A 461373-nucleotide genomic window follows, 5' to 3' on the forward strand; every position below is an offset into this window, starting at 1 on the left:
TGAAAGCGACCCCAGATATTTACCAAGCGGGCTTAACCCCCTGCCATTTGCAACAGTTGGAACCCTTTGCGGTCAAAGCCAATTTAGTTGCCCCAATTTTATTAGGAAATAAACTGTTTGGGTTGCTGATTGCCCACCAGTGTGACGGGCCCCGCCAGTGGACAGAATTGGAAATTGATTTCCTGGGCAAAGTAGCGGTGCAGGTGGGGTTTGCCCTGGATCAGGCGGTGGCCTTGGAAGAACAGGAAACCCTGCGGCGACAACAGGAATTGGCGGCGATGCAAGCCCAAGCGGTGAATGATATTACCTCGAAAATTCGCCAAAGTTTGGAACGTACCGCCATCTACAATGCCACAGTGCAAGAGGTACGCAAAGCCCTACAAGCGGATCGCTGTGTGGTGTATTTGTTTGATGAAAACTGGAAAGGGACGGTGATGGCGGAAGCGGTGGCGGGGGCGTGGCCACGGGCATTGGGGGTGCAAATTCTCGACCCCTGTTTTGCGGACAAATATGTAGAAAAATACCAACGGGGACGGGTGCAGGCCACCCCAGATATTTACAACGCCGGTTTGACCGAGTGCCATTTGCAACAGTTGGAACCCTTTGCGGTCAAAGCCAATTTGGTCGCCCCGATTCTCGCCGAAGGCAAACTCTTGGGGTTACTGATTGCCCACCAGTGCAGTGGCCCCCGGCAGTGGCAACCTGGGGAAATTGAATTGATCAAACAGGTGGCTTTGCAGGTCGGATTTGCCCTGGATCAGGCGATTTTGCTGGAACAGGTGGAGCAGGCACGGCAAAAAGCGGAGGCGGTTTCCGAAGAACAAAAACGCCAGCGGGAGGAAATTCAAGGTCAATTGGCGCAATTCTTAGGCGACATTGAAGGGGCATTCAAAGGGGATTTGACGGTGCGGGCCCGGGTGACTTCCGGGGAAATGGGCACAGTGGCAGACTTTTTCAATGCGATTGTGGAGAGTTTGCAACAGATTGTGCAACAGGTGCAGACGGCGGCCCAGGCGGTGGCGGATACGGCCCAGAAGAGTGCCCCCCCGGTGAATGCCCTGTCCTCGGAGGCGGCCCGGCAAGCCCAGGTGATTGGGGTCGCCCTGGATCAAATTCAGCAGATGGTGCAGTCCATCCAGCAGGTGGCGGCCAATGCCCACAGTGCGGAACTGCAAGTCCAGCAGGCCAACCAAACGGTACAGGAGGGGGATGAGGCCATGAACCGGACGGTGGCGGGGATTTCGGCGATTCGGGACACGGTGGCGGCCACGGCCAAAAAGGTCAAACGCCTCGGGGAAGCGTCGCAAAAAATCTCCCGGGTGGTGAACCTGATCAGCAACTTTGCCGCCCAAACCAATTTGCTGGCGTTGAATGCCGCCATTGAAGCCGCCCGGGCGGGGGAAGAGGGCCGGGGGTTTGCGGTGGTGGCGGAGGAGGTGCGTTCCCTGGCCCAACAGTCCGCCAGTGCCACCGGGGAAATCGAGCAGTTGGTGGAGGAAATTCAAGCGGAGACCAACGAGGTGGTAGCAGCGATGGAAGCGGGGACGGAGCAGGTGGTGGTGGGTACCCAGTTGGTGGCGGAGGCCCGCCAGCGGTTGAGCCAGATTGCCGCTGTGACCAGCCAAATCAGTACCCTGGTGGGGGAAATTGCCCAGGCCGCCCAAGCCCAGTCCCAAACCTCCGCAGTTGTGAGCCGCACCATGCAGGAAGTGGCAGGGATTGCCAACCAAACCTCCCAGCAATCCGTGGGGGTGGCGGACTCCTTTACCCATCTGCTGGGGGTCGCCGCCGAATTGCAAGAAAACGTGGCGCAATTCAAGGTGAGTTAACCGCACCGAGCGCAAATCGCCTACATTAGTCGGGGTGACGTAATTGGTGGCTATGCCCTGGGTTCGGATTGTCAGTGGTGCCGTGGCACTGGTGGTGGCACTTGGTTGGGTCACCTTGGGGGGATGGGTGTTCACTGCGGGGGTGTCCCTGATGGTGTTTCTGGGGCAGAGGGAATATTTTGAATTGGCGCACATCAAGGGCATTTTACCGGCGACCAAAACCACCCTAGTGGTGAGTCAAATTCTGGTCATGGTGGCAACAATTGCCCCGCAACTCACGGAACCGGTGCTGGCGGTAGGCGGCAGTTGGATTTGTTTTTATCTATTATTTCAACCCAAATTGGCGACGATTGCCGATATTGCTACGTCAATTTTAGGGCTATTTTATGGGGGCTATTTGCCCAGTTTTTGGGTGCGTTTGCGGGGGATCGAACAAGCGGATTTTAGCAATTTACCCCTGTTGGGATTTTGGCCGCAGGGGGGGGCATGGCCCTTGGGCTTAAAAGTGACACTATTAACCTTTGGTTGTATTTGGGCATCGGATATTGGGGCTTATTTTTTTGGGCGTGCCTTCGGGAAAACCAAACTATCGGAAATCAGCCCGAAAAAAACCGTAGAAGGTGCCGTGTTTGGGGTCAGTGCCAGCATGGTTGTGGGGGCAGTGGGAGCCTTCCATTTGGCTTGGCCGTTTTGGTTAGGCATCGGCTTGGGGCTGATGACCGGCATTGCCAGTTTGCTAGGGGATTTAACGGAATCCATGATGAAACGGGATGCGGGGGTGAAAGATTCGGGTCAGTTAATCCCTGGACATGGGGGTATTTTAGACCGGGCGGATAGCTATGTGTTTACCGCACCTTTGGCTTATTATTTTGTCACCCTGTTGGTGCCGCTGGTCGGATGAGCAAATCCCCGGATAAATGGATCGAACCGGCCTGTAATTTTAACTCCTGAATCTGCACATCGGTACCGAGATCAACGATAATTTGTTTGTCATCAGAACGTAGCATTAATTCCTTGGGCGTAACCAGATGAACTTGGGTAACTAATTGGGTCTGATCATCTAATAACCAACGAATCCCATCCAGGTAAATGGTTACAGCTTGAATGTTGCCAATTTCTGAGTAAAATTCCTGGAGATAAGAACTTAGGGCTTCCTGAATATAGGGCAGGGAAGCATTCAAATTTTCTTCAGTGATCATCGCCTGTATTTCGACGGTAATCGGTTCTATAAATGGCTGTCCTTTTTTCTGTAAAAATGGCAAATGCAACCGGATTGCTTGGGCGGTTAAAGCCACTTCTTGCAGGTGCATATTTTGGTAAATAATGTTTTGGGCACTGACCTGAATATAGGGCAAACAGCCGGATAACCAGACCTGGGATGCGCCCTGGAGCGAGACCTGGAGTGCTTGGGCTTGGGTCACCTGCCGTTGTAGCCACCAGCGCAGGAGGGCGGCCAGGGGACGGCTGAACCCCCGATTAGCGGGCAAAGGCACCGACTCCGTAGAGACATTCTGGGGCGGCACAATGGCTCATAATCGCCTGTATCCGAAAGGTGGCGGTGCGCCGTGGGGTGACAGAAACCACCGGAATTGCATCAGGGCGCATATCTTCATCAATGAAATTGCGGTTTTCATCAAACAAACGCAAATCCATATCCCGGCAATCCTGGTCACACACGGCAACAATAATGTAGTTTACCCCCGCCCGCAGGGTAATGGTAATAAATTCCGCATCCCGGGGACGCAACTTACCGGTAAATGGGTCGTGGGACAACCGATAGCCTTCCCGTTCCGCCGCCCGTCCCGCTTCCCGCAACTGTTGCCGCACACTCGCAAGAAAGGGGTTCGGCTGGGCTTGAGCAACCCCCACTCCGCCAATTAGCAAAACCAAACCCATCAGCCCAAACCGCCACTGTCCCGCCATGACCTTGCCCCTTTTAACACTTGAAGATATATTCACTGTAACTTGACTATTAATTATTCCCTCTTAATGACAGAATTCTTTTAGAGTTAGTCATGATTATTACGAACAATTTATTAAAAATAATTAATAGGGTGGATTACAGCCTGTTCATAAATTAAAGGATACAAAGAATCTTATTTCCAAGGTCTATTTGCTTAGCGCCAGTGGGTTTACAGATTTATCCCGTAATCACTTAAAAGGCTGTAACACTAGGGCACTTCTAAAAGTAGCCATCATCCTCATCCCTGCGTTAGTGAATATAGCAATCCTAAATGAGAATAGAATAGGGGTCGCAGGGGCACCGCCCCCGTCCTTGGTTCTGGAAAATCTCTGTATGCCTACGGCACGCAAGCTAACACTAATCAAGTAGGATTGCTATATCATTAATTAAAGCGGATTCTCAATGGTTATGAATTAAATTGATGAGTTTCCTGAATTCCATGAGAAATCAAGAAATTATTTACCCATTCATTTGAAATTTGACCCGTAATCCATCCCGGGGGTGGGGCGTCGGTATGGTCACCAAATTTAGGTCTTGATTGGGCAAAAGTTCCCACTGGGCATGACGTAGCAGATAGCTGGCAAAAATTTTCATCTCTAGGCGGGCAAATTCTTTACCCAAACACTCCCGGATGCCGCCGCCAAAGGGGATATAGCCATATTTCGGCACTGGCGTGGCTTGGGATTCATTAAACCGCTCAGGGTCAAATTTTTGCGGCATGGGGTAGAGATGTTCATCCGCATGGGTCAAGCCAATTTGGTATAACACATTCCATCCGCTTGGGATTTGATACCCTTGAAATTCACAGGTTTGTAATACTTTGCGAAAGCCGCCACCGACTGGGGGTATTTTACGCATGACTTCTTTTAATACCTGTTCTAAATAGGTCATCTGTTTGAGAGTTTCTAAGCTCAAAACTTGGGAATCGAATTGTGCTTGTTCCTGCCTAAGTTGTGCCAAAATTGCCGGATGTTGGCTCACCAGTAAACAAAAAGAAGCGATGGCAGAGGTGAGGGTTTCATGACCGGCAAATAGTAGTAATAATACTTGGTCTTTGAGTTCGGCTAATTCTAAATGGTTGCCAGATTCATCCACCGCATCGAGCAAGAGATCGAGGGCATTATCCCCAGTACCAGAGGGGTTTTGCTGTCTGGTTTGGATGATATGGGTTAATTCTTCTAGGAGCAATTGACGTGCCCGTTGGGCTTTACCAAAACGAGTCCAAGGCAAATTAATGGGCAGGGAAAATAGTCCTGCACACCAGGTTTCAAACAGCGTTCCCAAGCGGGTTTGTGAGCCGTTATCCACCCCCACCAGCAATTTACACGCCACATCCAGGGTGTAATGACGCAGTTCGGGATACCAAGTCAATTCCCCGATTTCATGCCATTTGTGACAATAGGTACGGGTGATGCTCTCGATGGTGGGAATGTAACTACTGAGGGCACGGGGCATAAATGCCTGGACAAGGATTTTTCGCCGGGATTGATGGGTGGTTCCCGTTTGCAGTGCCAGGGAAAGATTGCCTAATAAACGGCGGGTACTCGGGGGCCAAGTGACTTGAAAATAGCGATTTTCATTTTCTAAGATAAATTGATTGGCGGCAACACCTTGTATGAAAACCGTATTTTGACCAAGTAAATGGGTGCGAAAAACGGCTCCAAATTCTTGATGACGTTTGCGGGAAAAATCTGGGTCTGTAAAAAATGCAATGGTTTCACCAAGGAGGGGTAAACCAGAACGACCGGGAGGGAGGGGATTCATAAGTAAGGGATCAGATGGGCAAACTTTTTCCTTTTAGATTATAGAACAGCCGCATTTTTTGGATTTTTGTACTTACATTTCCGGTGATGAAGTAAGGAGTGAGAAGTGAGATTCCCTAGAACCAAATACGGGGCGATGCCCTGCAACCCTGCACTCCCTGAGTACAAAATTTTCACTTACATTTCCGGTGATATGGCTATGACAATCCCAGACGATTACTGCGAATAAAAAGGTTACATGGCTACACCACCCAGGAGAGGAGAACTAGGGCGGGGCAGTGCTTTGAAAACCCTAAATTTTCTGAGGTTTCCTAAGTGAAAAGATGCACTCACAACGCAAAGGGGATGGCTGGGGCGACCGCATCGTATCGCCCGGTTAGGGTTGCCATCATGACATCATCCAAGGGGCGGGTTAACGGATATATTCCTTAAGAATGCTGTTGCGGTTGGGATGGCGCAGTTTCCGCAGGGCTTTGGCTTCGATTTGGCGGATACGCTCCCGGGTGACATTAAACGTTTGACCGATTTCTTCTAGGGTCTTCATACGACCGTCATCTAACCCATACCGGAGGCGTAACACATCCCGCTCCCGGGCACTCAAGGTACTCAACACACTTTCCAAATCTTCCCGCAGGAGATGCTTTGCCACCTGATCCTCCGGGGTCTCCCCATCCGCCTCAATAAAATCCCCCAACCGGGAATCCTCTTCCTTACCGATGGGGGTTTCCAGGGAAATGGGTAACTGGGCAGATTTGGCAATAAACCGGAGCTTTTCGATGGTAATTTCCATGCGGGTAGCAATTTCCTCTTCCGTCGGTTTGCGCCCCATTTCCTGAGAGAGAATTTTGGTGGTTTTTTTGATGCGAGAAATGGTTTCGTAGAGATGCACCGGCAGACGAATGGTGCGGGACTGGTCGGCAATCGCCCGGGTGATGGCTTGGCGTATCCACCAGGTGGCATAGGTGGAAAATTTGTAGCCTTTTTCGTGGTCAAACTTTTCGGCGGCACGGATCAAACCCAAACTGCCCTCTTGGATCAAATCCTGAAACGATAACCCCCGATTCATGTATTTTTTGGCAATGGAAACCACCAGCCGCAGGTTGGATTGCACCATTTTTTCCTTCGCCCGATACCCCTGGCGCAACCGCCGCTGAAAATCCGCCAACGGTAAACCCACCAATTCCGCCCAGGTGCTTTCGCTCGGGAGACAGCCGTGCTGGTGAATCCAGTTCTCCCGCTGCCGTTCAAATTCCAGCAATTCCGCAATCTGCCGAGCCAGTTCAATCTCCTCATCCGCCCGCAACAGCCGAATCCGCCCAATTTCCTGCAAATACAGCCGAATTGAGTCTTCCGTATAGGGATTTTTCTTCGCCCCCGCCCGTTTGCGCCCGGAACGGCTCGGCGTACTGCTTTCCTCCTCTGGATCGTCCAATTCGTCCAGGAGTTCCAGGTCGCTCAGGTCATCTCCAGGGGCATCGCCCAAGTCATCGAGGGAAGGGTCGGCAAGGGTGGGGAGAGCATCACGCACCTGGGTCATCTTAATGGGTACTCCTTGGTCTAAAATGAAGGTGGACAACCGCCTATATTAGCAGGGGAAAAGCGGAATGGCAGGGCTAGTTTCCCTATTTTCCCGCAAGGCACTTTTATTGTAATCCCGGCAACAACGAAACCAACTTTATTTTGCCCTTTTTTTGGGGTTTTGACCGTAAAACCACCGAAAAATATCCAGTTAATTGTCATATATCGTTACATTTAACTGGCGGTAGTTGCACCAATTTGGGCGGCCACCTTGCGTACCTCTTGGGTGAAGGGGTGGTCGGGGTAGCGCAGGCAGAATACGCCACTACTGGCGAGTTGCAACATTTCCTCATTTTCAAAGAAAATGCCCGCCACCGTCGCCTGGTAGCTCTGTTCCACCTGTTGGCGAATTACCTCCGGGGCAAAGGACTGGGGCATTTTATTGACCAGGAGCAAAAGTTGGGGAATGTCCAGCTTGCGGGCGACTTCCACGGTGACGGCGGTGCCCTGGTAGTCCTGGCGGTCGGGGCGCAGAATCAGGAGTAAACAGTCGGAAATGGCAATGGAGAGCAGGGTTTCCTCATTCAAGCCCGGGTGGGTGTCAATAAATAGGTAATCCAATTGGAGGGTGTCGATCAGTTCATCAAACCCTTCGCTCAGCAAACTCATGTCGAAGCCTTCCCGCAACACCCGGGCAATTTCCCCCGCTCGCAAACTGGAGGGGATCAAAAAAATTTTCCCGGATTCTGAGGGCACCACCTCGGTGACATCCACGGCGGCTTCTTCGATACGACAGCGACCCCACAGGTAGTCATTCAAGGACAGGCGCATATCGTCCTCATCCAGACCGAAGATGGCATGGATGCCCGGGGATTGAATATCCGTATCCACAATGCCGACCCGCCGTCCGCCCAGAGCCATCGTAACGGAAAGATTGGCGGTGAGATTGGATTTGCCCGTCCCCCCCCGGAAGGAATGGACAGAGATGATTTGGGACATAACTTGGCTCCTCCGCCACCCTCTGGGCTGATCTTACCAGGTCTGGGTCGGGTATATTGAAAACGGCACTGGCACCCAACGCCTGTTGGTGAGGAGAGGATTGATGTCGCTGAAAACCAAGATTTTTCTGGGGTTATTAGTTTTTGTGCCGGTCGCCTTTTGGGTGGAAACCCTGCCCGTTTCGCCGCTGGTGGTGTTTGCCATTTCGGGGTTGGCGATTGTACCTTTGGCGGGATGGATTGCCAATAGTACCGAGGAAATTGCGGTGGTGACGGGACCAACCATTGGCGGTCTGCTGAATGCCACGTTTGGGAATGCGACGGAATTGATTATTGCCATTGTGGCTCTGCGGGCGGGTTTGGTGGAGATTGTCGAAGCCAGTATCAGCGGTTCGATTATTGCCAATTTGCTGTTAGCCCTGGGGTTGGGGGCCCTGCTGGGGGGCTTGCGGGTGCCGGAGTTGACGTTTCAATCCAATACTGCCCGTATGAATGCCTCGTATTTATTACTGGCGGTGACGGTGCTGTTGACCCCGACGTTGATTGTGGTCACGTCCCCCACCTTGGAGGCGGGTTCGATCCAGGGATTTTCGGTGGTGACTTCGGTATTACTGCTCATTTTCTACGGCATGAGTGTCTTGTTTTCCATCAAACGCTCCCAAGAGACAGAGGAATTGGTGTCCGCCAAAGCCAATGGGACGGGGCATGGGGAAGCGACCCATCACCATAACATCAATATCCCGCTTCAGGTGGGAATTTTGCTGGTGGCGACCGTGGGCATGGTGTTTGTTTCAGAAATTTTGGTGGGCAGTTTGGAAAAAGCGACAAAGGATTTGGGGTTGAGTGAGTTATTTAGCGGCGTGATTTTGATTCCCCTCTTCGCTGGGGTGGTGGAATACATTGCCTGTGTAACTTTTGCCTGGAAAAATAAAATGGATTTGGCGTTTAATGTGGCGATTGGTTCCACGGTGCAAATCACCATGTTTGTCGCCCCCCTGTTGGTCTTAGCCAGTTCCTTTTTCCCGAAACCAATGAGTTTGCAGTTTAATCTCTTTGAGGTGTTGACGGTGGCGATGACGATTTTGATTACTAATTCCATTGTGAATGATGGGCAAATGAATTGGCTGGAGGGGCTTTTATTATTGGTAACCTATGCGGTGTTGGGGACGGCCTTTTACTTTCATGCTTGAGGAACTGGCGGTTTTAGAACGGGCGTTACGTCAGGCTGGGCAGGCGGTGCGCCAAGTCGTCCAAACGGGGTTAAAAACTACCTATAAAACCGGGGATGACCCCCTCACCCAGGCGGATTTGGCGGCGAATCAGGTACTACAGGCAACCTTGCTGGGGGCGTTTCCCACCGATGGCTGGCTCTCGGAGGAAACCCGGGATGACCCAGGGCGGTTGACCCAAGGGCGGGTGTGGGTGGTGGACCCGATTGACGGCACCCGGGAGTTGGTGCAGGGGATTCCCGAATATGCCCTGTCGGTGGCGTTGGTGGTGGCGGGGGCACCCCGGTTGGGCGGCGTGTACAACCCGGCGCAGGATGAATTGTTCCTGGGGGTGGTGGGGGAGGGGGTGACCTGCAATGGTCAAGCGGTGCGGGCGGATCATGCCTTGGGCGAGATTCCCCTGGTGTTGGCGAGCCGCTCGGAGGTGCAACGGGGGGAATGGGAACGGTTTGGGGGACAGGTGCAGATTCAGGTGGTGGGTTCGATTGCCTACAAGTTGGCGTTGGTGGCGGCGGGGCGGGCGGATGCGACCTTTAGCCTGGGGCCGAAACATGAGTGGGATGTGGCGGGGGGCGTGGCGTTGGTGTTGGCAGGGGGGGGGGTGGCGACGACCGCCGGGGGACAGGTTTTGCAATTTAATCAAATGCCTCCCCTTGTACCCAATCTGGTGGCGACGACGGTGCAGGCGGCAGGGGTCATGGGGCAGATTTTGGCTCCCGCATTAGGATAGAAGGGAGCAGTGCGGGGGGCGGGGATGAAAACGGCGGAGGACTTGCGGCAGTTGTTGCAAAGCAAGTGGGGTTATGCCTACGATGTGCAACTGCGGCCATTACGCAATCGGATGTACTTTCAGGTGATGTGGCGGTATTTGGAGCAGGTATCGTTTCCCTTGACTGAGGAGGAATATCTGGCACATTTGCACGAGGTGCTGTTGTACTTGCATGAATGGCAGGTGGTGGAGCAGGTGTGGCATTGGTTGGAGCAGACCCGGGAACGGCCTCGGCTGGGGCGGGCGGTGAGTTTGCCGCTCAATTTGGGGCAACGGGCGGGGGAGTGGCTGGGGGAACCGGGATAAATGCCCACAGCGGATGTCCTGATTTTGACCAATGGGCCGGGGGAGGTGGCGACCTGGGTGCGGCCGGTGGTGGCGCAATTACATACGCTTTGGGGTTCAGCCCTGCGGATTTCGGTGGTGTTGTCCCCCTGTCCCCACAGCACCGGGGCGGAGACGCATATCCTCCAGCAGATGCCGGGGGTGGCACGGGTGCAGGCGGCAAAGGATTTTTGGCCGTTTCTGCTCTGGGGGCGCACGGCGCAGGGGTGGGATTGGTTGCCCCGGGGGGTGGTGCTGTTTTTGGGGGGGGACCCGTTCTATTCCCTGGTGTGTGGCCGCCGGTTGGGTTATGCGACCTTGGCCTATGCGGAGGTGCAGGTGCGCTGGCCCGGTTGGTTTACAGCGCTGGCCTTGGCAAAAAAACACCTGTTGAACCAGGTTCCCCAACCCTATCGCTCTCGGGCTAAGGTGGTGGGGGATTTGATGGTGGCGGCGGCGGCGGAAGCCACTCCAACTCCTCGCCTGGGGCACCTTGGCCTCCTCCCCGGCTCCAAGCCCAACAAACTCACCCAGGGGGTGCCCTTTTGCCTGACGGTGGCGGCGGGATTGTTTGAGCGTGATCCGGACGTGACTTTTGTCCTGCCTGTGGCTCCGACGTTGACCCTGCAAACCTTGGCTCGCTATGCCGACCCCCAGCACAATCCCATCATTTCCCGGTTGGGTTGGCAGTCGGCGACCCTGGCGCAAATCGGTCAAGACCATTACTTTGTCCTGAAGAATGGCCTGCGGGTGCGGTTGGTGCAGGCGTTTCCGGCCTATGAGTGCTTGCGGGAATGTTGCGCTTGTATTACCACGGTGGGGGCGAATACGGCGGAACTCTGTGCCCTGGGGGTGCCGATGATTGTCCTGGTGTTGACCCATCAGACGGTGGGGGAGGTGGCCCGGGCGTGGGATGGGATTCCGGGGATATTGGCGAATCTACCGGGCTTGGGTCAGGCATTTGCCACGGCCTACGGGGGGTGGATGCGTCAGCGGCTGGGGCTGTTGGCTTGGCCGAATATCTGGGCGGGGCGGCGGATTGTCCCGGAGTTGGTGGGGGCGATTGCCCCGCAGGCGGTGGTGGAAATGCTCTGCCAATGGTTAACCCAACCGGAGACCCTCGCTCAGATGCGCCAGGAACTTTTGCAGGTGCGGGGGCCCTTGACCGCTGACCGGGCAGTGGCGGCGATGGTGGGGGAACTGCTGACCAATGGTAGGATAGAGTGATGGTATTTGCAGGTTCACCGTGTATTTTTACTACGAACCCCCCTACTTACTGCTGGTCATGGGGCTATTGGCGGCTCTGACGGCGGGCACAGCGTTTAATGCCCTGCTCAAACAGTCGGTGCAGTCCTGGCAAGCCCAACATTCCACCCGGACGTTGGCGGATTTGCGGCGACAGCTTCAGCTTCCCATTGTCGGTATTGCCGGGGGGATGACCAGTTTTTTGACCGCCGGGGTGAATATCTTTGGTTTTCCCTGGCAGTGGGCGTTGGGGGTGGCGATGGGGTTGACCGTGGTCACGACCCTGCTGATTTGGGCACAGTTGAACCGCCTGTTGGTGGAGTTAGAGCGGGGCAATGGGTCAGCCCTGTCCTTGGATAATTTATTCATGTAGCGGCTCCTCCTATGAGGAATTGCCCCCATGTTCCATCCAAATGATGGTAGGGTTGCCTCCCCGGAATTGAGTCCCCAAGACCGTATCCTCTGGCAACAACTTCTCATGGAATTAAATCGGCATAATCTGTATTGTGTTTGTGGTCAATGTGGCTATGAATGGGTGGATTCTCAAACCGAGATGCCCTGTCCCCGTTGTCACTCTCAGCAAATTCAGGTCATCCCCTGTTGGCAATTTCCCGATGATTGATAACCGCACTAGACCGTACAAAACTGTCTAAAAATCAATCCATAGCAATTCCTTGAACAGAACTTTTGCAAAACCAAATACGGGGACGATGCCCCTGCGACCTATAGCTAGGTAGGTTACAGTCTTTTAAGTGCTTATGGGATACAGTTGAACCCCACTTGCCGTAAGTCAATTATTATTCTGAGCCTTAAGAATGATGGAGGCTTTTTGTATCCTTTAATTGATAAATAGACTGTAAGGTTGTCGCCTTAAGATTCATGGCTACGCCACGCAAGCTATGGGAAACCAATGTGGGGCTACGCCCAGCGACCCATATCATGTCAACCTTTGTATGCTTAGCTATGGGACAGGGTTTGCAGGTAAAGGCGAATGTCGCAAACTTGTTTGAAATGACTATAACCGCCCTGTTTGATTGTCCAAATCTCTAGATTTTACAGAAACCCTCTGCCTAACTCTCAGTTAAACGTTCACCGCTAACAACAAAATCATCTCCATATCTGCCCCATAGGTTTCTAATTCCAGAGTGACCAAAGCCACAATCTGAGCGGGGGTCACTAACCCGGAAAAGTCCAAAATCCGCTCTGGCAGGAGAACCCACACCGCTGGGTACAATTCCCCCCCATCCCCATAGGTTTTGTGGGTATTAAGCAGGTCGGGGAGTATGGCGATCCCTTGTCCAACGGTGGTGGCGTGAACCACAGCCCGGCGCAGTTGCAACACAATCACCCCGTCCCGGTGGATGACCCGCAGTGGTGGATAACCCTGCCCCCAGCGGGAAGCCTGCCGTTGATAAATCCGGTAGTCCCCCTGCACTGCCACCAACTGAACCTGCTCTTTGCGACAGCCTAGGGATTGCGCCGCCAGGGTCAGTAAATGCGCCGGTTCTGGGGCAGAACTCTCCCGCCGGGTTTGCAATTCCAACGCCCCCGTGCCTATGGCAATGATCTTCTGCTGTCGTTGATCCACCTCCACCCGCACACTAATGGTGGCTGGATGCGCCCCCATCCGGGTGACCGCCTGCACGACCTCCTGGCGTAACTGCCGCACCTCCGCTGGGGTGGGATTGACTACACTCCGCTCGATGGTTTCCTGGATCAAGCCCAGGGCAACCCCAATGGCGGCAATCACCTCCGCATCGGGAGCCAACCAGTGCGGTAGCCCCATCTTTTGCGCCACGTAGGGCACCAACGCCCCCGCTCCCCCGCCTCCGCCCACCAAAACCACGCTGTCCCGTTCCAGTTCATACTCGGCGATCAGCCGCTCGATCACCCGTTGCACCTTCCGGCTGGCTAAATCCAGCACCCGTTGCGCCAGGGCAGTGGGGGTCATGCCCAAATCCTCAGCCAACCAAGTCACCCGGGTTTTGCCCGCTGCATCCAGGGTCGGTTCAGCCAATAACCCCAACACCACCGCCGCATCCGTCGGGGTAAAGGTCCAAGCGGGTTGTCCCCCTTCTGCCACCGCTAAATAATGCTGAGATGTTAATGTCTGCCGTTGCCATTGGTCGGGTGCCGGGGCGGTATCGGTAAAGCTCATGTACTGCAAGTTAGCAATATGGGCACTGCGGGGTCCCACGTCCACCAGCCGGTTTCGCTGCAGGCGGGGTACAGAACCCCCGGCAATCCCCAGGGTACGCACATCCAAGGCTTTCAGGTACAACCGTTTGCCCGCCACCTCCGCCGTTTTCACCTGGGGTCGCCCCTGGAGAATCACGGAAATATCGGTACTGGTGCCACCCACATCCAAAAACAACCCCTGGGAAACCCGGGCATAGCCCAGAGCCGCCGCTACTCCTGCCGCTGGCCCCGAAAGAATGGTCAAAATCGGGCGTTGGCGCATTTCCGCAATCCCCATCACCCCCCCATCGCTCCGCATGATCATCACCGGTGCCGTAATGCCACTGGCTCGCACTGCCTGTTCCGTACGGTTGGCGGTTTCCAGCATCCGGGGCAAAATCGCCGCATTGATCACCGCCGTGCGGGTGCGTAACCCCAGCCCATAGAGTTGGGACAATTCACAGCCCGCCGTTGCCAAAAAACCCTGCTGGCGCAACCAGTCCACCACCTGCTGTTCCGGCTCGGGGTCATCCACCGCAAAGGCACCACTGACGGCAAACACCTGTGCCCCTTGGGATTGGAGTGCAGTCACCAACTTTTCTAAATCCGCCCCATTCACCCCCCCATCCGTCGCCAGCCAGCCGTGACAGGTGGGTAAAAACTGCCCCGGTGCCAGTTCCACATCCCGTACCCGGGTTTGCGCCTGCGTCACCCATCCCAACAGGCGATTGCTGAGGGCAATAATGCCAACCGTCGCCACATCCCCCTCCAGGAGCGCATTGGTGGCTTGGGTCGTACTGTGGGCAATCAGTTGAATTTGCGTTGGTTCCAACCCCGTGACCCGCAATAATTCCTGTAAGGACTGGACAACCCCCTCGGCCACCCCCAATGCCGCCCGGTGGGTCGTAGGCACCCGCACCTTCCCCAACAAGTGATGGCTGAGGGTATCCACCGCCACCGCATGGGTAAACGTGCCCCCCACATCAATGCCAATTTTGATCCCCGCCGGGATGGTCATGCGCTCCCCATTCGCAAAAGACGCTTAGAATGATGGTATCGGGCAGTAGTGTTGAATGTTAACGAAAGGGTGGAAAAGGGAGACTAAAAATGGTATTTTAGATTGGTAGAAACCACGAGTAACAGTATTTTTATGAGACGACAAATTCAGGGACTTATCAAGCCCTTGCTGAACCTTCTTCCCAAAAACGACTATCCAGTCTTGGATACTCGCTTGTTTGTACTCATATGGATGCACTTCATTTTAGATGCAAGAGTCGCCACCATGCGGGGCTTATTCTTCCTCTTGAATCATCTCAATTTTAAAGTTGACATATCAACGTTTTCTAAGGCGTGTAAACATCGTAGCACCGAGCCGTTTCAAGTGATCCTAAGAGAACTGCAAAAACGGCTTAAACATCATCAAGGTGAATTTAAGCACTTATTCCCATTAGATTCTACCATTATCACCCTGACCAGCAAATTATTCTGGCACTACAAGCAGGTAAAATTGACGCTTGGCCTGGATATAAATGAGGGCAATATCGGTGACGAATCAATTATATTTGGAAAGACTAATGACCATAAAATTGGGCATCTTGTGATTGGGACGATACCTGAGAATGCCGTTGGTATCATGGATAGGGGTTTTGCTTCCTGGAAATTAATGGACGAAATGTGTAAACGAAATACATTGTTTATTGTGCGGATTAGAAATAATATGAAGTTGCAACCTGACAATCCGGATATTCGGGTAATTCAATTTTTTAATGAAGAGGAAAACACAGAATATAGGCTAGCGACTAACGTGACTTCGATGACGGATGAAGAGATTTGTTCAGCCTATCGTTTGCGCTGGCGAATTGAGTTGCTTTGGAAGGCACTAAAGATGCACTTGAAATTGGATAGAATCATTACCAAGAATGAGAATGGTGTGCGGCTACAGATTTATGCCGTATTGATTGGTTATCTAATTTTAAGATTGCTGGAGATAGGTCACAATAAGACCTATGAATTGATTGACAAGTTGCGATATTTACAAATAGAAATAGGCCGACACTGTAGCTTCATGGAACTCGTAGGGGTAGAGCCGCTCGTAGGATAACCCTGACCCCTTATGTTAAGTTTTATTACGGACATTCAACACTACTGGGTATCGGGAAAGGAACCTAGGACGATGGGCAAATGGAGTGCCCAAAAAATTGATCTCAACCGGGTGTACCCTTGCCCCTGTTGTCGCCGGGGGGGTCGGTTACAGCAAATTACCTTGACCGATGCCTTTGGCTGTGACCGTTGCCAGCAAATTTTTGTACTCAAAGAATCCGATCAAATTCTCGAGCAACTCAGTAGCACCTATCCCGCCCAACGGGCGTGGTTTTGGGATGGACAATCTTGGCAAAGACTCTATCAAATTTGGGGACGGGTCACACCCTTAAATGGGATTTCCCTATTATTAATTCGCCTCCCCTTACTATTTATTTTATTCTTGCTGGTGATCATATTATTAGCGATTTTCGGCTTTATTCAAATTTTGGCGACTTGGTTACATAGCCGCTAATTCCCATAGCAATCCCAAACCATTACGCAACAGAAATTCTCCAGAACCATACACCGCAGGTGCTTCTTTGACGAGGGGGTACCCCTGCGACCCTTGTTCTGAAGTCAGTTAGGATTGCTATAGATTATTTGGGTTGCCAAGGGAGCCAATCTTCATCTAGGGCTTGCTCCAAGGTAAAGTCAGGCGCTTCGGGAATGAAACTAGAGGATATTTTCATGGCTTTAAGTATAACTTTCCGAGCTTTTTGGTAGGATACCGAAAACTTTTCACTTAAAAAAGGTTTGAGGCTAGGGCTATCCTGGATAATCAATTCAATTTCTGAACGAAAATTACCGATTTCTAAAATCCAGCCCCTAAAACAACTCTTCCGCTCAGATTCCCAATATTTGAGTTTGAGCAGATGTTCACAAAGGCGCAAGAGGTAGCTAGAAATGGCGTGTTTTTGACTCTTGCCCAAGCTTTCCACCTCTGCAATTAAATTCTCTAAATCAAGGTCACGGAAGTGCCCTGATTTTAACTGGGCAACGGTGCGATCAATCCACAGCTGATAGTCCGTATCATATAAGGACGTGGGTTTGGCTTTAATTTGAGGTTGCATTACTCATTTTCTCCAGGTTGCCGTCGTTCTTCTCCTAGGGTAGCGTCTCTGCAAAATTAACCTACTTAAACCTTGATCACGCTCATCAGTTTCCCTAAGGGCACTTCTAAAAATGGGTCGCAGGGGCGTAGCCCCCGTCTTGGTTCTCGATAGGATGGGCATTTTAGCGAAATAATCTTCCAGTGGTGGTAATAAATAAATAGAGGTGCCCTTAAGTTATTTACTAACTATATGTTCCTCAGTACCCTTTAACGCCAACCTCCTTTATGATAAAAAAGGTGAAGTATTGTGTGTCCCCATGCAATTTCCCGATGTGGGTCGGCTCTGGCAAACGGTGACCTATTTTGAGGCACTGCCGGTCGTCGCCTGTATCCAACGCACCCTTGGACTGAACCCACCCCCCGCTACCGTCATGCCCCAAGGGGAACTGCTCATGGATTTGACCCAGCCCGCCCCGGTTGCCCTCTGGGGTGCCCTGGATGACGTGGTAATGGGGGGCATGAGCCGAAGCGAGTTGGTGCCTGACCCCAGCGGTGCCCGGTTTGAAGGGACGGTGACCACCCAAAACAACGGTGGGTTTGCCTCGATTCGTACCCGGAATCTGGAACCCCCCTTGAATCTGGCGGATGCCACTGGTCTGGCTCTGCGAGTGCGGGGGGATGGCAAACGGTACAAACTTCTGCTGAGGGACAGTTCCAGTTGGGACACCCTCGCCTACGGTGCGGAATTTGACACTCAACCCGCCACCTGGATCACCGTGAAAATCCCTTTTGCAAACCTAGTGCCGGTCTTTCGGGCCAAAACCGTTCCCACTGCCCCCCCCATTAATTTGCGCCAGGTGGTCTCCCTCCAAATCATGTTGAGTAAATTCGCCTATGATGGGCAGATCAACCCCACCTTCCAGCCGGGGGACTTTCGGTTACAAATTGCTACTATTAGCACCTATCGGGACGACCCATCCCCGGCACTTTAGCAAATAGCTAATGGGGGGCGTGAATTCTTTAGCAATGAATGTAATTGCTTGCCTAATTGAGCTTACCCGGATTAAATTTTGTGATAATCCTACTTAAATTTAGGGCATCTCCATTTATAGCAATCCTACTTGATTAACAAATAGCAATTCTCCAGAACCAAGGACGGGGGCGGTGCCCCGGCGACCCCTATTCCATTCTCATTGAGGACTGCTATATTTGCGCCAACCAAACATCTCATCGTTGGCATACCCATGTTACCCAGTGCCCCCTGCAACCATTAACTTTGAATTGATAAAGGTGCCCTTAAATTTAGTAGTACTATAGCAATCCTACTTGCAAGAATTTTCCAGAACCATACACCGCAGGTGCTTCTTTGATGGGAGGGGTGCCCCTGCGACCCTTATTTTAATTCATCTTTTAATTCATCTAATTCTCATCTAATTCATCGGTAAGGATCGGCGGCGGGCTGGGCCCGGATAGGGCAACCTCAACCACCCCGATTCATTTTTGGTAAAATCAACTATAATTAAACAAAGCGTTACAAACTCTCTCAGGAGCGGGTCTATGTTGTTGCCAGTCATGGAAGCGGCGGTTCTGCCTCGGGACTTGGCGGGGGCGGTGCGGGCACTGAAGCAGGAATTGCGGGCGGTGATTTTGGCGCACTACTATCAGGAACCCCAGGTGCAGGACATTGCCGATTATGTGGGGGATTCCCTGGGCTTGTCCCGGCAGGCGGCTCAGACCGAGGCGGATGTGATTCTCTTCGCCGGGGTGCATTTCATGGCGGAAACAGCTAAAATTCTCAATCCTGAAAAACAGGTTTTGCTCCCGGATTTAGCCGCTGGTTGCTCCTTGGCGGATACCTGTCCCCCCGCAGAATTTGCTCAATTTAAGGCTCGTTATCCTGATCATTTGGTCATTTCTTATATCAACTGCTCAGCGGCAATTAAGGCCATGAGTGATATTATTTGCACCAGTTCCAATGCGGTAGCTATTGTGCAACAAATCCCCCCGGATCAACCAATTTTATTCGCCCCGGATCAAAATTTAGGACGCTATGTGATGCAACAAACCGGGCGGGAAATGGTACTCTGGCCGGGGAGTTGTTTGGTGCATGAAACCTTTTCTTATCAACAGTTGGTGAAGCTGAAAGTCCGTCATCCCCAAGCCAAAATTATTGCCCACCCGGAATGTGAAACCCCGGTTTTAGGGCTGGCGGATTACATTGCATCCACCAGTGGGTTACTCAAATATATTCAGCGGGATACAGCCCAGGAATTTATCGTGGTGACCGAGCCAGGCATTATCCACCAAATGCAAAAAGCGGCTCCTGAAAAAACCTTTATTCCTGCCCCCGCCAACAACGGTTGTGCCTGTAATGAATGCCCATTTATGCGCTTAAATACTTTAGAAAAAGTCTATTTGGCATTGCGGGATCGACAACCGGAAATTACTTTGACGGAGGAAATCCGTTTGGCGGCATTGGCACCTTTGGAGCGGATGTTGGCGATGAGTGAGGGGATTCGCTGAAATGGAAGTCCACCACCGGCAACATTAACCTTCTACGCACATAACAATCCCATTTGATTAACGCAATTCCCCAGAACTAAGGTGCTCCGTTTCCGTTGATGGGCACTGGCAGAAAATAATTCTGCTGAAAGACCCTGATTACCAAAAACTCAAGATGTGGCAACCCGGATTCGTAACTCGCTGGGGATGGTGCCCTTGCCACCTGTAATTCCTCAATGCCCAATAAATTAATGTTTTCTTTAGGGTTTGGGTGAACAATTTCTGCAATCTTTGGGTGAGGTTAACAACAGATTACAAGAAGTTAAAGACTCCGAAAGGGAAGGTATGGCTAGTGATAGTTTAGAAATAGTTAACAACCAATATCCTATTTGGGGTTCATGCCTATGAAACTCGTCATTCATGGCAAAAATATTGCCATTACCGACCCCATCCGTGCCTATGTGGAGAGTAAATTAGACAAAGCCTTGGGGCATTTCAATGGTTTGATCACCGAAGTGGATGCCCACCTATCCGTTGCTCGTAATCCTCGGATTCACGATACCCACATTGCGGAAATCACCCTCTACGTGGGCGGAACCGTCATGCGGGCGGAAGAACGGAGCGAAAATCTCTATGCCAGCATTGACTTGGTAGCGGATAAATTGGCGCGGAAAGTGCGGAAATTCAAGGAGAAAAAACAGGCGAAACTGCACAGCACCCCTGTCCTGGTTACACCGGCGGAATTGGTGCCCCCCCAACCCCAGAGCGTGCCGGAATTACCCAAGGAGGTGGTGCGCCGTAAATACTTTGCCATGCCGCCCATGACGGTGGATGAAGCGTTGGAGCAATTGGAACTGGTGGACCATGATTTCTATGTATTTCGCAACGTGGAGACCGGGGAAATCAATGTGGTCTATGAACGCAACCACGGGGGCTATGGCTTGATCCAACCCCGGGGCAACGGCCACGCCCCTCCTAAATCCCACTAACCGGCTCAGCGGGGGTTACACTAATAAAGCATCCTTGTTAATGTGACCCCTATGCTGGCCGCTGAACGTGCTCCCAACCAGCAGATGTTGCCCCTGACCGCCCAGACCAACGGGCAAGGTCATCTGGAAATTGGCGGTTGTGACGTGGTGGAACTGGTGAGCCAGTGGGGTTCCCCCCTCTACATCCTGGATGAAATCAGCCTCCGCACTGCCTGCCGCCATTACCGGGAGGGTTTGCGCCAGGATTATCCTGGGGATGCCCTGGTGATTTATGCCACCAAAGCCTGGTGTTGTCTGGGGGTGTTGGCGGTGGTGGTGAGCGAAGGGTTGGGCTTAGATGTGGTTTCCGGCGGCGAATTGACCACGGCGATCCGGCTGGGGGTGTCCCCGGAGTTGGTTTATTTCCACGGGAACAACAAATCCCTGGCGGAATTGCAACTGGCTCTGGACTATGGGTGCCGGGTGGTGGTGGACAATTGGTACGAATTACAGACCTTAGCCTCCCTTGCGCGGGGGGTTCAACGTCCTGTCGAAATCATGCTTCGTTTTACGCCAGGGATCGAATGCCACACCCACGAGTACATTCGTACCGGGCACCTGGACAGCAAGTTTGGGTTTGACCCCCAGCAATTACCCGCCGTCTTTACCTGGTTGCGGGAACATCCCCAGCTTAAATGTATTGGGTTGCACGCCCACATCGGTTCGCAGATTTTCGCTTTGGAACCCCACCGGGACCTGACCGAGGTGTTGGTGGAGGTTTACGCCCAGGGTTTGCAGGCGGGTTTGCCCCTGCGGGAGGTGAATGTGGGGGGCGGTTTGGGGATTCGTTACACGGAGGCGGATCACCCCCCGGCGATTCGGGACTGGGTGCGGGTGGTGAGCAAGGGCATTACCCACCATTGCCAACAGAGGGGTTTGCCGCTACCTAAATTGATCTGTGAACCGGGGCGGTCGTTGGTGGGGCCAGCCTGTGTGACGGCTTATACGATTGGCGGACGCAAGGAAATTCCCGCTGGGCGTACCTATATCAGTGTGGACGGGGGAATGTCCGATAATCCCCGACCCATTACCTACCAGGCGCAGTACCAGGCGGTGGTGGCGAATCGGGTGGCTGACCCGCTAGCGGAAACCGTGACTGTGGCGGGAAAACACTGCGAATCTGGAGATATTTTATTAAAAGATATTGCCCTCCCACGCACGCAACCGGGGGATATTCTGGTGGTGTTGGCAACGGGTGCCTACAACTACAGCATGGCTTCCAACTACAACCGGATACCCCGACCGGCGGCGGTTTTGGTGCAAGATGGGTCTGCCAATTTGCTGATCAAGCGGGAAACCTGGGAGGATCTGCTCCGCCAGGATTGCCTACCGGAGCGGTTGATCACTCCCGCAACACCCTAAAAACAGCGGGCGGCGCCCCCCTGGGGATTGGGTTGAACACAGCGCAGGGGTTGGTTGGCAATGGCGGAAAACCCAATTTTCCCCAGCAGATTGCCCCAGTCCTGCAGCAATTCCTGGTTCGTGGGATTTTGCCGCCGCAGGGCCACCAACATTTGCAAAGCATCGTACCAGACCCCCGCCTCCGCCAAAATGGCTGGGTAGTCCCCCAGATCGGCCTGGGCAAGCGCCGCCGTTAACCGGGGATTATTTGGGGAAATCCGTTCGATCCGCCCCAGGGCAATCATCCAGGCATCCGGTTCCCCGGCCATGCCATCCAGAGTACACTGTACCGCAAGGGACCATTCGTATTCCTGCCCCACCGCCAAAGGGGCCACCGTCGCTGGCAGGGTCAGGCTCCCAATCCCCCCGCCGCTACTGGTAAAGGTTTCGCTATGCACCAACTCCCCAGGCTGACCTTGACTATTCACCCGCCGGAGTTGAAATTCGACCGGGGTGGGCCGTTCCAATTCGGGGATGTACCAAAAAAAGGTGGCATAGTCCTGGAGGGTTTGGCCGTAATTGCCCTCGGGTAGGAGTACCCGCAGTTTTTGTTCCTTGTCCTTGGCACAGCCCGAACCCCGTTTAGACCCCCCCTCCCGATTGCCAGGGCGACCCACCGTAGGTAAATTCAAACTGGCAAAGGCTGGGCGACGGCGGGTGGGGCTGGTTGCTACTCTTTTCGGTTCCACCTGTGGGGGGAGGGGGGTGGCTAAAACGTCTGCCACACTGGGGGTTGCGCCCTTCGGTAACACCAATTTTTGCCCCACCAAAATCAGGTCTGGGTCATTGCGTAAACTGGGGTTGGCCTGCAACATCTGTTCCAGGGTGACATTGTGGCGACGGGCGATCCCGGTCAGAGTATCCCCCAAACGTACTGTGTATGGGGACTGCGCCCAGCCGGTAGGTGCCCAGCAGAGCATACCACCGACCAACAAACCTGCGACCCATCCATACCGTTTCATCCGAATCCTCCTTGAAATTTAATCGAAATTTAATTGGGTTGGGGGGTGCCTTGGGCGGGGTCAAGCTGAATCTCCAGCAGGGGCGCAGGATTCTGATATTCGCAGATTTCCCGCTCCAACCGTTGCTGACCGACGCTGATGAACCGTTGCGAGCTGTTAATCCCCAGGGATGAAGGGCCGGGAATGCCAATCAGGGGCATACAGGGGTTTCCCTGTGCAAGAAGCAGACCCACAGCCATCAGCGGAAGCATGACCGTCACCAGAGAACAACGAACCCAAACTGTCTTGACATTTTTATCCTGGTCTGATTATACCCGAGAGCGAGGGGGGAATCATCACGGGGTGACAGTGAGGGGGATCACTGCCGGTGGATTGATTTCCTTCCCCCGTTCAAATCAAAATTTATGAACATTAGGGTAATTTAATGAATATGGCAATACTAACTGAATTGAAAATGGGGTTTGCAAGGCACCATGCCCGTCCTTGGTTCTAAGTAATTTCCGTTCGTTAATCCAGTAGGATGGCTATATCAATTTCGCAGTTTTTTAACAAGTGCCTGAATAATCTCAACATGAAAAGTAATAGTGCTTTAATAGTGCTTTTACCAACATCACCCCCTTGTGATTCCTAATATAGCAATCCTACTTAATTTAGAAACAAAAATTTTCCAGAACCATACACCGCAGGTGCTTCTTTGACGGGGGCAGCGCCCCTGCGACCCCTGTTCTAAACTCATTTAGGATTGCTATAGCATCGCTTTGATTCATGCAGGACTCCGTCGTCCAGCTTGATGTTAACGGGCGTTTTACTGGCAAGTTTCAGGTATTGTTCCGAGCGGGGTCTGCGGTCTAACTCGCTACCAACCCCACCAGTTCCCAGCTTTGATTGTTGCTGATCGCTGTCCTAATTTTTTCAAACACCTGCTGGCAATGGTTGTGCTGGTGAAGCGACAGTTCTTCATTTTTGGCCACCACCTGCAAACGCACCTGCTGATTGGGATACCGTTCTAGCAAAATTTCCGCCGTCACCAAACGGTTAAACCGGGACAAGGGCACCGAGCCGGGAATTTCCCGAGCCATTAGGTAATCTTCAGAACGATACACCACATTCAAATCGCACTCCCGCAGGGTCTCCGCCAGGGTAGGCAAGAGATTTGGGCTTGGCGCATCTAAAACGAACCAACCAATATAACGGGACATAGGCAACTCGCTGAAAAAAAAAAACAAAAAGATATGCGGACATCAACCCTAGATGATTCATCTGTGCAAACTGACTACAACCTATGGATTAACCCTAGGTGTACTATACACATAATGACTCGGTTTTGCATATAGCCATCCCTATTCCTTGGCAATTGATTGGCCCCATTGGCACCCCCAAAATGTTATCTGGTTGGAATGCCCAGATCATCCAGGAAAGCCGGGGTTACGCCCTTAGAACTGCCTTATCTGAATTTTGCAGAATGGGTGCAGGCGCCGCTCAAAAAATCAAGAATTTTTACTGAATTGGGAACGCAGGTAATGCCAGAACAGGCAGACCAACCCCAAGTTAATCCACACATCGGCTAAATTAAAAATGGGAAAATTGATCCAACGCACATCCAAAAAATCAATTACTGCCCCCAACCGAAAGCGGTCAATGCCATTTCCCATCGCCCCCGCCAAAATCAGCCCATAGCCCCACTGTTCCGCTACGGCCAACCGTGGCCCCCGCACCGCCAAGGCCAGCAACCCGGCACTCACCGCCACCGACAGCCAGCGCAACCAGGCCGTTCCCTGGGCAAAAAGACTGAAGGCCGCCCCCGTATTCAACACATAGGTGAGATGCAAGACCCCCGCCCACAGGGGCCAGGATTCCCCCAGACCGAAGTGATGCACCACCGCATACTTACTGAGTTGATCCACCAGGACCCCCACCCCACTGGCAACCCAAAACCATCCCTGTCTCACCACCGGGCCGCCACCCCCAACCGCCGGGCAACGTAGGCCAGCAGTACCACCCCGCACAGGGCCAGCAGTTGTCCCACCAGGGGCGTGAGGGTGTAATGGGCCGCCCAACTCAGCCATTCCGACCACCGGGGATAATGAACCGCCAACCCTGCCAAGCCCACCAGATGCACCCCCAGCAGTCCCAACCCCGCCGCCAGGGTCAAATGTTCCAGGCTGAGGGGCAGACGAAACGCCAACTCCCCGCACACCCAAGCCCCCAGCCCCAGCCCCAGCAGATAACCCAGCCCCGGTTCCCGCAGATACTGCCAGCCCCCCGCCCAGGTAAAGACCGGCCACCCCATCAACCCCAGGGTGAGATAGGCGATCACCGCCACCGTCGCCGCCCCCCGCCCCCCCAAACAGGCGGTCAACAGCATTGCCCCCACCTGCCAACTGCTCACCACCGGCCACAGCCACACCCCCAGGGACGGCCATTGCCACGGGGGACTCACCACATACACCCCCACAAACGTCCCCAGCACCAACAGCACCAAGCCACTCATCGCCCAAAATCCTTCCCGTACCCAGATCATCGGGTTTCCAGCACATTCAGGGATTGGGGTTGAAAGCGCAAAACAATTCCCTTCGCCCGGTTCACCAAGCCCGCCCCCTGCACCACCACCACATATTTCCCTTGCTTCACCGCCTGGACATAATTGGGCAACCCCCACTGCGCCAACTGCCCCAACCCGCCCCCCACCACCACACTGCCCATGCCCCCCGCCACCGCCCCCAGCAGTCCGCCCAGCAGGTGATTTCCCCACACTCCCGCCCAGGACGTGAAGGTTTCCAGCCCAGTCAAAATGCTAAACCCCACCCCACTCACAAACCCAAAGGGCACCAGCCAATAGGTAAAAAAATTGGGTCGCCAGCCCCCCTGGGGCAAGGGATAATCCGCCACATCCCGATAACCCCGCCCCACCAACGCCACCGCTTCCAAAGGCAAACCCGCTTCCTCCAGGGCGGAATAAACCGCCTCGGCTTGCAAACGGTCGGGCAGGAGCGCCACCAAATACTGCATAAATGTTATGTATGACAACCAAACCCTCTTGACTATTCTACCGCCCCGCTGGGCTGGGAGTTGGAATCCGTGTTCCAGGGATGAAATGTTCGGTCGGGGTTAATAAACTCATCAATTCAAACTCATCCAAGCCCCATGCCCTAGGATGAAAGGATTAAGATATTTATAAAATGTTAAAAATTTTGGAAATTCCCATGCTCACTGCCGTTGCCCCAGCCCCCCCGTTGGTTGCCCCCTCGGAACCGGTGGTAGCCATCGAGCATTTAGAACATTCCTTTGGGGACGGCGACCTCTGCAAACAAATTTTATTCGATATTAATCTCACGATCCGGGCGGGGGAAATTGTGATCTTAACGGGTCCTTCCGGGTCAGGCAAGACCACGTTATTAACCCTGATTGGCTGTTTGCGGTCGGTGCAAAAAGGCAGTTTACGGGTGTTGGGGCAGGAATTAAACGGTGCCAGCAAAGCCACCCAAATCCACCTGCGCCGTCACATTGGTTATATTTTTCAGGCGCATAATTTATTGGAATTTCTCACCGCCCGCCAAAATGTGCAAATGGCTTTAGAACTGCATCCCCACATTCCGCCCAAGCAAGCGAGACTTATGGCAGAGTCCATGTTGCGTGCGGTGGGATTGGGGGAAAAATGCAACAGCTATCCCCACGACCTCTCCGGGGGACAGAAACAACGGGTGGCGATTGCCCGTGCCCTAGCAAGCCATCCCCGCCTCATTTTGGCGGATGAACCGACGGCAGCTTTGGATAGCAAAACCGGACGGGAAGTGGTGGATTTGATGCAAAGACTCGCCAAGGAGCAGGGCTGTGCCATTCTCCTAGTCACTCATGATCACCGGATTCTGGATATTGCCGACCGGGTGGTGCACCTGGAGGATGGGCATCTGGTACAGGATCAGGTGTTGTGAGCCGTGCCCAGAGGGTGGCGTAAATTTCCGGGGGAATCGGGGCTTTGAGGACTTTGCCCAGGCGGTTTTTATGTTGCGCCTGCTGCAGACAGGACTGTTGAGGACACAGGTACGCAGAGCGACCCATGCCCTCGTCCAAAACCACCTGATGGGTAGGGAACAGCCGCACGACTCGCCAGAAGCGTTCCCGGGGGGCAAGGGTGCGGCAACTCAGACAACGGCGGGTGCCGGGGGGCATTGACCGCTCCTAGTCGTCCCCTGGGACGGGGGGATGGTTCCGCTGTTGTTGTTCCCGCTCGGCGATCAATGCCTGCATCCGGGCATCTTCGGCGGCGGCATCGTATTTATTAACGTCCTTGATGTCAATTTTCCAGCCGGTGAGCCGGGCGGCGAGACGCACATTCTGCCCCTCCTTGCCGATGGCGAGGCTCAACTGGTTCTCATTGACCAGCACATGGGCTTGGCGACCATCCGGGTCCATCAGGCGCACCGCTTCAATCTGGGCGGGGCTGAGGGCGTTGGCGATGTAGGTGGCGGGGTCGGGGGACCACCGGATCACATCAATTTTTTCCCCCCGCAATTCGTTGACCACCGCCTGAATCCGGGAACCCCTTGCCCCAATGCAAGCACCCACCGGGTCCACATCCCGGTCCAGGGTATCTACGGCAATTTTGGTGCGGGGTCCGACTTTCGGGGTCGGGGGATTGGCTTCCCGTGCCACCGCCACGATCCGCACAATTTCATCTTCCATTTCCGGGACTTCGTTGGCAAAGAGGTACACCACCAGCCCGGCATCCGCCCGGGACACCACCAACTGGGGACCTTTGTGGGGACCGTCATGCACCTGTTTGAGAAAGAATTTGTAGGTACTGTTGGGGCGGTAATTGTCGTTGGGCAGTTGTTCTTTTTTGGGCAGTTCCGCTTCCACCTCGGTTTGGTTGTAGCCGCTACTCACCCCCACGATCCAGGAACCCCGTTCAAAGCGCAATATCCGCCCCTGCAAGACGGTGCCCTCCAGGTCTTGAAATTCCTCCTGGATCAGCCGTCGTTTCAGTTCCCGCAGGAGTTGGTTAAACACCTGTTTGGTCTGCATCGCCGCCATCCGCCCCAATTCCCGGCGGTCCTCCGGGGACACATCCAGCACCACCGTCCCCCCCAACTGGGCTTCGGGGATAAAGGGCTGGACTTCCTGGAGTGCCACCTCGTGGTCCGGGTCTTTCACCTCGGTGACAATCGTTTTTTCCGCCAACACCCGGAAGCCCCCCTCCTCCAGATCCAGTTCCACATCAAAATTTTGGAAGTACTCTTCCGTCAGGTTGGGGTTGTTAAAATCCCGCGCCCGCCGGTGTTTTTCGTACCCCTTGAGCAGGGCTTCCCGCAGGGCTTCCTGCAGGTCCGCTTTCGGTAAATTGTGGGTACGGCTGATCTCGTCAATCAGTTCTTTGAGATTGGGCAAATTGATAATCGACATAGGGATTCCCTAGGTATTCAGTTGGTTGAGTCACATCAATCATCCTGGTCATCGGTGGTCAGCACCACCCGCATCACCCAAGCCCGCAGGAGCCGCACTGTCCGCCCCCGCCGGTTTAGCACCACCGCCTCCCCATCCCGACGGAGTAACCGCCCCTGCCACTCCCGCCGCCCCCGATAGGGCTGGTGCAGTTCTACCCGCACCGGGAAGCCCTGAAAGGTGGTAAAGTCCCGCTCGGTGAGCAATTCCTCCCCCAGACCGGGGCTGGAAATTTCCAAAATGTAGGCACCGGGAAACCAATCCACCGCATCCAGCGCCGGAGCCAGGGCTTGGGTCATGCGTTCACAATCCGCTAAACCCGTATCCTGTGCGGGGTGACGAATATCAATCCGCAGGACGGGGGGTGCCTGATCCGTCAGAAAGGTGGCATTCACCACCTCCAAGCCCAGGGATGCCCCAATGGGTCGGGCTAACTCCAGCACCTGTGGAATAACGGGATGGGTCATAATCCAGGTCTATATATCATAACTTTTATCCGTAGCTTCCGGGCTATGCGCCCCGGTAATCTCCCCGTCATGGGTGGTGCGGTCGTTGTGGGTATGGTTGCCCAAAAAATAGGTTAAAGCCACAATTACTAGCGCACTGGCACCCCCGGAAAGGAGTAAATCCAGGCTTTTAATCCCCTTCACGGTTTCCCCCAAAAAGGACACCCCCAACACCACCACCACGACCCCCGCTAACCGACTTTTGAGTTCATCCACACTGCGAATTTCTAACCAGGGGGGAATCCGCAGGCGACTATCTACAAACAATTCATACAAACCCAACGCCACAATATAAAAAACCGTGCCGACGAGAAACAAATCCGTGACTTCCACCAGGGGTACCATCACCTTTTTGCCGCTCAATTTGCTCCAATCACTCGCCAGGGTATAAAGCACATCCAGGGTTTCCACCGTACCCGTCAACAGCACCAGCATCGAGGCAATCAGGGAGCAAACCACAGCCACAATGACCAGACGGCGACTGAAGGTAAATAAACGCTGAATCATACAGCCCTTGGGAAATAGCACGGTTTTAGGCATGGCTTCAGTGTAAATCCTGGGGTTTTCCCAACCGAAAAATTACTAAATAATTACTAAATTACTCAATACTCCATCTTTTCCGTCCACAGGGGCATGGTTGCCAGCCCCGGCGCAAACACATCCGCCCCATACCCCACCCCCAACAGGGTCAACCCCCGAGCCGGAGCCGCATAGGTCACCTCCTGCCGACGTTCCTCCTGCCACAGGCTGGTAAATTCCGCCACCGACCAATTGCCCCGCCCCACCTCCACCAGCAGCCCCACCAGCAGACGCATCATGCCATATAGAAACGCATTCGCCTGCACCTCGATATACACCCAAGCCTCCTGTCGCCAACACCGCACCGCCTGCACCTCCACCCAGGAATGCTCCCGCCCGGAATTACTCCGGTGAAATGCCGCCAAATGGTGCCGCCCCAAAAGCGGTTCCAGCGCCGCCTGCATCACCGGCACATCCAGGGGAGCGTAGTAATAATGCCAGCAAAAGGGAGCCGTAAATAGGTTATTGCTCCGGTCAGTGTACAGACAATAGCGATACCTGCGCCAGCGGGCGGAAAACCGGGCGTGCCAGTGATCCGGTACCAGCACACTTTGCCGCACCAACACATCCGGGGGTAGCCGTCCATTCAAAATCACCGCCCAGCGCTCCGGGGGAATGGTTCCAGGCGTGTCAAAATGGGCAACCTGACCGGCGGCGTGTACCCCCGTATCCGTCCGCCCCGCCCCGACCACCGTCACCGGCTGTCCTACCACACTCCCAATAGTTTCCTCCAGCACCCCCTGCACCGTGCGCTGACCCGGTTGGGACTGCCAGCCATGAAACCCCGTCCCCACATACTGCACCAGCAGGGCGACCCGGGGCAAACCCTAAACCAATTCAATAATCGCCATTTCCGCCGCATCCCCCCGACGGGGCACCGTGCGGATAATCCGGGTATAGCCCCCCGGTCGAGAGCCATAGCGTTCCGGGGCTTCCGCAAACAGGGCGTGCACCAGCTTTTTGTCGTAAATGTACCCCAGGGCTTGCCGCCGTGCCGCCAAGGAACCCTCCTTCGCCAGGGTAATCATGTGATCCACCTCCGCCCGAATCGCCTTCGCCCGTGCCTTGGTGGTGGTAATCCGCCCATAGCGCAGTAACGCCGTCGTCAACGCCCGCAGTAATGCTTTCCGCTGGTCAGCCGGTTTACTCAACCGGGGAATCCGTCGCCCGTGCCGCATGATCGATCCTCCTGTTCCCTACGCTTTTTCCTTAGGCAAAACAATCCCCAACCGCACCTGGAGCGCCTCGATTACCTCCTCCGCCGACTTCTGACCGAAGTTTTTGATCTCCAGCAGTTCTTCCTGGCTGTAGTTGAGCAAATCCGCCACACTGTGAATCTGCGCCCGTTTCAGACAGTTGTACGCCCGCACCGACAGCTGCAATTCCTCAATCGGCACCTGGCTCACCTTATCATCCTCGGAAGCCATGCCATTGTCCGTCGGTTCCAAGCCGACAATGCTCCGCAGGGGAGAAAACAGCTCCACCAGGGTGTGCGCCGCCTGACTCACCGCCTCCTTGGGACTCAGACTCCCATCCGTCGTCACCTCCAAAATCAACCGATCCTGGAGCACCCCCTCCTCGCTCCGCACCTCCTCCACCTGCCAACTCACCTGGCGCACCGGCATAAACACCGCATCAATCTGGAGAAAATCAATTGAGGTGCCATCCTCCTGACTCCGGTCCAGCAACCGGTAGCCCCGCCCCCGCTCCACATAAAATTCAAACTCCAGGGTGTGCCCCTCGCTGAGGGTGGCAATGTACTGGGTCGGATGCACCACCTCTACATCCGCTGGCAGTTTCAAATGCCCCGCCGTGATAATCATCGGACCTTGCACCCGCTCCAACCGTCCCAATTGCCGTTCCGCCGTATGGCTACGCAGTACAATTTCCTTCAAATTTAATAACAATTCCAGCACATCCTCCCGCACCCCCGGCACGGTGGCAAACTCATGGTTGACCCCCTCGATATGCACCGCCGTGATCGCCGCCCCTTCCAAATCCCCCAGCAAAACCCGCCGCAGGGCATTGCCCACCGTGATCCCTTGCCCTTGGTGCAACGGCTCCAGGACAAATCGCCCGTACTGTTGTTGCCCCGAGGCTTCCACGACCTCTACCTTAAACTGCGCCATAGTACCTCCCATTGGCTCACCAAACCTACACCCGCCGCCGCTTCGGAGGACGACAGCCATTGTGGGGAATCGGGGTCACATCCCGGATCAGGGTGATCTCCAACCCCGCCGCCTGCAATGCCCGAATCGCCGTTTCCCGCCCGGAACCTGGTCCAGAGACCAACACCTCCACCTGGCGCATCCCCTGCTCCATCGCCTGCCTCGCCGCATTCTCACTCGCCATCTGGGCGGCAAAGGGCGTGCCCTTCTTGGCTCCCTTAAACCCACTCGCCCCCGCCGAGGACCAAGAAATCACCTCCCCCTTGGGGTCGCTAATGGTGACGATGGTGTTATTAAACGTGGACTGGATGTGCGCCACCCCGTTGGGAATGTTTTTCTTTTGCTTGCGGGGACCTCCCTTCTTCTGCGGTGCCATAAATTACACTCCCAAAAACAGTACAAACATAGATGCTTACTTCCCAGGTGCCTTTTTCTTCCCCGCCACCGTCTTGCGGGTACGGGCGTTGGTGCGTGTCCTCTGCCCCCGCACCGGCAAACCCACCCGATGGCGACGACCCCGATAACAGCCGATGTCCATCAGCCGTTTGATATTCATCCCCTCCACCCGGCGCAGGTCCCCCTCCACCTGGTAATTCTGTTCGATGTACTCCCGTAGGGCGGCGATCTGCTGGTCATTCAAATCCCGCACCCGAGTGTCCGGGTCAATCCCCGTAGCCGCCAAAATCTCCTGGGAACGGGTCAGCCCAATCCCATAAATGTAGGTCAGCGAAATTTCCACCCGTTTCTCACGGGGCAAATCCACCCCTGAAATCCGTGCCAAGGCACACCTCGCAATAGATAAACCAGTTAACCCTGCCGTTGCTTATGTTTCGGGTTCATGCAGATCACCATCACCCGCCCCTTGCGGCGAATAATGCGGCATTTTTCGCACATCCGGCGAACCGAAGCCCGTACCTTCATGACCCCTTACCTAAAAGTCACAGCAAAAATATAATAATACCGGCAACCCGGGTGCGTGTCAAGGACTATTTTTTCTTCAACCGGAAGGTGATCCGCCCTTTGGTCAGGTCGTAGGGGGTGAGTTCCACCTTCACCCGGTCGCCCGGCAAAATTTTGATGTAATTGCGGCGAATCTTGCCGGAAATGTGCGCCAAGACGTTGAAGCCGTTGTCCAAATCCACCCGGAACATGGCGTTGGGCAGGGAATCGGTGACGGTGCCTTCCATCTCAATCAGGTCTTGCTTAGACAAGCGGTGCCTCCTAGAATGCAAAGTGTAGTAATCGTACCTACTCCTAGCTTATCAGGTCGCCGCCAAATGGGCTTGAATTTGCTGGGTCACCTGGGGAATGGGTTGGGTGCCATCAATGCGAATCACCCGCTCGCCGTAGAAGTCCAACAGGGGTTGGGTTTTGCTGTAGTATTCCTGGAGCCGGTTTTGGATCACCTCTGGGGTATCATCGGCACGGTTTTGCTCCTGCGCCCGTTGTAATAAGCGTGCCACCAGCATTTCCTCCGGCACATCCAGATTGAGAATGGCATCGCAGGGTTGGTGCAAATTCGCCAGCAATTCATCCAGGGCAGTCGCCTGGGGCACAGTGCGGGGAAACCCATCCAATATCCAGCCCGCCTGGGCATCCGGTGCCGTCAACCGTTCCTGCATCACCCGAATCACCACCGTATCGGGAACCAATTTGCCCGCATCGCTGTAGCTTTTCACCTCCAACCCCAGCGGCGTCCCCCGGCGGATGTGGTCCCGAAATATATCCCCTGGTGCCAAGCGGGGCACCGACCAGGTTTGCGCCAAAACTTCCCCTTGGGTACCTTTACCGGAACCGGGGGCACCCATCAAAATCACCCGTGGCATGAACACAATCCTCAAATGTGAGCTAAAGTTCCACTGTACTATTGAGTGGTTATCGTTGCGTCACTTCTGCCTAACGGTTAATTGAGTTTACGTGACGCATAGGCAAGTGTTGCTTTCAAATCATCCATTTCTAGATCAGGCAGTTCCTCTAAAATCTGTTCGGAGCTAGGACCCGCCACCAACAAATCTAAAACATCAGATACTCTAATTCTCACTAATTCTCATCCCACGAATACACGGTTTGGGATTGACTGTGATTCGTTCAACGAGCTTTGACATACAGTCTTTTGAGTGGTTATGGGATACAATTGAACCCCACTCGCTGTAGGTCAATCATGCTAAGCCTTTAGAATAATCGAGGCTTTTTGTATTCTTTCAGGGCACCTCTATTTATTAGAACCAACGAAAAATCTCATCCTCGGAATGCCCATCTTTCCCAGAACCAAGGGCGGGGGGTGCCCCCCTGCGACCGCTAATTTCTCATTTATAGAGGTTCCCTTAATTGATAAATAGACTGTACGAGGCAACCTCCATAAAATTAACGTCTATAGCAATTCTATCAATGAGAATGAAACAGGGGTCACAGGGGAACCGCCTCCGTCTTGGGTTCTAGGAAATTTCTGTTCGTTAATCAAATCGGATTGCTATAGATTTCTTCGCGAGCCAAGGGGCGGAAACCTTGAACACGCACGGGATGAGCGAGGAGCTGGTCCATGAAATGCACAGTGGTTTTGGGCATCTGTTCGCCCAGCAAGATGACACGTACACGGTTAGGGAGATTCCTGAGATATTGGCTAGGGATCTCGATGACACCGTTCTTAATTATGGTTGGGAACTCTATAGCTTGCATAATTTACCTCTGCTTTCTGAACAAGACTCTGAACCAATCGCCGCCCAACGGCTAAGCTCACCTGCTACTAACAGCTTTGGGAACTGTTCAGAGTATAACACTGGGTCAGGTGCAGCGACTTGTTATGTTGTGTAACTTCTACGCCTATCGCCCCGGACTTTCACCGATTCCAGCGCACGGGTCGCCCCACCAACTACCAACGAAGCCGAAAATCTAGAAGCTCGCCCCGCCGACCATCTCGCTATTGCGCTGGCAATATAACGGTTGAACTCACCCGCCATCATTGACTTTGGATGGTACGAATAAATTAGCATCAAGTCGGGTGCGGTGATTTGTTATGTTGCGTAAACTGTTGCAACTTTTCATTAGGTAAAGGTGATTTTGCAATTACAATCTCTAACTATTTAAAAACTGCCTAATAATAGTTGCATTGCTAAAGCAGTGAATTTCAGCTTAGGACGCAGTTTTATTCAAGCACCCTAAGCTTACTAATCACTAAACTGGGATTACCAACCTATTAACTTGTTCTTTAACTTAATCTAGAATCCGTTCGCGGCTCGCACCAGATGAATTGCTGCTTTTGCCACGCGAATTGCTGCCCGATTATTAGTCATGATGCTAAGGTTAGGCGCACTAGCGGATGGGATTGAAGCAGTTGGAGATGTGGATGGTGTTGCAAACTCACGGGCATAACGAAGTAAATTGCTCACAGTGCTGTCGTTTGAGCTGTAGTAAGCCACGATTGCATCGGCTCTATACAACTCCTCTGACACTCGATAGGGCGCATCGTAGTAACTACGGGTAAGTACTCCTTCCCCACGAGGACCCACAACATAGCCGAGTTTGCCTTCGTATAAGTTTTGGGCGGCTTCATGAACATTTTTGGCAGCACGTGCGGTTTCAGCCGCTTGAAAGTATTTTCCAGCCTCATATAGACCCCGCGCATCACTAAGGAGACGATTGCCCAAACTTGTCAAATCGCTCGCCCTTGCTATTGAGGCTTGTGTTGCCAAGAAAGAGAGCCTATACGCTGTCTCTTCCGCTTTGCGTATGTCACGCCAAGCCCGCTGTTGGTCACGATAACTCGGAGTGATGCCTGGAGACAGACCGTTAGGAGGAAAAGGCGCGGGAGGTCGACTAGAAGGAGGAAAAGGCTCAGGAGGTCGACCGATAGCAGGCTGTGTGACTGCTGCAGCTACTACAGCAAATAGTGGAATGGTAAAGAATAAAAGTGGTCGATTGGTTTTCATGAATTTTCATCATCAGGTCTAAGGCGTACTATTTTAGTGTAACATAACTACTGTTTCACCATGCCCTCATAGCGTTGGGAAATCACAAAGGTTTGCACCTGCTTGGCGGTATCAATCGCCACCCCCACGATAATTAATAGGGACGTTGCTCCAAACCCCTGAAAGGTGGTGACCCGGGTGGCACTCTCCACGGCGGTGGGTAAAATCGCCACCAAACCCAGGAAAATTGCTCCCAAAAAGGTCAACCGATTTAACACCTTTTCCAGATACTCACTGGTGGCTTTCCCAGGGCGAATGCCGGGAATACTCGAACCCATTTTTTTCAGGTTTTGCGCCACATCCACCGGGTTCATCACCAGACTGGTATAGAAGTAGCTAAACATCAAAATTAAACTCAAATAAAACAGTACATAAAGTGCTGGCATTGGTCCGGTGGGGGATAAATAAGTCGCCACCTGAATCAACACCGGATTGGCGGTAAATTGTGCCAAAGAAGCGGGCACCACCAGCATCGCCGAAGCAAAAATAATCGGCATCACATTCCCCTGATTCAACCGCAGGGGTAAATAGCTCTGTTGCTCCCGATAGAATTTACGCCCCACCTGGCGACGGGCGGACACAATCGGAATGCGGCGGATGCCCTCTTGCACAAACACAATCCCCACAATCATCGCCAAAAAGGACAGCAGTAAAATTACCACACTGCCCACGTTTCCACCACTTTTGACCCATTCCACCGTGCGGTTGACCGATACGGGCAGACCCGACACAATCCCCACAAAAATTAATAGAGAAGCCCCATTGCCAATCCCCCGCTCGGTGATTAATTCGGACAACCACAGGACAAACATGGAACCGGCGGTCAACACCAAAGCAGTTTTGATCACAAAGAAAACCCCAAAATTGTAGGCATAAGGGCGCACCCAAGTACTGGCTAAAAGGGTACTTTGGAGAATCGCCCAACCCAACGCCACATAGCGAGTAATTTGGGAAATTTTCCGGCGACCGGCTTCCCCTTCTTCTTTTTGTAAACGCTCCAAAGCGGGGACGGCGGCGGCTAAAATTTGCAGAATAATCGACGCATTAATAAAGGGCAAAATCCCCAGGGCAAAAATCCCCAAGGTGGACAAACCACCCCCGGCGAAAATGTCCAAAAAACCAATCACCGGATTGCGGGCAATACTTTCGGCAAAGGCGGCGCGATCAATCCCCGGCACCGGGATAAAAATCCCCAAACGCGCCAGGGTGAGAATCCCCAACGTCACCAAAACCCGTCCCCGTAACCCGGCGGCCTGTGCCATTTGGGCAAAGGTTTCCTGTGCCGTCGGTGTCCGACCCCGTGTCACATCCATAGTTTTTTTTAATTCCCATTATGGCTACTAGGTTAAAATTTTATATGAAAACGGTCAAAGTCGTGGTGGCCTATGGTTGCATCTCCTGCGGACTCCCTGGCCGGTCTGCCCTGGTTGTTGCTGGATGATACCCTCAAGTCCTGGCTGTTGGAGGATTGGGGGCGGGGCGATCAAACCACCCTGGGGTTGGGGGGTCAGCGGCGGGGGCGGGGGGTATGGTGCACCAAAGCGACGGGCGTGATTGCCGGTTTGCCCATTGCCAACCGGTTGTTTCACTGGGTGGATAGCGGGGTCAATTTTGTCCCCCAAGTGACGGAAGGGAGCCTGGTTCAGCCCGGTCAAATGGTTGCCGAATTGCAGGGGGAAACGGCTTCCCTGTTGATGGGAGAACGGGTGGCGTTGAACATTGTCATGCGATTGAGCGGCATTGCCAGTCTGACCCGGCAGTACGTGGACCGGCTCAAGGGCACGGGGGTGCAGGTGGTGGATACCCGCAAGACCACGCCAGGACTGCGGCTGTTGGAAAAATACGCCATGCGGGTGGGAGGGGGCATCAACCATCGGTTGGGGTTGGACGATGCGGTGCTGATCAAGGAAAATCACATCGCCGCCGCCGGGGGCATTACCCAAGCGGTGCAAGCAATTCGCCAACGGGTTCCCCATCCTTTGGGGTTGGAAATTGAGGTGGAAACCCTGTCCCAAATTCCCGAAGCCCTCGCCTGCGCACCCCAACGGATTTTGCTGGATAATATGTCCCCGGAATTGTTGACCCAGGCGGTGCAACTCATTCGCGCCACCCATCCCCATATCAAAATTGAAGCCTCGGGCAATATCACCTTAGAGAATTTGTTAACCGTGGCGACCACCGGGGTGGATTACATTGCCACCAGTGCCCCGATTACCCAGTCCCGTTGGTTGGATTTAAGTATGCGAATTGAATAGTGGTTTGATCATGGCGTTTTTGGCAGAACGGTTACTGTTTTTGGGGGTGGGCGGCTTTCTGATCCTCTGGCTCTGGCAACGCTACCGCTGGCAACGACAACAGGAGCAATTAGAAACCACTTTTTATGACTTACTGGCACATCAAAAGGGGAAAATTACCCTGATCCAACTGGTCGCTAAAAGTCGGATTGATCCAGAAGTTGCCCGGTCATTTCTCAGGGAAAAAGCCCAACTGTTTGGCGCAATCATTGAGAGCGACCCCCAGGGGCATGATTATTATCAATTTCCCCCGATTTGAATCCCCTTTACCCCGTCACTTGGACAGTGGCAATTTCATAACCCCTAGTGGTCTTAGTGATTACCCAACCAATGGTTAGGGAAATCAATTGCCAGTCCATTTCCTATGAAATTATAGTCATTTCGATTGAGAATGCAACCCTTTTTAGGCATTGGTAATCGCTCTATTTCCTGGGCATCTCTATCAATTCAAAGTTAGCGGTCGCAGGGGTGATATGGGCATTCCCAGGATGGGATTGATGATTGGTTCCAATAAATAGAGGTTCCCATAAATTAAATTATTTGAATTTGCCCTATTTTTACTCATGCACATAGGGGTTATCAAGCGTCTGATTTTGCCCAAAGATGATGCAACAATTCCCGGTGCAACAACGCCCGATCCACCCAGGATTGCACCTGTTCCGGGGATAACCCTTCCCCGTTGGCATACAAATCAAGCCACTGGCGGCTCAACACATGGGCGGGTGGGGGTGCTTGCGCTAAATCCAGCCCGGGCATACCCAGTTCCTGCTGTAATTGGCGCACCTTCGGGTCATAACTCAAGCTAAAACACCGACACCCCGCCGCCGCCCCCATGACCAAACCGTGATAGCGCATGGTCACCACCAATTCAATCCCCCGCATCACCCCTTTTAGCTGGGCAGGGTGTTCCGGTTGCAGGATCGTGGTTTGCGCCCCCAACGCCTGTTGTAATTCGGTCGCCAAAGCCATATCCGTAGCCGGTTGAAAGGGCAGTAGCACCACCCATACCCCCGTCGCCTGTTGAAATTGTTGCAGTGCCTTGGTCATGGTCTCCCGCCAGACCGGGGTGAGCCAACGATGGGGGCGCACAATCACCGCCATACGGGGGGCAGGCAGGTCGCTCAAAGGCGGATAGGGCTGATCCGGCAACGCCCACACCGGGTCAGGTGCCAACAACCCTGAGCGTCCCCAACGTTGCAACTGCTCCGCCGCCGGGGCATCCCGCACGCTCACCTGGGTACAACGGCGAAACACATACCCCGCCAACCCCCGCACCCACCGCCGTCGCAACGGACCAACCCCCTGCGCCCAAGCCACGGTTTGCCGCCCCAACCCCTGCGCCAGGAGCATCAACCCCAGGTAGTACAAAGGACTACCCCAACTCGTACTGTCCTGGATCAAACTCCCCCCGCCCCAGAGGAACCCCTGACTGCGCCGCAATTCCCGCCAGATGTCCCCCCATCGCCACCGGTCACAGGTGCGTACCCCGTACAAGCGTTGAGTGACTTCTGGTTGCGCCGACAACACCACCGGCTCCACCCCCGGCGGCAACATCTGCAACAGGGTCACCAACAGGGCTTCGTCCCCCCCATTCCCATAACCGTAATAACCGCTGATGAGTACCCGCATGAACGACCATTATCGGTGATGGGAGCCCCTGGGGTAACAATACCCAGTTTTGGCTTTTAGACAGGGGCAGTCACCTGGGGCAAAGGCGTATATTCCGCTACAATTTGCCGAAACTCGTCCCCGTCAATGGTTTCTTTTTCAATCAGCAAATCCACCAGGCGGTCAATCACCACCCGATTTGCTCGGATAATCTCACACGCCCTGTGATAGCATTGGCTGACAATCTCCCGCACCTGGGCATCCACCAGGGAAGCCACCTCGTTGGAATAGTCCGACCGGGCGACCAAATCCCGCCCCAGGAACACTTCCCCCATCTGCCCATCCAGGGACAACAGACCAAAATCGGACATGCCGAACCGGGTGACCATTTGCCGTGCCAGCGCCGCCACCTGCTGTAGGTCATTTCCCGCCCCGGTGGTCACCTCCGATTCCCCAAACACCACCGCCTCCGCCGCCCGTCCCCCCAAGGTGCCCGTAATCCGTGCCAACAATTGCGCCCGGGACACCAGCATCGCATCTTCCCCCGGCATAAACCAGGTCAACCCCCGTGCCTGCCCCCGGGGAATCAGGGTGACTTTTTGCACCGGGTCGTGGTGGGGCAACAATGTACCTACAATCGCATGACCGATTTCATGGTAGGCAATCAGCCGTTTGCTCTTGCTGTCCACCAGGGGCGTGCCCTCCATCCCCGCCACCACCCGGTCAATTGCCGCATCAATTTCGCTGAGACCGATGGCTTCCTTCCGCCGCCGTGCCGTGAGAATCGCCGCCTCATTGAGCAGATTCGCCAAATCCGCCCCCGAAAATCCTGGGGTGCGCCGGGCAATCATGTCCAGGGAAATGCTCCCATCCAGTTTTTTGTTGCGGGCGTGTACCTGTAAAATTGCCAACCGCCCATTAATATCGGGGATGTCCACCGTCACCTGCCGGTCAAACCGCCCCGGACGCAGGAGCGCCGCATCCAGCACATCCGCCCGGTTGGTCGCCGCAATCACAATCACCCCCGTATTCCCCTCAAACCCGTCCATTTCCGTCAAAAGCTGGTTCAGGGTCTGCTCCCGTTCATCATTGCCGCCGCCAATGCCCGCCCCCCGCTGGCGACCCACCGCATCAATTTCGTCAATAAAAATAATACACGGGGCATTTTCCTTGGCTTTTTTGAACAAATCCCGCACCCGGGACGCGCCCACCCCCACAAACATCTCCACAAATTCGGAACCGGAAATGCTGAAAAAGGGCACCCCCGCTTCCCCGGCAATCGCCTTGGCTAACAGGGTTTTCCCCGTCCCCGGCGGCCCGACCAGCAACACCCCCCGGGGAATTTTGGCGCCCACCGCCGTAAACCGCTCCGGCTGTTTCAAAAACGTCACCACCTCTTGCAATTCTTCCTTCGCCTCATCCACCCCCGCCACATCCGCAAACTTCACCCCGGTTTTGGCTTCCATCTGAAAACGGGCACGGGAGCGACCAAAGCTCATCGCCTGCCCCGGCCCCCCCGGCATATTCCCAGAGCGGCGGAACAGGAAAATCAACCCCCCAATCAGCACCAGGGGAAACACCAAATTCCCCAACAGCCCCCACAGGGCCGCATTATTCCGACTGCTGTGAATGTCAAAATCCACATGAGCCGCCCGCAACCGGCTGATCAGGTCCGGCCCCGCCGTCGGCAAATCCACCCGAATCCGCTGGAACCGATTGCTCAACTCCGGGTCGGTAATTTCCACCACCGCCGTGCGTCCCCCCTCATACAGGTCCAGCCGTTGCACCTGACCCCCGTCCAAATACTCCAAAAAACGCCCGTAGGTCATGCGTGCCGTCGCCGCATTCAAGCTGTTTTCCCGCCACACCGGCCCCATCATTCCCTGCCAAAAGAAAAACCCGATGATGGCTACCGGTAATAACCACAGCAGTACGACTCTCCAAGACAATTTCATCACACAACTCCTGCCTAGGGCGTAGAGAACCTTAAAAAAATGTTCATTATTCTTAATAATAACCCAATCGGGAGGGACTGGGGAGGGGTGGGACTGGTCGGAGCCGGGCTGAGTAGCTTAGGATCGGAATCAGTATGGTTTATTTTTGTGCGTAATTCTTTAACTTAGGGGCGATGACGAGTACCAACTACAAGGACTACTATGCGGTGCTGGGGGTGAGTCGGGATGTCAGCCCGGAGGAACTCAAGCGGGTCTATCGGCGGTTGGCACGGCAGTACCACCCGGATGTGAATCCTGGCAATCCTACGGCGGAAGCCCGGTTCAAGGAAATCAATGAAGCCTACGAGGTGCTTTCCGACCCGGACAAACGGCGCAAGTATGACCAATATGGGCGTTATTGGCAACAGGTGGGGGAACGTCCCCCGAGTGCCGAACCCCAGGTGGATTTTGACTTCGACTTTGGGCGCTACACCAGTTTTGAAGAATTTATCAACGAATTGCTGGGGCGCATGGGGGAAGGTTCTGGGCGCACGGGTCGTTACGCCACCAATATCCCGAAGGAAGCCCCCATTACCCTCACCTGGAGCGAGGCGTTTCGGGGCACGCAAAAGCGGGTACAGATCGGCAGTGAGTCCTTTGAGGTGCGGATTCCGGCGGGGGTGCGCCCAGGGACAAAAATTCGGGTGCGGGGGCAAGGTCCCTTTCAGCCCTACACCGGTCAGCGGGAGGATTTATTCCTGATTGCCGAACTGCCACCCCATCGGTTTTTCCAGTTCGATGGCACCAATTTAACCGCCGAAGTGCCGATTACCCCGGATGAAGCGGTTTTGGGAGCGCAGATCGAAGTGCCCACCCCGGATGGCTCCGTCACCGTCACCGTGCCAGCGGGGATGCGTTCCGGGCAGGTGTTGCGCCTGCGGGGGAAAGGGTGGCCCCAAGCCACGGGGGGACGGGGCGACCTCCTGCTAAAAATCCAGATTGTGGCTCCGAAAGACCTGAGTGCCAGCGAACGGGAACTGTACACCAAACTCGCCAACCTCCGCACCTTCAACCCCCGCAACCACCTGAAGGGGATCACCCTTTAAGCGGTACACAAGGCGGCGCCGATCTGCTGCTCACAGGTCTGTTGTTCGCTGGCGGTGAGTTGATCCACGTCCCGGCGGAGCACCATGCCGTTGTGTCCGGCGAGGAAGCGGGGCAGTACCTTTTGGTCAATCACCCGCATCGTCTGCATATCGTAGGTGGTGTAGGTGGTCAATTCCGGGCTGTTGAAACGAATATCCAGAATCGTCAGGGTTTTCCAGGGGGGGGTATTGCCCGCAATCAAAGGTCGGGGTCCCGCCCCCAAAATCCCCATGTGCAATAGTTGCAATTTCCCCTTGTGCGCCGGGTAATAGGCATGGTGGTGCCCGCTGATGTAGGTATGTACCTTGTATTTCTCCAGCATCAGGCGTAATTTATCCGCATTTTCCATCACTTCCCCAGGGTCATTGCGCCCAATCGCCACCGCATACAAGGGCAAATGTCCCAGCAAAATGCGCATCTTTGCCTGTTGCGCCCGGGGACTCGCTAAAGCCTTTTCCACCCAGGCTAATTTCTCCGCCGGAATGTGATGGGAAGAACCGTCCCAAACCAAAAAGAAAATATCCTTAAATTCAAAGGTGAAATAGAAGGGAAATTCAAATTTATCCACAAACTTCACCCCCGGATCGTGGCGGGGATCACGCCAATATGCCGCCGCCATATCCCGCTCTTTTTGAAATAAGAATTTCTTGGTCACACTCAAGGCACTGGAAGCGTCATGGTTCCCCAGGGTAAACCCATAGGGCATTTTGGCTTGGCGCAGGGGAGCCGCCACGTTTTTATCAAAGGCTTCCCACATCGCCCGCATTTGCGCCTCGGTCAACGCCGGATATTGCCCCGCCACCATGTCCCCACTACAGACCACCATATCCGGTCGCCAAAAGGGCATGAGTTTAATCGCCTTGGTCACCTCCGGGGCGTAGGTGGTGGCACCGTAGGCATCATTCAAGTCACTGATCACCATCAACCGCACATCCCCCCGGGGTGGGTTGACGATATTCCCCGCCTGGGCAATCAATTCTTTAGTTTCTGGGGGTAATTCCGGGGGACGGGTTTCCACAGCGGCGGGGCTGGGATTTGGGGATACGACCGGCATGGGGGGCTGAAATACGGCGGCATACAACCAATTGGCTCCCAAGGCGAGAAGAACCCCTACCCCCATACCCAGGAGCGTCTGCACCCAAAAACGAGGTAACCGCATGGTCAAGACACGCTCACGTTGCTATGACTATAGCATTACGGCAAAAGGGTGCCAAGAGATAGGGCAATCTCACCTGAATCGTGAGTGCAAATTTTATACTTAGAGATTCAAGGCTTTTCGCTTATTGCTCCGCCCTGATTCTAAGTACCTTTGTCATTCACATAAATCGTCTGAAATTGCCATGCCAGGTGGGCTGAATGTCCCCTGGGCTATTCCTTCACTTCCTTGAGAAATTCGGGATTCACCTTATCCGGTTCCGGCACAATCCACAGATACACCGTCCGCCCATCCACCTGCCGCACCTCATTGGGTTTCCAGTCCCCCATATCAAAGGCGTGGGAGACGATGCGGGTGCCCGGTCTCAGGCGCAACAGTTTATGACGCAGGCGCAGGTTTACACTGGGCAGAAGATACATAGTGATGACGGTGTATTTACTCAAATCCGTGTTAAAGAGATTTTGTTGGATAATTTCCGCCCGGTCTGCCACCCCAGCGTTTTCAATATTACGGCGGCTTTCGGCGACTAAGGCGGGGTCAATTTCAACACCCACGGCTTTCTGGACTTTGTAATCTTTGGCGGCGGTGATCACAATCCGCCCATCCCCACTGCCCAAATCCAGCAGGACATCCTGGCTATTGACATTGGCGATTTTCAGCATCGCATCCACCACTTCCTGGGGGGTGGGCACATAGGGCACATCCTTGGCGATGGTTTCCCCAAACGTGGGTAATACGGGCAGGGCATTCGCTCTTGGCGGCGAGACCCAGGGGTTGAGGATGGCGAGACCCAGGCTGAGACCCGTCACCAACGTGTAAGGCTTCCGTAGCTTCATGACACAATCTCCCATAACCAACACATCACCAACAATCACAACCAGTGTAGGAATTTAGGGGGATTTTGGCAGGAAACTCAGGGGCAACCCCACCGCCAACACCCCCACCCCCACCAAAGCCCCCACCCCCGTGTAAGCCAAACTGGCGTAGAGCAAATACCCGCAGGTGGCGCAAAACACCAGGGGCGTGAGGGGGTACCAGGGCACCCGAAAAGGGCGTAGCCGCTCCGGTTCCCGCCAGCGTAAGGCTATCAAAGCCACCCCCGCCAACAGCATAAAGAACCAAAACACCGGCGCCGTGTAGTCCACCATCGTGGCAAACCCCTTACGGGTGAGGGTTGCCAGTCCCACCAGGGCGAAGCAAATCACCCCCTGACCGACCAACGCCCCGACGGGGGAATCGTAACGGTGGTTCCAGCCCGCCAACCCCCGCAGGAACCTAAAATCCTGTCCCAGGGCGTAGTTACTGCGAGCGCCGGTGATCAGGGTTCCCTGGATCGCTCCCAGGGCAGAAATGGCAATGATCCCACTGGTGACCGCCGCCCCCCCATCCCCCAGGGTTTGCCGCAGGAGGTCCGCCGCCACCGCCTTGGAGTTTGCCACCCCCGCCAACCCCAACCCCCGCAAATACGCCCAGTTCACCAGCAGGTACAGGCTAGTAATCAGCCCAATGCCCCACAGCAGGGTACGGGGCAGGGTACGTTGCACCTGGCGCAATTCCGCCGAAATATAAGCCGCCTCATTCCAACCGCCGTAGGTAAATAAAACAAACACCATCGCCAAGCCGAGGTTGACCGAGTGGGTTGGTTCGGGAACGGTCAGCCCCCCCGGACTTGCCCCCCGCCACCCCGCCAACACCACCAACAGCAGTCCCAAAACCTTGGCACCGCTCAGCCCCGCCTGTACCCAAGTGCTGGGGTTCAAACCGAGGATATTACAGCCAGTCAAAAGCAGTACCGCCGCCGCCGCATACCAAGACGGGCTAAATTCCCCCAAGGGCAACAACTGAGTGCAATAATCCCCAAACACAAACGCCAGCAGGACAATCGAGCCGGATTGAATAATCGTCATGCGCGCCCAGCCAAACAAAAACGCCAGCCGGGAACCAAAGGTGCGATCCAGGTAATGGTACACCCCGCCCGCATGGGGATACGCCGCCCCCAACTCGGCAAAACACAGCCCCCCGACCAAGGACAGTACCCCCCCCAACAACCACGCCAGCACCACCTGGGGCACCGTCTGGAGATGCATCGCCACCAACACCGGCGTTTCAAAAATCCCCACCCCCACCACAATCCCCACGATCAGGGCAATCCCGTCCCGCACGGTCAAACGGGGCGAAAGGGGCGAGCCTAACGCCGCCACCGGGGCTGGTTTGGTCGGACTATCGGGTCGTGACATGGGAATTTTGTAACAAAAACGACATAAAATCTATCCGTAAGATAGGCGACCCCTACCGCTTTTGACAAGTTTTAACCAGGTTAGCGCTATGGGGTGTTGCCAGGTGCTGTCCTAAATTTTAGGGAATTGGGTCAGGACAAAATACCCCTAAGGTCAAAATTCCGCACTAACGAGACTATCGCAATCGTAAGCAATCCTAATTTATTTAATTAATTTAATTGAATTTAGAATATGGGTCGCAGGGGCACCGCCCCCGTCTTGGTTCTCGGCAATTTGGTTATATAGCAATCCTAAATGAGAATGGAATAGAGGTCGCAGGGGCACCGCCCCCGTCTTGGGTTCTGGAAACTTTGTGTTTGTAAATCAAGTAAGATTGCTATAGAGGATGCGGCAATATTTAAGTCTGTAACCAGGGGGTGGCGAGCAGGGCGACGGTTGCACCCAAGAGTCCTCCCACTAAGACCTGAGCGGGAGTATGACCAAGCAATTCCTGGAGAGGGTTGTGGTCTTGAAATTCCCCGTGTTCCCGGCGGAGGGTGTCCACCATCTGATTGAGTAAACGGGCATGGCGGCTGGCGGCTAACCGTACCCCCGATGCGTCATACATCACGATCAGGGCGACCACCACGGCGATGGCAAATTCCGGGCCATTCCAGCCCCAGGTTTGTCCCACCGCTACCGCTAAAGCCGCTACCAGTGCCGCATGGGAACTGGGCATCCCCCCGGATTGGATGAGAATTTTCGGATGCCATTGCTGATGTTGCACCAGGGCGACGAGGGCTTTGGCCACCTGGGCAACCCCACAGGCCAGCAAGGCAATTAGCAAAACCCCATTCCAGGTCGCCATTCTCTTCCCCTTTTGATCCGCCGTTTCCCTCTATCTTAATCGAGTCCTGCTCAATGACTGCGGGCAACCACAAATTCCGCCAGGGCTTGCAGGGGCACCGCCGCCTCCCCCCAGGGGGTCAATAGGTCTTGGGCTTCTTGAATGAGTTGTTTGGCCTGCCGCCGGGATTCCTCAATCCCCCAGAGGCTGGGGTAGGTGACTTTTTGGGCTTGCAGGTCTTTGCCTGCGGTTTTCCCCAGTTCCGCCGCCGTGCCGGTGATGTCTAAAATATCATCCACAATTTGAAAGGCTAACCCAATGTTGCGGGCGTATTGGGTGAGGGCTGACAGCAATTCCTCACTCCCCCCGGCCAAAATTGCCCCGGAAACCACGGAAATTTCCAGCAGGGCACCGGTTTTGTGGGTGTGAATGAAATGCAACGTTTCCACCGTCACATCGGATTTGCCCTCACATTCCAAATCCACCACCTGCCCCCCCACCAGACCCGTGGCGGCCACCGCATGACCCAGACGGGCGACCACTTCCAACACATTGGTTGGGGGCACCCCTTGGGTTTGCCGCACCAGCCATTCAAAGGCATAGGCGAGTAACCCATCCCCGGAGAGGATGGCAATAGCTTCCCCATAGATTTTGTGATTGGTCAAGCGTCCCCGCCGGTAGTCGTCGTTGTCCATCGCCGGGAGGTCATCGTGGATCAAGGACATGGTATGTACCATTTCCAGGGCACAGGCCGTGGGCAGAGCCATCGCCACCGTTCCCCCGGCCAGTTCACAACTCGCCAAGCAGAGAATCGGGCGCAACCGCTTGCCACTCCCCAACAGGGAATAGCGCATGGCTTCATAAATCCGCTCGGGATAGCGTACCGGCAGTGCCGCCGCCAACGCCTCTTCCACCCACTCCTGCCGCTGTTGGAGGTAGGCGGCCAAGTCAAATTTGGTACTCACACCCGCCGCATTGCTCATGGTTCTACTGGTCACTGTTGCCCGATTATCCCCTTGATCCTAACCGATGCGGGGGACAGGGAACTAGCTCCCCAGGGATTCAGGGGTGGGCAACATCATCTGCGTCAACCCATGACCGCTGTCCAAAGAAATCAACTCTTCCACATCCCGCCGGATCACCCCACAAATCTGATCCAAGGGTAAATCGTTGGGGTCGGTGCCAAAGGGATTTTCAATTTCCAGGGCAATTTCCTCAATCCCCAGTACCACAAAAGCGGCAATCGCCGTCACCGGAATGGTCGCCCACCCCAATTGGGACACCAGCCGAAACGGAAAGAAAAAACAGTACAAAATCAGAATATGGCGCAAATGTACCGAATAAGCCAAAGGTTGGGGGGTACGCAAAATCCGTTCACACACCCCCAAGGCATCCACCAATTGGGACAAGGGTTGCTCCAGGGTGCTGAATTGATAGGCATTCAAATGCTGTTGCTGGTATTGCCAACGTAAATAATCCCCAATCCAAAACGCCAGCCCCACCGGACGATGCGCCATCCCCGCCAACAGATGCAGGCGATCCGGGGGAAGCAAACCGACCAATTCCTCCAGGGGCGATTGTCCCCGCAGGTGGCACTTGACGGCAATCGCATAGGCGGCAATCAGGCGCACCGCCTGCTCCTTTTCCTGGCGATCCCGGGGGGTGCATTCATCCACCATGACCAAGATTTGGCGGGCGAGATTGCGGGAGGCATTGACAATCGTTCCCCAGGCTTTGCGCCCCTCCCAAAACCGGTCGTAGGCGGTATTGGTACGAAATACCAACAACAACCCCAGCACCACATCCGGGGTAAAGGTGACCAACCCAAAGGGCACGGAACCAGCCGTGTAGGTGTGGGTTAAGACAACGACCAAAGCAATCGCGCTGTAGAGAATGATCCGGGGTAACACCGCTGGGATCACCGAACCCCGCCAGGTGAAGGTGAGGTTCACCCAATTTTGTTGCAACATCATCGGTGGGGATGACCAAATGCCCGCAAGTTTTTGCCTCATGCCCATTGCATTGCCGTGATCATTTGGAATACCTCTGCATGATTTTCGTATGTAGGATTGCTTCCTTGGCAATTGTCATGAAGCCGGGGGCATTCTCAAGAACCAGGAATTAGAGAATTAAATCAAAAATCAAACAGTGCATGATTCAGTTCTACCATGACCAAGTTGGTTAACTTAAGAACGGCGTAGCAGCACCAGCCCATTATGCACCCTGCCCCCCGGCACCAACACCTGCCCCCCCAACACCAAACTCGTAGAAGTTCCCCCGTCCAAATTCAAAGCCGCCACTGCCCCCAAATCCTGCATGATCTGGGTGAGTTCCATCAAGGTGGGTCCCTGTTGGTAGGCTTCATTGCCCCCGACCGTGACCCACAGCCAGCGACCCGACCGGCTGACCCCCAGGGCACTGCGGGGGGCTTTTTGTTGGCGGAAAAAGGGCTGAAATTGCTCCTGCTCCGGGTCTAGCACCACCCGCCCATGATTTAGCAATAAAGGACCTGCCCCCAACCCGTGGGGATAATTCTGCAAAGCGGGGGGGAGCCATTGCTGGCTGAGTTGCACCGTCGCCCCAGGGGGAAATTGACTGCCTAAATTGTCCAACCCCCGTCCCACCAACAAATACCCCGCCAAGGGCACTGGGATCGGGTTGCCAGTCGCCATGCCCACCACCCGGTCGTCCGTCACCGTAATCACGGTTTCTCCCTGGGTCAAGGGCGTGTAGGTCGCCCCCCAATTCGCCGTATAGCGGGCGATCCCCTTTTGCACATACCCGGAATTTAACGCTTGTAAATTCATGGGTGCCCCCTGATTCACCCGCACCTGCTCCTGGAACTGCGCCCGGGCAAATGCTAATTCCCCCTGGTCATTCCAGGCGACCATGCCCCGGTTGAGGATCGGACTGCTGTACCATTGCCCCTGCCACCGGATCGCCCCCAGGGGAAGCTGGGTATTGCGGTTGAAAAAGCCCCCATTGATCGCCGCCACGCCCTGCACCTGTTGCGCCAATGTCAGCAAGGGTGCCAAGCCCGTCTGCCCCCGACTCCCCTCCCACACCGGACGCATCGTGTACTGCTGGGGGTCAATCTCCAGCCAAGTTACCCCGTAGCCCCGCACCTGCTCCTGCCGCCATTGCAACCCCGGTGCCCAGTGAATGGTCAGCTTCTCTACGCCAGTTTGGGGTTCCACCACCAACCGGGGTGGGTTGGGTAACGTTGTCACCCGCATGGGCTGGTTAAAGGTCAACACCGTCGCCTGGGCACTGAAATTCAGATTGGGAAAGGATTGGCGCAATTCGGCACGACCCATTGCCAAAATCCGCAAAATGGTTTGATTAGCATTACTTTGGATACGCCAAGGGGCAATTTTATCCAGGTCAATCACCGTGCGGCGACTGCTTTGGCGAATCCCCTGAATCTGTGCCACCGGAGCGGTAATGCGGAGTTCATTCCCCTGCACCTGGGTTTGCCAACCAGCGTCCGCCCACAGTTCCGTCACCTCCAAAAACCGGCGGGTGTACTGCGGATGCCATGACACAGGCAGATTTTGCGCCGGGCGAAACCAGACCACCGGCTGTTCCTGGGGGCGACGACTACTGCGTAACCCTATCCCCAACCGCTGGGTTGCATCCCCCTCACTCACCGCCAGCCGCACCCGCCCCTGGGCATCCCGCCATTGCCGCCATGCCCCCACCCAGGTTTCCCCATTGACACTCAGCCGTTGTTCTAAAACTGGCGGTTGGGGTGCAGGTAACGGGGTTTGCGCCAGAACGATCAGCCCAAGCATTGGTTTTTTGGCTCCCTTGTGTTGGTGAGGAATTGGTTAGAAATGGATGAATAATGGTGAGGAATTGAGGGTCATGGGTTTTCAGTAATGATGTCCATCGGGGCAGGGAAGTTGCCGGACTGTAGGGGGGGAATGCCCATCTATCCAGTCTAAAACCCGATGCCATGCCCACCACCGATCCGGGTCAGCCGCCAATTGTTGCCCCGCCCGACTGCTGTAATAGCCCACATGACCGCCGTACTTTGTCAATACTAAATCAATCCAGGCATTTTGGGCAGTCAGCTGTACCAAATCGAGAATAATGGTAGGGTCAAAAAGGGGGTCATCCTCAGCGTAAAGAATCAGGGTCGGCAGGGTCAATTCCCCCAAAAACCGCAAGGGACTGGTGGCGGCATAATAGTCCTGCACCGTCGCAAACCCCAACCGAGGAATCACCAACTCCTGGTCAAACGTCCAAATGCTGTGCGCCCGGGCGATGGCGGCTCCATCAATCTCCTGGGGATGCGCCAGGTAAAGCTGGTGCGCCAACTTTTGCAATTCCCGGGTGATCGCCCGCTCCAGATACCGTCCCCAGGGGTGCGCCATCAGATAGGCTAGGGAACGACCCGCATCCAAATTGGGGCAAACCGCAATCACCCCCCCCACCTGCTCCCGGGGCAAAGGACTCGCCGCGTCCACTGCCGCCCAACCCGCCCACAGCGCCAACTGCCCCCCCAGGGAATAGCCCATAAACCAATAGGGAGGCGGACACCCCAACCTCTGTGCCCCCACCGCCACCGCCAGAAAATCCTGCCCCTCCTGGATGCCATCGGAAGGCAAAGCGGGGGATAACTGACCGGTGCGACCGTGCGCCCGCCAATCAAACAGCACCACCCCATACCCCCGTTGTACTGCCCAGTAAGCCAGCAAATGTAAGTACTTCTGATCTGCCAAACTGCCTGTAATCCCGTAGGTGGCAATGATGGTTCCCTTAGTCTGCCGGGGCACCACCCACTGCCCAAAGATGGGAACACCGCCAGCGCCAGAGAAAACATATTCCTGATACGCCAGCCGGGGCAATTTTACTTCCAAGTGACGGCTTAACCCAGCGGTGTACAGGGTCATGGCGAAACCATTCTGCAACCACCAGGGGGGAATAAATGCAATCACAGGGTTAAAACGCCAAAAGCCGCAGGCAACTGCCCCACTTTGGTTTTTAGTAACTTTGTGATTCCCATAGACCGGCTGAGATGGCTATGGACAAAAGTTACCTTGCCAACCCATGCCCACAGGCGGGACAAAACCGGTAGTGGGGTTCCACTGGCGCCTGACAGGCGGGACAGGTGGCAGTCACCGGGGCAACCTCGGGCAAACCCAACATCTGGTCATTACTACGACCGGGTTTGATCATCGGGTAGCAATTTTCCGCCGGGTTGACGTGGACATCCATCAGCACCGGCCCCCGATGGGCTAACAATTCCTCCAGAGCAGGGCGCAATTCCTCCCGGCACTGCACCAACATTCCCTTCACCCCGTAGGCCGCCGCCAATTGCACAAAATCCGGCATCCCCGCCCGCATCGCCGAATGGGAATACCGCTCCTGGTAAAAGGCTTCCTGCCACTGGCGCACCATCCCCTGCCAGAAATTATTGATAATCACCGTTTTCACCGGCAGGTCGTACTGGGCCAACGTCCCCAACTCCTGGATATTCATTTGCACACTGGCATCCCCGGCAATGCAAATCACCTGGGCAGTCGGCAGAGCCACTTGCACCCCCATCGCCGCCGGTAAGCCAAAGCCCATCGTCCCCAAACCCGCACTGGAAATCCACTGGCGGGGGCCATTCGGCAAAAACTGCGCCGCCCACATCTGGTGTTGCCCCACATCCGTGGTGGTGTAGGCATCGGGCGCCAATTCCCCCAACAGATAAATCACCTCCTGGGGCGAGAGCAATTCCCCCTCCCGGGGTACCACCAGGGGATAATCCCGCCGCCACGCCTGGATTTGCGCCAACCACGCCTGGGTCTGGCCCGGCTCCGGCAGGGAAACGGTTTGCAAATGCTCCAACCAATCCACCAACACCTGTCGCACATCCCCCACAATCGGCACCTCCGGCGGGCGATTCTTGCCCACTTCCGCCGGGTCCACATCCACATGGATCACCCGGGCATAGGGGGCAAACTCCGCCAATTTCCCCGTCACCCGGTCATCAAACCGGGCCCCCAACGCCACCAACACATCACACCGACTGATGGCAAAATTCGCATAGGCCGTCCCGTGCATCCCCAACATCCCCACAGACAGCGGATGCCGCTCATCAAACGCCCCCTTGCCCATCAGGGTGGTGGTCACCGGAATCTGCAACAACTCCGCCAACTGGCGAATTTCCCGGTGTGCCCCGGCGGCAATCGCCCCACCCCCCACATACAACAAAGGCCGTTGGGCAGACAACAACAACCGGGTCGCCTGGGCAATTTGCCGGGGATTTCCCTTCACCGTCGGGCGATACCCAGCCAGTTTCACATCCCCCGGTGCCACCGGCACATAATCAAAACTTTCCTCCCCCACATCCTTGGGAATATCAATCAGCACTGGCCCCGGTCGCCCCGTACTGGCAATGTAAAACGCCTCCGCCACAATCCGTGCCATATCCTTCGGGTCACGCACCACGTAGGAGTGTTTCACAATCGGCAGGGTAATGCCAAAAATATCCGTTTCCTGAAACGCATCACTGCCAATCGCCGACCGGCGCACCTGTCCCGTAATGATCACCATCGGGATCGAATCCATGTGGGCGGTAGCAATCGCCGTCACCAGGTTGGTCGCCCCCGGCCCGGAGGTGCCAAAACACACCCCCACCTGCCCCGTCGCCCGGGCGTACCCATCGGCGGCATGACCGGCGGCCTGCTCATGGCGTACCAGAATATGTTGCATTTTACCCTGGGCTTCCCAGCGGTATAACTCGTCGTAGATGGGCAAAATCGCCCCTCCGGGATAGCCAAAAATATGCTTTACCCCATGCCGGTATAAACTATCAATCAGGGCATAGGCTCCCGTACAGCGCAGGGGACTCGCCTCGGGGGGGGAACTTGGGGTACCGGTGGTGGGCAGGGCAGAGGTTAGCAAGGGAGTAATGGTAACGAAAGTTGCAAAACGCTTGTGATCACCTAGTTTAATCACCCCCGCTGGACTTGTCTAGGATCGAAGCAGGGGAATTTGTCGCTAAATTTTAAGAAATTTTAAGAAAATGGGCGGAAAACCTTCCCTATCCGGAAGTTGCCATAAAAAATCTGGTTAACTTGCACGCCAGAGGCATTTAACGAACCGAAATCCTCCAGAACGAAAGACGGGGGCGGTGCCTGCAACCCCTATGCTCACAGCGAAACTCTGGCGTAGTCCTACTCAGTTAAGATGGCTATGGAAATTGTTATGGAAATGGCAAGAATTTACGTTCACCCCAGCCATGATGGTCGCCCCCCCTGTCCCTGTCCTGGATTTACAGGATTTTACCCAGGGCACCCCGGCGCAACGGCAGGAATTCATCCAGGGGATGGGTCAAGCTCTGGAGCATACGGGTTTTTTCATTCTGGTCAATCACGGCATTGGCACCGAGATTCTCAGCCGAGCCTATGCCCAAGTTCACGCCCTGTTTGCCCTACCCTTGGCGCAAAAACAGCAGTACGAAAAGCCGGAACTGCATGGTCAACGGGGGTATGTTTCCTTTGGCAAAGAACACGCCAAGGATTCTCCTGTACCGGATTTGAAGGAGTTTTGGCACATTGGTCGCCGGGATAACCTCTATCCCCAGGCATTGCCGGAATTTGCCCCCCTGTTGACCCGTCTGTATCACGCCTTGGATGAATGCGCCCTGCATCTCCTCCAAGCGGCTTCCCTCTACCTGGATGCGCCCGCGGACTTTTTGCCGGGGTTGGTCGAGGGGGGAGACACGATTCTGCGGTTGATCCATTATCCCCCTGTACCGGCGGATGTGCCCCCTGGGGCGGTGCGGGCAGCTCCCCATGAGGATATTAATTTGATCACCCTGCTGTGTGGGGCGACGGCGGCGGGTTTGGAACTGTTGCAACGGGACGGGACGTGGTTGCCGGTGCCCGTGCTCCCGGAGGGGATCGTGGTGGATAGCGGCGATATGTTGCAATGGTTGACCAACGGCTTGTTTCGCAGTACCACCCACCGGGTCGTTAACCCCATGGGTGCCAATGAATCCCGCTATTCCATGCCCTTTTTTGTCCATCCCCGCCCGGAAGTGGCGTTAACCCCCCTGCCCACCTGCATTGCCCGCACCGGGGGTATGGCTCGGTTTGGCTCCATCACGGCGGCGCACTACCTCCACCAACGGTTGCAGGAAATTGGCGTCGCCCCCCCAGTATAATTTGGGAGTCCCCCAGGGTGTGCCTGTGACCCCAGAGCGTGTGTTAAACGAGTTACTGGCGGGCAATCGGCGGTTCAGCACCTCCCGTCCGGTGAACCCGCACCATGATTTATTGCGGGTACAGGCGGTGGCGGCGCACCAAACCCCCTCGGTGGTGATCCTGGGCTGTGCGGATTCCCGGGTGCCCCCGGAGGTGATTTTTGACCAGGGGATTGGCGACCTGTTTGTGATTCGCAATGCGGGCAATCAAGCCAACCTGGAGGACATTGCCAGCGTGGAATATGCGGTGGCGATGCTGCAAGCCAAGGTGGTGCTAGTCCTGGGGCACGAACGCTGTGGGGCGGTCACGGCGGCATTGCAGGGGGCGGAAGCGCCAGGAATTATCGAAGCCCTGTTCTTTGGTCTGCGTCCGGCGATGGAATTGGCTCGCCAGCAACAGGGGGATTTGATTGCCCATGCGGTTCGGCACAATGTCCAGGTGCAGGTGAAGCGACTCCTGATCTCAGAGGTGATCAAAAAGGCAGTGGCGGCAGGGAACCTCTTGGTAGTGGGCGGCTGTTATGACCTAAAAACCGGTTTGGTGAGTTTGATTTGAATAGCTTGTTAGCTGGCCTTAGGTTATCTGTTGGGACAGTGTTTTAAGCTATCCGCCGTGCCTGTACCCCTGTTCTGGTTGTATACTGAGACCCAATATATGATGTGGCTAAAATAGCCTCCTATGACAGAGCAACTGGTTCTTCCTTTTTTAAAAAATTCCACATCCCTGACGGTTGTTGAACTGTGTGCTGGGGCTGGTGGACAAGCATTAGGATTACACTCAGTGGGTTTTCAACCTCTTGCTCTTGTTGATGATGATCAAAATTGTGTAGCAACACTCAAAGGAAACTTTAAGGAAGCCAATGTTTATTTAGAAGATATAAGAACATGGAATCCAAAACCCTTTGAAGGTGTTGATTTACTAGCAGCAGGTTTACCTTGCCCACCATTTTCAAAGGCAGGTAAACAACTTGGTTCTGATGATGAAAGAAATCTTTTTCCGGCAACACTAGAAATCATAAATGAGTTAAAGCCCAGAGGAATCATGATCGAGAATGTTCCTGGTTTACTCGAACCTAGATTTGATGATTTTAGATTTGAGTTTCAAGAGAAACTTCGCAAAATGGGCTATACCTGTGCTTGGAAGCTATTAAATGCCTGTGACTACGGGGTTTCCCAGTTACGACCTCGTGTTGTGTTAGTTGCGCTTGAGAAAAACTTGGCATCAGATTTTTCGTGGCCTTATCCTATGGAAATTACACTTCCTACTGTCGGTGAAACTCTTTATGACTTAATGGCTGAGAATGGCTGGAAACAAGTTGATGAATGGAGACAAAAAGCTAATAGAATTGCACCTACCTTGGTTGGAGGTAGCAAAAAACATGGTGGTCCCGATCTCGGTCCTACAAGAGCTAAGAAAGCATGGGCATCTTTAGGAGTTAATGGACATTTAATAGCGCAGTCAGCCCCTCAGCCTGACTTTAAGGGTGATCCATGTTTAACGGTTAGAATGTGCGCTCGGCTTCAAGGATTTCCTAATCACTGGTTGTTTTCAGGTAAAAAAACAGCTACATATAGACAAGTTGCAAATGCTTTTCCTCCACCTGTAGCGGCATCGGTAGGAAGAGAATTATTTAGAGTGCTTACAACAACCAAAAAAGTTTTTGCAGTTAATTCTAGGTCTAGTTAATATGCCACGTATACCTACAAATAATCTAAATGCAAATACGGCTGTGCAGGCATTCATAAATGACTTAACTAGCAACAAATGGGGACTCAATGAGGCATGGCTTGCCGTTTCTAAGCAGCTTATGACTTGTGAAATATGGGACGAGCTAAGAAAAACTTGGGCTCAGTATTACAATCAACCTGTTTTACGTGAAAGAAATGACTATAAATTGTTAGCTAATGGTAGCCCAAATAAAGCTCTACAAGAATCAACGCTTGTTGGTGATTACATAGCCCGGAAACTGAAGATTCCCAGGCACGATCTATGTAGTTATCTTGGTAAGTTTTTGAAAACATTATCTATACAGCCCCAAAACCCTAGGGGTCATGCTTTTCGTTCTATTGTTGCAGAGACTCTAGCACGATACGGTGATCCTCAAATCACAGTAGAAGAAGAAGTCAATCCCTATATTCTATTTCCGGGAAATCAATTTAATCTTCGCTCTAAAAATCCCAGAATAGACATTGTTGCATATCGTGATGGTCTTCCAGTTGCTCTCTGTTCGACTCGATGGACTTATCGACATGATCGAGTTGACATACTTGAAGAAGCCAGAGCTTATATGCCTGTTGCAAAGCAAATTTATCCTAACATTCACTACTTTGGCATAACGGCAGAGATGAACCCTGCACGCCTTAAAAAAGTGGTAGACCAAACCAAACCAGTATCGCCATCGGCTGACGTTGACTGTCTTGTCCATCTACATAAACCCTTGGCTACAACGGTGGTAAACCACAACGGAGATTTAGCTCATCTTGTAGACCTTGTAGATTGGGTTCATAGCTCCCCTAATTGGTAATTAAGGAGGTATATGAAAGCCAGTTACATTGGGTTAGTGCGGAGTGTACAAAAGCTTTCAGTCGATGTTTAATGTTACCTGCTACTGCATTTTTTAACCTTGGAGACGTGTCTAACGGTTAGGCATCACCAGCACCGCCACCCCGATCCCACCCAGGTATAATCCGGCAATGGCTCCCGCCAAAAGGATTTGCGTCAAGGGGTCCGTAGAAGGAGTTAAAATCGCCCCAATCACCACCGCCGCCAGTACCACATACCGCCAACCCGCCAACATTTGCCGGGGGGAAACCAACCCCAATGCACTTAAAATAAACTGAATGACCGGAATTTGAAACGCCAGACCCGTGCCTAATAATAAGATCAAAATAAATTCAAAATAACGCTCAATCGACCACAGGGGTTCCACCACATCCGCACCGTAATTCAAGAAAAATTTCAACGCCGCTGGCACCAACACCCCATAGGCAAAGGCTAACCCCAAAATAAATAAAATGCTGGAACCAAACACCACCGGCGCCAAAATCCGCCGTTCCCGCCGGGTCAAACCCGGTAATACAAACGCAATGATTTGATACAAAATCATCGGGCTACTGAGAATCAAGCCACTGTATGCCGCCACCTTCAAAGACACAAAGAAAAATTCCCCCGGCGCCATCTGGAGAAATTTCACCGGTCCAGCGGGAGCTTCTAAAAACCGTACTAGGGGCTTCACGCCGATAAAACAGCCCACCGTCGCCACCCCAAAAGCCGCCAATGCCCAAAAAATCCGCTGGCGCAGTTCTTCCAGGTGGTCAAACAGGGACATTTCCACATCATCGGGGGTCTCGTCGAGGGGGTCAACGTCCGCCTCTAAAACCGGCGTGATGGGGTCAGGAGGCATGGGCAAAACGCAAAAAATAACACAATATACCTACGATTCTACCAACCAGGGGAAGCTCGCCGGTTGCCAGGGCACCAATTCCTCATTCCCAAACCACAGGCTAATTTCCCGTTGCGCCGTTTCAATTGCATCGGAACCGTGGATCAAATTCCGCCCAATGCTGATGCCAAAATCCCCCCGAATCGTGCCGGGTTCCGCCGTGAGCGGGTTGGTTGCCCCAATCATTTTCCGGGCAGCCGCTACCACCCCCTCCCCTTCCCAGACCATTGCCACCACGGGACCCGAAGTGATAAACGCCACTAAACCGGGGAAGAAAGGACGTTCCCGATGCACATCGTAATGCTTTTCCGCCAATTCTTTCGAGACCCGCATCAATTTCAGCCCCACCAAGGTAAACCCTTTGGCTTCCAACCGGCGGATAATTTCCCCCACCAATCCCCGTTGCACCCCATCCGGCTTAATCGCCAAAAATGTCCGTTCCATACCCTGCCTCGCACATTACCTTTTGAATTGTATCCAAGTTGGTTCCAAGCGGAAGCCCCAGCTAAGCTAGATTAGGACAGATGCGTCACGGTGCCATGAACCCCACAGCTTTATTCAATGCGATTGATGTGCCCGCCGACTGGATCGGTCTGCGCCTGGTGCGGGAAACCACCCACAGCCACCATCTCCGGGACGGACACCCCCAGGGACATGGACGGGAGACCACCTGGGGCGCCATGGTCGAGGTCAGTGTCCAGGGAACTCTCAGCTACTGCGCCACCCCCCAAATTACCCCGGACGGGATTCGCCAAGCCGCCACCCTCGCCTACGAGCAAGCGAAATCCCTGACCCCCCGTACCCATGCCGTTGCCGACCGACCGCCAGCGCAGGGACATTACCTCACCCCAGTAGAACAATCTCAGCGCAATGTAAGTACCAAAGAATTGACCGAACTGCTGGTGAAGGTGTGCCAAACCCTCAAAGTTAGCGATGAAATTGTCTGTACAAAAGCCAGTTTAGCCAGCACGGAGTCAGAAACCTGGTTTGTGAGTACAAATGGTGCGGATTGGTATCAACAAAAGCATTATATCAGCAATCATTTTGCCGCCACTGCCCAAGTGGGAACCGAGGTACAAACCCGCAGTGATCACGGGATGCTCGCCCGTTGTTACCAGGGGGGGCTGGAATGGTTGCTCACGGATGACCTGTGGGAGCGGGTGCAGCGGATTGGGGAGCAAGCCCTGGAATTGGTGCGGGCGGAAAATTGCCCGGAAATGCGTACCCATTTGGTATTGGCTCCGGATCAAATGTTATTACAAATCCATGAAAGTGTCGGGCATCCCTTGGAGTTAGACCGGATTTTGGGCGATGAGCGCAACTACGCCGGGTGGAGCTTTGTCACGTTGAATGATTTTGGACATTTGCAGTACGGTTCGCCCCTGATGAACATCACCTTTGACCCCACCGTACCGGGGGAATTTGCCAGCTATGCGGTGGACGATACGGGGGTGAGGGCGCAACGGGAGTATTTAATCAAAAATGGGATTTTGGTGCGGGGTTTGGGAAGTTTAGAAAGTCAAAAACGCTCAGGGGTGCCAGGGGTGGCTTGCGGACGTGCCTGCTCTTGGAACCGTCCCCCCATTGACCGCATGGCAAACCTGAATTTAGAACCCGGAACTGGCACTTTTCAGGATGTGATCCGGGATATTGAACAAGGCATCTACATGGAATCGAACCGTTCCTGGTCTATTGATGATTACCGGCGTAAATTTCAATTCGGTTGTGAATATGCCCGCTTAATTGAAAATGGTCAACTCACCAAAGTGCTGAAAAATCCCAATTATCGGGGTGTCAGTTCCGAATTTTGGCGCAATTTAGTCCGCTTAGGGGGGGCAGAAACCTGGGAAATGTACGGCTCTCCCTACTGTGGCAAAGGGGAACCCAACCAAGCCATTCGGGTGGGGCATGGTTCGCCCGTAGCGGTCTTTGCCAACGTGGAAGTTTTTGGAGGTGGGTAATGTGGCAGGGTTTAATTCAGCATTACCAGGAGTATTTACCCGTCACCGAAAAGACACCAATTGTCACCCTTTATGAGGGCAATACCCCCCTGATTCCCGTACCCAAAATCGCCAGTTATCTCGGCAAAAAAAATGTGCAGGTCTGGGTGAAATACGATGGGCTAAATCCCACCGGAAGCTTCAAGGATCGGGGGATGACGATGGCAATTAGTAAAGCCAAAGAGCAGGGAGCCACTGCTGTCATTTGTGCCAGCACGGGGAATACCTCTGCCGCTGCCGCCGCCTATGCCCGTCGAGCCGGAATGAAGGCGTTTGTGTTGATCCCCGATGGGTATGTTGCCCTGGGGAAGTTAGCCCAAGCCCTGATGTACGGGGCGCAAGTATTGGCAATCCAAGGCAATTTTGACCAGGCATTAGCCTTGGTGCGGGAGTTAGCCGAAAAATATCCCATTACCTTAGTTAATTCCTTAAACCCTTATCGTTTGGAAGGGCAAAAAACAGCCGCTTTTGAAGTGGTGGATCAACTGGGCAATGCTCCCGATTGGCTCTGTATTCCTGTGGGTAATGCGGGGAATATTACCGCCTATTGGATGGGATTTTGTCAGTATTTTCAGCAGGGTAAATCCCAACAATTGCCCCGGATGTTTGGTTTTCAAGCCGCTGGTGCCGCCCCCATTGTCCACAATCAACCGGTGCCGAAACCGGAAACCGTGGCGACGGCGATTCGGATTGGCAACCCGGTCAATTGGCAGAATGCGATTGCCGTTCAAGAGGCGAGCCAAGGGGGTTTTTATGCCGTCAGTGACCAGGAAATTTTAACCGCCTATCAACTGTTAGCCCAGGAAGAAGGGATTTTTTGCGAACCCGCCAGTGCCGCCTCCATTGCCGGTTTATTTCACATCCAAGACCAGATTCCCGAAGGAATACGCATCGTCTGTGTACTGACGGGGAACGGTCTCAAGGACCCGGACAGTGCCATTGCCCGGGGACAACAACAACTCTCGCAAGGGATTCCGCCGGAGCGGGATATTTTGGCGCAGGCAATGGGGTTATTGGGGTAGGTGAAATAATTACAATGCCATTACAGGTAACCCAGGTCTCAGGGCACCGGCTGACCATCAATCGGGAGACTCTTGCCGAGGGGGTCAGGGTACTAACTCGGCGGGACCGGGTGTTAGCGCAGGTGTACGAGCAGGTGCCAACCCCACCCCTTTGGTTGCGACCACCGGGACTTGCTACCCTCGTGCAAATTATTCTGGAGCAACAGGTTTCTCTCAAGTCCGCCCAGGCTACGTTTAACCGCTTACAACATATCTGTCAGCCCTTATCTCCCCAAAGCTTATTAACCTTAACCCCTGAGCAGTGGCGTGCCTGTGGCATCAGTCGGCAAAAAAGCAATTATCTATGTCATTTAGCGAGGGCTTTGGAAGCAAAAACCCTTGATTTAGAGGCATTAATGGCTTGCGATGATGAACTCGTATATCAACAATTAACCCAAATTCGGGGCATTGGCACCTGGACGGCGAACATTTATTCACTCATGGCACTCGCCCGTCCTGATGTTTGGCCGACGGGAGATTTAGCCCTCGTGGTCAGCCTCAATCAACTGTATGGTTTGCCCGATAAATCTCAGGAAAAAGAACGGCAGGCAATCATTACATCCTGGCGACCCTGGCGGGCGGTGGCGGCTCGTTTATTGTGGCAATATTATCTGCACGTACTTCGCTGAGCATATCCTAACGGAGATTCTGTAAACGCCAAATCAACAGACCAAAAACCAAGGTAAATAGCACCACAGCGGCGGCGGCGGCATAGCCTAAATCAAATTGATTAAACGCCTGGTCATAAACATAGTAAACCAGGATATTGGTGCGATTCAAAGGCCCACCCCCGGTCATCACATAAACCGGTTCAAAACTGCGTAACGTGAATAGGGTGGTGGTGATGGCTACCAAAATTAACGTGGGTCGCAGATTCGGAATTGTAATATACCAAAATTGTTGCCAAGCATTGGCTCCATCTAAGCAAGCCGCCTCATATTGGGTGGGGGGAATTGTTTGTAAACCAGCTAAAAAAACCACCAAATTAAAGCCAATTTGATGCCAAACACTGACCATAATTAAAGCCAACATCGCACTGCCTGGTTCACTCAGCCAGGGGATAGAGAGGCCCAACAGTTGATTCACTGGGCCTTGGGTTTGCAATAACCACCGAAAGGCTAACCCAGCGGCGACCAGGGAGATAATCGAAGGTAAAAAATAAAGCAATCGCCATAGTCCCTGCGCCCAAATTCCTTGATTTAATAAAACCGCTAAAACCAAGGGTATAATTATCGCCGGAATGACTGTGCCCACTGTGAAAATAGTGGTGTTGGTCAAGACTTGCCAAAAGTCCGTATCTGTGAACAAACGCACATAATTTTCTAAGCCAACCCAATGGGAACCGAAACGGGTCAATGTTCCCTGGGTAAAACTTAAACCCAACAGATAAACCATCGGCCAAAATGAAAATAATCCCAGGATCGCCAGAGCGGGAAATAGCATTAATCCGGTGAGCCAGCGGGGTAGATTCATGGGGGAAATTCTATCGAGACTTTTACAGTATTATAGTTACAGCCATCCTCACTGAATTGAGAACAGGGGTCGCAGGGGCACCTCAAAATGCCGGTTATGGGGATCGATTTAAGAAGAAAGTCAAAGATTTGATCCTAGAAGCCAAAGCCAATCACAATGCGGTGGCAGAAGAAACCAGCAAGAAGAATGACGAAGCGGATAACATCCCCATACCAGTCTTTTATTCCAGTTTTTGGGGACATACGTTCAAAAATCAAACGGATCAACTTTTTAAGGGTATCTCTAAAAATCGGTCGCAGGGGTTGGTTTTCGATAACATAGGCATTTTAGCCAGATCACCTTCAATGGGTGCAAATAAATAGAGTTGCCCAAAATACCAACATAAAAAGATGGAATTACTCAGTAAGCGGTTTTCCCCTAATTATACACAGGCTGATTCCCTGGTTCTGCTCAAGCGCTTTCTCAATCCAGGCAACCCCTGATGTACCCATTCCAGGGCATAATAATCAAGTGAATATGCTTGTGGAAATCCAATGGCAATCGAACAATTAACCCGTGGGCAGGCGTGGCTCCAGGAGGTTCTGAAATTGATGGGGATACCGGCATCGGTGACCCTTGACCCCCAACGGCAATGGCTGGTGATTGACACCCAAGACCCCCCAATGGTCAATGCGCTCCTGGGCGACCAAGGGACGGTGTTGGATGCCCTGCAGTATTTGGCAAATGTGAATCTGAATCTGCATCTGCCGCCGGAGGAGCAATTTCCCTTTACCATCGAACTGGCTGGGTATCGGGCAAAACGCCAGCAGGAATTGGCAAATCTCGTCAGTCAAGTCGCCGCCCAGGTGCGTTCTACGGGGCAGGAAGTCGCCATCCCCAACCTCTCCGCCGCTGAACGTCGTCAGGTGCATACCCTCTTCCAGCAGTACCCGGACTTGGAAACGGTCAGCCGGGGTCAAGAACCGGAGCGGTATCTGGTGGTCTTACCCAAAACCAACACGCTAAGCTAAACAAACGGTTTTTTGTAGGTGGTTATGGCTTCTATTCAGTTTATCCGGGGGTTGGACGAAGAAACGGTGCCCGAAGTGTACCTGACCCGGGCGAAGGATGGCACGAATGGGACGGCACGGTTCCGCTTTGACCAGCCACGGGCGTTTGACCGGGCGGATGCCAGTATTGGCGACATTACCGGGATGTACCTGGTGGATGATGAGGGGGAGTTGGTGACCCGGGATGTGAACGCTCGGTTCTTGAATGGGAAACCCCAGGCGATTGAAGCCCGTTACATCATGCGTTCCCCCGAAGAGTGGGACCGGTTTATGCGTTTTATGGAACGGTACGCCCGGGATATGGGGTTGGAATTTAGCAAAGCCTAGCCAGGATTGCGCCCCGGTTGGGGAGTGCGGCTTTGGTTGCTGGCGGGTTTGGGTGGGGTACCGGCGGTGGTTTTGGTCAATAGTTCCACGGCACGGGCGTAGGCGGGGTCCCGGCTCATCGTGGTGTCCGCTGGGCGTTGGGCGAGGGCTTGCCGTTGGGCCCGGGAAATTTCCACGGTGACGTTGGGGCTAATGCCTTTGCGGGCGATGTCCCGACCGGAGGGGGTGTAGTAGTGGGCAATGGTGACCGCCAGACCGGAACCGTCACTGAGGCGATGCACGGATTGCACCAGGGCTTTGCCAAAGGTGGGACTGCCCACCACCACCGCCCGTTTGTGGTCCTGCAAGGCACCCGCCACGATTTCACTGGCACTGGCGGATTGGTGATCCACCAGGATGGCGAGGGGTTCCCGGGCAAAGGCGGTACCATTGGCATTGAAGACTTCCCGCTCCCCTTGCCGCCCCACGGTGCTGACGATCCGTCCCCGATCCAGCCACATGCGGGTAATTTCGATGCTGGAACTGAGCAGTCCGCCGGGATTGCCCCGTAAATCCAGGACGTAGGCTTGGGCACCCTGCCGTTGTAGGGATTGGATCGCCTGCCGCATTTGTTCCGTGGCGTGGGCGTTGAATCCCTGGAGGCGAATTAAGCCAATGGCACGCCCCTGCTCCTTTTTCAGCGCATAATCCACGATTTTGGTTTCAATCCACGCCCGGGTGACCTGGAGGGGGATGGTTTCGTTGGCTCGGCGAATTTCCAGCCGTAATACAGTTCCCACGGGACCCCGGATCAGCTTGCTGGCATCCTCCAGGGTCATGCCCTTGGCACTGCGACCGGCTACGGAGACCAATTCATCCCCAGGGCGAATCCCCGCTTTAGCCGCCGGGGAATTTTCCACCACATCGGCGATGAGAATGCGTTTTTCTTCCCGTTCTTCATCCAGTTTTAACCGTACCCCCACCCCGGAAAACTCCCCCGCCGTTTGGTTGGCCAGGGCTTGAAATTCCTGGGGGTCGAGAAAGCGGGTGTAGGGGTCGCCCAGTTTGCTAATTTCTGCCCGTAAGGCGGCGTAGGCCTGGGCGGTGGTGCTATATTCCTTTGTCAGCAAATCCTGCCGCACCTGTTGCCAATTCACCCGGTTGAATTTGGGGTCCACGTAGTGGGTGTTGATGATCTGCCACGCCTCATCCAAAATCCCTTTGGGGCTGTTTTCCAGGGGGGTTTGGGCCCCCAAGGGCATGGCCAGCCCGACGGTGGTTAGCCCTAGCCATAGCCCTATCCATGATGGTTTGATTGGTTGTTTGGTTCTATCCATAGCCCACCCACTGTACTCACAAAGAATTCTTTTTAATGTAACCCATATTTTTGGGAGTCGCCCCATTTTTCACTTCTTTTCACTTCAGGTTAAAATGGCGTTACCTACTCTATTCGCTTGCCATGAGTCCCCCGTCCCGACCCTTGGAAGTCACCCCGGAAAATCTGGGGCGCATTTTGGATATTGTTGAGCGTCTCGCCCACGACAACCAGGCGCTCACCCACCAGGTGGAGTTGCTGATTCAGCAGGTGGAAGATGCCCACAATTGCATTCGGGAATTGTCTAAGCTGATCCGGGAAATCTGGGACAATTTGGAGGGACGCTGGGACCGCCTGGAGCAGGGGTTAGAGCATATTGATTCCCAACAGGACGGGTTGCAAGGCCGCTGTGACCATTTGATTACCCTGATGAGCCGCCCGTTTTGGCAACAACTCCAGGAAGCCAGTGCCCCGGAATGGATGGTGAAACAGGCCTTTGAGGAATATATCCGCCGGTTGAACCATGCCCTGGAGCAGGAACCGGAATCGCCGCCGGAAGAGGAACAGGCGTAACCCATGCCCGCTGGCCGTCGGGAACAAATTACTGCTTTGGAAACCCAGGCCGCCGTCTGGGTGGGGCAACTCTTGGCCGGCGCACCCTACGACCCACCCCCAGGCCCCCAGGCCCAACGGGTTTTGGATTGGGTGAAAACCACCCTTTTGCCCCGGGTACGGCAAACGCCCCAGGAATTGACCCATCTCTTGCGGGGGTTACAGGGGCATTATGTGCCCAGTGGGCCAGCGGGGGCACCCACCCGGGGCCGGCCAGAGGTACTGCCCACGGGACGGAATTTTTACGGGGTGGATGGGCGGGCGATTCCCACGGAAACCGCTTGGCAGGTGGGGCAACGGGGGGCGCAGGCGGTGATTGACCGCTATACCCAAGACCAGGGGGAATACCCCCGCACCCTAGCCCTGTCCGTGTGGGGAACGGCGACGTTGCGGACGGGGGGGGAGGATTTTGCGGAAGCCCTGGCACTGTTGGGGGTGCGCCCGGTGTGGGCTGGGCCGAGCCGTCGGGTGGTGGATTTTGAGATTTTGCCCCTGGAGTTCCTGGGTCGCCCCCGGGTGGATGTGACCCTGCGGGTGTCGGGGTTCTTTCGGGATAGTTTTCCCCACCTGTTGGATTTGTTTGACCAGGCGGTGCGGGCGGTGGCCCAGTTGCCCGAGTCCCCCCAGGAGAATCCTTTGGTAGGGGTGCAGGGGATGGGATTGCCCCCGGAACAGGTGTACCTGCGGGTATTTGGCCCCAAACCGGGGAGCTACGGGGCGGGACTGCAGGGATTGATTGCCGCCCAAAATTGGGAAACCCCTGCGGATTTGGCGACGGCTTTTCTCAATTGGAGTGGCTATGGTTATACCGGCTCAACCTGGGGTGAACCGGCCCGAGAGGCGCTGATCCAACGGTTACAAAATACGCAAATTGTCTTGCATAACCAGGACAATCGGGAGCATGACATTTTGGATTCGGATGATTATTACCAATTTCAGGGGGGGTTGAGCGTGGCGATTCGCAGTTTAACCGGCCAGCACCCCATCCTGTATCACGGGGACCACAGCCGCCCCCCTTACCTGAACATCCGCACCCTCCAGGAGGAAATCCAGCGGGTGTATCGCTCCCGGGTGGTGAACCCCAAATGGATTCAGGCGATGATGCGCCATGGGTACAAGGGGGCGTTGGAATTGGCGGCTACGGTGGATTATCTGTTTGCCTACGATGCCACCACGGCCTGCGGCAGGGATTATATGTATGCGGGCATGGCCCAAGCGTACCTGCTCGACCCGGCGGTGCAGGCGTTTTTGCGCCAGGCGAACCCCTGGGCCCTACGGGGGATGGCGGAACGGTTGTGGGAGGCACACCAGCGGGGCCAATGGTCGAACCCGGACCCAAAGATATTAGCCGCCCTGCGCCATTTGATCCATGAAACAGAAGCCCTCATTGAACAACGGGGACAAACTGCCCCACCGTAGCCAGGAGTTCGCTGGGGTTGCAGGGTTTGCCCAGATAGCCGTTGACCCCCAAACTGCTGGCCTTGGTGCGGTGGCGGTCGCCGGTGCGGGAGGTGAGCATGACCACGGGCAAGCGGGTGACCTGGGGGTGCTCCCGGATGCTCTGAAGCAGGTCTAACCCATTCAAGCGGGGCATTTCCAAATCCGTCAAAACCAGCTTAACTTTATCAGTATTATGTAATAAAACTTCCCAGGCTTCTTGCCCGTCTCTGCACGCTAAAATTTCGTATCCCGCTTGCCCCAACACGCTAGACAGAATCCGGCGGGTATAGACGGAATCTTCGGCGATGAGGATGGTGGGGCGTTGGCTGGTGGGTTCCTCTCCCACGGGGAGCAGGGTCTGGGTCACGGCTTCTCCCGGTCGCCGCATTTGGCTGGGGAGCAGTACCGGGATGGATTCCCCCGAGGGCAGAACGGCCGCCCCCACGAAGTAGGGAGGGAGGGGGAAAATTTCTTCCACCCGTTTCACCATCCGTTGTCGCACCTCGCTGAGTTCGTCCACCACCAGGCCGATGGGTTGCTCCTGGGGGCCACGCAACACCAGGATCGCCTGCGCCAGGGGGGGCTCCAGGGGAACGGCGTATGCCAGCAGATGTTCCGGCAAATATACGGGCAAATTCTGGTCTTGCCAGGTCACGGTCAAGGGGTGGTCAAAGTTGCGTTCCACCGGGACTTCCCGCAGAATGTCCAGCACGCTGTCCGCCAAAAAGCCCAACTGCCGTCCCTGGGCACGGACGATCAGCAGGGGCAGGAGGCTCACCGCCAGGGGCAAACGCAGGGTAAAGCGGGTGCCTTGGCCAGGGGTCGAGGCGATTTCTACCATGCCCCCCAACTGGCGGATTTCCGTGCGTACTGCATCCAAACCCACCCCCCGCCCGGAGAGTTCCGAGACCTGGGCACTGGTGGAAAACCCCGGCATAAACAGAAAATCCAGAAGCTCCTGCGGGCTGAGTTGCTCAAAAGCGGCCTGGGTCAACCCCCGCTCCTGGGCCTTGCGGTACACCCGTTCCAAATCCACGCCCCGGCCATCGTCCTGGATGCTGATCAGGGCTTGGTTCCCCTGCACCTGGGCGCACAGCCAAATCTGGGCGGTGGGGGATTTGCCCCGTGCCAAGCGTTCCTGGGGGGGTTCGATGCCGTGGTCAAAGGCGTTGTTCACCAGGTGGGTCAAGGGGCCTTTGAGTTGCTCCAACAGCACCCGGTCCAGTAGGACTTCCGCCCCCTCAATCCGGCATTGCACCTGTTTCCCATACCGTTGCCCCAACCGGTGGATTTTGTCGGCAAAGGGGCTGGCGAGGGTACTGAAGGGGTTCAACCGGGCTTTGGTGGATTCGCTGTAGATTTGGTTCAAATTGCGCCGCAAACTCACCAATTCCCGGGCGGCACTGCGGGTGACCAGGTCTAAATCCTCGGCGTTTTCGCTGATCTGGGCGACGAATTCCTGGCAGGCTTGGAGGGTTTGGTGCAGGGCACTGAAACGGTCCATCTCCAGGGGGTCAAATTCCGTGCCTTCCGTGGCTCGGTATTGCAAAGCCAGTTGTTCGTACACCTCGTCCATCTGCTCCCGCACCGGTTCAAATCCCTGCACCAGGTCTTTCAGATGGCGGATGGTGGCTTCCACCTGCTCCTGTTGACCGCTGAGTTTTTCCAGATAGAGCAGTAAATCCCCGCCGGTGTTGGCGAGAAATTCAATGGTTCTCAGGGGTAAGCGCACATGGGTGAGTACCGTGGCGGGTTCCGGTTCCGGGCGGGGGGCGACCGGGGCAATGCCCAAAACCTCATCCCGTTCCCGGCGAATCTGGGCAATCACCTGCTCGGCGGTGGCAATGTCGGTGGTGTCCCGCAGGGGGGCGATGGCGGTTGTTAACCAGGGCAATTGCAATTCTTCCGCCAAAAAGGTGCAGTTTTCCAGCAGTTCCGTGACCGCCCCCAAATCCCCTTGCTGTAACCGTCCTTGCGCCACCTGGAGACAGTCCTCCAAGGCACCGGTGAGGGCGGCCCGCAGTTCTTCCTCCGGGCTGGGGGGGGTTTGGCTTTCCTGCGCCACCAACTGGGCAATGGCTTCCAAAAGCTGGGGGTCGCCGGTGACCTCGGGCTGTGCCACGTTATCCAACAGCCAAGCCAGTTCCTCCACGCCCCGCCGCACCAAGGGTTCCCCCCCAGGGACGTGCCGTTGCCCCATCAGTTCCAGCAAATCCTCCAACTGGTGTGCCAGTTTTTGTAAGGCCGGCATTTGGAAGGTACCGGCACCGCCCTTGAGGGTATGGGCGGCCCGCATCAGTTTTTCGTAGTCCCACTGGGGGGCCGTGATCCCCTGGCGGAGGATGTCCAGGTACTGGGGCGCTTCCTCCTCCAGAAACCCCTGGCGGGCTTCGGCCATCAGGCTGGCGAGGGTGTCGTTGTCAAAGGCACTGCTCATGGGCACTGGTGGCAGGACTAAAGGGCATCGTGTTGTAGGCGGAATTGCAGGACAAATTGCTGTAATTGGTGGACTTCTTCCCCGAGTTCCTGGAGGGCGGCCCCCACCTCCTGAGCGGCTCCCGAAGTGGTGGCGGCGATGGCGGCCACGTTTTCCATGGCGGTTTGCACCTGGTTGGAAACCCGGGAGTGGCTCTGGGTTTGGCTGGCGATGGCCTCCTGGTATTCCGCCATCTGCCCCGATAGTTCGGCGAGTTTTTGCAACACCTGTTGGGTTTTTTGTACCAGGAGGGAACCTTCCACCACCGCACTGGTACTGCTTTCCATGGCGTTGGACACATCGGCGGTGTCCTGTTGAATATTGCGGACCAGGGCTTCGATGCGGGCGGTTTCCTTGCGCACCAGGTTGGCCAACTGCCCAATTTCGTCGGCAATCAGGCGAAACCCCTGGCCGTGTTCCCCCGCCCGGTCCGATTCCAAGGAGGCGTTAAACGACAGCAGGTTGGTCTGCACGCTGATTTCCTGAATAATCGCCAACACTTGGCTGATCTCCTGGCTGGAGCCGACCAGATGTTTGACCTTTTTGGAGGTTTTCCCCACCGCCTCCCGAATCTGGTCGTACAAACTGGCGGTGGCATCCATGGCCCGTTGCCCTTCCTGGGCGGCCTCCAGGGAGGACTGGGCCGTGGTGGTGGCTTCGGCGGCCTGCTGGGCAATGGTCTGGATGGCTTGGGTGTTTTCGGCGGCCAAGGCCAGGGCTTGGGTGAGTTCCAACTCCTGGGACTGGGCGGCCTGGGCTAAATCCACCACGGCGGCCTCCGAATGGCCCGCTAAGGTGCCCACCCGGTCAGTCGTCGCCCGCACATTCCCCACCAGGGTACGCAGGCTGGCCAGGGTGACATTGAACGCATCGGCAATGGCGGCAATTTGCCCCCTGTCCGTCTGGGCCCGCACGGTTAAATCCCCCTGTTGCGCCCCCTCAATGTCCATCAGCAGTTGGATCACATCCGCTTCCAATTGCATCCGGGCCTGTTCCGCCTCCTGCTGTTGCCGTTGCAGGGTGTCCATCTGGTCGGCGACCTGGGCGGCCATCTGGTTCATTTCCTGGGCCAAAAGGGCCAATTCATCCTGGCTGTTGAGGGTCAGGGGTGGCTGACGGGGATTTTGCCCCAGGGCACGGGCGTAAATCCCCAACCGCCGCACCGGCTCCGCCAACAGATTCGCCGCCCCCAACCCCAACCCCCAGGCCAGGAGCAAAATCACCAGCCCCAACAGGTAGGTATTGCGGGTGCGCTCCCAGAGCAATTGCTCCAATTCCTGAGCCGGTTGCCCCACCGCCACCATCCCCACGGGTTGGTCATTAACATCCCGCAGGACTTGGAACCGCACCAAATACTTTTGCCCATCGGTGGTATCGGGAACCCTCAGGGTGGCCAATTGGTCGTTTTGCCCCTGTTTCAGCAATGCTTCCGCCACCGGCCGGGGTGCCAAACTGCCCAGGGCCCGGGTACTGCCGTCATCATCCGGGAAATTGGTGGCCACCTGCATATCCCGGGCGTAAATCCCCACCAGCGGGAAGCCGTACAGCCGTTGGAGTTGATCCGCCAGCCAGTGATTGCGGTTGAGCAGACTGCCCACCAGCACCACCCCCACCACCTGCCCCCGCTGTACCACCGGTTGCGCCGCCAGTGCCACCAACGCCACCCCCCGGTTCAATTCCTGGGCATATAAACTTTCTCGGTTACGCAAGGGAATTTTGGCCTGGGGAGCCAGCCCCAACTTTTGCGCCTGTACCAAAGGCATCAGCACCAACCCCGCCACGGGTTTTTGGGATTGCATCGCCCGTTGTACCCAGGGCAACTGCCCCAGGTTCTGATTGGGGGGCAAGGTCACCCGCTGGGTGTCGTAGGGAGGTAGGGGTTGCTCCGGCTCCAGTATCTGGGGATAGGTGCGAAAATCCTCCCGGGACAACACCACCGCCTGCTGGCGCACCCGCCCCTGCCCGTCTAAAATCAGACGAAAATTCTTGGTCAATTCCGGGTATTGGGACTCGTTGGCCGCTAGCCCCCGGCTTAAAAGGGTCTGGAGCAAAGGATTCGGTTCCTCGATCAGGGTCGGGTTGGTTTGCCATAACTGCGCCACTGTCCGTGCCTGCGCCAAGGATTCCTGGGACAACCAATCCAGATACTCCTCCTGCAAGGTGTTGGTGCCCTGGGCGAGGGTGGCCTCAAACTTATCAACCACCGTCTGACGCACCGAACGCACCTGCGCTTGGGTCAACACCACCACCGGCACCGCCGTCCACAGGAGCAAAATAGCCGCCAATTTTGTCCGAAATGGGGTACGCCGCCACCACCGCACCGGCTGTAACCAGGGTTGGGTTCGCACCGACGGCAACGGTTCGATCACCAAAGGGGGCGGTAATTCCCCTAAAGCCGCCTGGGCCGCTACCCCATAAGAACCTTCCGGGTCCTGGGCCACCACCTCCTGCCAAAGCCGCCGTGCCCGCTCCACATCCCCCGCCTCCCGGGCATCCTGACCCTGGAGATAGAGTTCCAACAGGGGATCAGCCTCCGTCTCGGGTTGGGGACGGGTGCCGGGCACCTCATCGGGACTGGTGGTGGACCACTCAGGGGTGGGGGAAGGGGATGGTTCCATCAGGCTACCTCACGGAGGATTGACGCAAAACTTGAAACAAAGCGGTGGGGTCGAGCAGGGCCACCGGTTGCCCCTCCCAGCGCACCATGCCGGGGAATAAATGCTTATGGCGCAGATGGGGCAGGGGTCGAATGTCCCTAGGGGCCAAGGGCAAAAACCCATCCCGGCCTTGGATGGTCACCACCACCGACTTCTGCCCCCCCTGGACGACCAACCCCTCCCGGTGCGGGGTCACGGGCAAGGGCAAATCCGGTTCCAACTGGCGCAACAGCCGGGCTAAATCCAGCACCCAGAGGAAATTTCCCCGCACGTTGGCAATACCCTGAAACATCGCCGCCGCCCCCGGCATTGGTGCCACCACCACACTGGCCATATCCAACCCCTCCCGCACCGCCATCTGGGGCAAGGCCAACCGCACCGCCCCCCCCAAGCGAAACACCACATACTTCACCGGGGCCCTGACCACACTAGCCGACATATTTTTGCACCATCGTAATTAACTGTTGGGGCGTGTAGGGTTTGGTGAGATAGTCCGTCGCCCCCTGTTTTTGCGCCCAAAACCGATCCGCCTCCCGGTTCCGGGAACTGCACATCACCACCGGCAGGTTCCGCCAGTCCGGATGGGCACGGATACGGCGGCACAAATCCAACCCACTTTCCCCCGGCAGACCAATATCCGCCAGCACCAAAGCAGGCAACCCTTGACTTTCCAGCCACCCCCAGGCCGCCTCCGCCGAGGACTGCCCCACCGCCTTGTACCCCGCCCGTTGCAACAGCGCCACCATCAACTTCTGCTCCGCCGCCACATCTTCCACCACCAACACCAACCGGGGCAGGGCTTCCATCATCTACACCGACCCCTGGGACAGGACGTGTTGCACACACCGGCGCAGTTGTTCCGCATCCACCGGCTTGGTCAGGTATTCCTTCACCCCCAACAACTTCGCCCGCATCTTGTCCACCAACCCATCCTTGCCGGTCAAAAACACAATCGGTGTCTGGCGCAATTCGGGATGCTGGCGGATCAGTTTACACAGGTCGTAGCCATTCAGGTCGGGCATCAAGAGGTCTAACAACACCAGCGCCGGTTTTTCCCGCTCCAACGTCGCCATCACCTGATTGGGTTCCCCAATGGGAATCACCTGGTAGCCACCACTGTGCAAAATCTGGGTCACACTGGTCAAAATCGCCGGACTATCATCCACACAGGCCACCTTCGGACCTTGGGGTTTGGGCGGCTCCGGCACCTCAAAGGGCCGCACCAGCAATATCCCCTGCTGCACCAACGGCAGAAAACACTGCACCGCCACCGCCGGACTGACCTTCAATTCCCGTGCCAAATCGTAGCCACAGGCAGACTGGGTAAATAATTCCACACACCGTTGCAACTGGGGGGGCGGCAATTTCGCCAGATAGCTCTCCCGGGGACAAACAGACCAAAACTCATACACCTGATTTACCCGCTGGGGTGCCAGCTGGAACCGGGCAAAGGGAGACGGCACCCGGTAGCGCAACCCCGCCCAGGTCTTTACCTCGTTTTGCACCGACTTGGCCACATCCGCCAGATTCACCGCCAACAAAATCGGATTGAGGGGAATCCGGGGATGCTCCTCCCGCTTGATCTGCTGGGATTTGTGCTGGGACAACACCAAAAAATGGGTCAACCCCTCCTGGGTCAACCGCAGTAAAATCTGCCGCACATCCGCCAAATTCAGCCGCCCCGCCTGGGTTTGCCGGTAGAGAAACTCGTACTCATCTTGTCCCGGCGGTAAAACCAGGTCACTCAACTTGGGAAAAAACAAGGGCATCAAACAGTTGAACCGGATCGCCCGCCCCACGCTACTGCCCGCATAATGCAACCGGCTACCCGCCGGCCCCGCATACACATCCCACCGCACGGAAGGGTCGGCTGGGTCGTGGAGGGTGACATGCCCAGTCAAAGGTCGGTTAACTGCAGAAACTTCCTGACCGGATTCCATTATGAAACTCGGCTGAATTTTACCAAGGAGTGACTCACTCCAATTTTAATCATATAATCCCCATCGGTAAACCCTCTCCCTGGCAATCATCCTAGATCAAACTATCTCAAAAGAGTTCCACCGGGGAAAACCCCTGAAGGGACAAGGGTTCCCCGCTTTTATCAAGAGTAAAATTTGTCTAAAATTCCATACGGCGTTTTGCAGTAATTTATGATTATAATCAACCAAGATTAAGAATATATTAAGTTCAGGTAAATACTCGGTAAATGTTCATTTGTTGGAAGCGGCTGGCAACGGAGCAGGGGGAGACTGTTCACCGGGAACGACGCACCCCCGCCATTCTGCTCTAAACTAAGAATCTAAAAATCCATCCCCCTAGGTTCCGATGGCACAGAACCTCCAGCAACGGACAGAATTGGGCATTCCCCCGTTACCTTTGGATGCCGCCCAGACTGCCGACCTCTGCGAGCGGTTGCAAACCCCGGACAGCACCCCCACCGACCGTTGGTTACTCCAGGAACGGGTGCCCCCCGGCGTGGACCAGGCGGCCTATGTGAAGGCGGGATTTTTGGGGGAAATTGCCCAGGGACGCCGCACCAGCCCGCAAATTACCCCCCTGACAGCGGTGGCGATGCTGGGGCAAATGGTGGGTGGCTATAACGTGCCGGTATTAATTGAGTTATTACAAAGTGCGGATGAGGCTATTCAACAGGCGGCGCAGGAGGCTTTATCCCAAATCACCCTGGTTTACGATGCGTTCAACGATGTGTGGGAATTGGCGCCGAAAAATCCCTATGCCCAGGGGGTGATTGAGGCGTGGGCGACCGCCACCTGGTTTACCCGCAAGCCAGCGGTGCCGGAGGTGGTGACGGTGCGGGTCTTCAAGGTGCCGGGGGAGATTAACACCGATGATTTATCCCCGGCGGTCCATGCCACCACCCGCCCGGATATTCCTCTCCATGCGTTGAGTATGCTGGAAACCCGGGCACCGGGGGCGATTGCCACGATCCGGGAACTGAAGGCGTTGGGACTGCCGGTGGCGTTTGTGGGGGATGTGGTGGGCACGGGTTCGTCTCGCAAATCGGCGATCAATTCCCTGTTGTGGCACATTGGGGAGGACATTCCGGGGGTGCCGAACAAGCGGCGGGGCGGGGTGATCCTGGGGGGGACGATTGCGCCCATTTTCTTCAATACCGCCGAGGATGCGGGAGCGTTGCCGATTGAGTGTGACGTGACGGGGTTGACCACCGGGCAGGTGATCCGGATTTATCCCTACCGGGGGGAACTGCGGGATGAGCAGGGTCATGTCATTACCACATTTTGCTTAAAGCCGGAGACGTTGTTGGATGAGGTACGGGCGGGGGGACGGATTCCCCTGTTGATCGGGCGGGGGTTGACGGACAAAACCCGCAGTCGTTTGGGCTTGCCGCCGCATCCGGGGTTTGTGCGCCCCAGGCTTCCGGCGGATACGGGCAAGGGCTTTACCCTGGCGCAGAAAATCGTCGGGCGGGCCTGTGGGGTGGCGGGGGTGCGGCCGGGGACCGCCTGTGAGCCGGTGATGACCACTGTGGGTTCCCAGGATACGACGGGGCCGATGACCCGGGATGAGTTGAAGGAATTGGCCTGTTTGGGGTTTAGTGCGGATTTGGTACTGCAGAGTTTTTGTCATACGGCCGCCTATCCCAAGCCGGTGGACATTCAAACCCAGCGGGAATTGCCGGATTTTTTTGCGACCCGGGGCGGGGTGGCCCTGCGGCCGGGGGATGGGATTATCCATTCCTGGTTGAACCGGATGCTTCTGCCGGATACGGTGGGCACGGGCGGGGATTCCCACACCCGGTTTCCCTTGGGGATTTCCTTCCCGGCGGGGTCGGGGTTGGTGGCGTTTGCGGCGGCGATTGGCTCCATGCCGTTGAATATGCCGGAGTCGGTGCGGGTGCGGTTTACGGGCCGGTTGCAACCGGGGGTGACCCTGCGGGATATTGTCAATGCCATTCCCTACGTGGCACTGCAGACGGGATACCTGACCCTGGGCAAGGCGAATAAGCGCAACATTTTTGCCGGGCGGATTATGGAGATGGAGGGACTGCCGGATTTGCAGGTGGAGCAGGCGTTTGAACTCACGGATGCGACGGCGGAACGCTCCTGTGCTGGCTGTACGATTCACCTGGGGGTGGCGACGGTGAGCGAATACCTGCGCTCGAATGTGGCGCTGATCCAGGATATGATCAGCCGGGGGTACGAGGACCGGCGGACATTGCAACGGCGCATGGAGAAAATGCAGGCCTGGTTGGCGAACCCCCAATTGCTGACGGCGGATCCGGATGCGGAGTACGTGGCGACCCTGGCGGTGAATTTGGATGAGATTCGGGAACCTTTGGTGGCGGCTCCCAACGACCCGGACAATATCAAAACCCTGAGCGAATGTGCGGGCGACCCCATTGATGAGGTATTTATCGGTTCCTGCATGACCAATATCGGCCACTACCGGGCGGCGGCCAAGGTACTGGAGGGAGCGGGGCAGGTCAAGGTGCGGTTGTGGGTCTGCCCTCCCACCCGGATGGATGAGCAGGTGTTACGGGAAGAGGGGTACTACAGCATTTTTGCGGCGGCGGGGGCCCGGTTGGAAATGCCCGGCTGTTCCCTGTGCATGGGCAATCAGGCCCGAGTGGCGGACAATACCACGGTGTTTTCCACCTCTACCCGCAATTTCAACAACCGCATGGGGAACCATGCCCGGGTCTATTTAGGTTCAGCGGAATTGGCCGCCGTCTGTGCCCTCCTGGGACGCATCCCCACCCTGGCGGAATATCAGGCGATTGTCACGGCAAAAATTGACCCCTTGGCGGCGGATATTTACCGCTATCTCAACTTTGACCGCATGGCGGCACACGCTGGTTGACCCATCCACCCAACTACTTCCGTTGCTGGAACAGGGCCCGGAGCAAAATGGCGACGGAATTCATGGCCACCAACAGCAACAACAACACAATAATTCCTGCCGCCGATACGGCGTGAAATTCCGCCTGGGGACGTGATGCCCAGTTAAAAATCTGAATGGGCAGAGCCGTGAACGGAGTTTGTAAGGCTTGAATAAAAGAACCAAGACCCGCCGACACCTTCTCCACAATCACCACCCCTTCCTCATTCACCGCCGTTGTCACCGGCCAAGGGGGTAAAAAGGCAATAAACGTCAACGCCCCCAGGGTAATCAAGGGTGCCGTCTCCCCAATCGCCCGGGAGAGAGCCAAAATCGTCCCCGTCAAAATCCCCGCAAACGCCATCGGCAAAACGTGATACCAAATCGCTTGCCACCTCGTACAGCCCACCGCATAGGCCGCCTCCCGAATGTCCCGCGGCACCGCCCGGATTGCCTCCCGGGAAGAAACAATCACCACCGGCAGTACCAGGGTCGCCAAGGTCAAGGCTCCCGCCAACAAGGTGCGTCCCTTCGTCAAAGGCTCCAAAATCCGCACATACAGCTCTAACCCCAGCAACCCATAAATGATCGAAGGCACACCGGCCAGGTTAGAAATATTAATTTCCAAGATGCGGTTGCGCCAAAGGTCCCGATCCGCATACTCTTCCATGTAAATCGCCGCCCCGATCCCCAAAGGAAAGGCAAAAAACGGGATCAAAAACATCAGCCAAATCGAACCCACCAACGCCGATAAAATCCCCGCATCGGTAGGATTACGGGAGGGGAATGTGGTCACAAACCGCCAATTGAAATAAGGTAAACCCTTGGTAAATACGTCGTAAAGGAGCAAACCCAGGAAAAAGAGACCGAAAATGGTAGCAAAAAAGGCCACGCCCATAAAAATATTGGTGGCCAGTTTGCGCCGGTCATAGTTAGAACGGAAATTTACCTCACTCGGGACAATGTCAACCGTCATAAACCCTCCACCCCTAATACATCAACCGATAGCGGCGCACAAACCAATCCGCCAAAATGTTCAAAATCAACGTCATTAAGAACAACACAAACCCAGCAAAGAAAATGGTATAGAATGCCAAAGAATTCGTCGGTGTGTCCCCTAGACTGACCTGCACAATAAACGCTGTGATGGTCATAACCGAGTCCAGAGGATTGAAATTCAAAATGGGACTTTGCCCCGCCGCCAAAGACACAATCATTGTTTCTCCCACCCCCCGGGACACCGCCAGAATAAATGCCGACACAATCCCGGAAAGTGCCGAGGGAATAACCACGCTTACGGTCGTTTCAAACTTGGTTGCCCCCAGCGCATAGGAACCTTCCCGCAATAAATTCGGCACCGCATAAATGGCATCTTCACTCAGGGAAGCCACCAGGGGAATAATCATGATCCCCATCACAAAACCGGCACTCAAGGCATTCAGACCGGCAATCACCGAATCCCCCCCTGGAATAATCCGTTGCAAAATCGGTGTAATCACCAAAAGGGCAAAAAATCCATAGACCACCGTCGGCACACCCGCCAGAATTTCCAAAATGGGCTTTAGGACGGCACGCAACTTCGGCGGGGCATACTCACTCAGGAAAATGGCACTCATTAACCCGACAGGTAAAGCCACAATCATGGCAATCACTGTGGTCATTAATGTGCCCATGATGACCACAATCACCCCAAACTTAGGCGGCTCAAACAAGGGCGTCCATTCAGTTGCAGTGAAAATCTGCGTCCAGGATACCCCCTGCTTGGCTAATTTATCGAAAAAGAAAAAACTTTCGGCAACCAGAATCAGAGTGATCCCCACCGTGATGATGATCGAAAAATAAGCGAATGCCCATGTCAGGTTTCGCATGATCAGGTTCATCCACTTACTGCGAAATCGCTGGGCTTCATAAGCGGCAAAGTTGGAATCGTGACTGGCTGTCATGGGTAGCAAACTCCTCAAGTAAGTACAAAATTGGGGGGAAAGTAAACCCCCTCCCCCCGCATCATAACCCTAGTTGACCCGCTCCAACTTCATCAATTCGTCAATGGTCATACCCAGTAGTGTTGAATGTCCGTAATAAAACTTAACATAAGGGGTCAGGGTTATCCTACGAGCGGCTCTACCCCTACGAGTTCCATGAAGCTACAGTGTCGGCCTATTTCTATTTGTAAATATCGCAACTTGTCAATCAATTCATAGGTCTTATTGTGACCTATCTCCAGCAATCTTAAAATTAGATAACCAATCAATACGGCATAAATCTGTAGCCGCACACCATTCTCATTCTTGGTAATGATTCTATCCAATTTCAAGTGCATCTTTAGTGCCTTCCAAAGCAACTCAATTCGCCAGCGCAAACGATAGGCTGAACAAATCTCTTCATCCGTCATCGAAGTCACGTTAGTCGCTAGCCTATATTCTGTGTTTTCCTCTTCATTAAAAAATTGAATTACCCGAATATCCGGATTGTCAGGTTGCAACTTCATATTATTTCTAATCCGCACAATAAACAATGTATTTCGTTTACACATTTCGTCCATTAATTTCCAGGAAGCAAAACCCCTATCCATGATACCAACGGCATTCTCAGGTATCGTCCCAATCACAAGATGCCCAATTTTATGGTCATTAGTCTTTCCAAATATAATTGATTCGTCACCGATATTGCCCTCATTTATATCCAGGCCAAGCGTCAATTTTACCTGCTTGTAGTGCCAGAATAATTTGCTGGTCAGGGTGATAATGGTAGAATCTAATGGGAATAAGTGCTTAAATTCACCTTGATGATGTTTAAGCCGTTTTTGCAGTTCTCTTAGGATCACTTGAAACGGCTCGGTGCTACGATGTTTACACGCCTTAGAAAACGTTGATATGTCAACTTTAAAATTGAGATGATTCAAGAGGAAGAATAAGCCCCGCATGGTGGCGACTCTTGCATCTAAAATGAAGTGCATCCATATGAGTACAAACAAGCGAGTATCCAAGACTGGATAGTCGTTTTTGGGAAGAAGGTTCAGCAAGGGCTTGATAAGTCCCTGAATTTGTCGTCTCATAAAAATACTGTTACTCGTGGTTTCTACCAATCTAAAATACCATTTTTAGTCTCCCTTTTCCACCCTTTCGTTAACATTCAACACTACTGGGTCATACCCACTTTGTTCTGTCCACCAAACACGGTTCCGGTTTTCCCACGACGGATGTTCTCCAGGTTAGCCGCATAGGCCTTACTGGGTAAGGGAACGTAACCCGTGGGCGGTACCAATTTGCTGGCCTGACGCTGGTAAAATTCCACAAATTCTCGCACTTCAGGGCGCTTGAGAGCTTCAGAGTTCACATAGATGAAAATGGGACGAGATAAGGGGTTGTAGGAGCCATCTTCCACCGATTTGCGGGAAGGAGCCACCGCTCTTCCTTGGGCATTGACGATGGGTACCGCCTTCAACCGCTTTTTGTTTTCTTCGTAGTAGGCAAACCCAAAGAAGCCCAGGGCATTCTGATCGGTAGCGACCCCTTGCACCAGCACGTTGTCATCTTCACTGGCGGTAAAGTCCCCCCGGCTGGACTTGGATTTACCCACAATTGCCTCGGTGAAGTAGTCAAACGTCCCGGAATCCGTACCGGCTCCAAACAACTTCAGGGGACGGTTCGGCCAGGCAGGATTTACCTGATTCCAAGTTCTAATTTTCCCCTGTGCCGCCGGTTCCCACATGGTCTTCAATTCAGCCACAGTCATCTGTTTAACCCAGTCGTTCCGGGGGTTGACCACCACGCTCAAGGCATCAAAGGCCACGGGGAGTTCCACGTAGGAAATATTTTTGCTCCGGCAGATTTCCATCTCTTTCATCAGGATGGGACGGGAAGCATTGGAAATGTCGGTTTCCCCATTACAGAACTTTTTGAAGCCACCGCCGGTACCGGAAACCCCCACGGTTACCTGCACCTGGCCTTTTTTGGCCTTTTGGAATTCTTCCGCCACCGCTTCCGTAACCGGGAACACGGTACTGGAGCCATCCACCTTCACTACCGGCCGATTTTGGGCGATCACCTGACCCGCACCAGCCAAACCAGCCGTCAGGGCGGCAACGGCAGTAAGGGCAAAAAACTTGTGAGTCGTACGCATGATTTCAATCCTCCCCTAACTTTAGGAGCAATACATCACTGGGCATTTATCCCCCCTCTATTGTTCCAAAAAAATACGCCTTGTCAAGGGAAAATGCCTATTTTGTGGATTTTTAATCCATTCTTAACCGTATCTTAATGGGAATCCCATCTACCATTTGGGGTATCTAGGGCTGGGGGTTCGCTGTGATGGATTGACCAACGGTATTCGATGTTAAAACCGGCACGGCGGCATTCGGCTTCCAGATATTCCTGTTGCAGGGTGGCTTTGCGGAGGGTGGCGAGCAGGTCTTGCAATTGTTGGCGTTGGCTGGGGTAATGGTCGAGGGCACTTTGGGTATGCCGTTCCAGAAGTTGCATGAGGAGTTCGTAATGAATTGGAGCTGGTAAAACAACAGATTTCATGGTGTCCTTGGGAAACCGCATTTTCAATTTTAACCGCTTTTTAGACCAAATGATTTCCGACTCCCCGGCCTGGAGGCTGATAAGTTTCTTTAATTAGGGCACTTCTAAAAATAGGTCGCAGGGGCACTGCCCCCATCTATAGTTCTTGATAATATAGCAATCCTCGATGAAAATGGCATAGGGGTCGCAGGGGCGTAGCCCCCGTCTTGGTTCTTGATAATATAAACGTTTTAGCGAAATAATCTTCCAGTGGTGGTAATAATATAAAGGTATCCACTAGATAATTAATTAAAGATTCCCGCTCAGGTTCTTGGTCGGAAGTTATCAAAACGGGACTGTTAGTTTCCTGGCGGGCACCTGCGTCGCAATCTCAACCCGGTTGCTTCTGAGGGCTATCCTTTAACTTCTTGAGTTTTCGACATAAGGTGGGGGTACTGGTGACCATCCCGGTTCTCTCTGAAAAAAGCTTTTTATACTCAACCAAGGTGGCATTGGGGTACTCTTTGACTAGGTTCTGCAAAGCTTCATAATGTTGTGTTTGCCAACGGGAAATACGACCTCGCCGGGGTTTGGGGGCAATCGAACCCTCCCGCTTCATCTGATAGACTAATTTTTGTACAAAAGAAGTACTCACATGAAACCGTTCTGCGAGTTGCTCAAATGTCAATTTTGATTCGTTGTACACAGCCAATATCTTTTGGCGCAACTCCATTGAGTATGCTCGCATTTGCCCTGCTAATCGCTACTCTGTCATTATAACCTACTTATATGAAATAAGCGATCAAAAATGGTGCCTAACCCCTAAAGAATCTGCGGATTTCCTTGCCCTATCCCAACTATACAGCAGTCCTAAATGAGAATGGCATAGGGGTCGCAGGGGCACCGCCCCCGTCCTTGGTTCTGGGAAATCTCTGTTCACTAATCAAGTAGGATTGCTATAGTCATCTGATTAGGGATTGAAACAATAATTGCATGGGAAGGGCGCTGGAAGCTATTTTTTGTAAGTATAGAAATCCTAAATAAGAATGGCATAGGGGTCGCAGGGGCACCGCCCCCGTCCTTGGTTTTAAAGAATTTTTATTCGTTAATTGAATAGGATTTCTATAGATGGGATTAGGAATCTTAGCTCATTAACATCAAGTTATATGGTTACACCACGCAGGCGATGGGATTGGAGATGATTCAAGGCTAAAAATTTTACTCACAATTCCGGTGAGATTGCTGTAGAAAACTAAGTTTTGGGTGTGTGGTGACCTAACACAGATTTTATCTTATTTAATTTGATCTGAGCTTCTACTTTTTCGGGGTACATATTCTGAACAAAATTGATTAGATCGTCAATGGTACAAGGTTTATCAAAGCCACCATTCCAGCAGTGAAATTCCTTGTGAACTGGCTCGGTGAGGGTAATCAGGTTATCCATACTCTCTGCTAAATCAGGGAAATGCTCTTTGGAATAAATATGATGCACGGTCATGTTAATCGGATTGTGTGGAGCCGGTTTCTGCCCCGTAATTTGACATGTGTCTTTATCCCGTCTCCTAGCTCTTTCCATTGCTTTTCTAATAGCGTTATCTCGCAGTTCAATTTTATGAGCAAGCGCAAGTAGAGTTTTCGGCGCAACAATTTCTGCCGCTTTACACCATTCCCTGCGATCCTTTGCTTTTAATTCTTGCCCTAAGGCACGTGCAATCCTTTCAAATCCTGAAAGTGAATAATACCATTCGCCTTCAAAATCATCAAAATCTTCACCCAGTGTCAGTGGACGAATAGTTCTCTGAAGGTCTTCAAATGCCTTATTAAAGCGGGCAGGGCTGGTACACAAAATGGCAATTGTTTCTTTCCTAGAAACAAACCACCGATTATTCCGGCGGGTCAAACTGCTAGAATTGTCAATTACCTTTTGACTAATAAAGCTATTGCGTAATCTTTCTTTGTGGCGAGTAATAAACTCTTTAATTCGTGCCCAAATAGAAGACTGGGTATGGGCATCCAGGTACTTTGCTATGGCATACGCACCTATTTCTGAAAACAGCCGTGTTTTGGCACTTTTGGACAACCAAACAAAATGATCCCCTTCTTTCAAGTCCCACTCATCATCGGGGTCAGCGTCAAAAATATCAATGATCTCATACAGCCTTTCTAGGGTTATTTCCAAGGCTTTTGCCAAGTCATCGGCTTTGATTGTGAATTTGGATTTAGCAGGCATATCGTTATGGCTCAGCGCAGATACTCTTGTACATGATGGTCAAACGCTCAGAGATACGGGGATCGCCACCCATATCTGGATGATACTTTTTCTGAAGCTCTCGATATGCCCTTTTGATGTCATCTTTGGTTGCTACTTTGGGGTCAAGACCGAACACTCGCCAAGGATGAAAATACTTGAATATATTGATTCCGTTGATACAGTCTGGTCCTTTTTCTCCATCCTCTCCTGGTAAAATACCAATAAATTTACGATACATCCTTTCCCAAGATTCCTTTTGGGATAAATTCAAATCCATCCCGTCAGTCGCCATCTTAAAAGAACCAGAACGCTTTAATTCTGTAGTGTCGTTAACTTCAAAATACTGATAAATCGCCTCTTTCAATTGGGTTAATGTTAACGGCTTAGGTTTCGGGTCTTTCTTTTTATGATTTTCAATGACGAACAAGGCAAACTGCTCAAGGTCAGCAACATCTAAAGATCGACCTGCTAGGTCATTGATTTTTTGTGTGATTAAAGTGTTAAGTTTCGTAACAGCCATACTACTTTAGTACCCACAAATCCTTAATTAATATCCGCCATAGTAGCACGTCTCAAACATCCACCCATGCGACTTTTTTGTATCTTAGAAAGCAATTATCATTACACCCCACCCATATATTCCCCCCACAATTGGGCGGCTAGACCACTACTCCCCTGGGTCGGTTGATTCTTATCATTTCCCAGCCATACGCCCGTGACCCATTCCCCCGGCAGATACCCCACAAACCACATATCCCGTGCCTCATTGGTGGTGCCGGTTTTGCCCGCTTCCCCCCGCCCCAAAAACGCCGCCCGCCCCGTCCCACTTGCCACCGCCGTTTGCAACATACTGGTTAAGGTAGCCGCTAGTTCCGGCGCTATGACCGGTTCCCCGGCAGGACTGCGATAAATTTCTCGGCAGGTTTCCGGGCGGTTCATGTCGGTACAATCACTGCTATCCCGGATACGGATAATCGCATGGGGTCGGTGTTTCACCCCCTGATTCGCCAAGGCGGTAAAGGCTCCGGTCAATTCCCAAGGGGTGACTTCGCTTTGTCCTAACACCAAACCGGGGACAGGTTGTAAAGGCGACTCAATCCCCAGCCGTCTTGCCCACTGCACCACCGCCGCCAACCCCACCTGCTGCGCCAGCCGCAACGCCACCACATTTTCCGAAAGGGCTAACCCCTGGGTCAAATCCAAGGGCGCACTGCCGGAACGACACCCCGCAAAGGACACCCCCTGCCACACCAACGGCGTACATTCATAGGTGGTGCTTGGGGAAATCCCCTGCTCCAGCGCCGCCCCATAGACAAAGACCTTGAACACAGAACCCGGTTGTCGGCGGGCTTGGGTAATGCGATTGAACTGACTTTGTTGGTAATTTTTACCGCCTACTAGTGCTTTCACGGCACCGGTGCGGGCATCCAGGGTGACTAATGCACCCTGGTCAAAGCCGTAGGTTGCCCCGTAGGTGGTGACAAAGCGCGCCAGGTGGTCTTCCGCCCGTTTTTGCATACGGACATCCAAGGCGGTGTCAATGATAAAATTACCTTCCGCCGCCAAGCGTTTGCCCAAGAGGGACTCCAGTTCCGCCAGCACCGTGTCGTAGAAGTAAGGGGCAATGGTGCTCTGTAAATTCCGGGTCGCCTGGGGGCTAATCTCAATCCGGGAACGCCGTGCCCGTTTCGCCTCCATCGCCGTAATCATCCCCTGGGCTTCCATCCGGTCAATCACCCGGTTGCGTAACCCCAAAGCCGTGTCGTAGTCCTTGACCGGGTTGAACCGATTGGGTGCCGGGAGCATCCCCACCAAGGTCGCCGCCTCCGCCAAAGTTACATCCCGAGCCGATTTCCCAAAATAAAATTGCGCCGCATCCTCAAACCCGTAGCCCGCCACCCCCAAGTACACCTTATTTAAGTACACTGTTAGAATGGTTTTTTTATCATAATGGGCTTCGAGTTTCAGCGCCACCACCATTTCCCGCAGTTTACGACCAGCGGAATCCTCCGTTCCCACGTATTCCCGGAACAGACTGCGTGCCACCTGCTGGGTAATGGTACTCGCCCCTTCCCGCACCCCGCCGCTGAGCAGGTTGATGCCCAATGCCCGCACCACCCCCACCGGGTCAACCCCCGGATGCCAATAAAAGCGGCTATCTTCCGAAGCGATCACCGCCTTGGGCAGGTAGGGGGAAAAGTCCTCCAAGCGGGCTAATTCCTGGTGATCATGATTCCAGGGGGAGCGCAGGGGGGTTTGCCCATCGCCGGATAAAATCATTAAGGGTGCCTGGGCGCCACTCGGCAGGGGAGTGACATCGAATTTTTGCCATTCCACCGCCACCCAACCCACCGCCAGCGCCAGCCCCATCCCCGCCCCCCACAGTCCATAGCCCAACGCCCGCACATACCAACGGGGGGGATGCACATAGACCAACCGTACCACCTCCGCCAATTCCGGCGGTCCTAGGGTGAACTGATCCCCATGTCGGAGCGTGCGTTGTTGAATCGGGCGGCGACCCCGGTAAATGCCATTGGTGGATTTTTGATCCAGCAACACATACCCCCGTCCCCGCCGTTGCAGTAACCCATGCACCTGGCTGACCAAATCGGAACGCACGGGAATATCACAGTTGCGGGTACTGCGCCCGATAAAATACCGTTCCCCCACCAAAGGCACCACTTCCGGTTGGGGGCGATCCGGGTAATAAATGTACAATCGGGGCACCCGTGCCTGGGGTTTCAGGGCGGCTTTACCCGCATAAAAGGTTTGGATCAGTTGACTCAACCCCAAGCGGGAGGGATGTGCCATAGGACGTTAACCCATGAATAGAGGCTATTGTAGCGAGTTTGACCGCTGGGTAGGCTGGTTTCTCTGTTGGCTGGCACCCTTGAAAAGTTCCCGCCGGGGATGTCAGGATGATGGAAATAATGAATGTTGCAAAACTGAATCAAGATGTATAACAATCCTACTTGATTTGCAAACAGAAATTCTCCAGAACCAAGGGCGGGGTGCCCCCCTGCGACCGCTGTTCTAAACTCATTTAGGATTGCTATAGAGATGCCCTAACGTTATAGCTAGGTAGGTTAAGGTTGTCGCCTTAAGATTCTGGAAAACCAATGTGGGGCTACGCCCAGCGACCCATATCATGTCAACCTTTGTATGCTTAGCTATAGCTTGTATCCTGTAGGCATACAGCAATTTTCCAGCACCAAACCGCAACCCAAGTATTAACCAACAATTGATTAAATCCCTAGATGAGGTCGGTTAAGCTCGTCACCCGGTCCGGCATGGGGGTTCCCCCGGTTCGGCACAGGTGAATCCCCCGCCAACCCATCGCCCTGGCTCCCAACACATCCGCCGTCCAACTGTCCCCAATGTGCCAGATGGGGGGTTCGGGTTGCCCTTGGGCGTGCCAGGCGGACTGAAAAATCTCCCCCTGGGGTTTGGCGGCTCCCACCCGGCTGGAAATGGTCACGGTGCGGAACCAGGGCCTTAACCCCAACGCCTTTAGCACATCATACAAACGACCATCAAAATTAGAAATCACCCCCAGGGGAATCCCCTGCCCGTGCCAGTGCTGTAAAACCGGCAGGACATCCGGGTACAATTCCCAGGGGTCGGCGGTGGCAAAAGTTTCATAGACCTGGGGGAAAAAGGCGGCAAAATCCCCAAGTTCCGCCAATCCCCCCGCCTGGGCAAAGGTTTGCTGGGTGATCCGATACCAATAGTCATACTCCGCCTGGGGAATGTCCTCGGGGGCAACTCCGGGAAAGGCTGGGGGCGGGGCACTGGCAAAACACTGCTGGAATGCCCGTTGCAAGTCCGCTGGCGGCACGATGACCCCCACCCGCTGGGCACATGCGCTGTAGATGTCCCCCACCGAACCCCGCACGTCAAACAGGGTTCCCACCGCATCCAGGAAGATGGCTCCCGGTTGTCCCATCAGGATTCCCGCACCGTCTGCACCTGCGCCAGGGTACGCAATCGCTGGTACTGGGGTTCCGTCACCGCCGCCGGGAGGAGGGGCAAGGGGGAACGGGGCAGTACCCGGGGTAAAGGACTGCTCAAGCGTGGGGCGGGGGAGCGGCTCACCAACCGTTCAAAATCCCCGGAATAGTGGAGATGGGGACGACCCTGCCGTTGCCAAAGATTCAACACCTGTTCCACGGAAATGGTTTTGTAGCGGGCTTGATAGAGGGTTTCCACCACCGCCAGCCGCAGCCATTCCGCCGGATATTGCTCCGCCCAAGCCTGGGCAATCAACGTCGCCTGTGTCTCATCGGGTTCATAACGGTAGCGCACCAACAGGGGCACCACCTCCGCCACCACACGGGAAATGGGAGACACGGGGGAGAGCATAAATACCACATAGCCCAGTGACGGCACTATACCAAGAGAAACCGGAAATGTCCACTGTTATCAAATTGGGGTAAAATATACTCGCCCGATTTAGGACACTGTACAGGCAAATTTCATGATACCACCCCGAGGTTCATGCCTTTTTCGCCCAACCCTTGGGGCGTTCCTGCTGGCGGGGATGCTGGGGCTGGGTGGGTATCCTGCTCAAGCCAACAGCGACTACCTGGTGGTGGATGAATTTGGCAAAAGCCAGTACCGGGTGAATCCCCAGCAGATTTTCCAGGAGCAACCCCTGCCAGCGGGGCAGGTCACCTTTGACCCACAGGAACTGTTGATTGTGTTGATCAATACCCGCCGCTATTTTCGGGAACAGGAACAGCGGGATGCGGTGATCCAACGCCCAGGGGTGTTGGGGGCGCTGGGGGTAGAGGTGGCGGATGTGACCCGTACCTTGGATTTTATGATCGAGGTACTCCTGCACGACCTGACCCAAGCCCAGCCGATCCGGTTACAGAATCCCGACTTTATTCGCAGTCACTTCCGGGTCTGGGGCTGGCGGGCGCATCGTCCTGAAGGCGGCACTGTTCCCGAATTGCGGCTCACGAAATATGCCGTGTTTCGCCATGCGGGTACCCGGCAACCCCAGGGGGATTATGTCCATGCGTTGTACAGCATTAATGACGCAGAGGCGGGGTCAGAGTTTTACAAAAAATACACCAAGCAGGAGGTCTTGGCGGGTGCCTATGCCCCTGGTCAGCCCGATGCGGGGAAAGTCACACCCCTGGCTTATCTGACCCGGACGGGGCTGGAAGAGGCATTATTACAAGGTACAATTTTAATCCAATTTCCCGACCGCAGTACCAGTTATTTCAACGTGGATCGGAATAATGGCATTGCCTTTGTGCGGGGGGTTGACCCCTGGGAGCAAAAACGCTACTGGTACTTCCGGGAGGTGAATGCCATCCGGGGCTATGGCAGTGAGATTGGCAACAAAATCGCCATCCGTCCGGGGGTGACCTTCGCCGGGGATGTGTGGAATGTGGGGCTGGGGCGGATCGTCCTGCTGGAACGGGCGCCGGGGCAGTGGATGCTGGGGGCGATTGCCGATACGGGGGGTGCTTTTTTGCCCAATTTGGCGCAGTTGGATTACCTGGCGGGGATTTTCCCCAGCCGTCAGGAATTTTTTGCCTACAACCGCCGTTTACCCGAATACACCCGGACTTATATTTTAATTAAGAAGGATGAATAACTAATGAACTGCCTTGGCGGTGCATACGGTGATTGCAACGGCTCCCTCAGCCCAGTTGGTGCGCCTCTCCCCGGCGGGCAAACCGGCGGAGACCTTCAGCTTGGTCGGGGGGGGAACCTGGACGGTGGGGCGGAGTGACCGGGCGGCGATTGTCCTGAATAATCCCTGGATTTCCCGGATGCACGCCCTGATCCAACGCCTGGAAGTGGATGAATTTTATGTGATTGATTTGGGGAGTCGCAATGGCACGTTTGTGAATGGACGGCGGGTGACGGTGCCAGTCCGTCTGCACCACCGGGATGACCTGATGTTTGGGGAAACCCGTCTGCAATTTACCTATGACGGGTCACGGGTGAGTTTGCCCCTGAAACCGGAGTTGGTCGCCGAGTGGGACCGGGTCACCTCCCAGATGAAGGTGCGCTGTTTGATTACGGTGGTGGTGATGGATTTGCGGGACTTTACCCCCCTAGTGCGGCAGGTGCCGGAGGAACTTTTGGCGCAGGTGGTGGGCACCTGGTTTCGCCAGGCGGGGGATATTTTGCAACGCTACGGCTCCCGGGTAGATAAGTACATTGGCGATGCGGTGATGGCGGTCTGGCTCCACCCCCAAAACACCCCCCACCCCTACGACCTCCTGCGGATTCTCAAGGCGGTGCTGGCGATCCAAAAAACCACCGCTAATTTACATTTGCAGTACCCTTTACCCTTTCCTTTGCGGATGGGTACTGGGATCAATACGGGGTTTGCGATGGTGGGCAATACGGGCAGTGGTCACCGTCCCGAATACACGGCGATTGGGGATACGGTGAATTTGGCGTTTCAGTTGGAAGCGGCGACCCGTACCCTGGGCTTTGACCTGCTGGTGGGCGACACTACCCATAGCCATCTGGAGGCGGGCAGTTTGGCGGCTTGGCTCACCCCTGGGCAGACCACCTTGAAATATGCACCGGAGCCTCTGCCGGTTTGGGGCAGTACCTATGGGGATTTGCAGGAATTTTTGCACAGCTACGGCTTTGCCGAACCCCCCACCCAAAATCCCCTCTCTGATAGCCGTCGCTTTGTGTAGGATAAAGGGAGAGGGACTGAGTCATGGGGCAGATGGGGGGACAGGCGTGACAAAGGTACAAGACCCCTGGATCGGTCGGTTATTGGCCAAACGGTATAAGTTACAGGCCATTGTCGGTCGGGGCAGTATGGGTAAGGTGTACCAGGCGGCCGATACGGTGCTGGGCGGGGTGGCGGTGGCGGTAAAATTCCTCTCCCAAGCCCTGATGGATGAGAAGGGCAAGGAGCGGTTCGCCAGTGAGGCTCGGGCCTGCGCCCTTTTGGGGAATAAAAGCATTCACATTGTCCGGGTGATGGACTACGGGGTGGACGAGACGGAACTGCCCTTTTATGTGATGGAGTATCTGCAAGGGGAAAGCCTGCGGGAAATGATTGATGTCCAGCCCTTGACCATAGAGCAGTTTTTGCCCCTAGCGCAACAGATTGCCCGGGGTTTGCAGGCCGCCCACCAGGGGATTGAAGTGGACGGACAGATTTGGAGTGTGGTGCATCGGGATATTAAGCCCAGCAATATTTTTGTGGTCAGGGACCCGGGGCTGGGGATGCTGGCGAAAATCCTAGACTTTGGGATTGCCAAATTTGTCAATGAAAACCCGGAGAGCAACCAAACGTCCCATTTCACCGGCACCTTGGCCTACTGTTCCCCGGAGCAACTGGAAGGCCGCAGTCTGGATCAACGCTCGGACATCTATAGCCTGGGGGTGATGATGTTTGAGATGCTGACGGGGCAGGTGCCCATCCAAGCCCCCATCGAATCCATCGGTGCCTGGTACCGGGCGCACCACATGCAGGCTCCCCCCTCCCTCCAGTCCATCAACCCCAAACTGCCCCCCAACCCGGAACTGGAACGCCTGATCCAGCATTGTCTCGCCAAGGACCCCCAGGACCGCCCCGCCAACATGGGGGAAGTCATCCAGGGGTTGGACCGGGTGGAACAAAGCCTCCGCGCCAAAGTCAGCCCTACCCCCCCATCCGACCAGACCTACCATCCCCAGGTGTCCACCGGCCCCAGTTTAGAGCGCAGTGTGGATGCCTGGGATTTGCTCAGTTGGCCGCCGGATAAACCGGTTCAAAAAATTGTCTTTCCCAAGCTGATTCCCGTCGGTACCGCCCAAATCCCCAGCCTGTGGGCGATGTTACCCCAGGATGAAATTAACCAACGGGTGCTGAACCGCTGTTACAACCAATTTCTCTTCATCTCCTCCCCCCACCCAATGGTGCTGTGGATCACCGCCCTGTACCAGGTCAAACAGGACCCCCGCTGGCTCCCCTGTTACTTAGACTTGAAACGCCCAGAGGGTCAGGAACTCTGCCGCTATCTGGGGGAAATCGGTCATTACTATCTCCTGCTGTTTAGCCTGGAGGAACCGGGGAAATTTCGCCATCGCCTGGAAGTGTCCATCGCCACCGGCCAACGCCCTCTGCTTCAGGAATGGGCTGACCAAGGACAAATTTCCCGCCTCGCCGCCGCCCCAGACTTGAGTAAAGACCTGCTCCGCCGGGAATACGAACGGCTCAAACCCCAGATCATCGCCCGCCTGTCCCAACAGGTGCAAATGTCCTAAGTTTATGGCATTAAACTGCCCTGCTAAAGTGAACATAGTTGGTTTCAATGGGTTTTCATGGAAGAACTGATGACCTTGAAAAACTACCTGCTCGCAGGGGACATCACCGCAGCCCTAACCCTTGTGGATGAGATGGAAGAAATGAGCAAAGACGATAAAATTAGCACCATTGCTAGTTACGCTGTGATACTCCTATTACATCTCATCAAGCAACAAATAGAACAACATACGACTAAGTCTTGGGATGTCTCCATCCGCAATTGTGTCAGACAAATCAATCGCAAAAATAAACGCCGTAAAGCCGGGGGATATTACCTCACGAAAGAGGAACTGCTAAACATTCTTCAAGAAGTATTTAATGATGCAATCGATCAGGCATCCCTAGAGGTAGCGGATGGCAAGTATGACTACGAACAATTGTCAGCCTTAGTAGATAAAAATCTCATCATTGACCAAGCCATGAACTTAATCAACCATGCCCAGTCCCTTTGAAAAATCTCAAAAGTGTTGCACTTGCTTCTGGTCTATGGGAATAACTAGCTTACCGAGAACCAAGTACGGGGCACTGCCCTGCGACCCTTGTTTTTTTACTCACAATGCCAGTGTGATTGCCATATTTGTTGATATTCCATCTACACCTGAAACAGGCACCAACAACCCATTAACGCCACCGCCACCCCCAACCAAGCCCGCCTGCTCACCCGTTCCCCCGCCCAGTACGCTAACAGCAGGGCAAACAGGGGACTGGTACTGCTCAGGGTTTGGGCAATCCCCGCCGGTGCCCATTTCAAGGCCGTTTGTTGCAACCAAATCCCCACATAGGTACTCAAAAACGCCGTTCCCGCCAAACCCCACAGCCAACTCGGTTGCTGAACAATTGCCCGCCAACCCGGACGACACACCGGGCGAGTCACCCCCAAGCCCAGCGCCAACACCCCCGCCGACAGGCGAATCGTCGTACTCCACAGGGGCGTGACCGGAGAATCCACCAATGCCCAGCGGGACAGCACCACCCCCGCCGCCTGGGACAGGGCAAAAATTCCCCCCCACCCCAGCCCCGGCCACAGGTGAAACCGCTCCCGCACACTCACCGGGCGTTCCGTCACCACCACCGCCACCCCCGTCACCGTCAGCACCATGCCCCCCAATTGCACCAATTGAATATCTTCCCCCAGGGTCACCCAGGCCAACAGCGTCACCAACATGGGCGACAGGGTATCCATCAGGAGCGTCCGTTGCACCCCCAGGGAATTCAAAGCCGCAAAAAACGCCGTATCCCCCACCCCAATCCCCAAAATGCCACTCAACGCCAAGCCCAGCAGCGGCCACCCCCCCACCGGCGGCCACCATTCCCCCCGCCATGCCAAGGTGAGGGCAAACATCCCCAACGCCAAAATTCCCTTCAACCAATTCAACAACAGGGGCGGAAACACCTTCCCCCACCGGGCATAAATCCGGGACACCCCAGCCCACAGAAACGCCGCCCCCAGTGCCGCCCATTCCCCCCGCCAGACCACAAATGACCCCGCCGATTGCGTGATTGTAACCCTCTGTAACCCTATTGTAAACAAATGTAAATAAAGCTAGGGGCGGGCACGCCCTGGCAGTTCCTCTAACCCCTCCAAATAAGCCTCCAACCACCCCGTACCGGCAGTCATCGGCACCGAGTCCGGCAGTTCCACCACCAGCAGATAGCCCAAAAGGGTGCCCCCGCTTGCTTGATCCAACACCCGCAGAATGTCCCCCATATCCCCCTGGTGCAATTCCCCTTGGGGCGTGTACAATTCCAGGGCGGTCAAACACCCCAAAGCCGGGTTCCATTGGTGCTCCACCCCCGCCGGCCGGGTGAACAATTCCGGCGCATCCCCCGTGCCATGAATCCGCAGTAACCCCCGCCCCAACCGCCCCGCATAGTAACTCTGGTGCAGAGGAGCATAATCCCGCCAACTGGGGGGCAATCGTTCCTGGTAAGCAGTCAGGCTCGGAGCTGGTTCCCCAGGGAAAAACTCCGGCGCTCCCGCCTCTAACGGTAAAAATAATTTCACCAGGGGAAACTGCCCATAGGCACGAAATAGCTCCCCCGGACGGGTGGCCGTAACGCCTGCGACCCGTTGCAAACCCTGGGGGGTCTGGCCGTAGGTAAACGCCCAATCCAACCCATACACCGATTGCAACAGGAGTTGCCGTGACCACAATTGCCCCCCTTCCCGATAAAATTCCCCCTGGTAATCTTTGACAATGAAGGTACAGGGTTGCCAGCGATTGGTGCGACAAAATACATAAAGTTGCATCTCGCCGGGTTGGGCTTGCCAGGCCAAGAGTTCCGATAGGGGCGGCAGGGGTAACGGCGTTTGCGCCAGTTCTTGGAGTACGATTGCCAACAAGTCAGGAGGCTGGGGAAACCGCTGGCGAGTTTGGGTGAGCCATTGGCTGGTCTGCGCCGGGGTGAGGCTACCACTGCGAACGAGGGCATTCAACGCCAGGGCTACCCACCGGGGATGGGGGCTGGTCTGTACCACCTGTGTCAAACTGGCTTGGAGTTGGGGACGGGTCGCCGGATACTGCCGGATGTACAAATTACTGACTTGCAGGGCTTGGGTAATGATTTTGGTTTCGGTGGGAGTGGGATGTTGCGCCTGGGAACGTCCCAAAATGTCACGCAATGCCTGGAAGACATCGGGGTGTTGGGGTTGTTGCAAAGCGGTTGCCCACAGGAGTCGCCGCCAATGGGTTTCCCAGTCTGGCGTGAGGGGGTAACGGCGGCGGTCGTAGTGCTGGGGTTGCACGCGTTGCCGTTCCCGTGCTAGTTGCTCCTGACGGGCGGCTTGGGTGGCCAGGGGTTGGGGTTGTCCCTGGAGGGGTGGGGCGGTGGTGGCCCAAATCAGCATTGCGCCCACGCAGGTATTAAGATAAAACTTAAATACGCACATCATGGCGGGGTAAAGCGATGGATGTCCTAATTTTGTATGGTGGTTTGGCTGTTGCTTATTTAATGGTATTCCCCCTAGCAACTTATTTCTATCTCAACAAACGCTGGTATGTGGCCAGTTCCTTGGAGCGGGCGTTTATGTATTTTCTCGTATTTTTCTTTTTCCCGGGCTTACTGCTATGGGGGCCCCTGCTCAATTTTCGGAATCAGCCCCGTTCTTTGCCTTAAGGGCATGGTTACAGTAGGGGAATTACGCCCTTACTACCGCTCCAGAACATATAGCTATCCGATTGGATTAACGTTAGCGGGTACCCCTGCACATTGCGTTTTCAATTCAGTGAGAACCGCTATAGCAATCCTACTTGATTAACGAACGGAAATTCCGCAGAACCAAATACGGGGGCGGTGCCCCTGCGACCCATTTTTAGAAGTGCCCTTTAGGTACAGTCTTTTAAGTGCTTATGGGATACAGTTGAACCCCACTTGCCGTGAGTCAATTATTCTGAGCCTTGAGAATGATGGAGGCTTTTTGTATCCTTTAATTGATAAATAGACTGTATGTGATAAAGGCTTATGGCTACACCACATTTTACTAGCGAAGAACTGCATTGTTTAACTATTTGGGAGCCGTTCTCCCAATGCCTGGGTTGGTAATCGAGTGAATTTTGAGGAATGCTCTGCCCGACTGTGATAGAACGCACAGGTCAATGTGAACTGACCTCACCCCCTGTCTGGGAACCTGAAGTATAGAATAAGGGCAAGTTATCAAGGAACAGCGAACGATGAAGGGCAAGCATTTTGTAGGGTGGGCGTTGGCGGCGAGTGTTTTAGTGGGGGTGCCGGTGGGCATATATCCGTCCCAACCCGTGTTGGCACAATCATTTGCACTGCAAGAAGCTGACCGGCTAAATGAATTGGGAATGGAACAATATCGAAAAGCTCAATATGCTCAAGCTCTGGAGTCATTTCAGCGCAGTTTGGCGATAAGGGAACAAGCCCTGGGTGCCAACCACCCGGATGTAGCTACTGCCCTCAACAACTTGGCGTTTTTGTATGAAGCCCAAGGGCAATACAGTAAGGCGGAACCGTTGTACCAGCGCAGTTTGGCGATTTTGGAACAAGCCCTGGGTGCCAACCACCCGGATGTGGCTGTGTCCCTCCACAACTTGGCGGGGTTGTATCGCTCCCAAGGGCAATACAGTAAGGCGGAACCGTTGTACCAGCGCAGTTTGGCGATCAGGGAACAAGCCCTGGGTGCCAACCACCCGGATGTGGCTGTGTCCCTCAACAACTTGGCGGTGTTGTATCGCTCCCAAGGGCAATACAGTAAGGCGGAACCGTTGGTCCAGCGCAGTTTGGCGATTTGGGAACAAGCCCTGGGTGCCAACCACCCGGATGTAGCTACTGCCCTCAACAACTTGGCGGGGTTGTATGAAGCCCAAGGGCAATACAGTAAGGCGGAACCGTTGTACCAGCGCAGTTTGGCGATTTGGGAACAAGCCCTGGGTGCCAACCACCCCAATGTAGCTACTGCCCTCAACAACTTGGCGGGGTTGTATCGCTCCCAAGGGCAATACAGTAAGGCGGAACCGTTGTACCAGCGCAGTTTGGCGATTTTGGAACAAGCCCTGGGTGCCAACCACCCCAATGTAGCTACTGCCCTCAACAACTTGGCGGGGTTGTATCGCTCCCAAGGGCAATACAGTAAGGCGGAACCGTTGTACCAGCGCAGTTTGGCGATTTGGGAACAAGCCCTGGGTGCCAACCACCCGGATGTGGCATCATCCCTCAACAACTTGGCGGTGTTGTATGAAGCCCAAGGGCAATACAGTAAGGCGGAACCGTTGTACCAGCGCAGTTTGGCGATCAGGGAACAAGCCCTGGGTGCCAACCACCCGGATGTGGCTGCGTCCCTCAACAACTTGGCGGCGTTGTATCGCTCCCAAGGGCAATACAGTAAGGCGGAACCGTTGTACCAGCGCAGTTTAGCGATTTTGGAACAAGCCCTGGGTGCCAACCACCCCAATGTAGCTACTGCCCTCAACAACTTGGCGAATTTGTACCAACGGCAAGGGCAATACAGTAAGGCGGAACCGTTGGTCCAGCGCAGTTTGGCGATTTGGGAACAAGCCCTGGGTGCCAACCACCCGGATGTGGCTGTGTCCCTCAACAACTTGGCGGTGTTGTATGAAGCCCAAGGGCAATACAGTAAGGCGGAACCGTTGTACCAGCGCAGTTTGGCGATTTGGGAACAAGCCCTGGGTGCCAACCACCCGGATGTGGCTAGGTCCCTCAACAACTTGGCGGGGTTGTATTGGAGCCAAAATCAAACAGAACCAGCCTTGATCCGTTTGGCACGGGCGTTAGACATTGAAGAAACCAACCTGGCACAAAACTTGGTCATCGGCTCGGAAGAGGACAAACGTGCGTACCTCAAGACCTTTTCTGGCTCAACTCATGCAGCCATTTCGTTTCACCTGCAATTTGCTCCCACCAACCCCCAAGCGGCTCGTCTGGCTCTGACCACGATTCTGCGCCGCAAAGGACGGGTACTCGATGCCCTCAGCCAAAACTTGAATCGCTTGCGCCAACAACTCAGCCCTGCTGACCAGGAACGGCTCACCCGCCTGTCCGCCCTGCGCACTCAAGTCGCTCAAATCGCCTTCAACCCCAACCCCACCGACCAGCAACGTCAGCAATTGCAACTTTTGAACACCCAAGCGGAACAAATTGAAGCGGAACTCAACCGGAGCAGTAGCGCCTTTGCCCAAACCACTCAAAAAGTCACCCTGGAAGCCGTTCAAAAAGCCATCCCTGCCAATGCCGCTTTGGTCGAGTTTATCGAGTACCAACCCTTCAATCCCAAAGCACCCCAAGGTCAACGTTGGGGTTCCCCCCGCTATGCGGTCTATGTTCTCACCGCTACGGGTGAACCCCGGTTTGCGGATTTAGGCAGTGCCAGTGAGATAGATGCCTTGGTGAGCCAGTACTACAATGTGATCCGTGATCCTAGGCTTCCCCGTGAGCCATTGCGGAATCTTGATGCCAAAATCATGGCACCCGTGCGGCAATGGGTGGGTAACAATGTTAACCATCTGCTTATCGCCCCCGACGGTCAACTCAACCTGGTGTCCTTCGCCGCCTTAGTGGACGAAAAAAACCGATACCTCGTTGAAAACTATTTAATTACCTACCTGACTTCCGGGCGGGATTTACTGCGCTTGCAGAGTACCGCTCCCAAAGCCAATCCCCCCTTGATTGTCGCCGATCCCGTTTTTGACAAACCCGGCAGTAATCCAGTGCAAATTGCCAGTGCCGACCGAGGTAATTTACGTTCTGTTGATTTGACTACCTTGAAATTTGGTGCCTTACCTGGCACCGCTATTGAAGGGGAAACCATTACCAAGTTACTTCCTAATAGCCGGTTGTTTACCCAAGCCCAGGCAACAGAAGCGGTAGTAAAAACCAGTAGCAACCCCCGGATATTGCACCTGGCGACCCACGGCTTTTTCCTCAAATCTGCCCCCACCACCCAAGCCAAGGATGGCAGTCGGAATTTACCGAATGAGAACCCACTGTTGCGCTCCGGGTTAGCCTTTTCCGGGTTCAACGTGCGGCAGGGGGGCGGAGACGACGGGGTGTTGACCGCTTTAGAAATCACCGGCATGGACTTGCGGGGCACCCAGTTGGTTGTGTTATCCGCCTGTGAGACGGGATTGGGGGATGTGCAGAGTGGGGAAGGGGTGTACGGATTGCGGCGGGCGTTTACATTAGCAGGGGCGCAGTCCCAAGTGATGACCCTGTGGCGGGTGGATGACGAAGCGACCAAAGACTTGATGGTGAACTATTACCAGCGGCTGAGCAAAGGGGAAGGCAGGGGGGAAGCCCTGCGGCAAGCCCAATTGACCATGCTGAGAAGCCCGAATTATGCCCATCCCAAATACTGGTCAGGGATGATTCCCGTCGGAGATTGGCGGGGGATGAGTCCTTAGTCAAATTTTGAGAATGCTAATTGGGCGGCACTCAGCTCAGTGTCAAAGGGGAGCTTATCCTGGCAATATGTCCGTGGTGAAGGCACAAAGTAACCCTAACTGAGTCCAGAACATGAGTTGCATGCGGGACACTGCCCCTGTATAATGAAAGATTTTTTGTGGAAATCAAACCTTTTTACACCAAAGGAATGCAAAATTTAAGAGTACCTAAAAAGTGTCTTTTTCTATGTAGAATAACCATATCTAAAATCGTGGAATCCTAAACAAAGCTACTGAGCGTTGTGCCCCTAGAAGGATGTGCTATTCTGAGGATTAGGCGTGAGCGCCGCGGTGGATCGGGAAATTACGGCCCTGGGCATCGAACACGACGAACAGGGCAACCGCGCCAAAGCCTATTTGTATTGCTTAGAAACCCGCTGCCCCCATACCGGCTGGATGGTGCCCCTCGCCCCCAGTTGGATTGTTTCTAAACAAAGAAACGTCATCGCCAAGTTAATTCCCAATTACGAACAAAAACGTTTTGAAATTGAAGAAGTGGATAGCGATGAAGTGATGGCGCACCTGCGGGATTTGGTGCCGGATTATCACCATCGCCGGGAAGATTTAATGGTGTTTTGTCAATACATTACTCAGAAACGAAAACAGCGCTTTCCCGAAGAGGCTTCAGCCGCTGGGATATTGCTTGCCCTCATTAGAAATGAACGCTTGGGGTAAAGAGTTCACTTCTGAATAGGGAGAATGCGCACCCTAGAGTTGAGATAATCTATGCTCATCAAAGCACCACTTTCCAAGTAGTCCTGAAATTCTCGCAATGCTTCTATCACCACAGTGCCTATTTTGTTTGGCAATAGGTCTTGGGTTCTCAGTTGAATAACACTAGGGGCATTTGCTTGAGTTGCTGCTAAGATTGCTCCAAAATCCAGATCATTGGTAAAAACTACATACCCCTGCTCTTTTGCCCATTGCAAAATTGTGGAATCACTTGCCCTTGGATCTCCTACACTTGACCAATGTAGAGCCTCTATGTTCTGGTCAGCAAACATTTGAATCCAATCAGGGGATAAGTTCATATCCACTAAAATTTTCATCGTACAATGAGAGGCAATTCTACTTCCTCAGCCCGCCATGCCGCATAAGCCAAAGCTTCATAAATATCCTCCAATTCCAAATAAGGATAGGCTTTTAAGATGTCCTCTGGAGAATGCCCTGCCGCTATCAGCCCGACAATTGTTCCAACCGTAACCCGTAAGCCTCTAATACAGGGCTTACCACCCATCACGGCTGGGTCGAAGGTAATTCGGGATAAGTGGACTGGATACATTTGCTTTGCGTGCTGTCTTTGTTTAATATACTAGAAACTCAAAGTGCCAAAAAGTTTCCTTTGATAATCCTTAGCTTTTGGGCAAATTATTCCAGTTATAATACAGTTAACTGATTAATGGGAATGTTGCTATGCCAGAACTTGGTCTAAATGAAGCTCAACTGAAAGAGTTATCGCTAATTTTCCCTGATCTATAGCCATGTCCAGCACTGCTTTTCTGCACCGTTTCAGTTCCCGCCAACAACGCCTCAGTCATGTCTTTCTCAAAGACCGTTTGGCAAAGGCACGAACCTATAAGCGCATTGCCGGTTATTTTCGCTCTTCCATTTTTGAATTAGTTACTGAAGAAATTGCTCATCTGGAACAGGTGCAAATTGTCTGTAACAGTGACTTAGACCCCCACGATATTGCCATTGGTAAGGCTTCTCGACAAACCCGTGAAATGGCACTCAAAGAAAAATGGAACCAAGAAACCGGAGAATTAATCACCAGCCTGTTGCAACGTCCCCGCTACCGTCAACTCTATGAGATTCTCAAAAGCGGCAAAGTCGAAGTGCGAGTGGTTTCAGCCGTAGATGCCCCCTTTCTCCACGGCAAAGCAGGTGTGATTGAGGCGAGGGACGGCACCAAATCCGCTTTTATCGGTAGCCTCAACGAAACCCGACAGGGATGGCAAGAACACTATGAAATTGTCTGGGAAGACCAGTCGCCGGAGGGGGTCGCTTGGGTGGAGGCAGAGTTTCAGTATCTGTGGGAACGGAGTGTTCCTCTGCCTGAAGCGATTGTGGAAGAGGTAGGGCGACTCTCCCGCAAAGTGGAGGTATCTCTGGGAGATTTACAGCCCCTTGATGTTCCCAGAGCCGCAATGGTAGAAGCACCTCTCTATCGTCGGGGTGAAGTTCTTAAACCGTGGCAACAATCGTTTGTGGAAATGTTCCTCGAACACCGAGAGTTGTATGGTGTAGTGCGACTCATTCTGGCAGATGAGGTGGGGCTGGGTAAAACCTTGTCTTTAGGGGTTGCGGCCATGGTGGCGTGCCTTTTGGCAGATGGCCCGGCTCTGATTCTTTGTCCGGCTACCCTCTGTCAGCAGTGGCAAGTGGAACTTAAAGATAAGCTGGGCATTCCCTCGGCTGTTTGGCTTTCTAACCGCAAGGTATGGCAAGATGCCAACGGTCATATTATTAAAACCAAGGGAGCTGAAGATATTGGCCGTTGCCCCTATCAAATCGGCATTGTTTCCACAGGTTTGATCGTTCACAACGCCCCCGAAGCCCAATTCCTTTTGGAGCGACGCTTTGGGACTATTGTGTTGGATGAAGCTCATCGTGCTCGTTGTAGTCGCGGAGTCACGGTAAAAGAGCCGCAACCCAACAACCTTTTGAAGTTTATGGATAGAGCGGCCACCCAGTCCAAGCACGTCCTTTTGGGTACAGCTACCCCCATCCAAACCCATGTTGAGGAACTGTGGGATCTGCTGGGAGTGCTCAACAGCGGTGCCGAGCATGTGTTGGGACGACGGCATCAGCAGTTGTGGCAGCAGACGCAAAGGATCCTGCCCATCTTGACAGGACAACAAGCAGTTACCGATGAATACTTTGCCTGGAACTTGCTCCGCAATCCCCTGCCGCCGTCCGTTGATGATCCCCTGTTTGACCACATCCGCAGTGACCTGAAACTCTCAAACAATCAATTCTTTACAGATAAACCCCTAACAGAATTAGAAGACTTTACCCGTCAAGAACTGCAAGATGCCTTAGCAGAGCGTCGGCAAGGACTGAGTTTTTTCCAACGACATAACCCCATTCTTCGCCATACCGTACTGCGTAAACGTGCCACGCTGGAGGAATTGGGTTTGCTGGAGCGGATTGCGGTTGACATCTGGCCGAGCGAGGGAGAACAATTGCCCATGTTCTCTGGACTAGGATTGCTCACCTCTCCTGAATTTGATGTCGCCTATGAAGCCGCCCAAGATTTTGCCACAGCCTTGCGCCAGCGTACCCAATCTGCTGGGTTTATGAAAACCATGATGCAAAGCCGGATTTGCTCCAGTATTGCCAGCGGCCTATCTACGGCTCAGAGACTGCTGGAAAAACGGCATTTTTTTGAGGAGGAAGAAGAAGATACCTGGTTGTTAGACAATCGCCCAGAGATTTTGGAGGCAGAATGCACCCATTTGGAACGCATTGTTAACACTTTGAGCCAAAAAAACACCGATCCCAAACTCGATGCCGTCCTCTATTTTCTCCAAGAACGGCACTGGTTGAATTTAGGGTGCATTATTTTCAGTCAGTATTTTGACACTGCCCATTGGGTCGCAACTAGCCTGACCGAGCGTCTGCCCCAGGAAAGTGTCGCCCTCTATGCCGGTGTTGGCAAATCCGGTTTGTTTTTTGCGGGGGAATGGCGTAGTGTCGAGCGAGAAGACATCAAAAAAGCCGTGCGCGAGCGCACCATTCGGTTGGTGGTCGCCACCGATGCCGCCTGTGAAGGGCTGAACCTGCAAACCTTGGGTACGTTGATCAATGTCGATCTGCCCTGGAACCCCTCCCGCCTGGAGCAACGCATCGGACGGATCAAGCGCTTTGGACAAACCCGTGAGCGGGTGGATATGCTCAACCTCGTGTACCACGGCACCCGCGACGAAAAGGTATATGAGGTGCTTTCCCAGCGGATGAAAGACCGTTACGACTTGTTTGGTTCCCTACCCGATACCATCGAAGATGAATGGATTGAAGATATTGAAACCCTAGAGACTAAATTACAAGAGTTTACAGAACGAAAGAAGCGTGCCAATGCTTTCGATTTGCGCTATGCCAGCACCGTAGAACCCAAAGGTTCCAAATGGGAAACCTGCGAAAAGGTATTGTCCCGCCGAGATATTGTGGAACGGCTGTCGGAGGGATGGTAACCCTTCCTAGGAAATGTTGATCTTTTACTTAGAGGTTTGGCTGAGGGTAGCGATGAGATTTTCTAATCAGACCGGGTATTTATAGCTAGGTAGGTTAAGGTTGTCGCCTTAAAATTCATGGCTACGCCACGCAAGCTATGGGAAACCAATGTGGGGCTACGCCCAGCGACCCATATCATGTCAACCTTTGTATGCTTAGCTATACCCCTCCGGGTCATCCAGGAAATTAGTGGGCACCGCAGTCTGGATGTCCTGCAAGGCTACCTGGAAGTCCAGCCCCACCACCTCCACCAGGCCATCCGCCAGCTCGACTTCCCTAACTATGAATCCTCATCAGTTAGGAACTCTGGTTTCAAAACTTGCCGACAACAGAGATTGCCTCAACCCAGCAGATGCTCCAACTCCTCCAGGGCAGAGATGTCAATAATCGCCTCAGCAATTTCCCCCAGTTGGTCTAACGATAGCTGTGCCAGTTTGGTGTTTAGATCATCGGGTACTCTGCCAAACTTGCGGGCGATTTGCTTGGTTATTACATTTCTTAACACCAAACAACCCCTCTGTTCTCCCTCTTGCTTGGCTTCTTGATACACCTTCGTCTGCCGTAAATCTCCCAAGGTAAACATCCGCTCTATCTCCTCTCGGCTCAAGGTCTTTAACTTGTAAATCAATATCGTCTCCACAAATTCTAGCAAACCATCCACCCCCCAATCCTGCACCGGGCGGTACTGTTGCAAAAATAGAAATATCTCGCTAAATAACTGGCTGTAAAATTCATGCACCTTTTGGAACTGCACTTCCACAAACCAGATAGTTTTATCCTCACTTTGGGGCAGGAATACGCCATCAAAGCGAAAGGCTTTTTCCTTCACTTCTACCGAGGTAAATTGATAACTGGCGATGCTAGCAGGGTCTTCACCCAATAGCTCCAATGGCTAACGCCACGCTCCGCTATCAATAGGGTAGGAAAGGTCTGGAACAGTTGATAGAAAATCGTGTCGGTACGCAACGGATTTGTTTAAGTTGTTAGGTTTAATCCCCAAAGTCAATGCCTGCATAAATTTCAGCAATAGGAATGTCCAGATTGATGCTCTGTAGTTGAATGGTTTCCCCGGTGGTGTAGGTCTGCAGGAGCCATAGTTTGCTATTGTAACGGCGAAAGACTTCTATTCGTTGTGCCGATTGACTGATGAGAACATATTCTTGCAACGATTCAATGGTTTGATAGTGGGCAAATTTCACACCCCGGTCCCGTGCTTCTGTGGATTCCGATAGTACTTCCATAATCAGGCAAGGATAGCTTTTGTAATTTCTATGCAGGCAGTCCCGCTCGTCGCAGGTAATTAACAGGTCGGGATAGTAATAGATGTTTTCAGTTATGTTAACCCGCATATCTGAGGAAAAAGGGTAACATGTACCGCCTCGCAGTTTCGGGACAAGGAAGGCGGTGCAGTTATCGGTGATAATGATGTGATTTTCGGTGGCTCCCGCCATGGCATAAATTCTGCCGTCTTCGTATTCATGTTTCTCTTCCTGTTGCTCCTCCCATGCCAAGTATTCGGCGGTGGAAAGATGTTGGGTGAGTACTTCCTGCATGGATATTTATTAATCCCAGCCAAATATACATTGACAAGTTAGCATATTTTCTGCCCCGTTCACCGGGATTACTTGATTGAGACACATATATCCGTTCAGGATAAATGATGAAAAAATGGCTTCAGTTCACCCCCACCTGCGTCGGGACAACATTTTTTTACGACTTCTGGTTCTGTTGTGAAGTTTACCTTCTAAGACCTCTTCCAGGTAATGCCTGCTTCTAAGAACAAGTCTTGGTAAATTACATCATAATTCATGTCAATATGGGTTACAGTCTTTTTGTTGATTACAGGGTACAACTTGAATCCTTCCCATCAGTGTATGGACAAGTCCCCTATACCCCAAAATCCCTGATTCTAAAATTAGTTAAGATCGCTATCGTTAACAGATGAAAGTAACCCCTGTGGGAGTTCAGCCATGACGATTGCAACGGCTCACCCCAACCTCACCCTCCCCGACCACACGCAGTTACCGGAGAGCGATGGTACCTTTGTGAAAAATTTTCAGGAACACCCCCAGAGTTTGCTCTTGACGGATTCCATTTATCCGGTTTTGGACAGTCTGCACCCGGATGGACAGTATGCGATTGGGCAGGATTGCGGCATCTATTGGCGGCTGGTAGAACCGCCGGAGCGGGGAGCGGAAGCCCCAGACTGGTTTTATGTCCCCCATGTGCCCCCCCTGTTGGACGGTAAACGGCGGCGTTCCTATGTGCTGTGGCAGGAAGTGGTTGCCCCCTTGATTGTGATTGAATTTGTGTCTGGGGATGGCACGGCGGAGCGGGATACAGCCCCCCCTTGGGAGCGGGAAAACGGTAAACCGGGTAAATTCTGGGTGTACGAGCAGGCGATTCGGGTGCCATTTTACGCCATTTATGAAGTGGACAAAGCCTCGGTTGAGGTGTACGAATTGGTGGGGAATCGTTACCAGCGGTGTGAGCCAAACCAACGGGGGCATTTTCCCATTGAGCCGTTGGGTGTGGAGCTAGGGATTTGGCAGGGTACTTATTTGCATCAATCATTGCCCTGGTTACGGTGGTGGGATCAGGACGGGAATTTATTGCTCACTGGGGATGAACGGGCGGAGCAGGAAAAACAACGGGCAGAACGTTTGGCGGCGAAGCTGAGAGACCTGGGGGTTGACCCGGATGAGTACTCGTGACGCACCCCTAACTTGCGGCTAGGAACTTGAATTGTGCATAACAATGCGGGGAGGCGCACCCCCCATAACGAGAGCAATCCCACTGGGTTAACGTTAGCTGGCGTGCCGGAGGCATACAAAAATTTCCCAGAACTAAGTACGGGGGCGGTGTCCCTGCGACCCCTGTTCCATTCTCATTTAGGATTGTTATAGAGGTACCCAGAATACATTGGTTGCCCCGGAATAAAATGGTATTTTAATTTACAGTCTTTTGTGTGGATATGAAATACATTTGCACCCCACTGATTGCAGGTTAATCATGTTGAGCCATTGGGATAATCAAGGTTTGTTGTATCCTTTAATTATAATTAATAAATAGACTGCAGATGCTTCATGCAATAATGCGCCTATGTATGTATATTGTCCACGGTGGGTTCAAGACGACAGCGCCGCATACAACGCAGAGAAACACTTAAGCAGGTTGATCACTCGCCTGGAGAGGGGAGATCGCATCCTGTTAAGTCAGTTATTTGACATCCGCTATCCCTATTGGAAGCGCAACCTCCTCAAAAATCTTCGTTTGTTGGGTCAGTTGCGCTATCTCGGAGAGGTACCGGTTTTGGTCTTGTTTGCACTCTGGCTAAGAGGTAGTCATGAGTACCACTACTTCCTCGAGCAACGGCAGAATCTTGATTATCAACAGCGGGTGGAAGACTTGGTGCCCGATGATGAGTTACAGGTTTGGTTGGCACAACGGCAACAAGAACATTCGCAAAACCTACTACCTGCTCTGCCGGAAGCACTTTTTGCATGGACGCAGTTTTTGAATGCCTCCCATCCCAAAGAGCGGCTGGTGTTGGAAAGCGGGGAATGGGTTCGGCAAGGACAGGCGCTGACGGTGGTGCAACGGCGTCAGGCTTATCAGGCGGTGATACAGTTGGTTGACGATGAGGAGGGTAGGTTGTACCAGCAACTCCCCAGATTTTATCAAGGGGCGGAACTCAGATGTTGGCAGGAGGGGTCGCTCCATCTAGCGGTCAGTTTGGTGCAGGTGCGTGAGTACCAGGGGAAACGGTTTCCGTTCCTCATTGGAATTTATGACCACGCTCCAGAACAAAAGGAACGATTTGCTTTGGGACGCCAAACTCGTCTATTTGGGATCGGAGCCGACCAGCCCGATATACTTCGACATCCTCAACCGTTGGAAGTGTGGAAACAGTATAGCTACCGTGCCTACCCAGATTACATGGTGGCGGATGAGACCATTTGGTTGGAGATGCAAGAGACTAAGGAGGGAAACTTAGCTTTGTCTATGGAGGAGGAAGCAGTCCTCCAGAGCCGCTCCATGCCCTTGCTCATTAACGGGCGGGCTGGTAGCGGTAAATCCCTGATGTTGTACTATTGCTTTGCCGAATATTGCAGTCACTACCTGAAAACTGCAAGACAGGAATCGCCCCAGTACTACCCTCTGTTTTTGACCTACAGCCCGGCTTTAGTCCAACAAGCCTGGGAGAAGGTGAGTGTAATTTTGCGCGTCAGCCACCGCTATCGTCAAGATGAACGTAGTTTCTCACCAGCAGAGATTCAGCAGTGTCGCGCTTTTTTCAGCACGTTTCAGGATTATCTGTTCAGGTGTCTCCCGACCGAGCGGCAAGAGCACTATCAACCGGATAAGTATGTCAATTTTTACCAATTTCAGAGCTGGTACCGCGGTCGCCGTGATGTAGAACTCGCTTGGCATACCCTACGCACGTTGATCAAAGGTTATGAGGTCAGCGATTATCTGGACCCCGATAGCTACCGGGAATTGCCCGAAGCGGATCGCAGTGTCGATATAGCCGTTTTCGACCAAATTTACAGCGAATTGTGGCCAGGTTATCTGGAACGAACTACCCACGCGGGTTATTGGGATGACCAAGATTTGGTTAGAGATGTGCTGAAAAATGGCACAATCAACCCGATTCATCCGGTCATTTTTTGTGACGAAGTTCAAGACTTTACTCAGATTGAACTGAATGTCATTTTTTGCCTATCTCCCTGGGGAAAATACAAACTAGACTGGATAATCGAGCGGTTGCCTTATGCGTTTGCTGGAGACCCTTTGCAAACGATTAATCCTACAGGCTTCCGTTGGGCCGCTCTAAAAAAATATCTCCATGAGCATATTCGTGCGTATTTACCACAAGACCACCGCTTTGAGATTCAAAGCCCCCAGGAGTTAAAAAATAACTATCGCTCTAGCCCGCAGATTACTCGTTTCAGTAATGTGGTTAACCTCTGGCGACGTATTCTCAGCAACAATCGGGAAATCACTCCACAACTGCCTTGGCGTCCGCAAGAACAGGGCAGGTCAGTACAAAAATTGGTACTGGATGGGCAGGGCCAAAACTTAACTGATGGGGAACTGAAAAATATGCTCAGCACAAGCACTGGTACGGTGTGTATTCTACCCTGTTGTGTGGGAGAGGAGCTGAGTTATGTGGCACAAGACCCAAAACTTCAGAAAATATTTGCTGAAGAATTGGCACAGAATCTGAAGCCAGCACAGCTACAGACCGTTACGGCTGTCAAGGGGATGGAGTTCAAAAAAATAATCCTCTACAAGTTTGGGGACTATTATCAGCAGAATTTCAAAAAACAGCTTAAGCATTATGCGCAAGGGACTGAAAACCAGGTGTCCCTGCAATTACAGTATTTTCTTAACCAGTTGTATGTTGGGATTACGCGTCCTATAGAAGCTTTGGCGATTATGGATACCTCTTGTGGTTGGCAAAAGTTCTGGGAGCCGAATTTGGCAACCGACTTTTGGCTCAATCATCCTTCTCTGAAACAGGATCAATCCCAATGGCAAACCCATCCCCCTAGATTGAATAGCACCACCGAAAGCATAGGAGGTATCCAGTATTGGACAGATACGAACCTGCAAGAGGTACTGAGTTTGGCTCTGGAGTTCCTCAAGCGTGGTGTGGCGGAGGAAAACCTGAATTTTTTGGCAGATGCACGCATATTTGCACGGCAGGCAGAGGATGGGTGCTTGGAACAAGAATGTCAGGCTTGGCTCCTCAAGTTCCAGCGGGACTATATATCGGCAGGACATCAGTTCTTAAAGTTAGAGAAGTCAGCTCTGCCCGATAAAAATCCTAAGCGAGAAGCTTGGGAGTGCTTCTGGAGAGCAAAAGCTTGGTCGGAGCTACAACAGTACCGTGAAACTTTTGATGGTTGCCCAGACATTCCTGACTATAGTCCCTTAGTGGGGCTGATGTTGGACATCCGCAATAAAGTTACCAAGCCATCACGCTTTGACAAACTGGTACGGGTACGAGATTGGTTGTGTGTTGAAGTCAGTCCCCAAAATGCAGATGTCACCTGGAAAACCTGTGTGCAGGAATTTTTGACAGAGTTCCAGCGCGTGTTGAATGATTTGGAGGCTCACTGTCCTGAGGAAGAGGCACGCAAGCGATTGTTGCAGGAGACTTATGAGGCTTGGGTGGGACATCTGGCTTTTCTCGGCCAGCAACAACCGTTTGTGGAGCAGTTTCACATGCTTTTGGGCACTTGTCATTTTCACCAAGGGAAATTTGCTGACGCAGTGAAGGCTTGGGAGCACATCGGCAGAACAGAGCATTCCTACTACTACCGAAGTAAGATTCACTTGGAAACTCTACCTGGAAAGGTAAAATGGTTGGCTAAGGATCGCCAAGATGCGGAGGTAGTGCGGTTATGGCAGGAGGCAGGACAGCCCCTGACAGAAGCGTGGGAGGAGTACAGCAATGTTGTGCTTACAAGTCTGGAGCATTTACGCCAATGGTCATTGTTGATGCGCATTTTGATCCAGCGCCGCAATTGGGGGCGACTTTGGACAACCGTGCAACGGCATCCGCGAGCATGGCAACGTGGCCATGATTACGAGCTGGTAGCCGCCTTGGCACGGGATATTGAAACAAATTGGGAGGAACTAAAGCAAGAGTCTCCAGATTTGCTAGATTTTCTACAGGCAGTTCTAGCCAGTGTGCAGGTAGAACAAGCTTGGTGGCTACAACGCCTGGAAGTGGGCTTAGCCTATGAGCATCTCGGCCACCATCGCAATAGCCTGATGTTTTATGAACGCTTTATTGAATCTAAAACTGGCATAATTACAGAACAGGAACGTGCCCAAATGCGGCAACGCTGGTTGTTTGTCCACAAAAAATATCAGGCTTTCCTTGAAGCGCAGGGACGCAGTACCCAGTTAGAACAAGAGAAAAAAAAGTTTCAGCGCAGGGAAACCGACTGGAAGGCGCAAGTACCGGTGGAGGAACCTGAACTAGCACAATGGGAGCCTTGGACATTAGACTTCGTTGAGCATCCCAGTCCTGTGCAAAATTGGGTACTCGAGCAGGTGCAAACTGCAACCCCAACCCAACTACTCAAAGAAGAAATTCGCCAGGCACTTGAACGGCTCAACGAAACAAAATTGCAACGAATTCACAGAATCATACAGGATTTCCATAGTTAAAAGGCTAACAGTAGGTTTTTATAATGATAAGGCTCCCAACAGGAAAATCATCAGATAAACCCTATGGAAACCAAAACGATAACAATTCGCGTTAATGCTGAGGTCGCCCGCATTTTTGAGACGGCATCTGAGGAGGAACGTCGCAAGTTAGAAGCATTACTCAGCCTCAAACTTGGGGATGTGACTCGACGCAAAAAAACTTTGGAAGCAGTGATGCATGATATTAGTCAAAATGCTCAAACACGAGGGTTAACCCCAGAAATTTTGAACTCCATTTTAGCGGAAGAATGAAGTGCGCTACAGTCTTTTAAGTAGTTATGGGATACAGTTGAACCCCACAAGTAACAAGGCGATGAAAACCCCGCCGGGGTACTGCCCTGCGACTCTTGATTTTCTAGGATGATTCTTCGTATTTTCAGTCTAAAATTTAGCCAGAATTCAAGCGTGATTGCCGTTTTTAGCCTGCAACGAGCGAGACTTAAAATTATAAAACCACCCCATCGGGAGGGGGCAAGGATGGGCAATACAAACAGGGAATGCCCTAACGGTCAACGCACATAGCGTAAACTTTCGGTTTGGCGGGTGAATAAATCCGTGAAGATGCTGAGTACCGTACGGTTGCGGGTGCGGATATTCGCTGTCACACTCATCCCCGACTGTAGGGGCACCACCCGGTCTTTTACCCGCATGGTTTGGGATGATAATTCAATCCGAGCCGGAAATCGGAAAAAATTGTAGGTTTGGTCAGGGGGTAAGGCATCAGAACCAATGCGGACTAATTTCCCTTTCACATCCCCAAATTCACTAAACGGAAAGGAATCAATCCGCACATCCGCTTCCATTCCCGGCTCTACAAAACCAATATCCCGATTGGTAATAAAGACTTCCGCCACCAAATAGTTGGTTGGCACAATTTTCACAATGGGACGGGTATCATTCACGTTGGCGACAAATCCGGGGGTATGCGCCTGCAATTCAAAAATAATTCCTGTCTCCGGGGCCCGCACTTCTTGATATTGCCTTGCCACTTCCGCTTGTTCCAGTTGACGGGTTAGTTCAGAAATGCGCCGTTCATTTTCGTTGATCCGCAACAGCAAATCCCGCCGGGTGGTGGCGATGGTATTATTCATTTCTTCCGTGGCTTGGCGGATGCTACTTTCCAAACGGGGTTTTTCTTCCTGGAGACGTTTAATTTCCCCTTCCTGCCGAAGCACTTCCTGTTGCAAACGGACGTACTGTACCCGGGCCAAACCCCCCTCTTCCATCAGAGATTTCAAGTCCTTCAGCAGTTCCTGATTCAGGGCCAGGACTTCCTGATTGCTGGCGAGGAGAATGTCATTTTGCCGCAGTTGATCCTGGAACTGACGGATGCGCTCTTTCGCCGCCGTGACCCGACTGGCAAATTCCCGGTGACTTTCGCTCAAGGTGGCCTGCTGTTCGGGACTCAATTCGGCAACCTGGAGGGTGCCATTCAGCAAGGCCCGATTGATACGATTTTCCGCAAGCAACGTGTCCCGCACCCGCCGACTCGCTTCCAGTTCCGCCTGATTCACCCGGGGGTCAAGGGTAAACAGCACCTGCCCTTTGTCAACCCGCTGACCCTCTTTCACATAAACATCCCGCACCACACCGGTGAGGGGCACCCGCACCTCCTTGACCTGCCCCGCTGGTTCCAAATCCCCCTGGGCCTGTACCGCCTGTTCGAGAGGGGCATAGGCCGCCCACGTAATCAACCCCGCCGCACTCGCCACCAAGGACCACAAAATCACATGGGACCAAAGACCGGTTTGCCGCAAAACCACCGGTTGATCAAATTCCGGCTTGGCGGGAGGGTTGGAAACCGAAGGGGTGATCTGCGGATTCGTGGCCATAAATATCCCCTACATTTGTTTTTGATACAGCGAGTAATAGCGGCCTTTCAATTTTAACAGTTGGTCGTGGGTGCCATCCTCCACAATTCTACCCTGATCCATCAGAATAATCCGGTCGGCTTGACGGATGGTGCTGAGGCGATGGGTGACAAACAGGACGGTACGCCCCTGTAATGCCTTGGCTAAATTCCGACACACCTGAAATTCCGTATCGTAATCCAGGGCACTGGTGGCCTCATCCAAAATCAGTAAACGGGGGTGTTGCACCAAGACCCGGGCGAGGGCAATCCGTTGCCGCTGGCCCCCCGACAGGGCGCTCCCCCGTTCCCCAACCCGGGTATTGTACCCCTGGGGCAAACCCATAATAAAATCATGGGCACAGGCGATTTTGGCCGCTTCAATAATCTCCTCTACCGCAATATCCGGGCTGGCTTGGGCGATATTGTCCTGCACGGTGCCATCAAATAAAAGCGGTTCCTGGAGTACCATGCCAATCTGTTGCCGCAGGGAATATAAATCCACCTTGCCAATGTCGTAATTATCAATAAAAATCCGTCCCGATTCCGGGGCATACAACCGGGCAATCAGTTTGGTTAAGGTACTTTTCCCCGCCCCGCTCTGCCCCACAATCCCCACAAAAGTGCCGGGGGCAATATCCAGGGAAACGTTCACCAATTGCAGGGGGCCATCGGGATTAAACCGGAAATTCACCTCTTCAAAACGAATGGCACCCACAATGGGAGGCATGGGAATATTACGCCGGTCATTTTCATCCACTTCCTGGGGCGTATCCACAATATCCGCCAAACGTTCCAAGGAGAGGGCCGTTTCCTGGAAATTCTGCCAGAGCTGTACCAGGCGCAACAGGGGGCTGGTGGTATAGCTGGCAATAATCCGAAAGGCGATCAATTGCCCTAGGGTTAACTGCCCTTTGAGCACCAAAAATGCCCCCACCCATAGCAACAACAGCCCCGACATTTGATTCAAAAACTGACTAATGGAACTCGCCGTCGTGGAGGTGACCACGGTTTGAAAACCGGCACTGATATAGCGGGCATAGCGGGACTGCCATTGCCAACGGGAATTGAGTTCTAAATTTTGCGCTTTCACGGTTTGAATCCCGGACAGCACTTCCACAAAATAAGCCTGGGTTTCCGCATTGCGTTCGGCTTTGGTGCGAAGCTGTTTGCGAATAATCGGGGCGGCTAAAAGGGTTAAGAGGGCGAACAGGGGGACGGTGGCCAGGGCGATGAGGGTCAACAACCAACTGTAAATCACCATCACCACCAGTAGTGTTGAATGTCCGTAATAAAACTTAACATAAGGGGTCAGGGTTATCCTACGAGCGGCTCTACCCCTACGAGTTCCATGAAGCTACAGTGTCGGCCTATTTCTATTTGTAAATATCGCAACTTGTCAATCAATTCATAGGTCTTATTGTGACCTATCTCCAGCAATCTTAAAATTAGATAACCAATCAATACGGCATAAATCTGTAGCCGCACACCATTCTCATTCTTGGTAATGATTCTATCCAATTTCAAGTGCATCTTTAGTGCCTTCCAAAGCAACTCAATTCGCCAGCGCAAACGATAGGCTGAACAAATCTCTTCATCCGTCATCGAAGTCACGTTAGTCGCTAGCCTATATTCTGTGTTTTCCTCTTCATTAAAAAATTGAATTACCCGAATATCCGGATTGTCAGGTTGCAACTTCATATTATTTCTAATCCGCACAATAAACAATGTATTTCGTTTACACATTTCGTCCATTAATTTCCAGGAAGCAAAACCCCTATCCATGATACCAACGGCATTCTCAGGTATCGTCCCAATCACAAGATGCCCAATTTTATGGTCATTAGTCTTTCCAAATATAATTGATTCGTCACCGATATTGCCCTCATTTATATCCAGGCCAAGCGTCAATTTTACCTGCTTGTAGTGCCAGAATAATTTGCTGGTCAGGGTGATAATGGTAGAATCTAATGGGAATAAGTGCTTAAATTCACCTTGATGATGTTTAAGCCGTTTTTGCAGTTCTCTTAGGATCACTTGAAACGGCTCGGTGCTACGATGTTTACACGCCTTAGAAAACGTTGATATGTCAACTTTAAAATTGAGATGATTCAAGAGGAAGAATAAGCCCCGCATGGTGGCGACTCTTGCATCTAAAATGAAGTGCATCCATATGAGTACAAACAAGCGAGTATCCAAGACTGGATAGTCGTTTTTGGGAAGAAGGTTCAGCAAGGGCTTGATAAGTCCCTGAATTTGTCGTCTCATAAAAATACTGTTACTCGTGGTTTCTACCAATCTAAAATACCATTTTTAGTCTCCCTTTTCCACCCTTTCGTTAACATTCAACACTACTGCATCACCACAATATAAACCACCGAAAATACCGCATCCAAAACCACGGTCAGGGCCGTACCCGTGAGGAATTGGCGGATATGTTCTAGTTCGTTCACCCGGGTGGAGAGTTCCCCCACTGGCCGCCGTTCGTAATACCGCAAGGGCAGGCGCAGGAGGTGGTCAATCACCTCGGAACCCAAGGCCATATCAATCCGATTGGTGGTATCCACAAACAAATAGGTACGAATGGCCCCCAAAACCGCTTCGGCCACCGCCACCCCAATCAACAAAATGCCCAAAACATTCAGGGTACTGACGCTATTTTGGATCAAAACCTTATCAATGATGATCTGAATCATCAACGGGTTCGCCAGACTAAAAAGCTGGACAAAAAATGAGGCGATAAATACTTCCAACAAAACCCGCCGGTACCGCCAAATCGAAGGCCAAAACCAACTCAACCCAAACCGCACCTGGGGCGTATGAGCCGTCTTTTTCAGGGTTAACAGGGCAACCTCATCGCCCCACGTCGGGAGCAATTCCGCCGGTCGGCGCCGCAGAATCCCCTGGTCGGGCACCCCCATCACAATTTCCTGGGGAGAAATGCGGAACAGCACCACCAATTTCCCCTGCCATTCCACCAACGCCGGGCCTTCCGCCCTGGTCAACAGTTGGCTGGGCAATCTGAGCAATTGGGTATCCATCCCCATCAACTGGGCAACCGCCCCCGCCAGTTGCAGATTCACGCCCCCTGTCTGCCGACTGCGATTTTCCAAGACCCGCCGCAGTAATTCCCGGCGAAAGGGGATATTGAGTAGTTTGGCCACCATCTGAAAACAGGCCAGGGCCCCCCCCAGTTCCCCTTCCCCCCGGAAATAGGGGTAGTCCTGGGTCGTTGACTTGGCATCCGTAGCCTGGAAACTCACCGCCGGGGCATAGGGAATCTCCGCCGCCGACTGGGGCAAGGCTGGACTGACCTCGGCAGGGGCTGGTGATGGGGTTGGTGATGGGGGAATGACGGAGCCGATCACCCCCAACAGCCGGGTGTAGCCCTGTACCCGCAGGTTGGCACCCTCCAGATTCAGCCAACTGCCCTGGTGATGGGGGCCCACCTGTCCCAAACTCACCCACCAGCGACCATCGGGAATATCGGGCAAGACCAGCGGGCCGGGGGCGAGGGGGATCAACTTCACTTCCAACTGGGCGACCCAATCCTTGAGGGGTAGGGGGACGGACTGCTCCGCCCTTTGCCCCAACTCCGCCACAATCATTTCCGCAATTTCCACCGCCGTTGGTTTTTGATTGAAATAGTTTTGCCAACTGGGTTGGGTCTTCCACAGTTCTTGGAATAAATCAGCGGGAATCGTCAGTCCAATGGATTCATCCGTCGCAATCACGGTTTCACAGGTGCGTCCCCGCAACACCCCCAGCCAGCCGACCACATCCCCGGGTTGAAAGCGTTGGATCGTCACCAATCTCTGGGTGCGGGGGTCCAAAAAGAGGGAACGGGCAGACCCTTGGTACAGGAAAAGAACGTGGTCAGCGATTTGGTTCGCCGCCATCATGGGTTGCCCCATGCGATACTTCCACGCCTGGACTTGGCTGAGAAACTGTTGCTGGGCCGCCGTTGGCAAGTCTTGCACGAAGGGCTGGCTGAGCAAAAAGGTTTGTAGGGGGGATTGGGTGGCGGTCATACCTGTACTCCGGGGGCAGAAGGATTGATCTGATTTTCGAGCCAATTGTGAAACAACTCATCTAATAATTGTTGCCGGGTGGCCTCATCCAGTTGGGCGGGGAGCAATTGTTCTAAGCGTACCACCACCCACCAGTTGGCGAGTTGCACCGGCGGCCACACCTGACCCGGTTGGCTGACCGAGAGGAGTTTGGTCAAACTGGGATGGAGCTTGCCCAGGGGCATCGGCCCAATCAGTCCCCCGGTACTCGCCTCCGGGCCCTGGGAAAATTGCTTGGCCGCCTCCGCAAAGGACTGCTCCCCCTCGCTGATGCGAAAGTACAATTCCTGGGCGATGCCGGGTTGATGGGTGCGGATCAGGGAATACACCACCCGGTCAAGCTGGGCTTTGCGCTTGAGAAAATAGCTTTCCACCTCTGCCCCCCAGGTGACCTCCTTGAAGCGTTGTAACCGCTGGGGACGGGTCGCCACTACCACCACCTGTTCCGGGGTGAGATGATGCCGTTTCAGCCACGCCTGTTGCTGTTCCGGGGTCGTCACCTGCTGTTGTTGCCAAAATTCCTGCACCCATTGCGCCTGTTCTTCCGGTGTGCATTCCACCCCCCGGAGCGCCTGTTCCGTGACAATGCCCTGGATCAACGGCACCAATAACTGATGTTCCGCTAGGGAGCGCACCAACTCCGCCGCCGTCAAGACCTGCTCGCCCACCTGCAAAATCCCAGCCGTTTCCGCCACAGTCACCCCGGATTGATCAATTTATTGACACTGCCATGTGTATTGAGCCATGAGTTAATCCTAGGGCCTTGGTTGCCCAAATGTTCAACGGGAAGAGCCAAAGTTGCGCCAATGGCATAGATTAGTAGTAGTGTGTAGTATAATGCGGTAAGCTGGTGTGTGTGTGAGTGAAGTTTAATTATGACCTGGAATGAAGGGTACGTCACTGATATCCCCTATACCCCGGGGTTTTACCATCACCTCAGTCCCGCCAACCTCCGGCTGGTTCTGCTGATGAAGCGGGTGAATGTAACCCCCCTGACGGCACCCTTCACCTACTGCGAATTGGCCTGTGGACTCGGTATCACCACAAACATATTGGCGGCGGCGTACCCCCACGCCCAGTTCTATGGCATGGATTTTAATCCCACCCATATTCTAACGGCTCGCTCCCTGGCTAAAGCGGCGGGGCTGACCAATGTGACCTTTGCGGATAAAAGTTTTAAGGAATATATCAACGAGGACTTGCCGGAATTTGATTTTATTTGTCTGCATGGGATTTATAGCTGGATCAGTGAGGAAAACCGCCAGGCGATTGTGGATTTTATTAGCAAAAAACTCAAAATCGGCGGGGTGGTCTATGTGTCCTACAATACCATGCCCGGTTGGGCGGTGACGGCTCCCCTCCAGCGGTTGATGTTGCAGTACAAGTCGGCGGTCAATACTTCGATTGAACAGCGGCTCAGTGGGGCATTGGCATTTTTAGAACAGTTGAAAAATACCAAATCCGTCTATCTCCAAAACCCGGCGGCAGTTCGCCGACTGGAGCAACTCAAATCCCAAAATCGCTCTTACTTGGTGCATGAATATTTCAATGAGCATTGGACGGCGCTCTACTTTGACCAGGTACACGACAGCATGGACCGGGCGAAGCTGACCTACATCGGCTCGGCGCACCTGATTGACAATATGGATAACCTGAATCTCACCGGCGAAGCTATCCAGGAGTTGGCGAAAATCCATGACCCGGTGTATCGGGAAGTGGTGCGGGATTTTTATTTGAATAGCACGTTCCGGCGGGATGTCTATGTGCGGGGGGTGGATATGCTCACCCCAGCGGCGCAAACGGAGCAATTTCGAGCCATGAAATTCATGTTGACCGTGGAGCCGGACCAGGTCAAGCTGGAGCATCAAACGGCGCTGGGCAAACTGCAACTCCAGGAAAATGTCTATCAGCCCATCACCAACTGTCTCCGGGAAGCGGGGGTTCTGAGCATTGCCGAACTGGAAGCCAAACTGAGTGCCCAGGGGATCAACCTCCAGCGTCTGATTCAGTCGTTGATTGTGATGACGGGCATGAGCTACACCCATCCCTTGGTGGAAGGGACGGACCCGACGGCGGCACAGCGGTTCAACCAGGCGGTGATCCAACGCTCGCTCCAGGATGGCAGTATCAGCTACCTCTGTAGCCCGGTAATCGGCAATGGGGTGATGGTACCCCGGTTGGAACAGTGGTGTTTGCTGGGGGAATTGGACCCACAGCAGAGCCTAGAGCATCTCTGGGACAGCCTGAAAGCCAGCGGTGTGAAATTCACCAAAGAGGGCAAGACCCTGGAAACCCCCGAGGAGAACTGGCAATTTTTACAAGAGAGTGCGGAAAAATTCGCCCTGAACCGCCGACCCATCCTCAAAAAATTGGGAATTTGAGCCTCGGGGAAATATCGCCAAAAAATCGCTCCTGCGTAGATTAGTTTTATAGTAAGATAAGCCCTATATGTTATGAGTATGCGGTTATATATTGAACTATGTCCCTATAGGGGTAAGCCCGGTTGCTGTACAAGTTGCGTGGGGTGACGGTCAATTTGGGTATGTTAATCTGATAACCTGCCAAGGGGGTATAAGCAGAGGTTCACATAAATTAATGGATGAGAAAACGAGTGATAACGAAAACTTAATTGTGGGGGGGTTGCATAACGAAAATAAATCGCTTATGATTGGCGTTGACCATGTAAACTCGAATTTTTTTGAGGAGAGTAACGGAAATGGCTACTATTATCCCAATTACTAGTGCTACCGGTGTTTTAACCAATGGGACGTCTGGTGATGACATAATTTCAAGAACTACTCCCAACACTGGTACTGTAGACACTGTCAATGGACTCGGTGGCGATGACCTGATTGACCTCGATAAAAATAATGCGGGGGCGATAGATGGTGCCATTATTGATGGCGGGGGTGGGAGTGATACCATCACTGGCAGTCCTCAGGCGGACACTATTTTTGGCGGTACTGGGGATGACATCATCATTGGGTTTACCGCTGGGGATAAGGTCGATGGGGGTGCTGGGACGGATACGATTGCAATCATCACTCCCGGGACTGATGATACCAATGTGAGTAATGCGACTAATCCAGAGATCACGAATGTCGAGATCATTGATGCCTCTGGGGCGACGGGTGCGGTGACCATTAGCCTGGCGAATCAGAGTGATAGTGAATCCTTCACGGTCATTGGTAGTAACAACGCTGGTGATACCATTACTCTCAATAATGCCCCTAACGGAAACAAAGTTATTGGCGGTACCGGGGATGACAACATCACTGGCGGTACTGGCAACGACTACATCGAAGGCGGCGAGGGCGATGACGTCATTAATGGCGGTGCTGGCAATGACACCATCATTGGCGGGGATGGAGCTGATAATATTAATGGTGGTGCTGGGAATGACCTCATCATTGGTTTCACAACGGGGGATATCGTTAATGGGGGTGCTGGTACGAATACGCTCAAAATCACCGACCCTGCTGATGGTGCTGCCATAACTGCTGCGGGTAATAACGACATCCAGAACATCAAGATCATTGATGCCTCTGGGGCGACGGCTGGGCTGATCGGTGCGAATGCCCTGGACCTCGCCGCCTTTCAGACCGAAGCCTTCACGGTCATTGGTAGTGCTTTTGGTGACACCATCACGCTCAACAATGCTGCAGGCAACAAGGTCAATGGCGGCAATGGGGATGACAGCATCACTGGCGATACTGGGGCTGACTTCATCGAGGGCGGCGATGGAGATGACCTGATCACGGGTGGTGGTGGTGGAGATACCATTAATGGCGGTGCTGGCAATGACACTATCTTTGGTTTCAAAACGGGAGACAAAGTAGATGGTGGTGCTGGACTAGATACGCTTCAGATTAACAATGCCGCTGATGCCGCTGCCCTAGCTACTGTCGGTGATAGTTCCATCGTAAGTATTGAAATCATTGATGGCTCTGCCTCACTGGCTCCGTTGGATATTACCCTTGTAGATCAAACTGAAGGCTTCACGATCATTGGCAGTGCTCAAGCCGATACCATCAAAGCGGGTGCTGGCGATGATGTCATTGTTGGTTTTGTCGGGGCAGATACGGTAGATGGGGGTGGGGGTACGGCTAATTCGATTTTTCTAGCCGCTACCTCTACTGACTTGAACAGCGCTACCGATGCTCAGATTAAAAATATTCAGGTCATTGGTGCCTCTACAGCAGTAGCTGGGGTGAACATTAACCTCCAGAACCAGACTGAGGGCTTTGTGATCGTGGGCAGTGCTCAAGCGGATACCCTCACGGGTGGTTCTGGAAATGACTTCTTCTTCGGCTTCAAAGGGGCAGATACGGTAGATGGGAAGGGTGGTCAGAATGCGATTGTGCTCGACGCTAACGCTCCTGACTTGAACAGTGCCACTGATGATCAGGTCAAGAATATTCAGGTCGTTTATGCCGCTACCGCAACGGCTGGAGTAACCATTGACCTCAAAAATCAGACTGAGGCAATCATAGTTCAGGGCAGTGATTTCAACGATGTGATCACCGGTACCACTGCCAATGACAAGTATCTGGCTGGCGGCAAAGGCTCTGACACCATTGATGGGGGTAAGGGCAATGACACTATCGTTGGTGAAGACGGCAATGATGTCATCTTTGGCGGCGATGGCGATGATGGTTACCTCGATGGTGGTGCTGGGGATGATGTGATTGTTGGTGGCTTGGGCAACGACGCACTGGTGGGTGGCGCAGGCAATGACCGGTTTGCGTTCTCTACCGGTGCCCTGTTCGACCCCGTTACTATCGGCAACGATTTGATTGCCGACCTGGAGGCGGGTGACTTCATCGTCTTGAGCAAAACCACCTTCACTGCCTTCACTGCTTCCAGTGGGGATGTGATCAGTGGCGGCACGGCGATTGCGGCGGCGGACTTTGAGACGATTGCTACCGGCGGTGCGGCGGCGGCTGGTGCTTCCTCTGCCCTGATCGTCTATGAGACCTCGACCGGTGCGTTGTACTACAACCAGGATCGGGCTACCGCTGGTTTGGGTACGGGTGGGCAATTTGCTACCATCAGCGGTGCGCCTACGTTGACCGCAAGCCAAATCCTGATTGTTGGTTAGTCCACTTCCACTTAATCTCACCAGTCTCTCACTGAGACATTAGCCAACGGCTCCCCAGGTACTCCTTGGGGGGTCGTTTTTCTTCTCTATAAAAATGTCCCGGTCAAACTCACCCCGACCGATTGGCGAGAATGTTACACCCCTGCGACCGTTTATTTCTAAATATCCTAAATAGAGGTTTCCTTATGTTTCACATACCGATATAACCAGGATTTGGAAATCCCTGTCGCCCGGGATATAGCGGCAATTGAAACCCGTTTTGTTAACATTTCATCCACTAATTGTTTTTGCTCCTCGGAAATATATTTCTTCTGGGCATCCGGGGTAAATTGCCGATGACAGTCGTAGCACATATACCGTTTTTTCCCGTTGTGAATGCGCCCGTACTTGACCACGTTCTCGGACTGGCAATAACGGCACACAACTGCGCTCATCGGTTCACCTATTCCGCTTGACTACGATTGGACTACTATGGTAACCATTACAAGGATAGCACTACCGAAAGTTCTTTTGCCAGAAGGTCGCATCCCGAAACCCGTTGGGGAACGTCACGATTTCTTGCACCCCGGTTGCCAGCCATTTCACCGGAATTTGCCCCGTGGTGACTTCCGTTTCCCCCACGATCACACAGGCTTTGCTCCCCAATTTATCCGCCCGTTTGATTTGCTTGCCCAGACTGCTTTGACTCACGTCCATTTCCACCCGCAGACCGTGCCCCCTAAGCATCTGGCTGATTTGTAAGGAGAGGGTCGCCGTCCCTGCCCCTTGCGAAACGACATATATATCCAGTTCGGGGGCTGGGGGTTCCCCCTGTTTTTGCAACAGCACCACCAACCGTTCCAAGCCCATCGCCCAACCCACCGCCGGGGTTGCCGTGCCCCCCAATTCCTCCACCAGGTGGTCGTAGCGTCCCCCGCCCCCCACCGCCGACTGCGCCCCCAAATCCTGGGTGGTGATTTCAAACGCCGTCCGGGTGTAATAGTCCAACCCCCGCACCAATCGGGGATTCAATTCATACGCCAAGCCCAACGCCTGTAAGCCCTCTTGCACCTGCTCAAAATGCTGTTGCGCCGCCTTGCCCAGGTATTGGGGGAGGAGGGGAGCCGTGCGGAGAATGGCTTGGGTGGCGGGGTCTTTGCTGTCCAGGATACGCAGGGGGTTTTTGGTCAACCGCACCTGGGAATCCGGGTCCAAATCGGCGGCGTAGGGGGTTAAATACTCGACCAGGGCGGCTTTGTAGCGTTGCCGGTCCGCTGGGTCGCCCACGGAATTTAGTTCTAAAGTTAAATTGGGTATCCCCAGAGCTTGCAAAAACTCCAAGGCAACCGCCATCACCTCCACATCCACCCGGGGGTCTTCACTGCCAAAGACTTCCACGCCCAGTTGGTGAAATTGCCGCTGTCGCCCCGCCTGCGGACGTTCGTAGCGGAACATGGCTCCCTGGTACCAGCACCGTTGCACCCCCTGGGAGAGCCGCTTGTGTTCGATCAAACTCCGCACCACCCCCGCCGTTCCCTCCGGGCGTAGGGTCAAACTCCGTTCCCCCCGGTCCGTGAAGGTGTACATTTCTTTACTAACAATGTCGGTACCCTCGCCGATGCCCCGCTGGAATAATTCCGTGGCTTCAAACAGGGGGGTACGGATTTCCTGGTAATTGGCTCGCCCTAGGATGTCCCTGGCGTGTTGTTCCAGGTATTGCCACAGGCGGATTTCGGTGCCCCAAATATCCCGGGTACCCCGGATGGCTTGCAGGGGTGCGCTGGTCATGGTGGACGCTGAGGTTAACCCCCTTGTTCTAACACGTTCTGGGGGCAAAATCCCTCCCCGGTTGCCCAGGAAGGGAAGCGAACCGTTACAGGTCTTTTTTCACCAGGTAAAAGTCCACCTTTTCGGGGTAGTCGGTTTCCCGCCGTTTTTGCAATTCCTCTACGGTTTTCGGGGGTGGTTCGATCACCCGTTCCCCTTTTTGCCAGTTGGCGGGGGTGGCGACTTTGTTGGCACGGCTGGTCTGTAAGGAGTCCAAAAGCCGCAGAATTTCATCCAAATTGCGCCCGTTGGTCAGGGGATAGTAAATCAGGGCTTGGATGATCCCATCCGGGTCAATGAAAAAGACCGCCCGCACCGTAGCGGTGGAACTGGCTCCTGGATGCACCATGCCATACAGGCTCGCCACCTGCATATCCAGGTCGGCAATGATGGGGAAGGGCAATTCAATGTTGAAATTCTGACGGATATTTTCCACCCAGGCGATGTGGGCGTGGATGCTGTCAATGCTCAAGCCCAGCAGTTTGGCGCCCCGTTTTTCAAATTCCTCATTCATTCGGGCTAAGCCCACCATCTCCGTGGTACAGACTGGGGTAAAGTCCGCCGGATGGGAAAACAAAATCACCCAATTCCCCCGGTAATCCGAGAGTTTTTTCATGCCGTGGGTGGTCATCACCTCAAAATCCGGGGCGGGGTCCCCAATGCGGGGAATGGGTTTGAGCGCCACTGCTTCAGTCATTGCGACACCTCCAAATTGATTTGGGCACTTATCATCACCTAATAGGATACTCAAAAAACTCGCATTTTCCGATCAAGTTAAGGGATTTTTAAGACAGCCAGTGGTGGAGGGCGACCCCGAGGACGAACCCCAAGCCCCCGAAGCGTACCGCCTGCCAAAAGGGTTGTTTGAAGCTACTCCAGGTGAGTAGTTGGCTTTCCAGGGTCACTTCCAGTTCCGCCAGTTGTCGTTGGAGTTGCTGGAGTTCCGCCTGGGCTTCCCGGTTTTTGTAGCGGCGCAGATGTTCCCGGACTTGGGTGTGCCGTGGTTGCAGTTCGGAGCGGGCTTTTTGAGCGGTCTGCACCTGGTGATAGCGGGCTTTGAGTGCCATCAGGTCGTTTTCCAGTTGGGCGAGGGCTTGTTCCCAGTCCGCCGCTGACGGTGGTTCGCTCACGTGGATTACAATTGAGGAAATGCACCTTCATTGTATCCCGATGGCTGGCATGGAACCCGAGACGCAACAATTGGCGCAAGCCCTGTGTGACCGCCTGCGGATTACGCCGGAGCAGTGGCATCGTTTGAAAAATAATCGCCATGCCCGTGCCGCTGAGCAGTTAGCCGCCGCTTTGAGCTATCTCCTGCATGACCAGCCGGAACAGGCTTTGGCTCATACCCAGCAGGCGCAGGGTTGGTTAGACCGTTCCCTGAAAGCCCCCCCCTGCCCAGAGCATGGTTGAACCCTGGGCAACCCCACTGATTTTTGGTTAAAATCACTATAATTTACCCTTACCGAGGCGGACGATGGCAGTTCCCCAACGGTTAGCCTTATTTGGCACCAGTGCTGACCCCCCGACGTTGGCACACCGGCAGATTATCCAGTGGTTGGGGCAGGAATTTGACCTCGCCTTGGTCTGGGCGGCGGACAATCCCTTGAAAACGGGGCAAACCCCCTTGGCGCATCGGATGGCGATGTTGGACTGTCTGCTACGGGAATTGGGGGAACCCCGGGTGCAGTTGTGCCCGGAATTGAGCCATCGGTTCACCCGGGTGAGTGTGGCGCGGGCGCAGGCGCAGTGGCCCCAGGCGAGTTTGACCCTGGCGTTGGGGGCGGATTTACTGCCCCAGTTGCCCCGGTGGCATCAGGCGGAGGAATTGTTCCCCCAGGTGAATGTGGTGATCATTCCCCGCACCGGTTATCCCCTTGCCCCAGCGGCGTTGGATTGGTTACACGAGCATAGCCCCCAGGTGAGCATTGCCCCGATTACGGTGCCGGATTGGTCGTCCCGGGCGTTTCGGGAGGGGCAAGGGCAGGCGGAACTGAGTCCGGCGGTATTGGACTACATCCATCGCCATCAGCTTTATCAGGAGGCGGCACTCCCCTCAACCGTATGACCCCCCTCCAGGTTACCGTTGATGTGGTGACGGTGATTTTTTCCGTGGATACGGCGGCGCATCGCCTGTTGGTGCTGGTGTGTGGGGGGGAACCGGCTCGCCTACCGGGGATGGGTTTGGCGGGGGAATTGACCCTGGCGGAACAAGCCTATCAGGTGTTGGCGACCAAACTGCGGGTGGAACATCTGTACTTAGAACAGCTTTACACCTTTGGGGGACCAGGGCGGGATGAACGGGAAACCCCCGAACGCCGGTGCCTGTGCGTCGCCTATTTTGCTCTGGTGCAGTACCAGGAAACCGTCCTTTTGCCGGAGCCGGAACCGGTGGAATGGGTAGCGGTGTCCCAATTGCCCTCCCTGTGGGGGGATCACGCCCAGATCGTCCGCTATGGCTATCAACGGCTACGCAATAAATTAGAGTACAGTCCGATTGCGTTTCAGGTTCTGCCGGAGTTGTTTACCCTGGGAGAATTGTATCAGTTATATACGATTATTTTGGGGGAAGATTTTAGCGATTATTCTAATTTTCGTTCCCGGTTATTGAAGCTGGGTTTTTTACAAGATACGGGGCAAAAAGTTTGTCGGGGGGCGGGTCGTCCCGCCAGTTTATATCGGTTTGACCAGCACGCTTTTTTACCCTACAAAGATAAACCGATGGTATTTATATGAGCGAATTGCGTTTGGGTTTAGCCCAGTTGAATCCCACAGTGGGGGATTTGGTTGGCAATAGTCAAAAAATTCTCCAGGCGGCAAAACACTGCGCTTTTCAGGGGATTTCTTTACTGATCACCCCGGAATTGTCCCTGTGTGGGTATCCGCCCCAAGACCTGTTGCTTGACCCTTTATTTGTGGAAAATTGCCAAACCGCCCTGCACCATCTCGCCCTCCGCATTCCCCCGAAAATTGGCGTATTGGTGGGTACGATTTTTCCCAATCCCGATTGGTGGCAAAAGGGGGAAAAACCACTCTTTAATGGGGCGGCTTTATTATTAGACGGGCGGATTCGCTACAGCTTTTATAAACAATTGCTCCCGGACTACGATGTCTTTGATGAACATCGGTATTTCCAACCCGGTGTCCAAGTGAATATCCTGCGCTGGCAGGGGGTACATTTTGGGGTCACCATTTGTGAGGATTTATGGAACGATGAGCAATTTTGGAGCGGCAAACGCTACCCCCAAAATCCCATTCCTACCCTCATGGAACGGGGCATTGATATTTTGATCAATATGTCCGCATCCCCCTATTGGCAAGGGAAAGGTGCCCTGCGGGAAGCCCTTTTAGCCCACTGCGCCCGTAAGTACCAAGTGCCGGTGCTGTATGTCAATCAGGTGGGTGCGACGGATCAGTTGATTTTTGATGGGCGCAATCTAATTTTGGATGGCACGGGGCAGGTGGTGCAACGGGGACGGGCGTTCACCCAAGAGGTGCAGACGGTGCGCTACGTCCAGGGGCAATGGCAGGATACCCGGGTGCAGACCCCCCCGGCACCTTGGGCGGAGGTGTGGCAGGCGTTGGCGTTGGGGATTCGGGACTACGTCCACAAAAGCGGCTTTCAGCGGGTGGTGCTGGGGCTGAGCGGGGGGATTGACTCGGCGGTGGTGGCGGCGTTGGCGGTGCAAGCACTGGGAGCAGAGCAGGTGCTGGGGGTGCTGATGCCTTCCCCCTACAGTTCCGACCACTCCGTGACCGATGCCCTGGCGTTGGCGGCGAATTTGGGGATCAAAACCGAGAAAATTCCCATCCACCCGCTCATGGATGCCTACGCCCAGAGCCTCAACCCCCTCTTCCAGGGCTACGCCAGCGATGTGACCGAGGAAAATATCCAGTCCCGCATCCGGGGCACCCTGCTGATGGCACTGGCGAATAAATTCCACGCCCTGGTGCTGGCAACGGGCAACAAATCCGAACTGGCGGTGGGATACTGCACCCTGTATGGGGATATGTGCGGCGCATTAGCACCCATCGGGGACCTGTTCAAAACCCAGGTGTACGCCCTCGCCCGCTGGTACAATGACGATACGAAGCAACGAGGCGAAAACCGGTGCATTCCCGAATCCATCTTAACCAAAGCGCCCAGTGCGGAATTAAAACCCCACCAAACCGACCAGGAGAGCCTGCCCCCCTACGAGGTGCTGGATGATATTCTCCAGCGGTGGCTGAGTGAACGGCAAACCCCGGAGCAGATCGCCCAAGCGGGTTATGACCTCACCTTGGTAGAACAGGTATTGCAACTGGTGCAACGGGCGGAATTTAAGCGGTTCCAAGCCGCCCCCGTCCTGAAAATGTCCGAACGGGGATTTGACCGGGGCTGGCGGGTACCCAACATTGCCCAACCCCCCCGGCGCAAACTGCCCTTGAACCCCTAGACCCTACCTGCGACGGGGCACGGCGGCGAGGAAATCCTCGGGAATGGTGGCGGTGGCGGGCGGCGTTTTCACCGAGTAAATGACCAAGCGTGCCAAATCCCGGTAGTCCGTCGGGTCTCCCCCCCGGCGTCCCCGGTCGGGAATCCGTTTGGCGGGTAGCCCCGCCCCCAATTGGGGGAAGCCCAGTTTTTTCCGGTAGTACGCCCCATAACGGGGGGTTTTCAGATTAAAAGGCGTTTCTCCTTGGGCACGCTGGGGCAGAATCCGCCGCCGTTGGTAGGGCACCGTATTGTCCCCAAAATTTTCCATGTATTCGGGGCTGTTGATCAGCGCATCCACAAAGCCTTTAATGCCCTTGGTGCCCAAGACAATGGACCAGGCGATTTTTTCCCGCTCGCTGTACACATCCCGCCCCAACACCCGTTGCACCACCAATTCCACAAACCGATAATTGTCGTTGAACTCATAGTTATAACGGCGGAAGGTCTCTGACAGCACCAACCCCCGGATAAAATCCCGCACCGTAATCTGCCCGTAGCGCAACTGCGACTCCAGAATGGTCTGCCGGTTAGCTTTGAGCAGTTGATGCTCGCTGAAAATCTGCCGGTAGGCCGCCCAAATCAACCCATCCATATCGCTGGCGGACAACAAATTCTCCGTCGTAAACACCCGGGGTTGTTCGTCCCCCCCGACCTCATAGCCCACCACCCGCTGATTTTGGCTGGTCGGCCCGTAGCTGAGCAAAGGTAACGCCATCGGTATTTCTCCAAAAAAATATCATGCTTGGGGTCGCACGCGCGGTTGCGTTCTGCCTTCTGATGATACTCAAGAATGGCTCCCCCATCCCCAGTTTCTGAAAATGTTAAGCAGTTTGATGCTATCTATTAAGAAATACAAAAGAAATTGCCCCCTATCCCCCCCAATTCCGCCCGAATCCTCATTTTTGGTGAACTATTGTTAACTTTTATTGCAAAAATCTGGGAGTTTGGTTCTTAGGATTTTCAGGGAAAACAGGCGTAATACCCTTTCCGTATGGGTTACAGCCGGTTTGTGTCCAGGTTGACCATCTGAGTCAGCCCGCAATCATTCTTAAAAAAGTTGGTTCTAATCTTCAGTTATAAAAGTTTTTGGAGGTGATGTGGTGCAGGCCGGGAATTTGGTTCCCCATCCCTTTGGGACGATTCTGAGAAACCCAAGGTTTTTGAGAATGGTGCTGAGGGGAGGTTATGCCCAACCCAACTTCCGTCATGAAAACCGTCTAATGCAGATTCCGTTTTAAGGAGATTCACATCCATGTTGGACGCATTTGCCAAAGTCGTTGCCCAAGCGGACACCCGGGGGGAATTCATCAGTGCTTCCCAAATTGATGCCCTGGCTGCCATGGTGGCAGAGAGCAACAAGCGGATGGATGCCGTCAACCGTCTCACCTCGAATGCCGCCGCTATTGTCACCAATGCGGCGCGTAGCCTGTTTGCGGAACAGCCCCAATTGATCCAACCGGGCGGCAACGCTTATACCAGTCGGCGGATGGCGGCCTGTCTGCGGGATATGGAAATCATCCTGCGCTACGTGACCTATGCGGTGTTGGCTGGGGATGCCAGCGTGCTGGATGACCGGTGTTTGAATGGTCTGCGGGAAACCTACCAAGCTCTGGGTACCCCCGGTGCTTCTGTAGCGGTGGGGATTCAAAAAATGAAGGAAGCGGCTGTTTCCATCGTCAACGACCCCACGGGTATCACCAAGGGGGATTGTAGCCAGATCGTCTCTGAGATCGCCAGCTACTTTGACCGGGCCGCTGCTGCTGTCGTCTAAGCCTTGGCGCTGGCTCTGATTGTTGTGTTGAAACCTTTATCTTTAGGAGTTGACCGATCATGAAAACCCCTCTGACCGAGATCATTGCTTCCGCCGACAGCGAAGGCCGTTTCCTGAGCAACACCGAACTGCAAGCCGCTTTTGGTCGCTTTGGCCGGGCGCAAGCGGGTCTGCAAGCCGCCAAGGAATTGACCGCTAAGGCGGATCAGTTAATCAACCAAGCGGCACAGGCGGTGTACAGCAAGTTTCCTTACACCACTCAAATGCAGGGCAACGAGTATGCTTCCGACGAGCGGGGCAAGGCCAAGTGCGCTCGGGACATCGGCTACTATCTGCGGATGATCACCTACTGCCTGATCGTGGGTGGGACTGGCCCGATGGATGAGTACCTGATCGCCGGTTTGGACGAAATCAACAGTAGCTTCAACCTGTCCCCCAGTTGGTATGTGGAAGCCCTGAAGAGCATCAAAGCCAATCACGGGCTGACCGGTCAACCGGCCACGGAAGCCAACAATTACATTGACTACGCCATCAATGCCCTGAGCTAGTCCATTCCTTTGGTCGCAAACCCGGTGGGAATAGCCTTTGGGGTGGTTCTTGCCGGGTTTGTTATTGGTAATTATTTGCATTTTTTTGGGGGAACAGCAGGCCATGACCACATCCACTTCGGCGCAAAATTTAGGCATCAGCGAATTTGAGCGCAATAGCCGGGTTGAACTGCGGAGCCAGCCCACGGAAACCGATTACGACCGGGTGATCCGGGCGGCCTACCGGCAGGTGATTGGGAACGACTATATTATGGGGGCGGAGCGGTTGAAATTCGCCGAGTCCCAACTGCGCAATGGCAATATCACCGTCCGGGAATTTGTGCGGGCGTTGGCGAAATCCGAACTGTACAAAAACAAATTTTTCTATCCCCTGCCCCAGGTGCGGTTTATCGAGTTAAATTACAAGCATCTTTTGGGGCGGGCACCCTACGATGAGATGGAAATCAGCCTGCACAATGACCTGTACGTTAACCAGGGCTACGATGCGGAGATTGATTCCTACATTGACAGCCGGGAGTATCAAGATAATTTTGGCGAGCATATCGTGCCCTACTACCGGGGTTTTTGGTCTCAAACCGGGCAAAAAACCGTGGGCTTTACCCGGATGTTCCGCCTGTATCGGGGCTATGCCAACAGTGACCGGGCGCAGGTGGAGCAACGCAACCCCCGCCTCACCTGGGATTTAGCCCGCAATACGGCCAACACGGTGATTGCCCCCTCTGGGGTAAACGATGCCTGGTCGTTCCGTCCGACCCCCAACCAAACGGGGCCTGCCCGTCAAGGGGCATTGGTGGGGGAAAGCAGTCGGGTGTACCGGGTGGAAATTACGGGTGTAACGGGTGCTCGGGTGCGTCGCAGTACCCAAACCCTGTTGGTGCCCTACGAGCAACTTTCCATGCGGATGCAACAAATCCAACGCCAAGGGGGGCGGATCGCCAGCATTACCCCCGCCTAATGGGTTCCCAAACCTGAATCATCTATCACCGATGATTGGTGAATAGATATTTGGGAAAATTATTGCAACCGTTACTCTCCACGCCATGAAGATATACCCCCGGTGGGGTATTTTTTTTGTGGTGGTTAGCGCATAGTTTATATGGGCACCTCTATTTATTTGCACCCATTGACGTTTATCTCGCTGGAATGCCCATAGTATCGAGAACCAAGACGGGGGCTACGCCCCTGCGACCCCTATTCTCACAGAACTTAGCCAGATATGGCGAGTGTAATGAACATGAACCCGTTATTAGGAAATGCGCTCTAATTTATTCAATTTGCCCCCAGCCAAACACCACACCTGATCCGCCATCCCACTCAATTCCCGGGTATCGTGGCTGACCACCAACAAAGACCAAGTATTTTTTAATTCTTGCAATAATTGCATGACCTGCTGGCGCATGGACCAGTCCAACCCCGCCAAGGGTTCATCAAGCAATAACAAATAGGGTTGCCGAATCAATTGCACCGCCAGAGCCAACCGCCGTTGTTGCCCGCCGCTCAGGTGATGGGGGGGCTGATGCAGGGGTACCTCGCCCAAATGCACCGTATTTAAGACCTGCTGTACCTGCTCCAGGGTGAGTTCGGGATGCCCAAGCCGCAATTCCTCCAAGAGGGTCAGACCGCAAAAATGCCGCTCGGGGAACTGAAACACCAGCCCCGCCAATTCCTGCAAATCCGTCGCCTGTAATGCCTGTTCCTGCCAGAGAATCTGCCCCTGCGTGGGGGTGGCTAGTCCGGCGATTAATTCCAATAGGGTGGTTTTGCCCGCCCCACTCACCCCAACAATCAAGGTCAAGGATTGGGGGGACACCGTAAAACTGACCTGATGCAAAATCGGGCGGGGAGCGGCGGGTGGATGATAGGTGACCTCAACCAAGGAGAGCATTACTGGGGAGCAACCACCACCACATAGCCCTGACGTGCCGGGTCGTAGATGTAATACACCCCATTGGCAACGTAGTAGGTCACCCCTGCCACGACCACTGTTTGATAGTTGGGGGGCAAGGTCTTCAACAGGACGGGGTTATTCAGTCCCGCCGGCCCAGGAACGGGACGGACACGCCGGGGACCTACAACGGGATTAACGACGGGATTGACTTCTGTAACCGGGTCAACCCCCGCAGGCCCCGGTACCGTATTCACCCGCCGCCGTTGGGCAAAAGCGGATTCTGCAAAGCCCGCTCCCCCCAACCAAAGCATGACCGCAAACGCTAAAGCGTACCGATGTACCATAAAATCTAACTCCTGAAAAAATAAATCCCTATGCTCTTCCGAGCAATTTATGACTTATCCATCATAAAGGTACACGGGGAATCACCATCTAATCTGTTGTAATTGTTTATAACTATAGCAATCTTAAATAAGAATGGAACAGGGGTCGCAGGGGGGCACCGCCCCCGTCCTTGGTTCTGGGGAATTTCTGTAATTAAGTAGGATTGCTATGTCCTTTAATCATCCCCGGCGACCCACTGCTCCGAGCGGTCGGGATGAAGGGTAAGATAAGCGTGCCCCCATTGGTGCAGGTGGTGCAGGACAGGATGCAGTTGCTGACCCAAGGGCGTGAGGGCGTATTCCACCCGGAGGGGCAATTCCGCAAATTCCTGACGGTGGATAATCCCATCTTGCTCCATTTGGCGTAATTGTTCCGCCAACACCTTGCTACTGATGCCCACCAAGGCTCGTTGGAGTTGGTTAAACCGTTGCGGAGTAGGCAAAAGTTCCCGCAGGATCAACACTTTCCACCGCCCCGCAATTACCCGCAAGGTCGCCGCCACCGCACAGGTGAGCCGCTCGTCCTGCCAAAAGGTTTCGTAGGTCAAGGGCAGGTCAGTAGGCATCCTGCAATTCGTAAAAGTCCGGGGTAACGTAATCTTTCCGCATCGGCCAGCCCACCCAGTCCTCCGGCAAGAGAATCCGCTTCAGATGGGGATGCCCCACGTATTCAATGCCGTACAGATCGTAGGTTTCCCGTTCCTGCCAGTCCGCCGTGCGCCAAATCCAATACACCGAGGGCACCTTCGGGTCGTGACGGGGTAAAAATACCTTGACACATACCTCCTCCGGGCGATCCGCATTGTCCGCCAGCTTGACCAGGTAATAAAAACTCACCAACTCCTGCCCCGGCCCGACATCGTAGCCCCCTTGACAGCGCAGGTAATTAAACCCATAGCCGTACAAAGCCGTCGCAATCGGCAACAGCACCTCCCGATCCACCTGGAGGATTTCCACCCCCTGGTGATCCCGCCCCAGAAAGCGATGCTCAAACCCCTGACTGGTCAACCACTGGGAAACCGAGCCAACCTCAACCGGGGCTAACTCCTGACCGGTCGTTTCAGCCACCCGCCACCTCCTCGGTTTGGGGAGCCAGAGCACCAACAGGAACCCCCATCGCTTGGGCTAACTCCTGGGGCGGCGCTTGCCGGGTCGGGCTTTGCAGGTATTCCCCGGTCAAAATCGGCGGCACCACCTTCAACTCATGCTTCACCGTGAAATAGCGGTGGGTTTGCTCATAGAGACTGCGCTCCCGGGCATCCTCCTGGGCAATTTTTTTCCGCAGTTTGATAATGGCATCAATAATTGCCTCCGGTTTGGGGGGACACCCGGGCAGATACACATCCACCGGAATAATTTTATCCACCCCCCGCACCACCGTGTAGGAGTCCGTGCTGAACATCCCGCCGGTGATCGTACAGGCTCCCATGGCAATCACATACTTGGGGTCAGGCATTTGTTCATACAACCGCACCAACGCTGGCGCCATCTTCATCGTCACCGTCCCCGCCGTGATAATCAAATCCGCCTGCCGGGGGCTAGAGCGGGGGATCAGACCAAACCGGTCAAAATCAAACCGGGAGCCGATCAGTGCCGCAAATTCGATAAAACAGCAACTCGTCCCGTACAGCAGGGGCCACAGACTGGACAACCGCGCCCAATCGTACAGGTCATTCAAAGTGGTCAAAATCACATTATTCGCCAGGTCTTGGGTCACCTGGGGTCGCTCAATCGGATTCAAAATTTTGGCTTCGCCAAAGGTGGGGGTCATGACCATTCCAAAGCTCCTTTGCGCCACGCATAGACCAGGGCAATTACCAGGATAGCAATAAAAATTAATGCTTCCACAAACGCCAGCAGTCCCAACTGGTGAAACGCCACCGCCCAGGGATAGAGGAACACGGTTTCCACATCAAACACCACAAACACCAGGGCGAACATATAGTAACGGATGTTGAACTGTACCCAGGCTTCTCCCTGGGGTTCCATCCCCGATTCATAACTGGTGCGGCGTTCCGGCCCAGTTCCCTTGGGGCGGAGCAGACCAGACAGGCTCAAAGCGGCAATCGGCACCACGCTACACACCAACAAAAACACCAGCACATAGTCGTAGCCTTGCAATTCAAACACAACCCCAACCCCAGGTAACGGCTATCCCCCATGATGCCACAGCCCTCCTTAAATAGGGAAGAAAATTCCAGGAAATTACCACCCAGTGAGCTTTGGGGTCGGTCAGTGATCTGGCACACCAGAAAAAAGGGGCTATGATAAAAGTGACCGGGCGCACCACTGCATATAACCCCATGAGCTATTGTCTCAACCCCGACTGTCCCGCCCCCGAAAATGCGGCTACGGAAAACTCCTGTCGTGCGTGTGGCAGTCCCTTGGTGCTCAAAGGGCGTTATCGGGCGGTCAAACCCATTGGGCAGGGGAATTTTGGGCGTACCTTTCAGGCGGTGGATGAAAGCATTCCCTCCCGTCCCCCCTGTGTGATTAAACTTTTTCAGCCCCAGGTGATCCAATCCCCGGAGGCGATGCAAAAAGCCATGACCCTGTTTGAACAGGAGGCGGTGCAACTGGAACGCCTGGGCAACCATCCGCAAATACCTGATTTATTAGCCTATTTCATCCTGGATGGCAAATCCTATCTGGTGCAAAAATTTATTGACGGTCAAGATTTAGCGGACGAACTGTTGCGGAAAGGTACCTTTGATGAAACCAAAATCCGGCAATTACTGGCTGATTTACTCCCGGTGCTGGACTATATTCACCAGCAAAATGTCATTCACCGGGACGTGAAGCCGAAAAATATCATTCGCCAAAAATCCGACCAAAAGCTATTTCTGGTGGACTTTGGGGCTGTGAAGTTTGTGCGGGAATCGGGTTTATTCAAAACGGGTACGGCGATTGGGAGCAGTGGGTTTGCCGCCCCGGAACAGATGATGGGCAAGGCGGTGTTTGCCAGCGATTTATACAGTTTGGGCGCCACCTGCATTTATCTCCTGACGGGTATTTCCCCCAGTAAATTATTTAATATCCGGGAAAATGTGTGGCTCTGGCGGCAAGCGGTCAAACAACCCCTGAGCGAAGGGTTGATGCAGTTTTTGGATAAATTATTACAGCGGTTACCGGGGCAACGATTTGCTTCGGCGTCGGTAGCCTGGGAGGCATTCCAAGCCCTGGAGCAACCCACCCGCTCGGTGAGCACCTTGGGGCGTTTGGGGGTACCGGGGGCGGGTTTGAGCAATCCCTTGAATCCTTTACCGGGGCTGGGGCGACTTGGGGGCTTGGGCACTGGTGGCACGAATCCTCCGGTCACACCCGTGCGTACCACTGGAGGTACCATTCCCCCCACCGGGGCAGGTCGTCCTGCCAGTCGGCTCAATCCCGATACGGGTCGTTTGTCCCAAACCCCACCTTCCCGCCTTGGCACCCGCACCCCACCCCCCCAGACGACGACGGTGCAGGTCGATCCAACCTGGCCTTGTGTTCATACGTTAGCTGGTCATAGTAATTGGGTCAAGGCCTTGGGTTTCAGTCCCGATAGCCGTTATCTATTTAGCTGTGGTCGGGACGGTCTGGTGCTGTGTTGGGGGCTAAGTTCCCTGAGTTATCCCCGCCAGTTGAGTTGGGGGAGCAACAATCCGGCGGGATTACACGCTTTGGCGCTCAGTCCTGATGGGCGGTTGTTGGCGGCGGCGGGGGAAGAACGGGTGATTAAACTCTGGCAACTGCCGGGGGACAAACCCATCCGTACCCTGGGCAATTTATTTAACAAGCACGGGGGCACCATTGACTCCCTGGCGATGCGTCCCGATGGGCTGGTACTGGCGAGTGCGAGCGAGGACAAGACGATTAAACTTTGGCAGGTGGACAATGGGGCGTTGTTGACCACCCTTACGGGTCATGCCAGCCATGTGCGTTCCGTCACCTTTACCCCGGATGGGCGGTTGTTGGTCACGGGCAGTTGGGACAATTCGATCAAGGTATGGCTGACGGATGGGGGCGACCCCCTGCGGAATATCCTTGGCCCCTCTAGTTTCAGCGGCAGTGGGTTCAATGTGGTGGTGGTCAGTCCCGACGGGCGAGTAATTGTGGCTGGCAGTGAAGATACCGCCGCCCATCTGTGGCATCTCCATAACGGCGACCCGATTACCACCCTCACGGGGCACAAGGAAGGGGTGCGGGCGGTGGCCTATAGTCCCAATGGGCGCTATCTGGTAACCGGTGGTTGGGAAGGGAGCATCCGGGTGTGGGATGGGCAGTCCTATGGGTTGCTGATGACCTTGGCGGGGCATGAAAAAGGGATTACGTCCCTGGCGTTTAGCCCAGACCAGCGGTGGCTGGCCAGTGGTAGCCGGGATAATACGATCAAACTCTGGCAGATCGCCAAGTAGTGGCAAGGGTTATGCCTGACCCAATGCCCTAAATTTTGGGCATGACCAAGATAGCACTCCCGGCACCACCTGACCAGAGGGATTCGATGCGCTCAACCCAGGACTGGATTTCCTCAGGATGGCAATCTCGGAGGGTGATGTGCCCGAGTTTGCGCCCCGGTCGGGATTGGGTTTTGCCGTACCAGTACACCTTGCCCCATTGCGCCAGCTGTTGCCGTTGAGCTAAATACTCACAGGTGGCGGTTTCATAGCCCAGTAGGTTGACCATCAAGGCACCGGGGGTGGTCAGGGCGGTACTGCCTAAGGATTGCCCGGTGATGGCTCGTAAATGCTGGTGAAATTGGGAAGTGACGCAGGCATCCAGGGTGTAGTGACCGGAGTTGTGGGTGCGGGGGGCGATTTCATTAAGCAGTATCTTGTCATCACCATTGCCTTCCCTGAGATAAAACCATTCCGTCGCCAAAATCCCCTGGTAGTCCAGGGCGGTGAGCAGGGTGTGGGTGTGCTGTTGGAGTTGCTGGCTGACCGCATCGGGGAGGGGGGCGGGGGCATAGACCCACCGGCAAACCTGGTTGACTTGGTGGGTGCGGCTGACGGGGTAGGCGGCAATAGTGCCCTGGCAGTCCCGGGCGGCGACGAGTGCCAATTCCTGCTCAAACGGCACATAGGCTTCAGCCAAAACGGTGGGAACAGCCCATTCCTGCCACAGGGCGGTTAACTCTGCCGGGGTGCGAATGATCCGGGTACCCAAACCGTCATAACCGTGGCGGCGGGCTTTCACGACCAGGGGTAGGGTGGGTGGGGGGTCACCCTGGGACAGAAGCCAAAATTCCGGTTGGGGGATGCCCAAATCCCGGACATAACAGCGTTGATCGTATTTATCCAAAAGGGGGGCAAGGCTGGCTAAATTGGGGCGAAACATGACCCCAGGGCGGGCAGAGCGGGCAAGTAATTCCCAGTTGATAAATTCATTTTCAAAAGTAATCAGGTCGCATTTTTGCATCAGTTGGGCAAGACCTGACGGGTCATCCAGGGGCGCAATCACCTGCCCAGCACTGAGGGAAACGGCGGCATCCTGGGGGTCGGGGGTTTGTACCCACAAAGTAATTCCCAAATCCTGAGCCGCCTGTGCCAACATCCACGCCAGTTGTCCCCCGCCCAAAACGCCTACGGTCGGATTCACAGCCTATTTCCGCCCAAAATCCGCTGGGATTTGCCCCCAACGACGGGTGTCCCACTTCAACAGGGGGTTGGGGTAGGGGTGGGTGCGGAGCCAGCGTTCGGCGGCACGAATTTCCGCACCTAAGGGGGTGTTCTCTAACGCCAAATTGGTACGGCATTGGCGTTTTTGCACCCAACCCAGGGCGATCTGGGAGTCGGAATAGATTGGCCAATCACAGCCCCGTGCCGCACACCATTGCAATGCGGTGACAATCGCCAGAAATTCAGCGATGTTGTTGGTTCCCAGGGGATAGGGGCCCCGGTGAAAAATTTCTACCCCGCTCTCGGTGAGCACACCCCGGTATTCCATCACCCCCGGATTGCCGGAGCAGGCTCCATCCACGGCGTAACTTTGGCGCACATAGTCCGTTTTGCTAGGGGAATCAGGCATGGGTAAATCGCCGCCATTTTCGTAAAAAGCTCGGTCGGCGGTCGCCTGGTCGGGATAGCTTTTGTACTGCGCCCCGCTAAAGCCCCGCACCTGTGCCCAACAGTCATCCCAAGTACGATAAACACCGGGTTTACGTCCCCGCCACACCACATAGGCTTTGCTACGGGTCATGATGCCTCCAAAAATGGGGCGAGCAAGGGGCGGAGTTCCGGTTCATGGACGTACATATAGCGGACGGTAGCCCGCAAACGGGGTAATTCCGAGGGGGGAGCCGTGCGAAATAGTTGCGTCAAAGTGGGCGCATCCCATGCCCGTTGCCCCGTGAGTAGTTGGGTGAATGTTTGTTCAAAGTAATGCTTTTGTTTGGCATTGGAACGGTGGAATTGTGGCCAGAGGATCAATCCCCCCAGGGCAAAGGCACCTGCCCCCGCCATTGCACCGGGTAAAGTGTTGCCGGTTTCCAGCCAAACGCCTGTCCCCAAAATGGCTCCCAGTCCTACGGTCAACCCCCATGTCCGGTAGTCCGGGGATAAAGGCCGCCACCAGGGAGCAACCAGAGCCACGACCAACCCCAGTTCAATCACCGTTTCTACATTCCCCATCAACCCGTGTAACACAGTTTTTGTGCGCTCATTGACCGGTAAACCTTAGATAATTAACGGTTTATCCTTGGGATACCGCTATCAATTGGCAATTATAGGACACCCGCAGAATCATTTGCTCCGTTGGCATCGGTGGCGAAATCCCCAATGTGCAAAATTACATGAAAATACCTATCGGTTTGCCAGGGGAGAATGACTGTTTTAAGCCTATGTTAAACTGTTCTTTAGTGTCTCACGTTTGTCGTGGTGAGCCTTAGGGTTCCCTGCAATTGGAAACGGAAAAGCAACTAAAAATGCCGCAAATACTGCAACGGATTCCCCTCGGTGGGGTGGGTTTGGTGATTGGTTCCATCTTAACGGTGATCGGTTTTGGGGCTTACTTTGCCGATATGCCGACTTTGAATTTGGCTGGTTTCTTTTACGGGATTCCCCTCCTGCTGGGGGGATTGGCCCTGAAAGCGGCGGAATTGCCCCCGGTACCCTGGCGGCAACCCACACCCCCGGAGGTGATGGCGCACCGGACGCAGGCCACCCCGACCCAAAATCAAATCCGCCAGGAGGTCACCCGCTACCGTTACGGGGAAAAAGTGCATTTGGGTGCGGCCCTAGAACGGCTGAAATTAGGGGAGACGGATGAGGAATGGCCGGTTTTGGTGGGTATCCATGAGGAATTGCGGGATAACCATTACACCTTGGTATTGACCTTCGATTCCCCGGATGTGCCCTGGACGATGTGGCAAGAAAAGGTAGAGAAATTAACCAATTTTTTTGGCCCCGATATTCAAATTGCCCTCCATCAACCCCAGGAGGAAATGGTGGAATTGGCCTTACTGAGTACCCGTTAATTTATAGCAATTTTCAGGAATTGATGTGAATCACAAAGTTACTACGCCACCCAGACGGTTAGAACCAGAACCGGGCGATGCCCTGCGACCCTTTACTCTCTGAGTATCAAATTTTTACCCATAATTCAAGTACGATTGCCGTATATCGCCCTATCAAATCGCTGACCCACCCATTACCATTGGACCCGTGGGGGCATCCGTCATGTCTGGCTCTTGGGTAATGGCTAGGGTTTGTACGTTCGGGGCATTGGGCATAAAGCGAGGATTGGCCCAGCGAATCACCCCACTCTCGTTGGGAATGAATTTACCGCAGGCGATTTTTTTCCCATCCTTGGTGATCGCCCACAGGACATAGACCTGATCCTTGGGGGGTTTGGGGAGTTTTTGGTTAAACACCACCAGCACTTCCCCTTGCCCCGTCAGCACCCGGGCAGTCGCTCCTTTGGCCGTATCCCTGCCCGTCAGGGTGGCCATCTGGGTGTCCCGGTTTTGCAAGGCCGCCACCACTTCCCGTTGTACCTGCAATTCCCGCTGGGCGAGGCGCAGCTGCTGACCGTTGAACCAACCCCAGGCCCCCAGTCCACAACTCCCTACCACCCCCGCCGCCGCTATCCCCCACAACCAAGGCCGGGGACGGGCCGGGGCGGTGGCGAGAATTTTCTGTTTGAGGGGAGGGGGAGGTGCCACGGCTTCGCAACCATAGGCCAAACTATGCCAAGCGGTATTTAATGCGGTTAATTCCTGCGCCAAAGCCGGGTCGGTGGCCATTTGGGTTTCCCACACCTCCCATTCCTGCGCCGATAGGTCTTGGAGAACCAGACCAGCCAATAATTCTTCCGTGGGGTCGTTCATAGGCATGGGATAGGTCTATATCTGATCCTGCAACAATTTGCGGAGTTTTAACAGGACGGTACGGGTACGGGTTTTCACCGTGCCTAGGGGTAGATTTAATTGTTCAGCAATCTGGGCTTGGGTCAACCCCTGGTAGTAAGCCAGTTCCAGCAGATGACGTTGCTCCGCCTCCAGTTGGGACAACGCCGCCTGTACCCGCTCCTGCCGTTCCTGTACACTCACCTGTTCCCACAACCCCCCTGCCACCGGCATCCATTCCCCAGCCCCCCACCGCTGAGCCAACCGCAGGCGAGCTTGGCGCATCCGCAGCCGGTCAATGCCCCGGGAACGGGTCAGGGTAGTGAGATAGGTCGCCACAGAACCCCGCTGGGGGTTGTAGCCCCCCTTGTGCCACAGGGTCGTAAACACTTCTTGGGTCAAATCCTCCGCCTCCTGGGGTTGTTGCAAAACTCGCAATGCTAAGGAATACACCAGGGTACCGTAGCGTTCGTAGAGCAGAGCCATTGCCCGGGATTGACCCTGCTGAATGCCCTGGAACAATTCCTGGTCGGTGCTGCGGGGGGAAAAAAAATTCATACCCTCCAGTGTACCCCCCGGACTTGCCCCTACAGTTTGGCGAACCCAAAAGTGGCGTTAAATTGCCGACACCAAACCGCTACGGATTGATACCGACTCACATCCACATTAGCGGGAATGGCATAGCGTTGTTGTCCTTGGGTCTTTTGCAATTTCCCCAAAGTCACATAATCCTCGGCTTTCAACCCACCAATCGGCACCGTTGCTTGGCGGTACAAAATCACCTGCAAATCGGGACCCGCATCGGTTTTGAATTTTTGGTCAAATTCGACAAAGGTTTTGCCGCCTGCGGTGACAATTTTCGCCGTGCCCTGGGTGGGATGTTCCGCTTTCACAAACATACCTTGGCGCAGGGCTTGGGCAAACCCCGGGGCAACCCACACCGGCGCACCCGCCAGGGAGACAAACATCGCCCCACCCACCCACCAACGTCCTAAATTGCCAAAATTCATGACCATTGACTCCTAAGATAAGGGGGATCAAATTCACCAATTGAACGTAGGCATAAACCCACACAAATTGTTGAATCTATCACTAATTACGAACCCAAATCCGGGATGGATTCGGTCGGGGCAAAAATCTGCCAACTCACCCCCACAAACCCCAGGATATAGACCCCAATAGCGATGGCGGCAAAGGCGGCTAAGGTTGCCCAAATCGGATGCCCGCCCTTGGTTTTTTTGCCCTGCCGGGTTTCCATCTGCTCCACATCCAACCAAGGGGTCGCCCCCCACCGCAACCACCCCTGCACCGCCACCGGCTTGCCAATCAACCGCAGGGGATGGCGACTGCCCAACCACAGATGCCGTAAATAACTGGGGGACGGTTGGTAATGCAGGGGAATCGTGCCCTTGCGGGTTGCCAGCCACAAATCCTGCCCCAGGGCATTATCCCAACTCAACCGCCCCAACAACTGCCCCTGCCAATACTGGGGTTGCCCATAGGCTGGGGAATGCGCCCCCACCGTCACCGCCTGTACCACCTCCGGTTCCGCCTCCGGGCGAGTGCGGGGCAGATCGGGATAAAAGAAATTCACCCGCACCAAGGTTCCACACCCCCAGCCAAACCAAGCCAACGCCACCGCCACCCACCGATCCGGCTGGGACAAAAACCACCCCATCAACAGCCCGACGAACCACCCCACCAACCAGCCCGCCCCCAACCCCAACCAGGGTGCCAGATACAGGGCGTGCTGTTGCCAGGGCAAGGGTTCCCGCGGGGGGATCGTCACCTCCGGCGGTATCTTCCAGTCCTGCGCCAACCGCATCAGATGACCCAACCGAGTGGTCACATCCGCCTGCGCCAGGGATAAATTCAACCAAGGCCAGCGGGGACGCAACACCTGCTCCCAGGGCACCTCCGGCGGCAGTGTCCCCAAAAAGACCCCCCAACGGGGATGTACCGGCAGGAGCAATTCCCACAGGTTGTAGAGATGCGGCAGACCGCCCTTTTCCTGCAAAACCGCCGCCGTCCCCACATTCAATTTCAAAATGGCCCGGGCGAGGGCATTCGGGTCAGGGGTAATGAGCATCGCCCGCCGGTCAGCATAGCAGGTAAATACCCGGGCAAATCCCAACCCCCCCCACCGCCACAATCCCCACCACCCATAAAAGAGCCAAGACAGGGTGCCCGTCAGCCAACTCACCCGCCGCCAGCGTTCCCCCAGCCGAGCCAGATGCAGATAAATTAAGTAAGGAATGTGGTGTAACAAGGTTAACCCCGACAGCAAGCCCAGCCCCAAAAATATTGCCGTCCGTCCCAGGGGCAAACGCACCAACAACCGCCGACTCAACTCCTGCGCCACCAATGCCACCAACTCCCGGTCATCCAGGGCAGACTCCGCCCCCGCCGTGATCACCAACCAATGGGCCCGGGGCAACCAACCAAAACTCCATACCAGGGGTGCCGGATGTTCCAAATACCAGAGTTTAATCGGCGGCCAGCGGCGGTCGGTGCTAAATTTTTCCAGCAATCGGGCGGTTTCCGGGAACCGTTCCCCCAATTCCGCCAGGGTCAACGCCCGTCCCGTTCCCAACCGTTTCACGCTCCAGCCCAGTACCCAAGGAGCCGTCGTGAAACACAACCAGAGCAAACCCACCGTGATCCCCACCGGCGGTTGCACCCAGCTAAAGTAACGCAGGGTTAAAAAGAGAATTTGACTGCCCGCCTGCCCCACCCAATAAAAACTGGTCAAGACCAAAAGATAGACCAAAGCCAACGTGCCCAAACCCAACAACCACAAGGGCCAAGTGGCAGGGCGTTGGAGTTGCGTCCATTTTTGCGGCCGGGGAGCATTGCGCCAAGCACGCTGAACCGGCACCTGCGGATCGGGTAATTGCGGGGTGGTACCGGGAGAACCTTCTGGCGCAGGCACTTCAGGATTTAATCCAGGCGGCGGCGCAGATGACTCTATGGACGGGCTATCTAACTCTGATGAAATAGGGGCTATTTCTACCGGATTAGTTTCTGCGGCGGGGGAATGATTGCTTAAATCGGGGGAATGATCTTCTAATTCTGCCGAGGAAGCCAATGCTTCTGGCGAGTTAATTTCCGGTACGGGTAAATCATTAGTTAATTCTGTGGGCTTAACGCATCCTTCTGTTAAATCATTTTTTTGTATTGGTAAATTATCTTCTAATTCTGGCAAGTTATCAGATACGCTCAAGGGATTAGCTTCTAATTCAGAAAGATGAGCAGATGCCGTCCAAGGGTTTGTTTCTGATTCCGCTAATGAATCCCGTGAGCCAACCGACTCTAACCCTGATGGTGGTGCCGACGATGGTTCTGGGGCAGGCGTTTCCCCCCCATTGGCTGGCGGTAGGTTGGTTGACCGTTGGTCTGCGTCCCCCATACGTTCCCCCAGGGCAAGATAATCAAGATAATCAACATAATTAGAATGTAATCTTAAAAGGTGATGGTCAAGTAGGGTTCGTGGAAACGGGCACTGGTAATCTTCTGCCCTTGCCATTGGCTTGGTAGGGTAATATTCCGCCGCTGGTCCCCCGCCTCAACCGTTAAGCCGGGGCCATACTGGGTGAGTTTAACCTGGGATTTCTGAAATCCGGGTAAAAACAACTGAATTTGTTTGGCTTCCAAGTCCAAGGTCATCGGGGCGGGCACCGGAGCCAAATGGTCAAAATCCAACAAATGCTCCCCCGTCCCCACCGGCAAGGGCGCAAAGCGATCCCCCAAGGTCGCCGGTTCCCCCTCGGTCAACAACACCCCCTGCACCCGTACATCCACCTGCTGGGCACTCCCCCACCACCAGCGAGCCATCTGCACGTCAAACTTGTGACCATTGGTGACCAAATAGGCGCACAGGGCTTGGGGGTCATTGACCAAATCTTGCCCCTGGCGGAACAAATTTTCTAGGAATTCCTTGGGTTGCTCCAGGCTTTGGTTTTCCCAACCACTGGTGAACATCGCCCCCACCAAAGGCGTGACAAAGGGGGAAACATTGCGGCTAAATTCCGAAGCGACCAACACCTGGGTAAACCGCCGGTAATACCAGTCCGCCAGGGTGGGCACCCCCATCATCCGCAGGGTTTCCCGGTCGCTGGCACCGTCGTATAAAATCACATCGTACTGCTCATCCTGGCGATAACTCCGCAGGGCATTCAGGGTCAATAAACTATCCAAACCCGGAAAGACGCTCAATTCCTGCCCATACACGTCCCGGAAAAAGGGGGATTTCACATAGCGGGCTTCCAGAGCCTTGAGTTCTTCCCAGAGTTGCTCAAGTAGGACGATGGCTTGGAGTTGTACCGCTTTGATCCCTGGACTCACTTCCTGGGGTTGCGGGGTTAAGGGGGTTTCCAGTTCCCGATCCAGGTGGGGGTTGGGGCAATGGGTGACGACCAGCACCCGTCTTTGCCGTTGGGCGAACCAGCGAGCCACCCCGGCGACGATGCCTGCCCGCTGCCCCGCTTGCCCCAGCCAGGTGATGATGCGCGCCATCAGTTCAGCTTAAAGGCGGGTTCCAATTCTTCGGGGAAAAACCAGGTTTGGCTTTGGTCATTGAAACGCACGATCAGCCCAATTCCCTTGCCATCCACCACCCGCATATCACTCACCACGCCGACTTGACCCAGTTTTTTGCTGATTTCAGAGCCGACCCGGTCTTTCAAACAGCACACCCGCACTTGCTGACCGACATACATTTCTGCCGCCATACGCCTTTATCCTAGGGAACCAATGCCCAGTTTAGCGGGTTTGGGGGCAAGTTTGTTACATTGAGGATGCTTTTGTGCCAAACATCCATGAGCAACCCACCGACTCGCCTGCTGTTTGTCTGCATGGGCAATATCTGCCGTTCCCCGGCGGCGGAGGGGATCATGAACCATTTACTCCGGCAAGAGAATCTGCAGGAACAATACGTTTGCGATTCGGCGGGGACGATTGGCTATCACCGGGGCAGTCCCCCGGACGAGCGGATGCAGTTGGCGGCGAAAAAACGGGGCATTCGCCTCACCGGGCGGGCACGGCAATTTGAGCGGGCGGACTTTGCCAATTTTGACCTGATTTTAACGATGGACCGGCAAAACTATTGGGATGTCCTGGCGCTGGACGGGCAGAACCAATACGGGCATAAGGTGAAAATGATGTGCGAATTTTGCCGCACCTATCCCTACAAAGAAGTCCCTGACCCCTACTACGGCGGGGCGGAGGGGTTTGAATTGGTCTTGGATTTGCTCACGGATGCCTGCAGCGGGCTGTTGGCTGATTTGCGCCAGGGTAAAGTTCCCTAGGTGGTGTATTCGGCGTTAATGCGGACATAGTCATAGCTCAGGTCACAGCCCCAGGCGTAGCCCACCCCTGGTCCGTCCCCCACCTGCACCTGGATCACCACCGGGTCGGAATGCAGATAGTTTTTCCCCGCCTCCCGGTCAAAGGGCAGGGGTTGTCCCGCCCGCATCAGGGGAATCGGTCCCAGGTCAATCGCCAGGTCATCCGGGTTAAAGGGCACTCCCGCCCGTCCTGCCGCCGCCGCAATCCGCCCCCAGTTGGGGTCCCGCCCAAAGACCGCCGATTTGACCAACAGGGAGCCGCTGATGGTGCGGGCAAGGGTTCGGGCGGCTTGATCCGTATCCGTACCCCGCACCTGCACTTCAATCAAACAGGTGGCTCCCTCCCCGTCCCGGGCGACTTTTTTGGCGAGTTGGATACAGGCTTCCGTCACCATCGCCCTCAGAGTGGGCACCCTGGGGTCATCTGCCCGGATGACCGTTCCCCCCGCCGCCCCATTCGCCAAAGCCAACAGCATATCATTGGTGCTGGTGTCCCCGTCCACGGTGATTTGGTTAAAACTGACCGCCACCGCCTCTTGGAGCAGCTTTCGCCACAGACCCGCCTCCACCGGGGCATCACAGGTGACAAAAGCCAACAGGGTCGCCATATTGGGGTGGATCATCCCGGAACCCTTGGCGATGCCCCCAACCCGGATGGGTGGCTGGAGGTCGGTACTTTCCAGGGCAATGGTTTTGGTCACCAAATCCGTGGTGAGAATCCCTTGGGCGGCTAAATCCCCCCCCTCCCGGGTGGTCACGGCCAGCAGGTCAGGAATTGCCCCCACCAGTTTATCCATCGGGATCAACCGGCCAATCACCCCGGTCGAAGCCACCAAGACTTGATTGGGCGCAATCCCCAGGGCCTCCGCAAAGGCGGTTGCGGTGGTACAAGCGTCCTGCCACCCCTGATGACCGGTAGCGGCATTGGCCTGCCCGGCGTTACAGACAATGGCGTGAACCGGTTGGCCGGTCTGGAGTTGTTGCTGGCAGTAGGTGACACAGGCCGCCCGCAGTTGGGAAGTGGTCAAGGCCCCGGCGGCGACCGCAGGCTGTTCCGAGTAAATCAAGGTCAAATCCAAGGCCCCGGAAGGTTTTAACCCCGCCCGCACTGCCCCCGCCCGATAGCCCTGGGGAGCCGTGACCCCACCGGGAATTTCTCGCCACATGAACGGCACCTTTTTACGCAGTTGATTTTCATAATATACAGCAATGCCATTTGAATTGTGAGTAAAAATTGGTACAGAGACCCTGTGGAGACAATTAAAAAAATTCCTATTTAGACAGTCAAAAATTACAGGTTATTGCCCCCTTTGCGGTTTGAATAACCCTAGGGATTCTCTGGTGGAATTTCACTAATAAATTTATCGCTTTATGGCTCCTAACCTCCCCCGAGGGCTTGGGTGAGGACATAGATGGCTCCCACTAAAATCGCCCCGCCCGCCCACCGCATGGTCGCTGGTGGACAGTAGCGCCGGATCAGTTGCCCCGCCAATAGCCCCAAACCATTCAACCCCAAGGTGGCGAGGGCAAACCCCAGTCCATAACTCCACCCGGAGACATCCCCAGGCATTTCGGTGCCGTGGGCATAACCGTGAAAGAGTGCCAAAAATCCCACCAACGGGGCACTGGCATACAGGGGCAAACGGGTACCCAGCAGGACCAACACCCCAAAAATCACATCCGAAGCGATAATCGCCGGTTCCACACCGGGTAAGGGCACCCCCACCATCCCCCCGATGGCTCCCAGGGTCATCACGCCCACAAATGCCAGGGGCACCACCCACAGGGCCCTGCCCCCCAGTTGCGTCGCCCATAGCCCCACCGCCACCATCGCCAGCAGATGGTCCAAGCCCCCCAGGGGATGTTCCACCCCATGCCAAAAGCCGTGGGTGACCCCGGCCTGCACGTGGGCCAGACTAGGGGGAGCCACCAGGAACAGCCAAGTGAGGCAAAATAACCAGCCAAAAGAGTACCGATTCCGCATGGGATGACCGCAGACCAATAGGAAAACCTGTTTGATTGTAGCCCTAACTGTCCACCAATGCTTCCAGTTTCCGGCGGTCCGGCAGGTAAAAATGCTCCGCATCCGGGCGGGTGAGCAGTCCTTCCTGTTCCAGTTTTTTCAGTACCCGGGTGACGGTTTCCCGGGTGAGGCCGCAGAGACTGCCGAGTTCCCGGTGGGGCAAATTGGGGATCAGGACGCCGCCTTGTTGCACCTGCCCTTGCCCCTCGGCCAAAAACAGCAATACATCGGCTAACCGGGCACTGCTTTCCGACTCCCGCACCTGCAAGCGGCGGTTTAACTGCTGAATCCGTTTGACCAGCAACTGGGCCAGCCGAAAGCCCACCTGGGGTTCGGTGCTGATCAAATCCCGAAAGTCCTGCGCCGGTATGCCCCCGACGGTCACGGAGGTGAGGGTCACCACATCGCTGGAACGGGGCGAGGATTCCAGGCTGGCCATTTCCCCAAAGAGATTCCCCGGCCCCAGGATATTCAGGGTAATGTCCCGGCCTTCCCGGTTGTGGGTGACGATTTTCACCCAGCCCTGCATGAGTAAATACACACAGTCCCCCCAGTCCTGTTCCAGAAGCAGGGTGGACCCCGCCGGGTGGTGCCGCAGTACTAGCCGTTGGCTCGCCCGGTTTTGGATCGGGGTCGGTAGCCCATGAAACAGGAGGGTGGAGTTGAGAAATTCCGTCAGGGTCGGCGGGGGCATCGGCTCCGGGGATGAGGCTGTTAGGGTTTATCGGTATTTACCCATTGTCGGAGAAATCTGGCTCCCTGCCCAGGGGTAAAGTCACCAAATCTGCTAGAATGCACCGTAACCTGAGCCATCACTGTCACAAGGGGGCGGATTGTGGGTTTATTCAGTCGCTTTTCACGGGATATGGGGATTGACCTGGGCACGGCCAATACGCTGGTCTATGTGTCCGGTCGGGGGGTGGTCCTCCAGGAACCCTCGGTGGTGGCCATTGACCAGGATTTGAAGGTGCCCCTGGCGGTGGGGGAGGATGCCAAACGGATGTTGGGGCGGACCCCGGGGAATGTGGTGGCGGTGCGTCCCCTGCGGGATGGGGTGATTGCGGATTTTGACACGGCGGAATTGATGTTGAAGCATTTTATCCGGCAGGTGCATGGGGGGCGTTCCCTGGCCCAACCCCGGATTGTGATCGGCATTCCCAGTGGGGTGACGGGGGTGGAACGGCGGGCGGTGATTGATGCGGCCATGCGGGCCGGTGCCCGGAAGGTGGATTTGATTGATGAACCGGTGGCGGCGGCGATTGGGGCGGGTCTGCCGGTGGATCAGCCGATTGGGAACATGATTGTGGATATTGGCGGGGGCACTACGGAGGTGGCGGTCTTGAGTTTGCAGGGGGTGGTGCTGAGCGAGTCGGTGCGGGTAGCGGGGGATGAACTCAGCGAGGCGATCATGACCTACATGAAAAAGGTGCACAACCTGGTAATCGGGGAACGGACGGCGGAGGATATTAAAATTGATGCCGGTTCAGCCTACCCGGTGGGGAACGATGACCAGTTGGTGGAGGTGCGGGGGTTGCATTTGCTCTCTGGGTTGCCCCGCACGGTGACGATCAAAGCCCCGGAGGTGCGGGAAAGTATGGCGGAACCCCTGGCGGTGATTGTGGATGCGGTGAAGCGGACCTTGGAGCGCACGCCCCCGGAATTGGCCGCTGATATTGTGGACCGGGGGATTATGCTGGCGGGGGGAGGTGCCCTACTGCGGGGGCTGGACACCCTGATTAGCCATGAAACCGGGATTGTGGTGCATATTGCCCCGGAACCCCTGAATTGTGTGGTGTTGGGAACCGGTAAGGCCTTGGAAACCGCCCGGGGGTTAGACCGGGTGTTCAGCAGTCGTTCCGGTTAGGGAACAATCGGTGTAGGATGAGGGCAGTTGGCGTGCGGTGCAATGACCCGGTTTGAACTCCTCCGGCGGTGGTGGCAACGTTATACCTCGCAAATTCTCGGTGGGGTGGGGGTCGTGTCATTGGCGGTGTATTTACAAACCACCCAAGCCTGGGTACTGCGGGAACTGTATCGGGGGTTACAGGGGGGGCGGGTGCCGGATACCCGTTTGGCGGACAGCCGTCTGCAGGAGTTGGAAACCCAGGTGCAGGAATTGCAAATCCAAAACCGCCAGCTTCAGCAGTTATTGAATTATCAGCAAAAAATGCCCTTGGCAACGGTGGCGACGACGGTGCTGGGGCGCAGTGCCGGGCATTGGTGGCATCAGATTTGGGTGGGGGAAGGCAGTGCCAAGGGGATTACGCCGGGGTCGGTGGTGTTGGCGCCGGGGGGCTTGGTGGGACGGGTGTTGGATGTCACGCCCCATACCAGTCGCGTGTTGTTGGTCACGGACCCCAGCAGCAAGGTGGGGGTGATGGTCAACCGTTCCCGGGCGATGGGGATTTTGGTGGGGCAGGGGACGGGGCAGACGGTGTTGGAATTCTTTGATAAAAATCCCGATGTGAAACCGGGGGATAGGATTGTCACTTCCCCGTTTAGCACGATTTTCCCGGCGGGGATTGCGGTGGGACAGATTGAGAGTATTGATTGGCGTGCCATGCCTGCGCCCCAGGCGACGGTGCAACTCTATGCCCCGGTGGAGCGGTTGGAATGGGTGTTATTGCATAGTTATGGTGCGAAACCGGCTCTCCTCGCTCCCTAGTCTGGGGGGGGTACTGGCTACCGTCCTGTCGGCATTGGCATCCCTGGCGCTTTTGCCCCTGCGGTTACCGGGGATGGAATTGGCGGGGATTGCCCCGGACTGGCCGCTCATCTGGGTGGTGGCCTGGAGTGTGAAACGTACGGCCTGGCAGGGCTTAATCGCCGGGGTGTCCCTGGGCATTTTGCAGGATGCGCTGGTGAGTCCGGGGGTGGGTTGGTGGCCGTCCCATGCCTTGGGGTTGGGGGTGGCGGGGGCGTTGACGGCACTGTTGCAAAAAGACCGGCTGATTCAAGAGGATTTTATCTCAGTCGCTCTCATTGTCTTTGCGATGGCGGCCATTAGTGAAACCTTGATGGCTCTGCAATGGAGTGTGCTGGGGCACCGTGCCCTGGGGCAAATTTGGTTGGATCACCAGCGGTTAACCCTGGCATCGGCGATTTTGAGCAGTCTGTGGGCGCCTTTGGTGTATGTGCCCTTGAGTCGGTTGTGGCCGGAGGATTAAAGCCCTTTTTCTAAAACGGTCTGGATTTCATCCCGTTTGGTTGTCCAACTGTCCGCCCAACTGGTGACCGGATAGGCCAAGGTGAGGATGCCGTATTCAAAACTGGGGTTGGTGTAGGTGCTTTCGCCCCGGATGACAACTTTTTTTAAGCCTTCCTTGAGGGCTTCTTTGCCCAAATCGTCGATACAAATTCCCTTAAATGCTTCGATGAGGGGACGAAAAAACACCTTGGGTAAATTTTCTTCGTACTGTTCTGAGTAGCCTTCCGATACGGCCATAATTGTATCCCAGTCCACAACCACCGGCACATCAAAACCCGCCGCCGCATCCATTTCCGCCTTGAGTTTGGGGTATTTGTTTTCTTGAAATGCCTTAATTGCCCGCCGTTCGGTCAAACCCATTGTATTGCTCCCTTGCGCCATATCGCCCTGTATCATAACTGATTTGCCCATACCCTGACCATGTGCTGACGAATTGAGATATGGCAATTTTACTTAATTAACGAATAGAAATTCCCCAGAACCCAATGCGGGGCGGTGCCCGGCGACCCCTGTTCCTATAACAAAAACGTGGCGTAGCAATTTTTTATGGTGCGAATAAAACAGAGATGCGTTCTCAAAAAATGCGATAAGTTAGAAAATTAAACCTCAGCAACAATGGGAATGGAACTGCGACCAACCACTGCCAAAGTCCGGTCAGCCCTCATCAATATCTGGCGATGGGAATTGTCCGGGGCGGTGTTTCTGGATTTGTGTACGGGGACGGGGGCGGTGGCATTGGCGGCTCGGCAGGCGGGGGCACGTTTGGTGGTGGCGGTGGATGCGTCTGCCAAGGCGATTCGGCAATTGGTCGTTCATGCCAACCGGGAGGATTTCTACGTTCTGCGGGGCACCCTGCCGGGCTGTTTGGCGGGCTTAAAAACGAAGTTTGATCTCATTTACTTTGACCCCCCCTACGCCAGTGGGTTGTACCTGCCGGTGTTGACGGGAATTGTGCAACACGAATTGCTGGCAAATGATGGGGAATTGGCGGTCGAACATCACACCCAGTCACCCCTGCCGGAGCAACATTTAAGTTTAATTCGCACCCGCCAAAAAAACTATGGCGATACGGTTTTGAGTTTTTATCAACTGGTGCATTAACCCTTTAGAACTGCCAGGGAGCAATCCATAGGCACCTCCTTTGGGAATACTCACGCCACATCTACAAGGGACTTCAGACCCAGAATCCAAAGAATTTTGCCTTCAATAAGTTCCAATTCCCGCTTATGGGCAATCGGCTCCGTTTCCAAACGTTTATAGACTTGGGTGAGATGCTCCAATTCCGCAACGGCATTTTTTACGGAATCTTCCTCTAAATATAAATCCGCTAACGCCGCATCCAAGTCACATACCGTCGAAATTTCTGGGCTGGCTCCATCAATCACCACTGACCGCAACCGCCCCCGATACTTACTCAAAATCTTGCGGATGATGTATTTGCCAAACACGGATAAGCTGTTCATGTTTTTGACCTCCACTATTCCAACTCCTTACGAAAGTATTAAAGGATTTTCCCACAAAAAAATCTCTCCTAGAGCTTACAGAACGTGCATTTACCGGAGTAAAAACCCTCGGTTTTGCAAGCCATTTGCCCCAGCCCAAAGAGATTTTTTATTGGTCAATGCCCTAATTTTAGATAAATTTAATGTTTGTTGGGCAAGGGATTTTACAAAGGTTTACAAAAATTTTAAGGTTCATTTTGTGGGACATTTTGTGCTGAATGATCATGTTTGTTGATAGGGCGAATAAGTAACCCAAATGGGGGATTGCGGGGAGCAGAAATGGGAATTAACTCTGTTCCCCGGCCGTGGTTCATCGAGTCCTAACTGCCCACCATTTCCGCAGTAATGTCCACAATTGGACGCACCAGGGCAAACTCCTGCGGGGTTAACCGTTCTTTCAGAACTTCCCCCATAATTCCATAGAATTGGCTACCGGATTCCTGGTGGAAGCAGTGGGCGATGGTTTGGAACCAACAGAGAGTACGTTGCTTGTAGGCGGTAATATCCCCGGTGAGCAGGGTAGCGGCAATGTAGCGCAACATATCAATGTAATCCCGGCGGCAAATTTTGGCCATATCTGGCTTGTTTTTGTAAACAAAGTTGGGATAACGCATCAGAAACCGGCGTTCCATTTCCTGCAAAATTTCCGCTTCGGCAGCCTTGATTTTCCCGTAGGCACTGAACCGTTGGCGCATTTCCGCCAGATAGGTGTGGACGGGTTGCCATTCCTCCGGGGTGACATACCGACCGTCGGCCTTGAGGGTGAGTTGGTTGAGTTCGCTAAGCATGGGAGTTCTCCTAAATGGTATGGGTCAAACGCATCACAAACTGACTTCGTGGGATTGTTTCAGGTATTCGCTGACCTGAATCCGGGTGTCTTGCAGTTGGTTGACAATGGAGCGGGTGATCAGCTTGCCGGTTTCCACCAACACCTCCCCGGTAATGGGATGCACCAGGTCTTGTTCGGTGCGGCGACCAATCAGGGCTTCCACATCCGCCATCACGTCCACATACATCCCCTGGGGCACCTGCACGATGACCCCGTTCCCCTGGACTTTGGTTTGGCACGCCAGACGGGAGTTGGCTTTGGCGGTGGCGACCATGGCGAGGGTGCGTTCTTCCCGGCGGTTTTTGGGGCTGAGTTGGCCCATGCCGCTTTGGATATAAATGTGGCAGGTGGCACACATCCCCCGCCGCCCACATTCCTGCAAAACGTGCAGGCCATTGTCAACCAAAGCCTCGATCAGGGATTGCCCATCCTGTAAATTGGCCGTCACGCCGATGGGTTCCAAACGCACTGCCCAGGTCATGGCATTCCTCTAATTGCGGAGTCGTTGGAGAATGGTGGCCGCATCCATGCCGCTTTGCACCCAATCCATGACGGGTTGCAACTGTTCCGGTAAGCCGATGAGAAACTGGTTGCTCCCCTGCCCCTGGGAAATGCAGGCGATTTGGACGCATTGCACCTCCCGCCCGGTCAACTGGCGGAACAACACCTCCAGTAAACCCACCTCCACGTAGGCAGAGGGCTGACCTGAACCGCTCTGGGGTTGCACCCAGGGGGAATTCTGGTTTTGCACCAGGATCAACCCCCGCTGGCTGTAGCTCCAATCCAGGTGTAATTGCCCCCACCCATGCACCTGCCAGCACCGGATCAGGCAGTACACCAACTCCTGCATGGTCAATTCCGCTAGGGGTTTGCCGTAGTATTCCGCCAATTCCTCCGACAAGCGGGCAAACAAATGCTGTCCCCAGTGCCGCCCACAGCTTTGCAACACCAAAGGGGTGGCCTTGCCCACTTCCTGCTCCAAACTCCGGTAAATTCCCTGCACCAGGTGTTCCGGGATGGCCAGCAGGCGATTGCCCCGGCGGTTGCTCAGGGTGCCCAGTTCCGCATCCCCCTGCACATAGGCTCCTGGCGCAAAGTAGTCCGTTGGCACCGGCTGATTCAGCAGTGTGTCTAAATTCATTACCAGCCTCCTGTAAATTATTAAGGACTTAAGGACGACTCAAACACCGTTGCGCCTGCTCCCAGTAAGGAGCCAACAACGGCCAGCCCTGACTGCCCAGGACGGTTTTCAATTGGGCTTGCAACAGTTGCCCCAGGGTCGTGTGCAAGGGACTGTGCGGCCGGGCCTGCAACCACTGCCCCACCCGGTGGTCGAAAAACTCCGGGTCATCCAACACCATCGCCAGAGCCGCCCCCCGCAAGGCTCCCACCCAATCCCGCAGAGCCGATTCTGCCGCCGCCTCATCCGCATGGGGCATCTGCCGGGTCACCGGGCGAAAAATCTGCGCCTCCTGGGTACGCAACTGGTCATACACCTTCAGGCGGTTGGTCATGGCGTGAAACTGTTGCCACAACTGCTGTTGTTCCGCCGCTTCCAGATACCGTTGCTCCGCCGTATTCAACAAATTCAACATGGTTCCATTCATGGCCCTACTCCTGTCCCCAACAACTGTTCATCCATTCCTCCAGGGTCGGCACCGCCACCGTTACCCCCGCATCCGCCACCACCGCCACGCCGCCCCAAGGCCACTGCCCCCAAAACTGCGCCACCGGCAAGGTCAGGTCTAAATGCCACGCCCCTTTGCCATTCTGTTGCGCCGCCGCAGGACGACCCTGCCAGGGGAACCGCTCGAAAAATACCCGCACGGTCTGATTTAAGTCGTAGCCCATACCGCCTGCCCCCCTGCGAGTTTCTGCTCAATGTCCCGCACGCTCAAACCCTGGCTGACCCACTGGTTCACCTGCTGGATCACCGGCGCTTTGCCCACCACAAACCGGCAGTAGGTCGCTCCCATCGAATAGCATTGGATTTCCGCACATTCCAACGTCCGTTGCACCAGATGGCTCAAAAAGCCCGCAAACAACCCCGCATACAAATGGCACACGGGTTTGCCTACCACCCCCAGGGTGCGCGCAATCGCCGAATCAAAGATGTTCACCAGCAAAATATTCTGCTTTTGTAAGGACAAATCCACCTCCCAACGCCCCCAACCCTGGGCGGTAAACGGCCACCACCAGGTTTCCAACAAAAACAATAAATTAGACTGGCGCACGGAACGCTGAAACTCCGCCGTAAACCACTGGTCAAAGGCGTGCCCATCAAAGGTGCCCCACTGGCGACCAATCTGGTACATCACCACCGGGGCGGCTTCCCCCACCTCCTCCGTCAAACCGTCGAGTAAACCCGTGATCAGGTCTTCGCTGGCAAAAAAATTCACTGCTCCATTCCAATCCGTCACCTTCCCCTGGGCTAAATCCCAATGGAAAAAGGTGGTGAGATCGTAATGGTTGTGCTTGTTATCCTTTGGTGCCACCGGGGTTGGCGTGGGGTTCTCCAACCAATCGGCTGTGGTTAATACCGTTCCCTTTCCTGGCATTCCTGGCATGACCCTTCCCTCTATTTCCTAATGGGATAGACGCAATAAAAGTTATGGGAACCAATTCCCCAAATGGAATACACCTGCGTGTTAACCCGCCCACAGGCATCCCTTTTGTAACCCCCAGATTCAGAGGTCATCTGCTCTGGGAATGAATAACTTTGCGCTATCTAAAATTCTAAAAATATTTGCAGGTATGTCAGGTTTTTTTTATGTTTTTTAACAAAATATGTAACCTTACGAAGTGGATTTTGTAGTACCAAATTTTATCCGTAGATACTCCGTAAATCCAAGTAATTATTGGGAAGCTCTACTTATTTGAACCAATCATCAATTCCATCGTGGGCATGCCCATATTACCCAGAACCAAGGGTGCTGCGACCGCTAACTTGGAATTGATAGAGGTGCCCTATTGCTCGTGATTGGCAGGTGACGAGGGGGATTCCCAACCCTGACCTCCGGGTTTTTACGGAGAGCGGCGGCTGTACCCCGTCCCCCTGGCGGCTGTGCTATAGTGAATCCAATTGCTTACTATATCGCCCTGATACAATGCTGGAATTGGCGACCCTGGGTTTATTGCGGCGGGAACCCCTGCACGGCTATCGCTTGACCAAACTGCTGGAATTATTTATGGGCAGTTGTATCAGCGTGAATTACGGGGCAATCTATCCCCTATTGCGGCGGTTGGAACAGCGGGGGCATATCAGCAGTTTGTCTATACAAAAAGGGGGGGCGGGCCCCAGCCGGGTGATTTACCAAATTACGCCCCAGGGGCGGGAGCGGTGGTTAGCATTAATGTTAGAAAAGCACCGGGAAAGCTGGGTCAACAGTCGGGCACGGTTTATGGTGATGTTGTGTTTCTTTGGGGATTTGACCCCCGAACAGCGGTTGTTGCTGTTGGGGCATCGGTTGGAGCAATGCCAAACCCGGTTGACCCATTTGCAGGCGGAGGAAACCCAGGGGTTGTTTGCCGATCACTACCAGCAGGCGGCATTGCAACGGGCGGTGCGGATGGTCGAGGAGGAATTAGCCTGGGTGCAGGAGTTAATTGACACGGAACCGACCCTGGAACCGGTTGCCCTCCAGGTGCAGGGATGATGTTGCAACGACTGCCTTTGCCCCGCCAGCGGTGGGTGTGGGTGCTCCTGGGGCTGTTGGTGCTGGGGGGAGGTTGGTTATTCTACGACCGTTTTTTGCGGATTCTGCTGGTGGTGATTCGGCTCAAACCCCAGCCCTCGCCGGTGGTGGTGACCCGTCCCCAGGTGCAGAGGGTGGCGGAAACCTCTGATTTTGTGGGTCGGTTTGATTCCCGTCAATCGGTGACGTTGCAACCCCGGATCAGCGGGCAGGTGCAGGAAATTTTGGTGCAATCCGGGGCGACGGTACAAGCCGGGCAACTGCTCCTGCGGGTGGATGCCGCCCAAGAGCAGGCGCAGGTACGCAATCAGGAAGCCGCGGTCAAAAATGCCCAGGCGGAGGTCACGGCGGCGCGGACGGATGTGCAGGCAGAACGGGCGACCCTGAAAGCGGTGCAAGCCAATCAAGCCGCACTGTCGGCGGATCGGCAATTAGCCCGTCAGGAGTACCAGCGGTTTGAGCAATTGTACCGGGAGGGGGCAGCCAGCCAGCAGGAATTAGACCAGCAATTATTTCGTTTGCGTGCCGCTGAAGCCCGTCTGGAGCAGGCGAAAGCCCAGGTCAGCACCCAACAGTCCGCCATCGCCAGGGCAGAGGCTCGTTTGGTGCGGGCGCAAGCCAGTTTATCCCAAGCCCAAGCCAGTTTATCCCAAGCCCAGGCTAATTTAGAGAACTACATGATTCGGGCGCCTTTTGCCGGTCAAATTGGCAACATTCCCATCAAAGTCGGGGATTTCGTCACCACCAGCACCCCCCTGTTGACCCTCACGGAAAACCAAAACCTGGAACTCAGCCTGGACATTCCCCTGGAGCGGGCGGCGGATTTACGCCTGGGTTTGCCGGTGCAGTTGCTATCTCCCCAGGGGCAGGTGATTCAGACTGGGAGCGTTTTTTTCATTGCGCCGACGGTCAACACCCAGAGCCAGACCGTGCAGGTGAAAGCCGCCTTTGCCAATCCCGCAGGTCGGTTTCGGAGCGACCAATTTGCCCAGGTGCGGGTGGTGTGGGCGACCCGACCAGGGTTGGTTGTGCCCGTGACCGCCATTTCCCGGTTGGGCGGGCAAAATTTTGTCTTTCTCGCCAAACCCTTTCGGGAATCCGGGTGCAAAAGTGCGGTTTTACCGAATCCGGGTCCCCCCCCCCAGCTTCAGCCCACCGATTGGGTTGCCGTCCAGACCCAAGTGCAATTAGGTAAAATCATCGGTAACACGCAGGAAGTGTTGAGCGGCATCACCCCCGACAGCCGCCTGATTCCTACGGGGATTTTGCAGTTAAATAACTGCACCTGGATTACGGAACAAAAACCCGTTGCTCCCACACCCCCATCATGATCTTTTCTATTGCTAATTTTTTCATCCGCCGACCCGTTTTTTCTACGGTTTTGTCGGTGTTTATTCTAATTGTGGGTGCCGCCTGTATTCCCACGTTACCGGTTGCCCAATACCCGAATGTTACCCCCCCGCAAATTGTGGTTACGTCCCGCTATGTGGGTGCCAATGCGGAGGTGGTCGAATCCACTGTTACTAACCTTTTGGAACGGGAATTAAACGGCATTGATGGGCTGAGATATATCAAATCCACCAGTGCCAATGATGGAACCAGTAATATTGCCCTCACTTTTGACCTAGATCGGAATCAGGATATTGTGGCAACGGATGTACAAAACCGGGTATCGAGCGTCCAACCCCGCCTACCGGATTTAGTCAATCGCACGGGGATTCAAGTCACCAAAGCCAACAGTAGTTTTTTATTAGCCATTGGGCTATATGCGGAACCAGATGCGAATGGCAAAGACCGCTACGATGATATTTATTTAAGTAACTATGCCGACCTATACATTACGGATGCCCTGAAACGGATTAAAGGCGTAGAAAATGTGCAGATTTTTGGGGAACGCCAATATGCCATGCGGATTTGGCTTGACCCCTTGAAATTAGCCGCCCGAAATCTCACGCCTCAGGATGTGGTGCAAGCCATTCGGGAGCAAAATTTGCAGGTGGGGGCGGGACAAATTGGACAGCCGCCGGTGCCCCCTGGACAGGAATTTCAATACTCCGTAACGGCGCAGGGACGGTTAGCGAATGCTGAGGAATTTGCCAAATTGGTGATCCGCACCGAACCCAATGGTTCCCTGCTCCGGCTCAAGGATGTGGCCCGGGTGGAATTGGGGGCGGAAAATTACAGTTCGATTCTGCGATTTACGTCCGATGATGGGGTGTCCCACCGGGGGGTGGGTTTGGGCATTCGGCAACAGTTGGGCAGTAATGCTTTAGCGGTTGCCAAACAGGTCAAAGCCCGGATGCAAGAACTGCAAAAAAGTTTTCCGCCTGGATTGAAATATGAAATTGCGTTTGATACGACCCTATTTGTGGAAGCCGGTACTCAGGAAGTCATTACTTCTTTAATTTTAGCTATCTTTTTAGTGGTTTTGATTATTTTCCTATTTTTGCAGAATTGGCGGTCGGCGTTGATCACGTCTATTGCTATCCCCGTTGCTTTGGTGGGGACGTTTATCTTTGTGAAAATTTTTGGGTTTTCGATCAATACCCTCACCCTGTTTGGTTTAACCCTGGCAACGGGTTTGGTGGTGGATGATGCAATTGTGATTGTTGAGGATATTACCAAACGTATCCAGGAAGATGGGATGGCTCCCCTACCGGCGGCGATGGCTTCGATGGATGCCCTATTTGGGGCGGTGATCGCCACATCAATTGTGTTAATTACGGTGTTTGTGCCGGTGGCTTTTTTACCAGGAACCACAGGGCAACTCTACCGCCAATTTGCCCTCACCATTGCCTTTGCGATTACCATTTCCACGTTCAATGCCATTACCCTAACCCCGACTTTAGCCGCCCTTTTAATCCGTCCCGGACAAGTTCCCAATCACTTTGTCTTTCGCTGGCTGAATCAACGTTTGGAAGAATTGCGCCAGAATTATCGGGAAAGTTTGCAAGGGGTGGTGCAACGAAAAAATGTTATTTTGGCATTGTTTTGTCTGGCTTTGGTATTGACCTACGGAGCCTATAATCTGATCCCCAAAGCCTTTTTACCCGATGAAGACCAGGGCTATTTTATTACCGTTGTGCAAGCCCCCCAAGGGGTATCCCTGGAATATACGGAGCGGGTGTTACAAAAGGCGGAAGCCATCCTCAAAACCCAACCGGAAATTCGCAATATTTTTGCGGTGGGGGGCTTTAGTTTTAGTGGGGCAACGCCGAATGTGGGGTTAATTTTTGCCACCATGCGTCCCTGGTCAGAACGGCCTCGGCCCGAACAATCCGTAACTGGGGTGATTGGTGGCTTTTTCCCACCCCCGGCCCGGGGTTTATTCCCGCAATTTTTGGGAATTAAAGAGGCGGTAGTGATTCCTTTTTCCCCCCCAGCAATTAGTGGTGTGGGCAATTTTGGTGGTTTTGAATTTCATTTACAGGATCGGGTGGGTCTGGGTCTATCCGTGTTGGGGGAAACTCTGGATCAATTTCTGGAGGCGGCCAAAAAATTTCCTAATCCCGACCGGCCGGTCTTAACCCGACTGCGGGCGGATTTCAGTGGTAACACGCCCCAAATTGAGGTGCAGGTGAATCGGGAGCGGGCAAATGCCCTAGGTATTAAGGTGTCCGACATTTTCAACACCTTACAAACCCTGCTCGGTTCCACCTATGTGAATGACTTTAATCAATTCCAACGCACCTATCGGGTGTATGTGCAAGCGGACGGTTCATTCCGCACCAATCCGGCGAACCTCAATCAATTTTATGTGCGCTCTCAAAACAATCAAATGATTTCCTTGGGGAATCTAATTACGGTTCGGCAAATTACAGCGCCAGCGGTGATTAGTCATTTCAATTTATTCCGTTCGGTGGAAATCAACGGGGTAGCCAGTCGCGGCAAATCCTCTGGGGAGGCTATTCAAGCCTTAGAAACGGTGGCACAGCAAGCCTTACCGCGGGGATTTGGTTACGAATGGTCGGGGTTATCCCTAGAGGAAATTGAATCGGCGGGGCAGGCGATTGGCATTTTTGCGTTGGGGGTTGTATTTGTATTTTTGACCTTGGCCGCTCAGTATGAAAATTATATTGATCCATTCATTATCATGCTGACGGTGCCCCTGGCGGTATTGGGGGCATTAATGACTGTCTTTTTGCGGGGATTGACCATTGATGTTTACACTCAAATCGGCTTTGTCATGTTGATTGGGATGGCGAGTAAAAATGCCATTTTGATTGTGGAATTTGCCAATCAATTGGTGGCGGAAGGTTTGGGGATCACCAAAGCGGTGTTGGAAGCCTGTCGGGAACGTTTGCGACCGATTTTGATGACGGCACTTTCTACTTTGATCGGGGCATTTCCCCTGTGGATGGCGACGGGGGCAGGGGCGGCGGCACGGCGTTCTTTGGGTACCTGTATTGTTGGCGGGATGGGGATTGCCAGTTTACTGAGTTTATTCATCGTTCCGGTGCTGTACATTGTCATCAAAAATCTGGAAGCCCGATACCTTAAGCGGGTTCCCCCGGTTTAATCATCCGAGTTTTGCGATAAATTTTGCTATGATAGTAATCCTGCGGGCGATTAGCACAGTGGTAGCGCACTTCCTTCACACGGAAGGGGTCACTGGTTCGAATCCAGTATCGCCCATACGAGCTTTCCTCCATTTCATCGGGATTTTCCTGGATGCCTCTGTAAGTACGGGTTGGGTATGGTTGGGGTTATTTGAGGCAGTTTAGAGCTAAAATTGGGCTATCTGCTTTTGATGTCATTCTGGCAAAATATCGCCCGGAACCGTAGCTTCAAATGATGCCCACGAGAACAATTTGGGCGCAAGATTGAGGAGCCACAGGGAGTGCAACGCAGGATGATGAATTGCGCCAATGCCCATGAGATAAAGTTTTTGGGGAATTGCCCCCCTCCTTTGCCCAGGGAGTTAGCGGCACCGACTTGGTTAGCAATGTATCATGGGCAACGGATTATGCTATTTGTAGTTATTTTATAATAACAAATAATATTTGGACAGCACTACCAGTGGTGTAAATAAATTAAATTTGATAAATTAGATAACGAGGTAATTCTACGGCGTTGGTGACTGCCAATAATGTTTTGTGATCTACAAGCCGCGCCTGAGGGAACCAAGCACTCCAGTGGCAGTAAACCGGGCGCTGTACCCGGAAACTTTATATTGGGGATAACGGTACCCACTTGATTTTTTGCGGTCCAAAACTGAGGTAAAACGGCACCGTGGAATCCTCACTCACTTTTGGGAACCTCTATTTATTTGAACCAATTCGTTGGCATACCCATATTCCCCAGAACCAAGGGAACCCCTAACTTTGAATTGATAGCGGTGCCCTAAACTCAGTTAGGATTGCTATGATTTAGGCTTTCCTGGATTGAGGGGATAATTTTTTCTAATCAGAGAATGTGGCTAAGGTTCTCACCCGCAAATGATTAATTAAAAAAATTCAAAAAGTCATCAGCTCGTCTCTTGGGAGTGCCTTGGAGTGCTACTCTTCAATTTGCCAGGGCTGGTTCAGGTGTTCGGGGTCAAGCAGGCGGGGGGGACGCACGGCCAAAATCAGCCGCCCCAGTAGGGGGCAACCCGGATCATCCCCAAACCACTTGAGGGTCACTTGCCCATTCTCTGATACTAAAAAATAATGCTCCGCTTGCCATTGGGTAGCTTGGCGGTCCACCACCAGTAATACGGGTTCGGCAATGCCAATTTCCCCCGGCAGTTGGTGGGTGAGCAGGGCAAGCGGCTCCTGGGCGGAACGCAAAATTGGCCACCCCGGTAAGGCCACCACCTGGGGCGCACCCGTGACGTGGCCAAAGGGGGGCTGGGTTTGGGCAACGGGTGTATCTTCCCAAACTGACACACTTAGGGGCAATTCCCCCACCAGGGTCAGGATCAGGGGTTGCTCCAGGGCGGATTCTAACCGATACCAGGGCAGGCGGGGAGGGGTGGGCAGGGTTTCCCGGTGCTGGGGGTCGAGGAGTTGTTCCAGAGCCGTTCTCGCTGCTTCCGTGTGGGCAAAACTCAAGCCCCGGGATAGGAGACGTACCCGCTCTGGGCTGGTGGGTTTTTGCCGCAGAAGTCGCCAGCATTGGAAAGCCACCGCATCCCCCGGATGGTCGCTAAAATTCGGCGGTACCCGGTATTGGCTCCGTTCCTTGATGGCTTTGACGACCTCTCGGGTGGCACTGGCGTCCAGGCGTTTTTCAGCTACAAATCGGGCGCAGGCGAGCCGTTGGGTCTGGGACAATAGCCGCAGTTCGTAGAGGAGGTCACTGCCTTCGGTGCGGAAATAGTCCTGCACTTGGGCATCCTCCAGGGAGGCAAAGACTTGGCTGGCGACAATCAGTTGATTTTGGGTGCTGGGTTCCAGTCCGGTTTCTTCAAAAATGGCTTCGGTACGCCACCCGGCTTTACTCAGGTGTTGACAAAGTTGCCCCCAATCCACCCAAGTACCTTCTCGCCGCCGCAGTTGTTGCAACCATTGTTGGTGCTGTTCGGGGGTGGAGTCACTCATCCGTCGGTTCTAGCTCCTCGTCCAGGTCTTCGCTGGTGGGGGCAGTGGTCGGGGCAATCACCGCACCGGCTTCCAGTTTTTGCCGCACCTGCTGGTCAATGGTGTCCCGGATGGCTGGGTGTTCCTCCAGGTATTGCAGGGTGTTTTCCCGCCCCTGACCGATGTTTTCCCCCTGGTAGCTGTACCAGGCACCCTTGCGCTTGACGATCCCCACCTGCTCGGCAATATCCAGGATACAGCCCGCCTGGGAAATGCCTTTGCCAAACACGATGTCAAATTCCGCCAACCGAAACGGGGGGGCGACTTTATTTTTCGCCACTTTTACCTTGACCCGGATGCCAAATTCCTCCGTGCCCTTTTTCAGGGTTTGGATGCGGCGAATGTCCAGCCGCACCGAGGCGTAAAACTTGAGGGCGTTGCCGCCGGTGGTGGTTTCCGGGTTGCCGTAGGTGACACCAATTTTTTGCCGCAGTTGGTTGAGAAAAATGACGATACAGCCGGTTTTGCTGATGTTGCCGGTAATTTTCCGCAGGGCTTGGCTCATCAGCCGGGCTTGCAGACCCATGTGGGAATCGCCCATATCCCCCTCAATTTCCGCCTTGGGCACCAGAGCCGCCACCGAGTCCACCACGATGATGTCCACTGCCGTTGAGCGCACCAGGGAGTCCACAATCTCCAGGGCGGCTTCCCCGTGATCCGGTTGGGAGACCAGCAGATTTTGCACATCCACCCCCAGAACTTCGGCGTAGGCGGGGTCGAGGGCGTGTTCCGCATCCACAAAGGCGGCAATCCCCCCCCGTTTTTGCACTTCAGCGACCGCATGGAGGGCGACGGTGGTTTTCCCAGAGCTTTCCGGGCCGTAGATTTCCACCACCCGTCCCTTGGGCAGACCGCCTCCCAGGGCTAAATCCAGGGTCAAGGCGCCGCTGGGGACGGTTTCCACCTTGATCCGGGAACCATCCCCCAAACGCATGATCGCCCCTTTGCCAAAGGTTTTTTCGATCTGTTGCATGGCAAGGGTAAGGGCTTTTTGCTTGTCTTTTTGGCTGTCGTCAGTGGGAGCGGCGGGCATAGGATTCCATTCGGTTAGGTTAATGTCTCTTTATTTTACGCCGCCTGGGGGGGACAGATTTCGGTGACCAGGTCGGTTTCCCGTGCCTGCATGGCTTGGATGGCATTTTGCAGGACAGTGGCGAGGCTCTCCCCCCGTGCCATCTGCGCCAGCCAGCGTTGGGCTTCGTTGCCCTCGGCGAGGATGGTGCGTAGGGGGGACAGAAAACAGCTAAACCCGTACTGCTTGGCAAGGGGGGTCACCTGTTCAAGTAATTCTGCGATCCAGTCCCGTGCCCGCACACTCTGCCCGGTTTGCCAATGGGTGAGTACACTGTCTAAACTGTGTTGGGCGGCTGTTTGGGCGTTGGTCTCGCTCTGCACCCGCAGTTCCTCCGCCCGCAGTCGGGGGTAGGGATGCCCGCAGAGGGGGTCGAGGTTGGGGTTGCGTAAAAGTTGGTACAACCGGGCTTCCAGCAGGGCGGTGATTGCCAGCAGATGCACCGGGTCGCTGACCAGATCGCAAATCCGCAGTTCCAAGCGGTTCAAATCGTAGGGGCGGCGGTTGCCGTTGGGGCGCACGCTACTCCAGAGATGGCGCACGTTTTGCATGGTGCCCGCCTGGAGTTGGGTTTCCGTCCACTGGATGAAATGCCGGTGGCTGAGAAACAGGGGCACATGGGGGGGGGTGTGGGGAAATTGGTGCCAACGGGTGCTGTGCCAGCCCGTGATCCGCCCGTCCAACCAGGGGGAAGCGGCACTCAAGGCTAAATACAGGGGGGCTTCCACCCGCACCAACCGACAGGCACGGATCAGGGTTTCCGGGTCGTCAATGCCGATATTGATATGCACGCTGGCGGTGACCACCCGGGTGCCATAGGTTTTCTGAATATAGGTGTGGTAGGGGTTGCCGGGGTCAGAACGTAAAAACACCGTACTGTCCCCCAATGCCAAGGTACTGCCGGGGATCAAGGTATAGTTGCCCAAGGTGCGTAGGTATTGGCGCAGGTGTTGCCGGGGTTGCACCAAATCGCAGAGCAAGCGTTCGTACCGTTGCCGGGGCGGGGTCGTATATTCCACGTTGCGCCGGTCCGGTTCCCAGACAAAGCCGGGCAGGTGATGCACAATTTGATCCGCTAGCCCCACCACCTCCCCCTGGGGCGTGCCGGTGTAGAGTTCGATTTCAAAGCCTTTACACAGCATGGGCTGGCACCTTCTACACTAAAAGCCAGGGGCATGAGCATCCACAAACCCCTTCTGATTATAGGAGCAAAGGGCAAATGGGCTGGGGCAAATTCGCCGGTGCTGGCTTGAGCGTTTGGGGGGTCTATTCCGTCTGGCGGCGCCACGCCAAGGTGTATCAAAATACCTGGTTGGTGAATAGTTTACCGCCTCTGTCGGAACCGATTATTTACCTGTTGAGCTTTGGTTTTGGTCTGGGTCCCTTGATCCCTGGGTTGATCTACCAGGGACGAGAAGTAACTTATCTGCAATTTATTGCCCCGGGGATGATTGCGGTGGGGGTTTTATTTCAAAGTTTTTTTGAAGGTGCCTATGGGAGTTTTATCCGTCTGCAATTTCAAAAAACCTGGCAGGCTTTGCTCACCGCTCCCCTCACCTTTACGGAAGTGTTTTTGGGGGATTGGCTGTGGGCGGCGACCCGGGGCACTTTGGCGGGGTGTACGACGGGCTTGGTGGTGGTACTGCTGGGTTTGTATCCCCCCTTGGCGTTGGTTTTGTCCTTGCCGTTGTTGATTTTGGGTGCCCTGTTGTTTGGCGGCATCGGGCTTTTAACCGCCGGTCTGGTGCGGACGGTGGATCAGATCAATGTGCCTATTTTTCTGCTGGTCGTGCCCATGTTTGCCCTTTGTGGCACCTATTTTCCCCGGGATAATTTACCCCCGCTTTTGGGTGCCATTGCCCGGTTTTTACCCCTGTCGGCCCTGATTGACCTCCTGCGTTGGCCCTTGGCGTGGCCAGGGTTTGCACCCATCTTGCTCGCCTGGTTGCTCCTGTGGGTGATGGGGATGGGGGGCTGGGCTTGGCGGGTTATTCATCCCCAGGTGTATCGGTAGCCGGATCAGTAACCTTCTCCATCGCCACCCGGAAGGCATAGGGAAATACGGGCTGGCCGTTGCGGTTGATATAGCCCCATTCATTGGCAAATTTCACCGGTGCCATCCCCTCCCGAAAGGATTCCGCATTGGCAAACTGGCAAGGGATCACCATCTGCCCCGTACTGTCAATGTACCCCCATTTATCCCCCTGCCGCACCAACGCCATCCCCTCGCTAAAATACCAGGCTTCATCATAGGCATAGGGAATGACCAGATGTCCCTGGGGATTGATATAGCCCCAACGGAATCGCCACAGCACCGGTGCCAAACCTTGCACAAATTTCAGAGCCTGATGAAATTGCGCCCCGATTTGCCACTGCCCGCTGGTGTTGATATAACCCCAAAAACCATCCAGATTGGCTGGTGCTAAACCCTCATGAAACGGTTGCACCCAGGTGAAAAATTCCCCAATCACCACCCGCCCCTTGTCATCAATAAAACTCCAAGAATTGCCCTGTTTGACCCGAGCTAAACCATCGGAAAAACTATAGACATTATCAAATTTCAAAGGGATGACCAGGCGACCAACCCGGTTCACATAGCCCCATTTATTACCCTTTTTAACGGCGGCTAAACCCTCTCGAAAATTTAATACATGGTCAAATTGACAGGGCACCACCACCTGCCCCGATTTATTAATAAAACCCCAGTGCTGACCATTATTTACCCCAGCCAATCCCTCGCTAAAATCCACCGCCCTAGCAAACTGGAATGGAATAACCGTATTCCCTTTTTTGTCAATAAAACCCCACTTTTCCCCCAGTTCCACCGCCGCCAAACCCTCGCTAAAATTGCGGGCATCCTGATACCTCAAAGGAATTACCAAATTTCCCGAATGGTCAATATACCCATGCCAAGACCCCTGTTTAACCCCGGCCCGCCCGTTGACAAAGGGTTGCGCCGCATCAAAATGCAAGGCTAAGGGGGGACGACGGTGTTCCACATAGGCCTGCCCCGCTGGTATCATTCCCAACAGACAGAAAACAGTTGCCAAAAATACCAACCAAAACCGGTGGCGGGAGCGGAGCGTACGCATTTTGGTGGCGGAGAACTGTGAATTTGTAAATTTTTTAATTATCCCCACACCCCACCCCAACCCGTCGAGTTTTATTACAAATAATTTACATTGAACACCCGTTAGCCCTTGGCCGCCTGGAGGAGCGCCGCCGTTACCGCCAAACTTTCTTGGAACAGGATATTTTGCTGTCCCCAGCGTTGGATTTGCTGTCCCAGCAGGGTTTCGGCGGGAATATCCCGGAGGGTACTCACCTGTTCTACCCGGCAAAATTGCGCCTTGCCACCCCCTTCCAACCGCATACAGCCCGTCGTTTCGGAACACAAGACCGTACAGCAATTGGCATCCGGCTGAGCCGAATCCAGCCGCAGACCGATCAAATCCCCCACCACCGAGCCGACATCCGCCAAGGGTAAGCCCGCCAGTTCCGTTTTGATTTCCTGTCCCTCCGGGGAATGGCAAATGATCCGATGAATCTCGTAGTCGCCGGATTCCAGGGTGTAGGACTGGGGCACCCAACCGAGCCGACTAGCCAGCCAACCAAAAAAGAGCAGGGCTTGGGTCGGATTTCCCTTTTCGTAGTCAATCACCACCTGGTCAATTTTGGGTAAATCCACCCGGCGGTCGGGGGGGTCAAAGGCGGCGGCGGTCAATTCTTGCCAAATGCTCAACCGACTCCAGTTCAAGTCCGCCAGGGGGATATTGAGATTGAGCAACTGCCACAAATCCAACAAACCCCGTTCCGGTTGGGCAAAGGTCGCCGAATCCACCAGCACCCGCATTCCCCCCCGTTCCCGCAGATGAATCAACCCCTGGAGCAACACATCCTCCGGGTCAGGGTGGGCTTGCCACCAGAGATAGGTGGGTAAATCCCCGATCAGCAGGGCATTGATCAAACCCAAGGAACGCTCCAGGGCGGGGCGGGAACCGGTCAGGGTAATGTATTCACAGCAGATCAAATTGCTTTGCCCCCGTTTCTGCATCGGGCAATAGGCCGCCACCCGTGCTTCCAGGGGTGCATCGGTCGCTAGTTCCTGGGGACGGAGATGGATCACCCGGCAGGGATTTTGTACCGCCAAACCCTCCACCGAGGGAGCAATCTGCGCCGCCAAGTCTGGGGATTCATAGACCACCAAAGTAAACGTCGCCGCCCGTACCGCCCGGGGACCCGCATCCCCATCCCCGTCCACCCCCAGCCAAATCTGCCCCAATTCGGATTCAATTTCACTCAGGGACACATCTTTGGGGGCTTGGAGTGCCACCACTGCTTCGGTCGTCACCATTGCCACTACCCTCCCAAGGCGATGGATGCCTACTCATGCTAAAAAAACTCTGGCACCACTGAACCGAATTTTAAGATCAGCTACAGGTTCTCGGAATCCAGAGATGGTCGGACAGCCCTAGGTATCGGGGATCAGTGGTTCTCAAAGCCTTGCCCCCATATCTCAAAAATTTTGGTGTTGCCATTGGCTCATTTTTTCTCATTCCAAAAATGACATTTTTTACAGGTTGAAATAACTTTAGGGAACCTTGATTTATTTGAATTTATTTGAACCAACCATAAATTCCATCGTAGGAATGCCCATATTACCCAGAACCAAGACGGGGGCGGTACCCCTGCGACCCCTATTCCATTTTCATTTAGGATTGCTAGATGCGATCCCAGTAGCATTAACCTATAGTACTGGAACTTGCCAATCCCCAGGATGGCAGTCCGCAGACCCCCCCATTGCCTGAAAAGGTGAGAATGATTATTATGTATTATGAATTATGAAAGGGAACCTAAGACCAGCGGTCGCCTTCTAAAATGAGGAATTAGCCTCCCTTCGTCATTGCCCATCCCTACCCCAATCCGCATGGCTCTGCCTGAACAAATTCTCACCCTCGAATCGAGCCTGAATCAGCTACTGGAAGCATATCAACAGGGGCAAAGGGATTTCACGGGCATTGACCTACAAGGGGTGAACCTCAGTCGGGTGAACCTGACCGGAGCGAATTTGACGGGAGCGAATCTCAGCCACACCAACCTGAGCGGTGCCAACCTCTACGAAGTGAACCTGACGGATGCCAAGCTGGACGGCGCCTATCTCGGCAGTGTCATCCTCCCCGACCAGGAAACGGGTCGCTTGGTCTATGGTTCCGTATTGGTTCGGACGAATCTCAGCCGTGCCACCCTGGTACGTGCCAGCCTTGTGGAGGCCAACCTCAGCCGCACCACCCTATTTCAGGCCAACCTCCGCCAAGCCGACCTGCGCCATGCCAACCTTTATCGCACGAATTTTAATGGGGCGGATTTAACCGAAGCCCAACTCCGGCAGGCCAAACTCTGCGGGGTCAATTTGGAAAATGCCATTATTGACATTCTGGAATTGAGCAAGGCCGACCTTGACCCAGAAACCCGGCAAATGGTGAAGGAGCGCATTAGTAGCGGTAGCTGGCATAACTAATTAATTGCTGGTGCAACTTCACAGTTTCTCGGTGATATTTATCACGTTATCCCAGATTTTTTCTTCCTAAAGTGAAATTATTCAACCTTTGGGAGTTTCATATTATGTCACAATTACAGGAGCATATTGGGCAAGCGGTGCGTTTGTCCCTGGCATTATCCGCCACCATCGGGGTGGTTTGGGGCATTCAAAGCCTGCGACAGGATTTTCAACAACAGGTCAGTTATCCCCATCCGGTCACGACCCAGCCCATCCCCTCTCAACGCTGATCCTGGCGGAGCCACTGACCCAGGCGGATGACTTGGGCAATCCCTTGGAGAAATAGGAGGCCAAAACCCAACACGGGCAGGGATTTTACCCAGTAGCGGGGCAAACCACCGGGGTCGGGGGACTGCTCACCTATGCGCCAAGCGGTGATCACCGTAGGGGTCGTCACCCACAGCAGTAACGCCACAAACGGCAACAGGAACAGCAGGGTAGCCAGCAGGTCAACCCAGGCTCGTTGACGTTCTGACCAGCGATTGTACAGCACATCTACCCGCACATGGGCGTTATGGTAGAGGGTGTAGGCGGCTCCCAGCAAAAAAATCGCACTGAATAGATACCACTGCAATTCTAAAAAGGCATTGGAGGTCAAATTCATGCCCAGCCACCGCCCCAGGTAGCGGCCCACCACATTCCACACCCCCACCAGCACCAACAGGGGCACCAGCGCCATCGCCAGCCAACCCGCCCCCAGGGTCAGACGGTTGAGCCAGTGGGTGATGCTGTCCCAATCACGCATGATTTTAGGATACGCCCATTGTCAGGTTTGATTCAAGATTGTTAAGATAGCTAATGCGTTCCCAAAGTGTTCGCAATGGGGTGTCGCCAAGTGGTAAGGCAGCTGGTTTTGGTCCAGCCATTCCGAGGTTCGAATCCTTGCACCCCAGTCCCTGAAAATTTCGGCAATGCTCATGGCTCTACCGGTACTGGCACTGGATTTTGACGGGGTACTCTGTGATGGGCTGAATGAGTACTTTACCGTCAGTGCTAAGGTTTATCGGGAACTTTGTCCTGAAATTGGCTGTACGGGCAACCTGGAGCCATTGCGGGAATGGTTTTACCGTCTGCGCCCGGTGATTACCCACGGGTGGGAAATGCCCCTGCTTTTGCACGGATTGATGGCGGGGGAGGACATTCAAGCGATGGAATCCGCTTGGCCGCAGGTACAACAACGGCTACTCAGGGAGACTGGGTGGACGGCTCAGGACTTGGGGCAACGGGTGGACGAGATGCGGGATGCCTGGATCGCCCGAGATGAGCAGGAATGGCTGTCCCTGCATGAATTTTACGGGGGCGTGGTGGCGCAGGTGCAAAGATGGTTGACGACGACCCCTTTTCAGCCGGTGATTGTCACCACCAAACAGGAACGGTTTGTACAAGCCCTGTGGTCTGGGGTAGGCGTAACTTGGCCGGAGCAATGGCTGTACGGCAAAACCCTCGCCCAGCCGAAAACCCAGATTTTACAAAAATTGCATCAGCAGTATGGAGTGATTGGGTTTGTGGAGGACCGTTGGGAGGCCCTGACGGCGGTACAGCAGGTGCCCGCTCTACAAAACATTCCTTTATTTCTCGCCACTTGGGGGTACAACACGCCCGCCCAGGCCCAATCTGCCCGCCAGTTGGGGATTCAGCCCCTCAACCTTGGGGAATTTTGCGACCCCCAATCCCCTTGGTGCCGGGGCAATGATTAGCAAAACCTGCAATTATTCATACAATTTGCCGTTTAAGATAAGAAAATTGTATGGCAATTGTGGCATTAGGGGGATGACAAGTCCCTAGCAGTCCTGGTACATTTTATTCGTGTGAGGAGCGAACCAGTGAGGGAGCCGAGACGAAACACGGCAAGTCGTCGGCTCCCTTTCTGGTTTTTAGCTTTTTTATGCTCGTCATTTACCAGATTTGGGAATAATTGTCAAAAAAATTGCATCACAGGGGAGAATTTCCCAAAGACAGGTCAGCCCTATGTTCATCCCCTCAAGCACGATATGCCTAGAATTAGGGCTATGCTACTAACCAAGGGCACCTCTACCAGTTCAGCACCCCCCGCCTTTGGTTTTGGGTAATATGGGTATGCCAACGATGAGACAGGCTATGGGTTGGCTCAAATAAATAGAGATACCCTATAGTGTAGTTGGAACCATCAATGAGGTGTGGGTCAATGGCTTTAGATTATGTATCCGCAGATTTAGTCCAGCAACAGTTGTATTGGCGTTATGCCACCAAAAAATTTGACCCCAACCGGAAAATATCCCCAGAAATTTGGGCGGTTTTAGAAGAAAGTTTGCGTTTAGCTCCCTCCTCTTTTGGTCTGCAACCCTGGCGGTTTATTGTGGTGAATAATCCGGCGATTCGTGCCCAATTGGTAGAACATTCTTGGGGGCAAAAACAAGTGGTTGATGCGTCCCATCTAGTGGTTTTAGCCTTGCAAAAAAATGTAGGCACCCAAGATGTGGACCGTTACCTCGCCCGTACTGCCCAAGTACAAGGTACGCCTATGGAAAACCTCCAGGGTTTTGGCAATTTGATTAAGGGATTTTTGACCCAACCGCCCTACCCATTGAATTTAGAAGAGTGGGCGGCTCGGCAGGTGTATCTTGCCTTGGGACAATTCATGACTGTAGCGGCTTTTATGGGCATTGATACCTGTCCGATGGAGGGATTTATTCCTGCTAAATATGATGAAATTTTGGGCTTAAAAACGACCCCCTATCGCTCGGTGGTGGTGTGTCCAGTGGGCTATCGGGCGGCGGATGATAAAAATGCCCAACGCCCGAAAGTTCGCTACGAAAAAAGTGATGTCTTCATGTATGTGGATTAGGGGCAAATTCAGGTAAAAGTTGCTCTAATGCCCACAGCCAATGGAGCCACGTCGTTCCCCCCTGACAAAAGATGATGTAGGGCGGCCGCAAAGGACCATCGGCGGAAAATTCGCTGGTACTGCCATCAATAAATGTGCCCCCTGCCATAATTAATTGGCTTTCATAACCGGGCATGGGAGCGGGCACGGGGTCCAGGTAACTTCCCACTGGACTCAGCCGTTGTAAAAGGCGACAAAAACGGGTTAAACGGTCAGGGTCGCCCAACTGAATGGCTTGAATCGTATCCGTGCGCGGGGCATCTAAGCCAGGTTGTACCGGGTAGCCCAGTTTGCTAAAAGTAGCCGCCAATAGTAACCCTGATTTGAGGGCTTCCCCCACCATTTGCGGTGCTAAGAATAAGCCCTGAAAAAATAAGCGATTGAACCCCAGGGATGCACCCGCTTCTATCCCAATACCAGGGGCACTCAAACGGTTGGCGGCGAGTTCAACATACGCCTTTTTCCCCGCTACATAACCGCCACAGGGGGCAATGGTACCGCCAGGATTTTTAATCAAAGAACCGGCGATCAAATCAGCACCAACCATAGTCGGTTCCTGCATTTCGGCAAATTCGCCATAGCAATTGTCCACAACGCAAATCACCCCAGGATTAACTTTTTTTATTTCATGAATAACGTTTTTTAGTTGAGCAATTGTTAAACTTGGTCGCCAGGAATAACCACAGGAACGCTGAATAAAAGCCACTCGGGTTTTACTATGAATCATCTGGGGTAATTTTACCCAATCAATGTCACCCGTTGGGGTTAAATCTAATTGCCGGTAAAGAATCCCAAAATCCTGTAATGAACCGCTACCAGATTCTCGGATTCCCAACACCGGCTCCAAGGTATCGTAGGGGGCACCGGCGACGGACAAGAGTTCATCCCCCGGTCGGAGGACACCGTACAAGGCGCAGGCGATGGCATGGGTACCGGAGAAAAACTGAGGACGTACCAAAGCCATTTCCGCACCTATAACTTGAGCGAATACCTGTTCTAAAACCTCTCGTCCCTGATCCCCGTGACCATAGCCGGTGGTGGACTGAAAATGATGCACCCCGACCCGATGGGTATTCATGGCGGTAACCACGCGACTAAAATTGTATTTAACCAGCCCATCAATGCGCCGAAAATCATTCGTTAATTCATCAATAATTTGGCGCAATAGGGGATGATTGGTGAGAGGGTCAGTCATGGTTTTTGGGTTCATTAACTCATGTCAATATAGCATTTCTCAATTAGAATAAAATCGGGTTTCTAGGAGTATCGCCCCCTCCTGAGTTCCATAGAATTTCTGTTCGTTCATCCTGTAGGATTGCTATGGATAGAGTTATCCTAAATTAATGAATGATTGTTTGTTCAGGCTGAATCATGGCAGGACATAGTAAGTGGGCGAATATCAAACGGCAAAAAGCCCGGGTGGATGCCCTCAAGGGACAGGTTTTTGCCAAATTATCACGGGAGATGATTGTGGCGGCACGCTCAGGGTTGCCTGACCCGGCGGCTAATTTTCGCCTGCGGACAGCAGTGGAGAAGGCTAAGGCGGCGGGGATGTCCCAGGAAAATATCGAACGGGCGATTGCCAAGGGGGCAGGACTGTTGGGGGCGGATGCGGACAGTTTGGAGGCGGTGCGTTACGAGGGCTATGCGCCGGGGGGGGTGGCGGTCTTGATCGAAGCCCTGACGGATAACCGCAACCGGACGGCGGGGGAGATTCGGGCGGCGTTTAATAAATACGGGGGCAATTTGGGGGAAACCGGCTGTGTGGGCTGGATGTTTACCCAGGTGGGCTGGATTGAACTGCCGGGGGTGACGAATGAAGATGACCTGCTGGCGGCGGCGCTCCAGGTGCCTGCGACGGGGTACGAGTGGGACGGGGAGACGGCGGCGTTGCTCACGGAACCCTTGGCTTTGGAGGCGGTGGTGACGGCACTACAAAAAGAGGGGTATCCAGTGGGCACGGCCCTGACCCGCTGGCAACCCACGACTACGGTGGCGATTACCGATGCGGACTGGGGGCGAAAGGTACTGCGGTTGTTAGAGGTATTGGAGGATTTGGACGACGTGCAGGCGGTGAGTGCCAATTTTGAGATGGATGAGCCGGTGTGGGCAACGCTCATGGGCCATTGACCAATCCCCTGTATCATAAAACCATGAATGCGGATGAACTGTTACGGCGGTATGCGGATGGGGAGCGGGACTTCCGGCAGGTGAACCTGAACGGGGCGGATTTGGCTTTGGCCATCCTGCGGGAAATCAATCTCAGTCGGGCGAAGCTGGCGGGGGTTGGCTTCAGTCAGGCGAATTTGACCCGGGCGGATTTGAGCCGGGGGATTTTGCGGGAAGCGGATTTGAGCCAGGCAGTACTGCGGGAGGCCAATCTGACGGCCGCCAAACTGGTGGGGGCGTATCTGAGCCAGGCGGATTTGGAGGGGGCGGTTCTCAACAAGGCCAAATTGACCGAAGCGGATTTGGTGGGGGTAAATCTGCGGGGTGCCAAGTTGGTGGGGGCCAATTTGAGCCGGGTGGTGCTGATTGAGGCGGATTTGAGCGGGGCTGACCTGAGTGGGGCGGATTTAACGGGTGCGAATTTGAACGATGCCCGTCTATGTGGAGCGAATTTGGCACGGGTGGATTTGACCCGGGCGGCCCTGCGGCACAGTGACCTCAGTCAGGCCAATTTTTTTGAAGCGGATTTGAGCCGGGCAATTTTGCAGGGGGCGAAACTGGTGGGGGCGGGCTTGAGCGATGCGATTTTGAGTGAAGCCAATCTTGCCAATGCGGACTTGACCGAAGCCCAATGTATGAACGCCGATTTCAGCCGCACCAACCTCAAGGGGGCGAACCTCACCCGGGCGGTTTTGAACGGGGCGATTTTAGACCGGGTGGATTTGATCCATGCCAATCTCACGGAGGCCGACCTCACCCGGGCGGATTTGACCGGCGTGGATTTGAGCCGCACCAACCTCACCCGGGCGCAACTGCCCAAGGCGATGTTACAGCGCAGTAATCTGGTACAGGCGACGCTCCGGGAGGCCAATTTGAGCGAAGCGGATTTGAGCGATGCCCGTTTGTGCCGGGCGATTCTCACGGGGGCACGGTTGCACCAGGCCAATCTCACGGGTGGGGATTTGACCGGGGTATTGCTCCAGGGGGCGGATTTGGGCGGGGCCAATCTCACCGGGGCAATTCTCAACCAGGCGGACTTGACCAATGCCAGCCTAGTGGGTGCCGATTTGAGCGGGGCTTCTCTCTATGAAGTGCTGGTGCAGGGAACGGATTTCACCCGGGCCTGTCTAACCGATGCCTATCTGGAGGCCACGGATTTACAGGGTGCCCTGCTCACGGAAGCGATTTTGCCCCGCTGACCACCAGGCGGTAGGGGGGGGACTGCCCAGGGTCAAGACTGCCGATGAAAATTTCGTAAACCCCTGCCCGCCAATACCCGGAAATCTGCGCCGGGCGGTCTTGGATGGGGGTCGCACACAAAAACCCATCGGCTCCCCGGACCAGGAGGGTAACGTTTCGGGCCTCCCTGACCTCCAATTTCAGATAATCCATATCTTCCGCAATCTGCAACCGATGGTTGGGGCGGCGATGGACAGAACCACACTGCCCACTGGCGACCGCACCACCCGCCCGTCCCTCCAGGGTTAAAGGTTCAAACCCCGGTGCCACCACCACCAAAGGCACGCCACAAGCGGTCAGCACTAACCCCAGACCCAGCCAGAACCACGGTTTTGCCATTACCCTGGCAGGGTTCTCTGCGCCCACCAGCGGGTCATGACCGCCACCGCCAACATGGCCGTCAACCCCAGGGGACTGGCCAAGGGATTCGTCTCCAGCGCCGTCAGCCAGGGGGGGAAATCGGGATGCACCGTCAGCCAGCCCCCCACCCGCACCCAGTAGTAGGTCGCCACCAGCCCCCCGTGAAACCCCACCGGCCACCCCAGGCGACCCCCACAGGCCAGCCGTCCCCAGGCCAAACTCAACCCCAACAACATCAACCCCGGAAACTGCGGCCAGATGGTCAAAAGCACCTGCGGGGGGTGGAAAAAATGCGCCAAGGCAAACACCCCACTACTGCCCCAGACCGCCCCCGCCACCCCATAATCCTGGCGCAACTCCTGCCACAACCAACCCCGAAACAGCCATTCCTCCGCCAAGGCCACCCCCAACCCCACGGCGACCCCTTCCAAAATAATTGGCGTCTCCGGCGGTTTCTGCCACTGCAACCAGCCCCAGTGCGCCTGCATACTGAGTAATGCCATCAACGCCCCCAGCCCCCACCCCCAACCCCACAGGGCTTCCCGCCCCCAGCGTTCCCCCAACGCCAAACCGTAGTAAGCCCAGGGATGCCGTTCCCCCCGCACTCCCCAACTCCACCAGTACAAAATACCGATAAATTCCAGATAGAGAATTGTGGTCGCCAGAGAGCGCACCTGGTCACCCGTACCCAAAAACGGCCAGAGTACCAGCACCACCGGCAACCAAAACGCCAACAAAATCAGGACAAACGCCAGCAACCGCAGGGGGAATGGCAAAGTCGCCAACCGGCGTAACCTCGCTTTTAGCATTCCGGCTCAATCGTGCTGGTCAAGCCCCGGCGTTGCAACCCCTCGCAATAAAATTCCGCTGGCTCCTGGGGGCAGACAATCACCAACCCCACCCCCGTATTGTGAGCCTCCAACATCACCGCCACCGCATCCATCCAAGACAGGCTGGGCACGGTTTTCATCAGGGACTCCACCACATACTCCATCGTGTTGTGGTCATCATTGTGCAACAGCACTTTGTAGTTGGGGGCGTGTTTGCGCTGTCCCCCGGTTTTCGGCTTTTCCAGAATCTCAGTAGCCACTGCGGTTCCTCCCTAATTCACACAATAAATTAACTGAGCTTGTAATTGGTTATAAATAAAGTCTAAAGCCCCCATCAATACCGGTAGGTCATCGAGGGTGTAAAAACGGATGTTAAAGGTAAAAAAATCACGCACCAATTTACCAAATTGCCAAATTTTACCATCCGTGACAATGCCGTAGATGTCCACCGCCTGGTCATTCATTTTTTGTGCCGCCACCATCGCCGCCAGACATTGCCCCCAACCCGCATCAAAATCATTCTTTTTCGCTTCCATAACCAAGAGTAAAGGCTTTTCCAAAACCGTTTTGCCTAGGGGGGAACGCTTGGATACCAAGTAATCCGGTGTACCTGCCAAGACCTCATCATAACGAATAAACCGATGACTCCAGAGGGAAAAGACATCGGCATAGGGGCGATAGGCGGTTTTGAGCACTGGAAAAATTAAGTTTTCCCGAATGGCAAATTCCGACCCATGGGTATCAATAAATTTTTCGGTAAACTCCAGTTCATCCATCAATTCTTGGCTAACCGCTATCGGGTTCACTTGCATAAAATTCTCACTTTGATATTTAATCAAAAACCGTTCCTGGACTTCCGCAATGGTTGAAAAATCCGTAAAGGCCATAGAAGGCTCCCGATTGACCTATCGTTTCACCTGCACACCCCGCCAAAACGCCACATAGCCCTTGATGTTCTGGGCGGCTGGTTTGGGTTCCGGGTAATACCAAGCGGCATCGGGATTTTCCTTACCGTTGACCGTGACGGTGTAATAATTGGCAACCCCTTTCCAACCGCAGGTGGTGTGGGTGTCAGACGGGCGAAAATACTCCATTTTCAGGGCGGACGGCGGAAAATACACATTCCCTTCCACCACTTCGTAGTGGTCGCTCTCGGCTAAAACCACCCCTTCCCAAACTGCCTGCGCCATCGGAGTACCTACTCTGCGGACGGTCAAATTTATTTTAACTTAATCATTCCGGGCGGGGGAGTCGCTAGGATGGATCAACGGCATGGAGGGATGGGAATGTTGCCCTGTTTGCGACCGGATTTGGCGACGTTGGCGGTCTATCACCCCCAGGCACGGGAACTGGGGACGGATTGGCTCGACGGCAATGAGTTTCCGCTGGATTGGCCGGCACCGCTGAAGGAAAAATTGGTCTGGCTGTACCGCCAGGATATTGCCAACAACCGCTACCCCGATGGCAGTCATGGGGAGGTGAAGCAGGAATTATAGTCATTCCGAGTTAGAATGCGACATTTTTTAGGTATTCGTAATCGCTCTATCCCCTTCTAGGAAAGGGTTTTCAGGTAAAAGTGAATGTCGCAAATTTGTTTGAAATTATTTCATTATTATGCAACAGCACTTTGTAGTTGGGGGCGTGTTTGCGCTGTCCCCCGGTTTTCGGCTTTTCCAGAATCTCCGTAGCCACTGCGGTCCCTCCCCAATTTAGATGCAACTGAACTAACTAACGCCATGGGTAACATCATCAGCACGATGAGATTGAGCCAATTTCACCTCCAAGGTACACCCCACCGCTTCAGCATAACGGCGCAGGGTCGCCAGGGAAGGGGAATGTTTCCCCGTCATCAGGGATGCCTCCAGACGAGCAACCGCCGGGGCTTTGGTTCCCATACGTTTGGCTACCTCAGCTTGTGACAACCCTGCCTCTTCCCGTGCCGCTAACATTTGCCGCAGTAAAGCAAATTCCGTGCTTAAGTTGTCATAGACCAATTGGGTCTCTGGATTCTGCAAAAGCTTTGCTTTCAATTCAGCGTGATTCATCGTTTTTGACCTCCAATAGCCGTTTTCGAGCAATTTTAAGTACCTGGGGAGCCGTTTTTTGAGATTTTTTGATGTAACCGTATAACATAGCAATTCGTTGACCAGCTAAAGTGCAATAAAATATGCGAGCAATCCCCTCTGGGGCTTTTAAGCGTAACTCAAATAAACCATGACTCAAGGCACGGGTGTGGGGCATTCCTAAATCGGCTCCAAATTCAAGCATAAGGTCGGTGAGCCGCAGATATTTAGCCGCCAATCCGGGAGATAATTGCAAAATAAATTGCTCAACATCATCGTAGGGGTATTCGATATTCCAGGGCATGACCCTGCCCAATGATACATAACATAGATGTTAATCCAGTTCACGCTCATTGCATGACCCATAGGGGTTATCGTTTTACCTGCACACCCCGCCAAAACGCCACATAGCCCTTGATATTCTGGGCGGCTGGTTTGGGTTCCGGGTAATACCAAGCGGCATCGGGATTTTCCTTACCGTTGACCGTGACGGTGTAATAATTGGCAACCCCTTTCCAACCGCAGGTGGTGTGGGTGTCAGACGGGCGAAAATACTCCATTTTCAGGGCGGACGGCGGAAAATACACATTCCCTTCCACCACCTCGTAGTGGTCGCTCTCGGCTAAAACCACCCCTTCCCAAACTGCCTGCGCCATCGGAGTACCTACATACGGACGGTCAAATTTATTCTAACTTAATCATTCCGGGCGGGGGAGTCGCTAGGATGGATCAACGGCATGGAGGGATGGGAATGTTGCCCTGTTTGCGACCGGATTTGGCGACGTTGACCGTTTATCACCCCCAGGCACGGGAACTGGGGACGGATTGGCTCGACGGCAATGAGTTTCCGCTGGATTGGCCGGCGCCGCTGAAGGAAAAATTGGTCTGGCTGTACCGCCAGGATATTGCCAACAACCGCTACCCCGATGGCAGTCATGGGGAGGTGAAGCAGGAATTATGTCATTACATCCACGAAGGGCTGGGCACGACCCCATCCCCAATTACGCCGGAATGGCTGACGGTGGGCAACGGTTCCGATGAGTTGATTCGCTCTTTGTTGATTGCCACCTGTTTGGGGCAAAATGCGGGGATTTTGATTGCGGAACCCACGTTTTCCATGTACAAAATTCTCGCCCGTACCCTGGGCATTCCCGTTTGGACGGCGGCACGGGATGAACAGTTCGCCATGTGTCTTCCCCAGGCGACGGAGTTAATTAACCAAGAACCGATCCGGGTGGTGTTTGTGGTGCATCCCAATTCCCCCACCGGCAACGGTTTGACGCTTCAGGAACGGGAGTGGTTGCGCCAACTGCCCCCCAAAATCCTGGTGGTGATTGATGAAGCCTATTTTGAATTTAGCCAGGACACCCTTTTGCCCGATTTGTTAACGCATCCCAATTGGGTGATTTTACGCACCTTTTCCAAGGGGTTTCGCCTCGCCAATTTGCGGGTCGGGTATGCCATTGCCCACCCGGAGGTAATTAGCGCCCTGGAAGCTGTACGTTTGCCCTACAATCTCACCGGCTTTTCCCTGCTGGCGGCACACCTAGCGCTCACCCAACGGCGGCAACTGCTCAGCGCTATCCCGGAAATTCTCACCGAGCGGGAACGGCTGTGGGCAGAATTGCAAAAAATTCCTGAAATCCAAGTGTGGGCGAGTCAAGCCAATTTTTTGTACTGCCGTTCTACCATCCATCCCCCAGCATGGTTACATCAACGGTTGCAGGAACTGGGGAGCTTGGTGCGGCACACGGGCGGGGGATTGCGTCTGACGGTTGGGACACCCGCCGAAAACACCCGTTTATTACAACGTCTGCGGCAAACCTGCGGGGGTTAAACCCACCGACAAGCCCTGACTGTAGGCACGAAACCGCTCCAAATCCCCTAGCAGTGTCCGTTCCACGTGGGGCCCAACCAACCCATCCACCCACTGGCTCACCCAAGCGGGCAGACTGTACGCCACCGTCAGCTTGACCACACAATGCGCCCCCCGGTCATAAAACCGCACCGCCCCCCGATTCGGCAGACCCGTCACCGATTCCCACTGCATAATTTGGTGGGGAATTTGCTTAATGATCCGGGAGTGCCAATTGAAATCCAAGCCCCGGGTCGCCAGATGCCAACGGGACAATTCCGGTTGATCCGGCAAAATTTCCACCGACCGAATCCACTGCATCCAGTGGGGAATGCGCTCCAAATCCGACCACAATTCCCACGCCACCTGCACCGGAATTTCCACATCCACCTGCACCGTATGTTCGCTCCATTCTGCCATTGGTTTACCTCAAAAATGCCAACACTGCCTGCGCCGCCTGTTGCCCAGAAATCACCGCCCCTTCCATGCTGTCAATGTAATCCTGTTGGGTGTAACTGCCCGCCAAAAAAAAGTTAGGAATCGGGGTTTTTTGGGGCGGACGAAATGGCTCCATCCCCGGATTTTCTCGGTACAAAGATTGCGCCAATTTCACCACACTAAACCAGGTCATATTCAGGGAGCGAGAAGAGGGAAATAACTCGTGAATTTGCGCCAGGGCATGGTGGGCAATCTGCTCATTATTCATGGGAATAAACGCATCCCCTGGGGTCAACACCACCTGCATCAACGACCCTTCCCCTTCCCGGTAATAATCCGCCGGACTGGTCAATGCCAAATCCGCAAAACAGGAAAAATCTGCATCCGCACTGTAGAGCAAATTGTCCAAACCCGCCGCTTTTGTTAAACATTTTTGTGCCTGGGGGTTTTGCAATTCCGTCACCCAACCATCAAACCGCAACTGCACCGTCACCACCGGCACTGCTTCTAATTTGTAAATCCGGTCAAACTCCGCCCACCGCCGCCATTCCTGGGGCAATAACCGCTGAATTCCCGGCACATCACAGGCGGCAATATAAGCATCAGCCGTCACCGTTTCCGTATCTTCTCCTGGTGCTACAAGTAACCCCGTTACTTCAGTTCCCCCAGGTGTTTCCGTAAAAGCAATTTGCCGCACCCGCCGAGATGTGAAAATCTCTCCCCCTCGTGCCCGAATATAGTCCACAATGGGCTGATGCAAATAGCGATCCGGCGAACCCTTGAGCATATTCAAACGGGACGCTTCCGTACGGGCGGCAAACATCATAAAAATCGTCAACATACAGCGGGCAGAAATCTGTTCCGTATCAATAAATCCCAACGCCAAAGCAATTGGATTCCAGAGCCGTTCTAAACTGTGTTGGGAACCGCCATGACTGCGAAACCAATCCGCAAAACTCAACCGGTCTAAATCCCGAATCTGTTGCATCGCCCAATCATAATTCACCAATCCCGGCACAATCGGACTGGTACCTAATGCCAACGCATTGCGTAACTTATCCCACCAGGTTAATTGGGCGGTGGTAAAAAACGCCTTCAACCCATGAAACGGTGCCCCTAATAAAAAGCGAAAATCCAAGTTGCCTAATTGCCCACCCCGATTCACAAAGGTATGGACGTGTTCTTTCGGTAACAAATTATCAAACCCACCCACTTTTCGCAGTAAATTAAACAGATTGTAGTAATTATTAAAAAATACGTGTAACCCCATCTCAATGTGATTGCCCTGTTCATCCTGCCAACTGCCCGCTTTGCCCCCCACAAACCGGCGCCCCTCGTACAGCGTTACCTGATGACCCGCATCCACCAAGGACACCGCCGCCGCCAAACCCGCCAAACCCGCCCCAACAATCGCTACTCGCATAGGCTAAATTTTAACCTGGCTTAACATTTAACGTTGCTTAACATTCTATCTCAGATTTGCCGAACGTCTAGCCCTGACCGAAACCGTTCCCCAGGGTCGCCGCTTGGTACTATGGAGAAACGACTCTCACCCGCCCTAACCAAATTCCCACTTGTTCGATGATTTGTCCCATGTCCATTACCGTATCCTTAAACGAGCGCAGTTATCCCATTTGGATCATCCGTGACGGTCTGCAACGGGCGGGGGAATTGCTCACTGGAATTGGGCTAATTGGGAAGGTATTAATTGTCTCCAACCCAGTGATTTTTCGGCACTACGGGGAAGCGTTATCCACTGCATTAAAAACTGCTGGTTTTGCTGTGGAATCCTGTATTTTACCCGCAGGCGAACGGTATAAAAATCTGAAAACGGTAGAACGGATTTATGCCGATTGTGCCCAGCATCGTTTAGAACGTCGTTCCACCCTGATCGCTTTAGGGGGTGGGGTGATTGGTGATATGGCTGGATTTGCCGCCGCTACCTGGTTACGGGGGATTCATTTTGTGCAAATTCCCACCAGTTTATTAGCGATGGTAGATGCGTCAATTGGTGGTAAAACGGGGGTGAATCATCCCCAAGGCAAGAATTTAATCGGGGCATTTTATCAACCCCAAGCGGTACTGATTGACCCCAACGTATTGCAAACTTTACCTGTGCGGGAATATCGTTCGGGCATGGCAGAAGTGATTAAATACGGCGTGATTTGGGAACCGGAATTATTTACTTTATTGGAATCGCAACCCCGGCTCTCTGAATACCGTTTTTTATCCCCGGAAATTCTGACCAAAATTCTCTATTTTTCCTGCCAAACCAAAGCCACCATTGTTAGTCAAGATGAACGGGAAGCGGGTATGCGTGCGTTACTCAATTATGGGCATACGATTGGGCATGGGATTGAAACAGTGACCAGCTATCGCCAGTACACGCATGGGGAAGCCGTCGCTTTGGGAATGATTGCCGCCGGAGATATAGCGGTGGAGATGGGCTGGTGCTCAGCAAACGAACAGGAACGGCAAAAGCAATTAATTCGCAAGGTTAAATTACCCACCCAATTAAAACCCGATATTGACCTTGAAGCGATTAAAAATGCCCTCTATTGGGATAAAAAAGTGGAACAAGGAACCGTGCGGTTTATTTTGCCCCAAAAAATCGGTCAAGCGGCAATGACCAACCAAGTGCCCCCGGCAGTCATTCACCACGCCTTAACCCAGTTAATCACGCAATAGTTTCATAGTTCAATGCACTAATTTTTACCAGTTCAATAGTAACGTCCCCGCCAGGTTTTGGGACGGGTCAATGAGGATAAAATAATTCGCAGTACCGCCAAACTATCCGCCAAAGGGGACAACCAAAACAGCCAACTATTTTGATTCCAACCCGCATACACGGGGCGAATTGCCAATAACATTCCCCAGCGGATGAAAATTAAGCATAAATTCACCCAAAATAAGGTTTTATTTACGGGATTGGTGGGCAAAAATAAACTGGTTAAACACAACCAAATCGGCAACCCCTGCACACTCAATAAAAACCAATGATCCCCCCACAATTGGGCGATGGAAGTTGCATCTTTCAAATCTAAAGAACGCCCCCATTCCCGCCACGTTTCCCAAAATCCCTCATACATCCGTACCTGCAACACCCGTGACCCATCCAAAAAGCCGACTTTATAGCCCTGTTTTGCCACATTTCGCACCCACGTCACATCATCACAAAAAGAAGATTTTGCTGTTTCATAACCCTGCATTTTTTCCAAAACCGCCCGGCGCACCAAACAACATTGCCCATTCGCCATCACCCGTGCCGGTGCCGATGGATTCAGCCCCGTTGCCCCAAACCGGTAAATCAAGGTCATCAGCAAAGCCGGTTGCAACCACCATTCCCCCGGATATTTGAGAATAAATTGCGGGGACAGCGTGATTACATCATAGTTTTCTTGTATAGCTAATTGCAGTAAAGCAGGCACCAGACCCATTTGGGGACGGGTATCCGCATCCAGATTCAAAATCCAGGTACTTGCGGGGGAACTTTGCCGCCAGCCCCAGTCCAATGCCCAAGGACGTCCCACCCAATCAGCGGGCAAGGGCGGGTCAGACAGCAGGCGAATGCGGGGGTCGTGGGTTTGCTGTGCCGCCACCAACTCCCGGGTGCCATCCTGGGAATGGCTATCCACCACCAAAATTTCCCGGACGCTGTAGCCCTGGCGTTGCACCCCCGCCAAACACCCCCCCAAGCGCTGTACCTCGTTCAACGTGGGAATGACCACACTCACCTGTCCCAAATAGGCGGGCGTTTCGGAAGCGGGTAAAAGGGGGGCAGGACGCTGAATACCAGGCAAAAGCCGTGCCAAAAGCAATGCCACTGCGGGTAATTGTAATAACAAAAGCATTAAACCCATGCGCCGGTCAGCCTCAGTTTTATGTTTATTAACCGTTTATCATACTGAGGAGCTTTTTTTATGAGCACCTCTCTAAATTAAAAGTTAGCGGTCGTAGCGCCCTTGGTTCTGGGTAACATGGGTATGCCAACGATGAGATTTATTTATGGCTACGCCACGCAGGCTATGGGTTGGCTCATATAACATAGAGATGCCCTTATTTTAGGACAAACGTTAGGGTAATGAATATCCGCAAGCATCTTCATCACTAGAAATTATTTAGAATTGCTGTTTTGCTGATTTTTTCTTGGTTAATTAAGTGAAAATGCCATACCTCAAATTCAATTGTAACCTTAGTTATTCAGGAATAATTGGCTCGTCTGAGAAGCAGTAAATACTGGAAGATGAGATATAGCAAGCTTAAATGAGAATAAAATGGGGGTCGCAGGGGTACTGCCCCCGCATTTGGTTCTGGAGAATTTCTGTTGGCAAATCAAGTAGGATTGCTGTAGTAAAACTTTTTGACCCCTACTGATTGTAGGATGAAGGTACTGACGCTTGGGTGAGGCAATGCTTCGGCAAGACCGGTTAATTGCGCTGGCACTGATTGTGATTTGCTTGATGGCGGCTCTGGGCAACTGGCTGGGGGGCGTTCCGGCACAACGTCCTGACCGGGTGGCGAGAACGAGCGGTAGTGCGGCGGATGTGGCGTTGATTCCCATCGCTGGCGTAATTACATTTGCAGGTGAAAGTAGTCCATTGGGGGGTGGGACGACCGCTGGGGCGCAGGGGATTATGCGGGCGGTGCGCCGGGCTGAACGGGATGGGGTGAAGGCAATTTTGCTCAACATCAACAGCCCTGGGGGGTCTGCCGCCGCTTCCCAGGCGATATTTGAAGAATTGATGCGAGTGCGCCAAAAAGGCAAGGTCAAAATTGTCGCAACAATGGCTGATGTCGCCGCTTCTGGGGGGTATTACGTCGCCGCCGCCGCTGATCATATTGTGGCGAATCCTTCCACCATTACCGGTTCGATTGGGGTGATTGTGCAGATACAAAATCTCACGGATTTATTGAAGAAAGTGGGGGTGCAAACGGTGACGATCAAAAGCGGCAAATTCAAGGATATTGCTTCCGCCTATCGCCCTATTACCCCTGGAGAAACAGATTTACTGAAATCTTTTGTTAATGAATCCTATCAACAGTTTTTTGAAGCAATTTTGCGGGGTCGCCAGGGTAAAATCACCCGTGCAGAGTTGGAACCAGTGGCTGATGGACGCATTCTCATTGGTGCCGCCGCCTTGGATGCTAAACTAATTGATTCGCTGGGAAATTACTACGATGCAGTGGATCAAGTCAAAAAATTAACTGGACTGAAAACCGAACCGGTTATTCGCAATTACTTAGCTCCAGATTGGCGGGAATCGTTTCAACAATTATTTACGTTTAGCCTCGACCAATGGTTCCCAGAGCAACGACTGCACCGCCTCACACACTGGAATAAAATTCCCCTCGCCCTGATGGAGTAGCCCCCATGATGCTCCTGGATGGTCTGTACAATAGCTGGTTCCGTCCTGGGTTGGGTCGCCCCCCGATGCCCGTAGCCATTGTGAGTATTTTATTAGTTTTAATTGTCCTGTCCTTTAATGCCGCCGGTTTGACCAATAGCAGTGCCAGTGGGTGGTTGGGCTGGTTTTTCCTATTTCTGTTAGGCGGTGGGGTGGGCTGGTTTTGGTTGTCTGCCGCCCTGCATATAATGGCGCGGTTGTTGGGGGGGATTGGTTCTGTGACCGATACGTTGGGGGCGGTGGCGCAGAGTTTGTGGCCGTTGATTCTCACCGGGGCGGCTAATAGTGCTTTGAAAGTTTCTCCTCGCCTCGGATTACTTTTTTCTTTGGGGATTAATCTGTGGGTAGTGGTCAATTTGGTGCGGTCAATGGCGCAGGAACATCAATTGCCCTGGGTGCGGGCACTGTTGTGTTTTGGCGGGGCAATTATTCTGGCGGAATTGGCTTTGGTGGGCTTGATTCTTTGGCCTTTGATGATTACTTTGGGAATGTAATTTCAATGGAAATTTACCATCAAAGTTCCCCAACTTGAGATACATCTAAAGGGTCAAAATCCCAGCCCCAATCCTGGGCAATCGCCTGGGTGAGTCCCAAACGGTTTGCTCCCGGATACCGACTGATGGCAATCAGCAAATCCCGGAGTAATTCTCCCTCTGGACAGATGCCGAAAATATGTAATCCACCACGAATTTGGGCTTCTTTTAATTCGCATAAATAGGTATCTAAATTGTCAATTACCTCGATTATTTCGTGGGTCATTTTCTCCTGGAGAATCGGCAATTCTTCCAGCAGATGATGCTTTTTCAATAATGCTTCTAAACGGCGGCCAATCCAGGGCAATCGCTCCGGGTCAAGGGCTTGGGCTTGGTAGTATTCATCCACCAGAGTTTCTAATTCGAGCAATGGCCCGTACAATTCGGCGCGGGTCAAGGGGGGCGTGAGATGGTCAAGAATCACCGCTTGGGCACGGCGTTTGGCCTGAGTCCCTTCGCCCGGATCATTCACAATAAAAGGATAGAAATGGGGCAATGCACCCAGGGCAATTTCCGGGTAACAGGTTGCCGATAAAGCCACACTTTTGCCAGGGAGCCATTCCAAAGTTCCGTGTTTACCCAAATGAATCACCGCATGGGCTTGAAATTCATACCGTAACCAATAATAAAACGCTAAGTAATGGTGTGTGGGTTCTAGGTCGGGGCTATGGTAATTGAGGCTGGGGTCTTGCTCATAACCACGACTGGGTTGAATACCAATAAATAGATTTCCCCACCGTTGACCATAGATGGGAATCTTACCCTGTTCGGCGATGGTTTCTGGGCTTCCCCATCGTTGAATAATGGCTTCAGATTGGGGGATAGTCGTTAACCAATGTTGATACTTAGATAAGGGCACAAATTCTTCAAAATTACGACTGTGGGATTCCGGGTCATTGGTGCGTAAACGGGTTAATCTTTGCATCAGTTCATCGCCATTTTTGAGGGGGGGTGGCACGGTATAACCAGCTTGGTGTAAAGCCTGCCATACTTGAATACAACTGGCGGGAGTATCCAAACCCACCCCATTGGCAATGCGCCCATCATCCGTGGGGTAATTGGCGAAAATAATTGCTATGTTCTGCTCAGGAATTGGCGTTGTTCGCAAACGTACCCACGCCTGGGCTAAATCGGCAACAAAATTGACCCGGTCTGGTACAGGTTGATAACTGTAAATCGGGGTTTCTAAATCCGGGTGTCGCTGGGTCGCTGTTTTGAAGGAAATCGCCCGGGTGATAATCCGTCCATCTACTTCGGGAAGGGCAACCTGCATCGCTAAATCCTTGGGGGATAATCCCCGCATTTCTTTGTGCCAAATTTCTCGTTCATCCGTACTCAGGATAATTTGTAATACGGGCACATCTAGGTTTTGCCAAAGTTCTAATTCGGGAATTTCTGAGCGCCATTGGGCTACGGAAAACCCGGTCGTCACACAGAGCACTTGGGTAGGATGTTCCTGATAGTAACGTTCTACTGCTAGACGGGTTTCGGGATGGGTCAATGTGTGAATATAGTAGGGAAAAGGTTGCAAATTTCTGGCCTGCAATGCCCGACAAAATTCATCAATAACGGCTGTATTTCCCGCTAAAACATGGGCACGGTAAAAGAGAATGCCCACGCCCGGCGCAGTTTCTAAACATTTTCCACCCCAATCATAAGTTCCCCACTCAGGGATGGGTTGGGGCGGTGGCGGATACCCCGGCCAATTGAGGCTGTAGCTGGCAACAAATTCTAGGGCATGGCGATAGTTCACCACACCACCAAAACGCAGGTATTGGTGCAGATATTGTACGGCATGGAGCGGTACATGAGACTGCTCAAAAATGCTTAAATCCATCTGGTCATCCCCCGGCATCACCCACACCTGGGCGTTCAATTCCCGCAGACGTTCTACCCCATAAGCCCAGTAGTCCAATCCCCCTAGTAAGCGCAAAATGATGACGTTGGCATGACTTAAGGTTTGCTCAATATACCTATCAATACTGTAGGGTGTACTGAGTTTCAACCAGTTACAGACCCGCAGAGCTGGGAAATTGGCGGGAAGTTGGGTCACCGCCTGCGCCAGGGTTTGGATGTCCGTGTCCGCCGCCGTGAGAAAAACCATTGGGGCGGGGGTTTGCTGAATGTCGCTGGGGCTGGCCGACCAGTTGCCGGGTTGGGTGGGGATGCGGTGCATGAAATTCCTGCCATTGAGCCTTGGTTTTTTAGGATAGCAGGCATCCTGGTGCCGGACGGATTAGACTGGAAATGGTCATTACCCCTGGGTTCCTGTGCATCCCCTCGTTGGTTTTTACCGTTGGTATCGGGATACGTTGCGCCATTCCCCCTATCGTTGGTTGCTGTTGCTCGGCTCGGTGCTGTATTTGCTCAGCCCGATTGATTTTGCCCCCGATGTGTTTCCCTTTTTAGGATGGATTGATGACGGCATTTTGATTGCAATTTTGGCGGGAGAATTAGCTGTTTTTTTGAATCGGGAACCCCAGCCCAAACCACCCGTTTCCCCCACAGGAACTGTTATAGATGTGACCGCCCAAACAGTAGAAGAGGATAGCTCAGGATGACCGAACGGCAGGTGAATTTGATTGCCATTACCCTATTTACATTCACGTTTGGTGCTTTATTGACCCCCTTGATCCCTGGGGCAACGGGGTTCCTCGCTGGGGGGGTTTTGCTCCTGTTGGGCTTGGCAACGGCGGATGCGTGGGCCTGGCAATCCCAAGGTTTGACCCTACTCTTGGGTTGGTGGCCGACCCCTGACGAACGGGTGGTGTACCACGAAGCGGGGCATTTTTTGGTCGCACACCTGCTGGGAATTCCCATCAGCGATTACACCCTATCGGCCTGGAGCAGTTGGCGGCGGGGTTATCCCCCTTCCGAAGCGGGGGTGCGGTTTGGGGCGATTCCACCGGCACTTCTGCCTCGCTGTCCGGTGCTGTGGCTGGCGGGGATTGCCGCTGAGGAATTAGTCTATGGTCAAGTGCAGGGGGGGGCAACCGATTGGCAACAGGCCAGTTTGTTGCTCACAGCTTTTCCCCCGGCAGAACGGGCATGGCGTCTGCGAGCCGCCCAACGGGAAGCCCGGCAGTTACTCCAACAGCATTGGTCAGCCTATTTGGCACTGGTAACGGCAATGCGCCAAAAACAGTCGGTGGCAGATTGTCTCAAGCGACTGAATGAGACTCCCGCCGAGCCGCCAACTCCTGCCGCACCTGCATAAGAATTTTGCCCAGATGGTTGCACCCCGTGCCGTTGGGACCACAGCCCCAGTAGGTATCAATCGGCGAATTTTCCACCAATTCCTCGGTTCCCGTTTGTAGGAGTAATTGCGCCAATTCAGGATAAGAATTAAATTTACAACGTACAGCTTTAAGCATTACATCTTGCTTCACTTGTTCCCAATCGGGGCGTTTGGGGTGGCGGGGGTCACGGCCAATTTTTGCCGCCAATACGGGGCTAGGGACTTGGCGAATGGTGTCCACCAAATCCGCCCGGGGCGTACCGACAAATTTCTGGGCTTGGTAATAATGTTCTACCGTCGGCCAGCGGTGCCCATCCAGGGTGATTGGGTGGGGAGAAAAATTAGAAAAATAGCCGTAGGGCTGTTCCACTTGATAGAAATAAATGGTCATGGTTGGTCAGCCAGTTGCCATTCCCGGTACGCCGCATACACTGCTTGCACATTGTACCAATTCAAAAAAATCCGAGAAAGTTCCCAAGCCCATTGGGATTGTCCCCGGTCAATCAGCATTTGCATCACAGGGGCAAGGGTGCGTTCATTCAGCAATCCACCTAGGGATAAAATGCCCCATAAAATGCGGTGCAACCAGGTCATTTGGATCATCAAACGCACTTCCCAGGTGGGATGTTTGCGGTAGAATAAAACGCCCATTTTGCCCCGTTGAATTTCCTTATCAATTAAACTGGGAATGTGTTTAAGTTCAAAGGGGGGATGCCAGTGATAACCCACCGCTTCCGGGCAGGGAATCAGGGTCAATCCTAACTTTTTCAATCGCACCCCTAATTCCAAATCTTCCCAACCATAAAATTGAAAATCCGGGTCAAAGCCGCCGGTGAGTTCCAGCCAAGATTTGGCAATTGCCACATTACCCGTGGCGAAAAATGCCCGAGACCGGTCAGTAATTTTGAATGGTTCACTGGTGGGGTTGTCAAAGTTCGCCGTATTCACCACCCGCCCGTAGGTAAAACATTTTTGGTGCCCCCATCGTTCATAGGATGCCTGGAGTTTTTGGGCATGGGCACGCAGAAAGATTGGCGTGACGACTAAATCGCTGTCAATAAATACGATGGTATCCCCTTGTGCCTGGGCAATCCCCAAATTGCGAGCGGCGGCGGGTCCCTGATGGGACTGTTCCAACCAACGCACGTGGGGAAGCTGGGAACGATGCGCTGACAACCACGCCAAGGTATCGTCGGTAGAGCCATCATCCACCACAATCACCTCATAGGGCTGAGACCAATCCTGCTGTTCTAGGGCATAGAGCGCCTTCGCCAAAATGGGTTGGCGGTTGTAGGTGGGAATAATGACGCTGAAAAACACCCGATCACCTCCACTTTTTAGCTTATCAGGAAAGGGGCAGTGGTTCTTCCCATGCCGCACCAACCACTTAGTAAATAGAGAATTTTTTCAAAGTCTGCCGTTTGTAGATAATAATATCATGGTATATTAACCCATATTATCACCGCTTCTCAGATTAGAGAATCACTACGCAATGTCGAATAGTTTTTCAGTAATTCCCGTGCGGCAATTAACCAATCAAATCTATCAGAATCTATGGCGACCTTTGCGGCGATTGGGTATGCAAACTGCCCTGAATTTATGGGGACAAATCCCTGCTAATAACTACTGGGAATCGGCGCAACATTACTACGAATATGCCAGCCAAAAAGAGACACCAGGTTTGGGGTATGAAGTATTGATTCCCGCCCATCAGGAAAGGATTACACCTCCCTGGACTGTCACGGGCGAGATACCACCGACCTTTCAGCAAACGGAATTTCATATCCCAGCGGCTTTTTGTTACCAAATTCCCCATGCCCGAGTTGCCAGTCCTTATGGAGATGTGATTGCCCCCGATGGAAAATTGATTGATGACCATAACCAGGAATCTGGGCGGCGACCTCACGAGCGTTCCGTGTGTACGTTAAAATTCCTTCCTGCCCAAGAAACCAATCGCACAATTGGGGTGATCGCCGGGGTCAAAGGTGGCTCAAATTATTATCATTTTTTGGTGGATGTATTGCCCCGCATTTATCTGCTAAAGTGCTCTCGGTTCTGGTCAGAAATTGACTTGATTTATGCCAATAAATTTCTACCGGGATTACAGAAACTCAAACCACTTTTAAGCCTGGCGGATTTAGGAGAAAAAGCTATCTTTTGGGCGGATGCCTATAGTCATCTGCGGGGTCAATCCGTCGTCGCCACATCCTTAACGGGTTTGCCGGGGATGTCTTATTTTAAGCCCCATTGGGTTTTTGAATTTTTACGCTCGACTTATTTATCCCAAGGGAAGTGTCCAGATATGCCCCGGACGAAGCTCTATATTAGTCGTGCCCGGGCAGGTTTTCGTCGGGTATTGAATGAAGCAGAAATCTTGGATTATTTAATCCCCTTGGGTTATCAACCGGTGTGGTTAGAGGATTTAAGTTTTGCAGAACAGGTGGGTTTATTTCAGCAGGCGGAACAGATCATTGCACCGCACGGGGCAGGATTGGCAAATTTAATCTGGTGTCAACCTGGGGCTAAAGTTATTGAGTTTTTTTCACCCCAGTATTTGCCAGAATGTTATTGGGTGATTGCGAAACAAATTGGTTTATCCTATGGGTATTTGGTGGGGAAAAATCAGCCGGATATGCTATCTGCGTCAGATGTGCGAAAACATCATATTTGGGTTGATATGTCGGAGTTGGCGCAAGGCATAGACTGGCTGGCTTCTTAGAATCAGAAATGTGGTAGTGCTATAGCAGTCCTAAATGAGAGTGGAACAAGGGTCACAGGGGCACCGCCCCCGTCCTTGGTTCTGGAAACTTTGTGTATGCCTACGGCACGCAAGCTAATGTAAATCAAGTAGGATTGCTATATCTGAGTAATTTTTTGTTATTATGCAATAATTACAAATAACACGATAGATCGCCAACGAAGTCGGTGCGGCTGACTCTCTGGGCAAATTAAGTGGGCAATTCCCAAAAAACTTTATCTCATGGGCATTGGAGCAATCCATCATCCCACGTTGCGTTCCCGCTGGCTCCTCGTTGGTTGCCTTGAATGCAACACGACGCATCCCCCTAAAATCCCTGTGACTCTTTTTGAGCATTACAAAGATAGCACTACCCCTTTGTGACCATCCACCAGTCTAAGGGTTTAGAGTTGCCAGTAGTAGTCTTGGGCAATCCCCTTAAAGACGCAAAACTGCAAAGGATGGAAGAAATTGTTAGACCCCTACTCGATCGTGAAGGTGAACCCCTAGAGCGCATGGCTGAGTTTGATGTGATGATTGTCCCAATTTGTTATGTAGACTAGGGGTAGAGTCTGGTGTTTACGATGATCGCCACCCCCCAACCCCAGTGGATGTCAGTCACCCAATACCTAGAGTGGGAAGCCAAGCAACAAATCCGTCATGAATACCTAAACGGGCAGGTTTATGCCATGACAGGTGGAACAATTCCCCACAATGATATTGCCCTCAACCTAGCTACTGCCCTCAAAACATTTCTTAAAGGTACAACTTGCAAGGTGCAAATGGCGGATGTAAAGGTGATTATTTCAGAGCAAGGACCATTCTTTTATCCTGATGTGATCGTGAGTTGTGATGCAATAGACCGTCAAGCTAGGGATGGAATGAGATCGCCTAAATTAATTGTGGAGGTGCTGTCACCCACTACAGCAGGTTTTGATTATGGGCAAAAGTTTCGCTATTATCGACGCATTCCTAGCTTGCAAGAATATGTTTTAATTGATTCTGAGAATGTCAGTGTAGATTGCTATCGAAGGAGCGATCATCAATGGCAATTAACCAGCTATCCTGAAAGTGGGGATAAAGTGCATTTAGTCAGTATTGATTTTCAATGTTCTCTATCTTTGTTATACGAAAATGTAGAGATTTAACTATGGGGGATAAAGTGCATTTAGTCAGTATTGATTTTCAATGTTCTCTATCTTTGTTATACGAAAATGTAGAGATTTAACTATGCCTGTAACCAAGCTCACCCCCACCTTCGGGAAGTGCTAACAGAGGCTTTAGGGGAGTTTGCCGAAGAAAAGAAACACTTGGGGCTATCTTGGGCGGGTAAGCAGGAGGCACGGCGGTTGGCAGTTACTCCCGGTCAGGGAATCCCTATACCTGCATTGGGTGAGGGCATCGATGAAGAGTATCGGTACGCCACCTGCCAATACTGCCAAACTTTAGCCAACTCCGGTTTGGGATAATGGGCACCTCTATTAATTCAGGGCTATTGCGAACACCCCTGCGTTATTGACAATTGCCAACGAGAGAATGGGGCTTCCGAGCCTGCCGTGTAAGTACAGAAATAAATATAGCAATCCTAAATGAAAATGGAATAGGGGTCGCAGGGGCACCGCCCCGCATTTGGTTCTAGGGAATTTCTGTTGGTTAATCGGACAGAATTGTTATATGGCAATCATAAATGATCAGGCAATAATTAGCGTCGCAGAGATTAGCTTCCAGCGGGCTTCCTATGTGATTACTGTTTCAATATCTGATAGTATTGCTATAAGTATAAATGCGCCAGTGGCAGGTGACTGTAGCTGGGGGAAAGTATGTCAAATATCATGGGGAATGCCACGCTAACCTAGGAGAAGAACCATCTAAGTCTGGAGGCAATGAGCGATGCAACCTCAAGTTAAAGTGAACTCCAAATCCCTATACGATACCGACTATCAACTGTGGATTGATCACACCGTTGCTCAGCTAAAATCAGGCGATTTCAGCGAAGTGGATGTGGAGAATTTAATCGAGGAGGTTGAAAGTTTGGGCAGGAGTGATAAGCGGGCTATTTTGAGCTATTTGATACGATTATGCGAACATTTTTTGAAGCTACAGTACTGGGAAACCGAACGCAAAAATTGTTTTCGAGGCTGGAAACTTGAGATTATTAACTTTCGCTTACAAATTCGATTGATTCTCAAAGATAGCCCTAGCTTAAAAAGCCATCTTCATAAGAACTTTGAATTTGCCTATCAGAATGCTAGACAACTATTTCTTAATGCGAGTGAATTAGATGCCAAAGTAATTCCTGAAGAACCTGGCTGTACCCTAGAACAAGCTCTGAATGAAGACTGGCTTCCGTGGCAACCGGAATAATCCTCAATAATTACACAACAGGCACTTACAAAAACCAGCTTCCAACGCACTTTCTACATGATTACTATTTCAATTTCTAATAGGATTACTGTAGCGATTATACTTACAAACGTAAGGAAATTATGCCCTAGAAAAAATCAAGGGTCGCAGGGCACCGCCCCGCATTTGGTTCTAGGGAATTTCTGTTGGTTAATCAGATAGAATTGCTATCGAAGTTGCACTTAAATTATCAGGAAATTACATACTTAAAAAATCAAGGGTCGCAGGGCACCGCCCCGTCCTTGGTTCTGGGGAATTTCCGCTGGTTAATCGCATGGGATTGCTATAAACTTGCTATATGTAGAAATATCCCATACATGAAGTTTTGTAAGGGAGTTGAACGGAAGCGTAATCATTTCCCCCCTTTTGATAAAAAATTATGTCCACCCCGGCTAAAATGCGGACAAAACCCAGATGGCTTTGTTAGCTTGAAATCTCAAACACAGTCGTTGGGGTCAGCGGTGAAGCGATTGGCAGACGCATGGATTGACCAGTGGTGTCAAGAACAGGGCTGGACGGAGTGGGTCGCCAGTGGCGGTACCTATTGGGCGTTTCCCCCCCAAGCCGTGATGCCAGTGCCAATTCCGAGGGAAGTGTTGCAGGAACTCAAAGCCACCTATGGATTATCGCCCCAGGAACGGTGGGCAGTGGGGGTGATGCTGGCAAGTACCATTATCGCTCTGCTGGGCAGTTGGTATAGTCATTGTCCGATTCCCTTGGTGGGAGCCTTTAGCCTGGGGGCACTGCTGACAGCGGCAATGGATACGGAACTTTAGGCTCATCTCGCTGTTATAGTTATTTCGATTGAGAATACGACACTTTTTGGGTATTTATAATCGCTCTATCCCCTTCTAGGACAGGGGTTGTAGGTAAAGACTAATGTCGCAAACTTGTTTGAAATTACTATACATCCGCAACGGGGAGGATTTCAGCAGTATCGGTCAGGAAACGCCCCTGAGATGCCGGTTCACAATTGTTCTGCCAACCAGGTCTTGTGATGTAAATGTAATTATATAAATCCGGTCAATGCCGCTGGGTGGTTGGTGCGAATTAATTAGTGAGAGGATTTAACCAGGGGGGGAGACTCATTTACCCTAACCCGGTTCAACGGTAACGACGCTTGCGGCGGGCATTTTTCGCCTTGCGTTTGCGCTTTTCCTGGGGGGTTTCAAAATATTGCCGGTGCTTGACGGTCGCCAAAATCCCTGCCTTTGAGACTTGCCGCTTGAACCGGCGCAGAGCGGACTCAATATTTTCGTTTTCGCCGAGAACCACTTGCGTCATGCGAACGCCTAACCTCCTAAACGTAATTTAGACCGGATTAATATCATACTCTGCGCTGGGGATTTTGACTAGGGATGGCTGGGCGGTCTGAAGCTGGTCGCCATTTCCCTGGCATCGTCAGCCAGAATTTTAGATGTTCCGCCAGACTGGAGTGCCTTTGCATCCCTGATTCAAGGTTCTTCACTACTTCAGTTAACATTTCCATCGCAATTTTGATGAATTAAAAACAGGGGGTGCAGAGATATTGCCCTTGGACGTAGTGGCTTCCCCATGATGCAGGGGATCTGAACAGTTGATTCAGAGAATTTTGCACCAATGGGACACGGTGAGACTTATGATTATGATAAAGTCATCCAATTTACCCCCCTACGGATATGCTCGATAAACGTGATAAACCCCAACCATTAACTGGGGAAGCTCTGCTCGCTAAGTTTGCAGAACTGAGTGGCTGGAGTGACAAGGAAAAAGCGAAAGCCTGTGGTTATTACACGGTGACGAAAAATGGCACGGAACGGGTGAATATTCTCAAGTTCCGCAATGCGTTAATCGAAGCCCACGGCATTCACTTAGATGGTAAAGGGCGTAAACCCAAACGTTCCCGGGGTGGCCGGGAAGCCAGTTATCGGGTGCGGGTGCAATCCAATGGCAATCTGTTGATCGGGGCGGCCTACACCAAACAAATGAATTTGCAACCGGGGGAAGAATTTGAAATCACCCTGGGGCGCAAACAAATTCGCCTCAGCCAAGTCAATCCCAGCGGGGGTAAGGATACGGAAGAAACAGATTAATGTTGGGCTTAAAGTTGTTTATGGGTGTGGGGGTGTTGGCGAATATTATCGCTATCCCGCACGGAGCGGCGGCTATTCAAAACCCGCTTCCGTTCTAAATTGAAATTCAAATCTCGCCGTTCCTGGCCAACCGCTACATGGGTCATGGCTTGGGGTTCCCGGAGGTAGGTGCGGGCGGCGGCAATGGCTCGTTCCCAAAAATCCGCGCAGGGTTGGGCGTGGGGAAAATATTCCGCCATCACCTGGGTGGCTTCCCCCAAGGTAGTGGCCCGCAGGACGGCGTAGGAGGTGGGCATCCCCTGGAGCAAAGGGCCCAGGGTGGCGGTGGGGATCGGTTCAATGATCGGCAGTTCGGTCAAGTCCCCTTCTTCTTTCCAAAAGCAGTGGGCAAGCCCTAATAGCAGATAGGATTGGGGATTCAGGTCAGGGGGAAGGGCGGGCAACATGGAGAAACCTTAGGGCTGGGTGAGCCAAATGACCTGGCGTTGGTGCGGTTGCAGGCGATGGGTCGCTTTTTGTTGTAAACGGGGTTGCTGTTGGGGGTCAAAGGTGCGTTGAAACTGGGTCTGCAATTCCCGTACCTGGGCTTCCGTGCGTGCCAATTCGGTTTGCAAAAATTGCGAGCGTTGTTGCTGTTGCTGGTGGTAGGGAATTAAACGTACCAATGCCACGACCATGCCGGTACACACCAATCCCTGGATGGCAAAACCCCAAAATAATTCCTGGCTGGAGGGAACTTGGGCGGGGCGGTGAGCGACTGAAGGACGGGGGGCTGGCATACTGGGGAAAGACAAAAGAACTGCAATCTGAGCTTATGCGCCTAGTTTATATTAATTGTCATGTCAAAAGCTGTCCACTCCCGTTGGCACCCTCTCGCCGGTGACGCTTCCATGAGGCAAGTCATGCACATGATACCCAAGGCATTCCGGCGCAAGGAATCCCTCGCTCCCTGGCGGGTTCCCCAAGGGCTACGGCGTTGGGGGGTATTTGTCCTACTGTTGGTTTTGAGTTTGGGCTTGGTGGTGGCACCGGTGCAGGCCCAACGGAGTGGGGTGCCCTGGCCGGTACTACTCCAACGGGGGTTAGAAATTCTGCAATGGAGCAACCTCTCCGACCGGCAGGAGGTGCAGTTGGGACAGCAAATCCATCAACAACTTCTGGGGCGGGAATTTCAGGTACATAACGACCCGGATTTGCAACAATATATCACCGAGATTGGTCAACGGCTGGTGGGGGTGAGTGAACGCCCCAATTTGCCCTACGAATTTACCCTGGTTCGCAGTCCCCAGGTGAATGCCTTTGCCACCATGGGCGGGTTTGTGTATGTGACGACGGGGCTACTCAAAAGTGTGGACAACGAGGCCCAATTGGCGGGGGTGATCGGGCATGAAATTGGGCATATCACTAATCGTCATGTGGTACGGCAGTTGCAACAGTTGGCGGTTGCCCAGGGGATTAGCACCCTGTTGGGGACGGATGGGAGTCGGTTGAATGCGGTGGTGATTGAATTGGCTCTGCGTCGCCCCCGCAGTCGGGAGCATGAACTGGAGGCGGACCGCAGTGGTTTGAATTATTTGCTCCGTTCTGGGTATGATGCCCGGGGGTTGTTGGAATTTTTGGCAAAACTCCAAGGTCAGGGCACCCCGCCCACCTTTCTCAGTACCCACCCGGCTCCCCAAACTCGCATCGTCGCCCTGCGGGAACAAATGCCTGCCAACTCATCCGGTGGGGGCACCGACCCGCAAGCCTACCGACAACGGGTGCTTAGCCGCTTGCCCTAGGGGGATACCCTGCTTCCCCAAAAGCCCATGTTGAAACGGATATAACCTGAGAAGTTCCAGCGAACAGTACACTGGAAATAGTGTGAAACCCTAACCGTCATGTTCCTAGCCATTGCCAATCACAAGGGTGGGGTTGGGAAAACCACTGCCACCCTAGCACTAGGGGGCTTATTGTCCGAGCTAGGAGCCTGTTTGGTGGTTGACCTCGACCCCCAGGGGAATCTCACCACTGGTTTGGGGGTGGAATTGGGTTCCGACCAGCCGGGAGCGTACCATTGGCTGACCGGGCAAGTCACCAGCGCCCAGGTGATTCAAAAAACCGCCAGCGGTCTCTATCTGTTGCCTGCCGATGGGAATCTCAGTCGGGCAGAAATGGAACTTTTACAGAAAAGTGGAGCGTTTTACACCCTGCGGGATCGGTTGGCGGGCTGTCGGGAACAGTTTCGCTATGTGTTGATGGATTGCCCTCCCAGCCGGGGACTCCTGACGATCAATGCCCTCGCCGCCGCTGACTATGTACTGATTCCCGTCCAGTGCCAATTTTTTGCGCTCAAAGGGCTGTCGGCACTCTTGGAAACCGTGGACCACGTCCAACGCCGCCTGAATCCCAAATTACATATCCTGGGGGTGTTACCCACGATGGCGGAAATGCAAACGATCATGACTCAAGATGTCCTAAATGCCCTCAACGCCCAGCAAAATTTTCCGATCTTCAAACCCCTCCCCAAATCCGTGAAATTTCCCGAATCCAACCTGGCTGGGGAACCGATTCATCGTTACACCAACGACCGCCGCCTCCTGGAACCCCTGGTGGAATTGGTCAAATTTATTCAACGGCAGGAAAAACCGTGAAACCCCGCCCCCGCCTCACCGAAGACAACAACCCCCTCAACCGCCGCCCGGTTTCCAGTGGGGATAGCCTAACGCCCCCGGTGACCACCCCCCCGGCCACCGAATGGGTGAGCTATCAAATCCCCCCCGAATTGCGGCAGGAATTGCACGCCCTACAACAACAATGGCAAACCCAAATGCCGGAACTCACCGAGTCGCAACTGGTGGAATTGGCACTGAAATTTTTTTTAGACCAATCCCGCAAGGTGCCGCCGCCAAAACCAACACCCCAACTGCCCCCCACCGCCGAACCAGAAGATTTAATGGGTTATTTGGATTAATCGCAAAATTACAGTCTTTTAAGTAATTATGGGATACATTGGTCAATCATGCTGAGGTTTTAGAATAATCAAGGCTTTTTGTATCCTGTAATTGACAAATAAACTGTATATCCTTCAAGCGATTCTACTCCACTCTAAAGACTTTCAAGACTTCATCGCCCAGGTGGTTGATGACTTTCACAGCGATATTACCCGATGTGGGTTTGGGGAAAGGGCGGGAGGTGTCGCTTCTCAGTGTGTCCCAGGTGGCTTCGTCTATTTCGGCTCTGAGGGAGTTTTTCAGGGCTTTGTAGGAGTCGCTACTGGCTCCAATAAAATAGGCATGACGGACAAAAAAGCTCTCATGGTTGTAGTTGGTGTCTAGGAACCAACAGGCAATTTCATCCCCATCGCTGGAGCGTACTTCCCCAGTTTGGGGGTGAAAGACATCCACGCCACGAATTTGCACTTGATAAAATTTTTTAGGACTGACCATATCATCTCAATTGGATTAAATTCTGGTGAATAAACAGGGAGAGACAGCCTTTTAGGTGGTTACAGGATACGGCTGTAAACCTCTAAACTCTTTTCCCAGATAGAAATAGACGAATGCCTGCGAGACGACAGACTAATGTATGGCGCAAAAGCATCCTCCGCCTTACCAGGGGCTACCAATCATACTAAACCCAGACCAGAAGTAGGGGTGGGCAAAGTCTAGTCCTTTCACTTGAGCCAGTTCTGAGGGCAAAGGAATGCTCTGGCCGCTCCGGGTCACCAATCGTAGTTGTGGTCCTTCCACTTTGGTTTGACCCCGTAGTAATGCCAGTTGGGCTTGCCGTAGAGCTTCTGCTTTAATCGGGGTACTCTGGAGGTTGGTGTAAAATTCTGCCATCAAAGCAAAAGTGGAGGTATCATCCACATTCCATAGCGAGGCCACTGCGGTTTGCACACCGGTTTTCACCGCCAAACCCGCAAAGCCAAATTCTACCGTTGGGTCAGTTATGTCTCCGATCAGTGTGCGACACGCCCCCAAGGTCAGTAATTCTACTCCCTGTAGGGAGAGTTGGGGCAATTGGGTGACGGGCAGGTTCTGATTGTTGCCAAATACAATGTAAGAATCACGCAAATCCCCAGGTTTGAAGGTGGCGTGGGTGGCCAAATGCACCATCCGAAATTGCCCCGACTTGCGCTCTTGGATCAACCGCTCTGGGGTAAAGTCTTGGTTGAGGAAATAGCGACCCGGCCAGACGCTGGTAATGGTCTTCAGTTCCGTCGGCACAGAGGGCAGGGGGTTTTCATTGGCAAAGGTGGAAGCACCCATCGCCAATACCTCGGCACCCTGGAGGGAGCGATAGCGGGTGGAAATCAGGTTGACACTGGGGGTCATCGCCAGATTGTATTTCTCAATTAGAAATTGCTTACCGTCATGGAGAGCGGCCAACGGCAGGAGGCGAATCCCCCTATCCGGTACCACCAGTAGGGTATCAATCCCTTGCGCTTGCAATTCTGGCGCAATCGGCTCAATTAGCCAGCGGTAGAGGGTTTGCGCATCTTTGAGGTATTCTTTGCCCCCCACCCAGCGACGGTCAGACAGCTGGTTGCGGAAGCGACTGATCACCCTGAAAACTTCATCCCGGCGGGCACTGGGCACTCCCCGATAGATAAGCGGTGCAGTTTTCGGTTGCTGAACCAGACCTGTTGCCAAATCAACCGAGGCCACCACGATGCCCTGGTTTTGGGCAACGCCTTGGGGAATGCCTGGGGTGAGCATTACGATACTTAGGTTGATTTGATCCAACACCCAATAGACAATAGCCGTTTTGCGCCCCGTTTGTTTGTAGATGTTTTGTAAAAGAGTCTGGACATCCGCAGCGGAACGCAGGGTATTGGCGGCTTTCACCCCCAAATAGTTGGCAAACTCCGCACCGAAGGCCACATCCAGGGAGAAAATCCCCTCCTCGGTTGCCACGTCCAGTTCTGTCCTGAGAACTTTGGTACTTTTATCGGTGACATCACTCAAAGTGATGGTATTGCCAATGAAAGCGAGAAGATTATTCTTGTCCTCACCATTGCTGACGAACGTGGAACCAAATTCAGAAATACGGAGAACCCCCGGCGCACTTCCAGCTCCCGTGCCTTGGTAAATGATTGTGCCGCTGTTCGTACTCACGAAGGCATTAGACAGAATACCGACATTTGCAGTACCTATACCTCGCCCTATGCCTAGAATACTGATCGCTCCACTATTACTAATAATTTGCGTGTCTAGTAAAGACACCCCTAAATTGAAATTCGTTCCATTCCCCCCTATTCCTTGATAGGTAATGTTGCCACTCTCGGTCTTTACTTGAACACCTGTACCTTGCAAAATACCTTGATTCAATTCCTTTGTTCCCCCCCCACGGCCGTTGATGCTAATTGACCCCGTGGTAAAAATCTTGGTGTTTTTACCTTCTAAAAAGACACCAGTGTTCCTGTCCATTCCATCGCCTCCTATGCCTTGGTAGGCGATATTCCCGTTAGTACTACTGACCTGGGCACCAGTACTTTGAACAATGCCAAGGTTGCCTTCACCTATAGAACCCATTTGACATCTTATAGAATATAGAGACATGGACTCAGTGGAGATAGTTATGGCGTATTCCAGCGACCTTAGTGATGCAGAATGGGAGATTGTTGAACCGCTGTTATTGGAATTGCTACCTAAGAAGAAAAAAACTCGTCCCCCGAAATGGACAAATAGACAAATCATTAATGGCATCTTGTATCAACTCAAAAATGGTTGTAATTGGTGCGACTTACCTAGAGACTTACCCCCTTATTCAACTGTTTACTGGCACTATAAACAATGGCGAGCCGCTGGAGTATTGACCGAGTTGATGCACAGATTGCACCAACAGGTACGAGAGCAGGTTAAAAAAAAATCCCAATGGACAACCCTAATCATCATTGACTCCCAAGCGGTAAAAAATACTTGTAATGCGAGTATTGATTCTAAAGGATATTGTTTTTACAAAGCTACTAATGGTATCAAGCGACATTTGGCTGTAGATACCCTTGGATTTCCTTTTTTCACTCATTGTACGCCTGCCAATGTATCGGATGATGTGGGATTAGTGGAAATGTTGACCCTAAATATGGATTATTTTAGGGCTGAGCCGGTGACGATTCCCAAAATTACAATTTTGTTAGACCGGGGTTATCATATTAACTTTTTAATCAAAAAATTAGAGCAGATTTATCCACAAATTATGACCAAAATCCGCTTTGAATTGTCAAGGAAGCCGTCAAAACAAAAGAAATCAGGCTTTGTGCCTGTGACGGCTAGGTGGGTGATTGAGCGGTCGAATGCTTGGATGGAGCGGTGCAAGAGTCTGGTCAAGAACTTTGAACGAACTCTGACCCATGCCGTCACCAAAATAAACCTACAGTCTTTTAAGTGCTTATGGGATACAGTTGAACCCCACTTGCCGTAAGTCAATTATTATTCTGAGCCTTGAGAATGATGGAGGCTTTTTGTATCCTTTAATTGATAAATAGACTGTATGTTTTATTTGCCTTATGGTGAAGCGTCTCGCATCTCCTCCTTGAAATCTCAAATGGGTTCTATGTGCAGATGCTAATATGGTTCAGCTAAGCTCATCCATCTGTCGGTATAAAAAATTATTATTTCCATGCCCTTACCCCTGGCGATTGTCCTGGGCACCCGCCCGGAAGCCATTAAACTTGCGCCTGTGATTCAGGTTTTACGCCAAAACCCCCACTGGCAGGTCACGGTGATTACGACCGGCCAACATCGGGAAATGGTCGCTCAAATCTTCAGTTGGTTTGATTTACAGTGTGATTACGATTTGGAAATTATGCAACCGGGGCAAACCCTGGAGCAAATTACCTGTCGGACGCTGGAACGGTTGTCCCCTTTGCTGAAAACCCTCCAACCCCGGTTGGTACTGGTGCAGGGGGATACGACCACGGCATTTGCGGCGGCGCTGGCGAGTTTTTATCAACGCCTTCCCATCGGTCATGTGGAAGCGGGGTTACGCACGGACGACCTGTTCAGCCCCTACCCGGAAGAGGCAAACCGCCGACTGATTTCCCAGATTGCCCAGTTGCATTTTGCCCCCACCCCCCTGGCAGTGCAGTACCTGGAACAATCCCGGGTGACTGGACAGATTCATCACACTGGCAATACGGTGATTGATGCCCTGTTGCAGGTGGCGGCGCAACAGCCCGATTGCCCCATCCCTGGTTTGGATTGGCAAAAGTACCGGGTACTGCTGGCGACAGTGCATCGCCGGGAACATTGGGGGGAACCCCTGGCTCGGATTGCTCAGGCGTTTTTGGGGATTCTGGCGCAGGTGCCGGATACCGCCCTGGTACTGCCACTCCATCCCAATCCCCAGGTGCAAGCGATACTCAAGCCCGCCCTGGCCGACCATCCCCGCATTTTTTTGACCCCGCCCCTGGACTACCCGCAACTGGTGGCTGTCCTGCAAAAGTGTTACCTGGTGCTCACCGACTCTGGCGGCATTCAGGAGGAAGCCCCTGCCCTGGGTAAACCGGTTTTGGTCCTGCGGGACACGACGGAACGCCCGGAGGCCATTGCGGCAGGAACGGCGGCACTGGTGGGAACCGATACAGACAAAATTATTACCAAAGCCGTGGAATTGCTCCGGGAACCCCAGCAGTACGCTCAGATGGCGAATGCGGTGAACCCGTTTGGGGATGGCAAAGCGGCCCAACGTATTGATAAAATTATTACAGAATACTTAACTTAAACCCGATGGCAAAAAGCCGCAGTCACTACATTTGCCGGGAATGTGGGGCGGAGTACAGCCAGTATTTTGGCCAGTGCCGCAACTGTGGGACGTGGAATAGTTTGGATGAGGTGGCGGTGCTCCCAGAGCGGGGGCGGAAATCTCGCAGTGGGGGGATAGCGCAACCCCGGCAGGCTTTGCCCTTGTCCCAGGTGAGCGACCAGGATTGGCAACGGTTGTCCACGGGTTCGGGGGAGTTTGACCGGGTGTTGGGGGGCGGCATTGTCCCCGGTTCCCTGGTGCTGGTGGCGGGGGATGCGGGGATCGGCAAGTCAACGTTGTTATTACAAACGCTGGCGGCTTTGGCAGGGCAGATGCCGGTTTTATACGTCTGTGCGGAGGAGTCGGCGCAACAGGTGAAATTGCGGGCCAAGCGGTTGACCACGGCGGCGGATGGGGAGCAGTTGTACCTACTGGCGGAAACCCAGTTGGAGGCAATCTTGGCGGAATTGGACAGTCTGCATCCCCCGGTGGCGGTGATTGACAGTATTCAAGCCCTGATGTATTCGGCTTTGACTTCGGCTCCGGGTTCGGTGGCGCAGGTGCGGGAATGTACGGCGGCGTTGATGCGGGTAGCCAAGCAAAATCACACGGCGTTATTTATTGTTGGACATATTACCAAGGAGGGGGCAATTGCCGGGCCAAAAGTATTGGAGCATTTGGTGGATACGGTGCTGTATTTTGAGGGGGATGCGTTTGCCAATTTTCGCTTGTTACGGGCGGGGAAAAATCGCTTTGGCCCCAGTTATGAATTGGGCATTTTTGAAATGACCCCACAGGGCTTAAAAGAAGTCACGAATCCTTCGGTTTTATTCCTCAGTCATCGGGAATCGCCAGCGCCGGGAGTGGCCACGATTGTTGCCTGCGAAGCCAGCCGTCCCCTACTTGTAGAAATTCAAGCATTAGTTAGCCCCACCAGCTATGGCACGCCCCGGCGGGTGGCCACGGGTATTGATTACAATCGGTTGGTGCAAATTTTAGCAGTGTTAGAAAAACATCTGGGCGTTCCCCTGGCGAAATTTGATGTGTATGTGGCTTCGGCGGGGGGGTTGGGGGTGTCGGAACCGGCGGCAGATTTGGGCATTGCTTTGGCGGTGATGGCCAGTTTTCGCAATTGTTTGGTCGAGCCGCAAACCGTGTTAATTGGGGAACTGGGTTTAAGTGGGCAAATCCGGCCGGTGCAACAGTTAGAAACCCGGCTGAAGGAAGCGGTGAAATTGGGCTTTCAACGGGCGATTATTCCTATGAATAACACTGAGGCTATCCCTGGGTTGGCACTGATCCCGGTACAGCGGATTTTGGCGGCGATTTTGGCGGCACTACCAGCGGCGGCAGGGGGTTAAACTTCTGGCACAATAGAAACCTATGGGGAATACATTTGGGCATTTGTTTCGGGTCACGACCTTTGGGGAGTCCCACGGGGGGGCGGTGGGGGTGGTCGTCGATGGCTGTCCGCCCCGTTTGCCTTTGGAGGTGGCGGAGATTCAGGCGGAACTGGACCGGCGGCGGCCGGGGCAAAGCAAAATTACCACACCCCGCCAGGAACTGGATCGGTGTGAAATTCTCTCCGGGGTGTTTGAGGGGCAAACGCTCGGCACACCAATTTTGCTCCTGGTGAAAAATCAGGATGCTCGTAGCCAGGACTATCAGGAAATGGCCAGCACGTTTCGCCCTTCCCATGCGGATGCCACCTATCAGGCCAAGTACGGTATTCGCAATTGGCAGGGGGGGGGACGGGCTTCTGCCAGGGAAACGATTGGGCGGGTGGCGGCCGGGGCGATTGCCAAAAAAATTCTGCGCCAGGTGGCGGGGACGGAAATTTTGGCTTACGTGGAGCGGGTGAAGGATGTGCAGGCCTGCGTTGACCCCGAACGGGTGACACTGGCGGAGATTGAGAGCAATATTCTGCGCTGTCCGGACCCGGAAATGGCCGCCCAAGCCATTGATTTGATTGACACCTACCGCAAGGAGGGCAATTCCGTCGGGGGGGTGGTGGGCTGTGTGGCCCGCTCGGTGCCGGTGGGGTTGGGGGCACCCGTATTTGACAAGTTGGAGGCGGATTTAGCCAAGGCGGTGATGTCTCTGCCTGCCAGCAAAGGGTTTGAAATCGGCTCTGGGTTTGCGGGCACGATGCTGACTGGGCGGGAACACAACGACGAATTTTACCGGGATGAGCAGGGCCGGATTCGCACCCGTACCAACCGCTCCGGGGGCATCCAGGGGGGCATCAGCAACGGCGAAACGATCTATCTGCGGGTGGCGTTCAAACCTACGGCGACCATTTTGCAACCCCAGGCGACGGTCACCCAAGACGCTGAGGAGGTGGTACTGACACCGAGAGGCCGGCACGACCCTTGCGTGTTACCCCGGGCGGTACCGATGGTGGAGGCGATGGTTGCCCTGGTGCTCTGTGACCACTTGCTCCGCCATCAGGCGCAATGCCGCATCTGGGAGTAAGGTTCTCTTGCTCAAACCGGGCGATAGGGATTACTGTTGCAGGAATTTTGCCAGGATTGTCACCTGCGCCAACAGCACAATCAAACAGTCCACCAGGCGCAATTGCCCATCGGGAAATTCCAGCACCAGGGGTTCAAACACCAGGGCCCGGGGGCGTTGCAAAGCCGCTAGCGCCGCATCCACAATCCGGGTGGAACTGGGAAGTTGTAATTTGTCCGCCTTCAGCACTTCCACCAAAATCTGAATCGGGCGTTTGGGGTAAATTTCGGAACTATAAACCTGTTGCATATGGGACTCAAACCGTTGGCGGCCAATGGCACCAATCACCGTGTCCCCGTCCACAATCATCATCCCCGGCACATCCGGGTGATTTTTCATGTACTCCATCACCTCCCGGGTCAAGGTGGCGGCAGGCACTTTATAATCGTGGGACGGCAAAACATCCAGGGTGGCGGCGGGGGTGAGATGGCTAAAATCAGGATAGGACATACAAACACCTCGGCGACGTGATGGGGAAGCCAACTTTTACCATAGCCAGTTCCCTGGCCCCCGGTGGTTAAGCGCAAGTTAAGGTTCCCGTCCCATTGCCCAGCGGATTTGCCGGATCATGCCCCGCAACAAAGCCAGTTCTGCCGGGGTGGGAGTCGCCCGGTACAGGAGGTGGCGGATTTTGGCCATGCGCCGTTCCCGGGTGTGGGGGTAGAGGTAGCCCACGGTGAGTAACAAATCTTCTAAATCCCGCAGATAATCCTCTAGCACGTCCAGGGGCACGGATAGGGTGGGGGGCGGGTTGGTTGGGGAACATTCCTGCTGGTACTGATAAATTTCGTACAGGCAAATCCCCACCGCCTGCGCTAAATTCAGGGAATGATACTCGGGACTGGTGGGCAAGGTCACCTGCCGTTGGGTCAATTGCAGTTCCGCCCAGGTGAGTCCCCGCTCCTCCGGGCCAAAGACCAGTGCCACCGGCTCTGTATCTGCCAACAACCAGGGCAAGACCTGTTTGAGGGGTTCCCCGGGGGGATTGCGTCCGAGGGTGGCCACCGCTCGATGACAACCGGTTAGGGCTGTGGTCAGGTCAGGCACCACCTGCGCCTGGGTGAGGATTTCCGGGGCATGAACCGCCATCCGCCGTGCCCTTTCCCCTAACCAATCACACCGGGGTTGTACTAAAATCAGTTCCCGGCTGGCAAAGTTTTTCATCACTCGGGCGACGGCTCCCACATTCAATTCCCCCGCCGGTTCGACCAGAATAATTCGCACGGATGGCCTATTCATCGGTTTGTGAGGGAAGCTAGTCTCCCTGTAAGGTTGGTTGTGGGGGCAATTTTTGCTCCGAAGGAATCAAATTTCTGAGGGTAATTTTAATGAGAGTTCGGAGGTATTCTCAATAATCAGAGTTTCAAGTAAGTAATGATGTCGTATGGTGATCAACGCCCAAAATCCTTTTAGGGAGAGAGGTTTACTAAGATTATGTCCCATGCCAACATTAGTAAAGTGAAACTCTCCAAATTGTTACTCGCAATTAAATAACGGCACTTTTTAGCACGTTTCCGCAGTGGGAGCCACCGCCGCTTCTTGCCAGGGGCATTCATACCGCTGGGCGTAATAGTCCAGGAGTTGTTGGAGCCGTTCCGCCTGGGCAGGGGTCTCCCAAGTGCAGGTAATGCCCCCAATTTGGCTATGTTCGTAGGCAAAGGGAGTTTGGGGGGGCAATAGGTGGGTTTCGATGCCAAACAGGGCGCAGTGGGCACTCAATTCCCGATACACCCCCAGGGGTAATTTGGGCTGGTAGAGAGTGCGCTGGATCATTCCGGGATGATACAGCAGTTGACCCCATCCACGCAGACTTTGCCGGATTGTAATGCCCAACGTACCAGGGCGACCCGGTTTTCGGTGGCGGTTTTGGTGAGAATGTTGCTGATGTGGTTGTCCACGGTGCGTTTGCTGATTTCCAGGCGTTCGGCTATGTCCTGGTTTTTTAAGCCAGCGGCTACCAATTCCACAATTTCAATTTCCCGTTCGGAGAGGACAGAACGGGGGGGCGGTTGACGTTTTAAGGTTTCTGAATCTGCCATAGCCAGCGGTGGGTAGGGAATTAATACCCATCATAGGGCAAGGGTTCCGCAGATTCTGGTCTTTTACTTGGTTTGATTTTCGATTTGGGTGGGGGCTTGACCTCGCTGAGCAGTTGTTCGACCTGGCTGAGACCGGTGGCATTCTCCTGCCGTTGGTAGAGGCTCCGGGCGGTGAGCAGGACGCTTTCGGCTTCCACATTTTTCTGTTGGCGGTGCAGGGCGAACCCCAATTGGTGGTGGGCGATGGCTAATTCTGGCTCCAGTTGGATCACCTGGCGGTAGGCGAGCACGGCTTGTTCCCAGTTTTGCTGTTGGATGTACAACTGCCCCAGGGCGGTGTAGGCACGGGCGGGTTGGAGTTGGACGGCCAGTTCATAGGTGCGGATGGCGCCGGGCAGGTCGCCGGTGGTTTCCTGGAGTTTCGCCAGTTGGAAGTAAATTTCTGCGTCCTGGGGGTTGAGGGCGAGGGCGTTGAACAGGAGTTGTTTGGCGCGGGGGGTGTCCCCTTTTAAGGCCCAACTGAGGGCGATCAACCGCTGGATGGTGGTGTTGCGGGGGGCGAGTTGGGCGGCTCGGGTGAGGGTATCCAAGGCCCGTTCCGGTTGTTCGGTTTTCAGCCAGACCCGTCCCAGGGCTTCGTGGAGCGCCACGGATTTGGGGTTCAGCACCAGGCCCCGCCCCAAGGTTGCCAAACTGGCTTGGGGATTGCCCAGGCGTTCCTGGGTGGCGGCTAAGCCCAGATAGGCGGTCACTTGCCGGGCATTTAAGCGTAAACTCCGATTGTAACTGCCGCTGGCTTCCAGATATTCCCCCAGTTCCGCCTGCACCAGGGCCAGGGCGTTGAAAAAGTCGGCATTTTTGGGGCTGAGGGTGACGGCCCGTTGGTAGGCAGTCAGGGCGGCGGGCCAGTTCCTCTGTTGGGTGTGGATGTAGCCAATGGCCGCAAAAACCGCCCCATTATCCGGGGACAATTCCGCTACCCGTTGGTACACTGCCAAGGCGGCGGTGAGATTCCCCTGGCGAACCAGTTCCCGCCCCTGCCGCAGGAGTTGGTTGACATTTTGCTGAACCGCAGGCACCCGCATCGGCGGGGTTTGCGCCAACACCGGGGTACCCACCAGCCCGGCACTAACGCTGAGTAAAAGTGGCCAGATCATTCCTGCATATTACCTGGTGTGTGAAGATAGTGGGTTAAAACCCGTTTTCCAGAATAGCGGCTTTCGGAGCGAAGGGTATCATGGCGGCAATTCCTACACTACCTATTATTAATGAGCTTATTCATGAGCGTTTGGGTAAATCAATGGGTGATGCCAGCTTTTGGCAGTCCATCGCAACCCAACGCCACGCCCACGCCCAACGTTACCAACCCTGGCTGGGTGAGGGGAATGGTGCGAATGCCCCTTTTACGGTTGTGGTTATCGGGGCACCGGGGGTAGGGAAATCTACCCTTTTGCGCCAGTTGATTCACCCTTTGCCCCTGGCGGCGGGCACCACCCCCTGGCCGGTAAGTGTTTTTACGCCGGAACCGCCGGTGCTGTGGACGGATACCCCCGGTTGGAGCAGTGACCAAGCTCCCGCCATTCGGTGCGCCCTGGAGCAGGCGGATGTGTGTTTATGGGTGGTGACCGAACCCGATACTTCCCCGCCGGAGTTGGGAATGATGCTGAAAACCTGGGGTCGTCCCGTGGTGAAGGTGATTAATGTGCGGGGGGGTGCGATGCCAGCCTTTGCTCCTCCCCAGGGGAATCTCATTGCCACGGTGGCAGTCCGTTTATTTCCCCACCCCCAACCCCTGCGCCGGGAATGGCCGGATGGCCGGGTGGAGTGGGACACGGTAACTTTGGCCGCTGACCTGACCCCCCTGCAAACCCTGGTCGCCGACCTCTTGACCTCCCAAACGGCCATTCGCACAGTCAATCAGTTGCAACACCTGGCAGACCGGGAGCGGCAATGGGCACACCAACAAGGGCAAATGCCAGTGGCGTGGGCACCCCTGCTGGTTAAGTCCCTACTTCTAACCCTCAGTCCGGGGGGCTGGTTGAGCCTGGGGCTTTCCCTGGGGACGGATTTGGTAACGCTGGTTTTCCTCAGCCGCCGTTTGCATCTGCCCTTTACCCGTCACGGCATCAACCGGCTCCTGGTTGCTCTGGTCGTTAGTAGTGCCACGGCAGGTTGGCTGGGGGAGGTGGGCGAATGGGGGGGAATGATGGCGCTGGGGCAAGGACTGTGGGGGGGTCTGACCAGCTACGGACTGCAACGGGTCGCCCGCACCTATCTCCAACAGGGAATGACTTGGCAAGCGGATGGCCCCGACCGGCTTTTGCGGCAGATTTACCAGCACCTCACCCCGGGCACCTGGCTCCATACTTGGGTTGCCAGCCTGATCCAACCGGACTTGGGCAAGTCTGACCATTGGACGAGGGATGACACCCCTAGCGGCGGTCAAAGTTAAATTTGCGGGGACGGGCGGGTTTGTCCGGGTTGGATAGGGGTCGCTCGGGCGGTTCGGGGGTATCACTGCGGCTGGCCTGGGCGGCTTCGGCGGCCTTTCTCGCTTCCCGTGCCTGGGCAATTTTGTCCAAAACTTCCTGGGGGACTTTTTCCAGCAGGAGGGCGGGCAGGGCGTACTGTTCATCGCCCCAAGCCTTGCGGCAACTCAGGGTCGCCATCGGTTGACCGTTGGACTTGATGTAGAGGGATTTGACCGTGAAGATGAATTTGGCTCCCTTTTCATTGCGAAACCACACCGGGTCTCCTTCTTGGATACCCAACTGGTCAAGGGAAAGCTCTTTTTTCGGCATGGAGGGCGGACTCCCAGATAAACCAGCGCAGGTAGGGATTTTTACTGTACCGCATTTCCAGCGGCTTTTCTGCTTAAAATTATGCCATGCGGAACCGGTGCAGGAGCAATTGGGGGATGGAGGAAACGCTCAGGGAGTTAATGACCCAAGCCCAAACCGCGGGGGCAACCCAGGTGCAGGTGCAGGTGGAGGCGCACCGCTCCCAACCGGTGAATTTTGAGGCGAACCGGCTCAAGTCCATCGAACGTACCCAATCCCAAACCGTTGCCCTCTGGCTGTGGCGGGGGGGAAAACCGGGGGTGGCAGTGGGGTCAGGGGCGGTTTCCCCGGAGGCGTTGGTGGCAAAAGCCTTGGCGGTGGCGGACTTACATTCCCCAGAACCGGTGCAGTTACCCACCGGCGGGGTACGAGAATTTGCAGAACTCCACCCGCCCCTGGCACCGGAGGTATTGATCCCCTGGGGGCTGGAGATGATTGCCCAAATCCGCCGGGCGTTTCCCGAAGTCCTCTGCCAAGGGGGCTTGAGTTGGGAGGAGTCCCTGACCCGCTTGGTCACCTCGGAGGGGTTGGACTACACCTACCGCACCACCGCCCTGGAGGTGGGCATGGCCTGTGAATGGGTGCGGGGAGATGACTTTCTCGCCGTTGCGGAACACACCCGTACCCAGGCGGATTTTGACCCCCAGCCCCTGGTCACTCGCCTGTGCCAAGCCCTCACCTGGGCGCAACAGAATGTCCCCATTCCCCCCGGTCGCTGGCCAGTACTGCTCACCCCTAAAGCCGCCGATTTGCTCTGGGAACCCATCCAAGCCGCCCTGAATGGTCGTCAAGTCCTGGAGGGCGCATCCCCCTGGGCCCAACGGCGGGGCGAACGGGTCGCCCATCCCCATCTCACCTGCCGCCAGGAACCCCATGTCCCCCTGCACGGCTGTCCCTTTGATGACGAGGGGGTGTTGACCCAACCCTTGACCCTGATTGACCAGGGGGTGCTGACCCGCTTTTACACCGACCAGTACACCGCCCGCCAGTGGGGGGAAGCCAGCAGTGGCAACGGGTTTCGCCCTGGGTTGACCCGCGCCCCCTTCCCCAGTCTGGTGAACTGGTGGGTACAGCCCGGTGACCTGAGTGAATCGGCCCTCCTGCGCCAGTTGGATACGGGCTTGGTGGTGGATCAGGTGCTAGGGGGCGGTGCGGACATTTCCGGGGATTTCTCGGTGAATGTGGATTTGGGCTACTGGGTACGGGGCGGCGAAATCCAAGGGCGGGTCAAGGACACCATGATCAGCGGCAATGTGTACGATATACTGCAAGGGGAAATCCTCCTGGGAGCCAATGCCACCTGGCAAGGGGACAGTTTCACCCCAGGGATTATCATTGACCAAGTCACCATCACCAGCCAAACCACCCCATGAATATTCGTCTTACCCCAGCGGCGGTTGGTGCCATTCACCATTGGCAGAGACGCACGGGTCAGGAAGGTACCCATTTGCGGTTGGGGGTCGCCCCCGGCGGCTGTGCGGGATATTACTATACATTGTCTTTAGAAAATATGGATAAAATTAATCCAGAATTAGACGCAACCAACGACACAATGGGGGTAACCGTGGTGATCCCCACACACCAGCGAGAACTTCTATCCGGCTTAACCCTGGACTACACGGAGGACCTGGTGGGGGGGAGTTTTCGCTTCAACAATCCGCAGGCGCACCAGACCTGTAGTTGCGGGCATTCCTTTGCGCTCACCCCTGGGGACGCACCACCATAAGCGAAAAGTAGGACAATTGCAAATCGGGATAGGCGGTTAAATCACGATAAATCCTTTGTTGCGGCCAACCGACCCACTCCACCACATAGCTCGCTGTTAGTAAATTGTGCTTGTGTAATCCCCGCCACAATTCCGGGTAATGTCTCGCCATTTTCAGCACCACAATCACCTCAGCGTGGGACAAAGCCGCCTCTAGGGGTTCCCAACCCTGCACCGCCGGGAGCACCAGCAACCGTTCCGTTTGTTGCACCAGGGGCAACCCCACCGCCGCCGCCGCCGCACAGGGGGAACACACCCCCGGAATCACCTGAATTTCAATCTCAGGATGGGCGGACAACCCCTGGGCAATGTAAGTAAAGGTGCTGTAAAAACTACTGTCCCCTTCACAGACAAACGCCACATCCAAACCCTGACGCAGAGGGATCAATATCGCTTGAACTGCCTGTTGCCAGAGCCGGGTAGTGGTGGCTGGGTCATGGCTAAAGGCAAATTCTAGGGGTAAAATCCGGGTGGTGTCCGGGACATGATGCTGAATGATTTGGGCGGCGACACCGGGGGCATGCTGACGACCTTGGGGCACACACACCACCGGCACCCGCTGGAGGATGTTCCAGGCTTGCAGGGTGATCTGCTCCGGGTCACCAGGACCACAACCAATGCCATAGAGTTTGCCAAGCACCCCTAGCCCCAACCCGCCCAAACGATTAACCCCAGGGAAATTCCCACCAGGGCAATCGGGACAAAATAATTAGTTTGTACTGCAATCAATGCCGTTGGTGGCTCCGGGGGCAGGGGTAAGGGTTTCGTTTTGGGCTTGCCTAAGGGGAAACTGGGGAGCGGCTCATCGGTAATCGGGGGGATTTCATTGAGCCATTCCGCCCGCCGTTGCAGTTGGGGTGCCTCCAGGATGTACAGCACCCGTTGGCTCTGTTGGCGAATTTGGGGGTCGGGGTGACTGGTCAGTTCCCGGCATAGGTCACGCGCCAGTTGCCGCTGTTGATTGGCTTCATACGCCATGACCAACCAAAGTTTCACCTGGGGGTCGTGGGGACGGCTAACCCGGGCAGATTCTAACGCCGCCACCGCTTCCCGGTACCGCCCGGATTCCATCGCCCGCAGACCTTCGTGGTAACAATCCGGCATGGGGGCAGGGGTGACTAGAACCCGTTGCGACCCCAGACCACCAGGGCAATGGAGAAGGTAAAGCTCGCCATCACCGCCACCCACGCCAGGGAAATAATGTCCATAACCAGTTCCTTTGTAAAAACGCCATTCTATTTTAATTTAACTACAGGGCACCTCTATTTATTGTCACTACTGGAAGATTATTTCGCTGAGATACCTATATTATTGAGAACCACAGACGGGGGCTATGCCCCTGCGACCTATTTTTGGAAGTTCCCTTTAGTTCATTACTATAACCCACTCAAAAGTTTTAAATAAACTAGGATTGCTATACTTACAAGGCTGTAGCACTACCGGCTTGTCATCTCTTAAAACAGTCTGCTTCAGCAGGTCGCTCAAAAGTCAGATTCCTGTGGGGGTGAGGGTCATGAGGGCAGAATACAGGCACGAGTGTGACCATCCTAAGATGTAAAGTGGTTAGGAAAATGTTCCTAGCTCTCTGGGCTAATGCTATCCTATGAAAAACTTTTCGCAGTACAGTGATTTCCTGGCTCAGGGTTAATACCGGCTCAGCAGTCGGCGGATGGATGGGGGCTACTCCCACCGAGAATCCCCTGGTTTTGGGGGCAGAACTGTCGGTGACCGAGGGAATTGCCGCTTTTTTGGCAACCGAATCTACTTGGGCGGTGGTGGGTTCACAAAGGCATCCCCAGGGAATTATTACCGCCCGGGAACTGCTGGGGGCACCCGCCGGGGCAAGGCTGGGGGAATTGGTTGCTCCCGGCACCCCGTTAACTTTGGCAGATTTGGCACAACCGGCGCAATTGGAGGCGAAAGTCGCAGACCGGAATTATGTATTGGTGGTGGGGGAGGCGGGGGAATGCTTGGGGGTGTGGGTGCGGCAACGGTGGCAGAAACTCCAGCAGGGCTATCACCTCTGGCAAAGCCAAACCATTGATATATTGATGAACCCCCGGGTGGTCACGGTTCCGCCGGAACTGCCGGTGGCGCAGGTGCGGGATTTACTCGCCCAAGGGGCGGATACCTGGGTGATGGTAGCACACCCCGAAAGCCCCCGCTATCCCCTGGGTTGGGTGGACTGGAGCAGGTTGTGGGAACCGGGAGCCACGGTGCAGGAGGTGATGTCCCCGCCCCGGCTGTTACCCGCAACCACGACCCTGTATGAGGCGTATCCCTACCGCCGGGAATGGGTGTTGGTGACGGATGCGGCGGGGTTGGTGGTGGGTTCGCTTACCCCCCCGGAGTGGGAGCGTTATGGGCATCCTTTTGCCCTGCAACAGGCGGTGGTGGATTTGCGGCAGACGGTCAACCAACAGGCACAGCAGGTTCAACAACTGACCACGAGCCTGCGCCGAAATCAGGAGCGGTTTGCGGCACTTCTGCGCTATTGCGGGGATGTGATCCTGGTGGTCAATAGCCAGGGAATCATTACTTACTGTAGTCCGTCGGTGCAAACGGTCTTGGGGTATGCCCTGGATGACCTGCTGGGGCAATTATTTTGCGCTCGCATTCACCCGGAGGAACGGGCAGAGATTGAAGCTCTTTTGACCCAAGCCCCCAACCAAACCGGGTTGATCCATTGGGAATTTCGCTATCAACGGCGGGATGGCAGTTGGTGCGACCTGGAGGCGGTGGGGAATCCCCAGTACTCGGACGTAAACCTGCGGGGCATGGTGCTGAATCTGCGGGATGTGGGCGAACGCAAGCACACCCTGCAACTGCTCACCCAAAAACACGCCGAACTGCGGGGGGTGTTCCGAGCCTTGCGGGATTTGTATTTTCGCTTGGATGGGCAAGGGTACATCCTGGACTGCCTGGATACCTGCCCGGAAAACCAGGTGGGGCGATGGATCGGCGACGTGTTACCGCCAACGGCACGGGTGTTGCTGGCAGAGGGGCTGACCCAACTGCGCCAGGGGGCGGAATTAGCCCAATTTCGCTACAGCTATGGGCACCAAACCTGGACAGCCCGCTTGGTTCCCCTACCCCAACAGCAGGCGATTTTGGTGGTGCAGGAGGTGACTGCCCAAAGCCAATTGGAGGCGGCACTGCGGGCGATTGTGCAGATTCAGAATTGGTTGCTGGCGGCGACGGTTCCCCAGACCGTCTATGACCGGATTGGGCAGACCCTGGGGGAAACGGTGGGGGTATCCCGGGTGTATCTTTTTGAAAATCATGTTGATTCCCAGGGGCGGGTGTTGGCGGATCAAAAGGCGGAATGGTGTGCCCCAGGGGTAACGCCTGAAATGGACAATCCCCTCCTGCAAAATTGGGATTACGTGGGAATGGGGTTTAGCCGTTGGTTGGACATATTGAGCCGGGGGGAGGCGATTTACGGGGCGGTGGCGGAGTTTCCCCCCCAGGAGCGGGAGTTTTTGGCAACGCAGGACATTGTAAGTATTTTAGTAGTACCCCTCAAGGCGGGGGAGGAATGGTACGGGTTTCTGGGGTTTGATGTCTGTGACCAGGTGCGGCGGTGGCAGGAAACCGAGGTGAATCTATTGATGTCGGTGGGGACGGCGGTAGCGCAGAGCCTGCGGCAATGGCAGATGGAGCGGGCAATCCAGGATTCGGAGGAAAAATACCGCCAGTTGTTGGAAGCCTCCAGTGATGCCATTTGGGTCAGCGATGGGGAAACCGGGCGAATTGTGGAAGTGAGTCCCCAAGCGGAGGTCTTGACGGGGCACAGCCGGGCGCAGTTGCTCGGTCGCTATCAGTGGGAATTGCACCCCAGGGCGGCACAGGCGACCATGCGTCAGGATTTTTACCACTGGGTGCGGCGGGGTGGCACCGGGGAACAGGAGGTGGCGGCGCAGGTACAACGGGCGGATGGGGAGACGATTCCGGTGGAAATTACCGCCCGGGTCTTGACTTGGCGGGGGCGTTCCCTGCTGCGGAGTGCGGTGCGGGATGTACGGGAGCGGTTGCAGTGGGAGGCGACCCATCGGGTTCTGCTGGAAGCCATGCCCCTGGGAATTGCCATCCTCCAAAAACGCAGGTTGGGGTTGGTGAATCCAGCCCTGTGCCAAATGCTGGGCTACGGTCGCACGGAATTGGAGAGTCTTTCCCCCCAGGCGTTGGTGAATTTGGTGCATCGGGACGACCGGCAAAAGTTGCGCCAAGCCTACCGGCGCTGGCAATGGGAGGGTGTGGCGGTGGTGCCCCAGGAACTGCGGGTCTGGCATCGGGATGGGGTGTTGCTTTACTTGGAATGCTACGGGCAACCCCTAAAAATGGCTGGGAGCAGTGCCGTACATTTAACCATCAAGGATGTGACCGAAAACCGGCGGATGGCGCAGGCGTTGAACCAAAGCTTGGAGCAGTTCCGCCTCACCTTTGAGCGTTCCCCGGCGGCGATGGCAATTACGGATGTGGAGGGGCGATTTTTGCGGGTCAACCCCGCCATGTGTGAATTATTGCAGTATGAAGCGGAAACCCTGCTCGCCCAGGGGTGTGTGAATTTTATCCACCCGGATGACCAGGAGCGCTACAGTGCCGTCAATGCCCAATTGCTACGGGATGAGGTGCCCCAAATGACCCTGGAATTGCGCCTGTGTCCCCAACCGGAGCGGACGTTGTATGTGCAGTTGAGCAAGGTGGTAATTGCCCGCAATCGGGATCAAGAACCCGTGCTGTTCCTCTCCCAGTTGGTGAATGTGACGGAACGGGTGCTGGCGCAACAGTCCCTCCGGCGCAGTGAAGCCCGCCTCAAATTAGCCGCCCAGACCGCCGGGATGTTGGTGTGGGAATGGGATATTCGGACAGATATGACCGAGACCAACCGCTACAGTATTGACCCAGGTCTTCATCCCCCGGCAGAACCCCTGACCCTGCGTTTACCCGGTCTGAGTGCCTTGCAAAGTATGCACCCGGAGGATTTGCCTACCGCCCTCACCCTGCGCCAACGCTACCAACGGGGGGAGATTGACCGGGCGGAACACCGGCACCGGATTTTGGTTCCCGATGGCACCTGCCGCTGGATGCAATCCACCAGCCAGTTGATCCGGGACGAAGCGGGGCAACCCCTGCGGGTGGTGGGAGTCTCCCTGGATGTGACCGAGGAGATGAATTTGCTCCAGGCGGTGCAGACCAGCGAAGAACGGCTCCGCACGGTGGTGGAAGACCAAACCGAATTGATCTACCGGGCGAAGGCTACCGGGGAATTGACGTTTGTGAATCCGGCTTTTTGCCGCTATGCGGGTCGCTCGGAGGCGGAATTGCTACATCAGCCTTTTTGCCATCCCTTCCATCCCCAGGATCAGGAGCAGTTTACCCAGCGGGTGGGGGCACTTACCCCCGGTACCCCTACATTTACGATGGAATGCCGTACCGCCCAGGTGCCGGAACGGTGGTACGAATGGACGATCCGGGGGCTGTTTGACCCGCAGGAACGCCTCTGGGAGGTGCAGGGGATTGGTCGGGACATTACGGAGAAAAAACTCGCCGAAGCCCAACTCCTGTACGAAGCCCTCCACGACTCCCTGACGGGTCTGCCCAACCGCAGTCTGTTTTTAGACCGGTTGCAACAGGTGTTGGCGCGCTACCAACGGGATAACCACCTTGGTTTTGCGGTGTTGTTTGTGGATTTAGACCGGTTCAAGGTGGTCAATGACAGTCTGGGGCATCAGGCGGGGGATAAACTGTTGGTGACCATTGCCCAACGACTGCGGTCGGTGGTGCGGGCGGGGGACACGGTAGCGCGGCTGGGGGGGGATGAATTTGCCATTTTACTCACCCCCTTCGCCCCGGAACAGGTCGGGAACCGCCTGCCCGAACTCCTACGGGTGATCGCCCAACCGCTGGTGATCGAGGGACAAACTGTCACATCCCACGCCAGCATTGGGGTGGTACTCAGTCATCCCCATTATCAAACCCCAGAGGAAATGCTGAGGGATGCGGACATCGCCATGTACCAGGCGAAAAACCAGGGGCGAGCCTGCTATGTGGTCTTTGCCCCGGAGATGTTTATCCAGGTGGTGGACGACCTGCGCTGGGAACGGGAACTCCGCACTGCCCTCGATCAAGGGCAACTGGAGGTGGATTACCAGCCCATTCTCGCCGGGGAAACGCCCCTGGGAGTGGAAGCCCTGGTGTATTGGCATCATCCCGAACGGGGGCGACTCCCCCCCACCGCCTTCCTCCCCGATGCGGAAGCGACCGGCTTGCGGGTGCCCCTGGGCTGGTGGGTCTTGACCACGGCGGCGACCCAGATGATGCAGGAGCCGCTATGCCAGTCCTTGTCCTTGAGCGTCCAGGTGTGCCGGTACCAGTTGCACCAGGGGAATTTTTTGCCCCAGTTGCAGGAGATATGCGCCACCACCGGACTGCCACCCCACCGCCTGCGGTTGGAACTCACGGAACAGACGGTCATGCTGGCGCACCAGGAACGCCCAGAATTGCTCCGGCAACTGCACAGCCTGGGGGTGGGACTGACCGTGGCGGATTTTGGTGCCAACCCTGCCTCCCTAGGTCGCCTACATCGCTGGCCCGTCACCGCCCTGAAAATTGACCCCTCCTTTGTCAGCCAGGTGGAACAGCAACCCCATTCCCAGCGCCTCATCCAGGCGATCATTGTCCTGGCACAAAACCTGGGCATCACCCCCATTGCCGCCGGGGTGGAAACGCCCGCCCAAAAAGCCATCCTGCAACGGCTCGGCTGTACAGCACTCCAGGGCACTGCGATTATGCCGCCCCTCTCCCTAGAACAACTGCGGGAATATCTCATCAAAACCCCATAAACAAAAAGTGCCCCCGCCGAGGGAGCCACTTGCATATCGTCAATCGGAGGGTTGGAATAGCTTACGCTAGGTTTTTACAATACATTTCTTCTCTCTAGGATTTCGTATCGTGGGCTACGAATGGTTCATTTCCAGGGGGAAACCCTAGGGGCTACAATAGGGAACGGTGAACCGGCGGGGCAACATGGCTGAGTTGGGAGGCGAGTACAAAACGACGTTAAATTTACCGCAAACGGATTTTGCCATGCGGGCAAATGCCACCGTGCGGGAACCAGAAATTCAAGCCTTTTGGCAAAGGGAGGGCATTCCCACCCATTGTGACCCCCAAGCCCCGGCGTTCATTCTCCACGATGGTCCCCCCTACGCCAACGGGGACATTCACATGGGCACGACGCTCAATAAAATTCTCAAGGATATTATTAATAAATTTCATCGCCTGCGGGGGTATCGCACGCCCTATGTGCCGGGGTGGGACTGTCATGGTCTGCCGATTGAACTCAAGGTTTTGCAGGAACTGCCAGCATCGGTGCGCCAAAACCTCACGCCGATGGAATTGCGCCAGCGGGCACGGGATTATGCTTTGGCGGCGGTGGAACGGCAGAAAAAAAGTTTTCAGCGGTGCGGGGTGTGGGGGGATTGGGAACATCCCTATTTGACCCTGCAACCGGAGTACGAAGCCGCCCAGATTGGCGTATTTGGGGCAATGGCGCTCAAGGGGCACATTTACCGGGGCTTGAAGCCCGTGCATTGGAGTCCCAGTTCCCGGACAGCGTTGGCGGAAGCGGAATTGGAGTACCCGGAGGGGCATATTTCCCCCAGCATTTATGTGCGGTTTCGCATGACGGAACTCACTCCCTCAGCCCAGGCAGTATTGGGGGAATTTGCTGGGGAACTGTATCTCGCCATTTGGACGACCACGCCCTGGACATTGCCGGGAAATGTGGCGGTATCGGTGCATCCTGAAATCACCTACGCCCTGGTGCAAAGTGATGGGCAGGGGTTGGGGATCATTGCCGCCGAGTTAGTCAAAAAATGGCAAGAAATTACGGGTTCGGAAGTAGAAATTCTCCGCACCTTTCCAGGGAAAATTTTAGAGTTCTGCCAATATCAACATCCTTTATTTAACCGCCAGGGTATGGTTACCTTGGGCGAACACGTCACGGTGGAATCCGGCACGGGTTTAGTGCATACGGCACCGGGGCATGGGACAGAAGATTACACGGTGGGACAGCGGTACGGTTTGCCCTTACTTTCGCCGGTGGATGATGGGGGCTGTTTCACCTCAGAGGCAGGTCAATTTGCCGGTTTAGCGGTCTTAAAAGAGGGAAACGAGGCAATTATTGGCGCATTACAGCAGGCGAATTTATTAGTCAAACACCAACCCTATCAGCATAAATATCCCTACGATTGGCGCACCAAAAAACCCACCATTTTCCGGGCAACGGCGCAGTGGTTTGCTTCGGTGAGCGGCTTTCGGGAATTGGCTTTGCAGGCGATTCAACAGGTGCAGTGGATTCCCGCCCAAGGGGAAAATCGCATTACGGCAATGGTACAAGAACGCACGGATTGGTGTATTTCCCGCCAGCGCACCTGGGGCGTACCGATTCCGGTTTTTTATGATGTGGAAACCGATGAACCCTTGTTAAACGCCGAGACCATCCAACACATTCAAAATATTGTGCGGGAGCAGGGGGCGGATGCCTGGTGGACACTGCCTTTAGAGGAATTATTACCCCCTCAATATCGGCATAATGGTCGCCGTTATCGCCAGGGCATGGACACGATGGATGTGTGGTTTGATTCCGGTTCTTCCTGGGCGGCAGTGTTAGGACAACGTCCCGAATTGCACTATCCGGCGGATGTGTATTTAGAAGGTTCCGACCAGCATCGGGGTTGGTTTCAATCCAGTTTACTCACTTGTGTCGCAGTGCATGGTTTTGCCCCTTACAAAAAAGTGATCACGCATGGGTTTGTGTTGGATGAACAGGGGCGCAAAATGAGCAAATCCTTGGGCAATGTGGTTGACCCCCTGCTGGTGATCAATGGGGGCAAAAATCCCCAAAAGGAACCCGCCTATGGAGCGGATGTTCTGCGTTTGTGGGTGGCTTCGGTGAACTATACCGATGATGTGCCCCTGGGAAATACCATCCTCAATCAAATGGCGGATGTGTATCGGAAAATTCGCAATACGGCTCGCTTTTTATTGGGGAATTTATACGATTTTATCCCGGAAAAACACGGGATTCCCTACGCAGAATTGCCCGCTTTAGACCGCTACCTTCTCCATCGCTTATGGGAAGTCACCCAAGAAATTACCCAAGCGTTTCAAGAGTTTCAATTCTACCATTTTTTCCAAATTATTCAAAATTTTTGTGCGGTGGATTTATCAAATTTTTATCTCGATATCGCCAAAGACCGGCTGTATATCAGCACGGCAGGGGGCTACCGGCGGCGCAGTTGTCAAACCGTATTGGCTGTGGTGGTGGAAACCTTAGCGAAATTATTGGCACCGGTACTCTCCCATTTAGCGGAAGATATTTGGCAATTTATCCCCTATGCGGTGGGGGCAAAATCCGTATTTTTAACCAAATGGGCGGAATTGCCCGGGGATTGGCATCAACCGGAATTGGCGAAAACCTGGCAGAAATGGCGGGAATTGCGGACGGATGTGAATAAGGTTTTAGAATCTGCCCGTGCCGCCAAAACCATCGGTTCTTCTTTGGAAGCCCAGGTGAGCATTGGCGTTGCTGACCCCCAATTATTTGCGGAATTAAACGCCTTAAATACCCCCACCAACGGCGTGGATGAATTGCGTTATTTACTCCTGGTTTCCCAGGTGCAGGTGAGCCAGGGAGACGCACCCCATCCCTGGGAAATTCAGATGCAATTAGCGACAGGCAAAAAATGCCAAAGGTGTTGGAATTATTCCGAACAGGTGGGGCAAAATTCCGATCATCCTGATATTTGCGAACGTTGTACTGCCGCCCTAGCCGGAAAGTTTTAGGCAGACATGGCAAACGCTGGCAGATTCACCGTTGATTGAGACGTAACCTCTGGAGATTCCGGGACTAACAAACCACAGTGCGCCAACGCAATCAGGGTGGCACAGGTATTAATGCTCACGGCACCGATGGGATGGAGTCCCCAAAACAGCCCCGCCGCCACCACCAGCAGGTTGGGAACCGTCACCATCGCAATCGCCTGGTAGATTTGGGCGAGGGTCGCTTGAGCGCAGTCCAATGTCAGTAAAAATTGCTCTGGTTGTACTGAAATCTTTTGCCCCGCAGGGAGCGTTAATTGCCAATGGGAACCGGTCGCCCGCAACCATGCCCCCGGAGCCAGGGGTGCCTGCGCCACCGTCACACTGATGCCCCGCCGGTTCAAGGACTGAATCAAGGAATCCCGTGCCAGAGCGGGTTCCAGCGTCAGATGCCGCAGGTGTGCCAAGGTTTCCAGGGTCGCCCCGTCCGGTAAACCGGTTTGCACCAACCCCCGATGCACTGCCAGGGGCAACACCACCCGCAAAGGCGTGGCAAAGTCCAACTGCAAGAGGGGCAACCCCGCCGCCAAGGAACCCGTCGCCAGCCAAATCAGGGACGTACCGAGCAACGTGGGGGGGAGTAAAAATTCTTCGGTTGTCACTACCAGGGATTGCGCCTGGGTATCCAGATTGCGCTCATCCAGCACGTGCAGATGGTGTTTGTACCGTCCTAAAATATCTGCCCCCACCAGCAACAACGCCGGTGCCACAAATTCCCCCCGCAGAGTGTGTAGTCCCATCCACAGGGAGTCTAGTAATTCCACCTGAAGCCGTTGCCGGTACGCCAAACCCCGCAGAGCTTCGGTCACAAAAGGAAGTGCTGTAATTGCGATTCCTGCCCCCACCAACACCGCCGGAATTTCTAACGGCAGTGCCAACACACTCAACCCCAACACGGTCAAGGAAAGGGGAAAATAATCGGCGGCTACCTCTAAAAATTCCTCATCTTTTGCCACCGCCAAAGTATCAAACAAGCGGCTAATGGCTGTTAATAAATCCTCTAATTGCCAGCACGTCGGGTCGTAATGGATAATTAAAGAATGGGCGGCGGCATTGGTGCGAACGTCGGTAATTCCTTGCCAAGTTAATAATGTAGTTTCGATATGAAAAAGACCCCGATTGAAGTCATGGATGCGTAAACGCACCCGCCCCGGTATTTGATGAATGAGGGTGTAATGGGGGTGATTCATGGGTTTAAGCTCCGAAAAAAATCCACAACATCTGATACTAAAATTTCCTGGGATATTCGCCCTTTGCGGGTGATGATTTCTACCTTATTTTGGGCGAGGGAACGCCCCGGCACGATCCGATAGGGAATCCCCAATAAATCCGCATCCTTGAATTTGACCCCCGCCCGCTCCGGTCGGTCATCCAAGAGTACCTCAATTCCCGCATTTTGTAATTCCTGATAGAGTTTTTCCGCCACTTCTACCTGTTGGGGTTCCTGCATATTCGGGATAGAAATGATCACCAAATAAGGAGCAATAGGGGGTGACCAAATGATGCCATATTCATCGTGGGATTGCTCAATAGCCGCTTGCGCCAACCGGGACACCCCCAACCCATAACAGCCCATCACCAACGGCACTTCCTGCCCCTGTTCATTGGTAAAGGTGGCTCCCATTTTTTCCGAGTATTTCGTCCCCAATTGAAAAATATGCCCAACTTCAATCCCCCTCGCACTGTGTAATATCTGCTGGGGGTCATGCACCGCCCGGTCACCCGCTTGGGCTTTGCGGACATCAACCACAGTCATTACGGCGGGAAATTCCTGCCCCCAATTGGCTCCTACCCAATGGTAATCCACTTCGTTTGCCCCGGTGGCAAAATTCCGCAAATCCACCACCGTTTGGTCATATAAACGCAGAAATTTAGGGTGAATCTGTGGGTCAGTTTTTAAGTAATCATCCGGGAGATTGGGAGCAATGTAACCCCAGGGTAAATCCTGCTCTGCCCATTGTTTTTGATTCTCCTGATTGGCAATCGTCAATTTCAAAACCTGTTGTGCCTGGAATTGGGGAGCTAACCGGGTGATTTCATTGCTAAGTTTGACTTCATTAACCTCTTGATCCCCCCGAATACTCACTAATACCAATATCATTAACCCCGTATCTAAAATCGCTTGATATAAAAGATTTTTGACCGTGTGGGTAGGGGAACAATTTAATGCCTCACAGAGCGTGGTAATTGTGGGGGTATTGGGTGTGAATTTTCGCTCTGGTTTAGTAAAAGCTGAAGGCGTTGCTTCCGGGGCTAAAGAAATCGCTTTTTCCACATTGGCGGCGTATTGTCCATCCGGGGTATAAAGCACCTCATCCTCCCCCGCCTGCGCCAGGATCATAAATTCTTGGGAACCAGAACCGCCAATGGCACCGCTATCGGCTTGCACGGGGCGATAATCCAGCCCACACCGTTCAAAAATCCGGCAATAGGCTCGGTACATTTTTTCATAGGATGCCCGCATTCCCGCCTCATCCGCATCAAAGGAATAGGCATCTTTCATGATAAATTCCCGCCCCCGCATCAACCCAAACCGAGGTCGAATTTCATCCCGAAATTTGGTTTGAATTTGATATAAATTCAGAGGTAATTGGCGATAGGAACGGATCAAATTTCTCGCCACATCCGTAATCACTTCCTCATGGGTGGGTCCCAGTCCCAATTCCCGCTGTTGCCGGTCGGTAAGGGTAAACATAATTCCCTCACCTTGCGTATAAGTGTCCCACCGCCCGGATTCCTGCCACAAACTTGCCGGTTGGAGTTGGGGCAAAAGACATTCCTGCGCTCCGGCGGCATCCATTTCCGTGCGGACAATGTGCATGATTTTTTGCAGTACCCGCCACAGCAGGGGCAAATACACATAAATCCCCGGGCTCACCCGCCGGATATAGCCCGCCCGCAGGAGTAACTTATGGCTGATAATTTCCGCTTCCGCTGGGTCTTCCCGCAGGGTCACCAGCAACATCTGGGCACAGCGCATACATCTTCTACAATCAATATGACTTTCATCTTACGCCCATGCGCCCCCACCTGACCGCCGTTTTCGCCATGAGTGCCGACGGGAAAATTGCCGATGTCCACCGCCAACCCGCCCGGTTTGGTTCCCCCGCCGACCGTGCCCATTTGGAACGCCAGGTTGCCCATAGCGACGGGGTAATGGTGGGAGCGAGAACCCTGTTGGCTCACGGCAGTGCCGCTCTGGTGCGTGATGCAGAATTACTGAAAATGCGTTCTGAGCAGGGCAAATCCCCCCAAACCTTACATATCATCTGTACCCGGAGCGGCGAGATGAACCGGGAAATCCCCTTTTTTCAGCAACCGGTGGAACGCTGGCTGGTTACCACAAACGCCGGGGCGACCCGTTGGCAGGAGGGACAGGAATTTACCCGCATTTGGGCAGATGTAACCTGGCAGGAACTATTGGCAGAATTTTATGCCCTGGGGTTGCGGCGGATTGGGGTGTTGGGCGGCGGCGGGTTAATGGCAGAATTGTTGAGCGCTCAGGTGATTGACGACCTGTGGTTGACCCTCTGTCCCCTGATTTGGGGAGGCGCAACCGCCCCCACGCCGGTGGATGGCACGGGTTTTTCCACCCCCATTCCCCTCACCTTGCTCAGTTGGGAACCCCTGGGGCAAGAACTTTTATGCCATTACCAAGTGCTGGCGGGCGGTGGGGAAACAGAACCGTAAAATTTCACAAAAAAAATTCACAAACCTGCCGCCAAACCCGTCACCTGCGCCTGTTACTCTCAGGGAAAAGCCCCTCACATTCAATGGCTATGAGTCGCTTTCAGGAACTGCAAGAGCATCTGCGTCAGCATTGGCAATCCTTGGATGCGGCTGCCAACATTCTGGTGGTGCCCTCGTTGAGTTTAGACCAGCAGGAAATGCGGAAAATCCAGGGCAGTCATCACTACGAAGAACGGCTGTTGTTTTCCCTGATTCGCCTGCGTAATCCCCGTGCCCGCATGGTGTACATCACGTCCCAACCCCTCCACCCCAGCATTATTGACTACTATTTGGAACTGCTCCCGGGGATGCCCGCCTCCCACGCCCGGGAACGATTGCTGTTATTTTCCACCTACGATGCCTCCAACCGCCCCCTGACCGAAAAAATCCTGGAACGCCCCCGCCTGCTGGCACGCCTGCGCCAAGCCCTGCCCCCCAACCAGTCCTTCATGGTCTGCTTCAACTCCACCAGCCGGGAACGGGATTTGTCCGTCGCCCTGGACATTCCCCTGTGGGGGCTGGACCCGGAACTGCTCTACTGGGGCACCAAAGCCGGGAGCCGTCAAATTTTTGCCGAAAGCGGCGTTCCCCACCCGGACGGCACCCCCCTGGTCTTTCACCCGGACGATCTAGCGGAAGTCACGGCGGAGTTGTGGGCACGGCAACCCCAAGCCCGGCGGTTGGTGGTCAAATTGAACGAAGGCTTTTCCGGGGAAGGCAATGCCCTGCTGGAACTCCCCCCCGAACTCGGGGCAACCCACGCCGAACGGGTGCAGATACTCAAAACCCAGTTTCCCCAGATGCGCTTTCAGTGTACGACGGAAACCTGGGAGAATTTTGCCCAACGCATTCGGGAACTGGGGGCGATCAGTGAACTGTTTGTTGAAGGGGAAAACAAACGCTCCCCCAGCGTCCAAGGGCAAATCACCCCCGCCGGTACAGTCGAAATCCTCTCCACCCATGACCAGATTTTGGGGGGTCCCGACCAACAAATTTACCTGGGCTGTCGGTTTCCCGCTGACCCCGCCTACCAAGCCCAACTGCAAACCTGGGGCTTAAAAATCGGCTACAATCTAGCCGCCAAGGGTGCCCTGGAACGCTACGGGGTGGACTTTATCGCCCGGGAATTGCCCGATGGCAGTTGGGACCTCCAGGCGATTGAAATCAACCTCCGCAAGGGCGGCACCACCCACCCCTTCATGACCCTGAAATTTCTCACCAACGGCTTTTTCGATACCGAAACCGGACTGTTCCTCACCCCCCGGCAACAACCCAAATACTACATTGCCACCGACAACCTGCAACGCCCGTATTACCGGGGCTTACTGCCCAGCGACCTGCTGGATATTATTGTGTACAACAGCCTGCATTTTGACTCCACCACGGAAACCGGCACCGTGTTTCACCTGATGGGCTGTCTCTCCGAATTTGGCAAGCTGGGACTTACCTGCATCAGTGATTCCGCCGACAAGACCCAGCATCTGTTTGACCAGGTGGTACGCATTTTGGATGAGGAAACCCAACCCTCTCCTAACGCCACCCCACGGTCAGACTGTCCTGGGTGAGGAAATGATCCAGATGCGCCGCCCGCTCCTCGGTTTTGAGCAGGATTTGTTCATACAAATAGCGGGTCGCCCGGTCCCCCAAACTCTCCGCCTGCGCTGCCTGTTGCCGTAGCACCGTCAGAATCGCCTGCTCCGCCTGCAAATCGTGCTGGATCATCTGCCGACAGGTAAATAACCCATCCGGTTCCGGGCTAAACGCACACAGAGCCGCCAACTGGGTAAAACTCGCCGCCGGAATCCCCCCCAAATTATTCAAGCGTTCCCCCAGGTCGTGGGTGTGCCCCGCCACCGCCTCATAACTGTCCTGGAAATACTGATGGAGCATATAAAACTCCGAACCTTCCACGACAAAATGATGCTTTTGATACTGTAAATAAAGCGCCTGGAAGCTCGCCAACAAGCGGTTCATCCCCTCGCAAATCGGGCTGGTGACTTGCAAATCCAAACCGATGGCATTGGTCGCCATCTCCCCAAAGGAACGCACTAACGTCGCTGTCATGGAAATACCTCGCCGCTACGGATAACTAAAACAACAATCACATTTCCTAATATAGTCCAGGCTTTGGTGATTGTCAACAAATTTCTGTAGATGAAAACAAGCTCTAGGGAAGCCCAAACCCAGGCTAAATGAATATAAAAAGCAATAAAATCACTTGCTGGCGGGTGCATTTAGGGAAAAAACGGGGTTTATTTTTTTGAGCTTACTATCAAAAAATGGCAACAAATTCCTGGTAGAAACGGACAAATTGATAATAGCTCTCAATAGTTGCCCCCCTAGCCTCTTGCCAATCGGATTGAATACCTATAGTATGTCCAGAGCTTTTCGCAATAAGTTATCTTTTTGACCGATTGGCTATGGCTTGCCCGGCAAAAGTATCCTAGGGTGGTAGGCTCGGGACAGGGACGGGCGCAAAAGGTGAGGTAGCCCATTCTTTGGATGTTCTGCTTCTGTGACCTAATTTTTAGGGGTGTCCGCAATGAGGTATAGGGAGCAATCCACAAAAATAGCGTTTGGAATTACCGGGGTGTTGCTGTTTCTGCTATTCCTGCTGACCTGTTCCTTGGATGAAACCAGTAGAAACAACTTTCTGAACGAAGGCGGTTGGGTTGACGGTGCATCAGCTTTTATTTTTTTTTAGGTATTATATTTGCTGTCCACAAAGGAGGAACTGCTTACTTAAAGAAGTATTACCACCTGCTTGCACTCATGGCTTTGTTTACGCTTAGGGAGTTAGATTTTGATAAAAAGCTGGGAATCATCGAGGTTTTTAATAGTCGCTTTTATGTAAGTCACAGCCTACCCTTGACGGCAAGAATCCTGGCTTTGGTGAGCCTTGGCTTGGTAGTTTATATTGTTATTTTTACTCTCTATCGTCATTCCCAATCTTTTTTGCTTGGACTGAAGCGGGGTTCCCGTATTTCCCAGGGGGTATTGATCGTTATGGTTCTGCTTTTTTTGTCCAATTTTATTGATGTTTTTGTGAGAAAATTAAACCGATTCGGAGTGACTATATCGCCTGCTACCTTTGTCTATTTTGATGCCCTAGAAGAGATATTGGAGTTGGGGATGGCAATCTTTATTTTCCTTACCATTGATACCTACTTTCGGCACATCACAGCCCCACGCATCCCTGGACTGCCAACCGGGGGAGACAGCCGCTGAGGCTTAATGTTGGTTGGTGATTGCAAAATGTCGTATCGTGGTACTCTCAGGACAGTTTTTGGGGTAGGCGATGGGACGGGCGGAAAAGGTGGTGTTAGCCTATTCGGGTGGGGTGGATACGACCGTATGTATCCCGTATTTACGCCAGGAATGGGGGGTGCAGGAGGTGATTACCCTGGCGGTGGATGTGGGGCAGGGGGTGAGCTTGGCGACGGCGGAACTCCCGGAAACGGAAACCCGGCGGCAACAGGAATTGGAGGCGATTCGTGTCAAAGCCTTGGCGGCTGGAGCCAGTGTTTCCATTGTCAAAGATGTGCGGGCGGAATTTGTGCAGGATTATGCCCTGCCTGCCCTCAAAGCGAATGCTCTGTACGAGGGTCGTTATCCCCTGTCCACGGCGCTGGCTCGCCCGTTGATTGCCAAATTATTGGTCGAGGTGGCTGAGGAGTACGGGGCGGATGGGGTGGCGCACGGCTGTACCGGCAAGGGGAATGACCAAGTGCGCTTTGATGTGTCCATTGCCGCCTTGAACCCGAAGTTGAAAGTGCTGGCACCCGCCCGGGAGTGGGGGATGAGCCGGGAAGAAACGATGGCCTATGGGGAACGGTTTGGCCTCACCTTCCCGGTGAAAAAATCCTCCCCCTACAGCATTGACAGCAATTTGTTGGGGCAAAGTATTGAAGCGGGGCCGCTGGAAGACCCTTGGTTTGAGCCGCCGGAGGAGATTTATTCCCTCACCCAGTCGGTGGAACACGCCCCAGATCGGCCAGAGTATGTGACGCTGGAGTTTCACCAGGGCGAACCCGTGGCCCTGAATGGGGAACCCTTGGCTCCCGTAGCTCTGATGGAACGCCTGAACCTCTGGGCGGGGCGGCATGGGGTGGGGCGGCTGGACATGATCGAAAACCGGCTGGTGGGGATCAAGTCCCGGGAGATTTACGAAGTACCGGGGTTGTCAGTACTGATTACGGTGCACCAAGCCCTGGAAAGTCTGACTTTGCCCAAGGATGTGACCCAGTACAAACGGGGGATTGAGGACACCTACGCCCAGTTGGTCTATAACGGGTTGTGGTTTAGTCCCCTGAAGGAGGCATTGGATGCCTTTATCCAGCACACCCAACAGCGGGTGACGGGGCTGGTGCGGGTGAAATTGTTTAAGGGCATGGCAACGGTGGTGGGGCGGCAATCCCCCTATTCCCTCTACGACCCGAACTTAGCCACCTACACCGCCGAGGACGAGTTTGACCACCGGGCGGCAGAGGGGTTTATTTACGTCTGGGGGTTGCCCGTACGGGTGTGGTCCCAGGTGGGACGGGGTTAATTCGAGCCGGTCGGGGGGGTGGAACGAGGGCGATTCAAATACTGATAACTTTTGCGGGAGAGTTCCTGGAGCAATTGCACCGCCTGGGGGTCGTTGTAGGCACTTTGGACAAAGATGCTGATCAAATACCGTTGACCCGTCGCCGTATCCACCATGCCTGCATCGCCGATAATAAAGCCAATATCCCCGGTTTTATGCCCAATCACCGCCCCAGGTCCCAACCCAGCGGGCAGTAAACTCCGGTTTTCCGTACTGCGAAGAATGTGCAATAGCCAATCCCGACTGCGGCGGGAGAGAATTTCCCCCCGTTCGATCAACGCCAGGGTATGCACCAAATCGGCGGCACTGGTGGTATTGGTGCCCTTGAGGTCGGGCAGGAGATTCCGCACCACCGTTGCCTGTAACCCCCACTCCTGAAAGCGTTGGTTGACCACGTCCTTGCCCCCCAACCGCTCTAAAATCATATTGGTCGCCGTGTTGTCGCTGATCACGATCATGCGGGTAGCCGTATCCAACAGGGTAAAGGTCGTCCCCACCGGCTGGAACTGCATATCCCCAGAACCGCTCGCCACCAGGGCTTTGGTCATGGTCAACCGTTCCTCCAACCGCACCTTGCCCTGGTCCACATCCTGAAACAGGGCTAACAAAATGGGCAATTTGATCGTACTCGCCGCCGGTACTGCTTTTGTACCGCCCATATCCAGGTATTCGCCGCTGTCCAAATCCGCCGCATAGAGGGTAGCGGTGACCTTGGGATTCCGCTGGGTCAGGGGCAACAACTGGGCTTGCAAGGACTGCATCGGTGCCCGCCGGGGCAGTAGCTCTTCCAGGCTGGTCGGGCGCACCGGTTGGGGAATTAAGGCGGTTTGCTCACGGGTTTGTGGCCAAAAAAAACTTTGCCAGGTGGGGGGACGGTCCTGGGCTTGGAGGGGAAATTGCCCCAGGTGGTCATGCCCTTGACTGAGCCAGATATTTAACCCCGTGCCCGCCAGCACCCCCAGCCCTACCCCCAGGACTCCCAGGCGCACGCCGCCCAACAGCAGAGACCGCCACCAGGGTGTGGGACGGATTCGCCCGTTTAATTGGGTCAGGTTGCGACGGGTCGCCGAGTCTGGTTTGGGTTCGGATTTGGGCATTGCACCGACATTGTGATTATGATTTGCGCCTAATGATAGCTCAATGATAGGGTCAAATCATCACATTACGGCAAGTTTAGCCCTGCAAACCACTGGTAGCAAGTTAAAAAAATAACTATAGCAATCCTAATTGATGTGCATTAGCTTGCGTGCCGTAGGCATACAAAAATTTTTCAGAACCAAGGACGGGGGCAGTGCCCCGGCGACCCCCTGTTCCATTCTCATTTAGGATTCCTATAAAAAAAATAAGGCAAAAATTACCCCTGGCGCAGGGGGGAATCACTCCGGTAGGGCACCCGGCCGCTCGGCACCACCTGGGAAGCGGGTTCCAAATGCACCTCCTGGTCATCAAAGAAAATGTGCGCCCCAAACGCCTGCAAAACCGCATCCTTCGGCAGACCCCCCAGGAAAAAAGCCGCATCCACCCGCACCCCCCACGCCCGCAGGGTTTTGATCACCCGTTCGTGGGCAGGACTGCTCCGTGCCGTCACCAGGGCAATGCGTACCGGCGACTGTTCCGGCGGCACCTGCTGTTGAATCGTACTGAGGGTGTGCAGAAATTTGGCAAACGGCCCGGCGGGTAAGGGTTGGTCCGCCCGTTCCCGTTCATGGTTACAAAAGGCCGCCAAACCCTGCTGTTTGTACACCCATTCCGCCTCATCGGCAAACAAAACCGCATCCCCATCAAAGGCGATCCGCACCTGTTGCGCCTGGGGAGCCAACCCCGGTGGGGGCGGGTACAATAAAGCCGCCGCAATCCCCGCATCAATCGCCGCCTGCACCTCCGACTCCTCCCGGGAGAGCAATAAATCCAGATGAAAAGCCTGAAAATAGGGCACGATGGACTCCCCCCCCGTCAACGCCGCCCGGGTAATATCCAGCCCATAGTGTTGAATCGTATGGAAAATCCGCAGTCCCGTGTCAGGACTATTGCGGGACATAATAATTACTTCCACCAGTCGTTTGTCCGTCAATTCATTCAACCGCAGGAGTGCCTGCACCAGAGGAAACGCCGTTCCGGGCGGCAAAATTTCCTGCTCATGCTCTCGCTGATAGGCACTGTAGGCGGCTAAGCCCTCGGTCTGGAAAATTTCATCCTCCCGACTCAGATCAAACAAAGCCCGGGAAGAAATGCCAATGACCAGCAAACCGGCTAAAGAGTAGGACATTGAGCCTTGCACATTTTAGATTTCATTGTGACGGATTTGCCCCGCTGGGTAAACCCTGCCTCGCCTGAAGATGTAGCAATTAAGCAACAGAAATTTCCCAGAACCAAGTACGGAAGCGGTGCCCCGGCGACCTATCGGTACCCCATCCTTTACCTGCGGGTGGCAAAAATCCCAGTCATTGACCAGGTTCAGCCGTAGGGAAATGCTGAGTGACGTAGGTGATCGCTTCGGTGCGGTTGGTAATTTCCCGGTCTAAAAATGCTGAACGCACCTGGGCTAAAATCCGGCGAAATTCGGGGCCCGGTCGGTAGCCAAGTCGCTGTAAATCCTCACCGTTCAAAGGGGCGGTTTTTTGTGACCAATGCTGTAGGTAATGCCATAAAATTTTTTGCGTTTTACCCCGTTGTCGCACCAGCACACCATACAAAAATTCTCGCTCGTAGGGGTCTAATTTTTGACAGATTTGACTGACGGATAAATCCAGAAGCAGGGGAAGATGGGATTCTAAAGTTGTTAATTGCCCCAGCCGTTTCTGGGCACCCAAGGGTAAATGTAAGTTACAAGCAACAGGTTCCCGGGCCTCAGCCGGTACATAGCTCAGTAGCAGTTCCGTGCGACAGGTGGGGGGAAACTTCCCATAGCTGGCGTAGCGCAGGGTGCGTTCCAATGCCCCAGTCCAATGCAGTTCGGGATGAATACACGCCCACGCCCCCAATGCTTCTAACCAACGTCCCGCCCGTACCCAGCCAGCCGTCTGCCACAGGTACGTTAATTCCGCCCGTAACCGGGTTTGTAAAGCAGGGGCTTGTCCCGGTTGTTGCCGCCAAAATTCGTACACGCCGCTGGCGAGGGTGTCCTGCCATTGTCCTAACGTTTCCGGGGCAAAGGTCAGTCCATAGCGTACCCCGTAGCGCACGCCCCGCCATAAACGGGTGGGGTCATCCCGAAAACTGTGGGGGTGGAGAACCCGTAGGTACTGCTTTTGTAAATCATTTTGTCCGCCCAGGGGGTCGAGCAGGGTGTCGCCGGGGGGCAACGCCAGTGCCATCGCATTGATGGTAAAGTCTCGGCGGTAGAGGTCCTGGTGGATGGTTGCCGGGGTGACGATGGGGTTGGCGGTGGGGTGGGGGTAGGTTTCCTGGCGGGCGAGGGCAATGTCCAGGGCTAAATCGGACCAGTGGAGGTCGCAGGTGAGAAATTTGGGGTGGGGTTGCACGGTAGCGCCGGGACGCAGGGCGGTGATGAGTGGGATGAGTTCGGTCAGGGCGTGGGGTGGGGCTTGGTCAAGTACCAGGTCTATATCGGGGAGGGTGATGGTCTGGTTTTGGGTGTGCGCCAGCCACAAATCCCGGACACCGCCGCCGACGAGATACCCCTGCCAACCCAAGTCCGCTATGATGCGGGCAATCTGGGTCAAAAATTGCCGCTGGTGGGGGTGTAACTGGTGCCAAAGGGGGTGCATCCGGGGGAATGGGAACCGTAAATGGGAAAAATTACCGAGACCTGCCTAGAATGAATAATGCCTACGTTAACAATAAATTTAGATTGTCTCAAAAGTTGCTTCGGTTCCGAACAAGGGTGGGGTGGCACTGGGAATGTTGAGCGGGTTGGTCGGACTGCCCTTGGTGGCAATCGTGGGGGTGTGGTGCTGTCCTGTCGCTTGGGTGCGGCGGGTGGCGGTGGGGGGCGGGGTGGCGCTCCTGCTGTGGACGGGGCTGGTGTTGGCGCACTTTGATGTGCATACCGCTGGTTGGCAGATGGGGGAACAGGTGCCCTGGCTGGGGATGCTGGGGTTGAATTATGCGCTGGCGGTGGATGGGTTGTCCCTGCCGTTGTTGGGCTTGAATAGTTTGGTGCTCCTGCTGGTGTTGGCGAGTGAACCGCCGGTGGTGCGTCCCCGGTTGTATTACAGTTTGCTGTTATTGGTGGGTGCGGCGGTGGCGGGGGCGTTTTTGGCGCAGAATTTGCTCCTGTTTTTCCTATTTTATGAGTTGGAATTACTGCCCTTGTATTTACTCATTGCTATTTGGGGGGGGGCACGCCGGGACTATGCGGCGGTCAAGTTTTTGGTTTATACGGCGATTTCAGGACTGCTGTTGCTGGCGGCTTTTTTTGGCTGGGCGGTGCTGAGTGGGGCGGGGGGGTTTGATTACGTTGCCCTGCACCCGGAAGCGTTGGGGCTGGGGGCGCAAATTGGGGTATTGGTACTCCTGCTGTTGGGGTTGGGGATTAAAATTCCTTTGGTGCCTTTGCATACCTGGTTGCCGTCTGCCCATGTGGAAGCATCCACGCCGGTTTCGATGCTGTTGGCGGGGGTGTTGTTGAAGTTGGGCACCTATGGGTTGGTGCGGTTTGGGGTGCAGGGGTTGCCCCAGGCGTGGCGGGTGTTGGCACCCTTTTTGGCGGGGTGGGCGGTGGTGAGTGTGCTGTACGGCTCGCTGATGGCGATTGGGCAACGGGATATGAAGCGGGTGGTCGCCTACAGTTCCATCGGGCACATGGGGTATGTATTGCTGGCGGCGGCGGCGGCGACTCCTGTGGCGTTGGTGGCTACGGTGGCGCAGATGGTCAGTCACGGGTTAATTTCAGCCCTATTGTTTGCCCTGGTGGGGGTGGTCTATCGGGTGACGGGCACAAGGGATTTGACCCAACTCCAGGGTCTGCTCACGCCGGAACGGGGTCTGCCGGTGGTGGGGAGTCTGATGATTTTGGCGGTGATGGCGAGCAGTGGCATTCCGGGTATGGTGGGGTTTGTGAGCGAATTTATGGTGTTCCGGGGCAGTTGGTCGGTGTTCCCGGTGTGGACGCTCCTGGCGATGGTGGGCACGGGCTTGACCTCGGTGTATTTTCTCCTGCTGGTGAATCGGGCGTTTTTTGGGCGGTTGACCCCGGCGTTGGCGAATTTACCGGCGGTTTCCTGGGGACAGCGGCTACCGGCAATTGTGCTGGCGGTGCTGGTGGTGGCGTTGGGGTTGCAACCGGCGTGGCTGGTGCGCTGGAGTGAGGCGACGGTGACGGCTTGGGGGTGGGGATGAGGACGGCGGTGGCGGTGGCGACGGTCAAGGAACGGTTGCTGCAAGGGGGGGCACTGCTACCGGATACCCCGGAAAATGTGGTGGAAGTGGTGGCAATTCTCAAAAGCTATGGGGTGGTGCTGGGGTACTATTGGGAAAATTTGATCTATATGTCCCAGGGGCAATTTTTGGTATTATTTCCCTTTTTTAAGTATTTCAATGGGGAAGTAACGTGGGGCAAACTTTTGCGCCATTGGAATCACGACCGAATTAATTATGAATTTTCGGAATACTGTATGCGGGCGATGCTCTGGCATGGGAGTCCGCCGTTGAACCGCTATGTGGATTCCCCGGAGTTTACCCAACTGGCGGAGCGGGCGATTCAGGCTAAAATTCGGGGGAATTTATTCCTACAATTTTTACATGGATGTTTCCCGGAATTTCTGCCGGAGCAGGTGAAAATGATGGTCTATACCAGTGTGTTGGGGCAGTTTTGGCGGGTGATGAGTCCCCTATTTTTAGACCTGTGGGAACGGTATCAGCGGGGGGAAATTCATACAATTACCGACGTGGTGGATCACATTCGGATGGGGTTAATCCAAGCCGCATCCCAACCGATTACCTATGGGGTGAAAATTCGGGGGGAATTTTATCCTTTGCTTCCCGAAACGGCGGGGTTGGATTTTCTCACGGCGGCGGCGGTGCCCTACGTGGAGGCGGTGTTTTTTCGGTCGTTTCCCTTCATGGGCACGGTGTCCTACAATGCCCAGGCGTACCAAATCCCGGCGGATCAGGCGGATTTTACCTACGGTGCGCTCTATGCCGACCCTCTGCCGATTGGGGGGGCGGGGATTCCTCCCACTTTGCTGATGCAGGATATGCGCCACTATCTGCCGGAAGAATTGCGCCAGCGTTACCGGCAGACCCCGCGCGGGTTGGGGGATGTGCGGGTGAAAATCTGCGAGTCGTTCCAAAAGTCCATGTTCTGTGTGACGACGGCGGCGATCCAAGCCCTGGCGCCCTATCCCCTGACCAGTACCGACCCCCAGGAGCGGCGGGCAAATGAACGGTATTTAGACGAGTGGTTGCAACGGTTGCGTGACTCCCGTTTGTTGGCGGTTCAGGGGTAAAGTAAAAAGGAGCGACCGGGAGTGGGGCATGAAAGGGCGGAGACTGCTGGGGTGGATGCTGGCGCTGGTGGTGGCTGGTTGTGCCCCGGATACCAACAAGGTCTATGAGGAGGGGGTGCTGGCGCTCAAACAGGGTCGCCCTGGGGAAGCGGTACAAAAAATGAACCAGGTGCTGCAACTGCGCCCCGACTACCTGCCCGCCTACGAGCAACGGGGGATTGCCTACCTAAAATTGGGGGAATATCAAGACTCCGTCCGGGATTTGACCAAGGTTTTGGAAGCCAATCGGGACAATCCGGTGCTGTTGCGCCATCGTGCCATCGCCTATTTCGCCCTGGGGCGCACGGAACAGGGCAACGCCGACCTCTGCCGAGCCGCCGAACTGACCAAGGATACGAAGGTACAGGAAAATTGTGCCGAGCGGCAAAAAGCCGAGCAAACCCCCGCCCCGGACAATCCCGGTTAAACCCATGAGTCAGCAATTCGACCACCCGCCCCGGATACTATTTCTCTACGGCTCTCTGCGGGAACGCTCCTACAGTCGTCTGTTGGCGGAAGAAGCCGCCCGGATCATCACCGCTATGGGGGCAGAGGTGCGCTTTTTTCATCCCCGGGGTTTGCCCCTGTTCGGCGCAGAACCGGAAACCCATCCCCAGGTACAGGAATTGCGCGCCTTATCCCAATGGTCGGAAGGTCAGGTCTGGTCGAGTCCCGAGCTACATGGGAATATCTCCGGGCTGATGAAAACCCAACTGGACTGGATTCCCCTCGAAATCGGTGCCATTCGTCCCACCCAAGGGAAAACCCTCGCCCTGATGCAAGTTTCCGGCGGTTCCCAGTCCTTTAATGCGGTCAATACCATGCGGCTCCTGGGTCGGTGGATGCGGATGTTTACCATTCCCAACCAGTCCTCGGTGCCCAAAGCCTACCAGGAATTTCACGAGGACGGCACCATGAAGGAGTCCGCCTATCGGGATCGGGTGGTGGATGTGATGGAAGAACTGTACCGTTTTACCCTGCTGTTGCGGGAACGGGTGGACGAACTCACCGACCGCTACAGTGAACGCCAAGCCGCCGCCGCCCAACAGGTTGCCACCCTCGCCAACCAGGCAGTGCAGGCATGAATCCCAGCGAGTCACCTATTCAAGCAAGCCTGTGGTGGGTCATACCGGGAAAACTGGGCGGGATGCGTAAACCCACCCCTGCGGAAATTCCTGGGCTAAAATCCCTGGGCGTGGATGCGTTGGTATCGGTGATGGACGACCCCAGCAACCTGGATTTGTATGAACAAAATCATCTGCCATACCTCTGGCTCCCCACCACCGGCGGGCAAGCCCCCACCCCAGCCCAAGTGCGGGAATTGTCGGAATTTGTCCATACCCAAAATGAACTATCCCACCGGGTTATCGTCCATTGTTCCAGTGGTCGCCGCCGCACGGGGACATTCCTTGCCGCTTACTTGATTCACACCGGGGTCGGAGCCGCTGAGGCGATCCAAACCATTCACCAAGCCAACCCGGCGGTGGAATTGCGGGAAACCCAGATGGCTTTTTTGCAAGCATTAGCCGACCAAGTGCAGGGGTCAAAACAACCGTAGCCATCCCAACCAAACCAACCGCCTCCCGGAACCGTATGCTAGGGTGAGAGCAACGCAGGGTAATCATTTGTCGTTTTTTCAATTTGGCATTCGCTGACCCGTTCCGCCGCCCATTGACCTATAGCTCCCCATGACCTGGAACCTCACCACAACGCACAAAATCTGCACCTACGCCCTAGTGGGGGTCAGTTTGTCTGCGGTCATGATTGCCAATGCCACCCACCCCTTGGCGAATGGGGTGTTTCTCCTGTTGGGGATAGCGAGTTGGTTTTGGGAACCCCCCCGGATTCAGTGGGAACGGTATGCCCGCCTGTGGATGCCCTTGACGGTGGCGGTTTTGGTGGTCTTGGTGCTGGGAACGATTGCCCTGCAAGCCAACCCGTTGGATGCGTCTTTATATTTACTGCTGTATCTGACCCTGGCGAAACTATTTCAGCGGGAACGCCCGGAGGACTACAACCAAGCCACCGCCCTGTCCTTTTTGTTGCTGGCGGCCACGACGGTTTACACCGATGATATTTTGTTTGGTTTGTTGTTTGCCCTGTATGTGATTTTGGGGGTGATGAATTTTACCCTTTACCATCTACGGGTGCAGGTGCGGAGTCATCCCAAGGCGGCGGCCCAGTCCCGGCTGTTTGGTTCCAGGATGATGCTGGCCTTGTTTTGGGTGGCGGTGGCGACCTTTGTGATGTCGGTGGGGTTGTTTTTCCTGTTTCCCCGGATTGGGCTGGGCTTTTTTGGGCGGGGGGCAGGGCAACGGGAAGACACCGTAGGCTTTAATGAGCAGGTGAATATCGGGGATCATGGCCGCCTGAATCAGGATACCCAGGTGGTGATGCGGGTGGAATTTCCCGAAGGTCGTCCGCCCCAGATCATGCCCCTGTATTGGCGGGGGGTGAGTTTTGACCGCTACGACGGCACGGCCTGGGTGCGTACCAAAATGCAGGGGGAGTTAAAATCCGCCCAAGACCGGGTGGTGGAGTTGCAACGACCGGCGGCAAATCTCTCCCTGATTCGCCAGGATATTTATCTGGAACCGTCCCCCCACCAGGTGTTGTTCGCCCTCAACCCCCTCTATCGGGTGAGACTGCCGGAAATGGTGCAGGGTCTGCGGGTGCAGGTGGGGCAGTTGGGGGAATCCCAAGACCGAGCCAGGATTATCCGCCAGTGGGGGCGTTCGGTGTTTTTGACCCGCACCGGCGATGTGTATTACAACTACGTGGGGGATGTGGGGTATCAGTACACGGCCTGGAGCCGCCCGATTTTCCCCAGTGCCAATGATCTGCGCCGGGTGGACTGGGATTTGACTTTGAAACGGGTGAATGAGCTATGGCCGCGCAACACCTATCTGCAATTACCCCCGGATTTGAACCCCAAAATTCGGGAATTGGCGGAGGAACTGACCCGCACCGCGCCCACCACCTTTGATAAGGTGCAGGCGATTGAGGATTATCTGCGTGGCAATTTCACCTACACCATTGACCTGCCCGACCCCGGTGCCCAGCCGCCCTTGGATGCGTTTTTGTTTACCCACCAGCGGGGACATTGTGAATACTTTGCCACAGCGATGACGGTGATGCTCCGCAGTATTGGCATTCCCGCCCGGTTGGTGAACGGGTATCTGGGGGGACGGTGGAACGCCTACGACCAATACCTGGCGGTGCAGGCGGCCAATGCCCACAGTTGGGTGGAGGTGCCCTTTGCCGGGTACAACTGGGTGACCTTTGACCCCACGCCGCCGGGAGCCTTGCCCCAGGTGGGAAACTGGTGGTCGGATTTGTACGATGCCCTGCGATTCCGGTGGAATAAGTACGTGTTGGAGTACAACCTGGATACCCAGATGGAAGGGGTAAAAGCGGTGCAATCCTGGCTCACGCCTGCGGGGAATCGCCCATCCCCCCTGAGCAATTGGCAAACCTGGTGGCAACAAAATGGTCTGCGTCTGGGGGTCGTCCTCGTGTTGACGGGGGTGGGGGGTGCCTGGGGCTATGCCAGTCGGGGGCAATCCTTCCGGGGACGGGACGGGGTGGGGCTGGTGGTACTGGTGGGTTTTACCGGCTGGGTGGCGCAACCCCTAGCGGTGACCTGGGGAGCGGGTTTGGGGGGAATTGCCCCGGCTTTGGCTTATGTTTTAGCCCGTTATCTCCAGTGGGGAAAAACCCAGGCGACCGTACCGGCGATTTCCCGTTTGTATTTACAACTGCGAGACGAATTACCGCAACAGGGGTTGGCAATTACTCCCGATATGGGGCCAATGGCGGTTTTATTGATGATCAAAACCAGTGACCTACCCCAGCGGGATGGAGCCGCCCAGGTGGTGGAAACCTACATGAATGTGCGCTTTGGCGGTCAAGCCCTCAGCCGTTCTGCCTTCCGAACCTATCAACAACAGGTGCAGTCGTTAATCCGAGAATGGCGCACCCGGCAGAAGCAAAAAATCCCCCACTAACTGTTCCACCCGTGCCCGCTGGCGATCCAAAGTGATAATGTGGTCACACGCCGTCAACCAGTGAAAGTATTTTTCCGGGCTGGCCAACTCCTGAAACCCTGCCCAAGCGGCTTGTGGGTCCACCACCCGGTCTGCACGGGATTGGATCATCAGGGTAGGTACCGTGATCTGAGCTAGGGATTTTTTTACTATACTTTGTAATTCCAACGCACTGCGGACAGCGGTTAAATTAAAATCCTGAAAAAAGCAAACCTGGCGGGCTTGGGCTTCCATTTCCGGGTCAGCAATCGGCAAACGCCACCGGGGTAGGCTGGAAATTAGATAACCAACGCTATAAACCAAAGGGTAAAGCCCCCAAGGCATCCCCAAAAAAGGTGCCAATAGAACCAACCGAGCTAGCCTGACCTGGGCCGCCAGATGCAGGGCCAACAACCCCCCATTGGAAAAGCCCACCACCGCCACCTGTGCATGATTTTGAGCCAGGTGTTGGTATTCCGTATGAACACAATCCACCCACTGCGGCCAGGTGGAATCGGGCATCCGGGGTGTGGGTTGGTCATGGCCGGGCAGATTCATCCCCCGCACCGTCCAGCCCTGTTGATGCAGAAGTTCCCCCAGGGGTTGCAGTTCGTACACCCCGCCCCCCAAGCCATGAATCAGCAGACACGCCCCTGCCCCCTTGCCAACGTGGTAAAAAGGTTGATTGGTTAAACGCATCCAATTTTGGGGACGAACTCGCCCATTAGGCTACCATGAAACCCAGGGGGCTGGTCTCTTTCCGAAATTACCCATAAATTGCCCAATTTTTATTATTGATCAGCTGGGGGAAGCAATGGGACAAACCCGGACGTACCATGACCCGGTGCATGGAGCCATTACCCTCGACCGGCGAGACCCGGTGGAAGCCTTGCTGATCCGGTTGATTGATACGGCTCCCTTTCAACGCCTGCGGCGGGTACGGCAATTGGGGGCGGCCAGTTTCACCTTTCACGGGGCGGAAGGCTCCCGGTTTACCCATTCCCTGGGGGTTTTGTGGGTGGCACGGCGGGTGTTTGACCGTTTACAAAGTAATTACCCAGAGTTACACAGCCATCGGGCAGTGGTTTTAGTTGCGGCTTTGTGTCACGATTTGGGACATGGCCCCTACAGTCATACGGGGGAAGAAATGTTCCAATTTCATCATGAAGTATGGACGAGTAAAATTTTATTTGCTCACCCGCAGATTCGCCCAATTTTAGATGAATTTGCCCCGGATTTCGGACAACATATCCTACAAATTTATAAAAATAATTATCCTCTGAAGTTTGCGTGTCAATGGATTTCTGGACAATTAGATTGTGACCGATTGGACTATCTGATGCGGGATAGTTATCTCACGGGAGCGGCTTACGGGCGATTGGATTTAGACCGGATTCTCGCCGCCATTGACTACGATCCCAACCGGGGGGAATTGGTCGTGCATCCCAAAAGTTTAGCCGCCATTGAACATTACTTAGTAGTCCGGTATTTCATGTACGCTCAAGTGTATAACCATCGTAAAAATGTGGCAGTGACATGGATGTTATGCCGCTTAATTAAACGGGCGAAATTATGCCTAGAAAAAATATACTCTGATGCCACGATGACCCGTTGGCTCAGTCAACCGATTGACAGTTTAGAATTAAGCGATTACCTGGCCGCCGATGATGACGTTTTGAATTACCATATACACCGCTGGACGGAAGCTGAGGATGGAATTTTAGCCGATTTATGTCAACGGTTTTTACAACGCAACTTATTCAAAATTGTCGAAATCACCCGCTGTTCTGAGTCAGAGCGACAGGAATTACTCAGGCAAACCCAGCAGGCTGTTCGGGAATTAGGGTGGGATGAGCATTATTATTGCGGTTTGTACCAGCGTTCGATTCGGGGGTACACCCTTTACGACAAGGGCATTCAGGTGCAGACCAATCAAGGCATCCAAGAAATTAATGAACTATCCCCTTTAGTCCAATCCCTCAGCCAAGCCCAGACCCGAGCCTGGTTGATTTATCCCCGGGAATTAACTGCTCAAGTGATAGGATGGCTACCCCAAGGTTAGGTTAAAATTAACCACTTATTAAAATGTCGAATTAATGGGATTCGCCCCCTGATTCATAATGTCCATGTAGGCTACCGTCATCGCACAATAGGTCAACGGTATAGTCAACAGTAAGCCAAAACCGCACAGCAGTAACCCCCCTAAATTAATCAAACCAAGTAATAGCGAAAATCCAAACATTGGGAAAAAGTTTTTGGTCACCAATTGCCGACTCATTTCCATTGCTGGCCAGAATTCTAAATCTTGATCAATGATGAACAGTTGGGCAAAAGAATAGGCAGTTACCAGATAAATTCCTGGTACAATCAGACAGAGAAAACCTAGCAAAGTAAATAAACCAGAAACCAGTGCCGCCATAAAAAATACGGCAAACTTTTCAAACCCCTTGAAAAAGTCTCCGAACTCTACCGGCTCCCCCAATAAATGCTTGTACGCCACAATAAATAAACCAGCATTCAAAACAGGTGAAATGACAGAACTAACAATGGAACCGATAAAGGGAATAAACCCCAGCACTAAATTAATCCCAACGATGACAGCGACATAACCAATAAAAATACCAAGTTTAGGTTGGAGAAGTTCCCAACCCCGAGAAATATATTCACCAATCTTGACTTGATACCCATAGGTTAATAATGGCGTAATATCCCGTGGCGCACCCGTCCTCATAGCCTTCACCCCTTTGAAACTACTTATTAATTCCCATGTTCCAGCGGTAATGTCAAGGTAAGGGGTAATTAACAGAACTTATGAATTATACTCAAGGGCGATGGTTGGACTGGCATTGGGGGGAATAGTACACTAGAGGTTAAGAATTGAGGCAAATTTCATGGCACGCTGGAATGATGAAATGCTGGATCGCTTGGCCGACCAAACCCAAGCCAACACTGAGGCAATTAGCCAGTTACACGTTCAAACCCAAGCCAATGCTGAGGCGATTACTCGGTTAGAAGCGCAAGTATCCGAACTGCGGGAGGGGCAAGCGATGATGATGCAAATTATCATGCAACAACAAAGTTCCATTGAAGAATTGCGTCAAGATACCCGTACCATACAAGCGGATGTGCGCTTACTTTTGGATGTCCTCACCCGCAATTATCCCAACGGTCATCAAGGGGTAAATTAGTAAGTAGAAATCATAATTGGAGTTGACCCTATGGCACGCTGGAATGATGAAATGCTGGATCGCTTGGCCGACCAAACCCAAGCCAACACTGAGGCAATTAGCCAGTTACACGTTCAAACCCAAGCCAATGCTGAGGCGATTACTCGGTTAGAAGCGCAAGTATCCGAACTGCGGGAGGGGCAAGCGATGATGATGCAAATTATCATGCAACAACAAAGTTCCATTGAAGAATTGCGTCAAGATACCCGTACCATACAAGCGGATGTGCGCTTACTTTTGGATGTCCTCACCCGCAATTATCCCAACGGTCATCAAGGGGTAAATTAGTAAGTAGAAATCATAATTGGAGTTAACCCTATGGCACGCTGGAATGATGAAATGCTCGATCGCTTGGCTGACCAAACCCAAGCCAACACTGAGGCAATTACCCGGTTGGAAGCTAAAGTTGAGGCGAATGCTGAGGCAATTACTCGGTTAGAAGCTAAAGTTGAGGCAAATACGGAGGCGATTCGAGAACTGCGGGAGGGGCAAGCGATGATGGTGCAAATTATCATGCAACAACAAAGTTCCATCGAAGAATTGCGTCAAGATACCCGTACCATGCAAGCGGATGTGCGCTTACTTTTGGATGTCCTCACCCGAAATTATCCCAATGGACATCAAGGGGGTAACTAAAATGGTTTTTACTTCTCCCGGCCCGATTATTTGGCAGTTTGGCCCCTTCGCTTTGCGTTGGTATGGACTGTTAATTGGTATATCGGTATTACTCGGATTGAATTTATCTCAATTTTTAGCTAAAAAACGCCAGATTGATCCAAATTTAATTGCGGATTTAGCATTGGCTTTAGTGATTTTTGCCCTGCTGGGTGGTCGGTTATATTATGTCCTGTTTCAGTGGTCGTACTATCAGCAAAATCCCTGGGAAATTTTCGCCCTTTGGCACGGGGGACTGGCGATTCATGGGGCAATTTTGGCGGGTTTGGCGACTACTTGGTTCTATGCACGACAGCAAAAGGTTTCCCTCTGGGCATTAACCGATGTGTTGGTGCCTTCCTTAGCCTTGGGGCAAATGATTGGGCGGTGGGGTAATTTTTTTAATTCGGAAGCCTTTGGGGTGCCCACTGACTTACCCTGGAAACTCTATATTCCCTTGGAAAATCGTCCCCTAGAACTCCGTCAATTTGAGTATTTCCATCCCACTTTTTTGTATGAATCCCTCTGGAATTTACTGGTGTTGGTTTTGCTCTTGAACTTATTTTTTCGTTACCCTCGCCTGCGCCCCGGTACTTTAACTTTGGTCTATTTTTGTGCCTATAGTGTCGGACGGTTTTTTATTGAAGGACTCCGCACCGATAGCCTGATGTTTGGCTCTTTTCGCATCGCCCAGGTGGTGAGTGTGGTCGGTTTGGCGGTAGGGATTGGCGGTTTGCTCTGGTTATATTATTGGCGGCGCAATTTACCGGATGTGGTGCCTGCGGATTCCCGGTACAATAGGCTGTAAACGATTGATCGTCCCTCCCCAAATTTATGAGCGAAGCCTTGAATGTTTTGGGTACCCCTCTGCAACTATGTTGCCGTTCCCCGTTGACCGGCTTTTATCGCAATGGCTACTGTGAAACCGGTCCTGCGGACCTGGGGGTACATACGGTGTGTGCCCAGGTTACGGCGGAATTTCTCCAGTTCAGCAAGCAACGGGGCAACGACCTGATCACCCCGGCACCCCAATATCAGTTTCCGGGATTGAAACCTGGGGACCGCTGGTGTCTGTGTGCGAGTCGTTGGGAGGAAGCTCGCCGCTTCGGGATGGCACCGCCGGTGATCCTGACAGCAACCCACGCCAAAACTCTGGAATTGATCCCGCTCGCCGTACTGCAAGAATACAGCCTCAGTTTGCTTCAGCCCGAGTAATTTGCCACAGGGGCCAGAGGGTCGTCACCAGTCCCGCAAAATGGGCGGCAATCGTATTCAGTAAACCCTGTACCACCAAAATATCCAGGGCATCCACCGGTTGACTGGCAAGGGCAAGGGTACCTTGGGGGACCAACAAAGCCTTGGCGAATAAACTGCCAATCACCACAAAACTGCCCAGCAGAGTCGCCAACATCCCCACCAAAGCCACGCCCATTTCCAGGCACAGGTGGTTCAGGACATTTTCCTTGCGGGGACGATGTTCCCATTCCATCTCCGCCAACCGGCGTGCCAAATCCACACTTTGGTACTTGAGCCAAGTGCCCAGCCCCAGAGAACCAATCCCCACCAACCCCAGGGTCAACCCCGTGCCGCTTTGCAGGTTGATCCGCCGTTGCACAAGGGCAAACAACAGGATGAGCAGAGCCACCACCCCCAACACCACCTGTACCCAAAAGCCCACCCAACTGGCTCGTTTGAGCGTCCGGGCGGCTTGGAGGCGACTAGAACCCGAAGGAGGCACCGGCACCCCCCGCCAATTGGGTAAACAAAGTGGCTAAAAATTGGAGCAAGAGAAACGCCAAAATCGGGGAAAAATCAATGCCCCCCAAGGGCGGAATAATCGAGCGAAACAGATTCAAATAGGGGTCAGTCAGTTGGCTCAGGGTCAACCAGGGTTGGTTATACCAATTAATCGAAGGAAACCAACTCAGCAATACCCGGATGACCAACAACACCAAGTAGATATTAATAAAACTAATGACACCTTGGAGCAATAACGGCACAGTGCTGGACATGGAGCAAACCCCCAACCATTGACCACTTTTATCATAACCGTCCCTGCCCAAAAAATTTGCCCCAGTTAAAATAAAATCCAAAGGCGTTGGCTAATGCTGAACCATGTCGTCCCTTTACGAGCAGGATTTTTACCAATGGACCCAACAACAGGCGGAATACCTACGCTTGGGCAAATTAGAATTACTTGACCGGGAAAATTTGCGGGAGGAAATTGAATCCTTGGGCAAACAACAACGCCAGGAACTCCGCAACCGTTTGGGCATCCTCCTGGGGCATTTACTCAAATGGCACTACCAACCGGCAGGACGGTGCAAAAGTTGGCGAGCCACCATCCGGGAACAACGCCGGAACATTAAACAGGATTTGCAGGAAAATCCCAGTCTCAAGCCTTACTTAGACGAAGCGATTACCCTAGGTTACCAACAGGGGCTAGATTTAGTTGACCGGGAAACCCCCCTCACTTTGGAGCAACTGCCCCCAGATTGCCCCTTTTCCACCGTGCAAATTTTTGAGGAACCCCTGTATTTACCAGGAGAAAAAACGATAAATTTATAACCAAATGCCCCAAACCCATCGCCCTAGTTTTCTCCAAAGCATGGTTATTCCTGCTGTAGCAATTGCACTTGAATTGTAAGTAAACTTCTATACTTAAAAAGTTCATGGTCACAGAGCACCGCCCCGTCTTTGGTTCTCAGGCATTTCTATTCTTTTACAGTCTATTTATCAATTAAAGGATACAAAAAGCCTCGATTATCCTAAAGGCTTAGCATGATTGACCTACAGCAAGTGGGGTTCAATTGTATCCCATTCCCATAACCACTCAAAAGACTGTAATCCGGTAGAATTGGTGTATCAGTACAAATGGTGCTAATTCTGGTATGCTAAAAGGGCATTTAATATAAGTACAAGTCATGTCTGCCAACACCCAGCGTCCCTGGCTTAAATTCGTGATGGTTGTCGGTGGGGCGGCGTTCCTGGGCTTATCCGTGTTGCCATTTGTTGCTAATTTGCTCCCCCCATCTGCGACTCCCACCCCCAGCCCCCAGGATGAACGGGTGAGTGAAGCCAAGGGGTTTGAACTGGTCTTAGCCAAAGACCCGGATAATATTTATGCCCTGCGTTCTCTTTTAGAGATTCGTTTGCAACAAAAAGACCTCAAAGGCGCTTTACCCCTGCTGGCACGACTGGCGAAAAATCACCCCGATGTCGCCGAATATCATATCCTTTTGGCACAAACCCAGGTGGAATTGGGGGACAAGGAAGCCGCCGTCAGCACCTATCGGCAATTTCTCCAACGTCAGCCGGGGAATCTCCTGGCACTGGTGGGGGTAACGGACTTGTTGGTGCAGTTGGAACGCCCCGCCCTCGCCGAATCCATCGTCCAACAGTCCCTGGTAAAGGTCAAACCGGGAACAGCGGATGTTACAGGCATTCAAATTCAGATGGCCCGGATATATCTTGCCCAGGGGAAAGTGCCCCCAGCCTTAGCACTTTTGGATCAATTGATCAAACAAAATCCCCAGGATTTCCGACCCGTTTTTGCCAAAGCCCAAACCCTCAACGCCCTCGGCAAAACCAAGGAAGCCCAACCCCTATTTGCCAAAGCCACCGAACTCGCCCCCCCCGAACACCGGGATGAACTGAAACGCTTAACCGCTGAAGCCACCCAACCCAGCCCCACCCCCACCAATTCACCCTAACTGCCAACAGCGTTCCAGCCACGCCACCTGCTCGGATCGGGGTGCCACCACCTGGGTCACCACACTCCATACCAAAAGGGCGGCCAGCGGGGATTCCACATCAATTTCTAGTGCCTGATGGGGTTCACAGCGGCAGGGAATCCCCAGTTCCTGTAACCGCTGATAGATAGGCCAACGTTGCCCACCACACAACAATCCTTCGACTTCCTGTGCAGGTATCCCCATAAATTTTACGTGCCCCTCCGTGTTCTGACTCAAAGCTCCCTGAGTCGGGAACTTAATGATAATTATAGTCAAAAATCAACCTTTTGAAAATAATTGGCAATAAATGTGGATCTGGGGAATAGCCTCCTGTCCAGGACAGGGCGTGGGGTTTACCTGACTTCTGGGTTAATCCACTCCCTGACCCGAAAGTAAGTCCTTGTGGTACACAAACCCATCCCCTTATACTCGGAGTGCAAACACATTCAGGCAGGGAATGGATGGCACGGGTAGCAGTAGTTTATTTTTCCGGTAGTGGGCACACCCATTTGATGGCTGAGGCGGTGGCGCAGGGGGCGGACTCGGTAGGGGAAACAACGGTGGATTTATTGCGGATTACGGGCGAACAGATCACCAATGGGCGTTGGCGGGATGAGGGGGTGATGGATGTCCTCAACCGGGCGACAGCGATTGTTTTTGGTTCTCCGACCTACATGGGTGGGGTGGCGGCGCAGTTCAAGGCATTTCTGGATGCGGTCAGCGGGGTGTGGTTTCAGCAGGGCTGGAAGGATAAGTTGGCCGGGGGCTTTACCCATTCCGGTTCCCTGTGTGGCGATAAGCAGGGGACGTTACTCTATCTCGCCATCAATGCCGCCCAACACGGGATGATCTGGGTGGGGTCAGCGGAAATGCCGGACGGAATGGGGGTCAACCGCCTGGGGTCGTTTCTAGGGGTGATGGGGCAAAGTCCCTTGGATATGAGTGGTGCCCCGGCCACCCTGGAGGCGGGAGATGGGGAAACGGCCAAGCGGTACGGTCAACGGATTGCTAAAATAGCGCAACAGTGGCAGGAAGTGATAAAACAAATTTGAATGTTTTTGAATATGGGGCACTTCTAAAAATAGGTCGCAGGGGCACCGCCTCCGTCCTTAGTTCTGGAAAATTTCTGTATGCCTCCGGCACGCAAACTAACGTTAATCAAATAAGACTGCTATAGCAATCCCAAGTAAGTTTAGAATAGGGGTCGCAGGGGCGTAGCCCCCGTATTTGGTTCTGGAAAATTCCTGTATGCCTCCGGTACGCAAACTAACGCTAATCAAATAGGACTTTTGTATCTATAGCAATCCTAAATAAGAATGGAACAGGGGTCGCAGGGGCGTAGCCCCCGTTCTTGGTTCTGGAAAATTCCTGTATGCCTCCGGCACGCAAACTAACGCTAATCAAATAGGACTTTTGTATCTATAGCAATCCTAAATAAGAATGGAATAGGGGTCGCAGGGGCGTAGCCCCCGTTCTTGGTTCTGGAAAATTCCTGTATGCCTCCGGCACGCAAACTAACGTTAATCAAATAGGACTGCTGTATATGCTGATTATCTACAGAAAATTTTAAGACTAATCCGGTCTATAAAAGTTCCGCTAATGAACCAGAGGAACTTGGGTAAATTGCTTCCGTCTAAGCGGGCAGTTGTTACGTTATCAATCACCTATGCACACTACTTGGATGACCCGCCTAGGGCTTGCGGGTGGCTTGATTTTGACCTTAGCTACTCCTGGTTTCGCCTTCAGTGATACCCAAAATTTCTGGGCAAGTCGGTGTATTCAAGAATTAGCCAATCGGGGCATTGTTGGAGGTTATCCTGATGGAAGTTTTCGCCCCAATAATCCCGTGACCCGGGCAGAATTTGCCGCCCTGGTTGACCGGGCTTTTTTAACTGGTTCAGGAGCCAGAGGGGGTGCTACGTTCTGGGATGTTTCCCGCAATTTTTGGGCTTATGATGCGATCAATCAAGCGGCGGGGGCGGGATTTTTGTCCGGTTATCCCGATGGGACATTTCGACCTGAACAAAATATTCCCCGGGTGCAGGTTTTGGTGGCGCTCAGCAGTGGGCTGAATGTGACTCCCACCCAGCCACCGGCAGGGATTTTGAATCGGCTTTACCAGGATGCGATGAGTATCCCGGATTATGCCCGCCCTGGGGTGGCGGCCGCCAGCGAGCAACAGTTGGTGGTGAATTATCCCGATGTGAATATCCTGCGCCCCAACCAGTTGGCTTCCCGGGCGGATGTGGCGGCTAGTTTGTGCCAGGGACTGCGGTTAGCGGCTATTCCCAATCAGTACATTGCCGGTTATATGCCGACGACCCCTGCCCAACCCTCAACGGCGACCATTCCCCAGGGAACCCTGATGGTGACCCGCTCCGGCACGCAACGGGTGATCCTCGCCCCCCAGGAGACCCTGCCCTTGACTCTGGATGTGGCGCAGGAGGTACGGGATAGCCAAGGACGGGTGGTAATTCCGGCTGGGAGTAGGATTCAGGGGCGGTTGCAACCGGCGGGGCCAGGTTCCCAGTTTGTGGCGCAAACCATCACCATCGGGGGACAAACCCTGCCCTTGAATGCCACCTCGCAACCGGTGCGGCGGACTCAGGAGGTGAGTGAGCGGAGTTTACGACCCATTTTACCCGGAGCCTTGGTGGGAACGGCGGCGGCGGCTCTGATTGCGGGGGTGTCCGGTGACCGGCGCATTGAGGCGGGGGAAGTGCTGGCGGGTACCGTCACGGGAGCGGCGGCGGGCTTAAATTGGGGGCGCAAACCGGGGCAAGCCCTGCGGGATTTTGGGATTGGTGCGGGTCTGGGTGCCGCTGTGGGGGGGCTGTCCGGTGACCGGCGGGTGACCCCTACGGAAGTCCTGGGCGGTGCGGTTCTGGGTTCGGTGGTCGGGGGTGCGGCGGACCGTCGCCAAATTCGGGAAGTGATCGTGGTGGAACCGGCAACCGATTTGGTACTCACGGTGAATGAACCCCTGACAGTGCCGTTGCCCTAGATGTTTTAGGTGGCTCTAATGGCTAGTGTTCCCTGGGGTGCTGCGCTCCGGGGAATACTCAAGAATCGTAAATTTCGTTGCCCAAGGTATCACACTCCGGCTTGGCTCCGGTAGTATAGGAATAGTCAATTACCCCGGACTGGATGACTCGTTTTGAACAACCCGACCCCACCACCCAACTGGCATTGACGATTGCCCAGGCGGCGGACGAACGGAAGGGACGAGATATTCTGCTGTTGCGGGTTACCGAGCTTTCCTATTTAGCAGACTATTTTGTGTTGGTGACGGGCTATTCCAGTGCCCAGGTGCGGGCGATTGCCCGGGGCATCCAGGATCAGGTGGCGCAACAGTGGCACACCCAACCCCGCCATCAGGAGGGTTCCGCCGAGGGAGGATGGGTTCTCCAGGACTATGGGGATGTGATTGTCCATATTTTCCTGCCCAAGGAGCGGGAATTTTACGATTTGGAACGGTTTTGGGCGCACGCCGAACGGTTGGCTTTTTCCCCGGTTGGCTAGAATAACCGTACCAGGAGAGGTGGCAGAGTGGTCGAATGCACTCGACTTGAAATCGAGCGAGGCGCAAGTCTCCGAGGGTTCGAATCCCTCCCTCTCCGTCCCTGTCGGGATAACTGCCGCCCCATCTGGCTGGTTGGGTGAAGCCATTGCCCTGCCAACTTGGGCAGAATAGTGCAGTCCTGGGGAGTTCCGGTGGTATAGTCAAAAAAGTTCTGTTTTGTGCCCCCCCATGACCGCTGGTTCCCGCCATACCTATCTCCTCAAAAGCACCCAAAACATTCCCCTACCCCGTCCCCCGGTGTGGATGATGCGGCAAGCCGGGCGGTATATGCGGGCTTATCGGGAATTGCGGGAGCGTTACCCTAGTTTTCGGGAGCGGTCGGAAAACCCGGACTTGGCGGTGGAAATCTCCCTGCAACCCTTCCATGCCTTTGCGCCGGATGGAGTGATTTTGTTCTCCGATATTCTCACCCCTTTGCCGGGCATGGGCATCAATTTTGACATCATCGAAAGTCGGGGACCCCTGATTGACCCGCCCATTCGCACGTTGGCACAAATTCAGCAATTAACGCCCCTGGTTCCCGCGGAATCCCTCCCATTTATCGGTCAAATTCTCCGCACCCTCCGCTCGGAAATTGGCGAACGGGCGACCCTATTGGGGTTTGTCGGTGCCCCTTGGACGTTGGCGGCGTATGTGGTGGAAGGCAAAAGTTCTAAAGACTATACGGTGATTAAATCCCTAGCCTATCAAGAACCCCAGGTTTTGCACCAATTACTGGGATTTTTGGCGGAACAGATTGCCACCTATGTCATTTACCAAATTGAACAGGGTGCCGAGGTGGTGCAAATTTTTGATTCCTGGGCGGGACAACTCTCGCCGGTGGACTACCGCACCTTTGTATTACCCTATCAACAAAAATTGGTACAAAAAGTGAAAGCCACCTACCCGGATACTCCCTTAATTTTATACATTTATGGCAGTGGCACCCTGTTAGAATTGATGGCTCAAACCGGCGTGGATGTGGTGAGTGTGGATTGGACGGTGGAAATGGCAACAGCCCGGCAACGATTAGGCAATCTCTGTGTGCAGGGAAATTTAGACCCAGGGGTATTGTTCGGACCACCAGCATTGATCCGCCAACGCATCGGGGAAATTATCCAACAAGCCGGTCCCGTGGGGCATATTATGAATTTGGGGCACGGGGTGTTGGCAACTACTCCAGAAGACCATGTGCGGGTCTTTTTTGAAACCGTGCAACAATGGAACCACAGGCAGGCATAATTGGGCATTGAGGAATGACGAAAAAACGCATTTTTATCACCGGCGGCAGTGGCTGTGTGGGTCATTATCTGGCGGAAATGCTCATTCACCAAACCGACCATGAATTATTTTTTTTAATCCGTGATCCCCACAAGCTAAAATTCAATTTTCAAAGCCGACCAGGGGTACATTTAATTTCAGGTAATTTACAGGATACTACCCCCTATATCAAACTTTTGCCGAGTATGAATAGTGCCATTTTACTGGCAACCCAATGGGGGGGAGAAGACACATTTAAGGTGAATTTAACAGGAAACTTAAGTCTCATGCAAGCCCTCAATCCGCAGATATGTGAGCAGGTGATTTATTTTTCTACCGCCAGTATTTTGGATCAAAATTTGCAATTACTCCCCCAAGCCAAAACCCTGGGTACGGAGTATATTCGTTCTAAATTTATGTGCTATGAACAATTACCAACCCTCCCGATTTATCACCGGTTAACCGTGGTGTTTCCCACGTTGATTTTTGGGGGGGATAAGGATAAACCCCCTAGCCATATTTCCACCGGTTTAGACCAATTACCCCGTTATTTGCGGTGGGTGCGGTGGGTACGGGCGGATGGCTGTTTTCACTTTATCCATGCCCAGGATATTGCCCAAATTTTACTGTATTATCTTGCCCATCCTTCCCAAGAATTTCGCCAGTTTGTATTAGGAAATGAGGTGATTTGGCTGAATGATGCGGTGCAGGAATTGTGTGATTATTTTGGGGTCAGGATTCCCCCTTGGCGGTTGAATTTAACGCCCCGGCGGGTCGCTTTCTTCATGCGGGTTGCCCGGTGGTTGGGGGCACAGTTCATTCCCTGGGATGATTTTTGTGCGGAATACCGTTATTTTCGTTACGAGCCGGTGGTGCATCCGAGTCGTTTGGGGTTGCCTTCTCGCTGTCAGACGCTGTCGGAATTGTTGGGGGTTTTAGGCAGTAGTGTTGAATGTCCGTAATAAAACTTAACATAAGGGGTCAGGGTTATCCTACGAGCGGCTCTACCCCTACGAGTTCCATGAAGCTACAGTGTCGGCCTATTTCTATTTGTAAATATCGCAACTTGTCAATCAATTCATAGGTCTTATTGTGACCTATCTCCAGCAATCTTAAAATTAGATAACCAATCAATACGGCATAAATCTGTAGCCGCACACCATTCTCATTCTTGGTAATGATTCTATCCAATTTCAAGTGCATCTTTAGTGCCTTCCAAAGCAACTCAATTCGCCAGCGCAAACGATAGGCTGAACAAATCTCTTCATCCGTCATCGAAGTCACGTTAGTCGCTAGCCTATATTCTGTGTTTTCCTCTTCATTAAAAAATTGAATTACCCGAATATCCGGATTGTCAGGTTGCAACTTCATATTATTTCTAATCCGCACAATAAACAATGTATTTCGTTTACACATTTCGTCCATTAATTTCCAGGAAGCAAAACCCCTATCCATGATACCAACGGCATTCTCAGGTATCGTCCCAATCACAAGATGCCCAATTTTATGGTCATTAGTCTTTCCAAATATAATTGATTCGTCACCGATATTGCCCTCATTTATATCCAGGCCAAGCGTCAATTTTACCTGCTTGTAGTGCCAGAATAATTTGCTGGTCAGGGTGATAATGGTAGAATCTAATGGGAATAAGTGCTTAAATTCACCTTGATGATGTTTAAGCCGTTTTTGCAGTTCTCTTAGGATCACTTGAAACGGCTCGGTGCTACGATGTTTACACGCCTTAGAAAACGTTGATATGTCAACTTTAAAATTGAGATGATTCAAGAGGAAGAATAAGCCCCGCATGGTGGCGACTCTTGCATCTAAAATGAAGTGCATCCATATGAGTACAAACAAGCGAGTATCCAAGACTGGATAGTCGTTTTTGGGAAGAAGGTTCAGCAAGGGCTTGATAAGTCCCTGAATTTGTCGTCTCATAAAAATACTGTTACTCGTGGTTTCTACCAATCTAAAATACCATTTTTAGTCTCCCTTTTCCACCCTTTCGTTAACATTCAACACTACTGGGTTTTAGGGATTCCTGGTACTGCCTAACCTTCCCGCAGGATTTGGGGCACTTGGAAAAAGTGGTCTTCCGGGGCGGGAGCAATTTCCAGGAGTTTCTCCGTCAGGGTCGAGGGCACGGGTTGGTCGGGACGCAGGACATTGGCGGTATTGACGGCGTGGGCGGTGGGGGGTACATCCGCCAAATCCAGGTTTTGTAATTGCGCCATGTAGTCCAAAATCGCCCCCAATTGACCGCTTAATTCTGTAATTTCAGCCGGGGTGAGTTCCAACCGGGCGAGGTGTGCCAGATGGGCGGTTTGTTCTAGGGTGATCATGGTGTTTTTATCAAAATTCCCGCAACTGTATTATAGGGCATTTCTCAACATAAATTTCAGGGCTGTCACTACCCATTTCTGCATATCAGAATCACCCTAAGTTTGAGCTATTTTTGCACGGGAAATAACAGCAAATAATTGCGCATAAAATTCCTTCAGAGTTGCCCATGAACCCACCTTGATTTGCTAAGTGTAAAATTTACCCTAGCGTATGGGAGCAAATCCCGCCTCTTTGATTAACTTTTGCCCCTCATCGCTGAGGAACATATTGGCGTAGGCGACCCCAGCCTGTTCATCCAGGGTGCCATCCCGGCGAATGATAATAAACAACCGGCGGGTAATCGGATAACTCCCATCCGTAATCACCGCTGAATTGACTTCCTTGCCCCCAATATCCGGCGATACATAGGGTGACCCCGCCTCTTTCGCCAGGGGCACAATGCGTACCATCTCCTGCCGCACCACTAGGGGAATGTTGGCATAACCGATGCCCCCAGGGGTAGCTCCCACCTGACGCAGGGAATGGGTGGTGTCCCGAATTTCCCGCACGTTGGGTCCCAGATTTTGCCCCAGTAGGACATCCTCTTTGAAAAAGTCCACCGTGCCCCCGGCTTGCAAATTGCGGCTGAAGGGCACAATGGGCAGATTTGGTCCCCCCACCTGTTGCCAATTGGTCACTTTCCCCGTGAATATATCCCGCACCTGCGCCACCGTTAAACCGGGGATTTGCACCCCCGGATGGACATAAATGGCGAGGGCATCGTTGGCGATGGCGACCTGCTCCAGCCGAAACCCCCGGGTTTGCGCCCGCTGAAATTCACTATCCTTGAGGGGACGGGAGGACTGCCCAATCGCCAATTGACCGTTGATCAGCATCTCAATCCCCGCCCCCGAACCGGGTTTCCCCCCCGGCGGCTCCACATAACGCAGGCGAAAGTTGGGATGGGCTTGGTAAATGAGATTATTAATCCGCTCGGAGCGTAAGGGGGCAAAGGTGGTGGAATTGCCATAGTTAAACGTGCCACTGGGTACATTCGGTACTTGCGCCAAGGTGGAAACCGTAGTAATCCCTGAGGCACTGGTGGCTGGCGCAACTGAGGTGGCTTGGGTCGGGGCAGAGGGACTGGGACTGACTGCCGGGCTGGCAACCGGACTAGGGGAAGCCGTAGGCGATTGGGCGGGTGGGGGAGAAGCCGGGGAAACGACAGGGGACTTGTCCTGCCGGGCAAACTGAGTGAGTACCCAATAACCACCGCCACCCAACACCGCTATCCCAGCGACCGTCGCCAGAATCGGCATCAAGGGCAATCCCTTCTTCAGTCTGTAGCCGCAAATCTCACACTTGGACGCATTTATCGGGTTGCGTTCGTAGCCGCACTGGGGGCATTTCACATAGCTATAGTCCTGTGCCATTACCCTAAACCCAAATGTTTATGGTTCCATATTAATCATAACCGCTCTCATTGGTGGGAATCTCAGAACGATTTTTGGCGATCTCCCCTAAACGTGGGCAGTGCCAGCTTTGTCGGTGCTTTGAGCGGGTTTCCTGCTCGATTAACCAACAGAAATTCCCCAGAACCAAGTACAGGGGTGGTGCCTCCTATTGTTCCTCTTGCTGAACAGCCCCCTACATTTACTTTTGTTTCCCTATTGAATCAAAATCAGGAACAATGGTTTTCCTTGGCAGGGCTGAATGCCCGGGAAATCATCCTCTCATCAGAGACCTTCTTGTGTACCACGGTGCCAGTGAATCAGGAGCAAGAGGAAGCCAAATCCTTTACCCTTTTTGTGCCGGGTTCAGAAGGGCGTGTGCAGATACCCATGCAAACCTATTGGCAACCCGGGCAATTCCTGGAATGTAAAGGGGAAACCGGTGTGAGCTTGCGATAAAACATAGGGTTGCGGTAGAGGTGCCCTGCTGTTAAAACAATTTGAAGTCAAATTCATCCTCCTCCGCCTGCCGTTGTCGCATCTTTTTGGGGTCAGGGGCAAAGGTCAACCACAACGGAAACTGTAACAAACCTACGGGCACCGTCCCATCCCCCTCATCCATGACAATAAAGGGCACCAAATCCTCCCGTTCCAACCGATCCGCCTTTTGCGCCAAAGCCTCTGGGGACTCAAACAGCAAAATCCCCCCGTCCGCCCCAAAGTCCGCCCGACTGATGCCTAGGCAGTCTTGTAAACCCCGTCGCCATTCCCCTAAACGTTCGGGGCCATTGGCGAGTACTAATACCCGCAGGTCAATATCATACAGTTGCCGCAGGATAGAAATAATCGCCGCCGTGACCAAGATATTTTGCAACCGACTGCCCAAACTCCGCAGGGCACCCCGGCCCCCCTGTTCCAAAAACCACCGGCGTACCCGTTCCTCATGCACCGGCTCAAAGGTACGGCGCAATTGCCACGCTGGCCCGTAGTAATCCGGTTGGGTGCGGTATTGTTCCAGACATTCCTCGATCACCTCCACTTGGTCGGCATAGGTGGCGGCGGCCAATTTCAAGGGAGCGGCTTTGGCAGGCACCGGGGAGGGGGGTTCCGGCTCCACCACCGGGGCAGAGGGAGGGGCAGGCAGGAGGGGCAATTCCTCCACACTGGCGACCAAATCCTGCAACGCCCCCCGCAGGTAATCCTTGAACCCCTGCACCCGCACGGCAATATCCTGGGAAGCCCCGGCAAAGGTCGAGCGCATTTCCTTTTGGATACGTTCCTGCCGCCGTTCCAACTGTTCGATGCTAATTTGCAGTTTTTGCTTGCGCTCTTCTAACTCCCGCAGTGCCTGGGGCAACACCTGCTGGTACTGACTTTGCACCTGTTGGAGTTGGTTTTGCCAGTCCGCTTTTTCCGCCTGCAACCGGGCAATTTCCGCCTGCAATTCTTGAATTTGCGCTGTCAGCGCGGCGACATCCGAGGGTTCCATCAAGCGGTTTCTCTAGGGGGACAATAGTGGGCAAGATAACGGCGCAAAGCCACCGGGTCAAACAAAACCGGCACAAAATGAATGCGGTCATGCTCCCGAAAAAATAAAATCACCGGCAGACCCGGCCAAAACAAATACCAATCCTGCCAGTCCTGGTAGGGAAATGCTCGCAGGGGTTGCCCGTTACGGGTCAAAACCACCGCCGTTTCCGTAAATGTCCAGCGCAATACCGTAGTTTGCCACCCCAAAAAGCCAGCGAGCACCCCTAGCCCCAAACCCGTCGGCCACGACCACACCGCTACGGTTGCACCCATCGCCGCCAACCCCATCGCTACCCGATAATCCGGGTCAAGGGTCAACGGCACCGTCAGGGTGGGGGAAGTAGTCTGCATCGCTGAATGGGGGGATGTTTTATCTGCTTTATCTAATTGTAAAGAAAGTGTAGCCGAAACCGGCGTTGCCCCGCTTGCCCTCTACAATAAAGGCAACCCTGTGCGGCCGTTTGGCTGGGATTTACCATGACGTTACCCCCCCAAGAAGCCCTAGCGGGCATTAAGGTATTAATTTTCATGGCGCGGGCCGACGGCATTTTTCGGGCGGAGGAGGAGCAAATTCTCCTGGAAACCTACGAAACCCTGGGGTTGCCCCCGGAAGTCTCACTTTTGGATTTGGTGCGGGAAGACATTGACCTGGAGGCGGAACTGGCGCACATTACCACCCCCGCCGCCCGAGAGCAGGTGTATGCGGCCGCTTTAGCCCTCGCCTGTGCTGACCGCAACCGCTCGCCGGAGGAACGGGAAGTGCTGGCACGGATCAAAAACGCCTTTGCCGTCGCTACTCCCAAAACTGACCTGTTGCAACGGTTTATGGACGACACCCGCAATACCCTGTTACCGGCGGAGATTGCCCCGATCAGCGACCCGGCGGAACGGGACAAAACGATTGAGCAAGTGATTCAAAACTACGCCATTTTTACCGCTGTGTTGGGGGCTTTTCCCATTCCCGGCGTGGCTTTGGTGGTGGATATTGCCATTCTCACGTTTCAGTTGAAAATGATTGAGGAAATTGGTCGCTACTGGGGCTACACTACCAACCGCAGAGATGCCGAACTCCTGCGGGACGGCATGGTGGGGGGCATGGGGGTGTCCCTGTTTCGCATCGCCATCAGTAATGCAGTGAAACTGATCCCCGGTTGGGGCAGTGTGGTGGGGGCTTCCCTCTCCTACGCTTCCACCTGGGCGTTTGGTAAAGTGGCGAATCAGTATTACGCTTCCGGGGGCAAATTGGATGCCCAAGCCCTGCAAGCCGCCTTCAAACAAGCCCGTAAGGAAGGAGAAAAGATATACGAACAAAACAAAGCCGAAATTGCCAAAAAACAAGAGGTTTACGCCAGCCAGATTACCGAACTGAATGAACAATTGCAACAGGGCACCATCACCCAGGAACAATACCAAGCCAAACTCACTGAATTAGAGCAACAATTGGGGGCAAACTAAGTCGCAATGAACCTGAGAAATCTGGGGGCATAATGGTTCGGGAGTTCACCCTCAAACATACGGCTGACCGCACCTAAACCCACCGATGCCAGTTCTATACTGGTAAAAGATTCCTGAAAAACCCCTGATTCCTGGTGATTTTCTATGCAACCCAACGACCCGAATAAATTTACCGAAAGTGCCTGGAATGCCATCGTCCAAGCGGTGGAACTGACCAAACAACAGCAACAGCAACAAATTGAATCCGAGCATTTATTATTGGCGCTCCTCAATGGGGAAGGGTTAGCCAATAGTATCCTGCAGAGGCTGAATATCAACCCCCAACAATTGCGGGACAAAGTGGAAGCCCTGGTGCGCCGCAACCCCAAAATTACCGGTGGGGATGGGCAGGTTTATATTGGCAATAGTTTAGATAAACTACTCGACCGGGCGGAACAATATCGGCAAGAATTAAAGGATGATTTTATTGCTGTTGAACATCTGGTTTTAGCCTATACTCAAGATGACCGGTGCGGCAAAAAATTGCTTCAGGAATTTGGGGTCAGCGGGGATCGCAAACTTAAGGAAATCATTCAACAAATTCGGGGGAGTCAAACCGTGAAAAGTCGCAATGCCGAAGCCAATTATGAAGCCCTAGAAAAATATGGTCGTGACCTGACCCGCCAAGCCGCCGAGGGGAAACTTGACCCGGTGATTGGTCGGGACGATGAAATTCGCCGTATGATCCAAATCCTCTCCCGGCGCACCAAAAATAACCCCGTCTTAATCGGTGAACCGGGGGTGGGGAAAACGGCGATTGTGGAAGGTTTAGCCCGGCGGGTGATCAGCGGGGATGTGCCCGAATCTTTGCAAAATCGGCGGGTGATTAGTTTAGATATGGGGGCGTTAATTGCCGGTGCCAAATATCGGGGGGAATTTGAAGACCGATTGAAAGCCGTCCTCAAAGAAGTGACCAGTTCCGAGGGGCAAATTATTCTATTTATTGATGAAATTCATACGGTGGTCGGGGCGGGTGCCACGGAAGGAGCGATGGATGCCGGGAATTTACTCAAACCCATGCTTGCCCGGGGAGAATTGCGCTGTATCGGGGCAACGACCCTAGACGAGTACCGCAAATATATTGAAAAAGATGCCGCCTTAGAACGCCGGTTCCAGCAAATTTATGTGCAAGAACCCAGCGTAGAGGATACGATTTCCATTTTGCGGGGGTTAAAAGACCGCTACGAAACCCACCACAATGTAAAAATTTCCGATTCCGCCTTGATTGCCGCCGCCACCTTGTCCAATCGTTATATTAGCGACCGGTTTTTACCGGATAAAGCCATTGATTTGGTGGATGAAGCCGCCGCTAAATTAAAAATGGAAACCACCTCCAAACCGGAGGAATTAGACGAGATTGACCGGAAAATTCTCCAGTTAGAAATGGAGCGTTTATCCCTGCAAAAAGATGAAAATCCCTCCGCCAAAGAACGTCTGCAAAAACTGGAGCGGGAACTGGCGGAATTGAAAGCCAAACAACAGGAATTAAATGCCCAATGGCAAGCGGAAAAAGAAATTCTTGACCAACGCAAAGCCATCAAAGAAGCCCTCGCCCAAATTGATGTGGAAATTCAGCAGGCGGAACGGGAATACGACCTGAACCGGGCGGCGACCCTGAAGTATGGCAAACGGGCGGAATTGGAGAAAAAATTACAGGCTACGGAGCAAAAATTCCAGGAATTGCAAACCTCCGGTGTGAATTTATTGCGGGAGGAAGTGACCGAGGCGGATATTGCCGAAATTATTGCCAAATGGACAGGGATTCCGGTGGCGAAATTGGTGGCTTCCGAAAAAGAACGGCTGTTGCACTTAGAAGAAGAATTACACCGGCGGATTGTGGGGCAAGAAGCGGCGGTGACGGCGGTAGCAGAGGCGATTCAGCGTTCCCGGGCGGGGCTTTCTGACCCCAATCGTCCCATTGCCAGTTTTATTTTCTTAGGACCAACCGGGGTGGGGAAAACCGAATTGGCTAAAGCCCTGGCTGAGTATTTATTTGATACCGAAAATGCCCTGGTGCGGATTGATATGTCGGAATATATGGAGCGGCATACGGTCGCCCGGTTGATTGGGGCACCACCGGGGTATGTGGGCTACGAAGAAGGGGGGCAATTGACAGAAGCGATTCGCCGTCGTCCCTATGCGGTGATCCTGTTTGATGAGATTGAAAAAGCCCACGAGGATGTGTTTAATATCATGTTGCAAATCCTAGATGATGGGCGGTTAACCGATTCCCAAGGGCGCACGGTGGACTTCAAAAATACGGTGATCATTATGACCAGTAATTTGGGTTCCCAATACATTCTTGACCTGGCGGGACAACCGGAAAAAGATGAGGAATTACGCCAGCGGATGTTAGAGGTTTTACGGGACAATTTCCGCCCGGAATTTCTCAACCGCATTGACGAAACCATCATCTTCCAAAGTTTAACCAAGACCCAATTGCGGCAGATTGTCACCCTGCAAGTGCAACGACTGCAAAAACGCTTGGCGGAGCAAAAAATCAACCTCGAACTGACGACGGCGGCGGTGGATTTTCTCGCCGAGGTGGGCTACGACCCGGTGTACGGGGCACGCCCGTTGAAACGCGCCATTCAACGGCATTTGGAAACCCTGATTGCCCGGGAATTGCTCAAAGGCACGTTCCAGGAGGGGGACACCATCCGGGTGGACGTGGTGGCGGAGCGGTTAGCCTGCCAGCGAGTGTAAAGCTTTTTCACAGGTTTGTCCGCCCAGCCGGGCGAGATGGTAGGATGCCAACCAGTGATTAAGTGGGATACCCCTATGACGCTAAATTTGGAAACGCCCGCCCCGATTTTTGGTGGCAGTACCGGCGGTCTGCTCCGCAAAGCTGAAGTTGAGGAAAAGTACGCCATTACCTGGACAAGCAAGAAAGAACAGGTGTTTGAGATGCCCACTGGTGGTGCCGCCACCATGCGGGAGGGGGACAATCTCCTGTACCTGGCGCGCAAGGAGCAATGTCTGGCTTTGGGCACGCAACTGCGGACAAAATTCAAAATTGATTACAAAATTTACCGCATCTATCCCAGCGGAGAAATCCAGTTTATCCATCCCGCCGATGGGGTGTACTCCGAGAAGGTGAATGCGGGTCGTCCCTACGTGGGCAAAAAAGACCGGCGGATTGGGGAAAACCCTGACCCTGCCAAGCTGAAATTCTCCGGGCAAAACCCCTATGATGTTTAACTTAATTGAGTTAAATTAAATCTCACCGTTCTTACTCTTCTTACTCTACCGGCCACCCGCAAGGGGTGGTTTTTTTGTGATTTTTGTACAGTTATAATATACATCTGAATTGTGAGTAAAAATTTATACTTATAGCGATCCTACTTGATTAACAAACAAGAATTCTCCAGAACCAAGGACGGGGGCGGTGCCCCTGCGACCCCCCTGTTTCATTCTCATTTAGGATTGCTATATAAGTAACAAGGTGATGAAAACCCCGCCGGGGTACTGCCCTGCGACTCTTGATTTTCTAGGTCGTGTTGATCTTTTACAGTCATTTCGGTTTAGAATGCGACACTAACTTGTGTAATAATTACGAATGACTTCGGTGGTGCCAGGGGGAGCGTACATCCTCAATTTTTTCAATTTTTTTAATGCGCTAAAGTCATGCTCAATATCATTGAGGTCTGGGGAATAAGTTGGTAAAAATAATACGATATGCCCCGCCGCTTCCACTAATTCTCGAATGCGTTTCTTACGATGAATCGGTGCATTGTCCAAAATTAACACCGATAGTCTCGTCAATGCTGGTAATAAATGCACCTCTAACCATCGCTCAAAAGTCACCGCATCTAAACTGCCGTCAAATAGCATGGGAGCAATTATAGTCATTTCGGTTTAGAATGCGACACTAACTTGCGCAATAATTACGAATGACTTCATCAATGGTGGTACCAGGGGGAGCGTACATCCTCAATTTTTTTAATGCGCTAAAGTCATGCTCAATGTCATTGAGGTCTGGGGAATAAGTTGGCAAAAATAATACGATATGCCCCGCCGCTTCCACTAATTCTCGAATGCGTTTCTTACGATGAATCGGTGCGTTGTCCAAAATTAACACCGATAGTCTCGTCAATGCTGGTAATAAATGCACCTCTAACCATCGCTCAAAAGTCACCGCATCTAAACTGCCGTCAAATAGCATGGGAGCAATTAAATCCTTGCTATGTTTGCGCCGACCCGCTACGAGATTCTCTCGTTTATACCGCCGTCCCTGACGCTCTCCATAAATCTTTTTTCCCCGTTTAGCCCAACCATAAATCAGACTGACGAACCTCTCAAAGCCCGTCTCATCAATAAATAGCAGACTTTCTATCCCATACTTCTTGATTAATTCTCTCAATGTCCGGTAGTGTAATATTCTATCGGAATGATTTCTTTCTCGATAGCGAAACTGTTTTTTTTCTCGTGATATTTAGCCGCTTCAATTGATAATATATTGAGCTTGGCACTACCCCAAACTCTTGTGCTCTTTGCTGAAGAGTCTTATCGGGGTATTTCTCCACATCTTGATTCAGTCTGGCAATATCGATTTTCCTCTTCCTTCTCACTACTCTCGTGCGCTCCAGATTGGGTCTGTCTAGCCACCGGTACACGGTTGCTCGGTTGATGCCGAAGATTCGCGCCGCTTTCGTGATACTATTCCCGTTCTCAATGAAACTTATCACCTTTTTCCGTAAATCCAGACTGTAACACATCCTGATTCTTCTCCTTAATTCCTACTTCTCTTCTATCTTACACCCTCTTCTCATAAAATGTTGCATTTTTATTAAAAATGACTATAAATCCTTGTTTGCGCCGAGCCGCTACGAGATTCTCTCGTTTATATCGCCGTCCCTGACGCTTTTCCCCGTTTAGCCCAACCATAAATCAGACTGACGAACCTCTCAAAGCCCGTCTCATCAATAAATAGCAGACTTTCTATCCCATACTTCTTAATTAATTCTCTCAATGTCCGATAGTGTAATTTTCTATCGGAATGATTTCTTTTTCGATACCGAAACTGTTTTTTTCTCGTGATATTTAACCGTTTCAATTGATAGTATATTGAGCTTGGCACCACCCCAAACTCTTGCGCTCTTTGCTGAAGAGTCTTATCGGGGTACTTCTCCACATCTTGATTCAGTCTGGTAATATCGATTTTCCTCTGCCTTCTCACTACTCTCGTGCGCTCCAGATTGGGTTTGTCTAGCCACCGGTACACGGTTGCTCGGTTGATGCCGAAGATTCGTGCCGCTTTGGTGATACTGTTGCCGTTCTCAATGAAACTTATCACCTTTTTCCGTAAATCCAGACTGTAACCCATTCTGATTCTTCTCCTCAATTCCTACTTGTCCTCTATCTTACACCCTCCTCTCATAAAATGTTGCATTTTTATTAAAAATGACTATATCAACCCAAGGGCTTAATCCGCCAGCACATCGGGGGCTAAGGTTCCCTGCGCCACTGCGGTCACCGGCCCGGTCATGGTGATGGCAAAATCCGGGGCAATCTGAATCGCCAATTCCCCCCCCGGCATCTCGACGGTAACTTCGGACGCACATAACCCCAACCGATGCACGACGGCGGCGGCGGCACTGCTACTGCTCCCGGAAGCCAGGGTGTAACCCGCCCCCCGTTCCCAAATCTCCAACCGCAGTCGTTCCGGGGACAGCACCTGCACAAACTGCACATTGGTGCGCTGAGGGAAGAAGGGATGGGTTTCCAAGTCTGGTCCATAGGTCTGCGCCAAGTCCGGGGTCGTCTCCGGCACCACAATCACACAGTGGGGATTGCCAATGGTAGCCGCCGAGAAGGTAAACTCCCGCCCCTGCACCGCAATCGGCTCCTGGAGTACCTCCCGGTCTGCCCCGGTCACCGGAATCAACCGGCTCTGAAACGACACCCGCCCCATCGCCACCTGCACCTGCCGCCCGGACTGCTGTACCTGCGCCTGCACCCGCCCCCCCAGGGTTTGCACATAGAATGGTTGCTCGCCCACCTTGCCCTCGTCCCAGAGATAGCGGGCGAAAATCCGCAGACCATTGCCGCTTTTTTCCGCCTCCGAGCCGTCCGGGTTAAAAATCCGTAAGCCCAACTCTCCCCCCGGGGCGGGCAAAGGTCCCAGCAAAATCCCATCGCTCCCCACGCCAAAATGCCGGTGGCACAACCGTTGGATCACCCCAGGATGCAGGGCAAACTCCAACCGCTCCGGGTCAAGCACCAGGTAATCATTCCCCAGGGCATGGTATTTCCAAAAAGGGGTCGCCAACTAATTCGACTCCTCTTCGTACTGCCGTTGGGGCAAGTTGACCGGCGGTTGGTAGGGTTCCGCCTCCGCCCAGGCATCGCTTTCCAAATCCACCTCCACTGGCTCCGGTTCCAAAGGCTCCACATACGCCGCCTCGACCCGCCGGGGGGCTTTGCGGGCAGGACGGGTAGCGGGTACCTCCGGTTCCGCCCAATCCTCTTCTGTGCGTGTCCGCCGCCGTTCACTGCTGGGGGGACTGCCACTGCCCAGGCGATTTTCATAGCTCACCGGGGTAGGGAGATAATTCGGGTCATCCTCCCGCTCCCAGGGGGGTTTGCCAATCCCCACCGCCTCCAGCCAACCCCGGGTGAGTTGGTTGAGCCGCTCCTCCGCCCCTTCAAAGACGATCAGTTTGTCCGCCCCCACGCTCACTACCTCGTCCACGGACAACTCATAGGTGCTGAGAAACCGGGCGGGAATCCGGGGCACCCCCAAGGAATCAATTACCAAATGGGAAATCCGCCCATCCGCCACCGCAAATTCAAAATCCCGCACCTTCCCCAAAAATTCCCCGGTTTCCGTCACCACCTCGCTCCCCACCAAGCGGGTGTAGGGGGTCAGGTCGAGTTCTTCCAATACCCGGTCATCCTCCACCAACACCACATCTCCAATCTGCCGCACGTGTTCCAGCCGCAGGGAATGGCTGGGTTCCCCCGGCAAATAATTATTCACCAGGGAATCTTTAATATCTAAAGCCACCACCTGCCACGCATCCACATCGCACCAGACCTGGCTGACCACCCCCAATCGTCGCCCCCGGTCACGGGTAATCACTTGGCAATCAATCAGTGCCGAACGAAAACATACCTGGGTCGTCGCTTTCATAAAAGTAAGGTGCCGGTGAGACAATCCAGCCCAAAGGCTATCTGTCTATCTTAACGGGATTTGTTTTTATTGTTTGTTAAGAGCCGGTGGTCTGCATGGACAGCCGTTCTTTCAATTGCCGCAGTGCGTCTGCCCAGCGGGGGTCGGGTTCCGTCGCCTCGTAACTTGTGCTAGGCACCGGGGCACTGGTGGACTGGGCTGGGGCTTTGCGCCGGTTCTGTTGCCGCTGGCTGTTGCGGTTGGGGGCATCCCGCCGGGGGGTGGGGCGTTCCACCGGGGTCGTGGCTTTCACGGGTTTGGCGACGGGTTCGCTGACCGCTGGGGCTTCCGGTTCTGGGGTGTCCTTGGTGCGGGGCAGGGCTTTTTCCACCTTCAGGGCTTGCTCCCGAAAGGTCTGCCCGTTGAACCGGCTCACCAGGCTGTCCGCCTCCGCTTCCGTTTTCACCGTGATAAAGCCGAAACCCCGGCATTTATTGGTCTTGCGGTTGGTGATCAGCTTCAGGGATTGAATCTCCTGCGCCTCCCGGAACAGGGCATCCAATTCCTGTTTGTCCACATCTTCGGGCAAATTACCCACATAAATCCGCACAGTCATAGAACACCTCCTAAATTGGGTACACAGTGGGGAAACCTAAGCACATTTGGGGACATGGTAAATGGTTCACTGATAGGCAGGATTAGGCAAACAAAATTGTGACAAATCCTCGCAATCCGACGGTGCATTACCCTAAAAAAGACCAGCACCTTTATTAGGTTATCATACCCCACGGGTGATGGACACAATGATCCCCAGCCCCTAATAGCCTGTTGCCCGTGCATCCACAACCCATTGGCACGGCACCCGGGTGACCCCGGTACGGAAAGTTCCCTGGGGGTCAAGTTCCAGCCAGCGGAAGCCAGGAAAGGCGGTATCCAAGGTAAATGCCTGGGCTTGGGGGGCAAATTGAATACAGGTGGACGGGCTACTCAAATAGGTCACCCCCCGCCGTTGCCACCGGCGTTCCTGATGGACGTGTCCACACAGTACCAGTTTGACCTGGGGATGGGCATCGCAAATGTGCCAAAACTGCTCCGGGTTCGTCAACCGGCTGTCATCCAACCAGGGGGAACCCACCGGGAATAGGGGATGGTGCAGGGCGATCAGGGTCGGTTCCGAGGACTGGTGCAACGCCTCTTCCAGGTATGCCAGTTCCCCTGCCGTCAGGGTGCCGCCCACTGCCCCTGGTACTGGGGAATGGAGCAGGATAAACCGCCAGCCCCCCTGGACAAATGTTTTTTCCGGGCGCAACCCCCCCGCCGTTAATTGCTGGGTTAGGGGTGCCATGTGGTCGTGATTGCCCCCGATCCAGTAAATCGGGCAGGTCAAGGGGCGCAGTAAATCCACCAAGTTTTGGTAGGAGGCGGGGGTTTCATCCTGGGATAAATCCCCCGTCAAGAGCAGTACATCCGGTTGAAAAAACTGTACGTGCTCCAAAACTTTGACTAAGGTTACCCACGTCGGGCACCCCAGCAACACCTGATGCGGGTCGGCAAACAGGTGGGTATCGGTGATCTGGACGACCCGCAGGGGTTGGTACACGACCTAAACGTTAGTCATCGTAAACCCGGCATTCGACGGCATCCGGGTTGGCATCACAGTATTGCTCCAGGGAGCTTTTGGGTTTTGCCATTTCCCTTTGGTGGGCGGCTTCCGCTTGCAGTTCCTCCACCGTGTCCCAAGCCACGGCACATTCGGGGTCAGCCTCTCCCTTTTGGTCGCAGATGGCACGGGCGACCTCCCGTTCGGCTTGGATTTGGGCGTGTATATCGCTCATAAAATTACCAATCTCACTAGAGTACCAATTACATCTGTATCCCAGATACGTCCGTAATACTGTTTTCATTGTACTTTTTTTCAGAATTCCCCGTCAGTTGTTGGGCAAGAACGGTTAATTGTTGCAAACCGATGCGTGCCCCCTGAATTAACGCCAGTGCCGCTTGGGGTTGCTTCAACATCGCCCAAGCCAAGGGTAGGGGGTGCAATGCCCCGGTCGCCTCATCCACTGCCGCCCCCAGATCGGGCAAAACCTGGTGCATCCCATCGCTGACCACCCGCACCATGCCCAACCGGGGGAGGTATGCCAACAGGGGGTAGCCCTCCATTTCCACCACCGCCGTGTCGAAGGTTTGCCCCAAGGTTTGCTTTTCCTGGGGCTGGGTGACGATCTGGGGCACGGTCACGCCCCGCACCACCGGCAACCCCAACCGCTGGGTCAACCATTGGGTCATTTCCGGGTCGTAGGGACGGGTCGCCCCGCTCACCGCATCGGTACAACTCTGGCAAATGACCCCATCGCCCACCCGCCATTTAGGTTGCGATCCCCCAGCCAAACCCAAAAGTACGGCACCTTTGCCCGCTAATTCCCCCTGATGTACCGCCCACCATTGGGGCAACCCCCGACCGCCCAAGGGCATCGCCAGCACCCGCCAAGCCGGGTCAGCCCCTCGCCGCACCGCCCGATATTCCGCCCCTTGGGGTGCCAACAGGGTCAGGCGGGGGAGACTTGGGTTTGTTTCTGGGGCAACCATTGCAGCACCCGCAGGAGGGTTTGAGACAGGCGCGGGAGTAGCCGGGGTTGGAGCAATGCCGGGTCAAAGGCGCGCATCCGGTAGGCATTTTCCGCCACGCAGGTCGCCAAAAAGCTCCGCAGGGTCAAATCCGGGGCAAACACCAACGCCCCCGCCGCCGTAAAGCCACTCCCCGTGGTCGCCGCCCCCTGAAAGGAACCCACCAGATGGCTCAGGGCTTTGCCGTAGTTCCACAGGGTATTTACCGCCCGGTAGGGAGCCACCCCCCAACCCCGACGACTTTGTTCGTAAGCCAGCCAATTCACAAAAAACACGATATGGCGGGCTTCTTCCTCAATAATCGGGTCAAACAAAGTAAACAGCACCTCCGGAAAAAACCCCGACCGCTGGGCAATGCGGAAAAACCCGAAGGCAAAAAACGAATCCAAACATTCGCTAAACCCAAAATCCACAAACGCCTGGCGCAAGTTCCGGGGCGGGGTATAGTCCGGGTCAAGGTTCACGGGAATCTCATACCGTTGCACCAAACAAGTCAGCAACCGCCCATGTCGGGCTTCCTCCTCCCCTTGCAGTGCCACCGCTTGGCGGATCAGGGGGTCGTCAATTTCCTCAGCAAACGCCCGTGCCATGATCCCCGCCCGTTTTTCCGTCGCCAACGCCTCCTGCCAAAAGGGAATCCCCCGCAAAAAATCCAGGGTTTTCCCGTCCAACTCCGGCCAAGGGAAGGTGTCCGGGTCATAGTTTTGATGCGTTTCTAATAAACTGCGACAGAACAAATCCCGATGGGCAGGACTTCCCAAGCGCATGGCGTTCCCTCCCGGCACACAACAAGACCGTTCCCACCTTACCAAATCCCACCGGTGAAAGAAACTCCCCCAGAGCCTCTGCCGGGTGTGGTAAAGTCGTACCGATGTCAGGGGATAGGCCCATGTCCGTGATTCAACACCTGCAACAGCAACTGCGCCGGGGCGAAACCACCAGTGTGGCGTTGGTGGAGCAGTACCTGGAACGGATTCGCCAGCGGGAACCCCAGGTGCGGGGCTATCTCACGGTGACGGCAGAACAGGCGCTCGCCCAAGCCCAAGCCCTGGATGCCCGGCGTGCCCAGGGGGAAGACCTGGGATGGTTGATGGGAATTCCCATTGCCCTGAAGGATAATCTTTGCACCCAAGGCATTCCCACCACCTGTGCCTCCCGAATCCTAGAGAATTATCAGCCTCCCTACAATGCTACGGTGGTCGAGCGGTTGACCCAAGCGGGGGCGGTGGTGCTGGGCAAAACCAACCTGGATGAATTTGCGATGGGCAGTTCCACCGAACATTCCGCCTACCAAATCACCACCAATCCCTGGGATACGAGCCGGGTGCCGGGGGGTTCCTCCGGGGGGTCGGGGGCGGTGGTGGCGGCGCAGGAATGTGTGGCGGCTTTGGGGTCGGACACGGGCGGCTCGATTCGGCTCCCGGCTTCCTTTTGCGGGGTGGTGGGGTTGAAACCTACCTATGGGCGGGTGTCCCGCTACGGTTTGGTCGCCTATGCCTCGTCCCTCGACCAGATTGGCCCTTTGGGAACCACGGTGGCAGATGTGGCGATTATGTTAGGCAGAATTGCAGGGCATGACCCCAAAGACAGCACCAGCATTGATACGCCCGTACCGGATTATTTAGAAGCGTTGGGGCACCTACCGGCGACCCAACCCTTGGCGGGGCTGAATTTGGGGGTGATCCAGGAAACCTTGGGGGAGGGCTTGGACCCGGAGGTGGCACAGGCGTTTGACCAGGCGGTACAGCAATTGGAACAACTGGGTGCCAAAGTGATTCCCATCTCCTGTCCCACCTTTGCCACGGGCTTGGCGGCGTATTACATCCTGGCACCGGCGGAGGCTTCGGCGAATCTGGCTCGGTACGACGGGGTGCGCTACGGACTGCGGGTGGCGGCGGATGATCTGATAACCATGTACGGCAGAACCCGGGGGCAGGGCTTTGGTCGGGAGGTGAAACGGCGCATCATGCTGGGCACCTACACGCTTTCCCAGGGGTACTACGATGCCTACTACCTGCAAGCCCAGAAGGTACGGACGTTGATCCGGCGGGATTTTGACCAGGCGTTTACCCAGGTGCAGGCGTTGTTGTCTCCCACAGCCCCCGTGCCCGCCTTTGCCATCGGTAGCAAGGACAACGACCCTTTGAGTATGTATCTCACGGACTTGATGACCATTCCCGTGAATTTGGCGGGTCTGCCTGCCCTGAGTGTGCCCTGCGGGTTCACCGCCACCGGTTTGCCTATCGGGTTACAGGTGATTGGCTCGGTGTTGCAGGAGTCGTTAATTTTGCAAATTGCCCATGCCTACGAACAAAGTACCCCCTGGCATGAGCAGGTGCCCCCCTTGGTACGGGATGGACATGGATAAGGGTTGGTCGCTGGCGTTGGTGGGCGGCGTGGTGGGGGGGCTGGTCGCCCTGGGGGTGGCGGGTTTACTCCTGTGGCAGGGACGGCAAACCCCGGTGGAGCAAAGGGCAAACGTAAATACACCGGCATCACCTCAGGTAACTCGGCAACCCGCTGGGGCTGGGGGGGCACGGGTGGCGACCCCAACGGCGGTGAATCCCAACCAAGAGCAGGAAGCTATTGCCCTGATCAAAAGTTTGTACCAAGCCCTCTCGGAAAAAGATTGGAATCAAGCCCGACTCGCCTACACACCGGCGATGCAAAACCAATTTGACCCCGCTTTTTTCGCCCAATTTGTGCGGGTAACGGTGCAGGATTTGCGGGTGAGCCAAAGTAGTTCCGGGCAGTGGCAATTGGTAGGAAAAAACACCTATTTCTATCCCAACGGGGACACCCAGGAAGAGGAACGCAGTTACACTGTTATTTGGCAAAATGGGCAACCGTTGATCAGTGATTCCCAATTTTTGCGGGTCACAAAACCCCGTTAAATATAGCCATCCAACTCGATTAACGAACAGAAATTTTCCAGAACCAAGTACGGGGGCGGTACCCCTGCGACCCATTTTTAGAAATGCCCTTAATTCATTCATTTCCCGATCAAGGTAACCTACGCATTGAATATCTCAATGACTCCTCAGTACCCAATTACTCAAGGGCACCTCTATGTTATTGGCATGACCATCAGGTTATCGCCCTGGAATACCCATACTCTACAAGTACTATCAAGAGCCAAAATTGGGTGCCGTGTCCCTGCGACCCCGATTCTCAACGCTAAAGTCAGTTAGGATTACTATCATAAAGTCCCCCAGTCAACAGATTTTTCCCCAGGAGCCAGAAATGCGTACCATCTGGATTGTCCGTCATATGCACCGGCAAGATACGGGCAACCCCCACTGGCGCACCCAGGCGACCTACCCGGACGACCCCGACCTGTCCCCCCAAGGGCACGCCCAAGCCCAACGGTTGGGGCAATTTTTTGCCGATCACCCCCTCGACCACATCTTTTCTTCCCCCTTTTTGCGGGCGATCAGCACCGCCTGGCCCGTCGCCCAACGACAGCAATTACCCATCAAACTCGAAGACGGCCTGGGAGAATTTCTCAACATTGAAGCCTTTCCCACTCCCCCGCAACGCCACGACCGCACCACCATCGCCCAGCGCTTTCCCCTGATTGACCCGGACTACCAATCCCGTTTGACCCCAACATTTCCTGAAGAGGATTTAGCGGCCATCGCCCGAGCGAGCCAAGTGGCGGCCCAATTGGTTCAGGAATTTCCAGGCAATCTATTGATGGTTGGACATGGGGCTTCTGTGTGGGGGGCAACCTGGGGTATCTTACCCGACCACCCGGAAATTCAGTGTGACCTGGGAGCAATCATTGAAATCCGCCAAACCCCGACCGGCTGGGAGTTACTGCGTGCCGGGGATACAAGTTATCTCAGAAATTAGGAAAAAATTAAAATTAACAAAAGAGTACCTCTATCAATTCAAAATTAGCGGTCGCAGCGCCCTTGGTTCTGGGTACTATGGGTATTCCCACGATGCGATTTTTAGTTGGTTCAAACTAACAGAGGTTCCCCAAAAAGTACCTCTATCAATTCAAAATTAGCGGTCGCAGCGCCCTTGGTTCTGGGTACTATGGGTATTCCCACGATGCGATTTTTAGTTGGTTCAAATCAATAAAAGTGCCCCAAAAACCAGGCGGTAAACACCGGATTAAGTGGAGAATGTCGGCACAAAACAAATAGGGGCAGTGCATCCACCACCCCTCAAATGAATGTTCATAAAGTCTCGGCAAAAGCTAGCTCAGGGCACTGGGACCGTGGTCGTAGTCAATCCGAAACGTGGGTTGCACTTTCCCCTGGATATGGCCGAAATAGCCATGCAGTTGGCTAATGCCCGCTTCCGCCGCCGCCCGACCCAACATCGCTTGTTGCCGATTCCGAATCTGGGCTGTCCGTTGCATCATCAGTAACCGGGCTTGTTGTTGCGTGTCCATGATCTCAACCCTCCTTATGACTTGGTGTGGTAGCCGCCAACCCAGGTATGCTGGGCAAACAATCTAACCTTTCTGTATCTAATGATACAGATTTTTTTGGGCGATTGTCTATAGGTTGCTTCAAAAACTGTCACAAATTGCCGATCGGGGCGGGCAGTGACGGGTTTCCCCACTCCAAGCGGCGGTCTGGGAGGGATAAGGTGGAAGAAAGGACGCTTAACACGGGTTATTAGCTATGAGTTTTTTTGAGTCGGAGATTGTCCAGTCTGAAGCCAAGCAAATTTTTAGCGACTATCAGAACCTGATCCAACTGGGGAGCCGCTACGGCAAGTTTGACCGGGAGGGAAAGCGGCTGTACATCGAACAGATGGAAACCCTGCTGGAGCGGTACCGGATATTTATGAAGCGGGTGGAGTTGTCGGAGGATTTTGTCGCCCAGATGACGATGAAGCAGTTGGAGACCTTTCTGGGGCAATTTGGTCTCACCCCCCATCAGATGTTTGACCAAATGGAGCAAACCCTGGAGCGGATGAAGCGAGAGCTTGAGTCATAGGGTCATCATTGGGGTGATGGGACCGGGGGAGGGTGCCGACCCGGAAACCTGCGCTATTGCCTACGATTTGGGGGCACAGATTGCCCAGGCGGGTTGGGTTGTTTTAACCGGCGGGCGCAATGTGGGGGTGATGCGTTCTGCAACCCTGGGGGCAAAACAGGCGGGCGGCTTGACAGTAGGTATATTGCCGGAGGACACGGCGGTGGGGACAGTGCCGGAACTGGATGTGGTGATTCCCACCGGGTTGGGGCAGGCTCGCAATGTGGTCAATGTCCTCGCCAGTCAGGTGGTGGTTGGCTGTGGTTGGGGCGCAGGGACAACGGCGGAGTTGGCGCTGGCGGTGAAATTTCACAAGCCGGTGATTGTGATCCAGATGCCCCCGGTGGCTGAGGACTTTTTCCGGCAGTTATCCCCCCAAGTGCGGGTGGCACACACGGTTACGGAGGCGATGGCGTATATTCGTGATGCTCTCAAAAGTTAGGTAAGATGACAGCGATCCCCATACCTGGGACTTTACCCTCTCTGTAGGAATCACAATTGCGAGGAAATCATTGGATACATGACAAAATCAAGGGTCGTAGGGTACTGCCCCGCCCTGGTTTTGGGAGCCTGGCTATCCCTAAGCAGATGCTCGTCAATCCTCACTGAGTTTAGAAGTAGGGGTCGCAGGGGCACTGTTCCCGTACTTGGTTTTGTAGAATTTCTGTTGGCTCATCGGGTAGGATTGCTATAGGTAAGAAAGTTAGGTCAAAAATTCACCTGTTTCGCAAACACGATAAAATAGGATGACATAAAAAAACACGATCAGGCGTAACCGATGACTCAAGTCCCTCAACCCAGCAAAACCCCCCAATTGGATGAGCCAAAATTGGGTTTTAATCTCTACAGCGAACGCCTCAACGGACGAGCCGCTATGGTGGGCTTTGTGGTGGCAATTGTCATTGAATTGGTCACCGGCAAAGGGGTACTGACCTGGTTGGGCTTGATCCATTAGGCTAAGATTGAGAGACACTCTTTATCCTGGGCGTGTCCATGTCCCTCTCCCGGCGCATCCGTTCCTACTACAGTCGTTACCCGGTGGTCAGCGTGGTGGTCACGGCGGGGGTGATTGATATGGTCATTGGCGGTACAACCCCGGCTTGGTCGCTGTTTTGGCTGGGATTCATTGCCGCCACGGGTACCCTGGGCTGGCGGTGGTTGGCTTCCCGGCGGGACATTCCCCCGATGCCCGAACCGCCCCGGCGTTATTTGACCAGTGAATCCAGCGCCAGTTCCCTGCCCATGTTGCGGATAGACCGTCGCCAAAACCCATGACCGAAGTTCAGCCCATCGTGGCGGAAATCCAGCAGGCGGTACAAAAACGGCGGAATTTTGCCATCATCTCCCACCCGGATGCGGGGAAAACCACCCTCACGGAAAAACTCCTGCTCTACGGGGGGGCGATTCAAGAGGCAGGGGCAGTGCGGGCACGCCGGAACCAACGCCATGCCACCTCGGATTGGATGGAATTGGAAAAACAACGGGGGATTTCGATTACCTCGACCGTATTACTATTTGAGTATGATGGCTTTACAATCAATTTACTCGATACACCGGGTCACCAGGATTTTAGCGAGGATACCTATCGCACCCTGGCGGCGGCGGACAATGCGGTGATGTTGATTGATGTGGCGAAGGGGTTGGAACCCCAGACCCGCAAGTTGTTTGAGGTGTGCCGTCTGCGGCGGTTGCCGATTTTTACGTTTGTGAATAAGTTAGACCGTCCGGGGCGACCAGCTCTGGAACTTTTGGATGAAATTGAGCAGGAATTGGGGTTAACGCCCTGTGCGATCAATTGGCCGATTGGCATGGGGGATCAATTTCAGGGGGTTTATGACCGGCAGGCGCATCAAATTCATCTGTTTCAGCGGGGGGAACGGGGGCGAAAATCCGCAGGCGAATTAGTGATTGACCAGGGCGATCCCCAGGTGGAACAATACCTGGATCAATATCTTTATCATCAACTTAAGGATGATTTGGAATTGCTGGATGGGGTAGCACCCGCTTTTGATATTTCTGCCTTACAGCGGGGGGAAATGACCCCGGTTTTTTTTGGCAGTGCCATGACCAATTTTGGGGTGGAATTATTCCTGCGTTATTTCCTCAAATTTGCCGCTCCACCGGGGGGGCATACCAGCACCCAAGGGGTGATTCCGCCCGATTACCCGGAGTTCAGTGGATTTGTCTTTAAGTTGCAGGCGAATATGGACCCCAAACATCGGGATCGGGTGGCGTTTATTCGGGTGTGTTCGGGGAAATTTGTCAAAGATATGACGGTACAGCATCCCAGGACGGGGAAAACCATCCGTTTAAGCCGCCCCCAAAAACTGTTTGCCCAGGAGCGGGAATCCCTAGAGGTTGCCTATCCGGGGGATGTGATTGGGTTAAATAATCCGGGGGTGTTTGCCATTGGGGATACGGTTTCCACCGGGGGTAAATTTCGGTTTCCGGGGATTCCTAGCTTTTCACCCGAGCTATTTGCCTACCTAAAAAATCCCAATCCCGCTAAGTCGAAATCTTTTCAAAAAGGGGTGACAGAATTAACGGAAGAAGGGGCGGTACAAATTCTTTATTCTACGGATGAAAGTCGCCGTGACCCGATTGTTGCCGCCGTGGGACAATTGCAGTTTGAAGTGGTGCAATTTCGCCTGCAAAACGAGTATGGGGTGGAAACGATTTTGGAACCATTGCCTTACAGTTTGGCTCGCTGGGTGGTGGGGGGTTGGTCAGCGTTGGAACGGGTGGGACGATTGTTTAATACGGTGGTGGTCAAAGATGGGCAGGAGCGTCCGGTTTTATTATTCAAAAATACGTGGAATTTGCAACAGGTGCAGGAAGACCATCCCGATTTGGAACTGAGTCCCGTATCGCCTTTGGATTAGTTTATTTTTAGGGCATTTCTAAACATGGGTCGCAGGGGTGTAGCCCCCGTCTGTGGTTCTCAATAATATCTCAATAATATGGGTATCTCAGCGAAATAATTTTCCAACGGTGACAATAAATAGAGGTGCCCTGAAATGAATCCCTGGTTTTCCAGGTCAATTTAGGCTACACTCTCACCCAGTACTGTGTTCCAGGGGATGACCATGCCGATTGTGGCGACTGTGCCGGTGTCAGCCGATCCGACGGCGGTTTTGATCGCTGTCCTGTTGAGTTTGGCGGTCATTTACCTGGCGAGTCGGTTGGGGGGGGGACTTTGCGCCCGGTTTGATTTGCCGCCGGTGTTGGGGGAATTGTTGGCGGGTGCGGTGGTGGGAGTTTCCATTTTGCATCTGCTGGTGTTTCCTGAAGGAGGGGCGACGGCGCAGGATTCCCTACTCATGCAGGCAGTACAGCCTTTTTTGCACCTGTCCCCGGCGGTGTGGGAGGCCACCTTTGATGCCGAGGGGGAAGTGGTGTCGGTGCTGTCCGAGTTGGGGGTGATTATTCTCCTATTTGAGATTGGTTTGGAATCGAATCTCCAGGAACTCCTGCGGGTGGGGGCGCAGGCGGCGATTGTGGCGGTGATCGGGGTGACGGTGCCCTTTGTGGCGGGAACCCTGGGGTTGATTTATCTATTCCATGTGCCGACGATTGCGGCTATTTTTGCGGGGGCGGCTCTGACGGCGACCAGTATTGGCATCACGGCGAAGGTATTGGCGGAACTGCAACAGTTAAGTTCCTCGGAAGGGCAGGTGATCCTGGGGGCGGCGGTTTTGGATGACATTTTGGGGATTATTATCCTGGCGGTGGTGGCGAGTTTGGTGAAAACCGGGGAAGTGGAACTCAGCCGGGTGGGGTATTTGATTGTGGGTGCCGCCGTTTTTTTGGTGGGTTCGGTGCTGGTGGGGCGATTGCTCAGCCCTTGGTTTGTGGCGCTGGTGAATAATCTGAAAACCCGGGGCAGTTTGCTGATTTTGTCCCTCATCCTCATGCTGATCCTGGCGGTGATTGGGGCGGCGATCCAGTTGGAGGCGATTTTGGGGGCGTTTACGGCGGGGTTGATTCTTTCGGAAACGGATAAACAGCAGGAATTGGAAGAACAGGTGATCCCGTTGGCGGATTTTTTTGTGCCAATTTTCTTTGTTTGTGTTGGGGCAAAAACGGATTTCAGTGTGTTCAACCCGGCGATCCCGGCGAATCGGGAGGGGCTGGTGCTGGCGGGGTTTTTGGTGGCGGTGGCGATTGTCGGTAAGGTGGCGAGTGGGTTGGGGGTGGGTTGGGGCGGTGAAAAGCTCAACCGGTTGGCGGTCGGGGTGGGGATGATCCCCCGGGGGGAAGTGGGGCTGGTGTTTGCGGCGGCAGGTTCCAGCAGTGGTGCCCTGAGTGAAGCCCTGGATGCGGGGATTGTGGTAATGGTGATTTTAACCACCTTCCTGGCACCCCCCCTCCTGCGGTTTGTGTTTCCCAGCCGCAGTGCCACCCCTGTCGCAACCCCGGAACCCCATGTTTAACGCCACCGAGTCCCACCGTTCCGAGTACGACCGCCTGAAACTCTGGTTGGTGCGGGTGACGCTTCTGTTGAGTTGGGGCACGTTTGCCCTCTGTTGGTGGGTGTACGGACTGAATGTGGCGGTGAGCTACCTGTTGGGGGCGATGGTCGGGCTGATTTACCTGCGGTTGTTGGCACGCAGTGTGGGGAATTTGGGTGTGGCTGGACGCACTCCCTTTGTTTCTTCCCGGCTGTTGTTGGTGGTGGCGTTATTTATCCTGGTGGTGCGCTGGCCGAGCTTGCAACTCCTGCCCGCCATCCTGGGTTTTTTGACCTACAAGCTAACCATTTTGCTGTACACCATCCAGACGACCCTAGGGGGGGGACAACAGCAGAGTGGGGGAAGTCCCATTCAGCACCAACCCCCGCAACCAGCGGCTGATCAACCGCTCACTCCAGCGGCGGGCAACGTACTGGGCGAATTGGCCCGTCTCCGGGCGGAACACCATCTGGGAGACGAGGGGTAAAAACCGGCGGGGTTCAAATCCCGGCACGCCCTGCAAAATCCCCCACAGGGAACGCAAATGCTCCCAACTAGCGGGTACGGTGGCGGTGGGGTGATGCCCATTGGGCAGGAATTGTTGCCAAACATTTTGTCCCCATTGGTCTAACCCCAAGACTAATTCTTCCGCCAATTTTTCCCGGATAAAACTGCCCCGCTCGGAAAAGAGAAAATCCCCCACCTGCACCATCACTTTTTCCAGGTCAAAATCCTCACTCTGGGCGGCATTTTTGATCAGATTTTCCAGGCGATTCCAGCGGAAGGTGCCGTCTTTGAAAAGTAAATCCTTGAGGGATTGACGCAATTCCGGGGCCGGGTCGGTGAGCAATCGTTTGGCCACGTAGGGATAGGCTAAATTTAATACCTTAAACTGGGGGTCAATGGTAATCGCAATCCCCTCCAAAGTCACCAAGGAACGAATGATTAACGCATAGTAAGCAGGCACTTGAAAAGGATATTCATACATCATTTTCGAGAGCTTGTCGGTGATATTTTTAATATTCAATTGGGATACACTGGCGGACAAGGCTCCCGCTGGCCCTAAAATTTCCGTAAATACCTGATTCAAGGCGGGTTTAATCGGAGTTAAATCCGTGTCCGGGGTGAGAAATCCCAACTCCACATAGTCCTGCGCCAGGGCTTCGTAATCCCGGTTGACCATGTGAACAATAGCGGTAATTAACCCGTACCTCTGCTGGGGATTGACATAGCTCATCATGCCAAAATCCAGATAGGCTAACTGGCCGCTGGGCATGGCTAACAGATTGCCCGGGTGGGGGTCAGCGTGGAAAAACCCGTGTTCTAACAACTGCCGGAGCGAACATTGCACCCCAATGCCGACCATCTGTTTGGTATCCAAACCCGCCTGCGCCATTTTCTCCACATCCGTCAGTTTGATCCCCGTGATCCACTCCATCGTCAGCACCCGGCGCCCGGTGAAATTCCAGTAGATTTTCGGGATATAAATATCAGGAATGTGCCCGTACAATTGGGCAAACTTTTCGGCGTTTAACCCCTCCTGGGTGTAGTCCATTTCCTCGTACAACCGGGTGGCAAATTCATCCAAAATGGCCACCAAATCACTGCGAATCCGCTTGAACCGCCCTTTTACCCAAGCCATCAAATGCCGCAGGATATAGATGTCTAAACTAATTTGCTCCACCAACCCGGGGCGTTGCACCTTCACCGCCACCCATTCCCCGCTGTGCAGTTGTCCCTTATAGACCTGCCCCAGGGACGCCGCCGCCACCGGCTGGGGGGACAATTCCGCAAAAATCTGTGCCGGGGGTCGCCCCAATTCCTCCTCGATAAACTGGTAGGCTACCGCATTCGGGAAAGCGGGCAGTTGGTCCTGCAAAAGCGTTAATTCCTCCAGATAGGTCGGTGGCACCAAATCGGGACGGGTGGACAGGGCTTGCCCAATTTTGATCGCCGCTGGCCCCAAATCCGTGAGCAGTTGGCGAAATTCCCGGGCCCGGCGGGCTTCATTCACCGCCAAACGCCCCGTCAATCGGTCGGTGACCAACCCCAGCACAAACAGCACCAGGGGCCAAAGAATTGCCAGGGCACGCCGCCACACCCGCCCTGACTGGACATCATACATCCGGGCAATCGCCTGAGGGTCGTACTGTCCCGCCCCGACCACCGTCCCCGGTAACCATGCAGTTTCCATCCCTTACTCCCGAATTTGTAACGGATTGTAACAATCATAGCCTGTGGCAAGCCAGAATCGGCGGGATTGCCTTCTAACGGTACAATAAAACCCGTTACCCCGAAGCAGGTGCTATGATTTCCAGCAACGATTTTCGACCCGGTGTCACCATTGAACTCGACGGCAGTATCTGGCGGGTGGTGGAGTTTTTACACGTCAAACCCGGGAAGGGGTCAGCCTTTGTGCGTACCAAACTCAAAAATGTGCAAACGGGAGCGTCCCTCGAACGTACCTTCCGGGCGGGGGAAATGGTGCCCCAGGCGATTTTGGAAAAACGCACCATGCAACACACCTACAAAGAGGGTGACCAGTACATTTTCATGGATATGGAAACCTACGAAGAACGCCGGTGTTCGCCAAAGGAAGTGGGGGACCGGGCGAAATATTTGAAAGAAGAAATGGAAGTCAGCATCGTCACCTGGAATGACCAAATCCTGGAAATTGAACTGCCCAATACGGTGGTGTTGACCGTCATTGAAACTGACCCCGGCGTGCGGGGGGATACGGCGACCGGCGGCACCAAACCCGCCATCCTGGAAACCGGTGCCCAAATTCAAGTCCCCCTATTCATCAACACCGGCGAACGCATCCGGGTGGATACCCGCACCGATAGCTATTTGGGACGGGAATAGCGGTGGAATTAACCTTCCAACAACTCCAGGAATTGCTCCTGGTGCTCCAGCAGACGAGCATTACTACGTTTCACTTAAAAAGTGATGCTTTTGAACTGACATTAGAGCAAGGGCAAACGGGGGTCATATCAGCGGTCAGCCCGTCTGTAACCCCGGTGGTTGCCCTCGGCGAAAGACCCACCCCAGAAGCCAAGGAAACCAAAAAAGGCATCGAAGTCACCTCCATGATGGTGGGCACCTTTTATGCGGCACCGGCACCGGGCGAACCCCCCTTTGTGCAGGTAGGGGACCGGGTACAGGCAGGACAAACCCTGGGCATTGTGGAAGCGATGAAAACCATGAACGAAATCGAGGCACCCGCCAGCGGGGAAATCATCGAAATTGGGGTGGAAAATGGTCAACCCATCGAGTTTGGGCAGGTGTTGATGCGTCTGCGCCCGGAGTAGCCCCCCAACACACGGCTCCCAGGTAGTCCTGCCCGATGCGAAAATGCCTCAGATGGGCAAGCCACCCCCCCGGTGGGGCAATGCGGTGCTGGTGCAGGGTGTGCAGGTTGGCGAATTCCCCCAACATCCCCGTTAGACCCGTTCCCAAGGCTTTGCTGTAGGCTTCCTTAGCGACCCACAGTTGCAAAAAATACCGTTCCCGTGCCTGGGGCGTGAGGGTTTGCCAGTGGGTTTGTTCCCCAGGACTGCCATAGCGTTGGATCAGGCGATCAGGGCATTGCAACGGGCGCATCTGCTCCACATCTACCCCCACCGAGTAACCATCACCCAGGGCAAATACCAGGGCAGAACCACTGTGGCTTACGTTAAATTGCAAAGCATAATTCGCCAGATATGGCTTACCCCAGGGATTAGTTTTGAACTGAAGTTTTGTGGGTTTAATTCCTAAAAAATGGCTTAATAATACCCGCAATAATCCCCGGCTTAAAATCAATCGCTCTTGGGTTTTGGGCTGGGATAAACGATTAATTATCCCCCAATCCTCAGGGGTTAACGCTTTACTCAATTCTTGAATAAATGCACAAGTTAAATTCCCCGTTTCCACCCGGTATAAATTAATTTCAGAGTCGTTGATGGGAATGGGAATAAAATTAGAAATTATATCGCCATCCATGCAAGAGATCACTGATTCATCTTTTCTAAAACCGCCACCGAAGAAGGAGACGAGCGGGACAGGTAATTAAAAATCCAGAATTTAATCGCCGAATCCAAAATCACCGGCACGGTAGCAATAAACGCATAAATTGCCGAGCGATTGGGGGTAAAGCCAAAATGTTCCGACAAGGTTTCTAGTAGCACCTCCCACCCTTCCGCCGAGTGAAACCCCACAAACAAATCCGTTACTAAAATAAAAATAAATACCTTCGTGGGGTCATTCAAACCCCGAAAAAACCGGTCAACAAATCCCCATAAAACTGGGAACTGATTCTTACCGAATTGAGTTACGATCATAAAAGCGATAAACCCACTTATATCGGCACACAAGTTGGCTAAACCATCCACCGCCCGATAGGCATTTTTCTTGAAAATTTCCAGAGCTTTTTCTTGCAATGCCTCCTCCCGTTTTGTAGAAAACTCTGGGTTGAGACCAATCAAGTGGGTAAATTCCATCGCTTCTTTATAACGCACAAACTCATCAATCGCTTCTTGACGAATCTCATCCCGCAAAAAGGGACGGGCACGCTCAGGATTCACACTGATGAAACGGTCTAACACTGGCGTGAAAATAATATGTTTCGTGAGAATTTGGGTGAGCAGTGGCACGGTGAATAAAATTACCAGAAATCGGATCGCTGTTTTGCCCTGTTGTCGAAACAAACGGATTTCTTGAACAACCTGTTCTTCATAACCTGGTCGTAATTCCCGGCCAATTTCTTTCACGGTGGCGATGAATGAGCCATCTGCTTGGTTCGCCCGCCGGGATGGAGTGGCTTTGTTGGCGGGTACCTCCTCAGTGACATCATCAAAAAGTATGCTTTTCCTTGATTTTTTGGGGGTTTCCTGCTGACGATAGCGCGCAACGACTTTTTCAATGAACGATAATTTCTGTAAAACTTCCTGCTCCGCTTCCCAGGGTAAGCCCTCGTAGTCTGCCAAAAAATTAAAGGTGTGAAATTGCATCATATTTATCCGAATAGTGAGGAGTTGCCGGTCTAAAATTCCCTGGATATAACGGGCTTGGGCTGGGTCAGCCGGGAGGGAGCGATGCAGGGGATGACCGTACCGTTCTTCTAAAGTTTTGAGACGCTGGGCGGCACGGTAGGCTCGTTTCAGGCTTTGGCACGCCCGGTCAATTAACCAACCCTGCCAGCCAGTCGCACCCCTTCTGGAGTAATCAGCCATTGCTTAGAAAATTCACGTTGCCGCTATTTTAGCTCACTGCCCCAAAAACCCGTTAGTCCTGCGCCCATTTGCCGTGAAAACCAAAGGGAACAATTGCAGGTAAGCGCAGTTGGCAACAGGGACCATCGGTGAATTGTGCCGCCGGAAATATCCATAATTCGCTCTGTTCTTGATGACTATTAAAAATTAAATTGAGCAAATAATCCCCCTCGGAAACATACACCGGTTCCATACAGTAATACCCCACCCCACAATCAAATTCTTGCCAGGTTTGGGTCTGTTGGTCGTAGCAACCCATGACACTATCAATTTCCTTAACTACATTGGCTCCCGCCCGCTTCATCGAACAGTAGGTATAACGCCAGGATTGCCCCACGTGGGTATCAGGAACTACCGGAAATTCGCAGTCCCGTTCCGTGAGTTGTGTTTCTCGCACCAAATGTCCTGTTTTTATATTCAATTCCATTTCCCACAAATGCCCTGGGGCTTCCGTGACGGGGTCACCAGTACTCACTTCCCGCAGGTATTCATTCGTAGCAAAATCCGCATAACGCACCAGTTGGCAACGGATTAAATTTGGGCTAATCTCACAGCCATTGGCAAAGTGCCATTGAAACCAGGCGGGTGCCTCAGCTTGTTGAACAATTTCCAAATTCTCCCGGTCAAAGATTAACAGTTTTGTACCTAAATCCGGTTGCCATTCCAGGGCTTCGCTGTAACTTTTTAAGTTAAACATCAGGGGTAAAATATTCAATCGTACCGGCGGAATCATAAATACCAAATACCGACCCGCCATCACAAAATCATGGATTAAGGGCAATCCCTCCAACGCCACATCCACCCGTTTTTTAATCACCCCATTGGGGGCACTGCGATAGAGATGTAAGGTGGCATGACGACCCAAACTCACGCCAAAATTATAAATTTCTCCCGTTTGCGGGTCCCGCTTGGGGTGGGCAGAATAGGGGGTGGTCGGGGTCAAATTCCCCAAGGTATCTAAACCCAAAGTCTGCAAAGATTGCCGGTCTAACTGGTGGGGTGCCCCTCCCTCCCACAGGGCGAGCAGTCGATCCGCCAAGGGCAAAATCGAGGTATTGGCGCAGTTTTTTACATTTTTACCAAACAGCCGCTCCCACAGAGGCCCCGGTGTGGTCATCCCGTAGTTGGGAAACAGATACCGCCCTGCCCGCTCTTCCGCCTGATAGCCTGCCGTTTGTACATAGCGCAGAAGTCCCTGGGCACTTCCGTCCTGAAAATGTACTGCTAAAATTGCCCCATCCCCATCAAACCAATGCCCGACCCGCTGATTGCCCCGTTGCAAACGCCCAGGTCCATTCCGGTAAAACGTACCCCGCAAACTCGCAGGGATGGCACCTGTCAGCACCGTCAACGGCTCCGAGCCAAATTCAACAGCGGTGGTGAAAATCGCTTTCTGCCAGGGGTAACTTGGGGCGACAACCATTGCTCGGGTATCCACACAACTGTCCCAGCTTAACAAAATCTTTACAGGTTCTTCTATCGCAATCCTTTGACTTGAGAAATTGCCGGGATACAGGGGAGGTACCTGTGGTGGGTTCGCTCAAGGATTTTACCAACCGTGATAGGGGGTAAAATTGCCCTATGATGGTTCTGCAATACAGCATCGTTCCGTATTCATTATCATTTAACCCTTTGATGAGCGATTGCCACCAAGAGCCAAAAAACCTCAAAATCTGCTTCCTCGGCGGTGCCCGTTATACCTATCCGTTGAGTGTTACCTATCAAAAAAAATTTACTTTACTCAAAAATTTAGGCGCATTATTTGTCATCGGATTTTCTGTAGATTGGCGACCCCGTTTTTTTCACCAGTCCGCTAATTTTTATCTGTTAGCGAATTTACCTATTCCCCTATTACGATATATTCAGTTTTATGCGATTGCTCCTATCATTTTACTCTGGTTGGTTATCCGCCATAAAATTCACATTGTTATTACCCAAAGTCCCTACGAAGCCCTAGCGGCAGTCTGGGTAAAAAATTTAGTTAAATGGTGGGGTTATTCCCTATCCTTAGTGGTAGAAAGTCATGGGGATTTTGAAAACTACTTATTTCTCCAACGGCGGGTTTTACTGGCGAATTTATACAAAAAACTTATGCAAAGTGTTGCCTATACTACCCTTAACCAAGCCGATGTTCTACGTTCGATTTCCCATGCGGTGCAAGCACAATTAAAACGATATGCCCCCGATACACCAATCGTCGAGTTTATGGCTTGGACAGATATAAGTTCCTTTTGGTCAGCGGGTTCCCAGGTGACAGCGAAACAATTAACCGTTGTGTATGTGGGGGTTTTAATTCCCCGCAAGGGATTAACCCATCTAATTACAGCGTTTGCTCAAGTGGTGGGTAGGGTGCCAGCAAGTGAATTACACATCATTGGTCGCCCGGAAAATCCCGATTATTTCCAATTCCTCAAACAGCAAGTTACAGAACAAGGGTTATCAGAAAAGGTGATTTTTTTACCGGAAATGCCGCAACAGGAACTCTGCTATAAAGTTGCCCAAAGTACGGTTTTAGTGCTTCCTTCCCTCTCAGAGGGTTTAGGACGGGTTTTGATTGAAGCGATGGCGGCAACTACCCCTGTAATTGGCACTACTGTTGGCGGTATCCCTGATATTATCCAAGACGGTCTAACGGGATTTTTGGTACCCCCTGGGGATGAAAATGCTCTAGCAGAAAAAATGATTTATTTGCTAGAAAATCCTGATGAAGTAGTGGCAATGGGTCAACGGGGACGGGAGTTTGTCCAAAGTTATTTCAGCCCAGAAATTTATTATGAGGGTTACCAAAAGATTTGCCAGTTATGTATGCAATCTCAATCGTAGATTAAATTTATGATGAATCTTTTAGTATTTAACTTGGCGACCGATGACCATGACCCGATTCTGGGGTTTACAACACTTTGGTTAAATAAACTGGCTGAAAAGGCATCAACGATTCATGTAATTACCATGCGTTCCGGGGCATTAAAATTGCGGGAGAATATCACGGTCTATTCCCTAGGCAAGGAATGGGGCTATAGTGAACCCCGGCGAGCGATACGTTTTTACAGATTTTTATATCACATTCTGCGTTCTCAATCCATTGATTTATGTTTTTCACACATGACCCCAATTTTTACCAATTTAGCCGCCCCTATCTTAAAAATTTTAGGCATTCCTATCGTGACCTGGTACGCCCATCCCAGTTTAACCAATAATCTGAAACTAGCGCATCATTTTTCAACTCGCATGGTGACCAGTATTCCCACTGCTTATCCCTATCGCTCTGATAAATTAGTTGTCGTTGGTCAGGGAATTGATACGGATTTATTTGCACCATTAAATAATGGTTTTATAGATAATACGACTGCTCATGATCTTAGTGATCAATGCTCCTTAATCTTAGCAGTTGGTCGTCTTTCACCAGTGAAGGATTATGGTACATTGATTAGCGCAGTTGGGCATTTAATTTCCCAGACTTCTCAACCCATTAAATTACTCATTGTGGGGAATCCAACGAATGCTCAGGATGAAATTTATGTACAGTCCCTTTACACGCAAGTCCAGCAATTAAACTTAGCATCTGTAGTCACATTTCAACCAGCGGTTTCGATGTATGAATTACCAGAGATTTATCGCTGTTGTACGGTTTATGTAAATCTCACCCCAACGGGTTTTGGGGATAAGGTAGCCTTAGAAGCAATGGCTTGTGGCAAGGTCTGTTTGGCGGCAAATACCGGCTTTCGAGAAACCTTGGGCATCTATGCGGAGCAATTATTATTCACCCACGCCAACCCGCAGGATTTAGCACAGAAATTAACAGCGATTCTTTCCCTAGGGGATAAACAACGGCAAATTATGGGTGACTATCTCCGGCAACAAATTATTAAATATCATAGTTTAGACCGGCTCATTCAGAATTTACTCCAATTATTTCAGCAATTGACCCATGCTTAAAGTCGCTCTAATTTGTCCCTTTGATTTAGCACGATTATCAGGAACACCGGTGCGGGCAAATATAACGGCTCAAGTGCTGAATAATCACTGTGAATTACTGGTCTGTGCTACGGGGGGCAGAGATGCTTATGTCAAAGTGATTCCTGAAGTTTGGCAACCCCGTCCCCACCGGCGACCTCGGTTTCGTTTAGACCGTTTTACTGCACAGGTTTTACACGCCCTCCAGACATTTCAACCGGATGTGATTCACTTAGTTACTCCCACCGGGATTCTCAGTGCCCTACTTTATCAAATGGGACATCCCCAGGTAAAAATGATTACGGAAATTCATGGCTTGACTTGTTACGAAATGACCCGTGGGAGTTGGTTGTCTCGGAATCTATTTCATTTTTTAGACTTTTTAAGTTTACGTTTTGCCCATCATATTATTGCGATGAGTTACAGTCAAAAAAAATTAATCATGCAATTGTTTGGGCAGAATTTGGAGAAAAAAATTTCGGTTCTTTGGGGGCCGGTGGACTTAAATGTAATTCAACCCATGCCCTGGCCTAGTGGTGAAACCCTGACCCTTGGTTACCTGGGAAATGGGAATTTTTGGCAGGGAATTGATTTGATTCTCCAGGCGGTTGCAACGTTAAAAAATCACCCAAACATCCACTTTATTTTAGGGGGAATTCAACCCGATCTCTATAAAATTCAACTACCTGACCCTTTGCCTGACAATCTCACGGTAATTCCTAAGGTGCCTGTTGGTGAAGAAAATCATTTTTTTAGCCAATGTCAGGCTTTGATTTCCAGTCGTATTGGGGGAGCCGTCACCGAGAGCCAATACCCCTATAAACTCTCCTATTATTTGGCCGCTGGACGACCGATTATTGCTTCTGATGTAAGTGACCAAAGGTTGATTATTGAACAGGCACAGTGCGGTTTGATTTTTGACCCCACCCGACCGGAAACTTTAGTAGCAAGCATCATAAAGTTAGCCAATTTCAGCCAAGCGGAACGACAAAGCCTGGGACAGAATGGCCGTCGGTTTGCAGAAAGCCATTTGAGTTTAGAAAAATTGGGGACAACGCTGTTAGAAATTTATCAAAAATAAAATAGGGGCAACGCTGACTACGCCACCCCTACTATTCCCAAGAAAGAGGATTAAATCATGGGTGCCATCACCACCTCATGGCTGTCGAGCAGATTTTGCAGTTCCTCCGCATCAACGGTTTCTTTTTCCACCAGCATTTGTGCCAGTTTGTCCAACAACGCCCGGTTGCTGGTCAGGACTTGCTTGGCTTGTTTGTAAGCCGCATCCACCAACAGGCGCACCTCCTCGTCAATCAGAGCCGCCGTTTCCTCGGAAAAGTCCCGCTCCATCGCAATTTCCCGCCCCAGGAACATCCCGCCCTGACTGCGCCCCAGGGACACCTGCCCCACCCGGTCGCTCATGCCAAAGCGCATCACCATCTGCCGTGCCACCCGTGCCACCTGTTGCAGGTCGTTGGCCGCCCCGGTGGTGACTTCCTCCTCGCCAAAGACGATTTCTTCCGCCACCCGGCCGCCGAGGGCCACCGCCATCTGGCTTTGCAGATAACTGCGGCTGTACAAACCCGAATCCATGCGGTCCTCGTTAGGGGTGAACCAGGTCAGTCCCCCCGCCCGCCCCCGGGGAATGATGCTGATCTTCTGCACCGGGTCGTAATCCGGCATCAAGGCTCCCACCAGGGCATGACCCGCTTCATGGTAAGCCACCAGGGTTTTGCGCCGCTCGCTCATCATCCGGTCTTTCTTCTCCGGCCCCGCCAGCACCCGGTCAATGGCATCGTTGATTTCGTCCATGGAAATTTCATTTAGGGAACGGCGAGCCGCTAAGATGGCCGCTTCATTGAGCAAATTGGACAAATCCGCCCCGGTAAACCCCGGCGTGCGCCGGGCAATTTTCTCCAAATCCACATCAGGAGCCAGCACCTTCCCCCGAGCGTGGACTTGCAAAATCTCCAACCGCCCCTTGTAGTCGGGACGGTCCACCACCACCTGCCGGTCAAACCGCCCCGGCCGCAACAAGGCCGCATCCAACACATCCGGGCGATTGGTAGCCGCAATGATGATAATCCCCGTATTGCCCTCAAAGCCGTCCATTTCCGTCAAAAGCTGGTTCAGGGTTTGCTCCCGCTCGTCGTTGCCACCCCCCAAACCGGCCCCCCGCTGGCGACCCACCGCATCAATTTCATCAATGAACACAATGCAGGGGGCATTTTGCTTGGCCTGCTCAAACAAATCCCGCACCCGGGAGGCACCCACCCCGACAAACATCTCGACAAATTCGGAACCGGAAATGCTGAAAAACGGTACGCCCGCTTCTCCCGCCACCGCCCGTGCCAACAGGGTTTTCCCCGTCCCTGGTGGCCCAACTAGCAACACGCCTTTGGGAATTTTCGCCCCGACTGCCGTAAACCGGTCGGCATTTTTCAAAAAGTCCACTACTTCCGCCAATTCCAGCTTGGCCTGGTCAATCCCCGCCACATCCGCAAAGGTCACCTGGGTTTGGGGTTCCATGTGGACCCGGGCCCGGGACTTGCCAAAATTCATCGCCTGGGAACCCGGCCCCGCCTGCGCCCGCCGCAGTAAAAAGAATAACCCCACCAACAACAACACCGGCAGGAACAAACTGCTCACCGCCCGGAACCAAAACCCTTCCTCCCGCCGGGGGATCACGGAAATATCCACATTTTTGTCCGTGAGAATGTTGATCAAATCCGGGTCATTGGGCAGATTCACCATCACCCGTTCCCCGTTTTGGCGCACCACTTCCGCCTGCGTCCGGTCTGAGGTAATGCTCACCTTCGCCACCTGCCCCGCCTGCACCGCATCCACAAATTGGCTGTAACGCCACACCTCCACCTGGGGACGACGGTCAAAAAAGGCAGTGCCCAAAGCCACCACCACAATCGCCAGCAACACATACAGCCCTACGTTGCGCCACCTCTTATTCACCGGCTCGACTCCTTTGCGAACGGAAAAAATGGTTTTTTTCCATAGTAACCTAATCTCAGGAATTATGAACAATTGTTACAAATCCTGAGAAGGGCTGGGTAGGGGGCATTCCCCTGGGAAGCCTGTGGTCATTACGGATGCTCGGTTGTGAATAAATAACAAGGCTAAATGGCTACCGACTCTCAGAACCAAGTGCGGGGGTAATGCCCCTGCAACCCCTGTTCTCAATTCAGGTAGGGTTAGGATTGCTATAGACTTGCCCAATGAATATAAATAGTTAAATTTAATACAAAATTAATACAAATAGGGATTGGCTGGGGGTTTGATGGGCGTAATTTTATCCGCTTTGAGAATCAGTCGCCGTTGCCCTTTCACCTGCCCGGTTGCCATCTGCCCCTGAATTTCTAGCCAAGTATCTGCCTTGTAGGTTTGGGCGGTTCCCTCCCGCACATCCACCGGTAGCCCCACTGGGTAGGCATCAGCGGCACAACAGGTGACCACAAACCGAGCGATAAAAAACCGATTGACCGGGCTTTCCGGGGGATGCACCACAAACCCTTGCACCTTCGCCTTTTGCCCCTGGTAGGCATCCGGTTCCGGGTAAGTATTCAGTAAACGCACCCAGTCCACCAGGGAACGCTCCTCCGGGCGGCTAGCCGGGCGAAATTGCTGGGGCAGGGTACGGGTCATATTCCACAATTCCCCACTCTCCAGGGCAACTTGGCTGGTGAAGGGGCGGGGGGTGACAATCAAGCCCACCACCGCCGTACTGAGCAGGAGGAATCGCCCCCAGGAGCGGGGTAACAGTTGCCCCCCAGGTGCGACCGCTTGGGGCTGTCCCGGTTCTCGCCAGCGTACCCACCCCTGCCATACCGTCAACCCCACCAACAAAAAACCCGCCCCGACCGTCAACGGGAAATAATTGGGATGGATCAGGACGGCTAATTGCCCCGTGAGCCAGTACTTGAGGAGCAAAACCCCCCAGGCACCAATCGCCAATAGGTCCAGTCCATTCATGGGAGGTGACGGGGGATAAATGGGTGCTTGATCAACATAAAATTTCCCAAATGTTTGCGAGAGAATTTCATAATTTTTTGATGATTTTCATAGATATAAATTCATGGCTAAAGTCAAAACAAAGGTCAATAACCCTGCCAATAAAAACAGATACAACACGGCTCTAGGGCGAAACACCGTTAATAACAAACTCACCCCCTTCAAATCCACCATCGGTCCAAACACCAAAAACGCCAACAATGCCCCCGCCGTAAAACTCCCCGCAAAGGACAGGGCAAAAAACGCATCCACCGTCGAACAAATAGACACCACCGTGCCCAACACCAGCATCGCCACCACCGACGTTACCGGTCCCTGCCCCAACCCCAAAATCACCTCCCGGGGCGTGAACACCTGAATCGCCGCCGCCACCGCCGTCCCCAGGATCAACACCCCCCCCAGTTCCCGCAATTCCGTCAGGGCATTCACCCACACCATCTGCCACCGTCCCCGCCGGGACAGCAACCGGGACGCATTCCACCCCGTCGTTTCCAAAGGCAGGGCTTTTCCCCCGGACAGGGCAAAAAAATTCCCCGTCGGCACCCCCGCCAGCATCGGTTCCCGCTGAGGTTGATTCATGGGGGGGGGCATCACCTGCGCCACTGCCGGTTGTAGAAACGGTCGCAAATCCTTTTGCACTGAAAACACCCACCCCACCACCACCGCCACCAGCAGGGTCAACCCCACCCGCCCCCACACCATCAGCGGCTGGTCCCGAAACGCCACCCAGGTGGACCAAATCACAATCGGGTTAATCGTCGGTGCCCCCAGCAAAAACCCCACCGCTACCGAAGCGGGTATCCCCTGAGTCAACAACCGCCGCGCCACCGGCACATTCCCGCACTCACACACCGGCAGGAGACAGCCCAGCACCGCCCCCGCTACCGCCCCCCCCAAAGGATGTCGGGGTAAAAGTTTCAGCAATTGCTCCGGTTCCACCCACAGCAACAGGATGCTGGAAAACAGCACCCCCAACACCAAAAAGGGAATCGCCTCCACCAACAAACTAAAAAATAAGGTCAATCCCTGTTGCAGTGCCGCCATAGGACTCACCCGTCAATGGAACTACAAATTGTTTGGATTGTACAACACCCCCACCGCTTTGAATATCATGCGCCGAGAAATGAATATATAGCCATCCTATTTGATTAACAAACAAAAATTCCTCAGAACCAAAGACGGGGGGAGTGCCCCTGCGACCCCTACTAATAAAACGACTTACGCCGGTGATTCGCCACCGATTCTACCAACCCCAGGGCAATAAAATTTGCCAACATTGCTGAACGCCCATAGCTCAAAAAGGGCAAGGGAATCCCCGTGATCGGTGCCAAACCCACGGTCATACCGATATTGATCACCACCTGGAAAATCAACATACTCAACACCCCAATCGCTATCAGGGAACCAAATCCATCCCGGGCACTGCGGGCAATCAAAATCAACCGCAAACAAATCAGCCAGAATAGAAATAGCACGATCATTGACCCAATAAAACCCAATTCTTCCCCGATCACCGAAAAAATAAAATCCGTATTCTGTTCCGGGATAAAACTCAACTGGGTTTGACTGCCCTGAAACAACCCCTGCCCCCACAACCCGCCAGAACCAATGGCAATCCGGGATTGAATCAAGTGATACCCACCCCCCAAGGGGTCCTGATTGGGGTCGAGAAATAAAATCAACCGCTCCCGTTGGTAATCCTTGAGCAACCCCCAAAACACCTGCCCCAACTGCCCGGAAACCAAATTCACCACCAGAGCGGCTAACCCTCCAATTCGGGGCCAGGGCAATGAAAACCAGCCCACCACCGCCATCACCACCACCCACACCCCCCACAGGGGCAGGGACAGGGACAACACAATCGCCGACACCAGGGGCGAGAGCAACAACACAATCCACGCCAGGGGGATATTCGCCCAGTAGAGCATCCCCAGGGTAATCGCCACAAAAATCAACGCCGTGCCCAAATTCGGCTGTAGAAACACCAACACCCAGGGCAAAGCCACCACCAACGCCGCCTGCCCAATCGTCCACAGTGCCGGTGCCCGGGACTGCTCCAACACCGCCGCCAAGGTCACCACCAACGCCACCTTCGCCAACTCCGACGGCTGTAAATGGAACCCGCCGATATTGATCCACCGTTCCGCCCCCAGCGCTGAGGTGCCCACAAACATCACCGCCACCAACAGGGCATTCGCCAATCCATACACCCCCCAGTGCCACCGGCGCAACCATTGGTAGGGCAAGCGTGCCAAGAGCAACGCCACCCCCAGACCCAGCAGGGCAATTAGGGTTTGTTGCCACCAATCCCAGGTATTCTGCGCTAACCCGGCACTGCGAATCGCCGTCACCCCAATCACCGTCAGGGTCAACACCGCCCCCAACAAGGTTAGGTCAATGTCATGCCAGGGTCGCCACCAGGTGGAACGATAACTCATGGTTCGCCAATCGTTAAAAAATAGTTAAAAAAGTTACTCGACCGATTCCCCGCCCATTGTAGCCTGAACCACCCGCACCAGCCGTTCCCCCCCTGCCAAAGCCGTTCCCAACATCACCCACCGCTGGCGATTCGTATAACCATAAACCGGGGCTGTCCCCGCCACCAACCCCACCCAAGGCTCCGCTACCGCCAGGACGCCTACTTCCCCCACCGGCACCGTCGGTAATGCCTCCAAAGTCCCCACCGCCGTCACCGCTTGCACTGCCCCAGGTGTTACTACTGCCCCCACCAGGGATTCCCCCGCCGCCAATGCCAGTAAGGGTTTCCCATAGCTCCGGCGAGAAGGTTTCCACCGCCCCACCCGCCCCTGGTTACTCGCCCACACCAGCATTTGCCCCGGTTGCCACACCCCCGCCGCCAACACCTCATCCCCCGCCGGAAACCCCCATTCCCCTTGCCACAGGTCATCCACCCCCATCACGCTCCCACAGCCGCCCCGACTCACCAGCCACACCGCCGCCGTTTGCTCGGTCACCACCAAGGGCAGTACGCCCCCATCCCAAGCCAACGCCGCCAACTCCCCCACCTGCCCGCTCCAGGTCTGCACCCCCCCCCGGCGGTCAAACAGCACCACCTGTGCCCCGGACTGCCATTCCCCCCGCCAGACAATCGGGTCGCCCAATTCGCCCGCCGTCAAATCCAGGCACAATTGTTGGGTACGCCGCTGTTCCCCACTGCGCCATTGCCCTGCCACTGTCAATTCCAGCCGGATTTGGGGGATTTTTGGCTCTGGAACTTCCTGACTAATTCGGGTGCGCCGAGCATCCCCATACTGCTTTTGTAATTGCTTTAATTGTTTTTTCAATTCCCGCAAGCGTTCCCCCCGGTTCTGTTGCAATTGTTCTAAACGGGTACGGCGCTGGTCTAGGTGTGCCAATTGCTCCGTCACCGCCGCCGCCTCCAACCGAGTCAACCGCCGTAAAGGCGTAGATAAAACCGTTTCCGCCTGCTCTGCCGTTAGATTTAAGCGGGTCATCAACTCGGTTTTTGCCTGGTCAATGTCGGTACATCCCCTGAGAATGGTAAAGACAACGTCTAAATGAGTAATCGCCTGGTGCAACCCCTGTAAACGCTGGATTTGGTTGGTCACTTCCTGCCATTCGTGGGCATAACCCCGTTGGAGCGTCCGTTCCCGAAAGGTCAAAAATTCCTGTAAAAGCCGCCGCAGGGAGCAGTGCTGGGGTCGCCCGTCAATCAGGGCGAGAAAACTGGCATGGAATTGAATTTGCAAGGGGGTCTGTTCATACAACTGCTGGATCACTGCCGCCACCTCCTGCCCCGGTTTCAAGGTCACCACCACCCGTATCCCGTCCCGGTCGCTTTCATCCCGCAGGTCGCTAATGCCCGCCAACCGCCCCTGGTGAATCAACTCCGCCGTGCGGCTCAACCAGTCCGCTTTCACCACCTGGTAGGGCAATTCCGTAATGACAATTGCTTCTTTGGCTCGCTTGCCCGTCCCCAGGGTTTCCCGATGCCAGACTCCCCGCAGGGTGATTGCCCCCCGCCCCGTGCGATACACCTGGGGAATGGTGTGGGGATGCACCAGTTCGCCGCCGGTGGGAAAATCCGGTCCCGGCACCAGGCGATACAGCCGTTCATCGCTCAGGTGGGGGTAGTCAATTAAATGAATTAACGCTTCAATCAGTTCCCCAGCGTGGTGGGGGGGAATTTGGGTCGCCATCCCCACCGCAATGCCGCTACAGCCATTGAGCAACAGCAGGGGCAACTGCGCCGGGAGCACCTGGGGTTCCGGTTCCGTACTGTCAAAATTGGGCTGAAAATCCACAATTGCCGGGTGCAAATCCGTAAATAAAATCTGGGTCGCCAGGGGGGACAAGCGGGCTTCCGTATAGCGCATCGCCGCCGCCGGGTCATTGTCAATGGAACCGAAATTCCCCTGCCCCTCCACCAATGGATACCGGCAGTGAAAATCCTGTGCCAACCGCACCAACGCCGCATACACCGATTGGTCCCCGTGCGGATGGTATTTCCCCAACACCTCGCCCACCACCCGGGCACTTTTGCGGTGGGGACGTTGCGCCGTCAACCCCATCTGCCACAGGGCGTAGAGAATCCGCCGCTGCACCGGTTTCAAGCCATCCCGGGCATCCGGCAACGCCCGTCCCACCATCACACTCAAGGCATAGGCTAGGTAGGATTGGCGCAATTCCCCCTCCAGGGACGTGGGCACAATCCGGTCACGGGTAGGGCGGGGTTTCACCATAGGTTTGAGTGTAATCCTGACAGTGCTATCTTGACCTGTAGGCAAGCTAAAGGATATAATTAGAACTTGTGTTGTTAAAATTCAACCGATAAAGTTACACAAATGGAAACCAACTACGCCATTGTGGCGGTCGGCGGCAAACAGTTTTGGGTGGAACCCGGGCGGTTTTACGATGTGAATTCCCTGGGGTTAGAAGCGGGGGCGACGGTCACCTTAGATCAGGTATTGTTGGTGCATTGCGGCGGGCAAGTGCAAATCGGGCAACCTACTGTTCCCGAGGCGCGGGTGGAAGGAACCGTATTGGCGGCACGGCGGGGTCCCAAAATCATCGTTTACAAAATGCGTCCCAAGAAAAAAACCCGCAAAAAAACCGGGCATCGCCAGGAATTGACCCGGGTGCTGGTGGAAAAAATTATTGTCGGCGACCAGGAATTTACCGCCCCTGGGGTTGGGGAAACGGCAGAAGCGGTGGCGGCTTAAGGGGTTACAGAGTACAGTGTTAACAGGAGAGGTGAACGATGGCACACAAGAAAGGGAGTGGTAGTACCCGCAACGGTCGGGATTCCAACGCCCAACGCCTGGGGGTCAAACGCTACGGCGGGCAGGTGGTGCGGGCGGGTAATATTTTGGTGCGGCAGCGGGGCACAGCGTTCCACCCGGGGGTGAATGTGGGTCTGGGCAAGGATTACACCCTGTTTGCCCTGGTGGATGGGGTGGTACGGTTCGAGCGCAAGGGGAAAACCCGGCAGAAAGTCAGCGTTTATCCCGTCAGTGAGTCCGCCGCCTAAATCGGTCTCGGAAACGATCCGGGGCATTGCCACCAGCTTGGCACCCCGGTTAATTGAAATTCGCCGTCACATTCACGCCTTCCCAGAACTGAGCGGTCAGGAGTGGCAAACCTCCGCTTATGTGGCTGGGGTTTTGTCTTCCTGTGGGTTAACGGTGCGGGAAGCGGTGGGGAAAACTGGGGTGGTGGCGGATTGGGGCAAGGCGGATACGCCCTTTTTGGGGGTGCGGGCGGATTTGGATGCCCTGCCGATTCAGGAAGCGGCGCCGGTAGAATACCATTCCCGGATTCCGGGGGTGATGCACGCCTGCGGGCACGATGTCCATACCACCGTGGCTTTGGGGACGGCGATGGTCTTGGCGGCTTTACCGGAACCTCTGCCGGGGCGGGTGCGGTTTTTGTTCCAACCGGCGGAAGAAACGGCGCAGGGTGCCCGCTGGATGATTGAAGATGGGGCGTTGGAGCAGGTGATGGCGGTGCTGGGGCTACACGTTTGGCCCGCCCTGCCGGGGGGCACGATTGGCATCCGCTACGGAGCCTTGACCGCCGCCGCCGATGAATTAGACCTGACCATTCTGGGGGAATCCGGGCATGGGGCGCGCCCCCACGAAGCGATTGATGCGGTGTGGATTGCCGCCCAGGTGATTGCCAATTTGCAACAGGCGATCAGCCGCACCCAGAATCCCTTGCGCCCAGTGGTGCTGACCATTGGCAAAATCCAAGGCGGGCGGGCGCCGAATGTGATTGCCGACCAGGTACGTCTGTGGGGGACGGTGCGGTCGCTCCACCCGGAAACCCGCGCCCAATTGCCCCAGTGGATTGAAGGGATTGTCCAAAACACCTGCGCCACGTACCGTGCCCGTTACACCTTGCAGTACAAAACCGGCGTACCCGGGGTACACAATGACCCCCATCTGACCCAGTTGGTGGAGCAGTCGGCCCGCACCGCTTGGGGGGCAGAGCGGGTGCAGATTCTCACGGAACCCTCCTTGGGGGCGGAGGATTTTGCCCTGTATTTGGAGCGGGTGCCGGGGACGATGTTCCGCCTGGGTACGGGGATTCCCGGTCAACCCTACTACAGTTTGCACCATCCCAAATTTACAGTGGATGAAACGGCGATCCTCACGGGTGTGGTGACGATGGCGACAACGGTCTGGAATTTTTGGCAACAAAAAATGGCACAATCATCCTAGTGTTGGCACGCACCCTATGAACTCGGAACGGAAAGCGGTCATTTTGGATTTTGAACGCCCCCTGGTGGAAATGGAACAGCGGATTCGCCAAATTGAACAGATGGCGCAGGAAAGTGGGGTGGATGTGTCCGACCGGGTGAGTCAGTTGGTGAATAATTACCGCCAGTTGCGTCAAGAAATTTTCACTCGCCTCACGCCGGAACAACGGGTGAAGGTTGCCCGCCATCCCCGCCGTCCTACCACCTTGGATTACATTCAGGCGATGACCGATGAATGGCTGGAACTGCACGGGGATCGGGGGGGGAGCGATGACCCGGCGTTGGTGGGGGGCTTGGCGCGCCTGGGGGGACAACCGGTGCTGATTTTGGGGCATCAAAAGGGGCGGGATACCAAGGAAAATGTCGCCCGCAATTTTGGCATGGCCTCGCCGGGGGGGTACCGGAAAGCCCGGCGGTTGATGCACCACGCCCACCGCTTTGGACTGCCCATTATTACCCTGATTGATACGCCCGGTGCCTATCCGGGGGTGGAGGCGGAACGGTTGGGGCAGGGGGAGGCGATTGCGGTGAATTTGCAGGAAATGTTTGCCCTGGCGGTGCCGATTATCTGCGTGGTGATCGGGGAGGGGGGGTCCGGGGGGGCCCTGGGGATTGGGGTCGGCGACCGGATTTTGATGTTTGAACACGCCATCTATTCGGTGATTTCCCCCGAAGGCTGTGCGGCGATTTTGTGGAAAGACAGCACGCAGGCGGCAAAAGCGGCACAGGCGTTGAAACTCACCGCTCCCGATTTATTGGAATTGGGATTGATTGACCAGATTTTGCCGGAACCTCTAGGAGCCGCCCACGCCGACCCGGTGCAGGCTACAGAAACCCTGAAGCGAGCCTTGCTGGACAATCTCGCCCGTCTGCGGGAATTGGATGGGGCGACCCTGATGCGCCAGCGTTACGATAAATTTCGCCGGATGGGGGTGGTGCTGGATGGCTAACCGCTGTGCCGTGATTACGGGAGCGTCCCGGGGGATTGGCCGTCTGACCGCCCTGGAACTGGCCAGGCATGGCTGGGATGTGGGGTTGATTGCCCGCTCCGAGCCAGAATTGACCACCCTGGCTGGGGAAATCCACGCCCTGGGACAACGAGCCTATATATACCCCCAGGACATGAGCGAGGTGACGCAATTGGTGCCCCTGATGCACCGGATTACCCAGGATTTGGGGGGCTGTGAGGTGCTGGTGAATAATGCCGGGGTTGCCCACCTCGCCAATCTCGCCGACACCCCCCTGGCGGAGTGGCAAAGGATTTTGGCGGTGAACCTGACGGCGGCGTTTCAGTGCATCCAAGGGATTTTGCCCACCATGCGCTCTGCCCAAAGGGGCACGATTATCAATGTGGTCTCCATTGCCGGTCAACAGGTATTTCCCCAGTGGGGGGCATACTGCGTGAGTAAATACGGTTTATTGGCATTGTCCCACACCTTAGCCCAGGAGGAACGGCCCTACGGGATTCGGGTGTGTGCCCTGTGTCCGGGGGCGGTGGACACGCCGATTTGGGATGGCTTGCCGGTGAATTTTGACCGGGCGGGGATGTTGTCGGCGCAGACGGTGGCGCAAACCATTCGGCAGATTATTGACCTGCCTGCGGAAGCCAGCATTGAAACCCTGACCCTCATGCCCCAGGCGGGGGTTTTGTAGTTAGCATTGAAACCCTGACCCTCATGCCCCAGGCGGGGGTTTTGTAGTTATTTTGTAGTTAACTTATGGGCACTTCTAAAAATAGGTCGCAGGGGCGTAGCCCCCGTTTTTGGTTCTCAATCATATTGGCATTCCAGCGAGCTAACCTTCTGGTAATGCAAATCAATAGAGGTGCCCTTGTGTAATTAATTTGTAATTAACGAGGATTGGTGGTCACGCTGGTCAGCCAATCCAACCAGGGGGTCATCATCCAATGCCAGCCCACCTGTAAACGGTGCTTGAGCGTGGGCAGTCGCCATAGGTACACCAACCGCCGTGCCACATAGGCCAAAGGGCCTTGCAACTGCATCCCCAACCCGGACAGCGCCGCATCTTCCGTGCCCAGGGTGAGCATTTCCCCCAGATGAAAATACTTAAACGGCAGGAGGGGCCGCCCGGTGGCCAAAGCCCAGAGGTTCCAGGCCGCATAGTCCGCCTGTTGAAACGCCGCCTGCGCCGTACGGGGAATTGCCTGCCCCTGTTCATCCACACAGGCCGCCACGTCCCCCAAAGCCAGCACCTGGGGATAGTCAACCAATTGCAAAGTCGGGCGTACCACCAGCCGTCCCTGGTCATCGTGCTGGGCGGGTAAATTCTGAATCCAAGCGGGGGTGCGGGTGCCCGCCGTCCAGATTACTAGGTCCACCGGCAGGATGTCCAATTGGTCTTTGTAATTCAAGGTAATGCTATTGGCAGTAATTTCCGTCACGGTGGTCATCAGGTTTAACCAGACCCCCCGCCGTTCCAGGGCATTTTGGGCAGTTTCCCGAGCGAAGGGGGAAAAGGTTTTGAGAATTTCTGACCCCCGGTCCACCAGGCGTATCCGCCCCCGGTTGCCCAACTGGTCCGCCAACTTGCAGGCTAACTCAATGCCACTGGGTCCCGCGCCCACAATCGCCACCCGCACCACGCCGGAGCCAGTCAAAAGGACACGCAACCGTTCCCTCAGCCGCTCCGCATCCGCCAAGGTACGAAATTCATAGGCATACTCCGGCAAGCCCGGAATGGGGGGTCTTTGGGTTTCCCCGCCCACCGCCAACACCAGGTAATCCCCCGTCAGGGACTCGCCCCCTATCTCGACCGACCGCTGGGCTAAATTCACCCACCGCACCTGCGCCTGCTGAAACCGCACCGGGGTATCGGCGAGCAATTCCTCGTAGGGGGGGGCAATTTCCCAACTTTGCATCTCCCCGGTAATCAATTCGTACAGCAGGGGTGAGAACAGAAAATGCCGCTCATCATTAATCAAAACAATTTCCGGGCGGGTGGCATCCGTCCAGGGAAACTGGCAAAGGTTTAGGGCGGTATAAAGTCCCCCAAAACCACCACCCACAATAATAATCCGGCTGTTGGTCATGCGCTTCGCCACAACTAGGGCTATGTTAACATTTGCTTCCCCAGACCGTAGCGGTGGTGTCCCAAGGATTCGCTAACGTTTCCTGTGAGACTGGCGAAAGGGTTGATACGCAAAGTTAGCGCACCATATCCACATCCAGAATCCTGCCGTCCGGGCTGAGTTCAACCTTTAAGTGAATCTCTTTGTAGCGTAACTTGACTTCAAATTCGGTGCGCCTGTCATCCGTATCCCGTTCCGCTGTGAGAATTTTAGCCCCGGGGAAATATTCCCGAACGGCACGGCTGACCGGTTGTGGTAAATCTTTAGCGGCTATGGGAACGCTCGCATCCACCAACCCCTGGCTCCCACCCAGAAGCATTGGGATGATGAACCACTGAAACAGAAGTTGAACTTTCATTTTTGGCTTGACACCCTAGCAAAATTTTAACCCCAGGCGAGGGGTTCGCCTCCCAGGTTCCCCAGCTTCACCGCTCTTGGTTGGCTAGTGTCCCCTTCTAGTGCAAAAATAAAAAAAATTTGATTGAGGCAAGCGGGGTCGTGAAACAATTGCGGGCGGTGGTGATCGGGTTGATGCTCACCTTGGTGGTGATGCTGACGGGCTGTAGCGGGTCAATGGGTACCCTTTCCGGGAATTACACCCAGGATACGTTGAGTTTGGTACAGACCCTACGCCAGGCGGTCGCCCTCCCGGAGGATGACCCCCACAAGGCAGAATTTCAAACCGCCGCCCGGGAGCAGATCAACGACTTCGCCGCCCGGTATCGGCGGGATGGGGGGATTTCCGGGCTGTTATCCTTTACCACGATGCGAACCGCCCTGAATGCGTTGGCGGGGCACTACAGTTCCTATCCGGGGCGACCGATTCCCGAAAAGCTGAAAAACCGGATCACGGAGCAGTTAGACCAGGTGGAACTTGCCCTCAAACGGGGGAATTAGCGCCCATGACCGAGGTCATCACCTACAGTCCGGCGGTGACCCTGGTGCCGACCTACGAATGTTTTAATCGCTGTACCTACTGCAATTTTCGGGTTGCTCCCGGTCACAGCCCCTGGTTAACCCTAGAGCAGGCGGGTCAACGGTTGGCCACCATCCGCCGCCACAGCCCCCAGGTGACGGAAATTTTACTCCTGAGCGGGGAAGTCCATCCCCACAGCCCCCGCCGGTCGGAGTGGGTGACGCATTTAGAAAAACTGGCCCAACTGGCCTGGGACTGGGGGTTTTGGCCCCACACCAACTGCGGCCCCCTGACCGAACCGGAGATGTGGCAATTGGGCAGGGTGAATGCCTCGATGGGGTTGATGCTGGAACAACTGCGCCCAGATTTACCCGTGCATCGCCATGCCCCCAGTAAAGACCCCGGTCTGCGGTTGGCGCAACTGGAACAGGCGGGACGGTTGGGGATTCCTTTTACCACCGGGTTACTGCTGGGGATTGGGGAGTCGCCCCAGGATTGGGAAGCTACCTTGACCGCCATTGCCGCTTGCCATCGCCGTTGGGGACATATCCAGGAAGTGATTGTGCAACCCTACCGCCTGGGAACAGTGCAGGCTGACCCCTTGCCCGAATTTGACTTGAATCAATTACCGCTGGTGGTGGGGCTGGCCCGCCGGATTTTGCCCGCCGACATTACCCTGCAAATTCCCCCCAATTTGGTGCACTATCCCCAAATTCTCCTGGATTGTTTGGCCGCTGGGGCCCGGGATTTGGGGGGGATTGGCCCCAAGGACGAGGTGAACCCGGATTATCCCTACCCCCAGGTCGCTACGTTAACCACCCTGTTGGCTTCCCAGGGTTATCGGTTGCAACCCCGATTGCCGATTTATCCCAAATGGTTGCATTCTGACTGGATTTTGCCCCAATTTTCCTCCGTCTCAGTACCCAATCGCCAAAAATTAGTGTAAGGTATAAGGTGTTTGTTGGTGCAAATACCTACGGCTTGTTTGTCGTTATTCCCCAGTCGGGCAGGTTTTATGTCGGAAACCTTACTCAATACTCACAGTGACGAAGCCCTCTCCCGGGAAAGCCGCATGGGTCAACTGCGTCTGCTGTTAGAAACCCTGCACACGGCGGATGCGGTCGCCAACCAGGGGTACTTCATCACCAGTGCGGAACTGGCCGCTTTGATGGATGTGAATGCCAGTGCGGTGACCAGTCGGGGGGAAACCTGGGCGTGGCGCAACTGGATCGTTTCACGGGTACGCCGGGAGGGGAACCAAATCCTGTGGCAGTTAGAACGGATTGACGGCCCCCTACCGGACGAAGAAGCGTAACCATAGAGGAGATTCACCGGGAAAAACCCGCTTGGCGAGCCGACTGCCAGGCTCGTTGCCGTTGCTCCCCCGCCCGTCGAAACAGGGCTTCGCTGGTCTGGAGGTACTGCTCGCTGTAGCTTTGGGTGAACCAATGCAGGTCTTCCAGGGCATCGTGCAAATGGTTCAAACAGTGGTACAGCCCACTGGCAACCCCGGCGAGGGCAGGGGGATTGGCTTGACTGCGAAACAGGGCTTCCGCCTGCTGGAGGGTGTGGCGACAGGCGAGCAGATACCGGTTAAATTCCGCCATACAGGCATCATCAAAGGGGTCAGCGGCTAACCGTTCCAACTGCTGGCGACGGGTGCCCAAAATCCGGTTTACCCGTTGATCCACTGGCTGAAACACCTCCCGCCACCAAAGCTGGGGCGCCGGGGGGGGCGGACAGGGAAGGCTGGTCGTCGTCTGTCGCTGGTCGTAGGCACGCCGTTGCACTGGGTCACCCAACACTTCATAGGCGAGATTCAGGGCAATCATCCGCTCATGCCCCTGGGGATTGGTGTCGGGGTGGCAGAGCTTGACTAGGCGGCGGTAGGCGGCTTTGACCTGAGCATGGGTGGCATTGGGACGCAAGCCCAGGGTTTGGTAATGGTCACTCATGTCTGGGGCAGGTCAAACAACACCGTCGTCATATAGCGTTCCGTCCAGGTATTGCCAAAGGCTCGCTCCAACACCCGCCGGGTTTTGTCATTCTGCTGTTGCTGGCGGCAGTAATAACTCTGCTGGGATTGGTGTTGCTGCGCCAAGGCGGGGGAAAGGGGCTGGCTCGCTAAAGCGTGTTGACAATGTAATTTTAATATCTGCCCCACATAATCCACAAATCGTTGCTGTTCCAATTCATCCACCGGGCGGACAAACAGACAAAATTCCGAAAAAATATCTCCCCAGGGCGGCAGGGGGCGGGGTTGCTGAAAGGGGTCAGGGGTCAGGGCGGTCAAGTCCCGCACATAGGCAGATGGCAGGGAATGATCCACTCGGGTGGGGGACAAATCCACAATCGCCGCACTCACCTGTCCCCGTCCCGCCACAATATCCGTGCCAAACACGGGCAGATCATAACAAGTGCGGGGGAACATCACACAGTGCAAAATGTCCAGATTATCCCCCACCTGCGCCAGTTCCAGATGCAGTTTGCGAAAATGGGGGGTTTGGTAACACAGATTGTGGATACGCACCCGTTCCCCTTCCAAATGCCCTTCCACGTAGCCCAAATCCGCCGGGAGGGGGTAGGGCTGGAGGGGCAAACTCCCCTCCCATATCTGGCGAATCACCTCACTCAACTGGGCAATCAACGGGTGTTGGATCACGGCAACCGCAGGAAACCTCCACTTTCTAGGATAACCAGCCCAGCCCACAGTTTATGATCGGAATGAATCCCCTGACCGAGGGTGCCGTCCCATCATTGCTAACTTTGGGTGGAATTGCTTGTGTCCTTGCCCCTGAACCTGATGTTACCCCCCATCCTGGGCACGCTGATTGGTTATTTCACCAATGATATTGCCATTCGGATGCTCTTTCGTCCCTACCGCCCCTGGTATGTGGGTCGCTACCGGCTCCCCTTTACCCCCGGTCTGATCCCCAGCAACCAAGGACGACTTGCTTCCCGGATTGCCGATACGATCACCCGCTCCCTACTCACCCCGGAAGAGTTGCAAAATATCGCCCGCAGGCTGTTGCAATTGGAACGCACCCAAGCGGCAATTTATTGGTTACTCCAAACTGCCCTCAATCAAGTCAAACTGGAGGAATACAAAGCCCGCACCGCCAAAATTTTAGCCGGAATTTTACACGATTTCCTCGGGCAATCGTTACCCAGACTCTTGCGAATTTTAGCCCGCCAGGAAGACTTTTTAGCTGAGCAAATCAACCAAATTTTTGACCGCTTTTTACTGGAATTTCGTCTTTCTGCGACTCAAGCAGAACAGGTGGCGGATTGGCTCTTGGAATTGGTATTAACCCCTGATCTGCTGCGGCGAGCCTTGGTGGATTTTTTAACCGATGAAACCATTGATGTGATTGACCAGGATTTACGGGAACAAACCACCGGCACCTACTGGGTCGTGGCGAACTTTTTTGGGGTGCGGAATGGCTTGATGCGTCTGCGGCGGTTTTGTATCGAAGAACCGGAAACTGCCAATCAACGGCTGGCGGAATTGATGCAATCCCTGGGGTTAAAATCCCGCCTTACTGAGCTAATCCAAGAATTATCCCTGCAAAATTTGCCCGTACTCACCATGCACAAACTCCGCAAACAACTGCGGGAACTGGTGCGGGAATATCTACAAACCGATGGTCCAGCCTTGATTCGAAACCTGAGTAACTCCCTCAACTGGGATGAAATTGCCCATTTGATTCTCACCCGTTTACGCAGTTCATCTATTATGAATAGTTCCCTGAGTTTAATCAGCGAAGAATTAGCGTTAATTATTGAGCGTTACTTAGAAAAAGACCTGGAACAAGTGATTGCCCAAGTGATCCCTATTTTAGATATTGACCAGGCGATTATTGACCGGGTCAATGCCACATCCCCAGCGGATTTAGAAGCCGGGATTCAGGGCATTGTACGCAGTGAATTACAGGCGATTGTCAACCTGGGGGGCATCCTGGGGCTGTTGGTGGGGTTGGGGCAGTCCCTCTGGCTCTGGGGGCAAACCTGATATAGTGACAGGGAGACGAACCCGCATTTTTCGCCACCATGCTGATTCCTGACGTGCGCTTGCTGGTGCTTGACCTAGATGGTACGGTCGTGGGTGATGACAATTGCATTACCCCGGCGGTGAAATCTGCGGTGGCATTGGTGCGACAAAGGGGGATTAAAGTGGCGATTGCCACCGGACGGATGTACCGTTCTGCCCTGCGATTTTATCGGGAATTGGACTTAACTTTACCCCTCTTGAGCTACCAGGGGGCGTGGATTCAGGACCCCCACACCGGGGAACGACATCGCCATTGCCCGATTGACCCCCAACGGGCGTTGGAACTGTTGGATTATTTTGAACAGGCGGATTTGAGTCCCCATTTGTCCATCCATTTTTATCTCAATGACCAGTTGTATGTGCAGGAAATGCGTCCCGATACGGATCAGTACGCCAAACGCACGTTGATTCAGCCAATTTTGGTGGATGATTTGCGCCTAACCCTGGCGGCAGTGGGCATTGCTCCCACCAAAGTCCTCGCCGTGAGTGAAGACCCCCGGATTGTGGATCAGATGATTGATACCTTACAAAAGCGGTACGATAAAAGTGAATTGTACTTAACCCGTTCCGCCCCCATTTACTTTGAAGCCGCCAATCCCCAGGTCAACAAAGGGGTAGCAGTGCAGTACTTGGCAGAGGAATTATTGGGTATTACCCGGGCGCAGGTGGTGGCGATTGGGGACAATTACAATGACCTAGAAATGTTGGAGTACGCTGGCGTGGGGATTGCGATGGGGAATGCGCCCTTAGAAGTACAACAGCAGGCAGATTGGGTAGCACCAACAGTCGAAGAGGACGGGGTGGTGACGGCGATCAAAACCTGGGTTTTGGGGGAATGAAGCCGCAGTATTGTACCAGTACATTTATCCGATGGTCGGGCGCAAGTACCGAGGCGGTGTTTGGCTGGAGTCAACGGTCTGCGGTGCCCCTAACGCCCAGGCAATGTGCCATTTTAGAGTGTTTTGTGCATCCCCAAACCCGAGAATCGGGTTACAAGATTTATCAAGAGTTCCAAGCGCAATTTCCAGGTATTCAGTTAACAGAATTGGGCGATGATATCTTAATTAAAATCATGCAACAGGAAATCGTTTATCTAACCCAAGGATTTGCCAGTTATTTAGAACCGTATGAACAGGTGAATTTAACTGCTAAAATCCCCCTGTTTTCTCCCTATCCAGAAATAGAGTTTTGGGAATTTGAGAGGGAATTTCAAGAACTTTATACTCTAGGGTTAATTGTCCCGGCGGTCGGGCAGGTGAATTGGGGGGATTTGCGCCGGAGTGTTCCTTTGTGTGGGATTACGGGATTTTCCCGGGGGACACCCATTGACCGCTATTACCAAAAGCAATTTTTGCAAGCGGTTGGGGATAAAATCATGGGTAATGTTTTAGAAATTGGGGGGGTTGCCAAAGACCGGGAATTTTATGAATTAGATGTGTCAAAAATCACGTCCTATCATTGTATGAATATTGCGCCGGGGGCGGGGGTAGATTTTGTGGGGGATGCCCATGATCCTGAAGTAATCCCAGCGGCTTCTGTAGATACGATTTTAATTTTTAACGTGCTGGAACATTGTTACGATCCGGGGCTGGTGATCCGCAATATCCACCAGTGGCTGAAACCGGGGGGCTGGTGTCTGGCTTTGGTGCCAACGGCGCAGAGATTGCACGACCGACCAGCGGACTATTGGCGGTTATTACCTGATGGCTTAAATTATTTATTTCGCAACTATGCCCAATGTCATTTATATACCTATGGAAATACATTAACCGTTTTGGCAACCTTTTTAGGGATAGCGGCGGAAGAATTAACCCCAGTAGAATTGGATATGAAACACCCGGATTACCCAGTGATTGCTTGTGTGGCGGCGCAGAAATGAAACGGCTATTGGTAAGTTTATTACTCAGTATTCTACTCTTAGGTTGTCAAGGCTCTGGTTCCTCAGATATTACTCCATTAACCTTAACCCTATGGCATGGCATTAATCCCCCTAGCAATCGGGTGATTTTCGAGCAATTGGTCGCCCAATTTAATGCCCAACAAACCGATATACAGGTGCAACCCATTTATGTGGGACAGGCGGATCAACAGTTTCCGAAAATTCTCACCGCTATTGTGGGGAATAGCCCCCCGGATTTGCTTTGGTTTGACAGTTTATTGACGGGTAGATTAGTAGATTTACAGGGCATTGTCCCTTTGACGGATTGGTTAAATCAAGGGGGTCGGCTTGCCAATTTAGACCCATCGTTGATCCCCGGTATGACTTTTGAAGGGGAATTGTGGTCGGTGCCGTTTACGACCAGTAATTTAGGCATTTTTTATCGTCCTGACCTGTTTGCGGCGGCGGGGATTACCCAATTGCCCCGGACGTGGGAGGAATTGGCGCAGGTGGCACAGAAATTAACCCAGGATCGGAATGGGGATGGTCGTCCCGACCAGTACGGTTTGCTGTTGCCTTTGGGCAAGGGGGAATGGACGGTGTTTTCCTGGTTGCCCTTTTGGTTTAGTGCCGGGGGGGAGGTGGTGAATGGCACGGTGCCGTTGTTGACCGAGGCGAGTCTGGGTGCATTACATTTTTGGCAAAAATTACTGCACATGGGGGTGGCGCTACTCTCCGCACCGGAGCGGGGCTATGAGCAGGAGGGGTTTATCCAGGGGCGGGTGGCGATGCAGATTACGGGACCTTGGACGTTGGGGTATCTGAGTCAAACGGGGGTGCCGTTTAGCGTCATGCCCATCCCCCAGGCGGTACGACCGGCGACGATTGTGGGGGGTGCGAATGTATTTTTGATGCGGACCAATCCCCGGCGAGAACAGGCGGCACTGCGGTTTTTGGATTACATTTTGGGGGATGAATTTCAAGTGGCTTGGGCACGCCAAACCGGGGCATTACCCGTGACCCAATCCGCCCGCCAAGACCCGGAATACCAGGCTTTTTTGGCTGACCATCCCCTTTTGCAGGTGTTTTTGACCCAGACCCAAGTTGCCTATTCCCGCCCGAATGGAGCGGATTACAACCGGTTGTCGAACTGTTTGGGGCGGACGATTGAGGCGACGTTGTTGGGACAAACCCCGGAGCGGGCGGTGGCACAAAATCGGCAGAGGTGTCCAGCGGCATCGTAACCACATCCCCTGCCTTTCTTCCAACACCAAATTATTTAGCCTGATTTTGAAATTCTTCCATCGCTTCAACGGCATAGCTGGCATACATGAGGGCAGGTCCACCCCCCATCGCAATCGCCACACTCAGGGTTTCCATGATTTCCTCAGAGCTTGCGCCAGCGTGAAGAGCGGCACGGGTATGAAATGCAATACAACCCTGGCAGTGGCTGGTAACGCCGATTGCTAAAGCCATTAATTCTTTCGTTTTGGTGTCTAAAGCACCTGCGGTTGAAGAGGAACGGCTCAGGGCATAAAAAGCCCGCATGGTTTCGGGGATTGCCTGAGCAATTTTACTGGTGTAGGTCTTGATATGGTCAATTTCTTGTTGGTAGGAAGTCATTGCCCTAGCCCCGAGATTTTTTTTGTTAACTACGTTGCTAATTAAATCATACAACGTGAATTACTGTACCATTAAATCACATCATTAAAAAGTCCCCCCCACTAGGAAATCCTATAGGCTAGAAATATAGCAGTCCTAAAAACCAAAGACGGGGGCGGTGCCCCTGCGACCGCTAACTTTGAATTTGTAAAGGTACCCCTAAATTAACAATTAAATTAACAATTAAGAAATTAAGAAATAAACGTGTCAGGTACTGCACCTTAGGAGCGGGGGCGTACTAAATAACCGCATTGGTGTTCGCCATCCACAATCCAGTGGGTGCGCTCGACGGTGCAATCGGGGAGGGCGGTGGCAAAAAGTTCTAGCTCATGGTCACATACCCTCGGAAAAGTCTCGGCAACGGCGGCAATCGCACAGGTATGCTCCGTGACCACAAACCCCTTGGGCGTGACCTGGGACTCCGCCATGTACCCCTCGGAACGGCGTAACTGCACCAACCGTTCGATCCGACTGGCTAAATCCCCCTGCCCTAGGGCTTCCCGGTAAGCCATTGCTTTCGATTGCCATTGGTGCGCCAAAATTTGCCCCAACTGCTCCCGCCCTAGGGTTTTGTGCAAGGTCGCCAACAAATCCACCGCAAATTCGCCGTAGCGATTGGGAAATTGCGCCCGTCCCTGGCGACTGAGGGTGTACTGGTGTTGGGGTCGTCCCATGCTCCCCCCCTGCACCACGTGCTGAATCAAACCTTCCTGTTCCAAATCCTTCAAGTGTCGGCGAATCGCCTGGGGCGTTACCTGCAAAACATCCGCCAACTCCTGAGCCGTGGCTTGCCCCCGCCGCAACAATTGCACTAAAATGTCATATTTAGTGGACGCTTGCTCAATCCGAACCACAGGATCACCCCCGGCTGAAGTATAAAACGGGGAAACTAATTTTATTCTAAAGCAACTTTGACAAGGCGCAAGTTGTAAAACTATTCTATAATCAGAACTAAAGCAACACCAACGTTGCGAAACTCCTGAGTTGAAGAGAGCTTATGGTATCTACGCCCCTGACAGCCAAGGAATCCGCCCTGGATCAATTGGTCAGCCGCCCTTATCAGTATGGTTTTGTGACCCCCATCGAAGCGGATGTGATTCCCCGGGGGCTGAATGAGGATGTGATCCGGTTGATTTCCGCCAAAAAACGGGAGCCGGAATTTATGTTGGAGTTTCGCCTGCGTGCCTATCGCCATTGGTTGACCATGCCAGTACCGACGTGGGCACAGGTATCTTACCCACCGATTGATTACCAAAATATCATTTATTATTCCGCTCCGAAACCGAAAAAAAAGCTGGCAAGTTTGGAGGAGGTTGACCCGGAATTGCTGGAAACTTTTGAAAAGTTGGGTATTCCCCTGACGGAGCAAAAACGCCTGAGTAATGTGGCGGTGGATGCCATTTTTGACAGCGTTTCTGTGGCTACCACTTTCAAGAAAGATTTAGCCAAATATGGGGTGATTTTTTGCTCCATGTCGGAAGCCCTGCAAGAACACCCGGAACTGGTGAGAAAATACCTGGGTTCGGTGGTGCCGATTGGGGATAATTATTATGCGGCATTAAACTCTGCCGTATTTAGTGATGGGTCGTTTGTTTATATTCCGCCGGGGGTGCGCTGTCCTTTGGAATTGTCCACCTATTTTCGGATTAACAATGGGGAATCCGGGCAGTTTGAACGCACCTTAATTGTGGCGGATCGGGACAGTTATGTGAGCTATTTGGAAGGCTGTACTGCCCCCATGTACGACACCAATCAACTGCACGCCGCGGTGGTGGAATTGGTGGCTTTGGATAATGCGGAAATTAAATACTCCACGGTGCAAAATTGGTACGCTGGAGATAAGGACGGCAAGGGTGGCATTTACAATTTTGTCACCAAGCGGGGGTTGTGTCAGGGTCATCATGCCAAAATTTCTTGGACACAGGTGGAAACCGGTTCAGCGATTACTTGGAAATATCCGAGTTGTGTGTTGGTGGGGGATCATTCGATTGGGGAATTTTACTCCGTGGCTTTGACCAACCATTACCAACAGGCGGATACGGGGAGCAAGATGGTGCACGTGGGTCGGCATACCCGCTCCCGAATTGTTTCCAAGGGGATTTCGGCGGGGCATTCCCAGAATACCTACCGGGGGTTGGTGCGGGTGAACCCGAAGGCGCAGGATGCCCGTAATTACACCCAATGCGATTCCCTGCTGATTGGTCATCATTCTCAGGCGAATACGGTGCCGGTGATTCAGGTGCAAAATCCCACCGCCCGGGTGGAACATGAAGCCTCAACGTCCAAAATTGGGGAAGAACAATTGTTCTACTGCCAACAACGGGGTTTGGGCATGGAAGAGGCGGTGGCAATGATGATCAGCGGCTTCTGTCGGGATGTGTTTAACCAACTGCCGATGGAATTTGCGGTGGAAGCGGATCGCCTGTTGAGCCTCAAACTCGAAGGCACGGTGGGGTAATCGGTTGCTTGATTACCCTGTGTTCAATTTCGCTGGAATATATAGCAATCCTACTTGATTAGTGAACAGAGATTCCCTAGAACCAAATGTGGGGCGGTGCCCTGCGACCCCTGTTCTATTTTCATTTAGGATTGCTATCGCTGAATTTCGCTCAGGTTAACTCAACACCACTCGCCCGGTGAGTCGTTCCAGCCGTTGCTGTAATTCCCGTTGTAATTGCGGATAATCGCTTAATTCGGGGTTCTTTTCCATTAACTGTTCTGCCGCTTGCCGAGCGGTTTCTAAAATGTCTTGGTCTTCGATTAAACTGGCTAGGGCTAGGTCAGGTAATCCCGCTTGGCGAGTGCCTAGAATTTCCCCGGGTCCCCGCAAACGTAAATCCATTTCGGCAATGAAAAATCCATCTTGGGATTGGGTTAAAACATTCAATCGCTGTTGGGTATCTTCCCCTTTCCCCTGGGTGACGAGTAAACAATAGGATGGATGAGTGCCCCGCCCCACCCGACCCCGCAGTTGATGGAGTTGGGCGAGACCAAACCGTTCCGCATTTTCGATCAACATCACCGTTGCATTGGGGACATCCACCCCCACTTCCACCACGGTTGTGGAGACTAAAATTTGGGTTTCCCCATCCCGAAATGCTCGCAAAGCCGCATCTTTTTCCGCCGCCGATTGTCGCCCGTGCAGGAGTCCCAACCGACAGCCTTTGAAGGTCATTTCTTGCAGTTTTTGATATTCTGCAATGGCGGCTTTGGCTTCTAATTTTTCTGACTCTTCAATCAGGGGCAAAATGATATAGGCTTGTCGTCCTTGCACAATTTCCCGCCGGATTAAATCGTAGGCAAAATGTCGTTGACTGGCTGGAATTACGGTGGTTTGAATGGCTTGTCGTCCTGGGGGGAGTTCATCAATTTGACTCACATCTAAATCCCCGTGAATGGTTAACGCTAGGGTGCGGGGAATGGGAGTTGCTGTCATGGTTAAAACGTGGGGTTCCATCCCCTTTTGCTGTAAAAGAGAACGCTGATTCACCCCGAAACGATGCTGTTCATCAATGACCACCAAACCCAAATGCTGGAAATTCACATCCTCTTGAATCAGGGCATGGGTGCCCACTACTAAAGACACTTCACCCGTAGATAATTGGGCTAAAATTTGCCGCCGTTGGCTAGTTTTCGTTGCACCCGTGAGTAATTCCACCGGAATATGCAAGGGCGTGAGCCAGTGAAGCAATTTTTGATAATGTTGCTCAGCCAGGACTTCCGTGGGAGCCATCAACGCCGCCTGGTACCCCGCCTCAATCGCCGCCAGCATTGCCATTACCGCCACTACAGTTTTACCGGAACCCACATCCCCCTGTACCAGCCGTTGCATGGGTTGAGGCTGTTGCAAATCATGCAGAATTTCCTGCACCACCCGTTCCTGGGCACCCGTGAGTTGAAAGGGCAGTTGCGCCCGAAACGCTTGCAGTAATTTGCCCTCGGCGCACACCACCGGGCTGGTATGACGGCGATTTTGATAGCGACGTTGTAAAAAACTTAGTTGCAAATAGAACAATTCATCAAACACCAAACGGGTGCGGGCACGTTTTAATTCCTCACTATATTGGGGGGCGTGAATCCCCCGATAGGCAGTTCCCAAATCCACGAGATGGTGTCGTTTTTTTAAGGCTTCTGGTAAGGGGTCATGCCAGGATTTCACCAGGGGCAAAACCCCATGAATTGCTTGCCGTACCCAACTGGCTTTCAGGTCACTTTTGAGGGCATAAACGGGGATAATTTTTCCCCCGGATTCTGATTCTTCATCAATAATTTGAATAGATGGCTCGGTTAAGGTTTTACTAAATTTAGTTTCCTTTACCAGCCCGGAGATTGCCACTAAAGCCCCGGTTGGATAATTTTTTCTTTGCTGTTCTTGCCAGGCTTTATTCGCATAGCGTTTGCCCATGTAGTAACGATTGATTTTCATGCGTCCAGACCGGTCTGCCACCCACCATTCGGCAATGGTTAACTGGGGATTTTTGGGGCTGGTAAAACAGCGAAAACTGCGGATGGTGGCAATCACTGTCACCGTGCTACCGGGTTGCAAATCTTTGATCAGTAATCGTTGGGAATAATCCACATAACTGCGGGGGTAGTAACGCAAAACATCCCCCAGGGTATTTAACCCTAATTGGTATAAAACTTTTTTCTGCTGGGGTTTGAGAATTTCCAACTCCCGAATGGGGGTCGCTTCCGTAGGGGGGGGCGGCGGGGTTTCCTGCACCCGAGGGGACGGGGTTCCGGGGGGGCGCACTTGGGGGACGAGGGTGGCAATCCGCTGCACCAGGGCTTCCCGTTGGTCATGGGTCAACTGGGGGTAGTGGCGCAATTCCGCCAAGAGAACCTGCCACTGATTGATTGCTGGCTTGGGCAACCAATCCAAGGACACCAAGCTCATCTGCTCCAGGAGAAATTCATAAAAAAAGCAATGCTGACCCTGGAGGTTGGGATAACCCTCATCCCGCTCCCACGCCAATGCCTTGCCGACCCGTACTGCATCCCATGTCATAGTTCCAGTTTAGCCACCAAAGGCGGGCAACACAGGCTAATATCAGAAGGAAGCCATTGGGACGTTGACGTATGGACTTGTTCGGCACGAACTTTCTTTCTAATAATCTGATGCTCCCCATCCTGGATTTTTTCTACGGGGTGGTGCCGAGCTACGGGCTGGCGATTGTTGCCCTCACCCTGGTCGTGCGGGCGGCTTTGGCTCCCGTCAGTGCCGGACAAATTCGCAATATGCGCCAAATGAAGGTCGCTCAACCAGTGATGCAAAAGCGGGTCAAAGAAATTCAGGAACGCTACAAAAATGACCCGGCAAAACAACAGGAAGAAATGGCGAAAGTCTATCAGGAATTTGGGAATCCCCTCGCCGGTTGTTTACCGTTAATTTTGCAATTACCCATCCTGTTTGCCCTATTTGCCACCCTGCGGGGTTCACCATTTGCGGACGTTTCTTACCCGGTGGAATTGGAAATTGTGCCTCGGGATCAGGTGGTGCAATCCCAACCGATTAACGCTCAAACCCACAATATCTATGTGCAACCGGGGTTACATTACGCCATTAGTGCGGTGAGTACGGCGGGGAATAAATTGCATGAGGGGGATGAAACCGTTCTGGATTTTCGCACCCCAGATGGACGCAGTTTAGGGAGCATTTTGCAAGAGGTGAATAATCCCAATGTCACGCCCCATTGGACGGTGAAAAGTGGGTCGGAATTGGTGGAATTAATTACAGAAAATGGGGAAACTAAGCTCAAAGCCCTGCATACCGGTAAGGTTTCGCTCACGGGCGTGGTACCGGGTTTAGCCGCCAATGAAGGGTTTTTATTCATCTCTGCCCTGGGGCGGGTAGGAGCGATGGACAGCAACGGCATGATCCATTGGGATACGGTGATTTTGGTGTTGATTTTCGCCGCCAGTACCTACGCCAGCCAAATGATTACCAACCAGGGGGATACGGCTAAAAATCCCCAACAGGATCAGGTGAATAAATCCTTGCCGTTGGTGTTTGCGGTGATGTTTTTGTTCTTTCCTTTGCCCGCCGGGGTGTTGATGTACATGGTGATTGCCAACGTATTTCAAACGGCGCAGACTTTTATCTTATCTCGGGAACCGCTACCAGAAAATCTGCAAAAGATTCTGGATGCCCAGCAAAAAACGGTGACGACCCAGGCGGAAACCCTACCGTTTGAACGCAATCGCCCTAAGAAGAAAGCCTAACCTGATGCTTTTCCGTAAGGGATTGATACAGTTCTAAATGCTGTTGCACTACAACCGGCAGACTGAAGCACCGCTCCACCTTCTGACGCGCGTGATGTCCCAGTTCTGCACCCTGGCGCAACACCCACCCAATCCCTGCCGCTAAATCCTGTGGGTCAAAGGGTTGGGCGAGATACCCATTCACCTGATGATCCACAATGTCCTGCACCCCTGTCCCGGCAAAAGCCACCACCGGCGTACCACAAGCCATTGCTTCACTCGCCACCTGCCCAAAAGCTTCCTGACGGGAGGGCACAACCATGACATCGGCGCAACTGTAGGCTAATGCCAGCGCCACATCATCGGTGAGGGAACCCAGGCAGTGTACGGGTAATCCCGCAAATCCGGGGGCTTGCTCTTGACCAAAAATTACCCAGAGAATCTCATTTTTATCATCTTTATCATCCTGATCCTGCAATATCTGGGCGGTTTTGCAGAGCAAATCCCAACCCTTATGCGGTTCTTTGAGAAAACTCACCCCGCCCGCCAAAACAATTTTTTTCTCCGGTGGTAATTGCCAAATTTGCCGAGCGATTGGTTTAGGAATGGCTTGGTAACGGTGGGTATCCAATCCATTCGGGATAACTTTAATATCACAATGCCCCAATAGAGGACTACTTTTAACTGCGTTGGCTAACCAAGTACTAGGGGTAATAATTGTGGGGTGAAAATTACGCCACGCTCTTTGTTTACGTTGCCAAACCTGGTGGGATAGGTCGTTTTTTTGCGAACTGTGGAGTTGAGGGCAAAAACCACATTGGGTCATAAATAAATCACAACCTTGGGTATAGTGACAGCCGCCAGTAATTGCCCACATATCCTGAAGCGTCCAGACTACTGGTTTCGCAGTAATTTTGGGTAATACTTCCGGAATTAAAAGCCGATTGATCCAATGAATGTGTAAAATATCAAACTGGAAATTTTTGATTTTTGCTGGAACGAAATTGGGCACCCAATGAGCAGAAAAGGCACGCTCTCGTTGGGGATAAGCATTTAATGACCATTGATCGGCGATGGCTCGCACACGTTTCACCAGCCGGGGTTCTTGATAGACATGAATCGTAGGGTCTTGGCTACTTTTTTGTAAGACTAATTGTTGGGAATTGACCCCAGATTTAAGTAACCCTTGATGTAAACGATAACTCGCCCGTGCGGCTCCCCCAGCAGTGTCATAAGTATTCAAGTGAAGAACATTCATATCAATTGCTAGAAATTTTGGTTTTTTTAATCCTTGGGCAAGCGATATTGACTGACAATTTTTTTGGCAAATTCGGGGATATGACTGGCTAATTTTTGGGGATAATGACGCTGGACATAGAGATAGTTGCGGGTGAAATGGGAATCAATGGAAAAACGGGCGTATTCTAAACCCTTAGGACCAAATTTTTCAATCACCACCCCCATTAAACGAGCTGCCCACATGGGTAACGTTGCCCCTCGGTCATAGGCAGGAATGCTTTGCTGAACCGCCTGATGCCGTTGCCCTTGGCTCATCACCGGTTGGATTTCTAATTCATCCCGAACTAAATCGAGCATCGCCTGTCCCCGCTCATTGCGTACCACCAACCATTGCCAACCCAAAGGCGCACCCATATAGCCAACCACCAAATCCGCCAACCCATTCACATAATCAAAACAACTCAAACAGGAGGGGGCGAAAATATCTTTTAATTCCCGGGTATTCAACCCAAAAAACGGGACTTTTTCAATGGAACCATCCTCATGTTTGAAATGCACTTGATAATCCTGCATAAATTCATAGTGAACCACCGTTTCAGGTGAACGACTCGTAGTTTCCAAAAACTTTTGTAATCCCGCACGGGGCACATTATCCACACAGGGGGTACCCAAAACATAGAGTTTTTCTAAACCCAAATGTTTTTCCACTGCCCGCAAGGCTTGAATTTGACATCCCACCCCAATGACCAATAATCGCCGCATTCCAGACCGTTCAATTTCATCCAGGACACTCAAATTGGGAGACAACGTGGGTTTATTCACCCGGGCGGCGAATACTTCTGCTGGCGTGCGGGCTAATACCGGTTGCGGTTGCCAACGATCAGACGGGGAATTTTGCACACAAACGACCCCTTCCACCCACCCAGCCTTAAGCATTTGCGTGGCAATGGTGGTAACAATACCTGTCCATTGGGCACCCGGAATGGGTTGTTTTTTCCGGGCACTTAACATCGTTTGATGCACCCCAAAATAACATTCATCCTCCTGGTTAATATCCCTTTTTCGCCCATGAGTTTGCGTTTCGAGGGTATCAAATTGTTGATGCAAAAAAGCACAGGCGGATTTGACGTAGTGAATATAGGAAGTGTCGCATAATCCACACTCACTACACAGGGCTTTAGCCGGTTTTGGACTGGTCGGCTTCAGGGGACGAGCTTTATGATGAGCCGCCATAGACTCTCGATGGAACCACTTTCCATACTGTAACGGTAAAACGCCCCAGATGCCAGCAACCGTGACGGGAACTTGGCTGTGATATACTTAGTCATACGCTTGGATGCTAAATTTGTAAATCTTTGATATGCGCTGACCTCACATAACATCAATTTCGTCATTATTGAGGTTCCAGCCCATGAAATACACCCATCTATTGTTAGCTTTAGGCATCGGCATGATCCCCCATTTATTCAAACCGGATGTAACGTGGGCGGGGGGATTTACTCAGCCGGAGGGTGCCGCTTTTGTGAGTACCACTTTTCGCACTTTAGAAAGTCGTACTTTTGAAAAATTAGAAGTAGAAGCCTATGCAGAATATGGCTTAAAAGATAATCTCACGCTCATTTTCAAAGTACCGTACCAATGGATTAGCGACGATCAATTTAATCCTAAACGCACCAACAGTGGTTTTTTTGATGGTGAAATCGGCATTCGTTGGCGGTTTACCCAAGACCCCCTACTGGCGGCATCTTTGCAAGTGACACCCATTATTCCCTTGGGTTATGACCCCAATGCTCCTCTGCCCTTGTCCCGAGGCGGTGTTGGTTTGGATATTCGGGTGCCGGTGAGCCGCTCCTTTCCGGTGGGGAATCGCTGGGGATATTGGACAGTAGAAGTAGCTTATCGCCCCTATTTTAGTGAACGTTCTGATGAATTTCGTACTTTTGCCGAAGTGGCAATTCCGGTTACCGACCGGCTCGATATGGCGGCGCAAATTGATAGCATCATCGGCACCCAAGACCCAGAGGCAAATTTCACCAAAGTGGTGGGTCAATTTCGCATCAAAGCAACGGATTTGATCCGAGTTGTTCCCGGAGCCTATAAACAAATTGATGGACCAGGTTATGGATTTGAATTAGGTTTGTGGTTTACTTTTGGCGGTGCTGTAGCAACAGGAAAATAATGCGTATTCCAATTTCACGAAGGGCTTTATTATCAGGGGCAATTTCCCTATCTGTAACGGCACAATTATCCCCCAAAGTGCGGGCGCAATTTCCACGATTGTATGGCATTAATGCCTATTACCTGCTGGTAGAAAGCTATCGTAAGGTACAACAGCAACCACAACGCCCTGTTCAAGATGTGGTTAGGGACTACTTAACCCAGGATTTACAGTTACCCGAATTACGCCGTCGCAGTCAGATCAATGCCATCCGTTTTTGGGCATTTAATGACTATCCTGTGTCGGCTCCTGGCGTACCAGACGGAAGTTTTGATGCAGCTCTTTGGTCAGCACCGAACCAGGTCGTTCAGCCTGTTTTGAATATCCTAAATATCTTAGTTGAGCAGTTAAGTGAACTGGATTTTTATTTAATTCCTACCCTGGGAAATTATTGGCTATCCTATGGGGGCATTTTGCGCTATTTAGAGTGGGTCAAAGCCATACCAGCGGGAACTTGGTTAAATGCTTTTATGACCCTCCAAGACCAGGATAAATATCTAAAATATGGGGCGAATTTCTATTTGAATCCCCAGGTTGAGCAGTTGTTCCAAAATCATACCAGACAAGTTCTCAATGTGTTAAATAAATATCCTAAAGTTATTGCAATTGATATTCTCAACGAACCCAGGGGCAAGGGTGTCTATGCCCAGGAAAATCGCCCCGTTAAACCCAATGTCCCGATGCAAAAAATTGTTGCCGATTGGCTAGACCGTCAAGCGATATTTATCCGTAAAAATATGAGTAATTCAGTTCATATTACTTCTGGGGAAGAAGGCTGGCTCGCCCAACCTCCTAAACTGGCTTTAACCTACTTAAAATCTGATCCGCAAACTCATGAGGGAATTGACTTAGCTACCAATATGACCCGTCCAAATTTAACGATGGGAACCATTCACATGTACACCCATCCCGCCGCTGAATTGCAAAAAACCAGTCTAGCGGGTTTACCGTTTACCGACCGGAGGGGGTGGGATTATCTCCTGCGTCCCGACCAGCCAGGGAGTTGGCAAAATTACAAAAAATTAGGGGATGAATGGTTGCGTTCCCGGGCGTTGGCGATGGGCAATAAACCTTGGTATTTAGGGGAATTGGGTTGGTGCCGACCCCGCAGTGATCAGGATAAACGTCCCTTATCTAACCGTGAATTGCAGGATGACCGGATTACTTTATATCGCCACTGGACAAATTTAGCCTTCTCTTTGGGAGCAAAAGGGGTATTTTTGTGGTTATTAGATGGCTTACAACATCAGGATGAATTTTATGGCATGACCCGGGAGCAAATTCAACAGATATTTCCTGCTTAAAATGTGACCGAGAATCCTGCTATCCTAATTTTAATTGACGGTTTTTTATTAACAGTTTTTTCCCAAGACATCAGCCCTAAATTTAGTTTTGTAACCGCCCCAGGTAGCGAAGTCATGAAATCATCACGCTAAAATATATATAGAACCTTTAAGAAACGTTTCACTATTGTTACCTATGGCAGTGACATCCAGTTGGAAAATCAAGTTGCTTTACGATGGGGATTGCCCCCTGTGTCTGCGGGAAGTGGATTTTTTACGTCGTCGGGATGGGGGACGGGGGTTGATTGCGTTTGTGGATATTGCCGCCCCGGACTACGATGCGACAGCCAACGCCGGGATTGACTTTGTGACAGCCATGCGGGAAATCCATGCCATTACCGCCGACGGGCAGGTGATCCGGGGGGTCGAGGTATTTCGGCAAATTTATGCACTGCTGGGGTTGGGATGGGTGTACCGCTGGACACGTCTGCCGGGCATCAATCGGTTGGTAAATTGGCTATACGGGCTGTGGGCAGAGCGACGGTTGGCATTGACAGGGAGACCAGATGTACTGACACTAGCGGCACAACGCTGTCCTAATGGTCGCTGTGAACGTTCTGCGATTGAGTCTTGAAGGTTCCAATAGTAATTGATAACATGGTGAACTGTGGAGTGATTAAAGAAAAATACTATAGCAATCCTACTTCATTAGTGAACAGAGATTTCCCAGAACCAAGGACGGGGGCGGTGCCCCTGCGACCCCTATTCTATTCTCACTTTAGTTTCTCAGTCATACCAGCTAATTCCTCAAGTCGTTGATGCACGGTTTGACTATCCAACAGGACGGCGGTTCGCTGAATTCCTACTTTTAGGCTGGTGACCGCTCCCAACCGCCAAAGATAAAATCCTGCATTCCAAAGTAGCGCATGGCGCAGGGGTACAGGTTCCCCCCGCAGTACAGCAACCATTTGGGTCATGCCTTCCGTGAGGGAGACATCAGCCCCGCCCAGTCCGTATTCCTGGGGTTTGAGCAGACAACGTCCCTCTGCACCCAACCCGATAATCCCTGTCCGACTTTGGGGGAGGTCACAACTGCCCTCCAAGCCTTTGACCGTGGTAAATGCCGTCACCCCCCGTGCTGTCAGTGCCTCACGCATGATCTGCTCGGTCGGCGGATGCACAAACCCGGCCATGAGGTGATAGGGACCCTGGTAGGGCACCCAGAGCAACTCCAGGGTCGCCAGCGGCGGACGTTTGCCGATTTCCCGGCGGTAGGGAACTAGGGCTTCTGCTTGCGGAAAATGCCGGGGCACATACACAAAACCCAGCCCTACGGTTGCCAAAAACTGATGCACTTGGGACAGGGAATAGGGTCGCCAGTCAATCCCCAGAGCTTGCCACACCGCCACCAGGGGTATCCCCTCTTTCGTCGGCATCCGTTCCCCCCCATGCTGGAGTACAGGGAACCCGGCACTGGCTAAAACCAAGGCGGTCAAGGGACTCAAAGGCAAAGTGCGATCCCGACCATCGTAGGGCTGGGTCAAAACCACCACTGGCTGGGTTGTCTCTATCGCTGGCAGTTGCGGCCCCCATTCCGCGTAGGCATCCAACATTCCTGCCAATTCCTCCCCAGTGGGTCGCTTGATCCGGTGGGCAATCAAAAACGCCCCTATCTGGGCTGGGGTTGCTTCCTGCGCCAGCATCAAGGTCATGGCTCGGCGCATTTCCGAGCGGGTCAAATCCTGATGGGTATGCACACCACTGCCAATTTTGCGGACAAATTCCCGAAATTCCTGGCTCATAGACTAATCAACCTGCGAGGGACAGTTGCGGAGCAATTCATAAAAATAGGCAATGGGTGGCAGGTCGAGCCGGTCTTTGCTGGTCACGGCGACTACCTTACGCCGCCATTCGTCCCCATCTGCCAACGGACGGCTGGTTAATCCGGGCACCCGTAGGGCTTCCTGGAGCAACCGTTCCGGGAGCAAAGCCACCATCTGGGTTTGCCGAATCACCCCCACAAACGCCTCCGGCGCATTCAGTTCCAACGCCACCGACAGGCTCAACCCGTAGCGGGCAAACCCCTTTTCCACCAACCGCCGCATCCCATAGCCGTCCTTGAAAACCACCTGGGGATACTGCGCCAAAAGCTCCCAGGGCACCACCGGATACGCCTGCAAAGGGTGACCCTCAGCCATGAGAATGCCCACCCCTTCTTCATATAAAGGGTAAGACAAGAATTCCGAATGCCCGATCAAATTGGGATTGTCCATGACGACCGCCACATCCACCAGCCCGTCCTTGAGCACCTTCAGGGCACGGTCGCTCCCCAAAGCCGTCACCCGCAGTTGCATCTGGGGAAACCGGGCGCACAACCGGGGCAAAAACTGGGGCAAAACATACGCCACCACCGAATGGATCGCCGCCACACACAATTCCTGCTGTTTCCCTTGGTGTAACTCCCGAAGCGCCAAACCCGCCGCCTGCCACTCCTGCCAAATTTTGCGGGCATGGGACAAAAAAGTTTCCCCCGCCAGGGTCAACTTCGCCTGCGCCGCCCGGTGGAATAGTTGCACCCCCAAATCCGCTTCCAAAGCCTGCACCTGCCGACTGACCGTAGGCTGACTCACCCCACAGACCTGCGCCGCCTTTTGAAAACTAGCGGTTTCCGCCACCACGAGAAATGCCCGTAATTCTTCCATGCGCATAGAAATTGCGCCGCTTCCCCCTAATGCCTTAGGCACTTTACCGAAGGACTCCCCAGGGATGATGTCACTTGGGATACGATTTAGCCGGTTTCTCCTCATCCTCTGTCTAGCCCAAATTCCCGCAGCGCCAGGGGCAAATTCCGATGCTCATGTCCCGGACGGCTGAGCTTGAGTAGGGCAAAACGCTGTAATGGGGTCAACCCCTGCCACTGCTCCAGGGTGAGGACTGCCGCTAAATCCGGGGGAACCGCCGCTTCTTGTAACCACACCGGTTCGACCGCTATCGTGCCTGCCGGTTGTCCCGTTTGCTCCGCTACCCAGGCTTGCAACTGGAGCGTGTATTGCTTTTGTAATTCCAGGGTATCACAGGGAGTATCCACCAACCACTGGCGCTGGTGCAAAGACAGAGCGTGCCAATGGGCGAGTTTGAGTTTCATGCCGCAGGTATCCAGCCGGTAGCGCACCACCATCGGAATACACCGCCAATTCGCCACAAAATCCTGTTCAAACTGGAAAATCACTTTCTCCCTCCCGTTCCACCCGCACGGCACAGGCTTTGAGTTCCGGTTGTTTGGAAATAGGGCAACTTTGGGGATGGGTCAACTCGTTAGCCGCCTGTTGCACCCCCCACAATTCCCCCCAATGCATGGGCAGGAACACAGCACCAGGACAGACTTGTTCCCCCACCGCCACCTTGACCCGCACCTGTCCCCGCCGGGAACGCACCCGCACCCAATTCCCACTCTGGATTCCCAGTTTTTCCGCATCTTGGGGATGCATTGCCAACAGCGGCTCCGGGTGCATTTTCTGGATTTTGGCAATCCGACCGGTGCGGGTTTGGGTATGCCAATGCCCATAGTAACGACCCGTGGTCAGCACCAACGGAAAATCCTCATCCGGCGGTTCTGCCAGACCATGACTGCTAAGGGCGGCGAATCTCGCCTTACCGTCCGGGGTGGCAAATTTTTTATCTAAATACAAACGCTTGACTTGCAGCGCCTCCGCATCGCTCGTGCCAGCCGGACAGGGCCAAGCCACTGGTCCCAGATGGGCAAGCCATTCATGGCTCAAACCGCTGTAGTCACACACCCGCCCTTTAGTTAATTGGACAAATTCCCGAAAAACCTCAGCGGCAGTGGCGAAACGAAATTGCGCCGCATACCCCAGTCGTCGTCCTACTTCCGCAAAAATCTCCCAATCGGCTTTCGCTGACCCCGGTGGTGACAAAAATTGGGGGCAGAGGGTCACCTGGCGTTCCGAGTTGGTCATCGTACCGGTTTTTTCGCCCCACTGAGCCGCTGGTAGCAACAGATGGGCATAGGCGGTGGTTTCCGTTGGCGTATAGGCATCCTGCACCACCGTAAAAGGACTTTGGCGTAAAGCCGCCCGCACCCGCTCCAAATGGGGCATACTCACCAAGGGATTGGTGGCAATGATCCATACCAAATGCACCTGGTTTTGCTCCAACCCGGTAATTATGTCCCACATGGTTCGTCCCGGATGTGGATGAATACTCCCCGATGGCAAACCCCAAAACTGCTCCACCTCCTGCCGATGTTGCGGGTTTTCCACCTGCCGATAACCGGGCAGTAAATGCGCCAACCCTCCCGCTTCTCGCCCCCCCATCGCATTGGGTTGTCCTGTCAAAGAAAACGGGCCACACCCAGGTCGCCCGATCTGTCCCGTGAGCAGGTGCAAATCAATCAAACTGCGCGCCTTGGCTGTCCCCTCCGCAGACTGGTTCACCCCCATGGACCACAGGGACAACACCCGCTCCGAGCTACCCCACCCCTGCGCCGCCTGCACCAATTGGTCAACTGCAATGCCACAGCGTTGGGCAACCCACTCCGGTGGATAGTCTTTAATCACCTGCACATATTGGTCAAATCCCTGGGTGTGTTGCTGAATAAACCCTTCATCTATCTTTCCCCATTGCCACAACAAATGCCCCAAACCATGCAGTAAATCGATATCCGTGCCCGGTCGAATCGCCAAATGTAAATCCGCCACCGCCGCCGTCGGGGTAGAACGGGGGTCCACGACAATCAACTTCATGGGATCGTGCCGCTTGTGATGTTGCCGCAGGCGATTAAACACAATTGGATGGCATTCCGCCGTATTCGTACCCAGCAAAAAAGCACAGTCGGTTAATTCCAAATCCTCATAACAACAGGGCGGTCCATCACTGCCCAAACTGGCTTGATAGGCTGATACCGCTGAGGACATACACATCCGGGAATTCGTATCAAAATTATTCGTTCCCAAACACCCCTTGACTAATTTTTGTACCACATAGTAATCCTCTGTTTGCAGTTGTCCTGAACCATAAAAACAAATAGCATCAGAACCATATGCTTGCCGCACGTTGTTTAATTGTTCCACCAAAAGATTAAATGCCTGATCCCAAGAAATCAGCTGAAAATCATCGGTCAATTTACGTCGCCACTGGGGTTCCGTCAAACGACTCACCCCCATACTTTCCAAGATGGTTGCCCCCTTGACACAAACCATCCCCAAACTCGACGGATGCGCCCGGTCTCCCCGAATTTTGTAGGTGCCATTGGTCTGGAAAACCGCTTCCAACCCACAGCCCACCCCACAGTACGGACACAAAGTACGAACGCTACGACCCATGGAAACCCCTAGGTTTTTCGACCGCACCTAACGATGCAATCCTCACTTTATACTAAATCCCTTGTCCCCTGCCACCAATAGGATCCATGCAAAAACCGTATCAAATAATACATTTTCTGCCATTTACCGACAAAATTGCCCTGTCCCTACGGTTTTGAACATAACTCGTATAGATAAAATACCATAAGCGTATTATCCATGAATTTTTGTAACAAAAGCTACGATTCCATCAGAAACGGGTTCGTTATATTAACCGAGACAAACCCAATTCTGAGCAGTTATGGCTAATAAGATTGAAGCGATCAAATCCGCGAAAGATGGGTTAGCAGTTCGAGATGAACTAGCGGCATGGGCGCATCAGGGTTGGGAGCAGATTGACAAGGATGATTTAGAGCATCGGTTGAAGTGGCTCGGAATTTTTTTCCGTAAAATTACCCCTGGCAAATTTATGTTGCGCCTGCGGATACCACACGGGATTTTAACGGCGACTCAAATGCGGGTATTGGCGCAAATTTTAGATGCCTGTGGTGCCGATGGTGTTGGGGATATTACCACCCGCCAAAATATCCAATTGAGGGGGATTGATTTTGCCACCATTCCGAACATTTTACAAGCCTTAACCGAGGTGGGTTTAACCAGTGTGCAATCCGGTATGGACAATGTGCGGAATATCACCGGTTCTCCTGTATCTGGAATTGACCCCAACGAGTTATACGACACCCGTTCCCTGGTACAAGCGGTGCAAGATATGGTGACCAACCGGGGGCGAGGCAATCCCGAATTTACCAATTTACCCCGCAAATTTAATATCGCCATTAATGGGTGTCGTGACAATTCTACCCACGCCGAGATTAACGACCTGGCTTTTATTCCCGCCTATCAAAACGGGCATCCCCAATCCCCTTTGGGTTTCAATGTTTTAGTAGGTGGTTTTTTCTCCAGTAAACGGGTGGCGACTGCGATTCCTTTGGATGCTTGGGTTACGCCAGAACAGGTGGTGGATGTTTGTCGGGCAGTATTGTTAGTCTTTCGGGATCATGGCTTGCGGGAAAATCGCCAACAATCCCGCTTAATGTGGCTCATTGATGCCTGGGGAATCCCCCAATTTCGTGCCCAAGTGATTGACCGCCTCGGATATAATTTACCCCCTGCGGCTCTGCGGGATGAAATATGCTGGTCAAAGCGGGATCATTTAGGCTTGCATCCTCAAAAACAGGAGGGGTTATACTATGCCGGTTTGCATATTCCGGTGGGAAGAATTACGGCTCAAGATATGTTTAACTTTGCCGATCTTGCCAACCGATACGGACAGGGTGAACTGCGGTTAACTGTGGAACAAAATTTGATTATTCCCCATATTTCTGAGGAAAAAATTGCTGATTTTCTCCAGGAGACTATTTTGCAAAAATTTCCCCTGAAGCCAACTTTATTAATGCGAGGATTAGTTTCCTGCACAGGGAATCAATTTTGTAACTTGGCAATTATCGAAACCAAAAATCGAGCATTAAAGCTGATTCAGGAATTAGAGGAATTACTGGAATTAAAGCAACCGGTTCGTATCCATTGGAGCGGTTGTCCCAACTCCTGTGGTCAACCCCAAGTAGGGGATATTGGGTTTATCGGGTGTAAAACTAAGAAAAATGGCAAACCAGTGGACGGCGTAGATATTTATCTAGGGGGAAAAGTTGGGCACGGGGCAACTTTAGGTAATTGTGTGGTGAAAGGAATTCCATGTGAGGATTTGCTAGGGATTGTCGCTGATTTACTCATCCGTCATTTTGGGGCACTCCCCCGATCTCATATCGGCGTTGACTATCTAGGATTGGGTGAAGCTACCGATTCCGTAACCACTTCAGTTTCTTCTGTGCAACTTTGATTTTTTGGGAGGTGTTTATGTCTTTCTCTCGGCGTACATTTTTAACCACTTCTGGTTTGACGGCTATGGGCGCTTTAGCGCTTCACGGATGCCAGCCTGGTTCAAATACCAGTAGTTCTGTCTCCAGCCCACCTACTGATTTAGAAACAACCACCGTGAGACTAGGTTTTATTCCGCTCACCGATGCGGCACCCCTGATTATCGCTAAGGTGAAAGGCTACTTTGATAAGTATGGATTAACCGGTGCTGAAGTTATCAAACAAGCCTCCTGGGGAACCACTCGCGATAACTTAGTTTTAGGTAGTGCCGGGGGGGGCATTGATGGGGCACATATTCTTTCACCCATGCCCTATTTAATCAGTGAAGGGATTGTCACCAATGGCAAAAAAGTACCCATGTATATCTTGGCGCGTTTGAATACCAACGGGCAAGGGATTCAGCTATCCAATGAATATTTAGACCTAAAAGTTAGTTTGGATGCGAGTCCTTTACGGAATGTTTTTCAACGCAAAAAACGGGAAAATAAAGAAGTAAAAGCGGCCATGACTTTTCCTGGTGGCACCCATGATTTGTGGATTCGCTACTGGTTGGCGGCGGCAGGAATTGATCCCAATCAAGATGTTTCAACCATTGTGGTTCCTCCTCCCCAAATGGTAGCTAATGTGAAAGTAGGCAATATGGAAGCCTTTTGCGTGGGCGAACCCTGGCCGTTACAAACCCTTAATCAGAAGGTTGGCTATAGTGCAATTACCACTGGAGAGTTTTGGAAAGACCATCCCGAAAAAGCCCTAGGTTTGCGCTCAGATTGGGTAGATAAACATCCCAAAGCCACCCAAGCCTTACTTCAAGCCGTCTTGGAAGCGCAAATTTGGTGTGACCAAGATAGCAACAAGCAGGAAATGTGTGAAATTCTCAGCCAACCAGAGTGGGTAAAGGCACCAGTGGCGGATATTATTGACCGCTCCTTGGGCAAATTCAATTTGGGGGTGCGGCAATTTGAGAGCAAAGACTTGATGCAAAAGTATTGGCGAGATAACGCTTCGTATCCCTTCAAGAGCCATGACCTATGGTTTTTAACCGAAAATATTCGCTGGGGTTATCTGAAACCTGAAGTGGATACCAAAGTACTTGTTGATCGGGTCAATCGTGAGGATTTATGGCGAGAAGCCGCTAAAGCGATTGGTCAGGAAGCAGTTATTCCCAAATCCACTTCCCGTGGGGTAGAGACGTTTTTTGACCAAGTCCAATTTGACCCAGAAAACCCTCAGGATTACCTAAATCGTCTGAAAATCAAGTCCCTTAAATCCTAAGGAGCCAACCCATGACCACCACAATCCCTCTGCCCCGGCGGTATTCCTGGCAAAAGTTTCTGCCCATCGTGCTACCACCACTGATTGTACTCGTACTTGTTTTAGTGGTTTGGCAAATTTTATGCTCTGGGTCAAATCCACGACTGCCGGCACCGATAACAATTATCCGGGAGTCTTGGCACTTAATTGTGAATCCCTTCTTTGATAAAGGTGGGACTAACAAAGGGCTAGGCTTGCAGGTTATTGAGAGTTTACGACGGGTGGCGATTGGCTATGTTTTGGCTTCAGTTGTAGGTGTAAGCATTGGCATTTTAGTGGGTACCAATCAGTTAATTAACCGGGGGGTTGATCCCTTCTTTCAGGTACTCAGAACCGTACCCCCATTGGCGTGGCTACCCATTGCTTTGGCTGGTTTTCGACAGGCAGAGACATCAGCTATTTTTGTGATATTTATTACAGCGATTTGGCCAATTTTGATTAACACTTCAGTCGGGGTACAGCAGGTGCCTCAGGATTACCGAAATGTGGCTCGCATTCTACGTCTAAACCGTTGGGAATACTTCTGGACCATTCTACTGCCAGCGTCAGCACCCTACATTTTCACAGGTATGCGTATCGCCGCTGGTCTTTCGTGGTTAGCTATTGTTGCCGCTGAGATGTTGACCGGTGGAGTTGGGATTGGATTCTTTATCTGGGATGCCTGGAATAGTTCTCGGATCACCGATATTATCGTTGCGCTTGTTTATGTAGGAATGGTTGGTTTGTTGTTAGATAGACTGGTTTTTTATGCCAGCAAATTGATCGTTCAATCTGAGGAATAGGAGAACCCCATGCAAAGTTTACCCCTGCCAGCACCATTACAATCCCCAGTGGAATTACCCTTCCTGGAATTGAGGGATGTAAGCAAATATTACCCAACCTCCAAGGGGAATTACACGGTTTTACAGGGGGTTAATTTATCAGTCAAATCAGGGGAATTTGTGAGCATTATTGGACATTCCGGTTGTGGTAAAACGACCTTACTTAATCTAGTCGCAGGATTCATCCGTCCTAGTCATGGTCTTGTCTCATTGGAAAATCGGCGGATTACCGAACCTGGACCCGATAGAATGGTGGTCTTTCAGAACTATTCCCTGCTTCCTTGGCTGACCGCCTATGAAAACATTCATTTGGGGGTAAAGAGCGTTTATCGCCCGCAAAATGAAACGGAGCGGAGACAGGTTAGACAAATTGTAGAGGAGCATCTGGAACTTGTGGGTTTGACTGATGCCGCCCATAAAAAACCCAAACAATTATCCGGGGGTATGAAACAACGAGTTGCCATCGCCCGGGCTTTGGCTATGCGTCCGCAAATCCTCTTACTTGATGAACCCTTCGGAGCTTTGGACCCCATTACTCGGGAGGAGTTACAAGATGAGTTGTTGGGGATTTGGGAACGTACTAAAGTGACTGTTTTGATGATTACCCATGATGTAGATGAAGCCATTTATTTAAGTGATCGGATTGTTATGATGACGAATGGACCATCCGCAACGATTGGGGAAATTCTCACGATTCCGTTTGCCCATCCCCGGAACCGGGCAAGGTTGACTGAAGACCCCCAATTCTTTACCCTCAGAAATCAATGTCTTTCCTTCTTGTATGAACGTTTTGCCCTTGATATTGACCACGATTAATTAGGAGTTGCTCTGCGATGAATACCATGCAAACCTACTTAGAGATAGACCATGTGGATAAAATTTTTCAGACCGAAGCGGGTGCCTATCCTGTCTTGAAAAATATCCATATTGAAATTAAACAAGGTGAATTTATTGCCGTTATCGGGCATTCGGGTTGTGGCAAATCGACCCTACTTAATATCGTCGCTGGTCTTGAGCGACCGAGTGCCGGAGGGGTGGTTTTAGAAGGAAAAGAAGTTCGCCAACCGGGTCCCAATCGGATGGTGGTGTTTCAAAACCACTCTTTACTTCCTTGGTTAACGGTGCGGCAGAACATTGCGTTGGGGGTCAATCGTGTTTTTCGTGATCGTTCGCCCCAAGAACGTAAAGCAATTATTGATGAGCATTTAGCCTTGGTTCATTTGACAGCCGCCGCAGATAAATATCCCCACCAATTATCCGGGGGAATGCGTCAACGGGTCGGTATTGCCCGAGCCTTGGCATTACAGCCTAAAATTCTCCTTTTGGACGAACCTTTTGGGGCTTTAGATGCCCTGACCCGTGGTCGTTTGCAGGAACAATTAATGCAGATATGTAATGAACATAAAATCACGGCATTCATGATCACCCACGATGTGGATGAGGCACTTCTCTTGGCAGACCGAATTATCATGTTAACCAATGGTCCAGGGGCACAAATTGGTCGGATTTTATCTGTTGAATTACCTCGTCCCCGCCAACGGATGGCTGTGGTTAATCATCCCAATTACTATCGGATGCGAGGGGAAATTGTAGAATTTCTGAATGAACAGAAGAAATCCAAAAAACAGCGGGAACTGAATCGAATTGCCATTGCCATCAGCCGAGGTAATATTGAAAAAGTGAACTTGGATTTAGGCTTCATTCCCTTAACCGATGCCAGTCCACTGATTGTGGCAAAAGAAAAGCAATTATTTCAAAAATATGGCTTAGACGTAGAACTCCGGCGACAGTCAAGCTGGAACTCCCTAGCGGAACACTTAGTGAATGGGGAATTAGATGCCGCCATGATGCTCGCTGGGATGCCCTTAGCCCTTTCTGCACAATCGAACCGGCTGATCACAACTGCCATGACGCTTAGCCGCAATGGTAACGCCATTACCCTATCAAACCAATTTAACCAGCCCAACGCTTCCCCTATAGAGCAGTTATGTGATTACATATTGACAGCTAAACAAAAACCAATTTTTGGCATTGTCCATCCTGCTTCCATGCACAACTTTTTGCTAAGGAAATGGCTGATTCAAATCGGGATTAAACCTGATGTAGATGTAGAATTGGTTGTGATTCCGCCACCGCAAATGGTCGCTAATTTAATTGCTGGTAACATTATTGGTTTTTGTGTTGGTGAGCCTTGGAATACCCGAGCAGTTTTGGATGATGTCGGCTTTATCATCACCACAGGTATTGACCTTGATGATGGTCACATTGAAAAAGTGCTGGGAGTTAATCAAATCTGGGCACAACAATATCCTTTCACCCATTTGGCTCTAATTCGTTCCCTGTTAGAAGCCTGTGCTTGGTGTCAGCAATCTGCGAATCGAGAAGAATTAGTAGATATTCTATCTAAGCCTGACTACTTGAATATGAATCCGAAATACATTAGACCTAGCTTATGCAACCCGATTTGGCTCACTAAAGAGCAGACCCGATATTTACCACAATTTCATCATTTTCTGGTGAAAAATAAGCCTTGTATCATAGAATATGAATGGGTACTTGATCAGCTTACCGAGTATGGAATTATATCTTGCCAGAACTCACAACAGTTCTTAAAACCGATTGTTCGAGATGACGTTTTCCAGGAGGCAATCGCCCTGCTAGACCCAAACTTGTTAAAGCTGGACACTCAAGTTTCAAATAAAATTCCAGAGGTAACTTAACTTGTAAACTTCATATTTTGGAATTTATGCTTACTGTAGCAGAAGCAGAACAAATTATTAAAACCCACTGGGATGCCGCAAAATGTGAAGAGATCGCTTTAGAGTTTTGTGCAGGAAGAATCCTAGCACAATCTATCCATGCCGACCGGGATTATCCCCCCATTGATCGAGTTATGATGGATGGAATTGCCATCAGTAAACACGCCTATGACCGGGGGCTTAGAAAGTTTATCATTGCGGGTATGGCAACTGCGGGAACAGCGCCTCCTAATCTGGAAAATATCGAAACCTGTATCGAAGTGACAACGGGATGCCCTTTGCCCGATGGTGCTGATTTGGTTATTCCCTACGAAGAGCTAAACATCCATCAGGGGGTGGCGGAAATCATAATTGACCAGAATCGAAAGGCTAAAGATTTTGTCCATCAACGAGGGAGCGACTGCCGCTTGGGTGAAGTGATCATACCATCTGGAACAAGGTTGAAGGGGGTTCATTTAGGAATTTTGGCTAGCTTTGGCTACACAAAAGTTTTAGTAGAAAAACCTCTTAAAATCAAGGTTATTGCTACTGGTGATGAACTCATTCCCATTGACCAAAACCCACAACCTTATCAACTGCGTAGGTCGAATGTTTATGCCCTAAGAGCATCCTTACGCTCCTATGGTTACACGGATGTTGAAATAGACCATATTCCTGATATTCCAGAATTGATCCTGCCCCATTATCAACAGAATAAACAGACCTATGACTTATTAATTTACTCTGGCGGTGTTTCCCAAGGAAAACGAGACTATCTCCCCCAAATCTGGCAAGACATGGGTGTTATACCTTATATTCAAGGGGTAAGGCAAAAGCCTGGAAAACCGATGTGGTTTGGCATGGATCACACAAATAATACGATGGTTTTAGGCTTACCTGGTAATCCAATTTCGGCATTGGTATGTTTGCACCGCTACTTCTTGAATCGGAGTAAATCCTATGGTTATTTACAAAAATTGATCACATTTGAACCAGATTTAACCTATTTTGTGCCAGTCAAAATAAATGTCACGCATGAGCTTACGCCAATGATGCCTCAAAATTCAGGAGATTTTGTTGCCCTAGCGGATAGTGATGGTTTTGTAGAACTTCCACAAAATAAAAAACAGTTTACTCCGCAAGAGCAATTTTTTTTCTATCCTTGGTATTGAATATGAAACTGGTTGACCATTGGCAACGTCAGATTCGTAAACTGAGGGTGTCATTAACTGACCGATGTAATTTGCGTTGTCGCTACTGTATGCCACTGCATCCTGATTTTATGGATAAGCATAACTATTTAACCCCCGATGAATACGTTGATATAATTCAAGAATTACTGACCTATGGCATCCAGGAGGTTCGCATTACGGGAGGGGAGCCACTGGTACGACCAGAATTTTCTGAAATTATGTTAAAATTAAGTATGCTTAACATTCCACAATTGAGCTTGACAACCAATGGGATTTTACTCCACCAGCATTGGGAAATTCTTAAAGAATGCAATGTCAAAAAAATCAACATTAGCCTAGATAGTTTACGACCTGCAAACTTTGCATCCATCACCTATGGAAATAGTTTGTCTAGGATTTTAGAGAATATCAGCCAAGCGGTTGCTCAAGGATTTGATATTAAAATTAATGTCGTGCTACTGCGAGGAATTAACGACTGTGAGTTATTTGATTTCATAGAATATGCTCAAAAATTGTCCGTCACCGTAAGATTTTTAGAGTTAATGCGGATTGGTTATGCGAATGAGCTATATCATCATCACTTCATTTCAGCCCAAGAATGTATTAATCAATTACAAACTCGATATAAAATGAATAAAATCAACTCCGAATCCGACTCTACCGCTTTTTATTTTCAGCTTGATAGTGGGGTAAAAGTTGGCTTTATTGCTTCGGAATCCCAACCTTTTTGCAATCGTTGTTCTCGCTGGCGATTGTCCGCTGATGGGCGTTTATTTGCTTGTTTATTTACCCAGGAAGGTATCTCCATACGAAACGCTTCACCCGAAGATAGACATTACATTTATGAACAGTTATTAGGCATGAAGCCAATCCAACGTTCCACCCATGTTTTACGTCCGATGTATGGAATTGGAGGATAATGGTATGTTCACTCATTTAGATGCTCAAAACCAGCCAAGGATGGTTGATATTAGCGGTAAAAATATTACGATAAGGAGTGCTACAGCCCAGGCGCAAGTCCAATTGCCAAAATGTTTACAGGAATATATCAGGGGTAATGAAATTTTGCTCGAAAAGGGCGCAGTTTTTCAAACAGCAGTCATCGCCGGGACAATGGCGGTAAAAAAAACGCAGGAACTCATTCCATTCTGCCATCAAATTCCCATAGAAAGCTGTAGGTTTGAAATTGATATAGATGATAACTTTCTTGTAACGATAAACTGCACGGTTAAAGCCTCAGCTAAAACGGGTGTAGAAATGGAAGCTCTTTGTGGTGTGACAATTGCGGCACTTACAATTTATGATATGTGTAAATCCGTATCACCAGGCATAACGATCCGAGAGACTCGGTTATTAAGGAAAACTGGCGGTAAAGCCACCCAATTGGAACACCCTTTGTATGGTTTAATCCTCACGGGGGGTCTCAGTAAACGCATGGGTCAAGACAAGGCTTTACTGGATTGTTATGGACAGCCTTGTGCTTTATATTTATATAAACTAATGCAATCCTATTGTGAACAGGTTTATCTTTCGGCTCGGTCGAACCAATGGTTGTCCACCCCTCTTGAAGCACTACCGATACTCCCAGATCAAGTCACCAGTGTCGGACCAATTAGTGGACTATTAACCGCATTTCAAACCCATCCTGATGTAAATTGGTTGGTGATTGCCTGCGATTTAATGCAAGTACAGGCTCATACGATTGAGTATCTCTTAGCTCATTATCAAGAAAAAACTCTTGCCACGTGCTACATCAATAATGAACAGGGATTCCCGGAACCTCTGTGTGCTATCTATACCCCCCAAGCACAAGCGGTTTTTGCAGAAGCCTATCAGGCAGGTATTTATTGTCCTGTGAAAATTTTACAAAATCAATCCTGTACCCTAGTCAAGCCCCAAAATTCCCATGAATTAATGAATATCAATACGCCAGAAGACTATGCACGCATCGGCTACTAAGACGATTACTATTCAATATGTTGCCATGTTCAAAGACCAGGCGAACCAGTCAATCGAAAAGATTGAGACTGAGATCAAAACCTGTGCCGAATTGTATAAGTATTTACAGGAAAAATATAAATTTACGATTCCCCTATCACAAGTAAGAGTGGCTGTTAACCATGAATTTTGCTCTATGACACACCTCTTAAAAGACCAAGATTTAGTGGTTTTTATTCCGCCGGTATGTGGGGGCTAAATGATTCAATTTACCCTTAGTTCTAACCCTATCTGTTCCTCGGCAATGAGCCGTCTATTAGTCAATAGTACCGTAGGAGCATTAGTAACTTTTGAAGGTTGGGTACGCAATCATAATGATGGAAAATCTGTATTGGGTTTAGAGTATGAGGTGTATGAAATTCTCGCCCAAAAAGAAGGTGAAAAAATTCTCCAAGAAGCCCAAGCTAAATTTAATCTTTCGGGTGCCGTCGCTTGTCATCGTCATGGTTATTTAGATATTGGTGAAATTGCTGTTTGGGTTGGCGCGACTGGGGTACATCGTGGCTCAGCGTTTGCCGGAACTCGTTATATTATTAATGGGATTAAAAGTCGTTTACCGATTTGGAAGAAAGAATTTTATATTGGAGAAAAACCGCAGTGGATATTATGTTCACAAAATCATAGATTTTTCAGCGAGTCTTAAGGGCGCCTCTATTCATTGATTTTTGTACTTACACAGCAGGTCTGATAGCGTAGCCATAAGTCCTATTCCTTCCTTGGAATTATCAGTAACCATTGTGAATTATAGTGTGTTTCAAATGACTTCGCTCTCAGTGCTATCAATGTACAGTCTTTTAAGTGCTTATAGAATACAGTTGAACCCCACTTGCCGTGAGTCAATTATTATTCTGAGCCTTTAGAATGAAGGAGGTTTTTTGTATCCTTTAATTGATAAATAGACTGTAACCATCTGGTTGACATTTGCGGGTGACTTCTTTAACTTCAATTAAACTATAGCAATCCTACTTGATTAGTGAACAGAGATTTCCCAGAACCAAGGACGGGGGCGGTGCCCCTGCGACCCCTATGCTATTCTCATTTAGGATTGCTATATGACAATTTCACGAAATACACCCTAAAGTGCAGAGCGGGGAAGGACTTACGGCGGGCGTTTAGATTCGTTGGGCGCAGTCACAGGTGATGAGCTTGTGGCGGAACAGAAAACGTAGGGGAGTGTTGCAACCAGCCCAACTGACCATGTTGAAAAGCCTTCGCCGTACTTGTTCTCAGTACTGGTTCGGGTTTATTTTCACTGGGGACTAGCAAAGAATGGGTTCTTAAATCAACTTATGAGAATGGCACTTCTCAAAAAACTAAATCCCGATACTGCCCAAAGAACCTGCCTCTAAAATGCTCAGGAAGGCTGGTTTTATGAATTGCCCTTATGATTGTAAGTAAATGGTAAATCTTAGCTCATTTGCCCCTAAAATCCTCTAGAATCGGTGGTGGAGATTAGGGGTATTAAAATCGGAATTAAATGTCTCAAAAATTGCTACGGCAACGGAGTTATCAGTTTTTTTAGTAATAATTTTATAGTTTGTTCATTCGCAAAATTACAATTTACTGTAAGTGAAATATTTGCGGCGACTGAGTTTTTCGGTTTTTTTATTATTTTTTACTTGCTAATTGTCACGTCAGGGCAAATAACACCGAAATTCGCTAAAATCCTTATGGCGACGGGGTTTAAGGCTTATTGAGGTGATTCTACAGGGTTCATTCTCGGACTTTTGGGATGGCTCAAGCGCAATTAATGCCCGAAACACTCCCTTGATTTTCTACTTCAATACACAGGCTTATAAAATTATCTGGACAAATTACAAAATTGTTACGGTGAGACATTTACAAGACTTTTTTATTAACTTAAATTCTGTTCTTTTGAGTAAAATTTTTAATTATTTATCAGCAAAAATTAGCCCTTTTTACTAAATGGGTGATTTTGTTTAACATTCTTGAAAAATTATTTGCATAATTTTTACGGCGACAGCTTTTCAAGGTTTATTTACTACTTTGTAATACTTGTAGAATAGGGATCACCTGACCGAAAAGGGGTATAATTACTAATTATCTGAGCGAGGAAACGGCGGTGACAGTGGCGACGGTACCGGATGCGTTGGGGCGGTTTGGGCAGTTTGGGGGGAAATACGTCCCGGAAACCCTGATGCCTGCTCTGGCGGAACTGGAGCAAATGTATTACCAATGTAAAGATGACCCCTCGTTTCAATCGGAATTACAATTTTTGTACAAAACCTATGTGGGGCGACCTACCCCCTTGTATTTTGCCGAGCGTTTGAGTGCCCATTACGGCAATGTGCTCATCTATTTGAAGCGGGAGGATTTGAACCACACCGGGGCGCACAAAATTAACAATGCGTTGGGGCAGGTACTCCTAGCGCAACGGATGGGCAAACGGCGGATCATTGCCGAAACGGGGGCGGGACAGCATGGGGTGGCGACGGCGACGGTGTGTGCCCGCTTTGGGCTGGAATGCGTGATCTATATGGGTGTGCAGGACATGGAGCGCCAAGCCCTGAATGTGTTTCGGATGCGGTTGCTGGGGGCGACGGTACAACCGGTGAGCAGTGGGACGGGCACGCTCAAGGATGCGACCTCGGAGGCGATTCGGGATTGGGTGACGCATGTGGAAACCACCCATTACATTCTGGGTTCGGTGGCGGGACCCCATCCCTACCCGATGCTGGTGCGGGATTTTCAGAGTGTGATTGGCAGAGAAACCCGGGCGCAGTGTGCGGAATTGTGGCAAGGTCTGCCGGATATTCTCCTGGCGTGTGTGGGGGGCGGGTCGAATGCGATGGGCTTGTTCTATGAATTTATCCCGGAGCCGACGGTGCGCCTGATGGGGGTGGAAGCTGCTGGCGAGGGTATTCACACGGGCAAACACGCCGCTACCTTGACCCAGGGGCGGGTGGGGGTACTGCACGGGGCGATGAGCTATCTTCTGCAAGACGACCAGGGGCAGGTGGTGGAACCCCATTCCATCAGTGCTGGGCTGGACTATCCGGGGGTGGGACCGGAGCATAGCTATCTCATGGAAACCGGGCGGGCGACCTACGTCAGCGTGACGGATCAGGAAGCTTTGGCGGCTTTGCAACGGGTGAGCCGGTTAGAGGGGATCATTCCCGCTTTGGAAACCGCCCACGCCTTCGCCTATTTGGAAACCCTCGCTCCCCAATGCGCTCCCGGCACCCGGATTGTCATCAACTGTTCTGGGCGGGGCGACAAGGATGTGCAAACGGTGATGAAACATTTGTCCGTTTAATGCAACCAATTAATTTAACCAAACAGTGACCAACTGGGGAAACCAAATCAGGAGCAACACCAACACCAATTGCAAGCCAATAAAGGGAATCACCCCCCGATAAATCTGCCCGGTAGTGACGGTGGGGGGAGCCACACTTTTGAGATAAAACAGGGCAAACCCAAAGGGTGGGGTTAGGAAAGAAGTCTGCAAATTCGCCCCCAACAACACCCCAAACCAAACCAAATCTGTTCCCAATTGTTGCGCCGCTGGGATGAGCAAAGGCACGACAATAAAGGCAATTTCAAAAAAATCAATAAAAAATCCCAGCAGAAACACCAAGCCCATGCTAAATAACAAAAAACCCGCCCGTCCCCCCGGCAAATTCAACAGCAATTCATACACAAACTGATCCCCATTCAGTCCCCGAAACACCAAACTAAACGCCGTGGAACCAATCAAAATCATCATCACCAAACTGGTCGTCCGCACCGTCGCTTCACAAGCCCGCCACCCCATCGCCCAGGACAATTTTCCTTCCCAACCCGCCAACAGTAATGCCCCCAAACAGCCCACCGCCCCGGCTTCCGTCGGTGTGGCAATGCCAAAAAAAATGCTCCCCAACACCAACAGCACCAGCCCCAGGGGGGGAACCACCGCCCGCAGGACACTTAGCAACGGTTCTTTGGGTAAATCCGTTAGAGCCGGAGCCAGATGGGGACGGAAATAAGCGAGAACAACCGTATAAATAACGTACATAGCTGTCAGGGTCAACCCCGGCAGGAGCGAACCCACAAACAAATCCCCCACCGACACCCCCAACTGGTCGCCCAGCACCACCAGCACCACACTCGGCGGGATGATCTGCCCCAGCGTCCCGGAAGCGGCAATCACCCCCGTTGCCAACTCGGTTTGATAGCCATAGCGCAACATCACCGGCAGGGAAATCAGCCCCATCGCCACCACCGTCGCCGCCACCACCCCCGTCGTTGCCGCCAGCAATGCCCCCACCACAATCACCGCCACCCCCAGCCCCCCCCGCAGGCGACCGAACCAGCCCCCCATCACCGTCAGCAGGCGTTCCGCCACCCCCGACTGCTCCAGCAGGGAACCCAGCAGGATGAAATAGGGAATTGCCAGCAGGGTGTAATTCGACATGATGCCGAAAATCCGGTAGGGCAACGCGGTGAGAAACAAGGGGTCAAACACCCCCAACGCCACCCCCACCAGGGCAAACAAAATCGCCACCCCCCCCAGGGCAAACGCCACCGGATACCCCGTCGCCAGGAAAATCAACGCCCCCACAAACATGAGCGGACCCAACCAGGCTCCCTCATCCATCGCACCGCCGCCACCCACAACCTCTGATTATCCGTTGCCGGGGGACGCTTAGCCAATCGGGGGAATGACCATGCCCAACAACAACAAAAACCCGGTGATCACCTGCTCCCGAAACATCCGGCTATAGACGGACAGGGGTTGCCTTTGCCGCAACTGCCACACCTGTTTGCCCCAGACCGCCGCCGTCACCGCCACCATCAGATAATAAAAACCGCCCAATCCCGTCGCCATGCCCACACCGGTTAACAAAATTAACGTTATTGCCAATAAAATCCCCACCGCTAAAGGGGTATGCCGACCAAAAAACCGGGCACTGGAATAAATCCCCAAACGGGCGTCATCCTCCCGATCCGGCAAGGCATAAATCGTGTCAAACCCCAGCGTCCAGCACCAGACCGCCCCCCACAGCAACCAGGTCACCCCCGTCACCGTGCCCGTCACCGCCGCCCAGGGGATGAGAACCGCAAACCCCCACGCCGTCGCCAATACCGCCTGGGGCACCGGACACCAGCGTTTCGCCGAAGGATAAAGCACCATCACCGGCACCGCCAGCACCGCCAGGGTAAACCCCAAGGGATTCAGATACTGCGCCAACCCATAGGCACAGGCAAACCCCACCACCGCCACTGCCCCCGCCAGCCATAGGGGCATCTGTCCCTGCGCCAAAGGTCGTTGCGCCGTCCGTTGCACCTGGGCATCCAACCGGTGATCCCACAAATCATTCACCACACAACCAGCGGCACTCGTCGCCACCGCCCCCAACACCACCACGACCAGCAAATCCCAGGGCGGACAGCCCCCACTCGCCAGCACCAGCGACCACAGGGCAGGCACCAGCAAAATTAACCGTCCCGTCGGCTTATCCCAGCGCAGGAGGCGGACAATCTGGTACAGGACAGGGGCAGGCATGGGCAGGATAACTCCCCCAAAGGGCGGGGTTCATGGGATAATTGTAACGCTCTCTAAAGTTCTTAATGATTTTTTTACTATGGGTTCCTCAAATGGATGCCGCCAGGGATAGGGGATAGGATACACCGGTGAAACTCCTACTTTTTTTAGTACAGACCTCCGGGTGGATGGTCGGTTTGGCAATTATCACCGGGTTTCTCAGCGGCGGGAGCAGTGCCGGTTTGATTGCCCTGATCAGCCGTGCCCTAGTCGAAGGGGTCACCCCCTTGGTCATCCTTGCTTTTATCGGTTTAGCCGGAATTGCCCTCGCCACCAGCATTATTTCCCAGGTGATGCTGATTCGCCTGTCCCAGCGAGCGGTTTTTGACCTCCGCCTCCATTTGAGCCGCCAAATTCTCCGTGCTGAACTCACCCATCTGGAGCAACTGGGCACCCCCCGCCTCCTGGCGACCCTGACCGAGGATGTGCAAGCCGTCGCCAATGCGGTTTTTGCCATCCCTTTTTTGTGCATTGATGCCGCCATTGTCCTGGGCAGTCTCGTGTACATTACTTGGCTCTCGTGGCAGGTTTTATTCATGGTGGTGGGGTTAACCACCGTTGCGATTGGCAGTTGTCAATTTTTTACCCATTTGGGCAGTCAATCCCTCGCCCGTGCCCGGGAAAAACAGGATCATTTATTCCAGGATTTCCAAGGGCTAACCCAAGGGATCAAAGAACTTAAACTTCATGCCCAAAAACAACAGGTATTTTTGCAAGAGCACTTGATGGTTCATGCCCAGGAATTTCGCCGCCATACGATCACCGGCTTAACCTATTTCGCCAGCACCTCCAGTTTGGGAAAACTAATTTTCTTTTTCGCCATCGGTTTTGTACTCTTTAGTCTGCCAAAGCTCATTACCCTCAACCCCCAAACCCTCTCCGGCTATGTGTTAATCTTCACCTATTTAATGCTCCCAATGGAGAATTTGGTGAACAATTTACCCACCCTCAGTCGGGCAGGTGTCGCCCTAGAAAAAATCACCTCCTTGGGTTTATCCCTCTCCGGTTCTAGTGAATTGGAAACCGTAGCACAGCCGCTCCGACAATCATGGCAAAAACTGGAATTGCGGGAAGTCGTACATCAGTATCCATCCTCTCAAGATGACCAACCGTTCTGTTTTGGTCCTGTGAGTTTAACGATTGTGCCCGGTGAAATTGTCATGATTATTGGCGGCAATGGCAGTGGCAAATCCACCCTGGCGAAGTTAATTACGGGTTTATATACTCCCAAATCTGGGGCAATTTATTTTGACAATACCCTGATTGATGCCCAAAACCGCCATTGGTATCGCCAACATTTTGCCGTGGTTTTTTCTGATTTTTATTTATTTGAAAGTCTGTTGGGTTTGGAAGCGGATCAAGAGCTGGTTTATCAATACCTCAAACAACTACAAATCGAGCATAAAGTTACGATTAAAAACGGGCAATTTTCCACCACCGCCCTCTCCCAAGGACAACGGAAACGCCTGGGTTTACTGATTGCCTATTTGGAAAACCGCCCCATCTATCTTTTTGACGAATGGGCTGCCGACCAAGACCCCCGGTTCAAGGAGTTTTTTTATACGGAATTTCTACCCAATTTGCGGGCACAGGGAAAAACAGTTTTAGTGATTAGTCATGATGACCATTATTTTCATATTGCCGACCATTTGATTAAGCTAGATTATGGACGAATTGAGTATGATAAATATGTGGATACACCGGTAGGAATTTAGGGATGCCTCTGTTTACTGATTTTTATAGCTACACGATAGGTATAGTAGGGTAGCGATGAGTACATTGACCTGGGAATATCCTCAATGGCTGTAAATCAATAGAGGAGAGGTGCCCTTGAATCTAAATTTTAGGAGGTTTATATTATAAGAAGATAATAGTAGCAAAATGAACCCATACAATCTACTTCAAACCCTAGGATGAAAAAGATAACCTACCGCTTAGGTGAATTATTTTGTGGGGCAGGAGGTCTCGCTTTAGGTGCAAAATCTGCTCATATATTAAATCATGAATTTGATTGTTCAATTTCTCATGTATGGGCTACGGATTATGATATGTCAGCCTGTGAGACATACCGCCGTAACATCTGTCCAGACAATCCTGAGTCTGTTATCTGTTGTGATATTAGGCAATTAAGTTTTGAAAAATTACAGAGTATTTCACCAATTGATGGATTAGCATTTGGCTTCCCATGTAACGATTTTAGTATAGTAGGTGAACAACAAGGTATTAATGGGACGTATGGACCACTTTATAAATATGGCGTAACAGCATTAAACTTTTTCAATCCCCAATGGTTCCTGGCTGAAAATGTAAGCGGTCTTAAAAATTCCAATGATGGTCGAGCTTTTGATATAATCTTAGAAGAATTAAGAAATGCTGGTGATGGTTATGAAATCACTCCTCATTTGTATAAATTTGAATGTTATGGTATTCCGCAGGCAAGGCATAGAATTATTATTGTTGGAATCAGAAAAGATTTAGATAAAATTTTTAGAGTTCCTTCGCCAGAACCATATAAAAATGTGGATGTATCCTGTCGAAAAGCGATAGAGAATCCACCAATTCCACGTTTTGCATACAATCATGAATTTACAAAGCAATCTCAAGTTGTGATTGAACGACTCAAGTACATTAAACCCGGTGAAAATGCTTTTACTGCCAAGATTCCCACTCAGCTACAACTTAATGTTCGTGGTGCAAAAATCAGTCAAATATACAAGCGCCTTGACCCGACCAAACCAGCTTACACGATAACCGGGAGTGGTGGTGGCGGCACCCATGTTTATCACTGGTCGGAAAACCGTTCATTAACTAATAGGGAAAGGGCTCGATTGCAGACTTTTCCTGATAATTTTATCTTCTATGGTTCTAAAGAAAGCGTCAGAAAACAAATTGGTATGGCGGTTCCCCCAAGGGCGGCTGAAATTGTATTCAATGCACTTTTATCTAGTTTATTAGATATTCAGTATCCATTTATACCTTCAAATATAATAGCGGTTAAAAGTCTTTTTGAAGGTACACACTATACATTCAATGAAAGTAATGGAGAATATCAAGTATGAATAAAAACGAACAGGAAATTTTTAAATTTAGAGTCAATCAAATTAAAGAGTATTTAGCTCGACAAATTTCTGTCGACAATGCAGTTGAACTAGCAAAACAAATTGTAACAGGTGCAGAGGGGGGGAATGAGTTTGGTAAAAATAATTTTGATTCTTGGTTAAGTGACCGTTTTATCCCTCAATTAGTCTGGCTTTCAAGTGATGATTATACCAGGGGAATTACACGAGCATTACCTCAAGCTTTACGATTCACAGGTTCAGATTTTGGTAGTGCTAAACAGAGAGATTTTGGACAATTATGGATGGATACGACCAGAGGTTTATTAGGTGAAATAGCGGTTCAAAAATTCTTTAAAGACAAACTCAATACAGAGATAGAGCTGGATACTAGCATTGATCAGAATTTAGATGATTACATTACCACTGACATAAAGTTTGTCAAAGAATCCTCTGGTGCCTATCGCAATGCAAGAATCAATACCAGTATTAAAACAGGTAAGTTTAATGCCCGTTGGTTGGATGAATATAGTGCAACTAAAATTAACAAAATCGATGTTTTTATTTTTGTCCGATTAGGAATGCCAAAAGAACATTTTATTGCTTATCTCAAAAATATAAGTTTTTTACGAGATAAACTAATTCCCAGAGCAATAGAGATTGGTGAAATTACAAATGAGCTGAGTTTAGGATTGTGGAATGCAATTCCAAATTTTGAACTCATTCCTGCCTATGTAGTCGGATTCTTAGCTAAGCAAAATTTACAACAGCCTATTCATTCGATTACCTTAGAAATCAAAGGAAAACCAGATTACCAACGAGGAGATACTACAAAAGATACCAGAAAAATCTACATCAAAAAAGGCATAGGTATATTTACTAAAAACAATGTATGTGCTCGACCAGAGTTCCAGCAACTTAATGTACCAGACAGTTTACCAATTTTAATTGCTGGTATTGAAAAACAGATTGATAACAAAGAACATTTCTACGCCAATACCGGCTCTTTTGATTATGGGATGGAAAAATGGCAATGCTTTGCACATATATTGTAATGAACAATTTCCGATATGCCTAATGTCCTCTGCTACGGGCTTGCCCTCTGGGATATGCTGGCGGATCAAACCGGCATCCCCCGCAACCAGGTGCGTTCCTGGACAGCCTATGCCGGCGGGGCGGGGTTGAATGTCGCCTGTGGGTTGGGCGCATTGGGCGTGTCGGGGGCATTGATCGCTGGGGTGGGGCAGGATGAACGGGGAAGCCAATTACTCCAGGTTTTGCAATCCTACCAAGTTTGTACAGATTACATACAAAAACTACCCTATCTGACCCGGTTGGTGGAGGTCATCCGCAGTCAGGAAGGGGAACGGGAATTTGTAGGATTCTATCCGCCCGATTGCCAGGAATTTGCCGATGGTTATATCACCTTTTTGGAACCTAATTTTATACCTAAATGCGTGTATATTGAAGCCCTGATGTTAGCCTTTCCCCAGGCAAGAAAAACCGGTTGGCAATTGGTGCATTGGGCTTTAGAAAAGGGTTTAATGATTCTGGTAGATGTGAATTGGCGACCTGTATTTTGGTCAGATCACAAATTAGCGAAATCTCTAACTTTAGAATTACTTAAAAAAGTGCAAGCGGTAAAATTGACTAGTGAAGAAGCCCAATGGTTATTTAATAGTGATGATCTTAATAGCATTCACCAACAATGCCCGCATTTAACCCATATCTTCCTAACCCAGGGTGCCCAGGGCTGTGATTATCAGATCGGCGAATACCAAGGTCATTATCCCGCATTTGTAGTAAATACCATAGATACCACTGGGGCAGGGGATGCGTTTGTAGCAGGATGGCTACATCAATGGCTAACCTATGGGGAAACTTTAATAAGTAATGCAAATTTACTTAATCAAGCATTACGTTGGGCGAGTGCGGTTGCCGCTTTATCCACTACCGCTCTGGGAGCCATTACCCAAGCCCCAACGGTGAATACAGTGCAGGCATTCCTGTCCGCCCAGCCCCTGGAGTGAACCACCCCCACGCCACCGCCGTCTAAAAGGATGAAACCCTTTGGATGGGAGATGAGATTTTATGGGAGTAATGCGTTGCTTCGTTCCGGCTTTGGCCGCTACCTTGGCACTCGCTGGGGTGGCTCAAGCTGGAGAAGTCACCCTCACTGGGGAAAACGGTAAAACCGGCACCATCAATAGCCAACGCAACCGCACGGAAACCGGTTGGACGGTGGAACGCCTCTACACCAACCCCCAGGGGCAGACCAAATCCGTGAATAAAACCGTTACCCCCACGGGCAATGGCACCGTCACCACGACCCGAAGCACCATCGGTCGCCAAGGGGATACCACCTTCAGCACGGGCATTTGGACAACGGATGGTAATGGGAATTACACCGGCACCGTCGAGCGCACCAACCGCCAAGGGCAAACCAACCCATACCAGGTGAATGGTCAGCGGAGTCGCACGGAAACCGGGCGCACCAACCATGCCACCGTCACCGGCCCCAATGGGAACACCCGCTCCTATAGCCGGGTCGGAAGTTGTAACGGCGGAGTTTGCACCGGCACCACCACGTTTGACAACGGCAGTACCCGCACCGGCACCTTCGACCGTAACAACAACACCTTTGCGATTACCGGTCGCCAAGGCCGCACCCGCACCGGCACCTACCAACGCACTCGTTAAGGAGAATCTGCATGAAACGGATGTTATTACCGGCTTTGTTGGGGTTAATGTTGACCGCCCCTGTGGTCACCGCCACCCCCGCTCAAGCCCAATTTGAAGTGGCGCAACAGACTAAACGCAGAGGCCCGCTTGCGGATTTGAACCTCACCCCGGAGCAACAACAACGGATACAACAAATTCGCCAAAATTCCCGGAACCAAATGCAACAAATTTTGACCCCCGAACAGCGGCAACAACTCAGCCAACTGCCAGGTCAAACCCCGGAACAACGGCGAGCCACCATGAAAAGTCTCAACCTCACCGATGCCCAAAAACAGCAAATGAAGCAAATTCGCACCAGTACCCGTCAGCAAATTGAAGCCATTCTCACCCCGGAGCAACGGCAACAACTCGAAGCCCGTCGGCAACAATGGCAACAACGGCGGGGTCAGCCCAACAACCCGAACAACCTCTAATCCTCATCAGAACCAGGATTAAAAATCTAATGACAATGAAGCAAAAGCCCCCCGGATTTGGGGGCAATTTTTTTGCGTTTTTTGGGTGGAGTAAGCTAGCGACCAATGCCCAAGACCGTTGCTAAGGAGCGGGCCGCATTCCCCGGTTCCATCGCATCAATTGCTGCCGTGGGTTCATAACCACAATGCACCATACAGTCCCGACATTTGGGATTGCCGCTGGCACGTCCGTAGTTTTCCCACTCGGTGGTTTCCAATAATTCTTGATAGCTTTGGCAATGTCCTTCATTGAGTAAATAGCAGGGTTTTTGCCACCCCAAAACACTGTAACTGGGCATTCCCCAAGGGGTACATTCGTAGTCCTTTTCCCCCACTAAAAAGTCAATAAATAAGGGGTTATGGTTAAAATTCCACTTGACCTTGCCCTGGCGATAGGGAGCCATAATTTCCCGGAATAACGCCCGGGTTTGTTCCCGTTTTAAGAAATGCTCCTGATCCGGTGCCCATTCATAGCTATAGCCGGGAGAAACCATCATCCCATCCACCCCCAATTCCGTGAGAAAATCAAATAATTCTTGTATATCTTCCGGCTTGGTGCCATCAAAAACAGTGGTATTGGTGGTGACTCGAAAACCCGCTTTTTTCGCCGCTTTAATCGCACTGATGGCTATATCAAATACCCCCTTGCGATCCACACATTTATCATGCAATTCCCGCATTCCGTCTAAATGCACGCTGAAGGAAAAGTAGGGAGATGGGGTAAATTTTGACAAACTTTTTTCTAACAAAATCCCATTGGTACAAAGGTAAACAAATTTGCGCCGTGCCACCAAACCCGCCACAATTTCATCAATTTGGGGATGCAGTAGGGGTTCACCGCCGGGAATTGCGACCACGGGTGCCCCACATTCTTCTACTGCCCGGAAACACTCCTCCGGGGTGAGATTGCGTTTGAGAATATCCACCGGATGCTGAATTTTGCCACAGCCCGAGCAGGCTAAATTGCAACGAAATAGGGGTTCCAACATCAAGGTCAGGGCGTACCGTTTGCGCCCCAACATCCGTTGCGTTACCAAGTATTTGCCCACTTCCAGAGCTTGCAACCAATGAATTGACATCAGAACCACTCCTCAAAAAACACAGGGTTAAGCAATCTTAACGCTTTCTACCCCGATACTGTAAGGGATTTCCCCAGGACTGGCAAGGGAAAAGTTAAAATTCCAGCATGGTCAGCCCAGGTGTGTTATGCAAACGGCGATGCCCATTTTCATCCCGCCTACATTACGTTGTACTGAAGAACAGTTCAGGGAATTGGTGAAATTCAATCCCGATTTGCGCTGGGAATTAACTGCTCAAGGGGAAGTGATTGTCATGGCACCAACGGGGAGTGAAACGGGGAATTATAACTTTGAATTAAATACGGATTTAGGAACTTGGAACCGTCAGCAAAAAATGGGGAAAGCCTTTGATTCCTCAGCAGGGTTTCGCTTACCGAATGGGGCGATTCGTTCTCCTGATTTAGCCTGGATTGCTCAGGAACGTTGGGAACAGTTATCTCCTGAACAGCGGCGACAATTTGCCCCAATTTGCCCTGATTTTGTCCTGGAATTAGTCTCCCCTGCGGATGATTTAGCCACTGTGCAAGCTAAGATGCAGGAGTATTTGAAAAATGGCTGTCGGTTGGGTTGGTTGGTCAATCCTGAAACCCGCAGTGTTACGATTTATCGCCCTAATGTTGCCCCTGAAATTGTCACTTTTGATGTGGTTCTTTCTGGGGAAGATGTTTTACCGGGGTTTACTGTGGATTTACGGCACATTTTTGGAAGTGATGAACTGTAGGGCACCCCTATCAATTCCAAGTTAGTGGTCACAGGGACACCCCCGCCCTTGGTTCTGGGTAATTATTGATGATTGGTTCAAATAAATAGAGGTTCCCTGTTTTTGAAATCGCTAACGCTACGCTATCAAAACCCAACGCACCCGTCCTTGGGCAACGCCAGGGAGAGGCAGTTCATCCGGGGGGACATCCTCCGGGGCAAACAGGGTTAATGCCATCCTTTGCCCAGGGGTCAACGTTACGGGCGGTTCCCCCAGACAATGTAATGCTTTAGTACTTAGGGATGACCACAGTTCCCCGGCGGTGAGATGTCCCGGCGTTACCAATCCCGCCCAGAGATAACTTAATGCCACTCCCAACCCCGCTAACCGGGGGGGAGCCAGCCCAAAGGGCACCATTTTTTCCTCGTAGGTGTACGCCTGGTGGTCAATGGCAATGGCATCAATCACCCCGGTTTTTACCCCTTGAATTAATGCCAAACGGTCGGCGGGATTACCGAGCGGGGGGTCAAAGCGCAGATAGGGATTGTAATCCCCCAGGTGACTGCTATCCCACAGCAGGTGGGTCCAGGGGGTACTGGCGGTAATGGGTAACTCCGCATCCTTGGCTTGGGCAATCAATGCCACGCCCCGCTGGGTGGAAATCCGCATGAAATGCACGGGGGGAGCCATGTCTAGCTCGGTCAGGAGTTCCAAAATTGCTGTCAGCGCCGAGGTTTCTGCGGCAACCGGCACATCGGGTAACCCCCAGGTCAGGCTATGGGTTCCAGAGCGGGCAACCCCAGCCGGGTTGAGGTGAGGGTTGTGCGGCATGAGGGCGATGGGTTTTCCCAATGGTTGGGCGTAGATCAGCAATTGTTGCAGTAAACCCAGGTGAGTTAAGGGTCGTCCATCGCTGAACCCCGCCACCCCCGCCCGATGCAGTTCCGCCAATTCCGCCATCCGTTCCCCCCGCAACCCCTGGGTCAGTGCCCCCCAAAGCCGCCATTTCAGGGGTATTTGGGCGTGTTGTTCCTGCCACCCAGTGACCACCGCTGCCCGATCCACCACCGGTTGGGTTCCCGGCAAAAGGGTTAACCGGGTAAAGCCCCCCTGCACCGCCTGGGCGACCAACTGGCTGAGGGTTTCGCGCCCCTCGTAGCCTGGTTCACTACTTTGGCTGTACACATCCACCAACCCTGACCCCAAAATGCACCCCTGCGCTGGGTATGCTGGCACCCCCTCTTCAACCGGTAACTGCGGTGCAATCCCCCGAATCCTGCCCTGTTCCAACCACACATCGGCGATTTCTTCCCGTTGTCCCACCGGGTCCAGCCAGCGCACCTGCCGGAGAATCAGGTTAGTCTGGGGACTCAGGACTCCAGTCGGTAGCCCAAATCCCGCAGGAGATGAGGGGTCTGTCGCCATTTCGGTTCCACTTTCACAAACAGTTCCAGGTACACCGGTCCGCTGACCAATTTTTGCATCTCTTGGCGGGCGTGACTGCCAATGGTTTTCAGCATTTGCCCCTGATGACCGATGATAATCGCTTTCTGGGAGGGGCGTTCTACCACAATCGTGGCGAAAATGCGGGTGATTTGCGGGGTTTCCTCCACCCGGTCCACCACCACCGCCACCGCATGGGGCACTTCCTCCCGGGTGAGATGTAAGATTTGCTCCCGGATCAATTCCGCCATGATGAACCGCTCCGGCTGATCCGTGACCATCTCCGGCGGGTAATAACAGGGACCAGGGGGCAACATCTGCAACAGTTGGGCGTGCAATTCGGGAATCCCCTGCCCGGTGACGGCGGAAAAACGCAGTAAGGGTGCCGATGGAAGCAGAGCCTGATAACTGGCGGTGATCTGATCTATCTGATCTAATTGAGCCGCTGGAACCAAATCCCGTTTGTTTAAGCCCAGCACTACCGGCGTTGGATGGCGCGCCAACCACTCGGCGATAAACTGATCCCCCGTGCCCGCCGGTTGGGAACCATCCACCAAAAACAACACCACATCCACCGCCCGCACCAGGGTTTGGGCATTTTTCACCAAAATTTCCCCCAGGCGATGGTGGGGTTTGTGAATGCCAGGGCTATCCACGAGGATAATTTGCCCCTGGGGTAGGGTGAGAATCCCCCGCAGGCGGTTACGGGTGGTCTGGGCGACTGGGGACGTAATGGCAATTTTCTGCCCCACTAAAGCGTTCAACAGGGTGGATTTGCCCACATTGGGTCGCCCGAGGAGTGCCACAAACCCGGAGCGAAATTCCTGGGCAGGTTCGCCGCTCACCAGCTTTGCGCCTCGTGTACCAGGCGGAGCGTCCGGGACACACGTTCCGGGAAAATCACAATCAAATCGCCGGGTTTCCCCTGTTTGAGTGCCGTTTGGATCGCCGTCGTTTCCTCCAAAATCACCTGAAATATCCTGGTAGCCACGGTTTCCGACACCCCCAGTTGCAACCAGTTGGCGGCATCACCCCGAGGTCGCCCCCGGGTGTCATCGTCCTCTTTGATAATCACCCGGTCAAACAATTCGGCGGCAATCCGCCCCATTTCCCGCAAATCCTCGTCTCGGCGGTCCCCCGGTGCCCCGATCACCCCGACCCGTTCCCCCTTGTCCCACCGGCGCACAAATTCCCCGACCGCCCGATACCCATGCGGATTGTGGGCGTAGTCAATCAACACATGGAAATCCCGCACCGCCAGCAAATTCATCCGCCCCGGTGTCTGCGCCACCCCCGCCGCAAAGGTGCGTAACCCCTGGGCTAATTGCGCCACCGTCACCCCCACCCGGTACGCCGCCAAGGTCGCCGCCAGGGCATTTGCCGTCATAAACCCCACCGTCCCCCCCAGGGTCAAGGGCACCTCCGCCACCGGCACCACCGGCATGGTTTGCTCCCCCTGCAAAAGAGTAATTTCCCCCTGGATCACCGTCGCCCCCAAGCCCCCCCGTTGCTGATGCGCCCGCAACACCGGATGCTCCGGGTTCAAACTGAAATACGCCACCGCCCCCTTCACCCGCTGAGCCATCGGCGCCACCAACCCGTCCTCCGCATTCAGCACCGCCAACCCATCCGGCGCCACCACCTCCGCCACCACACTTTTGACCGAAGCCATCTGCTCTAGGGTGTCAATGTCGTAGCTCCCCAGGTGGTCGTCGGAAACGTTCAACACCACCCCCACATCACACTGGGCAAACGCCAACCCGGAGCGCAAAATCCCCCCCCGGGCACTTTCCAGCACCGCCAATTCCACCGTCGGGTCATTCAAAATCAAGCGGGCACTCTGGGGTCCCGTATTGTCCCCCGGCTCCGCTAGATAATCGCCAATATACGTCCCATCCGTCGTGGTAAATCCCACCACTTTTCCCATCTGCTTACACAAATGCGCCGTCAAACGGGTGGTCGTGGTTTTCCCATTGGTGCCCGTGATTGCCACGATGGGAATCAACCCCCGGCTGTCCCCCGGAAACAACTGGTCTAAAATCGGCGCACAGACATTCCGGGGCGTGCCCTCACTCGGTTGCAAATGCATCCGCAACCCCGGGGCGGCATTCACCTCCACCACCACCCCGTCCACCTGCCGCAACGGTTGGGTAATATCCGGGGTAATCAGGTCAATTCCAGCAATGTCCAACCCCACCCACTGCGCCGCCCGCTCGCACAGCCACTGGTTTTCCGGGTGAATGGTATCTGTACAGTCAATCGCCATCCCCCCCGTACTGAGATTGGCGGTATTTTTTAAGTAACACACCTCCCCGGGGCGTAAAATGCTATCCAGGCTATAGCCCTGTTGCCGCAGTACCCACTCCGTGGTTTGGTTCACCACCACCCGGGTCAGTACATTATCATGCCCTTCGCCCCGCCGGGGGTCTTGGTTCAGGCGTTCCACCAGTTCGGCAATCGTACTGCGCCCATCCCCCACCACCTGTGCCGGTAAGCGTTGCGCCGCCGCCACCACCCGTCCTCCCACCACCAGCACCCGGTAATCGCCCCCCCGATGGTACCGTTCCACGATCACTGCGCCGCTTTTGGACTCCTGTTTGGCGAGGTCGTAGGCGGTTTCCGCATCGGGATAGGTGCCAATGTTCAGGGTAATCCCCCGCCCATGATTCCCATCCAGGGGTTTGATCACCACCGGAAAGCCCCCGGCTCGGTCAATCGCCTCCGCCAAGTCATCAAAGCGGCGGATCACATCCCCCTTGGGCACCGGGATTCCGGCTGTTTCCAGTAATAATTTTGTACTGTCTTTATCCCCCGCCAATTCCACGCCCAAAATGCTGGTGGCATCGGTTTGCGCTGCCTGGATGCGCCGTTGCTGTACCCCGTAACCCAACTGGATCACATCCCGCACCGGCAGACGTACCCAGGGAATCCCCCGCCGTTCCGCCTCCTGCACCAGGGCATCGGTGGTGAGTCCCAGGGAAGCGGCTTGTTTCAGTGCCCGCAGTTCCTCCAGGTCGGCGGCGAGTTCACTTTGGGGGTAGCGTTCCCCCCGCGCCAGGGTTTCACAAATCCGCACCGCGGCTCGCCCCGCAAACCGTCCCGCCCGTTCGTGCTGGTATTCATAGACCACGTTGTACACCCCGCGAGTGCTGGTTTCCCGGGTGCGGCCAAAATTGAGGGGCATCCCGGCGAGGGTTTGCAATTCCAGTGCCACGTGTTCCACCACATGACCTAGGAGCGTGCCCTCCCGCAGGCGTTGCAAAAAACCGCCCCGGCAACCAGGGGAGCAAAAATGTTCCTCCAAGGAGGGCAGGAGCGTCACCAACGCCTCATAAAATCCCCGCAATTCATCGGTGAACCGTTCATCCCAATCCTCCAAATCCAGACGCAACACGATCAGGCGATGGCGGCGAATACTCCAATAATTCGGTCCCCGCAACGTCAACACTTGGAGAATTTTCATGGTCACCTAGGAACTTTGTGTCCATTCTAAAAGGGAATGTCCTGCCGACTTGGCTCCCTAGGTTACATTTTGCCAGGTTGTTAGGCGGCCAAATCCTGAATCGGTGCCAACCCCCACTGTTCTCCCTGAATCACCGTGTGCGCCTGAAACGCCGGGAGCGGTTCTGGGTAATCCAAGCGGTAGTGACTCCCCCGGGATTCCTGCCGGTACAGGGCACTGCGAAGCAGAAGGTACGCCCCATCCAATAAATTGCGGGTTTCCGCCCACAGGCGCATCTGGGCAAAATCCGTCTCCACCGGCGGCAAAGCAGGTACTTGGGAGCGCCATTTCTGCACCTGGTGCAAAGCTAGGGTCAACCCCGCCGCTTCCCGGGCAATCCCCACCCGTTGCCCCATGAGTACGGGTAACTCCTTGCGTATCTGCGCCAACCCCGGCCAGTCCACCGGCTTTACCCACACCGGGACAATCCCCACCGGCGGCGAGGGGAGCAAACTGATCCCCTGCAACTGCGCCCCAAACACCAAACATTCCAACAGGGAATTGCTCGCCAACCGATTCGCCCCATGCACCCCCGTACTCGCCACTTCCCCAATCGCATACAGACCGGGCAGGCTGGTGCGTGCCTGTAAATCCGTCACCACCCCCCCCATCCAGTAATGGGCCGCCGGGGCCACCGGCACCAACTCCCGCAGGGGGTCAATCCCCCACTGGCGACAGGTGTGCAGAATGTTGGGAAACCGCCGCTCCACCCGGCTGGGTTCGATGGGACGCAGGTCGAGCCAGACATGGGACTGGTGATGCTGTTGTAATTCCTGAAAAATCGCCCGGCTGACCACATACCGGGGAGCCAGTTCCCCGTCCGGGTGGTAGTGGTACATAAACCGCTCCCCCCGCTGGTTCAACAGATGCGCCCCCTCCCCCCGCACCGCCTCGGAAATTAACAAAGCTGGTGCCCCGGTCACCGCCAGCGCCGTCGGGTGAAACTGAACAAACTCCACATCCCGCAGGGTCGCCCCCGCCCGCCACGCCATCGCCACCCCGTCCCCCGTACTGGCTGGGGGATTGGTCGTCGGGTGAAACAACTGCCCGCCCCCCCCCGTTGCCAACACCACCGCCCCCGCCCGCCAGGTATGCAGTTGCCCCTGATGCCACACCCGCACCCCGTGACAATGCCCTTCCTGCACCCACAGGTCAAACACCAGGGTTTGGTCAAGCACCTGGATATGGGGTTGCCGGAGCACCTGATCCGCCAAGGTACTCACCAACTCCCGCCCCGTCCGGTCCGCGGCGTGCAAAATCCGGGGGCGAGAATGAGCCGCCTCCAGGGTCAACGCCAACCCCTCCCCGTAGCGGTCAAAAGCCACCCCCAAGTCCACCAGCCGTTGGATGCACGCCCCCCCCTGGGAGACCAAAAAATGCACCGCCTGGGGGTCACACAACCCCGCCCCCGCCCGCAGGGTATCCTCCCAATGCAAAGCGCAGGAATCCTCCGGATCCGTCACAGCGGCAATGCCCCCCTGCGCCCACCCACTGGCGGAACCCTCCACCGGGTCCTTGGTGAGCAAACCCACCCGCAGGTCTTTTGGGAGAGACAGGGCACCGTACAGCCCAGCGGCTCCCCCCCCGACCACCAACACATCAAAATCCGGGGGCGTAGGGGTCATCATCTCAGGAACCGCAGGCAATGAAAGAACCGTTGCCCTATCCTAGCGATAAATCCCGTTGTTGATCCGGTCCAGCACTAGGGAAGCCTCCGGCTCCGTCAAGGTGAAATCCTCCAGGTGGGATTGGAGAATTTCCTTTTGTTGGGGCGTTAAACCGGGAATCTTCAACACATCCTCCACCTTTTCGTAAGGGGCATTCGCCACCACCAACTTGGCAATGGTCGGGTACATCCCCCGATATTTGCGAAAGGCACTCACATTCGTATTATTCAGGTCAATTTTTTTCCCAAAGGGGGAAGCCAACTTCGCATCCACCTGGTTCAACCCGGAACGCTCCGTCTTTGCCATTGCCCACACCGGCTGGCTCAGCCCCAACCAGAGCGCCACCGCCACCCCGAACCAGCACAACCCTCGCCACAGACCTTTCATAACCCGCAACCTCCCAAAACACAGCGTGAAGAATTGAATCAATTTATTTCCATCTTAGGATGACCAGGGATGCACTTTAGCCGGAAAACCTGGGCAGTACCAATCCTTGTCGTTGGCAGTAACTTTGCACCGTATTGAGCAGTAACTGCGCCACGGTCATCGCCCCCACCCCCCCCGGCACCGGGGTTAACCAGCCCGCCACCGCCTTGACCCCCGCAAAATCCACATCCCCCACCAGCCCCGTTGGGGTGCGATTGATTCCCACATCCACCACCACCGCCCCCGGTTTAACCATCGCCGGGGTAATGAACCCCACCCGCCCCACCGCACTGATGAGAATATCCGCCTGCCGGGTCAACGCCGCCACATTCGGGGTACGGGAATGGGCAAAGGTCACCGTCGCATCGGCGGCTAACAGCAACAAACCCAAGGGTTTCCCCACCAGGATACTGCGCCCCAGCACCACCGCCTGTTTGCCCGCCAGGGGAATTTGGTAATGCCCCAGCAACCGCATCACCCCCGCAGGTGTACAACTTTGCAGACCCGGTTCCCCCCGGAGCAATTTCCCCAAATTCACCGGATGCAAGCCATCCACATCTTTGTCTGGATGAATGGTATGTAATAACTCTGTACTATCCAAGTGGTCTGGCAGGGGCAACTGCACCAAAATTCCATCCACCCGCTCGTCCTGGTTGAACTGGTGAATGAGTTGGGTTAACTCCTTTTGGCTGGTGCTGGCGGGAAATTGTCCCCCGAAGCTGGCGATCCCCACCTGGGCACAGGATTTTTGCTTTTGCCCCACATAGGCGGCACTGGCGGGATTCTCCCCCACCCAAATCACCGCCAACCCCGGCGGACGACCCACCTTTGGCGTTACCCCAGCGAGCCAATCCCGCAATTCTGCCTTCAGCCGTTGCGCCAGGGCTTTACCGTCGAGGATTTGGGCGGTCATAGGTTTGGGGAGGGGTGGGGACGATTGTGGGGCAATGGGTTCGTTAATTTGTTCATTAAGATGGCAGATAAATGACCCAATTCGGAGGCGGCGGGCACGATCATGACCAATCCCACGGATGCACAACAACTACTGCAACAATACCAGCAGGGGGAGCGCAATTTCGCCGGGGTGGAATTGTGTAATGCGGATTTGACCGGGGCTTGGCTCTCCGGGGTCAACCTCCAAGGGGCGGTGCTCAGCGGGGCGGTCTTGGTGGGTGCCAACCTGAGCGGTCAACTCCAGGGTGCCAGTCTGACGGGGGCACTGCTCAACCGTGCCAATTTGAGCGGCGTGGATTTGCGGGGGGCTTCCCTCATTGGTGCCAATTTACAGGGGGTGAATCTCAGCGGTGCCAATTTACAGGGAGCCAATTTACAGGGAGCCAACCTCACCTTTGCCAATCTCCGGGAAGCCAATTTGACGGATGCGAATTTGAACTCTGCTAATTTAGCCGGGGCGAACCTGAAACAGGCGAATTTACGGGGTGCCGACCTCAATAAAGCCCGCATGGTCAGTGCCGATTTTAGCCAAGCCACCATGCCCGATGGCACCGTTCAGGCGTAGGATAGGGAAAACCAGCATCCCACCTATGGCTTACAAAGCAATGATTTTAGCCGCCGGGAAAGGCACCCGGGTACGCCCAATTACCTACACCATTCCCAAGCCCATGATTCCGATTTTGGAACGCCCGGTGATGGAATTTTTAGTGGATTTATTGCGGCGGCATGGCATCACCCAAATCATGGTGAATGTGAGTCATTTGGCACATCAAATTGAAAATTATTTCCGGGATGGGCAACGGTTTGGGGTACAGATTGCCTATTCCTTTGAGGGGCGGATTGTTGAGGGGGAATTGATCGGCGAAGCCCTGGGTTCCGCCGGGGGGATGAAACGGATTCAAGAATTTAATCCCTTTTTTGATGACACCTTTGTCGTGCTGTGTGGGGATGCGTTGATTGATTTAGATTTAACAGCGGCAATTCGTTGGCACCATCACCGGCAATCCCTGGCGACGATTATTACCAAATCCGTACCCCTAGAGGTAGTTTCCAATTATGGGGTGGTGGTCACGGATGAACATTATCGCATTCGTTCCTTCCAGGAAAAACCCCGCCAGGAGGAAGCCCTCAGTACGCAAATCAATACGGGAATTTATATTTTTGAGCCGGAAATTTTTGAGTATATCCCCAGTGGAGAAGTATATGATTTGGGCAGTCAATTATTTCCCCGCCTGGTGGAATTAGGCGTACCTTTTTATGCCCTACCGATGCAATTTGAATGGATTGATATTGGGCAAGTCCCAGACTATTGGCGCACCGTCCAGATGGTTTTGCAAGGGCAAGTTCCCCATGTACCGATTCCGGGGCAACAAATTCGTCCGGGCATTTATACGGGGTTGAATGTCGCCGCCGATTGGACAAAAATTCATGTGCAACCCCCGGTTTACATTGGGGGGATGACCCGCATTGAACCCGGTGTGACCATTATTGGTCCAGCCATGATTGGTCCCAATTGCCGTTTGGGGCAAAATTCCTGTGTGGAACGCAGTATTATTTTTGAATATTCTCGCCTGGGAAACGGGGTGCATTTGAAGGATAAACTGGTATTTGGGCGGTATTGTGTGGACAAAAGCGGGGCAACCATTGATTTACAAAAAGCGGCTTTGGATTGGCTGATTACCGATGCTCGTTGCGAAGTACCGCCGGGGGTGGGGACAGGAACGCATTTATAGCAATCCCAAATGAGAATAGAATAGGGGTCGCAGGGGCACCGCCCCCGTATTTGGTTCTGAAAACTTTTTGTTTATAAATCAAGTAGGATTGGTATATAGCAATCCCAAATGAGAATGGAATAGGGGTCGCAGGGGCACCGCCCCCGTACTTGGTTCTGGAAACTTCTTGTTTATAAATCAAGTAGGATTGGTATATAGCAATCCCAAATGAGAATGGAATAGGGGTCGCAGGGGCACCGCCCCCGTACTTGGTTCTGGAAACTTTTTGTTTATAAATCAAGTGGAATTGCTATAAAATAAGTTCATCTAAAATCAATCCTGAATTTCTAAAGGAAATCATCACTTGAGGTGCGGTCATGCTCACTCCGGGGAAACAACTCAATCAACATTTAACGGCGGTCATTCGCACTTTTTTAAGCCAGCCAGAGTGGCATCCCAGTGAACCCTTGATTGTCCCCGCCAGCCATCCGCAATTTGGGGATTTTCAGTCCAATATAGCTCTGACTTTAGCGAAAAAACTCAACCAAAAACCCCGGGATTTAGCCGCCCAATTACTCCAAAATGTTCACCTAGAAGAACTGTGTGAACCGCCCACGATTGCGGGACCAGGATTTATGAATTTCACCCTGAAACCCACCTACATCCAATCCTGGTTGACCCAACAGATTCAAGACCCCCGGTGCGGTGTACCCCTGGTGGATGAACCGGAAACGATTATTGTGGATTTTTCCAGCCCCAATATTGCCAAAGAAATGCACGTAGGACATCTGCGTTCCACGATTATTGGAGATTGCCTCGCCCGGTTATTTGAATTTCAAGGACATCGGGTGTTGCGTCTCAATCATGTGGGGGATTGGGGCACCCAATTTGGGATGTTGATTGCCTACCTACGGGAAGCCTACCCGGAATTTTTTACCCAAAACCAGGAGATTGATTTAGGGGATTTGGTGAGTTTTTATCGGCAGGCAAAACAACGCTTTGATGGGGATGAAACTTTTCAGGAACAGGCTCGCCAGATTGTGGTCAAATTGCAAGCCGGTGACCCGGAATTGCTCAGTGCTTGGCGATTTTTGTGTGATCTATCCCGCCGGGAGTTTCAGCAGATTTATGACCTTTTAGATGTGCAATTAACCGAGCGGGGGGAATCGTTTTATAATCCGTTTTTACCGGAAATTGTCCAGGAGTTAAAAGAAAAAAATTTAGCGGTTTTAGACCAGGGGGCATGGTGTGTCTTTTTGGAGGGGTTTGTGAATACGGATGGCAGTCCTTTGCCGTTAATTATTCAAAAATCGGATGGGGGTTACAACTACGCCACGACGGATTTAGCCGCCCTGCGTTACCGGGTGCAACAGGACGGGGCACAGCGGATTATTTACGTGACGGATGTGGGGCAAAGTCAGCATTTTGCTCAGGTGTTTCAGGTGGCGAAAAAAGCGGGTTGGGTAACCGAAAAGGTGCAATGTATTCATGTGCCGTTTGGATTAGTTTTAGGGGAAGATGGCAAAAAATTTCGCACTCGCTCTGGGGAAACGGTGCGCTTAAAAGATTTACTAGAAGAAGCGATCCGCAGGGCAGAACAGGATATGCAAGCCCGTTTACAGGCGGAACAACGGCAGGAATCCCCGGAATTTATGCACAATTTGGCACGGGTGATCGGCATTAGTGCGGTGAAGTATGCGGATTTGAGCCAAAATCGCTTGAGTAATTACAGTTTTAGCTACGATAAAATGCTGGCGTTACAGGGGAATACGGCACCCTATTTGCTCTATGCCTATGTGCGGGTGCAGGGGATTGCCCGCAAGGGAGCGATTGATTTTGAGCAATTTGTCCCGGAATTTGTTTTATCTACCCAACCCGAATTCATGTTAGCCAAACATTTGATGCAATTTCCCGATGGCGTGGAACAACTCGGGCAGGATTTATTCCCCAATCGCCTGAGCAATTATTTATTTGAACTCAGCCAAAAATTCAATCAATTCTACGACCAATGCCCGATTTTATCCGCCCCTGACCCGGAACGCACCTCCCGCTTGGGGTTAGCCCATCTGACCGCCAAGGTGTTGAAATTGGGTTTATCCTTATTAGGGATTCCGGTGGTGGAACGGATGTGAGGGGAACCTTTGGGGCATGGGAACGACAAGGACAAAAACGGAGGTGACGCAGATGAAACGGCACAATTACTTACTTTGGGGCATCGGTTTGGGTTTGGGGATCGGACTCATCCTGACCCCGGCGGCGTTTGCCCAGACAGCTAATCCAGCCAATGTGGAAACCCTACTGCAAAGAGCGGTGGAGCGGGGACAGCGGGGGGATTTTGAGGCGGCGATTTTTGAATTAAATCAGGCAATTAAATTAGCCCCCAATAATGCTACAGCCTTTACTTTGCGGGGGGTGGCGTACACCAATTTGGGCAATGCCAAACAGGCGTTGGAGGACTTTACCAAAGCGATTCAATTGGCACCCAAATCGGCGGCTTCCTATGGCTATCGGGGCATTGTGCGGCGGCAATTGCAGGATTTACCAGGGGCGCTGGCGGATGTGAATGAGGCGATTAAATTAGAGGGCAAAAATCCGGGTCTTTATTCCTTCCGGGGGGCCCTCCATGCGGACAGCGGCGACCGAGCCAAGGCGATCAGTGATTTTCAACAGGCGGCGAAATTATTCAGCGAACGGGGGGACACGGAAGGGGTGAAGGAAATGCAGGAATTTATTGCCATTTTGGAAAAACAACCCGCCACACCCACGCCTGCTCCCCAAAAACCCGCTACCCAAGCGGCTCCCCTCAAGCCCACCCAACCCAAGTAGGCCGTGCCCGCCCGGGAACCTTGGCCAGGGCTGGTGCTGTACCACCTGTTCAAGTGGCCGGTGGTGGCTCCCACCTTTTGGTGGTATCTGCGGGGGCGGGTGGAGGGATTCGAGTATGTGCCCCGGCGGGGGGCTTTTGTGGCCGTATGTAATCACGCCAGCGATTTTGACCCCCCCCTCGTCTCCTGCGCCCTGGGTCGTCCGGTAGCCTACATGGCCAAGGCGGAACTTTTTCAGGTGCCAGTGCTGGCGACCCTCATTCGTTGGTACGGGGCGTTTCCTGTCCAGCGGGGCACTTCCGACCGACAGGCGATCCAGGCGGCCTTGACCGCTCTGCGCCAGGGCTGGGCAACGGGCATTTTTTTATCCGGCACCCGCACCCCCGATGGCCGGGTCACGGAACCCAAATTGGGAGCAGCCCTGATTGCGGCCAAAGCCCAGGTTCCCCTCCTGCCGGTGATGCTCTGGGGCACCCAACACATTCGCCCCCCCGGTTGCCGTTGGCCCCGCTCCACCCCCGTCACCATCCGCATTGCCCCCCCGGTGGCTCCCCCAGCCGATACCCAGCGGGAACACCTCACCCAAGTCACCTGGGACTGTTGCCGGATTTTGAACCAACTGCACGACCAGGGACGTTAATCCTGCCGCCGGTTCTGCCACCAATTCCGGGCCCCCGTGACCAACGCCCCCAGCATCAACAGCCCAATCGCCGGTTGCCACAGGGGTTGCCAGAGCCACAGCCAGCCCTGCCACAGCCCCGGCCAGGTGTCCCGGCTCAACAGAGCCACCCCAAACCCGGCAAACCCCACCAATACCAGGAAAAAATTCAGCATCAGCAGGGTATTCAGCCACCCCTGGGAACGCTCAAGCATCCCCGGACACCCCCTGGGACTTCTGCCGGTCGAGCTTGAAGACCATCACCCCCAAGGGCGGCAAACACAAATCCAGAGAACAGGGTCGCCCGTGATAGCCCCATTCATCCGTCCATTTGCCCCCCAAATTCCCCATATTAGAGCCGCCAAATTCCCGGGCATCGCTGTTAAATAACTCCCGATAAAAACCCGGTTCCGGCACCCCAATCCGGTAGTGGGCGTGGGGTTGGGGCGTGAAATTGCACACCACAATTAAATAATTGCTCCGGTCTTTGTCGTAGCGAATATAGGACACCACACTATGGCGATTGTCCGCACAATCAATCCACTCAAATCCATCCAAGGTGAAATCCTGCGTGTAAAGTGCCGGCTCCTGGCGGTATAAATGGATTAAACTCGTGAGATAGTGCTTCAAGGTTTGATGGCGTTCATACTGGAGCAAATGCCACTCCAAATCCCCCCACACATTCCATTCCTGCCACTGCCCAAACTCCATGCCCATAAATAGGGTTTTCTTCCCCGGATGGGTGAACATATAGGCAAATAAAGCCCGCATATTGGCAAATTTTTGCCACTCATCCCCCGGCATTTTGGACAACAAACTGGCCTTGCCATGCACTACCTCATCGTGGGAAAGGGCCAGCATAAAATTCTCGCTAAACGCATACCAAATGCCAAAGGTGATATTGTTTTGGTGGAATTGACGAAACCAGGGGTCCATGCGGAAATAATCCAGGGTATCGTGCATCCAACCCATGTTCCATTTCAGATTAAAACCCAATCCCCCCACATAGGTCGGCCAGGACACCATCGGCCAAGCCGTAGATTCTTCGGCAATGGATAAAATGCCAGGGAAATAACTAAAAATCACGTGGTTTACCTGGCGCAAAAAATCCACCGCTTCAATGTGTTCCCTGCCCCCATATTGATTGGTGACCCATTCCCCTTCCCGGCGACCGTAGTCCAAATAAATCATCGAAGCCACCGCATCCACCCGAATCCCATCAATGTGGTATTTATCAAACCAAAATAGGGCATTGGCGACCAGGAAATTTCGCACCTCCGGGCGGCCATAATCAAAGACCAAGGTGCCCCATTCCTTGTGTTCGCCCTTGCGGGGGTCGCTGTATTCGTAGAGGTGCGTCCCATCAAAAAAGGCCAACCCATGCCCATCTTTCGGGAAGTGCCCCGGCACCCAATCCACAATCACCCCAATGCCATTTTGGTGACATTGATCCACAAAATACATGAAATCCTGGGGAGAACCATAACGGGATGTCGCCGCATAATAACTCACCACCTGATAGCCCCAGGAACCATCAAAAGGATAGTCCGCCACCGGCAGTAATTCCACATGGGTAAAACCCATTGCTTTCACATAGGGAATCAGTTCATGGGCCAATTCCCGATAGGTCAAATAACGGGCACCTGGGTTCCATTCAGAAACAGCCACAGGCTCGGTTTGATCCGGTGTCGGTGTATCAAACGCCCGGTGTAACCAGGAACCCAAATGCACCTCATAAACCGCAATCGGTTGGGTCAAGGCATCCTGGTGCCGCCGCTGTTCCAACCAGTCCTGATCCCCCCAGGTGTAGCGGTCTAAATCCGTGACAATGGAAGCGGTTTTCGGGCGGACTTCCTGCCGGAAACTAAAGGGGTCGGATTTTTCGTAAATATGCCCTTCCCAATTTTTGATTTCGTATTTATAAGCCGTGCCTTCATGCAACTCCGGGATGAACAATTCCCAAATGCCCGTATGGCCTTTCCGCATCTGGTGGAGCCGCCCATCCCAACCATTAAAATCCCCAATCACGGAAACGTTGCGAGCATTGGGTGCCCAGACCGCAAAATACACCCCACTCACCCCATCCATGACCGTCAGATGGCTCCCCAACTTTTCATAAATCCGGTGATGATTGCCCTCCCCAAATAGGTGCAGGTCAAAATCCGTCAATTTCGGGGTTTTGAAACAGTAGGGGTCATAGAAAACCCGCTCCCGTTCCCCCTCCTTCACCCGGAGTTGGTAATTGGGCAAATCCGCCATTGGCAACAAACATTCAAACAGATGGGGGTCCTGCTTGGGGGTCATGGGAAATTCCTGCCGCAGGGTCGGGCAAACCACCCAAGCCGCCTCCGCATGGGGCAGATAGGCCCGGATATGCCATTGGGTCTGCCCGTCGCACTCCACCGGATGGGGGCCGAGCACCGCAAAGGGGTCATGGTGCTGGTTGCGGACCAACAAATCCACTTGCTCTTGACTCAGAAGTAGGGTCATGTAAAAGCCAACGCCTCAAAATCGGGTTTAAATCCATAGAAACTTGGGAAATGCTACCAAATCCCCGCCCTTTCAGGGTACCGGAACTGTTCCCCTGGTGATCCGTCTGGGGGAGTAGGGGTGATCCACCGCCCCCAGGGCAAGGGCATCCTGCCTTTAGAATAGGGTCAGCGGTGCCACAGTTGACGATCAAAACCGTTGGAGGTCTGAAATTTATGTGGAGTACACACCATTTACGGGGTGGGTTGGTCGGTTTGGCTTTGTTGGTCGGGACAGCGAGTTTTGCCCCTGGGGCACAGGCCAACCCCAAAAAACTGAGTTTTTACTGCGGCACCAGCCAAGGTTCCCCGGCGACTTTGGCCAAATCCGGCAGTCGGGTCGTGCCGATCATCCGTTGGAGTTCCGATGCCTTTAGCGACAGCGGCTTTTCCCCCGAACGCCGGTGCCAAGAGGTGTCCAAACGCTTCCAAACCTACTACGACGATGGCAGTTTGAGTTTCATTACCACCGGGCGGATGAACGGCCAGAACGTGGTCTGTGTGGCCCGGAGCCATGGGGGTCCCTGCGCGGGGTTACTCTTTACCCTCAAACCTGGCGCCAACCCCACCCAAGCCATCAACCAGTTGTTCAACATCCGCACCCGTGCCTCCGGCCCGCTCAACGAAACCACCGCCCGTCCCTACATTGACTTCGAGGAATTTCTCACCGGCGACGACACCCCCGAACCCACCCCGTAACCCTTGAAATTTTCCATCCGCTGGCTGGGACTGTTGGGGGTCGCCCTCCTGGCAGGTCTCGGGCTGTGGGAATGGTACCTGGCCCGTCCCCGTCGCCCAGCCGTACCCCAGTTGTCAGAAGCCCTGCTCAACCGCCTCGCCCGTAGCGTCACCGTCAAGGTACTGGTGGGACAAAATTGGGGTTCCGGGGTATTAGTCGCTCGGCAAGGGCAAACCTACACCCTGGTCACCAATCACCATGTCCTGGAGGGGGACAGCCGGGCCACCACCTACCAAGTGCGTACCCCCGATGGCCGCCTGCACCCCGTCCAAACCCCCGCCCGCATTGCCCCCAACGGAGCGGATGTGGCCGCCCTGCGCTTCACCAGCGACCAGCCCTATCCCGTCCTCTGTAGCCAACCCCAACTACCGGCGGTGGGTGACCCGGTATTTGCCGCAGGGTTCCCCTTTCCCACCGAGGGACAAGCCGACCCTGGTTTGGTCTTTACCACGGGACAGGTACAGCTGATTTTGCCCCAATCCCTGGAGGGCGGCTACCGGCTGGGCTACACCAACCCGATTGAGAAAGGCATGAGCGGCGGCCCGGTTTTGAATCGCCATGGCCGTTTGGTGGGCTTGAATGGGGTACACCAAAACCCCCTCTGGGGCGACCCCTACCGTTACGCCAGCGGTGCGGTGCCCCCCCCGGAACTGCGCGCGCAACTGGGGGATTACAGTTGGGCCATCCCCGTCCTGCAGGTGTGGCAAGGCTTGGGAATGACCGCTCCCCCCTGCCCAGAAACGCCATGACCCCCCCCCGTTCACGGTAAAATAAGGTGCCACGTCTGTTGTGTTGTTGAGGTTGGTTATGGGGTATCGTGCATTACTCGCTGTATTGCTCATGTGCTGTCTGACTCTGGTTACTGCCTGTGCCCCAGCCGTGGGCACCACCGCCGAAGGGCTGACCTATGACCAGATCAAGAGTCTCTCCTACGACCAGGTGAAGGGAACGGGTTTAGCCAACAAATGTCCCCAGCTCAGTGATTTCGCCCGAGGCTCCCTCAGCCTCAACCCGGAGCAAAAGTATCGGATCACCGATTTGTGTTTGGAACCCACCAGTTATTTCGTTAAGGAAGAACCGGTCAATAAACGTCAGGAAGCCACCTTTGTCCCCGCCAAACTCCTGACCCGCGCCACCTCCTCGATTGATGCGGTGGAGGCGGATTTGGAAGTTGCCCCGGATGGGGTGCTGACCCTGAAGGAAAAAGATGGCATTGATTTCCAAGCCATCACTGTGCAGTTGCCCGGGGGGGAGCGGGTGCCCTTCCTGTTCACCATCAAGGAATTGGTGGCGAAAACCCCACCCGGCCCAACGGTGATCAACACCTCCACGGATTTTTCCGGTACCTTCCAGGTACCCTCCTACCGCTCGGCCCTGTTTCTGGACCCCAAGGGACGGGGGTTAGCCACGGGCTATGACAATGCGGTGGCTTTGCCTGCCCAAGCGGACGATGCCCGGTTGGGGGGTGCCAATGTCAAGACCGTAGAAATCGAGGCAGGCCATTTATCCCTCCAGGTCGCCCAGGTGGACGGCAGTACGGGGGAAATCGCTGGCACCTTTGAGAGTGAACAACCCTCGGATACGGATTTGGGTGCCCGGGAACCCCTGGATGTGAAAATTCGGGGCATCTTCTACGCCCGGGTACGCCCCGCCGCCTGACCCCGGCTACCCCTTCTCGGTGACAATACGGTTGCCAACCGGGAGGGGGCTTGCTATGTTTAGATTTGGTAATTAATCGGTCATGGCTCCTGTTCCATCCTCCCCCAAACCTATGCCTCTGATGGTCAATCCGCCTTCGGAACGCCGTGATGGTCAGGTGAATGACCTCAAACACCAGTCCCTTGCCTGGTTAAAATCCTATCGAGCCACGGGTGATATTGAGTTGCGGAACCGTCTGGTTCAGTCCAATTTAGGGTTGGTACGGCAGGAAGCCCATCGTTGCCACCACTGCTCTGGGGAGCCTTTTGAGGACTTGATGCAGGTGGGGACTTTGGGGCTGATTCAGGCGATTGAGCGGTTTGATCTGGAGCGGGGGGTGGCCTTCAGTAGTTTTGCCCTGCCCTATGTGCGGGGTGCCATGCAACACTACCTGCGGGATCAATCCCCTACCGTGCGTTTACCCCGGCGGTGGCAGGAATTGTACCAACGGGCGACCCAGTGGATCAGCCAGTGGCGGCAGACCCAGGGGCGGGAACCCACCACCCAGGAATTGGCCGCCGGGTTAGGGATTTCGGTACAGGAATGCCAGGAAGCCCAGCTGGCGTGGCAAAACCAGTCCCTGGTCAGTTTGGATATGTGCGTGGGGGATGAGGAAGGCCGTCCCCTGTCCCTGGGCGAGCAGATTTGTGACCCAGAGTACCGCAGTTTCCAACTGGCGCAGGAAGACCGCCTGCATCTGGAACAGTGTTTACTGCGTTTGGAAAGCCGCACCCGGGAAATTTTGGAGTTTGTGTTTCTCCACGAATTTACCCAAAAAGAGGTGGCGGATTCCCTGAAAGTCAGCGTGGTGACCGTTTCCCGGCACCTGAAAAAAGGGCTGAAACGACTCCAGGAATTATTAACAGAAGCAGGGTGACTGACCCGGATAGCTGGGTTTTGGCGGTGGATTTAGGCGGCACTCGCCTCCGTATGGCTGTGGTGACCCCTAGCGGAGAGTTTCTTTACCAGGAACAACACCCCACCCCCAAGACCCGCCCGGACATTTTGGCGCAGATGTGGGCATTGCTTGACCGGGCTAAGGACTGGGCAACGGCGCAGGGCAAAGGGTTAAGGGGAATTGGCATCAGCACCGGCGGCCGGGTGGACTTTGAACGGGGGGAAGTGGTGGATGCGACCGCCCTCCTCCCGGATTGGCGCAGGGTACCCCTACGGGATTTGACCGTGCGGCACCTAGGTCTGCCCACCTGGGTGGATAACGATGGCAACTGCGCCGCCCTGGGGGAATTGTGGTTTGGAGCGGGGCGGGATTGTCGGCATTTTCTCAGCGTGGTGGTGGGCACGGGCATCGGCGGGGGGGTGGTCCTCGACCGGCAAGTGCTCCGGGGTGTCGCTGGCATCGCCGGAGAACTGGGGCATATCAGCGTGGATTACCAAGGGCCGGTATGCACCTGCGGCAACTGGGGTTGTGTGGAACTGTTTGCTTCCGGGTCAGGCTTGGCGAATTTGGCGCAAACCCTCTGGGAAGCGGGTGTATTACAATTTACGCATAAAACCATTACATCAGCAACGGACATTACCGCCCGGGAGGTGGGGGAAGCGGCTCGGTTGGGGAATCCGGTGGCGCAGGATTTGATCCAGCGGGCGGGGCGGATTTTGGGCACGGCGTTGACCAGTCTGCTCCACACCCTCAACCCGGAGCGGGTGATTGTGGGCGGCACGGTTTTAGACCTGGGGGAGGACTACTGGCAACCCCTGGTCAGCACGGTGAGGTCACGGGCGATGGCTCCGGTGCCCCTGGTGCGTTCCCCCTTGCGGGAAGCGGGGTTACTGGGAGCGGCGGCGTTGGTGTGGCAAAACGGTGTATCTGCGGGCATCCAACCGCCCCAATGATCATAAAAAGAGGTACAAAAAAAGCTGCACCCTAAGGATGCAGCCGACGGCTCGGATGGTTGACTTAGGCTTCCCCAAACACTTCCAGATCGTCCGGGTCCACAAAGTGGCAAATGGCATCATCAATACAGATGACCGCCCAGCCAGCGGCATTGATATTCACCAGGGTATAGGGGGCTTCATCCACGAAAAACCCCTTGTGATTGCGGGTTCCGGGCTTGACTTGCACAGCTTTTCCTTGCATGGGGCACCTCCAGGAAATAAAAATAAATCGGTTGAATGTGAGTCCAAGATTAGCATTGTCAATGAAAATCTGGGAATAAAGTTTTCCAAAAAAATCTGACGGATTATCACAGCCCACCCGCCGGTTGTAACGAGATTGCAAGGAATACATGAAATTCCCAGCATTTATACCTAAATAAAATCCCGATTTTTGTCCCAATCCCCGGCTGATCCCGGAAATTTTGTCATATTTTTTAATAAACGCTCTCAGGATTCTTTCACCCACACGGTTTTGAGGTTGACAAATTCCAGCAGTCCCCATTCCCCCAATTCCCGCCCGTAGCCGGACTGTTTGATGCCGCCGAAGGGGAGGCGGGGGTCGGAGCGCACCATGCCGTTGATAAACACCGAGCCGCTGGCCAGTTCGGTCACCAGCCGTTGTTGTTCCTGGGGGTCACGGGTCCAGGCGCTGGCTCCCAATCCGAAGGGGCAGTCGTTCGCCACTTGAATCGCCTGATCTAAATCGGCAACCTCATAAATCAGACCGACGGGGCCAAAAAATTCGATATGGCGGGCACTGGGGGGCAGGTGGGTGAGCAGGGTGGGGGGGTAGCAATTGCCCTGGCCCGGTGGGATTTGACCACCGCAGAGGAGTTGGGCACCCTGGTGGAGCATCTCGGTCACCTGGCGATGCAGTTCGTCCCGGAGGGCGGGGGTGGCGAGGGGGCCGAGTTCGGTGGCGGGGTCCAGGGGGTCGCCGATTGTGAGGGCTTGGAACCGCTCGACCAATTGGGCGGTAAACGTCGGGGCAATGGCCGTATGGAGGATAAACCGTTTGGCGGCAATGCAGGACTGGCCGTTGTTTAACATACGAGCGGTTACTGCCGTGGTGACAGCGGTTTCCAGGTCGGCACTGGGGAGGACCAGGAAGGGGTCACTGCCCCCCAATTCCAGCACGGTTTTTTTCAACGCCCGCCCGGCGGCTGACGCAAAGGCCATCCCCGCCGCTTCGCTCCCCGTCAGGGTGGCGGCCTGGATGCGGGAATCGGCCAACAGGGGTGCGACCCGGTGTGCCTCGATCAGCAGGGTCTGCATCACCCCCGCAGGAAATCCGGCTTGGGTGACCAATTGTTCAATACCCAGGGCACTTTGGGGCACATTCGAGGCGTGTTTGAGCAAAAACCCATTCCCCGCCATCAGGGCCGGTGCCAGCGCACGAAACACCTGCCAAAAGGGAAAATTCCAGGGCATGACCGCCAGGATCACCCCCAGGGGTTCCCGACGCACCCAGGTTTGGGCCACCGTGCCATCGGGAAGCGTATCCAAGGGCCCAGCCTGATCCTGCAAGAATGCCGCCCCCTGCTCAGCGTAATACCGACAGACCCAGGCACTTTTGTCCACCTCCGCCAACGCCGCCCGGATGGGTTTGCCCATTTCCAGGGTCATGGTGCGGGCCCAGGTCTCCCGCTGTTGATGTAATAGGGTTGCCAAACGGTTTAACCCCGCCGCCCGCTGTGGGATTGACCATTGGCGATAGGTGGTAAAGCCCGTTGCCGCCAGACCGAGTTTTGCCTCTAGTTCCTCGTCGGTCAAGGGCGTAAAGGTTTGTAAAACGCTCCCGTCCCAGGGATTGATACTGGCAATGGCCATAGCGCCCCCATCTGTTATGGGTTTCACTATATCAGAGGGCGGAGAATCCAGGCTCCCAAACCACTGACCGCCGCCCCCACCAGGGTATTGATGCCATTCGCCCATTCGTTGGTCAACCAAGGCCATTGCCCCTGCCACGTGGCTCCCACCCAGCTTTCCACCAGGTTGGCGAGGAACGCCGCCCCCACGCAGATGGGAATTCCCATGAACGGTACCATGCCTACGCCATAGCCCACCAGGGTCAACCCCAGCCCCCCCCCCAACCCCGCTAGGGTACCTTCCAAGCTGACCGCCCCTTCCGTGCCAGGGGGAACCGCTTGGAGCGTCGTCAACAAAATCGTGCGGCGACCATAGGCTTTACCAATTTCGCTGGAGACGGTGTCAGTGAGTTTGGCGGCGAAACTGCCCACAAAGGCCATCTGTAAAGCGAATGTCCAGCTACTGTCCCCAAAAGCGACCCCCAGGGCACACAGGGCACCCACCGCCGCAGAACCCCAGACATTTTCCGGCCCCCGTGCCCCGCCCCGCTTCTCGGCAATGCCTTTGGTCGCTTTCACCTGGTAGCCCACTTTCGTCACCAGCGACCCCACCCCGAAGTACACCAGCACCACCAGATACCCCCGCCAGCCCAGCGTACCCCAGAGGATCACCCCCAAAATCCAGGCATGGACGGCTCCCCAACGGGTCAGGAGGGTCGGGGGCAGAAGGAACAAGGGGGTAATCAGCACCGTATTCACCAGCACCCCCATGCCCCAGGGGTGGGTGGCAACGGCCAGGAAAATCGCTGGCAATTCAGGGGACAAAGCCATACACAGTCACAGGTTGAGGCTGGGGAAATATTAACCTGGGAAAAACGATTCATTCTAGATTTGCTCCCCATTGTAGGCAAGAATGGCAGGGGAATTCCCATAGTCTAAGACTGAGTATTAACTCCTTAGAGGGATCAAGGCACTGGGGTCTGCTGGTCAAAGGTAAATTTAACCGTTATTTGGCTATAGGTTATAATTATGTTTTGAAAACGGAGACGTGTACATTTTATCAATGGAAATGAAATAGGCGTATGTTCAAATATAGCTCGTTGCTAATTGCAGTGTTCTGTGCGGGATGCCTATGGGTACCGGTGAACATTGCCGCTGAAACTGATTTTAATACATTTTGGAAAAAATTTAAAACTGCGGTGGTCAATAGTGATAAGGCCACAGTTGCGAACCTGACAAAATTTCCGCTTTCCATGCCCTTTGGAGTAAACAGCGTAAAAACGAAAGCTGAATTTGTGAAAGACTATGATAGAATTTTGAATATGGAAGCCAACGCCAAGAGATGTTTTCAAGCAACTAAACCGGAACAAGAGGGAAAGGGTTATGCCATTTACTGCACCTTCAAAACCCTGCCAGAATCCAGCAATAATCGTCCGATTAAATATTATTTTGAAAGGACAAAAATGGGTTGGAAATTTACGGGTTTAGACAATATCAACGAGTAGAAACGAGACACTTTTTAGCCATTCTTAACTTCTCTTACCCCTTTTGGAAAAGCATTTGGGAGTTGAGATACAGTCTTTTAAGTACTTATGGGATACAGTTGCAAGCCCACTTACCGTAGGGTAATCACCTAAGAAGCCGTGTAAAAAGAAATGTGAAAGCGAATGGGTCTGAGCGAGTACTTGATGGAGTGGATTCAGCAATACCCAGAAGTTAGGGAACGGCTGGGAACCGTCCTGTCCAGGGGGGTACCGGAGCCCCACAAAATCCAAGGCATTGGGGCGGGGTTTGTGCCGGAGGTCTTGCAGATCGACTTGATTGATGAAGTGATTCCGGTCGTTGGTTTTGATGAAAAGCAGTATTTTTCCGTAATTATCCTGAGCATGGCATATTTCATTAAACGTAATAGGTTGACTACTGTGAAAAAATTAGCTTTAACTGTCCATCAAAATCATCGAACTGATCCGACTGCTGGTGTGCCTGATCCGATTGAAAGCAGGACGAACCCTGACTTTTTAGGCATAGGATTCATTACAATGTCAAAGCAACCCTATGATTTCATTTCCGTAAGTATATATCTCAATTACAACGCTACAAGTGTTTAGAAGCGTATCTCGTTCAAAAGTTATGTTAAGCACTATCCGTAAAAGTATCTCCATGTAAGGATTTTATTACAGAAGTGGGAAAGGCTTTTTTTATATTTTATTTATTTTTCTTGTACCACAAAAATCAAATGATTTATGAGTAAAAATATGATTACAAACCCTTTGTAAACGCTATTTTGAGATAGATTTTCTTCCGAGTGATGTGAAATTGCCATGTGGTTTTGCATTTCTGGGTGAATAATTGTAGTTAATAACACATTTCAATTGAGCATCAGTGACGGTAATCCCTAAGCATTTGTAAATAAATTCTAAAAAGACAATTTTGGGGCAAGTGTCCGTAGGATCACCGTTTACAATTCCCTAAAAGTTCACCTAGCATAAATCTAGTCGAAAGCACTCTATTGGATAATAGTTTGTCCTTGAACATGAGGTGAGCAAAGTATGGAACCATTAGGCTTTATGGAAACAATCATGCGACGGGTTCAATTAAGTGCGGAGGATAAGGATTTGCTGGTTAAGGAAGCAGATTGGGGTAAAAATGTTGCCCCCCAAATGGCAGATATTTTTTACGATTATTTAGGGCGAGATGAGGAGATGAATGCCATTCTCAATGCCAAAGAAGGACGCATCCATCGCCTGAGAGAAACGTTTACTGAATGGTTTCATGAGATGTTTACGGGTATTGATGGCTGGAGCAAAGCCTATGCGGATTCCCGTTGGAAAATTGGTTTAGTACACGTGCGAATTGGTATTGGGCCTCAGCACGTTGTTCCGGCAATGGCAGTGGTGGTCACGGCGGTCAGGCAACAGTTACGTCGGGATCAGAAATCAGAAGCCCTGAGTGATGCCCTGAGCAAAATTTGCATGATTGATTTGGCCTTTATAGAGCAGGCCCATGCCCAGGTATTGTCAGAAGCCTTGTTCAAAGAAACGGGCTGGACACAAGCGCTGTTTCAACGCTTAATTGCGAAGGGAGCAGAGACGGTATAGCCGGGGTTTAGGTATTGATTAACTACTGATTCATGCTGTTTTTTTCGTTGAGGTTTTTCCTATGGCGATTAATGTAACCAAGTTGGAAATGACACTGCAAGAGTTTGTGGCCAATGTCGGCAATGTGCAAGGGGCGGCGATTGTCTCTCCCGATGGGTTGTCCCTAGCCAGCAGTTTGGCACCAGGGATGGATGATGAACGGGTGGCGGCCATGTCGGCGGCGATGTTGTCTCTGGGGGAACGCATCGGTCGGGAACTGAATCGTGGGGAAATTGAGCGAATTTTGGTGGAAGGACAAAAAGGTTACGGGATTCTCACCAGTTGCACTGAAGAATCGGTGTTTTTGGTGCTCACGGACCGCAATGCCAAGTTGGGGATTATCAATTTAGAAATTAAAAATGTGATCGAAGAACTCCGCAAACAACTGCTGGGATTGGCTCAACCTATTGGTCTTTAATAGGGGGCACTATCAGTTATGGAAATTATGCGGATTGTGGTTACAGGGCCGGTGGGGGCGGGTAAATCGAGCTTTATCCGTACCATTAGTGAAATTGAAGCGGTGGATACGGATCGCAAGGCCACGGATGAAACTGCAACTTTGAAAGCCAAAACAACCGTAGCAATGGATTTTGGCCGGTTGCAGTTTGGGCAAAACGTAGCACTGCATTTATATGGCACGCCGGGGCAGGAACGGTTTGATTTTATGTGGGATATTCTCATTCGCAAAGCCCATGCGTTTATTTTGCTCGTGAGTTCTCACCGTCCGCAGGATTTTCGTGCCGCTCGCCGGATTTTGGCGTTTATGCGTCATCGGGCGAAAATTCCCATGTTGATTGGCTTGAGTCATGCGGATAACCCGGCGGCTTGGCCAATGGAGGAAATTCTTGTGGCCCTGGGGTATCTGAGTCCCTACAATCGTCCCCCGACGGTGACGGTCAATGCCTTAGAAATCCCCTCGGTTGCTCAGGCACTCACAGCATTAATTGAAGCCTACGCCCAGGAGCAGATGGCGGAATTAAATCGCTTAAACAAAGATGCTTTCATTTGATGTCCATGAGTTATTTAGGAGCTAGTCATGAAAATTACCGGGTATCTTTCCGAATTTTCCCTCGGGGAAATTTTTCGGTTTCTCTCCCAAGGTCAAAAAACTGGCCGTTTAACTATTAGGCCAATGGACATGGGTGATGAGATTTCTTCCCTGCCCCTCGCCTCGGAATACTATACTTTTTTTCATCATGGCAACATTGTGACCTCCACTACTACCCTTGACCAGCAGGAGTTACAACAACTGATTGCCAAACGGGGGTGGTTGCGGATTCCAACGATTCAGAAAATCTCTCAATTATGTCCGTCGAAGGGCACTTTAGGATTGTGTTTGAAAACCCAGGGTGCTTTGGATGGGGAACAGCTAAAATTACTGTTTAAGCAACAGGTACTGACCCCAATTCCCCAGTTATTTAGTATTAAAGAAGCTTGGTTTGAATTTGATGCCAATTATCCCTTACCCTATGAGGAAATGACGGGTCTCAAGGCAGAACCGATGGAAATTGCTCTAGCGGGTTTGCGGTCTCTGCGGAACTGGACACCCCTACTGGATAAACTGCCTTTACCTAGTTCAACGGTAATCAGCTTGATCAATCGGGAATTGCCCTATCACTTGAATCAGATTGAGTGGCAGGTATGGGAGCATATTGGGGATACCCTTTCCATTGAACAAATTGCTACCACCTTGGGACGGCCGGTTGTAGAAATTCAAAAAATTTGTTTCCGTTTTATGGTGATTGGTATTGCTGAGGAGGTAGCGGCGATCACCACCACTTCCGATGAGCAACCAACGCTTCGTCAAGAAGTAGAAACCGTTCCGATGACAGGCGTTAGCCATTCATTTTTGCAAGGGTTGTTGACCTTTTTGAAAGGCAAAAAGAATGTCGCCTAAATAGCGATTGAAAATTTTTTTATGGTTTTTAGGAGGCGTTCAAATGTCTAATTTACCCCGTTTTGAGTGGAATGAATCCCTAAAAGTGGGCGTTGCCAGCATTGATACCCAACATCGGGAATTGGTGCAGGCGGTGAATGACCTGGCGGATGCGATTGAAATGGGTCAGGGCACGAGAGCGATTAAACAACTCCTTTCTTTTATGAAATACTACGCCGAGTGGCACTTTGCTCACGAAGAAACGGTGGCGGCACAACACCAATGTCCTGTGGCAGAGGTCAACCAGCGGGCGCATCTACAATTTGTCCAGATTTTTCAAGATTTACAACAGCGTTACCGTGCCAGCCAAGCTGATGAAAAAGTCGCACTAGAAATTCACCAGCAGTTAGCCAATTGGCTTGTGGGTCACATTCTGCGGGTGGATAAACAAATCGGGGATCACGTCTGCCTGCAAAAATGCCAATCTGCTTCCTAAATTTGCCCACATTTTTGGAACTCAGATTTCCCAAATTGACTAGCGTGGTCATTCAACATACCAAGGCTTGACATTCCGCCGGAAAACCTGCCTGGGTCAACGCCTGAGCGGTTTCAACCCCGTTTTGCACCCGAAATTGGGAGCCAAAGCGCACCTGGATGGGTCGCAAGGGATGGCTGACCGTCGCCACCACTGGTATTTTCGCCATTTCCCCACACCAGGGTTTCAGAATCTCCCGCAGTTGGGACTGCTTTTGGATGTCTCCCGCCTGCTCCACGGTCAAGGTGAGGCTGAGAATCCGAGCCTCCTGCGCCAGCTGCACATCCTCCAAAATCAGTTGCATCTGTTCATCCCGTTGATCCAGCCGACCCCAGAGGACGAGGGGCTGTTCTGGGAGCAACAAATCCCCAATTTGGGCAAATACACTGGGGAACGCCACCGCTTCACAACTGCCGCTCAAATCCTCCAACATAACCACCGCCATCCGGTCGCCTTTTTTGGTGGTAATCGGCTTGATTTGGGTAATCAAAGCGAGGGCAATAATCGGGCGATTGACCTCTACCTGTTCCAACTGACCTAAACTAATGGGAGCCAAAACCTGTGCCCGTTGTACTAAGGGTTTTAACGGGTGGTCAGAGATATAAAAACCCAGCAATTCTTTTTCCAATTTGAGTTTTTCTGGAGACGAATAATCCGCCACCGGTGGGGCTTTGGGAGCCGATAAAATAGGGGTCTCATTGACACTATCCCCCAATAAACTAAAAATGTCCGCCTGCCCCATCGCTCGGTCTTTGGCACGACTATTTGCCCAGTCAAAAAGCAATTCTAAATCCATCATCATTTGATGACGATTGGGGTGCAATTTATCCAACGCCCCCGACTGGATTAACGCTTCTAATGCCCGCCGGTTCACTACCCCGGTGTCCACCCGGTCACAGACATCCGCCAAAGATGAAAACTTACCCGTTTGTCGCACCTGTAAAATATGTTCTACCGCCCCCTGTCCCACATTTCGTACCGCTGTTAAACCAAAGAGAATTTTCCGGCTATCTTTCAGGGGGGTAAAATCCATATCGGATCGGTTAATATCTGGGGGTTCTACTTCGATCCCCATCGTTTGACAGGTGGCAATATAGCGTTGAATTTTATCCTGATTGCCAATTTGGGAAGACAACAAAGCCGCCATATATTCCACCGGGAAATGGGCTTTCAGATAGGCGGTTTGATAGGTGACATAGGCATAGGCGGTGGAGTGGGATTTATTAAAACAATACTCAGCGAATAAAAGCATCTGTTCAAATAAATCTAAAGCAATGGCTTTGGGGATACCATTTTTGGCGGCACCTTCTAAAAATACCTGCCGTTGTTTTTCCATCTCCTCAGGTTTCTTTTTCCCCATTGCCCGCCGTAATAAATCCGCCTGTCCCAGGGAATACCCCGCCATATCCTGGGCAATTTTCATGATTTGTTCTTGGTAAATAATTAACCCGTAGGTTTCCTTGAGGATTTGCTCTAGCATGGGATGGGAGTATTCGACCTTTTCCCGCCCGTGTTTTCGGTCAATGAATTTGGGAATTAGACCTGCATCCAAAGGTCCCGGACGATAGAGAGCTAAAATAGAGGAAATATCCTCAATATTAGAAGGTTTCAAATCCCGGACAATCTGCCGCATCCCCGCTGATTCTAATTGGAAAATCCCCTCCAATTCCCCCTGGGATAATAACTCGTAGGGTTTAGGGTCATCTAAAGGTAAATGATCCAAATCAATCTGAATCCCATGATTTTTTTGAATGAGTTTAATTGCCTGTTGAATTAAGGTTAGATTGCGCAACCCCAGGAAATCCATTTTCAGTAACCCCAGGGATTCAATGTCCTCCATTGGATATTGGGTAATAATCGCCCCGTCATTATTCCGTTGTAGGGGCACCAATTCATCCAAGGGTTGGGGGGCAATCACCACCCCAGCGGCGTGCACGCCAAAGGTTTTATTCACCCCCTCAATCCGCATGGCTAAATCCAGCCAATGGCGCACTTTTTCTTCCTGTTCATACCGGGTTTTGAATTCCGGGGCGGGGGTTTCATCCCCAATCATTTCCCGTAGGCGGGCAGGTTTGCCCCGAAATACCGGAATATATTTCGCCATCTGATCCGCTTCCCGATGGCTGATGCCTTCCAAAACCCGTGCCACATCCTTCAAAACTGCCTTGGAAGTCATCCGGTTAAAGGTAATAATTTGTGCCACCCGTTCTTCTCCATAATGTTGGGTGACATATTCAATTAACCGGTCCCGATTATCAATGCAAAAATCCGTATCAATATCGGGCATGGATTTGCGTTCCGGGTTCAAAAATCGTTCAAATAATAGCCCGTGATGTACCGGATCAATGTTGGTAATTCTCAGGGCATACGCCACCAGAGAACCCGCCGCCGAACCCCGTCCTGGTCCCACCGGAATTTGATGGTCTCGGGCATATTTCACGTAGTCCCACACGACTAAAAAATAACCGGAAAATCCCCGTTGCTGAATAATTCTCAATTCATAAACCAATCGGTCTTTATAATTAGCCGGAATTTGGTCTCGTTTCACCCCCAAGCGGTCAGCTAAACCCTGCCAAGCCATTTGCTCTAAATAGGTATCCACCGTATGACCCACAGGGACATCGTATTCCGGCAAACGGGACTCGCCTAAAATGTTATAGGGTTCGATTTTTTGGGCGATTTCTAAAGTGGTTTTCAGGGCAGTTTGAATCACCTCATCTTCTAAATGATCCCGAAAGAGATGCTCCATTTCCTGCAGGGATTTTAGGTATTCGGTGCCGCTGTAACGCAGGCGTTTGGTTTCCGTAATCAGTTTGCCGGTTTGAATACACAAAAGGGCATCGTGGGCTTCCACGTCGTAACAGGAAATGTAGTGGGAATCATTCGTGGCAATATACTTAATCCCCAGTTCTTGGGCGATGTTAATAATTTCCACATTCACCAGCCGGTCTTCTGGGGAACCGTGGTCTTGAATTTCTAAATAAAAATCATCCCCAAAGGTCTTTTGATACCATTGGGCAACTTCCCGGGCTTCCTGATATTTCCCCTGGAGAATTTTTTGGGGTATTTCTCCCCCTAAACAGGCGCTGGTGACAATCAATCCCTGCCGATATTCCGCCAGCAGTTCTTTATTGATACAAGGACGGGAAAAAATGCCTTTGCCCTGCACCCCTCGCAGGTGGGAAATGGTAGTCAGTTTGACCAAATTTTTATAACCTTCCGTATTTTTAGCCAGGACAATTTGGTGATAACGGGGACGACGTTCCTGTTTGGTAATATCCCCATTAATCACATACATTTCGTTGCCGATAATCGGTTTAATCCCCCGTTCTCGACATTGTTTAATCAATTCAATTGCCCCATACATCACCCCATGATCGGTAATCGCAATGGCAGGCATATTCAGCGCCACCGCCCGTTCCACCAACTGGGGAATTTGACTGGCACCATCGAGCAAACTGTATTCCGTATGGACATGGAGACCGACAAAGGACATGGGCGCCACCTGGAATGGGGGGTACTTGATTTTGATGCTAATGATACAAAATGGCATTTTAAGACAGAACGAGCGGGTTTGGGGGGTTCCCTGATCCTGAAATTTTCCTGCATTTTTGGGCGGAATTCCTGGGGAGTTGTGTCACACTGAGTTATCAATTTTTTTGGGAGCGGCACGTCCTATGCGGGTAGCAGTGATGAAAGAGCGTGAGGTGGGGGAATCCCGGGTGGCTTTGGTTCCCGAAACCGTGGGACGACTGGTGCAAAAGGGGTTGACCGTATTGGTAGAAAAAGGAGCCGGGGAGGGAGCGTTCTTCCCTGACCATGCCTACGAGGAGGCGGGGGCGCAGGTGGTCAGTGACCCCTTGGCGTTGTTGGCGGAGGCGGAGGTGGTGCTCAAGGTGGCTCCCCCCCAGGAAACGGAGGTGCATTTGCTCCATCCGGGGGCGGTTTTGATTAGTTTTATTGACCCGCTTGGTCGTCCCCTCTTGGTCAAGGATTTGGCAAAACGGGGGGTCACGACCTTCAGCATGGAGATGATTCCCCGCACGTCCCGGGCGCAAGGAATGGATGCCCTCTCTTCCCAAGCCTCCCTGGCGGGTTACAAGGCGGTACTGATTGCGGCGGCAAATTTACCCAAATTTTTCCCCATGCTGACCACGGCGGCGGGGACGATTCCCCCAGCTAAGGTGTTTATCATCGGTGCGGGGGTGGCGGGGTTGCAGGCGATTGCCACTGCCCGGCGGTTGGGCGCAGTGGTGGAAGCCTTTGATATTCGCCCCCAGGTGAAGGAGGAGGTGCAAAGTCTGGGAGCCAAGTTCGTGGAGGTGGTGCTGGACGAATCGGCGGAAGCCGCTGGGGGGTACGCCCGGGAGGTCTCGGAAGCGAGCAAGGAAAAATCCCGCCAACTGATTCATGACCATGTGGTGCGGGCGGATGTGGTGATCACGACGGCGCAAGTGCCGGGGAAACGGGCACCCCTGTTGGTCACGGAAGAGATGGTGGCGCAGATGAAACCCGGCAGTGTGATCATTGACCTGGCGGCACCCCAGGGGGGGAATTGTGCTGGTACGGAGCCGGGACATCAGGTCGTCAAAGGGGGGGTAACCCTGATTGGTCCGGTGAATTTACCTGCTTCCATGCCGATTCATGCCAGCCAAATGTACAGCAAAAATATATTCAATCTACTGAATTTGCTCATCCAAGATCATCACCTGAATCTGGATTTTGCCGACGATATTATCCAGAGTGCCTGTGTGACGCACGGGGGGGAAATCCGTTCGCAACGGGTCAAGGATGCCCTGGCTCAAGAGTTAGTGACTTAGGACAGGGACAGGCGCTCCGGCTGTGCCAGAGGATGCTTTGGCTCAAGAGGGGTAAAAGTGGGGTCGCCACCCCCGCCCGATCCAGCCCTGCCGCCGTCCAATGGTTGCAGGTAAACAGCAGGGAGTACCTTGGCTGTCCCTGGAAAAATTGCCCAGTGGGTTGGAACCCCCGCCCCAGGGGGATCAATTCCCCTTGAGGATTGCGCCGGAAGGAACTTTCAATGTACTGCACCAATTCCCTATATTGGGAAGCGGTCAAGCCAATGCACTGGGCAGTGGCGGGTATCTCTTCGATGGGATTGACAAACAGGATGCTGGAATTTGCCCAAAGCAATGCCCGCAGTCCATCCGGCCAGCGCACCAGCAGGGAACCCGGTTCCCCCATGTAAAAATGCTGTTCCCCAAACCCAAAACTTAAATACGCCGTGGCTTGGGCACCAATTTTTGCTAAAGGCAAACGTTCCCCCCAATCCACATAGGCATTGCGGCGGGGCACAATCACATCCGTGTGAATCGCTCCCCCCTGGAGATAAATGGGAATCGGGCAATTGGTCACTTCAGGCAACCCCCACCGCCGGGGTAACAGGGAACCCAGCCCCACCGTTAGAACAAAGCCCAGCATCCCACCCCCCACCATTATGTGCCAGCCCCAGCGCATCGGTTTTTCCTTTTTTACCGGCATTCTGTTATGGTCATCCTAAGGCAATGCACGCTAGGTTAACGGGGCAAAACCTCAAAAGAATGAATCACTGCCCCATACACCGGCGGCAAAATTCCCTGCTGAAATGCCCGCAATGGTCCAGTCATCCCCAGGGTATAAACCCGCTCGTTGGCATAGACAAACAAAAACCACCGGTGCAGGTCATCGGGGGCTTTGCCCGGACGCACCACTTCCTCCGCCCGAAACCCTTGACCCCCCGGAATCGTTACCGGCATCACATTGGTGTACAGCGGGTCATCCTTATATTTTTTGAAATGGACATTAAACGCCGCCGCCGCCCCCGCCATCGGTTCCGTGTGGACATAAATAGTCGTAGGGGTGGGAAAACGAGGCCCTGACCAGGAACCCACACCCGTCGGTTGAAATTCCACCGGCAAACGCAGGCGATAGCCCTGGGATGGGTCGCTGTAGGGGTTGGTTTGTCCTGAAAAAAAACTTTGACTGAGGAACAAAACCGCTGGTTGTACCCCCAATAGGCTGACCAAAACCAGGTCAAACATAGCCGTTGCGACTCCACACAGGTATCCTAAACTCAGACGCACTGGAGAAAGATAAGTTCATGGTTTGGGGGAAAACCTGGAAACGGCAATGGTTAAAATGGTTCGCCTTGTCTTTGTGCCTGGGATTACTCGGTGGAAACCTCACCGCCTGTACGCTACGAAATGCCACCGCCCAAGTGCCCCAATTGGTATTAGCCACCCCCTCCGGCCCGGCAACTTTTAATTATCCCCTCAACACGTCATTTTATAGCGTTTTTGGCTTTATTTACGAAGGGCTACTGGAAACCAACGGACTCACTTTAGAATTAGAACCTGCCCTAGCCGAATCCTGGCAAATCAGCCCCGATCAAAAGCAAATTATTTTTACATTACGGGACAATTTACGTTGGTCGGACGGGAAACCCTTAACCAGTGAGGATGTGGTTTTTTCCTATCAAGAAGTTTATCTCAATCCCAAAATTCCCTCTGGCATTCAAGATATTTTACGAGTGGGACAAAGCCGTACCTTTCCCACGGTCAAGGCCCTGGATTCCCGGCGGGTGGAATTTCGCATTCCCGAACCCTTTGCCCCTTTTCTGCGATTTGTGGGGGGCATTCCCATCTTACCGGCTCACATTTTACGTCCCGGCATTCAAACCCTGGATGCCCAAGGCAACCCCCGTTTTCTTTCCATGTGGGGGATTGATACCCCGGTGCAGGAAATCGTCGGGAATGGTGCCTATGTAATGGAGCGTTATACCCCGAGCCAACGGGTGGTTTTTCGCCGCAACCCCTACTATTGGAAAAAGGATGAACAGGGCAAAAACTTACCCCACATTGAACGAATTATTTGGCAAATTATTGAATCCACCGATACGCAACTCCTGCGGTTTATGTCTCAAGAATTGGATGCCATCTCGGTCACGCCGGAGGCATTTCAACTTTTGAAAAAAGAGTCTAAAAAACGGAATTTTACCATTTTTAATGCCGGGCCAGAAACCTTGAGTACCTTTATTGCCTTTAATCTCAACCGTGCCCAAAATAATCAGGGAGTGCCTTTGGTTGACCCGGTCAAATCCCGCTGGTTTAATAATCGCAAGTTTCGGCAGGCGGTGGCTTATGGAATCAACCGGGAGCGGATGCGGGATACGATTTTTCGTGGTTTGGGGGTGTTGCAAAATTCTCCCTTGCACCCGGATAGTCCCTACTATGATCCGCAGGTGAAGGTTTATAATTATGACCCCAATCGAGCGAAGCAATTGCTTGCCGAAGCGGGGTTTCAATTGAATTCCCAGGGACAATTGGTGGATGACCAGGGCAACCCAGTAAAATTTACTTTATTGACCAATATTGAACGGCGGATTCGTCCGGCCATGGCGGCGCAAATTAAGCAGGATTTAGCTGAATTGGGGATGCAGGTGGATGTGCAAACCATGAGTTTTAATCCCTATATTGAACGGTTGAATAAAACCCGGGATTGGGATTGTTATCTGGGAGGATTTGGGGGCGGTGGCATTGACCCCCACAGCGGTTTTAATATCTGGTACAGCCGGGGCAGTTTACATACGTTTAATCAAGGTTCCTTGCCCGGACAACCCCCACTCAAAAATTGGTCGGTGCATCCCTGGGAACTGCAAATTGATGACCTGTTGATCCGGGGTTCGCAAACGATAGATGAGGCACAACGCAAGGCAATTTATCGAGAATTTCAAGCCCTAACCCAAGAGGAATTACCGTTTATTTATTTGGTGAATAATTTGGCTTTGGAAGCGGTGCGAAATCGGGTCAAGGGCATTGCATTTTCCGCCTTGAGTGGGCCGTTTTGGAATTTGCCAGAATTGGAATTGGCGGATTAGGCAAACCTGCCCCCAGGTGTTCTACAGTAGAAATCATTAATTAATCATCAATCAATCCCAGCCCAGTATCCCCAGGTACCCCAATGGAACTAGAACAACAACTGCAAAAACTGATCGACGAGGCTCCCCAGGGGGACAACACGGCGCAACTGGTGCAGGTGATTGGGCCGTTGCTGTTGAATATCGCCCAAAATTTTCGGCATAAACAGTACTATATTGTACAGACATTGGACAAACGTTGGCAGACCAGCATTTGGGCCAATCAGGATGGGGCTGAACGTACCATACTCTATGCGTACTGCACCTTACAAGACGCTACCGATAGTATTCCCATGCCCAAGGACCCCTGGTTGATGGCCTTACCGGTGCCGGTGGTGCAAATTATTTTTCAGTTGTTGGGGATGGAGCCAGTGGAGAGTGTGATTTTTTGGGAAGAAGCGGGGCCGAAATTGGGAGCCGAACTGAAGCGCAGTGACCTGCAATTGTGGGTACAAAATCACCTGTTGCAGTTGTCCGGGCCGCCTGCGGATTTGGCTTAGACCGCCTCTGTCATTTGTACCGCCTCCTGGATCAAAGGCAATAATTTCGCCAGGGCATCGGGCCAGCCCACCAAAATCCGTTGCTGGTGACAGAGGGTCGTCACATCCACTGCCCCTGGGTCAAACCGGAGGGGGTTGCCCCCCAAATCACAGCAGGTCAAACCAGCGACCTGGGCGAGGGCGAGGGGGCCTACGGTGTCCCAGATTTTCACCCGCTGATTGAAGTACAGATACACCAACGCCCGCCCCCGAATCACCTCCACCACCTTGAGGCCAAAACTGCCCATACTTTGGAAATCCACCCCGGGGATCAACCGGGTCAATGCCGCTCCGTAGCGACGGCGGTCCTTGTCCCCAATCACCAACGGGCAGTACCACTTGGAGGGGGGTTCCGGCACCTTGCTCGGCAATTCCGTAATCGAATGATCAGGTAGTTGTTGATACAAACCTTGCCCCACCCCTCCCCAATACATCCGTTCCAGAACCGGGGCATACACCCAGCCCGCCGTGGGTTGGTAGCGTTCCAACAGCCCGATCATCAGCGCATAATAGGGGCGATGGTGGACAAAATCATCCGTCCCATCAATGGGGTCAATGCACCACAACCGTTGGGAACCTTGGGCGTAGGCGTGGCGGGAATCCGGGTTTTCCTCCGTAATCAAACCGTCCTGGGGAAACCACTGGCGGAAATGCCGGGTAAATTCCCGATCCAACGCCTGATCCACCGTGGTTACATAGTCGGCGGGGCCTTTTTCCATCACCGTAAAGCCACTTTGGGTCATCTGCCGTGCCTGGGCGCCACACCGCTGGAGCAAATCCCGAATTGCCTGATCCCATCGCCAATCCATCGTTTTACCTCCCCTACGCCCATTGTAACGCCTTTGTTACATTTTCCCACCACACCATAACCCAGGGATTTTGCTAGTGTGATCCAGGTCATGGTTCATGGCAGGGTGCCCGATTTGCTGTCTTAAGGTGTTGTTGAATTTTTCATTAGCTGGCTTAGTCCTTGGTCGGGACAGTACTGCAAGTTTATCTATGAGCATCGAATGTTCAGGATGCGAATTTTGCGTTTAGTTATACTAGAGCTAGATATTTCACTCTGCTGGGAAAATTTGAACACATGACAAACCGTGAGCAATTGATTCAGGAACTTGAACAGGCTCCCGATGATTTAGTACAGGTAGTGTTGGATTTTTTACATCGGGTCAAAGCGATACGTAAGAACCATCCGCTTGCAAAATTTGCAGGAATTTTAAGTGATTCAGAGGCGGAGGATTTACAGCGAACAATTGTGGCGGAATGTCGGCAGGTGGATTTGAATGAGTGGTGAGATTGCGCTTGATACCTCTGTTGCGGTTCGTTTCTTAAATGGAGATGCAACAATTACTGAAAGGATATTAGCTTTACCGGAAATAACCCTGCCAATGGTAGTGGTCGGAGAGTTATTATTTGGTGCAGAAAACTCAATGCGTCCGCTACAAAACTTGCCCCGCTATCTGGAATTTATATCGGCTTGTAGAGCGGTTCCGCTAGGGAGAGAAACAGCAACAATATATGCTCAGACTCGATTCGCATTGAAGCGAAAGGGGCGACCAATCCCAATGAACGATGTATGGATTGCTGCTCAGTGCATAGAACATAATTGGGTATTGGTGACTAATGATACTGACTTTGATTATGTAGATGGACTGATATTAGAACGCTGGTAGCAGAAATTAAGGTGTGTATATAACAGCCAGCTAACACTGCGTTGGTGCGGACGGTACAGAGCTTATCGGTAAGAGTTTGAGGTTATCTGCCGCCGCACAACTTCACCATATCGGATGTGTAGCAATCCTACTTGATTAGCGTTAACTTGCGTGCTGTAGGCATACAGAAATTACCCAGAACCATACACCGCAGGTGCTTCTTTTATGGGGGCGGTGCCCCTGCAACCCCTGTTGCATTCTCCCTACTTTTAGCTACTGGATAATGTTGCTTTGAAGGGATAATTTCTGCATATGCCTGTTAAACGTCTATGTAAAACTTAGCTGGATTTACTTGCCAAATCCTTGGTAACCTTGGCCACAGTTTTTTAGGGCATCTCTATTGATTTGAACCAATTATATTATAGTCATTTCAAACAAATTTGCAACATTCGCCTTTACCTACAAACCCTCTCCCGGAAAGGAATAGAGCGATTGCTAATACCTAAAAAGTGTCGCATTCTAAAACAGAATGACTATAAATCTCATCATTGGCATACCCATATTGCCCAGAACCAAGGGCGCTACGACCACTCCCCCAATAGCTGTGCCATCGGTCTGCATGGGACGATCAAACCTCCTGTTGTTCAATGAAATTTTGCAATCGCTGGCGATATTCTGACCCCCAATCATTCACCCATTCCCGGGTCAAACCATTCACCACCAAATGTAAAATTGGCTCCGTCGCATCGGGCAAAAACAACACCCAATGATCCGGGTCGTAACCCTGGGGAAAGAGCCGCACCCCATCGGTCAAATCCAGGAGATTTGGCGGATGAGTTTCCACCAAATGACGCATCCATGCCCCTTTTAACCGCCAAGGACAATGAATGGGTTGATGTTTCCACGCCACAGTGGGTAAATCGGTGCGAATTTGCGCCAGGGAACGCTCCTGTACCGTCAATAGTTCCAGAATTTTGGCAGTGGTAAACATGGCATCAAAACCGGGGTGCAGTTGGGGAAAAATAAACCCCAATTCCCCACTTCCAGCGCACAATAACCGGGGTTGCTCCTGCCCCGCCCGCATCAAGGCTGTGGCATTGGCTTTGGTGCGGATGACCCGCCCCTCATGGTAACGAGCCACCTGCTCCACCAAACTGCTCGTCGTCACCGGCACCGCCACCGTCCCCCGGGGTTGCCCCGCCAAAATCAACTCCATCACCACCGCCGTCAGGACTGAACCCTGCATCGCCGTCCCGGTTTCATCCACCAGCACCAACCGTTCCCCGTTGGCACTCACCTGCACCCCCAAATGCGCCCGCACCGCCTCCACCACCCGCCCCAACTGTTGCAGGAGACTTTCCTTTTCCTCGGAACTGAGGGGGGTCTGGCGCAAACTGGCATTCAACACCAAGGGGTCGCACCCATAGCCCACCAGCAATTCCGGTAGCACCGCCCCCGACACCCCGTAGGCATAGTCCACCACCACCTTCGCCCGGGACTGGCGAATCGCCTCCACCTGGAGTTGTTGCTGAAACGCCCCGCAGTACAGGTCCACCACCCGCCCCGGCACCGTCATATCCCCAATGTCCGCCAACGCCGCCCGCCGAAACTCCTCCCGCACCAGGGTCGCCTCAATTTTTTTCTCCAGCGAGGGGGGAATGTTGATCCCCTGGTGATCCAAAAACTCAATCAAGACGTGCCCCGCCTGATCCGGGTCGAGCCGCACGTGGACTCCCCCGTCCACCCCCAACACCGGCGCCACCAACCGGCTGATGGGAATGGCATTCGCCTCCAGGTTTTGCACCTGCACCCCCACGGACATCAGACCCGAAATAATCGAACGGGAAATCATCCGGGAAACCTTGCGCTGATCCCGGGACACCTGCACCTGCGCCCCTGGCGGTAAACAGGAACCAAAAGCCGCCCCCAACCGAATCGCCAACTCCGGGGTAATGTCCACATTCGCCAACCCCGACACCCCCCGCGCCCCGAATAAATGCCTGCGGGCCCCCGTGCCCCAAATCAGATTGGTGCTGACCGTCGCCCCCGGTTCAATATATTTCCCCGGCCAAATGCGACAGCCACTTTGCACCTGGGCTTCCTCCCCCACGCTACACAGATGCCCCAGCACCGCCCCCTCCAAAATCTGCACCCGACGACCGAGGCGACTGCCCCGCCCCACCACACAAGCCCGCAGGTGACTTTCCTCCCCTACCACCACCCCGTTGAGGATCACCGGGCGTTTCAAATCCGCCTGCGCCCCCACCGTCACATAATCCCCAATCACCGTCCCCGCCCCCAACCGCACCCCCGCCCCGATCCGACAATAATGACCGATCAATACCGGCGGCTCCCACACCACCGAGGGGTCAAGGCGCACCTGTTCCCCCATCCACACCCCACTTTGCACCTGGCGATAGGACTCCGCCAACCGCACCCGCCCCGTCAACGCATCCCACTGCACCTGGCGATACCGCTCCAAATTCCCCACATCACACCAATAGCCCCCGCTCACAAACCCGTACACCGGTTCCCCCCGGGCGAGCAATTGGGGCAATAAATCCTGGGCAAAATCCGCCGGTTGATCCGGGGACAAATACCCTAAAACCTCCGGCTCCACGATGTAGGCACCCATATTCACCCGGTCGGAAAACACCTCCCCCGGCGTAGGTTTCTCCAACAACCGCACCACCCGCCCCTCCCCATCCGTAATCACCACCCCAAACTCCGCCGGATCGGGCACCTGCGTCAAAATCACCGTCAGTTTCGCCCCCCGCTCCCGGTGAAAACTAATCGCCGCCTGCAAATTCACATCCGTGATCACATCCCCGCTCACCACCACAAAGGTTTCCGGCAAAAGGGAAGCCACCTGCCGCACACAGCCCGCCGTCCCCAGGGGTCGCAATTCCTCCACCGCATAGGACACCTGCACCCCAAACTCCCGCCCATCCTGGAAATAGGACTGCACCGCATCCGGCAAATAATGCAGGGTCATGATCAATTCCGTCAGCCCATGCCCCCGCAACCACGCCAGGGTATGCTCCGCAATCGGACGGTTCAGCACCGGCATCAACGGCTTAGGTAAATCGCAGGTCAAAGGGCGCAACCGCGTCCCCGCCCCCCCCGCCATCAGTACCGCCCGCATTCGGTTTCCCCAAACGATAGATTCCTTCCTTAACTAATTATGACCGCCCCACCCCCTGGACATGGGCTAAACTGAGAAATGTAAAGTTATCTAACAAAAATGTTTAGGTTCTCCCCCGTTCTTAACCCCCAGCAACGGCAAAAGCTCGACCCCAGCGACGACCATTTATTTTATGATTTCCCCCGTTTTGTGACCCATGTGGACGAGGGGTTTATCCAGAGATTAACCCAACTCTATCGAGAGCGATTAACCCCAGGGGGAAAAATCCTGGATTTAATGAGCAGTTGGGTCTCCCATTTGCCCCCGGAAATGGAATTTTCCGAAGTCGTCGGGCATGGCATGAACCAGGAAGAATTATCCAGAAATCCCCGCCTCACCCGCTACTTTACCCAGAACTTAAACCAGGTACAAAAACTACCCTTGGAAGATAATTATTTCGATGCGGTTTTGAACACCGTTTCCGTGCAATATCTCCAGTATCCAGAATTGGTATTTCAGGAAATTCATCGGATTCTCAAACCCGGCGGTATTGTGATTGTCAGTTTTTCCAATCGGATGTTTTATCAAAAAGCCATCGAAGCTTGGCGGGACGGCACAGAACAAACCCGGATACAACTGGTGAAATGCTATCTACAATCCGTGCCTGGGTTTAGCAAACCGGAAGTGATCATCCACAAAAATCTATCCGTCAATCCGGTTTTAGCCCTTATGGGTTTAGGAACCAGTGACCCCTTTTATGCGGTTCTAGCCCAGAAAATGGCATCATGATCATGTTATGCTTAATCAACCCATTTCCCATTGATCCCGATGATTTCCATCACCCCCACCTGGAGCGTTCCTACCCAAGATGACCTGCCCTGCGATGACGGTATCCCGATGGAAACCCAGCGTCACAAACTGCAAATGGATTTGCTCATTGATGGGTTGACCACCTGGTTAGACCAACGGGACAGTGGCTATGTGAGCGGCAATATGTTTATCTATTTCAGCTTAGAACAGGTACGCAATCAGGACTTTCGAGGACCAGATGTATTTGTGGTGCTGGATGTTCCCAAAAAAGAACGCAAAAGTTGGGTGGTTTGGGAAGAAGGAAAAGCTCCAGATATTGTGATTGAACTGTTATCAGAAAGTACGATGAGCCTAGATAAGGGGATAAAAAAACAAATTTACCAAAATCAAATGCGGGTATCTGAATACTATTGGTATGACCCGTTTAACCCGGCGGATTGGGCAGGTTTTGTGTTAACGCATGGGGTTTATCAGCCAATGACTGTGAATGATCAGGGTTATTTGGAAAGCCCCTGCACCGGCTTGGTCTTGCGGCAATGGCTGGGGGATTATCGGGGGGTGCATACCACCTGGTTACGCTGGGCAAATCCCGATGGGCAGGTGCTTCCTAATGCACAGGAGTTAGCCCAACAAGCCCAACAGGAAGCTCGCATCGCCCAACAACGGGCAGATTTGGCAGAACAACGGGCGGCACGACTTGCCCAAAAATTGCAAGAATTGGGAATTGATCCGAAGCAATTTCAGTAAAACCGTCCAACTACTCACGCCATTTAAGCGAATGTGATCCCGATGAATCGAGATGTCGCCGACCTGCGGCTGAATTACACCCAAAATGTTCTACTGACGGCTGACCCCGACCCCTGGGTGCAGTTCCAACAATGGTTTAACGATGCCTGCGCCGCCCCGATTCGGGAACCCAATGCCATGACTTTGGCGACGGTGGATGCCCAGGGGTGCCCGGATGCCCGCATTGTCCTGCTCAAGGGTTTTGACCCCCAGGGGTTGCAGTTTTTTACCAATATGAACAGTGCCAAGGGGCAGGAATTGGCACACCACCCCCAAGCCGCCCTGGTGTTTTGGTGGGAACCGTTGGAGCGGCAGGTGCGATTCCGGGGTACAGTCACGCCGTTGCCCCCAGAACTGTCGGATGCCTATTTCCGGCAACGCCCCCGGGATAGCCAACTGGGAGCTTGGGCATCCCCCCAAAGCCAGGTGATTCCCGACCGCTCGGTGCTGGAGGAACGGTTTACCCAACTGGTACGGGAGTACGCTGACCGGGAGATTCCCCGCCCGCCCCACTGGGGTGGCTATCGCCTCAGTCCCCATAGCATCGAGTTTTGGCAGGGTCGCCCCTCCCGCCTCCACGACCGGATTGCCTATACCTGGCAACCCGATGGCACCTGGCGGCAAACCCGTCTGGCTCCCTGACCCCCCCTGTTGCTATTTCCAACGAATAGCGTTGAAACATTTTGACATCTTAGGGAACAGCCAGGGGTTGGGTACGGGGGCGCAGTACCCCATCATCCCCCAAAACCCAGCCGCTCTCCGGCATATCCAAACGGTTTAACTCCTGGATCAGTTTAATCGCGCGGTTTTGGCGATCCGGGACAGGAATGCCCTCCCCTTGAATAATCACCGGGATCACCCGTGCCCCCAGCAGTTGCCCATCGGCGGCTAACCGGGTTTCCAAAATCAGCGAATAGCCCAACTCCCCCTGGGTCCCAAGGGTGCGATAGCCAATAAAATTGCCCAGGGAATAGGCGATCAATTTGCCCCGATAAACCTCGATGGCACGGGGGACGTGGGGGCCATGTCCCAGCACTAAATCCGCCCCCGCCTCAACCATCCGGCGGTTAAACACAATCGGATTGCCCCGGGCTTCCCCGAAAAAGACCTCATTGTGGTTGCGGGTACGCAAGGCTCCCGTACCCTCTGCGCCCAAGTGGCTGGAAATGATCACCAAATCCGCCTGGGCACGGGCTTGTTTCACCAAATTTTGGGCGGTTGTAATCTCCAATACAGAATTGTGGTAATCATAGGGGCTAAACCCAATCCAAGCCAAACGTACCCCCCGCACGGTTTGATAAAAAATTTCTCCCCGCTTGCCAAAAGACTGTAACCCAGCGGTTTGCAAATGCTGTACCGTGTCCCGCAGTCCCACATCGCCAAAATCCCCCGTGTGATTATTCGCCAAATTGAAAATCGTAAACCCCGCCTCTTTGAGAAGCTGGGCGTAGCTTGGGGGCATCCGAAAGGCAAACACCGAGTACCCATTCACATTTTTACTGCTGTAGGGATGGCGGGTGATTGCCCCTTCCAAATTGCCAAACACCACGTCCGCCCCGCCCAAATCCGCCCGCACCTGCGCCAATAACCGCCGGGGTTCAGGATGCAATCGGTAATCCGGGAAATCCGTCCCCAAAATCACATCCCCCACCGCTTTGATGGTGATCACCGTTGGCGACGGCGTGGGCACAGGCGTGGTCTGCGGTTCCACAACCTCCTGGGCAATGGTTGCTGGGGTCTGCCACTGGTACGCCAACCACCCCCCAAACACCAGGGAACCCGCCCCCACCAGCCCCAATATCATGTGGGGCAACCAGGTCGGGGATGCCGGGGTTGTCCCCCCCAAATTCAGCACCACCTGCCAATTTCCCCCGTCCAGCCAGATGGTTTGCCGGGAACGATACCCCAACCGCCCTAAACCCCGTTCGATAAACCGAGTCCACCCCTGCGCCGAAATCCCTGAATGGGCATCACAACGGATCACCAACTGCCGCCACCGTTTCTGCACCCGCACCCGGAAACCCCGGGGACGCAGGGCTTCATTCATCAAGGTTTCCAATGCCTGAGCCTGCCCCTTCTGCGCCGCATGCCACCGTGAACGCTCCATGAGTTCCCCACCACCACAGTAAGTACAGTAACCGTGAGGAAGTGAACCCTGGGTACGTTGAGCAAAGGTAAAGTGATGCCAAAATAAAGCGAATATGATTAAATACTACTTACTTTTGGGACAGATTGTCCAGATAGCGAATAATTCCCTGGGCAATACCCTGGGCGACCTGCTGGCGATAACTGCTGGAAGCCAACCGGGGGGCATCCTGGGCACCCGTGACGTAACCCACCTCCACCAAACTCGCCCGCATGGAACTCCGGCGCAGAACATAAAATCGGGCTTGGCGCACCCCCCGGTCGGGAGCATTGGTGGTTTTAAGTACGTTTTTATGAATACTGCGAGCCAGCCATTGCCCATTTTGGTAGTAGTAGGTTTCCAGTCCATTGACTTCCGGGCGGCTCAGGCTGAGGGCATTGGCGTGGATGCTCACCAACAGGGTGGCATTGACCCGCTCCGCTAGGGCGACCCGGGGTTCCAGGTCTAAGGTCACATCCTGGGTGCGAGACAGAACCGTGCGTATCCCCTGGGCTTCCAACAAGCGTGCCACCCGCCGGGAAATATCCAGCACAATTTCTTTTTCTTGAATGCCGCCCCTGCCAATCGCACCGGGGTCAGAACCGCCATGCCCTGGGTCAATCAGCACCGTATAGCGGGTTTTGGTTCCTGGGCGAGGTGGAGGGACTGGAGGTGCGGTTTGAGCCGTGCTCGGGGTGGAAGTCGGGCGGGTTAACAGCAATCCTTGGGGGATCGGGCGCAGTTGCCAATCCGGGTCGCTGGTTTTGACCTCCAGTGCCAAACGTAAGCTGCCCATTGCTCCCGGCTCCACCCGCAGATTGTAGGGACGGGTTTGGTTTTGGAAACTATTACTGACCGCTGTATTCGGCAGGTCAATGTATAGCCATTGTTTATCTTTAGAGCGAAGCACCCGTCCCACCACCTCAGAGCCACTCAAGCGCAGGAGAATGCCTGAGCCTTGCCATTGGGCGGATTGGAGAATGGCACTGGCTGGCGCTGGCACACCCCACACCACCGTCCATCCCTGGGAGCCTTGGGGTTCCAACCGCACCTGGGTTGGGCTGAGCACCTCTGGTACCGCCACCACCAAACGCACCACATCCGGTTGGTATTGGGCGATACGCACCTGGGTCGTGCCAAAGTCCTGTTGGGTCTGGGGTTGTCGCCAACGGGTATCCGGCAGGTCAATCACCACCCGCTGACCCCCCACCACCCGCAGTTGGGGCTGAGTCGGCTGATCCGTGCGAAATTCCAAACGCCGCTTTTGGGGGTCAACCCGCCAGGATTCCAAAGTCGCCTGTGCCCAACCCGGCGTTGCCCCCACAAGGCAACCGATACAGGTCATGCCGAAAAAAAACTGACGAGAGAGCACACCCACTTCCTCACACCCTGACATCATGGGATTATTTTTGGGGATAAACTTTGCCGTTGGGAGCGATAGACGGCGGTGCGACTTACAGTAAGATAGGGACTATTGAGGAAATGTTCCAGTCCACTCAGCCACACGTTCTAAGCGAGGCGCACGATGGAAGCCGAAGAACTCCTAGAGCTGTATGCCCAAGGGGAACGTAATTTCAGCCGGGTCAATTTGAGCGGGGTGGACTTATCCGGGGTGGATCTGCGGGGTGTTGACCTGACGGCAGCCAAGCTGAGTGGAGCCTATCTCACTAATGCCAACTTGGATGGGGCCAGTAGTGTTGAATGTTAACGAAAGGGTGGAAAAGGGAGACTAAAAATGGTATTTTAGATTGGTAGAAACCACGAGTAACAGTATTTTTATGAGACGACAAATTCAGGGACTTATCAAGCCCTTGCTGAACCTTCTTCCCAAAAACGACTATCCAGTCTTGGATACTCGCTTGTTTGTACTCATATGGATGCACTTCATTTTAGATGCAAGAGTCGCCACCATGCGGGGCTTATTCTTCCTCTTGAATCATCTCAATTTTAAAGTTGACATATCAACGTTTTCTAAGGCGTGTAAACATCGTAGCACCGAGCCGTTTCAAGTGATCCTAAGAGAACTGCAAAAACGGCTTAAACATCATCAAGGTGAATTTAAGCACTTATTCCCATTAGATTCTACCATTATCACCCTGACCAGCAAATTATTCTGGCACTACAAGCAGGTAAAATTGACGCTTGGCCTGGATATAAATGAGGGCAATATCGGTGACGAATCAATTATATTTGGAAAGACTAATGACCATAAAATTGGGCATCTTGTGATTGGGACGATACCTGAGAATGCCGTTGGTATCATGGATAGGGGTTTTGCTTCCTGGAAATTAATGGACGAAATGTGTAAACGAAATACATTGTTTATTGTGCGGATTAGAAATAATATGAAGTTGCAACCTGACAATCCGGATATTCGGGTAATTCAATTTTTTAATGAAGAGGAAAACACAGAATATAGGCTAGCGACTAACGTGACTTCGATGACGGATGAAGAGATTTGTTCAGCCTATCGTTTGCGCTGGCGAATTGAGTTGCTTTGGAAGGCACTAAAGATGCACTTGAAATTGGATAGAATCATTACCAAGAATGAGAATGGTGTGCGGCTACAGATTTATGCCGTATTGATTGGTTATCTAATTTTAAGATTGCTGGAGATAGGTCACAATAAGACCTATGAATTGATTGACAAGTTGCGATATTTACAAATAGAAATAGGCCGACACTGTAGCTTCATGGAACTCGTAGGGGTAGAGCCGCTCGTAGGATAACCCTGACCCCTTATGTTAAGTTTTATTACGGACATTCAACACTACTGGGATGGGGCAATTTTGAACCAGGCGATTCTGCGGGAAACGGATTTGAGTGGGGCTTCGCTCAAGGGGGCGGGGTTGATGATTGCCAAACTGAGCGGGGCAATTCTCTGGCAAACGGATTTAACCCAGGCGGACTTGGGGGGAGCAAATTTATTCCAAGGGGACTTGAGCCATGCCACCTTGGTGGAGGCGGATTTGAGCCGGGCTTTGCTCGGGGGTGCCAACCTCACCCAGGCGAACCTCAGCCGCGCCAACCTCTGGGATGCGGATTTGAGTCGGGCAAATTTACGGCAGGCGGACTTGACCGAGGCTTCCCTGCGGGGGGCGGATTTATCCCGTGCCGTCTTGCAAGGGGCGGTGCTGAGTCGAGCCAAACTCTCCAGTGCCATTTTGAATGGTGCCAATTTGCGTTCAGCCAAACTGGACGGAGCCAATCTCACCCAGTGCGACCTGAGCAGTGCCAATTTACGGGAGGCTAATTTCAGCGGTGCCGACCTGACCGGAGCAATTTTGAACCGGGCGATCCTGACCGGCACGATTCTCCCGGCGACCCATGCCCCCAGCGCCGTCCCCCACGCCTAACACCGGGCAGGCAGGGGAAGACTGGGTAGCCGAGTGGTTGACCCAGCAGGGATGGCAGATGATCGCCCGTCGCTGGCGGTGTCCCTGGGGAGAACTAGATTTAGTGATGCAAACCGCCAACACTCTGGTCTTTATTGAGGTAAAAACTCGCCGTCGGGGAAATTGGGACGGGGACGGGGCGCAGGCGATTACCCCCCAAAAGCAGGAACGGTTGCGGCAGGCGGCAGCACTGTTTCTCAGTCACCACCCCCAATGGCAAACGACTCCCTGTCGCTTCGATGTGGCACTGGTGCGATGGGAGCCCACCCACTATCGCCTGCAAGCCTACCTAGTCGGGGCATTCCAGTGATCCGTTGCTTTAGCTAAAAATTTAGGTTATGATTAAAGACCGTCATGTTTTGAGTTTCATCCCTCATGGCTAAAAACAAGGGCGTGCGCCTGGTGATCACCCTGGAATGTACCGAATGTCGCACCAACCTGGACAAACGCTCGGCGGGGGTTTCCCGGTACACCACCATGAAAAATCGCCGCAACACCACGGGTCGTCTGGAACTCAAAAAGTTCTGCCCCCACTGCAACAAACACACCATTCATAAAGAGACGAAGTGATGACTTTTTATCGGCGGCGGGTTTCTCCCCTCAAACCCAGTGAACCCATTGATTACAAAGACATTGACCTCCTGCGCAAATTTATTAGTGAACAGGGAAAGATTTTACCTCGCAGGGTAACAGGCTTAACCGCTAAACAACAACGGCGACTGACCCTCGCCATCAAACAAGCCCGGGTGCTGGCGTTGCTTCCCTTTGTCAACCGGGAAAATTAGATGTTAAGATTAACAACCCTATGTCTGCATGGGCAAACCCAAAGGCATCGGTTAAAATCTTAGCTATCGCAACCTGTACCCTTTACCGCTGACTTCGTGACCGCCACCCCCCCACCCCGCCGTCCTACCAATCGCACGCTACCCAATATCAATGAGCGGATTCGCTTCCCCAAGGTGCGTCTGATTGATGTGGATGGCACCCAATTGGGCATCATGTCCCCCCGGGAAGCCCTCGTCCTGGCTCAGGAGCGGGAACTAGATTTGGTGGTGATCAGCGAAAAAGCCGACCCGCCCGTGTGTCGGATCATGGACTACGGGAAGTATAAATTTCAGCAGGAAAAAAAGGCGCGGGAAGCCAAGAAAAAACAGCAAACCGTGGAAGTCAAAGAAGTGAAGATGCGTTACAAAATTGACGAACACGACTACCAAGTGCGGGTGAATCAGGCGAAACGGTTTTTGAAAGATGGGGACAAAGTGAAGGCAACCATCACCTTCCGAGGAAGAGAATCCCAACACAGTGAATTAGCAGAAGATTTATTGAAACGGTTGGCGACCGATTTGCAGGACGTGGGGGAGGTGCAACAACTACCTCAAAAAGAAGGACGCAATATGATTATGATTGTCATACCCAAGAAATAGACAGGTTTAGACAGATTAGAACTATAGCAATCCTAAATGAGAATGGAACAGGGGGTCGCAGGGGCACCGCCCCCGTCCTTGGTTCTGGGGAATTTCCCTTTGTTAATCAGGTAGGATTGCTATAGATAAATAAACTGGGAACCTCTATTTATTGATTTTTGTGCTTACACAGCAGGGTTGAAAGCCCCATTCTTTCGTTGGCAATTATCAACAACCTAGAGGTCATTCGCAATAGCCGTGAATCAATATCTTTACCCTTAACCCTTGCTTTTGGGGAAGTGATCAAGATTTTTGAACCATTTGCCCCCACTCCTCCGGGGTTAAAGTTTTCATGGTCAGGGCATGAAGTTCATTACTTTGTAATACACTTTGCAGGGCTTTGTACACCATCTGGTGTCGCTGTACCTGGCTTTTACCTGCAAACATGGCAGATACAATCACCGCTTGCCAATGGTCGCCCCCACCCGTCAAATCCTGCAATTCCACCTGGGCATCCGTGAGATGGTTTTGAATCAATTGGGTCAAAGTCTGGGGCGAAAGCATGGGCATCCCTATAACGCTAAACCCCATTATGCCAAAGGGTTGACCGTTCTGGGGGTGGGCAAATCTGGTGCATTAAAACACACCCCAGGATTTGTAACGTATTATATAAAATTGAAGATTGATGTGTTATTGCAAAGACATTGTTTAAGCAATTCATAACTGCGATTGTCCGTTGGTGGTCTGATTTCACCCTGCAAACCCGGCTCATGGCGGCGGCGACCTTGGTGGTCTCCCTGTTGATGAGTCTGCTCACCTTTTGGGCGGTGAACAGTATTCAGCAGGATGCCCGCATGAATGACACCCGGTTTGGGCGGGATTTGGGGCTATTGTTGGCGGCGAATGTGGCACCCTTGGTCGCCCAGGACAATCGCACGGAATTGGCACGGTTATCGGAAAAATTTTACAACAGCACCGCCAGTATTCGTTATCTTTTGTATGCGGACACCCAGGGGGAAATTTATTTTGGCATTCCCTTTTCGGCGGTGGAAGTGCAAAATTCCCTCACCCTGCGGCGGCGCATCCAACTCCCGGAATTGGCGGAACCGGATCAACCGTTTGTGCGTCAACATTTAACCCCAGATGGGTTGATCGCCGATGTGTTTGTGCCGCTGGTGCAGGATGATAAATATCTAGGCATTTTAGCGCTAGGTATCAATCCCAATCCCACGGTTTTGAGTGCTTCCCTACTCACCCGCAATATCACTTTAGCCGTGTTTATTTCCATTTGGATTTTAGTGATTTTGGGGGGTGTCTTTAATGCGGTCACCATTACCCGTCCGATTCGGGAATTATTGGTGGGGGTCAAAAACATAACTTCTGGGAATTTTCGTCAACGGATTGATTTACCCTTTGGGGGAGAATTTGGGGAATTAATTGTCAGTTTTAATGAAATGGCAGAACGGCTCGCCCATTACGAAGAACAAAATATTGAGGAATTGACCGCCCAAAAAGCCAAACTGGATACCCTCATGTCCACGATTGCCGATGGTGCCATTCTGCTGGATCGGGAATTAAAAATTGTTTTGGTCAATCCCACCGCCGAGAAAATTTTTGGTTGGTCGGGGCAAAATGTGTTGGGACAGGTGGTATTTAATGCCCTACCGGCACCGGTTGCCGAAAAACTTGCCCAACCCCTGGAGGAATTAACCCAACGTGGGGAAGCGAATGGGGAACCCACAGAGTTTTGTATTAACCTTCAGTCTCCTTATAAATGCACGGTTAAGGTGTTATTAACCACCGTTTTTGATCAGGTACGGAATCAATTACAAGGGATTGCCATCACCGTTCAAGATGTGACCCGGGAGATGGAATTGAATGAAGCCAAAAGTCACTTTATCAGCAACGTTTCCCATGAACTACGCACGCCTTTATTTAATATCAAATCATTTATCGAAACGCTCTATGAATATGGGCATAGTTTGAATGAGGAACAGAAACGGGATTTCCTGGAAACTGCTAACCGCGAGACCGACCGCCTCACCCGTTTGGTGAATGATGTTTTGGACATTTCCCGTCTGGAATCCGGCAAACCCTATCCCATGACCCCCACGTCCCTGAGTGCCATCATTGAACAGACCTTGCGGGCGCATCGTCTCACCGCTAAGGATAAGGGCATCCATCTTGCCGCTGTGGTTGAGCCGGATTTACCTGATGTACTAGGGCATTACGATTTACTGCTTCAGGTTTTGGCAAATTTGCTGGGGAATGCGCTTAAATTTACCCCCGCTGGCGGCTATGTGATCCTGTGGGCGTACCCCTGGGAGGGGCGGGTGCGGGTGGAGGTGAGTGATACGGGAATTGGCATTCCGCCGGAGCATCAGGATGCAATTTTTGGTCGGTTTTTCCGGGTGGAAAATCGGGTGCATACCCTGGAGGGAACTGGCTTGGGTTTATCCATTGTGCAGAATATTTTGGAGAAACATCATACGGACATTCATCTGATCAGTGAAGTGGGGATTGGGAGTAGTTTTTGGTTTGATTTAGAGAAGGCTTAGGTCCGGTAGTAATCCTTCTTATTGGGCACTTCTATTGATATTTATTGCCACCACTGGCAGGCAGATGATTTCGCTAAAATACTCCGTGCTCAACGCCTTACGGCATCAAAGGAATTGGAACTATAATATTTTAGTTTATTATAAGTTTATCATAATTTTGAGAGTTTCAAGTAAATAATGATGTCGTATGGTGATCAACGCCCAAAATCCTTTCAGGGAGAGAGGTTTGCTAAAATTATGTCCCATGCCAAAATTAGTAAAGTGAAACTCTCCATAAAGTTAAAGATTTCGCCCGTAGATGTTACACAGATGACTATAGCCATCCTACTTGATTTACATTAGCTTGCGTGCCGTAGGCATACAAAAATGTTCCAGAACCAACGACGGGGGCGGTGTCCCTGCGACCCCCCTTCCATCCTCATTGAAGACTGTTATATTGAGCATCATACGGTAGCGCTATTTTTTCTCATCTTTTGAATAAATAGAGGTGTCCATAAAGGATTTCAGGCTAGCGACATGAATTTGACTCGATGAGCAATAAGTTAGCACTGTACACCCAGGGTAGGATCGGCAAGCCAATGGTGAATGAGGAGGCATCTGCCCCATGTCCGATACGCTGAAAACGCCCAAAGTTTACCTGGTCGGTGCTGGGCCGGGGGACCCGGAATTGTTGACCGTGCGGGCGGAACGGCTGATTAAAACCGCTGACGTGGTGCTTTATGCGGATTCGCTCATCCCCCCAGGCATTGTGGCGTTGACCCGGGCGGATTGTGAACGCATTCCCACCAAAAATTTGACCCTGGAAACCATCGTGCCCCTGATGATTGAGCGGGTGCGGGCGGGCAAATTGGTGCTACGGTTGCATTCCGGGGATGTGAGTTTGTACGGGGCGATTTATGAGCAAATCCAAGCCTTGCACGGGGCGGGAATTGGCGTGGAAATTATCCCCGGTGTGGGGGCAATGCAGTTGGCGGCGGCACGATTAACGACAGAATGGACGGTGCCGGAATTGGTACAGACGGTGATCCTCACCCGCACCCCTGGCATCACCCCCATGCCCGAAAATTTGGCGGATTTGGCCGCCCACCGGGCCACCCTAGGGCTGTATCTCAGTGCCCGCTTGGTGGATCAGGCGCAGGCAGAATTACAAAAACATTACCCCCCCGATACTCTGGTGGCGGTCTGTCACCGGTTGGGTTGGCCCCAAGAGCGCATCTGGTTAGTGCCTTTGGCGGAAATGGCCGCTGTGACCCACCGGGAGCATTTGACCCGTACCACCCTGTATGTGGTCAGCCCGGTATTTGGGGCGGGGGCGACCCGTTCCCAGTTGTACCACCCACAGCATCGGCATTTGTTTCGGCCTTAATCCAAATCATTCAATAATTCCGCTTCTAAGCGGGGGCCAATGCGCTCCATTTCTTCGGCGGAGAGGGGTTCTGGTTGGCCTTGGCTGTTCAAACGGGCAAAAAATAACAGCGGGTCGAGGGGCGTATAAACCCCGTAGCGGCGGCCTTCGTGGTAAAAGACCCCCAATTCTTGAAATTCCTCCGATTCCACCTCCCCTTCCTGGCCTTCGTAGTCCAAAAATAGGGTTTCCTGGTCGTCCGGCAGTTCCCCCTGGGCGGTGAGGGTCAGGGCCGTGTCCAACAGGGTGAGGTTCTGCTCCGCCAGAATGTCCCGGGCGATGGGCAAAATGGCCTCCATTTCCTCCTCCTCCAAATCCAGTAGGGTGTCTTCCGCCTCATTCCAGGCGAACAGTTCCACCGGCACATCCACCGGCAGGAGCAGGAGGTAGGGGTGGTTGTCCACCTCCAAGGTGCGATCCACATAGCAGGCCAGGGAGCGACCCCGGTCATCCACCAGCACCACCTGGGCCGGTAGGTCAAAATTTTGTTGGGAATTTCCAGTAGTGTTGAATGTCCGTAATAAAACTTAACATAAGGGGTCAGGGTTATCCTACGAGCGGCTCTACCCCTACGAGTTCCATGAAGCTACAGTGTCGGCCTATTTCTATTTGTAAATATCGCAACTTGTCAATCAATTCATAGGTCTTATTGTGACCTATCTCCAGCAATCTTAAAATTAGATAACCAATCAATACGGCATAAATCTGTAGCCGCACACCATTCTCATTCTTGGTAATGATTCTATCCAATTTCAAGTGCATCTTTAGTGCCTTCCAAAGCAACTCAATTCGCCAGCGCAAACGATAGGCTGAACAAATCTCTTCATCCGTCATCGAAGTCACGTTAGTCGCTAGCCTATATTCTGTGTTTTCCTCTTCATTAAAAAATTGAATTACCCGAATATCCGGATTGTCAGGTTGCAACTTCATATTATTTCTAATCCGCACAATAAACAATGTATTTCGTTTACACATTTCGTCCATTAATTTCCAGGAAGCAAAACCCCTATCCATGATACCAACGGCATTCTCAGGTATCGTCCCAATCACAAGATGCCCAATTTTATGGTCATTAGTCTTTCCAAATATAATTGATTCGTCACCGATATTGCCCTCATTTATATCCAGGCCAAGCGTCAATTTTACCTGCTTGTAGTGCCAGAATAATTTGCTGGTCAGGGTGATAATGGTAGAATCTAATGGGAATAAGTGCTTAAATTCACCTTGATGATGTTTAAGCCGTTTTTGCAGTTCTCTTAGGATCACTTGAAACGGCTCGGTGCTACGATGTTTACACGCCTTAGAAAACGTTGATATGTCAACTTTAAAATTGAGATGATTCAAGAGGAAGAATAAGCCCCGCATGGTGGCGACTCTTGCATCTAAAATGAAGTGCATCCATATGAGTACAAACAAGCGAGTATCCAAGACTGGATAGTCGTTTTTGGGAAGAAGGTTCAGCAAGGGCTTGATAAGTCCCTGAATTTGTCGTCTCATAAAAATACTGTTACTCGTGGTTTCTACCAATCTAAAATACCATTTTTAGTCTCCCTTTTCCACCCTTTCGTTAACATTCAACACTACTGGGGAATTTCGACCCATAGTTGTCTCCAGAACGAAAGGAATGAGGTTGCTGGTCGAGCCACTGTTGCAGAATCAGCATGGCGGCCCGTTGGTCCACCGCTTTCCGGTAGTCCACCTCGTGGCGGTAACGGCGGCGATCCAGGGTTTGGGCGGCACTCCAGGACGTGAGGATTTCATCCACATACACCACCGGCAGATGGAGATACCGGCCAAGGTAATCCCCCTGCTTTTGGGTGTAGCGGGTTTGGGCACTGGGACGGCCATCGGGATAGCGGGGCAAACCCACCACCAAGACCTGGGGCTGGCGTTCCCGGACAATGGCGGCCAGGGCTGGGGGCACCTGGGGCCAGGTCAGAGTCGGCAGACCCGTTGCCACCAACCCCAGCGGGTCACTGATCGCCACCCCCACCCGTTTCCGACCAATATCCAAACCCAAACCGACTACCATCTCTACCGTTGGCACCTTAGGGTTATTGTGCCATGTTCTGATCCCCTGCAAACGAATCCCGGGGGGTGAGGGGGACGGGTTGCAAATGGGGCAAAACCTCTGCCAGATTCGGCAGTTCCTGGAGGTTCAATTTAGCCTCCCGCAGTTTGTGCCACACGGAACGGGACATCCACAGGGTTTCCCCCTGGGGCACGGCTCCCGCCCACTGGAAACAGGCTTCCCGCTCCGGTTGATAGTCCATGCAGGCCAAACGCAACCCTGGCTCTGGCGGTACCAGGCGGGTCAAGTGGGAAAGTAACTGGGGGTACAGCCAGGTATAGGCGGGGTGGACGGTCAAATCCACCGGGTGGGGTTGCGAGGCGTGGGGGTCAAACCACAGGCCAAAATAACCGATTGCCGCCTTCCGTTGGGGTTCAAACACATAGTTGCGAATCCACCGGGATTGCCCCTGCCAGGTGCGCCACTGGTGCCACAGGGATTGCCACAGGGGGACGGCAAAGTCTTCAGGATGGCGGTCAAACACCTGACGGACCAAGGGGGGCATCGCCAGGGTATCCAATTGGTAGCGCAGATAGGCATCCCCATTCCCCACGGGACTGAGGGTGGGGGCTTCCACCGGGGCGTGGGCAAGGGCGGTGAGGGCAGACCCGTGCAGGTGCCAGTAGGTGCAATGGGCCAGGGGTTGAAAGCCATTTTGCCGGTAAAGCGCCAGGGTGTCCCGCTCCTGGATGGGGATTTCTAAAACCCAGGTGCGGGCTTCCAAAACGGTTTCCAGGGCGTACCGCAACAGTTGGGAACCCACCGCCAGGTTGGTGCTGGTCACCCACTTCACCTGCCAGGTACTGCGACTGCGGTTAAAGGGTACTACATGGATTGCCCCTACCATCTGCCCCGCTTCCAGGGCTACCCAGGTCTGCCCCGGGGGTTCAAACGGGTCGCCATCCCCCGTGCGGGTCGGGATCGCTTTCCATTCCTGGGGGTGGGGCGGTCGGATGGTCAACATGGTCAGCGTAGGTGGGCTGGGGGGGTTCCGGGGGCAAGGGACGGATCAGCAACAAAGGAGTTTGTTCCGCCGCATTCCCGGCGGGGTTATCCACCAACACCCGGGTCAACAGGGACGCATCCACATCCGCCGTCCTGGCTAATATTCTAACCGCTTTCAAGTCGTTCACATCCACAATGGCCGCCCCGAGTCCGGTTTGCTCCTTGACCTCCGCCACCACCGTCTGGGGTCGGCTCGGCCCCAACACCACGAATTGGTCATAGGGGGGCAAGGTGCCGGTCACGTCATCAATCAGGGCGGCCTGTTCCCCGGCCAACTGGTAAAACACCCCCGGCTTACCCAGGAGGAGTTTAGCCATGGCTCCGACCAGAAACGCCCCCAACACCCGGGGCGCACCCACTAGGTCGATCAGGGTTTGCAACCCACAGGCGGTCGCCAGACTGGAGGTGGGCAGAAAAAACGTACAGAGCCGCCGGGCCAACCAACCGGGTTGGATTTGCCGGGGATGCCGCCACCGCCCCTGCATAATCGCCACCGGGGTCTCCCCAAGAACCACGATATCCCCAGGGAGGGCGTGGGGTTGGGCATAGCGTTTGATCACGGAAACCGGGTCATCCAGATGGCAGAGCAGATGGGTGCGAATCAACAGAATTTCTGCACCTTCCGGGCTACGCCGACTCACCAACGTACGGGTGGGGTCGGGAAACGCCAAGGGCAAAACCACGTGCTGTTCCCGGGGCACCCAACCCCCTGGCCCGTAGGTGACATACTGCCACCGCACCCAGACCGCCTGCAATCCGGTCACATCCTCCCCCCTAATGTCCAAAGTCACTTCCAACCCCACCCGTTGCCGGGTTTTGATGATGCAGGCTGCCCAATAGCCATCGGGACGGGAGGGAGCATCGGGGTGATGGGAAATCAACTCAGTTTTTACCGTAATTCCAGCGGTATCCTGTTGGGATAAAAGCTGTACGTCCACCGTACATTCTGGGATCATCACCTCGAAGCGGTGGCTGGGATTGACCCATTCCATTTGCCCCCGCCAGCGGTAGTGGTCAGATTCCTGGACTTCCATCTGCCAGGTGCCCCGGCTCAGGCGCAACGGATTCTGGGAACGGCGACAGAGCCAGCGATCCAGCAACCAGACGCCGAGTCCCCCCCCTAGGAGGAGGAAAAGAATTACCCACCCCAACACCATGACACCTCAGAAGTCGGCTTTGATCTTAGCCTGATTCCCAACCGATTAAACCGGCTCCAGAACCGAAGTGGCTGGTTGAGCCTGGGGGGTATCGGCTTCCGAGGGGGGCACCACCTGCCAAAACTGGGGCAGATACCGTTCCCACTGGGTCAAAATGGCCTCGGCCTTGCGACTGGCGGTACGTTCCCGGTAGATGGTGATCAGGTCGTGCAACTGGCAGGCACCCGCCGGGCTAGTCACCCGCTGGATTTTGACAATTTCCGGGTTGACCCGTAGGGGAAAGTCCCCCGTTTCGTCCAAGAAATACGCCAAGCCGCCGGTCATGCCCGCGCCTACATTGCGCCCCACCGGGCCAAGTACCACCACTACCCCGCCGGTCATGTACTCACAGCAGTGGTCCCCTGCGCCTTCGATCACCGCCTGCGCCAGGGAATTGCGCACCGCAAACCGCTCCCCCGCCCGCCCGTAGGCAAACAACCGCCCCCCAGTCGCCCCGTACAGACAGGTATTGCCGATAATCACCTGGGCACTGGGGTCGCAGGCCAAATCCGGGTCGGGCACCACGATAATTTCGCCGCCGTGCATTCCCTTGCCCACGTAGTCATTGGCTTCGCCGGTCAGGTGTAGGGTCATGCCGGGGAGGTTAAACGCCCCAAAACTCTGCCCCGCACTGCCTTTGGCGTGGAGGGTGATGTGACCTTGAAACCCATCATCCCCATAACGACGGGCAATTTCCCCGGCGATCCGTGCCCCCACACTCCGGTCGGTGTTGACCAGGGACACATGTACCATCACCGTTTCCTGGTTTTGGATCGCCCGTTGTACTTCCGGTTTTTGCAATAGCTCATCATCCACCACCGACCCGTTGCTGTGGACGGGTTCATGGTTGAGCCAATCCCGCTGGGTGCGGGTGTCGGGTAACTGGGTTAAAGCCGCCAGGTGCAAGCCCTGGGTTTTGCTGACGGTGATCTGCCGGGGTTGGAGCAAATCCGCCCGCCCAATAATTTCACTCAAGGAACGGTAGCCCAATTCCGCCAAAATCTGCCGCACCTCCTCGGCGATAAACAAGAAGAAATTCACCACCTGCTCCGGCAGACCCGGAAACCGCCGCCGCAAATCCTCCCGCTGGGTTGCCACCCCCACCGGACAATTATTCGTATGACACACCCGTGCCATGATACACCCGGCGGCAATCATCGCCACCGACCCAAACCCAAATTCCTCCGCCCCCATCAGAGCCGCCATCACCACATCCCAGCCGGTTTTTAAGCCCCCATCCACCCGCAAAATCACCCGATCCCGCAGTTGGTTGTGCAAGAGCACCCGATGTACCTCGGTCAAGCCCAACTCCCAAGGGGTACCGGCGTGTTTGATCGAACTCAGGGGCGAGGCACCCGTCCCCCCATCATGCCCAGAGATTTGGATCACGTCCGCATTGGCTTTGGCGACCCCGGCGGCGATGGTGCCGATGCCAATTTCCGCCACCAATTTCACCGACACTTTCGCTTGCGGATTCACCTGATGCAGGTCAAAAATCAGCTGAGCTAGGTCTTCGATGGAGTAAATATCGTGGTGGGGCGGCGGCGAAATCAACGACACCCCCGGTTTGGAACGGCGCAACATGGCAATGTAGGGGCTGACCTTTTTCCCCGGCAGTTGCCCCCCCTCCCCCGGTTTGGCTCCCTGCGCCATTTTGATCTCAATCTGCTGGGCGTGCATCAGATACCCCGGTGTCACCCCGAACCGCCCGGACGCCACCTGTTTGATCGCCGAACTCGCCGTATCCCCATTGCGTAGCCCGTTCAGGTGGGGCATGGTGGGAGAATGTCCGGTTTCATCCACATCTTTTAAGACTTGGAACCGCACCGGGTCTTCCCCCCCCTCCCCGGAGTTGGACTTGCCCCCCAACCGGTTCATGGCAATCGCCAGCACCTCATGAGCCTCCCGGGACAAGGCACCCAGGGACATCCCGCCGGTACAAAAACGGGTGACAATCTGACTCGCCGGTTCCACTTCTGCCAGGGGAATGGGGTGGCGGTCGCTCGCCAGGGTCAACAAATCCCGGGGCGCCGTGGGGGGACGGTGTTCCAAGAATTGCTGGTAGGTGGCAAAGTCCGCCGGTGCCCCCGAACGTACCGCCTTGTGCAACAGCTTCGCCATTTCCGGGGAATTCATGTGGTACTCGCCCCGGGGACGGGCTTGGATAAACCCCAGATTTTCCAGCTTCTTCTGGGTCAACTCCGGGAACGCCCGCTGGTGAATCCGGCAAATTTCCTGGTTCAGTTCCGCCAAATTCAAGCCCCCCAACTGGGAAATGGTGCCCCGGAAGCTCATGTCCACCACCTCCTCACCCAAGCCCAAAATTTCAAAAATCTGCGCCCCGTGATAACTGGACAACAGGGAAATGCCCATTTTCGAGAGAATTTTCAGCAATCCCGCCTCCACCGCTGACCGGTAATTCCCCTGGGCTTCCACCAGGGTACAGCGGCTGATCTTGCCCTGCGCCATCAGGGTTTGGGTTTTGCCATCCTGCCACCACTGGCGCACCGTCTCCAAAGCCAGGTAGGGACAGACCGCACTCGCCCCGTAGCCAATCAAACAGGCGAAATGGTGCGTACTCCAGCACTGCGCCGTCTCCACCACCAGGGACACCCGCAGGCGCAACCCCTGGGCAATCAAATGGTGATGCACCGCCCCCACCGCCAACAACGGGGGTATCCAGGTCCGGGTCGCCGTCAGGGGTTCCAAACGGTCGCTGAGAATGAGAATTTCCGCCCCTTTTTGCACCGCCGCCACCGCCTGGGCGCATAGGGCATCTAAGGCATTTTTGAGCGTGTCGCAGGCTCCATTCAAGTCAAACAACGTACTAATTTCTACCGCAGTTAACCCCCCGCTTTTCACCCCCTGCAATTCCCGCTCATTCAGCACCGGCGAACTGAGCCAAATCTGCCGGGCATCCTCCGGGCGGACTTGTAATAAATTCCCCCGTGCCCCCAACCCCATCTCCAAGGACATAACCAAACTCTCCCGCAGGGGGTCAATGGGCGGATTGGTCACCTGGGCAAACCGTTGCTTGAAATAGTCGTAAAGCAGATGGGGCTTTTCCGACAGCACCGCCAAGGGCGCATCATCCCCCATGCAAAAGGTCGGCTCCTTCCCCGTTGTCGCCATCGGTTCAATCACCATTTCCACATCTTCGGCGGTGTAGCCAAAGGCGGTTTGATACCGGAGCAATGTCACTTCATCGTACTGACAAGCATCCCCAAAGGGTTCAGCGGGGAGGTTCTGCCGGTATTGCTTGACCCACACCCCGTAGGGCAGACGTTGCGCCACCTGTTGCTTGATCGTCCAATTGGTGAGCAATTCCCCTTTGGCTAAATCCACCGCCAGCATTTGCCCCGGCCCCAAACGCCCCTTGGCAATCACCTGCTGGGCGGGAATATCCACCACCCCCGCCTCCGAAGCCACAATCACCCAATCATCCTGGGTCAACACATAGCGAGCCGGTCGCAACCCATTCCGGTCCAGGGTCGCCCCCACCACATTCCCATCCCCAAACACAATCAACGCCGGTCCATCCCAGGCTTCCTGCAAACCCGCATAGTACTCATAAAAATCCACCACCTCCGGGTAATTCGCCAATTCCGGCTGGTTTTGGTACGCCTCCGGGATCAGCATCATCATCGCCTCCAGGGGACTGCGCCCGGAACGCACCAGCAATTCCAAACTGTTGTCCAGATTCGCCGAATCGCTGTTTTTCTGATTCACCACCGGCTTGATGTCCGCCAAACGCTCCGCCCACAGGGGATGGGCAAAACTCGACTCCCGCGCCATCATCCAGTTGATATTGCCCAGCAGGGTGTTAATCTCCCCGTTGTGCCCCAACAGCCGCATCGGTTGCGCCAAGGGCCATTTGGGCAGCGTATTCGTACTAAACCGGCGGTGATAAATGGCAAACGCACTCTGGTACCGCTCATCCTGCAAATCCCGATAAAATTCCCCCAGCACCGCCGAGCGCACCATCCCCTTATAGACAATCGTGCGGCAGGACAGGGAACACACATAAAAATCATCCCCCCAGGATTGCTCTGCCACCCGCCGTTCCAACCGCTTACGGGTTAAATACAAATGCTGTTCCAACGCATCATCTTGTAATTCTGGATGGGTAACAATCACCTGGGCAATCGCCGGGCAATTTTGCCGCGCCTGCACCCCCAAGACCTCCGGGCGCACCGGCACCTCCCGCCAGCCCAACACCGTCAAGCCCGCCTGTTGCAACCCCTGGGTCAGCCATTCCTGCGCCGCCATCTGCGCCTGCGGGGGCAAAAACACCATCCCCACCCCCGTCCGTCCCCGTCCCAAAGGGGGTAACCCCGGCGCCTCCGCCCAAGCCTGCAAAATTCCCCAGGGCAGACCCGTCATCAGCCCCGCCCCATCCCCGGAATCCCGATCCGCACTACAGCCCCCCCGATGCTCCAGACAGGTCAGCGCAGCCAGGGCTTGGGTCACCAAATCATGGCTCACCCGGCCACGACGGTCAGCGATAAATCCAACCCCACAGGCAGAACGCTCGTCGGTCAACCAGGGCAACAGGGAATGACTCATGGTGCAAACAAAAAATAAAGGGACAAAAATGGGGCCAACCAAAACACCCCCCCGCCGGTGGCATCCCCAGATGGCCGTGGTTATGGATGTCAGCAGAAAACCCACGCCGATGGAGCGAATGGCACTCCCCGAACCGTGTTGACATCACAACGCCCAATACTCCGACGACAACCGTTCCCCGACAGGTGCGGCATCCCTTATTATAATGTTTTCCCAAAAACCTGAGCCTTTAACCCCGTTGAAGTTCATCCACCACCAGCGCCATCACGGCGGCAAACAAGGTGATCCCCAGGGCGACCAAAGGGTTTTGCCCCTGGATGACAGCAAAAGAAGTCGCTACCCCTGCCCCCAAACCCGCTGTGACCAAAGCCGTAGGCCAATCCCGTTGACTCGGACGATACATAAGCCCTCAATCTCAAAGTATGGATATTGGGTAACGGTATCATTCGCCACCAACGCCCTGGTATGGGAACCTGAGATTCTGCAATTAAACGTTAAATTCCCTCAAGCTCCGTAACATCCCTAAAGCCCCGTCACCGGTTGGGAGTACCAGCCCTTGGTGACATCCCCCGGCACCGGCCCATCACCTCCCATCAAAATCACCCGGTTCAGCACATGGATCACCCCATTATCGGCGGCAATATCGGCGGCCAACACCGTCGCATTTTTCACCTCAAATTCCCCCCCTTCCAGATAAATAGGAATCAACGACCCTTCCAAGGATTGCAAACGCATCCCACTGTGTAAATCCGCTGTCGTGTATCGTCCCGCCACCACATGGTATTTCAAAATCCGGGTGAGTTGCGGAATATTTTGTAATAAGGTTGTAATTGTGCCAGCGGGAAGGGCGGCAAAGGCATCATCATTGGGGGCAAACACGGTAAACGGGCCAGGGCTTTTGAGGGCATCCACCAAATGAGCCGCTTGCACCGCCGCCACCAGGGTCTGAAATGCCCCCGCACTCACCGCAATATCCACAATATCTGCCATAAATTTTGATGATGAAGGGTTGAGCTTACTTCTGGATTATATCCACATCTGAGTTCATGACTAAAATGACCATTCATTACAATTATCAATGTTTGATATAACCATTTCAGATGTTCCCTGTGGGTCATCAGGTTACACGGCTATACTACGCAGGCGATGAAAACGAAGGCGGGGATGGTAGCCTGCGACCCCGATTCTATTTGCGTATTGATCTATAAACCAAATATGGGAATGTCCCTGCTTGGATTGCCGGTCACGGATGCCTGAAATTACCCATAATCCACGAATATTTGAGCAGACTAAAACTACCCTTCCTCAGCACATAACCTGGCACTATGCGCCGAAATAATCCGGTAAAATAACCTAAGATTTTGCCCGGTGTTATGGAGCATTAGACGTTAGAGCGAACCGGAAAATAATAGCTCAAGATAACACCGGCTAAATTAATACTAACAATAAAAATTTAATCTGTAAACCCCGTTGCTGTGATCCTAGGGGTGTTGAAAAAATCCCGGTTCCCCCAAAATCATTACAAAGTTAGTAGGTACAACCCCTGAAGGCATTAAAGGTTAGGTAGCACCGTAGCAGTCCAATTCGATTGAGGTTAGCTGGCGTGCCGTAGGGATACAGAAATTTTCCAGAACCAGGAATGGGGACGGTGCCCACCCGTGTTCTCAATTCATTGAGGATTGCTATGTTTAATCAACCAACTCGGTCAGCAGGATGGATTCATAAGTAGTAAAGATGTTTCTACAAGTTATGTCATTCCCTGCTTCCTAGCTCTGGAAAACTCCCGCATAAAGCGTTTTAATCCTGACCAAATCATCGCAAACGGTTGAGAGGAGGGGCGACCGACGGGATTCGAACCCGCGCATAGAGGAGCCACAATCCTCTGCCTTAACCACTTGGCTACGGCCGCCATCGCAAATACTTACATTATCAATTTTAGGGGGAGCTTGGCAACTCAGACGAGGAAAAATGCTCCGACCTCCTGATCATCCTTTATTTGACATAAAAATTTACGGAAATTACATACGATTCATGAGTAATTACCATACAGCAGTCCTATTTGATTGGCATACAAAAATTCTCCAGAACCAAATCCGGGGGCGGTGCCCCTGCGACCCCTGTTCTATTTTCATTCAGGATTGCTATAGTGTTGGTTTTCATCAAATCAAGGCTTAAGGAAGTAGGGAAATTTTGCGAATCCGCCAGCCTTGGGAAGACTTAACTAATTCATAACGGGCTTGGTAGGTGCTCCTGCCCGCATCCTCCCCCTGCACCTGCACCTGGTCTTCGATACGGGCTTCCACCACCATTTCCTGGGGATTGACCACCTGCATCCGTTCGATCTCCAGCCGTTTGAGGGTGTGAATTTCGGTAATGCCTTCCGCATGGGACTGTTGCGCCCGCTCCCGCCACTGGGTTAAGGCCGGGTCAACCAGGATCAATGCCAAGCGGTCAATCGCCTGCTGTGGCCCGAAGGCGTCGGCTTTGATTTTTTGCCAGGTGGTCAAGGTCTGGAGTGCCTCGGTGCGGGGGTCAATGGTAGGGGGGCTGGGGCTGGGAATGGGTACGGGTGGGCGTTCCAGGGTAATGTTCAAGGTCTCCGGGGGCAGGCGTTGCCACCACCACCACAATCCCCCCGCCGTCAGCAAAGCCGCCACTCCAGTCACCAACCAACCATAGCCCCGCTCGGGGGGACGCACCGCCCTTTGGGGGGGAGGGGAAATCGGGGTCAGCCCCACCTCCGGGGTTTGCCATTCCTCCAACCGGGCCACCACCTGGGGGTCGGCAAAATAACTTTGCATATCCAAAGCCGCTGGAGTCACATCCCGCGCAAAGGGAGCAATTTCCGTCTGCAACCAGGTCTGGGTGTAGCGGTACAAACCCACCAATTCATCGGGAGCCGTGCGGATCACCTGCACCGTCTGGGCATCCACGTTGGGGCTGGCAAGATACTGTTCCAAAAAATCTAAAGCCAGTTCCGTCTGTCCCAACAGGAGATTGGTCACCGCCAATTCCAGGGGCACCGGCTGGGTACGATGCAAAAACCGCAACCACCCCTCCGCCTCCCGAATCACCTGGGGCTGATGCCGCAGTACCCCCAATCCCACCGCCCCATAGGCCGCCAGATAGGCCCCCACCGCCGACGGTCGCCGAGCTTCCCGGCCAAATACTTCGTACTGCTCCCCCAGGGTCATATAAGGGCGCAGTTGTTGGATAAACCGCAGACCCTCCTCCACCCCCAAGCCCGCCTGGGCATCCCCTGTCCCCTCAATGCCCCCCCGTTCCGTCAGCATCTGGGTCAACAATTCCAGCCCCAAGCGTCGCCCCGGCTGGTCCTCCAAGGGCAAGGCCACCAGTTCCAAAATCCGGTAAGGGCGCAACCGGGCCAAATCCACCTGCAACTCCGCCAGTAGGTTGGGGAATAACCCCCCCGTGCGTTGCAACAGCTCCCGCCCCTGCTCCAGATACACCCCCGCCCGTTGATAATTCTGCTGTTGCCATTGCTCCCGCCCCAACTCCAGATAAGCCAGCACCATGGTTAACACAATATCCCCGTAGGCACTGGGAGCCGTGCCATTTTGACAGGCCGCCTGCCCGGTTTTGAGGATCAGTTCATACTCGCCCCACTCCAGCCAAAGGGCCAACGCCCCCGGCAGTTCCTCCCCCTCCACCCACAGCACCGGCGGTTCCGTCACCTCCGTATCCGTTTCCTTACTATGGCTGGCTGATAAAATTTGATAAGCCTGTTCCAATAACCGTTGCCGCGCCGCCACCGCCACCGGGGAATAATCCGCCCGCACCCCCACCTTCAGGCGCTGGGATAACACCGAACCCAATTGCGCCACCCCCGTATTGGCAGGCACTCCCAGAACCCGATAACAATCCAAGGAAATTCGTACCACCGCCCGTGTGCGCCCATTCCCATCTACAGGCAACCTACCCAAGACTTTAGACCAGGAAACCCACCCACAGCAAGTCTTGGATGCCTTGCCCCGGTAGTTCACAAAAATTAACTGCTCCATTCGGGCACAGTGGCGACTTTTGATCAAAAAACCGTATAATTAGATACAGAAAGGAAATTCAGATTATCCATTTGGATAACATTTCTGCCAGACACCCAATTGTTTACGGAGGGAATCAGCCATGCAATACCATTTTCACGGTGCCACCTACGAGCATGATCCGAGTGTTGTGCCGGTGAGCGAAGGTCAGGTGGGGGGCAAGTATCGGGGGGCGGAATGGAAAACCCATGTGGCCAATGTTCCCAGTCACCCCCGGGCACCCCGGCAATTGCGTTATCGGGGGGTCATGTACTCCTAAGCTCTGTTTAGGTGATCAATAAAAATTGATGAACCAACTGGGAAATTATCTTTCGCCCCCTGGTACCAACCGGGGGGTTAATTTATGCCGAATTGGGCGATTTTCATACCAAATGACAAAACCCCCCAATCCCCAGTGCCTTTGTGACCCAAAATTAAATTAGGATAACTGTAGCCATCCTCCTCCGGTGTCCTACCCATGAATCTGAAAGAACGTGTTGGCGAACTGCCCCAGGTGTTGCTTGGCTTGGTGTCCCTATCGGTGGCACTTGTCGCAGGCAGTCTAATCGGTGCCAGTGCGGTGGGGGAATTTACCCATGCCAATAATCTGGTGCAGGTGACGGGTTCGGCGCGCCGGGCGATCACTTCCGATTATATTGTCTGGCAATTTCGGGTCGAAAGCCAAAATCCTTCCCTCCAGGCGGCGTACAAACAGGTGACTGCCTACACGGAAAAAATCCGTCTGTATCTGCAAAGCCAGGGTATTCCTGAGAATGAAATTGTATTTTCTGCCCTGGAAAACGTGGCCCTCCAAGAGAATATCAATGGTCGGGATACGGGGCAAATTTTGGCCTATCGTTTGACCCAACGGGTGAAAATCAGTTCCAAAGAGGTGGATAAAATTGCCGCCCTGGTCAATCGTTCCAACGATTTAATCAATGAGGGCATTCCCATTATTTCCGACCCCCCCCAATATCTTTACACCGACTTGGCAAAACTGCGGGTGGAAATGGTAGCCGAAGCGGTGCGGGATGCCCAAAATCGTGCCCAAAGTATCGCCCAAGCCACCAACAGCCGGGTGGGGAAAGTCCGCAATGTGAATACCGGGGTGTTTCAGATTACGTCTCGGTTTTCCACCGATGTGAGTGACTATGGAATTTACGATACATCCTCCAAAGAAAAGGATATTACGGCGGTGGTGTCGGTGAGTTTTGGGTTGAATTAGCGATTGAGATATAGCAATCCTAAATGAGCATAGAATAGGGGTCACAGGGGCACCGCCCCCGGATTTGGTTTTATGAAATTGCTGTTCGTCAATGCCCATTTTGTAAGTGGTAAGGAAATATGTTTCAACAAATGCGTCGCCGTCTGGCACTTTGGTATGTGGGGGTGACGGCGGTTTTGCTGTTGGTGTTTGCGTTGGCGGGTTATGGGTACGTGCAAACCACTCTGAGCGAACGAATTGATGACACATTAGACCATGTGGCGGAGGTGGTGGTGGCAACTTTGCCCAGTGAACCGCCCCAGGGGCCGACGGATGTGGCGGAAGACCGGGTGGCTTTGGAATGGTTTGCCCCGACGGGGGAGCGTCTCTGGAGTACCTTGGATATGACGGTGGTGCCACGGCTACATCCGGGGGTGTGGCGGGAAACGGTGACCCTGAGCGGGGATGAGGCGATCCGGCAGGTGACCCAGCCCGTGTATCGGCAAGGGCAATTGTTGGGGTATTTGCGGGTTAGCCACCCGTGGTTTGAGGTGACCAAACCGGTGCGCCAATTGCTGGTGGATTTGACAGTGGCGGGGCTGGTGGCGCTGGCATTGGTGGCGGGGGCGGGCTGGTTTCTGTCCGGTTTGGCAATGGCACCGGTGCGGCAGTCCTATCAACGATTGGAGCAGTTTACCGCCGATGCGTCCCACGAACTGCGGAGTCCTTTGGCGAGTTTACAAATGAATTGGGAGTTATTACATAGTCAGTATCCCCAACACCCCCAGGTGCAGGCGATGGGCGGCTTGCTCCAACGGTTGAGTCGCTTGGTGGATGATTTGCTCTTTTTGGCACGGCAGGATACCCAGGGGGTGGCGGCGGTGGAACCCTGTCCCTTGGATGCCCTGGTAATGGAAGTGACCCAGGAACAGGCGGGGTTGGCGCAGGCGCAAGGGGTGAAGCTCCACCTGGAATTGCCTACCCTGGAGAATCCCGATACCCTCACGGTCTGGGGAAATTACAGCCAGTTGGGGCGGTTGTTGACCAATGTGATCCGGAATGCCTGGCAATATACGCCGTCCGGGGGGCAGGTGTGGGTGCGGTTGCAACCCCAGGGGGACAGCCTCACGGTGACCGTGCAGGATACGGGGGTGGGGATTGACCCGGCAGAGTTGCCCCGGGTGTTTGACCGGTTTTATCGGGTGGATCGGGCCAGGGGTGCCAGTGGGGGCAGTGGGCTGGGGTTGGCGATTGCCCAAAGCATTGTCCAGGCGCACCAGGGAACCCTTCACCTCACCAGTCAACCCGGCCAAGGCACCTTGGTGACGCTCACCCTGCCCCGGTTCAAAGGGCTAACTCATCAGGGGTCGGCAGACCGGCGGTGACCCCCAAATTCAGCAGGGCACTCCAGCTATCATCCCGCACCCCCGCATCCCCGTCCTGCAACCCCTGGCGCAGGGCTTCCACCACTTGCAAATAGAGGTTTTCCGGTAACTGCTCGGCAGGAATTTGCCCCAACGCCCAGGTACAGTTGCTCCGCACGGCGGCCACCGGGTCCTGTTGCAGGGTATGGCAGAGGGTTTGCACCACCTGGGGCAATAGGTCGGGCTGGGCCGGGAGCAGTTGCGCCAAAGCACTCGCCGCCCACAACCGCACCGCCGGAATATCCCACTGGAGGGCATTGATCAAGGTAGGCACCGCCTGCGCCGACCGACTGTAGCCCAACGCCCAGACAATCCCCTTGCGGACATACCCATTCGTCTCATGGCGCCACTGCTGGATCAAAAAGGGCACGGCGGCTGGGGTGGGATTGCGTCCTAGGGCATAGGCGGCACTCAACCGCACCAGGGGACAGGCATCCTGCAATAGGGGAATCAACCGTTCCCCCACCCGTTCATCCTGCAATTCACAAAACGCCCGGGCGGCCTGCATCCGTTGCAAAGGTTCACTGGCGGTCAACTGCGCCAACATCACCTCCGGGTCCGGCTCGGGAGTCTCCTGCCAGGTATCCAGAGGGCTGGCCAAATCCGGTTGGTCATCGGTGAACATAGCCTGGGATGCCCGCAAACGTCCAGAGATAGGGGTAATTAGATAATTTTACTTAGATATGGCCAACCTGATTGAATTTCAGCGTGGAGAACCCTTGAGCAGGTGCCACCCTCATCCCCCTAGGAACCCACCAGCCGCACCGTATCCCGAATGATTAAAAACACCCCCAACCCCAACAGCAGGAGTAACCCGGTTTGCATCACCCCCTCTTGCACCCGTGCCGGTAGCGGTCGTCCCCGCAAGGCTTCAATGAGTAAAAACACCAATTGCCCCCCATCCAGGGCAGGCAGAGGCAAAATATTGATCACCGCCAAATTGATGCTGATCAGAGCCGAAAATTGCAGTAAACTCGCCCAACTCGACCGGGCCAACCCCGCCCCCATCGCCACAATCGCCACCGGCCCCGCCACCTGATCAGCCGTCTCCCGGAAATGTTGCACCAACTCCCAATACCCCTGCACCGTAGTCGTCAACAGGCGATGAAATTCCTGCGCCCCCAACCCAATCGCCTCCCCAAGATTGCGGGAATGACGGGTGCCCACACTCACATTGTCCTGCAATTGTACCCCGATCCGTCCCTGCCCATTGGGGGTTGCCTCGGGGATGACCGTCAGTTCAACCACTTGATTTTGCCGCTGAATTTGTAAGCGCACCGCCTGATTCGGTCGGGATTGAATCGCCTCCACCACCCGATTCACCGCCTCTTTCCCCGGTGCCAAAGCCTGACCATCCACCGCCAGGATCACATCCCCCGCCCGTAAACCCGCCCGTTGCGCCACCGCACTGGTATCCAGGGCAATTTGGGGAATCCGTACCCCCGGTTGATAAACCAATTGGGGAATGCCCACGGTCAAGACCTGGGTGGTCAAAATCAAATACGCAAACAGTAAATTCGCCAACACCCCGGCACTGATCACCACCGCCCGGTCAGCAATCGGACGGTTGCGGAGCAAATTCGGGTCATCCTGGGCAATGCCACTTTCCGGGTCCTCCTCAGGAAAACCCACATAGCCCCCCAGGGGAATCGCTCGGATGGCGTACTGCACCTCCTTCCCCTGGTACGACCAAAGCGCCGGGCCAAACCCTAGGGAAAATTGACTGACCCGAATCCCCTGCACCCGGGCGGCCAAAAAATGCCCCAACTCATGAACCGCAATGAGAATCGCTAAAACGCCGACCGCCGCTAAAATGGACATAAAAATTTTTTTTGGATAATACCAGTCTGTCTATCTTAACCTAATTTCAGGAACCCCTACTGATTCAGGACAGACACTCCCAGGGGCGCACCCCCTCACTTGGTTTGCCAATCCCAGGGCAAGGACCTGCTGGCAGTGCCCACCGCTGTCGGGATACCAGAACCCCAACATTTGCGATACATTAAAAGATGTAAATTGGTTGGGTATCAGCCCGCCGACATCCATTTGAGAACCCGCACTTATGTTTACCAAACAAGTGTCCGATTCTCCCTTGTACAAGTGGTTCGATGAACGGCTTGACCTGACGGAGATTTCCGATGATATTGCCAGCAAGTATGTCCCCCCCCATGTCAATATCTTTTACTGCTTGGGTGGCATTACATTGACTTGCTTTTTGATCCAATTTGCGACGGGGTTTGCCATGACCTTCTACTACCGGCCGACGGTGGCGGAAGCATTTAACTCCGTGTCCTATTTAATGACCCAGGTGAATTTTGGCTGGTTGATCCGTTCGATTCACCGGTGGTCCGCCAGTATGATGGTGTTGATGATGATTCTGCACGTCTTCCGGGTCTATCTGACCGGCGGGTTCAAAAAACCCCGGGAATTGACCTGGGTGACGGGGGTGGTGCTGGCGGTGCTGACCGTATCCTTCGGTGTGACGGGCTATTCCCTCCCCTGGGACCAGGTGGGCTACTGGGCGGCGAAAATCGTCACCGGGGTGCCGGAAGCGGTGCCGGTGGTCGGTTCCCTGGTCGTCGAACTGTTGCGGGGGGGTGTAGCCGTTGGGCAAGGCACCTTGACCCGGTTTTACAGTGCCCATACCTTTGTGTTGCCCTGGTTGACGGCGGTGTTTATGCTGATGCACTTCCTGATGATCCGCAAACAAGGGATTTCGGGCCCCCTTTAGGTTGACGCTGTGTTACCCTGGATTCCATCTGCGAGGCGAATTTTATGTCCAACATTAAAAAACCCGATTTGTCCGACCCCAAATTGCGGCTGAAGCTGGCCAAGGGTTTGGGGCATAGTTCCTACGGGGAACCGGCCTGGCCGAACGACCTGCTGTACATTTTCCCGGTGGTGATCATGGGCACCTTTGCCTGTGTGGTGAGTTTGGCGGTGCTCGACCCCAGTATGTTGGGGGAACCGGGCGACCCCTTTGCCACGCCCCTGGAAATTCTGCCGGAATGGTACTTCTACCCCACGTTTAATCTTTTGCGGGTTCTGCCCAACAAGTTGCTGGGGGTTTTGGCCATGGCTTCTGTGCCCCTGGGTTTAGCCTTGGTGCCGTTTATCGAAAACGTGAACAAGTTCCAAAATCCCTTCCGCCGTCCCGTAGCGACCACCGTGTTTTTGGTGGGTACGTTTGTGACGATCTGGTTGGGGATTGGGGCGACGATGCCGATTAGCAAAGCCGTGACCCTAGGGCTGTTTTAGTCGGTGGGGCATGGCCGATACCGTGGTGGGTGGGGGTTAACCTCTGACTGCCACGGTATTGTGTATTTGGGGGTTTCCAGACACCATAAACGCTTTACTTTTACGTCAACATTCCCGTTTCACCCAAAAACCTGACTGTCGAAACGCTGGTTTGACCGAATCACAGCAGACCCAAAGGAGTAATGTCATGGAAACAATCAAGATTGAAATTTTGGGCACAGGTTGCAAAAAGTGCCAACAGCTTGAGGCAAATGCTAAAGAAGCTGTGGCCAATCTCAATTTAACTGCGGAAATTCTGCACATTACTGACCCCATTGAAATCGCCAAACGAGGTGTAATGTCCACTCCCGCTCTGACGATCAACGGCAAAGTCGTCAGCAAAGGTCAAGTCATCAGTCCCGAACAAATTCAGCCCTTATTACAGCGTTAAAAAGTCAAATTGATGTTCGATCCATTTTATCCTTTTGATTGGTTGGCAACCCAGATTGTCACCCAAATCTTCGGTTTGTCGATTGCATCGCATTTAGGGTCAAGTCTGCACTTCTTTCTTTACGATGTCCCCAAAGTCCTCACCTTGGTGATTGTGATCAGCTTTCTCGTTGGGACATTTCAGAGTTTTTTAGAGCCAGAGCGTGTGCGCTTTTTTCTACAAGGAAAGCGTACCCTTGTGGGAAACATTTTGGCGGCACTGGTTGGCATGGTCACACCTTTCTGTTCTTGCTCTGCGGTGCCTTTGTTCATTGGCTTCTTAGAAGCAGGTGTCCCGTTAGGCGTGACTTTCTCCTATCTGATCGCAGCGCCGATGGTGAATGAGGTGGCTGTGATTCTTTTGTGGGGATTGTTTGGTTTGAAGGTGACACTGATCTACATCGGTTTTGGTGTGGGTTTAGCGATCGTCTCTGGATACATCATCGGATTACTAAAATTAGAAAAATGGGTGGAACCCTTCGTCTGGGAACTGCAAAAAGCACGTCAAGTTATGCCGCTAGAGGATACAGACACCCTGGAACCAGTGGCACTGACTTGGCGGCAACGATTCAAGCAAGGACAGTTTCAAGCCAGCGAAATTGTGCGATCGGTTTGGCTTTATGTGGTGCTTGGCATTGCGATTGGGGCGGGGATTCATGGCTATGTCCCGACCGATTTTATTGCCAAATATGCGGGTGTTCAAAATCCTCTCGCCGTCCCCCTCGCCGTCATTTTAGGTGTACCGCTCTATGCCAACATTGCGGGTGTCATGCCGATTACCGAAGCTTTAGTCCATAAAGGAATGCCGATGGGTACAATTCTAGCGTTCACCATGGCAGTCACCGCTTTATCGCTACCTGAAATGGTGATTCTCAAGAAGGTGCTACGCCCTCAGCTCTTGGCTGTTTTTGTTGGACTCATGACTGTTGGTATTATTAGTATTGGTTACATCTTCAATGCAATTTTACTCTAAAAAGAGATGCCGCAATTCCACCGACCCATATGGACTTTGACAATTGAAGAGGTCTATGAATCTTTAGGCACTACTGCCAAGGGATTATCCCAAAATGAAGCCCAACAGAGATTAAAAAAATTTGGTGCAAACGAATTACCTGAACCGGTGCAACGTCCTTTGTGGCTGAGGTTTACCGATCAATTGACGCATTTTATGGCTCTGTTACTGTGGGTAGCAGGGATTCTGGCATTTATCTCGCATACACCTGAATTGGGCTGGGCCATTTGGGCGGTCATTTGGATTAATGCGATCTTCAGCTTTTCGCAAGAGTTTCAAGCGGAGAAAGCCCTATCGGCGTTGAAAAAAGTCTTACCGATGCAGGTGAAAGTTTATCGAGACGGCGAACTCAAGCAAATTCCCGCCAGAGAACTGGTGCGTGGCGATGTCATCCAATTGGAGGAAGGCGATCGCATTCCCGCAGATGCACGGTTAATCTCCGCCGAAAGTTTCTATCTCGATGTATCCGTGATGACAGGGGAATCGTTACCCGTGGCACGAAATCCTTACCCTGTGCGTCTGCGAGCAACTGTTCCCATGCGTGGCGGTAAAACGATACTGCGTCCAGGCGAACAACCGATGCAGGAAAAAGTCAATCCATCGGAAATTGCCAATCTGGTGTTGGCAGGTTCGACGGTCGTCGCAGGGAGAGGCGTGGCGGTGGTCTATGCCACGGGTGCGGAAACTGAGTTTGGACAGGTGGCGCATTTAACGACGGCCGTCAAGCGTGAACCCAGTACCTTAGAAATCCAAGTGGCGCAGATTGTGCGTCTGATTACGGCGATCGCCCTGGGTATGGGTGCCACGGTATTTGCCCTGAGCTACTCGCTGATTGGCATGAATGTGATGGAGAGCTTTATTTTTGCGATTGGGATTATTGTGGCGAATGTCCCTGAAGGTTTATTGCCAACCGTCACCCTAGCGCTGGCTCTCGGTGTCAAGAGAATGGTGCGACGTAATGCCTTAGTGCGGAAACTTTCGGCAGTGGAAACCCTGAGCGCAACTACGGTAATTTGCACTGACAAGACTGGCACATTAACTAAAAATGAAATGACCGTGCGCTATCTGTGGCTCCCTACCGAACTAACGCCATCGGCTAATGCGCTCACCAACGGGTTAATTGAAGTGACAGGCGCAGGTTACGATCCGAGTAGTGGCACAGTGCCGATTCCTGCCGATTCGGAAACCGCATGGAAAGCCCAAGTTTTACTAATTGGTTCAGCGCTTTGTTCAAATGCTAAATTAGTGCATCTGAATTCTCCAAGTCGTTGGCAAGAAATTGGCGATCCCACTGAGGCGGCGCTCTTAGTGGCGGCAGAAAAAGCAGGATTGAATTTAGAAGCTCTTCAACAGCAATATCCCCGCTTGCGGGAACTTCCCTTTGACTCGCGTCGCTTAATGATGACCGTGGTTGTGCATTGGCAAGGTTCGGAATTATGGTCAAGTCCATCCCCGCATCTGGCTTTTACGAAGGGGGCACCCTTAGAAGTTCTTAAACACTGCCATTGGATTTTACGTGATGGCAAACCTCAGGAGTTAACCCATGACGATTGGGATGAAGTCGTCAGGGCTAATGATGACTTGGCAAGACAAGGATTTCGGGTGTTAGGGCTTGCCGCGCGTCAGGGCGGACAGGAACTGCTCGATCTTAAGGCTCAGGATTTAGAACAGGATTTGATCTTTATTGGCTTGGTCGCCATGTTCGATCCACCCCGTGACGAAGTACCCAAGGCGGTCGCCCAATGTCATCAAGCGGGGATCAAAGTGACAATGGTGACGGGTGACTATGGACTAACCGCCGAAGCGATTGCCCGTCAGATTGGACTCGTCAGCGATAAAGTGCGGGTGGTCACGGGTGAAGACATGGGACATCTCTCGGACGCGCAACTCAAGCAAGTGCTGAAATATCGTCATGGCTTAGTATTTGCGCGGATGTCACCTGAGCATAAATTGCGATTGGTACAGGCATATAAAGATATTGGCGAAATTGTGGCGGTGACAGGGGATGGGGTGAATGATGCTCCCGCCTTACGGGCTGCGAATATTGGCATTGCGATGGGGCAGAATGGCACGGATGTGGCTCGGGAAGCGGCGGATATTGTGTTAACCGATGACAACTTTGCGACGATTGTAGTGGCGATTGAGCAGGGTCGGGCAATTTATCAGAATATTCGCAAGTTCATGACCTATATTCTTGCCTCAAATGTGCCGGAAATTGTGCCATTTTTAGCCATGGTCGCTTTCAAGATTCCGCCTGCGCTCACGATTTTACAAATTCTAGCGGTGGATTTAGGTACTGATATGGTTCCCGCCCTGGCCTTAGGAGCGGAAACACCCGAACCAGGAATGATGAATCGTCCACCCCGTGCGAAACAGGAATTTCTGCTCAATGCTCCCGTAATCATCCGCGCCTATCTATTTCTAGGTGTAATTGAGGCAGTTCTCTCAATGTTGGGATTCTTTATTGTTTGGTGGAGCTATGGCTACTCGCTGGCAGATTTGCAACAAGTGACACCGATGATTGTCAACCATACTGCCGATCCCGCAGTGACAGGCATCTATCGCCAAGCAACGACTATGACGCTAGCGGCGATCGTGGCTTGTCAAGTTGGTAATTTATTCGTTTGCCGTTCGTCGTGGGGTTCTATCTTCCGTCAGTCTTTGTCAAACAACAGTTTGATCTGGTTAGGAATCACGGTTGAATGTGTGGCTCTCTTCGCCTTCATCGACTTCGCTCCCTTTAGACAAGTATTCGGAACTGCCCCGTTAGCCAATTGGCATTGGTTGCTGTTGCTGGCTTGTCCAGTAATTTTGATCACTGCCGAAGAGCTTCGCAAGCTATTACTTCGTCATCGCAGACGAGGCAGTGTTCATTCAAACCACCGACTCTAAGCCTCATGAGAACTAAACCTTGGAAATATAGCAATCCTAAATGAAAATGGAATAGGGGTCGCAGGGGCACCGCCCCCGTCCTTGGTTCTGGAGAATTTCTGCTCACTAATCAAATAGGACTGCTAGAGTCATTTCGATTTAGAATACAACACTTTTCAGATATTTGTAATCGCTCTATTTCCTGGGCACCTCTACAAATTCAAAGTTAGCAGTCGCAGGGGGGCACCCCCGCCCTTGGTTCTGGAGAATTCTTGTTTGTTAATCAAGTAGGATTGCTATATATCCTTATCCATATCCTTGGATTTGTGAACAGGCTGTACCGATGTATCTAATGTATGTATCTAACCATTAGCCATCCATTACCTGTGCCAACCGCTTGGTGGTGATATTACAAAAAATTAATAAAAATGAAAAGAGTATGAAAAACACCCTGTCCCAATGGTATGCTGGTCATTATGAAAACATTATGAAAAGTACCAATGCGGGTTTGGTGGGTTTGGGGGTTGGGACTGCTGGTCTGGGGGTGTCAGGGGACTTCGCCGCCGCCCCAGGCGCAGGAAAAGGTGATTTTAACTACCTTTACCGTACTGGCGGACATGACCCGGAATGTGGCTGGGGAGCAGGTACGGGTGGAATCCATCACCAAGCCGGGAGCAGAAATTCACGGGTACGAACCCACGCCGATGGACATTGCCCAGGCCCAAAACGCCAGTTTGATTTTAGAAAATGGTCTGGGTTTGGAGCGGTGGGCGGAGCGATTTTACAGCAATTTGCGGGATGTGCCCAGGGTGACGGTGAGCCAGGGGATTACGCCGATTCCCATCCGTTCCGGTGCGTATCAAACCCAACCCAACCCCCATGCTTGGATGTCCCCTAAACTGGCGTTAATTTATGTGGAAAATATCCGCCAAGCTCTGGTAGAATTCGACCCTAGCAATGAAGCTATTTATACTCAAAATGCCCGACAATATCAACAAAAAATTCAACAATTAGACCAAAAATTACGGCAATCTTTGAGCGTCATTCCTACTTCCCAAAGGGTTTTGGTTTCCTGTGAAGGGGCATTTAGTTATTTGGCACGGGATTACCAACTCCAAGAAATTTATCTCTGGCCGATCAATGCGGAACAGCAAGGTACACCCCAACAAATTCGCCGCACGATTGAGCAGGTACGTGCCAGTAAGGTACCGGCGGTGTTTTGTGAAAGTACCGTGAATGACCAGGCGCAAAGGCAGGTTGCCCGGGAAGCAAAAGTGTCATTTGGAGGGATTTTTTATGTGGATTCCCTAACCCCACCAGGGGGTGCTGCCCCCACCTACTTGCACCTTTTGGAACACAACATCAATACCCTCATGCAAGGGTTACAAAATCAAGCTAATTCCAGGAGTTAACCCCATGCGTCAAACCCCAAGTATTGCTTTAGAAAATGTTACTGTTACCTATCACGATCAGGTGGCATTACACGGGATTAATTTAGCGCTACCACCGGGAACCATTGTGGGTTTGGTAGGCATGAATGGCAGTGGCAAATCCACGCTGTTTAAGACGATTATGGGCTTTATGACACCAAAAACCGGGCGGGTGTGGATTGAGGGGTTGCCCATTCATCAAGCACAAAAAAAGGGGTGGGTGGCGTACATTCCCCAAAGCGAACAGGTGGATTGGCAATTTCCGGTGAGTGTGCAGGATGTGGTGATGATGGGTCGCTACGGCTATATGAATTGGTTGCGAATTCCTCGCCCGATTGACCAGCGCATGGTGGAAATGAGCCTGCGACAAGTGGATATGTTACCCCTGAAAGACCGGCAGATTGGGGAACTGTCAGGAGGACAAAAAAAACGGGCTTTTCTGGCAAGAGCTTTGGCTCAACAGGCGCATATTTTACTGCTCGATGAACCCTTTAATGGGGTGGATATGAAAACGGAACGGGAAATCATTCAATTACTGATGGGGTTACGGGATGCGGGGCATACGATTTTGGTTTCGAGTCACGATTTAAGTGGAATTTCCACCTTTTGTGACCAAGTTATTTTGATCAACCAAACTATTTTGGCTTACGGCGCGACGCAAGAAGTGTTTACCCCCGAAAATCTCAGCCGCACCTTTGGGGTCACATTTCCAGAGATTATTTCCTAGTATCTGTAATCAAAGGCTGGTGTTTATGTGGGATTGGTTGATAGCACCCTTGCAGTATGAATTTATGGTCAAAGCCCTGTTGGTTAGTGGTTTTGTCGGGGTGGTGTGTGGGGTTTTGTCCTGCTATATGACCCTCAAGGGTTGGGCGTTGATGGGGGATGCGGTTGCCCATGCGGTGACCCCTGGGGTGGTTTTAGCCTATGTCTTGAATCTGCCTTTGGCGGTGGGGGCGTTGATTTTTGGGGTGGGTTCCGTGTGGTTGATGGGGTGGATTCACAAGCAAACCCGGATTCGGGAAGATGCGGTGATGGGTGTGGTGTTTACGGGATTGTTTGCTTTGGGTTTAGTTTTAATTTCTAAAACCCCAAGTAATGTGGATTTTTTGCATATTTTATTTGGCAATGTGCTGGGCATTCCCACTTCAGAAATGGTGCAAACCTTGGTAATTGGCGGGTTGACTTTAGGGATACTTTTGGTGTTTAAGAATGATTTGCTTTTGTTTTGTTTTGACCCCACCCACGCCCGTTCGATTGGGATCAATATTACGGGGTTACATTATTTACTACTAACGCTGTTATCCCTAACCATTGTGGTGGCATTGCAGACGGTGGGAATTGTGCTGGTGGTGGCGATGTTGATTACGCCGGGGGCGACGGCTTATTTGCTCACGGATCGCTTTGACCGGATGTTAATCCTGGCGGTGCTTTCCGGGCTAGGGGCAAGTGGGTTGGGGACTTATTTGAGCTATTATCTGGATGCTTCGACGGGGGGCTGTATTGTATTAGTACAAACGCTGTTGTTTCTCCTGGCGATGGTCTGGGCACCCAAGTATGGCTGGCTCCGGCGGGGGCAACGCCCGGGTTAAAAACATTCCGGTTCAAAAGGTCAGGGAATGGAAATTGGGGTTAAAAAATGTTGCTGATCGGGCGGGGGAGGTTACACTGGGAGCCAATGCACTGTCGGTAAAAGTATGCGCCCAATTCGCACGTTTAAGGTGTCTCCTGCGCTGCCGCCCCGGTTGGAACCCCTGCGGGCTTTGGCTTACAACCTCTACTGGGATTGGAGCGATGAGGTGAAGGAACTGTTTCGCCGGTTGGACCCGGATTTGTGGGAACAGAGCCGTCAGAACCCGGTATTGATGCTGGGGACGATCAGCCAGGAGCGGTTGCAGGCGGCGAGTACGGATGATGGGTTTTTGGCGCACCTGGAGCGGGCAGAACGGGAATTGCAGGACTATTTGCAGGAACGCAGTTGGTACCAGCGGCAACGGGGGACGCATACCCAGGAATGCTATGCCTATTTTTCGGCGGAATTTGGCTTGACTACGGCACTGCCTATCTACTCCGGGGGGTTGGGTGTGTTGGCAGGGGATCACCTGAAGTCGGCTAGTGATTTGGGTTTGCCGTTGGTGGGTGTGGGGCTATTGTACCAACAGGGTTATTTTCAACAGTATCTGACGGCGGATGGCTGGCAACAGGAACGTTATCCGATCAATGATTTTTACAATTTGCCCTTGCATTTGGAGCGGCAGGCGGATGGGTCGGAACTGCGGATTGAGGTGATTTTTCCCCAGCGGGTGGTGTATGCCCGGATTTGGCGGGTGGATGTGGGGCGGGTGCCATTGTACTTATTAGATACGAACATTCCCCCCAATAATCCCTATGACCAGGACATTACCGACCAGTTGTACGGTGGGGATTTGGATGTGCGGATTCACCAGGAGATGATGTTGGGGATTGGGGGGATTAAGGCTCTGCGGGCGTTGGGTCTGCAACCGACGGTCTATCACATGAATGAGGGGCATTCGGCGTTTTTGTCCCTGGAGCGGATGCGGGAGTTGATGGTGGAGCAGGGGTTGCCGTTTGCGGCGGCGAAGGAGGCGGTACAAGCCAGTCAGGTGTTTACCACCCATACACCGGTGCCTGCGGGGATTGATCTGTTTCCGCCGGATAAAATTCTCTACTACCTGGGGCGGTATCGGGAAATTTTTGGTCTCTCGGAGCAGGAGTTTTTGTCCTTGGGTCGGGAGCAGACCGGGGATTTTCAAGCCTCGTTTAATATGGCAATTTTTGCGATTCGGATGGCGAGTTTGGTCAATGGGGTAAGTCAACTGCACGCCCGGGTGAGTCGGCAGATGTTTGGCTCCCTGTGGGGGTTGACCCCGGAGGTGGAGGTGCCGATTCGGGGGATTACCAATGGGGTGCATGGGCGCAGTTGTGTGGCACCGGCGACCCAGAATCTTTACCAGCGCTATATCAGCCCGGATTGGTGGGCATTGCCTGCGGAAGCCCCGGAGTGGCAACGGGTGGAGGCGATCCCGGATGAGGAATTGTGGCGCATCCATGACCGGGCGAAGATGCAGATGATCCTCTACGTGCGGGAACGACTGCGGCGGGCGTTGGAGGAGCGGGGGGCATCCCAGGCGGAAATTCTCAAAACCCGGGAGGTGCTGGACCCGGAGGCATTGACCATTGGTTTTGCCCGGCGGTTTGCCACCTACAAGCGGGCGAATTTGTTTTTAGCCCAGCCGGAGCGGTTGTTGAAAATGTTGGCGGACCGGCAACGCCCCATCCAGTTTGTGTTTGCGGGGAAGGCGCATCCCAAGGACCACCCAGGTAAGGAGATGATCCGGGAGATTATTCATTTTGCCAAGGAACATGGGTTGGAGCGGCAGATCGTGTTTGTGCCCAACTACGACATCAATACGTCCCGGTTGATGGTGGCGGGGTGCGATGTGTGGCTGAATAATCCCCGTCGTCCCCGGGAAGCCTCGGGCACCAGTGGCATGAAGGCGGCGATGAATGGGGTGCCCAACCTGAGTACGCTGGATGGTTGGTGGGCGGAGGCGGATTACCTGCAGACGGGCTGGCCGATTGGTCGGGGCGAAGAGTACACGGATACCCAACTCCAGGATGAATTGGATGCCAATGCCCTGTACCAAACCCTTGAGGAAGATGTCCTGCCTTTGTACTACCAGCGGGATGCGGAGGGACTGCCCCGGGGCTGGTTGGCAAAAATGAAGGCGGCGATTCGGATCAATACCCCGTTTTTCAATACGGAGCGGATGGTGCAACAGTACGCCCAGGAAGCCTATTTCCCGGTGAGTGACCGCTGGAGCCATTTATCAGCCCAGGGCTATGCCAAGGCGCAGGGGTTGGCGGACTGGAAAGCGCGGGTGTTTCACCATTGGTACGACATCAAAATTCGGGAGGTGACGGCGCAAGCCCCCAAGGAGGTGCGGGTGTATGAACCGATTGGGGTGACGGCGCAAATTTACCTGGGAGCCTTGACCCCCGAGGATGTGCAGGTGCAACTGTACCAGGGGGAGGTGGATGCCACCGGGCATATCCCTGTCGGGCAGGTGGTGCCGATGACCTGTCAAGGACAAACTGGCGATGGCAGTTACACCTACACGGGGGAGGTGAGTTACCCCAACAGTGGGCTGCAGGGGTTTGCGGTGCGGTTATTGCCCCATCACCCGGACTTGGCCAATCCCTTTGAATTGGGCTTGATCCACTGGGGCAGTTAACACACCCAAATCTGGCTAATGGCAATCTGTCCCCCAAAACACACGGCTACGTCCGCCGCCGGGTCGTAGGGACGTTGTTGGTACACCCCTTGATAGAGAAATCCCTGGGGGGTCGCTGTGTACCGGATGGGCAGGGGTTGGGTGCAGGGGGGGCAAAAAACTACTTCCGGTTCCGGGGCGGTGGGGGGTAGGTGGGGAAAATTCACATTCCAAAAACTGCCCGGTGCTGGCTTTTGTAATAAAATCTGCAGGACGTGTTCGCTCCAGCGTTGGGTGCGTTGCCAGTCAATAGCCTCACCCCGTTGCTGGTACTGGGACAGGGCAATGGCGGGCACCCGATGCAAAGCCGCTTCCCGCACGGCGGCCACGGTTCCCGATTGGTAGAGGTCCACCCCCAGATTGGCACCCTGGTTTACCCCGGCGATCACCCAGGCGGTGTCCGGTTGCCAGTGGGCGAGGGTGAGGCGGACACAATCCACGGGGGTGCCTTGGACGGCGTAGCGGTGGGGGGAACGAAGTTCGACGGGGATGGGGTGTTGGGTGGTGATCTGGTGGCCACAGCCGGAAAACTGGGTATGGGGAGCGGCCACCAGAGCGTTTGGGAGTACCTGGGTGAGGACGTGCAATCCCGGTGCATCAATGCCGTCGTCGTTGGTGAGGAGGATGGCCACCGCCATGATTTAATCCTGATAGGGCACCTCTATCCTAATTATTTGCCTTACCAGCAAGTTATCTCGCTGGAATACCCATCCTGAAGCACCCTATATTTAACCCTATATTTAATTTAATCCTGGATATAGGGTTCACCCCGCACCAAAGCCATTTCCGCCCGCAGAAATTCCCGACCCAGATAGGCCGCATGGCTGAGTTGGCTGACCGGCTGAAAGGTTTGGCATTCTTCAAAAATCTGCACACAGAGTTCTTTGGCGGTGCGCCCCCGAAAGATATGGCTGGGTTCCCGTTGGACGGCCCCCCGGGCGGGGATGGGTTGGCCGGTATCGGGGTCAACGGCTAAGCCCCGGGCATCAATGGCGGTGGTGAACCATTTGGCGTAGATGTAGCCCTCCTGGGGGTCAATGTAAATAATGAAATAACCCGCCGGGTCGAGGTCGAGGTGGCGTTTGGAAAGATTTTCATCAATGCAACGGATTTGTTCCGCCCAATCAATGGACATCATGGCAACAGTTACGGGGACGAAGTTTGGGTATTCTTTCTATTGTGACCTGTTTGGGGTAGTCCTGGTGGGGCGGTGGCAACAGATACGCAATTATGTGCTGGTGCGTTTGCTCCTGGCACCGGTGATGCTCTGGACGGTGGTGACGTTGGTGTTTTTGCTATTGCGGGCAACGCCGGGGGACCCGGTGGATGCGATTTACGGGGGGCGGGCACCAGCGTCGGTGAAGGAAGCTCTGCGGGTTCAGTTGGGCTTGGATCAGCCCTTGTGGGGGCAATACCTGGCTTATCTGGGGCAATTGCTCCGGGGGGATTTGGGCACCTCCCTGACCGAACCGGGGCGCTCGGTGGGGGAAATCATTGGGGCGTACCTCCCGGCTACGGTGGAATTGGGGCTGGCAGGCTTTCTGGTGGCGGCGGGGCTGGGGGTGGGACTGGGGTTAATGACTGGCAGTCGCCCGGAGTCTAGCCCTTTGACGATTGGGGGTAAGGTATTTAGTTTGGTGAGCTATGCGGTGCCCCTGTTTTGGCTGGGGATGCTCTTGCAGTTGTGGTTGAGTGTGAATTGGCGGTGGTTTCCCTTGGGGGTGCGGTTTCCAGTGCAGGAGATGCCCCCGGCGGGAGCGACCGGGTTATATGTGCTGGACAGTCTGCTGGCTGGTAATTGGCGGCAGTTGCGAATTGCCCTGCATCACTTAGCCCTACCGAGTCTGACCTTGGGGGTGGTCTTGAGCGGCCTGCTGGAACGGATGGTGCGGGTGCAGGTGCGGGCGCAGTGGCGGGGGGATTACGTCGAGGCGGCTCGGGCGAGGGGCATTCCCGTCCGGTGGCTGTTGGGGCATCATGTATTACCCAATGCCCTGATTCCGGTGGTTGCTCTGCTGGGATTAACCTTGGCTTCCCTACTGGGGGGGGCGATTGTTACGGAAGTGACATTTTCCTGGCCGGGGTTGGCGAACCGTTTGTATGAGGCGATCAATCTGCGAGACTATCCCACCGTGCAGGGAATTGTGGTGTTTTTGGCAGTGGTGGTGGTGGTTTTGAGCATTCTTATTGATGTATTAACCGCCTTTATTGACCCCCGGGTGCAGTTGTGATCAGGGTGTATAAATACTCAGAATAATTTCTATTTTTACTTAACAATTCCTTCGGAGCTATTAAGCCTTTTGGTAGAGAATTTCCGCAGGTTCCACTGAGGTGATTACACTGGATTAAAGACCCCCCCAGGCACATTATGGACGTGACATCTTGTTTGATCAATTGCTTACCGATTGGGGTAGTCCTGACCGAGGAGGGGGGGCGGATTTTGCATTGCAATCAGGTGATGGCGGATTGGTTTTCCCTTGATCCCCAGCAGGTACAGGGCAATGGGATTACGGAATTTTGGCCGGAGTTGGCCGCCTATTTGCGGTGGCAGGAATTGGGGGGACGGGTGCGGTTATCCACCCCGGAGGGTTGGCTGATGATGCGGGTGCTGGTGCGGAAGTTAGCCCAGGGGGCGCAGGGGTGGTTGGTGTGGAGTTTTGTGCCGGAACATAGCCGGGATTTGGAGCAGTCCCAGCAGGAATTTATTGACACCATTAGCCACGAATTGCGTACCCCGTTGACCAGTATCAAGGGGTTTGTGGATACCCTCTTGGCACCGCAAAATCGTTTTAGCCGTAGCCAGACCCGCCATTTTTTGGAGATTGTCCAGACCCAGGTGGCGCAACTGTCCGCTTTGGTGGAGGGGGTGTTGGCGGTGTCCCGCTCGCCGGTACTGCCGGGGCATTTTCGGCCGGTACAGGTGGGGGATTTGGTGCCCCAGGTGATGCAGGATTTGGCGGTGCGGCATGGGGAGGAGCGGGTCGAGTGGCGCATTCAGGATTTGCCTGCGGTGTGGAGTGACCCGGGCTTGTTGGTGCCGATTCTGGTGCAGGTGTTGGACTACGCCCTGACCCATACGCCGGTGGATACCCGGGTGCAGGTGCGGGGTTGTCCGGGGGGGACGGGGGTGCAAATCGGGGTGCCGGAGTTGGATTTGGGGGAACTATGGTATCCCTTTGGGCCGACCCGACCAGGGATGGGGCTGTATGTGGCGCAGATGTTGGTGGAGCGGTTGCAGGGGCGGTTACTCCTGGGACAGGGACTGACGTTGGAATTGCCCCGGGCGGCTCGAATGACAACACCAGTAGCGGGTTTGTCCTAGGTCGTGGTGATCTTGTTATCTTGGGAACCGCTCTTAAAGTCTTGAGAATGGAACAGGGGTCGCAGGGGCACCGCCCCCGTCCTTGGTTCTGGAGAATTTCTGTTTGTTAATCAAGTAGGATTGCTATATTTATTAATTTCTATTTAGGGCATTTCTAAAAATAGGTCGCAGGGGCACCGCCCCCGTCTATGGTTCTCGATAGCCTGCGTGGCGTAGCCATTAATATCGGCATTTCAGCGAAATAATCTGCCAGTGGCGACAATAATACAGAGGTGCCCTTTATCAATTAAACCCGCACCCAAACCCCCCAGCGGTACAACCCATACAGCGCCACCCACCATAGCCCCACCATTACCAAAGCAAACCCCAGAGACCCCCCCCACGCCCCCGCCCAGGGCACAAAGGCATTTTCAAAGACCCAAGTCCCCAAGGGCGTTTCCCCCACCCGATAAAAGCGCAAACTCCGTCCCAACAATCCCGCCCCCACAAACAGGACAATCGCATTACGCCCAAACACCAGCCACGGCCAGCACCAGCCCCGTCGCCCCCACACCTCAATCCACTGGTGCAAACCCGCCAGGGCTAACACCGCCCAACCCCCGCTCCACAGCACATAGGAACTTGTCCACAGGGGTTTATTCCAGGGCAGTAGCCCCTGCCAGCCATACCCCAACCCCAACAGCACCAACCCGCCCAACGCCAGGGTTTTCGGCGCACCGCCCTTGTGCAACCACAGCCCCGCCTCCACGCCCAACAGCACCGTGACCAGAGCGGGTAAGGTTCCCAGCAAACTCTCCGGGTCGCCCTGGCTAAAAAATGGCGCCAACGGGTACAGATGTTGGGTTCCCAGGAGCCAGCGATCCAACCATGCCCCCCAATTTCCCGTCGGAGTCAGCGGGTCAAGCCCCACCCCTGGCACTGGCACCCATGTTAGTAAAATGGCATAACTAAGTAATATCAATACCATGAGGCTACGGCGTACCCACGGGCGGGTATAATGCAGGACAAACATGGCTGTCAGGTAACACAATGCGATCCGTTGCAGTACGCCCAGCAGACGGATGCGTTCCCAATCGTAGGTGGGAAACCCATTCAGCAATAGACCTAAAGCGATTAAAACCAATGTGCGCCGCCAGATGCGGACCGGGGAAGCCCCCCGCCGGGAAGATAAAGGCAGTGCCGCCCCCATGATGAATAAAAAAAATGGAAAAATCAAATCCGTAGGGGTACACCCATGCCATTCGGCGTGGCGCAAAGGGGGCAATACATAAGCCCAACTACCGGGATTATTGACCAGGATCATCGCCGCCATGGTCATGCCCCGCAAAACATCTAAACTTAACCAACGTTGGGACATGGGTGGTGTCCAAGCAAGTTATGTAATACTAAATATTCAGCCGTTGATAAATTGCATCTAAATTTTGCAGGTGGGCTTCGGGGTCAAAACAAGCCGCAATTGCTTCAGGGGATAAATACTTTTGAACCGTGGCATCCCGTTCGACCAAAGCCCGAAAATCCCCCCCCTCCCGATTCCAGGCTTGATGGGCAAGACTTTGCACCAATTGATAAGCATCCTCCCGGCTCATCCCCTTTTGCACCAGGGATAAGAGGACTTGTTGACTAAAAATCACCCCACCGTAGCGATACAAATTCCGGCGCATATTCTCCGGGTAAATCTGTAGGGTTTGTACCAAATCCGTCAATTCCACCAGCATAAAATGCGCCACAATACTCGCATCCCCCATCGCCACCCGCTCCACCGCACTGTGGGAAATATCCCGCTCATGCCAGAGGGCAACATTTTCTAAACCAGCAGTCGCATACCCCCGCAGTAACCGTGCCAACCCGGTGAGCCGCTCGGAACGGATGGGATTGCGCTTGTGGGGCATGGCGGACGACCCCTTTTGTCCTGGGGCGAAAAATTCCTCCACCTCCAGCACCTCGGTCCGTTGCAAATGCCGAATTTCCACCGCAAACCGCTCCAGGGAAGCCCCCAACAGTGCCAGTACCTGGAGGTATTCCGCATGGCGGTCCCGACTGATCACCTGGGTCGAGGCACAATCCGGGGTCAAGCCCAAACTCTGGCAGGCCAGTACCTCCACCCGGGGGTCGAGATGGGCGTAGGTGCCCACCGCTCCGGAGATTTTCCCCACCGCCACCTGGGTGCGTAACCGGGTCAACCGCTCCCGCTGTCTCAATAATTCCGCCAGCCACCCCGCCAACTTGAACCCAAAGGTGATCGGTTCAGCATGAATGCCGTGGGAACGCCCGACCATCACCGTGTGCCGATGCCGCTGGGCCTGGGAGCGCACCACCTGGATCAACTGTTCCACCTGCGCCAGGATGACTTCCAAACTCCCCACCATCTGCAACGCCAACCCCGTATCCAACACATCCGAACTGGTCAACCCCAGATGTACATAACGCCCCGCCTCCCCCAACGATTCATTAAGATTGGTTAAAAATGCGATCACATCATGGCGCACCGTCTGCTCGATTTCCTGGATGCGTTGGGGGTCAAACCGAGCCTGTTGGCGAATCTGGGTCATGATTTCAACGGGAATATTGCCCAGGGTGGTTTGGGCTTCACACACCGCCAATTCCACGTCCAGCCAGGTCTGAAACTTGGCAGTCTCCGTCCAAAATTTACCCATAGCGGGCAGGGTATAGCGTTCGATCACGGGGAAGGTTCCAGCACAGCAGTTCTATCCTATAGCTTGCGTGGCGTCGCCATCGCCCCCGGTGTGCCAAATCACCGCCATTAATTTATCCCCATCACCATCATTTCCAGACCCCTCGGCTAATCTAGGATCAAGAGCGAATGTGTGGAACATCCAGCCGATGTCCGCCTTCGTAGTATTCAGCAGTTGGAACCAGTCCGGTGTTTAATTTTGTTTCATTTCCTTAGGAGTATTCCCATGATGGCTCGCCTCCGATCCTTGCTGACTGCCACCACCTTGGCTGTAACTCTAGCGGCGGCTCCCGCCCAAGCCAATCCCCTCCAAAATTGGGCTGGTCGTTTGTTGGAATGGGGTCAAAGACGACCCACCCCCAGTACGACGAGTGTGACCGGGTTTGTCCCGCCCGCTGGGGGATTGCCCGCCAATCGGGAAGGGGGTGCCGCCCGGGGTGCCGTGTGTCCCTTTAGCAACCAACGGCTGACCGCCCTCCTGCCCAGTTCCAATCTGGGGTTAACCGCCTCGGCTCGCCCCAGCCTGTTTTTCTACCTGCCTCCCACCGAAGGACGCAGTGTCGAGTTTCTCCTCCAGGACAGCCGGGGGGCGGAACTGTACCAAAGCACCACCCGAATTAACCAATCGGGGATTGTGCGGATTGACCTGCCCAGCAATGCCCCGGAACTGGAAGTGGGACAGACCTACCAGTGGTACCTGTCCGTGATCTGCGACCCGAAAGACCGCACCGCTGATTTGTACGTCCAGGGCTGGGTACAACGGGTGGCCATGCCGGAGAACCTGCAACGGCAACTGCAACAGGCACCTGCTAATGAACGCCCCTACATCTACGCCAGCGCCGGTTTGTGGCATGAAACCCTAGCGACCCTGTTCGAGTTGCGCCAAGCTCAACCGGGGAACACCACCTTGCAAGCTGACTGGATCGCCCTTCTGCGGATGGAAGGACTGGATAAGGTAGCGCAGGAACCCCTGGCTGGTCGGCTCTAGGGGGACAAAAAGTTAGCTTAATTTGAGCGATGGGGTTGGGGTCAAAGGCTCCGACCCAATTTTTTTATCTATACATAGCCATCCTACTTGATTAACAAACAGTATAGTCATTTTTAATAAAAATGCAACATTTTATGAGAAGAGGGTGTAAGATAGAAGAGAAGTAGGAATTAAGGAGAAGAATCAGGATGTGTTACAGTCTGGATTTACGGAAAAAGGTGATAAGTTTCATTGAGAACGGGAATAGTATCACGAAAGCGGCGCGAATCTTCGGCATCAACCGAGCAACCGTGTACCGGTGGCTAGACAGACCCAATCTGGAGCGCACGAGAGTAGTGAGAAGGAAGAGGAAAATCGATATTGCCAGACTGAATCAAGATGTGGAGAAATACCCCGATAAGACTCTTCAGCAAAGAGCACAAGAGTTTGGGGTAGTGCCAAGCTCAATATATTATCAATTGAAGCGGCTAAATATCACGAGAAAAAAAACAGTTTCGCTATCGAGAAAGAAATCATTCCGATAGAATATTACACTACCGGACATTGAGAGAATTAATCAAGAAGTATGGGATAGAAAGTCTGCTATTTATTGATGAGACGGGCTTTGAGAGGTTCGTCAGTCTGATTTATGGTTGGGCTAAACGGGGAAAAAAGATTTATGGAGAGCGTCAGGGACGGCGGTATAAACGAGAGAATCTCGTAGCGGGTCGGCGCAAACATAGCAAGGATTTAATTGCTCCCATGCTATTTGACGGCAGTTTAGATGCGGTGACTTTTGAGCGATGGTTAGAGGTGCATTTATTACCAGCATTGACGAGACTATCGGTGTTAATTTTGGACAACGCACCGATTCATCGTAAGAAACGCATTCGAGAATTAGTGGAAGCGGCGGGGCATATCGTATTATTTTTGCCAACTTATTCCCCAGACCTCAATGACATTGAGCATGACTTTAGCGCATTAAAAAAATTGAGGATGTACGCTCCCCCTGGTACCACCATTGATGAAGTCATTCGTAATTATTGCGCAAGTTAGTGTCGCATTCTAAACCGAAATGACTATAATTCTCCAGAACCAAGTACGGGGGCGGTGCCCCTGCGACCCCTGTTCCACTCTCATTTAGGATTGCTATAACAATTCTGCTTGATTAACGAATAAAAATTTCCCAAAACCAAGGACGGGGCGGTGTCCCTACGACCCTTAATTTTATGATTGCCATACAACCAGTGGTAAATCTATTAGGTAAAAAGATAATTTCAAGAACCAAAACCGGTTGGTGTCCCTGTGACTCTTGATTTTATAATTGCCATACAACCAGTGGTGAATCTATTAGGTAAAAAGATAATTTCAAGAACCAAAACGGGGCACTGCCCTGCGACCGCTAACTTTGAATTGATAGAGGTACTCTCAATTGTATTTTGCCGTGTGTTTATCGTGACGGTTCCGGCATTGCCGATGGCTCAACCGGAGGAATTCACAATTTTCACCGGCGATTTGTCCCGCAGACCATCCCCACCCCGCAGGACAATTTTCTGACCAGGACGGAGTTCGGGATGGCGGATCACCACTTGAGTGCCCATATCCATCACCAATTCCACCGGTACGGCTTGGGCTTGGGGGGGGTCGCCCGTCTGGATCGTAAATACCAACCATTCCTGATTCCGCCTGGTGAGGGCATCCCGGGGAATGACTAAACCGGGAGTACTATTACTTTGTAAATCAGCTTGTACCGCCATCCCTGGCAATAGTCCGGTTGGGGGGTTGCTCAGGCGAATGCGTGCCTGTTGGCGGCGGGAACTGGGGTCGGTGGCGGGAACTACCGCACTGATGGAGGCTGTGGTTTGCCAGCCCGGGAGACTGCGGCTGGTGAGGGTGACGCTTTGACCGGGACGGATTTGCCCCGCTAGGGTTTCCGCCAATTCCAGGTAAATGTCCAGGGCACTGGCATCCACCAGGGTCACCACCGGGTCACCGTTTTCTACGAGACTGCCCACACTCACCGCTCGGGTACGGATGGCACCATCACTGGGAGCGGTAATGCGAGTGCGTTGTTTTTGTAATTCTAATTGCTGTACTAGAGCTTGGGCGGTGGCAACCCGTGCCCGTTGGCTGTCCCGTTCTTCTTGAGTGGCTCCCGCTTGGGCTTCGGCGAGGGCGGCTTGGGCACGCAGGCGATTGCTCCGGGCATCCTCTAAGGCGGTGCGGGCTTCCACCAAGGCTCGTTCGGCGATGGCTCCCTCTTTGACCAGTTGGGTGTCCCGGTTCAGACGGTCTTGGGCTTCCCGTTCCCGGGCTTGGGCGGCTTTGAGTTCCGCTTGCCGTTGGGCAATAATCTCCGGGCGGGTGCCAACTTCCAGGCGAGCCAGGGCACTGCGTTCTTCCGCCAGGCGGGCTTGGGCTTGGGCAAGGGCAAGGGTTTGGTCGCTGTTATCCAAAATGACCAGGGTTTGCCCCCTACGCACCCGGTCCCCCGGTTGTACTAAAATTTCCCGTACCAACCCACTGGTCTGTGCCCGAATGGTGGCTTGGGTGAGGGCTTCTACCTGTCCCAACAGGGTCGTGCGGGTGACCCCTGTGCCGCTTTGAACTGTGGTCACTTCGACGGGACGGGGGGGTGGGGTTTTTTTGCCCGCAGGGGGTGTCGGAGGGCGCAACCAAACTGCTATGCCCCAGAGGATGCCCGCCCCAGGGAGCAACCACCATCCGTATTTGAACCATTGGCGAGGGGAAGCCATAGCCATCACCCTATCTCAGGTTGATAGATTCAATTATCACTATATCTTAAGTTAAGAATTATGTCTTGAGGGCATTTCTAAATAGTAGGGTTACCCAGAACCAAAACGGGGCGGTGCCCTGCGAACCCTGTTCTAAACTTAGTTAAGACTACTATGGCGATCCTACTTGATTTACAACCAAAAATTCTCCAGAACCAAGGGCGGGGGTACCCCCCTGCGACCGCTAACTTTGAATTGATAGAGGTGCTTTTAAGTTAAATAAAAATTATGTCTTGAGGGCATTTCTAAACATTAGGGTTACCCAGAACCAAAACGGGGCGGCGCCCTGCGACCCCTGTTCCACTCTCATTTAGGACTGCTATATATTTTCCAAAAAATGATTGCCCTGCCAGGGGGTCAGGGTTGGGAGCGCATCATCCGCAGGGGGAGGGTGGGTTGGCGCAGGCGTTCGGGCGAGAGGGCGGGGGCATTCGGGAATAAATGGGTACGGAAAAATTCCCGGCTCAGGTGGGCGAGGGCATAGGGCAGGGGGGGGAGTCGCTGGGGAGCCAATTGGCGGGCTTCGTCCAGTCCATCAACATGGTTGGCGGTGGGCAGGATCAGTAAATAATGGTGCTGTCCCCGCAGGCCGGCAAAGGGCTGGATTTGCTCCGGCAAGACGGGGGTGACCCAATCTCCGCCCCCACCAATCACCATCACGGGCACGGTGAGGGGAGCCAAACCCTCTGCCCCCAAAATCCCACCAATGGCTGGGTTAATGGCGACCACGGCCCGAATCCGGGGGTCAGGGAGGGGGGTTGGCCAAGGGTTAATTTCCAGGGCACGGCATTGCAGGAGGAGCAGGGAAAGGTTGAATAATGCCCAATCGCTCTGGCATTGGCGTTGTAACCCCTGGGCTTGGGGTTGGGCACCGGCGGCCACTAGGACGGTGTAGCCCCCCAGGGAATGCCCTAGCAGACCCACCCGTTCCAGGTTCAGCCGTTTTTTCCAAGCTTGGTGCGCCGCTAAATGATCCAAAACCCGTCCCACGTCCCGGGGGCGTTCGGTAAACTCCCGGAGGGCGCTTGGGGGGGGGTGGGTGACCACGACGGCGGCGATGCCCTGGCTGGCTAAATATTCCCCCAGATACATCAAACTGCGCCCGGTTTGACCGATGCCGTGACTGAGTAATACCAGGGGTACTGGCTCCGACCCAGGGGGATAAAATAAATGCACCTTGAGGGAACGCTGGGGCTGGTCGGGGGGGGTAAAACTCCAGGCTTGTTCCCGCCAGGTCGTACCCGTAAAAGCGGGGGTGGTGCCGGTCGGCGGCAGGAGGGGGAGGGCGGCCAGGGCTTGGGCCGTTTGTTGCTGGTGGGTCTGGGCATTGATCAACAAATTGGCTACCGCTAGGGCATCCACCGCCACGGTTTCCGCAGGCAATGCCTGGAGGAGGTTGAGGGCGGTAATGGGTTGGCGTTGTTGCACCACCAGGGTGAGGGCTTGTTTGAGGGCTTGGGGGTCAGGGGGGATGAGCAATTGCCCCAGCCGGTACAGGGCTTGACTGGCCGCTTCCGTATGCAATAAACGCTGGCTTTGGCTTGGGGTCAGGGGTACGGGGTGGGTCAACCAATTGCGTAATTCCTCCAGGGTGGGCGGTGCCAAGAGTTGGGTAAGGGGCGTTAAACTCCCCTGGGGACGACCGGACTGAACCCAGGTTGCCACATCCGCCAGGGTGACGCTCCAGGTGGTCTGACCAGCGATCAGATCGATTCGTTCGGCGGCCAGGGCGGCTCGGGGCAGGCAAAACCACCCCACCAAGACCCAAAATCCAAAAAATTGCCGACCCCACTGCCAAATCCGTAGGTTTACAGGCATGATAAACATAGAACGTTTGCTGTTCCCTCCCCAGCGGTTCCCAATTAATTCTGCGGAACAATCCATTTTTAGACCAGCTTGCGACCTTTGTCCCCTTCCGTCCAGCCGTTATGCCTACCCCCTCCGAACTGCGGGATGCCTACAATGCCGGTGCCCGGTCGTTCCCCCAGGTGCAATTGGCGGGGCAGATGTTGGAAGGAATCGTCCTGAATGAGGCATTCCTCGCCCGGGCCAATCTGCGGGGGGTCTATCTCTGTTATAGCCAGATGGTGGGGGTGAATTTATCCCAGGCCAACCTGCGGCACGGGGAACTGGTGCGGGTGAATTTGAAGCAGGCCAACCTGAGTGAGGCGGATTTGCGGGGGGCCAATCTCCTGGAGGCCAATCTCACCGAGGCGAGTTTGTTCCGGGCGCAGTTGGACGGTGCCAATCTCACCGAAGCCGACCTGGCCTATGGGAATTTACAGCAAGCTAGTTTGAGTGGCGCTATTTTATCCGGGTGCAACCTGCGGGCAGTGGATATGCAGGGTGCCTATCTGGCCCGGGTTGCCCTGGCGGGGGCGGATTTGGGGGAGGCTAACCTGGAGGGGGCGGTGTTGACCCAGGGGGAATTGAGCGGGGTGAGTTTGACCCAGGCCAACCTGCGGGGGGCGGATTTGGCGGGCAGTAACCTCACCCGGGCCGACCTGTACCGGGCGGATTTGACGGGGGCAAACCTGATCCGGGCTAATCTGACGGCGGCGGAATTGGGGCGAGCCTGTCTGCGCCAAGCCTGTTTGAGTGCGGCCACCTTGAACCGAGCCATGTTGCAGGGGGCGGACCTGAGTGGTGGGGAGGAATGGACCGATTTGAGTTCCGCCATCTTGACCGATGCCAATCTCACGGATGCGGACCTGCGCCGGGTCAACCTCACCCGTGCCAATTTGAGTGGTGCCGTGCTCATGGGGGCGGATTTGCGGGGGGCGCAACTGTGGGGCACCAATCTCACCAATGCCAACCTGGTGGGGGTCACCTTGGCGGGCACGGATTTACGCATGACCACCCTGACCGATGCCAAAATGCACCGCTGTGACCTCTCCGGCTGTAATCTCCAGGGGGTGGATTTGAGTCGGCGGGAATTGACCGGCGTGAATTTTCACCAGGCGGATTTGCGGGGAGCCAATCTCAGCCGCACGGTTCTGACCCAGGCGGACTTGATGGATGTCCTGCTGGCGGGAGCGGACCTGAGCGAAGCGGATTTGCGGGGGGCACGGCTGACCCAACAGGTGGCGGGGGCAAATTTGAAGGGGGCCCGTCTGCCCAACGGTCGCTTGGTTGCTTAGCACCCGCTTCGGTTACAATTTATAGATGAATTGCAAATTCTGGTAACACCATGACTCCAACCTTGGCAAATTTTTTGTACAGTTTGCTGGCGGGGACAGTGATTGTCGTGATTCCCGTCACAGCGGCGTTGATCTTTGTCAGCCAAAAGGATAAAATCCGGCGGTCGTCCTAGGAAATGCCATTTAGAATGGGGTTAGGCGTGAGCCGTGAAGGTCTCTCTGCCGCTCTGTATTGATCTGTAAAGGAGCCTGCCGTGGGTATTGGTATCCCCGCCCCAATTTTTTTGGGCATTATTTTAATTTTGGGAAGTTTGATTTTATTCTTCCTGGGGCGACTGCGGCCTTCCCTGCGGCGGGACTCGGATGTGGTTTATGCGGTGATTGGTCTGCTGAGCGGGCTGATCCTGCTGGCGAATTTTGGCAACCTGGGGTTTGGGCTGGTATTTCAACAGGTGCTGATGATCGGGGCATTGGTGGCCCTGACCTGGGAAAATTTGATTTTGCGGGGGAAAAATCCCCCCAACCGCGGTAGGGAAATCCCGCCCCGCCGTCCCCGGGAAAACTACACCCCCCCCAGCTATCGGGAAGCGGAATCCTACCGGGATTACCAACGGGATTATGACTACGAGGAAGCGCCCCGTCGTCCTAGCCGTCGTCGTAGTGAAGTCGTGCTTGACCCGGTGGATGCCTGGGAAGCGGAATTGCCCCAATCGCCCCGGGCCCGGATGCGGGGGGAAACGGCCAACCCAGCCCCCAGTCGCTATCGGGATTGGGAGCGGGAGGAAACTGACCGGGATGCGGAGGAAACGGCTATTGTCACGGCGGCACCCCCCCGTCAGGAAACTACGCCGCCCCGGCCCCGTCGTCCTCGTCCCCAATACCCCCCCCGGCGGAGTCGTCCCAGCGACCTGGAACTGGATAATTCCAGTAATTTTGACGATGAGGACTTTTAGGGCATCCCCTGCCCCCAGGCCAGCCACACCCCCTGCACCAGAAAGGCGGGTAAAAAATTCACCACCGGCATTTTTTTAATCTCCAACACATCCAGCCCCGTCGCCAGCAGGAGGAGTCCCCCCAGGGCATTGACCTCCCGCACCGCCATTTCTGGCAGTCCTTGCCCCCACCCATAGGCCAGCAGGGTCAACCCCGCCTGGTAAAGGAACAGGGGAATTCCTGCCCAAGCCACCCCCACCCCCAAGGTACTGCCCAACAGCAGGGCGGCCACCCCATCCATGAGGGTTTTTTGGAGCAAAATCAGGGGGAATTGCCCCAACCCGGCCTCGAAACAGCCCAGCAGGGTCATGGCACCCACACAAAACAGCAGAAATCCCCGACTCATCCCCGCAGACACCCCGGCGAATTGGCCCCCCAACCAGCGATTCAGACGGGCTTCCAGACCCAAGCCTTCCCCCAGGGCCGCCCCCCCCAACAGGCTCAATCCCAACACCCACGGGGCACGGGTGGGCAGTACCAACCCCATCCCCAAAGCCAAAAGAAACACCCCCAACCCCTGCACCCACCGCTCCAGCAAGGCCGCAGGCAAATAACGTCGCCCGTACCAGCCCACCCAACCCGCCACCAGCACGGTCAGGGCATTCACCCCGCTCGGCCAGAGTACCCACAGCCACGCCATCAACAGACCATCAGGGTGAATAGCGTTTATCAAGGGTGGTACGACCATCAGGCATTTGGGTCCCCACCAATTTAGCCCCCGTGAGATTCGCCCGCCCCAGATTCGCTCGGGTCAAATTTGCCTCAGTCAAATCCGCATACCAAAGATTGGCGCAACTCAAATCCGCCCCCACCAGATTCGCCCGTTTGAGATTGGTACGGCTGAGGTTTGCCCCCGTAAAATTAGCCCCATCAAACGTACCCCAACTCAAATCCGCCTTGTTCAACGTAGCTTCGACAAAAGAACAGAGCTTGGCATTCACCCGGGTGAGGATGGCACCGGTTAAATTTGCCTGATCCAAACAGGCTTCTTCGAGGGCGGCACGGGTCAAATCCGCATGGGACAAATTCGCCCGCAGGAGGGTGGCTTTTTTGAGGTTGGTACTAATGGGAACGGCGGCTCCCACCAGGTTATTTACCGCCTGACCTCCCAATTTCATACATCCAAAATTTGCCCCGGTCAAATCCGCTTCGGTCAAATCCGCTTCAATTAAATTCGCCCCCGCAAAATTCGCATTTTTCAGAATCGCCCCTGCCATTTTAATGCGCCGCAGTACCGCCCGACTCAAATCCGCATCCTGCAAGATAATTTCATTCAAAACCGCATCAATTAACGAGACCTGAATTAACTTGACCCCGGTAAAATCCCGCACCCCCTTTTGATACCGCCGCAGTAATTCCTCCGCATAGGTTTCCAGGGGTATATCCACCTCGTCACTGGTGAGGTTTACCGGGCTACCCGAGTCGTACACCCCGTTGGTAATGGTGGGCGTAGCTTTGGGGGTCATGGGGGGCGTAGAGCGGGGGGGTAGGGAATCGGCCGCTGTCCCCAAGCTAAAAACCTCCATCCATTCCGGGAAGGTTTCCCCCGCTTGCAGGGCATAGACCTTCACCGTGCGGATGGACGGCACTTCCAAACGGGTCAAGCCCTGGCGAATGATATGCAGACATTGCCGCTGGTCGGGGGTGGTTTTGCCCGTCAGGACGACTTCCAAACAGCCCTGCCGTAACTTCGCTTGCGCCGTCACCCCCTGGGCGGTCAGGGCTTGGGTCATCAGGGCGGCAATCGCCTGGGGGTCACCCTGCTTCGCCTGGTGCAGGAGGTTGGCAATGCTCATGTCACAAGGCTCCGATGGGGTATTCCAAGGACAGGCTGATACCAATTGCCAGGACTACCATGAGAACAACCGCAAAAATACGGAAAAAAGCAGGTTCACCTTGGCTTCATCTTACACGAATTTCCGGTACCCTGGGGGAGCTTCCTATCAATGCCCTATTGGGAACTTTTCAGTGCGATATTTCATCATGAAGGCAGTTACGTCGCCGCACAGGTTGCGTACAGAATTTATTTGAGGCACGACTTAGCTCAATGGGTTGGCGTGCCGGAGTGACCTCGCCCTCACCTGTGGGAAATTGCCGAGAAATCCGTTAAGGTAGCTCTAGCGGCATCCCATCGGAATTTCCAAAATCACTTCCAACGGGGTGCGCTGTATGGGATTTGGGTTGATACGTTTGGCAAAGACCATGGCACGGTTTGAGGAGGTGGGTTACCCCCGGCGGGGCTGGTGGGTCGCTGGGGCAATTCTCCTGGGCACGGGAACTGGTCTGTGGGTGGGGGGGAGTTTTTTCGTGCGGGAAAAGCTGGCACCCCTGATTTCCCAAGAATTGAGTCGCACCCTGAACCGCCCGGTCACTTTGGGCAAGGTGGAACGGTTTGGCTGGACGGGGGTACGCTTTGGGGCTTCCACCATCCCGGCGACGGCGACGGACCCGGATTATCTGCAAGTCCAGGGGATTGAGGTGCAGTTTCAACCCTGGCAGTTGTTCCAAGCACGGCGGTTAGATATTCAGGTAAATTTAATCCAACCGCAAGCCGTATTGCACCAGTCCTCGGATCGGCGCTGGCTCCGCATTACCCCTGCCATCGGGGCAGAGACCAGTCCTCCCCCCATCCAGGTGCAGGTGACCCAGGTGCGCTTGCGTGGGGGGCAGGTGACCTTGGTGCCCTGGGCAACCCGGCGGGCGCAGACCTACGCACAGATTCAGGCTCAGGTGCGTCCGGGGAGGGAGCAAATTACCTTTCAAACCCAAGCCCAAGCCCCGGCTGGCGGCTCCCTAGACTTGGCAGGCATCTGGGATTTGCAGACACATTCCCTCCAGGCGCACCTCCAAACCCAGGAGATGGCACTCCCGCCGGTGGGGGAATTGGTGGGCAGTCATACCCCATTGCCCGTGACCCTGCGCCAGGGACGGATGACCAGCGACCTCAAACTGGCTTGGCAGAGGGGGCAAATGCCGCAGATTACGGGACCGGTGCAAGTGCGGGGGGGGGTGGTGGCGGCTCCCCAATGGGGACAGGTGCGACCGGAAGTGAACGCCCGTTTCCAACTCACTCCACAGGAAGTGCAAGTGACCCAGGGGCAAATTCGCCTGGTTGGGGTGGAGGTGGGGGTCACTGGGAACATCCATTTCCAACGGGGTTATGACCTCACGGCGCAGGTACCAGGGGTAGCCCTTGCCCAGGTGACGCAATCCTTGGGGCTAAAATCCCCCGTTCAGGGGCGGGTGCAATCCGAGTGGGTGGTGCGGGGTGCCCTGGCGCAACCCTCTATCCGGGGGCGATTGACTGCCCTGGGTGCCCTAAAAATTGACCAAACCACCCTGGAACAGGCAACTGCCGAGGTGGTGCTTAGCCAAGGGGGGGTGGAGATTCCTCGTTTTCAGGTGGGGTTGGCTGGGGCGCAGGTGCGGGGTGCAGGGCGGATTGACCCCCAACAACGCCTGGCTATTCGTTTTCAGGGCACTGCCCAACCGGAGCGCTGGTTGCCACCGGGGGAAACCCTGCCTCTGCGGGTGGGAAATGTGATGGTACAGGGGCAATTGCAGGGAACGTTACCCCAGCCCCAGGTCTCAATGGACTTTCAGGCTCCCCAAGCCCAAATACCTCTGCGGGGGCAGATGCAATGGCGGGCGGAGCGGTTGCAATTCCGGGCGCAAGGGGAACAGGTGCAGGCAATGGGCGAAGTGAATACCCGCACCCTAGCCGCCGATGTGCAAGTGCAGGTGCGCCAGTACGACCTCAAGGGGTTGCCCCTGGCATTGCCTTTGGATTTGGCGCTGCGGGGGGAGGTGGACTTCCAGGGACGACTGCGGGGGAATTTGCGGCAACCGGAAATTAGCGGGGATTTGGGGCTGATCGGTCTGCGGGTGAACCACTGGCAGTTTGAACCGCAACTGCGGGGGACGGCGAGTTTTGCGGCTGACCGGGGACTGCGGCTGGATGTGCGGGGGGTGCAGGACCAGGTGGCGGTGAATATGGTGCCTGGGTCATTGCCGCGCACGGTGACGATTCGCCGGGGTCAAGCCCTCATCCAAGGGCAAGGGCGGGATGGCACACTGGCGGTGAATTTTCGCCATATTCCCCTGGCTTTGTTCAGCGGCGGTCTGTTGCAGGGGGACTTGCAGGGAACGGGGCTGTGGGATGGACTGCAACAACGGGCGACGGGGCAGTTGCAGGTGGATCAGGCTCGCTGGGGGAATCTGGTGGCGACCAAGCTGGGCGGGCAGTTCCAGTGGCGCAATCAGGAACTCACCCTCAGCCAGGGGGAATTGCACCAACGCCAGAGTCGTTATCACTTTGAGGGGCAGGCACGGTTCCAGCCCCAGTTACGATGGCAGGCGCGGATTCAGGCGGTGGAGGCGGAAATTCAAGACCTGGTACCGGCTCTACTCACCACCCCCCAGCCCGGTGCCAATGCCCTGGCGGTCACCCCCGTTGGTGCACCGAACCTCCCCCTGGGGGAGCAATTGGCGTATTTCAACCAGGTGCAGGCGCAGGTGCAACAGTACGTCGCCAACCAACAAAAAGCCCTGGGGTTACCCGATCTGCAGGAATTGCGGGGGCGATGGCAGGGGCAGGCGACCCTGGAGGGCAATCACCGGGGGGAACTGGCGGCGAATTTTGACCTGCGGGGGCGGGACTGGGCGTGGGGGCAGTACAAAGCCGAACGTTTAACCCTGCAGGGACGTTATGAAGGCACACTACAACAGGGGCGATTCACCCTCCAGCCCTTGCAGTTCGTCCAAGGGGAAAGCCAAATGCTTTTCACCGGGGTACTGGGGGGGCAACAGCAGACCGGGCAACTCCTGCTCAGCCAGATTCCCATTGCCTACCTGACCCAACTGCTCCCGATTCCCGGGGAATTGACCGGCTTGGTGAGCGGTAGGGCGACCTTGGGGGGAAACCAAGCCAACCTCCAAGCCAAGGGAGAGGTGCGGATTCAGGATGGTACTTGGGAGCGTACCCCCATCCAGGTGGCGCAATCCAGTTTTAACTACAACCAAGGGCGGTTGGACTTTGGGGCGGAACTGTTGGTGAGTGACCAAACCAGCGGCGTGGAGCCAGTGCGAGCCAGAGGCAGTGTGCCGCTCCAGTTGCCCTTTAGCACGACCAAAGCCAGCGATGACCAGATTCAATTGAGCCTCCAGGTCAAAAACAGCGGACTGAACCTGATCAACAGCTTGAATCCCTTTGCCCAGTGGCAGGGGGGCGCGGGGGAAATCCAGGTAGATGTGGCGGGCACGTGGCGGGAACCCCGTTTGAGCGGGCTGGCACGCTTCCAAGGAGCCAAGGTCGCCCTGGCGGGTCTGGGGGATACCTTGGAAAATCTCACCGGGGAAATTCGCTTTTTGGATGACCGTCTGGATGCGAAACAACTGCAAGCCCAACTCAACGGCGGCACCCTGACCCTGGAGGGGATTTTACCCATCAGCCGTCCCCTCACCCCGGCGGACCCAGCCTACAAACAGCCCCTCACCCTGACCCTGTTACCCGCCCGCATCGAGCAAAAAAATATCTACAGCGGGTCAGCCAGCGCCCAAGTCACCATTACCGGCAGTGCCCAAGCCCCGGTGGTAGGCGGTGAGATTCAACTCAGCCAAGGGCGGGTGATGCTAGCCGATGCCTTACTCCGAGGGGCGGAGGAACCCCAAACCAGCAATGGGACAGTCAGCGAGAGTGCCCCGGTGGACAATGGTAATGGACAAAAAAACGGTCAACCCAAGGGTCAAAAAGCCCGGTTTCAGGACTTAAAAATTCGTTTGGGTCAAGGGGTGCAGGTGGTGCGTAGCCCAAACTTAAATGTCACTACCGAGGGCACCCTCACCCTCAACGGTCCTTTAGCGCAACCCCAACCCAGCGGCACCCTGACCCTCGACCGGGGGGAAGTGAACCTATTTCTCACCCGTTTCCGTTTGGACCGCACCTACAAAAATCAGGTGGTTTTCGACCCCCGCTACGGTTTTGACCCGGAACTGGATTTACGCCTGACCACCACCGTCACCCAGGGTGCCAATCAACTGGCGGGAACGATTTTGCAACGGCAGGGGAACTTCCCCAGTGAGGTGCCCATTACCGTGGCGGAACGGGTGCAGGGGTTGGAGGCGGTACGGATTCAAGCCAGTATTGCCGGTCGTGCCAGCCGTTTACCCAACGGGTTGACCTTGAGCAGTAGCCCCAGCCGCACCCAGGAACAAATTGTTGCCCTACTGGGGGGATTTTCCGCCAATTCCAGTCCTGAATCTGCCCAATTATTCCTCACCAGCCTCGCCAGTCAAACCCTGTTAAATGAAATTTCCCGTTCCTTTGAAACGGATTTTGGCGGCATTTCCTGGCGGTTTTTCCCCACTGTGTTACCCGCTCTGCCCGATAGTCGCAATTTGCAACAGTCTGCCCTAGCTTTGGGGGGGGAAGTGCGGTTAGATATTCGCCGGTTTTCTGCTTCGTTTCTGCAAATGTTCACCAGTTTTGGCAATTCGGTCAGCGACCCCAATTTATCCCAATTGACTTTAGCTTACCGGATTAATAACCAGCTACGGATTCGGGCGGTGGGTTCTTCGGACCGGGATAACCGGGTAATTATTGAATACAATAAACAATTCTAAAAAGCCATCCTCAACAGCCATAGCAATTCTCTTTGATTAACGTTAGCTTGCGTGCCGTAGGCATACAAACATTCCTCAGAACCAGGGCGGGGCGGTGCCCTGCGACGAGCAGTGAGGAGTAAGGAGTGAGAAGCGAGAAGTGAGATTCCCTAGAACCAAGGGCGGGGGCAGGGAACCTCAGTCCATACCCCCATCCATCCTGGCTAAATTGGCACGTTAGGCTGGTGTGATCCCGGCGATCCGTCCCCCTTGGCGGTGGATTTGTTGCATCCGCTGGAGCAGTTGGTCGTAGGGCACCAAAAAGCTGGTGGTCACCCGGCGCACCTTGGGATAGCCCGGGCCAGCCAAACCGGCGACTTCCACCCGGTACATCCGGGCATCCTGGCCGAGGGTGGGACCTTGGCGGGATTGGGTGACGGTGTTTTGGGGGGCACGGTAGGCCCAGGCATCATTCACCCCGGCGGGACCCACGACGGTGCTGGCTTTGTTTTGCGCCAATTCCCAGTTCAAGCGGGGGCTGGTGCGTTCCAGTTGGCTCCGGTCGCTGTTGGCATAGCCCCGGTAGAGCCGGAAGATGCGGGTAAATCCGGCAATTTTTTGCCCCGGTTGCGTCCAAAAGCCCCGGTAGGTGGGAACGGTATGTTCCCCAAAATTGGCTTGGTACTCCGGGCTGTCAATGTAGCTGTCAATTTCCGCATCGTAGCCCTGGGCATGGTACAAGTCCAGGTGAAAGCTGATTTCGCTTTGGTCGTAGGGTGCCCGCCCCAGCAGGTGTTTGTAATTCAGTTCGATGAAACGGTTGTTGGCATTGGGGTAAAAGAATTTTTGTTTATACAGTTCTGATTTGGCGACCGCCCGCACCAATTCCCGCACGGTGATGTTGCCGTTACGGAGTTGGGATTCGGCGTAGGTGAGCCGTTCACTTTTCATTAGGTAATCGTTGCCCAGGACTTGGCGGTAAACGGCGCGGATCACCAGGTCTGTGTCCATCGGACTGCGCCATTCGATGCGGTCTTGCGGGGAAAAATCGCTGATGCCCAGGTTTTGGGCGGAGGTGGATTGGGTCATAACAACTCCAAATGGGGGTTCGGTTCTGAATTTTCTAATAAAATGGTGAAAAGTTTATAAATGCGCCCAGTTTTCGCAATAAAATGTAGCTTCATTTAGCAATTATTGATGTTTACCTGGGAATTGCCGCCAGCGATGGATGGGATGGACAGGCTGGTTAAGATGGAGGATACAGCCTGTTTGGGCAAGGGCGCATGAGTAGGTCGGAACCGACGGTGTGCGGGCGATGGGAGTGGGAACCGGCGGGTATCCGTTGCACGCCTGAGTTGGCAACCCAACTGGAATTGAGCGGGGAAGTGTGTTCCCTTGACCAGTGGTGGGAGCGGGTGCCAGTGGCGGAACAGGCGCAGGTACAAAAGGCTTGGCAGGATTGGTTGGCGGGGGAAGGGGAGTTGCGCGTGGGGCATGGGTGGCTATTACCCCGGGGCGGGTGGCGCTGGTTGTGGGTGATTGGACAGGTGTGGCGGGGTCAGCGGTTGGGTTGGGTGCTGGATATGACGACCCTGACGGCTCCGGGGGAAATGGATCGGGAGGAGTTGCAAACGGTTTTGGATGCGTTTCCGGGTACGGTGTCCTGGATTGGTCAGGATTTGCGGTATTTGGGGGTGAATCGCCAGTTGGCGCATTCGTTGAATTTGCCCGTGACGGCGTTTCCGGGGCGTGAGGTGGGGTTTCTCAGCCCTGATCCGGTGTTTAACGAGTTTGTCCGGGGGGTGTTTGCCGACCCCGATCCCCATCTGCAACGGGAGTTGGAATTGCAGGTGCCGGTGGGAGACGGTAGCCATAAAACGTTTCTGGTCATGGCGCAAAAATACCAGCAGGGGCGTGCCGCCGTGTTTGTCGGGGTGGACATTACGGAGCGGCGGCGGGTGGAAGCCCAACTGCGTTATAGCGAGGACCGGTTCCGGCGGTTGATTGAGGATTTGCAGGTGGGGGTGCAGTTGTGGAATCCCCAGGGGGAAGTGGTTCTGACCAATCGGGCGGCGTTGGCTATGCTCGGGCTGACGGAGCGGGAGTTGCGGCGCTACCATCTGCGGGCACCCTATTGGAATGTGATTGATGAGGAAGGGAACCCGATGGCGGCGGAGGATTTACCGGTGGTACGGGCTGTGGCGGATAGACAGAGTGTCCGCAACCTGGTGATGGGGGTCTATCGCCAACGGTATCAGGACCGGGTGTGGTTGTTGGTGACGGCGGAACCCCAGGTGGATGACAAAGGGCAGGTGGTGCAGGTGATTTGTACGTTCAGTGACATTACCGAGCGGCGGCGGGTGGAGCAGGCATTGCGGGAAAGTCGGGAGCGGTATGCCCTGGCGGTGGCGGGGGCGAATGATGGTCTCTGGGACTGGGATTTGAGTACCAATGCCATGTATTTTTCCAGCCGGTGGCAGGAGATGTTGGGCTACGAGGCGGGGGAAATCAGCCCCAACCCGGATGAGTGGATGGACCGGATTCACCCGGAGGACCGGGACCGGGTGCGGAAGGAATTGGCGGCGCATTTGACCGGGTTGACCCCCCATTTTGAAAGCGAACATCGGGTAGTGCATCGGGATGGTACCTACCGCTGGATGCTTTGCCGGGGATTGGCGGTGCGGGATACGGACGGGCAGGTGTACCGGATGGCGGGTTCCCAAACGGATATTACCCAGCGCAAGCAGACGGAATCCCAACTGCGCTACGATGCCACCCACGATTCCCTGACGGATTTGGCGAATCGGGCTTTGTTTTTGGAATGTTTGGAGCAGGCATTGCGCCGTCGTCAGGATTGCCCCCAGGGGGTGAATTTTGCGGTTTTGTTTTTAGATTTAGACCGTTTCAAAATTGTCAATGACAGTTTGGGGCACATGAGCGGCGACCGGTTGTTGGTGGCGATTGCCCGGCAGTTGCGCGCCTGTCTGCGCCCGGGGGATGTGCTGGCACGGTTTGGGGGGGATGAGTTTGCCATTTTACTGCATGGGATCACCAGTGCCCTGGATGCCCGTTTGATCGCCGAGCAGATTCATCGGGTATTTCGGGAACCCTTTGCCCTGGAAACGGATGGGCTGGAGGTGTTTACCAGTGCCAGTATTGGGGTGGTGCTGGGACCGGGGCACTATACCCGCCCGGAGGAGGTGCTACGGGATGTGGATGCGGCGATGCACCAGGCGAAATTGCAGGGGAAAGCCTGTACCGTCGTCTTTGACCATGCCATGCACGTCCAAGCTCTGCGCCTGCTTCAGGTGGAGACGGATTTACGGCGGGCGATTGAACGGCAGGAATTGTGCATTTTTTACCAGCCAATTGTTTCCTTGGTGACCGGCGGGTTGACCGGGTTTGAGGCGTTGGTGCGCTGGCGGCATCCCCAGTGGGGCTTGGTGTCCCCGGGGGAATTTATCCCCTTGGCGGAGGAAACCGGGTTGATCCTCCCTTTGGGGCGGTGGGTACTGCACCAGTCCTGTCAGCAGATGCGCCAGTGGCAAAAAAACCTACCGGGAGCCGACCTCCTCACCATCAGCGTCAACCTTTCCGGGCGACAACTTTTGCAACCCCATTTGCTGGAACAGGTCGGGGAAATCCTCACGGAGACGGGGTTAGACCCCCAGTTTTTGCGCTTGGAAATCACCGAGAGTGTGTTGGGCGACTACGACGAGGCGGTGACGATTTTGAAAAAACTTAAGGATTTGGGGGTGGATGCCTGTATTGACGATTTTGGTACAGGGCATTCGTCCTTAAGTCGTCTGCATCGCTTTCCCATTGACCGCTTGAAGATTGACCAATCCTTTGTCTCCCAGGCGGAGCATGACCGGGAATCGGGGGAAATCATCCGCACCATCATGTCCCTCGCCCAAAGCCTGCAGATGGATGTGATCGCTGAGGGGGTGGAGACCCGGGCGCAACGCCAGTTACTCCAAAACTTAAACTGCCAGTATGCCCAGGGGTTTTTGTTTTCCCGACCCTTACCCAGTGCGGACGTGGAGCAATTACTCCGCCAGTCCCCCGGTTGGTGAATCGGGATAGACCACTTCAATCACGGTATGCACATTCCCCCGGGGGTTGAAATCCGCTTTCAAACGCACCGCAAGAGGGGCGGCAACGGCGACAAAATCATCCAGAATTTGGTTGGCGGCGGCTTCGTGGGCAATCCGTTTATCCCGATAACTATTGATATATAGTTTGATGGATTTAAGTTCTACCACCCGCTGGTCAGGAATGTAGTCCAGG

The 461373-nt window shown here is 53.5% G+C and carries 447 protein-coding genes, 4 tRNA genes, 1 other RNA gene and 7 pseudogenes (2 of these 459 cut by a window edge); 229 read left to right on the forward strand and 230 right to left on the reverse strand.

Annotated elements, in window-relative coordinates; all coding sequences use genetic code 11:
• Positions 1 to 1829: the final stretch of a GAF domain-containing protein gene (locus MLD66_RS05710; protein ID WP_247215973.1), read on the forward strand. The gene continues 2311 nt to the left of window position 1, outside the view; 1829 of the gene's 4140 nt are visible here — the last part of the coding sequence; the start codon falls outside the window, past its left edge; its stop codon occupies positions 1827 to 1829.
• 52 nt (positions 1830 to 1881) lie between these two features.
• A complete protein-coding gene (locus MLD66_RS05715) occupies positions 1882 to 2730 on the forward strand; it encodes a phosphatidate cytidylyltransferase (protein WP_247215974.1) in 849 nt (282 codons plus the stop codon).
• Here MLD66_RS05715 and MLD66_RS05720 read toward each other — a convergent pair.
• From MLD66_RS05720 to MLD66_RS05745, 6 genes are all read right to left on the reverse strand, one after another.
• A complete protein-coding gene (locus MLD66_RS05720; RefSeq protein ID WP_247215975.1) occupies positions 2702 to 3352 on the reverse strand; it encodes a DUF2993 domain-containing protein in 651 nt (216 codons plus the stop codon). The two genes, MLD66_RS05715 and MLD66_RS05720, sit on opposite strands and share 29 nt — an antisense overlap.
• On the reverse strand, positions 3306 to 3752 hold the full coding sequence (locus tag MLD66_RS05725) for a hypothetical protein (protein WP_247215976.1): 447 nt from the start codon (positions 3750 to 3752) through the stop codon (positions 3306 to 3308). The genes MLD66_RS05720 and MLD66_RS05725 overlap by 47 nt, the downstream gene beginning before the upstream one ends.
• Before the next feature lie 499 nt (positions 3753 to 4251).
• A complete protein-coding gene (locus tag MLD66_RS05730; protein WP_247215977.1) occupies positions 4252 to 5556 on the reverse strand; it encodes a cytochrome P450 in 1305 nt (434 codons plus the stop codon).
• Positions 5557 to 5967: 411 nt separating this feature from the next.
• Entirely contained in the window at positions 5968 to 7092 is a 1125-nt protein-coding gene (rpoD, locus tag MLD66_RS05735) for an RNA polymerase sigma factor RpoD (protein ID WP_247215978.1), read from the reverse strand.
• 20 nt (positions 7093 to 7112) lie between these two features.
• Complete coding sequence (locus MLD66_RS05740) at positions 7113 to 7295, reverse strand: hypothetical protein (protein WP_247215979.1); 183 nt, start codon at positions 7293 to 7295, stop codon at positions 7113 to 7115.
• 12 nt (positions 7296 to 7307) lie between these two features.
• The gene (locus tag MLD66_RS05745) at positions 7308 to 8072 is read right to left on the reverse strand and encodes a MinD/ParA family protein (protein ID WP_247215980.1); all 765 of its coding nucleotides are present in this window, start codon (positions 8070 to 8072) and stop codon (positions 7308 to 7310) included.
• 103 nt (positions 8073 to 8175) lie between these two features.
• Here MLD66_RS05745 and cax point away from each other — a divergent pair, with 103 nt between their 5' ends.
• The 6 genes from cax to MLD66_RS05775 are packed head-to-tail and all read left to right on the forward strand — an operon-like array spanning position 8176 to position 12260.
• The gene (gene cax / locus MLD66_RS05750; protein WP_247215981.1) at positions 8176 to 9261 is read left to right on the forward strand and encodes a calcium/proton exchanger; all 1086 of its coding nucleotides are present in this window, start codon (positions 8176 to 8178) and stop codon (positions 9259 to 9261) included.
• On the forward strand, positions 9254 to 10030 hold the full coding sequence (locus MLD66_RS05755) for a 3'(2'),5'-bisphosphate nucleotidase CysQ (RefSeq protein WP_247215982.1): 777 nt from the start codon (positions 9254 to 9256) through the stop codon (positions 10028 to 10030). Before cax ends, MLD66_RS05755 begins: the two co-directional genes overlap by 8 nt.
• 24 nt (positions 10031 to 10054) lie before the next feature.
• Positions 10055 to 10375, forward strand: a complete 321-nt coding sequence (locus MLD66_RS05760) for a DUF3067 family protein (RefSeq protein ID WP_247215983.1) — start codon at positions 10055 to 10057, stop codon at positions 10373 to 10375.
• Positions 10376 to 11620 (forward strand): lipid-A-disaccharide synthase, encoded by a 1245-nt coding sequence (locus tag MLD66_RS14495; RefSeq protein WP_281438417.1) that lies wholly within the window; start codon positions 10376 to 10378, stop codon positions 11618 to 11620.
• Between the two features lie 19 nt (positions 11621 to 11639).
• Entirely contained in the window at positions 11640 to 12011 is a 372-nt protein-coding gene (locus tag MLD66_RS05770) for a hypothetical protein (RefSeq protein ID WP_247215984.1), read from the forward strand.
• Positions 12012 to 12038: 27 nt separating this feature from the next.
• Positions 12039 to 12260: a hydrogenase maturation nickel metallochaperone HypA gene (locus MLD66_RS05775; protein WP_247215985.1), complete on the forward strand. Its 222-nt coding sequence runs from the start codon at positions 12039 to 12041 to the stop codon at positions 12258 to 12260.
• Between the two features lie 459 nt (positions 12261 to 12719).
• Here MLD66_RS05775 and MLD66_RS05780 read toward each other — a convergent pair whose 3' ends face one another.
• A complete protein-coding gene (locus MLD66_RS05780) occupies positions 12720 to 14834 on the reverse strand; it encodes a hydantoinase/oxoprolinase family protein (RefSeq protein ID WP_247215986.1) in 2115 nt (704 codons plus the stop codon).
• Between the two features lie 132 nt (positions 14835 to 14966).
• On the opposite strand from MLD66_RS05780, the gene MLD66_RS05785 reads away from it, so the two are divergent.
• The gene (locus MLD66_RS05785) at positions 14967 to 15917 is read left to right on the forward strand and encodes a transposase (protein ID WP_247214935.1); all 951 of its coding nucleotides are present in this window, start codon (positions 14967 to 14969) and stop codon (positions 15915 to 15917) included.
• Positions 15918 to 15989: 72 nt separating this feature from the next.
• Positions 15990 to 16370, forward strand: coding sequence for a hypothetical protein (locus MLD66_RS05790; protein ID WP_247215987.1), 381 nt, complete (start codon positions 15990 to 15992; stop codon positions 16368 to 16370).
• Positions 16371 to 16494: 124 nt separating this feature from the next.
• On the opposite strand, the gene MLD66_RS05795 is transcribed toward MLD66_RS05790, so the two are convergent.
• Positions 16495 to 16968, reverse strand: a complete 474-nt coding sequence (locus MLD66_RS05795; protein ID WP_247215988.1) for a DUF29 domain-containing protein — start codon at positions 16966 to 16968, stop codon at positions 16495 to 16497.
• Positions 16969 to 17266: 298 nt separating this feature from the next.
• Here MLD66_RS05795 and MLD66_RS05800 point away from each other — a divergent pair, with 298 nt between their 5' ends.
• The 4 genes from MLD66_RS05800 (at position 17267) to lysA (ending at position 21841) form a co-directional block, all read left to right on the forward strand.
• Positions 17267 to 17941, forward strand: coding sequence for a CIA30 family protein (locus MLD66_RS05800; protein WP_247215989.1), 675 nt, complete (start codon positions 17267 to 17269; stop codon positions 17939 to 17941).
• A gap of 565 nt (positions 17942 to 18506) precedes the next feature.
• Positions 18507 to 19472 (forward strand): quinolinate synthase NadA, encoded by a 966-nt coding sequence (nadA, locus tag MLD66_RS05805; protein WP_247215990.1) that lies wholly within the window; start codon positions 18507 to 18509, stop codon positions 19470 to 19472.
• Between the two features lie 383 nt (positions 19473 to 19855).
• Positions 19856 to 20440, forward strand: a complete 585-nt coding sequence (gene raiA / locus MLD66_RS05810; protein WP_247215991.1) for a ribosome-associated translation inhibitor RaiA — start codon at positions 19856 to 19858, stop codon at positions 20438 to 20440.
• Positions 20441 to 20491: 51 nt separating this feature from the next.
• Positions 20492 to 21841: a diaminopimelate decarboxylase gene (gene lysA, locus MLD66_RS05815; protein ID WP_247215992.1), complete on the forward strand. Its 1350-nt coding sequence runs from the start codon at positions 20492 to 20494 to the stop codon at positions 21839 to 21841.
• Here the strand turns inward: lysA and MLD66_RS05820 are convergent.
• The 6 genes from MLD66_RS05820 to MLD66_RS05845 form a co-directional block, all read right to left on the reverse strand.
• On the reverse strand, positions 21838 to 22842 hold the full coding sequence (locus MLD66_RS05820; protein ID WP_247215993.1) for a DUF928 domain-containing protein: 1005 nt from the start codon (positions 22840 to 22842) through the stop codon (positions 21838 to 21840). The genes lysA and MLD66_RS05820 overlap by 4 nt on opposite strands.
• A gap of 29 nt (positions 22843 to 22871) precedes the next feature.
• Positions 22872 to 23102, reverse strand: coding sequence for a hypothetical protein (locus tag MLD66_RS05825; protein WP_247215994.1), 231 nt, complete (start codon positions 23100 to 23102; stop codon positions 22872 to 22874).
• 588 nt (positions 23103 to 23690) lie between these two features.
• On the reverse strand, positions 23691 to 24041 hold the full coding sequence (locus MLD66_RS05830; protein WP_247215995.1) for a hypothetical protein: 351 nt from the start codon (positions 24039 to 24041) through the stop codon (positions 23691 to 23693).
• Between the two features lie 288 nt (positions 24042 to 24329).
• Positions 24330 to 24791, reverse strand: a complete 462-nt coding sequence (gene lspA / locus MLD66_RS05835) for a signal peptidase II (protein ID WP_247215996.1) — start codon at positions 24789 to 24791, stop codon at positions 24330 to 24332.
• On the reverse strand, positions 24788 to 25363 hold the full coding sequence (locus MLD66_RS05840) for a biotin transporter BioY (RefSeq protein WP_247215997.1): 576 nt from the start codon (positions 25361 to 25363) through the stop codon (positions 24788 to 24790). The genes lspA and MLD66_RS05840 overlap by 4 nt, the downstream gene beginning before the upstream one ends.
• Positions 25360 to 25869 (reverse strand): hypothetical protein, encoded by a 510-nt coding sequence (locus MLD66_RS05845; protein WP_247215998.1) that lies wholly within the window; start codon positions 25867 to 25869, stop codon positions 25360 to 25362. The genes MLD66_RS05840 and MLD66_RS05845 overlap by 4 nt, the downstream gene beginning before the upstream one ends.
• Positions 25870 to 26045: 176 nt before the next feature.
• Between MLD66_RS05845 and MLD66_RS05850 the strand changes: the two genes are divergently transcribed.
• Positions 26046 to 26774, forward strand: a complete 729-nt coding sequence (locus MLD66_RS05850; RefSeq protein WP_247218990.1) for a DevA family ABC transporter ATP-binding protein — start codon at positions 26046 to 26048, stop codon at positions 26772 to 26774.
• Here the strand turns inward: MLD66_RS05850 and MLD66_RS05855 are convergent.
• The 15 genes from MLD66_RS05855 to secY all read right to left on the reverse strand — a co-directional run bounded on the left by MLD66_RS05855 (position 26689) and on the right by secY (position 36815).
• Complete coding sequence (locus tag MLD66_RS05855) at positions 26689 to 27012, reverse strand: YlxR family protein (protein WP_247215999.1); 324 nt, start codon at positions 27010 to 27012, stop codon at positions 26689 to 26691. The genes MLD66_RS05850 and MLD66_RS05855 overlap by 86 nt on opposite strands.
• A 9-nt stretch (positions 27013 to 27021) precedes the next feature.
• Entirely contained in the window at positions 27022 to 28245 is a 1224-nt protein-coding gene (gene nusA, locus MLD66_RS05860) for a transcription termination factor NusA (RefSeq protein WP_247216000.1), read from the reverse strand.
• Positions 28246 to 28280: 35 nt separating this feature from the next.
• A complete protein-coding gene (gene rimP, locus MLD66_RS05865; protein ID WP_247216001.1) occupies positions 28281 to 28751 on the reverse strand; it encodes a ribosome maturation factor RimP in 471 nt (156 codons plus the stop codon).
• A gap of 9 nt (positions 28752 to 28760) precedes the next feature.
• Positions 28761 to 29330 carry a YqhA family protein gene (locus MLD66_RS05870; RefSeq protein WP_247216002.1) on the reverse strand — a complete coding sequence of 190 codons (570 nt, stop codon included), beginning with the start codon at positions 29328 to 29330 and terminating at the stop codon, positions 28761 to 28763.
• Positions 29331 to 29392: 62 nt separating this feature from the next.
• Positions 29393 to 30193, reverse strand: a complete 801-nt coding sequence (gene truA, locus MLD66_RS05875) for a tRNA pseudouridine(38-40) synthase TruA (protein WP_339396928.1) — start codon at positions 30191 to 30193, stop codon at positions 29393 to 29395.
• 3 nt (positions 30194 to 30196) lie between these two features.
• Positions 30197 to 30547 (reverse strand): 50S ribosomal protein L17, encoded by a 351-nt coding sequence (gene rplQ / locus MLD66_RS05880; RefSeq protein ID WP_247216003.1) that lies wholly within the window; start codon positions 30545 to 30547, stop codon positions 30197 to 30199.
• 18 nt (positions 30548 to 30565) lie between these two features.
• Positions 30566 to 31498, reverse strand: coding sequence for a DNA-directed RNA polymerase subunit alpha (locus MLD66_RS05885; protein ID WP_247216004.1), 933 nt, complete (start codon positions 31496 to 31498; stop codon positions 30566 to 30568).
• A 25-nt stretch (positions 31499 to 31523) separates the two neighbouring features.
• On the reverse strand, positions 31524 to 31913 hold the full coding sequence (gene rpsK / locus MLD66_RS05890; protein ID WP_247216005.1) for a 30S ribosomal protein S11: 390 nt from the start codon (positions 31911 to 31913) through the stop codon (positions 31524 to 31526).
• A 36-nt stretch (positions 31914 to 31949) separates the two neighbouring features.
• Positions 31950 to 32318, reverse strand: a complete 369-nt coding sequence (gene rpsM / locus MLD66_RS05895; RefSeq protein ID WP_247216006.1) for a 30S ribosomal protein S13 — start codon at positions 32316 to 32318, stop codon at positions 31950 to 31952.
• A gap of 26 nt (positions 32319 to 32344) precedes the next feature.
• The gene (gene rpmJ / locus MLD66_RS05900) at positions 32345 to 32458 is read right to left on the reverse strand and encodes a 50S ribosomal protein L36 (protein WP_084111693.1); all 114 of its coding nucleotides are present in this window, start codon (positions 32456 to 32458) and stop codon (positions 32345 to 32347) included.
• A gap of 65 nt (positions 32459 to 32523) precedes the next feature.
• A complete protein-coding gene (gene infA, locus MLD66_RS05905; RefSeq protein ID WP_247216007.1) occupies positions 32524 to 32748 on the reverse strand; it encodes a translation initiation factor IF-1 in 225 nt (74 codons plus the stop codon).
• Positions 32749 to 32799: 51 nt separating this feature from the next.
• The gene (locus tag MLD66_RS05910) at positions 32800 to 33363 is read right to left on the reverse strand and encodes an adenylate kinase (RefSeq protein WP_247216008.1); all 564 of its coding nucleotides are present in this window, start codon (positions 33361 to 33363) and stop codon (positions 32800 to 32802) included.
• A 77-nt stretch (positions 33364 to 33440) separates the two neighbouring features.
• On the reverse strand, positions 33441 to 33578 hold the full coding sequence (locus MLD66_RS14625) for a DUF433 domain-containing protein (protein WP_348644344.1): 138 nt from the start codon (positions 33576 to 33578) through the stop codon (positions 33441 to 33443).
• 1174 nt (positions 33579 to 34752) lie between these two features.
• Positions 34753 to 35463 (reverse strand): hypothetical protein, encoded by a 711-nt coding sequence (locus MLD66_RS05915; protein WP_247216009.1) that lies wholly within the window; start codon positions 35461 to 35463, stop codon positions 34753 to 34755.
• 47 nt (positions 35464 to 35510) lie between these two features.
• Positions 35511 to 36815 (reverse strand): preprotein translocase subunit SecY, encoded by a 1305-nt coding sequence (secY, locus tag MLD66_RS05920; RefSeq protein ID WP_247216010.1) that lies wholly within the window; start codon positions 36813 to 36815, stop codon positions 35511 to 35513.
• Between the two features lie 72 nt (positions 36816 to 36887).
• On the opposite strand from secY, the gene nadC reads away from it, so the two are divergent.
• Positions 36888 to 37757, forward strand: coding sequence for a carboxylating nicotinate-nucleotide diphosphorylase (gene nadC, locus MLD66_RS05925; protein WP_247216011.1), 870 nt, complete (start codon positions 36888 to 36890; stop codon positions 37755 to 37757).
• Between the two features lie 10 nt (positions 37758 to 37767).
• The gene (locus MLD66_RS05930; protein ID WP_247216012.1) at positions 37768 to 38055 is read left to right on the forward strand and encodes a hypothetical protein; all 288 of its coding nucleotides are present in this window, start codon (positions 37768 to 37770) and stop codon (positions 38053 to 38055) included.
• Between the two features lie 320 nt (positions 38056 to 38375).
• On the opposite strand, the gene csaB is transcribed toward MLD66_RS05930, so the two are convergent.
• Positions 38376 to 39425, reverse strand: a complete 1050-nt coding sequence (gene csaB, locus MLD66_RS05935; RefSeq protein ID WP_247216013.1) for a polysaccharide pyruvyl transferase CsaB — start codon at positions 39423 to 39425, stop codon at positions 38376 to 38378.
• Positions 39426 to 39481: 56 nt separating this feature from the next.
• Entirely contained in the window at positions 39482 to 41359 is a 1878-nt protein-coding gene (gene ftsH, locus MLD66_RS05940; protein WP_247216014.1) for an ATP-dependent zinc metalloprotease FtsH, read from the reverse strand.
• Between the two features lie 173 nt (positions 41360 to 41532).
• Between ftsH and MLD66_RS05945 the strand changes: the two genes are divergently transcribed.
• The gene (locus MLD66_RS05945) at positions 41533 to 42444 is read left to right on the forward strand and encodes a DnaJ C-terminal domain-containing protein (protein ID WP_247216015.1); all 912 of its coding nucleotides are present in this window, start codon (positions 41533 to 41535) and stop codon (positions 42442 to 42444) included.
• Here the strand turns inward: MLD66_RS05945 and MLD66_RS05950 are convergent.
• The 9 genes from MLD66_RS05950 to ilvB form a co-directional block, all read right to left on the reverse strand.
• On the reverse strand, positions 42441 to 43643 hold the full coding sequence (locus MLD66_RS05950) for a metallophosphoesterase (RefSeq protein ID WP_247216016.1): 1203 nt from the start codon (positions 43641 to 43643) through the stop codon (positions 42441 to 42443). The genes MLD66_RS05945 and MLD66_RS05950 overlap by 4 nt on opposite strands.
• 209 nt (positions 43644 to 43852) lie before the next feature.
• A complete protein-coding gene (locus MLD66_RS05955; RefSeq protein WP_247216017.1) occupies positions 43853 to 44476 on the reverse strand; it encodes a methyltransferase domain-containing protein in 624 nt (207 codons plus the stop codon).
• A gap of 54 nt (positions 44477 to 44530) precedes the next feature.
• Positions 44531 to 45877 (reverse strand): amino acid permease, encoded by a 1347-nt coding sequence (locus MLD66_RS05960; protein ID WP_247216018.1) that lies wholly within the window; start codon positions 45875 to 45877, stop codon positions 44531 to 44533.
• Between the two features lie 397 nt (positions 45878 to 46274).
• Positions 46275 to 46724: a divergent PAP2 family protein gene (locus MLD66_RS05965; RefSeq protein WP_247216019.1), complete on the reverse strand. Its 450-nt coding sequence runs from the start codon at positions 46722 to 46724 to the stop codon at positions 46275 to 46277.
• Positions 46725 to 46774: 50 nt separating this feature from the next.
• The gene (gene crtE / locus MLD66_RS05970; RefSeq protein WP_247218993.1) at positions 46775 to 47686 is read right to left on the reverse strand and encodes a geranylgeranyl diphosphate synthase CrtE; all 912 of its coding nucleotides are present in this window, start codon (positions 47684 to 47686) and stop codon (positions 46775 to 46777) included.
• A 63-nt stretch (positions 47687 to 47749) separates the two neighbouring features.
• A complete protein-coding gene (locus tag MLD66_RS05975; protein WP_247216020.1) occupies positions 47750 to 48715 on the reverse strand; it encodes a bestrophin family ion channel in 966 nt (321 codons plus the stop codon).
• Between the two features lie 174 nt (positions 48716 to 48889).
• Positions 48890 to 50497, reverse strand: a complete 1608-nt coding sequence (locus MLD66_RS05980; protein WP_247216021.1) for a phosphodiester glycosidase family protein — start codon at positions 50495 to 50497, stop codon at positions 48890 to 48892.
• An 81-nt stretch (positions 50498 to 50578) separates the two neighbouring features.
• On the reverse strand, positions 50579 to 51601 hold the full coding sequence (locus tag MLD66_RS05985; RefSeq protein ID WP_247218995.1) for an alpha/beta fold hydrolase: 1023 nt from the start codon (positions 51599 to 51601) through the stop codon (positions 50579 to 50581).
• Between the two features lie 142 nt (positions 51602 to 51743).
• Positions 51744 to 53543, reverse strand: coding sequence for a biosynthetic-type acetolactate synthase large subunit (gene ilvB / locus MLD66_RS05990; protein ID WP_247218997.1), 1800 nt, complete (start codon positions 53541 to 53543; stop codon positions 51744 to 51746).
• A 304-nt stretch (positions 53544 to 53847) separates the two neighbouring features.
• On the opposite strand from ilvB, the gene MLD66_RS05995 reads away from it, so the two are divergent.
• From MLD66_RS05995 to MLD66_RS06010, 4 genes are all read left to right on the forward strand, one after another.
• Positions 53848 to 54867 carry a 2-oxoglutarate and iron-dependent oxygenase domain-containing protein gene (locus MLD66_RS05995; protein WP_247216022.1) on the forward strand — a complete coding sequence of 340 codons (1020 nt, stop codon included), beginning with the start codon at positions 53848 to 53850 and terminating at the stop codon, positions 54865 to 54867.
• A gap of 25 nt (positions 54868 to 54892) precedes the next feature.
• Positions 54893 to 55462, forward strand: a complete 570-nt coding sequence (locus MLD66_RS06000) for a carbonic anhydrase (protein WP_247216023.1) — start codon at positions 54893 to 54895, stop codon at positions 55460 to 55462.
• 123 nt (positions 55463 to 55585) lie between these two features.
• Positions 55586 to 56593, forward strand: coding sequence for a DNA cytosine methyltransferase (locus MLD66_RS06005; protein WP_247216024.1), 1008 nt, complete (start codon positions 55586 to 55588; stop codon positions 56591 to 56593).
• A 1-nt stretch (position 56594) separates the two neighbouring features.
• Positions 56595 to 57431 carry a hypothetical protein gene (locus MLD66_RS06010; RefSeq protein ID WP_247216025.1) on the forward strand — a complete coding sequence of 279 codons (837 nt, stop codon included), beginning with the start codon at positions 56595 to 56597 and terminating at the stop codon, positions 57429 to 57431.
• A gap of 111 nt (positions 57432 to 57542) precedes the next feature.
• Here the strand turns inward: MLD66_RS06010 and tatC are convergent, their stop codons facing one another.
• Entirely contained in the window at positions 57543 to 58310 is a 768-nt protein-coding gene (gene tatC, locus MLD66_RS06015; protein WP_247218999.1) for a twin-arginine translocase subunit TatC, read from the reverse strand.
• A 30-nt stretch (positions 58311 to 58340) separates the two neighbouring features.
• Entirely contained in the window at positions 58341 to 58793 is a 453-nt protein-coding gene (ndk, locus tag MLD66_RS06020) for a nucleoside-diphosphate kinase (protein WP_247216026.1), read from the reverse strand.
• A gap of 80 nt (positions 58794 to 58873) precedes the next feature.
• Between ndk and MLD66_RS06025 the strand changes: the two genes are divergently transcribed.
• Genes MLD66_RS06025 through MLD66_RS06035 form a run of 3 tightly spaced genes read left to right on the forward strand, consistent with a single transcriptional unit; the run spans position 58874 to position 62039 of the window.
• Positions 58874 to 60310 (forward strand): TldD/PmbA family protein, encoded by a 1437-nt coding sequence (locus MLD66_RS06025; protein ID WP_247216027.1) that lies wholly within the window; start codon positions 58874 to 58876, stop codon positions 60308 to 60310.
• Positions 60310 to 61371, forward strand: coding sequence for a threonine synthase (thrC, locus tag MLD66_RS06030; RefSeq protein ID WP_247216028.1), 1062 nt, complete (start codon positions 60310 to 60312; stop codon positions 61369 to 61371). Before MLD66_RS06025 ends, thrC begins: the two co-directional genes overlap by 1 nt.
• A 14-nt stretch (positions 61372 to 61385) precedes the next feature.
• The gene (locus tag MLD66_RS06035; RefSeq protein WP_247216029.1) at positions 61386 to 62039 is read left to right on the forward strand and encodes a hypothetical protein; all 654 of its coding nucleotides are present in this window, start codon (positions 61386 to 61388) and stop codon (positions 62037 to 62039) included.
• 7 nt (positions 62040 to 62046) lie between these two features.
• Here the strand turns inward: MLD66_RS06035 and MLD66_RS06040 are convergent, their stop codons facing one another.
• A complete protein-coding gene (locus tag MLD66_RS06040; RefSeq protein WP_247216030.1) occupies positions 62047 to 62883 on the reverse strand; it encodes a sugar ABC transporter permease in 837 nt (278 codons plus the stop codon).
• Positions 62884 to 62939: 56 nt separating this feature from the next.
• On the opposite strand from MLD66_RS06040, the gene MLD66_RS06045 reads away from it, so the two are divergent.
• The 3 genes from MLD66_RS06045 to psb28 all read left to right on the forward strand — a co-directional run bounded on the left by MLD66_RS06045 (position 62940) and on the right by psb28 (position 64259).
• Complete coding sequence (locus MLD66_RS06045) at positions 62940 to 63245, forward strand: hypothetical protein (RefSeq protein WP_247216031.1); 306 nt, start codon at positions 62940 to 62942, stop codon at positions 63243 to 63245.
• 171 nt (positions 63246 to 63416) lie between these two features.
• Entirely contained in the window at positions 63417 to 63893 is a 477-nt protein-coding gene (locus MLD66_RS06050; RefSeq protein WP_247216032.1) for a R3H domain-containing nucleic acid-binding protein, read from the forward strand.
• Between the two features lie 24 nt (positions 63894 to 63917).
• Positions 63918 to 64259 (forward strand): photosystem II reaction center protein Psb28, encoded by a 342-nt coding sequence (gene psb28, locus MLD66_RS06055; protein ID WP_247216033.1) that lies wholly within the window; start codon positions 63918 to 63920, stop codon positions 64257 to 64259.
• Here psb28 and MLD66_RS06060 read toward each other — a convergent pair.
• A complete protein-coding gene (locus tag MLD66_RS06060) occupies positions 64256 to 65575 on the reverse strand; it encodes a S41 family peptidase (RefSeq protein ID WP_247216035.1) in 1320 nt (439 codons plus the stop codon). The genes psb28 and MLD66_RS06060 overlap by 4 nt on opposite strands.
• 122 nt (positions 65576 to 65697) lie before the next feature.
• Between MLD66_RS06060 and MLD66_RS06065 the strand changes: the two genes are divergently transcribed.
• Both MLD66_RS06065 and MLD66_RS06070 read left to right on the forward strand, forming a co-directional pair.
• Positions 65698 to 66126: a hypothetical protein gene (locus tag MLD66_RS06065; protein WP_247216037.1), complete on the forward strand. Its 429-nt coding sequence runs from the start codon at positions 65698 to 65700 to the stop codon at positions 66124 to 66126.
• Between the two features lie 36 nt (positions 66127 to 66162).
• Positions 66163 to 67584: pseudogene (locus tag MLD66_RS06070) on the forward strand (cobaltochelatase subunit CobN); the annotation flags it as partial.
• On the opposite strand, the gene MLD66_RS06075 reads toward MLD66_RS06070, so the two are convergent.
• Genes MLD66_RS06075 through MLD66_RS06095 form a run of 5 tightly spaced genes read right to left on the reverse strand, consistent with a single transcriptional unit; the run spans position 67550 to position 74639 of the window.
• Complete coding sequence (locus MLD66_RS06075) at positions 67550 to 70042, reverse strand: hybrid sensor histidine kinase/response regulator (RefSeq protein ID WP_247216039.1); 2493 nt, start codon at positions 70040 to 70042, stop codon at positions 67550 to 67552. The pseudogene MLD66_RS06070 and the gene MLD66_RS06075 sit on opposite strands and share 35 nt — an antisense overlap.
• A gap of 17 nt (positions 70043 to 70059) precedes the next feature.
• Complete coding sequence (locus tag MLD66_RS06080; RefSeq protein ID WP_247216041.1) at positions 70060 to 72699, reverse strand: methyl-accepting chemotaxis protein; 2640 nt, start codon at positions 72697 to 72699, stop codon at positions 70060 to 70062.
• A 4-nt stretch (positions 72700 to 72703) separates the two neighbouring features.
• Positions 72704 to 73177 (reverse strand): chemotaxis protein CheW, encoded by a 474-nt coding sequence (locus MLD66_RS06085; RefSeq protein WP_247216043.1) that lies wholly within the window; start codon positions 73175 to 73177, stop codon positions 72704 to 72706.
• Positions 73167 to 73547: a response regulator gene (locus MLD66_RS06090; protein ID WP_247216045.1), complete on the reverse strand. Its 381-nt coding sequence runs from the start codon at positions 73545 to 73547 to the stop codon at positions 73167 to 73169. Before MLD66_RS06090 ends, MLD66_RS06085 begins: the two co-directional genes overlap by 11 nt.
• Positions 73548 to 74639: a response regulator gene (locus MLD66_RS06095; protein ID WP_247216047.1), complete on the reverse strand. Its 1092-nt coding sequence runs from the start codon at positions 74637 to 74639 to the stop codon at positions 73548 to 73550. It lies immediately after the preceding gene.
• A 424-nt stretch (positions 74640 to 75063) separates the two neighbouring features.
• On the opposite strand from MLD66_RS06095, the gene acnB reads away from it, so the two are divergent.
• Positions 75064 to 77580, forward strand: a complete 2517-nt coding sequence (gene acnB / locus MLD66_RS06100; protein ID WP_339396932.1) for a bifunctional aconitate hydratase 2/2-methylisocitrate dehydratase — start codon at positions 75064 to 75066, stop codon at positions 77578 to 77580.
• Positions 77581 to 77593: 13 nt separating this feature from the next.
• Here acnB and pstA read toward each other — a convergent pair whose 3' ends face one another.
• From pstA to MLD66_RS06155, 11 genes are all read right to left on the reverse strand, one after another.
• Positions 77594 to 78574, reverse strand: a complete 981-nt coding sequence (gene pstA / locus MLD66_RS06105) for a phosphate ABC transporter permease PstA (protein WP_247216049.1) — start codon at positions 78572 to 78574, stop codon at positions 77594 to 77596.
• A gap of 13 nt (positions 78575 to 78587) precedes the next feature.
• Complete coding sequence (pstC, locus tag MLD66_RS06110) at positions 78588 to 79541, reverse strand: phosphate ABC transporter permease subunit PstC (RefSeq protein WP_247216051.1); 954 nt, start codon at positions 79539 to 79541, stop codon at positions 78588 to 78590.
• A 161-nt stretch (positions 79542 to 79702) separates the two neighbouring features.
• Positions 79703 to 80653 carry a transposase gene (locus MLD66_RS06115; RefSeq protein ID WP_247214935.1) on the reverse strand — a complete coding sequence of 317 codons (951 nt, stop codon included), beginning with the start codon at positions 80651 to 80653 and terminating at the stop codon, positions 79703 to 79705.
• An 83-nt stretch (positions 80654 to 80736) separates the two neighbouring features.
• Positions 80737 to 81720, reverse strand: a complete 984-nt coding sequence (locus tag MLD66_RS06120) for a PstS family phosphate ABC transporter substrate-binding protein (RefSeq protein WP_247216054.1) — start codon at positions 81718 to 81720, stop codon at positions 80737 to 80739.
• A 134-nt stretch (positions 81721 to 81854) separates the two neighbouring features.
• Entirely contained in the window at positions 81855 to 82124 is a 270-nt protein-coding gene (locus MLD66_RS06125) for a DUF5340 domain-containing protein (RefSeq protein ID WP_247216055.1), read from the reverse strand.
• A gap of 370 nt (positions 82125 to 82494) precedes the next feature.
• Complete coding sequence (locus tag MLD66_RS06130; RefSeq protein ID WP_247216057.1) at positions 82495 to 82836, reverse strand: hypothetical protein; 342 nt, start codon at positions 82834 to 82836, stop codon at positions 82495 to 82497.
• Between the two features lie 519 nt (positions 82837 to 83355).
• A complete protein-coding gene (locus MLD66_RS06135; protein WP_247216059.1) occupies positions 83356 to 84333 on the reverse strand; it encodes a hypothetical protein in 978 nt (325 codons plus the stop codon).
• Positions 84334 to 84337: 4 nt separating this feature from the next.
• Positions 84338 to 84874, reverse strand: a complete 537-nt coding sequence (locus MLD66_RS14500; RefSeq protein ID WP_281438419.1) for a DnaJ domain-containing protein — start codon at positions 84872 to 84874, stop codon at positions 84338 to 84340.
• Between the two features lie 101 nt (positions 84875 to 84975).
• Positions 84976 to 87165, reverse strand: coding sequence for a PBP1A family penicillin-binding protein (locus MLD66_RS06145; RefSeq protein WP_247216061.1), 2190 nt, complete (start codon positions 87163 to 87165; stop codon positions 84976 to 84978).
• Between the two features lie 442 nt (positions 87166 to 87607).
• Complete coding sequence (locus MLD66_RS06150) at positions 87608 to 88300, reverse strand: HAD-IA family hydrolase (protein ID WP_247216063.1); 693 nt, start codon at positions 88298 to 88300, stop codon at positions 87608 to 87610.
• Positions 88300 to 88716 (reverse strand): hypothetical protein, encoded by a 417-nt coding sequence (locus tag MLD66_RS06155; protein WP_247216065.1) that lies wholly within the window; start codon positions 88714 to 88716, stop codon positions 88300 to 88302. Before MLD66_RS06155 ends, MLD66_RS06150 begins: the two co-directional genes overlap by 1 nt.
• 115 nt (positions 88717 to 88831) lie before the next feature.
• Here MLD66_RS06155 and MLD66_RS06160 point away from each other — a divergent pair, with 115 nt between their 5' ends.
• Genes MLD66_RS06160 through MLD66_RS06175 form a run of 4 tightly spaced genes read left to right on the forward strand, consistent with a single transcriptional unit; the run spans position 88832 to position 93087 of the window.
• Positions 88832 to 89965 (forward strand): hypothetical protein, encoded by a 1134-nt coding sequence (locus MLD66_RS06160; protein ID WP_247216067.1) that lies wholly within the window; start codon positions 88832 to 88834, stop codon positions 89963 to 89965.
• Positions 89966 to 89984: 19 nt separating this feature from the next.
• Complete coding sequence (locus MLD66_RS06165) at positions 89985 to 91031, forward strand: adenylate/guanylate cyclase domain-containing protein (RefSeq protein WP_247219002.1); 1047 nt, start codon at positions 89985 to 89987, stop codon at positions 91029 to 91031.
• Positions 91032 to 91077: 46 nt separating this feature from the next.
• Complete coding sequence (locus tag MLD66_RS06170; RefSeq protein ID WP_247216069.1) at positions 91078 to 92595, forward strand: serine/threonine-protein kinase; 1518 nt, start codon at positions 91078 to 91080, stop codon at positions 92593 to 92595.
• Positions 92596 to 92652: 57 nt separating this feature from the next.
• Positions 92653 to 93087 (forward strand): DUF29 family protein, encoded by a 435-nt coding sequence (locus MLD66_RS06175; RefSeq protein ID WP_247216071.1) that lies wholly within the window; start codon positions 92653 to 92655, stop codon positions 93085 to 93087.
• A 140-nt stretch (positions 93088 to 93227) separates the two neighbouring features.
• On the opposite strand, the gene MLD66_RS06180 is transcribed toward MLD66_RS06175, so the two are convergent.
• The gene (locus tag MLD66_RS06180; RefSeq protein WP_247216073.1) at positions 93228 to 94112 is read right to left on the reverse strand and encodes a DMT family transporter; all 885 of its coding nucleotides are present in this window, start codon (positions 94110 to 94112) and stop codon (positions 93228 to 93230) included.
• 66 nt (positions 94113 to 94178) lie between these two features.
• The gene (locus tag MLD66_RS06185) at positions 94179 to 95483 is read right to left on the reverse strand and encodes a hypothetical protein (protein ID WP_247216075.1); all 1305 of its coding nucleotides are present in this window, start codon (positions 95481 to 95483) and stop codon (positions 94179 to 94181) included.
• A 59-nt stretch (positions 95484 to 95542) separates the two neighbouring features.
• Here MLD66_RS06185 and ndhL point away from each other — a divergent pair, with 59 nt between their 5' ends.
• The 3 genes from ndhL to MLD66_RS06200 all read left to right on the forward strand — a co-directional run bounded on the left by ndhL (position 95543) and on the right by MLD66_RS06200 (position 100230).
• Entirely contained in the window at positions 95543 to 95752 is a 210-nt protein-coding gene (gene ndhL / locus MLD66_RS06190) for an NAD(P)H-quinone oxidoreductase subunit L (protein ID WP_247216077.1), read from the forward strand.
• Between the two features lie 554 nt (positions 95753 to 96306).
• On the forward strand, positions 96307 to 99516 hold the full coding sequence (locus MLD66_RS06195) for a CHAT domain-containing protein (protein ID WP_247216079.1): 3210 nt from the start codon (positions 96307 to 96309) through the stop codon (positions 99514 to 99516).
• A gap of 318 nt (positions 99517 to 99834) precedes the next feature.
• Positions 99835 to 100230 carry a hypothetical protein gene (locus tag MLD66_RS06200; protein ID WP_247216081.1) on the forward strand — a complete coding sequence of 132 codons (396 nt, stop codon included), beginning with the start codon at positions 99835 to 99837 and terminating at the stop codon, positions 100228 to 100230.
• 5 nt (positions 100231 to 100235) lie between these two features.
• Here the strand turns inward: MLD66_RS06200 and MLD66_RS06205 are convergent, their stop codons facing one another.
• Complete coding sequence (locus MLD66_RS06205; RefSeq protein ID WP_247216083.1) at positions 100236 to 100604, reverse strand: DUF5615 family PIN-like protein; 369 nt, start codon at positions 100602 to 100604, stop codon at positions 100236 to 100238.
• Entirely contained in the window at positions 100601 to 100837 is a 237-nt protein-coding gene (locus MLD66_RS06210; protein WP_247216084.1) for a DUF433 domain-containing protein, read from the reverse strand. Before MLD66_RS06210 ends, MLD66_RS06205 begins: the two co-directional genes overlap by 4 nt.
• A 199-nt stretch (positions 100838 to 101036) precedes the next feature.
• Here MLD66_RS06210 and MLD66_RS06215 point away from each other — a divergent pair, with 199 nt between their 5' ends.
• Entirely contained in the window at positions 101037 to 103748 is a 2712-nt protein-coding gene (locus MLD66_RS06215) for a phospholipase D-like domain-containing anti-phage protein (RefSeq protein WP_247216086.1), read from the forward strand.
• Positions 103749 to 104128: 380 nt separating this feature from the next.
• Here MLD66_RS06215 and MLD66_RS06220 read toward each other — a convergent pair whose 3' ends face one another.
• Both MLD66_RS06220 and MLD66_RS06225 read right to left on the reverse strand, forming a co-directional pair.
• Positions 104129 to 104668, reverse strand: a complete 540-nt coding sequence (locus tag MLD66_RS06220) for a DUF2887 domain-containing protein (protein ID WP_247216088.1) — start codon at positions 104666 to 104668, stop codon at positions 104129 to 104131.
• 109 nt (positions 104669 to 104777) lie between these two features.
• Positions 104778 to 105341, reverse strand: a complete 564-nt coding sequence (locus tag MLD66_RS06225) for a Uma2 family endonuclease (RefSeq protein WP_247216090.1) — start codon at positions 105339 to 105341, stop codon at positions 104778 to 104780.
• Between the two features lie 417 nt (positions 105342 to 105758).
• On the opposite strand from MLD66_RS06225, the gene MLD66_RS06230 reads away from it, so the two are divergent.
• The 3 genes from MLD66_RS06230 (at position 105759) to MLD66_RS06240 (ending at position 111267) form a co-directional block, all read left to right on the forward strand.
• A complete protein-coding gene (locus MLD66_RS06230; RefSeq protein WP_247216092.1) occupies positions 105759 to 106502 on the forward strand; it encodes a Uma2 family endonuclease in 744 nt (247 codons plus the stop codon).
• Between the two features lie 460 nt (positions 106503 to 106962).
• The gene (locus MLD66_RS06235; protein ID WP_247216094.1) at positions 106963 to 110976 is read left to right on the forward strand and encodes a hypothetical protein; all 4014 of its coding nucleotides are present in this window, start codon (positions 106963 to 106965) and stop codon (positions 110974 to 110976) included.
• A gap of 63 nt (positions 110977 to 111039) precedes the next feature.
• On the forward strand, positions 111040 to 111267 hold the full coding sequence (locus MLD66_RS06240) for a hypothetical protein (RefSeq protein ID WP_247216096.1): 228 nt from the start codon (positions 111040 to 111042) through the stop codon (positions 111265 to 111267).
• A 257-nt stretch (positions 111268 to 111524) separates the two neighbouring features.
• Here MLD66_RS06240 and MLD66_RS06245 read toward each other — a convergent pair whose 3' ends face one another.
• The 5 genes and pseudogenes from MLD66_RS06245 to MLD66_RS14630 form a co-directional block, all read right to left on the reverse strand.
• Positions 111525 to 112847 carry an HlyD family type I secretion periplasmic adaptor subunit gene (locus MLD66_RS06245; protein WP_247216098.1) on the reverse strand — a complete coding sequence of 441 codons (1323 nt, stop codon included), beginning with the start codon at positions 112845 to 112847 and terminating at the stop codon, positions 111525 to 111527.
• Positions 112848 to 112856: 9 nt separating this feature from the next.
• Positions 112857 to 114137 (reverse strand): annotated as a pseudogene (locus tag MLD66_RS06250) (peptidase domain-containing ABC transporter); the annotation flags it as partial.
• A gap of 44 nt (positions 114138 to 114181) precedes the next feature.
• Positions 114182 to 115132 (reverse strand): transposase, encoded by a 951-nt coding sequence (locus tag MLD66_RS06255; protein WP_247214935.1) that lies wholly within the window; start codon positions 115130 to 115132, stop codon positions 114182 to 114184.
• 83 nt (positions 115133 to 115215) lie between these two features.
• The gene (locus MLD66_RS06260; protein WP_247216100.1) at positions 115216 to 116895 is read right to left on the reverse strand and encodes an ABC transporter transmembrane domain-containing protein; all 1680 of its coding nucleotides are present in this window, start codon (positions 116893 to 116895) and stop codon (positions 115216 to 115218) included.
• Positions 116892 to 117629, reverse strand: coding sequence for a peptidylprolyl isomerase (locus MLD66_RS14630; protein ID WP_247216102.1), 738 nt, complete (start codon positions 117627 to 117629; stop codon positions 116892 to 116894). Before MLD66_RS14630 ends, MLD66_RS06260 begins: the two co-directional genes overlap by 4 nt.
• Before the next feature lie 180 nt (positions 117630 to 117809).
• Here MLD66_RS14630 and MLD66_RS06270 point away from each other — a divergent pair, with 180 nt between their 5' ends.
• Positions 117810 to 119315 (forward strand): class I SAM-dependent methyltransferase, encoded by a 1506-nt coding sequence (locus MLD66_RS06270; RefSeq protein WP_247216105.1) that lies wholly within the window; start codon positions 117810 to 117812, stop codon positions 119313 to 119315.
• 335 nt (positions 119316 to 119650) lie between these two features.
• Positions 119651 to 122035, forward strand: coding sequence for a calcium-binding protein (locus MLD66_RS06275; protein WP_247216106.1), 2385 nt, complete (start codon positions 119651 to 119653; stop codon positions 122033 to 122035).
• A 167-nt stretch (positions 122036 to 122202) separates the two neighbouring features.
• Here MLD66_RS06275 and MLD66_RS06280 read toward each other — a convergent pair whose 3' ends face one another.
• The 4 genes from MLD66_RS06280 to MLD66_RS06295 all read right to left on the reverse strand — a co-directional run bounded on the left by MLD66_RS06280 (position 122203) and on the right by MLD66_RS06295 (position 124971).
• Positions 122203 to 122469, reverse strand: coding sequence for a hypothetical protein (locus MLD66_RS06280; protein WP_247216108.1), 267 nt, complete (start codon positions 122467 to 122469; stop codon positions 122203 to 122205).
• Positions 122470 to 122530: 61 nt separating this feature from the next.
• Positions 122531 to 123802 carry a histidine--tRNA ligase gene (hisS, locus tag MLD66_RS06285; RefSeq protein WP_247216110.1) on the reverse strand — a complete coding sequence of 424 codons (1272 nt, stop codon included), beginning with the start codon at positions 123800 to 123802 and terminating at the stop codon, positions 122531 to 122533.
• Between the two features lie 85 nt (positions 123803 to 123887).
• Complete coding sequence (locus tag MLD66_RS06290; RefSeq protein WP_247216112.1) at positions 123888 to 124538, reverse strand: peroxiredoxin; 651 nt, start codon at positions 124536 to 124538, stop codon at positions 123888 to 123890.
• Positions 124539 to 124626: 88 nt separating this feature from the next.
• Positions 124627 to 124971, reverse strand: coding sequence for a DUF2203 domain-containing protein (locus MLD66_RS06295; RefSeq protein ID WP_247216114.1), 345 nt, complete (start codon positions 124969 to 124971; stop codon positions 124627 to 124629).
• Positions 124972 to 125011: 40 nt separating this feature from the next.
• Between MLD66_RS06295 and MLD66_RS06300 the strand changes: the two genes are divergently transcribed.
• The 4 genes from MLD66_RS06300 to MLD66_RS06315 all read left to right on the forward strand — a co-directional run bounded on the left by MLD66_RS06300 (position 125012) and on the right by MLD66_RS06315 (position 128277).
• Positions 125012 to 125254, forward strand: a complete 243-nt coding sequence (locus tag MLD66_RS06300; protein WP_247216116.1) for a DUF6439 family protein — start codon at positions 125012 to 125014, stop codon at positions 125252 to 125254.
• Between the two features lie 64 nt (positions 125255 to 125318).
• The gene (locus MLD66_RS06305; RefSeq protein ID WP_247216118.1) at positions 125319 to 125909 is read left to right on the forward strand and encodes a nicotinate-nucleotide adenylyltransferase; all 591 of its coding nucleotides are present in this window, start codon (positions 125319 to 125321) and stop codon (positions 125907 to 125909) included.
• Entirely contained in the window at positions 125906 to 126577 is a 672-nt protein-coding gene (locus tag MLD66_RS06310) for an NUDIX hydrolase (RefSeq protein WP_247216120.1), read from the forward strand. Before MLD66_RS06305 ends, MLD66_RS06310 begins: the two co-directional genes overlap by 4 nt.
• On the forward strand, positions 126574 to 128277 hold the full coding sequence (locus tag MLD66_RS06315) for an NAD+ synthase (RefSeq protein ID WP_247216121.1): 1704 nt from the start codon (positions 126574 to 126576) through the stop codon (positions 128275 to 128277). The genes MLD66_RS06310 and MLD66_RS06315 overlap by 4 nt, the downstream gene beginning before the upstream one ends.
• A gap of 3 nt (positions 128278 to 128280) precedes the next feature.
• Here MLD66_RS06315 and MLD66_RS06320 read toward each other — a convergent pair whose 3' ends face one another.
• Complete coding sequence (locus MLD66_RS06320) at positions 128281 to 129033, reverse strand: phycobilisome rod-core linker polypeptide (protein WP_247216123.1); 753 nt, start codon at positions 129031 to 129033, stop codon at positions 128281 to 128283.
• A 537-nt stretch (positions 129034 to 129570) separates the two neighbouring features.
• Between MLD66_RS06320 and MLD66_RS06325 the strand changes: the two genes are divergently transcribed.
• From MLD66_RS06325 to MLD66_RS06335, 3 genes are all read left to right on the forward strand, one after another.
• Positions 129571 to 130089: a phycocyanin subunit beta gene (locus tag MLD66_RS06325; protein ID WP_247216125.1), complete on the forward strand. Its 519-nt coding sequence runs from the start codon at positions 129571 to 129573 to the stop codon at positions 130087 to 130089.
• A gap of 59 nt (positions 130090 to 130148) precedes the next feature.
• Entirely contained in the window at positions 130149 to 130637 is a 489-nt protein-coding gene (cpcA, locus tag MLD66_RS06330; protein ID WP_247216127.1) for a phycocyanin subunit alpha, read from the forward strand.
• Between the two features lie 103 nt (positions 130638 to 130740).
• Positions 130741 to 131592, forward strand: a complete 852-nt coding sequence (locus MLD66_RS06335; RefSeq protein ID WP_247216130.1) for a phycobilisome linker polypeptide — start codon at positions 130741 to 130743, stop codon at positions 131590 to 131592.
• 291 nt (positions 131593 to 131883) lie between these two features.
• Here the strand turns inward: MLD66_RS06335 and MLD66_RS06340 are convergent, their stop codons facing one another.
• The 6 genes from MLD66_RS06340 to MLD66_RS06365 all read right to left on the reverse strand — a co-directional run bounded on the left by MLD66_RS06340 (position 131884) and on the right by MLD66_RS06365 (position 135038).
• Positions 131884 to 132522 carry an ABC transporter ATP-binding protein gene (locus MLD66_RS06340; RefSeq protein ID WP_247216132.1) on the reverse strand — a complete coding sequence of 213 codons (639 nt, stop codon included), beginning with the start codon at positions 132520 to 132522 and terminating at the stop codon, positions 131884 to 131886.
• Positions 132522 to 132869 carry a hypothetical protein gene (locus tag MLD66_RS06345; protein WP_247216134.1) on the reverse strand — a complete coding sequence of 116 codons (348 nt, stop codon included), beginning with the start codon at positions 132867 to 132869 and terminating at the stop codon, positions 132522 to 132524. The genes MLD66_RS06340 and MLD66_RS06345 overlap by 1 nt, the downstream gene beginning before the upstream one ends.
• A gap of 215 nt (positions 132870 to 133084) precedes the next feature.
• Complete coding sequence (locus MLD66_RS06350) at positions 133085 to 133474, reverse strand: helix-turn-helix domain-containing protein (protein WP_247216136.1); 390 nt, start codon at positions 133472 to 133474, stop codon at positions 133085 to 133087.
• Complete coding sequence (locus MLD66_RS06355; protein WP_247219004.1) at positions 133464 to 133916, reverse strand: NAD(P)H-quinone oxidoreductase subunit J; 453 nt, start codon at positions 133914 to 133916, stop codon at positions 133464 to 133466. The genes MLD66_RS06350 and MLD66_RS06355 overlap by 11 nt, the downstream gene beginning before the upstream one ends.
• A gap of 52 nt (positions 133917 to 133968) precedes the next feature.
• A complete protein-coding gene (locus tag MLD66_RS06360) occupies positions 133969 to 134685 on the reverse strand; it encodes an NADH dehydrogenase subunit K (RefSeq protein WP_247216137.1) in 717 nt (238 codons plus the stop codon).
• Positions 134676 to 135038: an NAD(P)H-quinone oxidoreductase subunit 3 gene (locus tag MLD66_RS06365; protein ID WP_247216138.1), complete on the reverse strand. Its 363-nt coding sequence runs from the start codon at positions 135036 to 135038 to the stop codon at positions 134676 to 134678. The genes MLD66_RS06360 and MLD66_RS06365 overlap by 10 nt, the downstream gene beginning before the upstream one ends.
• A 134-nt stretch (positions 135039 to 135172) precedes the next feature.
• Between MLD66_RS06365 and MLD66_RS06370 the strand changes: the two genes are divergently transcribed.
• Entirely contained in the window at positions 135173 to 137305 is a 2133-nt protein-coding gene (locus MLD66_RS06370; protein WP_247216142.1) for a serine/threonine-protein kinase, read from the forward strand.
• 28 nt (positions 137306 to 137333) lie between these two features.
• On the opposite strand, the gene MLD66_RS06375 is transcribed toward MLD66_RS06370, so the two are convergent.
• Genes MLD66_RS06375 through MLD66_RS06385 form a run of 3 tightly spaced genes read right to left on the reverse strand, consistent with a single transcriptional unit; the run spans position 137334 to position 139519 of the window.
• The gene (locus MLD66_RS06375) at positions 137334 to 138488 is read right to left on the reverse strand and encodes a 5-(carboxyamino)imidazole ribonucleotide synthase (RefSeq protein ID WP_247216144.1); all 1155 of its coding nucleotides are present in this window, start codon (positions 138486 to 138488) and stop codon (positions 137334 to 137336) included.
• A gap of 3 nt (positions 138489 to 138491) precedes the next feature.
• Positions 138492 to 139088, reverse strand: coding sequence for a ribonuclease H family protein (locus MLD66_RS06380; RefSeq protein WP_247216145.1), 597 nt, complete (start codon positions 139086 to 139088; stop codon positions 138492 to 138494).
• Complete coding sequence (locus tag MLD66_RS06385) at positions 139085 to 139519, reverse strand: hypothetical protein (protein WP_247216147.1); 435 nt, start codon at positions 139517 to 139519, stop codon at positions 139085 to 139087. Before MLD66_RS06385 ends, MLD66_RS06380 begins: the two co-directional genes overlap by 4 nt.
• A 302-nt stretch (positions 139520 to 139821) precedes the next feature.
• Between MLD66_RS06385 and MLD66_RS06390 the strand changes: the two genes are divergently transcribed.
• The gene (locus tag MLD66_RS06390; RefSeq protein WP_247219006.1) at positions 139822 to 140364 is read left to right on the forward strand and encodes a DUF2854 domain-containing protein; all 543 of its coding nucleotides are present in this window, start codon (positions 139822 to 139824) and stop codon (positions 140362 to 140364) included.
• Positions 140365 to 140517: 153 nt separating this feature from the next.
• Here the strand turns inward: MLD66_RS06390 and MLD66_RS06395 are convergent, their stop codons facing one another.
• The 4 genes from MLD66_RS06395 to MLD66_RS06410 form a co-directional block, all read right to left on the reverse strand.
• Entirely contained in the window at positions 140518 to 141216 is a 699-nt protein-coding gene (locus MLD66_RS06395; RefSeq protein ID WP_247216149.1) for an anti-sigma factor, read from the reverse strand.
• A 15-nt stretch (positions 141217 to 141231) separates the two neighbouring features.
• Positions 141232 to 141792: a sigma-70 family RNA polymerase sigma factor gene (locus MLD66_RS06400; protein ID WP_247216151.1), complete on the reverse strand. Its 561-nt coding sequence runs from the start codon at positions 141790 to 141792 to the stop codon at positions 141232 to 141234.
• A gap of 29 nt (positions 141793 to 141821) precedes the next feature.
• Positions 141822 to 142250 (reverse strand): DM13 domain-containing protein, encoded by a 429-nt coding sequence (locus MLD66_RS06405; RefSeq protein ID WP_247216153.1) that lies wholly within the window; start codon positions 142248 to 142250, stop codon positions 141822 to 141824.
• Between the two features lie 80 nt (positions 142251 to 142330).
• Positions 142331 to 144439 carry a hypothetical protein gene (locus tag MLD66_RS06410; RefSeq protein WP_247216155.1) on the reverse strand — a complete coding sequence of 703 codons (2109 nt, stop codon included), beginning with the start codon at positions 144437 to 144439 and terminating at the stop codon, positions 142331 to 142333.
• Between the two features lie 83 nt (positions 144440 to 144522).
• On the opposite strand from MLD66_RS06410, the gene MLD66_RS06415 reads away from it, so the two are divergent.
• A complete protein-coding gene (locus MLD66_RS06415; RefSeq protein ID WP_247216157.1) occupies positions 144523 to 144687 on the forward strand; it encodes a hypothetical protein in 165 nt (54 codons plus the stop codon).
• Between the two features lie 9 nt (positions 144688 to 144696).
• Here MLD66_RS06415 and MLD66_RS06420 read toward each other — a convergent pair whose 3' ends face one another.
• On the reverse strand, positions 144697 to 145749 hold the full coding sequence (locus tag MLD66_RS06420) for an ArsA family ATPase (protein ID WP_247216160.1): 1053 nt from the start codon (positions 145747 to 145749) through the stop codon (positions 144697 to 144699).
• Positions 145749 to 145964 (reverse strand): DUF2862 domain-containing protein, encoded by a 216-nt coding sequence (locus tag MLD66_RS06425; RefSeq protein ID WP_247216162.1) that lies wholly within the window; start codon positions 145962 to 145964, stop codon positions 145749 to 145751. Before MLD66_RS06425 ends, MLD66_RS06420 begins: the two co-directional genes overlap by 1 nt.
• 87 nt (positions 145965 to 146051) lie before the next feature.
• On the opposite strand from MLD66_RS06425, the gene MLD66_RS06430 reads away from it, so the two are divergent.
• Positions 146052 to 146540 (forward strand): low molecular weight protein-tyrosine-phosphatase, encoded by a 489-nt coding sequence (locus MLD66_RS06430; protein WP_247216164.1) that lies wholly within the window; start codon positions 146052 to 146054, stop codon positions 146538 to 146540.
• Here the strand turns inward: MLD66_RS06430 and argJ are convergent.
• The 3 genes from argJ to MLD66_RS06445 form a co-directional block, all read right to left on the reverse strand.
• A complete protein-coding gene (gene argJ / locus MLD66_RS06435) occupies positions 146537 to 147745 on the reverse strand; it encodes a bifunctional ornithine acetyltransferase/N-acetylglutamate synthase (protein ID WP_247216166.1) in 1209 nt (402 codons plus the stop codon). The two genes, MLD66_RS06430 and argJ, sit on opposite strands and share 4 nt — an antisense overlap.
• 212 nt (positions 147746 to 147957) lie before the next feature.
• On the reverse strand, positions 147958 to 148563 hold the full coding sequence (locus MLD66_RS06440) for a HupE/UreJ family protein (RefSeq protein WP_247216168.1): 606 nt from the start codon (positions 148561 to 148563) through the stop codon (positions 147958 to 147960).
• Positions 148564 to 148606: 43 nt separating this feature from the next.
• On the reverse strand, positions 148607 to 149296 hold the full coding sequence (locus tag MLD66_RS06445; protein ID WP_247216170.1) for a Crp/Fnr family transcriptional regulator: 690 nt from the start codon (positions 149294 to 149296) through the stop codon (positions 148607 to 148609).
• Between the two features lie 141 nt (positions 149297 to 149437).
• Here MLD66_RS06445 and MLD66_RS06450 point away from each other — a divergent pair, with 141 nt between their 5' ends.
• Genes MLD66_RS06450 through mreD form a run of 3 tightly spaced genes read left to right on the forward strand, consistent with a single transcriptional unit; the run spans position 149438 to position 151769 of the window.
• On the forward strand, positions 149438 to 150466 hold the full coding sequence (locus tag MLD66_RS06450) for a rod shape-determining protein (protein ID WP_339396936.1): 1029 nt from the start codon (positions 149438 to 149440) through the stop codon (positions 150464 to 150466).
• Between the two features lie 42 nt (positions 150467 to 150508).
• The gene (mreC, locus tag MLD66_RS06455; protein WP_247216172.1) at positions 150509 to 151267 is read left to right on the forward strand and encodes a rod shape-determining protein MreC; all 759 of its coding nucleotides are present in this window, start codon (positions 150509 to 150511) and stop codon (positions 151265 to 151267) included.
• Positions 151236 to 151769 carry a rod shape-determining protein MreD gene (mreD, locus tag MLD66_RS06460; protein ID WP_247216174.1) on the forward strand — a complete coding sequence of 178 codons (534 nt, stop codon included), beginning with the start codon at positions 151236 to 151238 and terminating at the stop codon, positions 151767 to 151769. Before mreC ends, mreD begins: the two co-directional genes overlap by 32 nt.
• On the opposite strand, the gene MLD66_RS06465 is transcribed toward mreD, so the two are convergent.
• A complete protein-coding gene (locus MLD66_RS06465; RefSeq protein WP_247216176.1) occupies positions 151766 to 152206 on the reverse strand; it encodes a hypothetical protein in 441 nt (146 codons plus the stop codon). The two genes, mreD and MLD66_RS06465, sit on opposite strands and share 4 nt — an antisense overlap.
• A gap of 225 nt (positions 152207 to 152431) precedes the next feature.
• Here MLD66_RS06465 and MLD66_RS06470 point away from each other — a divergent pair, with 225 nt between their 5' ends.
• Entirely contained in the window at positions 152432 to 152911 is a 480-nt protein-coding gene (locus tag MLD66_RS06470) for an RsmD family RNA methyltransferase (RefSeq protein ID WP_247216179.1), read from the forward strand.
• Positions 152912 to 152961: 50 nt separating this feature from the next.
• On the opposite strand, the gene MLD66_RS06475 is transcribed toward MLD66_RS06470, so the two are convergent.
• The 7 genes from MLD66_RS06475 to MLD66_RS06505 all read right to left on the reverse strand — a co-directional run bounded on the left by MLD66_RS06475 (position 152962) and on the right by MLD66_RS06505 (position 156708).
• On the reverse strand, positions 152962 to 153273 hold the full coding sequence (locus tag MLD66_RS06475) for a hypothetical protein (RefSeq protein WP_247216181.1): 312 nt from the start codon (positions 153271 to 153273) through the stop codon (positions 152962 to 152964).
• Between the two features lie 359 nt (positions 153274 to 153632).
• Positions 153633 to 154100: a phycobilisome protein gene (locus MLD66_RS06480; RefSeq protein ID WP_247216183.1), complete on the reverse strand. Its 468-nt coding sequence runs from the start codon at positions 154098 to 154100 to the stop codon at positions 153633 to 153635.
• Between the two features lie 33 nt (positions 154101 to 154133).
• On the reverse strand, positions 154134 to 154622 hold the full coding sequence (locus MLD66_RS06485; protein ID WP_247216185.1) for a 2Fe-2S iron-sulfur cluster-binding protein: 489 nt from the start codon (positions 154620 to 154622) through the stop codon (positions 154134 to 154136).
• 9 nt (positions 154623 to 154631) lie between these two features.
• Positions 154632 to 155282 (reverse strand): 4-vinyl reductase, encoded by a 651-nt coding sequence (locus tag MLD66_RS06490; RefSeq protein ID WP_247216187.1) that lies wholly within the window; start codon positions 155280 to 155282, stop codon positions 154632 to 154634.
• Between the two features lie 28 nt (positions 155283 to 155310).
• Positions 155311 to 155748, reverse strand: a complete 438-nt coding sequence (locus tag MLD66_RS06495) for a hypothetical protein (RefSeq protein WP_247216190.1) — start codon at positions 155746 to 155748, stop codon at positions 155311 to 155313.
• A gap of 4 nt (positions 155749 to 155752) precedes the next feature.
• Entirely contained in the window at positions 155753 to 155992 is a 240-nt protein-coding gene (locus tag MLD66_RS06500) for a hypothetical protein (protein ID WP_247216192.1), read from the reverse strand.
• Positions 155977 to 156708, reverse strand: coding sequence for a V4R domain-containing protein (locus MLD66_RS06505; protein WP_247216194.1), 732 nt, complete (start codon positions 156706 to 156708; stop codon positions 155977 to 155979). Before MLD66_RS06505 ends, MLD66_RS06500 begins: the two co-directional genes overlap by 16 nt.
• Positions 156709 to 157128: 420 nt before the next feature.
• Between MLD66_RS06505 and MLD66_RS06510 the strand changes: the two genes are divergently transcribed.
• The 5 genes from MLD66_RS06510 to ssrS all read left to right on the forward strand — a co-directional run bounded on the left by MLD66_RS06510 (position 157129) and on the right by ssrS (position 163079).
• Positions 157129 to 157797 (forward strand): PadR family transcriptional regulator, encoded by a 669-nt coding sequence (locus MLD66_RS06510; protein WP_247216196.1) that lies wholly within the window; start codon positions 157129 to 157131, stop codon positions 157795 to 157797.
• The gene (locus tag MLD66_RS06515; protein WP_247216198.1) at positions 157794 to 159167 is read left to right on the forward strand and encodes an efflux RND transporter periplasmic adaptor subunit; all 1374 of its coding nucleotides are present in this window, start codon (positions 157794 to 157796) and stop codon (positions 159165 to 159167) included. Before MLD66_RS06510 ends, MLD66_RS06515 begins: the two co-directional genes overlap by 4 nt.
• Positions 159164 to 162355 (forward strand): efflux RND transporter permease subunit, encoded by a 3192-nt coding sequence (locus tag MLD66_RS06520; protein ID WP_247216200.1) that lies wholly within the window; start codon positions 159164 to 159166, stop codon positions 162353 to 162355. The genes MLD66_RS06515 and MLD66_RS06520 overlap by 4 nt, the downstream gene beginning before the upstream one ends.
• Before the next feature lie 44 nt (positions 162356 to 162399).
• A tRNA-Val gene (locus tag MLD66_RS06525) sits at positions 162400 to 162471 on the forward strand.
• 424 nt (positions 162472 to 162895) lie between these two features.
• Positions 162896 to 163079, forward strand: a non-coding RNA gene (gene ssrS / locus MLD66_RS06530) — 6S RNA.
• A 255-nt stretch (positions 163080 to 163334) separates the two neighbouring features.
• Here the strand turns inward: ssrS and raf1 are convergent.
• The 3 genes from raf1 to gshA are packed head-to-tail and all read right to left on the reverse strand — an operon-like array spanning position 163335 to position 166613.
• A complete protein-coding gene (gene raf1, locus MLD66_RS06535) occupies positions 163335 to 164360 on the reverse strand; it encodes a RuBisCO accumulation factor 1 (RefSeq protein ID WP_247216203.1) in 1026 nt (341 codons plus the stop codon).
• A complete protein-coding gene (gene recA / locus MLD66_RS06540) occupies positions 164353 to 165432 on the reverse strand; it encodes a recombinase RecA (RefSeq protein ID WP_247216213.1) in 1080 nt (359 codons plus the stop codon). The genes raf1 and recA overlap by 8 nt, the downstream gene beginning before the upstream one ends.
• A gap of 35 nt (positions 165433 to 165467) precedes the next feature.
• Entirely contained in the window at positions 165468 to 166613 is a 1146-nt protein-coding gene (gene gshA / locus MLD66_RS06545; RefSeq protein ID WP_247216216.1) for a glutamate--cysteine ligase, read from the reverse strand.
• A 77-nt stretch (positions 166614 to 166690) separates the two neighbouring features.
• Here gshA and MLD66_RS06550 point away from each other — a divergent pair, with 77 nt between their 5' ends.
• Positions 166691 to 167485, forward strand: coding sequence for an ABC transporter permease (locus MLD66_RS06550; protein WP_247216218.1), 795 nt, complete (start codon positions 166691 to 166693; stop codon positions 167483 to 167485).
• Here the strand turns inward: MLD66_RS06550 and MLD66_RS06555 are convergent.
• Together MLD66_RS06555 and MLD66_RS06560 are read right to left on the reverse strand one after the other, a co-directional pair.
• Positions 167460 to 168563: a WG repeat-containing protein gene (locus tag MLD66_RS06555; RefSeq protein ID WP_247216219.1), complete on the reverse strand. Its 1104-nt coding sequence runs from the start codon at positions 168561 to 168563 to the stop codon at positions 167460 to 167462. The two genes, MLD66_RS06550 and MLD66_RS06555, sit on opposite strands and share 26 nt — an antisense overlap.
• Positions 168564 to 168664: 101 nt before the next feature.
• Positions 168665 to 169825, reverse strand: coding sequence for a glucose-6-phosphate dehydrogenase assembly protein OpcA (locus tag MLD66_RS06560; RefSeq protein WP_247216221.1), 1161 nt, complete (start codon positions 169823 to 169825; stop codon positions 168665 to 168667).
• Between the two features lie 573 nt (positions 169826 to 170398).
• On the opposite strand from MLD66_RS06560, the gene MLD66_RS06565 reads away from it, so the two are divergent.
• Positions 170399 to 170989: a pentapeptide repeat-containing protein gene (locus MLD66_RS06565; protein ID WP_247216223.1), complete on the forward strand. Its 591-nt coding sequence runs from the start codon at positions 170399 to 170401 to the stop codon at positions 170987 to 170989.
• A 104-nt stretch (positions 170990 to 171093) separates the two neighbouring features.
• A complete protein-coding gene (locus MLD66_RS06570; RefSeq protein ID WP_247216225.1) occupies positions 171094 to 171258 on the forward strand; it encodes a hypothetical protein in 165 nt (54 codons plus the stop codon).
• Here the strand turns inward: MLD66_RS06570 and MLD66_RS06575 are convergent.
• Positions 171249 to 171773 (reverse strand): TRAP transporter small permease subunit, encoded by a 525-nt coding sequence (locus tag MLD66_RS06575; protein ID WP_247216227.1) that lies wholly within the window; start codon positions 171771 to 171773, stop codon positions 171249 to 171251. The genes MLD66_RS06570 and MLD66_RS06575 overlap by 10 nt on opposite strands.
• 76 nt (positions 171774 to 171849) lie before the next feature.
• Between MLD66_RS06575 and MLD66_RS06580 the strand changes: the two genes are divergently transcribed.
• The 3 genes from MLD66_RS06580 (at position 171850) to MLD66_RS06590 (ending at position 173852) form a co-directional block, all read left to right on the forward strand.
• A tRNA-Gln gene (locus tag MLD66_RS06580) sits at positions 171850 to 171921 on the forward strand.
• Positions 171922 to 171945: 24 nt separating this feature from the next.
• Positions 171946 to 172725 (forward strand): HAD family hydrolase, encoded by a 780-nt coding sequence (locus MLD66_RS06585; protein WP_247216228.1) that lies wholly within the window; start codon positions 171946 to 171948, stop codon positions 172723 to 172725.
• Between the two features lie 467 nt (positions 172726 to 173192).
• Positions 173193 to 173852 carry an NAD(P)H-dependent oxidoreductase gene (locus tag MLD66_RS06590; RefSeq protein WP_247216230.1) on the forward strand — a complete coding sequence of 220 codons (660 nt, stop codon included), beginning with the start codon at positions 173193 to 173195 and terminating at the stop codon, positions 173850 to 173852.
• Here the strand turns inward: MLD66_RS06590 and MLD66_RS06595 are convergent.
• Positions 173836 to 175086 (reverse strand): methionine gamma-lyase family protein, encoded by a 1251-nt coding sequence (locus MLD66_RS06595; protein ID WP_247216232.1) that lies wholly within the window; start codon positions 175084 to 175086, stop codon positions 173836 to 173838. The genes MLD66_RS06590 and MLD66_RS06595 overlap by 17 nt on opposite strands.
• Before the next feature lie 176 nt (positions 175087 to 175262).
• On the opposite strand from MLD66_RS06595, the gene MLD66_RS06600 reads away from it, so the two are divergent.
• Both MLD66_RS06600 and MLD66_RS06605 read left to right on the forward strand, forming a co-directional pair.
• Positions 175263 to 176021 (forward strand): YebC/PmpR family DNA-binding transcriptional regulator, encoded by a 759-nt coding sequence (locus MLD66_RS06600; protein ID WP_247216235.1) that lies wholly within the window; start codon positions 175263 to 175265, stop codon positions 176019 to 176021.
• Positions 176022 to 176044: 23 nt separating this feature from the next.
• Positions 176045 to 177259, forward strand: a complete 1215-nt coding sequence (locus MLD66_RS06605) for a pentapeptide repeat-containing protein (protein WP_247216237.1) — start codon at positions 176045 to 176047, stop codon at positions 177257 to 177259.
• On the opposite strand, the gene MLD66_RS06610 is transcribed toward MLD66_RS06605, so the two are convergent.
• The 5 genes from MLD66_RS06610 to MLD66_RS06630 are packed head-to-tail and all read right to left on the reverse strand — an operon-like array spanning position 177234 to position 179679.
• Positions 177234 to 177638, reverse strand: coding sequence for a hypothetical protein (locus MLD66_RS06610; RefSeq protein ID WP_247216239.1), 405 nt, complete (start codon positions 177636 to 177638; stop codon positions 177234 to 177236). The two genes, MLD66_RS06605 and MLD66_RS06610, sit on opposite strands and share 26 nt — an antisense overlap.
• Positions 177638 to 178468 carry a CPBP family intramembrane glutamic endopeptidase gene (locus MLD66_RS06615; RefSeq protein ID WP_247216241.1) on the reverse strand — a complete coding sequence of 277 codons (831 nt, stop codon included), beginning with the start codon at positions 178466 to 178468 and terminating at the stop codon, positions 177638 to 177640. Before MLD66_RS06615 ends, MLD66_RS06610 begins: the two co-directional genes overlap by 1 nt.
• The gene (clpS, locus tag MLD66_RS06620) at positions 178462 to 178749 is read right to left on the reverse strand and encodes an ATP-dependent Clp protease adapter ClpS (RefSeq protein ID WP_247216243.1); all 288 of its coding nucleotides are present in this window, start codon (positions 178747 to 178749) and stop codon (positions 178462 to 178464) included. The genes MLD66_RS06615 and clpS overlap by 7 nt, the downstream gene beginning before the upstream one ends.
• A gap of 12 nt (positions 178750 to 178761) precedes the next feature.
• Positions 178762 to 179376, reverse strand: a complete 615-nt coding sequence (locus tag MLD66_RS06625; protein WP_247216244.1) for a hypothetical protein — start codon at positions 179374 to 179376, stop codon at positions 178762 to 178764.
• Between the two features lie 18 nt (positions 179377 to 179394).
• Entirely contained in the window at positions 179395 to 179679 is a 285-nt protein-coding gene (locus MLD66_RS06630; protein WP_247216246.1) for a DUF427 domain-containing protein, read from the reverse strand.
• Positions 179680 to 179748: 69 nt separating this feature from the next.
• On the opposite strand from MLD66_RS06630, the gene MLD66_RS06635 reads away from it, so the two are divergent.
• Positions 179749 to 179985, forward strand: coding sequence for a hypothetical protein (locus tag MLD66_RS06635; RefSeq protein ID WP_247216248.1), 237 nt, complete (start codon positions 179749 to 179751; stop codon positions 179983 to 179985).
• A 228-nt stretch (positions 179986 to 180213) separates the two neighbouring features.
• Here MLD66_RS06635 and MLD66_RS06640 read toward each other — a convergent pair whose 3' ends face one another.
• The 3 genes from MLD66_RS06640 to MLD66_RS06650 form a co-directional block, all read right to left on the reverse strand.
• Complete coding sequence (locus MLD66_RS06640; RefSeq protein ID WP_247216250.1) at positions 180214 to 180534, reverse strand: helix-turn-helix transcriptional regulator; 321 nt, start codon at positions 180532 to 180534, stop codon at positions 180214 to 180216.
• Positions 180521 to 180856: a type II toxin-antitoxin system RelE/ParE family toxin gene (locus MLD66_RS06645; protein WP_247216253.1), complete on the reverse strand. Its 336-nt coding sequence runs from the start codon at positions 180854 to 180856 to the stop codon at positions 180521 to 180523. The genes MLD66_RS06640 and MLD66_RS06645 overlap by 14 nt, the downstream gene beginning before the upstream one ends.
• Positions 180857 to 180923: 67 nt before the next feature.
• The gene (locus MLD66_RS06650; RefSeq protein WP_247216246.1) at positions 180924 to 181208 is read right to left on the reverse strand and encodes a DUF427 domain-containing protein; all 285 of its coding nucleotides are present in this window, start codon (positions 181206 to 181208) and stop codon (positions 180924 to 180926) included.
• Between the two features lie 95 nt (positions 181209 to 181303).
• Here MLD66_RS06650 and MLD66_RS06655 point away from each other — a divergent pair, with 95 nt between their 5' ends.
• A complete protein-coding gene (locus MLD66_RS06655; protein ID WP_339397029.1) occupies positions 181304 to 182389 on the forward strand; it encodes a histidinol-phosphate transaminase in 1086 nt (361 codons plus the stop codon).
• Here MLD66_RS06655 and MLD66_RS06660 read toward each other — a convergent pair.
• Both MLD66_RS06660 and zds read right to left on the reverse strand, forming a co-directional pair.
• Entirely contained in the window at positions 182357 to 182827 is a 471-nt protein-coding gene (locus MLD66_RS06660; protein WP_247216256.1) for an SRPBCC family protein, read from the reverse strand. The two genes, MLD66_RS06655 and MLD66_RS06660, sit on opposite strands and share 33 nt — an antisense overlap.
• Positions 182828 to 182831: 4 nt before the next feature.
• Positions 182832 to 184268, reverse strand: a complete 1437-nt coding sequence (zds, locus tag MLD66_RS06665; protein WP_247216257.1) for a 9,9'-di-cis-zeta-carotene desaturase — start codon at positions 184266 to 184268, stop codon at positions 182832 to 182834.
• Between the two features lie 170 nt (positions 184269 to 184438).
• Between zds and aroB the strand changes: the two genes are divergently transcribed.
• Entirely contained in the window at positions 184439 to 185533 is a 1095-nt protein-coding gene (gene aroB / locus MLD66_RS06670) for a 3-dehydroquinate synthase (protein WP_247216258.1), read from the forward strand.
• Positions 185534 to 185565: 32 nt separating this feature from the next.
• Here the strand turns inward: aroB and MLD66_RS06675 are convergent, their stop codons facing one another.
• The gene (locus MLD66_RS06675) at positions 185566 to 186705 is read right to left on the reverse strand and encodes a glycosyltransferase family 2 protein (protein WP_247216259.1); all 1140 of its coding nucleotides are present in this window, start codon (positions 186703 to 186705) and stop codon (positions 185566 to 185568) included.
• A gap of 549 nt (positions 186706 to 187254) precedes the next feature.
• On the opposite strand from MLD66_RS06675, the gene sppA reads away from it, so the two are divergent.
• Complete coding sequence (gene sppA / locus MLD66_RS06680) at positions 187255 to 188211, forward strand: signal peptide peptidase SppA (RefSeq protein ID WP_247216260.1); 957 nt, start codon at positions 187255 to 187257, stop codon at positions 188209 to 188211.
• A gap of 5 nt (positions 188212 to 188216) precedes the next feature.
• Entirely contained in the window at positions 188217 to 188744 is a 528-nt protein-coding gene (locus MLD66_RS06685) for a Yip1 family protein (RefSeq protein ID WP_247216261.1), read from the forward strand.
• 19 nt (positions 188745 to 188763) lie between these two features.
• Here the strand turns inward: MLD66_RS06685 and cobN are convergent, their stop codons facing one another.
• Complete coding sequence (gene cobN / locus MLD66_RS06690) at positions 188764 to 190959, reverse strand: cobaltochelatase subunit CobN (protein WP_247216263.1); 2196 nt, start codon at positions 190957 to 190959, stop codon at positions 188764 to 188766.
• A 94-nt stretch (positions 190960 to 191053) separates the two neighbouring features.
• Between cobN and MLD66_RS06695 the strand changes: the two genes are divergently transcribed.
• Positions 191054 to 191344: a DUF1232 domain-containing protein gene (locus MLD66_RS06695; protein ID WP_247216265.1), complete on the forward strand. Its 291-nt coding sequence runs from the start codon at positions 191054 to 191056 to the stop codon at positions 191342 to 191344.
• A complete protein-coding gene (locus MLD66_RS06700; protein ID WP_247216267.1) occupies positions 191341 to 192000 on the forward strand; it encodes an ATP-dependent Zn protease in 660 nt (219 codons plus the stop codon). The genes MLD66_RS06695 and MLD66_RS06700 overlap by 4 nt, the downstream gene beginning before the upstream one ends.
• Here the strand turns inward: MLD66_RS06700 and MLD66_RS06705 are convergent.
• A complete protein-coding gene (locus MLD66_RS06705) occupies positions 191945 to 192412 on the reverse strand; it encodes an NADAR family protein (RefSeq protein WP_247216269.1) in 468 nt (155 codons plus the stop codon). The genes MLD66_RS06700 and MLD66_RS06705 overlap by 56 nt on opposite strands.
• Positions 192409 to 193341, reverse strand: coding sequence for a glycosyltransferase family 2 protein (locus tag MLD66_RS06710; RefSeq protein WP_247216271.1), 933 nt, complete (start codon positions 193339 to 193341; stop codon positions 192409 to 192411). Before MLD66_RS06710 ends, MLD66_RS06705 begins: the two co-directional genes overlap by 4 nt.
• Positions 193342 to 193513: 172 nt before the next feature.
• Here MLD66_RS06710 and MLD66_RS06715 point away from each other — a divergent pair, with 172 nt between their 5' ends.
• From MLD66_RS06715 to MLD66_RS06730, 4 genes are all read left to right on the forward strand, one after another.
• Complete coding sequence (locus MLD66_RS06715; RefSeq protein WP_247216273.1) at positions 193514 to 194740, forward strand: glycosyltransferase family 61 protein; 1227 nt, start codon at positions 193514 to 193516, stop codon at positions 194738 to 194740.
• A 602-nt stretch (positions 194741 to 195342) separates the two neighbouring features.
• Entirely contained in the window at positions 195343 to 195906 is a 564-nt protein-coding gene (locus MLD66_RS06720; protein ID WP_247216275.1) for a Uma2 family endonuclease, read from the forward strand.
• 742 nt (positions 195907 to 196648) lie between these two features.
• Positions 196649 to 197122 (forward strand): DUF29 domain-containing protein, encoded by a 474-nt coding sequence (locus MLD66_RS06725; protein WP_247216277.1) that lies wholly within the window; start codon positions 196649 to 196651, stop codon positions 197120 to 197122.
• Positions 197123 to 197589: 467 nt separating this feature from the next.
• Positions 197590 to 197937 (forward strand): hypothetical protein, encoded by a 348-nt coding sequence (locus MLD66_RS06730; RefSeq protein ID WP_247216279.1) that lies wholly within the window; start codon positions 197590 to 197592, stop codon positions 197935 to 197937.
• Positions 197938 to 198265: 328 nt separating this feature from the next.
• Here the strand turns inward: MLD66_RS06730 and rpsU are convergent, their stop codons facing one another.
• Complete coding sequence (gene rpsU / locus MLD66_RS06735) at positions 198266 to 198445, reverse strand: 30S ribosomal protein S21 (protein ID WP_084111453.1); 180 nt, start codon at positions 198443 to 198445, stop codon at positions 198266 to 198268.
• Between the two features lie 374 nt (positions 198446 to 198819).
• On the opposite strand from rpsU, the gene MLD66_RS06740 reads away from it, so the two are divergent.
• Positions 198820 to 199233: an AbrB family transcriptional regulator gene (locus MLD66_RS06740; protein WP_247216281.1), complete on the forward strand. Its 414-nt coding sequence runs from the start codon at positions 198820 to 198822 to the stop codon at positions 199231 to 199233.
• A gap of 8 nt (positions 199234 to 199241) precedes the next feature.
• Here MLD66_RS06740 and MLD66_RS06745 read toward each other — a convergent pair whose 3' ends face one another.
• Entirely contained in the window at positions 199242 to 199679 is a 438-nt protein-coding gene (locus MLD66_RS06745; RefSeq protein ID WP_247216283.1) for a hypothetical protein, read from the reverse strand.
• A gap of 9 nt (positions 199680 to 199688) precedes the next feature.
• Entirely contained in the window at positions 199689 to 200012 is a 324-nt protein-coding gene (locus tag MLD66_RS06750; protein WP_247216285.1) for a hypothetical protein, read from the reverse strand.
• Between the two features lie 123 nt (positions 200013 to 200135).
• Here MLD66_RS06750 and MLD66_RS06755 point away from each other — a divergent pair, with 123 nt between their 5' ends.
• The 3 genes from MLD66_RS06755 to MLD66_RS06765 all read left to right on the forward strand — a co-directional run bounded on the left by MLD66_RS06755 (position 200136) and on the right by MLD66_RS06765 (position 202186).
• The gene (locus MLD66_RS06755) at positions 200136 to 201014 is read left to right on the forward strand and encodes a M48 family metallopeptidase (protein ID WP_247216286.1); all 879 of its coding nucleotides are present in this window, start codon (positions 200136 to 200138) and stop codon (positions 201012 to 201014) included.
• Positions 201015 to 201113: 99 nt separating this feature from the next.
• Complete coding sequence (locus tag MLD66_RS06760) at positions 201114 to 201866, forward strand: AAA family ATPase (protein WP_247216289.1); 753 nt, start codon at positions 201114 to 201116, stop codon at positions 201864 to 201866.
• Positions 201863 to 202186, forward strand: a complete 324-nt coding sequence (locus MLD66_RS06765) for a hypothetical protein (protein WP_247216291.1) — start codon at positions 201863 to 201865, stop codon at positions 202184 to 202186. Before MLD66_RS06760 ends, MLD66_RS06765 begins: the two co-directional genes overlap by 4 nt.
• 124 nt (positions 202187 to 202310) lie before the next feature.
• Here the strand turns inward: MLD66_RS06765 and MLD66_RS06770 are convergent, their stop codons facing one another.
• Together MLD66_RS06770 and MLD66_RS06780 are read right to left on the reverse strand one after the other, a co-directional pair.
• Positions 202311 to 202661, reverse strand: a complete 351-nt coding sequence (locus MLD66_RS06770) for a hypothetical protein (RefSeq protein WP_247216292.1) — start codon at positions 202659 to 202661, stop codon at positions 202311 to 202313.
• A 162-nt stretch (positions 202662 to 202823) separates the two neighbouring features.
• A complete protein-coding gene (locus tag MLD66_RS06780; protein ID WP_247216294.1) occupies positions 202824 to 204335 on the reverse strand; it encodes a CHAT domain-containing protein in 1512 nt (503 codons plus the stop codon).
• Between the two features lie 463 nt (positions 204336 to 204798).
• Between MLD66_RS06780 and MLD66_RS06785 the strand changes: the two genes are divergently transcribed.
• From MLD66_RS06785 to aroC, 4 genes are all read left to right on the forward strand, one after another.
• Positions 204799 to 205641: an IS5 family transposase gene (locus MLD66_RS06785; protein ID WP_247216297.1), complete on the forward strand. Its 843-nt coding sequence runs from the start codon at positions 204799 to 204801 to the stop codon at positions 205639 to 205641.
• A 189-nt stretch (positions 205642 to 205830) separates the two neighbouring features.
• Entirely contained in the window at positions 205831 to 206943 is a 1113-nt protein-coding gene (wecB, locus tag MLD66_RS06790) for a UDP-N-acetylglucosamine 2-epimerase (non-hydrolyzing) (RefSeq protein ID WP_247219010.1), read from the forward strand.
• Between the two features lie 5 nt (positions 206944 to 206948).
• The gene (gene radA, locus MLD66_RS06795; RefSeq protein WP_247216299.1) at positions 206949 to 208325 is read left to right on the forward strand and encodes a DNA repair protein RadA; all 1377 of its coding nucleotides are present in this window, start codon (positions 206949 to 206951) and stop codon (positions 208323 to 208325) included.
• Between the two features lie 22 nt (positions 208326 to 208347).
• Positions 208348 to 209439, forward strand: a complete 1092-nt coding sequence (aroC, locus tag MLD66_RS06800; protein WP_247216301.1) for a chorismate synthase — start codon at positions 208348 to 208350, stop codon at positions 209437 to 209439.
• 30 nt (positions 209440 to 209469) lie between these two features.
• Here the strand turns inward: aroC and MLD66_RS06805 are convergent, their stop codons facing one another.
• The 5 genes from MLD66_RS06805 to MLD66_RS06825 form a co-directional block, all read right to left on the reverse strand.
• The gene (locus MLD66_RS06805; RefSeq protein WP_247216303.1) at positions 209470 to 209928 is read right to left on the reverse strand and encodes a hypothetical protein; all 459 of its coding nucleotides are present in this window, start codon (positions 209926 to 209928) and stop codon (positions 209470 to 209472) included.
• Positions 209929 to 210006: 78 nt separating this feature from the next.
• Positions 210007 to 210717 carry an RNA methyltransferase gene (locus MLD66_RS06810; protein WP_247216305.1) on the reverse strand — a complete coding sequence of 237 codons (711 nt, stop codon included), beginning with the start codon at positions 210715 to 210717 and terminating at the stop codon, positions 210007 to 210009.
• Between the two features lie 264 nt (positions 210718 to 210981).
• Positions 210982 to 211251, reverse strand: coding sequence for a hypothetical protein (locus tag MLD66_RS06815; protein WP_247216307.1), 270 nt, complete (start codon positions 211249 to 211251; stop codon positions 210982 to 210984).
• Complete coding sequence (locus MLD66_RS06820; RefSeq protein WP_247216309.1) at positions 211248 to 211517, reverse strand: LuxR C-terminal-related transcriptional regulator; 270 nt, start codon at positions 211515 to 211517, stop codon at positions 211248 to 211250. Before MLD66_RS06820 ends, MLD66_RS06815 begins: the two co-directional genes overlap by 4 nt.
• A 20-nt stretch (positions 211518 to 211537) precedes the next feature.
• Positions 211538 to 212674 carry a tetratricopeptide repeat protein gene (locus MLD66_RS06825; protein WP_247216311.1) on the reverse strand — a complete coding sequence of 379 codons (1137 nt, stop codon included), beginning with the start codon at positions 212672 to 212674 and terminating at the stop codon, positions 211538 to 211540.
• A 143-nt stretch (positions 212675 to 212817) separates the two neighbouring features.
• Between MLD66_RS06825 and MLD66_RS06830 the strand changes: the two genes are divergently transcribed.
• A complete protein-coding gene (locus tag MLD66_RS06830; protein ID WP_247216313.1) occupies positions 212818 to 213969 on the forward strand; it encodes a GTPase domain-containing protein in 1152 nt (383 codons plus the stop codon).
• Here the strand turns inward: MLD66_RS06830 and MLD66_RS06835 are convergent.
• Positions 213950 to 214318, reverse strand: a complete 369-nt coding sequence (locus tag MLD66_RS06835) for a hypothetical protein (protein ID WP_247216315.1) — start codon at positions 214316 to 214318, stop codon at positions 213950 to 213952. The genes MLD66_RS06830 and MLD66_RS06835 overlap by 20 nt on opposite strands.
• A gap of 116 nt (positions 214319 to 214434) precedes the next feature.
• On the opposite strand from MLD66_RS06835, the gene MLD66_RS06840 reads away from it, so the two are divergent.
• Positions 214435 to 215730 carry a metallopeptidase TldD-related protein gene (locus MLD66_RS06840; RefSeq protein WP_247216317.1) on the forward strand — a complete coding sequence of 432 codons (1296 nt, stop codon included), beginning with the start codon at positions 214435 to 214437 and terminating at the stop codon, positions 215728 to 215730.
• Entirely contained in the window at positions 215727 to 216083 is a 357-nt protein-coding gene (locus MLD66_RS06845) for an iron-sulfur cluster assembly accessory protein (RefSeq protein WP_247216319.1), read from the forward strand. Before MLD66_RS06840 ends, MLD66_RS06845 begins: the two co-directional genes overlap by 4 nt.
• Here MLD66_RS06845 and MLD66_RS06850 read toward each other — a convergent pair.
• Genes MLD66_RS06850 through MLD66_RS06860 form a run of 3 tightly spaced genes read right to left on the reverse strand, consistent with a single transcriptional unit; the run spans position 216058 to position 217330 of the window.
• Entirely contained in the window at positions 216058 to 216762 is a 705-nt protein-coding gene (locus MLD66_RS06850; RefSeq protein WP_247216321.1) for a precorrin-2 C(20)-methyltransferase, read from the reverse strand. The genes MLD66_RS06845 and MLD66_RS06850 overlap by 26 nt on opposite strands.
• Positions 216763 to 216764: 2 nt before the next feature.
• The gene (locus MLD66_RS06855; RefSeq protein ID WP_247216323.1) at positions 216765 to 217226 is read right to left on the reverse strand and encodes a tetratricopeptide repeat protein; all 462 of its coding nucleotides are present in this window, start codon (positions 217224 to 217226) and stop codon (positions 216765 to 216767) included.
• 14 nt (positions 217227 to 217240) lie between these two features.
• Positions 217241 to 217330: a cytochrome b6-f complex subunit PetN gene (locus MLD66_RS06860; protein WP_247216326.1), complete on the reverse strand. Its 90-nt coding sequence runs from the start codon at positions 217328 to 217330 to the stop codon at positions 217241 to 217243.
• A 465-nt stretch (positions 217331 to 217795) separates the two neighbouring features.
• Here MLD66_RS06860 and MLD66_RS06865 point away from each other — a divergent pair, with 465 nt between their 5' ends.
• Both MLD66_RS06865 and ileS read left to right on the forward strand, forming a co-directional pair.
• Positions 217796 to 222967: a PAS domain S-box protein gene (locus MLD66_RS06865; protein ID WP_247216327.1), complete on the forward strand. Its 5172-nt coding sequence runs from the start codon at positions 217796 to 217798 to the stop codon at positions 222965 to 222967.
• A 184-nt stretch (positions 222968 to 223151) separates the two neighbouring features.
• Positions 223152 to 225971: an isoleucine--tRNA ligase gene (gene ileS / locus MLD66_RS06870; RefSeq protein ID WP_247216329.1), complete on the forward strand. Its 2820-nt coding sequence runs from the start codon at positions 223152 to 223154 to the stop codon at positions 225969 to 225971.
• On the opposite strand, the gene MLD66_RS06875 is transcribed toward ileS, so the two are convergent.
• Positions 225968 to 227197 (reverse strand): hypothetical protein, encoded by a 1230-nt coding sequence (locus tag MLD66_RS06875; RefSeq protein WP_247216331.1) that lies wholly within the window; start codon positions 227195 to 227197, stop codon positions 225968 to 225970. The genes ileS and MLD66_RS06875 overlap by 4 nt on opposite strands.
• Entirely contained in the window at positions 227194 to 228987 is a 1794-nt protein-coding gene (locus MLD66_RS06880; RefSeq protein WP_247216333.1) for a proline--tRNA ligase, read from the reverse strand. The genes MLD66_RS06875 and MLD66_RS06880 overlap by 4 nt, the downstream gene beginning before the upstream one ends.
• 38 nt (positions 228988 to 229025) lie before the next feature.
• Here MLD66_RS06880 and MLD66_RS06885 point away from each other — a divergent pair, with 38 nt between their 5' ends.
• Both MLD66_RS06885 and MLD66_RS06890 read left to right on the forward strand, forming a co-directional pair.
• Complete coding sequence (locus tag MLD66_RS06885) at positions 229026 to 229697, forward strand: RibD family protein (protein ID WP_247216336.1); 672 nt, start codon at positions 229026 to 229028, stop codon at positions 229695 to 229697.
• A gap of 83 nt (positions 229698 to 229780) precedes the next feature.
• Positions 229781 to 231301, forward strand: a complete 1521-nt coding sequence (locus MLD66_RS06890; RefSeq protein WP_247216338.1) for a peptide ligase PGM1-related protein — start codon at positions 229781 to 229783, stop codon at positions 231299 to 231301.
• Here MLD66_RS06890 and MLD66_RS06895 read toward each other — a convergent pair.
• Positions 231267 to 231800 (reverse strand): ferritin-like domain-containing protein, encoded by a 534-nt coding sequence (locus MLD66_RS06895; protein WP_247216340.1) that lies wholly within the window; start codon positions 231798 to 231800, stop codon positions 231267 to 231269. The genes MLD66_RS06890 and MLD66_RS06895 overlap by 35 nt on opposite strands.
• Before the next feature lie 708 nt (positions 231801 to 232508).
• On the opposite strand from MLD66_RS06895, the gene MLD66_RS06900 reads away from it, so the two are divergent.
• Positions 232509 to 232964 (forward strand): hypothetical protein, encoded by a 456-nt coding sequence (locus tag MLD66_RS06900; protein ID WP_247216342.1) that lies wholly within the window; start codon positions 232509 to 232511, stop codon positions 232962 to 232964.
• Positions 232965 to 233034: 70 nt separating this feature from the next.
• Complete coding sequence (locus tag MLD66_RS06905) at positions 233035 to 234285, forward strand: argininosuccinate synthase (RefSeq protein WP_247216344.1); 1251 nt, start codon at positions 233035 to 233037, stop codon at positions 234283 to 234285.
• Here MLD66_RS06905 and MLD66_RS06910 read toward each other — a convergent pair.
• Both MLD66_RS06910 and MLD66_RS06915 read right to left on the reverse strand, forming a co-directional pair.
• Positions 234282 to 235421 (reverse strand): serine hydrolase, encoded by a 1140-nt coding sequence (locus tag MLD66_RS06910; protein ID WP_247216346.1) that lies wholly within the window; start codon positions 235419 to 235421, stop codon positions 234282 to 234284. The two genes, MLD66_RS06905 and MLD66_RS06910, sit on opposite strands and share 4 nt — an antisense overlap.
• 257 nt (positions 235422 to 235678) lie before the next feature.
• Positions 235679 to 236590, reverse strand: coding sequence for a 5'-nucleotidase (locus MLD66_RS06915; protein WP_247216348.1), 912 nt, complete (start codon positions 236588 to 236590; stop codon positions 235679 to 235681).
• Positions 236591 to 236596: 6 nt separating this feature from the next.
• On the opposite strand from MLD66_RS06915, the gene MLD66_RS06920 reads away from it, so the two are divergent.
• The gene (locus MLD66_RS06920; protein WP_247216350.1) at positions 236597 to 236788 is read left to right on the forward strand and encodes a hypothetical protein; all 192 of its coding nucleotides are present in this window, start codon (positions 236597 to 236599) and stop codon (positions 236786 to 236788) included.
• Here MLD66_RS06920 and MLD66_RS06925 read toward each other — a convergent pair.
• Positions 236766 to 238052, reverse strand: coding sequence for a hypothetical protein (locus tag MLD66_RS06925; RefSeq protein ID WP_247216352.1), 1287 nt, complete (start codon positions 238050 to 238052; stop codon positions 236766 to 236768). The genes MLD66_RS06920 and MLD66_RS06925 overlap by 23 nt on opposite strands.
• A gap of 133 nt (positions 238053 to 238185) precedes the next feature.
• Between MLD66_RS06925 and MLD66_RS06930 the strand changes: the two genes are divergently transcribed.
• The 6 genes from MLD66_RS06930 to MLD66_RS06955 all read left to right on the forward strand — a co-directional run bounded on the left by MLD66_RS06930 (position 238186) and on the right by MLD66_RS06955 (position 244780).
• The gene (locus MLD66_RS06930; protein ID WP_247219012.1) at positions 238186 to 239625 is read left to right on the forward strand and encodes an NADH-quinone oxidoreductase subunit M; all 1440 of its coding nucleotides are present in this window, start codon (positions 238186 to 238188) and stop codon (positions 239623 to 239625) included.
• Entirely contained in the window at positions 239622 to 240734 is a 1113-nt protein-coding gene (locus tag MLD66_RS06935; RefSeq protein ID WP_247216353.1) for a CO2 hydration protein, read from the forward strand. Before MLD66_RS06930 ends, MLD66_RS06935 begins: the two co-directional genes overlap by 4 nt.
• 28 nt (positions 240735 to 240762) lie before the next feature.
• A complete protein-coding gene (locus MLD66_RS06940; RefSeq protein ID WP_247216355.1) occupies positions 240763 to 241200 on the forward strand; it encodes a tetratricopeptide repeat protein in 438 nt (145 codons plus the stop codon).
• 4 nt (positions 241201 to 241204) lie between these two features.
• The gene (arsH, locus tag MLD66_RS06945) at positions 241205 to 241858 is read left to right on the forward strand and encodes an arsenical resistance protein ArsH (RefSeq protein WP_247216363.1); all 654 of its coding nucleotides are present in this window, start codon (positions 241205 to 241207) and stop codon (positions 241856 to 241858) included.
• 62 nt (positions 241859 to 241920) lie between these two features.
• Complete coding sequence (locus MLD66_RS06950) at positions 241921 to 242331, forward strand: dual specificity protein phosphatase family protein (protein ID WP_247216364.1); 411 nt, start codon at positions 241921 to 241923, stop codon at positions 242329 to 242331.
• A 130-nt stretch (positions 242332 to 242461) separates the two neighbouring features.
• The gene (locus MLD66_RS06955) at positions 242462 to 244780 is read left to right on the forward strand and encodes a DUF3488 and transglutaminase-like domain-containing protein (RefSeq protein WP_247216365.1); all 2319 of its coding nucleotides are present in this window, start codon (positions 242462 to 242464) and stop codon (positions 244778 to 244780) included.
• Here the strand turns inward: MLD66_RS06955 and MLD66_RS06960 are convergent.
• Positions 244733 to 245497: an alpha/beta fold hydrolase gene (locus tag MLD66_RS06960; RefSeq protein ID WP_247216366.1), complete on the reverse strand. Its 765-nt coding sequence runs from the start codon at positions 245495 to 245497 to the stop codon at positions 244733 to 244735. The genes MLD66_RS06955 and MLD66_RS06960 overlap by 48 nt on opposite strands.
• A 115-nt stretch (positions 245498 to 245612) precedes the next feature.
• On the opposite strand from MLD66_RS06960, the gene MLD66_RS06965 reads away from it, so the two are divergent.
• A complete protein-coding gene (locus tag MLD66_RS06965; protein WP_247216367.1) occupies positions 245613 to 246860 on the forward strand; it encodes an HD domain-containing protein in 1248 nt (415 codons plus the stop codon).
• Between the two features lie 18 nt (positions 246861 to 246878).
• Here the strand turns inward: MLD66_RS06965 and MLD66_RS06970 are convergent, their stop codons facing one another.
• Entirely contained in the window at positions 246879 to 247529 is a 651-nt protein-coding gene (locus MLD66_RS06970; RefSeq protein WP_247216368.1) for a hypothetical protein, read from the reverse strand.
• A 160-nt stretch (positions 247530 to 247689) separates the two neighbouring features.
• Between MLD66_RS06970 and MLD66_RS06975 the strand changes: the two genes are divergently transcribed.
• From MLD66_RS06975 to MLD66_RS06995, 5 genes are read left to right on the forward strand one after another with little or no spacing between them, the layout of a single operon-like run.
• Entirely contained in the window at positions 247690 to 247986 is a 297-nt protein-coding gene (locus MLD66_RS06975; protein ID WP_247216370.1) for a hypothetical protein, read from the forward strand.
• A gap of 30 nt (positions 247987 to 248016) precedes the next feature.
• Positions 248017 to 248313 carry a hypothetical protein gene (locus MLD66_RS06980; RefSeq protein ID WP_247216370.1) on the forward strand — a complete coding sequence of 99 codons (297 nt, stop codon included), beginning with the start codon at positions 248017 to 248019 and terminating at the stop codon, positions 248311 to 248313.
• 30 nt (positions 248314 to 248343) lie between these two features.
• Complete coding sequence (locus MLD66_RS06985) at positions 248344 to 248661, forward strand: hypothetical protein (protein WP_247216372.1); 318 nt, start codon at positions 248344 to 248346, stop codon at positions 248659 to 248661.
• A gap of 1 nt (position 248662) precedes the next feature.
• Positions 248663 to 249487 (forward strand): prolipoprotein diacylglyceryl transferase, encoded by an 825-nt coding sequence (gene lgt / locus MLD66_RS06990; protein ID WP_247216373.1) that lies wholly within the window; start codon positions 248663 to 248665, stop codon positions 249485 to 249487.
• A gap of 26 nt (positions 249488 to 249513) precedes the next feature.
• Positions 249514 to 249894, forward strand: coding sequence for a DUF2237 domain-containing protein (locus MLD66_RS06995; protein ID WP_247216375.1), 381 nt, complete (start codon positions 249514 to 249516; stop codon positions 249892 to 249894).
• Here MLD66_RS06995 and MLD66_RS07000 read toward each other — a convergent pair.
• Together MLD66_RS07000 and MLD66_RS07005 are read right to left on the reverse strand one after the other, a co-directional pair.
• Positions 249872 to 250417 carry a DUF3611 family protein gene (locus MLD66_RS07000; protein ID WP_247216376.1) on the reverse strand — a complete coding sequence of 182 codons (546 nt, stop codon included), beginning with the start codon at positions 250415 to 250417 and terminating at the stop codon, positions 249872 to 249874. The two genes, MLD66_RS06995 and MLD66_RS07000, sit on opposite strands and share 23 nt — an antisense overlap.
• Positions 250398 to 250691: a YggT family protein gene (locus MLD66_RS07005; protein WP_247216377.1), complete on the reverse strand. Its 294-nt coding sequence runs from the start codon at positions 250689 to 250691 to the stop codon at positions 250398 to 250400. Before MLD66_RS07005 ends, MLD66_RS07000 begins: the two co-directional genes overlap by 20 nt.
• Before the next feature lie 103 nt (positions 250692 to 250794).
• Between MLD66_RS07005 and MLD66_RS07010 the strand changes: the two genes are divergently transcribed.
• Together MLD66_RS07010 and MLD66_RS07015 are read left to right on the forward strand one after the other, a co-directional pair.
• Complete coding sequence (locus MLD66_RS07010; protein ID WP_247216378.1) at positions 250795 to 251247, forward strand: DUF29 domain-containing protein; 453 nt, start codon at positions 250795 to 250797, stop codon at positions 251245 to 251247.
• A gap of 356 nt (positions 251248 to 251603) precedes the next feature.
• Entirely contained in the window at positions 251604 to 252392 is a 789-nt protein-coding gene (locus tag MLD66_RS07015; protein WP_247216379.1) for a tetratricopeptide repeat protein, read from the forward strand.
• On the opposite strand, the gene MLD66_RS07020 is transcribed toward MLD66_RS07015, so the two are convergent.
• Positions 252384 to 252617, reverse strand: a complete 234-nt coding sequence (locus MLD66_RS07020) for an Asr1405/Asl0597 family protein (protein ID WP_247216381.1) — start codon at positions 252615 to 252617, stop codon at positions 252384 to 252386. The genes MLD66_RS07015 and MLD66_RS07020 overlap by 9 nt on opposite strands.
• Before the next feature lie 257 nt (positions 252618 to 252874).
• Here MLD66_RS07020 and MLD66_RS07025 point away from each other — a divergent pair, with 257 nt between their 5' ends.
• The 6 genes from MLD66_RS07025 to MLD66_RS07050 all read left to right on the forward strand — a co-directional run bounded on the left by MLD66_RS07025 (position 252875) and on the right by MLD66_RS07050 (position 258197).
• Positions 252875 to 253465: a flavodoxin family protein gene (locus tag MLD66_RS07025; protein WP_247216383.1), complete on the forward strand. Its 591-nt coding sequence runs from the start codon at positions 252875 to 252877 to the stop codon at positions 253463 to 253465.
• 629 nt (positions 253466 to 254094) lie between these two features.
• Positions 254095 to 255417 (forward strand): S-layer homology domain-containing protein, encoded by a 1323-nt coding sequence (locus tag MLD66_RS07030; protein WP_247216385.1) that lies wholly within the window; start codon positions 254095 to 254097, stop codon positions 255415 to 255417.
• Positions 255418 to 255560: 143 nt separating this feature from the next.
• A complete protein-coding gene (gene rsfS / locus MLD66_RS07035) occupies positions 255561 to 255935 on the forward strand; it encodes a ribosome silencing factor (RefSeq protein WP_247216388.1) in 375 nt (124 codons plus the stop codon).
• Between the two features lie 13 nt (positions 255936 to 255948).
• A tRNA-Ser gene (locus tag MLD66_RS07040) sits at positions 255949 to 256033 on the forward strand.
• Positions 256034 to 256164: 131 nt separating this feature from the next.
• Entirely contained in the window at positions 256165 to 257217 is a 1053-nt protein-coding gene (hemE, locus tag MLD66_RS07045) for a uroporphyrinogen decarboxylase (RefSeq protein ID WP_247216390.1), read from the forward strand.
• A gap of 14 nt (positions 257218 to 257231) precedes the next feature.
• A complete protein-coding gene (locus MLD66_RS07050; RefSeq protein ID WP_247216391.1) occupies positions 257232 to 258197 on the forward strand; it encodes an NAD(P)-dependent oxidoreductase in 966 nt (321 codons plus the stop codon).
• 25 nt (positions 258198 to 258222) lie between these two features.
• Here the strand turns inward: MLD66_RS07050 and MLD66_RS07055 are convergent, their stop codons facing one another.
• The 3 genes from MLD66_RS07055 to MLD66_RS07065 form a co-directional block, all read right to left on the reverse strand.
• The gene (locus tag MLD66_RS07055) at positions 258223 to 259173 is read right to left on the reverse strand and encodes a transposase (protein WP_247214935.1); all 951 of its coding nucleotides are present in this window, start codon (positions 259171 to 259173) and stop codon (positions 258223 to 258225) included.
• 113 nt (positions 259174 to 259286) lie between these two features.
• Positions 259287 to 259577, reverse strand: a complete 291-nt coding sequence (gene gatC / locus MLD66_RS07060; protein WP_247216393.1) for an Asp-tRNA(Asn)/Glu-tRNA(Gln) amidotransferase subunit GatC — start codon at positions 259575 to 259577, stop codon at positions 259287 to 259289.
• A gap of 204 nt (positions 259578 to 259781) precedes the next feature.
• The gene (locus MLD66_RS07065; RefSeq protein ID WP_247216395.1) at positions 259782 to 260990 is read right to left on the reverse strand and encodes a substrate-binding domain-containing protein; all 1209 of its coding nucleotides are present in this window, start codon (positions 260988 to 260990) and stop codon (positions 259782 to 259784) included.
• 180 nt (positions 260991 to 261170) lie between these two features.
• Between MLD66_RS07065 and MLD66_RS07070 the strand changes: the two genes are divergently transcribed.
• Complete coding sequence (locus MLD66_RS07070; RefSeq protein ID WP_247216396.1) at positions 261171 to 261467, forward strand: hypothetical protein; 297 nt, start codon at positions 261171 to 261173, stop codon at positions 261465 to 261467.
• 31 nt (positions 261468 to 261498) lie between these two features.
• Here the strand turns inward: MLD66_RS07070 and MLD66_RS07075 are convergent, their stop codons facing one another.
• Both MLD66_RS07075 and MLD66_RS07080 read right to left on the reverse strand, forming a co-directional pair.
• Positions 261499 to 262497, reverse strand: a complete 999-nt coding sequence (locus tag MLD66_RS07075; RefSeq protein ID WP_247216399.1) for a DUF3086 domain-containing protein — start codon at positions 262495 to 262497, stop codon at positions 261499 to 261501.
• Complete coding sequence (locus tag MLD66_RS07080) at positions 262497 to 262889, reverse strand: DUF3119 family protein (protein ID WP_247216401.1); 393 nt, start codon at positions 262887 to 262889, stop codon at positions 262497 to 262499. The genes MLD66_RS07075 and MLD66_RS07080 overlap by 1 nt, the downstream gene beginning before the upstream one ends.
• Before the next feature lie 126 nt (positions 262890 to 263015).
• Here MLD66_RS07080 and MLD66_RS07085 point away from each other — a divergent pair, with 126 nt between their 5' ends.
• The 3 genes from MLD66_RS07085 to MLD66_RS07095 all read left to right on the forward strand — a co-directional run bounded on the left by MLD66_RS07085 (position 263016) and on the right by MLD66_RS07095 (position 267233).
• Positions 263016 to 263993, forward strand: coding sequence for a hypothetical protein (locus tag MLD66_RS07085; RefSeq protein WP_247216403.1), 978 nt, complete (start codon positions 263016 to 263018; stop codon positions 263991 to 263993).
• A gap of 144 nt (positions 263994 to 264137) precedes the next feature.
• Complete coding sequence (clpB, locus tag MLD66_RS07090) at positions 264138 to 266738, forward strand: ATP-dependent chaperone ClpB (RefSeq protein ID WP_247216405.1); 2601 nt, start codon at positions 264138 to 264140, stop codon at positions 266736 to 266738.
• A 75-nt stretch (positions 266739 to 266813) separates the two neighbouring features.
• Positions 266814 to 267233: a photosystem I reaction center subunit II PsaD gene (locus MLD66_RS07095; protein WP_247216407.1), complete on the forward strand. Its 420-nt coding sequence runs from the start codon at positions 266814 to 266816 to the stop codon at positions 267231 to 267233.
• Positions 267234 to 267569: 336 nt separating this feature from the next.
• Here MLD66_RS07095 and MLD66_RS07100 read toward each other — a convergent pair.
• The 10 genes and pseudogenes from MLD66_RS07100 to MLD66_RS07145 form a co-directional block, all read right to left on the reverse strand.
• A pseudogene (locus tag MLD66_RS07100) lies at positions 267570 to 267878 on the reverse strand (transposase); the annotation flags it as partial.
• 25 nt (positions 267879 to 267903) lie between these two features.
• Positions 267904 to 268750: pseudogene (locus MLD66_RS07105) on the reverse strand (IS630 family transposase).
• Positions 268751 to 268832: 82 nt separating this feature from the next.
• Positions 268833 to 269358, reverse strand: a pseudogene (locus MLD66_RS07110) (IS630 transposase-related protein); the annotation flags it as partial.
• 99 nt (positions 269359 to 269457) lie between these two features.
• Positions 269458 to 270303, reverse strand: coding sequence for a diaminopimelate epimerase (dapF, locus tag MLD66_RS07115; protein WP_247216409.1), 846 nt, complete (start codon positions 270301 to 270303; stop codon positions 269458 to 269460).
• Positions 270304 to 271167, reverse strand: coding sequence for a PRC-barrel domain-containing protein (locus tag MLD66_RS07120; protein ID WP_247216411.1), 864 nt, complete (start codon positions 271165 to 271167; stop codon positions 270304 to 270306).
• Between the two features lie 76 nt (positions 271168 to 271243).
• Positions 271244 to 271762 (reverse strand): RNA-binding protein, encoded by a 519-nt coding sequence (locus tag MLD66_RS07125; RefSeq protein WP_247216413.1) that lies wholly within the window; start codon positions 271760 to 271762, stop codon positions 271244 to 271246.
• A 201-nt stretch (positions 271763 to 271963) separates the two neighbouring features.
• On the reverse strand, positions 271964 to 272746 hold the full coding sequence (gene cpdA / locus MLD66_RS07130; RefSeq protein ID WP_247216415.1) for a 3',5'-cyclic-AMP phosphodiesterase: 783 nt from the start codon (positions 272744 to 272746) through the stop codon (positions 271964 to 271966).
• Between the two features lie 10 nt (positions 272747 to 272756).
• Complete coding sequence (locus MLD66_RS07135; protein ID WP_247216417.1) at positions 272757 to 272981, reverse strand: Calvin cycle protein CP12; 225 nt, start codon at positions 272979 to 272981, stop codon at positions 272757 to 272759.
• A gap of 28 nt (positions 272982 to 273009) precedes the next feature.
• Positions 273010 to 273735 carry a hypothetical protein gene (locus tag MLD66_RS07140; RefSeq protein WP_247216419.1) on the reverse strand — a complete coding sequence of 242 codons (726 nt, stop codon included), beginning with the start codon at positions 273733 to 273735 and terminating at the stop codon, positions 273010 to 273012.
• Positions 273696 to 274541: a ferritin-like domain-containing protein gene (locus tag MLD66_RS07145; protein WP_247216421.1), complete on the reverse strand. Its 846-nt coding sequence runs from the start codon at positions 274539 to 274541 to the stop codon at positions 273696 to 273698. Before MLD66_RS07145 ends, MLD66_RS07140 begins: the two co-directional genes overlap by 40 nt.
• A gap of 122 nt (positions 274542 to 274663) precedes the next feature.
• Here MLD66_RS07145 and gatA point away from each other — a divergent pair, with 122 nt between their 5' ends.
• The 3 genes from gatA to MLD66_RS07160 all read left to right on the forward strand — a co-directional run bounded on the left by gatA (position 274664) and on the right by MLD66_RS07160 (position 277629).
• The gene (gene gatA / locus MLD66_RS07150) at positions 274664 to 276142 is read left to right on the forward strand and encodes an Asp-tRNA(Asn)/Glu-tRNA(Gln) amidotransferase subunit GatA (protein ID WP_247216422.1); all 1479 of its coding nucleotides are present in this window, start codon (positions 274664 to 274666) and stop codon (positions 276140 to 276142) included.
• On the forward strand, positions 276135 to 276668 hold the full coding sequence (locus tag MLD66_RS07155) for a hypothetical protein (RefSeq protein WP_247216425.1): 534 nt from the start codon (positions 276135 to 276137) through the stop codon (positions 276666 to 276668). The genes gatA and MLD66_RS07155 overlap by 8 nt, the downstream gene beginning before the upstream one ends.
• 349 nt (positions 276669 to 277017) lie before the next feature.
• The gene (locus MLD66_RS07160; RefSeq protein WP_247216427.1) at positions 277018 to 277629 is read left to right on the forward strand and encodes a histidine phosphatase family protein; all 612 of its coding nucleotides are present in this window, start codon (positions 277018 to 277020) and stop codon (positions 277627 to 277629) included.
• A 352-nt stretch (positions 277630 to 277981) separates the two neighbouring features.
• On the opposite strand, the gene MLD66_RS07165 is transcribed toward MLD66_RS07160, so the two are convergent.
• Positions 277982 to 278179, reverse strand: a complete 198-nt coding sequence (locus MLD66_RS07165; RefSeq protein WP_247216429.1) for a hypothetical protein — start codon at positions 278177 to 278179, stop codon at positions 277982 to 277984.
• 235 nt (positions 278180 to 278414) lie between these two features.
• On the opposite strand from MLD66_RS07165, the gene MLD66_RS07170 reads away from it, so the two are divergent.
• From MLD66_RS07170 to MLD66_RS07195, 6 genes are all read left to right on the forward strand, one after another.
• Entirely contained in the window at positions 278415 to 278732 is a 318-nt protein-coding gene (locus tag MLD66_RS07170; RefSeq protein WP_247216431.1) for a DUF1825 family protein, read from the forward strand.
• Positions 278733 to 278745: 13 nt separating this feature from the next.
• On the forward strand, positions 278746 to 279213 hold the full coding sequence (locus MLD66_RS07175; protein WP_348644350.1) for a hypothetical protein: 468 nt from the start codon (positions 278746 to 278748) through the stop codon (positions 279211 to 279213).
• Between the two features lie 336 nt (positions 279214 to 279549).
• The gene (locus tag MLD66_RS07180) at positions 279550 to 279726 is read left to right on the forward strand and encodes a chlorophyll a/b-binding protein (protein WP_247216435.1); all 177 of its coding nucleotides are present in this window, start codon (positions 279550 to 279552) and stop codon (positions 279724 to 279726) included.
• Between the two features lie 38 nt (positions 279727 to 279764).
• Positions 279765 to 280046: a hypothetical protein gene (locus tag MLD66_RS07185; RefSeq protein WP_247216437.1), complete on the forward strand. Its 282-nt coding sequence runs from the start codon at positions 279765 to 279767 to the stop codon at positions 280044 to 280046.
• Entirely contained in the window at positions 280043 to 281653 is a 1611-nt protein-coding gene (gene prfC, locus MLD66_RS07190; protein WP_247216439.1) for a peptide chain release factor 3, read from the forward strand. The genes MLD66_RS07185 and prfC overlap by 4 nt, the downstream gene beginning before the upstream one ends.
• A gap of 198 nt (positions 281654 to 281851) precedes the next feature.
• Entirely contained in the window at positions 281852 to 283204 is a 1353-nt protein-coding gene (locus MLD66_RS07195; RefSeq protein ID WP_247216441.1) for a cation:proton antiporter, read from the forward strand.
• Between the two features lie 352 nt (positions 283205 to 283556).
• Here the strand turns inward: MLD66_RS07195 and MLD66_RS07200 are convergent, their stop codons facing one another.
• The gene (locus MLD66_RS07200) at positions 283557 to 285347 is read right to left on the reverse strand and encodes an AarF/ABC1/UbiB kinase family protein (protein ID WP_247219014.1); all 1791 of its coding nucleotides are present in this window, start codon (positions 285345 to 285347) and stop codon (positions 283557 to 283559) included.
• Positions 285348 to 285529: 182 nt separating this feature from the next.
• Between MLD66_RS07200 and efp the strand changes: the two genes are divergently transcribed.
• A complete protein-coding gene (efp, locus tag MLD66_RS07205; protein WP_247216443.1) occupies positions 285530 to 286087 on the forward strand; it encodes an elongation factor P in 558 nt (185 codons plus the stop codon).
• A gap of 2 nt (positions 286088 to 286089) precedes the next feature.
• Positions 286090 to 286533 carry an acetyl-CoA carboxylase biotin carboxyl carrier protein gene (gene accB, locus MLD66_RS07210; protein ID WP_247216444.1) on the forward strand — a complete coding sequence of 148 codons (444 nt, stop codon included), beginning with the start codon at positions 286090 to 286092 and terminating at the stop codon, positions 286531 to 286533.
• Here the strand turns inward: accB and MLD66_RS07215 are convergent.
• The 3 genes from MLD66_RS07215 to MLD66_RS07225 are packed head-to-tail and all read right to left on the reverse strand — an operon-like array spanning position 286460 to position 289897.
• Complete coding sequence (locus MLD66_RS07215) at positions 286460 to 287206, reverse strand: 4'-phosphopantetheinyl transferase superfamily protein (protein WP_247216446.1); 747 nt, start codon at positions 287204 to 287206, stop codon at positions 286460 to 286462. The genes accB and MLD66_RS07215 overlap by 74 nt on opposite strands.
• Positions 287207 to 287214: 8 nt before the next feature.
• Positions 287215 to 288435, reverse strand: a complete 1221-nt coding sequence (locus tag MLD66_RS07220) for a hypothetical protein (protein WP_247216448.1) — start codon at positions 288433 to 288435, stop codon at positions 287215 to 287217.
• A 52-nt stretch (positions 288436 to 288487) separates the two neighbouring features.
• Positions 288488 to 289897 carry a carotenoid oxygenase family protein gene (locus MLD66_RS07225; RefSeq protein ID WP_247216450.1) on the reverse strand — a complete coding sequence of 470 codons (1410 nt, stop codon included), beginning with the start codon at positions 289895 to 289897 and terminating at the stop codon, positions 288488 to 288490.
• Positions 289898 to 290109: 212 nt separating this feature from the next.
• Between MLD66_RS07225 and MLD66_RS07230 the strand changes: the two genes are divergently transcribed.
• Genes MLD66_RS07230 through MLD66_RS07240 form a run of 3 tightly spaced genes read left to right on the forward strand, consistent with a single transcriptional unit; the run spans position 290110 to position 293509 of the window.
• Positions 290110 to 291297 carry a glycosyltransferase gene (locus MLD66_RS07230; protein ID WP_247216452.1) on the forward strand — a complete coding sequence of 396 codons (1188 nt, stop codon included), beginning with the start codon at positions 290110 to 290112 and terminating at the stop codon, positions 291295 to 291297.
• Positions 291298 to 291306: 9 nt separating this feature from the next.
• Positions 291307 to 292410 (forward strand): glycosyltransferase family 4 protein, encoded by a 1104-nt coding sequence (locus MLD66_RS07235; RefSeq protein ID WP_247216454.1) that lies wholly within the window; start codon positions 291307 to 291309, stop codon positions 292408 to 292410.
• Positions 292403 to 293509: a glycosyltransferase gene (locus tag MLD66_RS07240; protein WP_247216456.1), complete on the forward strand. Its 1107-nt coding sequence runs from the start codon at positions 292403 to 292405 to the stop codon at positions 293507 to 293509. The genes MLD66_RS07235 and MLD66_RS07240 overlap by 8 nt, the downstream gene beginning before the upstream one ends.
• Before the next feature lie 50 nt (positions 293510 to 293559).
• Here the strand turns inward: MLD66_RS07240 and ftsH3 are convergent, their stop codons facing one another.
• The 5 genes from ftsH3 to MLD66_RS07265 all read right to left on the reverse strand — a co-directional run bounded on the left by ftsH3 (position 293560) and on the right by MLD66_RS07265 (position 301175).
• A complete protein-coding gene (gene ftsH3, locus MLD66_RS07245; RefSeq protein ID WP_247216464.1) occupies positions 293560 to 295395 on the reverse strand; it encodes an ATP-dependent zinc metalloprotease FtsH3 in 1836 nt (611 codons plus the stop codon).
• Between the two features lie 294 nt (positions 295396 to 295689).
• Entirely contained in the window at positions 295690 to 296412 is a 723-nt protein-coding gene (locus MLD66_RS07250; protein WP_247216466.1) for a TIGR03943 family protein, read from the reverse strand.
• An 87-nt stretch (positions 296413 to 296499) separates the two neighbouring features.
• On the reverse strand, positions 296500 to 297495 hold the full coding sequence (locus tag MLD66_RS07255) for a permease (protein WP_247216468.1): 996 nt from the start codon (positions 297493 to 297495) through the stop codon (positions 296500 to 296502).
• 161 nt (positions 297496 to 297656) lie between these two features.
• Positions 297657 to 298889, reverse strand: a complete 1233-nt coding sequence (gene rodA, locus MLD66_RS07260) for a rod shape-determining protein RodA (RefSeq protein WP_247216470.1) — start codon at positions 298887 to 298889, stop codon at positions 297657 to 297659.
• A gap of 33 nt (positions 298890 to 298922) precedes the next feature.
• A complete protein-coding gene (locus tag MLD66_RS07265; RefSeq protein WP_247216472.1) occupies positions 298923 to 301175 on the reverse strand; it encodes a DNA gyrase subunit A in 2253 nt (750 codons plus the stop codon).
• 102 nt (positions 301176 to 301277) lie between these two features.
• Here MLD66_RS07265 and rplU point away from each other — a divergent pair, with 102 nt between their 5' ends.
• From rplU to MLD66_RS07290, 5 genes are read left to right on the forward strand one after another with little or no spacing between them, the layout of a single operon-like run.
• The gene (rplU, locus tag MLD66_RS07270; RefSeq protein WP_247216474.1) at positions 301278 to 301655 is read left to right on the forward strand and encodes a 50S ribosomal protein L21; all 378 of its coding nucleotides are present in this window, start codon (positions 301278 to 301280) and stop codon (positions 301653 to 301655) included.
• A 38-nt stretch (positions 301656 to 301693) separates the two neighbouring features.
• Positions 301694 to 301963, forward strand: a complete 270-nt coding sequence (gene rpmA / locus MLD66_RS07275) for a 50S ribosomal protein L27 (protein ID WP_247216476.1) — start codon at positions 301694 to 301696, stop codon at positions 301961 to 301963.
• Positions 301947 to 303155 (forward strand): M20 family metallopeptidase, encoded by a 1209-nt coding sequence (locus MLD66_RS07280; RefSeq protein ID WP_247216478.1) that lies wholly within the window; start codon positions 301947 to 301949, stop codon positions 303153 to 303155. Before rpmA ends, MLD66_RS07280 begins: the two co-directional genes overlap by 17 nt.
• Positions 303156 to 303171: 16 nt before the next feature.
• On the forward strand, positions 303172 to 304143 hold the full coding sequence (locus tag MLD66_RS07285) for an acetyl-CoA carboxylase carboxyltransferase subunit alpha (protein WP_247216480.1): 972 nt from the start codon (positions 303172 to 303174) through the stop codon (positions 304141 to 304143).
• Positions 304136 to 304846, forward strand: coding sequence for an SDR family oxidoreductase (locus MLD66_RS07290; protein ID WP_247216482.1), 711 nt, complete (start codon positions 304136 to 304138; stop codon positions 304844 to 304846). Before MLD66_RS07285 ends, MLD66_RS07290 begins: the two co-directional genes overlap by 8 nt.
• A 196-nt stretch (positions 304847 to 305042) precedes the next feature.
• Here the strand turns inward: MLD66_RS07290 and MLD66_RS07295 are convergent, their stop codons facing one another.
• Both MLD66_RS07295 and MLD66_RS07300 read right to left on the reverse strand, forming a co-directional pair.
• Complete coding sequence (locus tag MLD66_RS07295) at positions 305043 to 306254, reverse strand: NAD(P)/FAD-dependent oxidoreductase (protein WP_348644345.1); 1212 nt, start codon at positions 306252 to 306254, stop codon at positions 305043 to 305045.
• Between the two features lie 103 nt (positions 306255 to 306357).
• Positions 306358 to 306639, reverse strand: coding sequence for a hypothetical protein (locus MLD66_RS07300; protein ID WP_247216484.1), 282 nt, complete (start codon positions 306637 to 306639; stop codon positions 306358 to 306360).
• Between the two features lie 140 nt (positions 306640 to 306779).
• Between MLD66_RS07300 and psb27 the strand changes: the two genes are divergently transcribed.
• The 3 genes from psb27 to MLD66_RS07315 all read left to right on the forward strand — a co-directional run bounded on the left by psb27 (position 306780) and on the right by MLD66_RS07315 (position 308512).
• On the forward strand, positions 306780 to 307178 hold the full coding sequence (gene psb27 / locus MLD66_RS07305; protein ID WP_247216486.1) for a photosystem II protein Psb27: 399 nt from the start codon (positions 306780 to 306782) through the stop codon (positions 307176 to 307178).
• A gap of 5 nt (positions 307179 to 307183) precedes the next feature.
• On the forward strand, positions 307184 to 308143 hold the full coding sequence (gene cofG, locus MLD66_RS07310; RefSeq protein WP_247216488.1) for a 7,8-didemethyl-8-hydroxy-5-deazariboflavin synthase subunit CofG: 960 nt from the start codon (positions 307184 to 307186) through the stop codon (positions 308141 to 308143).
• Between the two features lie 69 nt (positions 308144 to 308212).
• Positions 308213 to 308512 (forward strand): hypothetical protein, encoded by a 300-nt coding sequence (locus MLD66_RS07315; protein ID WP_247216490.1) that lies wholly within the window; start codon positions 308213 to 308215, stop codon positions 308510 to 308512.
• A gap of 13 nt (positions 308513 to 308525) precedes the next feature.
• Here the strand turns inward: MLD66_RS07315 and MLD66_RS07320 are convergent, their stop codons facing one another.
• Positions 308526 to 309152, reverse strand: a complete 627-nt coding sequence (locus tag MLD66_RS07320) for a J domain-containing protein (protein ID WP_247216492.1) — start codon at positions 309150 to 309152, stop codon at positions 308526 to 308528.
• The gene (locus MLD66_RS07325) at positions 309149 to 309859 is read right to left on the reverse strand and encodes a phycocyanobilin:ferredoxin oxidoreductase (RefSeq protein WP_247216494.1); all 711 of its coding nucleotides are present in this window, start codon (positions 309857 to 309859) and stop codon (positions 309149 to 309151) included. Before MLD66_RS07325 ends, MLD66_RS07320 begins: the two co-directional genes overlap by 4 nt.
• 141 nt (positions 309860 to 310000) lie before the next feature.
• On the opposite strand from MLD66_RS07325, the gene MLD66_RS07330 reads away from it, so the two are divergent.
• From MLD66_RS07330 to MLD66_RS07345, 4 genes are read left to right on the forward strand one after another with little or no spacing between them, the layout of a single operon-like run.
• Entirely contained in the window at positions 310001 to 311209 is a 1209-nt protein-coding gene (locus MLD66_RS07330; RefSeq protein ID WP_247216496.1) for a DUF445 family protein, read from the forward strand.
• Positions 311210 to 311247: 38 nt separating this feature from the next.
• Complete coding sequence (locus MLD66_RS07335) at positions 311248 to 312087, forward strand: Cof-type HAD-IIB family hydrolase (protein WP_247216498.1); 840 nt, start codon at positions 311248 to 311250, stop codon at positions 312085 to 312087.
• Positions 312084 to 313127 carry a methyltransferase domain-containing protein gene (locus MLD66_RS07340; protein ID WP_247216500.1) on the forward strand — a complete coding sequence of 348 codons (1044 nt, stop codon included), beginning with the start codon at positions 312084 to 312086 and terminating at the stop codon, positions 313125 to 313127. The genes MLD66_RS07335 and MLD66_RS07340 overlap by 4 nt, the downstream gene beginning before the upstream one ends.
• Positions 313124 to 314371, forward strand: coding sequence for an ABC transporter substrate-binding protein (locus tag MLD66_RS07345; RefSeq protein ID WP_247216502.1), 1248 nt, complete (start codon positions 313124 to 313126; stop codon positions 314369 to 314371). The genes MLD66_RS07340 and MLD66_RS07345 overlap by 4 nt, the downstream gene beginning before the upstream one ends.
• 31 nt (positions 314372 to 314402) lie before the next feature.
• Here the strand turns inward: MLD66_RS07345 and MLD66_RS07350 are convergent, their stop codons facing one another.
• The gene (locus MLD66_RS07350; RefSeq protein WP_247216504.1) at positions 314403 to 314750 is read right to left on the reverse strand and encodes a carboxymuconolactone decarboxylase family protein; all 348 of its coding nucleotides are present in this window, start codon (positions 314748 to 314750) and stop codon (positions 314403 to 314405) included.
• 260 nt (positions 314751 to 315010) lie between these two features.
• The gene (sufR, locus tag MLD66_RS07355) at positions 315011 to 315643 is read right to left on the reverse strand and encodes an iron-sulfur cluster biosynthesis transcriptional regulator SufR (RefSeq protein WP_247216506.1); all 633 of its coding nucleotides are present in this window, start codon (positions 315641 to 315643) and stop codon (positions 315011 to 315013) included.
• A gap of 143 nt (positions 315644 to 315786) precedes the next feature.
• On the opposite strand from sufR, the gene sufB reads away from it, so the two are divergent.
• On the forward strand, positions 315787 to 317247 hold the full coding sequence (gene sufB / locus MLD66_RS07360) for a Fe-S cluster assembly protein SufB (RefSeq protein WP_247216508.1): 1461 nt from the start codon (positions 315787 to 315789) through the stop codon (positions 317245 to 317247).
• Positions 317248 to 317403: 156 nt separating this feature from the next.
• Here the strand turns inward: sufB and recG are convergent, their stop codons facing one another.
• Positions 317404 to 319797 (reverse strand): ATP-dependent DNA helicase RecG, encoded by a 2394-nt coding sequence (gene recG, locus MLD66_RS07365; RefSeq protein ID WP_247216510.1) that lies wholly within the window; start codon positions 319795 to 319797, stop codon positions 317404 to 317406.
• 71 nt (positions 319798 to 319868) lie between these two features.
• Between recG and yidC the strand changes: the two genes are divergently transcribed.
• The gene (gene yidC / locus MLD66_RS07370; protein WP_247216512.1) at positions 319869 to 321011 is read left to right on the forward strand and encodes a membrane protein insertase YidC; all 1143 of its coding nucleotides are present in this window, start codon (positions 319869 to 319871) and stop codon (positions 321009 to 321011) included.
• On the opposite strand, the gene MLD66_RS07375 is transcribed toward yidC, so the two are convergent.
• Positions 320995 to 322248 carry a glycosyltransferase family 4 protein gene (locus MLD66_RS07375; protein WP_247216514.1) on the reverse strand — a complete coding sequence of 418 codons (1254 nt, stop codon included), beginning with the start codon at positions 322246 to 322248 and terminating at the stop codon, positions 320995 to 320997. The two genes, yidC and MLD66_RS07375, sit on opposite strands and share 17 nt — an antisense overlap.
• A 26-nt stretch (positions 322249 to 322274) precedes the next feature.
• The gene (locus MLD66_RS07380; protein ID WP_247216516.1) at positions 322275 to 323462 is read right to left on the reverse strand and encodes a Coenzyme F420 hydrogenase/dehydrogenase, beta subunit C-terminal domain; all 1188 of its coding nucleotides are present in this window, start codon (positions 323460 to 323462) and stop codon (positions 322275 to 322277) included.
• 178 nt (positions 323463 to 323640) lie between these two features.
• On the opposite strand from MLD66_RS07380, the gene MLD66_RS07385 reads away from it, so the two are divergent.
• The 3 genes from MLD66_RS07385 to MLD66_RS07395 all read left to right on the forward strand — a co-directional run bounded on the left by MLD66_RS07385 (position 323641) and on the right by MLD66_RS07395 (position 326364).
• On the forward strand, positions 323641 to 324408 hold the full coding sequence (locus MLD66_RS07385) for a hypothetical protein (RefSeq protein ID WP_247216518.1): 768 nt from the start codon (positions 323641 to 323643) through the stop codon (positions 324406 to 324408).
• Positions 324408 to 325751 carry a cellulase family glycosylhydrolase gene (locus MLD66_RS07390; RefSeq protein ID WP_247216520.1) on the forward strand — a complete coding sequence of 448 codons (1344 nt, stop codon included), beginning with the start codon at positions 324408 to 324410 and terminating at the stop codon, positions 325749 to 325751. Before MLD66_RS07385 ends, MLD66_RS07390 begins: the two co-directional genes overlap by 1 nt.
• Positions 325752 to 325926: 175 nt before the next feature.
• Positions 325927 to 326364 (forward strand): DUF393 domain-containing protein, encoded by a 438-nt coding sequence (locus MLD66_RS07395; protein WP_247216522.1) that lies wholly within the window; start codon positions 325927 to 325929, stop codon positions 326362 to 326364.
• A gap of 139 nt (positions 326365 to 326503) precedes the next feature.
• Here MLD66_RS07395 and MLD66_RS07400 read toward each other — a convergent pair whose 3' ends face one another.
• The 4 genes from MLD66_RS07400 to MLD66_RS07415 all read right to left on the reverse strand — a co-directional run bounded on the left by MLD66_RS07400 (position 326504) and on the right by MLD66_RS07415 (position 331072).
• Positions 326504 to 327532, reverse strand: a complete 1029-nt coding sequence (locus MLD66_RS07400; RefSeq protein ID WP_247216524.1) for an anthranilate phosphoribosyltransferase family protein — start codon at positions 327530 to 327532, stop codon at positions 326504 to 326506.
• A 3-nt stretch (positions 327533 to 327535) separates the two neighbouring features.
• Complete coding sequence (locus MLD66_RS07405) at positions 327536 to 328438, reverse strand: LysR family transcriptional regulator (RefSeq protein ID WP_247216526.1); 903 nt, start codon at positions 328436 to 328438, stop codon at positions 327536 to 327538.
• Between the two features lie 95 nt (positions 328439 to 328533).
• Complete coding sequence (locus tag MLD66_RS07410; protein WP_247216528.1) at positions 328534 to 328959, reverse strand: nitrate reductase associated protein; 426 nt, start codon at positions 328957 to 328959, stop codon at positions 328534 to 328536.
• The gene (locus tag MLD66_RS07415; RefSeq protein WP_247216530.1) at positions 328943 to 331072 is read right to left on the reverse strand and encodes a nitrate reductase; all 2130 of its coding nucleotides are present in this window, start codon (positions 331070 to 331072) and stop codon (positions 328943 to 328945) included. The genes MLD66_RS07410 and MLD66_RS07415 overlap by 17 nt, the downstream gene beginning before the upstream one ends.
• A gap of 280 nt (positions 331073 to 331352) precedes the next feature.
• On the opposite strand from MLD66_RS07415, the gene MLD66_RS07420 reads away from it, so the two are divergent.
• The 11 genes from MLD66_RS07420 to trpB all read left to right on the forward strand — a co-directional run bounded on the left by MLD66_RS07420 (position 331353) and on the right by trpB (position 344324).
• Entirely contained in the window at positions 331353 to 332948 is a 1596-nt protein-coding gene (locus MLD66_RS07420; RefSeq protein WP_247216531.1) for a ferredoxin--nitrite reductase, read from the forward strand.
• A 17-nt stretch (positions 332949 to 332965) separates the two neighbouring features.
• Positions 332966 to 334258: a CmpA/NrtA family ABC transporter substrate-binding protein gene (locus MLD66_RS07425; protein WP_247216533.1), complete on the forward strand. Its 1293-nt coding sequence runs from the start codon at positions 332966 to 332968 to the stop codon at positions 334256 to 334258.
• An 11-nt stretch (positions 334259 to 334269) separates the two neighbouring features.
• Positions 334270 to 335079, forward strand: coding sequence for a nitrate ABC transporter permease (ntrB, locus tag MLD66_RS07430; RefSeq protein WP_247216535.1), 810 nt, complete (start codon positions 334270 to 334272; stop codon positions 335077 to 335079).
• Between the two features lie 9 nt (positions 335080 to 335088).
• Positions 335089 to 335934 carry an ABC transporter ATP-binding protein gene (locus tag MLD66_RS07435; RefSeq protein WP_247216537.1) on the forward strand — a complete coding sequence of 282 codons (846 nt, stop codon included), beginning with the start codon at positions 335089 to 335091 and terminating at the stop codon, positions 335932 to 335934.
• Between the two features lie 17 nt (positions 335935 to 335951).
• Entirely contained in the window at positions 335952 to 337838 is a 1887-nt protein-coding gene (locus MLD66_RS07440; protein WP_247216538.1) for a nitrate ABC transporter ATP-binding protein, read from the forward strand.
• A gap of 26 nt (positions 337839 to 337864) precedes the next feature.
• Entirely contained in the window at positions 337865 to 339028 is a 1164-nt protein-coding gene (locus tag MLD66_RS07445; protein ID WP_247216540.1) for a molybdopterin molybdotransferase MoeA, read from the forward strand.
• A 2-nt stretch (positions 339029 to 339030) separates the two neighbouring features.
• Positions 339031 to 339969 carry a GTP 3',8-cyclase MoaA gene (moaA, locus tag MLD66_RS07450; protein ID WP_247216542.1) on the forward strand — a complete coding sequence of 313 codons (939 nt, stop codon included), beginning with the start codon at positions 339031 to 339033 and terminating at the stop codon, positions 339967 to 339969.
• A gap of 4 nt (positions 339970 to 339973) precedes the next feature.
• Positions 339974 to 341008 (forward strand): cyclic pyranopterin monophosphate synthase MoaC, encoded by a 1035-nt coding sequence (gene moaC / locus MLD66_RS07455; protein WP_247216544.1) that lies wholly within the window; start codon positions 339974 to 339976, stop codon positions 341006 to 341008.
• Positions 340989 to 341246, forward strand: a complete 258-nt coding sequence (locus MLD66_RS07460; protein WP_281438429.1) for a MoaD/ThiS family protein — start codon at positions 340989 to 340991, stop codon at positions 341244 to 341246. Before moaC ends, MLD66_RS07460 begins: the two co-directional genes overlap by 20 nt.
• Positions 341247 to 341690: a molybdenum cofactor biosynthesis protein MoaE gene (locus MLD66_RS07465; protein WP_281438430.1), complete on the forward strand. Its 444-nt coding sequence runs from the start codon at positions 341247 to 341249 to the stop codon at positions 341688 to 341690.
• 1422 nt (positions 341691 to 343112) lie between these two features.
• Positions 343113 to 344324, forward strand: a complete 1212-nt coding sequence (gene trpB / locus MLD66_RS07470; RefSeq protein ID WP_247219020.1) for a tryptophan synthase subunit beta — start codon at positions 343113 to 343115, stop codon at positions 344322 to 344324.
• 9 nt (positions 344325 to 344333) lie between these two features.
• On the opposite strand, the gene MLD66_RS07475 is transcribed toward trpB, so the two are convergent.
• The gene (locus MLD66_RS07475) at positions 344334 to 345644 is read right to left on the reverse strand and encodes a TRAP transporter large permease subunit (protein WP_247216547.1); all 1311 of its coding nucleotides are present in this window, start codon (positions 345642 to 345644) and stop codon (positions 344334 to 344336) included.
• A gap of 48 nt (positions 345645 to 345692) precedes the next feature.
• On the reverse strand, positions 345693 to 346553 hold the full coding sequence (locus MLD66_RS07480) for a 4-hydroxybenzoate solanesyltransferase (protein WP_247216549.1): 861 nt from the start codon (positions 346551 to 346553) through the stop codon (positions 345693 to 345695).
• 128 nt (positions 346554 to 346681) lie between these two features.
• Between MLD66_RS07480 and MLD66_RS07485 the strand changes: the two genes are divergently transcribed.
• From MLD66_RS07485 to MLD66_RS07510, 6 genes are all read left to right on the forward strand, one after another.
• The gene (locus tag MLD66_RS07485; RefSeq protein WP_247216551.1) at positions 346682 to 348307 is read left to right on the forward strand and encodes a cyclic peptide export ABC transporter; all 1626 of its coding nucleotides are present in this window, start codon (positions 346682 to 346684) and stop codon (positions 348305 to 348307) included.
• Between the two features lie 198 nt (positions 348308 to 348505).
• Complete coding sequence (locus tag MLD66_RS07490) at positions 348506 to 349651, forward strand: DNA cytosine methyltransferase (RefSeq protein WP_247216553.1); 1146 nt, start codon at positions 348506 to 348508, stop codon at positions 349649 to 349651.
• The gene (locus MLD66_RS07495; protein ID WP_247216555.1) at positions 349648 to 350703 is read left to right on the forward strand and encodes a hypothetical protein; all 1056 of its coding nucleotides are present in this window, start codon (positions 349648 to 349650) and stop codon (positions 350701 to 350703) included. Before MLD66_RS07490 ends, MLD66_RS07495 begins: the two co-directional genes overlap by 4 nt.
• 15 nt (positions 350704 to 350718) lie before the next feature.
• Positions 350719 to 351678 carry a carbohydrate kinase gene (locus MLD66_RS07500; protein ID WP_247216557.1) on the forward strand — a complete coding sequence of 320 codons (960 nt, stop codon included), beginning with the start codon at positions 350719 to 350721 and terminating at the stop codon, positions 351676 to 351678.
• Positions 351679 to 351748: 70 nt separating this feature from the next.
• Complete coding sequence (locus MLD66_RS07505) at positions 351749 to 352348, forward strand: hypothetical protein (RefSeq protein ID WP_247216560.1); 600 nt, start codon at positions 351749 to 351751, stop codon at positions 352346 to 352348.
• A gap of 11 nt (positions 352349 to 352359) precedes the next feature.
• The gene (locus MLD66_RS07510; protein WP_247216561.1) at positions 352360 to 352803 is read left to right on the forward strand and encodes a hypothetical protein; all 444 of its coding nucleotides are present in this window, start codon (positions 352360 to 352362) and stop codon (positions 352801 to 352803) included.
• Positions 352804 to 352898: 95 nt separating this feature from the next.
• Here the strand turns inward: MLD66_RS07510 and hpnH are convergent, their stop codons facing one another.
• Positions 352899 to 353921 (reverse strand): adenosyl-hopene transferase HpnH, encoded by a 1023-nt coding sequence (gene hpnH / locus MLD66_RS07515; protein WP_247216562.1) that lies wholly within the window; start codon positions 353919 to 353921, stop codon positions 352899 to 352901.
• Between the two features lie 127 nt (positions 353922 to 354048).
• Here hpnH and MLD66_RS07520 point away from each other — a divergent pair, with 127 nt between their 5' ends.
• Positions 354049 to 354642, forward strand: a complete 594-nt coding sequence (locus MLD66_RS07520) for a Uma2 family endonuclease (protein WP_247216563.1) — start codon at positions 354049 to 354051, stop codon at positions 354640 to 354642.
• Between the two features lie 117 nt (positions 354643 to 354759).
• On the opposite strand, the gene MLD66_RS07525 is transcribed toward MLD66_RS07520, so the two are convergent.
• From MLD66_RS07525 to folD, 6 genes are all read right to left on the reverse strand, one after another.
• Complete coding sequence (locus tag MLD66_RS07525) at positions 354760 to 356046, reverse strand: dihydroorotase (protein ID WP_247216564.1); 1287 nt, start codon at positions 356044 to 356046, stop codon at positions 354760 to 354762.
• Entirely contained in the window at positions 355992 to 356912 is a 921-nt protein-coding gene (gene era / locus MLD66_RS07530) for a GTPase Era (RefSeq protein ID WP_339397031.1), read from the reverse strand. The genes MLD66_RS07525 and era overlap by 55 nt, the downstream gene beginning before the upstream one ends.
• Positions 356906 to 359527 (reverse strand): cyanophycin synthetase, encoded by a 2622-nt coding sequence (gene cphA, locus MLD66_RS07535; RefSeq protein WP_247216566.1) that lies wholly within the window; start codon positions 359525 to 359527, stop codon positions 356906 to 356908. Before cphA ends, era begins: the two co-directional genes overlap by 7 nt.
• An 80-nt stretch (positions 359528 to 359607) precedes the next feature.
• Positions 359608 to 361191 carry an L-aspartate oxidase gene (gene nadB, locus MLD66_RS07540; protein WP_247219022.1) on the reverse strand — a complete coding sequence of 528 codons (1584 nt, stop codon included), beginning with the start codon at positions 361189 to 361191 and terminating at the stop codon, positions 359608 to 359610.
• A 42-nt stretch (positions 361192 to 361233) separates the two neighbouring features.
• Entirely contained in the window at positions 361234 to 361620 is a 387-nt protein-coding gene (gene psbU, locus MLD66_RS07545; RefSeq protein ID WP_247216568.1) for a photosystem II complex extrinsic protein PsbU, read from the reverse strand.
• A 76-nt stretch (positions 361621 to 361696) separates the two neighbouring features.
• On the reverse strand, positions 361697 to 362572 hold the full coding sequence (gene folD, locus MLD66_RS07550; RefSeq protein WP_247216570.1) for a bifunctional methylenetetrahydrofolate dehydrogenase/methenyltetrahydrofolate cyclohydrolase FolD: 876 nt from the start codon (positions 362570 to 362572) through the stop codon (positions 361697 to 361699).
• A 102-nt stretch (positions 362573 to 362674) separates the two neighbouring features.
• Between folD and MLD66_RS07555 the strand changes: the two genes are divergently transcribed.
• The 5 genes from MLD66_RS07555 to MLD66_RS07575 all read left to right on the forward strand — a co-directional run bounded on the left by MLD66_RS07555 (position 362675) and on the right by MLD66_RS07575 (position 367790).
• Entirely contained in the window at positions 362675 to 363178 is a 504-nt protein-coding gene (locus tag MLD66_RS07555; protein WP_247216572.1) for a pentapeptide repeat-containing protein, read from the forward strand.
• Positions 363179 to 363203: 25 nt separating this feature from the next.
• Complete coding sequence (locus MLD66_RS07560) at positions 363204 to 364346, forward strand: NDP-sugar synthase (protein ID WP_247216574.1); 1143 nt, start codon at positions 363204 to 363206, stop codon at positions 364344 to 364346.
• 356 nt (positions 364347 to 364702) lie between these two features.
• The gene (gene argS / locus MLD66_RS07565; RefSeq protein ID WP_247216576.1) at positions 364703 to 366457 is read left to right on the forward strand and encodes an arginine--tRNA ligase; all 1755 of its coding nucleotides are present in this window, start codon (positions 364703 to 364705) and stop codon (positions 366455 to 366457) included.
• A gap of 52 nt (positions 366458 to 366509) precedes the next feature.
• Entirely contained in the window at positions 366510 to 367151 is a 642-nt protein-coding gene (locus MLD66_RS07570; protein WP_247216578.1) for a tetratricopeptide repeat protein, read from the forward strand.
• A 3-nt stretch (positions 367152 to 367154) separates the two neighbouring features.
• Positions 367155 to 367790 (forward strand): lysophospholipid acyltransferase family protein, encoded by a 636-nt coding sequence (locus MLD66_RS07575; RefSeq protein WP_247216582.1) that lies wholly within the window; start codon positions 367155 to 367157, stop codon positions 367788 to 367790.
• On the opposite strand, the gene MLD66_RS07580 is transcribed toward MLD66_RS07575, so the two are convergent.
• The gene (locus tag MLD66_RS07580; protein ID WP_247216583.1) at positions 367787 to 368023 is read right to left on the reverse strand and encodes a hypothetical protein; all 237 of its coding nucleotides are present in this window, start codon (positions 368021 to 368023) and stop codon (positions 367787 to 367789) included. The genes MLD66_RS07575 and MLD66_RS07580 overlap by 4 nt on opposite strands.
• The gene (gene glgB / locus MLD66_RS07585) at positions 368016 to 370298 is read right to left on the reverse strand and encodes a 1,4-alpha-glucan branching enzyme (protein ID WP_247216591.1); all 2283 of its coding nucleotides are present in this window, start codon (positions 370296 to 370298) and stop codon (positions 368016 to 368018) included. Before glgB ends, MLD66_RS07580 begins: the two co-directional genes overlap by 8 nt.
• Positions 370299 to 370513: 215 nt before the next feature.
• Between glgB and MLD66_RS07590 the strand changes: the two genes are divergently transcribed.
• The 5 genes from MLD66_RS07590 (at position 370514) to MLD66_RS07610 (ending at position 374624) form a co-directional block, all read left to right on the forward strand.
• Positions 370514 to 371035 (forward strand): COP23 domain-containing protein, encoded by a 522-nt coding sequence (locus MLD66_RS07590; RefSeq protein WP_247216593.1) that lies wholly within the window; start codon positions 370514 to 370516, stop codon positions 371033 to 371035.
• Positions 371036 to 371038: 3 nt separating this feature from the next.
• Entirely contained in the window at positions 371039 to 371824 is a 786-nt protein-coding gene (locus MLD66_RS07595; protein WP_247216595.1) for a serine protease, read from the forward strand.
• Between the two features lie 58 nt (positions 371825 to 371882).
• Positions 371883 to 372734 (forward strand): photosystem II manganese-stabilizing polypeptide, encoded by an 852-nt coding sequence (locus MLD66_RS07600; protein ID WP_247216597.1) that lies wholly within the window; start codon positions 371883 to 371885, stop codon positions 372732 to 372734.
• Positions 372735 to 372846: 112 nt separating this feature from the next.
• The gene (locus MLD66_RS07605; protein WP_247216599.1) at positions 372847 to 373650 is read left to right on the forward strand and encodes a sigma-70 family RNA polymerase sigma factor; all 804 of its coding nucleotides are present in this window, start codon (positions 372847 to 372849) and stop codon (positions 373648 to 373650) included.
• Positions 373647 to 374624, forward strand: a complete 978-nt coding sequence (locus MLD66_RS07610) for an ROK family protein (protein ID WP_247216601.1) — start codon at positions 373647 to 373649, stop codon at positions 374622 to 374624. The genes MLD66_RS07605 and MLD66_RS07610 overlap by 4 nt, the downstream gene beginning before the upstream one ends.
• A gap of 64 nt (positions 374625 to 374688) precedes the next feature.
• Here MLD66_RS07610 and MLD66_RS07615 read toward each other — a convergent pair whose 3' ends face one another.
• The 3 genes from MLD66_RS07615 to MLD66_RS07625 all read right to left on the reverse strand — a co-directional run bounded on the left by MLD66_RS07615 (position 374689) and on the right by MLD66_RS07625 (position 377305).
• Positions 374689 to 374868, reverse strand: coding sequence for a hypothetical protein (locus tag MLD66_RS07615; protein WP_247216603.1), 180 nt, complete (start codon positions 374866 to 374868; stop codon positions 374689 to 374691).
• Positions 374869 to 375113: 245 nt separating this feature from the next.
• Entirely contained in the window at positions 375114 to 376496 is a 1383-nt protein-coding gene (locus MLD66_RS07620) for an NAD-dependent succinate-semialdehyde dehydrogenase (RefSeq protein WP_247216605.1), read from the reverse strand.
• Positions 376497 to 376522: 26 nt separating this feature from the next.
• Positions 376523 to 377305, reverse strand: a complete 783-nt coding sequence (locus MLD66_RS07625; protein ID WP_247216607.1) for a TIGR00297 family protein — start codon at positions 377303 to 377305, stop codon at positions 376523 to 376525.
• 311 nt (positions 377306 to 377616) lie between these two features.
• Here MLD66_RS07625 and MLD66_RS07630 point away from each other — a divergent pair, with 311 nt between their 5' ends.
• The 7 genes and pseudogenes from MLD66_RS07630 (at position 377617) to MLD66_RS07660 (ending at position 381983) form a co-directional block, all read left to right on the forward strand.
• On the forward strand, positions 377617 to 377979 hold the full coding sequence (locus MLD66_RS07630; RefSeq protein WP_247216609.1) for a hypothetical protein: 363 nt from the start codon (positions 377617 to 377619) through the stop codon (positions 377977 to 377979).
• Positions 377980 to 378210: 231 nt separating this feature from the next.
• A pseudogene (locus MLD66_RS07635) lies at positions 378211 to 378315 on the forward strand (cysteine synthase A); the annotation flags it as partial.
• A gap of 738 nt (positions 378316 to 379053) precedes the next feature.
• Positions 379054 to 379572 carry a protoglobin domain-containing protein gene (locus MLD66_RS07640; protein WP_247216611.1) on the forward strand — a complete coding sequence of 173 codons (519 nt, stop codon included), beginning with the start codon at positions 379054 to 379056 and terminating at the stop codon, positions 379570 to 379572.
• A 61-nt stretch (positions 379573 to 379633) separates the two neighbouring features.
• Entirely contained in the window at positions 379634 to 380029 is a 396-nt protein-coding gene (locus tag MLD66_RS07645) for a roadblock/LC7 domain-containing protein (RefSeq protein ID WP_247216613.1), read from the forward strand.
• Between the two features lie 18 nt (positions 380030 to 380047).
• Positions 380048 to 380620: an ATP/GTP-binding protein gene (locus MLD66_RS07650; protein ID WP_247216615.1), complete on the forward strand. Its 573-nt coding sequence runs from the start codon at positions 380048 to 380050 to the stop codon at positions 380618 to 380620.
• 27 nt (positions 380621 to 380647) lie between these two features.
• Positions 380648 to 381508 (forward strand): DUF4388 domain-containing protein, encoded by an 861-nt coding sequence (locus MLD66_RS07655; protein WP_247216617.1) that lies wholly within the window; start codon positions 380648 to 380650, stop codon positions 381506 to 381508.
• Positions 381509 to 381551: 43 nt separating this feature from the next.
• Positions 381552 to 381983, forward strand: coding sequence for a hemerythrin family protein (locus tag MLD66_RS07660; protein WP_247216619.1), 432 nt, complete (start codon positions 381552 to 381554; stop codon positions 381981 to 381983).
• A 52-nt stretch (positions 381984 to 382035) separates the two neighbouring features.
• On the opposite strand, the gene MLD66_RS07665 is transcribed toward MLD66_RS07660, so the two are convergent.
• The gene (locus MLD66_RS07665; protein WP_247216621.1) at positions 382036 to 385518 is read right to left on the reverse strand and encodes a DNA polymerase III subunit alpha; all 3483 of its coding nucleotides are present in this window, start codon (positions 385516 to 385518) and stop codon (positions 382036 to 382038) included.
• Positions 385519 to 385699: 181 nt separating this feature from the next.
• Here MLD66_RS07665 and MLD66_RS07670 point away from each other — a divergent pair, with 181 nt between their 5' ends.
• A complete protein-coding gene (locus tag MLD66_RS07670; RefSeq protein WP_281438432.1) occupies positions 385700 to 386842 on the forward strand; it encodes a Re/Si-specific NAD(P)(+) transhydrogenase subunit alpha in 1143 nt (380 codons plus the stop codon).
• On the opposite strand, the gene MLD66_RS07675 is transcribed toward MLD66_RS07670, so the two are convergent.
• Positions 386808 to 387524 carry a DUF2459 domain-containing protein gene (locus MLD66_RS07675; RefSeq protein ID WP_247216625.1) on the reverse strand — a complete coding sequence of 239 codons (717 nt, stop codon included), beginning with the start codon at positions 387522 to 387524 and terminating at the stop codon, positions 386808 to 386810. The genes MLD66_RS07670 and MLD66_RS07675 overlap by 35 nt on opposite strands.
• 35 nt (positions 387525 to 387559) lie before the next feature.
• Positions 387560 to 388063: a hypothetical protein gene (locus MLD66_RS07680; protein ID WP_247216627.1), complete on the reverse strand. Its 504-nt coding sequence runs from the start codon at positions 388061 to 388063 to the stop codon at positions 387560 to 387562.
• A 59-nt stretch (positions 388064 to 388122) separates the two neighbouring features.
• Here MLD66_RS07680 and MLD66_RS07685 point away from each other — a divergent pair, with 59 nt between their 5' ends.
• On the forward strand, positions 388123 to 389898 hold the full coding sequence (locus tag MLD66_RS07685) for an ABC transporter substrate-binding protein (RefSeq protein WP_247216629.1): 1776 nt from the start codon (positions 388123 to 388125) through the stop codon (positions 389896 to 389898).
• Between the two features lie 83 nt (positions 389899 to 389981).
• Positions 389982 to 390437: a hypothetical protein gene (locus MLD66_RS07690; protein WP_247216631.1), complete on the forward strand. Its 456-nt coding sequence runs from the start codon at positions 389982 to 389984 to the stop codon at positions 390435 to 390437.
• On the opposite strand, the gene MLD66_RS07695 is transcribed toward MLD66_RS07690, so the two are convergent.
• On the reverse strand, positions 390434 to 391285 hold the full coding sequence (locus MLD66_RS07695; protein WP_247216633.1) for an inositol monophosphatase family protein: 852 nt from the start codon (positions 391283 to 391285) through the stop codon (positions 390434 to 390436). The two genes, MLD66_RS07690 and MLD66_RS07695, sit on opposite strands and share 4 nt — an antisense overlap.
• Positions 391286 to 391560: 275 nt before the next feature.
• On the opposite strand from MLD66_RS07695, the gene MLD66_RS07700 reads away from it, so the two are divergent.
• Complete coding sequence (locus MLD66_RS07700; RefSeq protein WP_247216635.1) at positions 391561 to 391770, forward strand: DUF2281 domain-containing protein; 210 nt, start codon at positions 391561 to 391563, stop codon at positions 391768 to 391770.
• Positions 391760 to 392149: a type II toxin-antitoxin system VapC family toxin gene (locus MLD66_RS07705; protein WP_247216637.1), complete on the forward strand. Its 390-nt coding sequence runs from the start codon at positions 391760 to 391762 to the stop codon at positions 392147 to 392149. The genes MLD66_RS07700 and MLD66_RS07705 overlap by 11 nt, the downstream gene beginning before the upstream one ends.
• 607 nt (positions 392150 to 392756) lie before the next feature.
• Here the strand turns inward: MLD66_RS07705 and MLD66_RS07710 are convergent.
• A complete protein-coding gene (locus tag MLD66_RS07710) occupies positions 392757 to 395273 on the reverse strand; it encodes a mannose-1-phosphate guanyltransferase (RefSeq protein ID WP_247216639.1) in 2517 nt (838 codons plus the stop codon).
• A gap of 99 nt (positions 395274 to 395372) precedes the next feature.
• Between MLD66_RS07710 and MLD66_RS07715 the strand changes: the two genes are divergently transcribed.
• From MLD66_RS07715 to pdxH, 3 genes are read left to right on the forward strand one after another with little or no spacing between them, the layout of a single operon-like run.
• Positions 395373 to 396041, forward strand: coding sequence for a class I SAM-dependent methyltransferase (locus MLD66_RS07715; protein ID WP_247216641.1), 669 nt, complete (start codon positions 395373 to 395375; stop codon positions 396039 to 396041).
• Between the two features lie 39 nt (positions 396042 to 396080).
• Entirely contained in the window at positions 396081 to 396809 is a 729-nt protein-coding gene (locus tag MLD66_RS07720; RefSeq protein ID WP_247216643.1) for a Uma2 family endonuclease, read from the forward strand.
• A gap of 42 nt (positions 396810 to 396851) precedes the next feature.
• Entirely contained in the window at positions 396852 to 397490 is a 639-nt protein-coding gene (pdxH, locus tag MLD66_RS07725) for a pyridoxamine 5'-phosphate oxidase (RefSeq protein ID WP_247216645.1), read from the forward strand.
• 49 nt (positions 397491 to 397539) lie between these two features.
• Here the strand turns inward: pdxH and MLD66_RS07730 are convergent, their stop codons facing one another.
• Both MLD66_RS07730 and MLD66_RS07735 read right to left on the reverse strand, forming a co-directional pair.
• Positions 397540 to 398955 (reverse strand): CapA family protein, encoded by a 1416-nt coding sequence (locus tag MLD66_RS07730; protein WP_247216647.1) that lies wholly within the window; start codon positions 398953 to 398955, stop codon positions 397540 to 397542.
• A gap of 109 nt (positions 398956 to 399064) precedes the next feature.
• Positions 399065 to 400345, reverse strand: a complete 1281-nt coding sequence (locus MLD66_RS07735; RefSeq protein WP_247216650.1) for an N-acetylmuramoyl-L-alanine amidase — start codon at positions 400343 to 400345, stop codon at positions 399065 to 399067.
• A 153-nt stretch (positions 400346 to 400498) separates the two neighbouring features.
• On the opposite strand from MLD66_RS07735, the gene MLD66_RS07740 reads away from it, so the two are divergent.
• The 7 genes from MLD66_RS07740 (at position 400499) to infC (ending at position 403792) form a co-directional block, all read left to right on the forward strand.
• Positions 400499 to 400681, forward strand: coding sequence for a pentapeptide repeat-containing protein (locus MLD66_RS07740; RefSeq protein ID WP_247216653.1), 183 nt, complete (start codon positions 400499 to 400501; stop codon positions 400679 to 400681).
• 70 nt (positions 400682 to 400751) lie between these two features.
• Entirely contained in the window at positions 400752 to 401702 is a 951-nt protein-coding gene (locus MLD66_RS07745) for a transposase (RefSeq protein WP_247214935.1), read from the forward strand.
• 12 nt (positions 401703 to 401714) lie between these two features.
• A complete protein-coding gene (locus tag MLD66_RS07750; protein WP_247216656.1) occupies positions 401715 to 402329 on the forward strand; it encodes a pentapeptide repeat-containing protein in 615 nt (204 codons plus the stop codon).
• The gene (locus MLD66_RS07755) at positions 402301 to 402678 is read left to right on the forward strand and encodes a YraN family protein (protein ID WP_247216658.1); all 378 of its coding nucleotides are present in this window, start codon (positions 402301 to 402303) and stop codon (positions 402676 to 402678) included. Before MLD66_RS07750 ends, MLD66_RS07755 begins: the two co-directional genes overlap by 29 nt.
• Before the next feature lie 65 nt (positions 402679 to 402743).
• Entirely contained in the window at positions 402744 to 402938 is a 195-nt protein-coding gene (rpmG, locus tag MLD66_RS07760; RefSeq protein ID WP_247216660.1) for a 50S ribosomal protein L33, read from the forward strand.
• Positions 402938 to 403153, forward strand: coding sequence for a 30S ribosomal protein S18 (gene rpsR, locus MLD66_RS07765; protein ID WP_247216662.1), 216 nt, complete (start codon positions 402938 to 402940; stop codon positions 403151 to 403153). The genes rpmG and rpsR overlap by 1 nt, the downstream gene beginning before the upstream one ends.
• 96 nt (positions 403154 to 403249) lie before the next feature.
• A complete protein-coding gene (infC, locus tag MLD66_RS07770) occupies positions 403250 to 403792 on the forward strand; it encodes a translation initiation factor IF-3 (protein ID WP_247216674.1) in 543 nt (180 codons plus the stop codon).
• A gap of 282 nt (positions 403793 to 404074) precedes the next feature.
• Here infC and MLD66_RS07775 read toward each other — a convergent pair whose 3' ends face one another.
• A complete protein-coding gene (locus tag MLD66_RS07775; RefSeq protein ID WP_247216676.1) occupies positions 404075 to 404335 on the reverse strand; it encodes a BolA/IbaG family iron-sulfur metabolism protein in 261 nt (86 codons plus the stop codon).
• A gap of 140 nt (positions 404336 to 404475) precedes the next feature.
• Here MLD66_RS07775 and nblS point away from each other — a divergent pair, with 140 nt between their 5' ends.
• Both nblS and cobM read left to right on the forward strand, forming a co-directional pair.
• Positions 404476 to 406329, forward strand: a complete 1854-nt coding sequence (gene nblS, locus MLD66_RS07780; RefSeq protein WP_348644346.1) for a two-component system sensor histidine kinase NblS — start codon at positions 404476 to 404478, stop codon at positions 406327 to 406329.
• A gap of 604 nt (positions 406330 to 406933) precedes the next feature.
• Positions 406934 to 407695 carry a precorrin-4 C(11)-methyltransferase gene (gene cobM / locus MLD66_RS07785; protein ID WP_247216685.1) on the forward strand — a complete coding sequence of 254 codons (762 nt, stop codon included), beginning with the start codon at positions 406934 to 406936 and terminating at the stop codon, positions 407693 to 407695.
• Here cobM and MLD66_RS07790 read toward each other — a convergent pair.
• The 10 genes from MLD66_RS07790 to MLD66_RS14510 form a co-directional block, all read right to left on the reverse strand.
• Positions 407692 to 408189 (reverse strand): DUF3727 domain-containing protein, encoded by a 498-nt coding sequence (locus MLD66_RS07790; RefSeq protein ID WP_247216686.1) that lies wholly within the window; start codon positions 408187 to 408189, stop codon positions 407692 to 407694. The two genes, cobM and MLD66_RS07790, sit on opposite strands and share 4 nt — an antisense overlap.
• 91 nt (positions 408190 to 408280) lie before the next feature.
• The gene (locus MLD66_RS07795; RefSeq protein WP_247214935.1) at positions 408281 to 409231 is read right to left on the reverse strand and encodes a transposase; all 951 of its coding nucleotides are present in this window, start codon (positions 409229 to 409231) and stop codon (positions 408281 to 408283) included.
• A gap of 70 nt (positions 409232 to 409301) precedes the next feature.
• Positions 409302 to 409766, reverse strand: a complete 465-nt coding sequence (gene ruvX, locus MLD66_RS07800) for a Holliday junction resolvase RuvX (protein WP_247216689.1) — start codon at positions 409764 to 409766, stop codon at positions 409302 to 409304.
• A 22-nt stretch (positions 409767 to 409788) separates the two neighbouring features.
• On the reverse strand, positions 409789 to 410769 hold the full coding sequence (locus MLD66_RS07805; protein WP_247216691.1) for a GNAT family N-acetyltransferase: 981 nt from the start codon (positions 410767 to 410769) through the stop codon (positions 409789 to 409791).
• Positions 410693 to 411967 carry a F420-0:Gamma-glutamyl ligase gene (locus MLD66_RS07810; RefSeq protein ID WP_247216693.1) on the reverse strand — a complete coding sequence of 425 codons (1275 nt, stop codon included), beginning with the start codon at positions 411965 to 411967 and terminating at the stop codon, positions 410693 to 410695. Before MLD66_RS07810 ends, MLD66_RS07805 begins: the two co-directional genes overlap by 77 nt.
• Positions 411968 to 412012: 45 nt before the next feature.
• Entirely contained in the window at positions 412013 to 416572 is a 4560-nt protein-coding gene (locus MLD66_RS07815) for a glutamate synthase-related protein (protein WP_247216695.1), read from the reverse strand.
• Between the two features lie 229 nt (positions 416573 to 416801).
• Positions 416802 to 416975 (reverse strand): hypothetical protein, encoded by a 174-nt coding sequence (locus tag MLD66_RS07820; RefSeq protein WP_247216697.1) that lies wholly within the window; start codon positions 416973 to 416975, stop codon positions 416802 to 416804.
• 119 nt (positions 416976 to 417094) lie between these two features.
• Positions 417095 to 417562 (reverse strand): fasciclin domain-containing protein, encoded by a 468-nt coding sequence (locus tag MLD66_RS07825; RefSeq protein WP_247216700.1) that lies wholly within the window; start codon positions 417560 to 417562, stop codon positions 417095 to 417097.
• Between the two features lie 846 nt (positions 417563 to 418408).
• Positions 418409 to 418481, reverse strand: a tRNA-His gene (locus MLD66_RS07830).
• A 262-nt stretch (positions 418482 to 418743) separates the two neighbouring features.
• Positions 418744 to 420594 (reverse strand): ARC6/PARC6 family protein, encoded by a 1851-nt coding sequence (locus MLD66_RS14510; RefSeq protein WP_281438433.1) that lies wholly within the window; start codon positions 420592 to 420594, stop codon positions 418744 to 418746.
• Between the two features lie 121 nt (positions 420595 to 420715).
• Between MLD66_RS14510 and MLD66_RS07845 the strand changes: the two genes are divergently transcribed.
• From MLD66_RS07845 to MLD66_RS07855, 3 genes are all read left to right on the forward strand, one after another.
• A complete protein-coding gene (locus MLD66_RS07845; RefSeq protein WP_247216702.1) occupies positions 420716 to 420892 on the forward strand; it encodes a DUF4278 domain-containing protein in 177 nt (58 codons plus the stop codon).
• A 198-nt stretch (positions 420893 to 421090) separates the two neighbouring features.
• Positions 421091 to 421837, forward strand: coding sequence for an SIMPL domain-containing protein (locus tag MLD66_RS07850; protein WP_247216704.1), 747 nt, complete (start codon positions 421091 to 421093; stop codon positions 421835 to 421837).
• Positions 421838 to 421956: 119 nt separating this feature from the next.
• On the forward strand, positions 421957 to 423201 hold the full coding sequence (locus tag MLD66_RS07855; RefSeq protein ID WP_247216706.1) for a HAMP domain-containing sensor histidine kinase: 1245 nt from the start codon (positions 421957 to 421959) through the stop codon (positions 423199 to 423201).
• On the opposite strand, the gene MLD66_RS07860 is transcribed toward MLD66_RS07855, so the two are convergent.
• On the reverse strand, positions 423161 to 423865 hold the full coding sequence (locus tag MLD66_RS07860; protein ID WP_247216708.1) for a HEAT repeat domain-containing protein: 705 nt from the start codon (positions 423863 to 423865) through the stop codon (positions 423161 to 423163). The genes MLD66_RS07855 and MLD66_RS07860 overlap by 41 nt on opposite strands.
• Positions 423866 to 423984: 119 nt before the next feature.
• Positions 423985 to 425061: an RIP metalloprotease RseP gene (gene rseP, locus MLD66_RS07865; RefSeq protein ID WP_247216710.1), complete on the reverse strand. Its 1077-nt coding sequence runs from the start codon at positions 425059 to 425061 to the stop codon at positions 423985 to 423987.
• A 241-nt stretch (positions 425062 to 425302) separates the two neighbouring features.
• Between rseP and petB the strand changes: the two genes are divergently transcribed.
• From petB to glgP, 9 genes are all read left to right on the forward strand, one after another.
• Positions 425303 to 425971, forward strand: a complete 669-nt coding sequence (gene petB, locus MLD66_RS07870; protein WP_247216712.1) for a cytochrome b6 — start codon at positions 425303 to 425305, stop codon at positions 425969 to 425971.
• A gap of 44 nt (positions 425972 to 426015) precedes the next feature.
• Positions 426016 to 426498 (forward strand): cytochrome b6-f complex subunit IV, encoded by a 483-nt coding sequence (gene petD / locus MLD66_RS07875; RefSeq protein WP_247216714.1) that lies wholly within the window; start codon positions 426016 to 426018, stop codon positions 426496 to 426498.
• A 187-nt stretch (positions 426499 to 426685) separates the two neighbouring features.
• Entirely contained in the window at positions 426686 to 426928 is a 243-nt protein-coding gene (locus tag MLD66_RS07880; RefSeq protein ID WP_247216716.1) for a thioredoxin family protein, read from the forward strand.
• A 42-nt stretch (positions 426929 to 426970) separates the two neighbouring features.
• Positions 426971 to 427939, forward strand: a complete 969-nt coding sequence (locus MLD66_RS07885; protein ID WP_247216718.1) for a permease — start codon at positions 426971 to 426973, stop codon at positions 427937 to 427939.
• Positions 427940 to 427945: 6 nt separating this feature from the next.
• On the forward strand, positions 427946 to 430870 hold the full coding sequence (locus MLD66_RS07890; RefSeq protein ID WP_247216720.1) for a cation-transporting P-type ATPase: 2925 nt from the start codon (positions 427946 to 427948) through the stop codon (positions 430868 to 430870).
• Positions 430871 to 431349: 479 nt separating this feature from the next.
• Complete coding sequence (locus MLD66_RS07895) at positions 431350 to 432261, forward strand: metal ABC transporter substrate-binding protein (RefSeq protein WP_247216722.1); 912 nt, start codon at positions 431350 to 431352, stop codon at positions 432259 to 432261.
• Between the two features lie 4 nt (positions 432262 to 432265).
• The gene (locus tag MLD66_RS07900; protein ID WP_247216724.1) at positions 432266 to 433006 is read left to right on the forward strand and encodes a metal ABC transporter ATP-binding protein; all 741 of its coding nucleotides are present in this window, start codon (positions 432266 to 432268) and stop codon (positions 433004 to 433006) included.
• A 25-nt stretch (positions 433007 to 433031) separates the two neighbouring features.
• Positions 433032 to 433871, forward strand: a complete 840-nt coding sequence (locus MLD66_RS07905; protein WP_247216726.1) for a metal ABC transporter permease — start codon at positions 433032 to 433034, stop codon at positions 433869 to 433871.
• Positions 433872 to 433976: 105 nt separating this feature from the next.
• A complete protein-coding gene (glgP, locus tag MLD66_RS07910; RefSeq protein ID WP_247216728.1) occupies positions 433977 to 436535 on the forward strand; it encodes an alpha-glucan family phosphorylase in 2559 nt (852 codons plus the stop codon).
• Here glgP and surE read toward each other — a convergent pair.
• The gene (surE, locus tag MLD66_RS07915) at positions 436532 to 437206 is read right to left on the reverse strand and encodes a 5'/3'-nucleotidase SurE (RefSeq protein ID WP_247219028.1); all 675 of its coding nucleotides are present in this window, start codon (positions 437204 to 437206) and stop codon (positions 436532 to 436534) included. The two genes, glgP and surE, sit on opposite strands and share 4 nt — an antisense overlap.
• A 113-nt stretch (positions 437207 to 437319) precedes the next feature.
• A complete protein-coding gene (locus MLD66_RS07920; RefSeq protein WP_247216730.1) occupies positions 437320 to 437712 on the reverse strand; it encodes a DUF4346 domain-containing protein in 393 nt (130 codons plus the stop codon).
• Positions 437713 to 437776: 64 nt separating this feature from the next.
• Between MLD66_RS07920 and MLD66_RS07925 the strand changes: the two genes are divergently transcribed.
• Both MLD66_RS07925 and MLD66_RS14515 read left to right on the forward strand, forming a co-directional pair.
• Positions 437777 to 438805, forward strand: coding sequence for an ABC transporter permease (locus MLD66_RS07925; RefSeq protein WP_247219030.1), 1029 nt, complete (start codon positions 437777 to 437779; stop codon positions 438803 to 438805).
• 137 nt (positions 438806 to 438942) lie between these two features.
• On the forward strand, positions 438943 to 439896 hold the full coding sequence (locus MLD66_RS14515; RefSeq protein WP_281438436.1) for a PAS domain-containing sensor histidine kinase: 954 nt from the start codon (positions 438943 to 438945) through the stop codon (positions 439894 to 439896).
• Positions 439897 to 440182: 286 nt separating this feature from the next.
• On the opposite strand, the gene MLD66_RS07935 is transcribed toward MLD66_RS14515, so the two are convergent.
• The gene (locus tag MLD66_RS07935) at positions 440183 to 441253 is read right to left on the reverse strand and encodes a heparan-alpha-glucosaminide N-acetyltransferase domain-containing protein (protein WP_247216732.1); all 1071 of its coding nucleotides are present in this window, start codon (positions 441251 to 441253) and stop codon (positions 440183 to 440185) included.
• Between the two features lie 28 nt (positions 441254 to 441281).
• Positions 441282 to 442577: an adenylosuccinate lyase gene (gene purB / locus MLD66_RS07940; RefSeq protein WP_247216734.1), complete on the reverse strand. Its 1296-nt coding sequence runs from the start codon at positions 442575 to 442577 to the stop codon at positions 441282 to 441284.
• A 237-nt stretch (positions 442578 to 442814) separates the two neighbouring features.
• On the opposite strand from purB, the gene MLD66_RS07945 reads away from it, so the two are divergent.
• Positions 442815 to 443576 (forward strand): DUF928 domain-containing protein, encoded by a 762-nt coding sequence (locus MLD66_RS07945; RefSeq protein ID WP_247216737.1) that lies wholly within the window; start codon positions 442815 to 442817, stop codon positions 443574 to 443576.
• Positions 443577 to 443764: 188 nt separating this feature from the next.
• Positions 443765 to 444611, forward strand: a pseudogene (locus tag MLD66_RS07950) (IS630 family transposase).
• Positions 444612 to 445036: 425 nt separating this feature from the next.
• Here the strand turns inward: MLD66_RS07950 and MLD66_RS07955 are convergent.
• Both MLD66_RS07955 and MLD66_RS07960 read right to left on the reverse strand, forming a co-directional pair.
• Complete coding sequence (locus MLD66_RS07955; protein WP_247216739.1) at positions 445037 to 446317, reverse strand: efflux RND transporter periplasmic adaptor subunit; 1281 nt, start codon at positions 446315 to 446317, stop codon at positions 445037 to 445039.
• A gap of 390 nt (positions 446318 to 446707) precedes the next feature.
• The gene (locus MLD66_RS07960) at positions 446708 to 448177 is read right to left on the reverse strand and encodes an alpha/beta hydrolase (RefSeq protein ID WP_247216741.1); all 1470 of its coding nucleotides are present in this window, start codon (positions 448175 to 448177) and stop codon (positions 446708 to 446710) included.
• Positions 448178 to 448278: 101 nt separating this feature from the next.
• Between MLD66_RS07960 and MLD66_RS14520 the strand changes: the two genes are divergently transcribed.
• The 3 genes from MLD66_RS14520 (at position 448279) to MLD66_RS07980 (ending at position 450443) form a co-directional block, all read left to right on the forward strand.
• Positions 448279 to 449490, forward strand: a complete 1212-nt coding sequence (locus MLD66_RS14520) for a pentapeptide repeat-containing protein (protein WP_281438437.1) — start codon at positions 448279 to 448281, stop codon at positions 449488 to 449490.
• A 50-nt stretch (positions 449491 to 449540) separates the two neighbouring features.
• Positions 449541 to 449663 (forward strand): photosystem II reaction center X protein, encoded by a 123-nt coding sequence (locus MLD66_RS07975; RefSeq protein WP_247216743.1) that lies wholly within the window; start codon positions 449541 to 449543, stop codon positions 449661 to 449663.
• 81 nt (positions 449664 to 449744) lie between these two features.
• On the forward strand, positions 449745 to 450443 hold the full coding sequence (locus MLD66_RS07980; RefSeq protein WP_247216745.1) for a Ycf66 family protein: 699 nt from the start codon (positions 449745 to 449747) through the stop codon (positions 450441 to 450443).
• On the opposite strand, the gene MLD66_RS07985 is transcribed toward MLD66_RS07980, so the two are convergent.
• Both MLD66_RS07985 and MLD66_RS07990 read right to left on the reverse strand, forming a co-directional pair.
• Positions 450440 to 451171, reverse strand: a complete 732-nt coding sequence (locus MLD66_RS07985; RefSeq protein WP_247216747.1) for a DUF554 family protein — start codon at positions 451169 to 451171, stop codon at positions 450440 to 450442. The two genes, MLD66_RS07980 and MLD66_RS07985, sit on opposite strands and share 4 nt — an antisense overlap.
• The gene (locus tag MLD66_RS07990; protein WP_247216749.1) at positions 451134 to 452279 is read right to left on the reverse strand and encodes a pentapeptide repeat-containing protein; all 1146 of its coding nucleotides are present in this window, start codon (positions 452277 to 452279) and stop codon (positions 451134 to 451136) included. The genes MLD66_RS07985 and MLD66_RS07990 overlap by 38 nt, the downstream gene beginning before the upstream one ends.
• A gap of 373 nt (positions 452280 to 452652) precedes the next feature.
• Here MLD66_RS07990 and MLD66_RS07995 point away from each other — a divergent pair, with 373 nt between their 5' ends.
• On the forward strand, positions 452653 to 457104 hold the full coding sequence (locus tag MLD66_RS07995; RefSeq protein ID WP_247216751.1) for a translocation/assembly module TamB domain-containing protein: 4452 nt from the start codon (positions 452653 to 452655) through the stop codon (positions 457102 to 457104).
• A 216-nt stretch (positions 457105 to 457320) separates the two neighbouring features.
• On the opposite strand, the gene MLD66_RS08000 is transcribed toward MLD66_RS07995, so the two are convergent.
• A complete protein-coding gene (locus MLD66_RS08000) occupies positions 457321 to 458172 on the reverse strand; it encodes a phycobilisome linker polypeptide (RefSeq protein WP_247216752.1) in 852 nt (283 codons plus the stop codon).
• 194 nt (positions 458173 to 458366) lie between these two features.
• Here MLD66_RS08000 and MLD66_RS08005 point away from each other — a divergent pair, with 194 nt between their 5' ends.
• Positions 458367 to 461159, forward strand: a complete 2793-nt coding sequence (locus tag MLD66_RS08005) for an EAL domain-containing protein (protein ID WP_247216754.1) — start codon at positions 458367 to 458369, stop codon at positions 461157 to 461159.
• Here the strand turns inward: MLD66_RS08005 and queF are convergent.
• Positions 461133 to 461373: the 3' portion of a preQ(1) synthase gene (queF, locus tag MLD66_RS08010; protein ID WP_247216756.1), read on the reverse strand. Its footprint extends 164 nt past the window's final position; only the last 241 of its 405 coding nucleotides appear in the window; its start codon lies off the right edge, out of view — the gene reads right to left on this strand; the stop codon is at positions 461133 to 461135. The two genes, MLD66_RS08005 and queF, sit on opposite strands and share 27 nt — an antisense overlap.

This window comes from Synechococcus sp. C9, from assembly GCF_022984075.1.
Classification (GTDB): domain Bacteria; phylum Cyanobacteriota; class Cyanobacteriia; order Gloeomargaritales; family Gloeomargaritaceae; genus Gloeomargarita.

Excerpts from the sequence above, each read along its gene's own strand:
- MLD66_RS05715 (WP_247215974.1), top strand. The coding sequence starts at position 1,882 with ATGCCCTGGGTTCGGATTGTCAGTGGTGCCGTGGCACTGGTGGTGGCA.
- MLD66_RS05725 (WP_247215976.1), bottom strand. The coding sequence starts at position 3,752 with ATGGCGGGACAGTGGCGGTTTGGGCTGATGGGTTTGGTTTTGCTAATT.
- MLD66_RS05730 (WP_247215977.1), bottom strand. The coding sequence starts at position 5,556 with ATGAATCCCCTCCCTCCCGGTCGTTCTGGTTTACCCCTCCTTGGTGAA.
- rpoD (WP_247215978.1), bottom strand. The coding sequence starts at position 7,092 with ATGACCCAGGTGCGTGATGCTCTCCCCACCCTTGCCGACCCTTCCCTC.
- MLD66_RS05740 (WP_247215979.1), bottom strand. The coding sequence starts at position 7,295 with ATGACAATTAACTGGATATTTTTCGGTGGTTTTACGGTCAAAACCCCA.
- MLD66_RS05745 (WP_247215980.1), bottom strand. The coding sequence starts at position 8,072 with ATGTCCCAAATCATCTCTGTCCATTCCTTCCGGGGGGGGACGGGCAAA.
- cax (WP_247215981.1), top strand. The coding sequence starts at position 8,176 with ATGTCGCTGAAAACCAAGATTTTTCTGGGGTTATTAGTTTTTGTGCCG.
- MLD66_RS05755 (WP_247215982.1), top strand. The coding sequence starts at position 9,254 with ATGCTTGAGGAACTGGCGGTTTTAGAACGGGCGTTACGTCAGGCTGGG.
- MLD66_RS05760 (WP_247215983.1), top strand. The coding sequence starts at position 10,055 with ATGAAAACGGCGGAGGACTTGCGGCAGTTGTTGCAAAGCAAGTGGGGT.
- MLD66_RS14495 (WP_281438417.1), top strand. The coding sequence starts at position 10,376 with ATGCCCACAGCGGATGTCCTGATTTTGACCAATGGGCCGGGGGAGGTG.
- MLD66_RS05775 (WP_247215985.1), top strand. The coding sequence starts at position 12,039 with ATGTTCCATCCAAATGATGGTAGGGTTGCCTCCCCGGAATTGAGTCCC.
- MLD66_RS05780 (WP_247215986.1), bottom strand. The coding sequence starts at position 14,834 with ATGACCATCCCGGCGGGGATCAAAATTGGCATTGATGTGGGGGGCACG.
- MLD66_RS05785 (WP_247214935.1), top strand. The coding sequence starts at position 14,967 with ATGAGACGACAAATTCAGGGACTTATCAAGCCCTTGCTGAACCTTCTT.
- MLD66_RS05790 (WP_247215987.1), top strand. The coding sequence starts at position 15,990 with ATGGGCAAATGGAGTGCCCAAAAAATTGATCTCAACCGGGTGTACCCT.
- MLD66_RS05795 (WP_247215988.1), bottom strand. The coding sequence starts at position 16,968 with ATGCAACCTCAAATTAAAGCCAAACCCACGTCCTTATATGATACGGAC.
- MLD66_RS05800 (WP_247215989.1), top strand. The coding sequence starts at position 17,267 with ATGCAATTTCCCGATGTGGGTCGGCTCTGGCAAACGGTGACCTATTTT.
- nadA (WP_247215990.1), top strand. The coding sequence starts at position 18,507 with ATGTTGTTGCCAGTCATGGAAGCGGCGGTTCTGCCTCGGGACTTGGCG.
- raiA (WP_247215991.1), top strand. The coding sequence starts at position 19,856 with ATGAAACTCGTCATTCATGGCAAAAATATTGCCATTACCGACCCCATC.
- lysA (WP_247215992.1), top strand. The coding sequence starts at position 20,492 with ATGCTGGCCGCTGAACGTGCTCCCAACCAGCAGATGTTGCCCCTGACC.
- MLD66_RS05820 (WP_247215993.1), bottom strand. The coding sequence starts at position 22,842 with ATGAAACGGTATGGATGGGTCGCAGGTTTGTTGGTCGGTGGTATGCTC.
- MLD66_RS05830 (WP_247215995.1), bottom strand. The coding sequence starts at position 24,041 with ATGTCCCGTTATATTGGTTGGTTCGTTTTAGATGCGCCAAGCCCAAAT.
- MLD66_RS05840 (WP_247215997.1), bottom strand. The coding sequence starts at position 25,363 with ATGATCTGGGTACGGGAAGGATTTTGGGCGATGAGTGGCTTGGTGCTG.
- MLD66_RS05850 (WP_247218990.1), top strand. The coding sequence starts at position 26,046 with ATGCTCACTGCCGTTGCCCCAGCCCCCCCGTTGGTTGCCCCCTCGGAA.
- MLD66_RS05855 (WP_247215999.1), bottom strand. The coding sequence starts at position 27,012 with ATGCCCCCCGGCACCCGCCGTTGTCTGAGTTGCCGCACCCTTGCCCCC.
- nusA (WP_247216000.1), bottom strand. The coding sequence starts at position 28,245 with ATGTCGATTATCAATTTGCCCAATCTCAAAGAACTGATTGACGAGATC.
- rimP (WP_247216001.1), bottom strand. The coding sequence starts at position 28,751 with ATGACCCATCCCGTTATTCCACAGGTGCTGGAGTTAGCCCGACCCATT.
- MLD66_RS05870 (WP_247216002.1), bottom strand. The coding sequence starts at position 29,330 with ATGCCTAAAACCGTGCTATTTCCCAAGGGCTGTATGATTCAGCGTTTA.
- rplQ (WP_247216003.1), bottom strand. The coding sequence starts at position 30,547 with ATGCGGCACGGGCGACGGATTCCCCGGTTGAGTAAACCGGCTGACCAG.
- MLD66_RS05885 (WP_247216004.1), bottom strand. The coding sequence starts at position 31,498 with ATGGCGCAGTTTAAGGTAGAGGTCGTGGAAGCCTCGGGGCAACAACAG.
- rpsK (WP_247216005.1), bottom strand. The coding sequence starts at position 31,913 with ATGGCACCGCAGAAGAAGGGAGGTCCCCGCAAGCAAAAGAAAAACATT.
- rpmJ (WP_084111693.1), bottom strand. The coding sequence starts at position 32,458 with ATGAAGGTACGGGCTTCGGTTCGCCGGATGTGCGAAAAATGCCGCATT.
- MLD66_RS05910 (WP_247216008.1), bottom strand. The coding sequence starts at position 33,363 with ATGCCACGGGTGATTTTGATGGGTGCCCCCGGTTCCGGTAAAGGTACC.
- MLD66_RS05915 (WP_247216009.1), bottom strand. The coding sequence starts at position 35,463 with ATGAAAACCAATCGACCACTTTTATTCTTTACCATTCCACTATTTGCT.
- secY (WP_247216010.1), bottom strand. The coding sequence starts at position 36,815 with ATGGATGTGACACGGGGTCGGACACCGACGGCACAGGAAACCTTTGCC.
- nadC (WP_247216011.1), top strand. The coding sequence starts at position 36,888 with ATGGTTGCATCTCCTGCGGACTCCCTGGCCGGTCTGCCCTGGTTGTTG.
- MLD66_RS05930 (WP_247216012.1), top strand. The coding sequence starts at position 37,768 with ATGGCGTTTTTGGCAGAACGGTTACTGTTTTTGGGGGTGGGCGGCTTT.
- csaB (WP_247216013.1), bottom strand. The coding sequence starts at position 39,425 with ATGCGGGTACTCATCAGCGGTTATTACGGTTATGGGAATGGGGGGGAC.
- ftsH (WP_247216014.1), bottom strand. The coding sequence starts at position 41,359 with ATGAAATTGTCTTGGAGAGTCGTACTGCTGTGGTTATTACCGGTAGCC.
- MLD66_RS05945 (WP_247216015.1), top strand. The coding sequence starts at position 41,533 with ATGACGAGTACCAACTACAAGGACTACTATGCGGTGCTGGGGGTGAGT.
- MLD66_RS05950 (WP_247216016.1), bottom strand. The coding sequence starts at position 43,643 with ATGCGGTTACCTCGTTTTTGGGTGCAGACGCTCCTGGGTATGGGGGTA.
- MLD66_RS05955 (WP_247216017.1), bottom strand. The coding sequence starts at position 44,476 with ATGAAGCTACGGAAGCCTTACACGTTGGTGACGGGTCTCAGCCTGGGT.
- MLD66_RS05960 (WP_247216018.1), bottom strand. The coding sequence starts at position 45,877 with ATGTCACGACCCGATAGTCCGACCAAACCAGCCCCGGTGGCGGCGTTA.
- MLD66_RS05965 (WP_247216019.1), bottom strand. The coding sequence starts at position 46,724 with ATGGCGACCTGGAATGGGGTTTTGCTAATTGCCTTGCTGGCCTGTGGG.
- crtE (WP_247218993.1), bottom strand. The coding sequence starts at position 47,686 with ATGAGCAATGCGGCGGGTGTGAGTACCAAATTTGACTTGGCCGCCTAC.
- MLD66_RS05975 (WP_247216020.1), bottom strand. The coding sequence starts at position 48,715 with ATGAGGCAAAAACTTGCGGGCATTTGGTCATCCCCACCGATGATGTTG.
- MLD66_RS05980 (WP_247216021.1), bottom strand. The coding sequence starts at position 50,497 with ATGCTTGGGCTGATCGTTCTGGCGCAAACCCCGTTACCTGCACCCCAA.
- MLD66_RS05985 (WP_247218995.1), bottom strand. The coding sequence starts at position 51,601 with ATGACCCTGTACACCGCTGGGTTAAGCCGTCACTTGGAAGTAAAATTG.
- MLD66_RS05995 (WP_247216022.1), top strand. The coding sequence starts at position 53,848 with ATGCTCACAGCGAAACTCTGGCGTAGTCCTACTCAGTTAAGATGGCTA.
- MLD66_RS06005 (WP_247216024.1), top strand. The coding sequence starts at position 55,586 with ATGACAGAGCAACTGGTTCTTCCTTTTTTAAAAAATTCCACATCCCTG.
- MLD66_RS06010 (WP_247216025.1), top strand. The coding sequence starts at position 56,595 with ATGCCACGTATACCTACAAATAATCTAAATGCAAATACGGCTGTGCAG.
- tatC (WP_247218999.1), bottom strand. The coding sequence starts at position 58,310 with ATGCCTCCTGACCCCATCACGCCGGTTTTAGAGGCGGACGTTGACCCC.
- ndk (WP_247216026.1), bottom strand. The coding sequence starts at position 58,793 with ATGGAACGGACATTTTTGGCGATTAAGCCGGATGGGGTGCAACGGGGA.
- MLD66_RS06025 (WP_247216027.1), top strand. The coding sequence starts at position 58,874 with ATGCGTCACGGTGCCATGAACCCCACAGCTTTATTCAATGCGATTGAT.
- thrC (WP_247216028.1), top strand. The coding sequence starts at position 60,310 with ATGTGGCAGGGTTTAATTCAGCATTACCAGGAGTATTTACCCGTCACC.
- MLD66_RS06035 (WP_247216029.1), top strand. The coding sequence starts at position 61,386 with ATGCCATTACAGGTAACCCAGGTCTCAGGGCACCGGCTGACCATCAAT.
- MLD66_RS06040 (WP_247216030.1), bottom strand. The coding sequence starts at position 62,883 with ATGAATCTACCCCGCTGGCTCACCGGATTAATGCTATTTCCCGCTCTG.
- MLD66_RS06050 (WP_247216032.1), top strand. The coding sequence starts at position 63,417 with ATGGCAATCGAACAATTAACCCGTGGGCAGGCGTGGCTCCAGGAGGTT.
- psb28 (WP_247216033.1), top strand. The coding sequence starts at position 63,918 with ATGGCTTCTATTCAGTTTATCCGGGGGTTGGACGAAGAAACGGTGCCC.
- MLD66_RS06060 (WP_247216035.1), bottom strand. The coding sequence starts at position 65,575 with ATGGATAGAACCAAACAACCAATCAAACCATCATGGATAGGGCTATGG.
- MLD66_RS06065 (WP_247216037.1), top strand. The coding sequence starts at position 65,698 with ATGAGTCCCCCGTCCCGACCCTTGGAAGTCACCCCGGAAAATCTGGGG.
- MLD66_RS06075 (WP_247216039.1), bottom strand. The coding sequence starts at position 70,042 with ATGAGCAGTGCCTTTGACAACGACACCCTCGCCAGCCTGATGGCCGAA.
- MLD66_RS06080 (WP_247216041.1), bottom strand. The coding sequence starts at position 72,699 with ATGGAACCATCCCCTTCCCCCACCCCTGAGTGGTCCACCACCAGTCCC.
- MLD66_RS06085 (WP_247216043.1), bottom strand. The coding sequence starts at position 73,177 with ATGTCGGCTAGTGTGGTCAGGGCCCCGGTGAAGTATGTGGTGTTTCGC.
- MLD66_RS06090 (WP_247216045.1), bottom strand. The coding sequence starts at position 73,547 with ATGATGGAAGCCCTGCCCCGGTTGGTGTTGGTGGTGGAAGATGTGGCG.
- acnB (WP_339396932.1), top strand. The coding sequence starts at position 75,064 with ATGGCACAGAACCTCCAGCAACGGACAGAATTGGGCATTCCCCCGTTA.
- pstA (WP_247216049.1), bottom strand. The coding sequence starts at position 78,574 with ATGACGGTTGACATTGTCCCGAGTGAGGTAAATTTCCGTTCTAACTAT.
- pstC (WP_247216051.1), bottom strand. The coding sequence starts at position 79,541 with ATGACAGCCAGTCACGATTCCAACTTTGCCGCTTATGAAGCCCAGCGA.
- MLD66_RS06115 (WP_247214935.1), bottom strand. The coding sequence starts at position 80,653 with ATGAGACGACAAATTCAGGGACTTATCAAGCCCTTGCTGAACCTTCTT.
- MLD66_RS06120 (WP_247216054.1), bottom strand. The coding sequence starts at position 81,720 with ATGCGTACGACTCACAAGTTTTTTGCCCTTACTGCCGTTGCCGCCCTG.
- MLD66_RS06125 (WP_247216055.1), bottom strand. The coding sequence starts at position 82,124 with ATGAAATCTGTTGTTTTACCAGCTCCAATTCATTACGAACTCCTCATG.
- MLD66_RS06130 (WP_247216057.1), bottom strand. The coding sequence starts at position 82,836 with ATGGAGTTGCGCCAAAAGATATTGGCTGTGTACAACGAATCAAAATTG.
- MLD66_RS06135 (WP_247216059.1), bottom strand. The coding sequence starts at position 84,333 with ATGCCTGCTAAATCCAAATTCACAATCAAAGCCGATGACTTGGCAAAA.
- MLD66_RS14500 (WP_281438419.1), bottom strand. The coding sequence starts at position 84,874 with ATGGCTGTTACGAAACTTAACACTTTAATCACACAAAAAATCAATGAC.
- MLD66_RS06145 (WP_247216061.1), bottom strand. The coding sequence starts at position 87,165 with ATGGCACATCCCTCCCGCTTGGGGTTGAGTCAACTGATCCAAACCTTT.
- MLD66_RS06150 (WP_247216063.1), bottom strand. The coding sequence starts at position 88,300 with ATGGGACAACCGGGAGCCATCTTCCTGGATGCGGTGGGAACCCTGTTT.
- MLD66_RS06155 (WP_247216065.1), bottom strand. The coding sequence starts at position 88,716 with ATGCTCTCCCCCGTGTCTCCCATTTCCCGTGTGGTGGCGGAGGTGGTG.
- MLD66_RS06160 (WP_247216067.1), top strand. The coding sequence starts at position 88,832 with ATGATACCACCCCGAGGTTCATGCCTTTTTCGCCCAACCCTTGGGGCG.
- MLD66_RS06175 (WP_247216071.1), top strand. The coding sequence starts at position 92,653 with ATGGAAGAACTGATGACCTTGAAAAACTACCTGCTCGCAGGGGACATC.
- MLD66_RS06185 (WP_247216075.1), bottom strand. The coding sequence starts at position 95,483 with ATGCTGATTTGGGCCACCACCGCCCCACCCCTCCAGGGACAACCCCAA.
- ndhL (WP_247216077.1), top strand. The coding sequence starts at position 95,543 with ATGGATGTCCTAATTTTGTATGGTGGTTTGGCTGTTGCTTATTTAATG.
- MLD66_RS06195 (WP_247216079.1), top strand. The coding sequence starts at position 96,307 with ATGAAGGGCAAGCATTTTGTAGGGTGGGCGTTGGCGGCGAGTGTTTTA.
- MLD66_RS06205 (WP_247216083.1), bottom strand. The coding sequence starts at position 100,604 with ATGAAAATTTTAGTGGATATGAACTTATCCCCTGATTGGATTCAAATG.
- MLD66_RS06210 (WP_247216084.1), bottom strand. The coding sequence starts at position 100,837 with ATGTATCCAGTCCACTTATCCCGAATTACCTTCGACCCAGCCGTGATG.
- MLD66_RS06215 (WP_247216086.1), top strand. The coding sequence starts at position 101,037 with ATGTCCAGCACTGCTTTTCTGCACCGTTTCAGTTCCCGCCAACAACGC.
- MLD66_RS06225 (WP_247216090.1), bottom strand. The coding sequence starts at position 105,341 with ATGCAGGAAGTACTCACCCAACATCTTTCCACCGCCGAATACTTGGCA.
- MLD66_RS06230 (WP_247216092.1), top strand. The coding sequence starts at position 105,759 with ATGACGATTGCAACGGCTCACCCCAACCTCACCCTCCCCGACCACACG.
- MLD66_RS06240 (WP_247216096.1), top strand. The coding sequence starts at position 111,040 with ATGGAAACCAAAACGATAACAATTCGCGTTAATGCTGAGGTCGCCCGC.
- MLD66_RS06245 (WP_247216098.1), bottom strand. The coding sequence starts at position 112,847 with ATGGCCACGAATCCGCAGATCACCCCTTCGGTTTCCAACCCTCCCGCC.
- MLD66_RS06255 (WP_247214935.1), bottom strand. The coding sequence starts at position 115,132 with ATGAGACGACAAATTCAGGGACTTATCAAGCCCTTGCTGAACCTTCTT.
- MLD66_RS06260 (WP_247216100.1), bottom strand. The coding sequence starts at position 116,895 with ATGACCGCCACCCAATCCCCCCTACAAACCTTTTTGCTCAGCCAGCCC.
- MLD66_RS06270 (WP_247216105.1), top strand. The coding sequence starts at position 117,810 with ATGACCTGGAATGAAGGGTACGTCACTGATATCCCCTATACCCCGGGG.
- MLD66_RS06275 (WP_247216106.1), top strand. The coding sequence starts at position 119,651 with ATGGCTACTATTATCCCAATTACTAGTGCTACCGGTGTTTTAACCAAT.
- MLD66_RS06280 (WP_247216108.1), bottom strand. The coding sequence starts at position 122,469 with ATGAGCGCAGTTGTGTGCCGTTATTGCCAGTCCGAGAACGTGGTCAAG.
- hisS (WP_247216110.1), bottom strand. The coding sequence starts at position 123,802 with ATGACCAGCGCACCCCTGCAAGCCATCCGGGGTACCCGGGATATTTGG.
- MLD66_RS06290 (WP_247216112.1), bottom strand. The coding sequence starts at position 124,538 with ATGACTGAAGCAGTGGCGCTCAAACCCATTCCCCGCATTGGGGACCCC.
- MLD66_RS06300 (WP_247216116.1), top strand. The coding sequence starts at position 125,012 with ATGGCTGGCATGGAACCCGAGACGCAACAATTGGCGCAAGCCCTGTGT.
- MLD66_RS06305 (WP_247216118.1), top strand. The coding sequence starts at position 125,319 with ATGGCAGTTCCCCAACGGTTAGCCTTATTTGGCACCAGTGCTGACCCC.
- MLD66_RS06310 (WP_247216120.1), top strand. The coding sequence starts at position 125,906 with ATGACCCCCCTCCAGGTTACCGTTGATGTGGTGACGGTGATTTTTTCC.
- MLD66_RS06315 (WP_247216121.1), top strand. The coding sequence starts at position 126,574 with ATGAGCGAATTGCGTTTGGGTTTAGCCCAGTTGAATCCCACAGTGGGG.
- MLD66_RS06320 (WP_247216123.1), bottom strand. The coding sequence starts at position 129,033 with ATGGCGTTACCTTTGCTCAGCTACGGGCCGACCAGCCAAAATCAGCGG.
- MLD66_RS06325 (WP_247216125.1), top strand. The coding sequence starts at position 129,571 with ATGTTGGACGCATTTGCCAAAGTCGTTGCCCAAGCGGACACCCGGGGG.
- cpcA (WP_247216127.1), top strand. The coding sequence starts at position 130,149 with ATGAAAACCCCTCTGACCGAGATCATTGCTTCCGCCGACAGCGAAGGC.
- MLD66_RS06335 (WP_247216130.1), top strand. The coding sequence starts at position 130,741 with ATGACCACATCCACTTCGGCGCAAAATTTAGGCATCAGCGAATTTGAG.
- MLD66_RS06340 (WP_247216132.1), bottom strand. The coding sequence starts at position 132,522 with ATGCTCTCCTTGGTTGAGGTCACCTATCATCCACCCGCCGCTCCCCGC.
- MLD66_RS06345 (WP_247216134.1), bottom strand. The coding sequence starts at position 132,869 with ATGGTACATCGGTACGCTTTAGCGTTTGCGGTCATGCTTTGGTTGGGG.
- MLD66_RS06350 (WP_247216136.1), bottom strand. The coding sequence starts at position 133,474 with ATGCCTACTGACCTGCCCTTGACCTACGAAACCTTTTGGCAGGACGAG.
- MLD66_RS06360 (WP_247216137.1), bottom strand. The coding sequence starts at position 134,685 with ATGGTCATGACCCCCACCTTTGGCGAAGCCAAAATTTTGAATCCGATT.
- MLD66_RS06370 (WP_247216142.1), top strand. The coding sequence starts at position 135,173 with ATGATAAAAGTGACCGGGCGCACCACTGCATATAACCCCATGAGCTAT.
- MLD66_RS06380 (WP_247216145.1), bottom strand. The coding sequence starts at position 139,088 with ATGACCCGTAGCAAAGCCTATGTGGTGTGGCGGGGACGTAAACCCGGT.
- MLD66_RS06385 (WP_247216147.1), bottom strand. The coding sequence starts at position 139,519 with ATGGGGAATGTAGAAACGGTGATTGAACTGGGGTTGGTCGTGGCTCTG.
- MLD66_RS06395 (WP_247216149.1), bottom strand. The coding sequence starts at position 141,216 with ATGAACGACCCCACGGAAGAATTATTGGCTGGTCTGGTTCTCCAAGAC.
- MLD66_RS06400 (WP_247216151.1), bottom strand. The coding sequence starts at position 141,792 with ATGAATTTTTTTTCCCCCCGCAGCACCGACCAGGAATTGTTCCAGGGC.
- MLD66_RS06405 (WP_247216153.1), bottom strand. The coding sequence starts at position 142,250 with ATGGTCATGAATTTTGGCAATTTAGGACGTTGGTGGGTGGGTGGGGCG.
- MLD66_RS06415 (WP_247216157.1), top strand. The coding sequence starts at position 144,523 with ATGAATCCCGTGAGCCAACCGACTCTAACCCTGATGGTGGTGCCGACG.
- MLD66_RS06420 (WP_247216160.1), bottom strand. The coding sequence starts at position 145,749 with ATGGCGCGCATCATCACCTGGCTGGGGCAAGCGGGGCAGCGGGCAGGC.
- MLD66_RS06425 (WP_247216162.1), bottom strand. The coding sequence starts at position 145,964 with ATGGCGGCAGAAATGTATGTCGGTCAGCAAGTGCGGGTGTGCTGTTTG.
- MLD66_RS06430 (WP_247216164.1), top strand. The coding sequence starts at position 146,052 with ATGAGCAACCCACCGACTCGCCTGCTGTTTGTCTGCATGGGCAATATC.
- argJ (WP_247216166.1), bottom strand. The coding sequence starts at position 147,745 with ATGTGGCGAGAAATTCCCGGTGGGGTCACGGCTCCCCAGGGCTATCGG.
- MLD66_RS06440 (WP_247216168.1), bottom strand. The coding sequence starts at position 148,563 with ATGCGGAATCGGTACTCTTTTGGCTGGTTATTTTGCCTCACTTGGCTG.
- MLD66_RS06445 (WP_247216170.1), bottom strand. The coding sequence starts at position 149,296 with ATGCCCCCGCCGACCCTGACGGAATTTCTCAACTCCACCCTCCTGTTT.
- mreC (WP_247216172.1), top strand. The coding sequence starts at position 150,509 with ATGACCCGGTTTGAACTCCTCCGGCGGTGGTGGCAACGTTATACCTCG.
- mreD (WP_247216174.1), top strand. The coding sequence starts at position 151,236 with ATGGTGCGAAACCGGCTCTCCTCGCTCCCTAGTCTGGGGGGGGTACTG.
- MLD66_RS06465 (WP_247216176.1), bottom strand. The coding sequence starts at position 152,206 with ATGATACAGGGCGATATGGCGCAAGGGAGCAATACAATGGGTTTGACC.
- MLD66_RS06470 (WP_247216179.1), top strand. The coding sequence starts at position 152,432 with ATGGAACTGCGACCAACCACTGCCAAAGTCCGGTCAGCCCTCATCAAT.
- MLD66_RS06475 (WP_247216181.1), bottom strand. The coding sequence starts at position 153,273 with ATGAACAGCTTATCCGTGTTTGGCAAATACATCATCCGCAAGATTTTG.
- MLD66_RS06480 (WP_247216183.1), bottom strand. The coding sequence starts at position 154,100 with ATGCTTAGCGAACTCAACCAACTCACCCTCAAGGCCGACGGTCGGTAT.
- MLD66_RS06485 (WP_247216185.1), bottom strand. The coding sequence starts at position 154,622 with ATGACCTGGGCAGTGCGTTTGGAACCCATCGGCGTGACGGCCAATTTA.
- MLD66_RS06490 (WP_247216187.1), bottom strand. The coding sequence starts at position 155,282 with ATGAATTTAGACACACTGCTGAATCAGCCGGTGCCAACGGACTACTTT.
- MLD66_RS06495 (WP_247216190.1), bottom strand. The coding sequence starts at position 155,748 with ATGAATGGAACCATGTTGAATTTGTTGAATACGGCGGAGCAACGGTAT.
- MLD66_RS06500 (WP_247216192.1), bottom strand. The coding sequence starts at position 155,992 with ATGGGCTACGACTTAAATCAGACCGTGCGGGTATTTTTCGAGCGGTTC.
- MLD66_RS06505 (WP_247216194.1), bottom strand. The coding sequence starts at position 156,708 with ATGCCAGGAATGCCAGGAAAGGGAACGGTATTAACCACAGCCGATTGG.
- MLD66_RS06515 (WP_247216198.1), top strand. The coding sequence starts at position 157,794 with ATGATGTTGCAACGACTGCCTTTGCCCCGCCAGCGGTGGGTGTGGGTG.
- MLD66_RS06520 (WP_247216200.1), top strand. The coding sequence starts at position 159,164 with ATGATCTTTTCTATTGCTAATTTTTTCATCCGCCGACCCGTTTTTTCT.
- raf1 (WP_247216203.1), bottom strand. The coding sequence starts at position 164,360 with ATGAGTGACTCCACCCCCGAACAGCACCAACAATGGTTGCAACAACTG.
- recA (WP_247216213.1), bottom strand. The coding sequence starts at position 165,432 with ATGCCCGCCGCTCCCACTGACGACAGCCAAAAAGACAAGCAAAAAGCC.
- gshA (WP_247216216.1), bottom strand. The coding sequence starts at position 166,613 with ATGCTGTGTAAAGGCTTTGAAATCGAACTCTACACCGGCACGCCCCAG.
- MLD66_RS06550 (WP_247216218.1), top strand. The coding sequence starts at position 166,691 with ATGGGCTGGGGCAAATTCGCCGGTGCTGGCTTGAGCGTTTGGGGGGTC.
- MLD66_RS06555 (WP_247216219.1), bottom strand. The coding sequence starts at position 168,563 with ATGCGTACGCTCCGCTCCCGCCACCGGTTTTGGTTGGTATTTTTGGCA.
- MLD66_RS06560 (WP_247216221.1), bottom strand. The coding sequence starts at position 169,825 with ATGGTGACGACCGAAGCAGTGGTGGCACTCCAAGCCCCCAAAGATGTG.
- MLD66_RS06565 (WP_247216223.1), top strand. The coding sequence starts at position 170,399 with ATGGCTCTGCCTGAACAAATTCTCACCCTCGAATCGAGCCTGAATCAG.
- MLD66_RS06570 (WP_247216225.1), top strand. The coding sequence starts at position 171,094 with ATGTCACAATTACAGGAGCATATTGGGCAAGCGGTGCGTTTGTCCCTG.
- MLD66_RS06575 (WP_247216227.1), bottom strand. The coding sequence starts at position 171,773 with ATGCGTGATTGGGACAGCATCACCCACTGGCTCAACCGTCTGACCCTG.
- MLD66_RS06585 (WP_247216228.1), top strand. The coding sequence starts at position 171,946 with ATGGCTCTACCGGTACTGGCACTGGATTTTGACGGGGTACTCTGTGAT.
- MLD66_RS06590 (WP_247216230.1), top strand. The coding sequence starts at position 173,193 with ATGGCTTTAGATTATGTATCCGCAGATTTAGTCCAGCAACAGTTGTAT.
- MLD66_RS06595 (WP_247216232.1), bottom strand. The coding sequence starts at position 175,086 with ATGACTGACCCTCTCACCAATCATCCCCTATTGCGCCAAATTATTGAT.
- MLD66_RS06600 (WP_247216235.1), top strand. The coding sequence starts at position 175,263 with ATGGCAGGACATAGTAAGTGGGCGAATATCAAACGGCAAAAAGCCCGG.
- MLD66_RS06605 (WP_247216237.1), top strand. The coding sequence starts at position 176,045 with ATGAATGCGGATGAACTGTTACGGCGGTATGCGGATGGGGAGCGGGAC.
- MLD66_RS06610 (WP_247216239.1), bottom strand. The coding sequence starts at position 177,638 with ATGGCAAAACCGTGGTTCTGGCTGGGTCTGGGGTTAGTGCTGACCGCT.
- MLD66_RS06615 (WP_247216241.1), bottom strand. The coding sequence starts at position 178,468 with ATGCTAAAAGCGAGGTTACGCCGGTTGGCGACTTTGCCATTCCCCCTG.
- MLD66_RS06625 (WP_247216244.1), bottom strand. The coding sequence starts at position 179,376 with ATGGCCTTTACGGATTTTTCAACCATTGCGGAAGTCCAGGAACGGTTT.
- MLD66_RS06630 (WP_247216246.1), bottom strand. The coding sequence starts at position 179,679 with ATGGCGCAGGCAGTTTGGGAAGGGGTGGTTTTAGCCGAGAGCGACCAC.
- MLD66_RS06635 (WP_247216248.1), top strand. The coding sequence starts at position 179,749 with ATGGATCAACGGCATGGAGGGATGGGAATGTTGCCCTGTTTGCGACCG.
- MLD66_RS06640 (WP_247216250.1), bottom strand. The coding sequence starts at position 180,534 with ATGAATCACGCTGAATTGAAAGCAAAGCTTTTGCAGAATCCAGAGACC.
- MLD66_RS06645 (WP_247216253.1), bottom strand. The coding sequence starts at position 180,856 with ATGCCCTGGAATATCGAATACCCCTACGATGATGTTGAGCAATTTATT.
- MLD66_RS06650 (WP_247216246.1), bottom strand. The coding sequence starts at position 181,208 with ATGGCGCAGGCAGTTTGGGAAGGGGTGGTTTTAGCCGAGAGCGACCAC.
- MLD66_RS06655 (WP_339397029.1), top strand. The coding sequence starts at position 181,304 with ATGTTGCCCTGTTTGCGACCGGATTTGGCGACGTTGACCGTTTATCAC.
- MLD66_RS06660 (WP_247216256.1), bottom strand. The coding sequence starts at position 182,827 with ATGGCAGAATGGAGCGAACATACGGTGCAGGTGGATGTGGAAATTCCG.
- zds (WP_247216257.1), bottom strand. The coding sequence starts at position 184,268 with ATGCGAGTAGCGATTGTTGGGGCGGGTTTGGCGGGTTTGGCGGCGGCG.
- aroB (WP_247216258.1), top strand. The coding sequence starts at position 184,439 with ATGTCCATTACCGTATCCTTAAACGAGCGCAGTTATCCCATTTGGATC.
- MLD66_RS06675 (WP_247216259.1), bottom strand. The coding sequence starts at position 186,705 with ATGGGTTTAATGCTTTTGTTATTACAATTACCCGCAGTGGCATTGCTT.
- sppA (WP_247216260.1), top strand. The coding sequence starts at position 187,255 with ATGCTTCGGCAAGACCGGTTAATTGCGCTGGCACTGATTGTGATTTGC.
- MLD66_RS06685 (WP_247216261.1), top strand. The coding sequence starts at position 188,217 with ATGATGCTCCTGGATGGTCTGTACAATAGCTGGTTCCGTCCTGGGTTG.
- cobN (WP_247216263.1), bottom strand. The coding sequence starts at position 190,959 with ATGCACCGCATCCCCACCCAACCCGGCAACTGGTCGGCCAGCCCCAGC.
- MLD66_RS06700 (WP_247216267.1), top strand. The coding sequence starts at position 191,341 with ATGACCGAACGGCAGGTGAATTTGATTGCCATTACCCTATTTACATTC.
- MLD66_RS06705 (WP_247216269.1), bottom strand. The coding sequence starts at position 192,412 with ATGACCATTTATTTCTATCAAGTGGAACAGCCCTACGGCTATTTTTCT.
- MLD66_RS06715 (WP_247216273.1), top strand. The coding sequence starts at position 193,514 with ATGTCGAATAGTTTTTCAGTAATTCCCGTGCGGCAATTAACCAATCAA.
- MLD66_RS06720 (WP_247216275.1), top strand. The coding sequence starts at position 195,343 with ATGATCGCCACCCCCCAACCCCAGTGGATGTCAGTCACCCAATACCTA.
- MLD66_RS06725 (WP_247216277.1), top strand. The coding sequence starts at position 196,649 with ATGCAACCTCAAGTTAAAGTGAACTCCAAATCCCTATACGATACCGAC.
- rpsU (WP_084111453.1), bottom strand. The coding sequence starts at position 198,445 with ATGACGCAAGTGGTTCTCGGCGAAAACGAAAATATTGAGTCCGCTCTG.
- MLD66_RS06740 (WP_247216281.1), top strand. The coding sequence starts at position 198,820 with ATGCTCGATAAACGTGATAAACCCCAACCATTAACTGGGGAAGCTCTG.
- MLD66_RS06745 (WP_247216283.1), bottom strand. The coding sequence starts at position 199,679 with ATGTTGCCCGCCCTTCCCCCTGACCTGAATCCCCAATCCTATCTGCTA.
- MLD66_RS06750 (WP_247216285.1), bottom strand. The coding sequence starts at position 200,012 with ATGCCAGCCCCCCGTCCTTCAGTCGCTCACCGCCCCGCCCAAGTTCCC.
- MLD66_RS06755 (WP_247216286.1), top strand. The coding sequence starts at position 200,136 with ATGCACATGATACCCAAGGCATTCCGGCGCAAGGAATCCCTCGCTCCC.
- MLD66_RS06760 (WP_247216289.1), top strand. The coding sequence starts at position 201,114 with ATGTTCCTAGCCATTGCCAATCACAAGGGTGGGGTTGGGAAAACCACT.
- MLD66_RS06770 (WP_247216292.1), bottom strand. The coding sequence starts at position 202,661 with ATGGTCAGTCCTAAAAAATTTTATCAAGTGCAAATTCGTGGCGTGGAT.
- MLD66_RS06785 (WP_247216297.1), top strand. The coding sequence starts at position 204,799 with ATGGCGTATTCCAGCGACCTTAGTGATGCAGAATGGGAGATTGTTGAA.
- radA (WP_247216299.1), top strand. The coding sequence starts at position 206,949 with ATGGCAAAAAGCCGCAGTCACTACATTTGCCGGGAATGTGGGGCGGAG.
- aroC (WP_247216301.1), top strand. The coding sequence starts at position 208,348 with ATGGGGAATACATTTGGGCATTTGTTTCGGGTCACGACCTTTGGGGAG.
- MLD66_RS06805 (WP_247216303.1), bottom strand. The coding sequence starts at position 209,928 with ATGTCCTATCCTGATTTTAGCCATCTCACCCCCGCCGCCACCCTGGAT.
- MLD66_RS06810 (WP_247216305.1), bottom strand. The coding sequence starts at position 210,717 with ATGAATAGGCCATCCGTGCGAATTATTCTGGTCGAACCGGCGGGGGAA.
- MLD66_RS06815 (WP_247216307.1), bottom strand. The coding sequence starts at position 211,251 with ATGATCCAGCGCACTCTCTACCAGCCCAAATTACCCCTGGGGGTGTAT.
- MLD66_RS06820 (WP_247216309.1), bottom strand. The coding sequence starts at position 211,517 with ATGGCAGATTCAGAAACCTTAAAACGTCAACCGCCCCCCCGTTCTGTC.
- MLD66_RS06825 (WP_247216311.1), bottom strand. The coding sequence starts at position 212,674 with ATGATCTGGCCACTTTTACTCAGCGTTAGTGCCGGGCTGGTGGGTACC.
- MLD66_RS06830 (WP_247216313.1), top strand. The coding sequence starts at position 212,818 with ATGGGTGATGCCAGCTTTTGGCAGTCCATCGCAACCCAACGCCACGCC.
- MLD66_RS06835 (WP_247216315.1), bottom strand. The coding sequence starts at position 214,318 with ATGCCGAAAAAAGAGCTTTCCCTTGACCAGTTGGGTATCCAAGAAGGA.
- MLD66_RS06840 (WP_247216317.1), top strand. The coding sequence starts at position 214,435 with ATGGAGGAAACGCTCAGGGAGTTAATGACCCAAGCCCAAACCGCGGGG.
- MLD66_RS06845 (WP_247216319.1), top strand. The coding sequence starts at position 215,727 with ATGAATATTCGTCTTACCCCAGCGGCGGTTGGTGCCATTCACCATTGG.
- MLD66_RS06855 (WP_247216323.1), bottom strand. The coding sequence starts at position 217,226 with ATGCCGGATTGTTACCACGAAGGTCTGCGGGCGATGGAATCCGGGCGG.
- MLD66_RS06860 (WP_247216326.1), bottom strand. The coding sequence starts at position 217,330 with ATGGACATTATTTCCCTGGCGTGGGTGGCGGTGATGGCGAGCTTTACC.
- MLD66_RS06865 (WP_247216327.1), top strand. The coding sequence starts at position 217,796 with ATGGGGGCTACTCCCACCGAGAATCCCCTGGTTTTGGGGGCAGAACTG.
- ileS (WP_247216329.1), top strand. The coding sequence starts at position 223,152 with ATGGCTGAGTTGGGAGGCGAGTACAAAACGACGTTAAATTTACCGCAA.
- MLD66_RS06875 (WP_247216331.1), bottom strand. The coding sequence starts at position 227,197 with ATGAATCACCCCCATTACACCCTCATTCATCAAATACCGGGGCGGGTG.
- MLD66_RS06880 (WP_247216333.1), bottom strand. The coding sequence starts at position 228,987 with ATGCGCTGTGCCCAGATGTTGCTGGTGACCCTGCGGGAAGACCCAGCG.
- MLD66_RS06885 (WP_247216336.1), top strand. The coding sequence starts at position 229,026 with ATGCGCCCCCACCTGACCGCCGTTTTCGCCATGAGTGCCGACGGGAAA.
- MLD66_RS06890 (WP_247216338.1), top strand. The coding sequence starts at position 229,781 with ATGGCTATGAGTCGCTTTCAGGAACTGCAAGAGCATCTGCGTCAGCAT.
- MLD66_RS06895 (WP_247216340.1), bottom strand. The coding sequence starts at position 231,800 with ATGACAGCGACGTTAGTGCGTTCCTTTGGGGAGATGGCGACCAATGCC.
- MLD66_RS06900 (WP_247216342.1), top strand. The coding sequence starts at position 232,509 with ATGGCTTTGTTTACGCTTAGGGAGTTAGATTTTGATAAAAAGCTGGGA.
- MLD66_RS06905 (WP_247216344.1), top strand. The coding sequence starts at position 233,035 with ATGGGACGGGCGGAAAAGGTGGTGTTAGCCTATTCGGGTGGGGTGGAT.
- MLD66_RS06910 (WP_247216346.1), bottom strand. The coding sequence starts at position 235,421 with ATGCCCAAATCCGAACCCAAACCAGACTCGGCGACCCGTCGCAACCTG.
- MLD66_RS06915 (WP_247216348.1), bottom strand. The coding sequence starts at position 236,590 with ATGTCCTACTCTTTAGCCGGTTTGCTGGTCATTGGCATTTCTTCCCGG.
- MLD66_RS06925 (WP_247216352.1), bottom strand. The coding sequence starts at position 238,052 with ATGCACCCCCTTTGGCACCAGTTACACCCCCACCAGCGGCAATTTTTG.
- MLD66_RS06930 (WP_247219012.1), top strand. The coding sequence starts at position 238,186 with ATGTTGAGCGGGTTGGTCGGACTGCCCTTGGTGGCAATCGTGGGGGTG.
- MLD66_RS06935 (WP_247216353.1), top strand. The coding sequence starts at position 239,622 with ATGAGGACGGCGGTGGCGGTGGCGACGGTCAAGGAACGGTTGCTGCAA.
- MLD66_RS06940 (WP_247216355.1), top strand. The coding sequence starts at position 240,763 with ATGAAAGGGCGGAGACTGCTGGGGTGGATGCTGGCGCTGGTGGTGGCT.
- arsH (WP_247216363.1), top strand. The coding sequence starts at position 241,205 with ATGAGTCAGCAATTCGACCACCCGCCCCGGATACTATTTCTCTACGGC.
- MLD66_RS06950 (WP_247216364.1), top strand. The coding sequence starts at position 241,921 with ATGCGTAAACCCACCCCTGCGGAAATTCCTGGGCTAAAATCCCTGGGC.
- MLD66_RS06955 (WP_247216365.1), top strand. The coding sequence starts at position 242,462 with ATGACCTGGAACCTCACCACAACGCACAAAATCTGCACCTACGCCCTA.
- MLD66_RS06960 (WP_247216366.1), bottom strand. The coding sequence starts at position 245,497 with ATGCGTTTAACCAATCAACCTTTTTACCACGTTGGCAAGGGGGCAGGG.
- MLD66_RS06965 (WP_247216367.1), top strand. The coding sequence starts at position 245,613 with ATGGGACAAACCCGGACGTACCATGACCCGGTGCATGGAGCCATTACC.
- MLD66_RS06970 (WP_247216368.1), bottom strand. The coding sequence starts at position 247,529 with ATGAGGACGGGTGCGCCACGGGATATTACGCCATTATTAACCTATGGG.
- MLD66_RS06975 (WP_247216370.1), top strand. The coding sequence starts at position 247,690 with ATGGCACGCTGGAATGATGAAATGCTGGATCGCTTGGCCGACCAAACC.
- MLD66_RS06980 (WP_247216370.1), top strand. The coding sequence starts at position 248,017 with ATGGCACGCTGGAATGATGAAATGCTGGATCGCTTGGCCGACCAAACC.
- MLD66_RS06985 (WP_247216372.1), top strand. The coding sequence starts at position 248,344 with ATGGCACGCTGGAATGATGAAATGCTCGATCGCTTGGCTGACCAAACC.
- lgt (WP_247216373.1), top strand. The coding sequence starts at position 248,663 with ATGGTTTTTACTTCTCCCGGCCCGATTATTTGGCAGTTTGGCCCCTTC.
- MLD66_RS06995 (WP_247216375.1), top strand. The coding sequence starts at position 249,514 with ATGAGCGAAGCCTTGAATGTTTTGGGTACCCCTCTGCAACTATGTTGC.
- MLD66_RS07005 (WP_247216377.1), bottom strand. The coding sequence starts at position 250,691 with ATGTCCAGCACTGTGCCGTTATTGCTCCAAGGTGTCATTAGTTTTATT.
- MLD66_RS07010 (WP_247216378.1), top strand. The coding sequence starts at position 250,795 with ATGTCGTCCCTTTACGAGCAGGATTTTTACCAATGGACCCAACAACAG.
- MLD66_RS07015 (WP_247216379.1), top strand. The coding sequence starts at position 251,604 with ATGTCTGCCAACACCCAGCGTCCCTGGCTTAAATTCGTGATGGTTGTC.
- MLD66_RS07020 (WP_247216381.1), bottom strand. The coding sequence starts at position 252,617 with ATGGGGATACCTGCACAGGAAGTCGAAGGATTGTTGTGTGGTGGGCAA.
- MLD66_RS07025 (WP_247216383.1), top strand. The coding sequence starts at position 252,875 with ATGGCACGGGTAGCAGTAGTTTATTTTTCCGGTAGTGGGCACACCCAT.
- MLD66_RS07030 (WP_247216385.1), top strand. The coding sequence starts at position 254,095 with ATGACCCGCCTAGGGCTTGCGGGTGGCTTGATTTTGACCTTAGCTACT.
- rsfS (WP_247216388.1), top strand. The coding sequence starts at position 255,561 with ATGACTCGTTTTGAACAACCCGACCCCACCACCCAACTGGCATTGACG.
- hemE (WP_247216390.1), top strand. The coding sequence starts at position 256,165 with ATGACCGCTGGTTCCCGCCATACCTATCTCCTCAAAAGCACCCAAAAC.
- MLD66_RS07050 (WP_247216391.1), top strand. The coding sequence starts at position 257,232 with ATGACGAAAAAACGCATTTTTATCACCGGCGGCAGTGGCTGTGTGGGT.
- MLD66_RS07055 (WP_247214935.1), bottom strand. The coding sequence starts at position 259,173 with ATGAGACGACAAATTCAGGGACTTATCAAGCCCTTGCTGAACCTTCTT.
- gatC (WP_247216393.1), bottom strand. The coding sequence starts at position 259,577 with ATGATCACCCTAGAACAAACCGCCCATCTGGCACACCTCGCCCGGTTG.
- MLD66_RS07065 (WP_247216395.1), bottom strand. The coding sequence starts at position 260,990 with ATGGCACAGGACTATAGCTATGTGAAATGCCCCCAGTGCGGCTACGAA.
- MLD66_RS07075 (WP_247216399.1), bottom strand. The coding sequence starts at position 262,497 with ATGGAACCCTCGGATGTCGCCGCGCTGACAGCGCAAATTCAAGAATTG.
- MLD66_RS07080 (WP_247216401.1), bottom strand. The coding sequence starts at position 262,889 with ATGCAGACTACTTCCCCCACCCTGACGGTGCCGTTGACCCTTGACCCG.
- MLD66_RS07085 (WP_247216403.1), top strand. The coding sequence starts at position 263,016 with ATGACGTTACCCCCCCAAGAAGCCCTAGCGGGCATTAAGGTATTAATT.
- clpB (WP_247216405.1), top strand. The coding sequence starts at position 264,138 with ATGCAACCCAACGACCCGAATAAATTTACCGAAAGTGCCTGGAATGCC.
- MLD66_RS07095 (WP_247216407.1), top strand. The coding sequence starts at position 266,814 with ATGACGCTAAATTTGGAAACGCCCGCCCCGATTTTTGGTGGCAGTACC.
- MLD66_RS07120 (WP_247216411.1), bottom strand. The coding sequence starts at position 271,167 with ATGAAAGCGACGACCCAGGTATGTTTTCGTTCGGCACTGATTGATTGC.
- MLD66_RS07125 (WP_247216413.1), bottom strand. The coding sequence starts at position 271,762 with ATGACTGTGCGGATTTATGTGGGTAATTTGCCCGAAGATGTGGACAAA.
- MLD66_RS07135 (WP_247216417.1), bottom strand. The coding sequence starts at position 272,981 with ATGAGCGATATACACGCCCAAATCCAAGCCGAACGGGAGGTCGCCCGT.
- MLD66_RS07140 (WP_247216419.1), bottom strand. The coding sequence starts at position 273,735 with ATGGTTGCCCCAGAAACAAACCCAAGTCTCCCCCGCCTGACCCTGTTG.
- MLD66_RS07145 (WP_247216421.1), bottom strand. The coding sequence starts at position 274,541 with ATGCGCTTGGGAAGTCCTGCCCATCGGGATTTGTTCTGTCGCAGTTTA.
- gatA (WP_247216422.1), top strand. The coding sequence starts at position 274,664 with ATGTCCGTGATTCAACACCTGCAACAGCAACTGCGCCGGGGCGAAACC.
- MLD66_RS07155 (WP_247216425.1), top strand. The coding sequence starts at position 276,135 with ATGGATAAGGGTTGGTCGCTGGCGTTGGTGGGCGGCGTGGTGGGGGGG.
- MLD66_RS07160 (WP_247216427.1), top strand. The coding sequence starts at position 277,018 with ATGCGTACCATCTGGATTGTCCGTCATATGCACCGGCAAGATACGGGC.
- MLD66_RS07165 (WP_247216429.1), bottom strand. The coding sequence starts at position 278,179 with ATGGACACGCAACAACAAGCCCGGTTACTGATGATGCAACGGACAGCC.
- MLD66_RS07170 (WP_247216431.1), top strand. The coding sequence starts at position 278,415 with ATGAGTTTTTTTGAGTCGGAGATTGTCCAGTCTGAAGCCAAGCAAATT.
- MLD66_RS07180 (WP_247216435.1), top strand. The coding sequence starts at position 279,550 with ATGACTCAAGTCCCTCAACCCAGCAAAACCCCCCAATTGGATGAGCCA.
- MLD66_RS07185 (WP_247216437.1), top strand. The coding sequence starts at position 279,765 with ATGTCCCTCTCCCGGCGCATCCGTTCCTACTACAGTCGTTACCCGGTG.
- prfC (WP_247216439.1), top strand. The coding sequence starts at position 280,043 with ATGACCGAAGTTCAGCCCATCGTGGCGGAAATCCAGCAGGCGGTACAA.
- MLD66_RS07195 (WP_247216441.1), top strand. The coding sequence starts at position 281,852 with ATGACCATGCCGATTGTGGCGACTGTGCCGGTGTCAGCCGATCCGACG.
- MLD66_RS07200 (WP_247219014.1), bottom strand. The coding sequence starts at position 285,347 with ATGTATGATGTCCAGTCAGGGCGGGTGTGGCGGCGTGCCCTGGCAATT.
- efp (WP_247216443.1), top strand. The coding sequence starts at position 285,530 with ATGATTTCCAGCAACGATTTTCGACCCGGTGTCACCATTGAACTCGAC.
- MLD66_RS07215 (WP_247216446.1), bottom strand. The coding sequence starts at position 287,206 with ATGGATGGCGATATAATTTCTAATTTTATTCCCATTCCCATCAACGAC.
- MLD66_RS07220 (WP_247216448.1), bottom strand. The coding sequence starts at position 288,435 with ATGGCTGATTACTCCAGAAGGGGTGCGACTGGCTGGCAGGGTTGGTTA.
- MLD66_RS07225 (WP_247216450.1), bottom strand. The coding sequence starts at position 289,897 with ATGGTTGTCGCCCCAAGTTACCCCTGGCAGAAAGCGATTTTCACCACC.
- MLD66_RS07230 (WP_247216452.1), top strand. The coding sequence starts at position 290,110 with ATGAGCGATTGCCACCAAGAGCCAAAAAACCTCAAAATCTGCTTCCTC.
- MLD66_RS07235 (WP_247216454.1), top strand. The coding sequence starts at position 291,307 with ATGATGAATCTTTTAGTATTTAACTTGGCGACCGATGACCATGACCCG.
- MLD66_RS07240 (WP_247216456.1), top strand. The coding sequence starts at position 292,403 with ATGCTTAAAGTCGCTCTAATTTGTCCCTTTGATTTAGCACGATTATCA.
- MLD66_RS07250 (WP_247216466.1), bottom strand. The coding sequence starts at position 296,412 with ATGAATGGACTGGACCTATTGGCGATTGGTGCCTGGGGGGTTTTGCTC.
- MLD66_RS07255 (WP_247216468.1), bottom strand. The coding sequence starts at position 297,495 with ATGGCGGCACTGCAACAGGGATTGACCTTATTTTTTAGTTTGTTGGTG.
- rodA (WP_247216470.1), bottom strand. The coding sequence starts at position 298,889 with ATGAGTTATCGTTCCACCTGGTGGCGACCCTGGCATGACATTGACCTA.
- MLD66_RS07265 (WP_247216472.1), bottom strand. The coding sequence starts at position 301,175 with ATGGTGAAACCCCGCCCTACCCGTGACCGGATTGTGCCCACGTCCCTG.
- rplU (WP_247216474.1), top strand. The coding sequence starts at position 301,278 with ATGGAAACCAACTACGCCATTGTGGCGGTCGGCGGCAAACAGTTTTGG.
- rpmA (WP_247216476.1), top strand. The coding sequence starts at position 301,694 with ATGGCACACAAGAAAGGGAGTGGTAGTACCCGCAACGGTCGGGATTCC.
- MLD66_RS07285 (WP_247216480.1), top strand. The coding sequence starts at position 303,172 with ATGAACTCGGAACGGAAAGCGGTCATTTTGGATTTTGAACGCCCCCTG.
- MLD66_RS07290 (WP_247216482.1), top strand. The coding sequence starts at position 304,136 with ATGGCTAACCGCTGTGCCGTGATTACGGGAGCGTCCCGGGGGATTGGC.
- MLD66_RS07300 (WP_247216484.1), bottom strand. The coding sequence starts at position 306,639 with ATGAAAGTTCAACTTCTGTTTCAGTGGTTCATCATCCCAATGCTTCTG.
- cofG (WP_247216488.1), top strand. The coding sequence starts at position 307,184 with ATGACCGAGGTCATCACCTACAGTCCGGCGGTGACCCTGGTGCCGACC.
- MLD66_RS07315 (WP_247216490.1), top strand. The coding sequence starts at position 308,213 with ATGTCGGAAACCTTACTCAATACTCACAGTGACGAAGCCCTCTCCCGG.
- MLD66_RS07320 (WP_247216492.1), bottom strand. The coding sequence starts at position 309,152 with ATGAGTGACCATTACCAAACCCTGGGCTTGCGTCCCAATGCCACCCAT.
- MLD66_RS07330 (WP_247216496.1), top strand. The coding sequence starts at position 310,001 with ATGTTACCCCCCATCCTGGGCACGCTGATTGGTTATTTCACCAATGAT.
- MLD66_RS07335 (WP_247216498.1), top strand. The coding sequence starts at position 311,248 with ATGCTGATTCCTGACGTGCGCTTGCTGGTGCTTGACCTAGATGGTACG.
- MLD66_RS07340 (WP_247216500.1), top strand. The coding sequence starts at position 312,084 with ATGAAGCCGCAGTATTGTACCAGTACATTTATCCGATGGTCGGGCGCA.
- MLD66_RS07345 (WP_247216502.1), top strand. The coding sequence starts at position 313,124 with ATGAAACGGCTATTGGTAAGTTTATTACTCAGTATTCTACTCTTAGGT.
- MLD66_RS07350 (WP_247216504.1), bottom strand. The coding sequence starts at position 314,750 with ATGACTTCCTACCAACAAGAAATTGACCATATCAAGACCTACACCAGT.
- sufB (WP_247216508.1), top strand. The coding sequence starts at position 315,787 with ATGGTATCTACGCCCCTGACAGCCAAGGAATCCGCCCTGGATCAATTG.
- recG (WP_247216510.1), bottom strand. The coding sequence starts at position 319,797 with ATGACATGGGATGCAGTACGGGTCGGCAAGGCATTGGCGTGGGAGCGG.
- yidC (WP_247216512.1), top strand. The coding sequence starts at position 319,869 with ATGGACTTGTTCGGCACGAACTTTCTTTCTAATAATCTGATGCTCCCC.
- MLD66_RS07375 (WP_247216514.1), bottom strand. The coding sequence starts at position 322,248 with ATGAATGTTCTTCACTTGAATACTTATGACACTGCTGGGGGAGCCGCA.
- MLD66_RS07380 (WP_247216516.1), bottom strand. The coding sequence starts at position 323,462 with ATGGCGGCTCATCATAAAGCTCGTCCCCTGAAGCCGACCAGTCCAAAA.
- MLD66_RS07385 (WP_247216518.1), top strand. The coding sequence starts at position 323,641 with ATGAAATACACCCATCTATTGTTAGCTTTAGGCATCGGCATGATCCCC.
- MLD66_RS07390 (WP_247216520.1), top strand. The coding sequence starts at position 324,408 with ATGCGTATTCCAATTTCACGAAGGGCTTTATTATCAGGGGCAATTTCC.
- MLD66_RS07395 (WP_247216522.1), top strand. The coding sequence starts at position 325,927 with ATGGCAGTGACATCCAGTTGGAAAATCAAGTTGCTTTACGATGGGGAT.
- MLD66_RS07400 (WP_247216524.1), bottom strand. The coding sequence starts at position 327,532 with ATGAGCCAGGAATTTCGGGAATTTGTCCGCAAAATTGGCAGTGGTGTG.
- MLD66_RS07405 (WP_247216526.1), bottom strand. The coding sequence starts at position 328,438 with ATGCGCATGGAAGAATTACGGGCATTTCTCGTGGTGGCGGAAACCGCT.
- MLD66_RS07415 (WP_247216530.1), bottom strand. The coding sequence starts at position 331,072 with ATGGGTCGTAGCGTTCGTACTTTGTGTCCGTACTGTGGGGTGGGCTGT.
- MLD66_RS07420 (WP_247216531.1), top strand. The coding sequence starts at position 331,353 with ATGGCTAATAAGATTGAAGCGATCAAATCCGCGAAAGATGGGTTAGCA.
- MLD66_RS07425 (WP_247216533.1), top strand. The coding sequence starts at position 332,966 with ATGTCTTTCTCTCGGCGTACATTTTTAACCACTTCTGGTTTGACGGCT.
- ntrB (WP_247216535.1), top strand. The coding sequence starts at position 334,270 with ATGACCACCACAATCCCTCTGCCCCGGCGGTATTCCTGGCAAAAGTTT.
- MLD66_RS07435 (WP_247216537.1), top strand. The coding sequence starts at position 335,089 with ATGCAAAGTTTACCCCTGCCAGCACCATTACAATCCCCAGTGGAATTA.
- MLD66_RS07440 (WP_247216538.1), top strand. The coding sequence starts at position 335,952 with ATGAATACCATGCAAACCTACTTAGAGATAGACCATGTGGATAAAATT.
- MLD66_RS07445 (WP_247216540.1), top strand. The coding sequence starts at position 337,865 with ATGCTTACTGTAGCAGAAGCAGAACAAATTATTAAAACCCACTGGGAT.
- moaA (WP_247216542.1), top strand. The coding sequence starts at position 339,031 with ATGAAACTGGTTGACCATTGGCAACGTCAGATTCGTAAACTGAGGGTG.
- moaC (WP_247216544.1), top strand. The coding sequence starts at position 339,974 with ATGTTCACTCATTTAGATGCTCAAAACCAGCCAAGGATGGTTGATATT.
- MLD66_RS07460 (WP_281438429.1), top strand. The coding sequence starts at position 340,989 with ATGCACGCATCGGCTACTAAGACGATTACTATTCAATATGTTGCCATG.
- MLD66_RS07465 (WP_281438430.1), top strand. The coding sequence starts at position 341,247 with ATGATTCAATTTACCCTTAGTTCTAACCCTATCTGTTCCTCGGCAATG.
- MLD66_RS07475 (WP_247216547.1), bottom strand. The coding sequence starts at position 345,644 with ATGGATGAGGGAGCCTGGTTGGGTCCGCTCATGTTTGTGGGGGCGTTG.
- MLD66_RS07480 (WP_247216549.1), bottom strand. The coding sequence starts at position 346,553 with ATGCCTGCCCCTGTCCTGTACCAGATTGTCCGCCTCCTGCGCTGGGAT.
- MLD66_RS07490 (WP_247216553.1), top strand. The coding sequence starts at position 348,506 with ATGAAAAAGATAACCTACCGCTTAGGTGAATTATTTTGTGGGGCAGGA.
- MLD66_RS07495 (WP_247216555.1), top strand. The coding sequence starts at position 349,648 with ATGAATAAAAACGAACAGGAAATTTTTAAATTTAGAGTCAATCAAATT.
- MLD66_RS07500 (WP_247216557.1), top strand. The coding sequence starts at position 350,719 with ATGCCTAATGTCCTCTGCTACGGGCTTGCCCTCTGGGATATGCTGGCG.
- MLD66_RS07505 (WP_247216560.1), top strand. The coding sequence starts at position 351,749 with ATGCGTTGCTTCGTTCCGGCTTTGGCCGCTACCTTGGCACTCGCTGGG.
- MLD66_RS07510 (WP_247216561.1), top strand. The coding sequence starts at position 352,360 with ATGAAACGGATGTTATTACCGGCTTTGTTGGGGTTAATGTTGACCGCC.
- hpnH (WP_247216562.1), bottom strand. The coding sequence starts at position 353,921 with ATGTCAATTCATTGGTTGCAAGCTCTGGAAGTGGGCAAATACTTGGTA.
- MLD66_RS07520 (WP_247216563.1), top strand. The coding sequence starts at position 354,049 with ATGCAAACGGCGATGCCCATTTTCATCCCGCCTACATTACGTTGTACT.
- MLD66_RS07525 (WP_247216564.1), bottom strand. The coding sequence starts at position 356,046 with ATGGCGACAGACCCCTCATCTCCTGCGGGATTTGGGCTACCGACTGGA.
- cphA (WP_247216566.1), bottom strand. The coding sequence starts at position 359,527 with ATGAAAATTCTCCAAGTGTTGACGTTGCGGGGACCGAATTATTGGAGT.
- nadB (WP_247219022.1), bottom strand. The coding sequence starts at position 361,191 with ATGACCCCTACGCCCCCGGATTTTGATGTGTTGGTGGTCGGGGGGGGA.
- psbU (WP_247216568.1), bottom strand. The coding sequence starts at position 361,620 with ATGAAAGGTCTGTGGCGAGGGTTGTGCTGGTTCGGGGTGGCGGTGGCG.
- folD (WP_247216570.1), bottom strand. The coding sequence starts at position 362,572 with ATGACCGCCCAAATCCTCGACGGTAAAGCCCTGGCGCAACGGCTGAAG.
- MLD66_RS07555 (WP_247216572.1), top strand. The coding sequence starts at position 362,675 with ATGACCAATCCCACGGATGCACAACAACTACTGCAACAATACCAGCAG.
- MLD66_RS07560 (WP_247216574.1), top strand. The coding sequence starts at position 363,204 with ATGGCTTACAAAGCAATGATTTTAGCCGCCGGGAAAGGCACCCGGGTA.
- argS (WP_247216576.1), top strand. The coding sequence starts at position 364,703 with ATGCTCACTCCGGGGAAACAACTCAATCAACATTTAACGGCGGTCATT.
- MLD66_RS07570 (WP_247216578.1), top strand. The coding sequence starts at position 366,510 with ATGAAACGGCACAATTACTTACTTTGGGGCATCGGTTTGGGTTTGGGG.
- MLD66_RS07580 (WP_247216583.1), bottom strand. The coding sequence starts at position 368,023 with ATGCTTGAGCGTTCCCAGGGGTGGCTGAATACCCTGCTGATGCTGAAT.
- glgB (WP_247216591.1), bottom strand. The coding sequence starts at position 370,298 with ATGACCCTACTTCTGAGTCAAGAGCAAGTGGATTTGTTGGTCCGCAAC.
- MLD66_RS07590 (WP_247216593.1), top strand. The coding sequence starts at position 370,514 with ATGTGGAGTACACACCATTTACGGGGTGGGTTGGTCGGTTTGGCTTTG.
- MLD66_RS07600 (WP_247216597.1), top strand. The coding sequence starts at position 371,883 with ATGGGGTATCGTGCATTACTCGCTGTATTGCTCATGTGCTGTCTGACT.
- MLD66_RS07605 (WP_247216599.1), top strand. The coding sequence starts at position 372,847 with ATGCCTCTGATGGTCAATCCGCCTTCGGAACGCCGTGATGGTCAGGTG.
- MLD66_RS07615 (WP_247216603.1), bottom strand. The coding sequence starts at position 374,868 with ATGCAAGGAAAAGCTGTGCAAGTCAAGCCCGGAACCCGCAATCACAAG.
- MLD66_RS07620 (WP_247216605.1), bottom strand. The coding sequence starts at position 376,496 with ATGGCCATTGCCAGTATCAATCCCTGGGACGGGAGCGTTTTACAAACC.
- MLD66_RS07625 (WP_247216607.1), bottom strand. The coding sequence starts at position 377,305 with ATGGCTTTGTCCCCTGAATTGCCAGCGATTTTCCTGGCCGTTGCCACC.
- MLD66_RS07640 (WP_247216611.1), top strand. The coding sequence starts at position 379,054 with ATGCGACGGGTTCAATTAAGTGCGGAGGATAAGGATTTGCTGGTTAAG.
- MLD66_RS07645 (WP_247216613.1), top strand. The coding sequence starts at position 379,634 with ATGGCGATTAATGTAACCAAGTTGGAAATGACACTGCAAGAGTTTGTG.
- MLD66_RS07650 (WP_247216615.1), top strand. The coding sequence starts at position 380,048 with ATGGAAATTATGCGGATTGTGGTTACAGGGCCGGTGGGGGCGGGTAAA.
- MLD66_RS07655 (WP_247216617.1), top strand. The coding sequence starts at position 380,648 with ATGAAAATTACCGGGTATCTTTCCGAATTTTCCCTCGGGGAAATTTTT.
- MLD66_RS07660 (WP_247216619.1), top strand. The coding sequence starts at position 381,552 with ATGTCTAATTTACCCCGTTTTGAGTGGAATGAATCCCTAAAAGTGGGC.
- MLD66_RS07665 (WP_247216621.1), bottom strand. The coding sequence starts at position 385,518 with ATGTCCTTTGTCGGTCTCCATGTCCATACGGAATACAGTTTGCTCGAT.
- MLD66_RS07670 (WP_281438432.1), top strand. The coding sequence starts at position 385,700 with ATGCGGGTAGCAGTGATGAAAGAGCGTGAGGTGGGGGAATCCCGGGTG.
- MLD66_RS07675 (WP_247216625.1), bottom strand. The coding sequence starts at position 387,524 with ATGCCGGTAAAAAAGGAAAAACCGATGCGCTGGGGCTGGCACATAATG.
- MLD66_RS07680 (WP_247216627.1), bottom strand. The coding sequence starts at position 388,063 with ATGTTTGACCTGGTTTTGGTCAGCCTATTGGGGGTACAACCAGCGGTT.
- MLD66_RS07685 (WP_247216629.1), top strand. The coding sequence starts at position 388,123 with ATGGTTTGGGGGAAAACCTGGAAACGGCAATGGTTAAAATGGTTCGCC.
- MLD66_RS07690 (WP_247216631.1), top strand. The coding sequence starts at position 389,982 with ATGGAACTAGAACAACAACTGCAAAAACTGATCGACGAGGCTCCCCAG.
- MLD66_RS07695 (WP_247216633.1), bottom strand. The coding sequence starts at position 391,285 with ATGGATTGGCGATGGGATCAGGCAATTCGGGATTTGCTCCAGCGGTGT.
- MLD66_RS07700 (WP_247216635.1), top strand. The coding sequence starts at position 391,561 with ATGACAAACCGTGAGCAATTGATTCAGGAACTTGAACAGGCTCCCGAT.
- MLD66_RS07705 (WP_247216637.1), top strand. The coding sequence starts at position 391,760 with ATGAGTGGTGAGATTGCGCTTGATACCTCTGTTGCGGTTCGTTTCTTA.
- MLD66_RS07710 (WP_247216639.1), bottom strand. The coding sequence starts at position 395,273 with ATGCGGGCGGTACTGATGGCGGGGGGGGCGGGGACGCGGTTGCGCCCT.
- MLD66_RS07715 (WP_247216641.1), top strand. The coding sequence starts at position 395,373 with ATGTTTAGGTTCTCCCCCGTTCTTAACCCCCAGCAACGGCAAAAGCTC.
- MLD66_RS07720 (WP_247216643.1), top strand. The coding sequence starts at position 396,081 with ATGATTTCCATCACCCCCACCTGGAGCGTTCCTACCCAAGATGACCTG.
- pdxH (WP_247216645.1), top strand. The coding sequence starts at position 396,852 with ATGAATCGAGATGTCGCCGACCTGCGGCTGAATTACACCCAAAATGTT.
- MLD66_RS07730 (WP_247216647.1), bottom strand. The coding sequence starts at position 398,955 with ATGGAGCGTTCACGGTGGCATGCGGCGCAGAAGGGGCAGGCTCAGGCA.
- MLD66_RS07740 (WP_247216653.1), top strand. The coding sequence starts at position 400,499 with ATGGAAGCCGAAGAACTCCTAGAGCTGTATGCCCAAGGGGAACGTAAT.
- MLD66_RS07745 (WP_247214935.1), top strand. The coding sequence starts at position 400,752 with ATGAGACGACAAATTCAGGGACTTATCAAGCCCTTGCTGAACCTTCTT.
- MLD66_RS07750 (WP_247216656.1), top strand. The coding sequence starts at position 401,715 with ATGTTAAGTTTTATTACGGACATTCAACACTACTGGGATGGGGCAATT.
- MLD66_RS07755 (WP_247216658.1), top strand. The coding sequence starts at position 402,301 with ATGCCCCCAGCGCCGTCCCCCACGCCTAACACCGGGCAGGCAGGGGAA.
- rpmG (WP_247216660.1), top strand. The coding sequence starts at position 402,744 with ATGGCTAAAAACAAGGGCGTGCGCCTGGTGATCACCCTGGAATGTACC.
- rpsR (WP_247216662.1), top strand. The coding sequence starts at position 402,938 with ATGACTTTTTATCGGCGGCGGGTTTCTCCCCTCAAACCCAGTGAACCC.
- MLD66_RS07775 (WP_247216676.1), bottom strand. The coding sequence starts at position 404,335 with ATGCTTTCGCCCCAGACTTTGACCCAATTGATTCAAAACCATCTCACG.
- cobM (WP_247216685.1), top strand. The coding sequence starts at position 406,934 with ATGTCCGATACGCTGAAAACGCCCAAAGTTTACCTGGTCGGTGCTGGG.
- MLD66_RS07795 (WP_247214935.1), bottom strand. The coding sequence starts at position 409,231 with ATGAGACGACAAATTCAGGGACTTATCAAGCCCTTGCTGAACCTTCTT.
- ruvX (WP_247216689.1), bottom strand. The coding sequence starts at position 409,766 with ATGGTAGTCGGTTTGGGTTTGGATATTGGTCGGAAACGGGTGGGGGTG.
- MLD66_RS07805 (WP_247216691.1), bottom strand. The coding sequence starts at position 410,769 with ATGTTGACCATCCGACCGCCCCACCCCCAGGAATGGAAAGCGATCCCG.
- MLD66_RS07810 (WP_247216693.1), bottom strand. The coding sequence starts at position 411,967 with ATGGTGTTGGGGTGGGTAATTCTTTTCCTCCTCCTAGGGGGGGGACTC.
- MLD66_RS07815 (WP_247216695.1), bottom strand. The coding sequence starts at position 416,572 with ATGAGTCATTCCCTGTTGCCCTGGTTGACCGACGAGCGTTCTGCCTGT.
- MLD66_RS07820 (WP_247216697.1), bottom strand. The coding sequence starts at position 416,975 with ATGTATCGTCCGAGTCAACGGGATTGGCCTACGGCTTTGGTCACAGCG.
- MLD66_RS07825 (WP_247216700.1), bottom strand. The coding sequence starts at position 417,562 with ATGGCAGATATTGTGGATATTGCGGTGAGTGCGGGGGCATTTCAGACC.
- MLD66_RS14510 (WP_281438433.1), bottom strand. The coding sequence starts at position 420,594 with ATGGAGCAGTTAATTTTTGTGAACTACCGGGGCAAGGCATCCAAGACT.
- MLD66_RS07845 (WP_247216702.1), top strand. The coding sequence starts at position 420,716 with ATGCAATACCATTTTCACGGTGCCACCTACGAGCATGATCCGAGTGTT.
- MLD66_RS07850 (WP_247216704.1), top strand. The coding sequence starts at position 421,091 with ATGAATCTGAAAGAACGTGTTGGCGAACTGCCCCAGGTGTTGCTTGGC.
- MLD66_RS07855 (WP_247216706.1), top strand. The coding sequence starts at position 421,957 with ATGTTTCAACAAATGCGTCGCCGTCTGGCACTTTGGTATGTGGGGGTG.
- MLD66_RS07860 (WP_247216708.1), bottom strand. The coding sequence starts at position 423,865 with ATGTTCACCGATGACCAACCGGATTTGGCCAGCCCTCTGGATACCTGG.
- rseP (WP_247216710.1), bottom strand. The coding sequence starts at position 425,061 with ATGTCCATTTTAGCGGCGGTCGGCGTTTTAGCGATTCTCATTGCGGTT.
- petB (WP_247216712.1), top strand. The coding sequence starts at position 425,303 with ATGTTTACCAAACAAGTGTCCGATTCTCCCTTGTACAAGTGGTTCGAT.
- petD (WP_247216714.1), top strand. The coding sequence starts at position 426,016 with ATGTCCAACATTAAAAAACCCGATTTGTCCGACCCCAAATTGCGGCTG.
- MLD66_RS07880 (WP_247216716.1), top strand. The coding sequence starts at position 426,686 with ATGGAAACAATCAAGATTGAAATTTTGGGCACAGGTTGCAAAAAGTGC.
- MLD66_RS07890 (WP_247216720.1), top strand. The coding sequence starts at position 427,946 with ATGCCGCAATTCCACCGACCCATATGGACTTTGACAATTGAAGAGGTC.
- MLD66_RS07895 (WP_247216722.1), top strand. The coding sequence starts at position 431,350 with ATGCGGGTTTGGTGGGTTTGGGGGTTGGGACTGCTGGTCTGGGGGTGT.
- MLD66_RS07900 (WP_247216724.1), top strand. The coding sequence starts at position 432,266 with ATGCGTCAAACCCCAAGTATTGCTTTAGAAAATGTTACTGTTACCTAT.
- MLD66_RS07905 (WP_247216726.1), top strand. The coding sequence starts at position 433,032 with ATGTGGGATTGGTTGATAGCACCCTTGCAGTATGAATTTATGGTCAAA.
- glgP (WP_247216728.1), top strand. The coding sequence starts at position 433,977 with ATGCGCCCAATTCGCACGTTTAAGGTGTCTCCTGCGCTGCCGCCCCGG.
- MLD66_RS07920 (WP_247216730.1), bottom strand. The coding sequence starts at position 437,712 with ATGATGTCCATTGATTGGGCGGAACAAATCCGTTGCATTGATGAAAAT.
- MLD66_RS14515 (WP_281438436.1), top strand. The coding sequence starts at position 438,943 with ATGGACGTGACATCTTGTTTGATCAATTGCTTACCGATTGGGGTAGTC.
- MLD66_RS07935 (WP_247216732.1), bottom strand. The coding sequence starts at position 441,253 with ATGTCCCAACGTTGGTTAAGTTTAGATGTTTTGCGGGGCATGACCATG.
- MLD66_RS07945 (WP_247216737.1), top strand. The coding sequence starts at position 442,815 with ATGATGGCTCGCCTCCGATCCTTGCTGACTGCCACCACCTTGGCTGTA.
- MLD66_RS07955 (WP_247216739.1), bottom strand. The coding sequence starts at position 446,317 with ATGGCTATGGCTTCCCCTCGCCAATGGTTCAAATACGGATGGTGGTTG.
- MLD66_RS07960 (WP_247216741.1), bottom strand. The coding sequence starts at position 448,177 with ATGTTTATCATGCCTGTAAACCTACGGATTTGGCAGTGGGGTCGGCAA.
- MLD66_RS14520 (WP_281438437.1), top strand. The coding sequence starts at position 448,279 with ATGCCTACCCCCTCCGAACTGCGGGATGCCTACAATGCCGGTGCCCGG.
- MLD66_RS07975 (WP_247216743.1), top strand. The coding sequence starts at position 449,541 with ATGACTCCAACCTTGGCAAATTTTTTGTACAGTTTGCTGGCGGGGACA.
- MLD66_RS07985 (WP_247216747.1), bottom strand. The coding sequence starts at position 451,171 with ATGGTCGTACCACCCTTGATAAACGCTATTCACCCTGATGGTCTGTTG.
- MLD66_RS07990 (WP_247216749.1), bottom strand. The coding sequence starts at position 452,279 with ATGAGCATTGCCAACCTCCTGCACCAGGCGAAGCAGGGTGACCCCCAG.
- MLD66_RS07995 (WP_247216751.1), top strand. The coding sequence starts at position 452,653 with ATGGGATTTGGGTTGATACGTTTGGCAAAGACCATGGCACGGTTTGAG.
- MLD66_RS08000 (WP_247216752.1), bottom strand. The coding sequence starts at position 458,172 with ATGACCCAATCCACCTCCGCCCAAAACCTGGGCATCAGCGATTTTTCC.
- MLD66_RS08005 (WP_247216754.1), top strand. The coding sequence starts at position 458,367 with ATGAGTAGGTCGGAACCGACGGTGTGCGGGCGATGGGAGTGGGAACCG.